Source organism: Chryseobacterium sp. CFS2, from assembly GCF_036543225.1.
In the GTDB taxonomy this organism is placed as follows: domain Bacteria; phylum Bacteroidota; class Bacteroidia; order Flavobacteriales; family Weeksellaceae; genus Chryseobacterium; species Chryseobacterium culicis_A.
In genome coordinates, this window is record NZ_JAZHQU010000001.1 from 57,672 (window position 1) to 519,044 (window position 461,373).

Annotated in this window: 406 protein-coding genes, 5 tRNA genes, 1 pseudogene and 2 riboswitches (2 of these 414 running past the window's edge); of the genes and pseudogenes, 173 read left to right on the plus strand and 239 right to left on the minus strand. The window is 36.5% G+C overall.

Annotated elements, in window-relative coordinates; genetic code table 11:
- On the minus strand, window positions 1-600 hold the beginning of the coding sequence (metE, locus tag ODR02_RS00275; RefSeq protein ID WP_309511261.1) for a 5-methyltetrahydropteroyltriglutamate--homocysteine S-methyltransferase. The gene continues 1,704 nt to the left of window position 1, outside the view; 600 of the gene's 2,304 nt are visible here — the first part of the coding sequence; its start codon is at window positions 598-600; its stop codon lies off the left edge, out of view.
- 178 nt (window positions 601-778) lie between these two features.
- A riboswitch (cobalamin riboswitch) is annotated at window positions 779-964 on the minus strand.
- Between the two features lie 195 nt (window positions 965-1,159).
- On the opposite strand from metE, the gene ODR02_RS00280 reads away from it, so the two are divergent.
- The gene (locus tag ODR02_RS00280) at window positions 1,160-1,621 is read left to right on the plus strand and encodes an Lrp/AsnC family transcriptional regulator (protein ID WP_062670399.1); all 462 of its coding nucleotides are present in this window, start codon (window positions 1,160-1,162) and stop codon (window positions 1,619-1,621) included.
- A gap of 18 nt (window positions 1,622-1,639) precedes the next feature.
- Here the strand turns inward: ODR02_RS00280 and ODR02_RS00285 are convergent, their stop codons facing one another.
- The 6 genes from ODR02_RS00285 to ODR02_RS00310 all read right to left on the minus strand — a co-directional run bounded on the left by ODR02_RS00285 (window position 1,640) and on the right by ODR02_RS00310 (window position 6,278).
- Window positions 1,640-2,407, minus strand: a complete 768-nt coding sequence (locus ODR02_RS00285; RefSeq protein WP_309511262.1) for a LytR/AlgR family response regulator transcription factor — start codon at window positions 2,405-2,407, stop codon at window positions 1,640-1,642.
- Window positions 2,408-2,410: 3 nt separating this feature from the next.
- Window positions 2,411-3,433 carry a sensor histidine kinase gene (locus tag ODR02_RS00290; protein WP_309511263.1) on the minus strand — a complete coding sequence of 341 codons (1,023 nt, stop codon included), beginning with the start codon at window positions 3,431-3,433 and terminating at the stop codon, window positions 2,411-2,413.
- Window positions 3,434-3,499: 66 nt separating this feature from the next.
- Window positions 3,500-4,240, minus strand: coding sequence for a hypothetical protein (locus tag ODR02_RS00295; protein ID WP_309511264.1), 741 nt, complete (start codon window positions 4,238-4,240; stop codon window positions 3,500-3,502).
- Window positions 4,241-4,449: 209 nt separating this feature from the next.
- Window positions 4,450-4,992, minus strand: coding sequence for a hypothetical protein (locus ODR02_RS00300; protein ID WP_209784838.1), 543 nt, complete (start codon window positions 4,990-4,992; stop codon window positions 4,450-4,452).
- Window positions 4,993-5,041: 49 nt separating this feature from the next.
- Window positions 5,042-5,413 carry a VOC family protein gene (locus ODR02_RS00305; RefSeq protein WP_245169724.1) on the minus strand — a complete coding sequence of 124 codons (372 nt, stop codon included), beginning with the start codon at window positions 5,411-5,413 and terminating at the stop codon, window positions 5,042-5,044.
- Window positions 5,414-5,417: 4 nt separating this feature from the next.
- On the minus strand, window positions 5,418-6,278 hold the full coding sequence (locus tag ODR02_RS00310) for an alpha/beta fold hydrolase (RefSeq protein ID WP_309511265.1): 861 nt from the start codon (window positions 6,276-6,278) through the stop codon (window positions 5,418-5,420).
- Window positions 6,279-6,554: 276 nt separating this feature from the next.
- On the opposite strand from ODR02_RS00310, the gene ODR02_RS00315 reads away from it, so the two are divergent.
- Together ODR02_RS00315 and ODR02_RS00320 are read left to right on the plus strand one after the other, a co-directional pair.
- The gene (locus ODR02_RS00315) at window positions 6,555-6,698 is read left to right on the plus strand and encodes a bacteriocin-like protein (protein ID WP_002980068.1); all 144 of its coding nucleotides are present in this window, start codon (window positions 6,555-6,557) and stop codon (window positions 6,696-6,698) included.
- A gap of 27 nt (window positions 6,699-6,725) precedes the next feature.
- Window positions 6,726-6,872, plus strand: coding sequence for a bacteriocin-like protein (locus tag ODR02_RS00320; RefSeq protein WP_165791654.1), 147 nt, complete (start codon window positions 6,726-6,728; stop codon window positions 6,870-6,872).
- 118 nt (window positions 6,873-6,990) lie between these two features.
- Here ODR02_RS00320 and ODR02_RS00325 read toward each other — a convergent pair.
- The 7 genes from ODR02_RS00325 to ODR02_RS00355 all read right to left on the minus strand — a co-directional run bounded on the left by ODR02_RS00325 (window position 6,991) and on the right by ODR02_RS00355 (window position 17,838).
- Window positions 6,991-7,075, minus strand: a tRNA-Ser gene (locus tag ODR02_RS00325).
- A 216-nt stretch (window positions 7,076-7,291) separates the two neighbouring features.
- Window positions 7,292-7,786: a hypothetical protein gene (locus ODR02_RS00330; RefSeq protein ID WP_309511266.1), complete on the minus strand. Its 495-nt coding sequence runs from the start codon at window positions 7,784-7,786 to the stop codon at window positions 7,292-7,294.
- A gap of 81 nt (window positions 7,787-7,867) precedes the next feature.
- Window positions 7,868-8,536 carry a hypothetical protein gene (locus ODR02_RS00335; RefSeq protein WP_309511267.1) on the minus strand — a complete coding sequence of 223 codons (669 nt, stop codon included), beginning with the start codon at window positions 8,534-8,536 and terminating at the stop codon, window positions 7,868-7,870.
- A 2-nt stretch (window positions 8,537-8,538) separates the two neighbouring features.
- Complete coding sequence (locus ODR02_RS00340) at window positions 8,539-13,341, minus strand: RHS repeat-associated core domain-containing protein (RefSeq protein WP_309511268.1); 4,803 nt, start codon at window positions 13,339-13,341, stop codon at window positions 8,539-8,541.
- A gap of 18 nt (window positions 13,342-13,359) precedes the next feature.
- Entirely contained in the window at window positions 13,360-14,616 is a 1,257-nt protein-coding gene (locus ODR02_RS00345) for a tetratricopeptide repeat protein (RefSeq protein ID WP_309511269.1), read from the minus strand.
- Window positions 14,617-14,622: 6 nt separating this feature from the next.
- On the minus strand, window positions 14,623-16,785 hold the full coding sequence (locus ODR02_RS00350) for a type VI secretion system Vgr family protein (protein ID WP_309511270.1): 2,163 nt from the start codon (window positions 16,783-16,785) through the stop codon (window positions 14,623-14,625).
- 543 nt (window positions 16,786-17,328) lie between these two features.
- Window positions 17,329-17,838, minus strand: a complete 510-nt coding sequence (locus ODR02_RS00355) for a DinB family protein (protein ID WP_309511271.1) — start codon at window positions 17,836-17,838, stop codon at window positions 17,329-17,331.
- A gap of 168 nt (window positions 17,839-18,006) precedes the next feature.
- On the opposite strand from ODR02_RS00355, the gene ODR02_RS00360 reads away from it, so the two are divergent.
- The 3 genes from ODR02_RS00360 to ODR02_RS00370 all read left to right on the plus strand — a co-directional run bounded on the left by ODR02_RS00360 (window position 18,007) and on the right by ODR02_RS00370 (window position 19,975).
- Window positions 18,007-19,146: a tetratricopeptide repeat protein gene (locus tag ODR02_RS00360; RefSeq protein ID WP_309511272.1), complete on the plus strand. Its 1,140-nt coding sequence runs from the start codon at window positions 18,007-18,009 to the stop codon at window positions 19,144-19,146.
- A gap of 84 nt (window positions 19,147-19,230) precedes the next feature.
- On the plus strand, window positions 19,231-19,566 hold the full coding sequence (locus ODR02_RS00365; RefSeq protein ID WP_209784846.1) for a nuclear transport factor 2 family protein: 336 nt from the start codon (window positions 19,231-19,233) through the stop codon (window positions 19,564-19,566).
- 64 nt (window positions 19,567-19,630) lie between these two features.
- Window positions 19,631-19,975: a YciI family protein gene (locus ODR02_RS00370; RefSeq protein ID WP_309511273.1), complete on the plus strand. Its 345-nt coding sequence runs from the start codon at window positions 19,631-19,633 to the stop codon at window positions 19,973-19,975.
- A gap of 61 nt (window positions 19,976-20,036) precedes the next feature.
- Here ODR02_RS00370 and ODR02_RS00375 read toward each other — a convergent pair whose 3' ends face one another.
- The 4 genes from ODR02_RS00375 to ODR02_RS00390 form a co-directional block, all read right to left on the minus strand.
- Window positions 20,037-20,600, minus strand: coding sequence for a DUF6624 domain-containing protein (locus ODR02_RS00375; RefSeq protein WP_309511274.1), 564 nt, complete (start codon window positions 20,598-20,600; stop codon window positions 20,037-20,039).
- A gap of 32 nt (window positions 20,601-20,632) precedes the next feature.
- On the minus strand, window positions 20,633-21,193 hold the full coding sequence (locus ODR02_RS00380; RefSeq protein WP_309511275.1) for an AAA family ATPase: 561 nt from the start codon (window positions 21,191-21,193) through the stop codon (window positions 20,633-20,635).
- Window positions 21,194-21,257: 64 nt separating this feature from the next.
- Window positions 21,258-22,253 carry an MsnO8 family LLM class oxidoreductase gene (locus ODR02_RS00385; protein WP_309511276.1) on the minus strand — a complete coding sequence of 332 codons (996 nt, stop codon included), beginning with the start codon at window positions 22,251-22,253 and terminating at the stop codon, window positions 21,258-21,260.
- A gap of 66 nt (window positions 22,254-22,319) precedes the next feature.
- The gene (locus tag ODR02_RS00390; RefSeq protein WP_309511277.1) at window positions 22,320-22,676 is read right to left on the minus strand and encodes a winged helix-turn-helix transcriptional regulator; all 357 of its coding nucleotides are present in this window, start codon (window positions 22,674-22,676) and stop codon (window positions 22,320-22,322) included.
- Between the two features lie 108 nt (window positions 22,677-22,784).
- Here ODR02_RS00390 and ODR02_RS00395 point away from each other — a divergent pair, with 108 nt between their 5' ends.
- Window positions 22,785-23,930 carry an MFS transporter gene (locus ODR02_RS00395; protein WP_309511278.1) on the plus strand — a complete coding sequence of 382 codons (1,146 nt, stop codon included), beginning with the start codon at window positions 22,785-22,787 and terminating at the stop codon, window positions 23,928-23,930.
- Here ODR02_RS00395 and ODR02_RS23550 read toward each other — a convergent pair.
- From ODR02_RS23550 to ODR02_RS00405, 3 genes are all read right to left on the minus strand, one after another.
- Window positions 23,927-24,121 carry a bacteriocin-like protein gene (locus tag ODR02_RS23550; RefSeq protein WP_408914735.1) on the minus strand — a complete coding sequence of 65 codons (195 nt, stop codon included), beginning with the start codon at window positions 24,119-24,121 and terminating at the stop codon, window positions 23,927-23,929. The genes ODR02_RS00395 and ODR02_RS23550 overlap by 4 nt on opposite strands.
- 93 nt (window positions 24,122-24,214) lie before the next feature.
- Entirely contained in the window at window positions 24,215-25,711 is a 1,497-nt protein-coding gene (putP, locus tag ODR02_RS00400) for a sodium/proline symporter PutP (protein ID WP_209784853.1), read from the minus strand.
- 194 nt (window positions 25,712-25,905) lie between these two features.
- Window positions 25,906-27,201: an Ig-like domain-containing protein gene (locus ODR02_RS00405; protein ID WP_309511279.1), complete on the minus strand. Its 1,296-nt coding sequence runs from the start codon at window positions 27,199-27,201 to the stop codon at window positions 25,906-25,908.
- A 233-nt stretch (window positions 27,202-27,434) separates the two neighbouring features.
- Between ODR02_RS00405 and ODR02_RS00410 the strand changes: the two genes are divergently transcribed.
- The 7 genes from ODR02_RS00410 to ODR02_RS00440 all read left to right on the plus strand — a co-directional run bounded on the left by ODR02_RS00410 (window position 27,435) and on the right by ODR02_RS00440 (window position 34,734).
- The gene (locus ODR02_RS00410) at window positions 27,435-28,319 is read left to right on the plus strand and encodes a cupin-like domain-containing protein (protein WP_209784855.1); all 885 of its coding nucleotides are present in this window, start codon (window positions 27,435-27,437) and stop codon (window positions 28,317-28,319) included.
- Window positions 28,320-28,444: 125 nt separating this feature from the next.
- On the plus strand, window positions 28,445-29,158 hold the full coding sequence (locus ODR02_RS00415) for a hypothetical protein (RefSeq protein ID WP_309511280.1): 714 nt from the start codon (window positions 28,445-28,447) through the stop codon (window positions 29,156-29,158).
- A 56-nt stretch (window positions 29,159-29,214) separates the two neighbouring features.
- Window positions 29,215-29,751 carry a TetR/AcrR family transcriptional regulator gene (locus ODR02_RS00420; RefSeq protein WP_309511281.1) on the plus strand — a complete coding sequence of 179 codons (537 nt, stop codon included), beginning with the start codon at window positions 29,215-29,217 and terminating at the stop codon, window positions 29,749-29,751.
- A 12-nt stretch (window positions 29,752-29,763) separates the two neighbouring features.
- Complete coding sequence (locus tag ODR02_RS00425; RefSeq protein WP_309511282.1) at window positions 29,764-30,297, plus strand: Crp/Fnr family transcriptional regulator; 534 nt, start codon at window positions 29,764-29,766, stop codon at window positions 30,295-30,297.
- A 66-nt stretch (window positions 30,298-30,363) separates the two neighbouring features.
- Complete coding sequence (locus tag ODR02_RS00430) at window positions 30,364-30,747, plus strand: hypothetical protein (protein ID WP_209784859.1); 384 nt, start codon at window positions 30,364-30,366, stop codon at window positions 30,745-30,747.
- A 134-nt stretch (window positions 30,748-30,881) separates the two neighbouring features.
- Complete coding sequence (locus tag ODR02_RS00435; RefSeq protein WP_309511283.1) at window positions 30,882-33,692, plus strand: TonB-dependent receptor; 2,811 nt, start codon at window positions 30,882-30,884, stop codon at window positions 33,690-33,692.
- A gap of 7 nt (window positions 33,693-33,699) precedes the next feature.
- Window positions 33,700-34,734, plus strand: a complete 1,035-nt coding sequence (locus ODR02_RS00440; RefSeq protein ID WP_209784861.1) for a phytase — start codon at window positions 33,700-33,702, stop codon at window positions 34,732-34,734.
- A 393-nt stretch (window positions 34,735-35,127) separates the two neighbouring features.
- Here the strand turns inward: ODR02_RS00440 and ODR02_RS00445 are convergent, their stop codons facing one another.
- Complete coding sequence (locus tag ODR02_RS00445) at window positions 35,128-37,377, minus strand: ATP-binding cassette domain-containing protein (protein WP_209784862.1); 2,250 nt, start codon at window positions 37,375-37,377, stop codon at window positions 35,128-35,130.
- Window positions 37,378-37,428: 51 nt separating this feature from the next.
- On the opposite strand from ODR02_RS00445, the gene ODR02_RS00450 reads away from it, so the two are divergent.
- Entirely contained in the window at window positions 37,429-37,851 is a 423-nt protein-coding gene (locus ODR02_RS00450) for a MarR family winged helix-turn-helix transcriptional regulator (RefSeq protein WP_209784863.1), read from the plus strand.
- 9 nt (window positions 37,852-37,860) lie between these two features.
- Here the strand turns inward: ODR02_RS00450 and ODR02_RS00455 are convergent, their stop codons facing one another.
- The 9 genes from ODR02_RS00455 to ODR02_RS00495 all read right to left on the minus strand — a co-directional run bounded on the left by ODR02_RS00455 (window position 37,861) and on the right by ODR02_RS00495 (window position 49,722).
- Entirely contained in the window at window positions 37,861-38,583 is a 723-nt protein-coding gene (locus ODR02_RS00455) for a sterol desaturase family protein (RefSeq protein ID WP_309511284.1), read from the minus strand.
- Between the two features lie 79 nt (window positions 38,584-38,662).
- Window positions 38,663-38,932 (minus strand): hypothetical protein, encoded by a 270-nt coding sequence (locus ODR02_RS00460; protein WP_105682721.1) that lies wholly within the window; start codon window positions 38,930-38,932, stop codon window positions 38,663-38,665.
- 259 nt (window positions 38,933-39,191) lie between these two features.
- On the minus strand, window positions 39,192-40,532 hold the full coding sequence (locus ODR02_RS00465; RefSeq protein WP_309511285.1) for a S41 family peptidase: 1,341 nt from the start codon (window positions 40,530-40,532) through the stop codon (window positions 39,192-39,194).
- A gap of 6 nt (window positions 40,533-40,538) precedes the next feature.
- Window positions 40,539-41,282 (minus strand): hypothetical protein, encoded by a 744-nt coding sequence (locus ODR02_RS00470; RefSeq protein ID WP_309511286.1) that lies wholly within the window; start codon window positions 41,280-41,282, stop codon window positions 40,539-40,541.
- Window positions 41,283-41,462: 180 nt separating this feature from the next.
- On the minus strand, window positions 41,463-42,386 hold the full coding sequence (locus ODR02_RS00475; RefSeq protein ID WP_309511287.1) for a T9SS-dependent choice-of-anchor J family protein: 924 nt from the start codon (window positions 42,384-42,386) through the stop codon (window positions 41,463-41,465).
- 76 nt (window positions 42,387-42,462) lie between these two features.
- Window positions 42,463-43,755 (minus strand): hypothetical protein, encoded by a 1,293-nt coding sequence (locus tag ODR02_RS00480; protein WP_309511288.1) that lies wholly within the window; start codon window positions 43,753-43,755, stop codon window positions 42,463-42,465.
- A 321-nt stretch (window positions 43,756-44,076) separates the two neighbouring features.
- Window positions 44,077-45,363: a hypothetical protein gene (locus ODR02_RS00485; RefSeq protein ID WP_309511289.1), complete on the minus strand. Its 1,287-nt coding sequence runs from the start codon at window positions 45,361-45,363 to the stop codon at window positions 44,077-44,079.
- 57 nt (window positions 45,364-45,420) lie between these two features.
- Window positions 45,421-48,723, minus strand: a complete 3,303-nt coding sequence (locus tag ODR02_RS00490) for a TonB-dependent receptor (RefSeq protein WP_209784869.1) — start codon at window positions 48,721-48,723, stop codon at window positions 45,421-45,423.
- A 51-nt stretch (window positions 48,724-48,774) separates the two neighbouring features.
- Complete coding sequence (locus tag ODR02_RS00495; RefSeq protein WP_309511290.1) at window positions 48,775-49,722, minus strand: FecR family protein; 948 nt, start codon at window positions 49,720-49,722, stop codon at window positions 48,775-48,777.
- 241 nt (window positions 49,723-49,963) lie between these two features.
- On the opposite strand from ODR02_RS00495, the gene ODR02_RS00500 reads away from it, so the two are divergent.
- Window positions 49,964-50,590 (plus strand): RNA polymerase sigma factor, encoded by a 627-nt coding sequence (locus ODR02_RS00500; protein ID WP_309511291.1) that lies wholly within the window; start codon window positions 49,964-49,966, stop codon window positions 50,588-50,590.
- A gap of 249 nt (window positions 50,591-50,839) precedes the next feature.
- Here ODR02_RS00500 and hxpB read toward each other — a convergent pair whose 3' ends face one another.
- Window positions 50,840-51,487, minus strand: a complete 648-nt coding sequence (hxpB, locus tag ODR02_RS00505) for a hexitol phosphatase HxpB (protein WP_209784871.1) — start codon at window positions 51,485-51,487, stop codon at window positions 50,840-50,842.
- Window positions 51,488-51,523: 36 nt separating this feature from the next.
- Complete coding sequence (locus ODR02_RS00510) at window positions 51,524-52,144, minus strand: helix-turn-helix transcriptional regulator (RefSeq protein ID WP_209784872.1); 621 nt, start codon at window positions 52,142-52,144, stop codon at window positions 51,524-51,526.
- A 194-nt stretch (window positions 52,145-52,338) separates the two neighbouring features.
- Between ODR02_RS00510 and ODR02_RS00515 the strand changes: the two genes are divergently transcribed.
- The 6 genes from ODR02_RS00515 (at window position 52,339) to ODR02_RS00540 (ending at window position 55,940) form a co-directional block, all read left to right on the plus strand.
- Window positions 52,339-52,965 carry a superoxide dismutase gene (locus ODR02_RS00515; RefSeq protein WP_309511292.1) on the plus strand — a complete coding sequence of 209 codons (627 nt, stop codon included), beginning with the start codon at window positions 52,339-52,341 and terminating at the stop codon, window positions 52,963-52,965.
- A gap of 21 nt (window positions 52,966-52,986) precedes the next feature.
- On the plus strand, window positions 52,987-53,487 hold the full coding sequence (locus tag ODR02_RS00520) for a DUF2480 family protein (RefSeq protein ID WP_209784874.1): 501 nt from the start codon (window positions 52,987-52,989) through the stop codon (window positions 53,485-53,487).
- A gap of 5 nt (window positions 53,488-53,492) precedes the next feature.
- Complete coding sequence (locus ODR02_RS00525; RefSeq protein ID WP_209784875.1) at window positions 53,493-54,062, plus strand: NADPH-dependent FMN reductase; 570 nt, start codon at window positions 53,493-53,495, stop codon at window positions 54,060-54,062.
- A gap of 1 nt (window position 54,063) precedes the next feature.
- On the plus strand, window positions 54,064-55,116 hold the full coding sequence (locus tag ODR02_RS00530) for an NAD(P)/FAD-dependent oxidoreductase (protein ID WP_309511293.1): 1,053 nt from the start codon (window positions 54,064-54,066) through the stop codon (window positions 55,114-55,116).
- 143 nt (window positions 55,117-55,259) lie between these two features.
- Window positions 55,260-55,445 (plus strand): 2Fe-2S iron-sulfur cluster-binding protein, encoded by a 186-nt coding sequence (locus ODR02_RS00535; protein WP_309511294.1) that lies wholly within the window; start codon window positions 55,260-55,262, stop codon window positions 55,443-55,445.
- A 144-nt stretch (window positions 55,446-55,589) separates the two neighbouring features.
- Window positions 55,590-55,940: a 4Fe-4S dicluster domain-containing protein gene (locus tag ODR02_RS00540; RefSeq protein WP_309511295.1), complete on the plus strand. Its 351-nt coding sequence runs from the start codon at window positions 55,590-55,592 to the stop codon at window positions 55,938-55,940.
- A 139-nt stretch (window positions 55,941-56,079) separates the two neighbouring features.
- Here the strand turns inward: ODR02_RS00540 and ODR02_RS00545 are convergent, their stop codons facing one another.
- The 3 genes from ODR02_RS00545 to ODR02_RS00555 form a co-directional block, all read right to left on the minus strand.
- Window positions 56,080-57,015, minus strand: a complete 936-nt coding sequence (locus ODR02_RS00545) for a ketopantoate reductase family protein (RefSeq protein WP_309511296.1) — start codon at window positions 57,013-57,015, stop codon at window positions 56,080-56,082.
- Window positions 57,016-57,078: 63 nt separating this feature from the next.
- The gene (locus ODR02_RS00550; RefSeq protein WP_309511297.1) at window positions 57,079-57,660 is read right to left on the minus strand and encodes a Crp/Fnr family transcriptional regulator; all 582 of its coding nucleotides are present in this window, start codon (window positions 57,658-57,660) and stop codon (window positions 57,079-57,081) included.
- Window positions 57,661-57,735: 75 nt separating this feature from the next.
- A complete protein-coding gene (locus ODR02_RS00555) occupies window positions 57,736-58,533 on the minus strand; it encodes a class I SAM-dependent methyltransferase (RefSeq protein ID WP_209784880.1) in 798 nt (265 codons plus the stop codon).
- A gap of 184 nt (window positions 58,534-58,717) precedes the next feature.
- Here ODR02_RS00555 and ODR02_RS00560 point away from each other — a divergent pair, with 184 nt between their 5' ends.
- Both ODR02_RS00560 and ODR02_RS00565 read left to right on the plus strand, forming a co-directional pair.
- Window positions 58,718-59,473 (plus strand): helix-turn-helix domain-containing protein, encoded by a 756-nt coding sequence (locus tag ODR02_RS00560; RefSeq protein ID WP_309511298.1) that lies wholly within the window; start codon window positions 58,718-58,720, stop codon window positions 59,471-59,473.
- Window positions 59,474-59,499: 26 nt separating this feature from the next.
- On the plus strand, window positions 59,500-60,663 hold the full coding sequence (locus ODR02_RS00565) for an FAD-dependent oxidoreductase (protein WP_309511299.1): 1,164 nt from the start codon (window positions 59,500-59,502) through the stop codon (window positions 60,661-60,663).
- Between the two features lie 94 nt (window positions 60,664-60,757).
- On the opposite strand, the gene ODR02_RS00570 is transcribed toward ODR02_RS00565, so the two are convergent.
- The 3 genes from ODR02_RS00570 to ODR02_RS00580 all read right to left on the minus strand — a co-directional run bounded on the left by ODR02_RS00570 (window position 60,758) and on the right by ODR02_RS00580 (window position 67,456).
- The gene (locus tag ODR02_RS00570) at window positions 60,758-63,793 is read right to left on the minus strand and encodes a reprolysin-like metallopeptidase (RefSeq protein ID WP_309511300.1); all 3,036 of its coding nucleotides are present in this window, start codon (window positions 63,791-63,793) and stop codon (window positions 60,758-60,760) included.
- Window positions 63,794-64,454: 661 nt separating this feature from the next.
- Window positions 64,455-65,879 (minus strand): hypothetical protein, encoded by a 1,425-nt coding sequence (locus ODR02_RS00575; RefSeq protein ID WP_209784884.1) that lies wholly within the window; start codon window positions 65,877-65,879, stop codon window positions 64,455-64,457.
- A gap of 167 nt (window positions 65,880-66,046) precedes the next feature.
- Window positions 66,047-67,456 carry a tetratricopeptide repeat protein gene (locus tag ODR02_RS00580; protein WP_309511301.1) on the minus strand — a complete coding sequence of 470 codons (1,410 nt, stop codon included), beginning with the start codon at window positions 67,454-67,456 and terminating at the stop codon, window positions 66,047-66,049.
- 510 nt (window positions 67,457-67,966) lie between these two features.
- Between ODR02_RS00580 and ODR02_RS00585 the strand changes: the two genes are divergently transcribed.
- Both ODR02_RS00585 and ODR02_RS00590 read left to right on the plus strand, forming a co-directional pair.
- On the plus strand, window positions 67,967-68,449 hold the full coding sequence (locus tag ODR02_RS00585; protein WP_309511302.1) for a GNAT family N-acetyltransferase: 483 nt from the start codon (window positions 67,967-67,969) through the stop codon (window positions 68,447-68,449).
- Window positions 68,450-68,634: 185 nt separating this feature from the next.
- Entirely contained in the window at window positions 68,635-69,510 is an 876-nt protein-coding gene (locus ODR02_RS00590) for an alpha/beta hydrolase family protein (protein WP_309511303.1), read from the plus strand.
- A gap of 103 nt (window positions 69,511-69,613) precedes the next feature.
- Here ODR02_RS00590 and ODR02_RS00595 read toward each other — a convergent pair.
- The 4 genes from ODR02_RS00595 to ODR02_RS00610 form a co-directional block, all read right to left on the minus strand.
- Window positions 69,614-69,686: transfer RNA gene (locus ODR02_RS00595), tRNA-Lys, on the minus strand.
- Between the two features lie 367 nt (window positions 69,687-70,053).
- The gene (locus ODR02_RS00600; RefSeq protein WP_309511304.1) at window positions 70,054-70,776 is read right to left on the minus strand and encodes a hypothetical protein; all 723 of its coding nucleotides are present in this window, start codon (window positions 70,774-70,776) and stop codon (window positions 70,054-70,056) included.
- A 697-nt stretch (window positions 70,777-71,473) separates the two neighbouring features.
- The gene (locus ODR02_RS00605) at window positions 71,474-72,943 is read right to left on the minus strand and encodes a transcriptional regulator (RefSeq protein ID WP_209784889.1); all 1,470 of its coding nucleotides are present in this window, start codon (window positions 72,941-72,943) and stop codon (window positions 71,474-71,476) included.
- 70 nt (window positions 72,944-73,013) lie between these two features.
- Window positions 73,014-73,478 carry a hypothetical protein gene (locus tag ODR02_RS00610; protein WP_309511305.1) on the minus strand — a complete coding sequence of 155 codons (465 nt, stop codon included), beginning with the start codon at window positions 73,476-73,478 and terminating at the stop codon, window positions 73,014-73,016.
- A gap of 1,330 nt (window positions 73,479-74,808) precedes the next feature.
- Between ODR02_RS00610 and ODR02_RS00615 the strand changes: the two genes are divergently transcribed.
- The gene (locus ODR02_RS00615; protein WP_309511306.1) at window positions 74,809-76,263 is read left to right on the plus strand and encodes a tetratricopeptide repeat protein; all 1,455 of its coding nucleotides are present in this window, start codon (window positions 74,809-74,811) and stop codon (window positions 76,261-76,263) included.
- 438 nt (window positions 76,264-76,701) lie between these two features.
- Here ODR02_RS00615 and ODR02_RS00620 read toward each other — a convergent pair.
- The 3 genes from ODR02_RS00620 to ODR02_RS00630 all read right to left on the minus strand — a co-directional run bounded on the left by ODR02_RS00620 (window position 76,702) and on the right by ODR02_RS00630 (window position 78,740).
- Window positions 76,702-76,774: transfer RNA gene (locus ODR02_RS00620), tRNA-Lys, on the minus strand.
- Window positions 76,775-77,065: 291 nt separating this feature from the next.
- The gene (locus ODR02_RS00625; protein ID WP_309511307.1) at window positions 77,066-77,767 is read right to left on the minus strand and encodes a DAPG hydrolase family protein; all 702 of its coding nucleotides are present in this window, start codon (window positions 77,765-77,767) and stop codon (window positions 77,066-77,068) included.
- A gap of 157 nt (window positions 77,768-77,924) precedes the next feature.
- The gene (locus ODR02_RS00630; RefSeq protein ID WP_309511308.1) at window positions 77,925-78,740 is read right to left on the minus strand and encodes a helix-turn-helix domain-containing protein; all 816 of its coding nucleotides are present in this window, start codon (window positions 78,738-78,740) and stop codon (window positions 77,925-77,927) included.
- A gap of 257 nt (window positions 78,741-78,997) precedes the next feature.
- On the opposite strand from ODR02_RS00630, the gene ODR02_RS00635 reads away from it, so the two are divergent.
- The 8 genes from ODR02_RS00635 (at window position 78,998) to ODR02_RS00670 (ending at window position 88,647) form a co-directional block, all read left to right on the plus strand.
- Window positions 78,998-79,672: a response regulator transcription factor gene (locus tag ODR02_RS00635; RefSeq protein ID WP_309511309.1), complete on the plus strand. Its 675-nt coding sequence runs from the start codon at window positions 78,998-79,000 to the stop codon at window positions 79,670-79,672.
- Entirely contained in the window at window positions 79,673-80,923 is a 1,251-nt protein-coding gene (gene porY / locus ODR02_RS00640) for a sensor histidine kinase (protein WP_309511310.1), read from the plus strand.
- A gap of 77 nt (window positions 80,924-81,000) precedes the next feature.
- Window positions 81,001-81,429 (plus strand): hypothetical protein, encoded by a 429-nt coding sequence (locus tag ODR02_RS00645; protein ID WP_309511311.1) that lies wholly within the window; start codon window positions 81,001-81,003, stop codon window positions 81,427-81,429.
- A gap of 153 nt (window positions 81,430-81,582) precedes the next feature.
- On the plus strand, window positions 81,583-82,848 hold the full coding sequence (locus ODR02_RS00650) for a TolC family protein (protein WP_309511312.1): 1,266 nt from the start codon (window positions 81,583-81,585) through the stop codon (window positions 82,846-82,848).
- Window positions 82,849-82,850: 2 nt separating this feature from the next.
- A complete protein-coding gene (locus tag ODR02_RS00655; protein ID WP_309511313.1) occupies window positions 82,851-83,777 on the plus strand; it encodes an efflux RND transporter periplasmic adaptor subunit in 927 nt (308 codons plus the stop codon).
- Between the two features lie 4 nt (window positions 83,778-83,781).
- Complete coding sequence (locus tag ODR02_RS00660) at window positions 83,782-86,811, plus strand: efflux RND transporter permease subunit (protein WP_309511314.1); 3,030 nt, start codon at window positions 83,782-83,784, stop codon at window positions 86,809-86,811.
- A complete protein-coding gene (locus ODR02_RS00665) occupies window positions 86,808-87,587 on the plus strand; it encodes a phosphatase PAP2 family protein (protein ID WP_209784900.1) in 780 nt (259 codons plus the stop codon). The genes ODR02_RS00660 and ODR02_RS00665 overlap by 4 nt, the downstream gene beginning before the upstream one ends.
- Before the next feature lie 31 nt (window positions 87,588-87,618).
- On the plus strand, window positions 87,619-88,647 hold the full coding sequence (locus ODR02_RS00670; protein WP_309511315.1) for a YncE family protein: 1,029 nt from the start codon (window positions 87,619-87,621) through the stop codon (window positions 88,645-88,647).
- A 36-nt stretch (window positions 88,648-88,683) separates the two neighbouring features.
- Here ODR02_RS00670 and ODR02_RS00675 read toward each other — a convergent pair.
- The 6 genes from ODR02_RS00675 to ODR02_RS00700 form a co-directional block, all read right to left on the minus strand.
- Window positions 88,684-88,756 (minus strand) — tRNA-Lys (locus ODR02_RS00675).
- A gap of 184 nt (window positions 88,757-88,940) precedes the next feature.
- Window positions 88,941-89,579: a DJ-1/PfpI family protein gene (locus ODR02_RS00680; protein WP_209784902.1), complete on the minus strand. Its 639-nt coding sequence runs from the start codon at window positions 89,577-89,579 to the stop codon at window positions 88,941-88,943.
- A 103-nt stretch (window positions 89,580-89,682) separates the two neighbouring features.
- Complete coding sequence (locus ODR02_RS00685) at window positions 89,683-90,684, minus strand: GlxA family transcriptional regulator (protein WP_309511316.1); 1,002 nt, start codon at window positions 90,682-90,684, stop codon at window positions 89,683-89,685.
- A 198-nt stretch (window positions 90,685-90,882) separates the two neighbouring features.
- The gene (locus ODR02_RS00690; RefSeq protein WP_309511317.1) at window positions 90,883-92,475 is read right to left on the minus strand and encodes a beta-carotene 15,15'-monooxygenase; all 1,593 of its coding nucleotides are present in this window, start codon (window positions 92,473-92,475) and stop codon (window positions 90,883-90,885) included.
- On the minus strand, window positions 92,468-93,532 hold the full coding sequence (locus ODR02_RS00695; protein WP_309511318.1) for an HlyD family secretion protein: 1,065 nt from the start codon (window positions 93,530-93,532) through the stop codon (window positions 92,468-92,470). Before ODR02_RS00695 ends, ODR02_RS00690 begins: the two co-directional genes overlap by 8 nt.
- A gap of 4 nt (window positions 93,533-93,536) precedes the next feature.
- On the minus strand, window positions 93,537-94,859 hold the full coding sequence (locus ODR02_RS00700) for a TolC family protein (RefSeq protein WP_309511319.1): 1,323 nt from the start codon (window positions 94,857-94,859) through the stop codon (window positions 93,537-93,539).
- Between the two features lie 132 nt (window positions 94,860-94,991).
- Here ODR02_RS00700 and ODR02_RS00705 point away from each other — a divergent pair, with 132 nt between their 5' ends.
- The 10 genes and pseudogenes from ODR02_RS00705 to ODR02_RS00750 all read left to right on the plus strand — a co-directional run bounded on the left by ODR02_RS00705 (window position 94,992) and on the right by ODR02_RS00750 (window position 103,924).
- Window positions 94,992-95,804, plus strand: coding sequence for a helix-turn-helix domain-containing protein (locus ODR02_RS00705; protein WP_309511320.1), 813 nt, complete (start codon window positions 94,992-94,994; stop codon window positions 95,802-95,804).
- Between the two features lie 99 nt (window positions 95,805-95,903).
- Window positions 95,904-96,335, plus strand: coding sequence for an RrF2 family transcriptional regulator (locus ODR02_RS00710; RefSeq protein WP_047384164.1), 432 nt, complete (start codon window positions 95,904-95,906; stop codon window positions 96,333-96,335).
- Window positions 96,336-96,400: 65 nt separating this feature from the next.
- The gene (locus ODR02_RS00715) at window positions 96,401-97,177 is read left to right on the plus strand and encodes a class I SAM-dependent methyltransferase (RefSeq protein ID WP_309511321.1); all 777 of its coding nucleotides are present in this window, start codon (window positions 96,401-96,403) and stop codon (window positions 97,175-97,177) included.
- Between the two features lie 297 nt (window positions 97,178-97,474).
- A complete protein-coding gene (locus tag ODR02_RS00720; protein WP_309511322.1) occupies window positions 97,475-97,927 on the plus strand; it encodes a hypothetical protein in 453 nt (150 codons plus the stop codon).
- Window positions 97,928-97,985: 58 nt separating this feature from the next.
- Window positions 97,986-99,020 (plus strand): annotated as a pseudogene (gene nirK, locus ODR02_RS00725) (copper-containing nitrite reductase); the annotation flags it as partial.
- Window positions 99,021-99,059: 39 nt separating this feature from the next.
- A complete protein-coding gene (locus ODR02_RS00730) occupies window positions 99,060-99,890 on the plus strand; it encodes a formylglycine-generating enzyme family protein (RefSeq protein ID WP_309511323.1) in 831 nt (276 codons plus the stop codon).
- Window positions 99,891-99,895: 5 nt separating this feature from the next.
- Entirely contained in the window at window positions 99,896-100,459 is a 564-nt protein-coding gene (locus ODR02_RS00735; RefSeq protein ID WP_309511324.1) for an SCO family protein, read from the plus strand.
- 12 nt (window positions 100,460-100,471) lie between these two features.
- Window positions 100,472-100,897: a c-type cytochrome gene (locus tag ODR02_RS00740; RefSeq protein ID WP_309511325.1), complete on the plus strand. Its 426-nt coding sequence runs from the start codon at window positions 100,472-100,474 to the stop codon at window positions 100,895-100,897.
- 44 nt (window positions 100,898-100,941) lie between these two features.
- Window positions 100,942-101,667, plus strand: a complete 726-nt coding sequence (gene ric, locus ODR02_RS00745; RefSeq protein WP_309511326.1) for an iron-sulfur cluster repair di-iron protein — start codon at window positions 100,942-100,944, stop codon at window positions 101,665-101,667.
- Window positions 101,668-101,680: 13 nt separating this feature from the next.
- Window positions 101,681-103,924, plus strand: a complete 2,244-nt coding sequence (locus ODR02_RS00750; RefSeq protein ID WP_309511327.1) for a nitric-oxide reductase large subunit — start codon at window positions 101,681-101,683, stop codon at window positions 103,922-103,924.
- Between the two features lie 318 nt (window positions 103,925-104,242).
- Here the strand turns inward: ODR02_RS00750 and ODR02_RS00755 are convergent, their stop codons facing one another.
- The 6 genes from ODR02_RS00755 to ODR02_RS00780 form a co-directional block, all read right to left on the minus strand.
- Window positions 104,243-107,728: a glycosyltransferase family 117 protein gene (locus ODR02_RS00755; protein WP_309511328.1), complete on the minus strand. Its 3,486-nt coding sequence runs from the start codon at window positions 107,726-107,728 to the stop codon at window positions 104,243-104,245.
- 87 nt (window positions 107,729-107,815) lie between these two features.
- Window positions 107,816-108,604 (minus strand): SDR family oxidoreductase, encoded by a 789-nt coding sequence (locus ODR02_RS00760; protein ID WP_309511329.1) that lies wholly within the window; start codon window positions 108,602-108,604, stop codon window positions 107,816-107,818.
- Window positions 108,605-108,700: 96 nt separating this feature from the next.
- Window positions 108,701-109,090: a RidA family protein gene (locus ODR02_RS00765; RefSeq protein ID WP_309511330.1), complete on the minus strand. Its 390-nt coding sequence runs from the start codon at window positions 109,088-109,090 to the stop codon at window positions 108,701-108,703.
- A gap of 100 nt (window positions 109,091-109,190) precedes the next feature.
- On the minus strand, window positions 109,191-109,754 hold the full coding sequence (locus tag ODR02_RS00770) for a Crp/Fnr family transcriptional regulator (protein ID WP_309511331.1): 564 nt from the start codon (window positions 109,752-109,754) through the stop codon (window positions 109,191-109,193).
- A 37-nt stretch (window positions 109,755-109,791) separates the two neighbouring features.
- Window positions 109,792-110,394: a TlpA family protein disulfide reductase gene (locus ODR02_RS00775; RefSeq protein ID WP_309511332.1), complete on the minus strand. Its 603-nt coding sequence runs from the start codon at window positions 110,392-110,394 to the stop codon at window positions 109,792-109,794.
- 156 nt (window positions 110,395-110,550) lie between these two features.
- Complete coding sequence (locus ODR02_RS00780; RefSeq protein WP_309511333.1) at window positions 110,551-111,270, minus strand: DUF6796 family protein; 720 nt, start codon at window positions 111,268-111,270, stop codon at window positions 110,551-110,553.
- A gap of 219 nt (window positions 111,271-111,489) precedes the next feature.
- On the opposite strand from ODR02_RS00780, the gene ODR02_RS00785 reads away from it, so the two are divergent.
- The 4 genes from ODR02_RS00785 (at window position 111,490) to ODR02_RS00800 (ending at window position 115,608) form a co-directional block, all read left to right on the plus strand.
- Window positions 111,490-111,879 carry a hypothetical protein gene (locus ODR02_RS00785; protein ID WP_309511334.1) on the plus strand — a complete coding sequence of 130 codons (390 nt, stop codon included), beginning with the start codon at window positions 111,490-111,492 and terminating at the stop codon, window positions 111,877-111,879.
- The gene (locus ODR02_RS00790; RefSeq protein WP_309511335.1) at window positions 111,872-112,135 is read left to right on the plus strand and encodes a helix-turn-helix transcriptional regulator; all 264 of its coding nucleotides are present in this window, start codon (window positions 111,872-111,874) and stop codon (window positions 112,133-112,135) included. The genes ODR02_RS00785 and ODR02_RS00790 overlap by 8 nt, the downstream gene beginning before the upstream one ends.
- A 323-nt stretch (window positions 112,136-112,458) precedes the next feature.
- Window positions 112,459-114,789 carry a TonB-dependent receptor gene (locus ODR02_RS00795; RefSeq protein ID WP_309511336.1) on the plus strand — a complete coding sequence of 777 codons (2,331 nt, stop codon included), beginning with the start codon at window positions 112,459-112,461 and terminating at the stop codon, window positions 114,787-114,789.
- A gap of 3 nt (window positions 114,790-114,792) precedes the next feature.
- Window positions 114,793-115,608, plus strand: coding sequence for a DUF4249 domain-containing protein (locus ODR02_RS00800; protein WP_105683449.1), 816 nt, complete (start codon window positions 114,793-114,795; stop codon window positions 115,606-115,608).
- 51 nt (window positions 115,609-115,659) lie between these two features.
- On the opposite strand, the gene ODR02_RS00805 is transcribed toward ODR02_RS00800, so the two are convergent.
- Window positions 115,660-116,385 carry a YoaK family protein gene (locus ODR02_RS00805; protein WP_309511337.1) on the minus strand — a complete coding sequence of 242 codons (726 nt, stop codon included), beginning with the start codon at window positions 116,383-116,385 and terminating at the stop codon, window positions 115,660-115,662.
- A 392-nt stretch (window positions 116,386-116,777) separates the two neighbouring features.
- Between ODR02_RS00805 and ODR02_RS00810 the strand changes: the two genes are divergently transcribed.
- Window positions 116,778-117,464 (plus strand): Crp/Fnr family transcriptional regulator, encoded by a 687-nt coding sequence (locus tag ODR02_RS00810; RefSeq protein WP_309511338.1) that lies wholly within the window; start codon window positions 116,778-116,780, stop codon window positions 117,462-117,464.
- Window positions 117,465-117,572: 108 nt separating this feature from the next.
- Entirely contained in the window at window positions 117,573-117,968 is a 396-nt protein-coding gene (locus tag ODR02_RS00815; protein ID WP_309511339.1) for a VOC family protein, read from the plus strand.
- A 73-nt stretch (window positions 117,969-118,041) separates the two neighbouring features.
- Here ODR02_RS00815 and ODR02_RS00820 read toward each other — a convergent pair whose 3' ends face one another.
- From ODR02_RS00820 to ODR02_RS00835, 4 genes are all read right to left on the minus strand, one after another.
- Window positions 118,042-118,992 carry an alpha/beta fold hydrolase gene (locus tag ODR02_RS00820; RefSeq protein ID WP_309511340.1) on the minus strand — a complete coding sequence of 317 codons (951 nt, stop codon included), beginning with the start codon at window positions 118,990-118,992 and terminating at the stop codon, window positions 118,042-118,044.
- Between the two features lie 140 nt (window positions 118,993-119,132).
- Window positions 119,133-119,540, minus strand: a complete 408-nt coding sequence (locus tag ODR02_RS00825) for an ACT domain-containing protein (RefSeq protein ID WP_309511341.1) — start codon at window positions 119,538-119,540, stop codon at window positions 119,133-119,135.
- Window positions 119,541-120,071: 531 nt separating this feature from the next.
- Window positions 120,072-120,725 carry a response regulator transcription factor gene (locus tag ODR02_RS00830; protein WP_309511342.1) on the minus strand — a complete coding sequence of 218 codons (654 nt, stop codon included), beginning with the start codon at window positions 120,723-120,725 and terminating at the stop codon, window positions 120,072-120,074.
- On the minus strand, window positions 120,703-122,409 hold the full coding sequence (locus ODR02_RS00835) for a sensor histidine kinase (RefSeq protein ID WP_309511343.1): 1,707 nt from the start codon (window positions 122,407-122,409) through the stop codon (window positions 120,703-120,705). The genes ODR02_RS00830 and ODR02_RS00835 overlap by 23 nt, the downstream gene beginning before the upstream one ends.
- Before the next feature lie 704 nt (window positions 122,410-123,113).
- Between ODR02_RS00835 and ODR02_RS00840 the strand changes: the two genes are divergently transcribed.
- The 4 genes from ODR02_RS00840 to ODR02_RS00855 all read left to right on the plus strand — a co-directional run bounded on the left by ODR02_RS00840 (window position 123,114) and on the right by ODR02_RS00855 (window position 129,031).
- Window positions 123,114-124,301: an FAD-dependent oxidoreductase gene (locus tag ODR02_RS00840; protein WP_209784931.1), complete on the plus strand. Its 1,188-nt coding sequence runs from the start codon at window positions 123,114-123,116 to the stop codon at window positions 124,299-124,301.
- 12 nt (window positions 124,302-124,313) lie between these two features.
- Window positions 124,314-126,083, plus strand: coding sequence for a flavin monoamine oxidase family protein (locus ODR02_RS00845; RefSeq protein WP_209784932.1), 1,770 nt, complete (start codon window positions 124,314-124,316; stop codon window positions 126,081-126,083).
- Window positions 126,084-126,374: 291 nt separating this feature from the next.
- A complete protein-coding gene (locus tag ODR02_RS00850) occupies window positions 126,375-127,514 on the plus strand; it encodes a vWA domain-containing protein (protein ID WP_209784933.1) in 1,140 nt (379 codons plus the stop codon).
- 62 nt (window positions 127,515-127,576) lie between these two features.
- Window positions 127,577-129,031: a sigma 54-interacting transcriptional regulator gene (locus ODR02_RS00855; RefSeq protein WP_209784934.1), complete on the plus strand. Its 1,455-nt coding sequence runs from the start codon at window positions 127,577-127,579 to the stop codon at window positions 129,029-129,031.
- A 66-nt stretch (window positions 129,032-129,097) separates the two neighbouring features.
- Here the strand turns inward: ODR02_RS00855 and ODR02_RS00860 are convergent, their stop codons facing one another.
- Window positions 129,098-129,505, minus strand: coding sequence for a YybH family protein (locus ODR02_RS00860; protein ID WP_209784935.1), 408 nt, complete (start codon window positions 129,503-129,505; stop codon window positions 129,098-129,100).
- Window positions 129,506-129,754 carry a DUF92 domain-containing protein gene (locus ODR02_RS00865; RefSeq protein WP_149387858.1) on the minus strand — a complete coding sequence of 83 codons (249 nt, stop codon included), beginning with the start codon at window positions 129,752-129,754 and terminating at the stop codon, window positions 129,506-129,508. It lies immediately after the preceding gene.
- 141 nt (window positions 129,755-129,895) lie between these two features.
- Between ODR02_RS00865 and ODR02_RS00870 the strand changes: the two genes are divergently transcribed.
- The 7 genes from ODR02_RS00870 (at window position 129,896) to arsB (ending at window position 135,707) form a co-directional block, all read left to right on the plus strand.
- Window positions 129,896-130,720, plus strand: coding sequence for an AraC family transcriptional regulator (locus tag ODR02_RS00870; RefSeq protein ID WP_209784936.1), 825 nt, complete (start codon window positions 129,896-129,898; stop codon window positions 130,718-130,720).
- Between the two features lie 69 nt (window positions 130,721-130,789).
- The gene (locus tag ODR02_RS00875) at window positions 130,790-131,911 is read left to right on the plus strand and encodes an agmatine deiminase family protein (protein WP_309511344.1); all 1,122 of its coding nucleotides are present in this window, start codon (window positions 130,790-130,792) and stop codon (window positions 131,909-131,911) included.
- 124 nt (window positions 131,912-132,035) lie between these two features.
- Entirely contained in the window at window positions 132,036-132,980 is a 945-nt protein-coding gene (locus ODR02_RS00880; protein ID WP_209784938.1) for an MBL fold metallo-hydrolase, read from the plus strand.
- 177 nt (window positions 132,981-133,157) lie between these two features.
- Window positions 133,158-133,487 (plus strand): ArsR/SmtB family transcription factor, encoded by a 330-nt coding sequence (locus ODR02_RS00885; RefSeq protein WP_209784939.1) that lies wholly within the window; start codon window positions 133,158-133,160, stop codon window positions 133,485-133,487.
- A 78-nt stretch (window positions 133,488-133,565) separates the two neighbouring features.
- Window positions 133,566-134,039 carry a DUF6428 family protein gene (locus ODR02_RS00890; RefSeq protein WP_309511345.1) on the plus strand — a complete coding sequence of 158 codons (474 nt, stop codon included), beginning with the start codon at window positions 133,566-133,568 and terminating at the stop codon, window positions 134,037-134,039.
- Window positions 134,040-134,058: 19 nt separating this feature from the next.
- On the plus strand, window positions 134,059-134,670 hold the full coding sequence (locus ODR02_RS00895; protein WP_209784941.1) for an arsenate-mycothiol transferase ArsC: 612 nt from the start codon (window positions 134,059-134,061) through the stop codon (window positions 134,668-134,670).
- A 2-nt stretch (window positions 134,671-134,672) separates the two neighbouring features.
- Window positions 134,673-135,707, plus strand: coding sequence for an ACR3 family arsenite efflux transporter (gene arsB, locus ODR02_RS00900; RefSeq protein ID WP_209784942.1), 1,035 nt, complete (start codon window positions 134,673-134,675; stop codon window positions 135,705-135,707).
- A 212-nt stretch (window positions 135,708-135,919) separates the two neighbouring features.
- Here the strand turns inward: arsB and ODR02_RS00905 are convergent, their stop codons facing one another.
- From ODR02_RS00905 to ODR02_RS00915, 3 genes are all read right to left on the minus strand, one after another.
- Window positions 135,920-136,924 carry a terpene synthase family protein gene (locus tag ODR02_RS00905; protein ID WP_209784943.1) on the minus strand — a complete coding sequence of 335 codons (1,005 nt, stop codon included), beginning with the start codon at window positions 136,922-136,924 and terminating at the stop codon, window positions 135,920-135,922.
- 60 nt (window positions 136,925-136,984) lie between these two features.
- The gene (locus ODR02_RS00910) at window positions 136,985-138,007 is read right to left on the minus strand and encodes a terpene synthase family protein (RefSeq protein ID WP_309511346.1); all 1,023 of its coding nucleotides are present in this window, start codon (window positions 138,005-138,007) and stop codon (window positions 136,985-136,987) included.
- A 500-nt stretch (window positions 138,008-138,507) separates the two neighbouring features.
- Entirely contained in the window at window positions 138,508-140,106 is a 1,599-nt protein-coding gene (locus ODR02_RS00915) for a tail fiber domain-containing protein (RefSeq protein ID WP_309511347.1), read from the minus strand.
- A gap of 441 nt (window positions 140,107-140,547) precedes the next feature.
- On the opposite strand from ODR02_RS00915, the gene ODR02_RS00920 reads away from it, so the two are divergent.
- The gene (locus tag ODR02_RS00920) at window positions 140,548-141,336 is read left to right on the plus strand and encodes a PhzF family phenazine biosynthesis protein (protein ID WP_309511348.1); all 789 of its coding nucleotides are present in this window, start codon (window positions 140,548-140,550) and stop codon (window positions 141,334-141,336) included.
- 175 nt (window positions 141,337-141,511) lie between these two features.
- On the opposite strand, the gene ODR02_RS00925 is transcribed toward ODR02_RS00920, so the two are convergent.
- Entirely contained in the window at window positions 141,512-144,262 is a 2,751-nt protein-coding gene (locus ODR02_RS00925; RefSeq protein ID WP_309511349.1) for an RCC1 domain-containing protein, read from the minus strand.
- Window positions 144,263-144,891: 629 nt separating this feature from the next.
- On the opposite strand from ODR02_RS00925, the gene ODR02_RS00930 reads away from it, so the two are divergent.
- Both ODR02_RS00930 and ODR02_RS00935 read left to right on the plus strand, forming a co-directional pair.
- On the plus strand, window positions 144,892-145,746 hold the full coding sequence (locus tag ODR02_RS00930; protein WP_309511350.1) for a GLPGLI family protein: 855 nt from the start codon (window positions 144,892-144,894) through the stop codon (window positions 145,744-145,746).
- Window positions 145,747-146,260: 514 nt separating this feature from the next.
- Complete coding sequence (locus ODR02_RS00935) at window positions 146,261-147,253, plus strand: hypothetical protein (protein ID WP_309511351.1); 993 nt, start codon at window positions 146,261-146,263, stop codon at window positions 147,251-147,253.
- Between the two features lie 402 nt (window positions 147,254-147,655).
- Here ODR02_RS00935 and ODR02_RS00940 read toward each other — a convergent pair whose 3' ends face one another.
- The 3 genes from ODR02_RS00940 to ODR02_RS00950 all read right to left on the minus strand — a co-directional run bounded on the left by ODR02_RS00940 (window position 147,656) and on the right by ODR02_RS00950 (window position 150,975).
- Window positions 147,656-149,086: a tetratricopeptide repeat protein gene (locus tag ODR02_RS00940; protein WP_309511352.1), complete on the minus strand. Its 1,431-nt coding sequence runs from the start codon at window positions 149,084-149,086 to the stop codon at window positions 147,656-147,658.
- A gap of 366 nt (window positions 149,087-149,452) precedes the next feature.
- A tRNA-Ser gene (locus ODR02_RS00945) sits at window positions 149,453-149,537 on the minus strand.
- Between the two features lie 163 nt (window positions 149,538-149,700).
- On the minus strand, window positions 149,701-150,975 hold the full coding sequence (locus ODR02_RS00950; RefSeq protein WP_309511353.1) for an AbiH family protein: 1,275 nt from the start codon (window positions 150,973-150,975) through the stop codon (window positions 149,701-149,703).
- Window positions 150,976-151,137: 162 nt separating this feature from the next.
- Between ODR02_RS00950 and ODR02_RS00955 the strand changes: the two genes are divergently transcribed.
- Window positions 151,138-151,500: a helix-turn-helix domain-containing protein gene (locus ODR02_RS00955; RefSeq protein ID WP_309511354.1), complete on the plus strand. Its 363-nt coding sequence runs from the start codon at window positions 151,138-151,140 to the stop codon at window positions 151,498-151,500.
- Window positions 151,501-151,572: 72 nt separating this feature from the next.
- Here the strand turns inward: ODR02_RS00955 and ODR02_RS00960 are convergent, their stop codons facing one another.
- The gene (locus ODR02_RS00960; RefSeq protein WP_209785091.1) at window positions 151,573-151,785 is read right to left on the minus strand and encodes a glyceraldehyde-3-phosphate dehydrogenase; all 213 of its coding nucleotides are present in this window, start codon (window positions 151,783-151,785) and stop codon (window positions 151,573-151,575) included.
- Between the two features lie 443 nt (window positions 151,786-152,228).
- Here ODR02_RS00960 and ODR02_RS00965 point away from each other — a divergent pair, with 443 nt between their 5' ends.
- On the plus strand, window positions 152,229-153,080 hold the full coding sequence (locus ODR02_RS00965) for a hypothetical protein (RefSeq protein WP_309511355.1): 852 nt from the start codon (window positions 152,229-152,231) through the stop codon (window positions 153,078-153,080).
- A 184-nt stretch (window positions 153,081-153,264) separates the two neighbouring features.
- Here the strand turns inward: ODR02_RS00965 and ODR02_RS00970 are convergent, their stop codons facing one another.
- The 3 genes from ODR02_RS00970 to holA form a co-directional block, all read right to left on the minus strand.
- On the minus strand, window positions 153,265-153,642 hold the full coding sequence (locus tag ODR02_RS00970) for a VOC family protein (RefSeq protein WP_309511356.1): 378 nt from the start codon (window positions 153,640-153,642) through the stop codon (window positions 153,265-153,267).
- A gap of 566 nt (window positions 153,643-154,208) precedes the next feature.
- Window positions 154,209-155,150: a thioredoxin-disulfide reductase gene (trxB, locus tag ODR02_RS00975; RefSeq protein ID WP_209785094.1), complete on the minus strand. Its 942-nt coding sequence runs from the start codon at window positions 155,148-155,150 to the stop codon at window positions 154,209-154,211.
- Window positions 155,151-155,414: 264 nt separating this feature from the next.
- Window positions 155,415-156,452 carry a DNA polymerase III subunit delta gene (gene holA, locus ODR02_RS00980; protein WP_209785095.1) on the minus strand — a complete coding sequence of 346 codons (1,038 nt, stop codon included), beginning with the start codon at window positions 156,450-156,452 and terminating at the stop codon, window positions 155,415-155,417.
- A 7-nt stretch (window positions 156,453-156,459) separates the two neighbouring features.
- Here holA and ODR02_RS00985 point away from each other — a divergent pair, with 7 nt between their 5' ends.
- From ODR02_RS00985 to ODR02_RS00995, 3 genes are all read left to right on the plus strand, one after another.
- The gene (locus ODR02_RS00985) at window positions 156,460-156,891 is read left to right on the plus strand and encodes a type I restriction enzyme HsdR N-terminal domain-containing protein (RefSeq protein ID WP_209785096.1); all 432 of its coding nucleotides are present in this window, start codon (window positions 156,460-156,462) and stop codon (window positions 156,889-156,891) included.
- A 135-nt stretch (window positions 156,892-157,026) separates the two neighbouring features.
- A complete protein-coding gene (locus tag ODR02_RS00990; RefSeq protein ID WP_209785097.1) occupies window positions 157,027-157,638 on the plus strand; it encodes an HAD family hydrolase in 612 nt (203 codons plus the stop codon).
- Window positions 157,639-157,704: 66 nt separating this feature from the next.
- A complete protein-coding gene (locus ODR02_RS00995; protein ID WP_309511357.1) occupies window positions 157,705-158,448 on the plus strand; it encodes a dienelactone hydrolase family protein in 744 nt (247 codons plus the stop codon).
- A 354-nt stretch (window positions 158,449-158,802) separates the two neighbouring features.
- Here the strand turns inward: ODR02_RS00995 and ODR02_RS01000 are convergent, their stop codons facing one another.
- Together ODR02_RS01000 and ODR02_RS01005 are read right to left on the minus strand one after the other, a co-directional pair.
- Complete coding sequence (locus ODR02_RS01000; protein ID WP_309511358.1) at window positions 158,803-159,183, minus strand: PEGA domain-containing protein; 381 nt, start codon at window positions 159,181-159,183, stop codon at window positions 158,803-158,805.
- A 180-nt stretch (window positions 159,184-159,363) separates the two neighbouring features.
- The gene (locus ODR02_RS01005) at window positions 159,364-160,242 is read right to left on the minus strand and encodes a T9SS type A sorting domain-containing protein (protein ID WP_309511359.1); all 879 of its coding nucleotides are present in this window, start codon (window positions 160,240-160,242) and stop codon (window positions 159,364-159,366) included.
- Window positions 160,243-160,468: 226 nt separating this feature from the next.
- Between ODR02_RS01005 and ODR02_RS01010 the strand changes: the two genes are divergently transcribed.
- Both ODR02_RS01010 and ODR02_RS01015 read left to right on the plus strand, forming a co-directional pair.
- Window positions 160,469-163,348, plus strand: a complete 2,880-nt coding sequence (locus ODR02_RS01010) for a sensor histidine kinase (protein WP_309511360.1) — start codon at window positions 160,469-160,471, stop codon at window positions 163,346-163,348.
- Window positions 163,345-164,100, plus strand: a complete 756-nt coding sequence (locus ODR02_RS01015) for a LytR/AlgR family response regulator transcription factor (protein WP_309511361.1) — start codon at window positions 163,345-163,347, stop codon at window positions 164,098-164,100. Before ODR02_RS01010 ends, ODR02_RS01015 begins: the two co-directional genes overlap by 4 nt.
- 63 nt (window positions 164,101-164,163) lie before the next feature.
- Here ODR02_RS01015 and ODR02_RS01020 read toward each other — a convergent pair whose 3' ends face one another.
- The 10 genes from ODR02_RS01020 to ODR02_RS01065 all read right to left on the minus strand — a co-directional run bounded on the left by ODR02_RS01020 (window position 164,164) and on the right by ODR02_RS01065 (window position 170,377).
- Complete coding sequence (locus tag ODR02_RS01020) at window positions 164,164-164,523, minus strand: cupin domain-containing protein (protein ID WP_309511362.1); 360 nt, start codon at window positions 164,521-164,523, stop codon at window positions 164,164-164,166.
- Window positions 164,520-165,047: a GNAT family N-acetyltransferase gene (locus ODR02_RS01025; RefSeq protein WP_209785103.1), complete on the minus strand. Its 528-nt coding sequence runs from the start codon at window positions 165,045-165,047 to the stop codon at window positions 164,520-164,522. Before ODR02_RS01025 ends, ODR02_RS01020 begins: the two co-directional genes overlap by 4 nt.
- 3 nt (window positions 165,048-165,050) lie before the next feature.
- Window positions 165,051-165,653 (minus strand): DUF2911 domain-containing protein, encoded by a 603-nt coding sequence (locus tag ODR02_RS01030; RefSeq protein WP_105683501.1) that lies wholly within the window; start codon window positions 165,651-165,653, stop codon window positions 165,051-165,053.
- Window positions 165,654-165,780: 127 nt separating this feature from the next.
- Complete coding sequence (locus ODR02_RS01035) at window positions 165,781-166,386, minus strand: CDP-alcohol phosphatidyltransferase family protein (RefSeq protein WP_209785104.1); 606 nt, start codon at window positions 166,384-166,386, stop codon at window positions 165,781-165,783.
- Window positions 166,387-166,448: 62 nt separating this feature from the next.
- Window positions 166,449-167,492, minus strand: a complete 1,044-nt coding sequence (locus ODR02_RS01040; RefSeq protein WP_209785105.1) for a bifunctional transcriptional activator/DNA repair enzyme AdaA — start codon at window positions 167,490-167,492, stop codon at window positions 166,449-166,451.
- Window positions 167,471-167,659 carry a hypothetical protein gene (locus ODR02_RS01045; RefSeq protein WP_309511363.1) on the minus strand — a complete coding sequence of 63 codons (189 nt, stop codon included), beginning with the start codon at window positions 167,657-167,659 and terminating at the stop codon, window positions 167,471-167,473. The genes ODR02_RS01040 and ODR02_RS01045 overlap by 22 nt, the downstream gene beginning before the upstream one ends.
- Before the next feature lie 97 nt (window positions 167,660-167,756).
- Complete coding sequence (locus tag ODR02_RS01050) at window positions 167,757-168,266, minus strand: methylated-DNA--[protein]-cysteine S-methyltransferase (RefSeq protein WP_309511364.1); 510 nt, start codon at window positions 168,264-168,266, stop codon at window positions 167,757-167,759.
- Between the two features lie 62 nt (window positions 168,267-168,328).
- On the minus strand, window positions 168,329-169,207 hold the full coding sequence (locus ODR02_RS01055) for a hypothetical protein (RefSeq protein WP_309511365.1): 879 nt from the start codon (window positions 169,205-169,207) through the stop codon (window positions 168,329-168,331).
- Window positions 169,208-169,259: 52 nt separating this feature from the next.
- The gene (locus ODR02_RS01060; RefSeq protein ID WP_209785109.1) at window positions 169,260-169,805 is read right to left on the minus strand and encodes a DinB family protein; all 546 of its coding nucleotides are present in this window, start codon (window positions 169,803-169,805) and stop codon (window positions 169,260-169,262) included.
- A 53-nt stretch (window positions 169,806-169,858) separates the two neighbouring features.
- A complete protein-coding gene (locus tag ODR02_RS01065; protein ID WP_309511366.1) occupies window positions 169,859-170,377 on the minus strand; it encodes a Crp/Fnr family transcriptional regulator in 519 nt (172 codons plus the stop codon).
- Window positions 170,378-170,445: 68 nt separating this feature from the next.
- Here ODR02_RS01065 and ODR02_RS01070 point away from each other — a divergent pair, with 68 nt between their 5' ends.
- Window positions 170,446-171,300, plus strand: coding sequence for a hypothetical protein (locus tag ODR02_RS01070; RefSeq protein ID WP_309511367.1), 855 nt, complete (start codon window positions 170,446-170,448; stop codon window positions 171,298-171,300).
- Window positions 171,301-171,303: 3 nt separating this feature from the next.
- Complete coding sequence (locus ODR02_RS01075; protein WP_331834673.1) at window positions 171,304-172,347, plus strand: hypothetical protein; 1,044 nt, start codon at window positions 171,304-171,306, stop codon at window positions 172,345-172,347.
- Window positions 172,348-172,729: 382 nt separating this feature from the next.
- On the opposite strand, the gene ODR02_RS01080 is transcribed toward ODR02_RS01075, so the two are convergent.
- From ODR02_RS01080 to ODR02_RS01090, 3 genes are all read right to left on the minus strand, one after another.
- Window positions 172,730-173,782, minus strand: a complete 1,053-nt coding sequence (locus ODR02_RS01080) for an alpha/beta hydrolase (RefSeq protein ID WP_309511369.1) — start codon at window positions 173,780-173,782, stop codon at window positions 172,730-172,732.
- Window positions 173,766-175,040, minus strand: a complete 1,275-nt coding sequence (locus tag ODR02_RS01085) for a PepSY-associated TM helix domain-containing protein (RefSeq protein ID WP_309511370.1) — start codon at window positions 175,038-175,040, stop codon at window positions 173,766-173,768. Before ODR02_RS01085 ends, ODR02_RS01080 begins: the two co-directional genes overlap by 17 nt.
- Window positions 175,041-175,258: 218 nt before the next feature.
- Window positions 175,259-177,409, minus strand: a complete 2,151-nt coding sequence (locus ODR02_RS01090; RefSeq protein ID WP_309511371.1) for a TonB-dependent siderophore receptor — start codon at window positions 177,407-177,409, stop codon at window positions 175,259-175,261.
- A gap of 238 nt (window positions 177,410-177,647) precedes the next feature.
- Here ODR02_RS01090 and ODR02_RS01095 point away from each other — a divergent pair, with 238 nt between their 5' ends.
- Window positions 177,648-178,049: a nuclear transport factor 2 family protein gene (locus ODR02_RS01095; protein WP_309511372.1), complete on the plus strand. Its 402-nt coding sequence runs from the start codon at window positions 177,648-177,650 to the stop codon at window positions 178,047-178,049.
- Window positions 178,050-178,330: 281 nt separating this feature from the next.
- Here the strand turns inward: ODR02_RS01095 and ODR02_RS01100 are convergent, their stop codons facing one another.
- From ODR02_RS01100 to ODR02_RS01135, 8 genes are all read right to left on the minus strand, one after another.
- Window positions 178,331-178,831 carry a hypothetical protein gene (locus ODR02_RS01100; RefSeq protein WP_309511373.1) on the minus strand — a complete coding sequence of 167 codons (501 nt, stop codon included), beginning with the start codon at window positions 178,829-178,831 and terminating at the stop codon, window positions 178,331-178,333.
- A 204-nt stretch (window positions 178,832-179,035) separates the two neighbouring features.
- Window positions 179,036-179,227, minus strand: coding sequence for a hypothetical protein (locus ODR02_RS01105; protein WP_309511374.1), 192 nt, complete (start codon window positions 179,225-179,227; stop codon window positions 179,036-179,038).
- Between the two features lie 59 nt (window positions 179,228-179,286).
- Window positions 179,287-179,664, minus strand: a complete 378-nt coding sequence (locus ODR02_RS01110) for a hypothetical protein (RefSeq protein WP_309511375.1) — start codon at window positions 179,662-179,664, stop codon at window positions 179,287-179,289.
- A 21-nt stretch (window positions 179,665-179,685) separates the two neighbouring features.
- A complete protein-coding gene (locus ODR02_RS01115; protein ID WP_309511376.1) occupies window positions 179,686-180,144 on the minus strand; it encodes a hypothetical protein in 459 nt (152 codons plus the stop codon).
- Between the two features lie 120 nt (window positions 180,145-180,264).
- Window positions 180,265-183,447, minus strand: coding sequence for a carbamoyl-phosphate synthase large subunit (gene carB, locus ODR02_RS01120; protein ID WP_309511377.1), 3,183 nt, complete (start codon window positions 183,445-183,447; stop codon window positions 180,265-180,267).
- A gap of 58 nt (window positions 183,448-183,505) precedes the next feature.
- Window positions 183,506-183,856 carry a four helix bundle protein gene (locus ODR02_RS01125; protein WP_309511378.1) on the minus strand — a complete coding sequence of 117 codons (351 nt, stop codon included), beginning with the start codon at window positions 183,854-183,856 and terminating at the stop codon, window positions 183,506-183,508.
- 54 nt (window positions 183,857-183,910) lie between these two features.
- On the minus strand, window positions 183,911-184,984 hold the full coding sequence (locus ODR02_RS01130; RefSeq protein ID WP_209785121.1) for a carbamoyl phosphate synthase small subunit: 1,074 nt from the start codon (window positions 184,982-184,984) through the stop codon (window positions 183,911-183,913).
- A gap of 104 nt (window positions 184,985-185,088) precedes the next feature.
- Entirely contained in the window at window positions 185,089-185,979 is an 891-nt protein-coding gene (locus tag ODR02_RS01135; protein ID WP_309511379.1) for an aspartate carbamoyltransferase catalytic subunit, read from the minus strand.
- Window positions 185,980-186,220: 241 nt separating this feature from the next.
- Between ODR02_RS01135 and ODR02_RS01140 the strand changes: the two genes are divergently transcribed.
- Window positions 186,221-186,682, plus strand: a complete 462-nt coding sequence (locus ODR02_RS01140) for an Lrp/AsnC family transcriptional regulator (RefSeq protein WP_002980286.1) — start codon at window positions 186,221-186,223, stop codon at window positions 186,680-186,682.
- Window positions 186,683-187,114: 432 nt separating this feature from the next.
- Here the strand turns inward: ODR02_RS01140 and argH are convergent, their stop codons facing one another.
- From argH to ODR02_RS01180, 8 genes are all read right to left on the minus strand, one after another.
- A complete protein-coding gene (argH, locus tag ODR02_RS01145) occupies window positions 187,115-188,419 on the minus strand; it encodes an argininosuccinate lyase (RefSeq protein ID WP_309511380.1) in 1,305 nt (434 codons plus the stop codon).
- 268 nt (window positions 188,420-188,687) lie between these two features.
- The gene (locus tag ODR02_RS01150) at window positions 188,688-189,770 is read right to left on the minus strand and encodes a M20 family metallo-hydrolase (protein ID WP_309511381.1); all 1,083 of its coding nucleotides are present in this window, start codon (window positions 189,768-189,770) and stop codon (window positions 188,688-188,690) included.
- The gene (gene argB, locus ODR02_RS01155; RefSeq protein WP_309511382.1) at window positions 189,745-190,539 is read right to left on the minus strand and encodes an acetylglutamate kinase; all 795 of its coding nucleotides are present in this window, start codon (window positions 190,537-190,539) and stop codon (window positions 189,745-189,747) included. The genes ODR02_RS01150 and argB overlap by 26 nt, the downstream gene beginning before the upstream one ends.
- Before the next feature lie 88 nt (window positions 190,540-190,627).
- The gene (locus ODR02_RS01160) at window positions 190,628-191,587 is read right to left on the minus strand and encodes an N-acetylornithine carbamoyltransferase (RefSeq protein ID WP_309511383.1); all 960 of its coding nucleotides are present in this window, start codon (window positions 191,585-191,587) and stop codon (window positions 190,628-190,630) included.
- Window positions 191,588-191,753: 166 nt separating this feature from the next.
- The gene (locus tag ODR02_RS01165) at window positions 191,754-192,893 is read right to left on the minus strand and encodes an aspartate aminotransferase family protein (RefSeq protein ID WP_309511384.1); all 1,140 of its coding nucleotides are present in this window, start codon (window positions 192,891-192,893) and stop codon (window positions 191,754-191,756) included.
- Window positions 192,894-192,988: 95 nt separating this feature from the next.
- Window positions 192,989-193,954: an N-acetyl-gamma-glutamyl-phosphate reductase gene (gene argC, locus ODR02_RS01170; RefSeq protein WP_309511385.1), complete on the minus strand. Its 966-nt coding sequence runs from the start codon at window positions 193,952-193,954 to the stop codon at window positions 192,989-192,991.
- A gap of 49 nt (window positions 193,955-194,003) precedes the next feature.
- Window positions 194,004-195,200 (minus strand): argininosuccinate synthase, encoded by a 1,197-nt coding sequence (locus ODR02_RS01175; RefSeq protein WP_209785128.1) that lies wholly within the window; start codon window positions 195,198-195,200, stop codon window positions 194,004-194,006.
- Window positions 195,172-195,858 carry a GNAT family N-acetyltransferase gene (locus tag ODR02_RS01180; RefSeq protein ID WP_209785129.1) on the minus strand — a complete coding sequence of 229 codons (687 nt, stop codon included), beginning with the start codon at window positions 195,856-195,858 and terminating at the stop codon, window positions 195,172-195,174. The genes ODR02_RS01175 and ODR02_RS01180 overlap by 29 nt, the downstream gene beginning before the upstream one ends.
- Before the next feature lie 160 nt (window positions 195,859-196,018).
- On the opposite strand from ODR02_RS01180, the gene ODR02_RS01185 reads away from it, so the two are divergent.
- The 12 genes from ODR02_RS01185 (at window position 196,019) to nhaA (ending at window position 211,555) form a co-directional block, all read left to right on the plus strand.
- The gene (locus ODR02_RS01185; RefSeq protein WP_047423319.1) at window positions 196,019-196,435 is read left to right on the plus strand and encodes an IS1/IS1595 family N-terminal zinc-binding domain-containing protein; all 417 of its coding nucleotides are present in this window, start codon (window positions 196,019-196,021) and stop codon (window positions 196,433-196,435) included.
- Window positions 196,436-196,682: 247 nt separating this feature from the next.
- The gene (locus ODR02_RS01190) at window positions 196,683-198,062 is read left to right on the plus strand and encodes a porin (protein WP_309511386.1); all 1,380 of its coding nucleotides are present in this window, start codon (window positions 196,683-196,685) and stop codon (window positions 198,060-198,062) included.
- A 179-nt stretch (window positions 198,063-198,241) separates the two neighbouring features.
- Window positions 198,242-199,822: an MFS transporter gene (locus ODR02_RS01195; protein ID WP_309511387.1), complete on the plus strand. Its 1,581-nt coding sequence runs from the start codon at window positions 198,242-198,244 to the stop codon at window positions 199,820-199,822.
- Window positions 199,823-199,865: 43 nt separating this feature from the next.
- The gene (locus ODR02_RS01200; protein WP_034696261.1) at window positions 199,866-200,093 is read left to right on the plus strand and encodes a DUF6814 family protein; all 228 of its coding nucleotides are present in this window, start codon (window positions 199,866-199,868) and stop codon (window positions 200,091-200,093) included.
- Between the two features lie 61 nt (window positions 200,094-200,154).
- Complete coding sequence (locus ODR02_RS01205) at window positions 200,155-200,349, plus strand: hypothetical protein (RefSeq protein ID WP_034696262.1); 195 nt, start codon at window positions 200,155-200,157, stop codon at window positions 200,347-200,349.
- Window positions 200,342-203,044 (plus strand): ATP-binding protein, encoded by a 2,703-nt coding sequence (locus ODR02_RS01210; protein ID WP_309511620.1) that lies wholly within the window; start codon window positions 200,342-200,344, stop codon window positions 203,042-203,044. The genes ODR02_RS01205 and ODR02_RS01210 overlap by 8 nt, the downstream gene beginning before the upstream one ends.
- A 9-nt stretch (window positions 203,045-203,053) precedes the next feature.
- Window positions 203,054-203,413, plus strand: a complete 360-nt coding sequence (locus tag ODR02_RS01215) for a response regulator transcription factor (protein WP_209785132.1) — start codon at window positions 203,054-203,056, stop codon at window positions 203,411-203,413.
- 112 nt (window positions 203,414-203,525) lie between these two features.
- Complete coding sequence (locus ODR02_RS01220; RefSeq protein ID WP_309511388.1) at window positions 203,526-205,412, plus strand: AMP-binding protein; 1,887 nt, start codon at window positions 203,526-203,528, stop codon at window positions 205,410-205,412.
- A gap of 14 nt (window positions 205,413-205,426) precedes the next feature.
- Complete coding sequence (acs, locus tag ODR02_RS01225) at window positions 205,427-207,382, plus strand: acetate--CoA ligase (RefSeq protein WP_309511621.1); 1,956 nt, start codon at window positions 205,427-205,429, stop codon at window positions 207,380-207,382.
- A 306-nt stretch (window positions 207,383-207,688) separates the two neighbouring features.
- Window positions 207,689-208,054, plus strand: a complete 366-nt coding sequence (locus ODR02_RS01230) for a hypothetical protein (RefSeq protein ID WP_209785135.1) — start codon at window positions 207,689-207,691, stop codon at window positions 208,052-208,054.
- Window positions 208,055-208,163: 109 nt separating this feature from the next.
- The gene (locus ODR02_RS01235) at window positions 208,164-210,374 is read left to right on the plus strand and encodes a RelA/SpoT family protein (protein WP_209785136.1); all 2,211 of its coding nucleotides are present in this window, start codon (window positions 208,164-208,166) and stop codon (window positions 210,372-210,374) included.
- Between the two features lie 2 nt (window positions 210,375-210,376).
- Entirely contained in the window at window positions 210,377-211,555 is a 1,179-nt protein-coding gene (nhaA, locus tag ODR02_RS01240; RefSeq protein WP_309511389.1) for a Na+/H+ antiporter NhaA, read from the plus strand.
- Here nhaA and ODR02_RS01245 read toward each other — a convergent pair.
- On the minus strand, window positions 211,552-212,565 hold the full coding sequence (locus ODR02_RS01245; protein WP_209785138.1) for a YihY/virulence factor BrkB family protein: 1,014 nt from the start codon (window positions 212,563-212,565) through the stop codon (window positions 211,552-211,554). The two genes, nhaA and ODR02_RS01245, sit on opposite strands and share 4 nt — an antisense overlap.
- 347 nt (window positions 212,566-212,912) lie before the next feature.
- On the opposite strand from ODR02_RS01245, the gene ODR02_RS01250 reads away from it, so the two are divergent.
- On the plus strand, window positions 212,913-213,386 hold the full coding sequence (locus ODR02_RS01250; protein ID WP_047376769.1) for a 23S rRNA (pseudouridine(1915)-N(3))-methyltransferase RlmH: 474 nt from the start codon (window positions 212,913-212,915) through the stop codon (window positions 213,384-213,386).
- A 64-nt stretch (window positions 213,387-213,450) separates the two neighbouring features.
- Here the strand turns inward: ODR02_RS01250 and ODR02_RS01255 are convergent, their stop codons facing one another.
- From ODR02_RS01255 to ODR02_RS01270, 4 genes are all read right to left on the minus strand, one after another.
- Window positions 213,451-213,903, minus strand: coding sequence for a tRNA (cytidine(34)-2'-O)-methyltransferase (locus tag ODR02_RS01255; protein WP_309511390.1), 453 nt, complete (start codon window positions 213,901-213,903; stop codon window positions 213,451-213,453).
- 69 nt (window positions 213,904-213,972) lie between these two features.
- Window positions 213,973-214,785 (minus strand): tetratricopeptide repeat protein, encoded by an 813-nt coding sequence (locus ODR02_RS01260; RefSeq protein ID WP_309511391.1) that lies wholly within the window; start codon window positions 214,783-214,785, stop codon window positions 213,973-213,975.
- Complete coding sequence (locus ODR02_RS01265) at window positions 214,782-215,348, minus strand: phosphatase PAP2 family protein (RefSeq protein WP_209785142.1); 567 nt, start codon at window positions 215,346-215,348, stop codon at window positions 214,782-214,784. Before ODR02_RS01265 ends, ODR02_RS01260 begins: the two co-directional genes overlap by 4 nt.
- A gap of 3 nt (window positions 215,349-215,351) precedes the next feature.
- Entirely contained in the window at window positions 215,352-215,693 is a 342-nt protein-coding gene (locus ODR02_RS01270; protein WP_105683551.1) for a Sec-independent protein translocase subunit TatA/TatB, read from the minus strand.
- Window positions 215,694-216,113: 420 nt separating this feature from the next.
- Here ODR02_RS01270 and ODR02_RS01275 point away from each other — a divergent pair, with 420 nt between their 5' ends.
- Window positions 216,114-217,058, plus strand: a complete 945-nt coding sequence (locus tag ODR02_RS01275; RefSeq protein WP_309511392.1) for a hypothetical protein — start codon at window positions 216,114-216,116, stop codon at window positions 217,056-217,058.
- An 85-nt stretch (window positions 217,059-217,143) separates the two neighbouring features.
- Here the strand turns inward: ODR02_RS01275 and ODR02_RS01280 are convergent, their stop codons facing one another.
- The 3 genes from ODR02_RS01280 to secD all read right to left on the minus strand — a co-directional run bounded on the left by ODR02_RS01280 (window position 217,144) and on the right by secD (window position 222,390).
- The gene (locus ODR02_RS01280) at window positions 217,144-217,944 is read right to left on the minus strand and encodes an arylamine N-acetyltransferase family protein (RefSeq protein ID WP_309511393.1); all 801 of its coding nucleotides are present in this window, start codon (window positions 217,942-217,944) and stop codon (window positions 217,144-217,146) included.
- Between the two features lie 103 nt (window positions 217,945-218,047).
- Complete coding sequence (locus tag ODR02_RS01285) at window positions 218,048-219,301, minus strand: TCR/Tet family MFS transporter (protein WP_309511394.1); 1,254 nt, start codon at window positions 219,299-219,301, stop codon at window positions 218,048-218,050.
- Window positions 219,302-219,480: 179 nt separating this feature from the next.
- On the minus strand, window positions 219,481-222,390 hold the full coding sequence (gene secD, locus ODR02_RS01290; protein WP_209785148.1) for a protein translocase subunit SecD: 2,910 nt from the start codon (window positions 222,388-222,390) through the stop codon (window positions 219,481-219,483).
- 217 nt (window positions 222,391-222,607) lie between these two features.
- Here secD and ODR02_RS01295 point away from each other — a divergent pair, with 217 nt between their 5' ends.
- On the plus strand, window positions 222,608-223,975 hold the full coding sequence (locus ODR02_RS01295) for a PQQ-dependent sugar dehydrogenase (protein ID WP_309511395.1): 1,368 nt from the start codon (window positions 222,608-222,610) through the stop codon (window positions 223,973-223,975).
- A gap of 219 nt (window positions 223,976-224,194) precedes the next feature.
- On the opposite strand, the gene hemN is transcribed toward ODR02_RS01295, so the two are convergent.
- The 3 genes from hemN to ODR02_RS01310 all read right to left on the minus strand — a co-directional run bounded on the left by hemN (window position 224,195) and on the right by ODR02_RS01310 (window position 228,330).
- Window positions 224,195-225,553, minus strand: coding sequence for an oxygen-independent coproporphyrinogen III oxidase (hemN, locus tag ODR02_RS01300; RefSeq protein ID WP_309511396.1), 1,359 nt, complete (start codon window positions 225,551-225,553; stop codon window positions 224,195-224,197).
- A gap of 178 nt (window positions 225,554-225,731) precedes the next feature.
- Window positions 225,732-226,763, minus strand: coding sequence for a glycosyl hydrolase (locus tag ODR02_RS01305; protein ID WP_309511397.1), 1,032 nt, complete (start codon window positions 226,761-226,763; stop codon window positions 225,732-225,734).
- A gap of 49 nt (window positions 226,764-226,812) precedes the next feature.
- Entirely contained in the window at window positions 226,813-228,330 is a 1,518-nt protein-coding gene (locus ODR02_RS01310; protein ID WP_209785152.1) for an amino acid permease, read from the minus strand.
- Between the two features lie 448 nt (window positions 228,331-228,778).
- Here ODR02_RS01310 and pnuC point away from each other — a divergent pair, with 448 nt between their 5' ends.
- The 5 genes from pnuC (at window position 228,779) to ODR02_RS01335 (ending at window position 234,798) form a co-directional block, all read left to right on the plus strand.
- Entirely contained in the window at window positions 228,779-229,450 is a 672-nt protein-coding gene (gene pnuC / locus ODR02_RS01315; RefSeq protein ID WP_309511398.1) for a nicotinamide riboside transporter PnuC, read from the plus strand.
- Between the two features lie 4 nt (window positions 229,451-229,454).
- Window positions 229,455-230,141 (plus strand): hypothetical protein, encoded by a 687-nt coding sequence (locus ODR02_RS01320; protein WP_309511399.1) that lies wholly within the window; start codon window positions 229,455-229,457, stop codon window positions 230,139-230,141.
- Between the two features lie 89 nt (window positions 230,142-230,230).
- Window positions 230,231-230,998 carry a diaminopimelate epimerase gene (gene dapF / locus ODR02_RS01325; RefSeq protein WP_309511400.1) on the plus strand — a complete coding sequence of 256 codons (768 nt, stop codon included), beginning with the start codon at window positions 230,231-230,233 and terminating at the stop codon, window positions 230,996-230,998.
- 32 nt (window positions 230,999-231,030) lie between these two features.
- Window positions 231,031-232,056: an endolytic transglycosylase MltG gene (mltG, locus tag ODR02_RS01330; RefSeq protein ID WP_209785156.1), complete on the plus strand. Its 1,026-nt coding sequence runs from the start codon at window positions 231,031-231,033 to the stop codon at window positions 232,054-232,056.
- A gap of 132 nt (window positions 232,057-232,188) precedes the next feature.
- A complete protein-coding gene (locus ODR02_RS01335; protein ID WP_209785157.1) occupies window positions 232,189-234,798 on the plus strand; it encodes a TonB-dependent receptor in 2,610 nt (869 codons plus the stop codon).
- A gap of 47 nt (window positions 234,799-234,845) precedes the next feature.
- On the opposite strand, the gene ODR02_RS01340 is transcribed toward ODR02_RS01335, so the two are convergent.
- The 4 genes from ODR02_RS01340 to ODR02_RS01355 form a co-directional block, all read right to left on the minus strand.
- The gene (locus ODR02_RS01340) at window positions 234,846-235,298 is read right to left on the minus strand and encodes an adenylyltransferase/cytidyltransferase family protein (protein WP_105683567.1); all 453 of its coding nucleotides are present in this window, start codon (window positions 235,296-235,298) and stop codon (window positions 234,846-234,848) included.
- A gap of 142 nt (window positions 235,299-235,440) precedes the next feature.
- On the minus strand, window positions 235,441-236,463 hold the full coding sequence (gene galE, locus ODR02_RS01345) for a UDP-glucose 4-epimerase GalE (protein ID WP_309511401.1): 1,023 nt from the start codon (window positions 236,461-236,463) through the stop codon (window positions 235,441-235,443).
- Between the two features lie 9 nt (window positions 236,464-236,472).
- Window positions 236,473-236,916, minus strand: coding sequence for a hypothetical protein (locus ODR02_RS01350; RefSeq protein WP_309511402.1), 444 nt, complete (start codon window positions 236,914-236,916; stop codon window positions 236,473-236,475).
- Between the two features lie 2 nt (window positions 236,917-236,918).
- Window positions 236,919-238,043 (minus strand): DegT/DnrJ/EryC1/StrS family aminotransferase, encoded by a 1,125-nt coding sequence (locus ODR02_RS01355; RefSeq protein WP_209785160.1) that lies wholly within the window; start codon window positions 238,041-238,043, stop codon window positions 236,919-236,921.
- Between the two features lie 88 nt (window positions 238,044-238,131).
- Between ODR02_RS01355 and ODR02_RS01360 the strand changes: the two genes are divergently transcribed.
- Window positions 238,132-239,733, plus strand: a complete 1,602-nt coding sequence (locus tag ODR02_RS01360; protein WP_309511403.1) for a S8/S53 family peptidase — start codon at window positions 238,132-238,134, stop codon at window positions 239,731-239,733.
- Window positions 239,734-239,940: 207 nt separating this feature from the next.
- Here ODR02_RS01360 and ODR02_RS01365 read toward each other — a convergent pair whose 3' ends face one another.
- The gene (locus tag ODR02_RS01365; RefSeq protein WP_309511404.1) at window positions 239,941-242,475 is read right to left on the minus strand and encodes a phosphoenolpyruvate carboxylase; all 2,535 of its coding nucleotides are present in this window, start codon (window positions 242,473-242,475) and stop codon (window positions 239,941-239,943) included.
- Window positions 242,476-242,585: 110 nt separating this feature from the next.
- Here ODR02_RS01365 and ODR02_RS01370 point away from each other — a divergent pair, with 110 nt between their 5' ends.
- From ODR02_RS01370 to ODR02_RS01395, 6 genes are all read left to right on the plus strand, one after another.
- Window positions 242,586-242,990, plus strand: a complete 405-nt coding sequence (locus ODR02_RS01370) for a hypothetical protein (RefSeq protein WP_209785163.1) — start codon at window positions 242,586-242,588, stop codon at window positions 242,988-242,990.
- A gap of 37 nt (window positions 242,991-243,027) precedes the next feature.
- A complete protein-coding gene (locus ODR02_RS01375; protein ID WP_309511405.1) occupies window positions 243,028-243,633 on the plus strand; it encodes a hypothetical protein in 606 nt (201 codons plus the stop codon).
- A 127-nt stretch (window positions 243,634-243,760) separates the two neighbouring features.
- Window positions 243,761-244,924, plus strand: a complete 1,164-nt coding sequence (locus tag ODR02_RS01380; RefSeq protein ID WP_209785165.1) for an iron-containing alcohol dehydrogenase — start codon at window positions 243,761-243,763, stop codon at window positions 244,922-244,924.
- A 305-nt stretch (window positions 244,925-245,229) separates the two neighbouring features.
- Window positions 245,230-245,691 carry a lipocalin family protein gene (locus tag ODR02_RS01385; protein WP_209785166.1) on the plus strand — a complete coding sequence of 154 codons (462 nt, stop codon included), beginning with the start codon at window positions 245,230-245,232 and terminating at the stop codon, window positions 245,689-245,691.
- A gap of 64 nt (window positions 245,692-245,755) precedes the next feature.
- On the plus strand, window positions 245,756-246,412 hold the full coding sequence (locus tag ODR02_RS01390) for a GDSL-type esterase/lipase family protein (RefSeq protein ID WP_209785167.1): 657 nt from the start codon (window positions 245,756-245,758) through the stop codon (window positions 246,410-246,412).
- A gap of 10 nt (window positions 246,413-246,422) precedes the next feature.
- Window positions 246,423-247,388, plus strand: a complete 966-nt coding sequence (locus ODR02_RS01395; RefSeq protein ID WP_309511406.1) for a tetratricopeptide repeat protein — start codon at window positions 246,423-246,425, stop codon at window positions 247,386-247,388.
- A gap of 43 nt (window positions 247,389-247,431) precedes the next feature.
- Here ODR02_RS01395 and ODR02_RS01400 read toward each other — a convergent pair whose 3' ends face one another.
- From ODR02_RS01400 to ODR02_RS01410, 3 genes are all read right to left on the minus strand, one after another.
- Window positions 247,432-248,784: a DEAD/DEAH box helicase gene (locus ODR02_RS01400; RefSeq protein ID WP_309511407.1), complete on the minus strand. Its 1,353-nt coding sequence runs from the start codon at window positions 248,782-248,784 to the stop codon at window positions 247,432-247,434.
- 152 nt (window positions 248,785-248,936) lie between these two features.
- Window positions 248,937-249,446 carry a hypothetical protein gene (locus ODR02_RS01405; RefSeq protein ID WP_309511408.1) on the minus strand — a complete coding sequence of 170 codons (510 nt, stop codon included), beginning with the start codon at window positions 249,444-249,446 and terminating at the stop codon, window positions 248,937-248,939.
- A gap of 26 nt (window positions 249,447-249,472) precedes the next feature.
- On the minus strand, window positions 249,473-251,119 hold the full coding sequence (locus ODR02_RS01410) for an ABC1 kinase family protein (protein WP_209785171.1): 1,647 nt from the start codon (window positions 251,117-251,119) through the stop codon (window positions 249,473-249,475).
- A 221-nt stretch (window positions 251,120-251,340) separates the two neighbouring features.
- Here ODR02_RS01410 and ODR02_RS01415 point away from each other — a divergent pair, with 221 nt between their 5' ends.
- Both ODR02_RS01415 and ODR02_RS01420 read left to right on the plus strand, forming a co-directional pair.
- Window positions 251,341-251,505, plus strand: coding sequence for a hypothetical protein (locus ODR02_RS01415; RefSeq protein ID WP_209785172.1), 165 nt, complete (start codon window positions 251,341-251,343; stop codon window positions 251,503-251,505).
- A 235-nt stretch (window positions 251,506-251,740) separates the two neighbouring features.
- Entirely contained in the window at window positions 251,741-252,385 is a 645-nt protein-coding gene (locus tag ODR02_RS01420) for a hypothetical protein (protein ID WP_209785173.1), read from the plus strand.
- A gap of 55 nt (window positions 252,386-252,440) precedes the next feature.
- Here the strand turns inward: ODR02_RS01420 and ODR02_RS01425 are convergent, their stop codons facing one another.
- Window positions 252,441-253,949: a carbon-nitrogen hydrolase family protein gene (locus ODR02_RS01425; RefSeq protein ID WP_309511409.1), complete on the minus strand. Its 1,509-nt coding sequence runs from the start codon at window positions 253,947-253,949 to the stop codon at window positions 252,441-252,443.
- 89 nt (window positions 253,950-254,038) lie between these two features.
- Here ODR02_RS01425 and ODR02_RS01430 point away from each other — a divergent pair, with 89 nt between their 5' ends.
- Entirely contained in the window at window positions 254,039-254,425 is a 387-nt protein-coding gene (locus ODR02_RS01430; protein ID WP_209785175.1) for a hypothetical protein, read from the plus strand.
- A gap of 611 nt (window positions 254,426-255,036) precedes the next feature.
- On the opposite strand, the gene guaA is transcribed toward ODR02_RS01430, so the two are convergent.
- From guaA to ODR02_RS01485, 11 genes are all read right to left on the minus strand, one after another.
- A complete protein-coding gene (gene guaA, locus ODR02_RS01435) occupies window positions 255,037-256,566 on the minus strand; it encodes a glutamine-hydrolyzing GMP synthase (RefSeq protein ID WP_209785176.1) in 1,530 nt (509 codons plus the stop codon).
- A gap of 341 nt (window positions 256,567-256,907) precedes the next feature.
- On the minus strand, window positions 256,908-258,146 hold the full coding sequence (gene purD / locus ODR02_RS01440) for a phosphoribosylamine--glycine ligase (RefSeq protein WP_209785177.1): 1,239 nt from the start codon (window positions 258,144-258,146) through the stop codon (window positions 256,908-256,910).
- 89 nt (window positions 258,147-258,235) lie between these two features.
- The gene (gene purH / locus ODR02_RS01445) at window positions 258,236-259,753 is read right to left on the minus strand and encodes a bifunctional phosphoribosylaminoimidazolecarboxamide formyltransferase/IMP cyclohydrolase (RefSeq protein WP_209785178.1); all 1,518 of its coding nucleotides are present in this window, start codon (window positions 259,751-259,753) and stop codon (window positions 258,236-258,238) included.
- 211 nt (window positions 259,754-259,964) lie between these two features.
- Entirely contained in the window at window positions 259,965-260,531 is a 567-nt protein-coding gene (gene purN, locus ODR02_RS01450; protein ID WP_309511410.1) for a phosphoribosylglycinamide formyltransferase, read from the minus strand.
- A gap of 75 nt (window positions 260,532-260,606) precedes the next feature.
- Window positions 260,607-261,599 carry a phosphoribosylformylglycinamidine cyclo-ligase gene (gene purM, locus ODR02_RS01455; protein WP_209785180.1) on the minus strand — a complete coding sequence of 331 codons (993 nt, stop codon included), beginning with the start codon at window positions 261,597-261,599 and terminating at the stop codon, window positions 260,607-260,609.
- Window positions 261,600-261,881: 282 nt separating this feature from the next.
- Window positions 261,882-262,433 (minus strand): NADPH-dependent FMN reductase, encoded by a 552-nt coding sequence (locus tag ODR02_RS01460; protein ID WP_309511411.1) that lies wholly within the window; start codon window positions 262,431-262,433, stop codon window positions 261,882-261,884.
- 37 nt (window positions 262,434-262,470) lie between these two features.
- On the minus strand, window positions 262,471-263,199 hold the full coding sequence (locus tag ODR02_RS01465; protein ID WP_034696330.1) for a pirin family protein: 729 nt from the start codon (window positions 263,197-263,199) through the stop codon (window positions 262,471-262,473).
- 414 nt (window positions 263,200-263,613) lie between these two features.
- On the minus strand, window positions 263,614-264,120 hold the full coding sequence (locus tag ODR02_RS01470) for a hypothetical protein (RefSeq protein WP_309511412.1): 507 nt from the start codon (window positions 264,118-264,120) through the stop codon (window positions 263,614-263,616).
- A 220-nt stretch (window positions 264,121-264,340) separates the two neighbouring features.
- Entirely contained in the window at window positions 264,341-265,759 is a 1,419-nt protein-coding gene (locus tag ODR02_RS01475; RefSeq protein WP_209785184.1) for an MFS transporter, read from the minus strand.
- Window positions 265,759-266,277 carry a nuclear transport factor 2 family protein gene (locus tag ODR02_RS01480; RefSeq protein ID WP_309511413.1) on the minus strand — a complete coding sequence of 173 codons (519 nt, stop codon included), beginning with the start codon at window positions 266,275-266,277 and terminating at the stop codon, window positions 265,759-265,761. Before ODR02_RS01480 ends, ODR02_RS01475 begins: the two co-directional genes overlap by 1 nt.
- Before the next feature lie 9 nt (window positions 266,278-266,286).
- Window positions 266,287-268,146: a glycoside hydrolase family 13 protein gene (locus ODR02_RS01485; RefSeq protein ID WP_309511414.1), complete on the minus strand. Its 1,860-nt coding sequence runs from the start codon at window positions 268,144-268,146 to the stop codon at window positions 266,287-266,289.
- Between the two features lie 202 nt (window positions 268,147-268,348).
- Here ODR02_RS01485 and ODR02_RS01490 point away from each other — a divergent pair, with 202 nt between their 5' ends.
- The gene (locus tag ODR02_RS01490; RefSeq protein ID WP_309511622.1) at window positions 268,349-269,344 is read left to right on the plus strand and encodes a sterol desaturase family protein; all 996 of its coding nucleotides are present in this window, start codon (window positions 268,349-268,351) and stop codon (window positions 269,342-269,344) included.
- Between the two features lie 58 nt (window positions 269,345-269,402).
- Here the strand turns inward: ODR02_RS01490 and ODR02_RS01495 are convergent, their stop codons facing one another.
- The 4 genes from ODR02_RS01495 to ODR02_RS01510 form a co-directional block, all read right to left on the minus strand.
- Window positions 269,403-271,559, minus strand: coding sequence for a glycoside hydrolase family 97 protein (locus tag ODR02_RS01495; RefSeq protein ID WP_105683597.1), 2,157 nt, complete (start codon window positions 271,557-271,559; stop codon window positions 269,403-269,405).
- A gap of 74 nt (window positions 271,560-271,633) precedes the next feature.
- On the minus strand, window positions 271,634-272,752 hold the full coding sequence (locus ODR02_RS01500) for a SusE domain-containing protein (RefSeq protein ID WP_209785187.1): 1,119 nt from the start codon (window positions 272,750-272,752) through the stop codon (window positions 271,634-271,636).
- An 18-nt stretch (window positions 272,753-272,770) separates the two neighbouring features.
- Window positions 272,771-274,372, minus strand: a complete 1,602-nt coding sequence (locus tag ODR02_RS01505; RefSeq protein ID WP_309511415.1) for a RagB/SusD family nutrient uptake outer membrane protein — start codon at window positions 274,370-274,372, stop codon at window positions 272,771-272,773.
- Window positions 274,373-274,383: 11 nt separating this feature from the next.
- Window positions 274,384-277,137: a SusC/RagA family TonB-linked outer membrane protein gene (locus ODR02_RS01510; protein ID WP_309511416.1), complete on the minus strand. Its 2,754-nt coding sequence runs from the start codon at window positions 277,135-277,137 to the stop codon at window positions 274,384-274,386.
- 335 nt (window positions 277,138-277,472) lie between these two features.
- Here ODR02_RS01510 and metG point away from each other — a divergent pair, with 335 nt between their 5' ends.
- Window positions 277,473-279,509: a methionine--tRNA ligase gene (gene metG / locus ODR02_RS01515; RefSeq protein WP_309511417.1), complete on the plus strand. Its 2,037-nt coding sequence runs from the start codon at window positions 277,473-277,475 to the stop codon at window positions 279,507-279,509.
- A gap of 64 nt (window positions 279,510-279,573) precedes the next feature.
- A complete protein-coding gene (locus ODR02_RS01520; RefSeq protein WP_309511418.1) occupies window positions 279,574-280,239 on the plus strand; it encodes a hypothetical protein in 666 nt (221 codons plus the stop codon).
- Window positions 280,240-280,444: 205 nt separating this feature from the next.
- On the opposite strand, the gene ODR02_RS01525 is transcribed toward ODR02_RS01520, so the two are convergent.
- From ODR02_RS01525 to ODR02_RS01550, 6 genes are all read right to left on the minus strand, one after another.
- The gene (locus ODR02_RS01525; protein WP_309511419.1) at window positions 280,445-281,149 is read right to left on the minus strand and encodes a class I SAM-dependent methyltransferase; all 705 of its coding nucleotides are present in this window, start codon (window positions 281,147-281,149) and stop codon (window positions 280,445-280,447) included.
- 422 nt (window positions 281,150-281,571) lie between these two features.
- Window positions 281,572-283,782, minus strand: a complete 2,211-nt coding sequence (locus ODR02_RS01530) for a TonB-dependent receptor (protein WP_309511420.1) — start codon at window positions 283,780-283,782, stop codon at window positions 281,572-281,574.
- Window positions 283,783-284,091: 309 nt separating this feature from the next.
- Window positions 284,092-285,684, minus strand: coding sequence for an MFS transporter (locus ODR02_RS01535; protein WP_309511421.1), 1,593 nt, complete (start codon window positions 285,682-285,684; stop codon window positions 284,092-284,094).
- Between the two features lie 102 nt (window positions 285,685-285,786).
- Entirely contained in the window at window positions 285,787-286,905 is a 1,119-nt protein-coding gene (locus ODR02_RS01540) for an HlyD family secretion protein (RefSeq protein WP_209785195.1), read from the minus strand.
- A 24-nt stretch (window positions 286,906-286,929) separates the two neighbouring features.
- Window positions 286,930-288,240, minus strand: coding sequence for a TolC family protein (locus tag ODR02_RS01545; protein WP_209785196.1), 1,311 nt, complete (start codon window positions 288,238-288,240; stop codon window positions 286,930-286,932).
- Window positions 288,241-288,329: 89 nt separating this feature from the next.
- Window positions 288,330-289,175, minus strand: a complete 846-nt coding sequence (locus ODR02_RS01550) for a helix-turn-helix domain-containing protein (protein WP_309511422.1) — start codon at window positions 289,173-289,175, stop codon at window positions 288,330-288,332.
- 73 nt (window positions 289,176-289,248) lie between these two features.
- On the opposite strand from ODR02_RS01550, the gene ODR02_RS01555 reads away from it, so the two are divergent.
- Window positions 289,249-289,722: an Mpo1 family 2-hydroxy fatty acid dioxygenase gene (locus ODR02_RS01555; protein ID WP_209785198.1), complete on the plus strand. Its 474-nt coding sequence runs from the start codon at window positions 289,249-289,251 to the stop codon at window positions 289,720-289,722.
- Here the strand turns inward: ODR02_RS01555 and ODR02_RS01560 are convergent.
- Entirely contained in the window at window positions 289,719-290,786 is a 1,068-nt protein-coding gene (locus tag ODR02_RS01560) for a DUF2891 domain-containing protein (protein WP_209785199.1), read from the minus strand. The two genes, ODR02_RS01555 and ODR02_RS01560, sit on opposite strands and share 4 nt — an antisense overlap.
- A 174-nt stretch (window positions 290,787-290,960) precedes the next feature.
- On the opposite strand from ODR02_RS01560, the gene ODR02_RS01565 reads away from it, so the two are divergent.
- Window positions 290,961-291,854, plus strand: coding sequence for a DUF4349 domain-containing protein (locus tag ODR02_RS01565; protein ID WP_309511423.1), 894 nt, complete (start codon window positions 290,961-290,963; stop codon window positions 291,852-291,854).
- Window positions 291,855-292,125: 271 nt separating this feature from the next.
- Here the strand turns inward: ODR02_RS01565 and ODR02_RS01570 are convergent, their stop codons facing one another.
- The 5 genes from ODR02_RS01570 to dnaA all read right to left on the minus strand — a co-directional run bounded on the left by ODR02_RS01570 (window position 292,126) and on the right by dnaA (window position 297,603).
- On the minus strand, window positions 292,126-293,925 hold the full coding sequence (locus ODR02_RS01570) for a lytic polysaccharide monooxygenase (protein WP_309511424.1): 1,800 nt from the start codon (window positions 293,923-293,925) through the stop codon (window positions 292,126-292,128).
- Between the two features lie 464 nt (window positions 293,926-294,389).
- Window positions 294,390-295,088 carry an SAM-dependent methyltransferase gene (locus ODR02_RS01575; RefSeq protein ID WP_209785204.1) on the minus strand — a complete coding sequence of 233 codons (699 nt, stop codon included), beginning with the start codon at window positions 295,086-295,088 and terminating at the stop codon, window positions 294,390-294,392.
- A 4-nt stretch (window positions 295,089-295,092) separates the two neighbouring features.
- Window positions 295,093-295,593 carry a nuclear transport factor 2 family protein gene (locus tag ODR02_RS01580; RefSeq protein WP_209785205.1) on the minus strand — a complete coding sequence of 167 codons (501 nt, stop codon included), beginning with the start codon at window positions 295,591-295,593 and terminating at the stop codon, window positions 295,093-295,095.
- Window positions 295,594-295,598: 5 nt separating this feature from the next.
- Complete coding sequence (locus tag ODR02_RS01585) at window positions 295,599-296,048, minus strand: low molecular weight protein-tyrosine-phosphatase (RefSeq protein ID WP_209785206.1); 450 nt, start codon at window positions 296,046-296,048, stop codon at window positions 295,599-295,601.
- Window positions 296,049-296,148: 100 nt separating this feature from the next.
- Entirely contained in the window at window positions 296,149-297,603 is a 1,455-nt protein-coding gene (gene dnaA / locus ODR02_RS01590; RefSeq protein ID WP_047376841.1) for a chromosomal replication initiator protein DnaA, read from the minus strand.
- 136 nt (window positions 297,604-297,739) lie between these two features.
- On the opposite strand from dnaA, the gene ODR02_RS01595 reads away from it, so the two are divergent.
- From ODR02_RS01595 to ODR02_RS01615, 5 genes are all read left to right on the plus strand, one after another.
- On the plus strand, window positions 297,740-298,153 hold the full coding sequence (locus tag ODR02_RS01595; protein ID WP_309511623.1) for an acyl-CoA thioesterase: 414 nt from the start codon (window positions 297,740-297,742) through the stop codon (window positions 298,151-298,153).
- A gap of 306 nt (window positions 298,154-298,459) precedes the next feature.
- Window positions 298,460-299,308 (plus strand): prephenate dehydratase, encoded by an 849-nt coding sequence (gene pheA / locus ODR02_RS01600; protein WP_309511425.1) that lies wholly within the window; start codon window positions 298,460-298,462, stop codon window positions 299,306-299,308.
- Between the two features lie 364 nt (window positions 299,309-299,672).
- Window positions 299,673-300,383: a hypothetical protein gene (locus ODR02_RS01605; protein WP_209785208.1), complete on the plus strand. Its 711-nt coding sequence runs from the start codon at window positions 299,673-299,675 to the stop codon at window positions 300,381-300,383.
- A gap of 114 nt (window positions 300,384-300,497) precedes the next feature.
- Window positions 300,498-302,732 carry a DUF2339 domain-containing protein gene (locus ODR02_RS01610; protein ID WP_309511426.1) on the plus strand — a complete coding sequence of 745 codons (2,235 nt, stop codon included), beginning with the start codon at window positions 300,498-300,500 and terminating at the stop codon, window positions 302,730-302,732.
- A 116-nt stretch (window positions 302,733-302,848) separates the two neighbouring features.
- A complete protein-coding gene (locus tag ODR02_RS01615) occupies window positions 302,849-303,289 on the plus strand; it encodes a hypothetical protein (protein ID WP_209785210.1) in 441 nt (146 codons plus the stop codon).
- Window positions 303,290-303,329: 40 nt separating this feature from the next.
- Here the strand turns inward: ODR02_RS01615 and ODR02_RS01620 are convergent, their stop codons facing one another.
- Window positions 303,330-304,607: a replication-associated recombination protein A gene (locus ODR02_RS01620; RefSeq protein WP_209785211.1), complete on the minus strand. Its 1,278-nt coding sequence runs from the start codon at window positions 304,605-304,607 to the stop codon at window positions 303,330-303,332.
- 102 nt (window positions 304,608-304,709) lie between these two features.
- On the opposite strand from ODR02_RS01620, the gene yidD reads away from it, so the two are divergent.
- Window positions 304,710-304,961, plus strand: a complete 252-nt coding sequence (gene yidD, locus ODR02_RS01625; RefSeq protein WP_309511427.1) for a membrane protein insertion efficiency factor YidD — start codon at window positions 304,710-304,712, stop codon at window positions 304,959-304,961.
- A 450-nt stretch (window positions 304,962-305,411) separates the two neighbouring features.
- Window positions 305,412-306,260, plus strand: a complete 849-nt coding sequence (gene lgt / locus ODR02_RS01630; RefSeq protein ID WP_309511624.1) for a prolipoprotein diacylglyceryl transferase — start codon at window positions 305,412-305,414, stop codon at window positions 306,258-306,260.
- Window positions 306,261-306,355: 95 nt separating this feature from the next.
- Here the strand turns inward: lgt and ODR02_RS01635 are convergent, their stop codons facing one another.
- Complete coding sequence (locus ODR02_RS01635) at window positions 306,356-307,873, minus strand: NAD(P)H-hydrate dehydratase (RefSeq protein ID WP_309511428.1); 1,518 nt, start codon at window positions 307,871-307,873, stop codon at window positions 306,356-306,358.
- Between the two features lie 245 nt (window positions 307,874-308,118).
- On the opposite strand from ODR02_RS01635, the gene mscL reads away from it, so the two are divergent.
- Complete coding sequence (gene mscL / locus ODR02_RS01640) at window positions 308,119-308,496, plus strand: large conductance mechanosensitive channel protein MscL (protein WP_034695945.1); 378 nt, start codon at window positions 308,119-308,121, stop codon at window positions 308,494-308,496.
- Window positions 308,497-308,567: 71 nt separating this feature from the next.
- On the opposite strand, the gene ODR02_RS01645 is transcribed toward mscL, so the two are convergent.
- Both ODR02_RS01645 and ODR02_RS01650 read right to left on the minus strand, forming a co-directional pair.
- Entirely contained in the window at window positions 308,568-309,527 is a 960-nt protein-coding gene (locus ODR02_RS01645; RefSeq protein WP_034695946.1) for a D-2-hydroxyacid dehydrogenase, read from the minus strand.
- Window positions 309,528-309,613: 86 nt separating this feature from the next.
- Window positions 309,614-310,024, minus strand: coding sequence for an LNS2 domain-containing protein (locus ODR02_RS01650; protein WP_002980498.1), 411 nt, complete (start codon window positions 310,022-310,024; stop codon window positions 309,614-309,616).
- A 317-nt stretch (window positions 310,025-310,341) separates the two neighbouring features.
- On the opposite strand from ODR02_RS01650, the gene idi reads away from it, so the two are divergent.
- From idi to gcvT, 3 genes are read left to right on the plus strand one after another with little or no spacing between them, the layout of a single operon-like run.
- Window positions 310,342-310,851 (plus strand): isopentenyl-diphosphate Delta-isomerase, encoded by a 510-nt coding sequence (idi, locus tag ODR02_RS01655; protein ID WP_105683621.1) that lies wholly within the window; start codon window positions 310,342-310,344, stop codon window positions 310,849-310,851.
- Between the two features lie 2 nt (window positions 310,852-310,853).
- Window positions 310,854-311,324: a hypothetical protein gene (locus tag ODR02_RS01660; protein ID WP_245169740.1), complete on the plus strand. Its 471-nt coding sequence runs from the start codon at window positions 310,854-310,856 to the stop codon at window positions 311,322-311,324.
- 9 nt (window positions 311,325-311,333) lie between these two features.
- On the plus strand, window positions 311,334-312,410 hold the full coding sequence (gene gcvT, locus ODR02_RS01665) for a glycine cleavage system aminomethyltransferase GcvT (RefSeq protein ID WP_105683623.1): 1,077 nt from the start codon (window positions 311,334-311,336) through the stop codon (window positions 312,408-312,410).
- Window positions 312,411-312,467: 57 nt separating this feature from the next.
- On the opposite strand, the gene ODR02_RS01670 is transcribed toward gcvT, so the two are convergent.
- From ODR02_RS01670 to ODR02_RS01680, 3 genes are all read right to left on the minus strand, one after another.
- Entirely contained in the window at window positions 312,468-312,656 is a 189-nt protein-coding gene (locus ODR02_RS01670; RefSeq protein ID WP_309511429.1) for a hypothetical protein, read from the minus strand.
- Between the two features lie 78 nt (window positions 312,657-312,734).
- The gene (locus ODR02_RS01675) at window positions 312,735-313,076 is read right to left on the minus strand and encodes a hypothetical protein (protein WP_309511430.1); all 342 of its coding nucleotides are present in this window, start codon (window positions 313,074-313,076) and stop codon (window positions 312,735-312,737) included.
- Entirely contained in the window at window positions 313,073-313,429 is a 357-nt protein-coding gene (locus ODR02_RS01680; protein WP_105683626.1) for an arsenate reductase family protein, read from the minus strand. The genes ODR02_RS01675 and ODR02_RS01680 overlap by 4 nt, the downstream gene beginning before the upstream one ends.
- 120 nt (window positions 313,430-313,549) lie before the next feature.
- Here ODR02_RS01680 and ODR02_RS01685 point away from each other — a divergent pair, with 120 nt between their 5' ends.
- The 6 genes from ODR02_RS01685 (at window position 313,550) to ODR02_RS01710 (ending at window position 319,510) form a co-directional block, all read left to right on the plus strand.
- Window positions 313,550-314,017, plus strand: coding sequence for an acyl-CoA thioesterase (locus ODR02_RS01685; RefSeq protein ID WP_193545521.1), 468 nt, complete (start codon window positions 313,550-313,552; stop codon window positions 314,015-314,017).
- A gap of 77 nt (window positions 314,018-314,094) precedes the next feature.
- Window positions 314,095-314,892 carry a sugar phosphate isomerase/epimerase family protein gene (locus ODR02_RS01690; RefSeq protein WP_309511431.1) on the plus strand — a complete coding sequence of 266 codons (798 nt, stop codon included), beginning with the start codon at window positions 314,095-314,097 and terminating at the stop codon, window positions 314,890-314,892.
- An 18-nt stretch (window positions 314,893-314,910) separates the two neighbouring features.
- Window positions 314,911-315,744, plus strand: a complete 834-nt coding sequence (locus tag ODR02_RS01695) for a GLPGLI family protein (RefSeq protein WP_309511432.1) — start codon at window positions 314,911-314,913, stop codon at window positions 315,742-315,744.
- 103 nt (window positions 315,745-315,847) lie between these two features.
- Window positions 315,848-315,915: riboswitch (Fluoride riboswitch) on the plus strand.
- A gap of 31 nt (window positions 315,916-315,946) precedes the next feature.
- Window positions 315,947-317,254, plus strand: coding sequence for a voltage-gated chloride channel family protein (locus ODR02_RS01700; RefSeq protein ID WP_309511433.1), 1,308 nt, complete (start codon window positions 315,947-315,949; stop codon window positions 317,252-317,254).
- A 201-nt stretch (window positions 317,255-317,455) separates the two neighbouring features.
- On the plus strand, window positions 317,456-318,331 hold the full coding sequence (locus ODR02_RS01705; protein WP_209785221.1) for a LysR substrate-binding domain-containing protein: 876 nt from the start codon (window positions 317,456-317,458) through the stop codon (window positions 318,329-318,331).
- 243 nt (window positions 318,332-318,574) lie between these two features.
- On the plus strand, window positions 318,575-319,510 hold the full coding sequence (locus ODR02_RS01710) for a YeiH family protein (protein ID WP_309511434.1): 936 nt from the start codon (window positions 318,575-318,577) through the stop codon (window positions 319,508-319,510).
- Window positions 319,511-319,591: 81 nt separating this feature from the next.
- Here the strand turns inward: ODR02_RS01710 and ODR02_RS01715 are convergent, their stop codons facing one another.
- The 8 genes from ODR02_RS01715 to ODR02_RS01750 all read right to left on the minus strand — a co-directional run bounded on the left by ODR02_RS01715 (window position 319,592) and on the right by ODR02_RS01750 (window position 325,883).
- On the minus strand, window positions 319,592-319,771 hold the full coding sequence (locus tag ODR02_RS01715; protein ID WP_034695964.1) for a hypothetical protein: 180 nt from the start codon (window positions 319,769-319,771) through the stop codon (window positions 319,592-319,594).
- A 178-nt stretch (window positions 319,772-319,949) separates the two neighbouring features.
- Window positions 319,950-321,191 carry an MFS transporter gene (locus ODR02_RS01720; RefSeq protein ID WP_309511435.1) on the minus strand — a complete coding sequence of 414 codons (1,242 nt, stop codon included), beginning with the start codon at window positions 321,189-321,191 and terminating at the stop codon, window positions 319,950-319,952.
- Between the two features lie 73 nt (window positions 321,192-321,264).
- The gene (gene rny, locus ODR02_RS01725; protein ID WP_209785225.1) at window positions 321,265-322,830 is read right to left on the minus strand and encodes a ribonuclease Y; all 1,566 of its coding nucleotides are present in this window, start codon (window positions 322,828-322,830) and stop codon (window positions 321,265-321,267) included.
- Between the two features lie 232 nt (window positions 322,831-323,062).
- On the minus strand, window positions 323,063-323,350 hold the full coding sequence (locus ODR02_RS01730) for a cell division protein ZapA (protein ID WP_034695967.1): 288 nt from the start codon (window positions 323,348-323,350) through the stop codon (window positions 323,063-323,065).
- Window positions 323,350-323,652 carry a hypothetical protein gene (locus ODR02_RS01735; protein WP_105683630.1) on the minus strand — a complete coding sequence of 101 codons (303 nt, stop codon included), beginning with the start codon at window positions 323,650-323,652 and terminating at the stop codon, window positions 323,350-323,352. The genes ODR02_RS01730 and ODR02_RS01735 overlap by 1 nt, the downstream gene beginning before the upstream one ends.
- 140 nt (window positions 323,653-323,792) lie before the next feature.
- Window positions 323,793-324,575: a type IX secretion/gliding motility protein PorT/SprT gene (gene porT, locus ODR02_RS01740; protein ID WP_105683631.1), complete on the minus strand. Its 783-nt coding sequence runs from the start codon at window positions 324,573-324,575 to the stop codon at window positions 323,793-323,795.
- A 3-nt stretch (window positions 324,576-324,578) separates the two neighbouring features.
- Entirely contained in the window at window positions 324,579-325,310 is a 732-nt protein-coding gene (ubiE, locus tag ODR02_RS01745; protein ID WP_034695974.1) for a bifunctional demethylmenaquinone methyltransferase/2-methoxy-6-polyprenyl-1,4-benzoquinol methylase UbiE, read from the minus strand.
- A gap of 3 nt (window positions 325,311-325,313) precedes the next feature.
- Window positions 325,314-325,883: a hypothetical protein gene (locus ODR02_RS01750; RefSeq protein WP_309511436.1), complete on the minus strand. Its 570-nt coding sequence runs from the start codon at window positions 325,881-325,883 to the stop codon at window positions 325,314-325,316.
- A 101-nt stretch (window positions 325,884-325,984) separates the two neighbouring features.
- Between ODR02_RS01750 and ODR02_RS01755 the strand changes: the two genes are divergently transcribed.
- Both ODR02_RS01755 and ODR02_RS01760 read left to right on the plus strand, forming a co-directional pair.
- Window positions 325,985-327,052 (plus strand): 3-oxoacyl-ACP synthase III family protein, encoded by a 1,068-nt coding sequence (locus ODR02_RS01755; RefSeq protein ID WP_105683632.1) that lies wholly within the window; start codon window positions 325,985-325,987, stop codon window positions 327,050-327,052.
- A gap of 67 nt (window positions 327,053-327,119) precedes the next feature.
- Window positions 327,120-328,325, plus strand: coding sequence for a metallophosphoesterase (locus tag ODR02_RS01760; protein WP_309511437.1), 1,206 nt, complete (start codon window positions 327,120-327,122; stop codon window positions 328,323-328,325).
- Between the two features lie 187 nt (window positions 328,326-328,512).
- Here the strand turns inward: ODR02_RS01760 and ODR02_RS01765 are convergent, their stop codons facing one another.
- Window positions 328,513-329,265 carry a polysaccharide deacetylase family protein gene (locus ODR02_RS01765; RefSeq protein ID WP_209785229.1) on the minus strand — a complete coding sequence of 251 codons (753 nt, stop codon included), beginning with the start codon at window positions 329,263-329,265 and terminating at the stop codon, window positions 328,513-328,515.
- Between the two features lie 84 nt (window positions 329,266-329,349).
- On the minus strand, window positions 329,350-330,315 hold the full coding sequence (locus tag ODR02_RS01770) for an NAD-dependent epimerase/dehydratase family protein (protein WP_209785230.1): 966 nt from the start codon (window positions 330,313-330,315) through the stop codon (window positions 329,350-329,352).
- Between the two features lie 202 nt (window positions 330,316-330,517).
- Between ODR02_RS01770 and ggt the strand changes: the two genes are divergently transcribed.
- Together ggt and ODR02_RS01780 are read left to right on the plus strand one after the other, a co-directional pair.
- On the plus strand, window positions 330,518-332,206 hold the full coding sequence (gene ggt, locus ODR02_RS01775) for a gamma-glutamyltransferase (protein WP_309511438.1): 1,689 nt from the start codon (window positions 330,518-330,520) through the stop codon (window positions 332,204-332,206).
- 192 nt (window positions 332,207-332,398) lie between these two features.
- Entirely contained in the window at window positions 332,399-333,679 is a 1,281-nt protein-coding gene (locus ODR02_RS01780; RefSeq protein ID WP_209785232.1) for a dicarboxylate/amino acid:cation symporter, read from the plus strand.
- Between the two features lie 398 nt (window positions 333,680-334,077).
- Here the strand turns inward: ODR02_RS01780 and ODR02_RS01785 are convergent, their stop codons facing one another.
- The 7 genes from ODR02_RS01785 to gyrB form a co-directional block, all read right to left on the minus strand.
- Window positions 334,078-334,929, minus strand: coding sequence for a diacylglycerol/lipid kinase family protein (locus ODR02_RS01785; RefSeq protein WP_209789140.1), 852 nt, complete (start codon window positions 334,927-334,929; stop codon window positions 334,078-334,080).
- 43 nt (window positions 334,930-334,972) lie between these two features.
- Entirely contained in the window at window positions 334,973-335,797 is an 825-nt protein-coding gene (locus ODR02_RS01790) for an RsiV family protein (protein ID WP_309511439.1), read from the minus strand.
- Between the two features lie 93 nt (window positions 335,798-335,890).
- The gene (locus ODR02_RS01795) at window positions 335,891-337,831 is read right to left on the minus strand and encodes a DUF3857 domain-containing protein (RefSeq protein WP_245169741.1); all 1,941 of its coding nucleotides are present in this window, start codon (window positions 337,829-337,831) and stop codon (window positions 335,891-335,893) included.
- Window positions 337,831-339,723, minus strand: a complete 1,893-nt coding sequence (locus ODR02_RS01800) for a DUF3857 domain-containing protein (protein ID WP_309511440.1) — start codon at window positions 339,721-339,723, stop codon at window positions 337,831-337,833. Before ODR02_RS01800 ends, ODR02_RS01795 begins: the two co-directional genes overlap by 1 nt.
- 36 nt (window positions 339,724-339,759) lie before the next feature.
- Complete coding sequence (locus ODR02_RS01805; RefSeq protein WP_309511441.1) at window positions 339,760-341,682, minus strand: DUF3857 domain-containing protein; 1,923 nt, start codon at window positions 341,680-341,682, stop codon at window positions 339,760-339,762.
- A 510-nt stretch (window positions 341,683-342,192) separates the two neighbouring features.
- Entirely contained in the window at window positions 342,193-342,615 is a 423-nt protein-coding gene (locus ODR02_RS01810; protein WP_209785236.1) for a DUF5684 domain-containing protein, read from the minus strand.
- An 82-nt stretch (window positions 342,616-342,697) separates the two neighbouring features.
- Entirely contained in the window at window positions 342,698-344,632 is a 1,935-nt protein-coding gene (gene gyrB / locus ODR02_RS01815; RefSeq protein ID WP_209785237.1) for a DNA topoisomerase (ATP-hydrolyzing) subunit B, read from the minus strand.
- A gap of 234 nt (window positions 344,633-344,866) precedes the next feature.
- Between gyrB and ODR02_RS01820 the strand changes: the two genes are divergently transcribed.
- The 3 genes from ODR02_RS01820 to ODR02_RS01830 are packed head-to-tail and all read left to right on the plus strand — an operon-like array spanning window position 344,867 to window position 347,734.
- Window positions 344,867-346,210, plus strand: a complete 1,344-nt coding sequence (locus tag ODR02_RS01820; protein ID WP_209785238.1) for a cytochrome ubiquinol oxidase subunit I — start codon at window positions 344,867-344,869, stop codon at window positions 346,208-346,210.
- On the plus strand, window positions 346,207-347,211 hold the full coding sequence (locus ODR02_RS01825) for a cytochrome d ubiquinol oxidase subunit II (protein WP_034695999.1): 1,005 nt from the start codon (window positions 346,207-346,209) through the stop codon (window positions 347,209-347,211). Before ODR02_RS01820 ends, ODR02_RS01825 begins: the two co-directional genes overlap by 4 nt.
- A 7-nt stretch (window positions 347,212-347,218) precedes the next feature.
- Window positions 347,219-347,734, plus strand: coding sequence for a ClbS/DfsB family four-helix bundle protein (locus ODR02_RS01830; protein WP_209785239.1), 516 nt, complete (start codon window positions 347,219-347,221; stop codon window positions 347,732-347,734).
- A 36-nt stretch (window positions 347,735-347,770) separates the two neighbouring features.
- On the opposite strand, the gene lysS is transcribed toward ODR02_RS01830, so the two are convergent.
- The 4 genes from lysS to ODR02_RS01850 form a co-directional block, all read right to left on the minus strand.
- Window positions 347,771-349,468, minus strand: coding sequence for a lysine--tRNA ligase (gene lysS / locus ODR02_RS01835; RefSeq protein ID WP_209785240.1), 1,698 nt, complete (start codon window positions 349,466-349,468; stop codon window positions 347,771-347,773).
- A 290-nt stretch (window positions 349,469-349,758) separates the two neighbouring features.
- Entirely contained in the window at window positions 349,759-350,688 is a 930-nt protein-coding gene (gene rlmF, locus ODR02_RS01840; protein WP_209785241.1) for a 23S rRNA (adenine(1618)-N(6))-methyltransferase RlmF, read from the minus strand.
- A 3-nt stretch (window positions 350,689-350,691) separates the two neighbouring features.
- Complete coding sequence (locus ODR02_RS01845) at window positions 350,692-351,066, minus strand: c-type cytochrome (protein ID WP_209785242.1); 375 nt, start codon at window positions 351,064-351,066, stop codon at window positions 350,692-350,694.
- Window positions 351,066-351,284: a hypothetical protein gene (locus ODR02_RS01850; RefSeq protein ID WP_209785243.1), complete on the minus strand. Its 219-nt coding sequence runs from the start codon at window positions 351,282-351,284 to the stop codon at window positions 351,066-351,068. The genes ODR02_RS01845 and ODR02_RS01850 overlap by 1 nt, the downstream gene beginning before the upstream one ends.
- 194 nt (window positions 351,285-351,478) lie before the next feature.
- Here ODR02_RS01850 and ODR02_RS01855 point away from each other — a divergent pair, with 194 nt between their 5' ends.
- The 14 genes from ODR02_RS01855 to ODR02_RS01920 all read left to right on the plus strand — a co-directional run bounded on the left by ODR02_RS01855 (window position 351,479) and on the right by ODR02_RS01920 (window position 363,614).
- Window positions 351,479-351,931, plus strand: a complete 453-nt coding sequence (locus ODR02_RS01855; protein WP_209785244.1) for a cupin domain-containing protein — start codon at window positions 351,479-351,481, stop codon at window positions 351,929-351,931.
- 472 nt (window positions 351,932-352,403) lie between these two features.
- Complete coding sequence (locus ODR02_RS01860) at window positions 352,404-353,045, plus strand: hypothetical protein (RefSeq protein ID WP_209785245.1); 642 nt, start codon at window positions 352,404-352,406, stop codon at window positions 353,043-353,045.
- 245 nt (window positions 353,046-353,290) lie between these two features.
- Window positions 353,291-354,715 (plus strand): anthranilate synthase component I family protein, encoded by a 1,425-nt coding sequence (locus ODR02_RS01865; protein ID WP_209785246.1) that lies wholly within the window; start codon window positions 353,291-353,293, stop codon window positions 354,713-354,715.
- Window positions 354,716-354,813: 98 nt separating this feature from the next.
- On the plus strand, window positions 354,814-355,413 hold the full coding sequence (locus tag ODR02_RS01870) for an anthranilate synthase component II (protein WP_209785247.1): 600 nt from the start codon (window positions 354,814-354,816) through the stop codon (window positions 355,411-355,413).
- A gap of 44 nt (window positions 355,414-355,457) precedes the next feature.
- The gene (trpD, locus tag ODR02_RS01875) at window positions 355,458-356,447 is read left to right on the plus strand and encodes an anthranilate phosphoribosyltransferase (protein ID WP_209789143.1); all 990 of its coding nucleotides are present in this window, start codon (window positions 355,458-355,460) and stop codon (window positions 356,445-356,447) included.
- A 19-nt stretch (window positions 356,448-356,466) separates the two neighbouring features.
- A complete protein-coding gene (gene trpC, locus ODR02_RS01880) occupies window positions 356,467-357,240 on the plus strand; it encodes an indole-3-glycerol phosphate synthase TrpC (RefSeq protein WP_309511442.1) in 774 nt (257 codons plus the stop codon).
- 11 nt (window positions 357,241-357,251) lie between these two features.
- The gene (locus ODR02_RS01885; protein ID WP_309511443.1) at window positions 357,252-357,926 is read left to right on the plus strand and encodes a phosphoribosylanthranilate isomerase; all 675 of its coding nucleotides are present in this window, start codon (window positions 357,252-357,254) and stop codon (window positions 357,924-357,926) included.
- A 24-nt stretch (window positions 357,927-357,950) separates the two neighbouring features.
- Window positions 357,951-358,463, plus strand: a complete 513-nt coding sequence (locus ODR02_RS01890) for a hypothetical protein (protein ID WP_309511444.1) — start codon at window positions 357,951-357,953, stop codon at window positions 358,461-358,463.
- On the plus strand, window positions 358,460-359,005 hold the full coding sequence (locus tag ODR02_RS01895) for a GNAT family N-acetyltransferase (protein WP_309511445.1): 546 nt from the start codon (window positions 358,460-358,462) through the stop codon (window positions 359,003-359,005). The genes ODR02_RS01890 and ODR02_RS01895 overlap by 4 nt, the downstream gene beginning before the upstream one ends.
- A gap of 4 nt (window positions 359,006-359,009) precedes the next feature.
- Window positions 359,010-360,188, plus strand: a complete 1,179-nt coding sequence (gene trpB / locus ODR02_RS01900; protein WP_309511446.1) for a tryptophan synthase subunit beta — start codon at window positions 359,010-359,012, stop codon at window positions 360,186-360,188.
- An 87-nt stretch (window positions 360,189-360,275) separates the two neighbouring features.
- Window positions 360,276-361,010 (plus strand): tryptophan synthase subunit alpha, encoded by a 735-nt coding sequence (gene trpA / locus ODR02_RS01905; RefSeq protein WP_209785253.1) that lies wholly within the window; start codon window positions 360,276-360,278, stop codon window positions 361,008-361,010.
- A gap of 31 nt (window positions 361,011-361,041) precedes the next feature.
- Window positions 361,042-361,770, plus strand: a complete 729-nt coding sequence (gene lipB, locus ODR02_RS01910) for a lipoyl(octanoyl) transferase LipB (protein ID WP_079241098.1) — start codon at window positions 361,042-361,044, stop codon at window positions 361,768-361,770.
- A gap of 503 nt (window positions 361,771-362,273) precedes the next feature.
- Entirely contained in the window at window positions 362,274-363,233 is a 960-nt protein-coding gene (locus ODR02_RS01915) for a protein-glutamine glutaminase (RefSeq protein WP_309511447.1), read from the plus strand.
- A 69-nt stretch (window positions 363,234-363,302) separates the two neighbouring features.
- Complete coding sequence (locus tag ODR02_RS01920) at window positions 363,303-363,614, plus strand: hypothetical protein (protein WP_209785255.1); 312 nt, start codon at window positions 363,303-363,305, stop codon at window positions 363,612-363,614.
- 6 nt (window positions 363,615-363,620) lie between these two features.
- Here the strand turns inward: ODR02_RS01920 and ODR02_RS01925 are convergent, their stop codons facing one another.
- Window positions 363,621-364,373, minus strand: a complete 753-nt coding sequence (locus ODR02_RS01925) for an SDR family oxidoreductase (RefSeq protein WP_309511448.1) — start codon at window positions 364,371-364,373, stop codon at window positions 363,621-363,623.
- Between the two features lie 246 nt (window positions 364,374-364,619).
- Between ODR02_RS01925 and ODR02_RS01930 the strand changes: the two genes are divergently transcribed.
- Genes ODR02_RS01930 through ODR02_RS01940 form a run of 3 tightly spaced genes read left to right on the plus strand, consistent with a single transcriptional unit; the run spans window position 364,620 to window position 366,144 of the window.
- On the plus strand, window positions 364,620-365,252 hold the full coding sequence (locus ODR02_RS01930; RefSeq protein WP_309511449.1) for an NAD(P)H-dependent oxidoreductase: 633 nt from the start codon (window positions 364,620-364,622) through the stop codon (window positions 365,250-365,252).
- Between the two features lie 31 nt (window positions 365,253-365,283).
- Window positions 365,284-365,718: a MarR family winged helix-turn-helix transcriptional regulator gene (locus ODR02_RS01935; RefSeq protein ID WP_209785258.1), complete on the plus strand. Its 435-nt coding sequence runs from the start codon at window positions 365,284-365,286 to the stop codon at window positions 365,716-365,718.
- Window positions 365,719-366,144, plus strand: a complete 426-nt coding sequence (locus ODR02_RS01940) for an organic hydroperoxide resistance protein (protein WP_309511450.1) — start codon at window positions 365,719-365,721, stop codon at window positions 366,142-366,144.
- Window positions 366,145-366,308: 164 nt separating this feature from the next.
- Here ODR02_RS01940 and ODR02_RS01945 read toward each other — a convergent pair whose 3' ends face one another.
- The 9 genes from ODR02_RS01945 to ODR02_RS01985 form a co-directional block, all read right to left on the minus strand.
- Window positions 366,309-366,944, minus strand: coding sequence for a peptide deformylase (locus tag ODR02_RS01945; RefSeq protein ID WP_309511451.1), 636 nt, complete (start codon window positions 366,942-366,944; stop codon window positions 366,309-366,311).
- Between the two features lie 240 nt (window positions 366,945-367,184).
- Window positions 367,185-368,057, minus strand: coding sequence for a ChaN family lipoprotein (locus tag ODR02_RS01950; protein ID WP_309511452.1), 873 nt, complete (start codon window positions 368,055-368,057; stop codon window positions 367,185-367,187).
- A 161-nt stretch (window positions 368,058-368,218) separates the two neighbouring features.
- Entirely contained in the window at window positions 368,219-369,247 is a 1,029-nt protein-coding gene (locus tag ODR02_RS01955; RefSeq protein ID WP_309511453.1) for a hemin-degrading factor, read from the minus strand.
- A 4-nt stretch (window positions 369,248-369,251) separates the two neighbouring features.
- The gene (locus tag ODR02_RS01960) at window positions 369,252-369,902 is read right to left on the minus strand and encodes a class I SAM-dependent methyltransferase (protein WP_309511454.1); all 651 of its coding nucleotides are present in this window, start codon (window positions 369,900-369,902) and stop codon (window positions 369,252-369,254) included.
- 2 nt (window positions 369,903-369,904) lie between these two features.
- Entirely contained in the window at window positions 369,905-370,678 is a 774-nt protein-coding gene (locus ODR02_RS01965) for a heme ABC transporter ATP-binding protein (protein ID WP_209785264.1), read from the minus strand.
- Window positions 370,678-371,718 carry a FecCD family ABC transporter permease gene (locus ODR02_RS01970; protein WP_209785265.1) on the minus strand — a complete coding sequence of 347 codons (1,041 nt, stop codon included), beginning with the start codon at window positions 371,716-371,718 and terminating at the stop codon, window positions 370,678-370,680. The genes ODR02_RS01965 and ODR02_RS01970 overlap by 1 nt, the downstream gene beginning before the upstream one ends.
- Window positions 371,702-372,580, minus strand: coding sequence for a heme/hemin ABC transporter substrate-binding protein (locus ODR02_RS01975; protein WP_209785266.1), 879 nt, complete (start codon window positions 372,578-372,580; stop codon window positions 371,702-371,704). The genes ODR02_RS01970 and ODR02_RS01975 overlap by 17 nt, the downstream gene beginning before the upstream one ends.
- Before the next feature lie 21 nt (window positions 372,581-372,601).
- Window positions 372,602-373,717, minus strand: coding sequence for an HmuY family protein (locus tag ODR02_RS01980; RefSeq protein ID WP_309511455.1), 1,116 nt, complete (start codon window positions 373,715-373,717; stop codon window positions 372,602-372,604).
- Between the two features lie 16 nt (window positions 373,718-373,733).
- Window positions 373,734-375,839 carry a TonB-dependent receptor plug domain-containing protein gene (locus ODR02_RS01985; RefSeq protein WP_309511456.1) on the minus strand — a complete coding sequence of 702 codons (2,106 nt, stop codon included), beginning with the start codon at window positions 375,837-375,839 and terminating at the stop codon, window positions 373,734-373,736.
- A 95-nt stretch (window positions 375,840-375,934) separates the two neighbouring features.
- Between ODR02_RS01985 and ODR02_RS01990 the strand changes: the two genes are divergently transcribed.
- Together ODR02_RS01990 and ODR02_RS01995 are read left to right on the plus strand one after the other, a co-directional pair.
- Window positions 375,935-376,741, plus strand: coding sequence for a T9SS-dependent choice-of-anchor J family protein (locus ODR02_RS01990; RefSeq protein ID WP_309511457.1), 807 nt, complete (start codon window positions 375,935-375,937; stop codon window positions 376,739-376,741).
- A 196-nt stretch (window positions 376,742-376,937) separates the two neighbouring features.
- Entirely contained in the window at window positions 376,938-378,230 is a 1,293-nt protein-coding gene (locus tag ODR02_RS01995) for a T9SS type A sorting domain-containing protein (protein ID WP_309511458.1), read from the plus strand.
- Between the two features lie 158 nt (window positions 378,231-378,388).
- Here the strand turns inward: ODR02_RS01995 and ODR02_RS02000 are convergent, their stop codons facing one another.
- From ODR02_RS02000 to ODR02_RS02015, 4 genes are all read right to left on the minus strand, one after another.
- Window positions 378,389-378,679 (minus strand): putative quinol monooxygenase, encoded by a 291-nt coding sequence (locus tag ODR02_RS02000; protein WP_047376912.1) that lies wholly within the window; start codon window positions 378,677-378,679, stop codon window positions 378,389-378,391.
- A gap of 88 nt (window positions 378,680-378,767) precedes the next feature.
- Entirely contained in the window at window positions 378,768-379,655 is an 888-nt protein-coding gene (locus tag ODR02_RS02005; protein WP_309511459.1) for a sulfite exporter TauE/SafE family protein, read from the minus strand.
- Between the two features lies 1 nt (window position 379,656).
- Entirely contained in the window at window positions 379,657-379,836 is a 180-nt protein-coding gene (locus ODR02_RS02010; RefSeq protein ID WP_309511460.1) for a hypothetical protein, read from the minus strand.
- Between the two features lie 88 nt (window positions 379,837-379,924).
- The gene (locus ODR02_RS02015) at window positions 379,925-380,332 is read right to left on the minus strand and encodes an RrF2 family transcriptional regulator (RefSeq protein WP_309511461.1); all 408 of its coding nucleotides are present in this window, start codon (window positions 380,330-380,332) and stop codon (window positions 379,925-379,927) included.
- Between the two features lie 152 nt (window positions 380,333-380,484).
- On the opposite strand from ODR02_RS02015, the gene ODR02_RS02020 reads away from it, so the two are divergent.
- From ODR02_RS02020 to ODR02_RS02035, 4 genes are all read left to right on the plus strand, one after another.
- Window positions 380,485-380,913, plus strand: coding sequence for a DUF4268 domain-containing protein (locus ODR02_RS02020; protein WP_105683680.1), 429 nt, complete (start codon window positions 380,485-380,487; stop codon window positions 380,911-380,913).
- 110 nt (window positions 380,914-381,023) lie between these two features.
- Window positions 381,024-381,662: a hypothetical protein gene (locus ODR02_RS02025; protein ID WP_209785270.1), complete on the plus strand. Its 639-nt coding sequence runs from the start codon at window positions 381,024-381,026 to the stop codon at window positions 381,660-381,662.
- Between the two features lie 288 nt (window positions 381,663-381,950).
- The gene (locus ODR02_RS02030) at window positions 381,951-383,189 is read left to right on the plus strand and encodes a serine hydrolase domain-containing protein (RefSeq protein WP_309511462.1); all 1,239 of its coding nucleotides are present in this window, start codon (window positions 381,951-381,953) and stop codon (window positions 383,187-383,189) included.
- A 59-nt stretch (window positions 383,190-383,248) separates the two neighbouring features.
- Window positions 383,249-383,617: a helix-turn-helix domain-containing protein gene (locus ODR02_RS02035; protein WP_309511463.1), complete on the plus strand. Its 369-nt coding sequence runs from the start codon at window positions 383,249-383,251 to the stop codon at window positions 383,615-383,617.
- 67 nt (window positions 383,618-383,684) lie between these two features.
- Here the strand turns inward: ODR02_RS02035 and gldG are convergent, their stop codons facing one another.
- The 5 genes from gldG to kbl all read right to left on the minus strand — a co-directional run bounded on the left by gldG (window position 383,685) and on the right by kbl (window position 388,812).
- Window positions 383,685-385,355: a gliding motility-associated ABC transporter substrate-binding protein GldG gene (gene gldG, locus ODR02_RS02040; protein WP_309511464.1), complete on the minus strand. Its 1,671-nt coding sequence runs from the start codon at window positions 385,353-385,355 to the stop codon at window positions 383,685-383,687.
- Window positions 385,356-385,359: 4 nt separating this feature from the next.
- Window positions 385,360-386,088, minus strand: a complete 729-nt coding sequence (locus ODR02_RS02045) for an ABC transporter permease (RefSeq protein ID WP_105683683.1) — start codon at window positions 386,086-386,088, stop codon at window positions 385,360-385,362.
- A 59-nt stretch (window positions 386,089-386,147) separates the two neighbouring features.
- A complete protein-coding gene (locus ODR02_RS02050; RefSeq protein WP_105683684.1) occupies window positions 386,148-386,699 on the minus strand; it encodes a CopD family protein in 552 nt (183 codons plus the stop codon).
- Window positions 386,700-386,792: 93 nt separating this feature from the next.
- Window positions 386,793-387,443, minus strand: coding sequence for a hypothetical protein (locus ODR02_RS02055; RefSeq protein ID WP_309511465.1), 651 nt, complete (start codon window positions 387,441-387,443; stop codon window positions 386,793-386,795).
- Window positions 387,444-387,615: 172 nt separating this feature from the next.
- The gene (gene kbl / locus ODR02_RS02060; RefSeq protein ID WP_105683686.1) at window positions 387,616-388,812 is read right to left on the minus strand and encodes a glycine C-acetyltransferase; all 1,197 of its coding nucleotides are present in this window, start codon (window positions 388,810-388,812) and stop codon (window positions 387,616-387,618) included.
- A 158-nt stretch (window positions 388,813-388,970) separates the two neighbouring features.
- Here kbl and ODR02_RS02065 point away from each other — a divergent pair, with 158 nt between their 5' ends.
- On the plus strand, window positions 388,971-389,849 hold the full coding sequence (locus tag ODR02_RS02065; protein WP_209785274.1) for a cupin-like domain-containing protein: 879 nt from the start codon (window positions 388,971-388,973) through the stop codon (window positions 389,847-389,849).
- A 65-nt stretch (window positions 389,850-389,914) separates the two neighbouring features.
- Here the strand turns inward: ODR02_RS02065 and ODR02_RS02070 are convergent, their stop codons facing one another.
- The 8 genes from ODR02_RS02070 to ODR02_RS02105 form a co-directional block, all read right to left on the minus strand.
- On the minus strand, window positions 389,915-391,846 hold the full coding sequence (locus ODR02_RS02070; RefSeq protein WP_209785275.1) for a M1 family metallopeptidase: 1,932 nt from the start codon (window positions 391,844-391,846) through the stop codon (window positions 389,915-389,917).
- Window positions 391,847-391,930: 84 nt separating this feature from the next.
- Complete coding sequence (gene dacB / locus ODR02_RS02075) at window positions 391,931-393,400, minus strand: D-alanyl-D-alanine carboxypeptidase/D-alanyl-D-alanine endopeptidase (protein WP_209785276.1); 1,470 nt, start codon at window positions 393,398-393,400, stop codon at window positions 391,931-391,933.
- A 161-nt stretch (window positions 393,401-393,561) separates the two neighbouring features.
- The gene (gene priA, locus ODR02_RS02080) at window positions 393,562-396,009 is read right to left on the minus strand and encodes a replication restart helicase PriA (RefSeq protein ID WP_309511466.1); all 2,448 of its coding nucleotides are present in this window, start codon (window positions 396,007-396,009) and stop codon (window positions 393,562-393,564) included.
- 325 nt (window positions 396,010-396,334) lie between these two features.
- Window positions 396,335-397,243 carry an AEC family transporter gene (locus tag ODR02_RS02085; RefSeq protein WP_209785278.1) on the minus strand — a complete coding sequence of 303 codons (909 nt, stop codon included), beginning with the start codon at window positions 397,241-397,243 and terminating at the stop codon, window positions 396,335-396,337.
- Between the two features lie 135 nt (window positions 397,244-397,378).
- On the minus strand, window positions 397,379-399,847 hold the full coding sequence (locus ODR02_RS02090; protein WP_309511467.1) for a beta-mannosidase: 2,469 nt from the start codon (window positions 399,845-399,847) through the stop codon (window positions 397,379-397,381).
- 126 nt (window positions 399,848-399,973) lie between these two features.
- Window positions 399,974-400,636, minus strand: coding sequence for a copper homeostasis protein CutC (locus ODR02_RS02095; RefSeq protein ID WP_209785280.1), 663 nt, complete (start codon window positions 400,634-400,636; stop codon window positions 399,974-399,976).
- A 20-nt stretch (window positions 400,637-400,656) separates the two neighbouring features.
- On the minus strand, window positions 400,657-401,211 hold the full coding sequence (locus tag ODR02_RS02100; protein WP_309511468.1) for a hypothetical protein: 555 nt from the start codon (window positions 401,209-401,211) through the stop codon (window positions 400,657-400,659).
- Between the two features lie 201 nt (window positions 401,212-401,412).
- The gene (locus tag ODR02_RS02105) at window positions 401,413-402,408 is read right to left on the minus strand and encodes an isoaspartyl peptidase/L-asparaginase family protein (protein WP_209785281.1); all 996 of its coding nucleotides are present in this window, start codon (window positions 402,406-402,408) and stop codon (window positions 401,413-401,415) included.
- Between the two features lie 149 nt (window positions 402,409-402,557).
- Between ODR02_RS02105 and ODR02_RS02110 the strand changes: the two genes are divergently transcribed.
- The 4 genes from ODR02_RS02110 to ODR02_RS02125 all read left to right on the plus strand — a co-directional run bounded on the left by ODR02_RS02110 (window position 402,558) and on the right by ODR02_RS02125 (window position 406,295).
- Complete coding sequence (locus ODR02_RS02110) at window positions 402,558-403,136, plus strand: Crp/Fnr family transcriptional regulator (RefSeq protein ID WP_309511469.1); 579 nt, start codon at window positions 402,558-402,560, stop codon at window positions 403,134-403,136.
- Window positions 403,137-403,364: 228 nt separating this feature from the next.
- Complete coding sequence (locus tag ODR02_RS02115; protein ID WP_209785283.1) at window positions 403,365-403,730, plus strand: DUF3302 domain-containing protein; 366 nt, start codon at window positions 403,365-403,367, stop codon at window positions 403,728-403,730.
- A gap of 5 nt (window positions 403,731-403,735) precedes the next feature.
- Window positions 403,736-404,893, plus strand: a complete 1,158-nt coding sequence (locus ODR02_RS02120) for an HlyD family secretion protein (protein ID WP_209785284.1) — start codon at window positions 403,736-403,738, stop codon at window positions 404,891-404,893.
- Window position 404,894: 1 nt separating this feature from the next.
- On the plus strand, window positions 404,895-406,295 hold the full coding sequence (locus ODR02_RS02125; protein ID WP_309511470.1) for a TolC family protein: 1,401 nt from the start codon (window positions 404,895-404,897) through the stop codon (window positions 406,293-406,295).
- 54 nt (window positions 406,296-406,349) lie between these two features.
- Here the strand turns inward: ODR02_RS02125 and ODR02_RS02130 are convergent, their stop codons facing one another.
- From ODR02_RS02130 to ODR02_RS02155, 6 genes are all read right to left on the minus strand, one after another.
- Window positions 406,350-406,832 (minus strand): DUF6691 family protein, encoded by a 483-nt coding sequence (locus ODR02_RS02130; RefSeq protein WP_309511471.1) that lies wholly within the window; start codon window positions 406,830-406,832, stop codon window positions 406,350-406,352.
- Window positions 406,833-406,860: 28 nt separating this feature from the next.
- On the minus strand, window positions 406,861-407,424 hold the full coding sequence (locus tag ODR02_RS02135; RefSeq protein WP_209785287.1) for a YeeE/YedE family protein: 564 nt from the start codon (window positions 407,422-407,424) through the stop codon (window positions 406,861-406,863).
- A gap of 10 nt (window positions 407,425-407,434) precedes the next feature.
- On the minus strand, window positions 407,435-408,856 hold the full coding sequence (locus ODR02_RS02140; RefSeq protein ID WP_309511472.1) for an MBL fold metallo-hydrolase: 1,422 nt from the start codon (window positions 408,854-408,856) through the stop codon (window positions 407,435-407,437).
- A gap of 83 nt (window positions 408,857-408,939) precedes the next feature.
- Window positions 408,940-409,734, minus strand: a complete 795-nt coding sequence (locus ODR02_RS02145) for a sulfite exporter TauE/SafE family protein (protein WP_309511473.1) — start codon at window positions 409,732-409,734, stop codon at window positions 408,940-408,942.
- Between the two features lie 257 nt (window positions 409,735-409,991).
- The gene (locus ODR02_RS02150) at window positions 409,992-410,633 is read right to left on the minus strand and encodes a Crp/Fnr family transcriptional regulator (RefSeq protein WP_309511474.1); all 642 of its coding nucleotides are present in this window, start codon (window positions 410,631-410,633) and stop codon (window positions 409,992-409,994) included.
- Window positions 410,634-410,641: 8 nt separating this feature from the next.
- The gene (locus ODR02_RS02155) at window positions 410,642-412,906 is read right to left on the minus strand and encodes a glycoside hydrolase family 20 protein (protein ID WP_309511475.1); all 2,265 of its coding nucleotides are present in this window, start codon (window positions 412,904-412,906) and stop codon (window positions 410,642-410,644) included.
- A gap of 230 nt (window positions 412,907-413,136) precedes the next feature.
- Here ODR02_RS02155 and ODR02_RS02160 point away from each other — a divergent pair, with 230 nt between their 5' ends.
- On the plus strand, window positions 413,137-413,952 hold the full coding sequence (locus ODR02_RS02160) for a DUF4197 domain-containing protein (protein WP_309511476.1): 816 nt from the start codon (window positions 413,137-413,139) through the stop codon (window positions 413,950-413,952).
- A gap of 740 nt (window positions 413,953-414,692) precedes the next feature.
- Here the strand turns inward: ODR02_RS02160 and ODR02_RS02165 are convergent.
- Window positions 414,693-415,346, minus strand: a complete 654-nt coding sequence (locus ODR02_RS02165; RefSeq protein WP_002980639.1) for a CoA transferase subunit B — start codon at window positions 415,344-415,346, stop codon at window positions 414,693-414,695.
- A gap of 124 nt (window positions 415,347-415,470) precedes the next feature.
- Here ODR02_RS02165 and ODR02_RS02170 point away from each other — a divergent pair, with 124 nt between their 5' ends.
- Window positions 415,471-417,273 (plus strand): ABC transporter ATP-binding protein, encoded by a 1,803-nt coding sequence (locus tag ODR02_RS02170; protein WP_209785294.1) that lies wholly within the window; start codon window positions 415,471-415,473, stop codon window positions 417,271-417,273.
- A gap of 51 nt (window positions 417,274-417,324) precedes the next feature.
- Here ODR02_RS02170 and ODR02_RS02175 read toward each other — a convergent pair whose 3' ends face one another.
- A complete protein-coding gene (locus ODR02_RS02175) occupies window positions 417,325-418,026 on the minus strand; it encodes a CoA transferase subunit A (RefSeq protein WP_105683707.1) in 702 nt (233 codons plus the stop codon).
- A 369-nt stretch (window positions 418,027-418,395) separates the two neighbouring features.
- Between ODR02_RS02175 and ODR02_RS02180 the strand changes: the two genes are divergently transcribed.
- Entirely contained in the window at window positions 418,396-419,937 is a 1,542-nt protein-coding gene (locus ODR02_RS02180) for a toxin-antitoxin system YwqK family antitoxin (protein ID WP_309511477.1), read from the plus strand.
- Window positions 419,938-420,113: 176 nt separating this feature from the next.
- On the opposite strand, the gene ODR02_RS02185 is transcribed toward ODR02_RS02180, so the two are convergent.
- A complete protein-coding gene (locus ODR02_RS02185; protein WP_309511478.1) occupies window positions 420,114-422,852 on the minus strand; it encodes a fibronectin type III domain-containing protein in 2,739 nt (912 codons plus the stop codon).
- Window positions 422,853-423,147: 295 nt separating this feature from the next.
- Here ODR02_RS02185 and rplS point away from each other — a divergent pair, with 295 nt between their 5' ends.
- Window positions 423,148-423,504: a 50S ribosomal protein L19 gene (gene rplS, locus ODR02_RS02190; RefSeq protein ID WP_002980648.1), complete on the plus strand. Its 357-nt coding sequence runs from the start codon at window positions 423,148-423,150 to the stop codon at window positions 423,502-423,504.
- A 71-nt stretch (window positions 423,505-423,575) separates the two neighbouring features.
- On the opposite strand, the gene ODR02_RS02195 is transcribed toward rplS, so the two are convergent.
- Both ODR02_RS02195 and ODR02_RS02200 read right to left on the minus strand, forming a co-directional pair.
- Window positions 423,576-424,043, minus strand: coding sequence for an SRPBCC family protein (locus ODR02_RS02195; RefSeq protein ID WP_309511479.1), 468 nt, complete (start codon window positions 424,041-424,043; stop codon window positions 423,576-423,578).
- A 144-nt stretch (window positions 424,044-424,187) separates the two neighbouring features.
- On the minus strand, window positions 424,188-424,970 hold the full coding sequence (locus ODR02_RS02200) for an AraC family transcriptional regulator (RefSeq protein ID WP_309511480.1): 783 nt from the start codon (window positions 424,968-424,970) through the stop codon (window positions 424,188-424,190).
- A gap of 74 nt (window positions 424,971-425,044) precedes the next feature.
- Between ODR02_RS02200 and ODR02_RS02205 the strand changes: the two genes are divergently transcribed.
- The gene (locus ODR02_RS02205) at window positions 425,045-426,187 is read left to right on the plus strand and encodes a Bcr/CflA family efflux MFS transporter (RefSeq protein WP_309511481.1); all 1,143 of its coding nucleotides are present in this window, start codon (window positions 425,045-425,047) and stop codon (window positions 426,185-426,187) included.
- 48 nt (window positions 426,188-426,235) lie between these two features.
- On the opposite strand, the gene ODR02_RS02210 is transcribed toward ODR02_RS02205, so the two are convergent.
- The 4 genes from ODR02_RS02210 to rpsA all read right to left on the minus strand — a co-directional run bounded on the left by ODR02_RS02210 (window position 426,236) and on the right by rpsA (window position 433,230).
- The gene (locus ODR02_RS02210) at window positions 426,236-427,228 is read right to left on the minus strand and encodes an alpha/beta fold hydrolase (protein ID WP_309511482.1); all 993 of its coding nucleotides are present in this window, start codon (window positions 427,226-427,228) and stop codon (window positions 426,236-426,238) included.
- An 89-nt stretch (window positions 427,229-427,317) separates the two neighbouring features.
- A complete protein-coding gene (locus ODR02_RS02215; RefSeq protein WP_309511483.1) occupies window positions 427,318-428,295 on the minus strand; it encodes an EamA family transporter in 978 nt (325 codons plus the stop codon).
- Window positions 428,296-428,422: 127 nt separating this feature from the next.
- Window positions 428,423-431,050 carry a T9SS-dependent M36 family metallopeptidase gene (locus ODR02_RS02220; RefSeq protein ID WP_309511484.1) on the minus strand — a complete coding sequence of 876 codons (2,628 nt, stop codon included), beginning with the start codon at window positions 431,048-431,050 and terminating at the stop codon, window positions 428,423-428,425.
- Window positions 431,051-431,439: 389 nt separating this feature from the next.
- Window positions 431,440-433,230: a 30S ribosomal protein S1 gene (rpsA, locus tag ODR02_RS02225; protein ID WP_149834761.1), complete on the minus strand. Its 1,791-nt coding sequence runs from the start codon at window positions 433,228-433,230 to the stop codon at window positions 431,440-431,442.
- A gap of 526 nt (window positions 433,231-433,756) precedes the next feature.
- Here rpsA and ODR02_RS02230 point away from each other — a divergent pair.
- Window positions 433,757-435,064 (plus strand): DEAD/DEAH box helicase, encoded by a 1,308-nt coding sequence (locus tag ODR02_RS02230; RefSeq protein ID WP_309511485.1) that lies wholly within the window; start codon window positions 433,757-433,759, stop codon window positions 435,062-435,064.
- Between the two features lie 227 nt (window positions 435,065-435,291).
- On the opposite strand, the gene ODR02_RS02235 is transcribed toward ODR02_RS02230, so the two are convergent.
- Window positions 435,292-436,185 carry an SMP-30/gluconolactonase/LRE family protein gene (locus ODR02_RS02235; RefSeq protein WP_309511486.1) on the minus strand — a complete coding sequence of 298 codons (894 nt, stop codon included), beginning with the start codon at window positions 436,183-436,185 and terminating at the stop codon, window positions 435,292-435,294.
- Window positions 436,186-436,439: 254 nt separating this feature from the next.
- On the opposite strand from ODR02_RS02235, the gene ccoG reads away from it, so the two are divergent.
- Window positions 436,440-437,882, plus strand: coding sequence for a cytochrome c oxidase accessory protein CcoG (ccoG, locus tag ODR02_RS02240; RefSeq protein WP_309511487.1), 1,443 nt, complete (start codon window positions 436,440-436,442; stop codon window positions 437,880-437,882).
- 232 nt (window positions 437,883-438,114) lie between these two features.
- On the opposite strand, the gene ODR02_RS02245 is transcribed toward ccoG, so the two are convergent.
- Entirely contained in the window at window positions 438,115-438,996 is an 882-nt protein-coding gene (locus ODR02_RS02245; RefSeq protein ID WP_309511488.1) for an AraC family transcriptional regulator, read from the minus strand.
- Window positions 438,997-439,207: 211 nt separating this feature from the next.
- On the opposite strand from ODR02_RS02245, the gene ODR02_RS02250 reads away from it, so the two are divergent.
- Complete coding sequence (locus ODR02_RS02250; protein WP_105683719.1) at window positions 439,208-439,552, plus strand: MerR family transcriptional regulator; 345 nt, start codon at window positions 439,208-439,210, stop codon at window positions 439,550-439,552.
- Between the two features lie 453 nt (window positions 439,553-440,005).
- On the opposite strand, the gene ODR02_RS02255 is transcribed toward ODR02_RS02250, so the two are convergent.
- From ODR02_RS02255 to ODR02_RS02270, 4 genes are all read right to left on the minus strand, one after another.
- A complete protein-coding gene (locus ODR02_RS02255) occupies window positions 440,006-440,461 on the minus strand; it encodes a hypothetical protein (RefSeq protein WP_309511489.1) in 456 nt (151 codons plus the stop codon).
- 1,008 nt (window positions 440,462-441,469) lie between these two features.
- On the minus strand, window positions 441,470-445,015 hold the full coding sequence (locus tag ODR02_RS02260) for a DUF6443 domain-containing protein (protein WP_309511490.1): 3,546 nt from the start codon (window positions 445,013-445,015) through the stop codon (window positions 441,470-441,472).
- Between the two features lie 5 nt (window positions 445,016-445,020).
- Window positions 445,021-448,455, minus strand: a complete 3,435-nt coding sequence (locus ODR02_RS02265; RefSeq protein ID WP_309511491.1) for a hypothetical protein — start codon at window positions 448,453-448,455, stop codon at window positions 445,021-445,023.
- 69 nt (window positions 448,456-448,524) lie between these two features.
- Entirely contained in the window at window positions 448,525-450,165 is a 1,641-nt protein-coding gene (locus tag ODR02_RS02270) for a T9SS type A sorting domain-containing protein (RefSeq protein WP_309511492.1), read from the minus strand.
- A 358-nt stretch (window positions 450,166-450,523) separates the two neighbouring features.
- On the opposite strand from ODR02_RS02270, the gene ODR02_RS02275 reads away from it, so the two are divergent.
- The gene (locus tag ODR02_RS02275) at window positions 450,524-451,786 is read left to right on the plus strand and encodes a helix-hairpin-helix domain-containing protein (protein WP_309511493.1); all 1,263 of its coding nucleotides are present in this window, start codon (window positions 450,524-450,526) and stop codon (window positions 451,784-451,786) included.
- Between the two features lie 86 nt (window positions 451,787-451,872).
- Here the strand turns inward: ODR02_RS02275 and ODR02_RS02280 are convergent, their stop codons facing one another.
- The 7 genes from ODR02_RS02280 to ODR02_RS02310 all read right to left on the minus strand — a co-directional run bounded on the left by ODR02_RS02280 (window position 451,873) and on the right by ODR02_RS02310 (window position 457,394).
- Window positions 451,873-453,096: a hypothetical protein gene (locus ODR02_RS02280; RefSeq protein WP_309511494.1), complete on the minus strand. Its 1,224-nt coding sequence runs from the start codon at window positions 453,094-453,096 to the stop codon at window positions 451,873-451,875.
- A gap of 149 nt (window positions 453,097-453,245) precedes the next feature.
- On the minus strand, window positions 453,246-453,968 hold the full coding sequence (gene rluF / locus ODR02_RS02285; RefSeq protein ID WP_309511495.1) for a 23S rRNA pseudouridine(2604) synthase RluF: 723 nt from the start codon (window positions 453,966-453,968) through the stop codon (window positions 453,246-453,248).
- Window positions 453,968-454,546, minus strand: coding sequence for a hypothetical protein (locus ODR02_RS02290; RefSeq protein WP_309511496.1), 579 nt, complete (start codon window positions 454,544-454,546; stop codon window positions 453,968-453,970). The genes rluF and ODR02_RS02290 overlap by 1 nt, the downstream gene beginning before the upstream one ends.
- Window positions 454,543-455,241, minus strand: a complete 699-nt coding sequence (truB, locus tag ODR02_RS02295) for a tRNA pseudouridine(55) synthase TruB (protein WP_309511497.1) — start codon at window positions 455,239-455,241, stop codon at window positions 454,543-454,545. The genes ODR02_RS02290 and truB overlap by 4 nt, the downstream gene beginning before the upstream one ends.
- Window positions 455,242-455,261: 20 nt before the next feature.
- Entirely contained in the window at window positions 455,262-456,080 is an 819-nt protein-coding gene (locus tag ODR02_RS02300; protein WP_309511498.1) for an undecaprenyl-diphosphate phosphatase, read from the minus strand.
- Between the two features lie 115 nt (window positions 456,081-456,195).
- Window positions 456,196-456,492 (minus strand): DUF3098 domain-containing protein, encoded by a 297-nt coding sequence (locus ODR02_RS02305; RefSeq protein ID WP_105684710.1) that lies wholly within the window; start codon window positions 456,490-456,492, stop codon window positions 456,196-456,198.
- 2 nt (window positions 456,493-456,494) lie between these two features.
- Window positions 456,495-457,394, minus strand: coding sequence for a cell division protein FtsX (locus tag ODR02_RS02310; RefSeq protein ID WP_034695324.1), 900 nt, complete (start codon window positions 457,392-457,394; stop codon window positions 456,495-456,497).
- A 91-nt stretch (window positions 457,395-457,485) separates the two neighbouring features.
- Here ODR02_RS02310 and rsmA point away from each other — a divergent pair, with 91 nt between their 5' ends.
- Window positions 457,486-458,256 (plus strand): 16S rRNA (adenine(1518)-N(6)/adenine(1519)-N(6))-dimethyltransferase RsmA, encoded by a 771-nt coding sequence (rsmA, locus tag ODR02_RS02315; protein WP_105684709.1) that lies wholly within the window; start codon window positions 457,486-457,488, stop codon window positions 458,254-458,256.
- 128 nt (window positions 458,257-458,384) lie between these two features.
- Here the strand turns inward: rsmA and ODR02_RS02320 are convergent, their stop codons facing one another.
- Both ODR02_RS02320 and ODR02_RS02325 read right to left on the minus strand, forming a co-directional pair.
- Window positions 458,385-460,742 carry a choice-of-anchor L domain-containing protein gene (locus ODR02_RS02320; RefSeq protein ID WP_209785321.1) on the minus strand — a complete coding sequence of 786 codons (2,358 nt, stop codon included), beginning with the start codon at window positions 460,740-460,742 and terminating at the stop codon, window positions 458,385-458,387.
- A gap of 289 nt (window positions 460,743-461,031) precedes the next feature.
- Window positions 461,032-461,373 carry the 3' portion of a choice-of-anchor L domain-containing protein gene (locus ODR02_RS02325; protein WP_309511499.1) on the minus strand. The gene runs 3,243 nt beyond the window's last position, so only the last 342 of its 3,585 coding nucleotides appear in the window; its start codon lies off the right edge, out of view; the stop codon is at window positions 461,032-461,034.

Sequence of the window (461,373 nt, forward strand, 5' to 3'; positions counted from 1 at the left end):
CTGAAGTTTGGTTAAAATTTCCGTATATACAGAAAGAAGATTTCCAGCCAGATCCAGTTTATCAAATCCTTCTTCTTTTTCTTTTCCTAATAACAGATAAGTAACAAGCCCTATAATTACAGGTTTTGCATTGATACCCGCCTGTTTCGCTCCGGAAAATTCATTGAAAATTTTATCTGAGCTTAATTTAAATTGCTGGTTTTTATAAAATTCCGGGACAATGTAGTGATAGTTGGTATCAAACCACTTGGTCATTTCCATTGCTGTAATGTCCAACCCTTCTTTCTGGTATCCTCTTGCCATCGCGAAATAAAGATCCAGCTCAGAGTTGTTCTTTTTAAGCACCACCTCATGGTAACGTGAAGGAATTGCTCCTACTACAAGGCTCATATCCAATACCTGATCATAATAGGAAAAATCGTTGCACGGGATAAGATCTATGCCGGCTTCTTTCTGAATATTCCAGTTTTGATTACAGAGAGTTCTCCCTGTATTCAGAAGTTCTTCCAAAAGAATTTTACCTGACCAATATTGTTCGCAGGCTTTTTTGAGTTCTCTTTTGCTACCAATACGCGGATAGCCCAGAATGTGAGTTTGCATTTTTTTAAACTTTTTAATTAAACTTAATAGGAAAGTGCTTTAAAATGCTTCGTTATGTTTTAGCGGAAAAAGTTTCAGGAAAGTAATGACATAGCAGACAGTGCATTTCCTTCAGAAAGAAAAATACATGAATCTGATCTATCATCTGTATGACCCAAAAGCTTCAGCCCGCGAAAGCATTGTCAATTCAGTAAAGGCAGGTCTCCTGACTTGTAACAGTTTCCGTCATCCTTCCCGCTTTTGGCAGTGGATATACAAAGACAGAAACTTTTGGTGTGTTACTTACAGTTGCGCGACAGCTCGTGATTTGCACACGATTCCCTATTAATCTACCTTAAGTAAAACCTTTCCTGTTTGATGAAGTATCTATAAAGAACTGTACTTTTACCTTTAACAATTGCTTCCAGTAAAAGTTTTTAATTTTGTGTAAAATTAGCAATACAGAATAAAAGCACAATAAATAAGTAAAAATTAAGCAAAATAAACTTTTAAAAATAAAAATAAAAGCATATAATTCTATATATTTGATTGTTTTAATCATTTAAAAGAATAATATTCTGTGGAACAACTCGATGACAAGGATTTACAGCTGCTCAGGCTGCTCCAGAAAAATGCCAAACTGACCGTTAAAGAACTTGCTAAAGAAGTGAACCTTTCTACTTCACCGGTTTTTGAAAGAGTAAAAAGGCTGGAACAGGAAGGGTTTGTTAAAAGATATGCAGCCGTTCTGGATGCTGAAAAACTCAACCGTGGATTTACCGTTTTCTGCCAAATCAAGCTTAAAATTCACGACAGATCTGTAGGCTATGACTTTGTAAAAGAAATTCTGGAGATTGAAGAAGTTGCCGAATGCTACAATATTTCCGGAGATTTTGATTTCCTTCTGAAAGTTCAGGTAAGAGATATGAAACATTACCAGGATTTCGTATTTAATAAACTGGGATCTGTAGATTCCATCGGGAGTACCCACAGTACATTTGTCATGGCTGAAGTGAAAAACAACCATGGACTTACCATTTAATTGAACAGGAAACCGGTTTTATTCTTCAATCCATTTTCTGAAAGCAGATGTATTGCTCTGGCTTGTAATAAGATGATCTTTCTGACCTTTTATCTGGGCGGAAAGTGTATTCTTATTGTAACGTTCTATTCTTTCAATATGCTTTTTCTGGACGAGTGCACTGCGGTTGATCCTGAAAAAATCTGAAGCATTGAGCTGGGTTTCAATTTCTTTCAGAGTAGATTCATTCAACAGGTGTTTTTTTCCTGTTGTATCAAAAGCAAAGACAATCCCTTCTTCCGCTTCAAAGAAAGTAATGTCTTCCGTATTGATAAAATAGATTCCCTGATGTGAGCTGACCGAAAATCGTTTCTTATAGCTTTTCTCCACAGGGCTGTTATTTAGTATTTGCTGAAGTTTTACCCAAACATCCTCCGGCTCTGATGCTGTATTTCCCAATAGAATAAATTTATCCCAAGCCTTTTGAAAACGGCTCTGCGAAAATGGTTTTAAAAGATATTCAATCCCGTTGCTTTCAAAAGCATTCATCCAGAAACTGTCATACGCGGTAGTGAAGATAACCGGACATGAAATATTCACCTGATCATAGATTTCAAAGGCATTTCCATCTAATAATTCAATATCAGAAAAAATCAGGTCAACCGTTGAGTTTTTAAGAAAAGCAATGGCTTCTTCTACAGTACTTATTTCCGAAACAATTTCCACGGGTCTTTCCAGCTCGCTGATGAAACGTTTTAATTTGTTTCTTGCCGGAATTTCGTCTTCGATGATTACAACTTTTATCATATTTTATGCTGGAATTATGGGAATGACTACTGAAAATTCTGTTTCTGTTTTTATAATTTCTACCTGCCGATCCGTTAACAGCGTATATTGCTCCTTAAGATTACTGAGTGCTCTTCCTGAAGTCTTTTTACTGTTTCGCTTGGGTATTCTGGTATTGGAAACGGTGATTTCTTTATCTATTTCTACGGTGATCAAAACAGGATTTACAGCTGTTCCCAGATTATGCTGAACGGCGTTTTCAAGCAGCAATTGCAGGGAAAGCGGAATGATCCTCCCTGATGATCTGATATGATTTATTTTTAATGAATAAGCACTTCCATATTTATACTGTATCAGATTAAAATATTTCTCTGCAAATGCCAGTTCTTCTTCTACAAACACGGTCTTTTTATCAGAAACCTCTAAAACATAACGGTATATCTCTGCAAATTCATTGAGGAAATCCGATGCTTTGTATTTGTCTTCTTCTATTAACTGATCCAGAATGTTGAGATTATTGAATAAAAAATGAGGATTAAGCTGTGTTTTCAGTTGATTAATTTTACTTTCAGACAGGGCATGATCATAAAGAGCCAATTGTTTCTGATATTCCGTATTCTTTTTGTAGTAACGGTATGCGAGGAAAAAACTTCCATAAATAAACCCTCCTATCAAATCTGAAAAGGTAGAAAGAATAACAACTTCCTGATTGAAATTTTTCTCCACTTTTCCAAAAGCAACAGCAATCAAAAAACCAATTATTTTCATCACCAAAAGGTAGGTTAATAGGGAAAAACTGAATATTTTCAGCATTTCTGCTACACTAAACGTTGATGACTTTTGCCAGTTTTTAATGAAAAAATCAATGACAAAAAACAGGATACAGGCACTAATAAGGGTAACAACTGCCGCTTCAGGAGTGAAAATATACCAGTCCAGTGTTCGTCTTATTCCTATACGGGTGTGAATAGACTGTACATAGGCAAACAACAGAATGAACAGAAGGAAGTATCTGTTTTGATGCATCTGTTTCAAAATGGTTTTCATCAGTTTTATAAGAGGTTATTTTTGCAAAAATAGCCCTATATTTTTACAGGGCTGTTTTTTGTATTATTATTTTTTCTTTTCGGGAAATGATGAGGTAACATTTCCGTTATCATCTAAAAAGTCTAGTTTTGCTTCATTATTTTTATCAACACAGAATCTGGCTCTTGGCTTCCCCTTACTGTCAAATAAGAACAGTCCGTTATGTTCATCTTTGGTTTTTCCAAGCATCATTCTTGGTGCGCCTCCAATCAGTCCCTGCTGTTCATATTCTTTGTATTTTTTCTGAGCGGCTTCCGGATCTTTTATCTGATTCAATTCTGCCATGATTTGTCCCGTTCTGAGTTGTGATTCTTTTGATGGACGATCATTAAAATAAAGTCCGCTTGACACCACTCTCTTATCTCCTTTCTTATAATCCTGGGTTAAAATCTGCATGACCTGATCACCATCATATTGATCATAGGTAAGAGACAATCCCGAACTGTGGCCGTTCTGATTTTTCTGTCCGTCATAAATAAAGCCTCCACATTCAATTCCGTCTTCATTGAAGAAGAGCATACCTGAACGTTTTTTTCTTGTTTTATTGGTAGGATTGCCATTTATTTTATCTTCCCCTGTGGGAAATTTATCCACATTGGTAATGATCATTTTTACCGTACCGTCTTTTTCTACAATATTGATTCTTTCCACATCTATTTCAGTAAATTTCTGATTTCCGTTTGTTTTAAAGGCGGAAGCTGTTAAAAATACAATTCCAATGACTGCTGTAAAGGCAAATGTTCTTAAAAAAATTAATTCCCTGTTCATAATGTTATTTGTTACTTGTTTTGTTTTTGATAGGTCAAAGCTATGGCAACCCTGTTTACCATTCAATCAGAAAACAATGAACTAAGGAAATAAAGAAATAAATGAAGGATTTTTCCCGTTGAGTATATTTTATCAACCACTCTCCTTCCGGTAAATAAAAAAATCCGTCAAAGAATAACGGATTTACTATGATTATGATTTTCTATTCATTAATTCGCTGCCGGATCAATAAGCGCAGTTGTAAGGCCTAATGATTTGAGAAGATTTTTATTGTCAAACAGCAATGTTGCATAGTGTTTTCCTTTTTTAAAAACCAATTTTGATCCTCCAGGAAATTCACTGTCTGCTCCCAGCTTTTGCGTCTTGGCATTGTATTTACCGAACTTTGTTTTACTATCCTGCAATGTACTTTTATTCAGGATAAGACCGAAAGGCAGTCCTTCAACGACTACAGGTTTGTTGTCTGAAGTGGTAAAAAACATTTCATTAACCGCATGATCTTTACCCAGACTGCAATAGAGTTCTAATCCTGTCTTCATTGGCCATTTTGCATATTTTTCTTCATTGGCATCTTCATAAAAAACAGTTTTTATGTTCAGTGCTTTTGATATTTTATCGGGAGTCTGCGGAAATATAAATTCTGAATTCTTGTCCAATAAAGAATTTAAGGTAGCCGTTTTCTGAGAAAATACACTTACACTTACTACCAGAAAAAAGAGTGTTACAATAAAAGTGAATGGTTTCGTCTGCATGGGAATATTTTAATAATTTGATGGCTAAAGATATTAAAAATACCTTAGTTTATTTCTTTTGCTGCAAATTAAATACTGTACCCGCCGGATCTGTAATCCAGTGCATATCTTCAGGAAGTTCTTCAATTTCATCACAGGTTTCCACTCCGTTTGATTGCAAATATTGGGTTGCTGCTTCTACATCGGGAACTGTAAGCTGTAACCAGGTTTCAGAATGGGTATAGTTGTCGACACAGTCTAACCAGATGATATTATTCCCGAATTTCACTTCATGGGTTCTGGAAACGGTTGGATTATTAATGGCCTTTTCCTCCACATCAAGTTTTAAAATATCCCTGTAAAAAGAAACCGTCTTTTCATATTTATTTTTTGGAATTTTTATGGCGATATTAATTCCTGCTTCAAATTGGGTCTTCATCATCAAGCTATTTTAAAAAACCGTTCAGATAATTCAGAATCAATGTCGTCTGCATCATCAGACTCACATGGGTTTGTCCCGGAGCAACAGCCAATTGAGATTTTGGCATGGGTCCCATATCTGCAAAAACATCACCTCCCAATAATTTATACGTTTTTGAAAGTTCTGTTTTATCCAATCCGTCATTATCACCGGCTATGATTAAAACAGGTACCGGAATTTTAGAAATATTACCGTCACCAAGGTCGAAAGGCTGTCCGGCAGAAGCCATCATCTGTTCCAGAAATTTGGTCCATTTTGTTTTATCAGGAGCTACGGCATTGTAAGCTGTATGCAGAGGGCTGTTCGTAAAAAGGTCAGGTTTCATTCCTTCAAGTGCTTTATTTACTTCAGGCAGCCAGCCGCTGGTTTTATAGGTTGATGAAATGATAACCAGCTTGTTCAGTCTTTCCGGGCTTTGTATCGCCAACTGATAAGCTACTTCTCCTCCAAAACTATATCCGGCCACATCGGCTTTATCTATTTTCAGATAGTCCATTACCTTTGTAACATCACTGGCCAAAGTAGCATGGGATAATTTCCTCTCTGAAAACGGAGTGTGTCCGTGGCCCTGTAATTCAAGAGCGATTACTTTTCTGTTTTTTGAGAGTTCGGGGATCAATTCTCCCCAGTTCAAATCAATTGTCATGAAGGCACCATGCAATAGCACGATAGGTTTTCCTTTACCATAGACTTCATAATAAACTTTGATACCATTTACAGGAGCATAACCACTTTCAGAGGGTTTTACTTTTTGTCCGTATAGCTGTGATATTGTAAGAGCAATAGCCAGGACTAATAATGCAGAGCATTTGAATAAACTTTTCATAATATTATCAGATTTAGTGGATTAACATTTTACTCAAAATTAGCGAGTCATTATGAAACCAGACTTGCCACAAGACAAGATTTTATATCAATGAAATCAATTCCTTATGAAATCCGGTATTGAATCCTCTCCTTACACACATTACATCTTACATTATTTCAAAAAAAAAGAGGTAAAATATCAAACAATCTATTGAATAAAATAAATATTTTCAAATAATTCTACAACAGTTGATAAAAATTTATTAATTTCGGATAGAACTAAACCTAAATTATTATGAAAAATTTAAAGAAAATCGAAAGACAGGAATTGAAAACAATTAAGGGTGGAATTGACTGCAGAGGCGGCCAACTGTGCTTAATCGGTGGTAAGTGGCAATGCATGCCTTACGACGGATGCGGTGGTGGAAACCAGCCTTAGTTTTATGTTTAATCCAATGACTTGACTATGAAAAATTTAAAAAAAATTTCAAGAGAGCAGTTGAAGACTACTAACGGAGGAGCATTAAGCTGTTCCGAAGCATGCTGCCCACCTCCGGGGATCAAAAGATGTCCTTGGGTGATTTGTGTAGCGCCATGTGAGATATTAAGTTAAAACAAACTGTATTCTCTCCAATAAAAGCCTGTAATTCGTATGAATTGCAGGTCTTTTTGTTTTTAAATTCCATACAAAATAAAAAAGCTACAAATCAAAAGATCTGTAGCTTTTTCTGCGGAGAGTGAGGGATTCGAACCCCCGGACCTGTTACAGTCAACAGTTTTCAAGACTGCCGCAATCGACCACTCTGCCAACTCTCCTTAAACTCCGGCAGTACCGTTGTTTTCAGTGGTGCAAATATAGAAAGTTTTTTATTACCGGCAAAATATTTTTTCAATAAATTTTGCATTTTTCCGGTTTTAAAGAAAATACGGTTTTCAAAAACATGGAAAATGCGGGTATCAGGGACTCAACATCAGGCATTTACCTTCATGTATAAAATATTTAGCCCTTCAACCCTATTTTTCAATATTTATTTATCCGTAGTAATATTCGGTAGTGACATCTCCGCTAAAAGCCGGATGCATATCCTTTTTCTCCATATGCAGCTCAAATACTCTTTCGCCGTTTTTATTTCCTCCCCGTATTTTCAAAGCATACCATCCATTATCTAAGGATAAAGTAATGCTGTTTTCATCATTAATAGAGGTAATATCTTTCAAATAACCGATGCCAACAATTTTCACTTCATTATTCACCGTCTGAAAAACCCAGCCTCTGGACTCTACTTCTACCTCATCATCATTCAAAATCTTTTCATCATTTACAGAAACCCGGAATGCATAATGGTCTTCTTCTACCCCTATTATTGGAATCGCAATTCCTGATTTTGTTATTTCATCCCCATGTTCATTTTCTACAAAATATTTTAAAATATTAGTACCCGGGAGATTATGTTCCTGCAGGTATTTTGCTAAAAGCTGTGGACTAAATATCACGAAACCTTTACTTTCGGAGAATATTTTTTTCATATATAGATTGGATTTGGATTATATATTTCAACAGTATTACTGTGTTTTTGAGCTTTTATTAATTGTACCTCAAAGTAATGCTCAGGTCTTTCCTGGAATTCCAGATAAGTAATGGTCTAGTTCTATGAGAAAATCATTAATGATGACCACTACTTCTTCTACATTTTCCAAAAATATTTCCTGATATTCTCTTGGAGGCTTATTTAAATTATAAACAATTTCGGAATATTCATACTTTGACAATCCCATATAGATGTAGTAGGGTTTTTCCCAATTCCGGTTGTAGGTTATATCTATAAAAAGCTTTCCTCTTGTTGCTGAAAAAATCAGTTCTCTATCATCATATCCGTTGTTGTTCCTTTTGAGGTTATTATAAATGATAGTCCAGCTGGAGATTTTTAATGGAATAAGATCTTTTTGTAACGGATTGAGATATTCTGATAATAAATCGTAAAATTCATCAATATGATGACCTGTTTTTATCGTTTTATAAATATTTTCAGCATCATCATTTCGCCATTCTCCTAAAGACCTGGATAACATACATGTATCAAAAGAATATCCCACGCTGCTATTTTCATATGAAATAGAAATTGTTTTTCCTGTAATGTGATTTACGGCACTCAATAATAAGGTATTATCAAAAGGTATATCCAGCATATTGTAATTCTTGTCTATAAAGACATTTGCATCAATACTCCACCCTCCTTCAACCTGAATTCCGTTGTTTAATATTCCTTTATCTGTCATTGTTATCGGTAATTTGCTTTTTTTATATAATTAGCGGCATCTGCTGCTGAAATCGGATGACTGTGTATGGTACCGGAAGCCACTTCCACTCTCATGAATCTCGTTTTTTCGCCCATATTATATCCTATATCGGTAGGATGTTCGTAAATATAGTAAGTAACCCCTCCATTAGGTACTACATTCCCTTTTCTCATTGCATCAAATGCAGCCTTTTTCTCAAAATTTTTGAAGTTATCTTTCACTACATCCGGGAAATATGATCCTTCAGGTTTACCTCCTACTCCTTTAATACTTCTGGCTTTGGCATCTTCCATAGAAGTCGCCTGAATATGTTTGGTAGCATGTATAGAAGGCGGTGTAGGTCTTTTTGCATTGATAATTGAGCCTCGTTCTGCTTTTCTTCGTGACCATCCACCATCGATCTCCATCAATCCCAGCGGATCAATTCCGGAATTGCTATCATGTGTATAAGCATACAGATTAGGATTATCTCCAAGCGGGCCTATTGGATCCTGAGAAAGATAAGTCCCGTTTTGCACATCATAATACCGGAATCTGTTGTAGTAAAGTTCAGTCTCTTCATCCTCATACTGCCCTTGCTGCCTGAAAGGAATAAAGGATTCTTCTCCCTTTACATTTTCAACTCTTCCAAAAATATCATATTCAGCGCTCCACACCAGATTTCCCTCTTCGTCATAAGCCTGGACAGGTCTCCCTATATAATCTGAAATAATGGATGCCTTTCTGTTTCCTTCTATCTTTGCAGATGGTACGTGGCTTCCTGTTTCATAAATCCACGTTACTAAATTCTCTACAGGTTCTTGTTTGACGATAATATTTCCTTCATCATCAATTTCAGTTGCAGGAATTTCCTGAATATCATAATTCCATTCATGTAAAAGAACGTTGCCATCCCAAATATAACGAGTTATTTTCTGCCAGCCAATTTTCGAAGTCCTTCTGCCCAGTGCATCATATTCAAATTGTACTTCCTTCCCATCCGGACGTTTTACTTTAGCCAGCATTCCGTTGGCACTCCAGGAGTAACTCCAGTCTCCAGGCTCCCATTCGGGGGTTTGTACTTCTGTGGATAAATCATCATTCACATTGGGTAAAAGAGTTCCGGATGGCATTTGTGAATGGCTAAGCCAATCTGAAGCAATGGCTTTATAATAAGGATGTTCATTGTTAGGTTCTTCCGAATGTTCCGGCCTTGCATTATTGATTACCCGTTTACTCTTTAATAATAAATTCCCTTCTTCATCGTAGTGATAAAACCAGTTTTTATCCCGCATCAGCTTTCCGCCTTTGTCATAGATGCGGTCAGTACGTTTTGTACTTTCATATAAACAGCCGGTTGCATCAGGATTTTTATGCTGAACTTTTCCGTTGGAATATTCTGCAGCGGCAAGACTTCCGAATGCATCATAATCAAATTTTGTTCTGCTTCCTTTCACTTTGTCAAGGATATTCAGTAAACGGCTTCCTTCTCCCCATATATAATCTTTATGGAAAGTAGTATTTGTTTTATTAATGGTTACTTTCTGGCTTACAGGCATTCCTGTATGATCAAATTCAAAAGTACTGTCTATACCGCCTGTCATTTCCCGAGAAAGAACTTGTCCGTTCCTTCTGATTTCCACATTCATCTGCCAGGGCAAGATAACCTCTGTGGCTGCTGCGGAAATATGCTTGAGCTGTCCCAGATCCGTATAAGAATAATCAATTTTCGCTCCTAAGCTGCTTTGCAGGCCAGTGAGATTTCCCTGGTGATCATATTCATACAGAACAGAATGTTCACCCTGTTTTTCTTGAAGAATCTGTCCTAACGGGTTTCTCTGAAAACTTACACTGCTATCTTCATTATCCGCTTTAATAAGCAATCCTGAAGTATCATACTGATAGGCTTCCCAAGTTCCATCCGGATAATCAACCTGCGTTATTCTTCCCGCCAGATCATATTCATAGAAAATGGTATTTCCATGAGGTGTTCTTCTTTGGATGATTAAACCGTCCTTATCACGGACAAAGAATTTTTTCTGTCCTTCAAAACCTGTTTCTCCTATGATTTTGTTATTATAATCTCTTTCAAAAGCATAAATCTCTCCTTTTTCATTGGTAATGCTCATTAAGTTTTCATAAGCATCGTATCCAAAAGCTAGGGTTTCTTCTTTTTTATTGGTAAGGGCATTCCGGCGAATCTGTTTCTTGAGACTTCCCATTGGGGTATAGCTCATGAGCCATTCTGCGCGGCCATCTGTGGCGTACACCGGAAGATCATAGGCATCGTAGCGAAGTTTTATCGGTAACTGCCCCTGTTCATTCATTTCAATTACCCTTCCCATTTTATCTCTGTTCCACAGGGTTCTGTTAAAAGGTTTCGGACTGAAAACCAGCAATCTTCCATATTCATCATATTTCCAAAACTGTTCAGTCCCTGCAGTATTCGTCAGCTGAATAAGCTGGCCTCTATTATTATATTCGTAAGATGTTGTAACATGTTCTCTGATACTTTTTTCGGGAAGCCTTTTCCCATCAGCATATTCATAACACACATTTTCTTCTGCCGCATCTGTATGGCTGATTAGTCTTCCATATTCATCATAATTCCATGTTTCAGAAACGCCTGAAGGGGAAAAACGGGCAACAACCTGTCCGAATTCATTATACTGGTAATGGTATTCTTCACCATCAGGGCTGTAAAAAGTCTTGATATTTCCCATTTCATCGTAGGTATATCCCTGAACACGTCCTTCGGGGCTTCCTATCATTTTCAGTTCATTGTGCGCTGTAAAGTCATACCATGTTTCCCCACCTTCTCCATCTACTTTTTTATAGACAAGAAAATTATCATCGTAGTAATACCGTTCTGTTTTATTATGTTGTTTGGGATAGATCACTTCTGTAAAGCCTTCTTCTTCATCATAATGAAAACTTCCTTCCATATATCCGTTCAGGCCTTTAGTATATACAACTCTTCCTTCTTTATCATATTTCCAGATATAGCTCATCCCATTTCGGTTGGTTCTTCTTACAATCTGATTGTTTCCATCATATTCAAAGACCATTGCTTTTTTGTGAATATCCCAGACATGAGTAAGATTTCCCCTATCATCATAATCATAACGAACCTGCATATCTCTTTGTTTTTTATAACAGTAATAAACTTCTGATATCTTTTTATGTTCAGGATGAATAACCGTTTCTATACTGGCTTCAGTACCAACATCTTTTATTCTTTTCAAAATAATATTTCGATCTTCATATTCGTATTCACGAATCGTTCCGTCACCATATTCAATCCGGGTTACTTTATATAACACTCCTTCTGTGGCATGATGAAAGCGTGAATAGGTATAGATATCCGTTCCTTTACGAACAATCCAGATACTGCTGCTTGGTCTGTACTGCCAGATTTTATGATCTCTGAAATACGTCATTTCATCTCCTATTTCGGGTACAGGAATAAGCATCGCCATATTTTCTTCAGGATGCATCCAGCCGGCAAATTTATTATGCTCTTCAGGAAGGATAAACAGATCATGATTATTAAAAACACCATTTCCTAAAGGACCAAAATCATAAGGTCTGTCGCTGTGCCATATATTTTTCCAGAGTAAAGGGGTATTTCCCTGGATTTCAAAATCATCCCATTCAAAAAACATAGCGCCCGTTGCAAAATTAACAGGCTCAAGTCCCCAATGGCATAGTTTTTTGGATAAGGCATTCGAAAATTTGAACTTATTGAATGGAGCTTTCTTAAGAACACTGTTATTCAGCTTCTTTAAACCATTGGCTCCCATTTTCCCTATTTTTTTGGTGAGGCTCCTCATTAAAAACATCCCTGCAAGACGCATCAGCATTTCTCCGGGGGTATACACATGAGGGACAAAAGCTCCGCCCACCAATACAGGTCCGCCCGTATTGATCTGAATATACATGCTTGAGAAGTTATTATAGAAAGCAAAATAAGCCAATGGATTTTTCTTTGGTTTATCCGGCATTGCGGGCAGCATCGTCATTCCGAAAGGGAATCCCATGCAGGTTAATACCTGTTGAGGCTGGTTTCCACTCATTTTACTTCCCTGTGCCAGAACGGTCTGTGAACCGTAATATACTTCTCCTTCGTGCGGAGCTTCCTGGGGAAAAGGAATGAGATATACCGGAATAAGTGAGGTGATATGTCTGAATGGGATCACCACTCCCATAACACTGGTTGTAGTGGTTGCTTTATGTCTTCCGTGAACATATATTGAACCGCCCATGGGAATACTTTCCGGAAGTGACGGCATCAGGTTTCTTGCAAATTGGGGAATGGGAATTGTGATGGTAATATAATCCATAATGTCAAAAACAATTCCTATAAACGGATGTGGCAACGGTAACGGGATCAGCATAAATGAAGGCGGCGGCGGAATAAGGGTCCAATGGATGTCAATCGCCAGTACGATGTCGAAATGCTTACTTGTATGCTGAATAGCCGTAGAAGGCATTGATGGAGTATTCACTTTGATCAGTTTCACTTTGCTTTCCGGAGCTGCTTTTTCAGCAGTCACAGCACTATCTCCACCACCTCCGCTACTGCTGTTTTCCTGTTTACTATGATCTCCTCCCGCGATAGACTGAACCATGGAAACAGGATTCAGGGAATCAAAATTATTTTTCATTCCGTTCTTCCATCCCTGTTTGGTTTTATCCCAGCTTACCGAAGTAACGTCTGCATTTACCTTCAGAGAGCGATCCGGATTCATATCCGGTTTTGCCACCTTGATGGGTTTTACTGTTTTTTTATTCAGATCTGCCATGATTCTTTTAATTTGAGATTACCCTGCTTTTGGCTTTTCCACACTTACCTTCCATTCATCACCAAAATACGTCTTCATTTCGCTGTCTAATATTGTTTTTTTATCTGTATCCCCTTCATATTTGAGAATAAGCATTGAGGCTACAAACCTCAGGCTGCTCTGCTCTCTTGCTGAAGGGTTCATCAATTTTGCTATGCCGAGACATTTTTCAAAATATCTGATCATTTTATCTTTTGTCAAAACAGTATCATTCAGTGTCCCAATGATTCTGTAACACTCAATAGCCATTGCATATTCTTCTATTTTCTGAGCAGTTTCTGCAGCTTTTTCAAATATTTTTTCTGCCCTGGACTTTTTGGAATTCCCTAATAAATGACTTCCATAATTCATATACATCTGAACTTCCAATGGTGAATCCCGCTCTACTTCTTCCAATATAATCCGGTAGGTATCTTCAGCCTTATCCTTCTTTCTATCTGCTGTATAAGCCTGAGTAAGCATAAAATAGGCAGAGATCTCTCCCTGTTTGTTCTTTTGTTCTTTGGCAAGCTTCACTGCTGTTTTTAATGCATGCTCCGCTTCTCTGAATCTTTCTTTACTTAAATGATTACTCGCTATAAGGATCTGCTGTTGAAAATCCGTATCCGGGCTATTCTTTTTACGGTTAGTATGAGCTGCCGTATTCTGCATTAACTGATGAATGTCTACTTCCACTCTGAAACGGTGTGCTGAAGAGATATTGGGTAAGGTTCTGTAAATATGATGTTCTGCCCAAACCAGTTTAATATCTTTATTTTCCGATGCTTCACAGATCCTGCACCATTCTTTCACCCACAAAGACAGCTCTTCGGTATCAGTGATCCTAAGCGGAGCAATGTAGATGTATATTTTAGAATCCTGAATAGCAGGAAAGTTTTTCTTTAGCTCCAGAAGAGGATAAAATGCCTTATAAGCATCTGTTTTAAAATTTTCTTCCGGATTTTTCAGATCCCATTGCGGAATATTTCCTTCACTTTTCTTCAGCATTTCATAAAACTCAGTCCATTCATCCAACAAGGTTTGTCCGAAAGAGTTCATGCCATTAAATTCCTGATAATGAAGTAAAAATATATCATCTTCTTCATCTTCAGCAAGTTTTGATTTGATAAATCCATCAAAAAGATCGGTTTCATGTTTTTCTCCTATACAGATCAGCATAGGTTTTTCTTCGTTCTTTGAAACAACTTTCTGCCATTGTCTTTTTAATTTTACCAACTCCAGGTCTACAGGATTCATCTGCTTTTAGTTCAGTTTTACAGTTCCACTTACAATATTTGTCTCACTTCCTCCACCCACATTTATTTTTCCTCCGCTGCTGAGATTAGCTTCCGTATCACCTCTCATAGAAAGCGTTTTGGTGCCGATATCCAATGTATCAGATTTGATTCCGATGCCTGAAGTGGGATCACCATCTTCAGGGCCTACCCCAACCCCAATACTTGATGTTCCGCCTACTCCAATATTGACTCCCTGTACAAATACTTCTTTTCCTTTAATCTGAATATTTCCGTCTTTATCCATGTAAATGGAACTGCTTCCACAATTCAGGGTGATAGAAATTTTACTGTCTATCGTTATATTTCCTGCGCCATCCAGAAAAACAGAATTTTGGTCTTTATCTTTCACTGTAATTCCACCGGCATCGTCCAGACTCATGGTATGTCCGCTTTTACTGCTTAAGCTTTTGATATTATTTCCGGAACCGCCACCACCGCCAACTCCACCATGGAACATTCCTCCCATCACAAACGGACGGTCAGGATGCTGATGGGCAAAGTTGACCACTACCTGATCACCCTCTTCGGGAATGGCCATAAATCCACGGTTTTTACTTACTTTTTCGCTGCCTCCACCATCGGGAGTCATTACCCTGATATATTCTGTAGTGGTAGAACCATTCTGCCAGTCGAACTGAACTTTCACTCTTCCCTGATTTAAAGGATCTGTATTGGAAATTACCTTGGCAAACTGAGCATCTGCTTTCGGAGTGTGAAACTCCGGACGGGGAATAAATCCTGTATCAGAAGCAATGGCTTCAAATGTTCCTGTATAATATCCTCTTGCGTCTACCTCGTGATGCATATCGGTAATCATCAGCTTGGTAAAGTAAGTGGTTTCACTGCTTTCGGCTTTTCTCATTTCAATATCAGCGATACAGCCCGGATAAAGAAAAGGAACTGTTGTAATGCCTGAAATAACAAATACTTCTGAGGCTTTACTTCCGGCTGTTCCTTTTTGAGAATTTTCCACATCCATGAAAGACACCGCTTTTATCGGAGCTACTCTTAAAGATGGAGTGGTAAACGTTTTTTCTGAAATTTCATACGCTCTTTTTGCAATATCTGAAGTATGGTTAATCTTTGAATTTCCTGCTGTCAGCTTTTCATTTTTGCTGCTGTTGTACCCATAAAATGACGGATTTACATGCTGAGCCTTCATTTTTATCTTTACATCACTCACACTGCTTCCATAGGTAAGGTTTACAGGTTTTTCCTGAGGAGGAAGTTTCCCGAAATGAAGTACCTCACCATCATAATAAAATTGTTCTCCATAGGCTTCTGCAATTCTGGCCAGATAGTTATAATGGGTTTCTTCATATTGTGAACTATACGAAACATTTCCGTGGGCTGCATCTACTCTGAAATCAAAGGAATTTTGTCCCAGGCCTTCTTTTATCACCTGATCTGCAATGCTGTTCAAACTGATTTCCTGTGCTCCGCCAAAGCTTTGAATATGAGGGGCAGCATCTAAAAGAACAGTGGGACTGAAACCTGTAAGGACAATATTTCCCAGACTTCCTTTTTCCTGGCTGAAACCTACTTCAGTGATGACGCCTACAAAGTTCCTTTCGGGGCCGTCTTCAACGTCTTTATACCTGAAAATTACGGTAATTCTTTTTCCAAGAAAGTTTTGAGCTTCTTCCAGATTATGGTTTTCTGAACTTCCTAAACTATCTTGAGCCAGCATCAAATCAAATTCATGATGCTTTACAGCACTTTGTTTTAACTGAAAATGCTTGAAATGTTTAATTACTTTTCCGTCAATTACAATTTCAAGTTTTACCACACGATTGATTCCGGCTACCTGATTTCCGGGGATGGTATTAGCATTATAAATCCCTGAGGTTGGCTGTTTCGCCCATACTTTGTCTTCTACGAGTGTAGGAGGATTGGGCTGCTTAACCTGATTCATAAACATTTGAGAACCGTTTTGAACGATTCCTGTATAAGCCTGAGCCTGAGCCATTTTTTCTGTAGCTTTCTTAATGGTTCCGCTCGATTTTTCCTGCACTTCCTGAGCAGCTTTGGTGGCTGCCTGATCTGTCAGTGTTTCTTTAATATTCTTTACAGCTGAAATTTTATCTTTAGAAACAGGCATTTTGGGTGAATGATCGTCCTGAAACATAATTGTAATATTTTGATTGATTGGGTGTCAAATTTTTTTAAGCCTAAAATGTATCTGTACACTACGTTCAGATATATTTTCATGATCCATATTCTATTTGTAAAAGAAAGTATGGATATTGAGGTCAAAACAGGGCATATAGTAATTGATGAAAAAGAACTTCACCTCCCTGTTGAATTCAAGAATTCTCTTGATATTATAATTGTAATATGCAGATTTTTAATCATGATTAATTTTTTGTAATTGGATTGATGGTATTACAAAGATAAAACGGTAATCGCTATTCAAAAAATTTTCGATACTCAATCTGAAATTTTGTCGTAGTTCTACGACTTTTAAGCAATAATTCTAAAGCAAATGATTAAAAAAAAGAAATAAACAACTCTGTATCAAATAAATATTTAACAATTTTTAATAAATGAAAAAGAATAATTTATCACTTAAAATAGAAATAAATCAAAAATGAAAGAACTTTAACAATAGAAAACCAGCTGTACGATGACAGCTGGTTTGTATTTTAAATATCCGGTTATTTTCAGTATTTTACTCCTGCAATTTCACACTGATCTCCTGCACGTTCTCCGCAGAAAGCCCATAAAGTTGTGGTGTTTTTACCTCCAGAAGATTCAGGTAGATATATAATTCTGCCCTGTGGTGGATTTCATGCTCTATCATCGCCCGAAGCCATTTCCATATGGAAATTTCACTATTCGCCGGAGTCAGGCATTTCCTCGTGAGATCTTCATCAGAAAGCCCTTTGATAATGTCCAGAGTCTGCCTGTGCATTTCGTTGAAAAACCTGACTGTATTTTCATATCCGTCAGCAAGCTCTTTTCCACATCCCGGATAAGCACTTTTTCTTCCGCTAATGGTCTCTCCATACATATACCTTTCAATGGTTGCAATATGTCTGATCTGATCACCAATGGTAAATTTTCCGGGTTTATAGGAAAAATCAATATGTTCGGGAGGAATAACTTCAATAATACGATGTGTTCTTTCCCTTATTTTTCCATAATAGTCAAGGAATGATTGTACAGTTTTTATTTCCATATCTTTTGCTTTATCTGGTCTTTTTCTATAAAGTGAATATAAGAATTCTCATGATATAAGGTTTTGGTTTTTATCATAAATGATTCATAAGATTAAAAAAATCCCACATAAGTGAGTATAAAATTTGGAAGCTTATTAAATAACCAATATTTTAGTTAAAAAATAACCATGATGAAACTAGGAATTTGTTTGTGTATTATTCTGTTAGGCTTTAAAAATGCTGCGGCACAATCCACAAAAATTGATACTGAAAAGCTTCTTGAATATTATGAAACACAACGTTATGCCGAGGCCGCCACATATCTTCAGGGCATCTATCCCGGAGATACACAGGATATAAAAGCGCTTTCACAAATTGCTTACTGCAATATGATGGCTGGAAAACTGCCGGAAGCAGAAAAAAATTATCAAAAAATCAATGCCATCCAACCGAACAGCCTGCCTACTCTATTCAGTTTGGCCAATATCAATTCCAGAAGGGGAAATGCTTCTCATGCCAAAATTTATCTTCAACAGATCATTCAACTTGACAGCCTGAATTTCAGTGCTTATAAACAGCTTGCTACCTATGCAGAAACGCCAGAAGCCAAACTCAGTTATCTGAAGAAAGCCAATACTCTTAATACCACCGACCCTGATGTAGCTTATGATCTTTCTCTAACCTACAGTGGTCTTAAACAATATCAATCTGCTTATGATGTATTGAAAACAGCGATTGCTGCCGATACAGAAAACTTCACTTTACAACAGGCTCTGCTGCCAGTGGCCAACCAGTTAGCCCAATATCCGGAAGTGATTGAAACCGGTGAAAAGCTCCTTAAAAATCATGCTGATGTAAATGTAATGAACGATATAGGGCAAGCTTATTTTTATGTAAAAGAATATCAGAAATGTATCAATATTTATAAAATGCTGGAAAATATGGGCGTACAAAATGAAGGAACACTCTATTTTATGGCTCTAAGCTATCGTGAACTGAAAGATTACAACAATGCAGCAATCTATGCACAAAAGACTATTAATGAAGCCATTTCAGATCATACTTCATTTTACTATGCAGCACTTGCCGGGATTTATGAAGCCAAAAATCAGTATAATGATGCCTTGACAGCTTATAAAAGAGGATTGACTTTTGGTACCAGCAATATGATTTATTACCGCTTAGGACTTCTTTATGATCTTCATCTGAAACAGCCTAAAAGTGCAATAACATACTACCAGATGTACCTTAAAAACAATCCGGATCAGGAAAAAGAAAAAGAGCAGATTGCGTATGCTAAAGGAAGGATTTCCGGCTTAAAACAGTAAAAATTTAAATCATTTTGTGATGATAGTCACAGGAGAAATATATTCTTCCTCCCTAATTTTGTATTCAACAATAAAAATAACATTATGAGCAACAGAAATCAAAATACAGCGGAACAGTTTATCCAATATTTAAATGAAGAAAATTTTGAAATGGCGGAAAGCTGTCTCCATCCTGATTTTACATTTATTGGGGTATTGGGGAAAAGAGAAAATGCTTCAATATACATCAAAGACATGATGCAGATGAAGTTTAAGTATGAGATTCTAAAGGCTTTTACTGCTGGTGAAGATGTGTGTTTATGGTACATGATTGATATGGGAGAAAAAACGATAGAGGCTTCCGGATGGTACCAGATCAAGGAGGGAAAGATTCAGTCATTGAAAGTTCTGTTTGATCCCAGACCTTTATTGGATAAATAAAAACACATTAAAAACGCTGTCCCTGTTCATTTATCTTAATCGTCATAAAAAAAAGAATATGATTATGAAAGAATTTGCATTGATCTTCAGACTGAAAGACATTTCTGATTTTAAACCTTCTCCTGAACAGATCCGAGAGCGCATGATCTGGCTTGGAAACATTACTGCACAAAACAAACTGGTGGATGAAGGAAATACTTTATTACCCGCTCCGGGAGCTGCCAAAACTGTAAAACCAGATAATATGGTAACGGATGGCCCTTATACCGAGATCAAAGAATTCATTAGTGGATATATTATTGTACGGGCAGAATCTATTGATGAAGCCGTTGAAATAGCGAAAGGAAACCCAATTTTTAAAATTGGAGGAAATATTGAAATTCGTGAAGTCTTGAAGACCGGCAAGTAAGGTGGAATTTGGAAGGAATTACAGTTTAAGTTGAAAATTTCTTCATGCATTCAGCATTGCTTTAAATCCATCCTGTTTTTTTCCTCCAAACTGTATATTCCCCATCTTTGCTATCAATTTCCGGAATATCTTCAGGTTCCGGAATTTTATGAATCTCTGCATCTGAGAATACTGGCAGATTTACCTTTTCACGTTCTGCATTTAAGTTTTCTTTGTTTTCTACCGGATAAATTGTTCCTTCAGCGGTCAACTGTGTTCCATATTTTTGAGGTTTACTCTGAAAAACCTGAATCCGGTCGTATAAATAGGCTGTATGTATAGGATTAATATCATTATAATGCTCTTCCATCATGACATAGCATGTCTTCATAAATTCTGGTTCACCAATCGCATGCTGAATAATAAGCCACACTGCATCATTTGCTTTCTCACCTACTTTTGAGATGGTAGGATAACCAATTTGTGCTATAATCTCCCTCAGCCGTTTTGCATTGGCTCTATGAATCTCTTCCATTTCGGGATGATAGCCTCCGGAAAGCTGCCCTGCTTCCAACAGTTTTTCTCTGACCGACAGATCTTTGCCAGCCAGCTCGATCAGTTCTTTTTCAAAAGTAGGATTGTTCATATGATAAATAATAATTGATGCTTAACTGATATTCAATCTGATATAAAAATTGTATCAAGAATAAAGCGTGCCCTGTTTTCCACTGAAACTTTCGGAACTTCTATGATATTATATTCATATTCCCGATATATTTCTTTCATACACTCAAAGGTTTCCACTGCCTTTTCAAAGGTCTGTTTTCTTTCCGGATCGTTTTCATAAATCTCTTTCCATGGGGGAAGAATAAAAATAGGGTTATGATAAACCATTTCTCTTGCTTTTGCTTCCATAGATGCCGGAATGATAATATTTTCAAGCCTCATATAACCGAGGGTATCCAATATTCCACGGTCAAAGAAAACAGGCGCTGTAGAATTCATCTGACTTATTTTCAGGTAAGTTTTTACAGATTCTTCAAACATGAGCACTGCAAAAAGTTCTTTATTAAGCCATGGAAGGCCTTTCCCATCGGAATCAATCTGTTCTTTAATGATTTTCCTTCCTTCTTCAGGTACTGTTGTTAATTCATGACGGTTTAATTCATCCAGCAACGTTGTTTTTCCTGCTCCGGGACCTCCGGTAATGATATACAATGTTGAAATATTCTGCTTCATGGGTGTACATTATTGTGTAATTATAACCCCATAGCACAACAGAATTTTCATTGAGGCTGTAGGGTTAGTTATTGTTTTTAATGATGCTTTTATAAGTGTTGATACGATCTTCTTCCCGGTACATGTTACACAATATCAGGAGATCATCTGTATTGTACCTTTCCGCAACCTGATGTAATTTCTGATCTACAGATTGGGGTGTTTCTATCATAATTCTGTTTAAAACAGTAAAGAATTCTTCTTCATCTTGTGTTCCTAAAACCCTCTGCTCTACCACTTCAGGAGAAAGAACAGCATCAGGACTGACTAACTGTCGGGATTGTAAAAACTGATAAGCCATTCCATAAGCGTTTCGTCTGGCTTCTTCAATGTTGTCTGCTACAGACAGGGCTACAGCAACCTGTAAAGAAGGTTTGGAAAAATATTGCGTTGCATCAAATTCTCTGAGATAAGCATCTGTATTTTCCTTTCCATTTTTGCTATTCATAAAAGCCGCAAATGAATATCCAACTCCATGCTTTGCCGCTTCCCGGGCAGAGGTCATTCCTGAACCCAGCCACATGATTTCCGGGATATGCTGCACATGAGTAGGCTGTGCAATAAGCCCATCATATATACCTTCTTCCTCTCGTATGAATTGAATGATCTCTTCCAGCTTTGTTTCCATATTGGATAAAACCACCGGTTTATGGCTATTCAGTGCCATGACAGCATCTTTTAATCCTCCCGGCGCTTTTCCCAGTCCGAGAATAAACCGTTCAGGATAAAGGGTTGACAGCATTTTGGACCATTCCGCAATTTTATACGCAGAATAGTTCCGCATCATAATACCGGCTGTTCCTACTTTGATACGGTTTGTTTTACTGAGAACGATAGCAGCTAATAATTCAGGGCTGGAACTTCCATAGGCTTCTACGCCATGATGTTCGGAATACATAATGCTATGAAATCCCATTTCTTCAGCCAATACAGCAAGGTTAAGACTGTTTTTCAATGCGGATGCTGCATTGCCACCCATGGTTGTAGGTGACTGATCTAATATCCCCAATTTCAGCTTCATACTATTGAATCAATTTTATGGTGAAGTTATGAAAAAAGCGTTATGTAATAGAAAAATATAATCTTATCATTCTTTAGGCGGGAAGACAATTCCTTCATCCTTAATCAGCTCATAGCCAAACTTCATAATGGTTTCAATCACCGGAATGGCTTTTTTTCCTTTTTCTGTAAGACTATATTCTACTTTTGGAGGAACTACGGGAAATACTTCCCTGTGAATCATCTCTTTAGACTCCAGTTCGCGCAGCTGACTGGTCAGCATCTTGTCGGTAATATGCGGAATGTCTTTTTTAAGTTCACTAAAACGAAGAGGTTTCTCCTGTAACCTCCACAGAATAGGCATTTTCCAGGTTCCTCCGATATGACTTAAGGCAAATTCAATGGGAGTATAGTACAATCTTTTATCATGGAAAAATTCAGGCATAACAATGTTTTTTTGAGGGTCACTTTCAAAAAGGTAAGTATAGAACTAAAAGGTAAGTATATAGTTTTCTGAAAGTCTATTCTGCAAATTTGCAAAAAAATAATGAAAATGAACAGAAATCTTTATGTGCTGGCACTCGGTGTTTTCGGAATTACCACTACGGAATTCGGAGTGATTGGAGTATTGCCAGAAATTGCTTCAGCTTTCCATATCCCTATCGAAAAAGCAGGATGGCTGCTCAGTACCTTTGCATTAATTGTTGCCGTTTTTGGGCCTTTTATGCTGATGATATTATCTTCATTCAAAAGAAAGAATCTGCTACTTTCGTCTCTATTTATTTTTGTCGCTGCCAATATTCTTTCTGCCTGTATCACCAATTTTTATCTGCTTCTTATCGTAAGAATGATTCCTGCATTTTTTCATCCGGTTTATTGGTCTATTGCACTGTCGGTCGCAGGAGAAGCTTCAAATATTAAAGAAAAATCCAGGGCTGTAAGTATTATCTTTTCCGGTCTTACGCTGGCAACGGTAATGGGAGTTCCGCTGGCTACCTTTATGTCTGATTTCTTTTCCTGGCAGTCCTCTTTCCTGCTTACTGCATTAATTAATGTAGCAGCGCTGGCAGGGGTTTGGATCTATTTGCCGGAGATTCAAAATATAAATGGAGATTCAAAGGGTTTCCCAACTAAAATATTTCACAACAAACAATTATGGATTGGGCTCTTCCTAGCGTTTTTCACTATTGCTGCTATGTATTCTACTTATGGATATATGGCCGACTATCTAAAGAATGTAACCCAAATGGATGGCAAACAAACCAGTCTTATGTTTTTCCTGTTTGGAACGGTTGGAGTTGCGGGAAACAGAATTGCAGGAAAATATATGAGCAGATTTCCCTTCCAGACAACTCTTATGTTTTTAATTCTATTATCAGGAATTCATTTGTTAATAGGACATTATGGAAATCAATTTCTACCTATGATATGGATTATCGGATGTTGGGGGCTGGTTCATTCCGGAGGTTTTCTGATCAGTAATATGAATATCACTTCTTCCATTTCCGGTTCTTCGGAGTTTATCAATAGTATTTTTACTTCCTGCGGGAATTTTGCTGTAACAGCGGGTACTTTATTTGGAGGATTCTGGATTGGCCGTTATGGGATAGAGCACATAATTTGGTCAAGCATTATAGGATTGACTCTCGCTCTTATATTGGTGCTTATCAAAAGGAAGTATACAGAAACTAAACTTTAATATGCTGATGTGAGGCAACCACATGCTATACATTCACTCTCTGCAGGTGGGCGACCTCGTGTGATTGATTTTAAATTTTGTCTCCCGATTTTCTTTAGATTTTTCATGATCAATAAGTTGTTGGGTTGAAATAACAAAATAGTAAAAAAATGTAAACCATCTTTAATACAGATTATTAAATAGCAATACATTAAAATATAATAGGCTGGGAAAAAATGAAAAAAAATATACCCTCACTGTTTAGCAAGGGTATATTATTGTTGTATCATTGCAAAGGTTCTATATTACTCCTGCATTATTTTTTTAACTTCATTAAACTCGCTTTCAATAACAGCATCTGGTTTATAGGTTGATAATGAAACAATCACATTAGTCAGCAGAGAAAGGGTAAACCCAGGAATGATTTCGTACCAGTCTTTTAGTGGATGCTGAAGATAGACCCATGCTAAAACCGTAATTCCTCCTACCATCATCCCGGCAAAACCTCCCTGCCATGTTGCCTTTTTCCATAAAAGAGACAGCAGGATCAGCGGTCCGAATGCAGAACCAAAGCCGGCCCATGCATTTCCTACAAGATTAAGAATACTATCCTTGGGATCCAGGGATAAAAGTACTGCAATGACGGCTACGAGTAAAACAGAAAGTCTGCTCGCCATTAATAATTGCCTGGAAGTTGCTTTTTTATTAAGAAAAGCTTTGTAAATATCTTCTGTTAATGAACTTGAAGTCACCAATAACTGGGAAGAAATCGTACTCATTACTGCTGCGAGAATGGCTGTAAGTAAAAATCCTGCAATAAACGGATGGAATAATATACGGGAGAAATAAATAAAAATAGTTTCTGCTTCCGTCTTTGATCCGTCAAACTTCATCATAGTATTCATATCGAACTTTTGCAGATAAGCGATTCCTACCAATCCTATGGCCAGAGCTCCTGCTACAGTAAAGATCATCCATGTAATCCCTATGCGTCTTGCTTTAATCAGATCTTTCGGTTTATCAATAGCCATAAAACGGACCAGAATATGAGGCTGACCACAATATCCTAATCCCCATGCCAATAAAGACATAATACTTACGGTGGTGGTTCCTCTGAACAGATCCAGATATTTTGGATTTTTTGCTTCAATCAGGGAAAACGTCTCTCCCACACTTCCGATTTGAGTAATCGCTACAATAGGAACAATCACCAATGCCAACACCATGATGGTGCCTTGCACAAAATCAGTAAGACTTACTGCCAGAAATCCACCTAGAAATGTATACAGCACTACTACCAGACTTGTCAGGAGCAAGCCTACAGTATAATCCATCCCGAAAGCTGATTCGAATAATTTTCCTCCGGATACCATTCCTGCAGAAGTGTACAGAGTAAAAAATACCAGAATAAAAATAGAGGATGTGATTTTCAGAAGCTGATTTTTATTTTTAAACCTGTTTTCAAAAAATACAGGTAGTGTAATGGCATTCTGTGCCACTTCTGTATAAATTCTGAGCCTTGGGGCTACAATAATATAATTGAGATAAGCTCCAATGGTTAAGCCTATCGCAATCCAGGAACTTGAAATTCCGGACAGATACATTGCTCCCGGAACGCCCATCAAAAGCCATCCGCTCATATCGGCTGCACCGGCAGACAGTGCTGTTACGGCAGCTCCCATTTTTCGGCCGCCAATTAAAAATTCTTCTGAATTACTTGTTGATTTTCTATAAGAATATATGCCTATACCTATCATTAATAACAGGTATAACCCCACAGAAATCCCTTCATATACTTGCATATCACTATTTTTACGAAGCCGAATATAACCTTTTTTTGAAAAAGGTTAAATCTTCTTCCATCCACAGAATCTTATGAAAAGGCTAAAAAAACCAGGAAATCAATACAATTTTAACACGCTACCAAAAATATAATCAAGGATAAAAGAAATTCATTTTCAGATCCTCCATATTAATTATCCCTTTATGAAAAAGGCTATTTATTGCCGGTTGTAAATTTTATAAGAAGTTTCTCGTCTCTTAGAGGATGACCTTCTTTAGAAATAAAACCTTTATTGGTAAGCACAAACTCATACTCTTTATTGGGTTTAAGATCTACTAATACCAGCAAAGTTTTGTTATTGTTTTCCATCCCTGCTATTTTTGTCATTGGATTATATTCTTTTCCCTTATCAGACAGATTGAAGGAATATTTCCCGGGAACCATTTCCTGTGAAAAAGTAATCCGGAGTTCTTTTGTATCTGCATTTACATCTTCGGAACCATTGGCTGGCTCTATTTTCACTACATAAGGTAATTTACTCTGATATTCTTTGACAAGCTTATCAATTTTTTCTTTGAAAAACTTTGATTTGTCCAGAAAGTCTTCCACAGATTTATTATCACTATAGTTCAGTTCAATAATATCTTTGATGGCCTGTTTTTTATCTTTTGCATTCTGGTAGTACATTTTACTGATCACATATCCTACATAATAACCTAAATCTGCACCTTCTCCTTTTTGTCTTCCGTTATAAAACCAGTTGGCAAGATTACTGGTAAACATTTCTTTTTTAAACTGGGCTTTAACTTCAACGTCATGAGCAGTTCCGTAAGAAATATATTTTCTTTCGGGAGATTCTTTCATCGCAAGTTCGGCAATCAGATCGCATGATCCTTCCTTGATAGCCTGGTTTAAAACCCTATTTTGATATCCCGTCTGCTGGGTATGTATATATTCGTGAATATTCAGGAAAACGATATTATCCAGAGACTGGTTTGCAAAAAGACTCTTCAACCATTCATCTTTGAATTCTGAGGTATCTGTAGACGGAAGTCCGGTGGCAAGTTCAGCCCCCACTAATACCATATCGCCACTCACTGTTCCTACTGCGTTAAGCCCACCAATTGTAAAATACATTTCAGCATCTTTAAGGGCAGGATACAGCTCCTTCAGTCTGGCAACACTAGCCTCCAGTTCTTGGGTCTTGGTTTTTATTGTTAAAGTATTCGGTCTCACTGAATTCCAGAATTTTGGATACTGGCCAATGACTTTTACATAAACGCTATCATTATAATTTCTGGCCTTCATAAAAGCTTTCAGCCCTTTTGTTGCTTTGTCGGTATAAAGTTTTTTAATAAGATCCAGCTTTCCGGAATGATCATTTGTTTTTTGGATGCTGTCATAAGCCACCCAAAAGTTATCAATATCTGAAGTAAAAATCTTGGCTGATTTTTGCGAAAAGGCAGTGCAAAATACAAGTGAAAAAATAATGGTAGTAAAACGTCTCATGGTTATTTTAAGAGAACAATTATACATACAATTATTGTATCTCACAAATATCTTTTACATCATCAAGACCGCAGATATCAAAGGAACAGAGGGTAAATTCACATCATAATAACTCTAAAAAAATGAAGCTTAAATAGTAATTTGTTATTTATTTATATTAATTCCAAATAATTTTAATTCTTTCCATTTTATTGTCGCAAATATTTAATACTTTAGCTTAATAATTTGAACGAATGGGAATAATCCTTAAACCAATTGATATTGTAGATGACATTTCACAAGAAGATTTCCGTGAAAAATATCTAAAGCCATGTAAGCCAGTGGTAATCAGAAATATGGCAAGAAAGTGGCCCGCCTATCAAAAGTGGACGATGGATTACATGAAGGAAGTAGTAGGCGACGTTGAAGTTCCCCTTTATGATAGTGCCAAAGCTGATCCAGCCGCTCCCATCAATACACCGACTACGAAAATGCCTTTTCGTGATTATGTTGACCTTATTCAGAGAGAGCCTACTGATCTGAGAATTTTCTTCTTTGATCCTATAAAATTTGCGCCAAAATTGTTGGAAGACTATGTTCCGCCAAAGAATCTTATGGGTGGATTTTTAGATAAATATCCCAGTATGTTTTTCGGAGGTAAAGGTTCTGTGACTTTTCTTCATTATGATATTGATATGCCGCATATTTTCCATACTCACTTCAACGGAAGGAAGCATGTTCTTCTTTTTGAATACAAATGGAAAACACGTCTGTATAAACTTCCTTATGCCACGTATGCACTGGAAGATTATGATATCGCCAATCCTGATTTTGAAAAATTCCCGGCATTGGACGGTATTGAAGGAATTGAATGCTTCCTGGAACACGGAGATACGTTATTCATGCCTACAGGTTGGTGGCACTGGATGAAGTATCTGGACGGATCTTTCTCTATTTCCCTGCGTGCCTGGGACAAAAGCTGGGCTGTAAAAGCACATTCTCTTTGGAATCTTGCTGTTCAGCGTAATTTTGATAATTTCATGAAAGGACGATACAAAAAAAGGTATATGGACTGGAAAGAAAGAAAAGCTGTAGAAAGAGCTCATATTGCCTTGAAAAAAGGGCTTCCCAAAAAGTAATAAAACTTTTTTAAATAATTAAAGAGTGGATGATTTACCCAGAATCATCCACTTTTTTATTATCTTTTAAGATGTAATTCAAAAATTAGGTAAATTGCAAAAACGTTCCCTTAATATCCGTCTATATGTTTGAAAAATTGATAGATAGTTTTGAAAAGCTATGCCTGCAGATTATTATTGAAATATTGCTGGTTCCGGTAACCATTTTCAAGTTGTTTCAGGATCCCCGCCGCTGTTATGATCTTTCTGTACATGAGATGGAAAAAGAAGAAACCGAGCGTTTTCAGGACTACCTTTCTCCCATCAAACTTTCTGTTTATACTTCTGTGATCATCTCTGTGCTTTTAATGGATTATGGAGGTGAGCATAATATTATTTCGAAGATCAAGGGATTAAGTATGGTGGAAAAGGCTCTGTTTATATTCCTCATGAATAATATTACTGCGGTCATCTTCAGTGTCGCTTTATTATGGTACAAAAAAGAGAAAGTCAATACTGTAACCTTCCGTACCTTATTATTTTCCTTCATTTATACAACTGTGTATACGTCTACTCCATTTTTTATACTCATCAGTTCGGCAATGTTTCTTGGACAAACATTGAATGTAGAATCTTATCTGGATCATATTGGGAAGGTGAATCAATATGGAACAAGAGATTATCTGTTTTTCCTGGTCTTTGTGGTTTTTATCATTATTGGAATAATTGGTATTTTCAAGCTATTCAAAGCATTACACTATATCCTGAAGAATAATTTCAGCTACCATCCTTACGTTGTTTGGTTTTTTACAGTGCTCTTCTTTGTCATTCAGCTTTATTATGCCAGAGGATTCATTTAGAAATCAACACATACCAATCTGTTCATATTTCCTTACCTTTGTAAAAATCTTACATCATGCCCCGACCTCGAGAAAGAATATTAAGCACCGCTATGGTTCTCTTCCATCAACAAGGCTATAACAGTACGGGGATTAATCAGATTATTGACGAGGCTGAAGTCTCAAAAGCAAGCTTTTACCAGCATTTCAAATCTAAAGATGACCTTTGCATCGAATTTCTTAATAAAAGGTATGATTACTGGGTTTCTGAACTTGAAAAATTTACATCAGAAGCAGAAACAGTACAGGAAAAAATCCTGAAGTCATTTGATTTTTTGATGGATATGAATAAAAGAGAAGATTTCAGAGGATGCAGTTTCCTGAATATTTTATCTGAAATTCCTGCTGATAAGGAAGAAATTCACAAAGTAATCCGCCATCATAAAAATAAACTCAGAGAATGCTTCAATGAAGACATTCAAAACGATATGGTTTCAGCTCATGTTTACCTTCTTTTTGAAAGTTCAATCCTGACCAGCCAGCTGTACAGGTCTGATGAACTGATTGAAAAGTCTAAAATTATTGTAAAGGAAATACTGAGCACCTCACTTTAATCCTTTTCAGATATGCATATTCCGGATATTCATTCTTTTTTTAAATCAGATCTTCATGTATTATCTGAAGTTACGTATCCTGCTAAAACCATCCTGCTTGAAGAAGGAAAAGTTTCAGATAAGATGTTCCTGGTAAAAAACGGAGCCTTAAGAGTATTTTTCTATCAGGACGGAAAAGAACTTACATTGGAATTTATTACAGAAAATCAAGCCGTTTCATCTTTTAACAGCTTCCTGAATGGTACCCAAAGTGAGTTTATCATAGAAACACTGGAATCTTCCACAGTATATGAGATGCATGTAGATGTTTTTCATAAACTCATGGAAGGTCGGGAGTTCCAGCAAACTTTTCATCCTCTTTTTTACAGGCGCTTCAGTGAAATTAATAATCGCCTGGTTTCTTTTATTAAAGATTCTCCACAGAAAAGATATGAACAGCTTTTAAAAGACAGACCAGAGCTTCTTCTCCGTTTCCCACAACATTATATAGCTTCCTATCTGGGAATTACCAGTGTTTCACTAAGCAGAATCAGAAACCGCAGATAATTTCTTTACAATTGTTATCGTTTACTGACCCATCTCTGAGATAATTTTGTTTCAAATAATAAAGTTATGAAACATTTTATCCAACAGGTTTTCAGCGAAGTTCTGGAAAACCCTGTATTTGACGAATTACTCATTGAAAAGTATTTCTCAAAAAATTACATCCAATTCGTTGACCGCCAGCAATTAAATTATGAAGAATTTGTCCTTCATATTAAAAAACTGAAAGAAAAAGTGGCAGAACAAAAGATTGAGTTTATCAGCCATGCTGAAAATAACAACATCATCTTTACCCATCATGTGGTACATTCTAAATTAAAAGACGGAAGTTTTGTTATCCATAAAGTACTGGCAGAATTTACCATTCAGAATAATAAGATCATACGATGTGATGAACTGACTGTAGTATTGGAAGGAAATCAAGCCGAGAAAAATCTGGGATCTGAAATATAGAGCATAAAACGATATTGCCTTACCGTATTAAGTTTCTATATTAACAATTCTTAAGATAATCTTAATTTTCCCTTCAACACTTTTCCCAAACAGACGTTTAATTTTGTTGCGATTTTTATCTAAAACTAAGAAAAGTGAAAAAAATTTTTACGTCTGTTTTATTTTGTGCTTCAATTTTTTTCTATGCACAAACCGGTTCTCTTTCCGGAAATATCAACGATGATTCGAAGATAGCCCTGCCAGGAGCCAAGATTTCCCTAAGTCCGGGAAATATTTATACAACTTCTGATGAACATGGAAACTTTGTATTCCTGAATGTTCCACCAGGAAGTTACACCATGAAAATTGATTATCTCGGTTATGGCGTACATGAATATAATGTAACGGTAGAATCTGAGAAAAATACCCGTCAGAATATTATTTTCGACAAGAAAGAAACGTCTATTGCAGAAGTTGTAGTCTCTGGATCCACCCTAAAAAATCAAGCCAGAGCTTTAAACAAGCAAAAAAATAACGCCAATATCACCAATGTAATTTCTTCGGATCAGATCGGTCGTTTTCCTGATGCCAATATCGGGGATGCCCTGAAACGCGTACCGGGGATCACCATACAGAATGATCAGGGTGAAGCCAGAAACCTTATCATCAGAGGGCTTGCACCGAATCTGAACTCCGTCACCCTGAATGGGGACAGAATTCCGTCTGCTGAAGGTGATAACCGTAATGTCCAGATGGACCTGATTCCTTCCGACATGATCTCTACGATAGAAGTTAATAAAACCCTGACTCCGGATATGGATGCCGATGCCATCGGAGGGTCTGTAAACCTTATTACCAGAGCTTCCCCGAACGGACAGAGGATTTCTGCGACCGTTGCAGGAGGATACAATCCCATTCGTGAAAAAGGAAATTATACAGCGGGATTTGTGTATGGAAATAGATTTTTGGATAAAAAACTAGGAGCTGTATTCAGTTTTTCTTATAATAACAACAATTTTGGTTCAGATAATATTGAACCTGTATGGAGCCAGGCTAATGATCTTGCCCAAACAGTGTATGTCAGCAAAATGGGAGTACGTTATTATAATGAGCATCGTATCAGACACAGTTTTGATCTTAATATGGATTATGAATTTAATTCTAAAAACAAGATCTACGCTTCTGCCATGTACAATTTCAGAAATGATAAAGAAACCAGACTGGCATTAGGATATAAAATAAAACCTGTCTACAGCGCCGATGAAACGGAGATTACTGATTGGAAAGGAAGTATTACAAGACAGAATAAAGGCGGTGATGCCGATAATGACAATACCCGCCTGGAAAAACAAAGAGTTCAGAACTATGCTTTAAGAGGAGAACATTTATTAGGTTCTAAAGTAGATCTTGACTGGTCTGTCAACTATGCCATTGCAAGTGAAGATAAGCCTCACCAGCGTTATATAGAGTTTGAAAACAGCAAAATGAATTTCTCTCCAGACCTTAGTAACCCTGAAAAGCCAACATTTAATCTCTTGGCAGCAGACAATCTGGGCAGCTACAAACTGAGTGATCTTTCGGATGCCAACAACTTTACACAGGAAAAAGAATTAGGAGCAAAAGTGAATGTACGTTTTCCATTTTCTGTGATTAATGGACAGAAAGGGCGTCTTCGTACCGGTTTCCGTATGCGTCTGAAGAAAAAGGAAAGAGAGAATGATTTCTATGCTTTCACTCCAGTCAGCAATATGGGAAGTCTCTTATCTGTACCAACAATCAACCTTGATGGTCATAATTTCCAGGCCGGAAATTATGTTCCGGGAACATTTGTTGATCCTTCATTCCTTGGAAGTCTGAATTTATTCAATCCAAATTTGTTTAATGGTAAGCTGAAGCCTGAAAAGTATCTTTCCAGCAACTACAGTGCAAAAGAGCAGATCTATGCAGGTTACGTCCGTTGGGATCAGGATTTCAATGATCAATTATCCATGATTGTTGGAGCACGTATTGAAACTACCCAGATAGATTACACCGGAAATTATGTGATGAATGAAAAAGATCTTGTAGGAAAAATTAATAACACCAATACGTACACAAACGTACTTCCTAATATTTCCTTCAAATATGTTCCGATGCAGGATCTTGTACTTCGTGCAGCATTCACAACAGCTCTTGCCCGCCCGAACTATTATTCACTGGTTCCTTATCTGAATGTTATTTCAGAGGATGAGATCGTTGCAGCAGGAAATCCAAACTTAAAGGCAACCTATGCTTATAATTTTGATTTCATGGCAGAAAAATATTTTAAGTCTGTGGGAATTCTTTCCGGAGGAATTTTCTATAAAAACCTGAACGACTTTATTTATACCTATTCCAAAAGAAATTATACGGCTAATGACTTTGCCAGTGATTTTGCAGGACAGTCCAACCCCATTCCGGCAGGAGAAAGCAACTGGAAGTTTACCCAGCAGCGCAATGGTGACAACGTAGACATTTATGGTTTTGAAGTGGCTTTACAAAGACAGCTTGATTTTATTCCCGGAGCTTTCTGGAAAGGACTTGGAGTGTACGTAAACTATACCTATACCAAATCCAAAGCAAAAGGAATTACCAATGAAGATGGCATTGAAAGAACAGATGTAGGACTTCCGGGAGCAGCTCCTCATATGTTTAACGGATCTCTTTCCTGGGAAAACAAACGTTTTTCAGCAAGGGTTTCCATGAACTATGCCTCACATTATATTGATGAGCTGGGTGGCAAGGCGTTTGATGACCGTTATTATGACAAACAGTTTTTCCTTGATGCCAATGCTTCCTATAAAATTACAAGCCAGCTCAGAGTTTTTGCAGAAGCCAATAATCTTACCAATCAGCCGTTAAGATACTATCAGGGGATCCAAAGCAGAACCGCTCAGGCTGAATATTACAGACCAAGGTTTACGATGGGAGTGAAATTTGATTTTTAAAATACACATGAAAAACATACATTATATAGTAGCCCTTTCAGTTCTTCCTCTTGTGATCAACTGTACCGGGCAGAAAGAAGTAATAGAAAAATTAAAACCTACAGTGATCACAGAAACAGTGGTTCATGATACGGATGATCCCGCCATATGGATTAATCCTCAGGATGCTTCAAAAAGTATCATTATCGGAACAGATAAGGATACGGACGGCGGATTATATGCCTTCGATCTTAACGGAAAAATTATTAATAAGGTTTTGGGATTGAAACGTCCCAACAACGTTGATCTGGAATATGGTTTTATGCTGAATGGTAAAAAAACAGATATTGCTGCCGTAACGGAAAGGGAAACCAACAAAGTAAAGTTATATACACTTCCTGAGTTGAAAGAAATTGGAGAAATCTCTGTATTTGACGGAGAATCAGAACGTGGACCTATGGGAGTTTCCATGTATAAAAATCCGGAAACTGGAGAAATATTTGTCATTGCCGGAAGAAAATCAGGACCAAGTGACGGCTACCTTTGGCAGTACAAGCTGACTGAAAAGAATGGTGCTATAACAGGTGAAGTTGTTCGTAAATTTGGAAAATACAGTGGTCTGAAGGAGATTGAAAGTATTGCAGTAGATGATGAAATGGGTTATATCTATTATTCCGATGAGCAGTTCGGGGTTCACAAATATTATGCAGATCCGGAGAAAGGCAATGAGGAATTAGCCGTTTTCGGGAAAGGGGATTTTAAATCTGATGTGGAAGGAATTTCCATCTACCCTACTTCTAAAGGGAAAGGATATATCCTGGTTTCGAATCAGCAGAATGACACCTTCAATGTTTATTTAAGAGAAGATCAATCAAAAGGAAGAATTGCAGAAATTCCGGTTTCTACACTGGAAAGTGATGGGTCTGAAGTGACAAATGTTAATTTGGGTTCAAAATTTCCCAAAGGAGTTTTTGTTGCGATGAGCAATGGAAGAGTATTTCACCTTTACGATTGGAGAATCGTTGAGAAAGCGATCAAATCAGCTGTAAAAGCTACTAAATAAAAAAATAACTTTTACACCATTAAGGTCGATAAGGTTGTAAGAGTATTAAGTTGAGTTAAAGTCACGAGATTGCTTCACCTGCGGCTCGCAATGACAACATAGCCCATCTTAATACTCTTCACTTTTTAATTCTTCTTAATGGTTTATTATCTTGTTTTTCAACGCAAAGATTATTTCTTATGACGTACTATTTTAAGGGAGCTAAGAAAGAGTCGATTTGCAATCGACTGATGAAGCGAGGTGTTTATCCATAAGCTTTTTAAGCAGTTTTACGGCTATACTTTCCCGTCTTAAATGAATTATTTACATTTTAAACTTTACGTTTTTAATAATAATTTAAGCTAAGCTGTTATTGCCAACTAAAGGTAAATCAATCTTGACACAATACTCTTCTTACTGAATATGTTTCTTCAGAAACTCTGCGGTATATGATATTTTGTTTTTCAGCAGCTCCATCGGAGTTCCTTCAAACAATACTTCACCACCAAATTTCCCTGCGCCGGGCCCCATATCGATAATCCAGTCTGCCTGCGAAATAATATCAAGATTGTGTTCTATAACAATCAGCGTATTATTCTGATCTACAAGACCATTAAAAAATGTCAGCAGTTTTTGGGTATCACTGGGGTGCAGTCCTGTACTGGGTTCATCAAGAATAATGATCTGATTGGTGTTTTTCAGCTCTCTTGTCAGTTTCAGACGTTGTCTTTCACCTCCGGAAAAGCTATCCAGCCTTTGTCCTAATGTCAGATAATCAAGACCTAATTGTATCAGCAGATCAAAATTTTTAAGAATAAATTCTTCTTTAAAAAAATCAACTGACTCAGAAACGGTCATATTCATCACTTCCACAATTGTTTTTCCGTTGTATCTGTATTGCAGCACATCAGGATCAAATCCCGAGCCTCCACACACTTCACAAGGCTGTTCAATATCATCCATAAAAGCAAGATCAATCTTTTCTATTCCCAATCCTTTACAATTTTTACAGGCTCCTTCACTGTTTCTGCTGAACAGTTTATCTGAAACATGATTAGACTGTGCAAAAAGCTTACGGACAATATCTGATATTCCCAGGTAAGTAAGCAGATTGGAGCGGGCACTTGCAGCAAACAAAGATTGATCAATAATGGTCACATCCGGATAAAGTTCAGGCAGAATACGGTTAATCAGGGTGCTTTTTCCAGATCCTGCAACTCCTGTTACCACTGTCATTACCCCAGTCGGAATATTTACAGTCACATTTTTAAGGTTATACCTGTTGGCATTTTTTATTTCCAGATAGCCATCAGGTTTTCTGAATTTTTGTTTGATGGAAGGTTTCTTTGTGAAATAAGAACCTGTTTTACCTGTCGAGTTTTTCAGGTTTTTAAATGTTCCGTCGTATACCACTTCTCCTCCATTTCTTCCTGAACCAGGACCTATATCAATCACCCAATCCGCCATTTTGATCAGATCCGGATCATGCTCTACGATTAAAACAGAGTTTCCTTTATCCCTGATCTGTTTTATAATAGTGATGATATTCTGCAGATCTTTGGGATGAAGACCAATACTGGGTTCATCAAATATGTATAAAAGATCTATCAGGCTGTTTCCCAGGCTCCGCACCATTTTTATACGTTGAGATTCTCCTCCGGAAAGCGTATTGGTACTTCTGTCCAGCGTCAGATACTGCAATCCTATCGTGATGATATTCTGCAGTTTTGCGGAAAGCTCTTTGATGACAACTTCATATTGCTTTGAATCCAGTGAAGTAATGAACTCAAGCAGTTCATCCACTGAAAGGGCCATACAGTCAGCAATACTTTTACCTTCGATTTTGCAGGACAATATTTTTTCATTCAACCGTTTTCCTTTGCATGACGGGCAGGTTTTGGTGATCACAATATTCTTCAGAGCATCTTTTCTTGTGATGTTTTCTTTGGAATCTTTTTTCAGAAATGCTTTTTCGATTCTTGGAACAATTCCTTCGTATTTTACCGTTTTTCCCCATTCTTTATGAGGGTGTTTCGGTTTGTGTTCCGGTGCATACAACAGAGTTTCCCATTCTTTATCGGTGAAATCCTTTAGCTTTTTATCATTATCAAAATAACCTGACAAAGTATATCTTGTTAAGCGCCATCCTCCAGGCTGAAAAGTAGGGAAACGGACAGCTCCTTCATGTAAAGACTTTTCTTGATCAATTAACGCATTCACGTTCAAAGTCTGAACAAAACCTAATCCTTCACATTCAGGACACATGCCCTGAGGATGATTAAATGAAAATACATTAGAATATCCTACAAACGGCTCTCCCATTCTTGAAAACAGCAACCGCAGGGAAGCAGACACATCTGCCGCTGTTCCCACAGTAGATCTGGCATTTCCACCCAAACGTTTTTGATTGATAATGATAGGAACATTAAGGTTTTCAATTTTATCTACATCCGGTACACCATAATGTTGCAAACGGTTTCTGATAAAACTGTTTTGAGTTTCATTAATCTGCCTCTGTGCTTCAGCCCCAATGGTTTCAAAAACCAAAGATGATTTTCCGGATCCAGATACTCCCGTAAAAACTACGATCCTGTACTTTGGAATTTTTATGGAAATATTTTTGAGATTATTCTGCCTGGCATTGGTAATTTCTATATTTTCCATGGTAAAAATGTTTAACTTTGTTAATAATTAACTAAGTTAAGTATATTTAACATGAAACCCATTGAAAAAGAATTTTTTAACACATTTACTGATTTTCAGTGCCTTATTCTGGCCCATATGAACCGGGGCGATATTAACGGAGTCACTGCAGCTCATTATAATATTATTGAATTTATCCTAAGAAAAGGAAAAATAACAGGAAAGGAAATATCAATGGCCTTCAACATCAGCCAGGCAGCCATATCAAAACAGATAAAATTTCTGATTGATCAAGATTTCATTACCCGGGAACGGGAGAAAACAGATCACAGGAAATTCAATCTTTCAGTAACGGATAAAGGAAGGTTTATTATAGATAATTCAGAAACTTTCCGTAAGGCTATCACGCACCAGACAGCTACTATACTTACCTCTGAGGAGTTAAAAAATTTTAATTATCTGCTGGATAAAGTACTGAACCATCTAAAACTGTAAAATGTATTGTTACTTATAGGTCCCAAATAATCTGTCCCAGATAGAAGTATAAAATCCGAAATTTTTGCTTTCATCCAAATGATGCTGATTGTGAAACCTCGTTGTTCCCACGAAGAAATGGTCAAAAGAAGCTGGAAAGAACTCTCTGTTCAAATGTCCTATAGTTCCCCAGATAAGGTTGATCAGAAGGTAAATTGAAACAGAAGTTACAGAAAAATCATAGCCTATGAGTAACACCAGCATCATCAATCCAAATCCTATGGTTTCAAAAGGATGCAGTACAAAAAGACTTAAAAAATTGGTACTGACATGCTCATGATGTTTTCCATGCAGCATTGTATAGATGAAAGGTAAATGAGCGGCAAAATGAAAAAAATACATCAGGAGATCCATTAAGAGAAGCAAAGCAACAACTTCCGCTATTATTCCAATTACAGATTGATTCTGTCCCAGCACAATCCATCCGGTTTTCCATAAGAAAGCTCCAAGCAGCAGTACAAAGCTATTACATACAATGGTAATCAGGCTGAGGTAAAAATCGGATCTTGCGACAGGATAATTTTTCTCCTGTAACTGGCTTTTACGGCAAGTCTTTTCAATGAAAACATATAATCCTATGGAGAACAGATACAGAAAAATATTAATGACCAGACTGAATATGATCCACTGTGGCCAGGAAAACTGCCAAAATACCTGTAAATAACCGGAAAGTTCTGTTTGATTAAAATTCATAAGCCCGTCATCCTTCAGCTTGATGTTATAAAGGTATGAATTTCATAGTAAAATCAACCGATAAAGTGCATTTCAGGGTTTATTTCTGTCTTGCCTTTCTTCTAAGCTCCCGAAGTCTTGACGTCAATTTCTTTCTTAAATCATTATGATATTCGCGGTAGTTTTTGATGCTGTTCTCCAGATTCTTTTTATTAAGCAGGTATTCCTCATACAGATTTCCTAGCTCTGAAATCTGTGTAACCACATCGGAAGGCTGGCTTTCTGGATCTTCTGCAGCTTCTATCAACAGACGGTAATATTCAATACGACTGGTCAGGTTCATGTGAAGTTTTGGTTCTATTCCCTGCATGATTTTGTGATTTTATGGTGTTCCTGAATAGGAAAAAGGTTTTATCCTTTTACTATTCGATATATTATTTTTTTATTATTAAATAAATCTTTTAATTTTTCCTGAACCATTAAGATTGTATTAAGACGTTAAGATTATTAAGATCAAGCTTCGCTTTAACTTAAGATCAGAATGATTGATCTTAACTCTACTTTATTTCTTCAAACTTCTTAATGGTTTAAAATATTGACATTCATTTCCTTTGTCTTTTCAATCCAAATTATTTTTCCATCATCACCGGAGGCACATCACTCTGATATAGAATTTTAACAATTCCGTTTTTTTCCTGACCTGCAGATTTGAAATAACCTCCATTAAGAGCAGAAGAAATAAGGGTTTCATTAGGATCGCCCAAAGGTAATATCGGCAGTCCGGCAAATTCATTGACATTGACCTGAGGGGAAATCCCATTGCTGTATTCTCCGGCTTCATTCGCGTTAAATACTTTATAAATTACCGGATGGATCTGCCAGGAAATTTTTCTCGGTTTACGTTTGTCTTCTACTACAAATCCTGCCATATCTTTTCCCAGTGTAGTATCTCCAATCTGAATAACCTGCATATAAGGTTTGAGATTATTCACAACAATTTCGGCTGCCGATGCTGTACTGTTCGATGTGAGGATAAAAACTTTCTGCAACCCCAATGCATTGGCACGCAATGCATTAAAATCAAGCGCTTTGGAATCATAAGCAATCTGTTGGGCAAATGTCCTTTTTATTTCACCTCCGTTTTTATTTCCTTTAAAAATGATGAATGGCGAACCAGATGACAACCCTGAAGGAATCAGTGAACAAAGTGCTGCCGCAGATGATACAGAGCCTCCATAATTGTATCGGAGATCGAGAATGAGTTCCTGTACTCCGGCAGCCTTAAATTCTGCAAATTTCTGGTTCAGGGTTTGTGTCATTCCGTCTGGGAAATCATAGATGTACAGATATCCTGCTTTTTTACCGTTTTTCTCAAAAACTTTAGATAAAACGGGCTGCTCAAAAGAGAAACCATAGTAAACGGTAATATTTTTTTCATCGGTTACAGCTCCGTTTTGCCATTTTCCAACGGTAAGTTCTACCACAGTCTGATCTTTAATGGAGGAAGCCATTGCTTCGGCATTCGCGGCTGTCATTATCTTTCCATTGACTTTGGTAATGATCATTCCCCGTTCAAGCCCTGAGTTAAAGGCAGGAGAGTTTTGAAGAACCAGCTTAACGATTGTAACAACCTGGTTATTGGCAAGCTTGGCAACGGTATAATCAAAACCATACATATTCCTTATGGAACGTGGATAGGTAGAGGAATCTTCAGTATTCACCATGAAAGAAAACCGATCCTGAGGAGAAAGCAGACTTTTAAAAAAATCTTTTACGGGAAGCCGGTAATCTGGCTTTACAGGCATTTGGTCTGCCCAGTAATAATATCGTTTCATGCTGTCCTGAACCCAGAGATTCACAGATTCTGTACTTCCTTCCGGAAAAACAGGTGCGCTTTCATCATTATTATTCGTACACGAAATGAGAAAGACTGCGATAGCAATGCATTGAAGTTTAAAAAAGTTTTTCATACACAATTACAGATATTCTGCGACATCAATATCTCCTTTTACCACCCATTCTCCATTTTCCATTTTTTCCTGAAGGACAATCATGTTAGCCCCAGTGTGCTGTTTTAATTTTACCTGAATCATTTTAGATCCGGAATAAGGTTCTGTAGTTCCCGGCTTGTACAATTCCAGATATACCGGAGCTGTAGAACTAAAAAAACTATAGATTTTCACTGCGGTAAAATTGTCTTTCCCAATATTGTCAAATTCTGCCAGTACCACTCCGTTTTCTCTTTTCAGAACGCCTTTTACATCTTTCAGGGTAGTACCGGAAATTTCGCCCAGATTGGGGAAAATGAATTCAAAACCTACTTTTCCAAAATTAACCTGAGGTTTTACCGCATACGTCTGCAGGTAAATTCCCGGAAGATTAAAAAAGTACAGGTCTTTATAGTCTTCTATATTGTCATATGTAATATTGTATTTTGCAATTTCGGTGCCTGTTTCATGGTTATAGACAGACAGTTTATTGGTTTCTCCCTGATCCAGTACAAACTGAAGCTGAGTTTCTATTTTATTGGTATAGGACGTTTTTCCGTCAATGGATACAGGCTGTCCGTTGAATCTCAGCTGAAGAGCATCCGGTTTGGAAAATCCCTTGATATTAACGTCTCCGGGTTTCTGTACCTTATCAGACAACTCCATTGTATTGCTGTCTGTGCATGAAAAAAGTACCGTAAAAAATAGGAGTAATGCAAAGATTTTATTCATCTTTCTCAATTATTTCATTGTAAAACTTAAAAATATTGCCCAGCCCTATAAGCGGGGCAATATATAATTATAAAAAAACTAGTTGGATATATTCTGAATAGCCTTCTTTCAAAGACTACCCATTATTTTATATAAAATTTCATGGTATTCCTAAAATCAGATTCTAAGAGACCTGAATGCTTATTTTTTAATAAATTTCAGTCTTTCCGTTGTCTTTCCGTCTGTAACTTCTGCGATATACGCTCCTGCTATAAGACCAGCTATATGAATACCTTTGGAATACTGAGTAGTCAATACTTTTTGTCCAGCTGCATTGTAAATATTAACTACCGTTGTAGTTTCTTTCAATGATGGATTAAGCTGCAGCTGTAAAAATTCTTTTACCGGATTTTCAGCTATTTGTGTTGTAATTTTGTTTCTTTTTATCTCCTTAGTTGTTAAAAATGAAGTAGCATAAATTCCCATTTCATCAATATTAATGTTCTGGATATTATTTCCACTTGCTTTTCTGTTCGCCCACATTCCGATATAGATTTTCTTCCCTGCGAAAGCAGAAAGATCTACAAGAGATTGTACAAACTCGGTAAGATCTGCCGGAAATGGATTGGCAGAATCTCCTACCTGTATTTTATAAAGACTCTGAATATCATTACCACCTGCATCTACCGTCATAGCCTGAAAATCAGCTAATGTAGGAACTTCTTTCTGTGGTGTACTTACATAGATAAAAAGATCTCTGGCAACAATAGTATGGGTAGTTCTCTGCCTTCCGATATTCGCAGCTAAAGTAACTGTACCTGCAGTATTAGTAAGATCAATCTGAGGAGAAATAATCCAGTCGTTTTCCGCGATAAATCCGTTAGCATTTCCACTTGGCACCAGACTGATAGAATGACGAAGAACACCTGAAGTTCCATAAGTAAGAGTAGTTCCGTTGTGGTAAATGTTTTGTCCCTGTACCCATCCGTTACCATTGCTGTTCAGATCATGGAATGTCCATCCCTGAAGATCAGCAGGAGTATCAAAAGAATTTCCCCATACCAGAGACTGCGCTGCAGCCAGGTGAGATAAAAACAGAACAGATGATAAAATTATTTTTTTCATAATACTGATTATTAATGTTTTTGAAGTAAAAGCAAGGAATCAGCATGTGCTGTTCCCTGCTTTTTAAAAGTTTTTATTATTCTACAATAGAGAAATTGTATTTTGTCCAAAGCCCCTGGAAGTTTCCACAGTTTCTTGGAGATACATTCCAACCCCCTTCGTTGAAGAAAGGCTGGCTCATACCCCATAGAGATGCAGGCGTACCAGTCGCCAGGTTAGCTGCAGGGATTCCTGCTGTTCCTGTACCTGTAACTGAAGTAGTAAATCCGTGGATCTGGATTGTGCTGTATGCTGAAGCTGAAGAAAGTTCAGAACCTGTACCTTCTACTTTGATACCCACAGGGTAACCTGTAACCACAGCGTTATTTAATGTTAATCTTCCGTGTCTTCTGATGTGGATACCGTTTTCATACAAAGCACCTTTAGTAGAGTTCTTAGAACCAACGATCGTAAGGTTGTTGATAACCGGGTGAGTCAACAATGTTGTAGAAGAACCCTCTGCGTTGTTATCAAGCTCGATACCATTAGAATCAGGGCTTGATCCGCTAAGACTGTGCGTAGAGTTGTAATCTGCCAAAGCTAATGCACAAGTGATTGTTCCTGTATATCCGTTATCGAAGTCGAAGTTATCATCATCTGCAGCAAAAGAAACAAGGTTTGAAGCGTTTACCGTACCTCCGAAGAATTCAAAAGAATCATCCTTTCCGAAAGATACCTGAATATGGTCCAAAGTAGTTCCGTTCCCTACTCCTCCTAACGTAAGACCATTGATTTCGTTTCCTGAGTTCGGCGCTAAAAGATCGTACCCAGCAAACTCAATACGTACATATTTCAATGTTCCACCGTTGTGAGAAGCATTGGTACCTCCGTAATAGAAATCAGGTCCAGATAATCCTTCAATCGTTTTTGTGAAAGGTGTGTTTGTAGGAGCGTCTCCTAAAATGATAACCCCACCGAAATCACCAGGAGCAGCAGTTGTATCTTCGTTTCCGTCTAACAATTTGTAGCTGGTGAAAATGATAGGTTGAGCTTCTGTACCCGCTGCGTTGATTTTTCCTGTTTTAGAAATTACCAAAACTCCTGTAGCTGTATTGTTTGTGCTTGGTTTAGCTTTAATGAATGTACCCGGCTGAATTGTTAATGTAGCACCATTTTTTACGGTTACAACTCCATTTAATTCAACTACACCACTCCATGTAGTATTTGAAGTAATATCACCGCTTACGCTGGTTACCGGAAGAGCAGAAGCTGTAAGGTACTCAGCAGAAGTAGATTTCATTTCGAATGGAGAAGATGAATCCGCCAGTTGATCGTTTTGACAAGCTGTAAGAGATAATGCTGCCACTGCAATTAGAGTTAGTCTTTTCATTGTTATAATTTTTAATAAATCCGGTCGTATTATTTTATACCAGATCAGTTTTTTATTCAGGAATATCTTCCTCTCTATTCCTTCGATTTGTTTTTTGGTGTTCATCCCATCGCTGCAGGAGGAACTGCATTGCGGGAGTTCCCATGGAAACCGTTAAAGCGTGGGAAAAGCTTTTAACGTCCGGTTTTTTCAGAACTGTACTGCTGTGCGCATCATCAGTTTTTTTCAGTTTTGATCAGGTTACCGAAACCTGTACGCTTCTATAATTAAGATATCTTTTTAATCTAAATTTCTATTTCCATGTTCATAAGGCTCATTTCCTTATTCTAGAATGGAGAAATTATATTTGGTCCAAAGTCCTTGAAAATTGCCACAATTCCTTGGTGATACATTCCATCCTCCCTCATTAAAAAATGGTTGATTCATTCCCCAACCGGAAGCAGAAATGCCAGTAGATAAGTTAGCCATAGGAATTCCTGATGTACCAGCCCCTGTGACGGCAGTTGTAAATCCGTGAACAAGGATGGTATTATAATTAGAGGCAGAAGCAAGCATTGAACCTGTACCTTCTACTTTGATTCCAACAGGATATCCTGTAATGGTAGCATCATTTAATGTTAATCTTCCATTTCTTCTGATATAAATTCCATTTCCGTACATAGCACCCATAGTGGATTTCCAAGGACCTATTATTGTAAGATTGTTCACTACAGGATGCGTTGCTAATGGTGTAGATGTTCCATCAATATTATTATCGAGTTCAATACCGTGAGAATCATTGACAGCCCCACTGAGACTATGTGTAGAATTATAATCTGCCAAAGCAAGTGCACATGTAACAGTCCCAGTATATCCATTATTAAAATCGAAATTATCATCATCTGGTGCAAAAGAAATCAGATTGGAAGCATTTACGTTTCCTCCATAAAATTCAAAGGAATCATCTTTACCATAAGACACCTGAATATGATCGATGGTGGTACCACTACCTACTCCGGCTAAAGTAAGGCCGTTAATTTCATGGATTGTATAAGGGAATATATCTGTTCCTCCGAATTCAATACGTACATATTTCACGATTCCTGCGTTATGATTTTGGTTAGTCCCACCATAATAATAATCAGGTCCAAAAAGTCCCTCAATGGTTGTTGTAGAAGGAGTATTCGTTAAAGCATCCCCCAGCAGGATTAATCCTCCAAAGTCGCCAGGCTCTCCAATAGTATCTTCATTACCGTCCAACAGCTTATAACTTGTAAAAATAATCGGCTGATTTTCTGTTCCTACTGCATTGATCTTCCCTGTTTTTGTGATGATCAGAACTCCTGACGGAGCTGTTGTTCCTTTTGGTTTTGCTTTAATATATGTTCCTGGAAGGATTGTCAGTGTAGCTCCATCTTTTACTGTTATTATTCCATCCATTTCGATGACTCCACTCCAGATTGTATTAGTGGTAATATTACCACTTACAGTAGTTACCGGAAGTGCAGAAGCTGTAATATATTCAGATGAAGTAGCCTTTATTTCAAACGAAGATTGCTTATCCTCTAATCTGTCATGCTGACAAGCTGTAAGGAATGATAATATGACAATTGGAATTAACTTTTTCATTGTACCGCTTTAATTATTGTGTTCTATTTTATTTAGATCTATATCTTGATTGTGTTTTTAAAACATATAGTTCACACTCAGGCTGAACATTCTTCCACTGTAAGCCCGAAACATAATCTTATCAATATTCTTGTCATACCTGTCTGTTGCACCTGGTAAAAGCCCCCATGCCTCCCTTTCAGTTCCGATTGCACTACCCAGTCCCAGTGGTATTACATAGGAATTGTAATTATTATAATATTCCTTCACTCTATTGAATAAGTTTCTTGCATTGAATTTTAATTCAAGGTTTTTGTTTCGAAGAAATTTATAGGAGATCTGTGCGTCTGCCACAGCATAAGGACGCTGTATTTCTTCTCCTTTGTAAGCATACCCAACGGTGATGTACTGATCTCCTTTAGCATTATATAAAAAGCTAAGTCCCAAACGATCACCATCATAGGTCAATCCAAGATTATAGGCATAAGGAGTCTGTCCATAGAGCGGGCGTTTTACTTCATAGGTTTCATCATTCTCACCTGTTTTATAAAGATCTTTAAAGGCTACTACCTTTGTATGATTATAGGTGAAGTTTCCGCTTATAAAAAGTTTTTCCAAAAAGGTTCCGTCTGCAATAAATCCTAAATTCTTTCTTACCTCAGCCTCTACTCCCAATAATTTTGCGTTTTTCGAATTACCATTATAGAGATATAGATTTCCTTCGCTGGAAATATGTCCCTCACGTTCTATGGGTCTGTCTATATTTTTATAATACAGCCCTGCAGAAAAGATTTCTCCCAATGCGGGAAACCATTCAAATTTGAAATCATAATTATTGATGACTGAAGATGTCATTTCTGTATTATAAATCAAACCATTAGCTATAGGGTCAAAATAGGGCAAACCAGTTCTTTCATTAAATTGCGGACGAATTACAGATCTGTTGTAGGCAAGTCTGAGATTCATTTTATTCGTAGGACTGTAGGTAAAGTTCATAGAGGGCATCCATTGCCACGGTTTATCCTCAATGGCCGCTCTTTCTACATTCTTGGTATCACTTGGGTCTAGCTGCTGAGAGATGAGATTATATTTAAAATATTCTGCCCGAAGTCCCCATACCAATCTAAATTTCTTCCAACGGTTATCAAACATGACAAAAACTGCGTGCTGATTAACTTCTCCTTCATATTTATCATTTTTATACAGTGCCCGGGTTTCCCATCCAATGCCTCCCGGTACATAGTGAGATCCATTGAACCATTCTGCAAGAGCTCCATACATTGTCAAATAATTTTTTTCACTATTCGGAACATTTCTGTTCTCATCTACTCGCAGAAAGAATTTTTGTTGTTGATTGGTATTATTTTTCAATGTTCCTGCATATCCTGTCTTCACCGTATTTTTTACGTTTCCAAAATCCAGATCCCATTTAACTGAAGCGCCATAATTGTAATCAGTCTCTTTATTGGCTATATATCCTCTATAAAAATTTCCTCCTGTATTATAAATTTTATGATAGGTCAGGATCTCACTCCCAATAAAATCATATAGCGTCAGATACTGAGTATAATCTTTAGTATCAGATGTTATACCGGTTCTTGCTGCAAACCAGTTGACTTCTGCGTTTCCTATTTTATGATTCCCTTCCAGTTTATTTTGTAGCAGCATCTGAAAAATGGGATAATTCGTATTATCAGTATAAGGCCTGTCTAAGTTTTTGATCTGAGCGGGATCATTATTGGGTATAATTCCGTTATAAAAATAATTGTAGGCTAATTCTGCATTGGAAGCCATGGCACTACCCGTAGTATATTCATTCCAACCGGTAACTCTTGTTAAGGTATTATCAAAAATATGAGTATAGGAATTACGGAATGAAATTCTGTTTTTCCCTAACTGAAGTCCGAAATTAAGCATCCCCGCAACTGTAGAGTTGTAATTATAGGAAGCACCTTTATTTTTGAAGTTATAAAATGGTATAGGAGCTACTCCTTTTGTTTCCCAATCTGCAACATAAGGTCCCGTGGTATCCAGCCAGTTTCCTCTTCCTGTGTGGTCAATGTCCAGTTTATTCTGTTCATTTCTGATGACAAATGCTCCTGCAAAACCCCATTTATTATTGTTTTTCAGCGCATATGTTCTTCCTAATGCCAGCTGTATATTAGATCCCATGTCACCTCTGGTTTTATAGGTGCTGAAATTATCATTGGTAAACTGTCTGGACTGCTCAAAAAATCTGGGATCTGTCCAGTTCATCGGTTCAAGTCCTTTAGGAAAATCCCTGCTTCCGTCATCATATCCGAAATAATCATACTTTCCCCTCTTACGGGTTAAAAATTCTTTGAAAGCAGACTGGTCGTTATATGAAGTTCCCAGGGTTACCGTTGTAAAATTTTCATTGGGAATATCTTTGGTTCTTACTTCCACGTAGCCACCTGCAAAGCTTGCATTCATATCTGGTGTTGCAGATTTGCTTACCACCACACTTTCTACCATGGCAGTAGGAATGATATCAAATGAGAAGTTCTGATTATAAGCTTCCGTACTGGGCAAGTTGATTCCGTCCATGGCTGCAGTATTCCAACGTTCTCCCATAGATCGTACTACCACATATTTATTATCGATGGTGGTGATACCTGTTACCCTTTTCAGTGTTCCTCCCACATCGCTGTCCGGCGTTTTGGAAATCTGCTCCGCTGAAATACCATCACTCATCTGAGCTGCTTTTTTCTGTTGGGCAAGAAGTCCCGCCTGAGTATCTGCTTTACGGGCAGCTGTGATAACAACTTCTTTGATGTCTGTAATTTTATCGGAAGCTTTGTTTAAAGCAAATGAAACAGAACTGGTTTCTTTATTGGTAACAGATAGTTTTTCAACCCTCAGCGTATTATATTTGGGAGCTTTTATCGTCAGATTATATGTTCCCGAAGGAAGATCTATGGTAAAATCTCCGTTATTATCTGTGACTACGGTTTTCTGAGCAATAGTAACTTCTGCTCCGGTAATGGGATTTCCCACCTCATCCACTATTTTACCGGAGATACGTCCGTTTCCCGGTACCGAAATGTTTGAACTTTCATATTTTATCGAAATAAGATCACCATGCAAACGGTAGATAACAGGAAGCCCGTTGGTAATATCCTTCAGGCAGTTGTTGACAGAAGTATTTTCGCATTTCACCCCTTTTACCTTCAGTTCTTTAATATCTACCTTGGAATAAGCCAGTCTCATTCCCGTTTTTCCGGCAAATTCTTCCAAAACTTCAATCAACGGTCTGTTGGCAGGTACGGAAAATGTTACTTTCTGAACCAGCTCCTGAGCTTCTGCGGCTACAGTAAAAAATAAGGCTGCTATGGTAATCCCACATTTCAAACTTTTCATACTTAATAGTGTTCTCTTGATTATGATTATTTATTTTTTTTGAATAATGATTTATTTCTTAAGGATATAAGTGTTTTCTTTTTTCTGAACTTCCAATCCAAGAATGAAGGCCAGCGATTCTATATTTTCGCTAACTGTTCCTCCGGTAAAATCAGCCGTTATCTTTTTATCTTCGGCCTCTTTAGGATACAGTACTTTAGTGTTATAATTGCTTTCCAGCACTGCTACGACTTCTTTTAAAGGAACATCGTTAAAACTCAAAGACAATATTGAAGGAATTTTGTTTGTCGGGTTTTTCACAGGTTTCAATGAAATAATCGCTGTGGTATGAGCAACCCCGAAATTGGTCCACTTCTGATTAGGTTTAAGAAAAGAAACAGGAACTCCCGGAGATGATACCGCTACCTTTCCTTCATAAAGATCAACAGCTTTTTTCTTTCCGGACTGTGTGATTTTAAACACAGTTCCCAATACTTTAGTACTGAAACCCTCAGCATGAACAATGAAAGGATGTATTTTTGACTTCGCCACAGAAAAGACAGCATCTCCTTTTAAATTCACCACTCTGGTAGAAGCAGGAAATGATTTTGCTACAGTCAGTTCAGCACCTGGCAAAAGAGTGACCACCGATCCGTCTTCAAGATAAACAACACGGTTTACCGATTTTGCGAGATATACATCAGGCTTTATGAACATGGTGTAAGTAAAAATACCTCCCAGCGACAAAAGCAAAATAATAACGGCCGCAATTTTATAGAAGGATGTTTTAAAACTTTTTACAGATTGTATATCTCTTTGAGGAAAGTAATATTCAAGCCCAGCTAATACCCTTTCTCTGGATTCTTTCAGATGAACAGTATCCAGATCTTTTTCTGTACGGATCTTCCATTGTTTTAAAAGTTCATTTTCTTTTTCCGAAATTGGGTCTTCCGAAATTTCCCGTTCCCAAAGTCTGAAAACAAAGGCTTCAATATTTTTACAAGTTAAACGTTTTTTCATAGGGTCTTTAATGGTATTCACTGATACTTCTATCTATAAGACCGTGAAAATGAAAAACTTCCCCAGCGCATTCTTAACCTTATATTCACATTACAACCAGATTGTTAATAATTTCTACCCTTTTTCACATTTACTCAACATTAATGTCATATTTGAGTGCTGTTTTTCAGAAATATTTAATCTTACTCTACCCAAAGTTCACAAAAAGTTAATTTTCCTTTAGGTAATTTTGTAACACAATATGAGCCCAACAGACTATACATTATTAAAGAAAATAAAATCAGGCGACCGCCCTGCATTTATGCTGCTGTATGACCGATACTGGGATAGTCTATATCGCTTTGTTTTTCTACGGACACGGGATAAAGAAATCTCTGAGGAAATTCTTCAGAACCTATGGATAAAGATTCTTGAGAATACAGATATGATACAAACCGATGATACGGCAAGTGCGAAAGGCTACCTTCTCCGCCACCTTCATTACAGAATCATTGATTTTTATAACAGCTACAAAAAAGCACCTCCTACTCTGAGCATTGACGAATTTGATATTCCCAATGAAATTGAAATAGCAGATACAGACTACTTTGAAATCCTTGAGGAAAATGAGATCAGTACTCTGCTATCAATGATTGATGAAGTGGTTTCTCAGCTTCCTTCAACGGAACAGCAGGTGTACGATATGAGAATCCGAAAAAATATGTCTGTGAATGAGACCGCAGAAGCACTGGGAATCAGCAACAAGACGGTAAGTAATAAATTAAGCAAAGCGTTGGGAGAAATCCGAGAACAGCTGAACCCTGAGTATCAGTCGTCAAAGAAACTGGTTTCTATCCTGCTTTTGATGGAGGCTTTGACGAGGTATTGAGAATGGGATGCGAGGTTCGGGATTCGGGATTCTGGGTCGAGTCAATGGTCAATTTGCTGCGGAGTCAATCGTCAATTTTATAACGTCTATCAAGATTCACAGCGGAGCGGATTCACTTTTTCACGTCAATGGTCAATTTGCTACGCAGTCAATCGTCAATTTTTATAATAGCTATCAAAATTCACAGCGAAGCGGATTCACTATTCACTATTCACTATTCACTATTCATTATTGACTATTCATTATTGACTATTCACTAAATACAGGGAGCAAAGCCTTATTAAAGTCTAGGATTTTAAAATCGGCAAGATTTGAGTCTATGCTTTCATCATTATTCGTGAAAATTACAGTCTGCATTCCGGCCTCTTTTGCAGCCTTTAATCCTGAGTGGCTGTCTTCAATAGCAATGCAGTGTTCCGGGGAAACCCCAAGATTTTTTGCAGAAGTGAGATAAACTGCAGGATGAGGTTTTCCCTGAGTTTCAAACTCTGATGAGTGAACAGTATCAAACAATTCACGAACCTGAAGTTTTTCAAGAACAACATGTGCTACACGTAAAGGAGCATTGGTTGCCAGCCCTATTTTATATTCTTTAGTCTTAAGATTTTTAATAAACTCCTGCACACCGGACATTGTACAGTCTTTGGTCTGTATCATCTCGATCACCCTTGTTACCACTTTATGTTCCAGATCGGATGCATCAAAATTTTCCCAGGGAAATCTTTTATACCAGAATTCGGTTACTTCATGAGTGGTCATATATTTAGTTTGTGCTGCAAGATCTTCTGTAACCTGCACTCCATAAGATGAAAATACATCAAGTTCTGCCTGTGTCCAGAATTTTTCTGAATCTACCAGAACACCGTCCATATCAAATATTACTGCTTTTAAAGCCATCTTCTGAATGATAAATTATAAGTTATGAATGATCACTTACTGGCTGATTTTATATACACAGCGCTGCCCTCCGGAAATGATATGATCTATTCTTTCCACTTTGTAATCCTTACCGATCAAGGATTGAAAATTGGATAATTCGGCACGGCAGAACCCCTGACATTCTGTTGCCGCAGCACATATGGGGCAATGGTTTTCAATCAGAAAATAATCTTTGCCTTCTTTTTTCCACTCTGCCATATAGCCTTCTTCACTACGAACTTTTGCGAGAGATTCAAGGCGCTGTTCCAGAGATTTTGCGTGAGAAAGTACTTTTTCATACCGCTCATGGGTATTCTTTTCCCTATCACTGATCAGTAAGTCCAAAGCATTGTCACCCAAAAGATTTTTTACTGATTTCAAAATCTGAACCGTCACATCTGCATGTGTATCCGGAAATTGAGACAATCCTTTCTCTGTAAGGGTATAGTAAGTAGATGGACGGCCCACGCCTTCGCTCTTCACCGAAGACCGGATCAATCCTTCCTGAGCAAGGTTCAGTAAATGCTTTCTAGCCCCTTCTTTGGTGATCGAAAGCTCTTCAGCAATAAGAAGCGATGTAGCTTCACCTCTCATCTTTAAAAACATCAGAATACGATCCGCAGCCGGCTTCTTCATTTGACAATATTTAGGTTGTTTTATTTTTCAACAACAAATATAGTCATTTTCTATAACCTCAAAAATCAAAGCTTAAAACAAACATTTACAATATATTATACTTTCGAACTATAGCATCAATAAAACAACATAAAAGTTGTTTTATTCAAATATATTTCTACCTTTGTCATACATTAATCAAAAAAATAAATACGATGAACCCGTTTACATTACCCCAATTACCTTATGCTTATGATGCCTTGGCACCTTTTATAGATACAGAAACAATGACAATTCACCATCAGAAACATCATCAGGCTTATGTAGATAATCTGAATACTGCACTGGCACAAACCAATGAAATCAATCCCGACCTTGATTCACTACTTCAAAGAATTAGCGAATACAGTCCTGCTGTAAGAAATAATGGTGGCGGTCATTATAATCATTCTTTATTCTGGGAAATCCTTTCTTCTCAACCCAAGCTAAATCCAGAAGGTATGCTTCATGATGATATCACGGCAACTTTCGGCAGTCTTGAGAACCTTAAAGCAGAAATAAAAAAAACAGGTTTGGCGCAGTTCGGTTCCGGATGGGTATGGCTTTTTGTAAAATTCAACGGATCTCTGGCCATCAGCTCTACCCCTAATCAGGATAATCCGATGATGGATATTCTTTCCATGAACAGAGGTTTTCCGATTCTTGGAATAGATGTATGGGAGCACGCCTATTATCTGAACTATCAGAATAAAAGGGCCGATTATCTGGATGCTTTCTGGTCTGTACTGGATTGGTCTTCCGTAGAGAAAAAATACGAAGAAGCTTTATCAAAAGTAAGATAATCAACACAGAATAAACAAACTATGACTGAGGAAAATTTTATCAATAAAGCAAAGGCTTCCGGCATTATTGCCCTTGACCTTTCAGACTATAAACCTACTACGGAGATTGTAGAACTGGATATCAAAGAGTACCTTTTCATGGGAATGATTGTTAAGGAAAAAGAGTTTAAAGAATCAATTGCTGCGGTAGATTTTTCTGTATACAACGAAAAAGCAGTGGGTATTACCTGCTCTACCGATGCCATCATTCCGCCATGGGCTTACATGTTCATTATGGAAAAACTTTCGCCTTATGCTTCTTATGTGGATTTAAATGATGCCGAAGCAATTCTGCTCGATCTCTGGAAACGCCGTCTCATTTACGCTGATCTGAAACAGTATAAAAATCAGAAAGTGGTTGTTCGGGCCAGTACCCATCATGATCCTTCGCTTTATTTACTCGCTGCAGGATTATTGAAACCTTTGGTTAAGACACTGATGTATGGCGAGATAGGATTACCCAAAGTAATTTTTAAACAATAAAAAAAATGAAAGCAATCATATTCAACGGATCACTGGAAAGAAGAACCTTATCTACTTCCGGACTGATTTCAGAGTATTTTTCAGAACAGCTGAAAATACTGGGAATTCAAACAGATATTTTTACACTGGCTGATTCCGGCATTCCATTATTCGATGTTACTCTTACCAAAACTCCTTTGGCGGTAGAACGCATGACTCAGATGTTCACTGATGCAGATCTGCACATCTGGCTGGCTCCTCTTTATCACGGAAGTATTCCGGGAGTGATGAAAAACTGCCTGGACTGGCTGGAAGTGACCGCCAACAGGTATGAACCTTATCTTACGGATAAAACTGTGGGGTTGGTATGCTGGGCAGATGGCCTTCAGGCGATGCAGGGAATCAATGCCATGGATTCTATTGCCAAATCATTGCGTGCGTGGCCATTGCCATTCAGTGTTCCTATTGTAAGATCATCATTATTTGCCTCTGATCAATCCACTGAAATTTCAGCTCTCTACGCTGGTAAGTTTGATAAACTGATCAGCATTGCTACCTCCAAAAAAATAGAAAAAACGACTATAAACCATTCATAACATGATAGAAACAGATATACTGATCATTGGTGCCGGCCCTGCAGGGTTATTTACGGTATTTGAAGCCGGCCTTCTCAAAATGCGCTGCCATATTATAGATGCACTGCCGCAGATGGGAGGCCAGTTATCAGAGCTGTATCCCAAAAAACCTATTTTTGATATTCCCGGATTTCCCAGTGTACTGGCCGGAGAACTCATCGATAATCTTTATGAGCAGATTAAACAGTTTGAACCGGGCTTTACATTTAATGAAACAGCAATACATCTTCTCAAACTGGAAGAAAATCTTTTTGAAGTGATTACTGATAAAGGAACAAAACACAGAGCGAAAGCCGTTATTATAGCCGGAGGTCTGGGAAGTTTTGAGCCTAAAAAACCACCTATTGAAAATATTTCTGATTTTGAGGAACGCGGCGTTAGTTATTTTATCAAAAGGCCGGAGGATTATACCGGAAAACATATAATCATTGCCGGAGGTGGGGATTCCGCACTGGACTGGACGATTCATCTTGCTGAAATAGCTTCGTCCGTTACTCTTATTCACAGAAGGAATGAATTCCGCGGAGCTCTGGATTCTGTTGAAAAGGTAAAAAAATTAAAACAGGATGGAAAAATCAACCTGATTACCCCGGCAGAAGTGGTAGCTGTGGAAGGAGAAAATCAGTTAACAAGAATATTTATTGAAAAAGAAGGAACAATTCAAGCCATTGAAACAGATTATTTTATTCCTCTGTTCGGGCTGCTTCCCAAATTAGGTCCTTTGGCTGATTGGGGACTTGAACTGGAAAAGAATGCGATAAAAGTAGACAACAGCGCTGACTTTCAGACGAATATTCCAGGGGTGTATGCTGTAGGAGATATCAATACCTATTCTTATAAAATGAAACTGATTCTGTGCGGATTCCATGAAGCAGCCATTGCCTGCCAAAGTATCTATCAGCGTTTGAATCCCAATAAAAAATTTGTACTAAAATATACAACGGTAAGTGGAATTGAAGGCTTTGACGGCACCAGAAAGCAGGCAGAAAAACAGGTAGTAGCTACTATTGACTAAGAATTATGGAGAATGAAATTACTATTACTGTTATCGACCAAAGCGGTAATGCTCATACATTATTATGTCCTTTAGAAATGGGACTTACGCTTAAAGATATCTGCAAGGCTTACGAATTACCCATGGAAGCTATGTGTTGAGGAATGGCCATGTGTGCCACCTGTCATTGTTTTATTCTCAGTGAAGCCATCCCTCTTCCTGAAAAAAATGATATCGAGGAAGCTCTGTTATCAGAACTGTTTACCTCCAATACAACCAGCAGATTAGCCTGCCAGATTCATCTGACTGCCCAAATGGATGGACTGTCAGTAAAAATTGCTGCAGATTAATGAGTTAAAATTAAAAATTAGCACACTTTATGCTGCTTATTTTCAAAGAACAGTGTTGAACTGCTGTAATTAAGTTTAGCGGGGATTTCTGAATCGTCCGACGTTGAAGAAATCCCTTTTTTAAACCCTTTAAATTCATACAATATGGCTATAAAAATAACAGATGCCTGTATCAACTGTGGAGCCTGCGAACCTGAATGCCCCAACTCAGCCATTTACGAAGGTGCTATCGACTGGCGCTGGAAAGACAAAACAAAACTTTCAGGACATATCACATTTCCTGACGGCACAGAAGGTGATGCCGATGCATACCATGAAGCTGTTTCGGACGAAGTTTATTATATCGTTTCCGGAAAATGTACAGAATGCAAAGGTTTTCATGAGGAACCTCAATGTAAGGCCGTATGCCCTGTAGATTGCTGTGTGGATGATCCTGATCACAGAGAAACTGAAGAAGTATTATTGAACCGGCAAAAGTTCATGCATAGTGCCTAAGTACCTGATTGAGTAATTTGATTACCAGTATGAACCAGGAAAACGACTAAAAATTTCTATCTTTTATATTTAATTTTCAATAGAGGCGGGTTTTAACCCGCCTTCTTATATTTCTTTTTCTTTCGGCTTTAGCCAAAACTTATTTTATAGTAATCTCAGTGTAGATTTTCTGAGTAAAAGAAGTTTCTACACCTGTTTCAGAACCATATTTCAATACGGCACCTGCAAATAGTTCCAGTTCATTATCCTTCTTTCCCGAATGGATATCAAGCTGTAAGGAAGTAGGCGTTTCAAAAGGAAAGGTAGACGCCTTTTCAAATGTTTTATCAATGATATCTTCCTGAAGATGAATTTCTTTTTTAGCAGCAATCTGTTGTATTTCTTTCATAATTTCAGTCGCTTCCTTCTTCTGTTTCTCGTCCGTACATACAGTTCCGATGGATGAATTATGCTTTGCCGTTACCAATCCGAAACTGGCAATGAAAATAAATTTTGTCCAGATATCCGTTAATGAATTATCCTTGAAATCAAAGTCAATTTTACTTTCTCTCAAAAGGTCTGTAACCCATTCCACTGGAGTGGAAAAATGCTCAGGATCTCTACCAACAATCATTTTCCCGGCTTTTCCTTTATGCTCTACAATTCCTCTCTCTTTAATATGAGAAGCTACATAAATACAGGTTGGAAGAATGGTATGCTCCGGAATAACGGTACGTATTCTGTCATAGATGTCTGCTCCGTTCATCATAGGAAGCAAGATCGTATCTTTGTTGATGACCGGCATCAACTGCTTACATACATTTTCAAGGTCATATTCTTTTACACAAATTAATACCAGATCAGGATTTTCAATCTCACTGACGTTCTGTACAATGGTATCAGGATGAGTCTGCGAATTAGCATGTTCAGGAGACAGCAAAGTCAGTCCGCTATCTTTTACTTTCTCATAAGTTTCTCCACGGGCAACAAAGGAAACGGTATATTTCCGGGAAGTTTCATTAGTCTGATTTATTTTAAATCCAAAATAACCGCCTACACCACCCAATCCTACTACTACAATATGCTTTTTGTTCATGAATTATTTTTAAACAAAGATCAGTGATCATTTCTGAACTATCACTTGACAAATGAAAAGAAATTACAGTTTGTGAATATCCCTTCGGATCCTGCTCAGTGAGCTGTCTTTAATTCCTAAATAAGAAGCAATTACCTTCAAAGGGACATGCTGAAAAATATCGGGATCCTTCTTCATCAGATTGAAATATCTTGTGGATGCTTTCTGACTGGCCATTTCAATCAGTCTGTCATGAATATTATAATAATTAAGGACAAAAAGAAGCCGGCTAAACTCCCTGAATTCGGGAATATTATGGAAATTATGCTGTACATTTTCCAATCCTGTTTCCCAGAAAATGCAGTCTGTAACAGTTTGATATATTTCTTTGGCAGGCTGCTGTCTGAAAAAGGATAAAAAGTCATTAACGAAGCAGGGAGCTTTATAAATATTGGTGGTAATCTCCTCATTATCTTCATTCAGTATATACGAGCGGACATACCCTTTTTCAAGAAAATAGGTTTTGGTACTGATGGCATCTTTATCCAGCAAAATTGTATTGGCTTTCAATTCAAAGCAATTAAATTTTTCAGTGATCTTTTCAACCACTTCTTTTTCAATACTGAATAGAGAATGAAAGTAAGTGTTAAGTGATGATTTGTCCATTAAAGTATCTTCATAAATCTATTTTGAGACTTCTAAAATAGTGATAATTCAGATATTCGTAAAAATTTCTAGCCTTTAATGGTTTGATTTCACTGCTTTCGTTGCTATAAATGTTGGCAGATATTCATCAATTAAAAAGCGCGGATTTGGCTGCATTTCTTCTATAAAATCTGCAATTAAAAAACCTGCTCTCAATTGTCCGCCAATAAGATCTGAAAGTGTATGCCCGAAAACCAGCGCTTCACTATGTTCCAATTTTCCATTAATCTGATTCTGATCCAAATCTTTTATATCAGCATAAGGAAGTGTATATTTTGGTCTGATAATTCCATCTTTTATATCCTGAGGATTTCGGTCTGCTATAAACACAACGGGATTAAAAAAGCTGGCCAGCAATACTCCTCCTTTTTTCAAGACTCTATACGTTTCTCTCCAAACGGGATTCACATTTTCCACATAATGGTTGGATATGGGATGAAATACAATATCAAATGTTTCATCTTCAAATACACTCAGGTCTCTCATGTCCCCCTGAATGGTTTTCAGTGACAAACCGTCACGCTCAGCAACTTTTTCATCCTGTTTAAGCTGTTCACCGGAAATATCAAAAACAACTACGGAAGCTCCTGCTGCTGCCAGTACCGGAGCCTGCTGTCCTCCTGCAGATGCCAGACACAAAATTTTCTTTCCTTTCACATCTCCCAACCATTCCTTATTTAATGGTTTCGGAGTCAGATGAACCTCCCATTTTCCAGCTTTCGCATCATTAATTAAGTCTGTACTTACAGCTTTTGACCATTCATTCTCTTCTAATGCCTGTTTGTTCCAGGCCGCCTCGTTGTGCTGTATAAAATTGATTTCACTTTCCTGCATATTTTTCATTTTCCGGTCATTAACTCTTAATTTACAAAAATATCATATTCATAGGCAAATCAGCTGGTACAGATTTTCTAAAATGTACTAGCCCAGTTCAATATTCAAATTGTATTGTACTTTGTAGTTTACAACAATTTTTGTAATTTTCTTCATCTAAAAGCAGTCTGCACAGACAATAATTATGGACAATGACTTCTCTTATCATTTCATAGAACCTGACCAAGAGATCGCAGATTTTGTTGAAAATCTGGGAACTTTTCAGAACCTTTCGGATGAAGCGAAAGAAGTGGTTATCATCCCTGACGGAAGAATTGATTTATTTTTTTCACAATCGGCTTCAGAGCCTTTTCATATTACTCTTCTCGGGCTGGAAACTTATCCGGAACAAAGATACATTGCTCCCCATACCATTGCCTTTGTGATCAGTTTTAAACCTCTTGCTGTTGAATATATTTTGAATACCTCTATCGCAGATCTTTTGAATATTGGAAAAGAACTTTCTCCTGATTTCTGGGATTTTAAAACAGATGATTTAAAAGATTTTTCCTGCTGCTGTACAAAAGCAATTCAAAAAATAAAAGAACGCCTTCCCACAAAGGTAGATGAAAGAAAACGCCAACTTTTTGAGCTGGTTTATGCCTCAAAAGGAGAAATGAGTGTGCAGGAACTTTCTGAGAAAACAGGCTGGAGCAGCAGGCAGATCAACCGTTATTTTACCAAACAGCTCGGCTTGTCATTAAAAGCCTACTCTACTATTTTGCGTTTCAGGGCATCTTTGGAACATATCGCACAGGGAAGGCTTTTCCCGGAACTTAATTATACCGATCAGAATCATTTCATCAAAGAAGTGAAAAAATTTTCAGGGGTTGCTCCTAAAGAATTATCCAAAAATAAAAACGACCGATTTGTACTATTATCAGTGTTGAAAGGAAAATAAATTTGCATTGTAAAATTTAAATTAAAATGCTGATAGAAAATAAATCAATAGCAATCGTTGGTGGTGGTCCTGCAGGACTTACGCTGGCAAGACTTTTACAATTAAAAGGTGCAGATGTAAAAGTATATGAAAGAGATTTCAATAAAAATGCACGGGTACAAGGCTCTCCTCTCGATATGCATGAAGACTCAGGACTGGCAGCCCTGCGCAAAGCAGAATTATTGGAGGAATTCAAAAAGACTTTCCGTCCCGGTGCAGACAGAACACTGATCATGAATGAAAAGGCTCAAATATTTTTTAACGATCATGAAACAAAACCTGAAGAAGATTTTGGACATGAGCATTTTCGTCCAGAGATAGATCGGGGTCCATTAAGAAATATGCTGTTGGAATCCCTGCATCCTGACACCGTAGTCTGGGACAGTCATTTTCTCTCGATGGAACCTCAAAATGAAGGCTGGCTTTTGCACTTCAAAAACGGGAATTCAGTGTACGCAAACCTTGTTATTGCCGGAGACGGAGCCAATTCTAAAATACGGCCTTATCTCACTGATATCAAACCAGTTTATTCCGGAGTTATTATGTTGGAAGGAAATATTTCAAAAGAAAATGCCCCTAAGATTGATGCCCTAATTAAAGGCGGAAAAATAATGGCATTCGGAAATACAAAAAATATTTTGCTGGGCCAGAAAGGGAATGGAGATCTCGGGTTTTATGCAAGCTTTAAAGCTGATGAAAACTGGCCTGCTACCAGTGGTCTTGATTTTTCTGACAATGCACAGGTGCTCAAATGGTTCAAAACAGAATACTCCGAATGGAATCCTTTATGGGAAGAATTGTTTGAAAATGCTGCCACTCCTTTTATTCCACGTCTGATTTACTCTATGCCCTTAGATCAAACATGGAAAACCCAGCCCAATCTAACATTGATTGGTGATGCTGCTCACGTAATGCCTCCATTTGCAGGAGAAGGTGCCAATATGGCTATGCTGGATGCCCTTGAATTGAGTGAATATTTAACGAATGACAGTTACAGCACATTACAGGAAGCAATTTCCAGCTATGAACATCATATGCAGAAAAGAGCAGCCACTGCCACACAGGAATCCCTTGAAAACGGCGAACGGATGCATTCTGAAAAGTCATTGGTAACCATGCTGGACTTTTTTAATGGTCATACTTCATCATAAACAAAAGGCTGTCTCAACCAGAGACAGCCTTTTTCAGTTAAATAAATCTTTTTTCTCTCCGCGTTTTAGATCCTGATGCGGAGATTCATTTGTGTTATTTCTTGATTAACTTAGTATTATAAGTATTCTTATCATCTTTTATAGTGATCACATACATTCCTTTTACCAAAGAAGCAACATTGATCCTTCCTTCAATTTTACCTTCCTGAACCAATCTTCCGTCAGCACTGTAGATTTTGTAATCTGCTTTACCTTTAAGGTTTTTCACTTCTACAAATGTATCTGCAGGGTTAGGATAAATAGATACTTCGGATGATTTCGTGTCTACGACATCTCTCACAGCAAGGTTAGCATTTTCCGAAATCTTCACAGAAAAATCTCTGAAAGATCCTACAGAAACGATTCCACCACCATTTACAGGTACAGTAGGACTTCCACAAGGTCCGCTGGCTGCATTAAAGAAAGTACTTGCAACTCTCATTCTCAACAATTTTTCACCAGAGTACGCCGTGTCAGGCACTGTAAATGTCACATTTCCGTCACGAAGGTAAGCCTGAGCAGCGGCAGCATAGAAAGGAAGAGCTCCACTGGTTACTACTTTTTCAGAGTTTTCAAAGACTCCGTTTCTGTTGTAATCTATCCAGATTTCAAGCCAGTCGTTATAGTTTCCTCCCGCAAGGTTTCTAAAGCTTGCTGTATATTGAGTTCCTTTTGTTAAATTAACAACTTTGGTTGCATCTTCACTAAAGTCAAGATATGTTTTGTAAACATCCAATCCGGTATATACATAAGCCAGGTTAGATAACGTCAATCTTACAAGACCACTATTAAAGCTTCCGCCATTTCCTCCTGTAGTCATTAAACAATAATCTGAACCCGTTCTCAGCCCTTTTGTTTTAAAGGCATAATTAGTAGAGAATGCTCCCGGAACACTATTTACAACGGCAGCTACCTGTACTTCATAATTGGTTTCATCTTCAAGATTTGACAACAATACAGAGTTGACAGCACTTGTTGTATTCGACCAGCTTGCAGCCCCTACTTTTCTGTAATTGACAGAGTAAGTGGCTCCCGGTACTTTATTCCACGATATTCTCGCCGTTGTTTTTAAAACTTCTGTCTCTATTGCAGAAACTCCTGTTGGAGCGACGGCAGTAGAAGTAGGAGCCGTTCCTACTGTTACAGCCGGAGATACAGCATAGAAAATATTGCCTACTGCTGATATTCTTAATTTAATAGTTCCCGTTACATTAGCCGGCATTTGTACAGCATAGCTTCCTGTATTAGGTGTAGAAGCTACCAGATCTGTCCATGTAGCCCCGTTATTGGTTGTATAATCTATTTTTACGGCAGCTACATTATAAGGAGCGTTATTGGTGTTTGCAGCATCCCATGTGATGGTATTGGATGCATCATTATATAAAACAGATGCTGTAGTAAGTCCGCTGAATTTGAAAGGTCCGTCATTACCTACTGTTACAACCGTTTCAGCAGTGGAAGTCATTGGTCTTAATGCATTCTGATCTCTTACAGTTACCGCATAGTTCAATGTTCTTGGGATATAGGAAACGGTTTCCCATACCTGTTTGTCTGTCAGTACACCATTCAATACAGTTTCCAGCTTAGGGAAATATCTTCTGCTGGTGGCTGTTCCCGGTAAAGATCTCGCAATAGCTCCTTCTGCATTATAGCCCCATCCACTATCTCCGGAAATCGTGTTCCTGTCTCCTACACTGTTGTATTGTTCCCATGTATAGGTAACAAGATCACTTTCTGCATCTACTGCTACCGCGTCCAGATAATAGGCAGTTCCTTTAGGAATAGAATAATTAGCCAACGGTGTAATTACCGGTGCGGTATTGTTTATGATATCAACAGCAACACCACATCCTACTTTAGCTTCGAGGTTATTCAATACCTGAGAAATAGATTTATAATGGAAATATCCATCCATATTGGCCTGAATATTATCCTGAGTAATTCCCGGATATCCCATGATCGTTGTTCCTCCCCAAGGCTCTACATTGGCACCGGAAGCTTCAGTTCTCATAGAGAAGGTATGGTTGGCTCCCAGCTGGTGTCCCATTTCGTGTGCTGCCATTAAGTCAAATACTTCTCCTACAGGGTCAGGGCTCATTGAAAAAGCGGCACCTTTTCCTAAAGAAGTATTAGTGGCAGGATTTGTACAAACAATTCCTATTCCTCCGGCATTTCCATTTCTGCTTTGTCCTACATTGCGATGAAATACGTGTCCGATATCATAATTGGCATTTCCAACATCTGCCGTCAGCTTTTGTTGCAGCTGTAAGTTTAATGACGGATCTCCTGCTGCTGCCTGAGGGGTATAAAAATCGGTAGCAGGATCTGTATAAATAATTCCCGGAAGATCCAACACATTAAAGTGAGCTCCAAAATCTCTCTCAAAAACCCCATTGATTCTGGTCATTGTATTATTGATCGCAGCGACAGCACCGGCAACTGTGCCACCGTGAAATTGAGTATATTCACCGGTAACAGCCATAGCCATTCTGAAAGTTCTGTATTTTGTATTAGTAGGTCTGTTGGTAATTCCTACATTGGAAAGCATCTTTTTTCCGTTTTCCACCAGTTTACCTATCTCCTTAAGATCATGCTCCGTATCACATTCAAACCCATGCATGTCTCCTTTTTCCTTTGTTTTATAAAAAACGCCATAAGTCTGTTTATCTGCACTTATAGGTTCTATAAACTGAAATATACCGTCTTTAATAATCATAGACTGCATATCTGTAGGGGATGTACTAAATCTTAAATACTTAGAAGCATCATCCACGCCAATTCCTACATAGGATCCCAGCTGATATCTGTCTACAAGAGATTGCTCCATCACAGGATTGCTATAGACCGCAAATTTTTCAATTTTTCCTTCTGCTGTTGGTAAAGAAATAATAACAGGACGTGCATTTTTTCCCGTCTCTTCAGCATTTTTCAACATTTCTCTCAGAGACTTCAAATCAACTCGGTAAGAATGTTGTACTGCAACTCCTTCTCTTATCTGTGAAGTTTTCTGAGAAACAGATTCCCATCTCTGAGCATTGAAAGCCGTAAAACATGATGCTAACGCAAAAACGAATAAAATTCTTTTTTTCATAGATTTATATAAAATTATTTTGGTATAGATATAAGGTTGCTTATTTTTTCATCAAAAGATCATTCAGACATTGTATTTAAAACCATAGCGGAACATTATCATAAATACAACAAAACAAAACCAATCGTATAAAATTCGCAAAAAATCCCACCGCAAAGCTTGTATATTTCAAATAAAAAACAAAAAAAAATCCTACTACACAGGTACAACAAGCATGATAATTATTTAATTATCAATAAATTATATTCAAAACTCATTTCGGTCTTACATAATATAAGTTCTTTTAGGCGAGGAATCATTAAAATCTCAGGAAGAAAACTGGAGATAAAAACGTATTGAAAATCAGGACGAAAGTCATACTTAAATAGTACTTAAAAAAGATAAATTATGAAAAATTAAGGTAAAAAATAAGTCAGTTGAGAATGATCAGCTCTTTTTTTGATTAATAATTTCACAAATCAACTGAAAATATAACGACTTATATATCAAATATTTAAAAACAAAAATACAGTATGTAGTACCCATGTAGTATAGTATTTTTTCATGTTCCCAATAAAAATTTTCATATTTGACCAAAGAGACCACAAGAAAAAAACCGAGTGGTGAAAAGAGAATATTTCGAGTACTGTCTGACCTGATAAATCAGACAGTTTTTTTTTGATTATTGTAAGGTATCAAAGAAATGATAGATATCTGTTTCTCCAGGAATGTTCAGTTTTTTTCTGATTCTGTATTTTTTCTGCTGAATACTTCTATGCTGAACCATCGTATAGCTTGCTATTTCTTTAGAAGTAAAATGCAGTTTAATCATAGCACAAAAAACCAGTTCAGAATTTTCAAGACTTGGGTTAATCATTAAAAGCTGAGCTATAAACTCTGGGTAAGCTTCTTTAAAACGATCCAGAAATTCAGAGTCATTCTTTTTACCAAGTTCTATAATCTCTTCCTGCTTATTGTCATTCATCCTTATTTTCAGATTTTCAGCTTCTATAGAAAGGATTTTTTTACGTTTTCTCAAGGTAAGAACAATTCTCCAGGCATATAGTCCCAACAGGCAGAGACCTAAGAACGACAGGGAAACAATCCAATATATTTTACTTTGACGATGATCGGTATCTTGTTGGGCTACCGTAATAAAAGACTCCATATCCTGATTGATGGTAGCCAGCAAAGATGTATTGGTTTTATAAAAAGCATCCGTGTACGCCTTCAGATAAAAATAGGCCTTCTCTTTATCCCCCGTATGTTCATATAATACCCTGAGATCATTATAGATATACTTGGCGTAATAAGCATAGATACGTTTCGTTTTTTCATTGATTTTCAATGCCCTATTAAAATACACTTCTGCTTTATCATATTCTTTATAATTAAGAAAGTACTCCCCCATAATAGTATTCGTATAGAGGGCTATTCCGTCTTCTTTACCTCCTATATTGGCTTTATTGTAGGCAATTGTTATGTACTTATAGGCAGAATCCCTGTCTCTGCGCATATAAACATAATCGCTTATAGCACAGTCTGCAAGCCCCGTATTGTCCAGTTTTTTGGCTTGATGGAAATATTCAAGCGCTTTTTCGTATTCTTTTTTTTGGGTAAGATAAATTGCCTGTCTCAAATAAATACTGAAAAGTATATCATTTTTAAGCTCTGAGTTATCACTTTTCTTTATAAAGCTCATGGCTTCATTGTTATATTGAAAAGCCTTATCAAGCCTTCGAAGTTCTACATTGAAGCGTCCGTACACGTTATAAAATCTGGCTTTGTGGATATTATCCTCTGAACCATCCAGGATCTCTTTTGCATTATCAAAAAGAATCTGCGACTTCTGAAAATTTTCCAGTGAAATATTAAGCTCAGCCAGATTGATAAAGCATAGCGCCTTCCCTTCTGCATAATTCATTTTATTAGCCTGATCATAATATTTTTTATTAAGCGTAATCAATGAATCATACGCTCCGGAAAGCCTGAATTTCTCATTCTGCTTAAGCAAAGAGACATCAAATCTCTTTTCAGCCTCTTTCTTTGAATGAGAATGGCACGAAACTAAAACAAAAAGTAAAACAGAAAGAAAAATACGCATCATAAGTTTCTCTATTTAAGCTAAATCCCTGTATTAATTATGATTAAACAATGATCTCTCAGAATAATGGTTTTCATATTTTAAAAATTTTCAATGATTTTTTCTGATAAAATCAACAATAAAATCTTTTCATAAAACAGAATCCTGCTGCTTTTATTGTGATATATTTTTTATTCTGTTAACGTTTCAAAAAAGTCATAAATATCTGTTTCTCCGGGAATATTCAGTCTTTTTCTTATCCTGTATTTTTTTTGCTGAACAGATTTGTGCTGTACAAAAGTATAATCCGCAATCTCCTTAGAAGAAAAACGTAATTTCAACATGGCGCAGAAAGCGAGCTCTGAATTTTCAAGATCCGGATTGATTTCCAAAAGGTTTTTTATAAATCCGGGATACAATTCTTTGAATTTCAACAAGAAAGAAGAGTCATTCCTTCTAGCAAGTTCAATCACTTCTTCCCGCTGCTTTGTCTGGACATGATTTTTCAATGCATCGGTTTGCTCTTTTAAAGTATTCTTCTTCTTTCGTAATCCGCCAATCATCTTCCTGACATATACTCCTGAAACGGTAAGAACGGTGATTGACAGCGCGATAAATAGCGGAAGATCATTTTTATGCCAATCTGATTCCTGTTTTACTTCTGAAATAAAATCTTCAGTCGTTTTATTCATTGCAGCGAATCGTGCAGCATCAGATCTTCCTTCCTCTTCCATATATTTCTTCAGATAAAAATAGGCCTTTCCACCATCATTTTTTTTCTTGTATAATTCTGCAAGAGCCTTATAAACCTCTTTTATATGGGAGGAGTAAGTGCGTCTTGTTTTTATATTGATTTCCAGTGCTTTTTTAAGCGCTTTTTCTGCCTGTTCACTATTATCAACATCATTATAATAATATCCCATGGTGTAATACACCCAAAGTGACTCCACATCTGTTGTTTTCTGACTAAGCATTTTTTCATCTGCCCTGGCAATATATATTCCTGCAGAATCAGGTTTATGGGTAAATAAATAATACTGTGCCATCATACAATTGGTATACGCTGAATTTTCCAGCACATTGGCTTTTGTAAAACATTTTAAAGACGTCCCAAACCATCCCTTCCATGCATAATAAATAGCCTTGTTTACATAAAGTCTTGGAAGAAGCTTATCAGTGAGTTTTGTTTTTTTTACCTGTTTAAAATAATAAAATGCTTTATTATTACACGCTATAGCCTTATCATATATTTTAAGATGAGAATAATACAGGCTGTAATCATCATAGAAAGTCGCTTTATGATATGCATTTTCAGAAGGTATCAGATCTTTTTCTGCTTTATTGAAAAAAAATCGGGCTTTATCATAATTTCCAGCTGAGACATTCACACTTGCCATATTCAGATAGCAGAGCCCTTTCCCTGCTGGATACCTCATTTTGACTGCCTTTTTCAGATATTTTTTATTAAGCTGGGCAAAGGCTTCATATCCACCAGACAACTGAAGTTCAGAACTTTGAGTCAATAAGGAAACATCAAAATCTTCTCTTTCAGTAGTATGGGATTCGCTATGACATGAAAATAGACACAGAAATAACCCCATGCAGATACTAAAGGTTATTATATTCTTTATACCCTTCGGATATGTCTTTTTATTTTTAAAAATGAACCAGTTAATTTTTCCCATCACCACCACTTTTCCTTATATATCCAGATATCTACCTATTCATTTTCTTACAAATAAGTTGATAATTATCTACCGTTATTTCAATATTATTCCCCAATATGTGTTATAAATATACATATTTTATCATGTTCATTATGAAATAAACAGGTTATTTTGCAAAAATGTAACATTCAAATAAAACAATGTGATTTCCCCCTTAAACGAATACTTTTTTAAAATTTACAGACCACTTAGGTAAGTATTTCTGATCAAAAGTATATGTTTTGTTTTTAATAAGACTATCTAAAAAGAAATTTGTTACAGATTGATCAGCAGGTTTACAAATTTTAATGAAATTAATTAAAATTCAGTGATAAATTTAAGAGGAAGCCAAAATAATCCACACCTTTGTATTGGATATAAATGAAAATGACAAATAAGATCACCATGAAAAATATTAACTTTCGAAAACTTCTTCCTGAGGAAAGCAAAATCTACAGAACCATCCGGTTGGAAAGTCTGGAAAAATTCCCCGATTCATTTGGAGCCAACTATCAGGAAGCCCTGAAAATTGAAAAATTTCCAATGGAAAGCCATATTGAAGAGCAGACCAAAGAAAGATTTGTATTTGGAGCTTTTACAGATGAAGCACTTATAGGGATCTGCAGCTTTGTGAAGGGTGAGGACAATACCGGAAATATTTATCAAATGTATGTTAAAAATGAATTTCAGGGAAAAAATATTGGACAGGGATTGCTTGAAGCAGTTATTGAGGAAGCCTCTCATACATATCATGGCATTGAAATTCTTTTAGAAGTTACTCCGGGAAATGACAAAGCTTATAAACTATATAAAAAAGCGGGATTTCTGGAAATAAAATCTCCCACAACTGAAAATATCAGCAACATCACCATGAAATATCAGGTCTGAATAAAAATTTCCAACCATTCAAAAAACTTCGTTTAGAAACCTAGTACGTACTGCATAGTTAAATATTATAAATGAATTCCTGCATTTGCTAAATTTAACCTGAAAAAGAGATGTAATTCTGCATTAAGACCAGATCCTTGTAAAAAATCTTAATGACAGCCCATGATTTTTAAGTTAAATACAACATGAAAACGGAAAGCTTTGAAACTATATGTGAAGACGGAATACCGCTTAAAGGAATTCTCCTTATTCCGGATCAGCCAAAAGCTGTAATCCAGTTTAACGGTGGTACAGGAACAAAGAAAGAATTTTACCTGTCATTTCTTACCTATCTTGCTGAAAATGATTTCCTATGCTGTCTTTGGGATTACAGGGGAAGCGGAGATTCTTTTTCCGGAAATTTAAAGACCTGTGAATTTAAATTTTCAGATTATGGAGTAAGAGATATGCCTGCTATCAAGGATTTTCTGAACGAAAGATTTCCCGAACTTCCGTTTATCATTGTTGGGCATAGTGCTGGCGGGCAGCAAATCGGATTTATGAAAAATCTGGATAATGTAAAAGGAATGATCAATTTCGCCGTATCAGCAGGCTATTATATGAATATGCCACTGCCTTACAGAATGAAAGCTTATTTTTACTTTTACCTTTTTGCCCCTATAAGTATTTTAATGACAGGATATGTAAAAGCTAAAACCTTTGGATTAATGGAAAATCTGCCTAAAAATGTAGTGTATGAATGGCGCAGCTGGTTGGAAAAGAAAAATTACTTCTTCGATGCTAAGTTTTATGGCAAAACAGTTCCAGTTGGGCATTTCAGGAATTATACATTCCCTGTTCATTTATATTGGACCATAGACGACACTATATCAAGTCAGAAAAATACAGAATCTTATTGGGAGCATATTGACAGTAAAGAAGAAATTACTTTCACAAAGTTAGTTCCTTCAGAATTAGGACTGAAGAGAATTGACCACTTTGGTTTTTTCAAAAAAAATATGAAAGACAGGCTTTGGGAAAATGTAGTAGGTCAATTAAATGCTTTTCTTTTAAATCATTAACCTCAAACATCTCCTTGAACTTGTATTTCCATGGAGAAAAAATAATAAATTATGAACAAAAAAATGGACAAACCATTATAAAAAATGATTTGTCCATATGAAGTGACCCGGCTGGGATTCGAACCCAGGACCCATACATTAAAAGTGTATTGCTCTACCAGCTGAGCTACCGAGTCGGCCACTTACTTTTTTCAGTAAATCCCTTTGTTTAAGGGACTGCAAAGATAGAAACATTTTCACTAAATCCAAATTTTTCTCCACATTTTTATTCAAAAAAAAGGTGCAAAACAAAAAAATGGCAGACGATAGTAATGAACAAAAATTCTAATCACAATTCCCCATTTATAAATACCTGTTTATTAAACAGATTCAATAATAATTGTAATTAATAACTGAAGGTTTCTAAAATGAAAAGAGATGCAATTCTTCAATTGCACCCCTACTGCTGTAGTTCACTACATCTATAAATAAAACCAATAAACTTTCATTTGATTTAAAAAATTTTATTCATCATATAAATAATTAATATACAACATTGGTAATTTATAATTTGTTAAGACTTAATGTATAGGTGGGCGAACCATAACCAAAACTAAGATCTATTGAACTCATAGAAGATCCTTGTAGAGTACCTCCTCCATCTTTAGTCCTATAAAAGATCACTCTGATCAGATTTCCTGCATTCAAAGATTTAATTACAGGAGCCATTGTGAAAGAATAAATTCTTGTGACCCCAACTCCCACTCTGGGAAACATTGGACGGCCTCCAGTTACAGATGTCCAGGATGATCCTCCATCAGTGCTGACTTCAAGATTAACAGCCATATAAGCATATCCGTCTCCATCATTGTTTATTGTAAGAGAAGGAGCTACAGATCCGGACAACATATAATTCCCTGTTTGGCCAATAGTAACCTGCCCAATAGTGGAAACTGTAGTTCCAATAGTATTCAGTACCGCATGAGAAGATTGTATCTGAACGATTTGAGTAGCTCCTGTATTATAATTTGCTGCATTATAAGACATCGTACTGGCAGTTGTATAAAAAGCTACCTGAGATTGAGGAGCAATATTAGCTGTACCTAAAACACCATTTTGATCAGCATACAGAGCAGAAATTGTAGGACTGGTTAATAAGGTTAGATCCCGGATTCTTGTGGTACCATTAACATCGAGGGTATTAGTAGGAGTTGCGGTATTAATACCCACCTGAGAACTAGCCATAGCAGAACACAGAACATAACCTACTAAAATAATTTTTTTCATAAATATTGATTTAAATTAATTAAGGTTACAAAAGTAAATCGTACCTGTATGGCCTACAACCAGGCGGATACAACATGAATACAGCATGCAACATATGCCATACATCACACATACATCATTTATAATCAACACCAAAAGCCACTGTAGAGTTTCTAAGACAAAAAAGCTTCCATAGTTTACTGAGTTTGTAATTAAATATCCGTCTCAATCCTACAAAATTGCCCCCAGAAAAGCAAGAACTAAGTTTTAATGCTTTAGCCAAAACACCAACTATAAAAACAAAACACACTGAATAGCAAACAATTAAAACAATCGTGAACAACAGAATAATTAAATTATAGATCAAGAAACAGATGAACAATACAATCGGAGGCCAAACCCTTTATTAGAATACTTAGCTTAGAGCTGGCAAAATGATCTTTGAAGAATCACTAGAAGATGTATATGAAGTATCTAAACTAAGGTTCACCCCTAATTAATAGTCATAATTTCACCGTTAAATTAAAAGGTAAAGCTCATTGTTTATACTATGAGCTCAAGTTACAAAATAGTGTGTTTCTAATCTGCTTTGAAGTATTATATAGTCTATTAAATTCATTTTGGATCCCTTAAAGCAATGTTTATCATTTGTATTTGGGTCTTTATGAACCACAATATAGATTAACATGCAGGATCGATTCCATTCATTATCATTACCTTAAAATTGGGATATTGATCTGATGAAATAATACAAATCTGTTTCAGTATCAATGTTTAGTTTTTTACGTATTCTATATTTTTTTGTCTGTACAGATCTATGTTCCATAGAAGTACATTGTGCAATTTCTTTTGAAGAAAATCCAAGCCATATCATGGCACAAAATGATAAATCAGATTTAGTAAGTTTGGCATTAACCATCTGAAGTTTCTGGCATACTTCCGGATATGCTTCTTGAAATTTTGCTAAAAAACCAATACTATTATCCCTGGCAAGTTGAATTATAGTTTCGTGGTTTTCACTAAGTTTTCTTTTTAAATCTATTGTTTCCTCTTCTTTTTGAATAATTATCTCATTACTTTGTATAAGCTTGGCCTTCTTTTTTTTGATTTGCAGATAGAAATAAGTACATAACAGGAAAATTACTATTACAGAGATGCTTCCATATAATAAAGCATTATTTTGAGTTTTTCTCTTTTCATCAAGTTCTTTCTTTTCCATGCTATCAATGGCCAGAATAACAGCTTTATTCTGGTTATTATCCAGACTATCTTTCAATGAAGTTGCCTTATTTAAATATTCATTTTCAAGATCCAGTTCATGGATCTTTTTGTAAAGGTCGGCTAATAATTGAAAGTTATTGAGAATCAATTTAGGTCTGTCAACTTCTTTTGCCAATCTTAATGACGCTTTACAAGTATCAATGGCCTCACTATTCTTATTTTGAGTTTCCAGGAATTCTCCATAATTATGTAAAACTACTGCTCTTTGGTACTTGTTATGCTTAAATTTTTTAAATTCTAAAAGAATAAAGGATTTTTTAAAATAATAGTTTGCAGAATCCATATTTTTATTATCCCAAATATAATATCTTGCTATATGCGCTACATCCAAAGGGTTTGCTTCTATCCTTACAGCTTTCTTCAGATAAATAAGAGAAGAATCAGCCTGATAAGGTTCAGCCAAATAAGAGGCCCGGGTAGAGTATACATATCTTAAAAAAAAACGACAGTCCTGATTATCTTTTTTGAGTTTCAAAGCATACTTCATCGCTTTCAAATTATAATCCAGAGCTAATTTACTAAGCTTCATCGCACTATAAACCTGGGCAAATTCCTGATTAATCTTACCTTCAAGAAAATCATCATTAATATTCTTAGATTTTTCTACCGCTTTATTTAAATAATCCAAACTTTTTTTGAAATCTCCTATGAGCCACAACCTATTGGCAATATTGGCATATCCCCAGGCTTCTCCTTTAGGATAATTATTTTCAATTGAGATTTTTACAAGATTTTCATTCCAAAGGATCAAATCCTTGTTTGATATTTTGGTACGAAGTTCTTCATTCTTCCTGATCAAAAGAGTATCAAGCTGCCTTAAAGTATACTTCTGAGAAAATAGCCTTGTAAAACAAAAGACAAAAAGAAGACAATATAACGCTTTATTAATGTTTGCTGAACAATACATGATGAGAAATATTATTAGGAAGTTGGCGTAAGGTTTTTCGGTTTGAAAACACACATAAATAATATTACGATTACGATTCAACCTTTTTAAAAAGGACTTTGTCTATATCCTTATTTACAATAATTATCAGCTTGGGTTTTCTTTCAAAACCTTTTTGCTCTCCTATTCTTACTTTGTAATAACAAACTGTTTGATCCTCCTCATTTCTTTCAAGTTTTAAAGGAATGAGTTCAACGGATCTATTCGTTGCAGGATGTAGTAAGACCATTACATTTTCTTTTGAAAAGTCACCGGGAGTTGGTTTTCCCTTTTCTCCCATAATAGAAGCCCTATCAAAAATTTGATTGAATTCGTTTTCTGTTGATATTACCTTTTCAGTAAACTCTTTACTGTCATAATTATTTTTAACAAAATAATTGTCTGCTATTTTGTAGAATATAAGGGAAGAATGTATAGTGAATGTATTAGTTTCTGTCTGTGCGCTGCAAGACCAAATAATATAACTGGAAATTAAAAGAATAAGTTTTTTTTTCATTAATGGCTTTTAGAGAGATTAAATTAAAAAAACGAATCCTTCAGACAATTTTTTTAACTGTTTATGAATACTATTTTCCACAATCATTTGAGTGTATACTTTTACGATTTAGCTTTATACAAATTTGCAAAAAAAATAACAACCCAAGCTCTAAAAACACATACATCAAATATACATCAAAAATACACCAAACATGCAAAACTATTAAATACCAGACACATACAATAGCACTTTTTGTTAGATGTATCTTTTTAAAGTTAGTCTGCTTTACTTTATAGTATAAATAACAAATAGACCTACATCAGGATAATAAATAGGAATATCATCAAAAGCAACATTGCTAACCTCATTAGAATATTCTGAACATTTGGAAAAAGCCTGAGCCTAACTTCCCCATCCACATCAAGAGTTTTAATAGGAGCTGCTATATTAACACTCAGTTGTAAACACATAAAGAAGCAAGAAAATCGATTGAGAACAATACTGTTTTTTTCATTTTTTCTATTTAAACAGTTGACAATGTTTTGACATTATTTTAATTAAAAGAGATTTTCCAGAATAAAGATTTGGGGATGGAAATGACAGTTGTTTATCAGGATAAAATACAATTAACACCCAATGAAAAACAAAACAACATACACCCAAAATACATTCTATTCAAAAATCACAACCCATCATAAATACACGGTGTTCAATCACAAACACAGACGAAACAATTGAGCTTTTTCAATATACACCAAACGTACATCAAACATACATCAAGCGTATTAGGCTATCTTAAAACCAAATTAACAAACACATTTACAAGTAATTAACAAAGAGAACAAGTTCACAATCAAAAAAATATATTACCTAATTTTTTTTCATTATGCCTATTTTTTTTTAAATCAAAACAATGAAATGATATGCCAATGATGTACTATAATTTTCTTGAAAAAAATCTTTATTGTGTATTTTTACACTAGATTTTAAAGGGATAAAAACATAATTTTTCAATATAACTTAATAGTATAATGTTGATTTATCCTCAAGTAGGAATTCGTACTCATAATTCATTTTACTTAAATAGATTTAATATTTAATTTCTAGAAATCAACATAAAGTTTTAATCATCCGAACATATGATGAGTTTGTTGGTTTACTATAACTATTAATTTCATAACTGGGAATATAAGAAAGGTGGAGTAACAAATTTTGAATACTTAAACCAAGAAGCCCAAATCCAGCTGATAAAGATTAAATAAATACTCTTTAAAAAGGCTATTATCCGAAATAACTTTTTTAAAGATAAGTGCAATTATTAAAAATTATTAAACAGAACCATTTTGATATGTTAAAAGCCAATATGTTCCCAACAAACTATAAATTATTTCCGACTAAAATAGCTTATGTTACATGTCTATCTTTTTTTAGCTGTATATACTCTCAAAATTATTTGCACTCAGATATAGACAGCATTTTAATCAATGAAAATGAAAAATTACGGTTACTAGGCAAGAATAAAGAACTCCTATTTTTAAACGAGAAATTTATCAACGTAAGCAAACAGCAAAATTATCTTAAAGGAGAGGTTTTAGGGTATATTAATATTGGGACTATTTATGGAACATTAGGGGCGTACAATACCAGTTTACAATATCTGCAACTCGCAGAAAAGAAAATTAAAAATAGTAACAGTTTTTATTTATACAGTAAATTATATCAGGAGTATGGACAGTTTAATTATGTTATTGGGCTTGACTCTAAAGCATTACAATATAATTCTATGGCTATATATTTTGGCAGAAAGATCACAGAACCTGCTGAGAAAAAAAATTTATCCAGCATCTATGCAAGCAGAGCTGAATTTCTTTATAACAAAACCCCTGATTCTTCTCTGATATACCTACATAAAGCGCTAAAAATAAAACCAAGCCCTGTTATCAAATGTCTTATTGCTAATTATTATTCAAAGCAAAAAACAGCACCTGATTCGTCTTCTTATTATTTTAATCAGGCTCTCCTCATGTTAGAAAAAATTGAATACTGGAATATACAAAGGGGAATGACCTATTATTATGGCGGCAATTATTACTCACAAAATAAAGAGTACGAAAAGGCCCTTGAATATTATAAAAAATCTGTTGAAATATTAGAAAAAACAAAACAAATTTATACCATACCACTTCTTTATAAAACAATAGCAGAAACCTATGAACATTTAAAGGATAAAAATAAGGAGCGTATATACCTTCAAAAATATACTAATCTAAAAGACAGTTTAAGCCATGAATGGAATCAAAGTATAAATTTATCGGCAGAGAAGGCTATGAACAAACAAACGTTACAGGCAAAAACAAAAAAAACAGTCCATATATATAATTTAATTATTGTATGTCTTGCTGTTTCAGTCTTTTTTTTCAGTCTGTTCAAATATAGAAAAAACTTTCTTTTCACCTCCAAACATAAAGCTGTTGAAAATATAAAAGACAAACCGGAATCTATTACAACCAATGGAGTAAATAATGATCTTATTAAACTCGCTCAGGAAAATAATACGCTCTTTATCTCTAAATTTAAGGAAGTACATCCTGAGCTGGTAAAAAAAATTCGATTGCTGAATCCCAATATATCAAAATCAGAACTTTCATTGTGTGCTATGATATGGTTAGGCCTGTCTTCAAAAGAAATAGCCTGTAATACTTTTATGCAACATCGATCCGTACAGACGAAAAAAAACCGTCTCAGAAAGAAATTAAATATCCCCTCAAATATCGATTTATATCTGTTTTTCAGAAAACTTTAATGAGTTATGGAAATCAACAACAAAGTTTAGCTAAAAGAATTGATTACCATTGAAAGCTAAAGTATTTCAGTTATCCATTCTTTTCAGAAAAGCCCTAATAACTCTCATAAATTTTATTATTATCTATGGAATGATGTATCCGTGATGTATCTATGACGTATCCATTATTTAGACAACTGTATCATTAAATAATAGTTTAGCAGAAGTAATTTCATAATTCCACTTCCACTTCAAAGAGATCAGCTTCTTACAACATATTTACTTTTCTTCAGCCAGAGCATCTCATGACCCTATTAATTAGTATTGCTTTTCTCTCTGGTTGAAGATTTTAAATAATTATATATCACCAGATCTGTTTAATAATATTCCCTCTAATTACAACATCTGTTTCAAATAAAAAAAGGACAAACCATTAAGAAATGATTTGTCCATATGAAGTGACCCGGCTGGGATTCGAACCCAGGACCCATACATTAAAAGTGTATTGCTCTACCAGCTGAGCTACCGAGTCGGCCACTTACTTTTTCCAGTAAATCCCTTTATTTAAGGGACTGCAAAGATAGAAACATTTTTACTAAATCCAAATTTTCCACTACATTTTTACTTAAAAAAATAGGTGCAAAACCAAAAAAATGGCAGGCCATATCCATTAATCCAAGCAGAAATTATTATTTCCAGTTTATAAACATCTGTTTATTAAATAATTTGCGATCAACAACACACCGACAGACCTTTTAAACGTATCTTAAATTTATTTTCTTAAAATTTAAAAAAATATTGAATCAGTCCATCATTATAGAATTTACCAAAGAAAAGGAGCTTTATCACCTCTTGTATTTTCAGCATAATAAAGAGAAGGAAGAACTTGTGCCAGATACGTAAATTCACAGTAGCAATGTTCCATCAATCCAAACCCTATCTCATCCGATAATGGATCATTACTTCCGGCACTTGACGCACCCAGAAAAAAGTGACTTCTCAGCGTACATCCCTGTGGCGTATCTCTTACAACATGAAACATATATCCATCCATAGGATCTCCATTGCGATCAGTAGGAGTATTTTCTCCAAAACCGATTCTGGCATATACAACTGCACTTACGTCTTTATTTGTATATGCCTGCTCCAAAATTTCAGGATTAAAAATTTCTGCAGGATGATGAAACTTAATCACTGCCGGCACAGGAGGTATTTCTCCCAATGATTCTGTGGCATGTATGGTAGCTCCGATATAGTTTTCATTCTTGATCCATTTGCTGTCCCAGCCGCTATGTAGCACATGATCATGTGGATGCCATAACTTCAGGTCTGCAGTTGTTTCAAAATAGGTAAACCACCAATCCAGCATCTTCCCTTTACAGTTGGGCATCACATTTCTCATCGCTACGTGCAGCATTCCGTTTTCCAATCTTTTGATACCTGCTTCCAGGGACATAGGTTTTGGAGATAAAAGGCTGTCGATATTCTTAAACATAAGTTGTTCCACTTCTTTCGTAAGTTCCATAATTCAATTATTTTTTAGATTTATAAAATAACTCTTCAGCTGTTGGGCTTTGAATCCTGAAACAAAATTAAATCGGACACCCCTAAGTTTACTTGTATTATTTTCCAATCCAATGGCACAATCTGGAAATATGAGAAAAACATAAGCCTTTTCAATGTCACACACCCGTAATTTGATTTTTAAAATCCTCTGGTGTATGGCCTGTATGTTTTTTATAAAACCGGGAGAAATAGGCAGGATCATCAAAATTCAAATGATAGGCAATTTCTTTGATGGTCAATTCACAGGAAACAAGCATTCTTTTAGCCTCTACAATTACTCTTTCATGGAGCAGCTGTGTAAGTGTACGATCCATTTTTTCTTTCAGAATCTGATTAATCCGTTTTTCACTGATTCCCATTTTGTTAGAATAAAAGTCAGCTTTACGTTCTGTTTTATAATGTTTATCCATCAACATAATGAATTGATAAACCCGTTTCTGATTGAGATCCTGATGCAAAAAATAATGTTGGTTGATGCGGATGAGATTCAGTAAGAGAACTTTCAAGAGTGCTTTTAAAGCCAAATAGGTTCCCATCGGATTATTATATTCTTTCTCTATCAATAATGTGAGGTGCTGTAAAGTTTCTGCAGTATTACGGTCTATTGTAAAACCACTAAGCTGGCCATGCATATTGAAAAGATTGAAAACATCCAGGGCATATTCCTGGTTATCTTCCTCCAAATATTCTCTATCAAAAGCTATTATACAAGCTTTCTTATCTTCCACCGCCGGTTTTGTACTACGATACGGAGGAATAAAGTATATATAACCCCCTTCTTCATTGCTATGATCCTCTCCTCTTTTGTAATCTTTCATCCAGATAATCTCAAAAAAATGGGCTCGCTGTGAACGGTGCAGATAATTAGCCGGAGCATGAGAAAGTTCAAAAAAAATAAATTTTGACGGATCAATCTGATGAATGAATTTCATATACTCTGTAATTTGACTGTAAAGATACAGCTATACCCCACTGAAAGCTATGACAGAGGAATATTGTTTTGCCAGCAGAATTCAATTTACTCAGTATTTATGATTGTAAAAACTCTATAAAGGGATAAAAAGAACCCATGGACTATTCTATCCTTATTTCCTTAAGATTACAAAATTCTAGACCTTTTTGATCTATCTTATATTAAAAATTCAGAATTCATTCAGATTTTAATTCTAATTTTGAATAAAACAATTGTATGAAAATACTGGTCATTGAAGACGAAGCTGCACTAAGTAAAAGTATCATTACCTATTTAGGGCAGGAGAACTACCTTTGTGAAGTTGCTCCTAATATCAATACTGCTGTTGAAAAAATTGATTCTTATGACTATGACTGTATTCTTCTTGACATTTCATTACCTGACGGTAATGGACTGAGCGTTCTAAAGATATTAAAAGAGGATCATAAAACAGATGGTGTCATCATTATCTCTGCCAAAGATTCCATTGATGATAAAATAGCGGGATTACAATTGGGAGCTGATGATTATATCCCAAAACCTTTTCATTTATCTGAACTAAGTGCACGAATAGCTGCTGTAATACGCCGCCGGAGATTTAATGGTGATAATATCCTAGTATTTCATGAAATCACTATTGACACGCTTGCGAAAACGGTAACTGCCAATAACCAAAAGGTTGATCTTACGAAAACGGAATACGACTTACTGCTCTATTTTACCATTAATAAAAATAGAGTTCTTTCCAAGACAGCCATTGCAGAACACCTTTCTGGCGAAAATGCAGATGTATATGATAATTATGACTTCATTTATGCTCATATAAAAAATATGAAAAAGAAACTCACAGCTGTTGGCTGCAATGATTATTTAAAATCTATTTACGGAATGGGGTATAAATTTGAATACTAAATGAAATTAATTAACTACATATCCCGTCGCTATGTAATCTATGCTATTTTTATCCTATTAATAGCCATTCCCGTATTTTATTTCTCCCTGCAATACCTGATGCTGAAAAGTCTTGATGAAAACATAAATCACCAAAAGAACTGGATAGAAAAAAAATTAAAAACAACAAACCCTGATAATTTTACTTCCTTTGAAAACAGTATTCTTGTCCGCCCATCCAATACTTCTAAAACTTTTGACTCACTATATAGCCGACCTGTTTTCATCCCTGATGATAATGAAATAGTTATGCATCGGATTTTGATTTCCAATATACTTGTTAATGGGAAACCCTATGAAATAAGGATTCAGAAATCTATGATAGAAGACGAAGATTTACTCAATAGCATTCTATTGCTTCAGCTAGGATTGGTTGTTTTGTTATTGACAGGCCTGATGGTCATTAATCTTCAGCTTTCAAAAAAATTGTGGAAACCTTTCAATGATATTGTGAGTAAACTGAAGGTATACCGGGTAGATAGTGATGATGACTATCAGTTTATGCCCACCAATATTGAAGAATTTAAAAACTTAGGAAACTCGATTAAGGAATTGACAAAACGCAATCAAAAACTTTATAAAACACAGAAAGAATTTACCGAAAATGCGTCCCATGAACTGCAAACCCCTATAGCGGTCATGCAGGGCAAAGTGGAATTACTGATGCAAACCTCTCCCATTTCTCAGGAACAGGCTGAACTGATTGAAGAAATTTCCTTAGCAGGAAACAAGATGCAGCGCCTTAACCGAACTTTACTACTGCTAACTAAAATTGAAAATAATCAGTTTCCAAACACAGAAAAACTGTTTATAAATAATAAGGTTCAGAAATTACTTAACCAATATGAAGAGCCCGCACAACAAAAGAATCTTCAATGGGAAATCTTGTTAAACAATGAGATTGAGATTACAGCCAATCCTATTCTTATTGATATTTTAATTGGAAATATACTATCTAATGCTATAAGACACTCAGAAAATGGATATCTGATTTCTGTAAAAACAGTACAGCAATCCCTTGTTATTGCGAATCACGGTAAGAAAAAGCTGAATGAAAAAGATTTGTTTCAGAGGTTTAAAAAACAATCGGAAAACACCAATAGTATTGGACTTGGGCTTGAAATGAGCCAGAAAATATGTGATCTGTATCATTTCAAAATTCAATATCATTTTGATAAAAGCCAGCATATTTTCACCATTATTTTTAATTAATTTCTACTTATTCTAAAAAATTCAGTCTCTCTTCAGAATGTCTGTTCACTTTTACATCATTAATTAAAAAATGTAATATGAGAATAACAATTTTAGCGCTTTTACTTACAACAGGATTCAGCACAATAGTATTCGCGCAGCAGAAGAAAGAAAGTAGTAAAATTCCTTTAGCTGTAGAGAAAGCTTTTCAGAAAAACCATCCCAATATTAAAGCTAAATGGGAAAAAGAAGGAGACAAATACGAAGCTGGTTATAAGCAAAACAGAAATAAAATAAGTGAACTTTACTCATCCGCAGGAGCATTAGAGGAAACTGAAATAGCTATTGCATTAAGCCAACTACCTGCACCAGTTTCCCAATACATCAGCAAGCATCAGCTGGGAGCTATAAAGGAAGCTGCCAAGATCACAAAAGCAGATGGCTCTATTCTTTATGAAGCCGAAGTAAAATCCGGTGATGCCCTATTTGATCCTAAAGGCAATTTTATCAGACTACAAAAAGATTAACTTCTTAGAGAAATGAAATATTGATAAGAGACCGGCTGAAGACAGTCGGTTTTTTTAATGCTTATTTATTCATAAAAAAACAATTCAGTTGAAAAATTCAGAATCTCAACAGAATTGAGTTTCATCTTTGATCTAAGAATTCGAAATAGTCTTATGAACATTCCTTATATATATCCGGTTCGATGTTTTTTAGTTCTGATAACCTTATTGTTTTCTCTTTCATTAGAGGCACAGACGGGGCATGCTCTTTCCTACTTCATTACTCAGGCACAAGCCAACAGTCCTTTGCTCAATGATTACAATAATCAGGTGATGTCTAATAAAATTGACAGTCTAAAATTAAGAGCAACCTATGGCTTTATCGTTGCAGGAGAAGCTAATGCGGGATATTCACCCAACATAAGAGGTTGGGGATATGACAATGCCTTAACGAACGGGCAATCTTTATTTGCAGGAGTAAGAGTTGCTAAAGAATTTATAAGCCGAAATAATCTTGATACAAGACTAAAAGCTTATGACGCTAACATTGCACAAATTCTGGCACAGAAAAACATCAGCATTCAAACGCTGAATAAACAGATAACAGATCAATACATCGCCACCTATACCAGTCAGCAACGCTATGAATTAAGCAAGGAAATTATCAATCTACTCAACCACGAAGATTTGCTCCTTAAAAAACTCACTCAATCTTCTGTTTTTAAACAAACTGACTATCTGACCTTTAAAGTCACCCTACAACAAAACGAACTTACTTTACAACAGCAGCAGGCCGAGTGGCAAAGTAACTATGCTTTGCTTAATTATTTATGTGGTATTATAGATACTCAATTCCCTTTTTTACCTGCTCCCAATATTGATAAAACACTGAATCCCATTGATTTTAAAGAAAGTATGTATTCCCAGGCTTTCAAAGCTGACAGTCTGAAAATTGCCAATGACAGTGAGATTATAAAATACAACTACAAGCCAAAAATCACTGCATTTTCCGATGGTGGATATCAAACCTCTTTTGCTCAAACACCTTATAAAAATTTCGGACTGGGGATTGGTTTGGGAGTTTCTATTCCAATATACGACGGTCATCAGAAGAAAATGCTTCTGCAACAGAATCAACTGGCTTTGCAGACCCGTCAAAAATATATAGAACAAACAGAAAGACAGTACCAGCAACAGATTTTTCAGATCCAAAATCAAATGGAGCAATACTATAAAATGATAGGAACCGCCAACGAGCAGATCAACTATGCCAGAACACTGGTAGAGGCCAATGCTAAGCAGCTGCCAACGGGAGATGTAAGAATGGTAGACTTTATTTTATCAATCAATAATTTACTGAGTCTTAGAAGCAATATTATCCAGTACCATACTACTTTATTCAATTTACAGAACCAAATGCAATATTTAATTATTCAATAGCCATGAAGAAGTTATTTTATCTACTATTAGTGAGCGTTTTCACATTCAGCTGTAAGAAAAACGTTACTGTGGCTGCAGAAGAGGCAAAACCGGAGATGAAACCTAAAACAGAAGTCAATGTTGCTTATCCTTCAGATACCATCAGGCTTAGCAATACTATTACGCTGAATGCCACTGCAACCTATCTGTTGAAATCAGATGCAAAAGCCAACAGCACAGGCTATATTACTCATATGACAATTAGACTTGGCGACCGGATCAGCAGAGGCTCTGTGCTATTCGGACTGCAAACCAAAGAAGCTCGTGCACTCGGAAACACCATCAACAAGCTGGACAAATCTTTTAGATTTAGCGGCACCACAACGGTTGTTAGCCCGGCAACAGGATACGTTGTCATGTTAAATCATCAAATTGGAGATTATGTACAGGATGGTGAAATTCTTGCCACTATTACGGATGCATCCAGCTTTGGATTTGTTGTGGATGTTCCTTATGAGTATCTGCAACTGATAAAAACCCAAAACTCTTTATCTGTAAAATTACCGGATGGAAATAGCCTGCCAGCAAAAGTAGCCAAAGTAATGCCTTCTGTAGACGCCGTATCACAAACGGTAAAGGTTCTTTTGCAGATTGCCAACAGCAGTACTATTCCTGAGAATTTAATCGGAACGGTTACTTTATCAAAATCAACGGCTTATGGCTTATCAGTGCCTAAAATGGCCGTGCTGAGCGATGAAACCCAGTCTTCTTTTTGGGTGATGAAAATGATCAACGATACGACAGCCATCAAAACACCTGTTGTAAAAGGAACAGAAACAGATCAGTATATTCAGATAAAATCAGGAAACATTACCACAAAAGATAAGGTTATTACTTCCGGAAACTTCGGGTTAAGTGATACTGCTACTGTAAAAATTAAAAAGCATTAATCAGATGAAAAAGTCATTCTTTGTAACCTACAGAAGTCCTCTTCTGATCCTGATTTTTCTAATTCTTACAGGGGGCGCCTATTCGTATACTAAAATACAATCTGCCTTATTTCCACAGGTTACTTTCCCCAAGATAAAAATAATTGCAGATGTGGGACAACAGCCTATTAGCCAAATGACCGTAGGAGTAACCAAGGTATTGGAAAATGCTGTAAAGAAAGTTCCTGACCTACAGATTCTCAAAAGTACAACCAGCCGGGGAAGCTGTGAAATTTCGGCATTTATGTCCTGGAATGTTAATGTAGATCTGGCAAAACAACAGGTAGAAAGCAGTATCAATGAGGTTAGAAATCAACTGCCTCCAGAAACAAACATTACTGTAGAAAAAATGAACCCTTCTATTCTTCCAGTAATAGGATATTCTTTAAATTCTGACACCAAAGATCCGATAGCCCTTAAACAGCTTGCCCTGTATACCATCAAACCATTTCTTTCTCAGGTTCCCGGAGTAAGTGAAATCAGGGTAATTGGCGGACAGGATAAGGAATTTCGGGTGCTGATGAACCAGCAGATGATGGCCCGTTTGGGTATCACCTCAGCCCATGTTGAACAGGCCATCAATAATACGAATTTCATTAAATCAAATGGTTATTCCTCGGATTTCAGATACCTTTATCTCACCCTCACCGATGCACAAATCCGAAATGAAAGCCAACTGAAAAGTCTTGTGGTCAGCAATAATGGAAACCGTATCGTTTTATTAGGTGATATTGCTGAAATTACCATTCATAATGCCAAACAATATATTAAGGTGAATGCTAACGGAAAAGAAAGCATCCTTATTGCCGTTATCCAGCAGCCCAATGCCAATGTAGTGGATCTTACCAAAGCGATGAACTCCAAAATAAGTGACCTGCAGAAAACATTGACCAAAGATGTGGTACTGAAACCTTATTATGTACAAGCTGATTTTGTAAATGACTCTATCAAAAGTGTAACAGATGCCCTATGGATAGGACTTCTATTAGCTATTATTGTCGCTATTATTTTTCTCCGTTCCTGGAAGGCAAGTGCAGTAATATTGATTACCATTCCCATTACCCTGGGCCTTACCATGCTGGCTTTATACACTATAGGGCAGACCTTCAATATCATGACCTTAGGAGCAATTGCTGCAGCCATCGGGCTTATTATAGATGATGCTATTGTGGTAGTGGAACAAATACACCGTACCCATGAAGAACATCCTGAAGAATCTTCCAAAACATTGGTACAGAAAGCAATCAGCTATCTATTAAAAGCAATGGTAGGCTCATCATTAAGTACCATTGTCATATTTCTACCTTTTATCCTGATGAGCGGAGTGGCAGGAGCATATTTCAAGGTAATGACAGCCACGATGATTATTACTTTAGTGTGTTCTTTCTTTGCCACCTGGATATTGCTGCCCGTGGTATACTTATTCCTTTCTTCAGGAAAAATAAAAGAAAAAAGTCTTCAGCATCACGATGTAAAAGAGAGAAAATGGGTAGGATTCTTTATCCGTAAACCTATCTTCAGCTATATATTTATCCTGTTGCTTATCCTGGTTACTGCTTTTATTTTACCCAATATCAGCACAGGTTTTTTACCGGAAATGGATGAAGGTAGTATCGTATTGGACTACAAATCTCCTCCAGGGACTTCACTGGAAGAGACAGACAGGGAACTCAAAATAGTGGAAAAAATAATAGTTTCCAATCCTGAAGTTACAGCCTATAGCAGAAGAACAGGCACACAGATGGGATTCTTTATTACGGAACCCAATACGGGAGATTATCTGATTCAGCTAAAAAAGGACCGCAATAAAACCACCGCCGAAGTCACAGATGAGATCCGTGCGAAGATAGAAGCTTCTGGTTTGCCTTTAACGGTAGATTTCGGACAGGTAATTTCGGATATGTTGGGGGATTTAATGAGTAGTGTACAACCTATCGAGATCAAAATTTTTGGGACTGATCAAAAGGTTATTGAAAATTATTCTAAAAAAGTAGCTGATATCGTGGGAAAGGTGAATGGTACTGCTGATGTATTCGATGGGATTGTAATTGCAGGTCCTTCAATAATTGTTACTCCTAAATTATCTGTTCTGGCTCAGTATCAAATTCCTTTACCTGATTTTCAAAGCCAGCTGCAGGCTAATCTCGATGGAAATGTGACAGGAAATATTTTCGATCAGGTTCAGTTCACCCCTATCAGGCTATTATATAACAGTAAGACCAACCAGTCTCTAAGTGATATCAACAACAGTATGATTTCTTTACCCAATGGAACTTTAAAGCCGTTAAGTGAATTAGCCAACGTTGGAATTACCAGTGGCTCAGCAGAAGTAAACAGGGAGGATCTTCAAACTTTAGGAATCGTAACAGCCAGGCTGGACAATGGTGATCTTGGGGGAACAATCAATGAAATTCAAAAACAAATTGAACAGAAGATCAAGCTTCCGGCTGGATATTCAGTGGTATATGGAGGGGCTTATGCTGAGCAACAGCGATCATTCAGTGAACTTTTGATTATCTTGGGAATTTCCTGCCTATTGGTATTTTCTGTCATGCTTTTCTTATTCCGAAACATTACGGTGGCTTTTCTTATTCTATGTATTTCCGTATTGGGTATTTCCGGAGGAATACTGCTTTTATATATTACCAATACTCCATTGAATGTAGGAAGCTACACCGGCTTGATTATGATGGTAGGAATCATTGGAGAAAATGCAATTTTCACCTATTTACAGTTTCACGAAAGTCTTGCATCCAAAACTAAAGAGCAAGCTATTATATATGCCATCAGCACAAGACTCCGTCCCAAACTGATGACTGCTTTGGGAGCTATTATAGCCTTAATGCCTCTTGCTTTGGGAATTGGTACTGGTGCTCAGATGCACCAACCTTTAGCCATTGCTGTGATTGGTGGCTTTTTGGTTGCCCTTCCACTCCTGCTTATTGTTTTCCCTACTTTATTAAATAAAATTCAACTAAAACAAACTGAAGAATGAAATTCTTAATTTTTCTCCTATTGTCAGGTACAATACTCGCCCAAAATGACAGCCTCAATAAAGCCAAAGACAGTGCCGTCACTATGAATAATACTATCATCCGAGACAGTATTTCTGCCCCAGCTCCTTTTAAACTAAAAGCGAAGCAGTTTATTATTCCTGGAGTATTGATTACCTATGGTGCTTTGGCTACAGCAACAGAACAGTTCAAAAAAATAAACTTTGATACCCGAAATGAGATAAGAGAAGACCATCCTACTTTCCGCACCACCATAGATAATTACACACAATTTCTACCTGGCGCTACTGTTTTTGCACTGCAGGCATTTGGGATAAAAGGTGAAAGTTCTGTAAAAAAAGAATTGATTGTATATGCCATGTCCATTGGGATCTCTACTGCCATTGTTATTCCTACAAAAAAATTAACCCATCAGGAAAGACCAGACGGAAGTAACAACCAGTCTTTTCCTTCCGGGCATACTGCTCTGGCCTTTGCTTCTGCCGAATTTCTTCGCAGAGAGTACTGGAATGTTTCCCCCTGGATAGGTGTAGCAGGTTATGCCGTTGCCGCTGGAACAGGGATTCTCAGAATGTATAACAATAAGCACTGGCTCGGTGATGTTGCAGCAGGAGCTGGAATAGGGATTCTCTCTACTACTCTATCTTATTGGCTTTATGATAAGATCTGGACTGGTGAGAATCACAAACATCAGGTCTTTCTGTTTCCAGGATACAACAATAAACAGTTTACAATTGGTCTCGTAAAACAATTTTAACCGATTCTTTTCAAATCAAAATAATAAAATTATGAAAGCAAAAAGCATCTCAGTAATAGCGTTCTCTCTTATATTTTCTATTGCCGCTTATGGGCAGAAGAGCTCATCAATGCAAGTTACCAACACATTTCAGATAGGAGGAGATGACAGCGGATGGGACTATTTATCCCTTAATCCTCAAAGCACCCAACTGTATATCAGCCATGGAAGCCGTGTCAATATTGTTGATCCAGCAACAGGCTCTCCCATTGCTGAAATTACAGATACCAATGGTGTTCATGGCATTGCTTTTCTTCCTGATACAGGCAAAGGTTATATTTCTTGCGGCAAACTAAACAAAGTAAAAGTCTTTGATACAACCACCCATAAAATCATCGGTGAAATCTCAACCGGCCAAAACCCCGATGCTCTATTCTACGAACCATTTACAAAAAAAATAATTGTTGGGAACGGAAAAAGTAATGATTTAAGCGTTATTGATCCCTCCACTGATACTGTAATACAAACCATAAACGTTGGCGGAAAACCTGAAGCAGCCGTGAGTGATGACAAAGGCAGAATATTTGTCAATATTGAAGATAAAAATGAAATAGTAGTGATAGATGCCAAAACGTTCACTATACTCTATCATTGGGGATTAGATAAAGAAGAAGAACCTTCCGGACTGGCCATAGACCTTAAAACCAGCAGACTTTTCAGTACTTGCGATAAAATGCTGGTGATTTTAGATTCCAATACAGGGAAAATTGTTAAAAAACTGCCTATTGGTGAAGGTTGTGACGGTGTGGTATTCGACACAAAAACCAATATGATTTATACGTCCAATGGTGAAGGAAATATCTCGGTCATTCGTGAAGAGAATGCTTATCAATATACCTCTTTTCCCAATATTGAAACGAAAAAGGGAGCCCGTACCATTGCGTTAAATAGAATGACTCATCGTCTATATCTTCCTACAGCCGATTTCAGTACAACAGAAAAAGACAGCAGAGGCAGAGCGAAGATATTACAGGGAACATTTAAGATACTGGAAGTAAGTATGAACAAACTCAAAAAATAAAAAAGGACAAGCCATTTTTATGGTTTGTCCTTCAAGTGACCCGGCTGGGATTCGAACCCAGGACCCATACATTAAAAGTGTATTGCTCTACCAGCTGAGCTACCGAGTCGGCCACTTACTTTTTCAGTAAATCCCTTTGTTTAAGGGACTGCAAAGATAGGAAAGCCCTCTTTAAATCCAAACTTTTTCAGACTTTTTTATTATAAAATTTACATCAAAAAAGTCAAACGCTTGTTTATAAATCAATTACAATATATATTTTTTTGGATAAAAAGTGCCGGGGTCATAAGATTTTAAACAGAAATTTGAGTCTTGGCATTCTGATATTCAAAAATTTTGATAACTGTATCTGCTGTTTCCTGACCCAGATGTTTTCCAATCAGATAGAGTGCGGCATCAATCCCAGCCGTAATTCCTGCTGTAGTTATTAGCTGTCCCTGATCAATATAGCGGACATTCCTGATGACATTAGCTTCAGGATTACATTGTTCTAAAGCGTCTAACAGCATACTATGAGTGGTAATATGATGACCATCAAGGATACCTGTTCCGGATAGCAGCATACTCCCTGTACACACTGTAAATACTACTGTTCCGGCATCGTGATGAGTTTTAATCCATTCCAGTACCGTTTCCTGAAAATCTCTATCCTGAATATATTTCATAATGTACTCGGGGTTTGCTCCGGGGACGACAATCATATCTGGCTTGGGACATGTATTTATATCATACGTAGGGACAACAGCCATTGTGTTCGCCTCCATAGGTATAGCTTCTTTTGTTTTTCCGACTGTAAAGCAATGATAACTATCCGGACATATAACATTCGCTTTAACAAAAACATCTAAAGGGCCATTTAAATCAAGTGCTTCTACTTGGTCATAAATTAAAAATGCCACATTCATTGTTTCCTTGTTTTTTACGTGCTTCATAATTCTATTATTTTAAGATTATTATTTTTAAATAAAGGCATGAGTCTTCCATCTGATCATTGACAATCATCAGTTCTACTATAAATCAGTAAGAGGAAAATATTTATTCTGTGGTTTTGAATGCTTTCCGGTATTGTGCCGGAGAAAGTGAAATATTTTTAAGGAATAGGCGGCGAAGTGAAGCTGCACTGCTAAGACCACACTTATCAGCAATCATATCGATACTCAAATCGGTGTATTCCAGCAGATTTTTGGCCTGATCCAGCCTCATTTTTTCAAGAAACTTGCCAGGAGTCATTCCGGAATCTTTAAGAAAGACCCTGGAAAAATTACGGGCACTCATATTCAAGGACTCGGCAATGTACTCTACTGTTATCATTCCGCCCAGTTTATCTTTCAACAAATCACGGACTTCTTTTGTAAAAGGAGACATTATCTCATATTCCGGCAATGCATTTCCAAACTGAGACTGCATTCCGGATCTTTTCAAATGCAGGACAAGATGGCGGGCAACCTCTGTGGCCAAAGGTTTTCCAAAATCTTCTTCCAGTAGTGCCAATGCCAGATCCATCCCTGAAGAAACTCCGCCCGAAGTATAAATAGGTATGTCCCGAATAAAAAAAGGATTAATATTCACCTCAAGTTTTGGATAGGATTTCTGTAATGTATCTGCAAATTTCCAATGAGTAGTCACCTTCTTTCCCTCCAGAAGACCTGCTTTGGCAAGAACAAATGCACCCACACAGACTGAACCCATCCTCCTCACCTTCGGACTTATATTTTGAAGATAATGATAGACATCAGGACTGATTTCATCCAGTACATTCAAAGTTGTCCCTGCTACAAGCAAAGTATCTATAGGAAAATCAATATCATAAATGGTATGACTGCAAGATAATGGCATTCCTGAACTGGAATATATGAACTTTTCTGAAGTTCCGGACACCAGATGAACATGATAACCTGATCCTTCTCTGCCATCATTTAAAAAACGGTTGGCTGATGTAAAAACATCCAACGGTCCTGCAATATCAAGCAGCTGTACCTGTGGCAGCGCCAAAAGCACTATATTTTTCATCCCGGTATGTTGTCTTTCTTTCTTCATATCTCGCTCTGTATGAATACAAATGTAAAGAGAAAGCACTTTGTCTGCAATGACAAAAAACATACAATTCCGGCCAAAGTACTTTTTATCTTTTTTGTGATTATAAAAGAGACTGCCCTACAGGACAGTCTCAGCACTCTACTATAAAATTAGCTAATAAGCTATACTTTTTGTTTTATTAAAAATTAAAATCTTCCCTTACGCAGGTGATAATCGGCGGGATTTCAAATAAAGGGCGGTACGGTTCAGATAAGGAAAAAGAAAAATCAACAACAATGAAACTGCAAGAAGCCCAGCCATCATTTCATAATAATCCATGGCAAAACGGACATGATCCTGAACATTCATTCTTCCAACCAATAGTTTATGGGCAGCTTTTACTGCTTTATCTTCTGACATTCCTCTGCTAATAAGTTTTGCGGTCTGATCATGAAGAAAGCTTTTGACTTCCGGATCAACAGCACTTAAATGATCCAGAAAAGCATTGTAATGGCGGCTTTTTTCAAACAGTTCAAAGAAATTGATCAGGGCTATACTCACGCAAAAACCCAGATACCGGATTGCCAAAGCTGTTGCAGCAGCTGAAGGACCAATAACCGCAGGAACCGATGAAATAATAAAAATAATCGTGGGAACCATAATCAGCCCGACTCCTAATCCCTGTATGAATAATGGGATATAATAATTAAATTCATCAGCCTGAATATCAAAAGAATAATACATCAATCCATGAAAAATCAATAACATTAAAAAACCTGGTCCCCAGATATATCGAATGTTTTTCTTTTGTAAAACCATGCAACAGGCGATAACTACACCGATAACCAGCCCGGTAAGATTAAATATATTGATATAGGAAATATGAAACGGATCCAAATGCAGTTCCGATGCAAAATAATTATTGGTAATTCCTGATGCAAACCTGCAGATGTACATCACAAAAAGGATCAGCAGACCCACTTTAAAATTTCTGTATCTGAAAACGCGCAGATCAATATAAGGTCTTTTAATGGCCTGCTGCCGAAATACAGAGATTATCCCTAAAACAACAATTCCTATTACACTTCCGAGAATCCGATTGTATTCCAGCCAATAATATTCCTGTCCAAAAATGGTAATGTATCCAATAAGCACCAGCATAGCGCTGAAGAGTCCAAAACTCTGCCAGTCGAGTTTATACAGATGAAACCTTGCATGTGTTCTGTAATTGCTCATTGCAAGAGTCAGGAAAATAAGTCCTGGCAGGTATGAGAATATGGCCGTTTTATAAACAATATTGAAATTATAAGAGTCAATAAGATCCGCAGTAATCAGATTATTAAACGGCAGGGCACAGATCAAAATACCGAAGAATACGGAAAAACTGATCTCACGTCCCCTCTCGCTGCTCAGCCGTGTAAAAATAAGAGTAAGCGAAAGGTTTACATTTCCTGCAAACAGCATTCCCTGAATAAAGCGAACCGGAAACAGAATATAAATCTCCCGGGTACAATAACATACCAGACACGCTAAAATCTGCAGTGTAGTGAACAGAAGAAAGTATTCCTTTGCCGCCAGAAAACTAAAAAATCTTCTTTCCAAACTGTAAAAGCCTACATATCCTGCATAAAACAATGCTACAGAGAACTGAATATCCGCCGGCTCACTTCCATAATATCCGGCAGCAGCATTCACATTGGTCAAAGGAAGAAAAAATATGATGATCCCCGGAAGAGTCATTGAAAAAAGAATGATCTTAATAAGCCATTCCGGTGCCCATTTTTTGAAAAAAGGCATTTGTCTTTTAACCATTGGAATGTTTTTTATCCGCATATACATTTACGTTCATCCCTACTTTCAAGACATCAATATCTTTTCTCATCCCATCCACTTTGATTCTCACAGGGATACGCTGTACAATTTTCACATAATTTCCGGTAGAGTTATCAGGAGGAAGCAGTGAAAAACTTGACCCTGTGGCGGGAGAAAGTGAAATAATAGTACCTTTAAATTCCCTATCGGGATAAGAATCTGCTACAATTTTTACATGATCTCCGATGTGCATATCTTTGATCTGTGTTTCTTTATAATTGGCCACCACCCATTTATCCGTTTCATTATTCACAATAAATGCCAGTGTTTCTCCGGCATCAATCATCTGCCCTACTTCAACGGTTCTTCGTCCCATTCTTCCATCATAGGCAGCGGTGACCGCTGTATAGCTTACATCCAGTTTATGGCGGTCCAACAAAGCTTCTAGTCTTGCAATTTCTGCGCGAACAACCGTTTTTTCAGCCTGAATATTATTAATCTTAGATCTAGAAGCAGCATAATTATCCTGAGAAGATTGATAATCGCTTTCGTTGATCTCTAAAGTTGCCTTTACATCTTCAAGACGTTGTTTGGTAGCAGATTCTTCGTCATAAAGTTTTTTATATCTGTTATAATCAAGCTGTTGTTTCCAGACTTTTGCTTTACTGGCATCTACCTGAGCCATTGCAGCGGCAGCTTCTTTTTCTGTAGTACCTGTAGTACTTTCCAACACTTTCAGTTCAGCACGTGCTTTCTGAATCGCTGCCTGAGTCTGTTTTTCCTGAAGAACATATTCCCGGTTATCAATAATCAGAAGGGTATCTCCTTTTTTAACTTCCTGATTTTCTTCAAATTTTACGGCTACAATAAATCCTCCGGCTCTCGAAATAATGGGATTTACATATTCCTGAACCTGCGCATCATTGGTCTGCTCATAGGCATAGTAATTCTTTAGCGTAAAACCGCCCCAGACTGCAAGAGCAGCAACAATTAAAAGGGAAATCCATCCTGTGATCTTTGTGATGAGTCTATCGGTGGGAGTATATTTTTTTTTCATTGTATTATAAAATGCCTGTAATGTTTTGTAATAAATAATAATTGTTTTGTGCCATAATTTTGGCGGCTTCCAGTTCAAATTTTGTCTGAAGAAGCTGTATATCCGCATCCAGCAGTTCAGTAATGAGAGAGGTCTGGCTGAAATAGGTGTTCTTAATGATCCGTGCATTCTCTTTGGCCTGAATGACATTCGCTTCCGCTACCTTTATCTGCTCAAGGGCTTCCTGATACCTTAAATAAGCTTCTTTCACCTGCTGCCTTACCTGATCCTCTGTATTCTTGTGTACCTCTTCCTCTTTTTCAAACTCCAGTTGAGCTGCTTTTACTTTATGGGTATTATGATAAAGGGAAGAAATGGAAAAAGAAGCTTTAATTCCTACTATTCCTAATGAATACCAGTACGGATTATAGGGATAAAGAAAAATCTGTGGATTGGCATAATAAAACTCGCCATACATTCCAATTTTAGGTCTTACATTGGCTTTTACCTGTTTCAGTTTGATCATGCTCAGTGCTGTCTGCTGTTCAGAGACATGATAATTAAAAGAATGATCCAGTGCCAGTTTCAAATATTCTTTGTAAGTCGTATTTTCATTCCATTGATTCACTGGAACTTCAGGAATGACGATCTGTTCATCAGGAATACCCAGAATAATATTCAGCTTTTGTGTGGCAATGAGAATATCATTTTCTATAGTCACTAAAGCCATCTTCCGTTTTGAAAGTTCAAGTTCTATTCTTAAGACATCACTTTTTAAAACAACTCCGTTTTTATACAGAGCCTGTATTTCTTTAAGCTGTGTTTTCTGATCGGCTATATCCTGTTTTATAAGATCCCTGAAAATTAATGTTTTCTGGAGTTCAAGATAAAGCGCAGCTGTTTTATAATGAATATCAGAAACCGATTGTTCTTTCTGGATATCCTTAATTTTCTGAAGGGTCTGATTCTCTTTAATCTTAAGATTCAGCTTGTTTCCATTGTAAATATTCAGATAAAAATCTGCTCCGGCTCTGTAGAGCGTATGGATAACTTCATGCTGTGTAGGTTTGGAAAAAATTCCGTTTTCATAAATAGGGATATTAGAAGCTTTTTCTAGAGAACCTTTAACATCAATTTCCGGAAGACGTTCTCTTTTGGCATCTTTCACTTCGGCTTCGGCAATGTCTACGTTGATGGTATTGATTCTGATATGGCGGCTGTTTTCCTCAGCTTTTTGCCACGCATCTTTTAAGGAGAGTCTTATCGTATCCTTTCTTGGACTGCCAGTTTGAGCTGATAGAGTATAGGAAATTCCTAGCATCAGCAATCCGGCGACATAAATTTTCATTTGAATTTTTGAATTATTGCACTGCAAATTTATCCTCAATTCGCAAATTATATTTATCTAAAATAGTCAACTTTTACATGATTCCGGCCAAATGATTATATTTGCATTCTCATTGGTATTTTAATTTTTTCTATGGGATTAATCGCTGCGCTTCCGGACATTGATAAAGACGACAAAAGTGTATTTGTTATGCACGAAAAATCGGAAAAGCTGATTCCCTTCCACAAGCATACGAAAGGACAGCTGAGCTATGTAGAAGGCGGCATTGCTTATATTACGATCAGCAACAGGACGTATGTGGTTCCGGCCCGGCATTTTTTCTGGATTCCGCAGGGAATGGAACATATTTTAGAAATCGGACACTCTGCCACAGTTCTTCGTTCTCTTTATTTCTATGCTCATGATGATATCTCAGATCCTTTCTACAGCAGGCTGGGAATATATCCGGCATCAGAACTGCTGATTCAGATGATCAAGTATACTGAAATATGGGATGAAAAACATGTTACCGTAAAAGATGAAAATTTTGAATTCTTGGTCGCTTTAAAAAAAATACTGCCAAAAACCCATCAACAGCCGTTACCCATCATTCTTCCTGCCACTCACAACAAACAGATGATGAAAATTGTATCTTACCTGGAATGGAATATCAGCGAAAAACTTACTTTGGCCAATGTAAGCACCAGATTTGGTCTGAGTGAACGCTCTATGTCCCGACTTTTCAAAGCAGATATGGACATTTCTTTTCTTCAATACCTGAAAACGTTAAGAATCATCAAAGCCATTGAATTGCTTTTAAATACAGATAAGCCCATCAATGAAATTGCTGATGATGTAGGCTACAGCTCCATTAGCGCCTTTAGTGATACTTTTCGCGAATTTACACAATCCAGACCTTCAGACTTAAGAAAGAGTAAAAAAACGACTCAAAATTCCATCGGATAGTCAGTTTATCTATGACCTTCGTCAGCTTAAAAAAATAAAAGAGTAATTTATCTTTTATTAAAAATATCTTTCTATCTTTGTATCATAAAACTCAGAAAAATGTTTTCAAAAACCTGTGAATATGCCTTAAGAGCTTTGATCTACATCGCCCAGCAGTCTAAAAATGGCAGCAGGGTCGGGATTAAAGACATTTCAAAAAGCATCCATTCGCCGGAACACTTTATCGCCAAAATTTTGCAGGACCTGAGCAGAAAAGGATTTGTACAATCTGCCAAAGGCCCGAATGGAGGTTTTTATATGGATCAGAAAAACCTGAATACTTCCATTGCTGATATTGTAAGGGAAATTGATGGTGATAAGCTTTTTTCCGGTTGTGGACTTGGACTGGAGCAATGCTCAGAAATACATCCCTGCCCTTTGCATGAACAGTTTAAAAGCATCAGACAAGATCTCCGTATCATGCTTGAAACTTCAAAAATTCAGGCTTTTGTTGATAACCTGGATTTAAAACTAACCCATCTGAAAGTGTAAAAAAATTTGAATAAATAAAAGACAAAAAAGTCTTTATATAATAATGAATTCAAAAAAATAATCTAATGCATACAGAAAATATTGAAAAAATGTCCGGACACTGGTTACTGGCTAAAATCGGTAAAAAAGTGTTGCGTCCGGGAGGTCTTGCGTTGACCAAAAAGATGTTATCAATGCTGGACATCAACGCTGATGATGATATGGTGGAATTTGCTCCCGGTCTTGGGTTCACCGCACACATGGCATTGGAAAAAAAACCTGGTTCTTATATAGGAATTGATGCGGAGCAAAGCGCCGTGGAATATCTTAACAGAGAATTTGAAGGGACATCAGCCCAGTTTAAACTGGGAAATGCCGCAGAGAGTTCTTTACCTGAACAATCGGCGAGTAAAGTATATGGAGAAGCAATGCTGAGCATGCATGCAGACCACCGGAAAGCAGAAATTATCCAGGAAGCCTACAGAATCCTGAAACCTAAAGGATATTATGCAATTCATGAGCTGGCTTTAAGACCGGAGAATCTCGACAGTAATGTAAAACTACATATTCAGAAGGAACTGGCTTTGGCTATCAAAGTGAATGCACGTCCATTAACCGTTTCTGAGTGGACCGCATTATTGGAAAAAGAAGGATTTAAAGTCCTGAAAGTAGAAACTGCACCCATGCATCTTCTGGAACCTCAAAGAATTATTGATGACGAAGGAGTTTCCGGAGCCATTAAAATTGCTAAAAATATATTACTCAATCCCTCCATCAGAAAGAGAGTGCTCAAAATGAAAAAGGTATTCAAAAAACATGAACAAAACATGTGTGCTGTGGTGATTATCGCAACAAAAGAATAAGTTTTGAAGGTGAAAATAAGGTGATAAAAGTCAGAAGAAATAAAAAACAATTCACTCTTTTATCCTGAAAATAGATTTTATATTTGTATAAGAAAAGAAGAAGAAAGTACCTTCAAAAACCGGTAAAAATTACAGTTCATCAGCAGTTCAGGATTACGATATCCCTACTCATGATATAAGTTCTGCTCCTATTTTTAAAATTTAAAAAACTAAATATTTATTGATTATTTTATAGAATTCACTTAGAAAACAATTTAATAAAAGATAAAAAGGTATTAATATCTCAAATAAAAATAAATGAAACTGAATGTTAAAAATCCTCTTGTGTTAATGATGCTTTGCCTGATGGCAGGTGTTTTTATCACGGTCAGTTTTCTGGAAACCCCCATGAAGTTTCAGGTTCCGGGAATGACACTTCCCGTAGCCCTTGAGCTGGGAATGATGATGTTCGGAATATCCACTAAAATACAATGTGTTTTCCTTATCCTTATTGTAGCAGGAATGCTCGTAAGCAGAAAAAAATATACGAAAACAGACTTTATAATAATAGTCGTTTTATTAACGATCCTGTTGTTAGAAAAATTCTGGATGCTCCCTGTCCTGGATGATCGGGCTCAACTGTTATCAGCCGGAAAACCGGTTTTATCGTCAGAAATGCATAACTATTTCATCTATGCTGAATCTGCCAAAGCAATATTTCTGTGTATAGCCATCAGCTTACAATTTATAAAACAAAAAAATGAATACTGAAGTAATTCTGCACAATGTTTACTCCAGCAAAAAAATTTAAACTATTAATTCCCTTATTATGAAAAAAACGATCGTACTCACCACAGCATTATGCACAGTGATGGTATTCAATGCCTGTAAACAAAGCACTTCACCAGATACAGTCAATGGTGTCAATACGGAGAATATAAAAACGAATGGAATAAGTGAAGAATTAAAAATGCCTGCTCCACCTCATGTTCCGGCCCCTGTTGGAACCCGTGCTGCTAAAAAAATCATTGTAAAACTGGAAACGATAGAGAAAACGGGAGAACTGGCAGATGGAACACAATATAATTTCTGGACTTTCAACGGAACAGTTCCCGGAAGCTTTATCCGGGCAAGAGTTGGAGATGATATTGAACTTCATCTTAAAAACCATGAAAATAATACCTTCCCCCATAATATAGACCTTCATGCTGTAAACGGACCTGGTGGTGGTGCTGAAGCTACTTTTGTAGCTCCCGGTAAAGAAGCTGTCTTTACTTTCAAAGCACTCAACCCCGGATTATATGTCTACCATTGTGCAACAGCACCTGTAGGAATGCATATTGCCAACGGAATGTACGGTCTTATTCTTATAGAGCCTGAAGGCGGCCTTCCAAAAGTAGACAAAGAATTCTATATCATGCAGGGGGATTTTTACACGAAAGGAAAATTCGGAGATAAAGGATTGCAGGAATTTGACATGGATAAAGCGATTGCCGAACACCCTGAATACGTAGTCTTCAATGGAAATACAGCCTCACTTTTAGGTGATAAAGAACTTCAAGTAAAAACAGGGGAAACAGTAAGGTTCTTTGTAGGGAACGGCGGCCCTAATCTTACCTCTTCTTTCCATATTATCGGGAAAATCTTTGACAAAGTATACATCGAAGGAGGCAGCAAAATAAATGATAATGTACAGACCACTGTAATTCCTCCCGGCGGGGCATCTATTGTAGAGTTTAAAGCGACAGTTCCCGGAGAATATGTGATTGTAGATCATGCAATTTTCAGGGCATTCAACAAAGGTGCTCTAGGCAAGATTAAAGTAACCGGACCAGAAAATCCGGCAGTGTATAAAAAGAATCAGTAATGAATTAAGGTTCATTGGGATTTTAAAAGAGAAACAATGAGAACTTATGTAATTATAGTAGGTCTGACAGTCTGTTCAGTAATGACATTTTGTTCCGAAAAGACGAAAAGTGCGAAAGTAAAAATTCCGGTCCAAAAACATTTAAGCCTGATTGTAAGTCAGAAAAAAATGATCAAAATACAAGGAGGAACGTATAAGGCATTCATTGGCAAAGATTCAGGAAGGATTGTAAGAGTACAGACTTTTTACCTGGATGACAGCCCTGTTACGAACCGTGAATATCTTGAGTTTCTTAAAGCAAATCCTCAATGGGCACGAAGCAAAGTACTAAGACTCTATGCAGACAGTAATTACCTGAAACACTGGAAAAGTGACTATGAAATCCCGGCAGGAATAAGCCCGGAAGCACCTGTCACCAATATTTCATGGTTTGCCGCTGAAGCGTATGCAAAAAGCACAGGCAAAAGACTTCCGGCAATCGACGAATGGGAATATGCGGCACTGGCAGATCAATATACTCCGGATGCCTCCAGGGATCCCGCTTTTACAGATTATATTCTGAAAGCTTATCAAAAAAAGGATAAAAACCAACAACCTATAAAACAAGAGCCACCCAATTATTACGGAATTTATAATATGTATGGAATGGTTTGGGAATGGACTTATGATTTCAATTCGGTAATGATGAGTGGAGAATCCAGAAAAGATAATACGGTGAATGACAATCTCTTTTGTGCCGGAGCAGCAGTAACTTCTTCTGATCTAAGAAATTACGCAGCCTTTATCCGATATGCATTAAGAGGAAGTATAAAAGCAGATTACTGCCTTAATAATCTAGGATTCAGATGTGCTAAAAACAAAAATTGACTCTTATGAAAAATATAACCCTCATGCTGCTGGCTTTGATGATGATATCCTGCAGCAAGAAAAATGAAGAGATAAGTCCTGATTCTATCTACAACGTACAGACAAACTGGGAGAAGCAGGATGGTGAGAACATTACATTCTCGGATCTGAAAGGAAAAGTACTGGTAACTGCAATGATTTTCACTTCCTGTAAAACGGCCTGCCCAAAACTGACCGCAGAAATGAGAACAATCGCCCAGAAAGTAGGAAAAACAAATCCAGAGGATATTCAGTATGTATTAATTTCCATTGATCCGGAAAATGATACTCCAAAAGTAATGAAGAGACACCTGTATGTAAACCGGTTCGATGAAAAAGAATGGACTTTCATCCGGGGTAATGAAGAAAATACCAGAGAACTGGCCAATATAATGGCTGTAAAATATAAGCAGATATCTCCTATAGAATTCTCCCACTCCAACATCATTACAGTGTATTCAAAAAAGGGAACTCTTGCTTTTCAGAAAGAAGGTCTCGATAGTGATTACGAAGCTATTGTGAGCGAAATAAAAAAACAAATACAACTTTAAATGGATAAGATTATGAAAAAATTACTTGTAGCAGTTTCACTGTTTTCACTTGCTGTAACGTCATGTTCAGATAAAAAAGGTACAGATCCCATTCCTCAGCCACAGGAAAGCAATACAATGCTGGAAGAACCAAAACCCCAGGAAGCAGCACCAGCCGCCACTCCACTTTCAGGAGCTGATGCAGAAATAGCTGAAGGAAAATCCCTTGTAGAAGGAACAGACTGTTTATCATGTCATAAAATCGATTCAAAACTTGTAGGCCCCGCCTATCAGGAAGTGGCAGCAAAGTATAAAGAAGCAGACCTTGATATGCTTGCACAGAAAATTATTGACGGCGGTAAAGGCAACTGGGGAGAAATTCCCATGACTCCCCACGCAGGATTGAGTAAAGATAACGCCAAGCTGATGGTGAAATATATTCTGTCACTTAAGAAATAGAGTAAAAAAATTTAAAATAATAAAAGATAAAAAAGTATTATATTATGAATACAAGAACAGACTTTATAGGGAATATGGTTGCTGAAGATTTCAGAACAGCAGCAATTTTTAAAAGACATGGTATTGATTTTTGCTGTAGAGGCGGAAGAACCATTGAAGATGCCTGCAGTAATAAAAAACTTGATGCTGAAAGTATTTATGAAGAACTGGAAGCACTTCCAAAAAACGAAGGTACTGCCATAGATTTCAACAGCTGGCCTCTGGATCTTCTGACGGATTATATTGAGAAAACACACCATCGTTATGTAGAAGAAAAAACTCCTGTTTTGCAGGCATTTCTTGATAAGCTTTGTAAAGTTCACGGAGGAAGACATCCGGAGCTGTTCGAAATTAACACCTTATTTAATGACTCTGCACACGATCTGGCTGCTCATATGAAAAAAGAAGAATTGATTCTTTTCCCTTTTGTACGGAATATGGTAAAAGCTAAAATATCAGGTACATCCCTTCCCCAGGCTCATTTTGGAACAGTAGAAAATCCTGTCCATATGATGGAACACGAACATACAGTAGAAGGTGAACGTTTCAGAAGAATTGCAGAAATCACCAATGAATATCTTCCACCTGCAGATGCCTGCAATACCTACAAAGTAGCTTTTGCCATGCTTCAGGATTTTGAAAATGATTTACATAAACATATCCATCTTGAAAATAATATCCTTTTCCCAAAAGCTATCCGACTGGAGAAAGAATTTGCCGTTGAATCTTAAAAACTAAAACAGAATGACACCTAAAAAACTTTGGATATGGCTGGCGGTAGTAATGGTTGCTTCGTTTGCTGTTCTTATCTTCTATGGAACTGAAATTTACAGAAAAATCCCTCCAATTCCTGACAAAGTAGTAAGCACAGACGGAACTGTTATTGCTACCGGACAGGATATTAAAGACGGACAAAACGTCTGGCAGTCTATCGGCGGACAAACCGTAGGAAGTATCTGGGGACATGGTGCCTATATTGCTCCGGACTGGACGGCCGATTACCTCCACAGGGAATCTGTTCTGCTGCTTGATGAACTGGCGAAAAAGGATGGAAAAGTTTACAAAGAACTTCCAGATGAAGGACAGGCCAAATATCAGGTACTGCTGAAAAAAGAACTTCGTACCAACACCTTTAATGAAAGCAATAACGAAATTATTTTCTCTCCCGAACGGGCCCAAGTACAGAAACAATTAGCTCAGTATTATTCAAAATTATTCATGGATGATGCTTCTATGGCAAAACTTCGTGATCAGTATGCTATTCCGAAAAATACGATCAAAGATACCGGAAGAATGGCCAAAATGAATGCTTTCTTTGCATGGAGTACCTGGGTTTGTATTACGGAAAGGCCGGGAGATGATGTGACCTATACCAATAACTGGCCTCATGATGAATCGGTTGGAAATGTTCCTCCGCCTTCCCTGCATGTATGGTCTGGTTTCAGTATATTACTTTTATTAGGATGCGTAGGCCTTTTGGTGTTTTATCATGCCGGAAACAAAGAAGAAGAAATCAGTGAAGCGCTTCCACACGAAGATCCGCTGCGAAATATGAAACCTACTCCGTCCATGAAGGCGACTTTAAAGTACATATGGGTTGTTGCCCTATTAATCCTTGTTCAAATGCTTGCCGGAGTAGTGACTGCTCATTACGGAGTAGAAGGAAGCGGATTTTATGGTATTCCTTTGGATCAGTTTCTACCACAATCAGTTTCCAGAAGCTGGCATGTACAGCTGGCTATATTCTGGATTGCTACCTCATGGCTGGCAACCGGACTTTATATTGCTCCTGCCGTTTCAGGATATGAACCAAAGTATCAGAAACTGGGCGTAAATATTTTATTTGGAGCTTTAATGATCGTTGTGCTGGGATCTTTAACCGGACAGTGGCTCGGGGTTATGCAAAAACTGGGTCTGGTAGATAATTTCCTTTGGGGACATCAGGGGTATGAATATGTAGAACTGGGAAGAGTCTGGCAGATCTTACTGCTCATCGGGCTTATTCTCTGGCTGGTTTTAATGGTTCGAGCTCTTCTTCCTGCCTTGAAGCGGAAAGATGGAGACCGTCATTTGCTGACCCTGTTTACTCTTTCATCAGTAGCCATCGCATTATTTTATGGAGCCGGACTAATGTATGGAAGACAAACCCATATGGCGATTGCAGAATATTGGCGATGGTGGGTAGTTCACCTTTGGGTAGAAGGTTTTTTTGAAGTATTCGCAACCGTAGTGGCTGCCTTTTTATTTACAAGATTAGGATTGCTAAGACTAAAATCTGCTACCAATGCCGTTTTATTCTCAACTATTATCTTTCTTGGTGGAGGTATATTGGGAACATTCCATCATCTGTATTTCAGTGCCACCCCTACAGCTGTTCTGGCATTAGGAGCTACTTTCAGTGCCCTGGAAATAGTACCGCTTGTTTTGATTGGTTATGAAGCCTATCAAAATTATCAGCTGAGTAAATCCACCCAATGGATTCAAGCCTACAAATGGCCTATCTACTGCTTCATTGCCATGTGTTTCTGGAATTTCCTCGGGGCAGGAATCTTTGGATTTGCTATCAATCCTCCTATTGCTCTTTACTATATTCAGGGATTGAATACCACTGCTGTGCATGGCCATGCAGCTTTATTCGGAGTCTATGGAATTCTGGGAATCGGATTAATGATGTTTGTTTTGCGAGGACTTTATCCTGACCGGCAGTGGAATGATAAATTAATAGGATGGGCTTTCTGGCTTATCAATATCGGATTGCTGGTGATGGTAACGATTAGTCTTCTTCCCATAGGTATTATGCAGTCCGTGGCTTCTATAAAAGAAGGGTACTGGTATGCAAGATCTGCAGAATTTATGCAGACTGATATCATGCATTTTCTGAGATGGCTGCGTGTACCCGGAGATATTTTACTGGCTGCTGGTGAACTGCTTTTCGTTATTTTCATCATGGGACTAAAATTTGGATGGTCATTGAAAGAAAAACGTTAGTATGAATCTCGTAGGATTTTTAATCTTTACAATTTGATGATTTTTACATTACTTGAACTTAATTTTTAGCGCAAAGGAATATTATCATTATGTTTATTTAAGGAAGCGAAGAAGAGCGACTTTGTCGCGGATGAAGCGTTATGGTAATACATTCGCTTAAAAATGATCAATGAAATTGATCAAACCTCTTTACTCCCTTACAATCATAAGAATTATAGATAAAGCTTTGCGTTGATAAAATGAGATTCTATTAATTCATTCTGATTTACATTAAAAAAGCCTTTAAATTGAGTATTTAAAGGCTTTTTATTTGGTAATTTATTGTGTTGCTTTCATCATTGCATCGGTAATTTCAATTTCCTTTTTCCTGGAATAAGTAGAGTCAAAAGGTTCCATCACATTGAATAAATACTGATAAAAAGGAGCAATCTGACGTACATTTTCAGATTCCTTCACGGCATTATTTTTATCCATTTGCTGCAATCTTTTTATAAAAACACTGAATTTCTTATCAACAGGTTCAATAGATTTTAAAAGGTATTCATGACCTTTTTCTCTCTGTCCTATGGTCTTGTAAGCATCCGTTACCGCTGCTACAACCAATGCATATTCCATCGGTTTTGACCTCATCTGTCTTCTGGCCATTGCTTTAAATGACGGAGAGAGATTCTGATAGTAATCATATTCTTCAAATATTTCTTTTTTAAGGGTTTCTGCCAGCTGAAGACCTTTCTGCTCCTGCCCTGCAATAATATATCCGGTAACCATTGCACTTAATGAGCGCGGATCATTGTACTTCTCTGCAGGAATTTCTTTGGCAGCAAGATTCAGTAATTCCAGCGCCTTGGCTTTTTGTCCGCTTATTACCAGTGCAGAAACAGCTCTGCTCACAGACATTCTGTAGCCCAGAATATTGGAAGTAGCCGTTTCATCATAATAAATACTGAGGTCTTTAAAGTTGCCCCATCTGAAGTTTTTCACCACCTGATAAAGAGAGTTGGCATCTACCCTTCCTTTATCTCCATCCGGACTTTGAGGTGTACGGATAGGAATCAGCCTATAGCTGAAGCCATCAAACTGAAGATAATCATCAAGATAAAAAATATTTTCACTGTCATACATTCCGCCTGAAGAGAAATTTACAGGTCGCTTCCAATCAAAATTGGCTAGCATATCAAGCATCATCAGGTTACTTTTATAAAGTGTATTTGCTTCGTAATTGATCATAATCTGATCCACAGCGTTGGGAAGATCAGCCTGATTAATGATTCCAGATTTTACGGCATTTTCTTTATTTACCGGAAGTATAAATTTACTGACCGGAAGAATATTGTATTTTTCATATTGTTTGTCCCCAAAGTACATCTTCAGCAATTCATCTTTTTCAGATGATTTTAATTTCAGGAATTTCATAACATCCTTCAAAGTCAAGGAATCCTGCGTCAGATATTTTTTAAAATCCTGGAAAGTGTTGTCCGGAGCTCCCTGTTCTTTAAGCATTTGGAAAATTCCTTCCCAATCCTCTTTTTTCATCAGATATACCTGATCATTTACGCCATCCCGATACTCTTCATGAGTCAATTCACCTGGAATTCCCATTGCATTGTATGTTCTTCTTTTTACCTGATCGATATTCCATGGAGTGGCCAAAAGGGTAAAATTTACCGTTTTTACATCATCCCTGAACCTTTCTGTTTCCTGAATTGCCCATACCGGAAAAGTATCATTATCCCCATAAATAAACATGATATCATTTTTAGGAAGTGACCGTAAAAATGAATAGGCATAATCGCGGGCTGCTGTTTTTTTGCTTCTGTCGTGAGAAGTATAATTCTGGAATCCCATCATCAAAGGAATTCCTAATAAAATAACTCCCGGAAGAATATTGGAAACCTTGGATTTCACCTTAGACTGAATCATCAAAAGGATGGCTCCTGCTCCCAGACCAATCCAGATGGCAAAGGCATAAAATGAGCCTACCATGGCATAATCTCTTTCTCTTACTTCAAATGGTTTTACTCCGGTATAGAAAACAATTCCCATACTTGTCAGAATAAACAGGGAAAAAATGGCATAAAACCGTCCAAAATCTCTGTTCAGCTGGAAAAAGAAACCAATCAATCCTACAATCAATGGAAGAAAGAAAAACTTTACGGTACTTTCATTTTTAAATTGGGCAGGCATATGATCCTGATCTCCAAGCAAAGCATTATCGATAAAAGAAATCCCTGATATCCAGTTTCCTTTGGTATTTTCCATATGGCCCTGAAAATCATTCTGTCTTCCTACAAAATTCCACATCAGATATCTGACAAAATAATATCCGTTCTGGAATGAAATAAAATAATCCATATTCTGGGCAAAAGAAGGACGCTGCACCTTGATAAGATCATAAGGTTTTACTTTCAGATAATCTTCTGCTGTGATGGAATCTCCTTCATATTTCGCCCTCAGTTCTTCAAAAATACGTTTGGCCTCCGGATTGTCTGCAACATCTTCGTTATCATAATTAAAAGTAAAATCTGGAGCTCCATATAAAGAAATATAGTTTGCCGTTACCTCTTTATCTTCATTGAACATCCTTGGCATAAAACTTATGTGCGATTTATTAAACACATAGTTGAATCTTTCTCCGGTCTTTCTGTACGTTCCGGATTTTTCATCTTTTTCGTAAATATCTCCGGTGATTTCCCTTTTGTAACTTCCGTCTTCATCTTTTTCCAGTCCGTTTTTATCAAGAAATGCGGTGTAATTCTGTCCGTAAATAGTAGGCCAGTCACCATATTGTACTCTGTTATAATAATCTCTCATCCCGATCGCCGTATCTGGATCATTAAGATTCATCGGAGGATTGGCATTGGCTCTGATGGGAATTACCAGCCAGCAAGAAAATCCAATGATCATATAGACAATGGATAAAACTACAGTTTGGTATATCTTTCTTTTGGTGTTTCTGGCATATTTAATCAGGAAATAACAGATTACTGTCATGAGGATAAATGCAGCAACCGTTCCTGAATGGAAAGGAAGCCCAACACCATTCACTAAAAAAATCTCAAGCTTTCCAAACAAGGTCATGATCAAAGGGAAAATAATCTTGAACACCAAGGCCAAAATTCCCAATGTGATTCCATTAGCCAGCATAAAACTCTTCCAGGAAAAAGTATAGTTTCTGGCATAATAGACAAGGCAGATAGCAGGAATTGCCAGCATACACATCATATGTACTCCCACAGAAAGTCCTATGATAAAGAAAATAAGAATAACCCATCTTTCGTTATCAATAGCTTTATATTCGTTTTCCCATTTGGTGATAAGCCATACCAGCAAAGCAATAAACATGGAAGCCATTGCATACACTTCTCCTTCTACTGCTGAAAACCAAAATGTATCTGAAAATGTAAAACATAAAGCTCCGATTACTCCGGAAAACAGAATCGCAATTTCCTGACGTTTTGTAAGTTCCTCAAAATCTTTATGTAAAAGTCGTCTTAAAAAATGGGTAATTGTCCAGAACAGGAACAAAATGGTAAAAGCACTGAATAACGCTGACATCGCATTGATCACAATAGAATAATTTTCAGCATTTCCCAATGCAAAAATACTTGCCACGGCTCCCATAATCTGGAATAAAGCGGCGCCCGGAGCATGAGTTACTTCCAGTTTTACCGCTGAAGAGATATATTCTCCACAATCCCAAAAACTCAAAGAATGTTCTATCGTTGAAAGATAAGTAATAAGTGCAATAGCGAAAAGGAACCATCCCAGCACGGTGTTCCATTTTTTAAAAGGCCAGTTTTTCATATAATATTTTCCAATATTCATATGACAACCAGAGGAAAGAGTTTATTACATGAAAATTTTATTTATTTTCTTAATAATTGATTGATATCAATACGTATTATTCAAGCCTCCATCCAAAGGAATACTTGTTCCGGTAAGATAGCCTGCATATTCTGAAGCGAGAAAAGCTACAAGATGTCCATATTCTTCAGGTTTTCCGAATCTTTTCATAGGAATTTTATTTTCCCTCGCCATTCTTATTTCTTCTGCCGGAGCGCCCGTTTGCTGAGCCTCATGCGCAACCAGTTTTTGAATTCGTTCAGTATCAAAATACCCTGTTAAAACATTATTTACTGTAATATTATGTTCGGCAATCTCATTGGAAAGAGTTTTTGCCCAGGCAATTACTGCAGAGCGGATAGAATTTGATAGGGCCAGGTTTCCGATCGGTTCTTTTACTGATAAAGAAGAAACATTGATGATACGTCCATTTCCCTGTTTGATCATATGTGGCAGAGCCAATAATGTTGTTTCACAAACTGTTTTAAAAAGAAGATCAAATGCTTTCTGATAATCCTCGGTATTCTTATCCTGTGCTAAACCAGGTTCCGGTCCATTGGTATTATTAACCAGAATATCTATGGAATGATCATTGAAATATCCTGCTATTATTTTCTTATACCTTTCAAAATCTGAAAAGTCAGCGACCAGATAGCCGTGTTTCTGATCAGAAGTGATGACCGGCAGTGAAGAAACAAAGTCTTTAAGTTTTGTTTCATTACGAGCCATAACGGTAACATTAGCGCCACATTTTGCCAGTTCTAAAGCAATTCCTGCTCCTATTCCCTGAGTTGCTCCTCCTACTAAAGCATTTTTTGAAAAAAGTTGAATATTCATATGATCTTTGGATATACTAATTGGTATAGGATAAATGTAAGAAAAAACCTCCAAATTATGTTTTGAAGGTTTAATTTTTTAAGCTCTGTTTCTCATTTATTTTACGGCTGTAGCTTCAAGTTCCACCTTTAAAGTTTCAAACAAACCTTTTACTTCAAGCATCGTTACGGTCTGCTGAAGCTTATGCCTTGCAATCCACTCCTGAAGAATGGGAAAGTGAGGCCAGAGCTCTTCAGTAGAGGTTGTATAGATATTTAATCTTACTATATTTCCACATTCATATCCTGCGGAGCTGATCACCTCTTCCAGATTGACAATAGCCTGTTCCAGCTGAGATTTCATATCTTTATCACTGGATATTCCATCAGGATCAATAGCTGCCTGTCCGGAGCAGTATAAAGTACTTTCAACATTTTTTACTTCTACAGCTTGTGAGTAGCTTCTCTCCTCCTGCCATTTCCAGGGATTAACTGTTCTTTTTTCCATTGTATTGAATTTGTTATCTGTTATTACCATACAAAATTGCACAACAGATACAGTAAATTCGTGTGATCCCGATCACGATTATCATGTGAGGATAATCACTTTACAGAGGCAGGCGGCTCAAAGTTTCTCTGGAAACGCCTAAATAAGCTGCTAAAAGAGACTTTGGAACGCGCTGGACAAGAGATGGATATTTTTTCAAAAGCTGGTCATACCGTTCTTTTATTCCTGTTGTCATCATGGAAATAGTACGCTGCTGAGCCGAAATGAAACCCATATAAGCTTTCTCAAGGAAGAAATGCTCCAGTTTTGGAAGTTGGGCACAGAGTTTTTTGTAATCAGCTAATGTAAGACATAATACTTCTGTATCTTCTATACATTCCAGAGACATGGTTGCTGTATTTTGTTGATAATAAGCGGGAAAATCTGTTTCCCACCAGTCTTCCATGGCAAATCCTACAATATGTTCTTTCCCTGTTTTGTCTGTATACACCAACTTCAGCAGGCCTTTCAATACAAAATAATTGTAAGGTACTGCTTCTCCTTCCTGTACTAAAAACTGATGCTTTTTATATTTTTTACAGGTGAAACAGGATGATATGAATTCAAATTCATCATCATTAAGAGGAGTTATTTTTTCGATGTGGTTTCGCAGCTGATCCAGCATATTCAGTTTCTTTACCCTATAAAATTACACTTTAAACCTAAGGTTTCTCTTTCAGCAGTTCGTCCATCTGTTTATAAAATGAATCTTTACTGTAATCTGCAAATCCTTTATGATACAAACGGATTTCCCCTTTTTTATCCAGTACAACAGTAGTAGGCAAAGAACCGCTATAAAGTACAGCAGGAATATTTCCGGCCGGCACCAGAAAAGGAACCGTAAAGCCTTCTTTCCTTAAATAAGATTTTCCTAAGGCAACATTATCATCAAGATTTACGGTAAGAAATACCATATCGGGATTGCTTTTATATTGATCATATAGTTTCTGGACAGACGGAAACTCTGCTCTGCACGGAGGACACCATGATGCCCAAAAGTTAATGAAAACTACTTTATTCCGGAAGGCAGAAATATCTATGATCTTTTCATCCTCATTTTTCAGAATAAATCCGGCATAGGAAACTTTGGTTGAATTATTTTTTGTTTCTTTTGGTTCTGATATGCTGGAATTGAGAATTCCTGTGGAAGCAACCTGTCTCATCAGCCAAACTTTTGCATCTTTATTCACTAAGATGACCATAAACAATATAGTGAGTATTGTAGTAGAAACATTTTTCCTTAGCCATGTTTTCAGATTTTCCATTTTCTTCCGCTTAATTCTTAGCCAATATAAGATTAATATTTGATCAAAAGTCCGGAAGGATTGTTTTTACATTAAAAAGCCTTCAAATATTTAGATTTAAAGGCCTTTCTCTGTGTTTTTACTTTAAGTTATGATCATGGTAAGATTCTTTAAAAGCTATATTTTATTCAACAGTTTCTCTCTGAAAATAAAAAGCAGCGAACTGAAAAATGTCAGATAGGCAATATTGAATATTGCACCTCCCACCCAACCAGAAAAAGGAAGCGGTAAGAGTCCTTTTATAGGGATAATACATAAAGTCAGTACAAATGGAGTCTGCAAAGCCATCCATCCCGGCAGCAGTGTTTTATTTAAAAGAATACATACAGCCAATGAAACCCAGCCTACCGCCAATACTCCAATAGCCATTCCCCAGGCGATATTCAGCATTTTCATAAAGCCTCTTCCTGTTTCCAGAAGATAAGGATGGGCAACAGAATCGGTATGATAAACCGCCTTATAAATCTCTCCAACATAGAAGAATCCGGCATGCCCTAAAGGCGACAAAACTGCCCCGGCCAATAAAATCCAATACACAAAGACTGCATACCATTTCTGGGTATCTTTGAAAAACTGATACACCAGCCATGTGACAGGAAGCAGCAAAGGACCAGTAAGCGCTCCGATCAAAGCTCCAAACATCAATCTGGAAGTGGAACCTTCCAACATTAAAGTGGCAAATTCAACATTTACCTGATCTGCATAGGTCTTTGAAAATAATGGATAATCTGAAGGATCCGGATCAAATCCGGCAACATAAACATCACCGATGATCCAACACACTGAAACGGCAATGGCAGCTGCAAAAGACCAGTTTATTTTGGCTGAAAATTTCATAATTTTTATATCATTAATGGTTAGCAAAAATGGTTAGCAAACTTTACATCATTCCTTGCATAGGTTCTTCATGAGGAATTAGAAAAGCTAATTTTACTATTAAGAATAATTCTAAATAATAATTATCTTTGTGCAAAACTATCCTAAACAGGTAACATGATGGGTACGTAAAACGGAATAAAAAGTCCGCAAAAAGGAAATTCTAAAAAGAGAAGCAAAATGACAGTAAGGCTATATGATGAAAACTTTGGAAATATGCTCATGGAGCGAGATTATCCTTCCTCTTATCTCTTACATGACGGAGGCATCCAGGAATGCATTATCCAGCTCATTCCTCCCTATGGAAATGGTTTTTATCACGAAATAAGTTTCGCCAACGTTCATATCAGTTTCGGAAATATTTTATTGCCGAAGCGGCTTCAGCTGTACCTGGAAAGTGATTTTGATTCGGTAGAAATGCATTTTACCCTTAAAGGAAAAAGTAAGGCGATTTCAGGTAACTTCCAGAAAACTGTAGCATTTGAGAGCTATCAGCACAATATTATTTATGCCCATCATATGGAAGGCAGAATGGAATTTGAAGGCCCGGAAATGCATTTATTTGGATAGTTCACTGAATGACCTTGCCCATCTGGTAGGAACTAATGAATTTACCCTAAAGAAAGGCTTTAAAGAAATTTTCGGGACAACCGTATTTGGATTCTGGAATGATCTTAAAATGGAACAGGCAAAAAAACTGCTTCTCGACAGCCATCTGAATATCAGTGAAATTTCCGACCATATCGGTTATAAAAATCCAAGACATTTTTCAGCAGCATTTAAGCGAAAATTTAACATATTACCCAGCCAACTCAGAAACAGATAACAGAGTCTGCCCGCTTTTGAGCCCTTTCTGATCGATTTCTTATACCTGACCATAATAAAATTCAACTCATCATCGTTAATAATTTATTTTTAACAAAATCCACTGAAAAACAACAATAAATCAATATACAATGCATAATATTATTTTTTGTGTAACAGTCTTATTTTATCCTTGCTATTACAATTTTCAAAAACATATTTTTCCAATGGATTTATTTCATAATTAAATTGTTACGTGTAACAAATCCTCTGTTCATCCAACTAATCGTACATCATCAAAACATTAATTCATATACAAGAGATCTACTACTTTAAAATAAACTAATGCAAACATCCTTTCTAAAAATTACCGCTGCCACCGCTGCACTCTGTTTCAGTACCCTGGCAATGGCCCAACAAAACTATTCTGTAAGTGGAACCGTGAAAGACAAAAAAAACGGTGAATTGCTCATCGGAGTATCTGTAAAAGTAAGCGAAGATCCCACCATCAATGTTGTTGCCAATGAATATGGCTTTTATTCCCTGTCACTGCCTGAAGGGAATTATACCCTTATCATTTCTTACCCTGGATATAGAGATTTTGAACAGCAGATCAAAGTAGACCAGAATATAAAGCTTGATCTGCCTCTTCTTCCTGCGGAGACAGAAGCAAAAGCGATTGATGAAGTGGTAATAACCGGAATCAAAAAGGATAAAAACTTAACCTCAGCGCAAATGGGAGCAGAAACGCTGAGCATTAAAAATATAGAAAAACTTCCTGTTCTTTTTGGAGAAAAGGATGTCATGAAAACCATTCAGCTTTTACCGGGTATTAAAAGTAACGGTGAAGGAAGCAGCGGATTCAGTGTAAGAGGTGGTGCTACCGACCAAAACCTGATATTACTGGATGAAGCTCCGGTTTATAACGCCTCTCACCTTCTAGGGTTTTTCAGTACATTCAACAGTGATGCCCTGAAAGATGCCAGCATCATTAAAGGAAACAGTCCGGCTCAATATGGAGGTCGACTTTCTTCTGTACTGGATGTCAAAATGAAAGACGGAAACAATAAAGATTATAACATCAACGGAGGAATTGGTCTGATCAGCAGCAGACTGAGTGTGGAAGGTCCTATTCAAAAGGAAAAATCTTCATTCATTGTTTCAGGAAGAAGAACCTATGCCGATTTGTTTCTTAAAACCAATAAAGATTATAAAGACAACAAGTTATATTTTTATGATCTCAATCTGAAAGCCAATTATCAGATCAATGAAAACAACCGTATTTACCTTTCCGGATATTTCGGAAGAGATGTTTTGGGACTGGGAGATACTTTCAATACAGATTGGGGAAATACAACGGCTACGTTGAGATGGAACAGTATCATCAGCAGTAAATTATTCTCCAATACGTCTTTCATCTACAGTAATTATGATTATAAAATCAGTCTGAAAAATGATGATACCGTATTTGATTTAAATTCAAAAATCCGTGACTGGAATCTTAAGCAGGACTTTACCTGGTTTGCCGGAAACAAACACTCTGTACGTTTCGGTCTGCAGTCTATTTATCATACCCTAACTCCGAGCAGTGCTTCCGGAACTACGGTGAGCAGTTTTACAAGAAATCCGAGATACTCGTGGGAAAATGCCGTGTACATCAATGATGATTATAAAGCCACGGAAAAGCTTACCATCAACTATGGAGCAAGGCTTTCCATGTTCAGTGTATTGGGAGGCGATACATTCAATACCTATGAGAATGGTGTGCTTACCGACAGCCAGTTTTTAGAGAAAGGAAAATTCGGGAAAACATATGTGAATATTGAACCGCGTATTAGTGCCAACTACCGCATCAACGAAGTCAGCAGTGTAAAAGGAGGATATTCCCGAAATACCCAGAATCTTCATCTTTTAAGCAACAGCAACAGCGGAAATCCTACCGATCAGTGGATAGGAAGCAGCTATACCGTAAAACCGGAAATTGCAGATCAGATCAGCGTGGGCTACAGCAGGAATTTCAACAACAATAATTATGAGTTGAATGCTGAAGTTTATTATAAAGACATGAAAAACCAGATCGACTTCAAAAATGGGGCTCAGATTGGTTTTGACACTGGATCCGATGTAGAAAGTGAACTGTTATTTGGGAAAGGAAGAGCCTACGGTCTGGAACTTATTGCCAAAAAGAAAAGCGGAAAACTGACAGGATGGATTTCCTATACGCTCTCTAAAACAGAAAGAAAGATTAACGGAATCAATAATAATGAGTGGTATAATGCCAGAATGGATAAGACTCATGATCTTTCTATTGTTGCTACTTACCAGCTTAATCCAAAATGGAGTTTTTCAGGATTGTTTGTATATAGCACAGGGAATGCGGTTACCTTCCCTACCGGAAAATATGAATTGAACGGGCAAACGATCTTCCAGTACAGCAACAGAAATGCTGACAGAATGCCGGCCTATCACAGAATGGATCTGAGTGCAACGTATGAACCAAGTTCCAATAAACGCTTACGTGGTTCATGGACATTCGGTATTTACAATCTTTATGGCCGTGAAAATGCTTACACTATTAATTTCGAGGACAATCCAGACCGTCCCGGAACTACGCGTGCCATGCAGACCTCTTTATTCCGCTGGGTACCCAACATCACTTATAACTTCAAATTCTAAATCATGAAAAATACATTTTATATCATAGTATCTCTTTTTGCATTAACCTCTTGTGAAAAGGAGATTGATCTGGATCTGAATGATCAAAGCGGGAATATTGTTATTGAAGGAAATATAACCAATCAATCCGGACCTTATACGGTAAAAATAACAAAATCAGTAAGTTTCTCAGAACCGAATCAATATCCGGCGGTCACGGGAGCTCAGGTCATTCTAAGTGATGATATGGGACAAACCGAAACCCTTCATTATGCAGGAAACGGTATGTACCAAACGACAACTTTCGCCGGAGAGCCCGGCAGAACCTATACCCTGAAGGTACAGGCCGAGGGAAAACAGTATACTGCTCAAAGTACAATGCCTGAAGTAGTCTATTTCGATGGATTGAAACAGAGTTCCTTTAAATTTGGGGATAAAATCACTTATACCCTATTGCCACTCTTTACAGATCCAATGCCACTGGGAAACCGTTATCTTTTTAGTTTTACGATCAATGATCTTCCCAAAAAATACATGAATACTTTTTCAGACAATGTAAACAACGGATTGCCTAACCAACAGCCTTTGATTCTACCTAATGACGATAATAAAGGCAGAGACCATGAAGTGGTAGTAGGTGATAAAATCCATGTGGAAATGCAGTCTATCGACACCAATATATTCACTTATTATAGTGCCTTACTTCAGATTTCCGGCGGCAATGGCGGAACCGCTACTCCGGCCAATCCTCCAAGTAACATCAGCAATGGAGCATTGGGATACTTTTCCGCTCATACAACAGATACGGAGACTTTTGTCATCCAGCCTGTTACTCCATAAATGTAAAAAAGGATATTCCCACTACGGAATATCCTTTTTTTATTCTCTGTTCTATCTTAATTTCCTTTTTAAAGCGTAATACCTGTACAGGAGTTTATCATACCTGACCACACAAAACAGCAATCCTGCAGTTGCAATCAGTGTTTTTAAACAGATCATGCTATAGACGAAACCACCCATCATACATCCCGAAAAAAAGCAGGCAATAATGACCAGTTTCAGGGTGATATTCTTTTTAAGCTGACGCCGTTCATTTTCCCGCTCCTTAAAAAACAGTTTTGAAACTTCTATTCCCAGATCGGTAAACAATCCCGTAAGATGAGTGGTTCTCACTACAGACTGGGATACTCTTGTTACCAATGAATTCTGAACGCCCATGGCAAAAAGCAAAAGTCCGGCAATAGTATAAGGTGATATTGAAATTCCGAGTGTCTTATCATCTGCTATTCCCACAAAACCCAATATCAGAATTTCGGTAATCAAAGGAATGAGATGCGGACGGAACATTCTGTGCCCGGACGAAAATTCAACCATAAAACTTGAACAGAAAGCTCCTCCCAGAAAACATAGAATGAAGATAAAGTAAGTAAAGGCTTCGCTGTAATGATCGAGAAGAATCTCTTCGGAAAAGAAGGCAAAATGCCCTGTTATATTAGTGGTAAGCACTTTAACGGATAAAACACCTACAATATTCACGATCCCGGCAACAAATGACAGGGCTGAAGCCAGTTTGAGATTGTGAAAATAAGTTCTGTTTTTCCCTCTGTGTCTGAACATTTTAAACTTCTGTAAGGGTGGTATCTCCTGCTATCTTTTATAACTTAAAAACAGCTGGATAAGATAAATAAGTAAAAAAATAAATAAGAAATGTCAGCATACAGCTGTGAAAAACATATCCGCTTAAATATTTATCCAGTGTTCTATATAGATTTACTACATCCTTTTTACCATAAAATTCTACTTTTTCGTAATAAACAATGAGTCTGCCAATGAAGCAAAAATAGCTTTTACAGGTCGTTTCAAAATGTTCTGTACCCTATTTCAGAATCAATTTTATTACTTTTGTAAAAGTAATCCGTTCAGGAAGAAAAGCTTGTGATATAGATCGGCTTAAAATGTGATTTAAGTTAAAAACTGAGTGTAGATTCAACATCCTGTAAAGAAAAATTATGATCTCAAAATTTATTTTTAATAATCAGTATCTTTTTGATGAACTCCCTGAATATGATAAGAATCTTCTTACAGGAGCAATGAAAACCAAAAACTACCGTAAAAATGAGCCTATATTTACTGACGGAACAAAACCTAATGGCGTTTACTATCTTAATGAAGGGAAAATAAAGAAATACAAGGTTGATAATGACGGAAGGGAACAGATTATTTACATTTACAGCTCCGGTGAATTTTTCGGGTATTCTGCTATTCTGAGCAATGAATCTTATGGAGATACCACCTCAACACTGGAAAATTCTGTTATCTCATTTATTTCTAAAGATAATTTTCTGGATATTCTAAGTCAGTCATCCGTTCTTTCAAGGCTGCTGCTGAAATCTTTAAGTCATGAATTCAGTGTGATGGCAAATCTTATTGCAGTTCTGTCTCATCGTACGGTACGGGAAAGAGCGGCTCTCAGTTTACTGATTCTTCACGATAAGTATACATCAAATGATGCTCCTGATGATGAAGTGTTTATTTCTCTTTCCCGAGTGGATCTTGCCAATATGGTGGGAACTGCCAGAGAAACCTTGGCCCGCATCATCAATGATTTTAAACAGGAAAAATTAATCCGATCTGAAGGAAGGAAAATACAGATCATCGACTCTAAGCGATTGATTCATATTGCTAATTTCTATTAATTTTATCTTCTTAAAAATGAACATTTAAAATTCTCAGTTCTCTACTGACAGCCTGTTGTCATAAGTGTCTGTTACCTTTGTTTCAAATTAATTCAAACAAAATACCTTATGAAACTTACCTCATTAAGACTCATCAGTAAAGACATCAAAGCAGCAGTAGAATTTTATGAACAGGCTATTGGATTATCTGCCCGATGGTATACTGAAGATTTTGCAGAACTTTCTGCTGACTCCATTACCATCGCCATTGGAAGTACCCAAACGATGAAAATGTTTTCGGAGGGTCTGACAGATTTCGCAGGAACAAAATCAATCATTATCGAATTTCTGGTTAAAAATGTAGACGAAGAATATGAAAGAATCAAAAATATAGCTTCTGAAATTATTCAGGAGCCAACAACCATGCCCTGGGGAAACCGATCACTTCTGTTCTGTGATCCGGATGGAAATATGATAAACTTTTTTACTCCTGTAAGTGAAGAGGCTGTAAAGAAGTTCAGCTAAACCTTTCTTCAATAAAAAATAAAACCTCGCTGTTCATCAACGAGGTTTTTGTTCTAATTTTTAAAAGTCAACCTTATTTCCCAAGGAATTCAATGGCTTTCGCTACAAATGTATCATGATACTGATAAAAAGAAGCATGGCCTGAGTCCGGAAATATGACCAGTTCTGCATCATCTAAATGCTGAGCCATATTTTTAGCATTCTGAACCGATACCGGAAGATCATTTTCACCATGAACAATTAATACCGGCTTTTTGATTTTTTCAATTTCCGTAAGAGCATCACCATTGGGTTGAGCCCAGCTCAAAACTGCCGTAAACTGTGCGTTGGAAGCAGCATCATTTAATGGAAGATCTCTGTCCGTAGTACGAAGCTGAACTCTTGCGAAAGATGCTTTACCTTCTGCTGTACTTTGAGCAGATTCTGTAAATCCAAATTTCAAATAGGAAGCTTCGGGGCTTAATCCGGCTGTTCCTGCAATAATATTAGGCAGATTCGATAATCCGATTGCTCCCTGCGGACCTGTTCCTGTTAAAATTACTTTGTTGATCAGTGACGGATTGGTCAGCACAATTCTCTGGGCAACAAATCCTCCCATAGAAAATCCCATGATATTCACCTGAGGCAAATTTAAAGCTTTAATAAAATCTACGGCATCGTCAGCCATCGCCTGAACAGTATTCGGGGTTGTTCCTTTTGAGGAAGCCACTCCTTTATTGTCAAAGATAATTACTTTATACTTTTTTGCCAGTCCGTCTGTCACTGCAGGATCCCAGTCATCCATTGAGCCTCCTAACCCGGGCAACAGTACCAATGGAATGCCTTCTTCTTTTCCCAGCACACGATATGCAATGGCATTTCCTTTAACTGTTATGAATTGGGTCCTGGCAGTTTGGTGGTTTCTGTTTTGTACCTCCTGTGTCGTCGTGGGAGGCTCATTTTCTTCCGTGCAGGATACGGTCACTACGGTAAAAAGAGTTAAACATAATAAGCTTACGGCTGAGATTTTTCTGATTGTTTTCATTGTAGTTTATTTTTGTATGATTATGGTGCAAACATAAAACACAAAAACAGGCAGAACACTCAAAAGCTTTATCAACAGGACATTTTAATGAGTTAATTAGACATTTTTGAAGGTGAAAGTTAAACTTCCTAAAATTGTTTTTAAAACTCTTTAGACTTTTTCAATGCAATAAGGGCTTCTATTGCTTTCTCAGCATCTTCTTCCGCAATAAAAATATGATCATGAAAATAAGCGGCAACCACATTGCAGCTGATATTTTCCTTTTTCAAGGCATTGGCAAAAGCTGCGGTGAGTCCTATGGCTTCCAGAGAGGAATGAATAGTGAGCGTGATCCATGAAGAAATATAACTATAGGGCATTTTCCATTCATCGGCTATCGTTCTTTCCAGCACAATGGTAATGGCTTCATGTTCCCGGAAGAAAAACAGAATCTTTTCCATATCCGGTATTCCGTTTAAAGTTTCAACAGTGCAAAACACAAATTCTCCGGCATTCAATACGGGTTCCATATTCTGAATCAAAACCGATAAGTCTTTTTCTCCTGACATCTTTTTTTTGATACAAAACTAAGGGATAGATGGCAGCATTCTGTTTATCATTTGATAAAAAACACTCAAACATTCAATTTAAAAAGTGAGAAAATGACTTCTCGTTCAAAAACAAAAAAGGAGACTGTCTGCCTCCTTTTTGTTTGTAATGTAACCTATCAACTGAACCTCACTATATGTGTTTGTGTTTTTTTTGATCATTTGGCTTTTTTAAGAAGTCCGTTTAAGGTTATTCATACACTTCTTTTAATTTCATCAGTGTGTATTAATTTTCATCATTTGTGTTCTTATAACTATCCGTTTATTATTTGTATAGCTATCATCATTTGTTGTTTTTTGTGTATGAAATTGTATTCATTGAAAAGCATTTCTCAGTTGCTTTTTTCATTACTTAAATTTCATAGTACAAAGGAACAACATTACAACATAAAATCTTCTATAAACCCCATCGATACATGTCGATCGACTTATAGATATTTATCGATGAAATATTATTTTCTGACAATAAGAAGTGAATAACCCCTTAAAACACTATAGCTTATGATGGGTTTTGACAAGGTCAACAAGCTCAACCATATTTTCAATCTTTAGTTTTTCAAAGATATTTTTTTTGATGGTGCTTACTGTATTTTGTTTGATATTCAGGCTGTTTGAAATTTCCAGGTTTCCATATCCTTCAGCATAAAGTTCTGCAATCTGAAGTTCTCTTTTGGTTAAACTGTTGAGTGGACTTATCAGATCCGGATTGTAAACAAACTGTACCAATAGATCCCTTAAAAGATCAGAGAAATATTCTCCTTTCTCGATAAAGGCTGTAATCGCTTCTCTTACCTCTTCCTCTTCACTCAGCTTACTCAGATAGCCGTTAGCACCGGCTTTGATAAATTTAAGGCCATGCAGTTCCTCTTCAAGTCCTGTAAAAATCAAAATTTTAAGATCTGGATTTACACTTTTCATCTGAGGTAAAATATGAAGACTGTTTCCATCCGGGAAATGAGCATCAATAACGGCCATTTCCACTCCTTTTGACTCTATGATCTCCAATACCTGATGTAAGGATGAAGTCTGATAAATCTTAGCGTGAGGAACAATATCACTGATTACAATTTCCATTCCCTGGCGTACAATGCTGTGATCGTCTGCAAGCAGGAAAATAATCTCTTTATTTTGAATTGGTGTTTCCATTTTTATTACTATTTAAATTGATCCTGAATGTCACTTTCGTTCCTTTATGCAGTTTACTTTCAACTGATATATCACCATCGAAAAGTTCAACAATTTCTTTGACCAGATTAAGTCCAAGTCCTGCTCCCAGATTATCCACCTCATCAGATACCATTCCCTGATAATAAGGGTCAAAAATTTTACCAAGATCCGATTCTGATATTCCTACTCCGGTATCTCCTACCGTTGTGATCAGGGAAATTTTATTTTCTCCAAGAGATTCTGTAGCCATCACCAGATCAATCTGTCCGTTTTCTGTAAACTTGTTGGCATTTCCGAGAATATTCATAAAAATCTGGTTGATTCTGATATTATCCGAAAATACATTCAGATTCTCCGGAATTCTGTCTGTTACTACAAACCTGTTATTTCTCGTTTCCAGATAAGGAGTAATCACTTTTACAATAGAACTGATCTCATCTTTAAGATTAAAAACTGAGGGTATAAGTTCTTTTTCAGCATTTTCATTTTTGGTGTATTCTAAGATCTGATTAGACTGCAGAAGCAATGTACTATTGGTAAATTTGATCGATTTAAGATAATCCTTTATCGTTTCATCTTCCGTCGTTCTGTGGATCTTATCTATGAAAATATTGATAATTTTTAACGGAGACCTCAGATCATGGCTCAGCATTCCCAGAATCCTGTTTTTAAAATTAAGGTTCTTTTTAATCTCTTTATTCGCAGCATTAAGCTTTTGTTCATAGATAAATGCTACTCTTGTAAAGTACATGATCAGAATGGATACAATAAACATCAGAATCATCAATCCCAATACCAGATAGCTTCTGATCTTGTTATTATTGGAACTCTGTTCATTGTATTCTTTTTCCAGTTGGGATTTAAAATCCCTGATGGCATTTTCGTACACTTCTATTAAGCTGTTGCTATACACCAGAAGTTTACTGAAATTGCTGTAAAACTGCAGGTTATTTTTCTGATTTTGAACGGCAAGCATCTGGACCTTCTTTACTTCAGCAGCATAATGCTTATCCATAGACTTTATGGTGTTGTCCATTTTGGATTTAACCTGAGAAAGATCCAGCGTTTTATTGTTGGTCATTGTGATTACCGTACTTTCTTTCTGAACATCCACTTTCCCTGTTACAGCGTCTTTTAAACGTCCGAAAAAGCCTTTCTTTTTAATGGTATCGGCGTAGGTACGGGTTTGAATTTTCAAATCTTCAAAATCATTTTTGTACTTGGCTGGTTCGTACTGTTTATCTTCAATATTTTGAGGCGGATTCAGAGAAGTCTGGTATACCGAATCTATTAATGTTTTCAGTTTTGCAGTCTTCACTGTATCCTGACGATGAAGAGACAATGTCTTTTTCAGCCTGGGACTCGTATTTTCATATTCCCCAATTTTATCAAAATTCGTTTTAAGTTTTCTCAACGACTGGAAATATAACTGTAATTCTCCGTTATCCTGAGTCGCCATATATTTCTGAAGATGTTCCTGGGCATCCAGAAAATCTTTCCTCGAATTATCTGTCAATCCTCCCAATGCACGGCTTTCCTCCAGCTGATCTTTAATAAATTTCAGCTTTTTCCCGTTAACAAATTCGTTATAAAAAAATATGGCGATAATGACCTGTATCAGTAAAATACAAAAGATCAATGAGTAATGAACAAGTTTTCTCAATTTAAAATTTAAGAATTTATATTTCATATTTGTTTATCAGTTAAATTAATTTCCTGACTACATAAGTCCATTAGATATTAGCCTTTAACAATATACCATTATTTTCAACAATTTCATAATAGCTGTATATCATCCAATTGGCAAAGTTAAAGTAATTTTTGTCTTCTTATAATAATGAATATTTGATAAAACTCACAGAATTTAATTTTTTTCTCTATCAAAACGCCATATAAATACTCAGTTTTATCTGCGTAAATCTATTTTTTTAGATCAATTGCAAAAGTTGGGGTGCTCTAAAATATTCTGCATCTGCCTGTTTTATTATATCTAGCGAATAATATATAATCAATAACGTGTGAAAAATCAATAGACGGCTACTCATCATTTCAGTGATTTTGAAGGGTCAGAATTTCTGTTTTTTTACCATTAAGTATTTCTACTACATACCACATTTGGTCATTTACACTCTAAAAACGTATACCCTCTTCTTTGTTACTTTGAAATGCTTATTAATAGTGACAATATTCAATGGGAAACCAGAATATGCACATGTACCGGCAGATTCGTCTCTATACCTAATCTATCGTAGCAGATAGAACTCAGAGCTTTTTGAAGGTCAGTAATAGTGGTACATTCCTTCCTATTGATGCCTTTACGTTCTCTGTTCTCTTCAATACGATTATAAAAAATAAAACAAATAACCTATGATTACAGAAAACTACGACGTAATCGTCATTGGCGGAGGAGCAATAGGGCTGGCTACGGCTTATCATCTTGGCCAGCGCCAGGCAAAAACATTAGTATTGGAACAGTACACTTTTGTGAATCAGCTCGGCAGTTCTGCAGGAGTATCACGCCAGTTCCGGATTCCTTATCCGGATGAATATATGGTACAAATGGCTTTGGATGCATTGCCTTATTGGGATGAACTGCAAAAAAAGACGGATACGCAATTGCTTGATAAAGTAGGAACACTCTGGTTTGGTGATCCGGAAGTACATTCTACAGAAGGAAATATTGCTGAAGCTGAAAAAGCTTTAAAAGCATTAGGGGTTCCGTATACCACGTTAACGTCAAAGGAAATTGAAGAACAATATCATTTCAAAAACCTTCCGGATAATTATACAGGCTTGTTTCAGCCGGATGGTGCCAGCATTAATTTTAAAGCAACCATTGAAACTCTTTTAGGTCTTTGCCAAAAGGAAGAAACCGTTGAACTTAGAGAAAATTCTCCGGTGCTGGAGATCAAACAAAACGGTGATCTTTTTGAGCTTACCACGCCCAACGGAGTTTATATCGCCAAAAAACTGGCTATCATTCCCGGACCTTATATCAACAGCGTTATCAACCTGCTTGATTTTAAAATAGAAGCCACTTACTGGAATATGTCTTCTGCTTATTTTAAAAAGACTGATCCTGCGATACAATACCCAACCTGGTTTGTATTCCAGAATGCAACAGGAGATAACGGCAACCAGTTTTATGGTTTCCCATCTGTGGAATGGGATCATCCGGAATACATCCGCGTAGCCCCGGATTTTGTCATCAAACCTTTGGAAGAACCAAGTGACAGAACGTTAATTCCAAATCCCCAGGAGCTGGCTTACACTTCTGAATGGGTACAAAGCCATATGACCGGGCTAAGTATTGAACCGGAATATACTTCAACATGTCTTATCGCTTTAAGTACAATTCCCAATAAAGAACTGCTGATTGATTTTGCACCACCTTATGTTCCCAACCATAAAAATATTGTGGTATATGCCACCGGATGGGCTGCCAAATTCACTCCATTCTTAGGTAAAATTATGTCGGATCTTGCATTAGACGGACATACTGATTTTGATATTACTCCATTCCGATTAGGATATAAATATTTCTTAGCACTTTAAAATTATAGAACCATGAATCAAAAAAACGTTAATAAAGATACCCCGCTGTATCAGGGAATGCAGCCCGATCTGAAAGTAGAAGTAGCCATTATCGGTGCCGGAACTTCCGGATTATATACTGCTTTTCGTTTGGTAACAGACAATAAGTACAAAGGTCATGAGGTACAGATCTTCGACATGAGTAACAGGTTAGGTGGAAGACTTGAATCCGTAATCATGCCGGGAATGAATTTCTGGGGTGAACTCGGAGGGATGCGTTATCTGACTTCTCAGGAGATTGTGACCACATTAATAGAAGGTTATCCACTGAAAGAGGATCCGAGCAAAAGAATACCCGTATTAAAGGATAAGATGACTCCTGTTCTCTTTCCTATGGGTAAACCGGAAGAACTCTTCATGTATATCAGAAAAGAACGTTTCAAACAAAATGCATGGACGGAAAAGCAAGATCAGGGCAACAAACTGATTACCCGTTATTTTCTGAATAAAAATGACGAAGGTTTAAGCTCTGACCAGCTATTCAATAAAATCATTTACAATGTTTTAATGTCGGATCCGTGGGTAGTAGAAAACTATAAAGAATTAATCATTGAAGATCCTAACGGTTATGATTATACTTTCAAGCTGACCAGCAGGGATTGGGATGCCATCAAACCAAGAATGGTTTACAATTTCCCAGGTTCTCCTTATGACAAGCGTCTGGTAAATGATATTGGTTTCTGGAACTTAATCAAAGATCAGGTTTCTCAGGAAGGATATGAATTCTTAGCGAATGCCGGAGGATACTATTCCAATACCATCAACTGGAATTCCGCAGAGGCATTTCCGTATATGGTAGGAGATTTTTCTGCCAATACTACTTACAAAACGATTGAAGAAGGCTACGACAGCATCGCTTATGCAATTGCCAATGCTTATATGGAATATGAAGGAACACGCATCTGGTCTGAAAATAAACTGATTACTTTCACCAAAGACCATCATTTAATATCCACTCATAAATATGAACTTACTTTCCTGAATATTCAAAGCAATACAACGTGGAAAGTGTATGCCAATTCAATAGTATTGGGTATGCCAAGAAAATCTCTTGAACTGTTGGATCAGAATAACTTCTTTTTCGATGCTAACAGACATCAGAAACTGAATGAAAATATCCGTTCTATCATTATGGAACCTGCCTTTAAAATCCTGATGGGTTTCGAGCGCCCATGGTGGAAAGAGCTGGGAATTGATTCCGGGCACTCCATTACAGATTTACCGATGAGACAATGTTATTATTTCGGTACTGATCCTGAAAACAACAATTCAATGTTGCTGGGAAGCTACGGTGATATGGAAACAGAAACATTCTGGAAAGCGCTTTCTGATGACAAAGTTCTGTTCAAAGTTAGAGCTAACAAGTCTACATCCATGGAAGAATTACACAAATTTGATGACGTTCAGGCCACAGAATTTATGGTCAACGAATTGATCAACCAGCTGAAAGAAGTCCATGGTATAGATATCCCACAGCCTTATATAACCTATTTCAGAGACTGGACCGATGATCCTTACGGCGCTGGATATCATGCATGGAAAGCAGGTTTCTCTGTGAAAGATGTCATGCCCTATATGAGAAAACCGCTGATAGATGAGCAGATTCATATTATCGGAGAAGCTTATTCTGACCAACAAGGATGGGTGGAAGGTGCTTTCTGTGAAGCGGAAAAAATGCTTCAGACCCATTATAAATTAGACTGGCCGTACTGGCTGGATCCTGATTATTATTTAGGATGGTAATCTTGAATACATAATAGTAAGATGATGTGTATAGATAAAGCTCCGGAGTATTTCGGAGCTTTATCGCATTCTAGACAGTAGAATTTTTCTGATTTTTAATCTATATAATCTGATGAACATTATATTCTTATTCCATATCACTACCATTAGTTTTTTCTATTTATCAAAGGGAATCTTGAAGTGATATTTTCCTAACTTTTCAGTTTGAAACGAAATAAAGAATACTCCTGATAATTTTTGGATTATCAGAACTATTCAAAACCCAATAACAGCAAAACAGCTCATCATCTTATGACAGATAAAAATTTTAATCCTCATAAAGGCTTTATATTCAGCAAGCATGTACCGGAGGAATTATCACATTTTGACCGGGTCTTTGATGTTTTCAAAGATTTGCTCACCCATACCTCCGGAGATATAGAGGAAGCTTTCGAGTGGCTTGATATGCTTGATAAAGAATATGATATCTTCAATGAAGAATATACCCTTCAGGATTTTGAAGAAGATTTGAAAAAAAGAGGTTATATCAGAGAAGAAGATCCTGAAGAAGGCAATACAGGAAGTGGAAAAGGTAAAAATATATTAACGCCTAAACTGGAAGCAGCCCTTCGTGAGTATGCCTTAGACCAGATTTTTGGAAAGCTGAAGAAAAACGGAGCAGGAAATCACCGCACCAGCAAAACAGGAATCGGAGATGAAAGAGATGGCGAAAACCGCTCCTTCCAATACGGAGATGATCTTGCAGCAGTGAATATGACTGAAAGCTTAAAGAATGCACAGATCAATAACGGAATTTCAGACCTGCGCCTGACAGAGGAAGACCTTATCGTAGAAGAAACGAAACACAAGGCACAGATGAGTACCGTTCTGATGATAGACATCAGCCACTCCATGATTCTATACGGTGAAGACCGTATTACTCCGGCGAAAAAAGTAGCCATGGCACTTGTGGAACTGATTAAACGAAAATATCCCAAAGATTCTATCGACATCATTGTTTTTGGAAATGAAGCATGGCCTATCAAAATCAAAGACCTTCCCTATTTAAAAGTAGGTCCTTATCATACCAATACGGTAGCAGGTCTGGAGCTGGCAATGGATATTCTCCGCAGAAAAAGAAATACCAATAAACAGATTTTTATGATCACCGATGGAAAGCCAAGTTGCATTCAGCTTCCCAGTGGAGAGTTTTATATGAATAGTTTTGGTTTGGATGAAAAAATTGTTAACCAATGCTTCAACAGAGCAGCACAAGCCAGAAAACTGAAAATACCCATCACTACTTTTATGATTGCTCAGGATCCTTATCTGCGACAGTTTGTAGAAGAGTTTACCGCTCAGAACAAAGGAAAAGCTTTCCTGACAGGGCTTTCAGGTTTAGGACAAATGATTTTTGAAGATTACGAAAAAAACAGAATAAGAAGAATTTAAAGGTCAGATTTCAGACTTTAAAGCATTAAAATAAAATCTTACCCGATAAAGTATTACAAGAAATGAAAAACGATATCACATTTAAAGAATTAAAAGACTCCGGTTATACCCATAAAACAATTAATGAGGAAATTCAGGCCAACTTAATTGCCAGGATTAAAGCTAAAGAACCAGTATTCGAAGGACTTTGGGGCTATGAAGACACCGTGGTTCCCCAATTGAAAAAAGCAATTCTTGCCGGGCACCACATCAATTTACTTGGACTGCGCGGCCAGGCAAAAACCAGAATTGCAAGAAGTATGGTTAATCTGCTTGATGAATATATGCCTGTTGTAAAAGGTTCCGAAATCAACGACAGCCCGTTTCATCCCATTTCAAAATTTGCCAAAGACCTCATTGATGAATTGGGTGATGAAACTCCTATTTCCTGGGTACACCGCTCTCAACGTTTCTATGAAAAACTGGCCACTCCGGATGTGAATGTGGCTGATTTAATCGGTGATATAGACCCTATCAAAGCGGCCACTTTAAAACTTCCTTATTCTGATGAACGTGTTCTCCATTACGGAATGATTCCCCGTGCTAACCGTTCCATATTTGTTTTAAATGAATTGCCTGATTTACAGGCCCGAATCCAGGTTTCCCTGTTTAATATTTTACAGGAAGGAGATATTCAGATCCGGGGATTCCAGCTGAGAATGCCTCTTGATATTCAATTTGTTTTTACAGCCAATCCGGAAGATTATACCAACAGAGGAAGTATTGTAACTCCATTGAAAGACAGAATCGGATCGCAGATTTTCACCCATTATCCAAAAACAATTGCTCTTGCCCGACAGATTACCGAGCAGGAAGCCCTGATCTCTGCTGAAGATAAAGCACAGATACAGATTCCTGATCTGGCGAAAGATCTTTTGGAAGAAGTAGCTTTTGCAGCCCGAATCAGTGAATATGTAGATGCAAAAAGCGGTGTAAGTGCCCGTTTGACGATCAGTGCAATGGAAAACTTAGTTGCAGCCGCCAAATTACGTCTGATTGAATCCGGAGCAGAGAAAACCACCATCCGGCTGCTCGACTTCATGTCTATCATTCCGTCTATTACAGGAAAAATTGAACTGGTATATGAAGGAGAACAGGAAGGAGCTGATTACGTAGCCAAAATTCTGATTGACAAAGCAGTCATGACTCAATTTGAAAGTATATTCCCCCGTATTTCCAAACTGGAAAAAGAAGGCATCAAAACACCTTATACCGATCTGATCAGATGGTTCAATAAAAACCATTTAGAACTTAATTACAACGATACAGATGAAGAATTTTATGCTAAGCTTGATAAGATAGCTCCTCTGACAGCGGTAGTGGAAGAAAATACCTCTGAACTCAACGCTGAAGATCAGAATTTCTGTAAAGAATTGGTGCTATGGGCATTAACCATCAGCAACAAAATTGATAAATCTGAAAATCAAAATGTCTTTACTTTTGATTCGCCGGGAATTGGCCAGTTTTTGCGTAATTAAAATCAATATTCGATAGATTAAATATAAAAACCTTCAGAACTGATCTGAAGGTTTTTTATTTTTTCTTTACACCATATTATCATTTTTAAGTATAGCAGCACCAAAAGGATTATCAACCAGCCACAGCCATTCTCCGTCTTCATTTCTTTTCATGATACAGGAAGTATGGCCTTTCATTTCAATCAGATGCCCGTCCGGAGCTTTTCCGGTCATTTCCCAATGGTCTAGCCACATGGCAAGATCATTCACAACGGTTACATGGGGAGTTTCACCCTGAATATCCAGTTGTAAACGGCAAATCTCATTCATTGCCAATGCGATCTGATCAAGCCCTCTCAGCTCTCTCCCATCCCTATCTATATAGACCGCTTCGGGATGAAAACAGCTTAATGCACCTACAGCATCTCCGTTTTTTATACAGTAACGGAAATAAGCTACTGCTCCCGCTTCTGTTTGTCTGTTAAACCCGTGCATTTATTTCAGGTTTCTGGAGTTTAATTCTTCTTCTAATTGTTTCTTATTTTTATTCCAGCGGCTCACAATAGAACCTACAAAAAATAATGGCAAAACAGTCAGAAATCCGAAACCGCCCGTTATGGTACTATAAATAGAAATACCAACCATTACTCCCAGAAGTACAGCATTGAGAATGTTATTGGATTTGATTTCTTTTTTCTTTTCTAATAATTCATGGTCGGTTAATTGTGATAATTCTTTTTCCATGGTTTATTTCAAGTTTTTGGGTTGTTTTTGGGTTTTTAAAATGGCAAAAATTATGGTTTTACCGAAAGCTAAAATACAACATTGCTGAGACATTTTTTTATTTCTTTTATTTGTAATTTATTTCTGAAAATTTCAAAGCTTATGGAAGACAACCTGAATTGTATTTACAGAATTATCAATTTCATGGAAAAGAACTACGATCAGCCCGTCTCTGTAAAAGAACTGGAAGATATTTCCCATTACTCCTACCGAAATATCCAGCGCATTTTTAAGTACAGTTGTGGGGAAACCATTGGAGCTTTCCAGCAAAGATTAAAAGTAGAAAATGCCTATAAACGGATTCTTTATACTCAGGAAAACCTTACCTCCATTGCTATTGAAGTAGGTTTCGCCAATATCGCTTCTTTTTCCAAAGCTTTTAAACAACATTTTGGGATTTCACCCAAAGCAGCAAGACAAAGTAAAGAACAGCTCCTTTGTGGAGACGCCATCATTCCGGTCACATCAGATATTTTGCTGGAGCCCGAAATTGTATTTTTGAAACCCATGCAGGTATATTATCAGAGTATTAACACCTATTACAACAATGAAGAAATTGAAGTTCTGTGGGAAAAATTTATGGAAAATGAGTTTCCTGATTCCGGGACAGCTTATTTTGGAGTCATCGCAGATGAACCATTGATTACCACTGAAATCAACTGTCGGTATGATGCATGTTCTTCCGTACAGTCTGCCCAAAAAAAGCTTCCTTCAAAAACAATATTGGGAGGAAAATATGCCCGCTTCACCCACGCAGGCAGCTATGACACAATTGATGAAACCTATACCAAAATCTATTCCCGCTGGATTTTTAATTCAGGTCTTGAATTCACCCACACTCCTATTATCGAAAAATATGAAAGGCATGCTGAAAATGAAGAGGACCAGGAAAAACAGCTGACTTATATTTTATTGCCCCTGAAGTAAGTTGTCAATTTGGGACAACTTTTACAGCTTTTATCGATCTAATTTTGCCCTGTTAAAAATAGATCAATTATGCAAAAAAAGAAAATCTTGTCCCTGCTCTTGCCTGCCCTTTTACTTTCCTGTTCACAGACAGATACAGTAGAGAATCCAGATACGGTGAACCCCGTGGCAGCTCTTTACAAAATGCCGGAAGAATCGGCAACACACGAAGGAACCTGGCTTCAATGGCCCCATCAGTATCAATATGGAACTACTTACCGTAACAGACTGGATGCAACATGGGTAGCGATGGCCAAAGAACTGGTACAAAGTGAAAAAGTTCACATCATTGCTTATGACGGTGTAGAAAAGGATCGTATTACAGCCCTGTTAAACAATGCCGGAGTTCCGCTTACCCATATTAATTTCAAGCTTTATCAGACAGATGATTTCTGGGTAAGAGATAACGGTCCTATCTATGTGAAGGATCAAAACGGACAGTTATTTATTCAGGATTGGGGATTTAACGGCTGGGGTAATAAAGCCGATTACAGCAAATGCAACACCATTCCTTCCAAAATAGCTACCGATACCAATATTCCAAAAATCAATCTTAACTCAGTGATGATTAATGAAGGCGGAAGTGTGGAAATTGACGGAAACGGAGTCTTGATGGCTTGTAAAAGTTCTATCCTGAATAATAACAGAAATCCGGGAATGACTCAACAGGAAGCAGAAGCCATATTTACTAAAAATCTGGGGGTAACCAAATTTATCTGGCTGAATGGAAAAGCCGGTCTTGATATCACAGATATGCACATTGATGGTTTCGCAAGATTTGCCAATTCATCCACGATTATCACTATGAATCCTGATGATCTTAACTACTGGCAGGTTCCGGATGGTGATATTAATAAGCTATATGATGCTACCACAAAAAGCGGATCTGCTTATCATTTTGTAAAAGTACCCCTCACAAGAAATGATGTAATAACAACCTATGGAAAAAATGTAGGCCGTGCTTCTTATATTAATTATTATATCGCAAATAACCGCATATTGGTACCTAATTACAACGACCCCAATGATGCTGTGGCCAATAACATTATTCAGCAGCTGTATCCTGGCAAACAGGTAGTGGGAATAGACTGCCGTAATTTATTTGCCAATGGCGGAATGGTACACTGCGTAACCCAGCAACAGCCCCAATAAATACGATTAAAAATAAAGCCTACTGAAAATCAGCAGGCTTTCCTGATAAAGAATGCCAGTCCCCAAAAATAGCGTAAATTTGTCTGACCATCTTGTTATAAGGTGGTTTTCTATTGTAAGTATTATGAAAAAAACAGCAGTTTCTTTATTAGCCCTACTTCTGAATATTGTTTGTCAGGCACAAAATTTTGATGTTATTCCTTTAGGGATATATGGCGGTGAGCAGGAAGATAATTTATCAGCCTATCTGGTAGGAGCACCGAAAGACAATGCATTTCTATGTCTTGATGCCGGTACCGTAAATGCCGGAATACGGAAAGCAATTCAATTAAAAAGTCTTGAAGGATCAGCGGAAACAGTGTTAAAAGATCAGATAAAAGGATATTTTGTGTCGCATGGTCATCTGGATCATTTATCAGGACTGATCATCAATTCCCCGGCCGACTCCAAAAAGGATATTTTTGCTATAGCACCTGTGATTCAGATTTTACAGAATCATTACTTCATCACAGATACCTGGATCAATTTTGCGGATCAGGGACAAAAACCTATCCTTGGAAAATACCACTATAATGAACTTCAGGAAGGCGCTGAAATCCCTGCACCTAAAACACCTTTCTTTATCACAGGTTATGAACTGAGCCATGTAAACCCTTATAAAAGCAGTGCGGCATTGGTAAGAAGAGATGAACACTATTTATTGTATCTGGGAGATACAGGTGCAGACCGCATTGAAAAATCTGACCGTCTGGATCATCTTTGGAATACCATTGCTCCTCTGGTTAAAAAAAGAAAACTGAATACCATATTAATTGAAGTTTCTTTCCCTAACAGCCAGCCTGAGCATCTTCTGTTTGGCCACCTTACTCCTAATCTTCTGGTTGAAGAATTAAGTAAGCTGAAAGAAAAAACAGGTCAGAACAATCTTGAAGGGCTCAATATTGTCGTTACCCATAGAAAACCGACAGGTGATAATCCCGAACTTATCAAAAAGGAATTATTGAAAAACAATCCTCTAAACGTAAATTATATTTTCCCTGAACAAGGTAAAAAGATTAGTTTACCCTAATTATCAATCAAAAGATGAGGCTCATTTCGGCTTCATCTTTTTTTTCTGCAATCATTAAACATATATAATTTAAATATTTGATATTCAATGTTTTAATTCAAATTCTTTAAAATTAGAAAGTTTTTTCATTGTTATATTAATTTAACATCGTAATATTGCAATATAAAAATAAAGGTAATGGGAGTAACTAAAACAGACATTTATACTGAAGAGCAAAACAAGCTGGCTTCTTTACTTAAAGTGTTGGGTCACCCTGCAAGGATAGCTATTTTACAGCATATCATTAATCAGAAGGCATGTATAGGTAACGACCTTGTTGAAGAACTTGGTCTTGCGCAAGCTACCATTTCCCAACATTTAAAAGAATTGAAAAATATCGGTATTATCAAAGGTTCAATTGAAGGAAAGTCGGTATGCTACTGCATCAATGAAAATACCTGGAAACAGTTTCAAAATGAATTCAATCTGTTTTTTAATCAGGATGTTACTATAAAACAATGCTGCTAAAGCATTTTTTTCATCTAATATATCGTAATATTGCAATATAACAATTTAAAATAATTACTCACTAAATTTTAATCTATTATGAGACTATCAGAAATCAAAGAAATTCTGCCGTCATTGGAAAATGTTGAATTTCAATTGGAAAACGGAACGTTTGTCCCTGAGCATTTCCATGTAACGGAAGTAGGTCAGATTATCAAAAAATTCATTGATTGCGGCGGTGTAATCAGAAGTGAAAAAGTGGTCAACTTCCAGCTATGGAATGCGGATGATTATGAACATCGTCTGAAACCGGGGAAACTGCTTCATATCATTCAGCTTTCTGAAGAAAAACTGGGAATAGAAGATTCAGAAATTGAAGTAGAATATCAAGGGGAAACCATTGGTAAGTATGATTTGGAATTTAACGGGAAAAACTTTGTCCTTAAGAACAAGACTACAGCCTGCCTTGCACAGGAAGCCTGTGGCATTCCTTCGGAAAAACCAAAGAAAAACCTGTCTGAATTATCTGTAACCTCAACATCAGCATGCAATCCGGCATCAGGCTGTTGCTAATTGATCATTATATAATACTATGTACCAAGAATTATCAAATACAGTTCAGTCTTTACAATGGGAAAATATAGAGACTGATAGAAAAGAAACTCTGGAACCACTCATCAGTTTTATCCAGCAAAAGGTAGATGATGGCAAAGAAATCAATCTGAATTTTATCTGCACCCATAATTCCCGCCGCAGCCATTTGGCACAGGTCTGGGCACAGGCCGCAGCCACTTTCTTTACGATTCCGAAAGTTAACTGTTATTCCGGGGGAACGGAGACAACAGCCGTATTTCCCAAGATTGCAGAAGTCTTAGCGAAGCAGGGTTTTACAGTCTTTAGTATTGCCGATACGGCTAATCCCGTGTATGCTATAAAATACGATGACAACCATCTTCCTATCATTGGTTTTTCCAAGAAATATGACAGCCATTTCAACCCTGTATCAGGATTTGCAGCCATTATGACTTGTTCACAGGCTGATGGAGGATGTCCGTTTATTGCCGGGGCAGAAAAAAGAATCCCCATTACCTTTGAAGATCCAAAGGTTTCAGACAATACCCCGGAGCAGGAAGCAATATATACTGAAAGAAGCCTACAAATAGCAGAAGAAATGTTCTATGTTTTTTCAAAAATCAAAAAATAATTATGCAGCCAAGATTAAAGTTTCTGGATCGTTATCTTACGTTATGGATATTTCTTGCCATGGGTATTGGAATTGCTTTGGGACATTTGTTTCCGGTTATTCCTAATATCATCAATTCACAGTCTGTAGGAACTACCAATATTCCTCTGGCAATAGGCCTTATTCTTATGATGTATCCCCCATTGGCAAAGGTTGATTACTCACTTCTGCCATTGGTATTTAAGGATAAAAAAGCAATTGGAGTCTCCTTATTCCTCAACTGGATCATTGGTCCGGTTTTGATGTTCGGACTGGCGATTCTTTTTCTAAGACACGAACCTGATTATATGTCAGGGCTGATACTGATCGGGCTCGCAAGATGTATTGCCATGGTAATTGTCTGGAATGATCTTGCTAAAGGGAACAGAGAATATGCGGCTTTACTGGTTGCCTTAAACAGCATCTTTCAGGTATTTACGTACAGTTTTATGGTTTGGCTGTTTATTAATGTGCTTCCCAATCAGTTAGGTCTGGCCAGTTTTAATGTAAATGTTTCTGTGAAAGATATTACAGAAAGTGTACTGATTTACCTTGGAATTCCTTTTCTGGCAGGCTTTCTCAGTCGTTATTTCCTGATAAAATCTAAAGGAACGGAATGGTACAACAGAAAATTCATTCCTAAAATATCACCCGTTACACTGTACGCTTTATTATTTACCATTGTATTGATGTTCAGCCTGAAAGGTTCAAAAATACTGGAGCTTCCAATGGATGTAATTAAAGTATCAATCCCTTTGGTGATCTATTTTATTCTTATGTTTTTCGTGAGCTTTATCATCAACAAATCATTAAAAATTCCTTATGATAAAAATGCATCTATTGCCTTTACAGCTACAGGAAACAATTTTGAACTGGCCATTGCTGTTGCGATCTCCGTCTTCGGTATTCATTCAGCACAGGCATTTGTAGGAGTGATTGGTCCTTTGGTAGAAGTTCCGGTGTTAATATTTCTTGTAAAAGCAAGTGTATTCCTGAAAAAGAAATGGTATCATAAGTAATCTGACCGGAAGAACCATAAAAGCACCTCTATTTTCTCCTCAAGACTTATAGCAATCTGTATTGCATGATGCTCATGAACTACAGTATCAACAGCACGTCCAAGATAGATAAAGTACCAAGTTGAGAAGAAGAATAATGGCTTTGCCATATAAGCTCAACAGTATAAATTTATATTTAAATAAAGATACATGAATAAAAGCCACCCAATAAACTATAGGTTCTTATTTGTGGCATGATTATCCTCAGGCCACGCAAAACCTACTCCTCCATGTTTATATCTATTTGTTTCCAGATAAAAAGTATTAACTCCCTGAAGCCCAACTCCAGCATAAAAAACAAACTTATCAACGTATTCCTGATATTCACCAAACTCCCGATACTCTGCATGTAAAGCCATCAAATTTGCCAATTCTTCATTATGAATACGTAAAGCCTCTGCACAAGCATCCTCCAACGAAAGATTATATTCCTGCTGCAATACAAAAACCAGATTAAAAACTTCTGTTCCTTTCGCCATTTCTTTGGGCAGAGAATGAAGGTCATTTTGCCAGGCAACAACCAAAGTCATATGGGAAATCATCTTTTGTACAACTATATGTTCAAAAATATGCTCTGGCAAGACAAGCCCTGATTCAATCTCACCAAAAATCAAATAAGGACGCATTAGAACAGAATATTCCCTAATGGTCTTATAAAGATTCAGTGATGGCGGGCGGTTTGCTATTTTATAAGGGTATTCCAGTTCTATTCCATATCTGAAGGATTGATAGAAATAGTAGATAAAACGTTCCATCCACATATCAGGCATCAGCGCACGAAATTCATCACGAATCAATGCTATATGATGATAAAGAGCATTTTCCTCCGGGCTGGGTGAAGCACCTCTCAAAATATCAGTACAACGAATCCGTAACTGCTGAATCTCCTCGAGGGACGAGTGTTCTATCTGATCATCAAGAGCAACATACTGAAGCATGAACCTATTGCATGGAATAGCTTGTTCATAGGTTAAATGTGGCCACATACGTGCAGTACACATATGCAATTCCATTTTTTTATAAATTTTCCGTTGTTTTTCTGTCAAAAAAGTATAATCATTATCAATCCAAGCATCCATATCTTTCCCCATTTGTTCAGCATGTGGGTTAATAAGATCTGGCCATGGGTAAAATCCTTGTGGTAAATAATCTGCACTATTAAATTGTTCTGCTGTCATTTGATTTATATTTTAAAATTCTTTGTCCTTAAATAAATACGATCCTGAGCATTCAAATTTTTATTGAATTTGATTCTGTTCCAGGGTTTCTTTTAATTCTGAAGCACTCGGAAATTCAGTTCTGTTGTAACGGTCAAGTTGGGTGGATATATTTTTCCAGCCACTCAGTACCATGCTCATATAATGAACCCAGTTAACCACAGCTTCATGCCATATCCCAAAATCCGGAAGTGATGCCTGCAGTGTTATAAACTCTTTCAGGTCTTCATTATGAAGTCTCAAATCTTCCAGACATGCCTCTTCTAATGAGACATGATATTCATTCTGGATTACTTTTACAATGTTATAGTAAATACTTCCTGTAGCCTCATCTTTCACAACAGACTGCACTTCATTGAAAAAAGTTACCAAATGACAAGCTAACGCTTGCAGGCGGCGGAGCACGGGATGATCATGAATCTCAGGAGGCAGAATAACTCCAGTTTCAACTTCAGTAAGCTGCAGGAAAGGATACAAACAGATGGAATCCTCCCTTAGTACGATACATTCTGCTATTGTTGGGAACATTTTATTTTTTTTGTATTCCTGCTCCTTTTTAAGTCCGTTAAAGTATTTGCTGATCATCTGGGTAAAACGATGCATTGACTCTTGTGGAATAAACTGCTGCAGTTCCTGTTTTAGTGAAGCCAACATAGGACCAAGAGGTATTCCGGATTGCTCAGCAGTAATACCTCCGTTCAATATCGCGATCGACTGGGCATGTATGAAATCTATCTCTTCCGGAGCACATTCCTCATACAAATCATCATTGTACAAAGTCCATAGCATTAACCTGCAGATTGGCCTGAATCGTTCAGCAGAAGCTGTTGGAAACCATTGTGCAGCAATATGTGCCGTCTTAGTCTTTTTGTATTTTTTACGTACATCAGGATTGTTTTCATAGAGCCATAGATATTCTCCATCAATCCATTGATTTTCAGTAATCTCCTGAAGCTGTTCAGCATGTGGATTTTTTAGAGTTGGGAAAGGATATCTGAACTTCTGTTTGAGAAGCTCTAGGGGGTTAAATTTTTCATTACTCATGATTGTATGTTTTAATGATTATCGTTTTTTTAATCATATATTATTTTTATTAAACAAATCAATCAATAAAAAAGACTGAAAATATATCTAAAAACAATATAATTAAATAATAAACAATAAGATACAGTCATAATAACATATGAAAGATACAAATTAATTTCATACAAAAAACATAATATAAATAAAAAATAACTATAATTTTCTTTTCAATTAATTAAAATAAAATTTTAACAACAAAACACATACAATAAAGAATACCAACTACTTACAATTTTCACAAATCAACAAAAAAGTATCACAATACCAAGATTACATCTACCTCCAAATATGGAAAGAATACCACATTATTAAATACAAAAAAGTCTGTATAAGACAGACTTTAGCAACGTATTGAAAAATCAAAAAAATGAAAACCGAGGGATGGTTCATTAAAATGTTTCTCCTCATAAAAATAAGATAATCATTCTTATCGTGTGTTTTTAGAACCGTGGACATTTCAATCAATTCAATCCTAATTTCTTTTTGATTGTTTCCATTTCTGTTTCCAGTTTTTTAATTGTGACTTTTTGCTCTTCTATTTCATTCTGCTGATCCTGAATGGCTTTTGTAAGGGCGGGAACAAGGGAAGCATAGTCGACGGCCCAGGCTTCTTTTGTGTCATCTTTCGGTTTATAGACCGCCTCAGGAATTACTTTATAAAGATCCTGCGCCAGGAATCCGATTTTATGTTGTGTTTTCTGTACAGGATTTACAGCAGGTTTTCCCTCTTTAATCTGAGTATTAGCAGATAACTCGTATTGTTTCGGCTGCAATGCCATAATGGTACTGAGACCATACCCTATTTCTTTAATCTGAGTTTTTAAACGCATGTCCGAAGTATTGACAAAACCTCCTGCCGCACTCACCAGCCCGTTACCGTCAATAGTTACTTTCGTGCTTCCGTTATAACTGTATTTGAATCCTTCTGCGCCAAGATAGATCTGAGTAACAGAACCATTCAGCGTGTTGTATCCGCTTAAATCAAGATGCCCTTTCGTGGCTGCAACTTTATTTCCGCCAATACCACCAACTTCTGGTCTGTTCATATTGATATCACCATTCCCATCAATATCGAGCATGCTATTGGCATTATTGCCATAATAATATCGAAAACCTGTAGTACCTACTGTTACCTGAGCAAATGCCGGACTGCTGCTGTTTCCTTTTAACGTTAGAAGCCCATTATAGGCATTAAGAGCATTCCCTGCTGCACCAAAGGCGGTAATATCACCATCTCCGTTGAAATTAAGCTTTCGGTCTGCATTATAAAAATAATCACCACCACTGGCCTGACTTAGCTTAAATTGGGCAACATTATTATTCCCTGCTATAGTAAGAGCACCGCCTATATTATTGATTGTTCCTGCATTGACTCCTCCTTCAGTGGTTTTGGTTGAAGAATTAAGGAACATATCCATAGAACTTCCCGTATCATTAGTAAGCCTTAAAAGAGCTGAAGCATTGGTTCCGGAGTTTGTATTACTGATGGATGTAAGTCCTGATCCATTCACATTACTTCTGAAGTATAAAGCTTTATCTAAATAATCAATCGCTGTATTTTGCAAAAGTGTACCACCAAGTCTCACATCCTCTCCTACAGCAGTAAGTCCATTACTTGCTGTAATATTGGTATTTCCTGAGACTTCCCATGTAGAAACAGCGCCTGTAAGTCCGGTACTGATCAGCTGCAGGCTTTGGTTAGGTCCTATTGCGGCACTTGCACTTCCATTAATTGTTTCTGAAGCCGCAGGAGTTACCGTAACCGTAAAAGCGGTGTTATTCTTAACGGTATACATACGCCCTCTGAAATTGCCTGTTCCTGAAACTGCTGCCGGAAGGGTGAAAACAGCATTGGCCGTTCCGTTATACGAGATGTGAAAATCTCCCGAAGTCATGGCATAAGCTGCAGAGGTAACAGAAGTGTATTTTGCAGCCAAGGATCCGTTAACATCCAGTGTTGATCCGGGTTGGGCCATGTTGATCCCCACACTTTGAGCAGATCCCATATTGTAAGAAAGCAAAGCGGCCGCGATTGATAATGCAGTAAAATTTTTAAACATTATGATATGATTATGAGTTATTGATAAAGTGAATAAATCTTAGGAAATTAAACTGTATAAGGATTTTATGATACAGCAGCTATGGTAAGTTTTAGATTCTCTGTAAACAAACCGTAGATAGTGCTAGCTGGTACCCTGAAAAATCTGAATGAAGAAAATTATAAAAATATTTTTTCATTGTTTCCTGTTTTTAATAGTACAAAACTATAGGTTACAGAATCGTTTTTGAAGAAATAGGTGTAAAGAAATCTCCATCTGTATGTGGAAAAATTATGACAAGCTGTATAAGGAAGAAACAACTATTAATTTGTATAAGAAGATTAAATCCACAACTGTTTTTTAGCTCCAGAATTCTATAAATAACTATTTTACAGAAGTATGAATAATTAGGATCGGCTTTCTGAAAAGATTATCTTTATACAAATGAAATTTTTACCAATCATGAAGTTAGAATTATATCAAATAGATGCCTTTACAGATGAGATTTTCCGTGGAAATCCTGCGTGTGTTGTTCCATTAAAAAATTGGTTACCAGATGAAACCCTCTTAAAAATAGCCCGTGAAAATGCTGTAGCAGAAACAGCTTTTTTCATTGATAACGGCAATACGATTCACCTTAGATGGTTTACTCCTGAAATAGAGATGGATCTGTGCGGACATGCTACCCTTGCAACGGCTCATTGTTTGGCCACCATCTTAAATTATAAGAGCAATAGAATAATCTTTGACACCAAAAGCGGTGCATTGACTGTAGAAGTAAAAGATGGGATGTATTATATGGATTTTCCATCAAGAATGCCTGAAACAGCTACTCTTCCGGATATTATCACCCGATCTCTTACCATACAGCCTAAAGAAGTCTTCAAATCCAGAGATTATGTGCTGGTCTATGATGCTGAGGAGGATATCAAAAACATAAAAATTGAAAGATCTATTTTTGATCTTATCAATCTGGATCCGGGAGGTGTTATCGTGACAGCAGCAGGTACGGACAGTGAATTTGTCTCAAGATATTTTACTTCACAGTCCTCCATTCTTGAAGATCCTGTTACCGGCTCTGCCCACTGCTCGCTTATTCCTTTCTGGTCTGAAAGATTAGGAAAAGATAAGCTTTTTGCCCGTCAGATCTCTGAAAGAGGCGGCCAGCTTTATTGTGAAAACAAGAATGAAAGAGTGATTGTGGCAGGGAAAGCCAAAACGTATTCTGCAGGACATTTTTGGATTGCATAAAAAAGATTTCAGGAGATCTTGCAGCGCAATGATCATCATGGGATATTCAGCAATAAAAAGGCCTTGAATCAAATGATTCAAGGCCTTTCTGCATAAATAATCTTATTTTTCCGATGAACGTTCTCAAGAGAGAACTATTCAGTTTATTTCTCAATGAATTTTATAATGGTCATGTTTAGCGTTTGATTACTTTTACAGTTTTTACAGTGCCATTCACTGAATGCACTATCACCTGATAAATACCCGGTAACAGAGCTGAAAAATCAACTGTTCCTTTAGTATCATTGATTACTTTAGCAAGTACCTCTTTTCCCGCTGTATTGTAAACTGCTGCTGAAAGAATTTTCTGATCCAATGAGAGGTTCAGAATATTATATACCGGATTAGGATAGACTTTAAGCTGATCTGCATTGAATGAGGATTTATCCATGTTCAAACCTTTGTTTGCTGAAGTTCCATTTACCACTACATTATTTGCAGGACATCCAACAGGTGTAAAAATTGTTCTTTGAGTATCTCCTCCATCTCCCAGCTCTCCGTGGCTATTAGTACCAGAGATCACTAAAAGTCCGTTCGTGTTGATAGCCAATGTATTTTGAGCTCCTGCTGAGATGCTTTGCCAGTCGGTGGTAGTTCCGATAAGCATTGGAATAGATCTGTGTACTGTTAATCCATCTCCCAATTGTCCTGAGGCATTATATCCCCACGTCCAAAGCGTTCCATCTGTTTTTACAGCTATAGTGGAACCATTAGTGCCGCTGCTAAAATTTCGCCAGTCTGTTGCAGTTCCAACCTGTATAGGTAAGGTTTTATTCACTGTTGTACCATCTCCCAATTGTCCCCATCTATTATCTCCCCAGGCCCAGATTGTACCATCTGTTTTGAGTCCCATCGAATGAGTCCTTCCTCCTTCAATAGCTTTCCAGTTTGTAGCTGTTCCTATTTGCATAGGTAAGGTTTTATTCACTGTTGTACCATCTCCTAATTGTCCAAACTTGTTATCTCCCCAAACCCAAAGTGTTCCATCTGTTTTGATAGCAAGCGTATGATTGCCTTTGGAGGATACACTTAGCCAGTCAGTAGCTGTTCCTATTTTTATAGGTAAGGTTTTGTTCACTGTTGTGCCATCCCCTAATTGTCCACTCTTATTATTTCCCCAGCCCCAAAGCGTTCCATCAGATTTTATGGCAGCCATATTACCATCTCCGGTTGCAATATTCACCCAGTCTGTTGCTATTCCCACTTGTATAGGTAAGGTTTTATTCACTGTAGTTCCATCCCCTAGTTGCCCGTCATAATTCCATCCCCAAGTCCAAAGTGTTCCATCTGCTTTTATTCCTGCCGAATAAGAAAGTCCGGCTACTATTTTCACCCAGTTATCAGAAGTTCCTATTTGTGCGGGTATATTTCTGTTAATGGTAGTTCCATCTCCCAGCGCACCATCAGAGTTATCTCCCCAGCCCCATAATGTTCCGTCTTTTTTTAATCCTATGGAATGATTAAGACCGGCACTCACATTTTTCCAACAGCCTGGTTCAGTTGCAGGAAGTGTAGTAAAGGATCCGCCTTCCAGCCAAACCGCCTGGCTGAATCCGCAATCAGAGGCCACCCACCAGTAATAAGTAGTTGCAGGCAGCAAGTTTGTTAAATTGACGGTTGTAGAAGCAGTCGTTCCATTATTTCCACTCATCGCAGTATTTGTGCTATACATGTACAAATAGCCTTTGCTGGGAGCTTGGGTTGCTGCCGTCCAGCTAATAGTAGCTGCTGCCGAAGTAATATTATTTGTTGAAAACTGTGTCGGAGAGATGCAAACTTCAGGGCAGGCAATCTCTACAAACGAATCTCTTTCAATAGTGGTATCATCGCCTAACTGACCTGAGCTATTTAAACCACAAGATCTAAAAGTACCATCGGTTTTTTTTACAAGAACATGATTTTTTCCTACATAGATTTGGAGATTGTCTGTAGAAGAGCCAACTTGTGTAGGGGGAAATGTGGCACTTGAAGTGTCGTTTCCATGCCCCAATTGTCCAAAAGCATTATATCCCCATGACCAAAGGGTTCCATCTGTCTTTGTTGCAAATGCAGCTCCATTTTTAGCCCCTATATAAAGCCAGTCGGTTGCTGTTCCAACTTGCTGCGGGATTTTTTTTGAAACGTTAGTGCCATTCCCTAATTGCCCGTAAACATTCTGACCCCATGCCCAGAGTGTTCCATCTGTTCTCAGACCTAATGAATAACTATCTGCAGCGTCAACATTTTTCCAATTCGTATCTGTTCCTATTTGTGTAGGGATCTTTTTTAAAATGTTAGTTCCATCTCCATGTTGCCCGGAAGTATTAGTACCCCATGCCCATAATGTCCCGTCTGTTTTGATTCCTAAGACAAACTTATATCCTGTATCAATACTTTGCCAGTTGGTATCTATTCCAATTTGCGTTGGGGTCTTTTTTGAAATGGTAGTTCCATCTCCCAATTGTCCGGAATCATTACGTCCCCACGTCCATAGCGTTCCATCTATTTTGATTCCTACCGAAAAGTCCTCCCCAATACTAACACTTTGCCAATTCGTATCTGTTCCTATCTGTATTGGAATATTCTTTATACCGATAGTTCCATCTCCCAATTGCCCGTAATCGTTACGTCCCCAGCCCCATAATGTTCCATTATTTTTAATAGCGAAAGTCATGTTACCTCCGGAACTGATCGTTTTCCAGTCTGTAACTTTTCCTATCCGGCGTGGCACTTTTCTGGTCATCGAGGTTCCGTCACCTAATTCTCCTGAAAAATTAGTTCCCCATCCCCACAGTGATCCGTCTGTTTTGATTCCTGCTGAATGCTCATTTCCTGCATTAAGACTTTGCCAACATTGCGCAAAGGAGTGTATACTGATGAATACACCTAATAAAAGTATTTTTCTCATATTTTAATTTTCATGATATTTTCCTACTCGTATAGCTTTTCAGTTCCGCTTCGTTTACATGGTTTCTGAACTCCATACCACAAGTAATCCGAACATCCAAAAACACCTCAGAATCAGATGAATCCATAGAGAAACAGGGATATTAATCAATGAATAAGCGTTGATTTTAAAAGAATTTTGCAGATGTCAGCTCTAGCCCTTAAGAAATTTTAAGGACTTACTATTGTTTTAAATTACTGGGAAAAAAGAGCGTGTATTCGTAAAAACAAATACGGTGTAGTTTTGTTCATTTTCATGGTTTAATTAGTTTTAAGGTTTAGTTTTTTAAGGAAACAACATGATCAGTTATAATGCCTTTTATGCTGTTCAATGCAAAAATAGATTTTTATGATGACCCACAAAATACCATAGATCAAGATTTTCCGCAAGGCCGGAATATCATTGTTCTTTTTACAGGAACGATTTATACATCAAAAAGTACAAGAAAGTAAGTGTTTAAGATTCCTGAAACTTTCGCTTTTGCTGGTTCATAGATAGGCAGACCGTCTATTTTTAGAAACATTGCTTATATTTGAATGATGTCATGAGTCATCTGTTAATTTAAAAACGACCATTATTCAAAATAGAAAATGAAAATCATCATTACTCTTTTACTTTTTATCTCCGGAATTTTGTTTTCTCAAAATCAAAGATTTGTCTATGAATATTCGTTCAAGATGGATACATTAAACAAGGATAAGGTGGAAAAGGAGATTATGAATCTCGATATTACCAAAAAGGGATCTTATTTTTACAGCGCTTTGCTGATTACGCGGGATTCTCTTTTCAATGCGGAACTTGAAAAAGGAAAGGTTTCAAATACCATCCATATTGACTTTAGAAAGATCCAACATCCGAAAGCCAATTTCAGGGTTTCCAAAATGTATCCAGGCTTGGAAACAGTGTACCACACTTCTCTTAATGCCAGTAATGTTGCCGTAAAAGAACTCAATAAAATCAATTGGGAGGTTCTTCCTGAAACAAAAACTTTCGAGGGTTTTAAAGCGCAGAAGGCTACCACCCATTTCGGCGGAAGAAACTGGATTGCATGGTTTACCAATGACATTCAAATTCAGGACGGACCTTATAAATTTTGTGGCCTGCCCGGCTTGATCTTACATATTGAAGATGAAGAGGGAACTCATATTTTCAATATGGTTGGAAGCCAGAAGCTCAACGACAGCTTTTCACTTATCGATTCAAAAACGGCAGAAATCTTCCTGACAAAGGAAAAATTCAATAAACTTTGGCTTGAATACATAAAAGATCCTGCTAAAAACATCAAACTAATGCACAGCTCCTCCGGAATGTCAGAAACTATAATGTTTGATTCAAATACCAAAAATCCCCTGAGCAAACAAGAATTAATCAGAAACAAAGAAACACGCGCAAAGGAATTCTTAAAACGATTCAATAATTTTATAGAAAAGGAGTTGTACAAATAATCTCAGTATTAGATCATCTTCGTGAACTACATATTCCCTACTTTTTATCTTCATTAAATTTTGGGATTATTCTTCAGGATTAATACCTCTTTTTTCTTACTCCATCTTAGATATTATAAGCATGTTTACGCCTTCTGAAATAAATAATAGTTTCTGCTGTTTAATCTTTGCTGCCTCAATAGCTGACATCCCAACAGATCCTGTAAATATCAGATCGTATGTTTAAAATAATTGGATGGCATTACGCTACTACTTTATGAAAAGGTAAATTAAAATTTATCTTTTTGCCTGTATATTGCATTATGTTGTAGAACTGTTGTAGCACTGTTGTAGAATGTTGTATAATGCTGTATTACGTTGTAGCATTGTTGTACCAGCTTGTTGGTTTAAAATGTTTTTGTAGTACACGAATATACGTATGTAATACGTATGTTGATTTTATAGGATTGCCTGTTTTCTTTATCACTTTTGTAAAAATTTAAAACAAGTAATTTATTTACTAAAAAATTCTACGATGAAAAAATTTGTATTACTTACAGCATTTTTAATGGCCTTATACAGTAAAGGGCAGGTTGGTATTAATACCAGTAATCCTCAAGGTGTATTCCATATTGACGGAAATAAGGATAATGCTGCAACAGGAGTTCCAACAGCATTGCAGCAGACTAATGATGTTGTAGTCACCCCCACAGGAAGTGTAGGACTAGGAACCGTTTCTCCCAATAGCTCTGCAATATTAGACATCAGTTCCGGAAGTAAGGGGATTTTATTGCCCAGACTAAGCTTACAAAATCTTACTGATGGAACTACCGTTTCTTCTCCTGCCAACGGTCTGGTGGTTTACAATACCAACGCTGCCATTACCGGAGGTTCAGGACTCTATTATAATAACGGAACACCAGCGTCTCCCAGCTGGTTTAAGATGGCCAGTATCAATGATATCCCAACATTTAACACATATGCGCTGTCTGCTATGCAGGGGTTTAATGCAGCAAATACCTCTAACGGATCTTATACTTATGACCAGATGGTAGGCTCTTGTACGGCTACTAATAGCCTTTGTCCAGTCCCTTCCTCCACTGTTTTTAACCCTGTTTATACTATTACCTTTGATAAAAAAAGTGTGAATACAGATAAATATTTTTTACTGTCATTGGATTATAAACTTGCTTTTGCAACTATAAATAATATTGTTCCCGTTAAAACCCATTGGGTACAATATGATATAGAGCTCATCCTGAATGGAGCTGTTATCAGAACTTTTTCTTCTATAATTAGTATTGCGGCAGGAGGATTCGCAGCAGTAAATTCAACCAAGCTATTTACAACAAGCCTAACGGGAACTACTCTTTTAAATACTAATAATATACTGCAGGTCAGAATTAAACCCACTCAATCTCTTATAAAGTATAATTCAGGAACAGCAGATGGTAATTATGCAACAGGAAATGCTCATTTGCTGGACATAACAGTAACAGATGTATCCTTCCAGTTATTTGAGAAATAATATATCAATCATAAGGATTGTCTTTTAAAGAAAAATTCCCTATTGTTAAACTTCTGTTTTGTTTACAAAACAGAAGTTTTTTCATTCCATATGGTAGCTCTTTTATTGTTCTGAGAGTACAAAAACTGATGCTTTAAACATCTTATTTACCCCTTAGCAAGAATTTTAATGATAAAAAAGGAATTCACTTTAACGATTCTCCTTGTTCCAATAGAATATACCAAAAGAAACCGCAGGGAAACGAGTTTTCATTTATCAGCGGATTTATGGAGGATCACTCTTTCGTTAGAGCTGCTTTTTAACGGTTCTGTAAAGGATCAAAAAAAGAGATTGCCATACGAATGAAGTAAGTAAAATTAACTTAACAACAAATTACAGGGGGAAACAGAGTATATTTCTATTTTAATTTCTGGCAATATTCTGAATCCATATATACAGATCTTCATTAGAAGGAATATTAAATTTTTTGCGAATATTATATTTGCGGGTTTGCACGGTGCGAGGAGATGTAAAAGTAAATTCTGCAATATCTTTAGTAGAAAAATTAAGAAATAAATAAGCGCAAAAAGTAATCTCACTGGCTTTTGAGCGAGGGGAAATTCCCAATAATTCCCTTCTGAACTCAGGATACATCTCATTAAAACGGGTAAAAAATTCAGGTGAATTTTCTTTAGCGAGCTGTACCAATTCATCAATAGATGAAGATAATTGCTTCTTAAGAATTTCCGTTTCCTTTTCTTTCTCCATAATCAGTAGATCCTTTTGTTTCTGTCTACTTTTGTTCGTTTTATATAAAACAGCAAATAATATAATGCTTAATAAAATGACCCCTATCATGATATAATAAAAAACATTTTTTTTCTGTTTTTCATTTTCAATATTTTCATCGGTAATTCTCCTGATCGGAATATCTAAGATATTTCTTTCCACACTATTGAGACTATCATTTAATGCAGTATATTTTTCCAAATATTCATTGGCTCTTTCAATATCATTCTGTTTCTTATAGTTTTCATAAATACGTTGATAAATTACTCTCTCAGACTTTTTCAGTCCAATTTTTTTGACTACTTGTAAAGACTGGAAATAGTATTTCAATGCTTTTTCATATTCTTTCTTATAAAAATAAAGCTCTCCATAAGACAGTAAAACTCTGGATCTACTTTCGGCCGGGGCTTGACTGAAAAATAAACTGGCCTTATTCAGGTAATACTCTGCTGAATCCAGCTTTTTGCTTTTGAGATTCCTTTCAGCACGAGAAACGTATAATTCAGAATTCACAGGTAATTTACGTTCCATTGAATACACGGAATCCATTAAACCTTTTTCCGCGAAAGCAATCATTTTCTGATTGTATATATAATTTAGCCCTCGGTTTCTTTCTTCTTTATCGGATATATTGTAGGCAAGCCGAATAGCCTTATTAAAGCTCAAAAGAGATTCCTTATATAAGCCCAAACCATGATAGTTCTTACCATAAATTATATTCAACCTTGTAATCAAAACGGCCTCATTAAATTCTCTCAGCTTTTTCTCTGAAATCGAGAGAAAGTAAAAACTCTCTTTATTCCTGTTTAGCCCACATAAATAATCAGCTAAATTCATATATCCTCTGATCTCCCCTTTGGTATAATTTAGCTCCTTAGACCGCTTCAGCAATTTCTTTTCCATAGCAATTACTCCATTATAATCACCATTTTCCATTAGCCTTTTAGTCTCTTTTATTTGCAGGCTGTCTATATCTAATTCGGAATATACCTGTCCGTTCAATTTTATCGTAAAAATCAGTAATAAAAAGAAAATTATCCACCCATTTCTATTTTTTAAAATCATAATTTTAATCTTAAATATATTTTTTATAAATACATTACTGAACATCCCCTTCTAAGAGAGTAATTTACCTGCCAAAATAGATGCAGATAAGCTATAAATGGTCACTTTTCTTTTAATTTGCAAAGATATTATATAGGAGGTAATTTTGCTCAATCCTTTTATTCAAAACATAATAAAAAGTCCGAACAGAGGAGGTAAAAGCAGAATTAAATGATTTTCACAGCATTTTGAATCTGTTTTCTGTAATAATTTTTAAGCGATTTAAAAATTGCCGCACAATTGCCACAAACTTTTGGAGTATTTTTGAAAATTACAGTAATTGCTACAAATAAAAAAACCTTGAATCATTTGATTCAAGGTTTTTTGCGGAGAGTGAGGGATTCGAACCCCCGGACCTGTTACAGTCAACAGTTTTCAAGACTGCCGCAATCGACCACTCTGCCAACTCTCCCTAAACTCCGGCTATACCGTTGTTTTCAGTGGTGCAAATATAGAACGATTTTTAATTTCTGCAAAACTTTTCCCACACAAATTTTAACAAAACCTAATAATAGACTAGGAATCAGGGGAATTATTTTTTATAGAAAATAATATATAAATAAAAATTATCCTGTCTAAATAGTCTTTTGATCATACCTTACATTTTGTGGCAAAGGTAATGACAGTGTTTTATCGACAACCTTTTGTCTCATCAATGATTTTTTATTGAAATGTCTTGATATATTTTGAGATAATTCTTTAAAATTGTCTGATCCATCTTTTCCCTTATAATAAAAAATCTTTATGGATTTACAATTATTATGTTCAAATAAAGTATTCAATAATGTCCTATCTGAAAGTCCGCAAGAATGCCCCATAATATATATTTGATAATCATCAGCTTCAATCCAGTTTAATAATTTTCTATAATTAGAATTATTCAAATACATAAAAGATTTAATATTTTCAAGAAAATCATTATCATTTGTTTTTTCCAAAAACTTATAATGATCATCCATCTCATCTCCAAAACCAAAATTAATTGGGTTAATAACATCATTTAATTGACCATGAATTTGTATATGTGAAGATTCACCAAAAAATCTTGAATTTTTAAAATTTAAATTAGTAACATAATTTTCTACATTGGAAGTATAGTTGAAATCCAAAAAGAAATTTTCATAAGCGTTATTTGATTTATCGATGTATCCTTCTGAAAATAAATAATCAAAATCTTCGAGTTTTTTTCTATAGTCGGGTGGGAATTCTAAATAAAATAGATTATCCTCATTATCTTGTGATTTTAAATTTTTACACTTATACTCAAATAAACTTAAAATAGATTCACAATGAGAATAAGAAGTACTAAGCTGATATTTTTTTTCAATTTTTTCAGTTAAATAATATTCTAAAAGATTTTTTATTGAAGTGAATTCTTCGTTTAGTTGTTTAACAGTGCCTATATGCATATATTTTCCTTCGCCTGTAATTAATGATATCAAAACTTGGTAATAAGAGTTTTCAATGTCCACCCAATTAATTGCCTGTCTAACTGTTATTAATTCAAAAAATTTATTCTTAAAGGAAAATACTTTTTGATAATCTTCATCAACAGATAAAGTGTTTCTATAAAAAAGATTAAAACTTGTAGAACCATAATAAGAATCTTTAAACATATAGTTACTACTCCTATAATTAAATTTCATTTTACTACAAAAATCTTTATAGTCTTGATAACTCAGCCCGTTTGTAGACAAGTGCATTTCGTCAATTTCAAATAATTCCATAAATAATGGATTAGTTGTTGTTTGATGAAATTCCTGCCAAATAAAATTTAAAAATGAAGAATATGATGTGGGCAATCCATGTGCAAGATCAAACCCATTTCCTACAATGATTAATCTATTCATTTAATTTTAATTTTCTGTCTTAGTTTCTCTCAAATATAATTCTTTTCTTTATAAAATATAAATTACAAGAAAATTTAATAATTCTATCCCATATAGATATTGTCTTTATTTTATAGTATTATTTTTTCACTACATTTGTAAAAACACAGGTATCCTATGACAATGGAAAAACTAAGAACTTTAAGAAAGCAGAAAGGCTATACTCAGCAGCAGATTGCTGATCTTCTTGCCACCGATGTCTCCAACTATAGCAGAAAAGAAAATGGAGATGTCAGAATATTTGATGACGAATGGGAAAAACTGGCTAAAGCTTTGGAAGTTCCTGTAGAAGATATCAAAGAAGAGAAAACATCTCAAATACAACACAATGACAAGCCTACTCTAAATGATAATTCAAGTATTAATTACAATCAATACTGTAATATTCCAGAGTATTTATTAGAAAACCAGCAGGAATACATTAATCTTCTGAAAGAGCAGATTAAAACTTTAAAAGAAGAAAATGAAAAATTAAAAAAGGGATAATCTCCTCTACATAAAGAACAAAACGGCTTCCATTATTGGAAGCCGTTTTTATTTTATCCCTGTAAAAAGCTTCTATTCACGGTCTACAATTGCAATGTAGCTATTTTTTAAAAGACCGGAAGGATATACAAACTGATCTCCATCTTCACCCTTTACTACAATAGCTCCCTGCTCATCGTTCAGGCATTTGTCCAGCTGGGTCTTCAGATCATTAAGTTTTCCATGAGCAGCCTCAATGATATAAGTTCCTGTAACATGGGTGATTTTGATAACTTTGGTTTCCATATACTGTTTTGATTAGGAATTAAATGTAGGAATTTTACTTTAAGTATGAAGATATTTTCAGCAAGATAGACAAACTGACAGATACAAACTCGTTATTATAATGCCTTTCAGTGGAAGCCATTTTTCTTTTATTATTATCAAAATATCCATTTACCCCCTTCTAAAGCCCCTAAAGCCACTTCAATAAGGGTCGGGAGACCGTTCACCAACCCCCTTTACCCCCTTGGGTAAGGGGGTATAGCCCCTTCACTAAGGGGGCAGCACCCCTTCCGAAGTGGCTGGAGACCGTACATGGACACCCTGCAGAGGGTTATACAAGTCCCTTGAGCCCCTTGAGCAAGTCCCTCCAGACCCTTTCAAAGGGTATATACCCCGTCAGTCATCAGATTGTATTATATTTGTAAGGTTTCAATACTAATAAAAACTAATAATACTATATTCAGATGCTTATTCAATCCTTTATTAAAAAATCGGTTATTACCGCTTCATTAGCCATCACCTCTATGGCTTTTTCCCAAAAAATGCCTATTTCTGTTCTTCCTTCCGGCCATCTGGTGGTAGGTGCTGAAATAGATGGTAAAAAGGGAAATTTTATTTTTGACACAGGTGGAGGAATCAATCTTTTCCTGGGAAACTTTTCCAAAGGTCTGGAACCCAAAGAAACGTATAACTATTTAACCGCTTTTCGGGCAACCGGTGAGAAAATGACCATTCCTCTTTTCAAATCAAAAGAGATTATTTTTAATGGTAAAAAATTCAAAGATACCTGGTACTCCACGCATGATATGGAGATGAAAGGAATTGACGGTTTAATTTCCCTTCCAATGCTTTATGATACAGAGTTTATCATAGACTATACCACCAACGAGCTTATCTTTCCCAAAGAAAAACTGAATGGCAAGAAAGTGATGGATATCCAGCTTTCTACCAATGCAGACCAGTCGATGGATATTACAACCTATGTGCTTCTGAACAATAAATATAAGATTAACGTTCTTCTGGATTCCGGTTCCGGCAAAGATTCTTTCTGGCTGAGTGAACGCCTGATGAATACTATGAATATCAAAAAAGAAGGCCTGAATGTGGTGGAAAAGAAAAGTGAATTCAACCCTGATCTGACGACCAAGTTTTATAAAAGTGATATCGGCTCTATTTCTACCCCTTTTGCTACGGTTGAAAAGCCTAAGGTCTTTTTTGTAGACGGTCTTATTTATGAAGGTAAAACAAGCATCAACTGGCTGGGGGAAAAACTGGGATTCAATCTTAAGGAGAAGAAAATCTATATTCTGGATTAGACAGAATAATATCATAAAAAACGGTTTTCTTTAGAAAACCGTTTTTTATGATTTGCTGAGAAAACCACCCCGTCAAAAATTCTCTGAATTTTCGCCACCCCTCCGAGGGAGGGGAATGATTACGTCTTCAGTTGTTATATAGTTGGTAATACGGGTTTTCAAAAGTTTTCTGGAAAAATAACAGCTACTCTCCTGCCGGCTCGAATAATTCAATCTTATTCCCTTCAGGATCCAGGATGTGCACAAACTTTCCATATTCATAGACAGCAACCTCATCCAATACCGTTACCCCTTCTTTTTTCAGTTCTTCTACCAATGCTTCAATATTTTCTACATGATAATTGATCATAAATTCTTTGGCAGAAGGTTCAAAATACTGAGTCGACTCTTTAAAAGGGCTCCACAGCGTATATCCTTCTTTCCCGGACTCTGCGTCCTTCCAGTCGAATTTCGCTCCGTAAGGGCTGGTTGGTAATCCAAGGTGGGTTTTGTACCATTCATTTACTTGTTCCGGATCTTTACACTTAAAGAAGATTCCTCCGATAGCAGTTACTCTTTTCATTTTTTATTCGTTTTTGTTCAGTCTATAGTTTTCTGATGCAAATTTAATTTGTTTTGCAGTTTCACAAATATATTAATGTTTTGATTATCTATTTCACGAATTTATCATTGGATATTTGATATGAAGAAATATTTTTGTTGAAAAACGCAAAGACGCAAGTAATCTTAAAAAAGCTGTTATAAGGCGCAAAGATTTTATCTCCGATAAAATTGATAACGTATACTCTTTGCTGAAAATTTTCGATTTTTTTGCGCCTTAAAAAATTTACATAAAGTAGAAAAACCTTTGCGCCTTTGCGATTATCCAACAAAAAATACTGTTGGAGAAACGCAAAGGCGCAAGTAGTATTAAAAAAGACTGTTATAAGGCGCAAAGATTTTATCTCCGATAAAATTGATAACGTATACTCTTTGCTGGAAATCTTCGATTTTCTTGCGTCTTAAAAAATTTACATAAAGCAGAAAAACCTTTGCGCCTTTGCAATTACCCAACAAATTAATGATGCATTTGAAAAACAAAAAAGCGCACCCATAAGGCACGCTTTGTATTGTATATACTGAATACGATTAGTGTAATTCAGCTAAATATTTTTCTGCATCCATTGCAGCCATACATCCGCTTCCTGCAGCGGTAATAGCCTGTCTGTAGATATGATCCTGAACGTCACCAGCAGCAAATACTCCCGGAAGATTTGTTCTTGTAGAACCTTTTTCAGTAAGAATATATCCGTTCTCATCAAGATCTACCTGACCTACGAAGATATCTGTATTCGGTTTGTGACCAATCGCAATAAAGATCCCTTCAACATCCACTGTAGATTTCTCCTGAGTCTGGTTATTGATGATCACAGCTCTTTCTACCAAACTGTTTTCTCCTTCAATCCCGATGAGCTCGTGGTGGAATTTCACTTCAATATTCGGAGTGCTTTCTACTCTGTGAACCATTGCTTTTGAAGCTCTGAAAACGTCTTTTCTTACCAACAGGGTTACTTTCTTACATAATTTCGCAAGATAAGTAGCCTCTTCAGCCGCAGTATCTCCCGCTCCTACTACCACTACATCTTTTCCTCTGTAGAAGAATCCGTCACAGGTAGCACAAGCCGAAACACCACCTCCTGCATATTTTTTCTCATCATCAAGACCTAAATATTTTGCTGTAGCTCCTGTAGAGATAATAACTGTTTTAGCAAGGATTTCTTTGTTTCCTGCATATAATTTGTGAACACCGCCTACTTCCTTAGAGAATTCAGCTTTAGTGATCATTTCGTAGTGAACTTTGGTTTCAAATCTTTCTGCCTGTTTTTGCAGATCCATCATCATTTCAGGACCTGTAATCCCGGCTGGATACCCTGGGAAGTTATCAACTTCTGTAGTGGTTGTTAATTGTCCGCCCGGCTCCAGACCTGTATACAATTCAGGTTTCAAGTCTGCTCTTGCTGCATAGATAGCAGCGGTGAAGCCAGAAGGCCCGGATCCAACGATCACACAATCTAAAATGTTTTGCTCCATAATTTACTTTATTCGAAAAGATTTAATTTGAATTAAGACTGCTAATTTCGGAATTTTTAATTTCTCCTTAAAGTTATTTTAATGATACTTGTCAATATCTGATATGTTGAATTTCGATAGGAGTTGTTTTTGGGTTCGGGATTCGGGATTTAAGTTCGGGGGTTTGATGCGAAGATTAAAATTTTTGTTTTCATAACCTGCATCCAGCATCAAAGAATCATTTCATCACCACGTATCACGTAACTCATTACCCACGCATACCGTTTACACTTTCATCTTAATCTTATCTACATTGATAATTTTATATACCAATTCTCTGATCAGTTCCGCATCACCCATATTCACTGCTCCAAGTCCTTTTCCTTTCATATCAAATTCGCGAAGAATAGAAATAACCCTGGTAGCATGTTTTAAAGGATAAAGTCTTGCACTTTCTGCATAGTCTTTAATAAAATAAGGGTTCACTCCCATTTGTGAAGCAATCGTTTGTGGAGATTGCCCTGCCATAGTCTGATAGATGATAACGTTTGAAAAATAATTATACAGGCTTGCCAGCATCATGACAAAAGGATTATTCTTCGGATTTTTTCCCATAAAATGGGCAATTTTAAAGGCTGCATTGGCATTTTTAGTTCCCAAAGCCTTCTGAAGTTCAAAAATATTGTATTCTTTACTGATCCCGATATGGTTTTCAACGATCGATCCGTCAAGAATCTCTCCTTCTTTAAGAATGATCTTTAACTTGTTTAGTTCATTAGCAATTCTTGAAAGGTCGTTCCCTAAGTATTCTGCCAGAAGATGAGAAATATTGGGAGCCGTTTTGATAGACAGCTTTATACATTCATCTGAGATCCATTTAGGAAGATTATTTTCCTTTACAGATTCACTCAGGAAAAGAGCTTTGGCTTTGTCCAGGGCTTTCGCTGCTTTTTTTCTGCTGTCAAGTTTCTTATGTTTATGCGCAAAAACCAGTACTGTAGAAGGCACCGGATTTTCTACATAAGATTCCAGAATTCTGTTTTCCTCTTCATTGAATCTTAAATCCTGTGCTTCTTTTACAATAATCACCTGCTTATCACCCATCATCGGAAACTGTCTCGCCAGGGAAAGAACTTCCTGATAGGACGTATCTTTTCCGTAGGTAACCGTTTGGTTGAAAGCTTTTTCATCTTCTTCCAAAAAGTTGTGCTCAAGGGCTTTTACCGCAACATCAATAAAGTAAGCTTCTTCTCCGTGGAAAAAATAAATAGGTAAAACTTCTTTATTTTTAATATTTTTGAGGATTAAATCTAATTCTTTCATCTTACTAATGGAACTTCCAAAACTGAATTTTCAGGAAACTTTTGATTTTAAATTCAAGAAAGACAAAGATAAGTTTTTTATTTATGATTTGGTTCGTAAAACTTATCTTCTGCTCACTCCTGAGGAATGGGTCAGACAGCACTGGATACACTATTACCTTACCGTAAAATCCTACTCCACTTCTGCCCTGATTACCGAAAAAAAGATTGTGCTGAACGGTCTTACCAAGCGAATTGATCTCCTGATTACAGAAAAAACAGAACCTGTAATTCTGATTGAATGTAAAGCTCCTCAGATTAAATTAACAGAAAAGACTTTTGAACAGACAGCCAGATACAATTCTATTATCGGAGCCCGGGAAATCATCCTGACCAACGGACTTCAGCATATCAATGCTTACTATAAAGACGGACAGTATCAGTTTTACAGACCTGAATAGCACAAAATCATTTCCGTTTATCAATATTGATTGGAATGGTAAACAATTCCCATCCTTTGGAGGGGTGGCGAAAATTCAAAGAATTTTTGACGGGGTGGTTCACAAAAATACTACTTCACAACTATATTAATTATTATGAAAATAAAAAACATCATATTCGATTTCGGAGGGGTACTCATGGACTGGAATCCCAGATATTATTTCAAAGCGTATTTTAATGATAATGAAAAAATGGAATACTTCCTTGAAAACATCGCTCAGGATGAATGGAATGTAGAACAGGACAGAGGAAGAAGCCTTGCCGAAGGAACAGAAATTCAGGTGAAAAAATTCCCGGAATGGGAAAAAGAGATCCGCGCTTTCTATGACAACTGGACTGTGATGCTGAAAAGCGATATTCCACAGAATGTAGAGGTGCTCCGAAAGCTTAAAAATACGGATTATCATTTATTCGGACTGACCAACTGGTCTGAAGAAACCTTCCCTTATGCATTGGAAAACTATGATTTCTTCCAGATCTTCGAAGGTAAAATTGTAGTATCCGGAACAGAAAAACTGATCAAACCTGACCCTAAAATCTGGCATGTATTGCTGGAAAGATACAACATCAAAGCAGAGGAATCTGTTTTCATAGATGATAATACAAAGAACATTGAAATGGCAAAATCACTGGGATTTATTACGATTCAGGTGTTCCCGGAGACAGACTTAGCAAAGGAATTGAAGAAATTTGGAGTTGAGGTTTAGTCGTTTTAAATATTTTCTTAATTTTAATACTGCTTTTATCAATTTCTAACTCACAAACAATTAATTATGATACGTTCCATCTTATTAACCACCATGATGATCACCTCAGGAACCTTTTTCAGTCAGAAACTTAAAACTGTTTCTTATCAGGATGGTTCACAGAAACTGAATGGTCTCATTACGTCCAATGTAGGAAAAAAACTTCCGGGTGTATTGATTCTTCCCGCCTGGAAAGGTATTGATGAAGAAGCTAAAACAGCAGCTGTGGAGCTTGAAAAACAAGGCTACATTGTCTTTATCGCTGACATTTACGGAGAAGGAAAAATTCCTGCCGACAATGAATCTGCGGCAAAGAGCTCAGGGTATTATAAACAGAATTACCAGGAGTACCAGAAAAGAATTTCACTGGCATTAGAACAACTCAAGAAAAACGGAGCCATTTCTGATAAAATAGCGGTTATCGGTTATTGCTTTGGAGGTACAGGTGCGTTGGAATCTGCAAGAGGACATCTGCCTGTAGCGGGTGTGGTTTCCATTCATGGAAGCCTCACGAGAGATCAAAGCAGAAAAAATGAACCCTTAACTGCAAAAATTCTGGTTGAAAATCCGGCTGATGATAAAAGTGTGACTCTGGATGATTACAATAACCTCATCAAAGAAATGAACGATGGAAATGCCGACTGGCAGATTATTACGTATGCCCATTCCAAACATACGTTTACAGATCCGAAATCTCCGGATTATAATGCAACAATGGCTAAAAGAGCATGGAGCCATACTTTGATGTTCCTGAAAGAAATACTGAAATAGAATTACTACCCAAAATAAAAAAGGCAAATCCACTGAACTGCGGATTTGCCTTTTATTTTATAATTTCCTTACAGGTAAAACACCACCAATATTCTTTGTCCTGATCTCTCAGTTTGGTCTTTGTCTGATGACCACAACGATCACAAATGCATTCATCTTTTTCATTTTCTTCAGCTTTATAATGACACTGATAACAACCCCAAACTGTTATCCCTGAATTTTCATCATCAATGTACCATGTAAAAGCTTTTTTTTTTACAGTGAGGACAAACTTGTGTAGCCATTCATTTATTGTAATAAAAAAGCAAATTTACGAATTCGTAAATTTGCTTTTCAATTTTTTATCAGAATTAATTATGGTTTAGCTTGCAGCTCAACATCATATTTCTTTGGGGAATATTTGGTCAGAGAGCCTGTAGCAGCATCAATTCCCACTCCTATTGCTCCTCCGAGAATAATATTCAGTAAAGTGACAGCATTAAAGTTTTTGGTAAGCTTAACTTCTTTCTTCTCAAATCCTTCTTTTTCAAAGGTAATCATCTGCTTACCCAAAGCTCTTGGAATTTTAGTTGTACAAGGTGTTGTACATTTTTCTATTCCTTTGTGAAACACTTTTGCCCCTTCAGGATTTGAAGAAAAAGCTATTGAATCCTGGGTTCCTGTAAAAATGGTTGCACATGAAGTGGTAGAAAGGGCAATCCCCAGCATTAATACAATTGATAATTTGTTTTTCATAGATTTTAATTAGTTCATTTTTTTAAGTCCGCGAACTTACAAAATAATTCAAAAACAAACGCTATCAATGGATGCAAATATCTCACAAAACATAGTAACCATAAGGATTACAGGATAATAAATCACAAAAGCGCACCTCAGTGCGCTCTTTCATCAATATTAGTTTTTACCGGTACCTATTTATTTTTTTATAATGGGTAATGACCCTGTATTTCCATTACTGGAGCGCCAGTTGACATAATAAGTTCCTGATAATCCTTTTTGAAGATCTATCGGCAGTTTATTAACCCCTGATTCTATATCTATCTTATATCCATATAATGTTTTACCTGCAATATCAGTTACCATTACCGTAATGGTCTCTCTTCCTGAAGCGGTATACTCAAGTTCTGAAAATCCGCTGCTTGGGTTGGGATAAAGTTTCGCTTTGTTCTGCGCAGCTGAAGTTTTACTAAAAGTTGAAGTTATAGGAGTACATGGGTTGGTATCACATATGTAGCAGAGAAATTTAGTACATTGAAGAAGATATGTTGTAGAAGTAGTACGGGTAAGAGTTACTCCATATCCATAACTGCTATTTGAGCCAATATCATGAAATAATCCACGATCCATCTCAGGTGTCCAGCATCCCGGAATAATGGTTGTAGCTCCTCCAATTGCCATTGGGATTGGATAATAACGGCTTGCCAGACCCGGATTAGGAAAAGATACTTTGAAAGTACGTATTACAGGTGGGCTTCCTATAGTTGTAAAGACATCCGGCAGTAAAAAATTTTGAGTAGTAATCTGACCTTCTGGAAAACCTTTTGTTTCTACTATTGAACCTGTCTTAAACTGCAATGATACCGAAGAGGGAACATATCCGGGAGCATTAGGTAATGGGACCGGGGATTGGTCCTCTCTCTTTACACTTACTGTTGTACCTGAGGGGTCAACGGGAACAAACTGAGCACTTAAAACTGTACTGCAAAATACAGCAGCTACAAGAAGAAAACCTGCTTTTCTTCCTCTTAAAAATGATTCTGATGATCTAAAGATCGTTGTTAAAGTTTTTTTCATAAAGTAATATTTTGGTAATAGCGTTCTTTGTTATTTCGGGACGCTGCTTCCGATAAACAGGTACAAGTTGTCTCTTTTTTAAGTAAAAAAAAAGAACCAATGAGTAAGTGAGCAGGATAAAAACACAGGCGAGTATTTTGTCATTTTGAATGCGTAAAAAAGCTGTAAATATGATATTTGGAAGCATTTCTCATTCTGGGGAATTTTCTATATTAGCCTGAAAACTATGCATCATTACCTTCTCATATTATTCCTGCTGTTTCATAGCCTGCTGATGTACAGTCAGAAGCCACAGCTCCGGCACTATAGCTTAAGTGACGGATTACCCAGCAATACAGTATATTCAGTGTATCAGGACAGTAAAGGGTTTATCTGGTTCTGTACCAGCTGGGGAATTTCAAGGTTTGACGGGCATCATTTTGAGACTATCACCAGCAATCACGGACTTCCGGATAATGAAACTTTTCAGGCATGGGAAGATGAATGGCAGCGATTATGGGTAAGCACCTATAACGGAAGCCCTACCTATATATATAATGGAAAAGTGTATTCTGCACAGAATGACAAGCTATGCCGCCTCATGGAAAAAAGGAAAATCGGCTTTTATGATATTGCTCCAAGATGGAGCCCCTACGCTGATCAGCAGAAAAAATATAGTATAGGTAAAAACAACATTTCCAATCCCCAAGACAGTACAGCACAATCTCCATACATGCATTTTTTTGACCAAGGGAATGAATATTATATTTCTACCAAAAGTATCATAAGGAAAAATCATCCGGGATCAACTCTCATTTATACCTTTAAGGAAAAAGCAGTAAGACCCTATTTTTACTTCAAGGATCATATGTATGTAAAAAACGTTAATGTTCTGTATGATATTGTAATCAAAGAAAATAAAGCTGTTGTCAAAAGAATCGAAATGCCCAGTAATATCCTTGATGTTACAATAGGCAAAAATGATAAGATATGGATCTGTACCACAAGCGGAATTCTGGAATATGATCCTTATAGGAGTACGAATCAAAATCCACGGTATATTGCCATGAAAGGCATTGTAAGCTATAGCAGTTTTATAGATAAACAGGGCAATAGCTGGTATCCTACCAATGAGGGTGTTTATATGCAGCCCACCAATAAGACTCTAGTGTATACTACAGCAGACGGACTTATTGATAATAATGTTTTAATAGTAAAATACCTGCCTGGAGGAAAACTTCTGGCAGGATATAACAACAGTGCTGTTATGATAAGAGAAAAAAACAGCTTCAAACCATTATATACGCTGGGTGACGGACAATGGAACAGACTCCGGTATATCTTACCTATTGATGATCATATTTTCTTAGCCGGAACAGACAGAGGTTTATATCAATGCAGCCTAAACGGAAATCAATACACAAAACTTCTTGAATATTCTCAGAAATCGGCCGCCATCAGAAATAATACCATCCTTCTAAGCCAGACTGAAACCAAACCGAGAAATCATCTTCTTTATGATCTAAAAGAAGGAAAATTCAGTCAGTTGCCTGAACTGAAGATTTCCATTGCAGCTCCGGCAACGGCTATCGATGCAAAAGGTATGTATTGGCTGGGTACAATACAGGGGTTATTTTATTATAATCAATCTTTAAAAAAATTTATTCAGGATCATTCTTTAGGCAAAAACCGCATCACCTCACTGAATTTTCTGAAAGGCAGACTTGTCATCAGTACTCATTCTGATGGTATTTTTATTAGGGATGGCCAAAAAGTAATAAAGCTGAATACTACAAATGGACTCATCAGTAATATTTGTGAAAAAGCTTATATAGACGAAAGGGAAAGATTATGGATCAATACGGACAAAGGGTTATCCAGAGTTACTTTCGATGACCGTATGCACTACTCTATTTATCATTTTTCGGCAGCTGACGGAGTTCCCAGTCACATGATCAATAATATTACCTTTGGAGAAGGAAAAGCTTTTCTCGCTACATCCAATGGTATTATTGTGATCAATCAGGATCATGTCAGCAAAAGCCAGCCTTACAAAGTGTATTTCCTTAAAGCATCGTTTAAAGACAGCATTGTGTACTACCCCAAAAAGATCAGCCTGAAATATAACCAGAATAATGCTCAGATCTCCTACACCGCCATTTCTTATCTGGATGAGAAAGACATTAAGTATAAATATCTTCTGTCCGGAGCAGAAAATGACACCGTAATTACAGAAGAAAGTACACTAAATCTGGGAGCTTTAAAACCTGGAAACTATCAGCTCAACGTCTGGGCTTCCGGAAAAAATAATAGCTGGAATAAAACACCTGCCGTACTGGCTATTACTGTAAAACCACCATTTTGGGAAGAACTTTGGTTTATGGGCGGAATATTCCTGCTGCTTCTGATTTTAATTATTGTGATATACAGGCACCGCATCAATATTATCCGTAAAAAGGAAGCTGAAAAAACCGAAAGAAAAAAGATGATTGCTGAACTGGAAATGCAGGCTCTCCGGGCTCAGATCAATCCCCATTTTATCTTCAATGTGTTGAATGCTATTCAGAATTATTATGGTAAAGAGGATGAATTGAATGCCAATTATTATATGGCAGCCTTTTCAGATCTGATCCGCAAAACCCTTACCCACTCCAAAGAACACTGGAACACCATTGAGAAAGAAATGGCTATGCTGAAAACGTATATCGAACTGGAACAGATGCGTTTTAAGAATCATTTCACGTATGAAATATCTGTGGAACCAGGATTGGAGCAGTTAAAAATTCCGACGATGCTTCTTCAAACCTATACTGAAAATTCCATCAGCCATGGGTTGAGACATTTAAAAACAGGAGGAATTCTGCAAATTTCCTGCAGCAGAAGTGAAGATTCCATCATATGCATTGTGGAAGACAACGGTGTGGGATTTGAAAAAGCCCGTGAATTTGACAGCAGACCGGACGATTATAAATCCATGGGACTGAAGATTACTGCCGGCAGAATTTCCGCAATTAACGAACTGTATGGAACATCCATTTCTACAGAGATCACGGATAAAAAGAGTATAAACCCGGATGTTCAGGGAACTATTGTAAAAATAACCATTAAAAACACTCCTTTTCTATGAGCAGAATAAAGTCTATCGTTGTAGATGATGAACAGGAATCACGCGAAACTCTTCTTCGTTTTCTATCCAAATATTGTCCGGACGTTGAACTCATCGGGGAAGCCGGTTCGGTGAACGGAGCAGTGGAAGTTATCAGGGAAATGTCTCCGGAACTGGTATTTCTGGATGTCAACATGCCTGTTGAAAACGGATTTAAGTTATTTGAAAAGATATCAGACCGTAATTTTTACACTGTATTTGTGACCGCTTATGATCAGTATGCTGTGCAGGCCTTTAAACATCATGCAGTAGATTATCTGTTGAAACCTATTGTGATCCACGAACTGATCATTACCGTAAACAGGGTTGCCAGGCTTTTGGAAGATAAAAACAAAATCCAGCAGTTATCTGCTTTGCTTCATCACATTAAAAGTCCTGTAGAACAGAGCAAAATTGCGCTGCCAACCCTGGAAGGCCTCGTATATGTTCACACCATTGATATCGTACGTCTTCAGGCTGATGACAATTATACTTCTATTTTTTTCAAAGGAGGAAAGAAAATGATGATCTCCCATACATTAGCTTATTTTGAAGAAGCATTGAAAGAGCAAGGCTTTGTCCGTATTCATCATCAGCACCTCATCAATCTTCAGCATGTTGAAAAATACATCAGAGGACGCGGCGGCTATATTATTATGAGCGATGAAACTTCATTACAGGTATCGCAGAGGAAAAAAGATGAGTTTCTCCGGATTATTAAGAGAATAAAATAATAGAAAAAGGCAAATCCACTGAACTGCGGATTTGCCTTTTTATGTTTTGATTTTATTTATTCCTTATTCTTCCCTGTTGACCAACTCCATAGAGAAAGCAGGCAGGCAGATCGCAAGGTATTCACAAGGTTCTGAAAATGGGTTGCTGTAACGGATTCTCGCTCCCTTTTCAATAAGAATACTCTGTCCTTTTTCCAAAACAACAATTTCGCCATCAATTTCAAATTGCTTTTTCCCTGAAATGATATAAGTGAATTCATCAAATTCAGGCGTCTGATGAGGCTCGCTCCAATCCGGAGGTGCTACCATATGAGCGATGGAAACATTAGAATTTCCGGTAGAATTCCCCCAATGCTCTTCGATCAGCTTTCCATCTGTAGTGGGAACTACAAATGGAGATTGTTGGATTTTATATTTCTTCATGCCCAGTCATCTTTTTTAATTTCATAAACAAAATTGGTTCTTGAAGGTTCTGCGAAATACGCTACTTCTTCTTCAGCAATCTTTTGTCCTCCAAGTCTTTCCAGAGCTGTCTGTGAACGGAAATTCTCTTTTCCAATATGGAAATGAACTTTGTCTACGAACTGAAAAATATAATCCAGCATCAGCTTCTTAACCTGAGGATTGATTCCTTTTCCCCAGGAGTTTGTTCCATAGAAAGTATATCCGATGAAAATATGATTATCCTCTTCATCAAAGTCATAATAACGGCTGCTTCCTAATACATTTCCGGTAGCTTTCTCCATAATTTTGAAAGCTCCTCTACTCTCCATAGCTCCTGTAAAAAAGTTTTCAAAAACTTCTCTCTTATAACGATCTTTGTTCGGATGTTGTTCCCAAACTTTAGGATCGGAAGCTACTTCATATAAAGATTCAAAATCCCCTTGCTGTAAGGGGATTAATTGAAATTCTTCATTCTCTAAAACAGGCTGAACAGAAAAATTCATTGTTTAACTCTTTTTAGAAGAATCTGATTCTATTTTCTTGATTTCTTTCAGTTTGTCAGAAATCTTGATCACTGTATCTAATTTTGATGGCTTCAACGGAACCTCTGCCTGAGCCATATCCCATTTGATGACTAAGTTTCCTGTATTTTCGTCTGTAGGATTCAGGGTAATTTCAAACCACTCCTGTTTGTCTGTCAATTTATTAACGGGTACAGTAACATCTACTACATCCTGTTTAGGATCATAAGTATAAGCACCCCATTGCTGGAAGTCTTTATTCAGGATTACTTTCCATTCTTTTTCTGTAGGAACGATGAATAATCCGTAGGTTCCTGCAGGTACTGTTTTTCCACCGAAGTTAACGGCTTGTCCGAAAGTAATTTTTGTTGATGAGTTAGCTCCTGCTCTCCAAACCTGGCCATAAGGAACCAATTCTCCGAAAATCTTACGCCCTTTCACTCCCGGTCTTCCATAGTCGATAGAGATCTTAGACATTGAAAACTGCTGCTCAACCTTCTGACGCGGACTTGCTGCCGGCACAGAATAATCCTGAGCAAAACTGAATGCTGAAACTGAAATGCAAACTGCTATTATTAAATTTTTCACGTGTAAATTTTTGCTTAAAATTACAAAAATCAAAACAAAATAGCTTTCACAAACTTCGTTAATTTTTGTTTTACCGATATTTTTCTATGAAGATGTTTTTAATCAAATTCTTGTAAAAAGTAAATGATTAACTGTTGAACAATTTATTTTTCTTAATCGTTTTCCCCTTTCTAAGCAGTATGGCATGATAAACGGAAGGAACATCATTGGTCCATGTTTTCAGCAGTAAAAGAATCGCTATAATTTCTGCTCTCGTAAGGAGCCCAACCCAGAAACAAAGGTTAAATAAAACAATGGACTGGCATTGTAAAATAACCTGAATCAGTGTTCCAAAAAGTAATAAGGTCCAGATCTTGGCTCCAATAGAGTGTGTGGCTACTTCTTTTCGGAATCTTAAAAAGCTTACCAGATAAATCAGGATTTCAGCACCTGCAAGAATTATGATTTTATAAGCATTGGTTTTGAAAAAATCAGGGCATTGTATATAAGCGGCAACGCCTACTGAGATGAAAAAAATCTGATCAACAGTAGAATCCAGACGTCTGAGTTTTTGTGTTGAAATATTAAGATGTCTGGCGATAATTCCATCAAAAATATCGGTTAATAATCCTAAAGATAAAAGAACAACAGCGATTGTCTGATAAAACTCTACTTTAATAAGGCTTAAAGAAATAATAACAAACCCAATGATAAGTCTTGAGAAAATTAAAATAATCGGAATTTTTGATGTCATAAAATGGTAAAATAGGATTCTAATAAATAAAATCTATGCCACAAATTCTTTTGAGAAGATTTCTAAAACAAAATAGCCTTTTCAAGCTCCAATAGCTTTTGTTTTCTCCAGATTCCTCCCCCATATCCGGTTAACTGCCCATTACTTCCAATCACACGGTGACAGGGAATTAAAATTGAAATTTTATTTAACCCGTTTGCATTAGCCATCGCTCTTACAGACTTAGGGTTTCCCAGGATATCAGCCTGTTCCTGATAACTTCTTGTTGCTCCGTAAGGAATTTCTCTGAGAATATTCCAGACTTCTTTCTGGAAAGCCGTTCCTACCAAAGAAAGAGGAACTGTAAATTGAGTTCTTTTTCCTTCAAAATATTCTTTGAGTTCTTCTTCCAGCGTAGTAAAATGAGGATTTTCCCCCTGGATAATATTCGCTTTACAATATTCTGAGATACTTTTAAGTTCTGTAGGAAGCGCTTTTCTATCGGAAAATTCCAGAAGGCAGATTCCCGATTCATCAGCACAGGCTATCATCGTTCCCAGCATGGTCTCAATTCTCTTCAGGTCAATCACTTTTTCCATGCTATTCTTTTTAGGAGAAACCCCAAAAATATTTTTAAAACTCTCATTAAAACCACTCAGACTTTCATATCCTGTATCAAATGCAACTTCTGTAACTGATTCTCCCTGCTGAAGCTTTTTAAAAGCAGTATTGAGTTTCGACATCCTCTGAAAGGCATGAAAAGTTATTCCATGGTGTTTCAGAAACCATCTACGGATTGTTGCCGGTTCCAACCCTCTTTTTACGAGATCATAATCTTTAAACTTCAAGGTGGGATCATCAGCAATTTCTTTCAGTAATTCCTTGATATAGGAAGGAGTTGCGTTGAGGTTTTCCAAAGGTCTGCATACTTTACACGGACGATAGCCTTTCAACATCGCCTCTTTAGTATTGGAAAAAAACTCTACGTTTTCAAATTTAGGTTTCCTTGCCGTACAGGTGGGTCTGCAGAATATCCCTGTAGTCTTTACGCCCATCCAGAATATTCCCTCGAATGAAACATCTTTCATATAAGATGCCTCGTACATTATTTTTTCTGTGAGTTCCATGGTTCAATAAAAAGGGGTGAAAATCTTACTGCTGTTGTCATCTTCTTACTTGTTTTTTCAAGCTCTCTGTACATAAAACAGGCTAACTTTTCATGTACTTTTGCACTTTCTCCATTCCCAAAGAGTAATGGTTCTTTACCATGAGGTAATTGCTTAAAACCAATCATAATTTTTTTATTCAAAAGTAGAAAGATCATTGCGCTCTATACAACCGAAAAATGAACAACTATTTTTTAAGTTATCATGTAAAACTGAAGTTTGGGGTTAAAACAAAATTGCTTTTTCAAGTTCCAGCAGCTTTTGCTTTCTCCAAATACCACCGGCATAGCCTACCAATTCACCATTAGAACCTATTACACGATGACAGGGAATTAAAATGGCAATTTTATTGATTCCGTTGGCTGTTCCTACGGCACGTATCGCCTTCGGATTTCCTAATATTTCTGATTGCTGCTTATACGTTCTTATTTCTCCCATGGGAATTTCACGGAGCAATTGCCATACTTTTTCCTGAAACTCAGTTCCTGTGGTCAACAAAGGCGTTTCAAAATGGCTTCTTTTTCCTTCAAAATATTCTTCCAGTTCTTTTTCCAGCTGTGTGAAATGCAGATGTTCTTTCTCTACAATCTCAGCTTTCAGAACCTTTGCCAAAGCCTTCAGTTGTTTATCAATATTCTTCCGGTCTGTGAATTCAAGCAGACATATTCCCTGATCTACAGCACAGGCAATCATTTCTCCCAGTGGAGTTGGTATGTTTTTTTGGTGTATTTCCATTTCATGACAATAAAAAACCTCATAAGCTTTCTTACGAGGTTTAAATTTATATAAAAAATAATTTAATATCCATAAACAGCAGATACTCTTACATAATCATTTGAAATATTACCGGTCTTCTCCTGATAATACATTGTGAAAGGGAGATCATTATTTTGATATTGAGAAACTATTTCAAATTCTTTTTTCGGACTATCAGGTAATGAACCGAAATAATACTTTATCTTTTTACTTACATTATTCCTTGAAATTTGTGAATAATCCTGAAGTATAAAAACATTATAAGCATATTCAGGCAGTGCTAATATCCTGTTCCTGTCAATCAAAAAATCAGGATTTGTATTCTGATCGTATTCATAGGTCATCACATCTCTCAGCTTAGACAAATTTCCCTCTTCATACCTTTCAATCTTTGTTATATTCTTATTATTTATAAAGATTTTCAACATGTCTGTATTGAATGGTACTCCGGAATAACTATCAATATAGTTTTTCACAATAATGATATCTGCAGAGGGATACTCAAAGGTTCTGTAATTATTTACGTAGCCTGGATCTAAATTCTCTACCTTTATAAGTCTTTGATTATTATCATAAATAAGCTTTCTTTTTTCGCTGAATGGAGAGGCATCAGCAAGTCCGGGATAAGTGTTTCCTTCAATAGAAATTAAGGTGAGTAATCCATTGGTATAGCTAAGATTTTCAGTATAATTTCCGTTAATATCCCAAACCTTAACCAATTTATCATTGTCGTACTCAAATTTAAAATCTAGTTTCTCAATCATGGAAAGTACACCATTTACCTGCTCTTCATCTTTAATAGTAAGCGTTTTAATTTTACCTAATGGTGGATCATTATTGGGGGTTTGATTGTCTAAATCATCTGAACTTCCGCATGATAGAATTGAGAAGAATAAAATTCCTAATAAATATTTTTTCATAAAAGGTTTTTAGCTCCGCAAAACTATGAAAAGTTCATAAATAACTCCAACATTATGAACTGACTATTTTCTGAATCTGCCTCATATGCCTCACGTTGTGATAGATAACAAAACGGAAAGTATCCCCCAGTTTCAGTTTGATCAGCTTTGAAATACTGATGCTGGTTTTGGTTTTTTGCAGATCAACATTATGGGCTTTATCTAATAATTCAAGGAACTGCTGTTGCTGGAGAATAAATTCATTCACAACATTCTTATTCAAATGGCTGTGTATAGGATTCATTTCCTTAAGGGTTTTCATCTTATTCAGTTTCTCTTTGGGAAGCATACTTTTCGCAAAATAATTTCCTAGAATTCCTGGTTTGAAAATAGTTTTCGGAGAAGTTTTGGATGCAGCTATTCTGTTGGTAATTTCAGGAATATAAAAGTCTCCGTATCGATTGAGATGTTCCAGACATTCCAGCGTACTCCAGGTATTTTCTGTGACTCTGAAGTTCAGCTCTTCTTCCGTTTTTTGCATAAGCATTTGCGCATATTGAATATGCTGGCTGGTTCTTCCTTTTAATTCATCCAATAATGCTGAGGTTGAAATTTTCATTATATTTTTTATACAAATATCCTGATCTGATTATTCTTAAATCTTGACTGAACTCAAGATTTTTTAAGTCGGGATAAAGTTTCCGGGGACATCCTCAGATAATTGGCAATATATTTATTGGGAACTTCCTGAAACAGCTTTGGACTTCGTTTCAAAACTCTCTCAAATCGTTCTCCCGGAGCGTTGATCAGTAAATCTTTTTCTCTTTCCAGCTGCTGCAATACCAGATCTTCGAGGATACTGATCCAGAATTTCATGTATTCATCATCTGATTGTACAAACTCATAAAAATCCTTTCTTGAAGCCGTTTTTACGATTGTTTTTTTTATCGCCTGAATATAAAGATCCGAAGGTTTTTCCGATAAAAATGAATCAAGGCAGACCATAATATTTCCGGTATATCCGAAACGAATGATTCTTTCTTCATTTTCATCCATCATAAAAATCCGGACACTTCCTTTTTCAATATAATAAATAGAGGTATCTGTACTCCCCGAAATCTTAAGAAATTCATTTCTCCTGAATTCGTTCTTTTCCCAATGGATTCCGCTTTGAAGTAATTTTTCAACCATTTCATTTTATTATTTGCTTTTCCAAAGATAATAGGTAATTTTAAAGTTTTAAAACACTAATCACTATAATGCTCAAAAAAACAGCCTTTTTCATGCTGCTTTCCATCGGATTTTCCGGAATGAAAGCACAGCAGACCATTCCTTTCCGGATCACCAAACATCATAATATCATTGTTAAAACTCTGGTCAACAAAAAAGATTCACTGAATCTGATGTTCCAGATTGCCATGAAAGATTATTCAATCTCTCCCGAACACAAGCTGAAAGCAGGTCATATTATTTTCAATAAAGATGAAATAAGTGATCATAATACCGTAGAAATTGGAAAAATTATCCAGAAAAATGTACGTTTTTTTGATAACCAATTAACAGGTTATGAGGCCGACGGAAAAATTGGGACCGGAATTTTTGATGGCAAAGCTTTTAAAATTGATTATGACAACAATCAATTTGTGATGTATGATAAAATGCCCGATCTGAAAGGTTTCCAGCCTATTAATATCATCTTAGATCATGATGGATTCTACCTTGCCGGAGATAATATCATTGATGGAGATCACCAGCAGGAAGCCTATTTTGTCTTACAATCCGGATTTTCAGGAACAATTTTGTACAGCAACACCTTCGCAGAAGAAAAGGAACTGGACAAAAAACTAAAAGTAACCGGAGAAAAAACTTTGAAGAATTCTGAAGGGAAAAGCTTAATTACCAAACAGGCAGTTCTTCCTTATTTTAAATTGGGAAATCAGGTTTTTAAAGATGTTTCTGTAGGATTTTTCTCAGGAGAGCTGAAAACACAAAATGTAAGCTACCTCGGTGCCGATATGCTCCGCAGATTCATCTGGATATTTGATGCAGAGAGAAAAATGGCTTATATCAAACCCAGCAAATATTTTTCGGAACCTTATTACAAAATGAATTAGAATATGATAAACACCTTAATGCCAAGAAAGATAATGAACATCAAAACTGCCGCAGCACTTTTGTTTTTTCAACTGGTTATAGTGAGCTGTCAGAAAGAAGAAAAAAAAACCGCTGTCACAGAAACAAAAACTACGATTGATTCTGTAAAAACAACAAAAACTGAAGAGAAAATAGATTATACCAACTTTAATATTTTCAGTCTTTCTATTATTTCATCAACCGAAAAAGATTCTGATATGGATATTTTTATTTCTGTCTCGGATATCTATAAAGGAGAGCAGCCTATTCCTGTAGCAATTCTTAAAAATCAGAAGCAGATGACGTATGAAGAACTCCAGCATTTTGAACTGGATGCTCCCAGCAGAAAAAAACTGCTTGATGGGATTCATCTTACAGAAAATGACTCACTGTATATTTATGAGTATGGATCTAACAAGCTGCAAAAAATGGCTGTCAGTAAGTTAAAAGCAGTAGCTTACCTAAGTCCTTATAGTGATAGTGAAGATTTGGATCCAGACTCTTATATGATGGGATTCCAGGTTGCCACTCACCAAAAGACAACAGACTACGACCGATACAATAATGCCATCGCTTATTTCGGGAATAAAAATCCTTTTGTAGAAAATAAAATGAAAGCTGTAAAATGGCAAAAAGCAAATGCAGATATTTCTAAAAAATATTTTAGTCCATCAAAGCTAGCTCCAGGAAAGTCCTATCAGGCACAGTATGAAAATATGACTTACTATCTTCAGGATTATCTTGAAGAGGGAAATACCGTAGAACGTAAGCTGGCTGTTATCAATGATCATAAAGAAAAGATTGCTGAGAAAACATTCAGCCTTGCAGGAAGTGATGGCGGAGAATTTCTTCCTCTTTATGGAATAGATGCTGATGAAGCCAATATTTTCCAATTTACAGGTCATCTTTTCAAAGGAAAACCTGCGGTTATTTTTGGATTTATTGCGCAGTCATTTGGCTGTCCTTCCATTAGTTTTTTAGATAAAAAAGAGAAGGATTTCCCGATTAATTGTGATAACAGGCATTAGGAAAGGCTTTTGGAGAAAATCTGCATAGATTCTTACGGAATGACAAACTGTGTGGATAGGCTTTCAGCAAAATCTGCGAGAAAAATTAAATAGGAACGGGCTTTAGCCCGTTTTATTTTTTATGAATATTCCATTGGCTTTAGCCAAAATTTTTAAAGTTATCATCAATTAAAAAACTAATTATTTGATTTTGTCATTCTGACGAAGGAAGAATCTTATTGATAACAAACACATAAGATTCTTCACTACATTTCATTTCGTTCAGAATGACACTTGGAGATAATCTCTATTTTAACCGACAATCCATTGGCTTTAAAAAGTTATCATCTACCTAAAAATCCAGTCTGTTGGTTAACAGATTGGCTTTATTATGTTCAGTTCATTATTTCTTAGGATAATATCTGTCTTTCAGATGGATAAAATAGGTTTCAGATTCTTTGAAGCCATTGCTCTTCATAAACCTGATCACTACATTCAAATAGTTTTCTGAAGGAGTAAAATCTGTTCCCATTTTTTCGGAAAACTTTTTATAATCATCTTCAAGCAACTTTGGATTTTTGGCAAGCTGTTTTATATCGGATCTGAATCCTTTAAATATGAATTTTAAAGCCTCATAATTTCCGGGATAGGAAACCGTTCCGTGGGTCTCACCTTCGAAGAAACTATGTTTATAGTTTAAAGATCCGTTCTTTTGTATGATTCCTTTAAATTCTTCGATGGCCTGGGTCATATCGGAATTCCAGTTTTTCTGCTGTTCTTCATTATCAGCCTGAGAAACATACAAAGATTTTTTGACCGGAAATTTGTTATTCTTTTGCAGATATTCTTTTGTTTTTGCAATCATTACTTTATTATCCCACCATAAGCTAGGATCATTGGCAACATAAGCATTGAAATAATCGGGATTGGTAAGAAATGTATTAATGGCAAATAATCCTCCGAAAGAATGTCCAACCAACACCGAATAATCCTGAGTTCTGTAATTTTTACGGATGAATGGTTTCAGTTCTTCCTGTATAAACTTTACAAATTTTTCACTTCCTCCACTGTCTGCAAAAAGAATAACGTTGGGGTTTACAGGACTTTTCTTTTGTGCTTTAGTGGGCGTAAGATCTCTTGTTCGTTCTGTATTTTTAATGCCTACCACAATACATTCCGGAATATCAGCATAAGGAGTTCGGGCAATAAAATCTGTTAATCCTGTGTAATATTCGAAATTGATTTCTCCGTCTAAAAGATAGATCACCGGATATTTTGCAGGACTGATGGTGTTGTCATTATACGTTTTAGGCAGGTGAACCCAGATTTCTCTGTTTTCATTTAAAACTTTTGAAAATAAGTTTTGCTTCTCTCCAATGGTGAGTTTTTCCTGGGCTTTACCCAATGTAAACAGTAAAAATAATGGGAGGTATACAATTTTAAACCAGTTGTTCATGGTGTGAATCTTTTCTGTGTTGATGAATATTTTTAATTTCTTTATTCTTTTTAGGGGATTTATTCCTTCTTCCCCACCAGATCAGGAATCCGGTAATCGGGAGGCTGGTACAAATAATCCCGATAACGAAGGTGAATATTTTACCAAACATTCCGCCCCAATAGCCTACATGCAGGTCAAAATTCATATGCTCAATCACTTCATGCATCTGAACTTCTTTGGGATAATCTATCTCATTCCCGGTATATTTATTCGTTTCTATACTTTTGCCATTGACAAGGCTTTTTAAACCAATAAACTGAGCTATGCCTACGTGATAAACTGTAGTTGAATCATTTCTGGGAATACTCATTCTGAATTGCTTTGCTTCAGGAAACTCTTTAAATTTCTTCTCTACAAAATCAGTATAGGATAATGCTTTTTTATCAGGATCAAATTTAGGTTCATACTTTTCTGCAATGGTATCGGCATCAACAGCACCTCCGAAAGCCTGCTGGGTAAGATTCGTTAAAACCTCATACGCCATAATCAGTCCTGTAATGGTAATAAACACTGCCGGCAGCAATGAATAAAACCCAAAGACATTATGAAAATCGTAGTTTTTCCTGCGCCATTTTGTTCCTGATTTGATTTTAAAAGCTGTCGTTCTTGTGGTTTTATTCCATTTTTTAGGCCACCAGAGAATCAGTCCACCAATTAACTGGATAAAAAATATGACAGAAGCAATTCCCACCACAGTTTTTCCAAACTTTCCTGCCAGCAGCTGGGCATGGATATGCGCTACAATATAGAAAAATTCATAGCTTTTTGTGGAACCCATTACTTTTCCGGTGTAAGGGTTAAGATAATGATAAGCAAATATACCTCTTGGACCACGGCCTTTCTTTTTGGGCTTTTCTGCCTTGTCAGCATTTTTATCTTTAGGCGGTTTAGTGGCTGATGCTACTCTGAAGCTCCTGTCCGCTTCTTTATAGGTATCAAAATAGAATGCTTTTCTATCCGGAACCTGCTGGTGGAATTGGGTCAGTAATTCTTCGGGAGCCATTTTTCTGGTATTCGCCGGAGCCTGAACATATTTGGCGCTTCCTCCGCACAGATCAATAATTTCGTCACAAAAGACAAATACGGTTCCTGAAAGAGTAACCGTCAGCACAATGATTCCGGAAACCAGCCCGAGCCAGAGATGCAGCCAGCCGGTGATCCTTTTGGTAAGGGATTTTCCCTGTTTTTTTTTAGGATTAGTTTTTTTATTTTCCATATCTGTTTTCATTCTCAAAAAAATGTAAGTGTAGAAAATGCAAGGGCGCAATTGTATTTATAATGCGTGTTTGTAAAGTGAAAAGAGTTATTCCTGCTGCCATTTACTTTAGCATACTTGAAAGCATCAGAAATAGGTATGTATTATAAATCAAAGTTTTGCGCCCTTGCGGTTTTCATCCTTATATTGTATTTGTTGAGATTATTTTTTGTTTTTTATTAAAATTTGAAGGCAAAATTGGCAAGAATTTCTCTTGGCTTTTGGGGTTGTCCGTAGAAGTTCCAATAGGTTTCATTCAGGGCATTATTCATTTTCAGACCAATTCTGTACTTTTTCTTGTCATAGAAAATTGTAGCACCAACAGTGGTATAAGAAGGCGCAAGAAAATGATTAATAATATTGATATAGGTTTTATCCACGAAATTAAACCCTGCCCCAAAGCCAAGTCCTTCATAAGCACCCTCCATAATTTTGTAGCTCGTCCATAGATTGGCTACATGTTTTGGCGTCCATGCGATTCTTTTTCCGCTGTCTTTGCTACGGTCATCATATTTATTGTCGTTATAACCATATCCGGCAACGATATTCCATCCTTTGAAAGGGTTGGCAATAATTCCTATTTCCAGTCCCTGACTTTTAATATTACCATCCTGAATACTTCCTATTCCGCCTGGATCTGCAACCAGTCTGTTTTTAACATTAATATTATAATAACTTACGGTTGTCAGTAATTTTTTATGGAAAAGATCTACTTTAAAACCTGTTTCAATCTGATTTCCCTGCTCCGGATCCCATTTTGTTAAAACACCTACTTCATTTAATGATGGAGCATAATTTTTAAATCCGTTTACGTAATTGGCAAAAAATGAAATCTCATCTTTTACAATTTCATAGACCAATCCGAATTTTGGTGAAAACTGCGTCTGGCTGTACCCTGTAACTTTATTTTCGGGATATCCGTTTTTCGTAGAGATTTCTACACCGTTTACAACCGTATCATCATTTTTATAGCTGTCTACTCTCAAACTTGCCATTACCAGCAAATTATCCGTGATATTCAAAACATCAGAGATATAACCGCTGATTGTTCTGAATGTTGTAATATCAGATTCTGTAGATTTTCTCTCCTTATTCATGAATTTATTTCTTGAGATAGGGTCCCATGCTGAAGAGCTGTCGAGATTCACTTTGTCATAAGGCATGAACACATTGCTGTATCCGTTGGCTTCATAATAAGGAAACTGATATTTTGTTCTTTGCTGGAAATAATCAATTCCCACCACCAATCGGTTTCTTAAGTTTCCAATTTTAAAATCTCCTGTAAAGTTCTGCTGGATATTATCTGTTGTTACTTTAAAGCTGTCAAAAGGGCGGATCATTCTTTCTACCTGATTGTTATTCAAATATCGAAGGACTAAAAAGATAGACTCATTCTCATTGGCTTCCCCTCTTTGGTAAGATGTTCTGGAAGTCCATTGATCATTGAATTGATGCGTAACCTCAGCCATCGTTACAAAATTGGTTCTTTTGGAACCGATATCATTGCTTGTAAACGCCCTTTTATAGGCAACTTCCAGGTCTTTCATTGAGTGCAGCGTCAGTTTTTCTGAGTTTCTTACATACGCATTCAATGTTTTATCCGGTGCATGAAACTCAGTATCCAATGTTACTGTTGTTTTGTCACTTACTTTATATAAAACACTTCCGGAAAAGAATAATCCTTTGTTGTAACCCGCATCCTGAAATGAATCCTGTGAATAGGCTGCTACATTGAATCTTGCTAATGCCGTTTTTTCCTTATTCAAAGGGGTATTCACATCTGCTGTGATTCTGTTCATTCCCCAGCTTCCGGTGGTATAATTGATAATTCCCCCGAAGTTTTCCTGGGGTTTTTTAGTGACGATATTTACCACTCCACCGTAGTTGGCTAAGGTTCCTCCGAATAAGGTTCCGGATGGTCCTTTAATTACTTCTACTCTTTCAATATTAGCAATTTCAGACTGTACTCTTGGGTTTTGGGTCAGTCCGTTTCTGAAACTAGCATTGGAGCTGAATCCTCTCATGAAAATATCATTCCCGCTGTCGTTCACACTGTTGCTTACTACTACTCCCGGGGCAGAGGCCATGGCTGTATTGAAGTCCATTGCTCCCATTTCACTGATGATTTCTTTAGGAACAAGGTTGTAAACAGTAGGATTTTCCAGATTTTCCAGAGGAAGTCGTGCGATTGATTCAGATTTTTTGGTTCTGTAATTATGAGTTCCCTGTAGTGATACGGACTGGATTTCAGCCACTTTAATGGTATCCGTTTCCTGGGCACTCATCATCGTTACGGCTAATAGAGCTGCAGAAATAATTGTTTTTTTCATGTTTATAATTAAGTTAGTTCCACAAAATTATCTTATTTTTATTAATTCTAAATAAAAACATGACACAAATCATAAAATTACACCTGTGAAATAGCCCACCAATAAAGGGTTTAGCGAAAAGGAAAAAAGCATTAAATAATTTGTGATATAGGATCAATACTATAATTCTCTATTTTTAAATTTTTCTTATCTTAATGTGATTTTATATAAATCTCATTATTCATTATAATTTTCAGAAATGAACAACAATATCCAAGAGACCATTCAGCACTTTCTTCAATTTCTTTCGGAAAGAAAACTGACAGAATTAACAAACTTATTTTCTGATACCGTAGACTGGTATATCCCTGGGGATGAACAAAAAGCGGCCTGGCTGGGAGTAAGAAACAATAAACAGGAGGTATCCGATTTTTTTGAATTATTATGGAAAAATACAGAACCGGTTTCTGCAAAAATCGACCATATTTTCAACGATGATGAAAATGTTGTTATGACAGGAGAATTTGTTACAAAGATGCTGGAAACAGATCATATCGTGGAATCTTTATTTTGCATTCAGATGCGTATTCAGAACGATAAAATTATACGCTATAGATTGCTGGAAGACAGTTTGGCAGTTTCAAAGGCTTTGGATAAGTAGCTAAAGATTATCTATCTTATTGATAACAACACCCATTGGAATTGTTTAAACTTATCAAAAAATATTGGATATTTCTTAAACCATTAAGAAGGATTTAAGTAGTAAAGCATAATTAAGTTAAGATAAATCATATTGATTTTTAAGCTTAAAGCGAAGCTTATCTTAATACTCTAAACACCTTAATGCGATCTTAATGTTTCAAAAAAGTTTAAACAAGTTTATTATTAATGATATTCTTCTTTCATGAAAATGACATTGCTTTTAATTTCTACAATTATCTATCAAATCACAGCAGAAGCCATCATAGACATATAGTAATTGGCGCAATGCAGCGCATTAATTAAAACGATTTCTTTCTCCGGAAAGGTTTCAAAGGCATCAGAAGTTGTGATCTGATATTCGTAATTCAGGGAAGTCCACTTCAGATGTGGCTTTATGATCATCAGCTCTACCCCTTCCTGATCTGTAAGGACAAATGATTCTTTAAAAATCCCTCTGTGTTTAAAAAGGTAACCATTCTTTATGCCGTCAAAATAAGTCTGTACCACAATTTCACCATTCCAGTTCATCCTGAATTTCAGAAGTACTCTTTCGTGGTCTTTCAGTTCAATGGTGGTTCCCCAAAAACCTTTCGGCTCTACCTGATAGCTATGACCCTCTGCAATTTCAATGACAGCATTAAATTTAAACCAGCTTGTATAAGTAAGTTTTCCAATTAATGTCTCTTCTTTTGTGACTTCAAAAGATAAAGAATTGCTTGATTTCGCGTAATATTCTGCCATGGTTATATCTGGATTTGGTGAAGTTTTTATTAGTTTTTAGATCGCATTAACAGCTTGAATTTTAACGCTCTAATTTATAAATAATTCTTCAAACATAATCTACTTTTAAGATGATAGAATAAAAACTATTGTGAATTAATTCTGAAAATGTTTTTTATATTGAAAGTTTGCTTTCAAATATGTATCTGTACAACCTACAGCTTATTATTTGCTTCCAAACCAGTACTCCCACTTTTCATTATCAATCCCAAATTTTCCCTGCCACCATCTCGCGGGATAAGCAACATCATCATTTCTTACAGGTTTGTGTTCTCTTTCGGGATAGGTAATGTAGTGATCTGCGTATCCAAAATGCTCATCATCATGTAAAATTCCGATAATGCCTAGTATTTCCAATACTCCTGAGAATTTTTCATGGTATTAAATAAAATTTTTATTGCTTTTTTATCCATTCTTCATTGATTGTTAAGTTTTTCATAATAATGATTTAGATCTGCATTCAACATGATTTTTGGATTTTCAAATACTTCATTTGAAAAATAGGTTTTATAGACTGCTGATTGATCAAAATCTTTATAATAAAGTTCTATTTCAGGATTTATTCCATTGTATAATTTATATGTTCCAACTCCGTAAAAATTACTTTCAAACGTTTTATTCTCATACAAAGTTAAAGTGTCTGCTATATGTGGAGCTTCTACACAACAAACTGGATTATCAAAATTCTTGTTAATATACTTTCCATAAATATCCTGCTTCTTTAATGGAAAATTAATATTGAGAATAAGCATAACAACTAATATTATTATAAATACTAAAAATGTTTTTTTCATAAAATTGCTCATAATACCATCCTATTCTTCTGAACTACCATAAATTTTATAAACATAATCATTACGGATAAATTTGCTTTTATCTTTTAATGCTGCAGGATAAAATATCTTTCCATCAATCTCAACACTTTTAATCATGTATCTCCAGCTTCCATTATGGCTTTTGTAAATTTTTGTTGTTGAATTCGGATAAAGCTCAATAACAATGGAAGAATCTCTCCCTTGTATTTTTTCAAGAGTCTTTGGATCTTTAATTTTATAGAAAGAGCGCGGTGACAATATTCCATTTTCGTAATTAAATGCAAAGCTGCCAGATTCATCATCAATTGCTTTCGATACAGGATAATTATAATTGATCTTGATTATTTTTTTGGTCCCGGTGAGATTTTGAATATAAAAATCAGTCAGCCAGGAACATCCTGAAAGAACCGTTATGAAAATAAAACTTAAGAATCCTATCATCATTGATTTTATACTCATTGTATTTAAGTTTAGAGGGCTTTTGTAAAAATAATCAGATTACTTTAATTTATTAGTTTTTCTGATGAAAAAATCCCACAAGAAAATTTGTGGGATTTTGAATATTTATTGGATTCGAAATTACATCGTCTCCATTTTGAAGCTCATGCTTTCGATTACTTTTAAGATCGCTTCTACCGTATCCATTGAAGTTAAACAAGGAACACCGTTTTCCACACTCATTCTTCTGATCTGGAATCCGTCTCTTTCTGCTTGTTTACCTTTTGTAGTGGTGTTTACAACATACTGAACTTTTCCTTTCTGGATCAGGTCGATAAGATTTACACTTTCTTCTCCGATTTTGTATCCTATTTTGCAAGGAATTCCTTTTTCTTCAAAGAACTTCGCAGTACCTTCCGTAGCCCAGATTCTGAATCCTACTTCATGGAATCTTGCTGCAAGAGCTGCTGCTTCGTCTTTATGTTTATCTGCTACTGTGAACAGGATAGATCCGTGCATAGGAACTTTTCTTCCTGCTGCCACCAATCCTTTGTACAATGCTTTTTCAAGGGTTGTATCTTTCCCCATTACCTCTCCTGTAGACTTCATTTCAGGGCCTAAAGAGATGTCAACTTTCGTTAGTTTGGAGAAAGAGAATACCGGAACTTTTACAAATACTCCTTCTTTGTTTGGAACCAATCCGTTTTTATATCCTAAATCTTTCAGTTTTTGTCCCAGGATCGCCTTTGTAGCAAGGTTAGCCATAGGAACCTCTGTAATTTTAGATAAGAAAGGAACTGTTCTTGAAGAACGAGGGTTTACTTCGATTACATAGACGTTTCCTTCGAAAAGAACGTATTGGATGTTCATTAATCCGATCACCTTTAATCCTTTTGCCAATCTTTGTGTATAATCTACCAAAGTATCAATCTCACTTTGAGATATATTTTGTGGTGGATATACTGCGATTGAGTCTCCGGAGTGAACTCCCGCTCTTTCAATGTGCTCCATAATCCCTGGAATCACTACAGTTTCACCGTCACAGATGGCATCTACTTCGATTTCCTTTCCTACCATGTACTTGTCAACCAGTACAGGGTGTTCAGGGCTGGCTTCTACAGCATTTTCCATGTAGTGAGCCAATTCTGCTTCTGCGTATACAATTTCCATCGCTCTCCCTCCAAGAACGTAGCTTGGACGTACCAATACCGGATATCCGATTTCGTTAGCAATTTTTATCGCTTCTTCTTTCGAAGTTGAAGTTCTTCCTTTTGGCTGAGGAATTCCCAGTTCCTGAAGTGCTTTTTCAAATTTATCTCTGTTTTCAGCTCTGTCAAGATCTTCTAATGAAGTTCCTAAGATCTGCACTCCGTGAGAGGCTAATTTATCTGCAAGGTTAATCGCAGTCTGCCCTCCGAACTGTACCACTACTCCTTTAGGCTTTTCAAGATCGATGATGTTCATTACATCTTCTTCTGTAAGCGGTTCGAAGTATAGTTTATCAGAGATGGAGAAGTCTGTAGAAACTGTTTCCGGGTTGTTGTTGATGATAATTGCTTCGTAACCCATTTCTTTGATTGCCCATACCGAGTGAACTGTTGCGTAATCAAACTCAACTCCCTGTCCGATTCTGATAGGTCCTGAACCTAGTACGATGATTTTTTCTTTATCAGAAACAACACTTTCGTTTTCTTCTTCGTAAGTTCCGTAGAAATAAGGAGTTTCAGATTCAAACTCAGCAGCACAAGTGTCTACCATTTTGTACACCGGCATTACTCCGTTTTCTTTTCTGAAGTTGAAAACCTCACGTTCTTTTACATCCCAAAGAACAGCAATATTGATATCTGCGAAACCTAATCTCTTAGCTTCAATTAAAGTTTCTTTATCGAATTTGTTTTCAGCGATTACTTTTTCGAAGTCAACCAGTTTTTTCAGTTTCCAGATGAAGAACTTGTCGATTTTACTCCATTCTACAATCTGTTCCCAGTCGTATCCTCTTCTTAAAGCATCTCCGATAATGAACAATCTTTCATCATCACATACTCTGATTCTTCTTTCGATTTCCTCAGCAGTAAGCGCTTCCGCCTGCTTAGTTTTTAATCCTAAATGTTTGATTCCTGTTTCTAATGAACGGATCGCTTTCTGTAAAGATTCTTCCAGATTTCTTCCGATCGCCATTACTTCACCAGTTGCTTTCATCTGAGTAGAAAGTCTTCTGTCTGCCGTTTCGAATTTATCGAATGGGAATCTTGGGAACTTCGTTACCACATAGTCAAGAGCAGGTTCAAAACATGCGTATGTTTTTCCTGTTACCGGATTCATGATTTCATCCAGCGTTAATCCTACAGCAATCTTTGCAGCAATTTTTGCAATCGGATATCCTGTTGCTTTACTTGCTAGCGCTGATGAACGGGAAACTCTTGGGTTTACTTCGATAATATAATACTCGAAAGAGTGTGGATCTAAGGCCAGCTGTACGTTACATCCTCCTTCGATTCCTAAGGCTCTGATGATTTTTAATGAAGCATTTCTCAGTAACTGATACTCTCTGTCTGAAAGTGTCTGAGAAGGTGCTACTACGATAGAATCTCCTGTGTGAACTCCTACCGGATCTATATTTTCCATGTTACAAACCACAATGGCGTTGTCGTTTGCATCACGCATTACTTCGTACTCAATTTCTTTGAAACCTGCGATTGATTTTTCAATAAGACACTGAGTAACCGGGCTGTGCTTCAGTCCCAATTCAGCAATCTCTTTCAATTCAGCTTCTGTAGAAGCGATACCTCCTCCGGTACCTCCCATTGTAAAGGCAGGACGAACAATTACAGGGTAACCGATTTCATTGGCGAAAGCAAGTGCTCCTTCTACCGTATTTACGATATCAGATTCCGGAACCGGCTCGTTCAATTCTCTCATCAACTCACGGAAAAGATCTCTGTCTTCAGCTCTGTTGATTGCAGAAAGCTTTGTTCCCAATACTTCCACTTTGCACTCTTCAAGAATTCCTGATTTTTCCAATTCTACCGCCATGTTCAGTCCTGTCTGACCTCCCAATGTTGGTAATAATGCATCCGGACGTTCTTTTCTGATGATGTGGCTTACAAACTGTAATGAAATCGGCTCGATATATACTTTATCAGCGATTTCCACATCCGTCATGATTGTTGCAGGGTTTGAGTTGATCAAAATTACCTTGTAGCCTTCTTCTTTCAGAGACAGACAAGCCTGCGTTCCTGCGTAATCAAATTCAGCTGCCTGACCAATAATGATAGGTCCTGAACCGATTACTAAAATTGTTTTTATATCTGTACGTTTTGCCATTTTTCTTTTTGTTAATTAGAGTCAAGAACCTAGAGCCAATAGCCAAGATTTCCAGACTTTATTTTAAATTATTTTTAAATGAGTAAATCATTCTTTGAATTTCAGAAACTTCATTAAGTAAAACATTTACTTTTTCTTCAGCTAAAAGATTCAACTCTTTTACCAGAATCAATTGAGTTTGCAATTCAAATGCAGAACCTAAAGCGATAGCAAGAAAATGATTAAACTCTTTATTGCTATTTCTTCCAGAACCTTCAGCAATGTTAGAGGGAATAGAAATAGTACACCTTTTAATCTGTGAAATTAATCCATACTTTTCATCATTACTGATCTCTAGACAAATAATGTATACATGTTTTGCCAATGCAATTGATTTCTGCCAGAAAAGTAATTTTTCAAAGTTGTGCATATATTTTCTCTCTTAAGTCTTGACTCTTGGTTCTTGGCTCTTGAATCTTGAATCTTACTTCTTAAAGTCCTCCATCATTTGAATGAACTCATCAAACAGGTAGTTTGCATCTTCAGGGCCAGGGCTCGCTTCAGGGTGATACTGAACAGAGAAACAAGGGTGGATTTTGTGTTTCAATCCTTCGTTTGTTCTGTCATTCAATGCGATGTGTGTTTCGATAAGGTCTGTTCCTTTTAAACTTTCCTGATCTACAGCATATCCATGGTTTTGAGAGGTGATTGCTACGGTGTTCTTCTCCAGATCCAATACCGGGTGGTTTCCTCCTCTGTGTCCGAATTTAAGCTTGAAAGTTTTCGCTCCACAAGCAAGACCAATTAACTGGTGTCCTAAACAGATTCCGAAGATGGGAACTTTCCCTAATAATCCTCTGATCATCTCTAAAGCGTGTGGTACATCTTCCGGGTCACCAGGGCCGTTTGATAACATAATTCCGTCCGGATTCATCAATAGGATCTCTTCTGCCGTAGTATCCTGAGAAACCACGATGATATCACAGTTTCTTTGAGATAATTCTCTGATAATTCCCAGTTTTGCACCGAAGTCTACCAATACTACTTTGAAACCTCTGTTAGGGTTTGCGTAAGGTGTTTTTGTAGAAACTTCTTCTACCTGATTGGTAGGGAAATTTGTTGATTTTAACTCAGAAGCTACTGCAGCGTCATCTGCATCAACGTTTACAATTTTTCCTTTTACAACCCCATGGTTACGAAGAACTCTTGTCAGTCTTCTGGTGTCGATTCCTGAAATTCCTGAAAGATTTTTCTTTTTAAATAATTCATCTAAAGTAATCTGAGTACGGAAATTGGAAGGAAGATCGCAAAGTTCTTTTACGATAAGCCCTTTGATTGCCGGCTCAATACTTTCATAATCATCACGGTTAATACCATAATTTCCGATAAGCGGATAGGTCATACAAACTATCTGACCGCAATACGATGGGTCAGAAATCAATTCCTGATACCCTGTCATTCCGGTATTGAAAACTACTTCCCCTGCAGTTTCCAATTCTGCTCCGAAACCTTCTCCATGAAACACTTCACCGGACTCCAGTATTAATTTTTTCTTCATTTTTAAAAATTAGATTTTCTATTATTTTCTTTTTGTACAATGTCAGATGTAAAAGGTATACTATATCCTTAACATTTTACTTTGTACATTTTACTTTTTACAATTTACTTAAAGGTATATCCTTTGCTTTCCAATGCTTCTTTCAAAATGGCCATTCTGGCGAAGACACCGTTTTCCATTTGTCTAAAGATTCTTGATCTCTTGCATTCTACAAGGTCTGAATCTATTTCCACTCCTCTGTTGATAGGAGCCGGGTGCATGATGATTGCTTCTTTTTTCATCGCCTGCTCTCTTTCTTGGGTCAGACCGTATCTTTTATGATATTCCGAAGCGGTAAAACTCATCGCGGCATCATGTCTTTCGTGCTGGATTCTTAATAACATTAATACATCCACTTCAGTGATCAGTTCATCTACAGACATATAAGTCCCGTTGATCAGTGCTCCTTCATCAAACCATTGTTCCGGTCCTGAGAAGTATACTTTTGCTCCCAGTCTTCTTAATGCCTCAGCATTTGAATTGGCAACACGGCTATGTTTTACATCACCTACAATTCCTACTTTTAAACCTTCAAACTTTCCGAACTCCTGATAAATGGTCATCAGATCCAGCATACACTGTGAAGGGTGGTTTCCTGTTCCGTCTCCTCCGTTGATTACCGGAATCTTAATATTTTTCAGTTCTTCGAAGTATCTGTCTTTCTTATCTCGTATTACCACAAGGTTTACTCCTATACTTTCAATCGTCTTTACAGTGTCATAAAGGCTTTCCCCTTTGTTTACCGAACTGTGTGATGCATCAAAAGGAACTACCTGCAATCCCAGTTTTCTTTCTGCAAGGTCAAAACTTGTTTTCGTTCTTGTACTGTCTTCGAAGAAAAGGTTTGAGCAAAAAACTTCTCCTTCAATTTTAGCAGTTTTACCGTTCGCAAAAGCCAGTGCTTCTGTCAGTATACTGTTGATTCTCTCGGTGCTTAGTTCTGTAATCGTAAACATAATTCTAATTTTTGGGCATAAAAAAAGCGAAGACAACTATCTTCGCTTAATAACAATAAATATCGTAAAGGGCGCTTTCGCCCGGTAAATCTAATGATATAAATGCTTTTTTATTCATTAGGTGCAAAGATACAACAATTTTATGAACCTACAAAAATTATGTTTAAAATAAATTAAAAACTTCAGTCCTTCCTTATTCTCATTTAAAATTAATATTTTTGTTAAAACTCAAATTTATTCTATGGATTTAAAAGACAAAATGATTCTCAGTATTATTCAGGAAGACTCTACATTATCGGTTAAAGAAATTTCCGAAAAGATAGGTCTTACCTTTACTCCTACGTATGAGCGAATCAAGCAATTGGAGAAGCAAGGAATCATTCAGAAGTATGTAGGACTTTTAAACCGTGAAAAACTGGGTTTAAATATTGTAGTTTACTGTAATGTCCGCCTTAAGGAACAATCCAAGAAAGTATTGGAAACCTTTGAGAATCACATTGGAAAATATGATGAAGTACAGGAAATCATCAGTCTTTCCGGAGAGTATGACTATATGTTGAAGATTATTGCCAAAGACATCAATTCTTATAACGAATTTGCTGTTAATGTTATTTCAAACATTCCTAATATCGGGCAATACCACAGTTCAATTGTGCTTCATGAGGTAAAAAAATCTACCAAATTTAAAATTGATCTGGAATAATCCTTCTATTTTAAACAAAAGCTGATTTAAACTTCTTGCTGAAAATCAAGGATTTTTCTTGTGCCTTAAAATCCAAATACATTTTTGTATAATTTTTGCGCCTTTGCGCTTACCAATAAATTTTATTTAGAAAAACGCAAAGACGCAAAAAAATTGAAAACTTTATGCTGTAAGGCGCAAAGATTTTATCCCCGATAAAATTTTATGAAGTATATTTTCTTAACTTACCTTAAATCTTCATCTTCCTTTATGGTTCAAGATAATCAATCATCAAATTCAAAGAGCGGAATTACAATCCAGCCATTAAGATCACTTAAGCAGATAAGATTTAAGATTAAGGCTTTCACAACGAAAAGACAGCAGGCTATAAAATAATTTTAGAGATTCCACTGATTTTTGCTTAAGTTTTTGCTGACCTTAATGGCTTAGATTCTAACCCAATAATTTATTTTTCAGTTTATTGAACTGATATTCTATTTTATCCAGACAAAGATTACCGATACTTCCCTGATGGGTATGTTCAAGGTTTCCAGGTTCAAACTCAAACGCATTTTTTTCAATCTCCTGTCCTACTTTTACATAAGCATCACGGAAAGAACTGCCATTCTTTACCTCTTCATTGATCTTTTCTACGCTGAAAAGATACTTGTACTTTTCATCTTCCAGAATCCCGTCTTTCACCTTAATATTAGGCAAAGTATAGCTTAAAATTTCCAGACACTCCTTTAAAGAGTCTATGGCAGGGAAAAGTATTTCCTTTGTAAGCTGTACATCTCTGTGGTATCCGGAAGGAAGATTCGTCGTTAAAAGGATCAGTTCGTTTGGAAGTGACTGAATTCTGTTGCATCGTGCACGAACCAGTTCAAAGATATCCGGATTCTTTTTATGCGGCATAATGCTGCTTCCTGTGGTAAACTCTTTTGGAAAGCTGATAAAGTCAAAATTCTGACTCAGATACAGACATACATCATAAGCAAACTTCCCAAGAGTTCCCGCTAAGGTTGCCATGGCCATTGCCAGCATTTTTTCCGACTTTCCACGAGTCATCTGCGCATATACAGAGTTATAATTCATCGACTGGAAGCCTAAATTATACGTGGTACTTTCACGGTTGATCGGAAACGAAGAACCATAACCTGCTGCAGATCCCAGCGGGTTTTTATTAATGATATTCTTTACTGAAAATAACATTTCCACATCATCCAAAAGTGCTTCCGCATAAGCCCCGAACCACAATCCGAATGATGAAGGCATCGCAATCTGCAAATGGGTATATCCAGGAAGTAAAACATCTTTATGCTGATTCGCCAGTTGAATTAAAATCTGGAAAAACTCATCGGTAAGAACTGTTATCTCGCGGATTTCATCCAATAAGTACAATTTTATATCCAATAAAACCTGATCATTTCTGGATCGTGCCGTATGAATTTTCTTTCCAGTGTCTCCTAATTCTTCAATGAGAATAGCTTCTATCTGAGAATGGATATCCTCAGCATCTTTATCAATTTCAAAACTACCGTCTTCAATTTTATCTAAAATACTATTTAAAACAGATAACATCTGCTCTGATTCTTCCTGAGAAATAATCCCGGTTTCTGCTAACATTTTGCAGTGCGCCATAGAACCTTTAGCATCATATTTTGCTAAACGCTCGTCAAAGTCAAGATCTTTTCCAACGGTAAAATTATTGACTAATATATTGGTGGCAAGATCATCCTTCTGCCATATCTTTTTCATATGATTTATTTAAAATATTGATTGGTTTTGACATGCCCAGCAAGGCAATCCTTATTACTATTAACTATAAAAAAACATTTCCTTATGTAAAGCCTTCATTTCTAATTTTCTTTTTGCATAAATCTTATTAAAAACTAAACTTCTAGTGCCTGCCGGGCGGAGTCAAAACATATATTTCAGAGATTAGAAATTAGATGTTAGAAGTGAGTTATAACCTTTACGTGGTCTTTTTCTACTAATTTCTAGTCTCTAGCTTCTAGTTTCTCTTTTATAACACTTTTTCTAAAATTCTGATGTAGATTTCTATTCCTTCTTCTATTTCATGGATATAGATAAATTCATCTGCTGTGTGAGAGCGCCTACTGTCACCCGGGCCTATTTTCACTGATGTACATGGAATAATCGCCTGATCCGAAGAGGTTGGAGAGCCATATGTAGTCCTTCCGATTTCAAGACCTGCTTTTACAAAAGGATGGTTCATTTCAATCTTTGAAGAATTCAGCCTGAACGATCTTGCCGTCAATGTAGATTTCATCTGAGACTGGATAATTTCAAACGCTTCCTCGTTGGAATATTCATCCGTAACCCTCACATCCAGTGTGAAATTACATGACTCGGGAACAACATTATGCTGTACTCCAGCATGAATTCCAGATAAGGTAACCTTAACTTCGCCCAGATATTCTGAAACTTTTGGAAATTTAAAGGCTAAAATATTCTGGAGATCCTCCATACATTTTACAATCGAGTTATCATCATTAGGATGAGCGGCATGAGAAGGAGTCCCTTTCATTTCTCCATCAATTACAAGAAGTCCTTTTTCTGCAATCGCCAGATTCATCTGCGTGGGTTCTCCTACAATAGCGAGTTCTACATTGGGTAGCTGCGGAAATAAGGCTTCAATTCCATCAAATCCTGAAATCTCCTCCTCTGCCGTCAAAGCAATAACTAAATTATATTTTAAATCTTCTTTATCATAAAAATGTAAAAAAACCTGGGCCATAGAAACCAAAGAAGCTCCGGCATCATTACTTCCCAAACCAAACAGCTTACCTTCTTTCTCAATAGGAATAAACGGATCCAGCGTATAGGCTTTGTTGGGTTTTACCGTATCATGGTGGGTATTCAGTAAAACGGAAGGCTTAAATACATCAAAATGTTTATTCACCGCCCAGATGTTATTTTTAAAACGTTTAGTAGGAATCTGATGTTTTTTGAAAAAATTCTCAATTTCTACTGAGGTATTGAACTCATCTTTACTGAATGAAGGAATCTCAATCAAATTTTTAAGCAATCCGACTGCATTATTCAATAGCTCTTCTTTATTATAAACAGATTTCAGTTCCTGCATGATGATTTTCTATATGATTTTTCAATTGCGTCTCTTTAATCAGAAACACTTTATCTACATTATTTTTTATCGCTCCAAGAGCATTTTCAAGTTTAGGTAAAATCCCTTTGTGAAGTTTTCCTTCTTCTTTTAGTACCGTAAACTCTTCCTCATTTACACTTTTAATCACTGATTCCGGATCGTTTACATCTTCTAAAACGCCTTCTTTATCAAAACAATACAACAATTCAACTTCATATTTTTCTGACAAAGCCTGTGCAATCACAGAAGCAATGGTATCTGCGTTGGTATTGAAAAGATTCCCTTTTCTGTCATGGGTAATCGCAGAAAATACAGGAACAAGATCCAGCTTGATGAGTTTTGAAACCAGCTTTCTGTTCACGCTTTTCTTAGTGATATCCCCCACAAATCCAAAGTCGATTTCAGGATGTACTCTTTTTTTAGCTTTAATCAGATTTCCGTCTGCACCGGAAAATCCTATGGCATTACATTTTTTCTGCTGCAGCTTTTCAACAATATTTTTATTGATTCCTCCTGCATATACCATGGTTACAATATCCAATGTTTCTTTATCCGTAATCCTCCTTCCATTGATCATTTTCTGTTCAATACCGAGTTTGTCAGCCAACGTTGTAGCCAACTTTCCTCCACCATGAACAAGGATCTTTTTTTCCTGAATTTCAGAAAATTGGGCTAAGAATTGGGCTAACAATTCTTCATCATCAATTAAAGCTCCGCCAATTTTTATGATGTATAACTTTTCTTTCATTGTAAACGTTTTGTGATCCTTACTTCAATCCTTGTCAAGGTTTTGAACCTTGACAAGGATCAGTAATCAAGATTCCAGATTGAAAAAATTATCCGGCATTCAGTTCATCTAAAATCTCACTGAAAACAGCCTGTGCAGAGAAAATACGGTTTTTCGCCTGCTGATAGATGATAGAATTACCTCCATCCATCACCTCATCACTCAGCTCAACATTACGACGAACCGGAAGACAGTGCATTACCTTCGCTTCATTGGTATGGGCTAATTTTTCATTGGTAAGCATCCAATCCCCTTTTACTTCAGGCATTGCTGCATAATCATCAAAAGAAGACCAGTTTTTTACATAAATAAAATCAGCATCCTTTAAAGCTTCATCCTGATCATGAATTACTTTCACATCTTTTGTGAATTTTTTATCCAAATCATAGCCTTCAGGATTAGCAATCACCAATTCCACATCCATTTCCTGCATCCATTCTGCAAAAGAATTTCCAACGGCATGGGCAATAGGCTTGATATGTGGCGCCCAGGTTAATACCACCTTAGGTTTGTGGTCTTTTTTCCAGTTTTCTGTAATGGTAATACAATCTGCCAGACTTTGCAGCGGATGGCGCGTTGCAGATTCCAATGAAACAACAGGAACTTTTGCATGTTTTTCAAACTGGCTTAAGATACTTTCATTTACATCATCTTCTTTGCTCTTCATCCCTGCGAAACAACGCACTGCAATGATATCGCAATATTGATTTAAAACTTCAATAGCATCTTTGATATGTTCTACGGTGTCACCGTTCATTACAGCTCCATCAGCAAACTCTAGATTCCAGGCTTCCTGTGCTGCATTTAATGTCAAAACATTCAACCCTAGATCTTGCGCTGCAATCTGACTGCTCAGACGGGTTCTCAAACTTGAATTCAAAAATACAAGTCCAATTGTTTTTCCCTTTCCTTTTTCTGTTTCAGTAAGGGGATCTGCTTTTATTTGTAAAGCTTTTTTTATGATTTCCTGTAAGTTTTCTACATCACTTACAGAGGTAAATTTTTTCATTTTGAATTAATTTTAAAGATTTTGTTTACATATTAATTGTTGATCTAACCACAAAAGGCACAAAAGTTTTTATTAAAACACTTTAGAACACTTAAGTGCACTTCTTAAGCCTTTAGTATTTTCTTAAAATCACTTAGTGTCTAAATTCTTTTGTGACTTTTGTGGTTTAAATTTTCCCAAGCACTTCTTTCAAAGCATTGATGAAAAGATCCGTTTCCTCTTGTTTGATATTCAGTGCCGGAAGAATCCTTAAGACACTTTTATCATTAGAGTTTCCTGTGAAAATATGATGATCGAACAATAAGCTTTTCCTTATTTCTGAACAATCTCTGTCGAGTTCTATTCCGATCATCAATCCTTTCCTTCGGATGGATTTAATATGTGGTAAATCTTTAATTTCATTTTCAATATACTCACCCATTTTCTGAGCATTTTCAATAAGATTTTCATCTTTCATGACATCCAGAACAGCAATTGAAGCGGCACAAGCCAGATGATTTCCTCCGAATGTAGTTCCCAGCAAACCATTGCTTGCCTGAAATTTAGGATGAATTAAAACTCCACCCACGGGGAAACCATTTCCCATTCCTTTTGCAGTTGTAATAATATCCGCTTCTACCCCAAACTCCTGATGAGCAAAGAAATATCCGCTTCTTCCATATCCTGACTGTACTTCATCCAAAATAAGAACAACATCATATTTTTCGCACAGTTCTTTAATTTTAGATAAAAATTCCGGGGTAGGAATCATAATGCCGCCTACTCCTTGAATTCCTTCGATGATCACAGAAGAAATTTCACTTCCAAATTTTTCAAAGGTTTCTTCAAGTTGCTGCACATCGTTCCAGTCTGATTTGATGAATCTTTCTGAAAAATTAACCGGAGCCACAATTTTCGGATTATCTGTTACAGAAACCGCCGCAGAAGTTCTTCCATGGAATGAACCGGAAAAATAAAGCACTTTACTTTTTCCATTATGAAACGATGCAAGCTTTAAAGCATTTTCATTGGCTTCAGCTCCTGAATTACATAAGAACAGATTATAGTCTTCATATCCTGAAAGTTTTCCCAGCTTTTCTGCCAGTTCAGTCTGCAATTCATTCTGAACCGAATTGGAATAAAAGGAGATCTTTTCCAATTGATCTTTTAACTTATTCTGATAATGCGGATGGTTATGACCAATGGAAATTACAGCATGACCTCCGTAAAAATCAAGATATTGTTCTCCTTTGTCATCCCAAAGAAAAGATCCCTGAGCTTTAACCGGATTTATATTGAATAATGGATATACGTTGAATAAATTCATGTCTTTTAATAAATGATAATTGATAAATAATAAATGATACAGGATTCGGGTTCCGAGTTCCCATACATTTTACTTTGTACATTCTACATTATACATCAGAATGCTATTGGTTTCAGGTTCAATCCTGCATTTTCTTCCCAGTTCATTGCCAGATTCATATTCTGTATGGCCTGTCCTGAAGCACCTTTTAACAAATTGTCAATCGCTGAGTGAATAACGACAACATTTCCACTCTTTTCGATTTGAATCACACAGCGATTGGTATTGACAACCTGCTTTAAATCAATTGCCCTGTTACTTACCGTAACAAAAGGCTCCTCCGCATAAAAATCCTGATACAATTGTTCTATTTCCTCCAACTCCAAGTCCGTCTTCATGGTGGAACTTGTAAAAATCCCTCTTGCAAAATCTCCTCTCCATGGAACAAAATTCAGGGTTACTTCTTTATTATTAAATGCAACCAGCTGCTGTAAAATCTCATCTACATGCTGATGCGTTAAAGTTTTATATGCTGAAACATTATCATTTCTCCATGTAAAATGAGTGGTTGCCTGCAAAGACTGCCCAGCTCCGGTAGAACCTGTAATCCCTGTAGTAAAAACTTCATTTAACACTTCTTTTTCTGCTAATGGCAGTAAAGCCAATTGAATCGCTGTAGCAAAACATCCCGGGTTCGCAATACTTTTTGCCCCCGACAGTTGTTTTTTATTGATTTCCGGTAATCCGTAGATGAAATTTCTGCTCTCAAAGTTTCCTTCTAAACGGAAATCGTTTCCGAGATCAATCACCAGCGTTTCATCTTTTACAGGATTTTGAGTTAACCAGTTTTGACTTTCTTTATGAGGAAGACACAGAAAAAGAATATCTACATCTTCAGGTGTATCTGTCAAAACCATTTCACAAACGGTCGTTAAATCCGGGTACAGATCTGAAATTCTTGTTCCCGAATTCGAACGACTATATAAAAAACTCAATGTCACATGGGGATGAAAAGCCAGTAAGCGTATCAGCTCACTTCCTGTATAACCGTTAGCACCAATTATTCCTACTGTTTTCTTCATTTTGATTCTTACAGAATGTTATTCTGCCTTACATTACGTTCTTTCGGAACTAATTGATATTCTGGTTAATCTGGTGGTATATATTTAAAGAATTGCTTACAATCTTTGTATATCCTTTCACATCGTCGCCTGTCCACGCTCTGTTAGCTTCTCCATAACTTCCGAATTTATCAGACATCAGATCGTGATTAGACTCAATTCCATTTAAAATAAATCTATAAGGATGAAGAGTTACAAATACTTTTCCGCTTACTGTTTTCTGAGAATCTACTAAGAAAGACTCAATATTTCTCATGACAGGATCCAGGAAAAGCGCCTCGTGAAGCCAGTTTCCATACCAGTCGGATAACTGAGACTTCATCATTTGCTGATATTTTGAAAGTGTATGTTTTTCCAATAAATGATGCGCTTTGATAATCACTGATGCTGCTGCCGCTTCAAATCCCACACGTCCTTTAATCCCAACAATGGTATCACCTACGTGAATATCACGACCAATTCCATACGCTGAAGCTAATTCTTCTATTTTTTGAATGGCATATACAGAATGTTCAAAGCTTTCTCCGTTCACTCCAATCACTTCTCCGTTTTTAAACTCGATCTCCAGTTCTGAAGGCTGAGTTTCTTTAATCTGAGAGGGAAAAGCTTCTTCCGGCAGATAATTTCTTGAAGTCAAAGTTTCTTTTCCTCCTACCGAAGTTCCCCAAAGACCTTTATTCACTGAATATTGTGCCTTATGGAATTCCATTTCATATCCGTGCTCCTTCAAAAATTCAATCTCTTCCTCACGGGACAGCGCCATATCACGGATGGGAGTAATGATTTCAATATTCGGGCACATTACCTGAAAGATTAAATCAAAACGAACCTGATCATTTCCTGCTCCTGTACTTCCATGAGCAATCGCATCAGCTTTTACTTCTATGGCATATTTTGCAATTTCCTGCGCCTGAATCGTACGCTCAGCACTTACTGAAAGAGGATACGTATTATTTTTCAATACATTCCCAAAAATCAGATATTTCACACATGAATTATAGTAATCTTCCTGAGCGTCTACACACCTGTATTCCTTTACTCCCAGCTTTAAAGCTTTCCTTTCCAGTTCTTTTTCCTCTTCTTTTGAAAAACCTCCGGTATTTACAGTAACGGCATACACGTCATACCCTAGTGTTTCACTAAGATATTTTGCACAGTAGGAAGTATCTAAACCTCCACTAAACGCTAAGATGACTTTCTTTTTCATCTGGACTCTTTTTATTTTTTTTAGTTGTCAAATGGAACTCACCAAGAGATTTTTGTACAGAATACTCAAAATCCATCTGGCTTACTTCATTATATTTATTTTCAGGCTGGTTATTCACCACCTCTTTTTTTTTATCATTTTCAGGAACAAATAACATGGCTGTACACAGGCAGTTTTTGCGTTCCTTCATCATTAAAATTTCATAGTTCACACAGTTTTTGCAGCCACTCCAGAATTCTTCATCCTGAGTCAGTTCAGAGTAGATTACCGGTTTATAACCCAAATCACTATTGATTTTCATGACTGCCAGCCCTGTCGTTAATCCAAATACTTTTGCATCCGGATATTTATCTCTAGATAATTGGAAAACCTTCTGCTTGATCTGAGTAGCTACTCCTCCGTTCCTGAATTTCGGCGACACAATCAGTCCCGAATTGGCAACAAACTTCCCATGTGACCAGGTCTCTATATAACAGAAACCTACCCACTCACCGTTTTCAGTGGCTACCACAGCATTGCCTTCTGAAATCTTCTTACTCAAATATTCTATAGAACGTTTTGCGATTCCCGTTCCTCTACGCTGTGCAGAATCATACATTTCCTGCTGTATTTCACTCACATACATTAGATGTTCGCATGAGGAAATTTCTATTTCCATTTATTTATCTAAATTTTTTGGCAAATTTAAAATATAATTTCTTTTAAATCCAAATAAAAAAGATATTTTTTTTGTTTTAAAATTTTAAACAGGTAAAATTATCTTTATTGAAAAATATACATTTGCTAATTTATTATATATTTGCTAAAATAATATAGTTATGGAAAATACCTGTCCTAAATGCAACAGCACTAAAGTGGTAAAAAGCGGCATCATCAATGAGAAACAACGCTTCCACTGCAAAGACTGTAATTATTATTTTACCGTTAAAAAACTGGGGAAACAAATTGATGATTACTACGTAACCAAAGCCCTGCAGCTCTATTTAGAAGGTTTGAGCTATCGCGAAATTGAAAGAATTATCGGAGTTTCACATGTTACCATCAGCTCATGGATTAAAAAGTATAATATTACAAGACCTCCTCATTCTGAATTCCATCCCGTTTATAAGATTCTAAAACAGAACGAGTTGATCGACTATATCGCTCAGGAAGAAAACATTAAAAACTCAGGAATTATTATCACTCAGTTTGCAGATAAATATATGCTCATCAAGTGGGAACGATTTAAGAAGTAGTCGGGAGGCGAGGTTTCGGGTTACGAGGTACAGAATGCGAGATACGAGTTAAGAGATCTAATTACACTTTCAATATCAAACACTTACAAATCGATTAGATTAAAAACACGGATCACGAAACCCGAAATGTATAACATTAAACAATTCACAGCTATACTATTACCACTAATATATATTAAATTTTCATAAACAAATTATTAATTACAATTTGGCATTCACAAAAAACAACGCCAAAAATTGATAATTTATGAAGAAATTACTTACATTCATTGGATTAGCTTTAATCAGCAGTTCCGTATACTCACAAGGTTCTCCCGATTATGGCAATGGCTTAAAAATTAACCTCAACCAGAACGGTGATAAATTCATCCGATTTATTTTATGGGATCAGTTTTGGGTAAGAAATACTTCCATGAACCCGGGAAGTATGGTAGGAGGCGAACTTACTGACAACTCCTGGAGCTTAGGAAACAGACGTTTACGTGCTCTGACCTATGCACAAATCTCTAAAAGATATATGATTCTCCTTCACTTCGGAATCAACAACCAGACCTTTATCAATGGCGGAGCTTCAGGAACTTCAGGGACAGGAGGTTATGGAAATGGAAAGAAAACCCAGTTATTTTTTCATGACGCATGGAATGAATATGCAGTTATTTTACCTGGAGAAGCAGGAAAATTCAGTTTATCTTTAGGAGCAGGTCTTCATTACTACATGGGGCTTTCCCGTATGACCATGGCTTCTACCCTTAATTTCCTCACATTAGATTCACCCGTTTTTTCATGGCCACTGATTGATAATTCAGACCAGTTCGCAAGACAGCTGGGAATGTTTGCCAAAGGTAAATACGGAAAACTGGAATATCGTTTCAGTTTAAATAAACCTTTCGCTACTGATCTTACACCTGTGAATGTAACAGATCCTTCAAGGGCTATCGCAGTAGACAACAACGGAAATCCCAGTTTTTCAAAAGCAGGATATGTTGAATATCAATTTCTTGACGAAGAATCCAACGCATTACCTTTCAAAGTAGGCTCTTACCTTGGGACAAAAAAGGTTTTCAATGTAGGCGCAGGTTTTTATCATCAGGCGGACGGAACAAGAACTTCCGTGAATTCAAATATTGAGAAACACGACATTACTCTTTTTGCAGTAGATGCTTTCGCAGATATTCCCTTGGGAGAAGCAAAAAACAAAATGGCCGTTTCCGCATATGCCGGATATTACAACTACAATTTCGGACCTAATTATGTAAGAAATCTGGGAACAATGAATATCGCAGCTTCCGATCCTAATTTTATCGGAAATAAAGCCATCGCAGGACCAGGAAATCTACAGCCCACTATCGGAACAGGTAATATTATCTACGCACAGGCTGGTTTACTTTTACCAAGCCAGGCAGAAAAGCCCAAAATCAGAATACAGCCTTTTGCTGCCTATACCCACAAAAGCTTTGAAGCCTTCGATAAATCTTCGTCTCAGTTTGATGTGGGAGCCAACTGGTTCATAGACGGACATCATGCCAAGATAACAACACAATATTCAACAAGACCGGTTTATACCAGCCCTACGGAAAGCCCTTCTTCAAAAGGGGAATTTATTGTCCAGTTTCAGATCTACTTATAAAATTTGAATCATTAAGAATAGTAAAGAAATTAAGATAAGTTAAGCACCATCAAAGATGATATAAAAAGATTATCGCTTAATAAAAATCTTAAATATTCTTATCAACTTAAAATCTCTTAATGGTTTAAAAGCAATTTCAAATTAACATCCTATTCCAATAACATCAAAAACTAATCAATATGAGCGAAAATCATCACGAAAGCTACGAAAATATGACCGACAGGCAGAAAAACCGCACGATATGGAGCGTGATCACTGCCTCTTCTCTAGGCACATTGATAGAATGGTATGACTTCTACATCTTTGGAAGTTTAGCCGTTGTTTTAGCTACGAAATTTTTCCCTGCTGATAATCCTACCGCAGCATTTTTATCCACGCTGGCTACTTTTGCAGCAGGATTTGTTGTACGACCTTTCGGAGCATTATTTTTCGGGAGACTGGGAGATATTATCGGGAGAAAATATACCTTCCTTGTCACTTTACTGATCATGGGATTTTCCACGTTCCTGATCGGATGTATTCCAAGTTATGAAACTATTGGATTTATGGCTCCTGTTTTGGTTTTGATTTTAAGATTACTACAGGGACTTGCTCTGGGAGGAGAATATGGAGGTGCCGCCACCTATGTTGCAGAATACGCCCAACCTCACCGAAGAGGTTACTGGACATCATGGATCCAAACTACTGCAACTGCCGGACTTTTCATTTCATTAATCGTTATTTTAATCACGAAGACAACTCTTTCTGCAGAAGAATTTGATACCTGGGGATGGAGAGTTCCTTTCTGGATCTCGATTTTAATGGTTGCTGTTTCTTATGTCATCAGAAAAAACATGAAGGAATCTCCGCTTTTTGCCAAGGCTAAAAGTGAGGGTAAAACTTCCAAAAATCCTTTAAAAGAAAGTTTTGGAAATAAATACAATTTCAAATTTGTATTGCTGGCTTTATTCGGAGCAGCCATGGGACAAGGTGTTATCTGGTACACAGGACAGTTTTATGCAATGAGTTTCCTCCAAAAAGTAATGAACGTAGAATCCGCACAGGTTGATTCATTAATGGCTACCGCTTTATTTTTAGGAACTCCGTTTTTTGTATTCTTCGGATGGCTGTCCGATAAAATCGGGAGAAAAGCAGTAATGATGACCGGAATGCTGGTTGCTATTTTAGCCTACAGACCGATATACGACAGCATGTTCAAGAGCGTGAATCTGGAAAGTAAAACTGTTGTCACTAATGGAATTACAGAAAAAAGAACCGCCAAAATTCATAAAGACATCGCAACAGACAGCCTGGTTACTTTTCACAAAGAAACTCTTTATACAGATGGTACATTGATCAAAAAAGACAGTGTTGTTCACTGGTCACCTTCGGGAGTTGTCATGAAAGATGGAAAAGCGGAAGAACCTAAAGTTTCTCAAAGTTTAAAACTCAGTGATGACACGAAATGGTATCTGATCTTCCTGGTATTTATCCAGGTTCTATTTGTAACAATGGTGTATGGTCCTATTGCAGCTTTCCTTGTTGAAATGTTCCCTGTGAGAATCCGCTACACTTCAATGTCATTGCCTTATCATATTGGAAACGGAGTATTCGGAGGGCTTCTTCCGGCAGTGGCAACTTATCTGGTCACCACAGGAAAAGAAGCAGGACATGCAACATGGTACTTAGAAGGGCTTTGGTATCCGATTGGGGTTGCCACAGTATGTTTGGTTATCGGATTGTTTTATCTTAAAAATAAGAACAATAATCTTCACGATTAGGTACTGAATCACTCAAATTTTTATTAATTTTAAAACTACTAAAATGAACGGACTAAAAAAAATATTAGGCATTCTCTGGATCGCTATTGCGGTGATTGTAGGATATTTCGGAATTACAGTATTGGGAATCCCAAAAATTGCTTCCGGAAAACAGGAAGATCTGGTTTTTGGCATTATCATCCTTTTTGTACTAATGCCGATTATCTCAGGCGGAATGGCCATTTTCGGGTATTATGCCTTAAAAGGAGAATATTCTGACGATAAAATTTAAAAGCAATACAGATAATTGATGAATGACAGCATTCATCAATTATCTTTTATCAAAATCATTTATGAAAAAAAGGCACGAACAAAAACTTATCATACTGAGCGTAGGGCTTATGATTGCTTTCAGCATTCCTATTTCATTGCTTTTCAACAGTGACAGGGAAGTTTTAGGCTATCCTATGATTCTGATCTACCTGTTCGTGATCTGGATGATCTCCATTGTGATTTCTTTTGTAATTGTAAAAAGACATGATGAATAGTTTCGCATTATTTTTTGTAGTTCTGTTTTACCTCGCTCTTCTTTTCTTAGTTGCCCATTTAGCAGAGAAGAGAAGAAGTAAACGCTGGATCAACAATCCTTACATCTACGCCTTATCTCTTGCTGTATATTGTACTGCCTGGACGTATTATGGGAGTATTGGAGTGGCAGCTACAAGCGGATTAAATTATCTTCCGATTTACATTGGCCCTATCATGATTATTCCGGCATGGATCTATATCAACACCCGGATTGTAAGAATTTCAAGAGTCAACAAAATAAGCAGCCTTGCCGATTTCATTTCATTAAGATATGGGAACAGCAGAAGCCTGAGCGCCATTATTACCATAGTCTGCCTTCTGGCAATAGTTCCTTATATTGGTCTGCAGATCAAAGCCATTTCGGAAACCTTTCATCTGGTAACGGAAACTCCGATGTCTAAAGATATCCTAACCGATAACGCCACTTTTGTAGTGGTTTTAATTGCCTTGTTTTCCTCTTATTATGGAACACGATATGTAGATGCTTCAGAAAAACGTCTGGGAATCATCTCAGCTATTGCACTGGAGAGCTTTTTAAAACTGTTTTTTATTATCATTCTTGGGTTTTTCGTGATTTATTTTGCTTTTGATGGCTTCTCAGACATTTATGAGAAAGCCAGCAAATTTGAAGATTTTAAAGAAAAAAACACCTTCAACGGAATTGAAGGTGCAATGAACTGGATGGTTCTGTGTATGATTTCAGCAACAGCCATCTGTATTCTTCCCAGACAGTTTCACACAGCTATTGTTGAAAACAGACAGGAAAAACATATCAGAACCGCCATCTGGTTTTTCCCGCTTTATCTTTTAATATTCACTGTATTTATCTTCCCGATTGCGTGGGGAGGAAGGTTGATTTTTGACGGACAAAAAGTAAATCCGGAGTTCTACTCTATTCTGATTCCTCAGCATTTTGACAATACCTTGATCACGGTACTGGTTTTTCTTGGCGGATTAAGCTCATGCATTTCAATGATTATCATCTCTGCTATTACTTTATCGATCATGCTTTCCAACAACCTCATCATTCCCTATGGATTATTAGGAAAATTAAAATCTGAAAGTGAGGAGCAAAATACGAGAAGCATTACCAATATCAGAAAATTCAGCATTTTCGCCCTGATTATCATGGCTTTTGCCTTTTATAAGTATTTCATCCTGAAGACTTCGCTGGATTCCGTAGGGCTAATATCATTTGTTGTTATTGCCCAACTTGCACCGGCCTTTTTCGGAGCCTTATTCTGGAGAAGAGGAAGTTATAAAGGTGCTGTAACAGGGCTTATAGCCGGATTAGTGATTTGTTATTTCGGATTGATTATTCCACAGTATTATTTTTCCTATAACCAGGAGTTTAAAGGCGTAATCAGGGATATGTATGACGCTTTCGGCTTTTTCACCATTCCTTATCTGGGAAGAATTCCGCAGATCTTTTTCTGGTCAATGCTGGTGAATACAAGCCTGTTTACGATTGTTTCCGTAAGTTCAAAAGGAAATTACCGTGAAAGAAACTTTGCTGAACTCTATGTTGACATTGACAAATACATTCAAAATCATGAAAATGCTTTCATCTGGCGGGGAACAGCCTACATTTCAGATATTCAGAATATCCTGGAACGTTTTTTAGGTAAAAGCAAAACAGAACAGGCATTAAGAATTTTTAATTTAAAATATAATATAGATTCCAACACTGAAACTGCCGATTCAAGGTTTATTAAATTTTCAGAAAACCTTTTGGCTGGAAGAATCGGTACCGCTTCGGCCAAAATATTAATAGAAGGAGTGACGAAGGAAGATAAAATATCGTTAAAAGAAGTTTTAAATATCCTGGAAGAATCTCAGGAAAATATCAGTTTAAATAAAAAACTTACCGAACAGTCTGAAGAACTGCAGAAACTTTCCGATGACCTCAGAACAGCTAACGAAAGCCTAATCATCAAAGACCGTCAAAAAGACGACTTTCTGGATTCTGTTGCCCATGAATTAAGAACTCCGATTACTGCAATCCGTTCTGCAGGAGAAATCCTGGCTGATGATGACGAGATTCCCTTTGACATTAAGCAGGAATTTCTGAACAATATCGTCACAGAATCCGATAGATTAAGTGAAATCATCAACGATATTCTGTATCTGGACAAATTACAGCATGGCGAAATCTCTTTACATATTCAGGAAAATAACATTATTGAAACCTATAAAAAAGCATTAAATCCGCTCCTTCATCTGATACAGCAGAAAAACATTCATTTAAGTGAGGTTAATCTTCTGAATCAATTTATATTTGAATATGATGAAGCAAGAATGATTCAGCTGTTTCAGAACATTTGGGGCAATGCCTTAAAATTCACTGAAGAACAGGGAACAATTCAAACCAAATTATTTGAAAAAGACCAAAAGCTGATCATTACCATTTTCAATACCGGGAAACATATTCCGGAAGAGGATCTGGAAATGATTTTTGACAAGTTTTATCAGTCGAAAAACCAAAATATTTTAAAACCTACGGGAAGCGGACTGGGACTGGCCATTTCCAAAAAAATTGTACAGGCACACGGAGGAAGTATTAAAGCCGAAAACAGCGGATTAGGAGTAACTTTCACCATAAGCATTCCCGGAAAAATAAAAAAAGAGAATACCCATGAAGTTGAACATCATTAAACCACTTTTATGAAAAAGATAATCATTGCAGATGACGAACACAAAATATTAATGTCGCTCGAATACAGTTTTAAGAAAAACGGATATGATGTCTATATTGCCCGTGACGGAATGGAAGTCCTGGACTTTTTGAAAACAATGGTTCCGGACGTGATCCTTCTCGATATTATGATGCCTAATCTTGATGGTTACAGCACCCTGGATCTCATTAAGCAGGATGAGAAACTAAAAGACACCAAAGTCATCTTTCTGAGTGCTAAAAACAATCCCAGAGATATTGAAAAAGGATTGGAAATGGGAGCAGATGCTTATGTCACAAAGCCCTACTCGATTAAAAAACTGATGCAGCAGATTGAGGAAATGTTTTAAAAAAGAATCTAGAGCCAAGAATCAAGATATAAGACTTCAGACAACGACTTAGTAAAAATCTTATGTCTTCGCCTTCGGCTCGCAAGCAAAAAACAAACACACGATTATTGATATGGATACTGATATATTATTTAAACAAAGCATAGAAAATAAAGAAGACTTCTGGAGAGAACAGGCCGGACAAATACAATGGTTTGATTTTCCCCACCAGATTCTTTCCAAAGACGAAAATGATTACCCACAATGGTTTTCCGACGGGAAGCTCAACATGTGCTATTTATGTATTGATAAACATATTGAAGACGGTTTTGGAGATCAGACTGCGATCGTTTATGATTCTCCTGTAACCCATCAGAAGAAAACTTATACATTCAATCAGGCGAAAGAGGAAATTGCAAAATTAGCGGGAGGATTGGTTTCTTTGGGATTAAAAAAAGGAGATACTTCTGTCATTTATATGCCTATGATTCCGCAAACACTTTTTGCAATGCTGGCATGTGCAAGAATCGGGGTTATTCACAATGTCGTTTTCGGAGGTTTCGCTCCTCATGAGCTTGTTGTGAGAATTGATGACTGCAAACCTAAAGTTTTAATCACCGCTACTGCCGGAGTAGAAATTGCCAAAAGAATCCCCTACCTTCCGTTAGTGGAAAAGGCCATTGAACTGGCACAAGATAAAGTAGACAATATCGTTGTATACAATAGAAAACTGGTAGATAATCAGGACGAAATGTTTGATGGATTGATTGATTATGAAGAATTAGTAGAAAAATCAGAACCGGCAGACTGCATTTCTGTAGAATCCACTCATCCGCTTTACCTCCTCTACACCTCAGGAACTACAGGAAAACCCAAAGGCATCGTTCGCGATACCGGAGGATATGCTACTGCATTACAATTCTCAATGACCTATGTTTATGGAGTAGAACCCGGTGAAACCTATTGGGCGGCTTCAGACTTCGGATGGGCTGTAGGACATAGTTTTTCAGTATACGGGCCATTAATCAACAGAAACACAACTATTATTTTTGAAGGAAAACCCATTATGACTCCCGATGCCGGTACTTTCTGGAGAATTATTTCAGAATATAAAGTTTCGGTAATGTTTACCGCACCTACTGCTATCAGAGCCATCAAGAAAGAAGATCCCAACGGAGAACTGGTCAAAAAATATGATCTGTCCCATTTCAAAAAACAGTTTCTGGCTGGTGAAAGATGTGATGTAGCCACTCTGGACTGGTTTGCAGAGCATATTAGTGTTCCGGCAATAGATCATTGGTGGCAGACAGAATCTGGCTGGCCTATGCTTGGATTACTCACTCACGATGAAAACTATCAGATCAAAAGAGCGTCTGCAGGAAAACCAGTTCCGGGATATGACATTAAAATCTTTGATGAAAACGGATTGGAGCTTGATCCTCACCACGAAGGTTATCTGGTAATCAAACTTCCTCTCCCGCCCGGTGCCATGCTAGGAATCTGGAAAGATTATGCACGTTTTGACAGCAGTTACCTGTCTCAGTATAAAGGTTACTATTTTTCAGGAGACGGCGCTATTCAGGATGAAGACGGCTATATTTTCATTACGGGAAGAGTGGATGACGTGATCAACGTGGCAGGCCACAGACTTTCTACTTCTGAAATGGAAGAAATTGTTTCTTCACATCCCGATGTTGCCGAATGCGCTGTGGTAGGTATTGATGATGATTTAAAAGGACAGGTTCCTTTTGCCACGGTGGTTTTGAAGAATGGTTCAGCGATTTCTGAAGCAGACATTGAAAAAGATATCATTCAAATGGTTCGCGACAAAATCGGAGCCGTAGCTTTTCTGAAAAACGTAATGGTTGTCAAACGCTTACCCAAAACAAGATCCGGGAAAATTTTGAGAAAATTAATCAGAACGTTACTTGACGGTAAAGATTTCCAGATTCCATCTACGATTGATGACGAGAAAATCATTGATGAAATCAAGGAAAAAATCAAGGAATATAGGGCTTAAACGGGAAATTAAACATAAATTTAAAATATAATAAATTCAAATTTCAAAAAAACGAAAGGGATATGAGAAATTACTTAATAGAAGATTTACCACAATATTTTGAAGACTATAAAAAGTCTATCAAAAACCCTAAAAAATTCTGGGATAAGGTAGCGGATCAAAACTTCGTGTGGTATCAAAGATGGAGCAAGGTTGTTAAGTACGATATGAATGAAGCTAAGATCACCTGGTTCAAAAATGCAAAACTCAATATTACCAAAAACTGTATCGACAGACATCTTACCATAAGAGGAGAAAAAACAGCAATTATTTGGGAACCCAACGATCCTAAGGAAGAAGCTCAACACATTTCTTACAACGAATTATACACGCGCGTTAATAAAACAGCCAATGTTTTACGTGATATGGGTATTGAAAAAGGAGACAGAGTCTGCATTTATCTTCCCATGATTCCTGAGCTGGCCGTTACGATGCTTGCCTGTGCAAAACTGGGAGCTGTTCATTCCGTGATCTTTGCCGGATTTTCAGCTTCAGCAGTGGCTTCAAGGGTAAATGACTGCGAGGCAAAAATGGTCATCACCTCAGATGGCAGCTACAGAGGAAATAAGGTTCTTGACCTGAAAAGTATTGTTGACGATGCTTTAGAGAAAACACCAACGGTTGAAAACGTTCTTGTAGTCAAGAGGACTCACAACGAAATTAAAATGAAAGAAGGAAGAGATTACTGGATGTCTGACCTGTATGAAAAGGCTTCTCCTGATTTTGTCACCGTCATTATGGATTCTGAAGATCCACTTTTCATTTTATACACTTCCGGATCTACCGGAAAACCTAAAGGAATGCTTCACACCTGCGCCGGTTATATGGTTTACACAGCCTATACCTTTAAAAATGTCTTTAATTATAAAGAAAATGATATTTATTGGTGTACTGCAGATATCGGCTGGATCACAGGACACTCTTATATCCTTTACGGACCATTATTGAACGGGGCTACCACTGTAATTTTTGAAGGAGTTCCTACTTATCCTGAACCGGATCGCTTCTGGGAAGTGATTGAAAAACATAAAATCACTCAGTTTTACACGGCTCCTACTGCCATCCGTTCTTTAGCCAAAGAAAGTGCCGAATGGGTAGACAAACATGATCTTAGCTCCCTTAAAGTGATTGGTTCTGTAGGTGAACCTATCAACGATGAAGCATGGCACTGGTTCAACGATCATGTTGGAAAGAAAAAATGTCCTATCGTAGATACATGGTGGCAAACAGAAACAGGAGGAATCATGATTTCACCACTTCCTTTTGTGACCCCTACAAAACCTACTTATGCTACGCTCCCATTGCCAGGTGTACAGCCCGTTTTAATGGACGATAAACGAAATGAAATTACAGGAAACCAGGTGACCGGAAATCTTTGTATCCGCTTTCCATGGCCGGGAATTGCAAGAACCATCTGGGGTGATCATCAAAGATATAAAGAAACTTATTTCACAGCCTTCCCCGGAAAATATTTTACCGGAGATGGAGCTTTAAGGGATGAAGTAGGCTATTATAGAATCACAGGTCGTGTAGATGATGTAATTATTGTTTCAGGACATAATCTAGGCACCGCACCTATCGAAGACAGCATCAACCAGCATCCGGCTGTAGCAGAATCTGCCATCGTGGGTTATCCTCATGACATCAAAGGAAATGCACTCTATGGTTATGTTATGCTTAAAGAAACCGGAGAAGGGCGTGATAAAGAAAATCTGAAAAAAGAGATCAACCAGCTTATTTCAGATCAGATAGGACCGATTGCCAAGCTGGATAAAATTCAGTTTGTCTCAGGGCTTCCAAAAACGCGTTCAGGAAAGATTATGCGTAGGATCTTAAGAAAAATTGCAGAAGGTGATTTCAGTAATTTCGGAGATATCAGTACGCTTTTAAATCCTGAAATTGTAGAGGAGATCAAAAACGAAAGAATTTAATTAATCATTATTTAACCGATGATGAGCCCCCGAGATGTATTTTCGGGGCATTTTTATTTATAGATAAAAAACACTATAAATTGGAATTAAGTTAAAGTATTCTTTTCAGAAGCCTAAAAGCTTATATTCTATAAACCATAGACATTATTCAATTGTTAAAATTAAACACCCGTTCAATAATTATTCTTAAACATTGCCTCACTCTATTGAAAACAGAATATTAATTAACAAATTTTATTGCCTTAAACGCAATGATAATCAGAAAATTATTACTAACTTTAATGAGAACTTTAAAACCAATTAACTATGTCACATATATTAGCTGGAGTATTTGGTCATCACAGCGACTACAAAAAACTGGAAAGTGATCTGGAAAATTCAGGATTCGGAACTTCAGATTACATCGTATACCTTAATGACGGTTCCGGTAATTCCCAATATTTGGCAAGTGTTACCGTTAATGATCTTAATCAGATTGACCTTGCACGGAATGCATTTGTTCAGAATGCAGCATTGAAATCCTATTTATTTGAAAACATGAACATCAATGAAACCAATTATGATACTATCAAAAGGTATATTGATGCAAGAAACAGAGCTGAAATACACGCCAGCCCTGAAATTAAGATCAAAACATCAAGCGATGGTATGAATTCTGAAGTGAAATTCTAATCGATATAAAATCTAATAGCCGAAGATCCGCAGTGTATGCTGCGGATCTTTTATCTTTGAAAAAACTAAAAAATTTCGTATTTTCGTCTTATTATAGGCATGTGCACAAATGAGCTACGATTTAGAACAAGAGAATAAAGAGATCCTTGCAAGATATAAGGACCTGATTTCTAATACATACAGAACATTGGATGAGGAAAATAATAAACTCATCCGAAAGGCATTCGATATCGCGCTGGATGCCCACAAGGATCAAAGGAGAAAATCCGGAGAACCTTACATCTACCACCCTATTGCTGTTGCTAAAATTGTAGCAACAGAGATTGGTCTGGGAGCAACTTCTATTGCCTGTGCCCTGTTGCATGATGTGATTGAAGATTCTGATTATACCTACGAAGACCTGAAAAAAATCTTCGGAGAAAAGATTGCCAATATCGTGAATGGACTGACCAAAATCTCCATCATGAACCATCAGAATATTTCTGTACAGTCTGAAAATTACAGGAAACTGTTATTGACATTATCTGAGGATTTCAGAGTAATTCTGATTAAAATTGCTGACCGTCTTCATAATATGAGGACTCTGGAAAGCATGGCTCCGGATAAGCAGAAAAAAATTGCTTCAGAAACAGTTTATATCTATGCTCCGATGGCTCACCGTCTTGGATTGTATAACATCAAATCTGAGCTGGAAGATCTTTCCTTAAAATACAACAGCCCCGAAGTATACAACGAGATCACGGAAAAATTGGAATTGGCCAAGGAAAGTCGTGAAAGATATATCGAAGAATTTAAAAAAGAAGTTTCAGAAAGGCTTCATGAAGAAGGCTTGAACTTTAAAATCAAAGGCCGTGCAAAAGCCATCTCTTCCATTTACAGAAAAATGCTGAAGCAGGGAGTTTCCTTTGAAGAGGTTTTTGACAACTATGCCATCAGGATTATTTATAAATCAGATGCAAAAAATGAAAAATTTCTCGCCTGGAAAATCTACTCTATCGTTACGGATGTTTACCACAGTAACCCTTCAAGAATGCGTGACTGGATTACGCAGCCCCGCTCTACAGGGTATGAAAGTTTACATTTAACGGTTTTAGGCCCGGACAGAAAATGGATTGAAGTACAGATCCGTTCCGAAAGAATGGACGAAATTGCCGAAAAAGGAGTTGCCGCTCACTACAAATACAAAGAAGGTTACAAACAGAGTTCTGATGACAGAAATTTTGAAAAGTGGGTAACCGAGATCCGTGAAGTACTGGAACAACAGCAGAACCTTTCTACTTCGGAGCTTTTGGATAATATTAAACTAAACTTATATTCCAAAGAAGTATTTGTCTTTACCCCGAAAGGAGAAATTAAAATTCTGCCAACCAATGCTACGGCTCTGGATTTCGCATTCTCTGTTCACTCCGATTTGGGAATGAAATGTTTAGGAGCAAAAATCAACGGAAAGCTGGTTCCTATTTCCTATATTCTTCAAAATGGAGATCAGGTAGATATTCTTTCTTCACAGAATCAGAAACCCAAATCTGACTGGCTGGAATTCGTAGTGACTTCAAAAGCCAAATCAAAGATTAAAAGTTATCTGAACTCTCAGAAAAACCAGTTGGTAGAAGAAGGAAAAGAAATCCTGCAAAGAAAACTTCGTCATGCAAAAATTAATTTCAATGATGACGAAATTAATAAACTTCAGAAATTCTTTAATTTAAAATCATCTCAGGAGCTCTTCCTTAAATTCCAAAGTAATGAACTAGATGTAAGCAGCCTGAGAAAATATATAGAAAGTAAAAACGTATTCAACAACTTACTTTCAAGATTCAGAAAATCACCTTCAAAAAACCAGCACTTCGAGGAGCCGAAAGAGGAAAACCTTGACATGATTGTCTTTGGGAAGGACGAAGAGAAGCTTAACTACACCTATGCAAAATGCTGTACAGTAATTCCGGGGGATAAAATCTTTGGATTCATTACCATTTCAGATGGAATCAAGGTGCATAGTGACAGCTGTCCGAATGCCATCAATCTGAGAGCACAGTATGATTACCGTGTCATCCCTGCCAAATGGGTGAATGCGGAAAGCTTCAAAAACAGAGTGAAAATTGAAATTGAGGGACTTGACAGAATGGGAATGATCAATGATATTACAACGGTCATCAGTGGAAGTATGGGAATGGATATGAAAAGTATGTCTATTGAATCCAACAATGGTGTTTTCACAGGAAATATCAACCTCGAAGTCAAAAATAAAGGTCAGTTAGAAGAAACCTTTAAAAAACTTAAAAATATTAATGGTGTTTCCAGAGTGAGACGAGTACAATCATAGACATGAATTTATCTCTTTATTTTAAAAAATTTTTCAACAACAGCCAGTCCTCAGGAATTATTCTTATTTTCTGTGTACTTATTTCATTGCTTATTGCCAATTCATCCGCTGCAGAAAACTTTCAGCATTTTTTAGACAAGGAAGTAGGCACTCATCTTTTTGGATTGGAATATCCTGTCAGTATCTGGATCAATGACGGACTGATGGCCGTATTCTTTCTTTTGGTGGGACTTGAAATAAAACGTGAACTTGTAGAAGGTGAACTTTCATCCTTTAAAAATGCCTCTCTCCCAATTTTTGCAGCCGTAGGCGGAATGCTTATTCCCGCTGTAATCTACAGCATTTTCAATACCGGAACGGAATACAGCAATGGCTGGGGAATTCCTATGGCTACAGATATAGCCTTTTCTCTGGCAATCATTTCCATGCTGGGTAAAAAGATTCCTAATTCTATCAAGATATTTTTAGCCGCATTAGCTATTGTAGATGATCTGGGGGCTATTCTGGTGATTGCCGTGTTCTATACAGACCAGATTCACTGGATCTACCTTCTCTTATCTTTTGGAGTAACAGCCCTGCTTTTTATTTTAAACTTCTTAAAAGTAACCAAAATTATATTTTATATTATTCCGGGACTGTTTTTATGGTATTTCCTTCATCATTCCGGAATTCATGCTACGATAGCAGGTGTTTTGCTTGCATTTTCCATTCCTACCAATGCTTCCAATGTAGAAATTTCACCATTGGAAAAACTGGAACATCAACTTCATATTCCGGTAAGTTTTCTGATTATGCCGATATTTGCTTTAACGAATACCAATATCACTTTTTCCAGCGAAATGGTGGCCGGAGTTACGAGTACATTAGGATTGGGAATTATCTGCGGATTGGTATTGGGTAAGCTGATTGGAATCAATTTATTCTCATGGATTGCCATCAAATTAAAGCTGAGTTCCCTTCCGCAAAACAGTAACTGGCTTCAGATGATCGGAGTAGGTTTATTGGCAGGAATCGGGTTTACCATGTCCATATTTATTGCACTCCTTTCCTTTAAAGGGGAAATTCCTATTCAGGATGAAGCGAAGTTTGCCATTTTAATTGCCTCTTTTATTGCTGCAATTGCAGGATTTACCATTCTAAGTGTAAGCTCAAAAGAAAACCCTGAACTGGAAGAGAATTAATCTTTCTTCTGGTTCTCCAGCTTTCTTTTATGTTCCTCATCACCCTCAAAATCAGGTTCAGCAATCTGGGCATGATATCCTGAGGTTTCTTTCTGGATCTCATCAGACAGCAGCTTTTCTATTCTGAGTTTTCTGATCGCCATATTCAGTTCGTTTCCGAATAAGAGGAGATATACGTTTACATTCACCCAAACCATCAGCAGGATCATACTTCCTATGGATCCGTACAGAACGTTATATCGTGCAATATCCTTTACATAAATGGCAAAAATATAAGTGGTAACCACAAACAGAACAGTTGTTAAAATAGCGCCGGGAACCGCTTGTCGGAATCTGGTAATTTTCACAGTACCCAGCCAGTAAAATAACGTTAAAAGTATAAAGTAAAAAAGCGGGAAAGAAACGAATCCAATAATGCTGGAAAGGTTATCTACAAGCCACGAAACATCATAAGCCGGTGTAAAAAGCTTCATTACAACCTCTACATAATATACTCCAAAAAGCGCTAAAAAAACAATGGTGATAAAGCCTATCGTAATAAAGAATGAGAGAATAAATTCCTTTACATCACTCAGCTTCTCATCAGAATTCTCATTGAAACCATTAATGAGAGAAAAGGTACCATTGGTTGCAAAGACAAGCGCAAGAACGATTGTCAGATTACTGATCCCTTTCATATTCGGGATAATATTATTCTCTATATAGCCTCTTACATCACCTTCCATATTCGAAGGAAAAACATTATGCATCAGCACATCAAAAATATAGAACTGCAGTTTATCATAATGCGGCATATAAGGTAAAACGGAAAGTAAAAACAGAATAAACGGAAACAAACTTATGGTAAAGCTCCAGGAAATTGCCGCCGCTTTTCTTCCTATTTTTCCTTTGAAAATCCCGGAGATATAAATCTGAAACATCTGCCAAAGCGATATTCCCAAAACAGGAATATGGATGCTGTCAAAAAACTCTTGAATCTTCAAAATAAATTTAGGAACCTTTACACTCATCGATCTGTTTGTCTTTATACAAATGTAGGGGAATTAAATTAAATAGGGAAAAGATAGGGGTAGATGTTAGGTAGCAGGTGGCAGGTTTTAGGGATTAGGAGTTTGAGTTTGAGTTTGAGTTTGAGAGTTTGAGAGTCGGAGGGCTTTAAAGTTTAAGGTTTAAAGTTCAAGGTTCAAGGTAACCCGCAACTAATATAACTTGCAGCTTGAATCCCGAAACTCACAACCAAACAACCAGCAACAAAATATACTCGCAACTCGCAACAAATAATCTTGCAACCCGCAACCAAAAAACCAGCAACAAATTAACCACGAAACCCTATCTTTGCGGTCTGAAACTTCTTACAATGCGAATCAGTTTACTTTGTATCGGCAAAACAGACGATAAGGAAATTACCTCTTTAATCAATTATTATCTTAACCGTTTACCCAAGCACTGGAATTTTGAAATTACTGAAATTCCGGATGTTAAAAATGCCAAAAACCTGTCCCCTGATCTTCTTAAAAAGGAAGAAGCTAAATTGTTTTTAAATCATATCGATAAAAATGATCTGGTTGTGATTCTTGATGAAAAAGGAAAACAGTTTACCAGCCGTGAATTTTCACAGAAAATTGATACCTGGATGAATTCTTCTGTAAAAAAAGTACACATTCTTATTGGAGGCGCTTATGGTTTTTCTGAAGAGATTTACAGCAGAGCAAATGAGAAAATGTCTTTATCCAAAATGACCTTTACCCATCAGATGATCCGACTGTTTATAGTTGAACAGCTCTACCGTGCTGATCAGATTTTACAGGGTAAACCTTATCATAACGATTAATAAAAAACCCTTCCGATTCAATTCAGAAGGGTTCATATTTCTTTTTTTTGTCTATTGAAATCTGTTATTTCAGACCAATCTGTCTCTTTGCTTCTCCCACCACAAAAGCAACGGAATTAGCAATATTAAAACTCCTGATTAATTTAGACATAGGAATTGTTAAATGGTTTTCAAAACGATCCAGAACCTCTTTGCTCAACCCTACACTTTCCTTTCCGAAAACCAGCCAGTCTCCATCCTGAAAATCAGTTTCCAGGTATGACTTTTCAGCATGTGAGCTCATTAAAAAAACGCGCGACTGATCAGGAATCGTTTTAACCCATTCATCAATATCCGCATATTCAGAAACATCGAGATGTACCCAATAATCCAATCCCGAACGCTTCAGATTTTTATCATTAATTACAAATCCAAACGGATGGATCAGGTGTAATCTGCTTTCGGTTCCTACACACAATCTTCCGATATTTCCTGTATTATTAGGTATTTCAGGTTCTACAAGAACAATATTCAACATCTCTCTATCTCTTTATTCGTTTTTTAAACTGTTAGGTAAGGATTTATTTAAATGATTGGGTGCTTTTATTTATTTCTTGATACATTTAGCGTAAACATCCGTCAATACTGCTTTTTCATACCCAAGAGTTACTGCTTTATCGAAATTTTCGCAGGCTTCTTTAAGTTTGGAGGTATCCATCAGAATCATAGCTTTGCTCACATAAGACTGAGCAAATTTCGGATCTATAGAAATCGCTTTGTTGGCATCTGCAAGAGCTTCCTTATATTTTTTCATTTTAAAATAAACATCTGCCCTCCCGTTATAAAGCAATGATTCCGGTTTTTCGGCAAGAAGCTTATTATAATCTTTTAAAGCGCCGTCCAGATCGCCATTATTTTTTTTCAGATTGGCAAGTCCTGTTTTTGCAAAAAGATTATCAGGAGCAAAGGTCAGAATCTGATTAAGGTCTTTGATGGCCAGATCTTTTTTTCCCTGACTGTCATAAATTTTGGAACGCGTAAGATATAAATCCGGAGTTTCAGCATTCACCTGAAGTCCCTTTTCTATATATTCCAATGCTCTTATCTTATTTCCTTTCTGACTGTAAAGTGATGAGAGGTTTGCATATACAGAAACCGACATAGGATTTGCTTTCAATGCAGATTCGTAGGATTTAAAAGCCTGAGTCGTTTTTCCAAGCCTTCTCTGAGCTGTACCAAGGTAGTCGTAATATTCCGATTGAAATTTTTGAATCTGTTCTTTCTCTGCCAGTTTTAAATACTGCTCTTCAGCACATTTATAGTCAGCTTTGTTAAAACATTCTTCAGCCAGTTTTTTATCCTGGGCATAAGAACTAATGAAGAAACAGAGGGAAGTTACTGCTAATAAAGTTTTTTTCATGAAGTTATAGTTTGTTTGTTGATGACTTTTTTGGCGAGTGCACCAAATATCACTCCCAATAAAGATCCAACAAACGCCCCCACCAAAATATCTATCGGGAAATGCACTCCTAAATATATACGGCTGTAGGAAACTACTATAGCCCACACAAATATAGCATATGGAAACCATTTAAGTTTATTTTTTAATAAAATACTTAAAAAGGAAGCCAAAAAGAATGTATTGGAAGCATGAGCAGAATAAAAGCCAAACTGTCCGCCACACTTCACAATTCTCATGTGATGTTCCAACGTAGGATCATGACAGGGTCTCAGCCTTGCCACACCATACTTGAAAACACTGGCCAACTGGTCAGAAACCGTTGCCCCGATAGCCAAAAATATAAGGATAAAAACTAAAGATCTTAGTTTATAATTTTTGTATAAAAAATAAAGAAATATAATGTAAAGAGGCACCCAGATCCAGGTACTTGAAATCAGCATCCAAAACTGATCGAAAGATGAATCCCCTAGATTATTAAGGTAAAGAAATACCTTCTTATCTTCCTGAATAATTTCCTCCATAGATTATCTGCTTACAGGTCCTTCATAAGTCTCATCATCTGCCGGCTTCGGTTTTGGAGGCTCATTAGAAGCTACAGAAGTAGGTTCTGTCAGAATATCTTTCTTGATATCATTCATCGGGTTGAAATCCTTTGCAGCATCTTTTACCTTTTCAATCTCACGTTTGATTTCAGAAACAGGATTATCTGTTTCCTTCATGATTTCTGTTTTAATATCTTCCACTGCTCCACGCATTTTTCTAACGCCTGCACCTAGGTCACGCGCAATCTGAGGCAGTTTATCCGGACCGAATAATACAACGATTGCAATGGCAATGAGTGCCATTTCTCCAATGCTTAATTCCATGGCGTAAAATTACAAAAGATTATTGCATTTATGGACTGTAAACTAAAAATTTAAACAAATTTTAAGATTTTATAAAGTTCTGGGCGTTCGGGTTAAGAGGTTTATTTTGTTGCTGGTTGCTGGTTCCGAGTTTTTGATGTTGGTACGGGTTTCAAATTTATTTTGTTACGAGGTAAGAGTTGCGTGATTGAGCGTTATTTTGTTGCTGGTTGTTTTTGTTGCTCGTTAACTCAAAACCTTAAACCCTGAACTTTAAACTCTCTAATCCCTAATCCCTATAACATAATCCCTATAACCTATAACCTGCTACCTAACATCTGCCACCTCCTACCTACGAATTAACAAATATTTAATTCAAAACAATGAGAATTACACAACAATTATGTATATTTATAACACACAACCAAATACATATTAATTATGAAAAAACTAGTGACTACCTTTAAAGTTTTCGCCGTGTTATCGGTATTGGCACTCAACAGCTGCCAGAATGAAAACAACGAAATGAGCCAGCAGGAAATAGTTCAGGCTAAGGTAACGGTAGATGAACTGAAAAAAGAGATCACTTCTCTTCCTTCACAGGCTGTTCCTGAAGCGGTACAAATTCAATTGGATGAATCCGGCAAAAATCTTGAAACCTATTTAAAAAATGATTTACAGATTGTTGGTGTAACTGTCCTTGGAAAAATTTCAGACCAGAAAGGTATTGAGCTTTCCAAAAGCCTGATTACAGATAAAGATCAGTTCATTGCATCCGGAAACATACTGGATCCATCCTCTGTAAAAATCGGAAAAATTGGAGATTTATATAGCAGAGATGATCTGACAACCGCCCAGCAGGGATTAAAAGAGGTTATCTCTGAAGAAGTAAAACCAGGCATCAATGTGATGGAAGTAACATGGAACAGCAAAAGCGGGAAATTTACCACATTATGTTTCTATGGTGATTCGGGAATTATCTGGGATAATATCTTTGGAGGTCTTGTGATGATGGATACCCGTGGGCATTCTGAAGCATCCGACGAAGCTTCTAAAGTAGCATCTAAATGGTATAAACAATGGTGGACAGCCAACTGGCTATGGGGCTCTAAGAGAGGTGAAGCCGGGTATCAGATTACCATTTATTACTCCGGTTCTACAGTTTCCAATGCAGATGTAAGTGATTGGGGATATATCAGTTTAGGAAAAGCAAAAAGCGAAAGTAAGATTACCAAAAAAACAGGCGCTTACGGGCAATGTCGTTATGCGTTAGGACTTTGTACGCCTACAGGTTCTTTGAGCTTTAATTCTACTAATTTTTCTGTATCATTCTCTGGATTAGGCAGTAATATTGTAAGTAACGGGACAAAATCCCTTTATCCATAATTTTTCATAAAAATCAGATTTCAAAAAAACGGGAAGCTCGCTGAGTTTCCCGTTTTATTTTATACAAAGGCTGTATCACAGCCTGCTAAACTCCGGCTTTTGATTTTAAAGCCTCTATTGCATTTTCTTTTAGTCCAAAAGTATTAGTCAGTATTTCATACAACTGCATATCATTTTCTATCGATATGGATTCTTTTTCACCATGATCAGACCGGATGTTCAACACATGGTCTGTATACGTATAACGGACATTCTCGTCTACTTTTGAAAGGATCAGTTTGTTCTTAAAATGAGAATCCGGATGAGTAGATAAATACCAGTTGGAGATCTCAAGATCAATAGGCTCTACATGCTCAGGAATGAAGCGGTATACCGGAAACCATTGTTCTTTTAACATCCAGAGGGTATAGGTTTCTTCTCGATGGGAAACTTTAAATATTCCGTTGGGAGTTTGCTGCTGTTTTTCTTCATTTAAAAGAATCGGTGCCGTAAGGGTAGCCGTTCCAAATCCGCAGTCTATGATATACTTTTCTCCTTCAAAATCAACAATAAGTAACAAATGGGTTTGTGCAGCAACACTGTCTTCCTGTCTGCCCCATACTACCCTTCCCAGCTGAAGCTTTACGTTGAATCCTAAATATTTTAAAACTTCGCTTAAAAGCAGATTTTGTTCATAGCAATATCCACCGCGAGATTCTATAACCAGTTTTTTGAAAATATCATCTAAATTCAGAGAAGGAACTTTTCCTGTATAAGAATCAATATTCTCAAAAGGAATATACTTAGGATGAAGCTGATGTATTTTTTTCAATACCTCCATACTCAACTCCGGAATTCCGGTGAAATGAATCCGTTCAAAATATTTTTCCAGGTCTACTATATTCATAATTTGTTTCTTTGTTTTAAAAGTGAGCAAAACTATTTCTGTAAAATTATTGAATAGATTAACCCAAAGCAGTAGACATGTTCAGAATAGAACAAATCTATTGTTAATGAAAATCTTTTTTCGATGCTAAATCAACTCCATCTTTCCTTTTTTTCTGAAAAGCAGAATACGTAATCACTACGCTGGCAGCCATTAAAATAAATGCTAAAAAGAAAGGTGCTCCGGAAAACTTGAATGGTGCTTCATCGTGGGTAAAATAGTAAAACAGATTCGTCATCATCGGAGGTCCGATAATAGAGGTAGCACTCATCAAACTCGTCAATGCTCCCTGAAGCTCTCCCTGTTCATTGGAAGGAACACTTTTTGTGATGACAGACTGTAAAGCCGGTCCACAAATTCCTCCTAAACAATAAGGCACCAAAAATACAAACATCATCCAGCCTTCTGATGCAAAAGCAAACAACAACATTCCTACCGCATAGAAAGCCAATCCGTAATAAATACTTTTCTGCTCTCCCAGCCTTGGTGTTGTCCACCGGATAAGACCACCTTGTACAAGGCCTACCAATAGTCCTACAACTCCTAATGAGATTCCCACCATTCTTTCCGTCCAGCCGAACTTATACATGGTAAAGAAACTCCAGTTACTTTGTACAGCGTGACCTGCAATATAAATTAATATCAATGAAACGATCATTCCGGAAATTTCAGGGTGTTTCCCTAAAAACTTAAATGAACCTATAGGATTGGCTCGCTTCCAGTCAAATTCTCTTCTTTTATCTTTATCCAAACTTTCAGGAAGGATGAAATACCCATAAAGGAAATTAAGTAAACATAAACCTGCTGCAGCATAGAAAGGAACTCTGGCACCATAATGTCCAAGAACTCCGCCCAGAACAGGTCCTATAATAAATCCAAGACCAAAAGCTGCCCCTATCAGTCCAAAATTTTTGGCTCTGTCTTCATCAGTGGAAATATCTGCGATATAGGCACTGGCCGTTGTGACACTGGCACCCGTAATTCCGGCAATAACCCTTCCTAAAAACAGCCACCAGATGGTAGGAGCTAAGGCAAGGAAGATATAATCTACCGCAAATCCAAAAAGAGAAATCAGAATAATAGGTCTTCGTCCGTATTTATCACTCAGGTTTCCGACAAGCGGAGAGAAAATAAATTGGGTAAATGCATAGGCAAATCCCAGCCAGCCACCATATTTTGCAGCTTCGCTGATATCTGCATGAATGAGCTCCTCAATCAATTTAGGAACAACGGGAATGATGATTCCCCATCCTGTAATATCTATCAGTAAAGTAATAAATATAAAGCCTATAGCTGCTTTTTTCTTTGAATTTTCCATGATGGTGCAAAATTAATCAAATCTGGAAAATAATGATTCTAAATTATGAATAGTTAATATGAATACTAAAAAAATGTAAAGCCAGTAGGATCATAAATAGCTGATCGTAATTTTGACTTTGACCTTAAAAAAAGACCGTTTCTTTTGAAACGGTCTTTACTAATTTATTGTAGTTTGTATTACTTTGAAGCTAGCTCTTCTTTTGCAGAAGTAGACTTTCCATGTACCTCTTCTTCTTTTCCTGTTTTCAGGAAGTCGTAAGCAATTGCAGACGCAACAAAGATAGATGAGTAAGTACCGAATCCAATACCAATTAACATTGCAAACATGAATCCTCTCAGGTTATCACCACCGAAAATGAAGATGGCAAGGATAACCAAAATCGTAGTAAATGAGGTGTTGAATGTTCTACCTAATGTACTTGAAATAGAGTCATCAAAAAGACCTGCTAATGTTAAAGATTTTTTCTCTCTCAGGTATTCTCTAATTCTGTCGAAGATAATTACCGTATCGTTGATTGAGTATCCCAATACCGTAAGAATCGCAGCGATGAAATCCTGATTGATCTCCATGTTGAATGGCATATATTTGTGAAGCAATGAATATGCTCCTAAAATAATTACCGCATCATGGAATAGAGCAGCAACCGCTCCAAGGGAGAACTGCCATTTTCTAAATCTTACCAAGATATAGACAAAGATCATTGCTAATGCAGCTAATACCGCATAGATACCGTGAGTCTGAATATCATCAGCTACAGAAGGTCCTACTTTCTCAGAAGAAACAATTCCTGCGTGGTCTTTATCAGCAGATTTGAAATCTTTCAATGTAGTTCCTGCCGGTAAGTTTGATTTTAAACCTTCAAATAATTTCTGTTCAATAATCTGGTCAGCTTTTAAAGATTCATCTTCGATAAGGTAATCTGTAGAAATCTTTAATTGCTTATTGTTTCCGAAAGTTTTAGCTTCTACAGAAGAGTTTTTACCATCTTCCGTTTTGAATAATGCTACTAATTTGTCTTCAACATCTTCAGCTTTTACATCTTTATCAAATCTTACCACATAGTTTCTACCACCGGTAAAGTCGATACCGTATTTGAAACCGTGAGTTGCAATTGAAATGATACAAATAACTGTAAGAACAGCAGAAACAATGTATGCATATTTTCTCTTTCCAATGAAATCGATCCATGTATTTCTGAATAGATTCTTCGTAGCCGGAGTCCAAACAGAAAGTCCTTTCCCTTTATTTAATCTTGAGAAGATCATTACTCTTGAAAGCAATACGGACGTAAACAAGGTCATTAAAATACCGATCATTAACGTCAATGCAAAACCTTTGATAGGTCCTGTTCCGAAGAAGAACAATACAACCGCCGTTAAGAATGTTGTCGTGTGACCGTCAATAATCGCATTCAATGCATGTTTGAAACCATCTTTATAGGCTTCAAGAATACTTTTTCCTGCAAATAATTCTTCTTTGGTTCTTTCATAAATGATAACGTTCGTATCGACCGCAACTGCCATCGTAAGAACGATACCCGCGATACCTGGAAGCGTAAGGGTAAAGTCACCCGAATCCATAATACCGAAAATATAGAATAAGTTGATTACCATTGCAATTACCGCATAAACACCAGCTCCACCGTAGTAGAAAATGATATAAACAATAATAATTGCGAATGCAATAATAAACGACATTAAACCAGAGTCAATAGCCTCCTGCCCTAAAGATGGACCTACAACGGTAGCCTGAACTACTTTTGCTCCTGCAGGCAATTTACCAGCCCCTAAAACATCTACTAATTCTTTAGCTTCTTCCTGAGAGAAGTTACCAGAGATCTGAGTTCTACCGTTAGGGATAGCATTTACAACGTTTGGAGCGGTGTATACTCTGTTATCAAGAGTTACTGCAACAGGTTTCCCTACGTTTTTCTCCGTTAATGTTTTCCATTCTTTTGCTCCTTTGGAGTCCATCTGCATGTCTACCACTACTCTGCTTAGTTCGTCGTAGCTGATATTTGCAGTTTCTACAGCACCGTCTACCGGAGCTTTTTGGTTAATGTTACCTCTGATTGCATACAATACTAAGCTTTCAGCATCTGTAGCTTCAGGTTTGTAACCCCACATGAACTGTGTATATTTAATGTTAGCCGGACGTAAAGACTGACCTACTTTGCTGTTTAAAATTTTATTTACAACTGCAGTATCAGATAATTTTACGTTAGCAACACCATTCGTTCTTAATTTGTCAAGCTGTAAAAGGCTCATGAAGTTCACATTTTTTGCTACTCCCATAGAATCTCCTTTTGCAGCAACCATAGTGGTCAACGTTTGGAAATAAGGTGCAATTTCAGGAACCTGCTGTACTTCCCAGAACTGAAGTTTTGCGGAAGTCTGAAGCATTTTCTTCACTTTGTCGATATCCTTCATACCAGGCATCTCCACAGAAATCCTTGCCGTACCAGGTACTCTTTGAACGTTTGGCTGGATGGCTCCAAGCTTATCAATTCTCGTTCTGATAACCTCAAAAGCTGTTCCTACAGACGCATCAATTTTTCTTTTAACAATGCTTTTCACCTGCTCATCAGGAGTGTTGTACTTCACCTCAGTAAGGGTTGTGTTTCCGAAAATTTCCGGATCTGCCAACTTAAGGTTTGTTCCTTTAGCTTTGTTAATTACATCGAACTGTTCGAAGAAATTGTCGATGTAAGGTCTTGTAGAATTCTTCTGTGCTTCATCAGTTTTGTTTAAAGCCTCAATCAGAACAGGATTTGTAGAATAATTGGTTAAATCATTCACAAGATCTCTTTGGTTAATCTCCAAAAGAACGTTGATCCCTCCTTTCAAGTCAAGACCAAGTTTCATTTCCTTGTCTTTGGCTTTAGTGTAATAAAGTTTTGTGAATCCTAAATTCAAAGTATCCTTAGAAAGTCTTGCGATTTCTTTTTGATACTTCTCCGGATTGTCTCCTGCAATAGCAGTTGCCTGCTTTTCAATTTTGCTGGCGTACCATGTTGGTAATAGCTCGTTTAAGCAAATCAACCCTAGTACAATAGCGACAATTGTAATAAGTCCTTTTCCTTGCATTTTGTTATAACTACGTTAAATTAAGTCGGCAAATATAATGATTTTCTTGTATTTTATGAATTTTTAACAACAGAAATGGTTTATTTCCAGATATATTGGTATTGTGATTTCTATTTAAGATTTAACAATTTTTTCATGCTATCATAATGAAGTTTTCAAAATATGATTGGTATAAAATTTTCATTCACTTCACCAACACACTAACTATCACAATATTATGAGAAAACTACTTTTTTGCATCAGTACTTTTTCTTCCTTAATTGTTAATTCTCAAAGCCTTAATTTGGAAGAATTTGCCACGGGACTTACCAGTCCTGTAGAGATTACGAACGCCAATGACAGCCGGCTTTTTGTTGTACAACAGAACGGTATCATTAAAATTATTCAACCCAATGGGACAATTAATCCCATTAATTTCCTGAATATCGGAACGAAAATTGTTTTTGGTGGCGAAAGAGGCCTTCTTGGCCTTGCATTTCATCCTCAATATCCTGCTAACGGATATTTTTTTGTGTATTATAACAATCCTTCAGGAAATATTATCGTCGCAAGGTACAGTGTAAGTTCAACAGATCCCAATGTTGCCGATCCCGATTCAGAAAAAATCCTTCTGAATATTCCCAAACCATTCGACAATCACAACGGAGGAAGCATTCATTTTGCTCCTGACGGAAAACTATGGATCATCACCGGAGACGGAGGAAGTGGTGGCGACCCCAACAATAATGCTCAAAACAAAAATATTCTGCTTGGAAAAATGTTGAGAATAGATGTAGATGCTACTGGTCCTTACAATATTCCGCCAGACAATCCTTTTGCAGGAGCCGGAGTAGCTGGTGCCGATGAAATATGGGCATATGGCCTCAGAAATGCATGGAAATTCTCTTTTGATCTGACTACCGGAAATGCAATGATTGCCGATGTAGGACAAGGAGCTATTGAGGAAATCAACAAAATGCCGATTACTCAGGCTGGCCTGAACTATGGATGGCGCTGTTATGAAGGAAATGATTCTTACAATCCAGCAGGATGCGCTGCACAGTCTACCATGACCTTTCCTATTGCAGTTTATGATCATTCCGGAGGAAAATGTTCTATAACGGGCGGTTATGTCTACAGAGGAACTCAATATCCTTCACTTCAGGGAAAATATTTCTTCGCAGATTACTGTTCTACCCAAATTGGAATGTTGGATAGCAATAATGCCATCACCTGGACGACTCCTTATTCCGGAAATAACTTTTCTACTTTCGGAGAAGACTATCAAAAAGGATTATATGTAGCCGCCGTGAACAGTGGAAAAATCTTTAAAATATCAACGGGAACTCTGGCTACTCAGGAAAATACGTTAGCCAGCATTAAAATCTATCCTAATCCTGCTTCAAAAGAGATTTTTGTTGAGGGTATGAAAGATAAAAAAGCAACCCTGGAAATCATCAGTGCGGAAGGAAGAAAAGTACTGGAAACCAATCAGATTACGAATGGTAAAAGTATTAATATCTCCCATATCCCTGCCGGAGTATATTATATCAATCTAAAATCCGGAGAAATGAAATCTTACAGTCAGAAATTGATTATTAAATAGTAATACCTGGATGTAAACGCAAATGGAACGCAAAGGTTTTTAAAATTCTATGAAAAAGGATCGCCAAGGTGTTTCACTAAGCAAAAAAATTTCACTAAACACAATGGGCTTGCGAACAAAAAGATAAATCAAATTATAAAATCTTTTCGAACTTTGTGTTTAAATAAAATAAACCCATAAATCAATAAAAAAGCGGTTCAGATCTGAACCGCTTTTGTTTTATATTGTCATTGAGAAAATTCTTGTTTCCGGCTTATTCCTCATCATTCTTAGGTCAAAAACCATTGCCACATTTCTTGTGAATGCTCTCCCGGCTTCTGTAATTTTAACTTCAGTTCCGTTGATCTCAACCAACCCGTCATTTTCCATTTCTTTCAACATTTCCAGTGCATTTTCAAGCTCAGGGAAAGAGTTGTTGATATCAAAAGTGGTTTCAAGCTGACACATCAGATTCAGAATATGTCTTCTTACGATCAGGTCTTCTTTACTCAGAACGTGTCCTTTTACAACAGGAATTTCACCTTCTTCAACCATCTTCTGATATTCTTCCACAGTTTTTACATTCTGTGCAAAGGCATACCATGAATCTGATATTGCAGACATACCAAGCCCTACCATCAGCTGGGTTTTACTTGAAGTATAGCCCATGAAATTTCTGTGAAGTTTTTTATGAATCAAAGACTGGTACAGATCATCATGTTCAAGAGAAAAATGATCCATCCCTACTTCAATATATCCTAAATCCTGAAGAAGTTTTTTACCATCTTCATACAAACGGCGTTTTTCTTCACCGCTTGGCAGGTCATTTTCATCAAAACCTCTCTGTCCCACTCCTTTTACCCATGGAACGTGTGCATAAGAATAAAAAGCTAATCTATCAGGTTTCAATTCCATTGTCTTTCTGATCGTGTGTTCCATAGCCTCCCAATTCTGGTGTGGCAATCCGAAAACCAGATCATGGCTGATTCCTCTATACCCGATTTCCTTGGCCCATTCAGTAACGTTTTTTACGTTTTCGAACGGCTGGATTCTGTTGATTGCTTTCTGAACTTTAGGATCATAATCCTGAACCCCAAAACTTACTCTTCTGAAACCAAGATCATACAATGTCTGAAGATGTTCTTTTGTGGTATTGTTAGGATGTCCTTCAAAAGAAAATTCCGGGTGTTCTGCAATGTCTACTGTTGAGAAGATTCCTTCTAACAATGTTCTTAAGTTTTCAGGAGAGAAAAACGTAGGAGTACCGCCTCCCAAGTGTAATTCTTTCAGTTTAGGTCTTTCGTTGAAAAGATCAAGATATAATTTCCATTCTTTTAAAACACTTTCCAGATAAGGAACTTCAACACTATGTTGTTTTGTAATACGCTTATGGCATGCACAGAACGTACACAAAGCCTCACAGAAAGGTAAATGGATATAAATAGAAATTCCCTCCTCTGCATTGCTCTCATGAAAAGACCTGATTACGGTTTCCTTCCATTTTTCCGGTGAAAATGTTGATTCATCCCAATATGGAACGGTAGGATAAGAAGTGTAACGTGGTCCGGGAATATTATACTTATCTATTAAAGAGTTCATTTTGAAAATTAAAATTTTATAAGGGTATGAAATTTTACCTCATTAAAATTTCATCTTACAAAATTAACCATAAGTTATGAATTTTAACCTATGAATTATATTAGGTTCTATTTTATAATGAGTCTAAATACGTATGATCAGGCTTTTGACCAATAGTGATAAATTCTATCTCTGCTATTTAAAATTTTAATTTCATAACAGCAATTTTATTATTTCCGGCAAGAACAACCTTGTTACCATCAATCCATTGGCAGACAAAGAAGCCTTTCTCATCAGAAATTTTCTTCCATATCTTCCCAAAATCAGAGGAATAGCTGATATGTTTGTCTCCCACTGCAACAATCTCTTTCCCTTTGGAACCCGGTTTTATTTTCACACAGGTTGTATAGCCTGCATTCTGCCCTGAAGCCTGAATCTGCCAGGTTTCACCACCATCATTTGTGGTGGCAATATTATTGATATTGGCATCTTGCTTTGTATAATCACCTCCTACAGCAATCCCGAAATGGTCTTCAAAAAAATCGATGGAATATATTCCCTGTGAAGACTCTCCCTGAATGAAAGGGGTTTCAATAATCTTCCAGTCCAATACTTTCTGCTTAAAGATCCTGGAAGCCTTCCCACCTGTTGCAATCCAGAGGATGTCCTTGTAGGAAGCAATATTGGTATTGCTGGCGGCAAATGCGGCTTCACCTTCCTTTAGTTTTACTTTCTCGTGATTACCCATTGGAGGATTCCATGTCTCGTACATTTTCTTATGAGGGAATAACAATGCCAGCTTCATCAAAAGATTTTTATCAGGATCACTGAACGTTATCCCGTATCCATCCTTTACAAAATGTAAAGCATCATAAAAAGCCGTTTTAGCAGTATCTTTAAAGACAATCTGTGATTTCAGATCTTTTTTATCAATTTTAAAGAAGTAAGCAGGACTTTCAATGTTGATGGCATAGAAAGAGGTTTTATCCTGTGCCAACGTCCTGAACTGAAGTTTATCTTCGGAAAGTTTTATCTGCTTCTGATTTTTATAATCTTTCAGATCTACAAACCCGAATTTGGAATCTGTACCGCTATACCAGACCTTATTGTCATATAACTCAAGCGCTCTGATACTGATTTTATCAGTAAGAATTGTTTCAAGGCTTTCCACCTGTTGGGAAAATGCAGTAAGTCCTAAGGACAGAAATAAAAGGGTGAAAATATTTTTCATATTATAATCTTTGGGACAAAAAAAACCGCCGAAGCGGTTTATATTATTATTAATCTTGGTTCTGATATTTTTCAGGATTGTTCAATTTACTGTTTGATTTTCCGTAAAGGAAGTATACTAAACCTCCTAAGAACAACCATACTGCGGAAAGTTCCAATGCATGAGCACTTAGGTTAAAGATCAAGTAAATATTGATGAATACACCCAATGCGACTACTATTTTATAAGCAGGAACTTTGAAAGGTCTGATCAAATTAGGTTCTTTTTTTCTCATTACCCAAACAGCAATACAAACCAGTGTAAACGCAAACAGGGTTCCGAAACTTGTCATATCTGCCAATGTCGAAATTGGTGTAAATGCAGCGATCAATGCGACTACAACTCCTAGCAAAATAATTCCTTTATAAGGGGTTTTTGTTTTTGGATGAAGATCACCAAAGAATCTAGGAATCAATCCGTCTTTTGCCATTCCGATGAATATTCTTGATTGTCCCATCATCATTACCATTACTACAGAAATTAATCCTACAGTAGCTGCAATTGTGACAACGTTACTCGCCCAGTGTTTTCCGGCAATTTCGAAAGCATACGCTACAGGAGCTTTAATAGCATCAGGATATTTCCCTTCAGGATTAAAGTCTGTATAATGCATCATCCCTGTCAATACAAGAGATACACAGATATACAAAGCCGTACACACTAATAATGAAGCAATAATTGCAAAAGGAACATCTTTTTTAGGATTAATAGCCTCTCCAGCCTGTGTAGAAACAGCATCAAAACCAATATAAGCAAAGAAAATAGCGGCTGCTCCGGAAATAATACCTTTAATACCATAAGCGGAGACCAGATCACCTTCAGAGTTTTTAATCTGTATTGGATCTGGAATAAAAGGCTTCCAGTTTTTAACACCATCTACAGCGTTATAAAGATCAGTATTAGAGAAAATAATATACACCCCAGCGATAATTACAAAGATAACGGCAGAAGTTTTCATTAATACGATCAGGTTATTAGCTCCTGCTGCTTCTTTAGTCCCTTTTACCAATAATGCTGTAATTAAAAGAACAAGAATGAATGCAGGCAGGTTCATTGAAAAACCATCTCCGGTATAACTTGAAGGATCCGATGTCAGATAGGCAGGTAAATGAATATTAAAAATTTTCAAAAACTTGTTAAAATATCCGGACCAACTCACGGAAACGGCCATACTCGCCATGGCATACTCGAGGATGAGGCACCACCCCATGGCCCATGCAAAAATTTCTCCTACAGTTCCATACGCATAAGCATAAGCTGAACCTTCTACAGGAATAATGGATGCAAACTCTGCATAACATAATGCAGCAAAAACACAGGCAATACCTGCAATGATAAAGGAAATGGCAAGTGCTGGTCCTGCATGATAATAGGCTCCCGTTCCCGTAAGAACAAAGATTCCACCACCGATGATAGCACCCACTCCAATTGCTGTTAAACTCCATTTTCCAAGGACTTTTTTCAGCTCACTTTTCTTCATATCTGCCTCATAGGCACTTAGTGGCTTTTTAACCCAAATTTTCGACATGTTTTTTTATTTATTAAGGATTTACGAAAATATAAAAAATTTAGAAACTCTCACGTTAATCGTTAAAATTTCATCATTTATTTTACATTAAAGACTTTAAAAACCTGACCAGCACCTTATTCATAGTATTTCACCAACATGAAGTTTTCCCGTTCTGATTCTCAACCACAGAACCAGGAAGTCAGTAATAATACAAATATGCCGTAATCTATATTCTTACAAAAAAAAAGAATGTAGAGATATATCATGATGGTTGTAGTTTGAAAACGTCGGTAATGTCATTATAATCTTACAACTTCTTTACCGTCCTAAATAAACAGAATTTCTCAATAATCATCACTTCCTCATTGAATTTTCACAAATCGGGAAACTTTGCAGGAACATTATTATATTTGATAACCTGTAAGGAACTTCTAAAAAAAAGTAAAATTTCTTTATTTTTGAGGGTATGAATTTATATGATCTTTTCATAAAGCCTTATGAAGGCTATGATACTTTACAGATTATGTTGGAAACTTCGGCAGCCATCTTAGGAACTCTGAGTGTGTATTTTTCGATAAAAAAGAACATCTGGGTATATCCTACCGGCATTATTTCTACGCTGATCTATGTTTATATTCTTTTCAATTTCGGTCTGCTAGGAGACTGCCTGATCAACGTTTATTATACTGTAATGAGTATCTACGGATGGATTTTATGGGCCAGGAATTCAGAAGATCATATTCATGTTGATGTCACCTGGGCTCTCAAAAAAGAATGGATCTATGCCGGCTTGCTTTTTATACTGAGTCTGGCACTTGTTACCCTTATTTACTATTACAAACCTTATATTGATAATCAATTTTCGATGGAAGGAACCAGTCTCGGATTGTATCATCTGGACTGGGCAAACTGGATGGATGTTTTCACAACCTCAATATTTTTGGTAGGAATGTGGTTGATGGCCAAACAGCGCATTGAGAGCTGGATTTTCTGGATTATCGGGGATCTAATTTGCATTCCTATGATGATTTTTAAGGGACTTGGAATCACTTCGGTGCAATATTTGGTATTTACTATAATGGCTATCTTAGGATACGTCAATTGGAAAAAAAGTTTTAAAGAAAAAAAAGTACAATAAAGTCATGAAAAATTTATTTAAAATAGCAGTCAGTATTTTTGCTATTACCAGTTTAACATCTTGTTTAGCATATACCGACGGATACGGAAGCAATAATGGAGGTTACGGTTATGGTGATCCTTACTATAACAATGGGTATTATTATGCTCCTTCCGGATATTACGGAAATGGAGGATATTATGGTAATGACGGCTATTATTACAGAAACAACGTTAATTACTACTATGATAATGGAATTCCTTATTACTATGACAATTATAATAACTCCAGAAGAAAAGTCTATGTAGAAAGAAGATCTTCTTCTTCTTCAAGACCTCAAAACGGATTCCAGAATACACGTACAACGAACAGTAACGGTTCATATAATAATAGCGGAGGATTCAATAATAATAGAAACTCCAACAGCAACAGTGGATTCAGAAACCAAAATAGTGGTTCTCAAAACAATCAGGGTAATCAAAACAACAGCGGATTCAGAAACTCCAACAGTAACAGCGGATTCAGAAATCAAAGCAGCGGCAATCAGAGCAACCAGGGAAGCCAGAATAACAGTGGTTTCAGAAATTCCGGAAGCAGCAGCAGCAGCAGATCAGAATCTTCCGGTGGTGGATTCAGAAACAGCTCAGGCAGCCAAAGCAGCAGTTCCAACAGTTCCAGCAGACAGCAAAGCAGTGGCGGAGGCTTTAGATAAAACGATTATAAATAACAAAACGAACAGTTAACACTGTTCGTTTTTCATTTAAAATATAGTAATTTTGCTGCTTCATTTAACAAAAAAATATGGAATTTTATAAATATCAGGGAACAGGAAATGATTTTGTAATGGTAGACAACCGTGATCTGCAGTTTACTAAAGATAAAGACATTATTGAAAAATTATGTGACAGACGCTTCGGAATTGGTGCTGACGGTCTTATTCTATTGGAAAACGATCCTGACTATGATTTCAAAATGGTGTACTACAATTCCGACGGAGGAGAAAGCACCATGTGCGGAAACGGAGGAAGATGCCTTGTTGCTTTTGCTTTTTTCCTGGACATTTTTGAAGATAAATGCAAATTCATTGCAACAGACGGCGAACATGAAGCTGAAATCCATAACGGAATCATTAAATTAAAAATGATCAATGTAGATACCGTTTCACATGACGGAAATGACTTCGTTCTGAATACCGGATCTCCACATTATGTAAAATATGTAGAAAATCTGAAGGATTATCCCGTGTATGGCGAAGGATATGGCATCAGAAATTCTGAAAAATATAAAGAAAAAGGAATCAATGTGAACTTTATAGAAAAAATTTCCGATAATGAGATTTTTGTAAGAACCTATGAACGAGGCGTTGAGGACGAAACTTACAGTTGTGGAACAGGAGTTACAGCTTCTGCTTTAACTTTTCTGCAAAAACATAATCTAACCTCTGTAAAAGTTAAAACTTTAGGCGGAAATCTTAAAGTATATGCTGAAAAAAGCGGTGATGCTTTCCAGAACATTTGGCTGGAAGGTCCTGCAAAGCAAGTTTTTAGAGGTAAGACAGATCTTCTTTAAAAACAAAAAACTTTTAATCAACATTTATAAGAATGAAAAAAGCAATTCTCATTGTCATTCTGCTGATTTTTGTAGTCGCAGGATTTTTTGGTTTGAGATTTTATAATAAATATTTAGGGAATAATGTAGAAAAGGACGGTTATGTCCTGATTCCTCACAGAGCAGGCTTTAAACAGATCCTAGACTCTATTGCTCCTTATATTAAAGACAGGGAGTCATTTGAAGCGGTAGCTAAAGAGAAAGGTCTTGATACCAATTTTAAAGCAGGGCGTTATCATATCGAAAGGGGAACAGGCAACAAGAACCTTGTCAATATGATCAAAGCAGGTAACCAAGCCGCAAATTCTTACAGAATCGGTGATTTTGGGGATATGTATCAAATGATCGGTAAGGTGACTAAAAAAACAGAAATTGATTCACTGCATTTTGTGAATGATCTGGATGCCGTTGCGCAGGAGAAAGGCTATAAAAATGTTGAAGATTTAAAAAAGTATTTTTTCATTGATACTTATAATTTTTTCTGGACGGTAAGCCCAAGAGAATTTTTTTCCAAGTTCGAGAATCAGTATAATGATTTCTGGACGAGCGAAAGAAAAAACAAAGAACAGCAGTCTGGCCTTACAAGAGATCAGATTTATGCTTTGGCTTCTATTGTTTATAAGGAATCCGGAGGAAAAAAGGATGAAATGAAAACGATTGCCGGATTATATTTAAACCGTTACAGAAAAGGAATGAAGCTTCAGTCTGATCCTACGGTAATCTATGCAATCAATAAGCAGACTAATTTTAAAGAACCTATAAAAAGGGTATTATATAAGCATTTATCTACACCATCACCTTATAACACGTATGCCAATGCTGGGATTCCTCCGGGGCCTATCTGCGTAGTGGATAAAAATTCAGTAGATGCTGTTTTAAATGCTGAAAACAACAATTATATATTTATGTGTGCTGACCCAGCAAGATTTGGATATCATAAGTTTACAGCAAGTGCAGAAGAGCACGCGGTGAATGCAAAAGCTTATCAGGACTGGCTCAACTCAAAAAATATAAAATAAGTTTAGAAAGCACCTCAAAATTTATACAGTTAGTAAAAAACATAAAACCATAATGTTTTGAAGATCAAATTGATATGGATATTCAAAATATTATGGGTTATTCTTTCACGATCTTATACAAAAAAATAACCTATGAAGAATAAGACAGAAATTGTCAATATTTTCACCAGAAAAACGTTAGGACTTACATTAGTACTTTCAGCAGCAGCGATGGCTTTTGCACAGGAGAAGGCTGGAGTTTCAGGAATCATTGTCAACAAAAAAAATCAGCCGGTTCCTTACGCTTCTGTAACTTTCAGTAATAAAGCGAACAAAACGTTAAGTGATGCTGTACTGACTGATGAAAAGGGACAGTATCAGCTTCAGCTTATGCCGGGAGATTATGATATTACCGTAGAAGCGATTGATTACAAAAAAAGTGTAGTCAGCAAAAATATTGCTGCAGCAGGGAATATCGGGGCGCTATCTATTGAAGCAGAGCCTACCTCTACTGTGGATGGTAAAACAAAAGAAATACAAGGTGTTGTTATTACCGCTTCAGCAGCCAAACCTTATAAAGTAGAACTTGACAAAAAAACATATGATCCTTCACAGGACATCGTGAGCAAAGGAGGAAACCTTCAGGATGTTTTAACGAATGTTCCTTCAGTTTCTGTAGATACAGACGGAACCGTTTCTATGAGAGGAAGTACCAATGTAAAATTTCTGATCAATGGTAAACCTTCTGCCCTATTGGGAATTGACGATGGAGCCAATGCATTACAAAGTATTCCTGCTGACCAGATTGAAAGAATTGAGGTAATTACCAACCCTTCTTCTAAATTTGAAGCGAGTGGAACATCCGGTATTCTGAATATCATCCTTAAAAAAAGCAAAAAAGTTGGATTTAACGGAAGCGTGGTAGGATCGTTAGGATATTTTCCAAGAACTTCTCTTAATACCAACCTAAGCTGGAGAAAAAACAACTGGACCTGGTTTCTGAACGGTGGCGGTGGCTACACAGAAAATAAAACCAAGAATAATTCGGAAACGACTTATCATAACCTTACATTCCCTAAAATCCTTCCTTTTCAGCAGCCCAACGATGTTCTTGCACATCAGTTGCAGAACTCAACCAATAAAACTTATAATAAAAATTATAATGTAAGTGCCGGTTTTGTACATGACTTATCTGATAAGACATCAATCAATTTCACAGGATTGGTGAGAACATTTGAAGGAGACGGAAATGAACTTCTGGATACTTATGACAGCTTTTACAGGTTCTTCAGAGATTCCCCGGACCCAAGCACTATTGCAGGGCAATGGAATTTATTAAACCCTACCGGAAGAAGAGATTCTAAAAGTGTATTCAATAATCTTGCTTTCCAGGGAGATTTAGGATTGGATCACAAATTTGATGATAAAGGACAGAATTTAGCCGTATCATTGAGCTTGCAAAAGAACAGAAGTAATAATAATGCAGACATTCTTGAAACCTATGACCTTCGTCCTGATGTGCAAGATGTTACACGAAGACATTCGTCAAGCAAAACAATCATTGGTAAGGCTGATTATGAACTACCAATAGGAGAAAAATCAAAGCTTGAAGCAGGATACAGATTGGATGTCAATGATAATACGTATGATAACTTTGTAAGCAGTACTTCCAACAATCCTTATATTCCTAGTTATAACAACAATACTGACTATAAGGAAGTTTTCAATGCTTTCTATTTGCAGTTTAAAAGTAAAATCGGAGAGAAATTTGCTTATCAGCTGGGATTAAGAGATGAGCTTTCAAATGTAAGCATCAATTATATCAATCAAAATCCTAATGACAAAAGGATCGATAAAACTAAAAACTACAATAATTTATTTCCGAGTGTATTCTTAAGCTATGATGTTTCTAAAAACAATCAGATTTTGCTTAATTATTCCCGCAGAATAGACAGACCAAGATCATTCTTCATGGTTCCTTTCCCAAATTACAGCAACAGCCAGAATATTTTTGAAGGAAACATAGATTTGAACCCATCGTATGTAGATTCATTTGAAGTAGGATATAATATTACGAGAAAAAAGTTTACCATTAATCCTACCCTATACTACAGACATGCCACTGATGATACTAAAATGCTAGTCTACAGACCTGATGAAAGCCTGGGAGTATTCTATACAAAACCTATCAACTTAGGAAGTGATGATCGTTACGGTTTGGACCTGAACTTCACCTACGATCCTTTCGCCTGGTTGAAAATAATGGGAAGCCTTGACATGTTCGGATATAAAACCAGCGGAATTGCTTATTATGATGCTATTGATAAAAATAAGCAGCAGCAAACCCGTAATATGGATTTTACAGGAAACGGATTTTCTACCAGAGCACGTCTGAATACAACATTCAGGCTTGACAAAACGTTAAGCGTACAACTGCAAGGATTCTATAGAGGGGCACAGAAATCGGCCAACCAAAATACTCAGGATATGTATGCGCTGAACCTTGGTGCTTCTAAAACAATCTGGAAAGGAGACGGAACAATTTCCTTCAATATTCAGGATATATTCAACACAAGAAGCAGAGAAGTATTCAGTTTCAATGAGGATTATACACGAAGAAACTATATGCAATGGCAGCCAAGACAGTTTGCTATATCATTAACTTACAGATTCAAGCAGGGAGAAAAAATTGAACAGCCTAAAAAGAAAAAGGATATCAATTCCAATGCAGCAGGAGACGACCAGCAAGGCGGTCCAATGTAATACAACAAAAAATCCCGAAAGTAACTTTCGGGATTTTTTTATTCCTGTTATTTTACAGGTTCTGCTTTCGAGTATTTTTCTTTTTCAGCTTCGTAGATTCTTCTTCTCAGATCACTGGTGGAAAACCTATGGTCTCTTTTGTTGTAAAAAAGCTCAATTCCTTTTTCTTCACAGTATTTTTTACCTGTAAAATCTCTGTCCATATAATCATCTCCGATAATTCTTACATCAATTACAAATGATTTAAGAATATCCAAAAGATCTTCTTCTGTATAATAAGGAATGATCTCATCTACAGCATTCACTGCTTTCAGTTGAATATATCTTTCAACAATAGTCTGGCTTGGCTTATTTTTGTTGGGACGATCGTGTGACGGGTCGATTTGAAGCCCCACGATTAAATAATCACATACCGTTTTAGCTTCTTCAAGCATTTTGATGTGACCTGCGTGTAATAAGTCAAATGATGAAAATGTAATACCTATTCTCTGTGTCTTCATATTAATTGTAAATTAAAGCTCCGCTGAAATACATGTTCTTAAAAAATAAAGCACTGAATTTCAGGGAAGGTGTTTTGTAATTTGTTTTATTATCTTTTAAATTATTGTTTCATACAACATTACGATTTCTCAATACGTATGTTTATGAATTTCTACTGTTTAAATATTTCTGCCATTCCCAAACGGTTCTTAAAGATTCTTCCAGAGACGTTTCAGACTTCCAGTTAAGTTCTTTCTCCGCTTTTTCAGGATTGGCATATGCAATAGTAATATCCCCTTCTCTTCTTGCGCAGATCTGATAAGGCACTTCTACATTATTGGCCTTTTCAAATGCCTTTACCACCTCCAGCACAGATGATCCATTTCCTGTTCCCAGGTTGTAAATATCAATCACAGCATCCGTTGATGGATCTTCCATCAGTTTTTTTAATGCTGCAACATGTGCCTTCGCCAGGTCTACAACATAGATATAATCACGAACGGCCGTTCCGTCCTCTGTAGTATAATCGTCACCCCAGATGTTCAGTTTTTCACGTACTCCTGAAGCCGTCTGCATCACATAAGGTACTAAATTATTAGGAATCCCTATCGGCAACTCTCCCAGTTTTCCGGAAGGATGCGCTCCGATTGGATTAAAATATCTTAATAATGATACTTTACTTTGATAGGCTTTGGCAAAATCAATCAGGATCTGCTCTCCCATTTGCTTTGTCTTCCCATATACACTTTCAGGTACTTTCAACGGAGTGTTTTCATGTATCGGCATTTCATCTGCCTGTCCGTATACTGTACAAGATGAACTGAAAATAAAATTAGAAATCTCTCTTTCCTTAAATTCCTTAAGGATATTAATCAAAGAGAACAAATTATTCTCATAATAGTCCACAGGTTTTACCTGGCTCTCACCTACCGCTTTGGAAGCAGCAAAATTGATACATCCATCAATCTGATGAGCATCAAAAACCTGAGTGAGAAGTTCTTTTCTTCTCAAATCAAAAGGATAAAAAACCGGCTTCTTACCTGTAATTTCCTCAATATTTTTTAAAATAAACCTCTCCGAATTGGATAAATCATCTACAATAACTACTTCAAAGCCGTTATTAAGAAGTTCTACTACAGTGTGAGAACCAATATATCCAAGTCCGCCGGTAACAAGTATTGCCATTTTTATTTTTTAATCTTTGTGTTTCCCTATATCTTCTATTTCGCTTTTTGCCGGATTATGTTTTAAATAATTAATTAAAATTGCGGGTCCGATAACCAATACTGCTATTGTTATTAAAAGTGAATAAATAGACTTTACTGAAGTCTCTCCCAACTTGGCATAAAAAGTAACCAACCCTGCAATCATTATTAAAAACATAGAGATATTAAGATACAAGAACATTTTATTTGATTCTTTAAAAATACTTATAAAGGTCATAATTAATAATGTAAATATTATAAATGTTAATGAATAATAGGGTATTTCAAATCCAGTATATTCATCTTTTACTCTGTATCCTTTAAGCAGAATATTAATAACTACTGCTCCATAATAAATAATCCAAGCAAAAACGAAAATAATTGTAAAAAAATAAGCGAACTTATGCTTCAATATTCTTTCTTCGTGAAGCATATCTATTTCATAAACTCAAGCACTGCATCTGTAATATATTTCAGCTGCTCTTCATCTAATTCTGTATGCATAGGTAAAGAAATTACCTGATCCAAAAGTTTGTCTGTATTCACAAAATCTGCATCATTACTTTCCTGATAGTAGGCTTTTTGTTTTCTTAATGCTACCGGATAGTAGATCATTGCAGGAATTTCTTTTTCCGTCAAAAACTTCTGAAGCTCATTACGTTTTCCATTCAGAATTCTTAAAGTATACTGGTGGAATACATGTGTAGAATTTTCTGCCCTTTTGGGAGTAAGAATATTTGGATTTCCTCCAAATGCTTCATCATAAAAGTCTGCAGCTCTTCTTCTTGCTTCGTTGTAAGAATCCAGGTGAGGAAGTTTTTTTCTTAAAACCGCAGCCTGAATACTATCCAAACGGGAGTTTACTCCTACCTCATCATGGTAATATCTTTCATACATACCATGGTTAACGATCCCTCTCAAACGGTGAGCAAGCTCATCATTATTGGTAAAAATAGCACCTCCGTCTCCGTAGCATCCAAGATTCTTTGAAGGGAAGAAAGATGTTGTTCCTACTGTAGACATTGTTCCTGCCTGCTTTACGGTTCCATCAGAGAATGTATATTCTGAACCGATTGCCTGAGCATTGTCTTCGATAACATATAGGTTGTGCTCTTCAGCAATTTTCAATATCTCTTCCATATTGGCACACTGTCCGAAAATATGTACCGGAATAATTGCTTTTGTTCTTGGGGTAATTGCTTTTTTAATCTGTTCTGTAGAAATCGTGAATGTATCATAATCCACATCCACCAATACAGATTTTAATTTAAGCAGGTGAATTACTTCTACTGTTGCAGCAAAAGTAAAATCAGCTGTAATAATTTCGTCTCCTTCTTTCAGATCTAAAGCCATCAGGGCAATCTGTAATGCATCTGTACCATTGGCACACGGGATCACATGTTTTACTTCTAAATAAGACTCCAATTCATTCTGGAAAGACTTTACTTCAGGACCGTTAATAAATGCCGCAGAATCCATTACATTCAACACTGCATTGTCTACATCATTCTTTATTTTGTAATACTGACTTTGCAAGTCAACCATCTGAATTTTTTTCATATAATAAATATTTCTGTAAAAATAAGGAATTTAAAATCCTATCAAAAATTTTATTGATTTTGTTTTTATCTTTATACAAATAAATTTCATGAAAAAACTTTTACTCTTTTGTTTCCTAACAGGTTACCTAACCGTTTCAGCACAAACGGAGCTCGTTTTTGTTTACTTCACGGATAAGCCTAATAAAGCAGCTTTTTATGCAAATCCGCTGTCAGAACTCAGCCAGAAATCACTCAACAGGCGTACCGCACTGGGAATACCGCTCAATGATCAGGATGCCCCTATTGAACAGTCTTATCTCCAGAATCTTCAAAATTTAGGATTTACGGTTACAGATTATTCAAAATGGCTTAACGGAGCTGCAGTAAATGCCACTCCAGCTCAAAAAACGTTGTTGCAGTCTCAAACCTTTGTTTTGTCTGTAGAAAGTTTTGCAAGAAACAGTTCAACAACCGTAAAAACAGCACCTGGAAAATGGAAAGATGATGCCAGTGTCAATAAAACACTCACGAACTTTAATTATGGTTCCGGTTCTGCACAAATTGACCAGGTTAATATTCGGCCGCTTCATCTCGCAGGTTACACCGGAACAGGAATTTCTATAGCGGTGATTGATGCCGGATTTCCCACAGTGAATACGGGAACTGCTTTTGCAAGATTGTGGACAAATAATCATATCAAAGCATCTTATGATTTTGTTACCAAAACCGGAGATATTTACAATACAGCGCTAAGTCCTCATGGTTCTGTTGTTTTAGGAGTTATCGGCGGATATCTGCAAGATGTTTTTGTAGGAGCAGCCCCTGATGCTGATTTTTATCTTTACCGCAGTGAAAATGCTGCTGTAGAAATTCCTGAAGAAGAACTCTATTGGATTGAGGCTGCTGAAGAAGCGGACAGAAAAGGAGTGGAAATTATTACATCATCATTAGGTTACAATGTTTTTGATGAAAGCCGTTACAATTATACGTATGCCGATATGAACGGAAGTACTTCTTTCATTGCACGCGGAGCAGGCATTGCTGCTGAGAAAGGGATTTTTGTACTTGCTGCTGCAGGTAATTCCGGACAACAGCCATGGCATTACCTTTTGACACCTTCTGACAATGCAAAAGTATTCTCTATTGGAAATGTAGATGCTGCCGGAAATGCCTCTCCTTCTTCTTCTTATGGGCCAAATGCTCTCGGGATCGTAAAACCTGATGGAAGCACTCTAGGAACTGGAACTACAACCGTTTATGATAATGCTACCTTAATCGTGAACGGAACTTCTATTGCAACGCCTATTGCTGCCGGAGGAGTAGCCTGTCTTATTCAGGCATTTCCAACGATGAACAGGGAACAGATCAGAACAAGACTGAGACAGACCGCTTCACTGTATCCTGCCCATTCAGATCAGATAGGATATGGTATTCTTAATTTCGGAAACTTATACAACCTCGTTCTGAATACCTCTGAACTTGTAAAGAAAGAAAAATGCTCTATATTTCCGAATCCTGCTAAAAATATTCTAAACATTGCTTCAGAACAGGAAATACTGTCTTTAGAAATTTATGATAATCTGGGAAGACTCGTCAGAAAAAATTATAATCAGAAATCTATAAAAGTGGAGGATTTTCCCAAAGGAACCTATTATCTTAAAATTCAGACGAAGGATAAGGTTTTGTATGAAAAATTCTTAAAGGAATAACTATTTTATCTCTCGCAAATTAAACAGATTAAGCAGATTCTGATACTGCATGTAATGTTGAATAGGCGAGAGATATTCTTCTACAACCACATACAATATATTTTGGCTAAAGCCGATGGATTGATTAATAAAAAAAAGAATGGGCTAAAGCCCATTCCTATTAATATATTATTGTACAATATGTACAAAACATTTGTATAAAATAACTTAAGCTGAGTTTCTGCTTGCATTGATATTCCCGAATAAAGAACGGGTTACCAGCTTTTCATAAACTTCTTTATTTCCTTCTCCTTTTTGAATTTTCATTAAAGCATACTGCTGAATACTCAATAACGGCAGAACAATCTTTTCACGGATTTTCACAGACTTTCTGGACAAAGGATCTTCTTCCTGAAGCATTTTAAATCCTGTCAACTCGAGCATGATATCTCTGGAAAGTTCATATTCATTGAAAAGAACATTCCAGAATGCTCCGAATTTCGGATTGTTTTTAATATAATACGTCAAAGGGAAATAAGACTTATTCATACTCATCATCGAGTTCAAAACCAAGGTTTTAAAGAAATCCGAACCTTTGTACAGCTCTCTTACTTCTTCAAATCTACCCTGCTCTTTCATCTTTTGCATAGCATATCCAAACCCAAAGAATCCAGGCACATTCTGTTTTAGCTGTGACCATGAACCTACAAATGGTATGGCTCTCAGGTCTTCAAATTTCAATTCGCTGCCATTTCCTCTTTTTGAAGGACGGCTTCCTATATTGGTTTTTCCATAGTATTCAAGCGTACTCATTTCCTGAAGGTAAGGAACAAACATTGGATGTGCTTTTAAGTCTGAATATTTTTGATAACTGATATCTGCCAGTTCTATGATCAAAGCCCTTTCCTTTTCTGTAAGGTCTTTTTTTGCGTTTTTGAACACGTCATTTTCCACTCCGGCTGTCAGAAGTTGTTCAAAATTGTATTTTGCCTGTTCTTTATTTCCAAAAATACTGGTAATAGTTTGCCCCTGGATCGTAAGTTCAATTTTATTATTGGCAATCGTTTTTCCTTGAGAAGCATAGAAATCGTGGGTTTTCCCTCCTCCTCTTGCAGGCGGACCTCCTCTACCATCAAAAAACACAACTTTGATATTATTCTCCTCGGAGAGTTTAGTCAATACTTCTTTCGCTTTATAAATTTCCCAGTTGGCTTTTAGATATCCACCGTCTTTCGTTCCATCTGAGAATCCAAGCATAATCGTCTGCTGGTTCCCTCTTTTTTCAAGGTGTTTTTTATAGACAGGATTATGATACAGTTCGTTCATTACGTGCTCTGCGTTGGCAAGACCTTCCATAGTTTCAAAAAGCGGAACAATATCCATATTGATTGCTTTATCTTTATAACCACAGATTTTAAAGAATGCATAAACATTCATCACATCCTTTACGGCATCAGAATTGGAAATAATATAGCGGTTCATTCCCCGAAGCCCGTTTAACTTCTGAATTTCTGAGACCTGTGAAACAGTTAACAGGGTGTCTTTTACAATATCTTCAAAATCTTCAGCATTTACCGTTTCTGAAACCTGAATCAGTTTATTGAATTTCTCTTCATATTCAGCCTTTTCATTTCCGTACACTTTTGCGTATACCTCATCAATAACTTTCTGATGAATTCTACTGTCCTGGCGTATATCCAATGTTGCAAAGTGAGTTCCGAAGATCATCACACGGTCTCTGAAATTTACCAAAAGATCTAAAAACAAAGAGTTATGTTCGTTGATTAATATTTTTTCCGCTTCATTAGCTTTCGTTAAAATATCTTCTGCTTGAATGCTTTTTCCATCAAAAATTGCAGCATATAACTCTTCACTTAACTGTGTTAAAACTTCAGCTACCCCACGGAAACTTAATCTTCTTCTGATAAATTTCAAATGGCTGTAATAAGATTTGAGGATTGCTGAACGAAGTTCTTCCGCTACTCTTTTCGTTACATCCGCAGTGACAAAAGGGTTACCATCCCTATCTCCTCCAGGCCAGAAGCCCAGTTGGATAATATCTTCATGAAGGTGAAAATGCCCGTTCCCGAAAGTCTTTTTGATTTTCGTAAACAGTTCACCAATGGTATCATAATACACATATCTCAGGTAGGAAATAATACTCAGCGCTTCATCTATCGGAGTAGGTTTTTCTTTGTTGACAAAAGGAGTCTTCCCCAACTGCTGCAAAAGCATATCAATCTGTGTCACCGAATCACCGATAATGGCTCCTCTTAAATCCTGGATAATCCTTTGTACTGAACTCGGATAAAACTGAGTAGGGTGAGCTGTAAATACAACCTTTACACTAAAATCCTTTAATTTTTCACGTACCTTTTCAATTTTATGATCCTGAAAAGAACGTTCAAAGAGGTTCGTCACCGTCCCATTATCACTTTCAGAATGCAGGTTTGGAAATGCTGCATCTTCAATACTGTCAAACAAAACAACCTGTCTTTCTATATATTGGATGATCTTAAAAAGCAGTTCCAATTTCTGCTCTTCATTCTGAAGATCGGTATGATTTTTAAAGAATTCTTCGACGATATCTTCAGGAGTCTTTCCTGCTTCATATCCGGTTCTGCTTTCTTCATAGAGAAACGGAAGCAGCATCCCGATGTTCGTCATTTTATCATAAGGCAGGCTCATAAATAATGAATTGTAGATCTGGAACTTATTTTCCACAATCTGCCTGAATTTTTCTGCGCGTTGGTCGTGTATCATAGTAACAAATGTAAGTGATTTTGAAATTAATTTAATTGACAAATGACAAAAATTGAGACCAAAATGCAAAAAAATAATAGTAATTTTACTCTTCACACCATCCATCATCCATGAAAAAAATATTTACCTTTCTACTCATAGCCCTTCTTTTCATCTCATGTGAAAAAGATTGTTATAATGCACCTCTTCCAGTCCTTTTTAAGTTTGTGGATTCTAATGATGAAAATCTTATTGCCAATGGAACATTGACCACTTATTCAGTTCAGGACGAAGATAACAATAGCATCCAACTGTCCAAAACATCCGACAATATGATCATTGTAGAAAATGTAGGTGCTTATAATGGAACAAAAAAATATAAATTCTTTTCTAATATTAAAGACTTAGACTTTTCAATACAATCATCGGAATTTAATGGAGGGTGTGATGGCTATCAAATTAATAAATTAACGTTTACAGGTATAGATATTGATGTAACTGCTGAAAAAGGATATTATAAAATTGTATTGGAATAATTCTCTTTCTTACATTTGCACCGGAAACACATTCTCTATGAAACTCATCATCGCATTTTCCCTGATTCTCTCTAATCTGCTTTACAGTCAGGCCAAGGTTCCCGATGATTATAAAAAAATTCCCGATATTCTTGACACCGTAGAATATCTCTATCCCTTCATTGTGCCGGATAAAGACTATGCTTACTGGCGCGTTCTCAGCAATGACTTGGATTATGAAAAAGCCATAATTTATGAAAGTCAGGCTCCTGATTTCATGACCATCAATGAACCTGTTCCGGAAAGAGGTTTTTTCCAGAAATGTATAGGGAACAACTGTTTTTCATACGTTCTTGCATGCAAAAACGAAAGATCGGTTTATTTTTCCAATGAGCAGCAGCTGAGAGATTTTATCGGAACGGTAGACAATCTTCCTGAAGCTATTTTATTGGCAAAAACGTACGGCTACTCCGTTGATACCACCAACAGATTTACCGGAACTTATAAGATAGAAGACCGCCATATTTCCATGTATCTTATGCAGTCTAAGGGTTGTCCGGCCGTAAAAGAATCTTTTTTGGTAAAAATCAACAGAAGGACCGGAAAAATTGAAGCGAAGAGCAACGGTATTTATGCAAAAGATGAAAACTGTTCTTCTTTGTAATGATTTTTGGGAAAAATAATAAAGCATAAATAGTTTTCATAAAATTGAATAATAGCAATTTTAAAATTTCATTAACTCACATTTCCTTTTTCATTCCGTAAATTTGACTTAAAATAAATTTAGAACAATGCTTAATTTCGAGTTTAAAAACCCAACAAAAATACTTTTCGGGAAAGGCGAAATCGCTAAAATTTCCAACGAAATTCCTAAAGACGCAAGAATATTAATGATTTATGGTGGTGGAAGCATCAAAAACAATGGTGTTTATGACCAGGTAAAAGAGGCTTTGAAAGATCATGAAGTGTATGAGTTTGGCGGAGTTCCTGCCAATCCTGAATACGAAGTTTTAATCAATGCTCTGAGCTTTATCAAAGAAAAAAACATTACTTACCTTCTTGCTGTAGGCGGTGGATCTGTGATTGACGGAACGAAGTTTATCTCTGCAGCTGCGAATTATGATGGTGAGCCATGGGATATTCTGAGAAAGTCGGTAAGAACATTTGAAGGTCAGGGAATGCCTTTCGGAAGTATTTTAACACTGCCGGCAACGGGGTCAGAAATGAATTCCGGTTACGTAATATCCAGAAGGGAAACCAATGAAAAATTATCTTCAGGAGGACCCGGACTTTTCCCTCAGTTTTCTGTATTGGATCCGGAAGTTATCCGATCTATCCCAAAAAATCAGATCGTGAACGGAATTACTGATGCTTATACCCATGTTTTGGAACAATATATGACCGCTCCTTCTTCTGCTGATCTTCAGGAAAGAATTGCAGAAAGCATTCTGATCAGTCTGCAGGATACCGCTCCAAAAGTATTGGCCGATGATTTCAATTATGATGCTGCAGGAAACTTTATGTGGTGCTGTACCATGGCTTTGAACGGATTGATCCAGAAAGGAGTCATTACGGACTGGGCAGTACACGCTATGGGACATGAACTGACTGCTTATTTCGGTATTGATCATGCAAGAACACTGGCTATTATTGCGCCTTCTCATTACCGTTACAACTTTGAAGATAAAAAGGGCAAACTGGCTCAGTACGCTGAAAGAGTTTGGGGAATCAAAGACGGAACTGTAGAAGAGAAAGCTGAACTGGGAATCAAAAAAATGGAAGAATTTTTCCACAGCCTTCATATCAAAACCAAACTTTCTGAATATACAGAAGACTTCAAAGGAACTGCTGAAAAGGTTGAAAAAGCCTTTACAGACAGAAACTGGTTAGGGCTTGGAGAATACAAAAAACTGACTCCAAAAGATGCTTATAAAATTGTAGAAATGAGCTACTAAAGATTTTAAATTCAAGGTTTAAAGTTTGAAGTTAATATAGCAATTTATGATTCGGCCAAAGCCGGATCAGCCATTAATTTATATAGAAAGCGGGTTTCCACCCGCTTCTTTTGATTTTAGCAGTTACTATACTCTCTTTACCTTTTTAAAATCAATTTTTCATTTCCTGAGTGATTTATATCAGTTAAAATACCGATAACCTTCTCAAAATTATTTAATTTACAAACATTTGTTTAAAAAATCATTATTTCATTATAGATATTTCAAATTTATTTATATTTTAGCATATTCTTAAATTTGTGAAAATGAAAAAACAGCTACTTTTATTTGCCTTTTCTGCCCTGGCACTTACTTCTTGTAAAGATGACAATCTCGAAGCTTACGACATGGATATCATGAAGGGAGATTGGAAGGAAGTTAAAAGGGAAGTAATTTCCGGAAAAGATAATAAAACAGTGCTTTATACTGAAACTTTAACAGGATGTGCAGCTAAAAATACTCTTTTCTTAAGAACAGACTATTATGTAAGCTACACAGCATATACGGGAACAGGTGCAGATTGTACCCCATCGGAAAAAACTGAAGGAAGATATACCTACGATGCTGATTCAAAAGTGATTGGAATTAAACTTGGTGACGAAGGTTCTGTAAACTACAGAATTGATGTTTTGACAGGCAAAGAACTTAAACTTGCCCAGCAATCAGGGATCTTTGATATGGATGGAGATAAAATTCCTGACATTCCTTACGTTACTTACAAAAGATAAATCATATACTCCCGCTAATCGGGAGTTTTTTATTACTTTTATATCTAATTTAAAACTGAATATAATGAAGAAGATTCTATCAGCATTTCTATTGCTGTACTTTGCTATTGCCTTTTCTCAGGAAAAAAAACCGATGTTCTGGCAGGATATCCAGGAGTTTAAAAAACTGGATCAGCAAAACCCGCCTCAAAAGGATGCCATCCTGTTTCTGGGAAGTTCATCATTTACAAAATGGACTGATATAGCAGATTATTTTCCCGGCAAAACAATTATCAACAGAGGATTCGGAGGTTCAAGACTTACTGATCTTAATGATTTTGCAAATGATCTTTTAGCTCCTTATCAGCCCAAACAGATCATCATTTACTGTGGGGAAAATGATTTTGCAGACAATCATCAGCTGAAAGCAAAAGTAGTGGTGAACCGCTATAAAGCTTTTTATAAAAAAATACGTGAAAGATTTCCTAATATTCAGGTGGATTATATTTCCATTAAATATTCTCCGAGCAGAGAAGTGATCTGGCCACAGATGAAAATTGCCAACAAAAAAATTGCTGCTTTTATGAAGAAAGAGCCCAATGCTGAATTCATTGACGTAACGAAAGCAATGGAAGATGCTGACGGAAATGTAAGAAAAGATATTTTTGTAGAAGATATGCTTCATTTTAAGCCTGAAGGATACAGAATCTGGACGAAGATCATTACTCCTTATCTGAAATAAACTACAACCCATGATAAAAAAACCAATAACCACTTTATTTTTTATTTTACTGTATTCTCTTTCATTTTCTCAGAAAAAACCTAATGAAAAAACGATTCTTCAGGAACTCTCAGAAAAAGCCTGTAAATGTGCTGATTCTATTGCTCTGTCAAACCGAAAGAAGGAAGATATCATAAAAGATGTTCATGAATGTATTGACAAATATACAGGAGCACTTCAGATATCAACCCTTTTGAAAGGAGCAGAAAAACAGGCAGAAAAGACAACGGAAGTGAATGGAAAAAAAGAGATTAACCTGACTTTTAATACGAATAAGAATTCACAACAGTATAAGGACAGCTATAATGAGCTTGAGCGTTATCTGATGCAAAACTGCGAAAGCGTACAAAAAGCTACCCAAACTACTGAAACCAGCTATGACAAGTTCTCAAAGAATGATACAGCAATTAATTTCTACCAGAAAGCCGTTGACGCATCCAAGCAAGAAAACTGGAAGGAGGCCATTCAGAATTATGAGCAGGCCGTAAAGATTGATCCAAAATTCATTTATGCATGGGATAACCTGGGAATCTGCTATAGAAGAGTTGGAGAATATGATAAAGCTCTTAATGCTTATAAACAGTCATTGGCTGCCGATCCAAAAGGTAAAATGCCTTTACAGAACATAGCAATAACGTATGTTTATAAGAAGGAATATCAGAAAGCTATCGATGCCTATAACGATTTTGATAAAGTATATCCCGGTGATCCGGAAGTTTACTATGGGATGGGACAAGTCTATTTTACTCATCTGAAGAATAATGAGAAAGGTCTTGACAATATTTGTAAAGCCTACAGGCTCTATTCCGAACAGAAATCTCCTTACCGATCAGATGCTGAAAAAATGATCGGATATATTTACAAGAGTATGAAAGAAGAAGGCAAAACAGATAAGTTTAAGGAAATTTTAAAGAACAATAACATTCAATTTGATTAAAAAATAAAAACTCCCACTCTAGATTAGGTTGGGAGTTTTTATTTTATTTCTTTCTTTTCGATTTCGATATTGCTTTTTGCTGAGCTCTATTGGCTCCAAACTTCTTAGGTGTTTTTCTTTTGGAAGGACCACCCCAGTTTTCTTTTGTATTTTTAGCCTTCTTCTCATGGAATGCACCTCCTCCATCATTCAGTTTTACCTGAGCAGGATTCTTCATGACAATCTGATCTTCTTCAGCTGCAATCTTTTTAGGATTGATCTTAACGTCTTCCGGGAATTCATTATACTTCAGCTCCTTATCCATCAATAGTTCAATGTCAAGAATCAAAGGTTCTTCTTTTTTAGTAACAAAAGTAATTGCCTTTCCGTCTTTGTCTGCTCTACCCGTTCTACCAATTCTGTGGATATATTGCTCCGGAATATCTGGCGTTTCAAAGTTGATCACATGGGTAATGCTTGAAATATCAAGACCTCTTGCCATTACGTCCGTAGTAATCAAACCTCTTACTTCTTCGTTCTCAAAGCTTTTCATAGCCTTAAGTCTGTAGTTTTGAGATTTGTTGGAATGAATTACATCAAACTGACCAGGGAAAAGCTCATCAATCTTAGTAAAGAGCAGGTCGGCATGCCTTTTATTATTATTAAAAATCAATACTTTAGACATATCTGCATTATTTTTCAGCAAATGTTCAAGTAAATTGATTTTGGTATTAAAGTTTTCAACCTTATAGGCAGTCTGTTCAATTTTTTCAAGCGGAGTTCCTGATTTTGCCAATGAAATTTCTATTGGATTTGCAAAATATACATCCAACATTTCATCTACAGCTTCCGTCATCGTTGCAGAGAAAAGAATATTCTGTCTCTTCTCTTTCATCATTTCAAAAATATGTGTAAGCTGTGGTCTGAAACCTAAGTTAAGCATCTCATCAAATTCGTCGATGATCAGTTTCTGTACTTCTTTCAGAGAGATGGCGTTGTCTATGGAAAGGTCCATCACTCTTCCCGGTGTTCCTACCAAAATATCACAACCATTGTTGAACAATAGCTTTTGCGTGTTGATATTTTTCCCACCATATATTCCGATTACTCTTGCCGTAATGTTTTCTGTCAGTTTTTCAAGGATTTCAGTTACCTGAACCACCAATTCTCTTGTAGGAACAAGCACCAAAACAGTTGGATTTCCTGTCTTGCTGTATTTCCATGTTTTCAGAACGGGTAAAAGATAAGCTAATGTTTTCCCGGTTCCTGTTTGGGCAATTCCCATAACATCTCTTCCTGAAAGAATAGGTTTTATGCTCTTCTCCTGAATCGGGGTAGGTTCAAATAATTCCAAATCCGCTAAAACATCAAGAATTTTAACCGGAAGGTCAAAATCCGCAAAAGTGAGTTTTTCCATTTTGCAAAGATAGGCATTTAATTAGAAGTTGAAAATCAGAGGTGGCAGATATTAGTCAGCAGGTTATAGGGAGCAGCTCTCTGATTATAGGAAATCACTACCAAATATTGATATTTCCAGCAACAAAGAACAACCAGCAACAAGTTAACATTCTAATTTACCTTAACACTTTTACTGATAACTTTAATGTCATCATCGATCCATTTACTGGAGGTAACAATAACATAACCTTTCTTTTTCGGATCTTTTTTGATGGGAAACTTATCCTCTTCCCACTGATTACAATGTGTTGAAATAGGTGATAATAATGGTTTCCAGCTTGCTTTACTTAAAGTATACACGTAGAATGGATGCCAGCAACTGGTACACCAATTGGGATAAAAACCAATCTCATCTTTCCCGTCACCATTAAGGTCTCCCAAATTGTACAAACTTCCCTGATTGGCTGGCGAAACAATTATAGAGGCTATACTTTTATCGCTGAAGTAAATAGTGGTCTCACATTTTCCTTCACATTCATCACCGCAGTCACTTACTTTTGTATAGGCATATTCTTTTGTTCCGTTTCCGTCAAAATCTCCCTGGACTTTTTCTTCATTTCCTTGCTGAGCAAAACAATACGAACTGAAGAAGGTTATTGCAGTTATAATAAGTGTTTTCATTGTAGGTTTTGGTTTTTATATGCGGCTTACTTTCTTGTAACTCTTAGCAAAAGTATCAGAACTAATATCATTGAGAAAATAAAGCCCAGAACAGCCACCAAAGACAACTCCCCGATTCTTGGTCCGGATTCTGAAGAAAAAACAATAGCTGTTGCAATGATATTGGCTCCTAAAACCATAGCCAGAATCAGATTGACAACACTTGATTTGATCAGCTGGTTGGTTTTGTCTATATTTTTGATCTCACTGGATACTGTAAATTTGTTTTCATCTAGTTTTTGAAGCACAGAACGAAGCTCTTTCGGGATTTCATCTACATTATCCGTAAAATTCATCATCCGGTCCATCCCTGTTTTTAAAAGATTCTTAGGGTTTATTTTCTTGGTGAAAATCTTTTTCGTGTAAGGATGAAGACTTTTCACGATATCCAGATCAGGATTAATACTCCTTCCAACTCCTTCTATCAGGCTTATCCCTTTGAATAAGAGATAGAAATAATCCGGCATATAAAGTCTGTTGTCCTTCAAAATATCTTTCATCTTGTTAATGATCACCTGCACATTAATATCCTGTAATGATGAGCTGTGTACAAAATTCAGGATTTCTTCCACATCATTTTCAAACCGTCTTTCATCGGGGATCTCATAACTGATGGCCATTTTTTTGAGGGAACGAACTATTTTATGTGAATTTTTGGCTACAAAACTTACGATAAGACTTTCAAGAATTTCTTTATCATTGGGCTGAATTTTCCCAACCGCCCCGAAATCAATAAAAACGATTTTACCATCTTTCTTCACCAGAATATTCCCGGCATGAGGATCGGCATGGAAAAATCCGTAATCTAAGATCTGAGAAACAAACAACCTTAATCCTGCTTCAGAAACTTTTACAGGATCAATACCATTGGCTAATAGAAGGGATTTATCTGTAACCTTGATCCCATCAATGAATTCCATACAAAGAATATTATTGTTGGAAAACTCTTCGTAGACTTTTGGAACATAGGTTTCTTTATTATTTTTAAAATTCAGTCGGAACTGCAGGATATTGTTCCTTTCATTAGTCAAGGAAACTTCTTCCAGTAAAGATCTTTCAAAGGTAGAAATAGCCTGCTTCAGATTCAGTTTTTCTCCTATTTCCGAATAGGCAGATATCAGCTTTTCAATGTCTTTGATCAAAAGTAGGTCGTCTTCAATAACAGATTGTACGTCGGGTTTTCTCAATTTTAAAATTACCGGGCTGCCATCATTCAAAACAGCTTTATACACCTGGGCAATGGAAGCTGTAGCGATAGGTTCTTTCTGGATTTCACGAAAATAATCTTTCACGGAAATATTGAATTCACTTTCGAGCGCTTCTTCTACGTCCATATCTACTGTTTCCACTTTATCCTGAAGCTTCTGAAGCTCCTGGATCAGTTCCGGCGGTAAAAGATCTTCCCTGTTACTGAATGTCTGGCCAAGCTTTACAAAGGTAGGGCCCAGTTCCTCAAGAGCCAGTCTTATTCTTTCATAAACAGTTCCTTTAGAAATAATTTCATCCGAATTGGCAGTTTCGTCCTGCTTGTTTCCTCCATTCATCCTTGCCAGCATATCTTTGAATCCATATTTACTCAGTACGGAAATCAGTCTTGCGGATCTTTTCAGTTTTCTTTGCGGCTTGTCAAACATAGTCTATCAATAGTAAGTGCAATTTACTCCAAAAATTGTTCCTTTATGAAAAGAATCGTGATAACAACATTACGTCACAAAATTAAAAATCAAAACACATAATCAACATTTTACAGATAAAACAACAATCATAATATCAAAATTCAATAATTAGTGATAAAATTTAATATAATTATCTATATTTACAACGTACAAATAAAACAAACCAAAAGTATTAGAACATGAAAAATTTACGTAACAACAAACTTTCAAGAGAACAATTAAAAGGGATTGCAGGAAGCGGAATCATTATTGGAAACTGCTCATACCAATGCTGCCCTACAGACGGAAGACCAAAATGTCCAGGATTGATTTGCCCTGCTGTAGTATGCCCTCAGTATATGTAAAATCAGATTTTATACAGAATTATACACTACCCGAAGAAATATTCTTTGGGTATTTTTTTTGCTCCAAAAAATACCTATGTGCCAGAATGTATGGCACGTTATTTCTATCTAAAACAATAAAAACACACACACAAATATTTAACTATCAAACAATTACATAGAAATCCTTTAAAACGAGAATTAAATTCATAATCATATTCAATTAACAACAAACCATTAATTTAATTACAACACTATGTTAAAAAAAATTATTTCAGCTGGTCTTATACTATCAGCAGTCGTGTTTACAACACAAGTAAAAGCTCAGGTAGCATCAGCTCATTCTATTGCCGAAGTCGCTACAAAAGAAATGAGTTATTTAGGCCTTACAGAATCGCAGATGGGTAAAATTGAAGAAATCAATAAAACTACCGCAGATGCGCTTATTGCTCTTGACAGCAAAGCCGGCGATAATAGCAGTTCCCAAAACAACAAAGTAATTGCTGATGAGTTTGTAGGTATCATTGCCCAGCGTCATCAGGCATTGGGACAAATCCTTACCCCGGAACAGATGGCAGTGGTAAAACAGGACAGGGCAGAAAAGATTGCGCTTTTCAGAACATTGCTGATGGTCCCGATTCTGGATCTTACTGAAAGACAAGTTGAGCAGGCCTATGAAATCAACTTCAAAGGAGTTCAGGAAGTTCAGAAAGATTTTGGAAAGCGTCTTAATAAGAAAAATGCAGGTCCTGCAGATGCAGACAGCAATAAGGCAAAAAAGGTTATTATCAGTGATTTTAAAGCACTGGATAAAGATTTTAAAAAGATCTTAAGTCCTGAACAATTTGAGGTTTATAAAAACAATCAGGATTTAATTAGAGAATCAGCTAAGAAAGGATAGTTTAATCTGTTTGAATAATTAAAATTCCGGGGCAGCTAGCTGCCCCGGAATTGTTTTATTTAAGGTAAGTTTCATAAAGATCTTTTCTGCGGTCTTTCATTACCTGAACAGAACCGTTGTGATGAAGATCTTTCAGTAAATTCAGATCAACATCAACAATCAGAGTCATTTCTGTATTCGGAGTCGCTTCTCCTTTCACTGCATTGGACGGAAACGCGAAATCAGAAGGGGTAAATACCGCAGCCTGCCCGAACTGAATATCCATATTATTTACCTTGGGAAGGTTTCCTACACAACCTGCAATGGCTACATAACATTCATTTTCTATGGCTCTCGCAGCAGCACAGTGACGCACTCTCATGTAGGCATTCTGGGTATCCGTAAGATAAGGAACGAATAAGATTTTCATGCCCTGGTCAGCTAAAATCCTTGGTAATTCCGGGAATTCTACGTCATAGCAGATCACAAGACCTATTTTTCCGCAGTCGGTATCAAAAACTTTGATTTCATTTCCTCCTTTCATTCCATAATATCTCTTTTCGTTCGGGGTGATATGAATTTTCCGGTATTCGTCCACGCGGCCGTCACGGTGAAGAAGATAACTTACATTATATAAATCATTATTCTCATTATCAAAAACAGGCATGCTTCCTGAAATAATATTCACATTATAGCTGATCGCTAATTCTGAAATTTTATTCTTGATCTGTTCGGTAAGCTTAGCCAGTTCTATCATACTGTCTCTTTCGGAAAGATTATTGAAAGGAGCCAGTAAAGGGGTATTGAACAGTTCCGGGAAAAGAACAAAATCTGATTTGTAATCTCCCATCACATTCACAAAGAATTCTACCTGTTCATAAAAAGCATCAATATCTTTGAAGGTTCTCATTTGCCACTGTACCAACCCAAGACGGATAATACTGTCCTGCATGGTATTCGGTTTTCGGCTGTAATAGATATTGTTCCACTGCAAAAGAACTGCATTTTCTCTCGATGCTTCATCTTCAGGAAGGTATTTTTTCAGGATTCTTATCGGAAGAAAATTATTGGAAAGCTGGAAAGACAATACCGGATCATAGATCTCTTTATCTCTTACTTTTCGGATATATTCTCGTGGAGAAAACTCGTGGCTGTATTTGTGATAATTCGGGATTCTTCCGCCCAGAACAATAGACTTGAGGTTTAGTAATTCACAAAGTTCTTTTCTTGCATCATACAACCTTCTTCCCAGACGGAGTTCACGAAATTCCGGATCTACAAAAACTTCTATTCCGTAAAGGACATTTCCCGTTGAAGTATGGGTATTGAATGTATAATTTCCGGTGATATCGCTATAGGTATGATCATCCCCGAATTCTTCGTAATTAACGATAATAGAAAGTGCTACAGCAGCTAGTTTACCGTCTACCGTAATACAAATCTGTCCGTTGGGGAACATTTTTGTCAGTTTATCAATACTTTTTTTGGACCAAATGGACTCCGACATTTGCGGGTAAGCCCTTTTCATCGTTTCCGCCAGTTCATCATAATCCTGAAGGGTCAGGTTTCTTGTTTCTATTTGCATTTGATGTAATTTTACTTAAATTTAGGAAAAATATTTTATTTAAATCCTTATATAAAAGTACTTTCCAACCATTTATATAAAAATTAACAGTGGATATTACCGAAACTTTACAAACAGCAGTTCACTCAAATAATTACTGGAAACATTCTGATTTCAGCTCTGTAGTGGAGGTACTTTCATTTCATTATGACATTCATATAGAAATGGATACAGAAAAAATTACGGCTCTGCACTTAGGAAATAAGCCCATAGGATATATCTGTTTGAATTATCCTCTGATTTTCATAGAGAGTCAATATGCTTTACAAGTAAAAAATCTTCTTCATACATTTCATGATATAGAATACATTGTGGTCAATACTCTATCTCATCCATATCTGTCTGTAAATCCTGATATTTATAATGCTTATTTTGATTTTATGGAAAACTTGAATACTTTTTCTGCTGAAGATTTTTATTTTTACAATGTAAATTAAAAATCATTCTTGTCCGATTAAATTAAAGCATAATTAGCAGGCCGCTCCTCTGGAGCTTTATTTTTATGGGAACTTCTTTTTTTCTACTAACAGCAGATCCCAACGGGATCAAATCCAGCTCCACTAGGAGCTAAGCTGTTAATAGGACATATTTGTTTTAAAATTATAGCTCCGGAGGAGCGGCCTGTTAATTCATGCTGTAAATATTGATATTCTCAATATATTTATACCTTTTATCGGAGAGTAATGATTATATTAAATTTTTATTAGTTGATGAAACCATACGCAGTAACTTTACTCATAAGCATCACCATTATTTTTATTCTAAGAATTTTTTATTCAAATTCAATAGTCAATCTCTCCCATAACGTAAACTTATTTTCTGTATCTGAAATAAAAGCTCAGGAAGTTAAAACCTTTGTTTATTTCTATTTAGCCGGATTAGTATTTTTAAATTATCTTATCTTCCACAAGCATATACTCTTCAAATTGGTATATTGCTTGCTAATTGCTTTAAATATTTTACTGATCATTTCTTCATTAAAACAGTTTTAACAAAAAAAATCCCACCCAAAGCGGGCAGGATTTGTATTTAAAATTCAAGTCAAAAATTATTCCCACTCAATAGTTGCAGGTGGTTTGCTTGAAATATCGTAAGCTACTCTGTTGATTCCTCTTACTTCATTGATGATTCTGCTGGAAACAGTATCTAAGAACTCGTAAGGAAGTCTGCTCCACGTTGCTGTCATAAAGTCGATGGTATTGGCAGAACGAACTACAGCTGTGTATTCGTAAGTTCTTTCGTCTCCCATTACTCCTACAGATTTTACCGGAAGAAGAACTACAAATGCCTGAGATACTTTTTCGTAAAGGTCATTTTTATATAATTCTTCGATGAAGATATCATCAGCTTCCTGAAGGATTCTTACTTTTTCAGCATCTACAGCGCCCAATACTCTGATTCCTAATCCAGGACCTGGGAAAGGGTGTCTGTATACCATGTGATGAGGAATACCCAATTCTTCTCCTACTCTTCTTACTTCGTCCTTGAAAAGCTCTCTCAGAGGCTCTAATAATTCGAACTCCATATCTTCAGGAAGTCCTCCAACATTGTGGTGAGACTTGATTACTGCAGAGGGTCCGTTGACAGACTGGCTTTCGATAACATCCGGGTAAATAGTCCCTTGTGCAAGGAATTTAGCGCCTTCAATTTTGTGAGATTCTTCATCAAAAACGTGGATAAATTCGTTTCCGATGATTTTTCTTTTTGCTTCAGGATCGTCAACACCAGCTAATTTTGTAAGGAATCTTTCCTGAGCATCTACCATTTTAATGTTCATATGGAAATGTTCTCCATACTGATCCATTACTTTCTTCCCTTCATCTTTTCTCAATAATCCCGTATCTACGAAGATACAAGTTAACTGATCACCGATAGCCTTGTGGATCAAAACAGCAGCTACAGAAGAGTCTACTCCTCCTGAAAGACCAAGGATTACTTTGTTGTCTCCTACTTTCTCACGGATTTCCTCTACTGTTTTTTCGATATAGTTCGTCAGTTTCCAGTTTTTCTCTGAGTTACAGATTCCGAAAACGAAATTTTCAAGCATTTTCCCTCCTTCTTCAGTATGAGAAACTTCAGGGTGGAACTGAACGCAGTAGATTTTACTTTCTTCATTAGAAATGGAAGCAATTACTCCTGATTTTGCGTTTAATTCAAAACCTGCAGGCAATTCTCCTACTTCATCAAAGTGGCTCATCCAAACAACAGAGTTCTGAGTCACTCCTTTTAATAAAGAGCTTTCTTTAACGATCTCAAGGTTGGCTTTACCATATTCTCCTTTTTCTCCTTTATTTACTTTTCCTCCTAAAAGGTGAGCAGTCATCTGCATTCCATAGCAGATTCCCAAAACAGGAACTCCCTGTTCGTATAATTCTTTTTCAACCAGGTGAGCATTTTCTGCATTCACAGAACTTGGTCCACCGGAAAGGATAATTCCTTTTGGCTGTTTTGCTAAAATATCTTGTAATGGTGTATTGTAAGGTAAGATTTCAGAGTACACGCCCATCTCACGGATTCTTCTTCCGATAAGTTGGTTGTACTGGGATCCGAAATCTAAAATAATAATACCGTTGTTCATTTTGAATTATGATTTATAAATTATAATAATGAGGATTCTTTTGATTGTTTAATTGTATTAGAGATTCACAGTACTCTTGTCATTCCGTAGGAATCTCAACAATAAGAGATATGGAAGGTTAGATTCCTACGGAATGACAAAGCCTGTATCATATCTATTCATCAAAATATTCGCTCAAAAACTTTTTAAGCAATTTATTCAGGTTCGGGCTAAAGCCCAATTCTATTGATGGAATATAAAACCTAAAAAAATCTGCGGCTTATTACTAAAGCCTGTTGTTTATTCAAACGTTTTACAAAAAAAGACTTGGAATGTATCCAAATCTTTTTTCGTGATTTTTATTAAAACTTTCCGATGTCGTCTCTGTAGAAGCCGTAATCGAAATGTACATGACCTGCATCTTCGTAAACTTTTTTGCGGGCATCTTCGTAGGTAGCTCCTGTAGCCACAATGTTCAGTACTCTACCGCCATTGGAAACCACTTTATCTCCTTTACTAACTGCTCCGGCGTATAATAGTTTACTATGTTTCAGCTTCTCTTCTCCTGTAATTTCGAAACCAATTTCGATGTTTCTCGGATAACCTCCTGAACACATTACAAGACAAACAGCTTTTTCATCTTTAAATTTAAGTTCAATGTCTTTTCCTTCCATACAGTCCTGGATCACATCAAGAAGATTGTTTTCCATCAATGCCATCAATACCTGAGTTTCAGGATCTCCGAATCTCATGTTGTATTCAAGAAGGTAAGTTCCGTTTTTCGTTACCATCAATCCAAAGAAGATGATTCCTTTAAATCCGAAACCTTCAGCTTTAAGACCTGTAATGGTAGGTTCTAAGATATTTTTCTCAAAATCTGCATAATGTTCCTGAGTAAATTCCGGGCTTGGTGCTACGGAACCCATACCTCCTGTATTAGGTCCTGTATCTCCGTTTCCGGCTTTTTTATAATCTTTTGCTGCTACACACGGGAATAGTTTATCACCGTTAGAGAAAGCAATGATAGAAGCTTCAAAACCTTGTAAATATTCTTCAATAACTAAACGAATACCAGCATCTCCATAGATTCTTCTGATCATGAAATCATGGATGGTAGCTTCAGCTTCTTCAAGGGTGTCACAAATAACCACCCCTTTGCCACCAGCTAAACCACTAGCCTTGATTACCAAAGGATACTGCTGTGTCTGCACATATTCTTTAGCTTCGTTATATGAATCAAATACTACAGCCTTCGCTGTTTTGATATCATAGGTCTGCATAAATTTCTTAGAGAAAGCTTTACTTCCTTCCAGGCTCGCTACTTTTTGAGTAGGCCCGAAAACCTTAAGATCATGCTTTTTAAATTCGTCCTTGATACCCGCTACAAGAGGAGCCTCCGGACCTACGATCGTAAGATCAATCTTTTCTTTAATAGCGAAATCTCTAAGTTCTTTGATTTCTGATAAATGAACATTTTTCCCTATTACATCGGTAGTAGCATTCCCGTTGGCAAAAAACATTTTAGAAATTCTTGAGTCATTCTGAAGCTTTGCCGCTAAAGCAGATTCTCTACCGCCTTCACCTATGATTAATATTCTCATACTTTATTTATTATCTAGTCTTATTTTACAAATATATAATTTTGAATGCTAAAAATACAATCCCTAATTATTTTTTAATTCTATTTTAATTAGTGGAAAAAGTGTCTAACCCCTGTAAACATCATTGGAATACCGTGCTCATTTGCAGCTTCTACGCTATCCTGATCTTTTACACTTCCACCTGGCTGAATAATCGCCTTGATACCTTCCTGAGCGCAGAAATCTACCACATCACGGAAAGGGAAAAATGCATCTGAAGCCAATACTAAATCTCCGGAGAATTTCTCTTTTGCTCTTTCGATAGCCTGCTGAGTCGCCCAGATTCTGTTTACCTGTCCGCCACCGATACCGAATGCCTGAATTCCGTTGGAAACTACAATTGCGTTTGACTTCACATATTTTACTACTCTCTGAGAGAAAAGTAATGCTTTTTTCTGCTCTTCTGTAGGCTGTACTTCTGTAACAACTTTAATATCGTCAGAGAAGTGAGTATCATTATCCTGAACCAGGATACCACCGTCTACTTTCACCCAAGTCTGTTTGTCAGAAACAGGGTTTACGATTTTGATGATTCTCAGGTTTTTCTTTTTTCTTAAAATTTCAAGAGCTTCTTCATCGAATTCAGGAGCCATTACAATTTCAAGGAAAGTTTTGTTTAATTCTTCCGCTGTTGCTGCATCAATTTTATAGTTCATTGCAACAATTCCGCCAAAGATAGAAACCGGATCACATTCGAATGTTTTCTGGTACGTCTCCAATGCTGAAGTTCCGATAGCCACTCCACAAGGGGTAGAGTGTTTTACGGCACAACAAGCCATTTCTTCTTTGAACTCAGTCACTACTTTCCAGCAAAGGTCCATATCACGAAGATTGTTGAAAGAAAGTTCTTTACCACCCAGCTGTTCAAAGTCTTTCATCGCTCCATTCTCGAAAGTAGAAACGTAGTAAGCAGCTGTCTGATGAGGGTTTTCTCCGTATCTTAAGTCAGCAACTTTTTTATAAGACGCATTCAGGTAAGTAGGATATTCTTCATCTAAAAGCATTCTTGAAATTGCGGCATCATATGCAGAGGTAAGGTTGAATACTTTTCCTGCCAGTTTTTTACGGGTTTCAATGTAAGTATCCCCGTTTTGCTCCATTTCGATTTTCACTGCTGCATAATCTTCAACATCAGTGATTACCGTTACAGAATCAAAGTTTTTAGCTGCAGAACGAAGCATTGAAGGGCCTCCGATATCGATAAACTCTACTTTTTCATGTAAAGAAATGTCTTTGTTTACATTTTCAAAGAAAGGGTAAAGGTTTACGATTACCATGTCAATCAGACCAATTCCGTGTTCCTGAACGGTTTTCATGTGCTCTTCGTTGCTACGAACAGCCAACAATCCTCCGTGAACTTTTGGGTGTAAAGTTTTCACTCTTCCATCCAACATTTCAGGGAAATTGGTTACCTCATCAATCTGAATAGGATTTAAACCAGCGTCTTTCAAATGTTTGAACGTTCCTCCTGTAGAGATCAACTCATAATTCTGAGCTTCCAAAAACTGCGCGAATTCAATTAATCCACCTTTGTCAGAAACACTGATTAAAACTCTCTTTTTACTCATTTTACTTTCAATTTTTTACTTTTTACAGCTATTTCAAACTGTGTCCGGGTCTTTCACCTCCGAACTTACTTTTATTTTTACTTAGATTTCTTTTTATTAATGTAACAATGTATCAATCTAGCAATCTAGCAATCTAGCAATCTAGCAATCTAGCAATCTAGCAATGTAACAATTAATGATTGGTAAATCGGTACATTGTTATATTGTTACATTATTTATTTCCCAGGACCTTATTGATCGCTATAGGAAATATCTCATATTCAATCTGGTGGACTTTCTGAGCCAGTGTTTCAGGAGTATCATCAGCAGTCACTTCAAAAGACTTCTGAAGAATAGGTTCTCCCTCATCAATGCCCGGCGTTACAAAATGTACAGTCGCCCCACTCTCTACTTCTTTAGCTTCAATCACAGCGTTATGAACATGATGTCCCCACATTCCTTTTCCTCCGAATTTCGGAAGTAATGCCGGATGAATGTTGATGATTTTTCCATTCCAGTTTTCACAAAACTCAGGTTTCAGAATGGATAAAAACCCTGCCAATACGATTAAATCTGTATTTTCCGGGATGATTTTACTCAATTCGCTACTGAAGTTTTTCCCTCTCGGAATCAGAACGTTTTCTATGTTATGGTTTTTTGCTCTTTCCAATCCGAAACATTCTCTGTCGGCAATCACTAAAGATACTTTTGCATTCTGGATTTCTCCATTATCAATGGTATCAATGATTCTCTGCAGATTGGTTCCTGAACCGGATACGAGTACAACGATGTTCTTCATTATTCAGATGTTAGATGTCAGATTTAAGATTACAGACTTACAGCCTGATGTCTAGAGTCTGAAATCTGATGTCATTTAAAATTTCAAATCTATCTTTTCTGCTCCTTCTGTGATTTCTCCGATTTCGTAAGCATCATCTAAAAGGTGTAATACTTTTTCAGCATGTTCAGCATCTACAACGATTACCATCCCTACACCCATATTGAATGTTCCGTACATTTCCTCACGGGCTACTCCACCTCTTTTTTCCAACTCAAGCATTACGCTAGGAATTCTGATTTTTGATTCGTCAATAGAAGCACAAAGTCCTTCAGGAATAATTCTTGGAACGTTTTCATAAAGACCACCTCCTGTAATGTGAGCAATTCCGCTTACTTTTACTTCTTCCAATACTTTATGAATATCTTTATAGTATAATCTTGTAGGAACAAGAAGTGTTTCATATAAAGGTTTTCCTTCAAACTCTTCTTCAAAGTTCGGGAATACTTTTCTTACTAAAGAGAATCCGTTTGAGTGGAATCCTGAGCTTGGCAATGCAATAATTTTGTTACCTGCTTTGATGGTAGAACCGTCAATGATCTGGTCTTTTTCTACGATTCCTACACAGAATCCGGCAACATCATAATCTCCAGGCTGGTACATTCCCGGCATTTCAGCAGTTTCTCCACCAATCAGTGCACAGTTGTTATCCTTACAAGCTTCCACCATTCCTAAAACGATTTCTGCAGCGATTTCTGAATCAAGTTTTCCACAAGCCAGATAATCTAAGAAGAATAAAGGTTTTGCTCCGTGGCAAAGAATATCATTGGCACACATTGCAAAGCAATCTACCCCGATAGAATCATATTTTTTAGTATCTAAAGCTACCTTCAGCTTTGTTCCTACTCCATCTGTTCCTGATACAAGAACCGGATTTTTATATCCACCGATTTCATAGAAAGCACCAAAACTTCCCAAATGATTCAATACATTGGAATTGTGGGTTTCACCGACCGCTTTTTTGATCTTGTCAACCGTTTTGTATCCTTCTTCTTTGTCTACTCCTGCTGATTTGTAAGTGTTGCTCATGTCTGCTTAGATTTTTAGATTTCAGATTTCAGATTTCATACTATTTATGATCTAGTAACGGCTTCTGGAGTCTTCTTATCTTTTAATATTTCAATTACTTTTATACTCGATTTTAGAAAACAAAAAAGCCGACAATCTTTTCAGATTATCGGCCGTTATTTTATCTCAGAATTTCAGAGCCCACAACTTTCCCTTTATGAGAAAAACATTGTTTATAGGAGGTCTGAATTTTCATCTCTTTTCTTTTTGCAAAAATAGTAATTTTAAATGAATATTCAAATTCTATTTTTCAAGGATGGTTTCAATGGCCGCAATCTTCTTTATTTTTTCTTTTAACTCATTGATTTTCTCTTCATTAGAAATCTGCTGAGTGGTTTTATCAAAGTTATCATTAAAGAAAGGAAGTGAAAAAGTTTCCACCACATTTCCTCCGTGGAAAGGAAAACGCTTTGATGCAGCATCTAAAACTCCTGCTCCACCTCTACCTCCCGGAGATGTAGACATCAATAACATGGGCACTTCATTCCAAACTGTTCTGTCTTTGATTCTTGATACCCAGTCGAACACATTTTTGAATGCTGTAGAATAGGTTCCATTGTGTTCTGCCAAAGCGACCAACAATACATTCGCACCATCAATTTTAGCTGCAAATTCATGAGCTTCCTGAGGAACTCCACCTGCTAATTCTCTTTCATGTTTATAGATTGGCATTTCGAAAGGGTTCAGATCCACTACTTCTACTTCTGCATTTTCAAATAATGTAGATGCATAGGCAACCAACTGTTTGTTCATTGAAACGTCTGAGTTACTTCCTGCTATTGCTAAAATTTTCATATGTGAGGTTTATTTTTAAGATTACAAATTTAGTTTTTTATTTAAGATAAGACGGCAGTTCCATTGGAACTTCCATTAATAATACTTCAGTATCTTCCACGGCTTCGATATTAAAACTCTGAGTATCCCAGATTCCTAATCCGTCTCTTTCATTCAGAACGCGGTCTCCTATTTTTGCACTTCCTTTCAACACAAATGCATAGACTCCGTTTCCTTTTTTGTTCAGCATATAATTTTTACCGTTTCCTTTTTTAAAGTTGGCCAGATTAAACCATGCATCCTGATGAATCCAAACTCCGTCATCATTTTTATTTGGAGATAAAATCTGTTGAAATCCATTGATTTTTTCACCTTCTTTGATGCTTTTCTGATCGTATCGTGGCTCAACATTCTGTTCTTTTGGAAAAACCCAGATCTGAAGGAATTTCACCTCCTCATCTTTATTTTTATTGTATTCGCTGTGCATAACACCGGTTCCTGCACTCATCACCTGAATTTCTCCTTTTCTGATCACCGCTGTAGTTCCCATTGAATCTTTATGTTCCAGGTCTCCTTCCAAGGGAATTGAAATAATTTCCATATCCCTGTGTGGGTGTGTTCCGAAGCCCATTCCCTGAGAAACGGTGTCATCATTCAATACTCTTAAAACTCCAAAGTTCGTTCTGTCTCTGTTTTGATAGTTGGCAAAACTGAATGTATGGTAAGAATTTAACCATCCGTGGTTGGCATGGCCTCTTGAATCTGCTTTATGATATACTGTTTTCATTTTCTGTGATTATTTATGGTACAAATGTACGGGATGTATGTGTTTAAAAAGTTGATGTAGGTTAAGAAAGGAAATTAGAGCAGTAAAAGGTTGAGAAAGCCTGGGAAAATAGAGGTCATTTATAGGTTAGATTACGCAAAGACGCGATTTTCATATTCTATATTGTTTTTAAGGCACAAAGATTTTATCTGCGATAAAATTTTATACTGGATATTTTTTCTTCCAATGATTGAACTGATTATATATAAGTGCAAAGATCTGTGTTATCTGTGAAAATCTGTGGGAGATTATTATATTCTGAAGATCAAAAAACCGAATAAATATGAATGATAGATTTTAAGTTATGGCTAAAGCCAATGGAAAGACATCTATAGAAAAGCAGGCTAAAGCCCACTCTTATTGAATTTGTTGTTCTTATTTTTTAAAAAGAATTGTGGTATAATCTGTATTATAAGTTCTTGTTTCAATATTGAGTTTATTTAGAAGCATTTCGGCTTCAAGTCTTATATTTTTCCAAGTTTCATGATGGTCTAAAAAGTCCCAGTCCCAAATTTCCACAGGGATATCATCCACTTTCTTTTTAAAATTCAGGAGGTCTTCCTTAAAAGAATCGTCAATGAGTTTATTTCTGAAAATGGTATTAAATAAAACAGGGAGGAATGCATAATCAAGCTCTTCATACAGTTCTGCCAGAGGATCTATTAAAATGGGAGCCATTTCATCCAATTGGTCTACATTATAGGTATAAAGAATCAGTGAATTGATCATATAAGTATAATAGAGATGTACGTGCTTATCGTATTCAAGTAACTCTTCCTGAGTGAAGCCGTTATCTTCTAAATTTTCAGTGACATCTTCATTTTCAGCCTTATCCTTTTGTTTTATAGACGAAAAAAACTTAGTCAAAAAATTAAGCTTCATGATAAACAATTTTAGTTTTAAAAAAATTACAAAAAAAAGATAGGTTTTAGCTAAAGCCAATCAATAAATATTGAAAGAGAAAACGGGCTAAAGCCCGTTTCTATTGAATTTTGCTATATTTTTTTATATTTAAATTAAAGTTTTCAGCGCAACTAACTTCTAACTTCTAACTTCTAACTTCTAACTTCTAACTTCTAACTTCTAGTTTCTAGTTTCTAACTTAAAAATGCACCTGCTTGATTTCTTCTTCAATTTCCTTAGGGGTTTCATCTTCAGATTTAACAAAAATCATGGTTACTACAGCTCCTATCAGCATACAAACGCCTCCCACGACCACATAATCCATCGCCTGTTTTCCGAAAATACCACTTACCACAGGACCTCCAAATAAACCATTGATAATCTGCGGAATAACAATAAAGAAATTGAATATTCCCATATAAACTCCCATTTTTCTTTGTGGAATTACTTCAATAAGCATTGCATAAGGCATCGCCAGAATACTTGCCCAGGCAAAACCTAATCCGATCATGGAGATCCATAGATTGCTGACATCCTTAATGAAATACATTGAAACAAGTCCCAATCCTCCACACAACAAGGCTAAAGCATGGGTTTGTTTTTTACCAATCAGTTTAGCAATAGGGGTCAACAGAAAAGCAAACGGAATTGCCCAAAGGTTATACATTCCGAAAAGTTTTCCGGTAAGATCTCCCGCGTCATTAAATGCCTTGGAATGGGTATCTTCCGGGGAAAGTCCAAAATGATGGGTTGCCAGGGCACTGGTCGTAAATACCCACATGGTAAATAGTGCAAACCATGAGAAAAACTGAACAATTCCCAACTTTTTCATTTGTGCAGGAATCGCAGCAAAATCTTTGAAAATATCTGAAAACTTAGATTCCTGCTTTTCAACTTCTTTTCCATCTTCAAAATCAGCAAATTCCTGTGGGGAATATTCCCTGGTTGTCATGATGGTGTACAAAATTGAGATGATAAGTAATCCTGCACCTATATAAAAGGAGTAAATTACGTTATCCGCTACAAATCCTGCCGGTGCTTCATTGGAAATCCCCATTTTTGTAAGCCAATCCGGCAGATAAGAACCCAATACCGCCCCAATTCCAATCAGAATGGTCTGTACTGAGAATCCTATTGTTCCCTGATGTTTCGGGAGCATATCTCCTACCAACGCTCTGAAAGGTTCCATGGCAATATTCACCGATGCATCCATCATGGCGAGGAATATTACAGCTAACAAAAGCGCATTGGCGGCAAACATCTGGGTAACGGAAGCGGCATTAGGAAGTAAAACCAGCCCTATTGCACACAAAACAGCTCCAATCAGGAAATAAGGTTTCCTTCTTCCTAACGGACTCCAGGTATTATCTCCCATATGTCCGATAATAGGCTGAACAATCAGTCCTGTAACGGGAGCAACCAACCAAAACCAGGATAATTCGTGTACATCAGCTCCTAAATTTCCAAGAATACGGCTTGCATTTCCATTCTGTAATCCGAATGCCATTTGAATTCCAAGGAATCCCATACTCATGTTAATAATCTGGAGCATGGATAAGTTTGGCTTTTTTCTTTTTCCAAATGGCCCCGAATCATATCGCCCTACCATTTCTGCCATTACGACTTCAGTTTTTGAATTAGTGCATCTTCGATAGGGGCTTTTTCAGTCACCACTTTATCTACCACCTCATTAGGAACCGTCACAGAAAGAACATATTGTTTAACCTTCCAGTTTCCGTTAATTTTCTCTACCACTCCGGAACCTCTACAAATTTTCATTTGAGTATCCAATAATTCATCAAACCATGCCAGTTTCCCATCTTTACTGAAGTAAATATTTCTTTTAAGCGCTTTAAAATTCCAGGTTTTCTTTTTGTCGAAATAAGGTTTTGCCCAGACCATAAATGCTTTTTTATCCCAGATTTCTGTAGCATCTGTTCCAATGAAGGTAGATTCATCTGCAAATAGATTAAAATAAGCGTTGTAATCTGCTTTTGCAGCAGCTGTGTTGAATGTATCAAGCATGGTACTTATTTCCGATTTTTCTTTTTCAAATCCGGTCTTCGACTGTGCGGTAAATGAAGAAAATCCCAGTAAAAAAAGGATCAATGTATAAGCAGTCGTTAGTTTTTTCATAGGTAATTATTATTTTTCTAGTTCAATAATAAATGGTGTTTTCGCAGGAATATTCATGCTGTTTTGTAATAAAATGTCTTTTCCTGAAATAATGTCTTTTCCTTTTGTAAATCCATTAAGTGATTCTGCAAAACGTTTCAGATCTAACGGCTGATCTTTTTCATTATTGTTGATCACTACCATTACACTTTCTTTTTCATTATATCTGAAATACACAAAAACCCCGTCCTGAGGAACGAAATTTTTAGTTTTCCCGGTATGAATCACCTCTTTACCCTTTCTCCAGTTCAGAAGTTTCTGAGTAAAATGGAAAAATTCTTTTTGCTCCGGGGTTTGAGAGGATGAATTGAAAGCATTTTGTTTATCAGACTTCCAGCCTCCCGGAAAATCTCTTCGGATATCTGCATCACCTCCCTTCTTCTTATCTCCTCTCATTCCTATTTCTGATCCGTAATAGATCTGTGGAATTCCTCTTACTGTGGAGATCATAGCAAGTCCTATTTTATAAGCATCGGGACTTGCATTGAAGATTTCATTCCATCTTTCGGTATCATGATTTTCAAAGAAAACCAAAATATTATTGATATCCGGATAAAGGAAATCGCTGGTAAAAGAATCGTAAATGCGGATCATTCCTTTATCCCAGCCTTCTTTTTCTTTAAGAGCTTTGGGCATATTTTCAAAGAGCATAAAATCCATTACCGAGGGTAAATTTGAATTGTATCCTTCTATCTCTCCTATTTTAGAATTTTTCTGCCAAGCTGCAATTTGTGCAGCTGTATATAACCAGGTTTCTCCTACAATATTGAATTTAGGATATTCATCAGTGATCGCCTTAGCCCATTTTGCCATGGCCTCTTTATCATTGTAAGGATATGTATCTACACGAAATCCTCCCAGTTCAGCATATTCAATCCACCAGATTGCATTTTGGATTAAATACTTCAGGACTAATGGATTTTTTTGATTGATATCAGGCATGGTCGTATCAAACCATCCGTCCAGTGCATATTTTTTATCAATGTCTGAAGCATTGGTATCAAATTGCGTTGTTGTTTTATAATTAGAACGTTTAAATCCTTTTTCTCCTTCATCAAACCAGTGTATCCAGTCTTTGGAAGGAAGATCTTTAATCATCCAGTGTGAGCCTCCCCAGTGATTGGTCACATAATCCATCACCAGTTTCATATTTCGTTTATTCAGCTCCTGAGATAGAGTTTTATAGTCTTCATTCGTTCCGTAACGGCCATCTATTTTATACAGATCGGTCTGGGCATAGCCGTGATAGGAATACACTTTTTCGTTGTCTTCATTCACAGGAGTAAGCCAGACAGCGGTAGCTCCCAGATTCTGAATATAATCAAGGTTGTTAAGGATTCCACGGAGATCTCCACCATGTCTGCCATTGGGCAGGCTTCGATCTGCTTTTTCAGTCAGTTCCGGTTTTGAATCATTCTTCTCATCCCCATTGGCAAAACGATCCGGCATGATCAGATACATGAAGTCTTTTGAAGTAAAAGACCCGCGGTTTGCAGATCCCGGATTTCTTTGTTTCAGTTCATAGAAATATGAGCCAACATTCTTTTTACCTTTTTTAATATTGATGGTAAACTTCGGAACGTTTATTTCGTTGGTATTGACTGTAATAAAAACATAATTGGGATTATCCACTTTCCGGATATCTTTGATCTGAATTCCATCTGAAAGCGTAATCTCATTATTCCCCACTTCTTTTCCGTAAACAAGAATCTGAAGCTCAGGGTTTTTCATCCCTTTCCACCAGAAAGCCGGTTCTACTCTTTCCAGATTTTTCTGGGAAAAAGCAACGGAAGCTATCGAAAGGGCGAATGCTGCATATATTGTCTTCATATTAGTGTTCAATTTAGCATTAAATTTTCATATATACATTCAAAAATACAAGAGAAAGTCTCTTTTTTGATCTTCATTCATGTTAAATTTCAAGATTAAATATCCTTATTTTAATTTTTATAAAGAATAATTAACTTTTTCACAAAAAATTCATGTGAAAAATTAACTTTTCATGCTTTTTATCTTTAGTTTTATAGAAAAAATGTTGGAATTCAGCAATATATTTAAAACGGAAGGACCGGATGTTGTTTACACATGGACAATTCCTGTGTTTGCTACAATTATTTTCTTAGAAATGGCCTACAGCCACTTTAATAAAGAGAAAATTTATGAGACTAAAGATGTAGCAACAAACGTTCTTTTTGCTTTGCTTAATTATGGATTAGACATCATCATGAAAGGTTTTTCTTTATTTGTTATGATGTTTTTTTACCAGCATCGTCTTTTCGACTGGCAGGAGGGAATATGGTATTGGATTGCGGTATTCCTTGCCCAGGATTTCGCCTATTATGTTCATCATTATGTGGATCATCATTCCCGTGTTTTCTGGGCAGTACATATTACCCATCATAATTCTGATTATTTCAATATCAGTACGGGATTCAGAAGTCCTGTATTTCAGCCGTTATACAGGTATTTATTTTTCTCTCCATTAGCTTTCATGGGTTTTCATCCATGGCATATTCTGGTAGCCTACTCTTCTATACAGATCTACGGCACATTTGTACATACCCAATCTATTAAAAGTATGGGATTTTTAGAATATATTCTGGTTACTCCTTCCCATCACAGGGTGCATCATGCCTGCAACATCAAATATCTGGATCGAAATATGGGAATGGGACTGATTATCTGGGATAAAATTTTCGGAACTTTTGAAAAAGAAGATCCTGAAGTTCCTGTGAAATATGGGGTTTATCCTAAAATAAAATCCAAAGATCCTGCTACCATGCTTTTCTATGAATGGAGAAGAATAGGAAAAGATATCAGACAGCCGGGAATTTCCTTCAAAGACCGCATACAATATCTTTTTAATTCCCCGGGATGGAGGCATGACGGTACTGGAAAAACCGTGAAACAGTATCAGAAAGAATATAAAGAGAAAATAAAAAGCGGAACACCTCTGAAAGTAAAAGAACAGATTTCAGAATCTGAAAATCAATATTCCCAACTCATTCAACAGACAGAGGATAAATAAAAAATACCCCGGAACATTAGAAATTAATGAACCGGGGCACCTTAGTGTATCTTTACAATTATTTTACTGGTTTAATTGAAACTGCGAAACCACCGCTTCTTACCATTTTAAAATTAATTTTTGACTTGCTTGTAATCTCTTTTTTATAGATGTTATAGCTTTGAGGATTATCAATATAATCAGCATCTTTTCCATCTTCATAGATGGTTGCCTCATATTTTTTTCCTTTGTCTAAGAAAGAGAAATCTACTGTGTATTCACGTTTGTTTTCATCGGTAATACCTCCTACAAACCAGTTTTCAGTACCTTTTGCTTTTCTCGCTGTAACTACATAATCACCAGGTTCTGCTGATAAAATTTTGGTATCATCCCAATCTGCCGCCACATCCTTGATAAACTGGAATGCGTCCATATGCTTTTTGTAGTTTTCAGGAAGATCTGCAGCCATCTGAAGCGGCATGTACATTGTTACATACAGAGCCAGCTGTTTTACCAGCGTAGTTTTTACAAAACGGTTATCTCCAGGGAAATAATAGTCTAGCTTCGTCTGGAAAATTCCCGGTGTATAATCCATAGAACCTCCCATCCATCTTGTAAACGGAAGAACCGTCTGGTGATCAGGCTTATTTCCTCCGAATGCTTCATACTCTGTTCCACGGGCTGCTTCTGCAGAGATATAATTCGGGTAAGTACGGCTTTCTCCTGTAGGACGTACAGATTCATGAGAATTAACCATAATTTTATAGTCATTTGCTTTTTCTGCAATTCTATAGTAATGGTTGATAGTCCATTGAGAATAGTGATGTTCTCCTCTAGGAATAATATCTCCTACATATCCGGTTTTCACTGCATCATATCCATATTTGTTCATCGTTTGGAATGCTTTGTCTGCCCATCTTTCGTAGTTCGTTGCAGAACCTGAAGTTTCATGGTGCATGATCAGTTTAATTCCTTTTGAATGTGCATATTCATTCAACATTTTGATATCAAAATCCGGGTAAGGAGTAATAAAATCGAAAACAAATTCTTTTGAGTGTCCAAACCAGTCTTCCCAACCTACATTCCAACCTTCAATCAATAAGCCCTGGAACCCGTTTTCTGCAGCAAAGTCAATATATTCTTTAACTTTTGTATTGTTGGCTGCATGTTTTCCGTTGGGAGTCAACTTCGCAAAATCAGTCTTCCCTAAATGAACGTTTTCAGCCGTAGAATAAGCCCATTGTGATTTTCCGATAATCATTTCCCACCAAACTCCCATGTATTTTGTAGGATGAATGTAAGAGGTATCCGTATATTTTGTAGGCTCGTTAAGGTTAAAGATCATTTTAGAATCCATCACCTGTTCTGCTTTCGGAGCTACAATAATGGTTCTCCATGGGGTTACTGACGGAGTCTGAATATATCCTTTCGCTCCTTGTCTGTCGGCAGTTAAATGCGTTTTGAATTTAAAATTCTGTGCATCTACTTCCAGGTGTGAAGCCGGATAATCCAGCACTGCAGCTTCTGCAACATTGATATACAAAGGTTCTTTTCCTTCTTTTTTAAGCATTAAAGGAGACTGAACTGCATTTTTCACCAAAGACTGGGAAGCATTGGCATCAAAAGCTTTATCCCATTTTGCCGGAATTTCAGAAACTTTAGTTTCCTGATACTGATATTCCTGAGAGTCATAATCTGCTACCATCCACCAAGCCTTCATATCGGTAGGGAAATCAATTTCAGAATCTTCTTCTCTGATCACAAAATAATTAAGGTTCTTTTGCTGCGGGAATTCATATCGGAACCCTAAACCATCATTAAACAATCTGAATTTCACTACAATACTTCTGTCTGTAGAAGCCTGATTCAGGGTAACTGCCAGTTCATTGTAATGGTTGATATAATTTTTCTTTTCTCCTAAAACCGGTTGCCAGGTTTCATTTTTGGAGTCTCTTTTTTCATCTGTCTTCGCAAAACCGTTGTTCAGATCGTATTTTGCATCTTCTGGTTTGGCAATCTCAGAAGCGAATTTTATGGCTGTGTCTTTAAATAATCTCAATCCCAATTTAGAATCTTCTACTACTACTGCACCGTTGTACTTCAGGTTATAGTAAGGAACTCCTTCCTTCAGCTGAAAATTCATTTCGAACTTCCCGTCCGGAGATTTTAAAGATTGGGCTTTCACACCTGTAAACATCATTGAGAGCAAAAGGGCTCCAACTGTAATTTTCTTCATAATGACTATTTATTAACTTAAAAAATAGATAAAGTGCCGCGGTAAAGCAGCACTTTGCTTTATTCTAGTTTGATTTACAATTTTGTAATGGTTAACTTATAATATGCTGAATTGTGCAAATCAAGTTCAATTTTATAATTTCCTGCCTGTGAAACTTTATAGGCAGGATCTCCTGTTACCGTGTTCTCTGCACTTAAATAAGACTGAACAGCAGTTCCGGAAACCAGAGTCTGATCTGCATCTTTTGGCTGAAATTTCATTGCCCAATCATCATTGGCTCTGAATTTAAATACTCCGGTACTTGATAATGCAATAGAATTGATCACAAAAGTTTTGGTTGCAGGATTATATACAAAATCTGTATCTGATCCCCATCCCGTAGGCGTTGCATCACCAATAACTCCGAAGTTTGCCAACACGGAAGAATAAGTATTTGCTGCCCAATTTACCTTAATGTAATAAGCTCCTACTGCAGGTGCTTTTACGTTCGCTCCATCTAGCTTCAATTTTCCGGTATTGGTTCCATCGTCTCCTTTATTTCCAGGCCAATCCTCGTTGATAGAGAATTTATATTTACCATCATCATCACCAGAAACAGTATTGATCCAGATAAACCCTCTGTATTCATCATTTTTTCCTGGAGAAAACAAGTTCGGTGAATTAGCAGGAGTCCAGTTTGCATACCCTGCTGCTCCGGCATAACTACCCGGAACATTAATTTTAGGATATACCAAATCCGGATTTGGAGTATAAGGAGTTACTTTAAGTGCAATGACATTGGAATAAAAAACTGCTGATCCTACAGAAGTCTTTAATCTTACCTCGATATCATTTACAACATCCGGTGTAGCTCCAATAGCAAACATAGCGGCATTCATTGCTGCATGAGTAACAGAGCCTGAAGTCATATCATTGGAAAAGTCCACAGCAGCACTTTTCTTGAAACTGTTCCCCTTGATTCCGAATTCTACTTTCTGATTGGGAACTACGGCAATATTAAAGGTTGGCTTTGTCCATGTAAAACTGATTACTGCAGTATTGGCATTAAGCTCATTCAGGACAATTGCACTTTTATCGGCAGCTATTTTACCTGCAGATGTTTCATTAATAATGGCCTGATCCTCGTCTTTTTCACAGGAAAAAACTAAAAGTCCGGTAAAAACCAGGGCTAATATTTTGAATAGATTTTTCATTTTTAACAGGATTTTAAATTAATATCCAGGATTCTGAATCAGATTAGGATTTGCTACGATGTCTTTAGCAGGGATCGGGAAAAGGTTTCTATAACTTTCCACTGCTTTACCATCTTTTACATTTCCTTTCCATGGCCATAGATAATCTCCCGTTGTATACTTGTTGAAACGGATAAGATCACTTCTTCTGGTCATTTCCCAAGATAACTCTCTTCCTCTCTCATCTAAAATAAAGTTGAGATTGATAGAAGATACATCTCCACTTGTATTTCCATAGGCACGTTCTCTCAACTGGTTAATATAACCGATTGCTGTAGCCTGGTTTCCGCCAGCTCCTCCTCTCAATACAGCTTCAGCATACATCAGATAGATATCTGCTAAACGGTATAATGGGATATCGGCTTCAACCCAGTTGGTGTGAGCTCCGACAGATCCGTTACTTTTAACATTTTTAAATTTGATAAAAGCATAACCATCTGTAAATGAACCTAAATCATTAATTTCCAAATTCTGTCCTGAAGTAAAGAATCTTCCTCTTTTATCACTTCCATTCGTTGGAAACAGGCCTACAAATGCTTTTGTGGTTCTTAAACCACTCCATCCCCCATTCACTCCAAAATCAGCAGCTTTCATATCTCCGCCTATTGCAGCATGTACCAGATAAGTAGTTCCTCCATTAGTCTGTGTATTGATTCCGTCAAAATTGACACTTAAAATCTGTTCAGGATTGTTGATATTATTATCCGCAAGGAATAAATCGTCATATTTTGGTTTTAAAGAATATCCTGCTGCAATTACTTTATTACAGTAGGTGATACAGTCTGTATTTCTTTGAGTTCCTGTATAGACTTCAGCATTTAAGTATAGTTTTGCCAATAATGACCATACGGCTGCTTTGTCAGCTCTTCCATATTCATTGGTTTTAGGATCTTTTAATTCTCCTGCTACAGCAAGTAATTCAGATTCAATATAATTAAATAATGCTTTTCTCTCTATTCTTTGTGGCGGATTGATAGAACCTGGTAAATAGGATTCATCTACAAAAGGAACATTCCCGAACATATCTATAGCATGGAAATACGATTGCGCTCTCAGGAAACGGGCTTCCGCTCTCATTAATTTTGCCTGGGCAAGATTATCTCCTGTAATATTATTGGAAGCCAATTTTTCATCTGTTACGTTTCTTAGAAATTCATTACAAAATGCAATTTCTGTATATACTCTATAGTACATCGCCGCAATAAATTCGTTGGAAGCATCCCAGGTCATTTTATGAAGGGTATGAAGGTTTCCGTCATTCCATCCAATCACAGCTTCATCGGTTGTGACAACGTTCAGGGTGTACATTAATCTGGTATATTGGGAAAAACCACCATTAATTCCGTTAATATCACTATCCGGCTGATCACCATCTCCACTTACCTGACCTCCCATAGCAAGTCCTCCGTAAAGTTTTGCCAGAACATTTTTATAATTGGCAAAATCTTTATAAATACTGGCTGAAGTAACATCTGTGATAGGTTCTCTTTCAAGATCTTTCACACAAGAAGCTGCTGTCAATAAAAATACTGCCGAAAGAGGCAATACTATATTTTTAAGTTTAATTCTATTTAGTTTCATTGAATTCTTATTTAAAATTGGAAGTTAAGACCTAAAGAGTAAATTTTAGGCATTTGATAGTAACCGTTATCTATTCCGCCAAAAACTTCAGGATCTACGCCTGAGTATTTAGTGATCACAAAAACATTCTGAGCCATCGCATATATTTTCAGATTGCTTCCTTTCGAGAAAATTTCCCCGAAATTGTATCCTACATTGATATTATCCAGCCTCAGGAATGAAGCATTCTCAACATAAATATCAGACTTGTACTGAGGAACAGCAAACTGATACTGAGGTGCTGTAGAGAATACGTTTTGAAGATATTCGTTGGTAGATGCTGATTGCAGTGAACTATTTGAAGCAGCATTATTATAGACATAATTTCCTAATACAGCTCTTGCGCTTAATGCAAAATCCCAGTTCTTATGAGATACTTTGGTAGAGAAACCTAAAATGGCATCAGGTGTAGTAGATTTGTAATAATACATATCTTTCGTATTGATTGCTCCATCTCCGTTTCTGTCTACAAAGGCTCCATCAACAGGTTTTCCATTGTTATCATATACCTGCTGGTATACCCAGAATGAATTAGGTGCATATCCTACTGCATGAGCCTGAATTCTGTTCCCTGAACCTCCTTCAATACCTCCTACTTCCATATTAAATGATTCATCAGCTCTGTCTTTAAGCTTAGTGACCACCGGTTTATAGTGAGTAGCATTAAAGCTTACTTCCCAGGTTGTATTTTGGTTTTTAACCGGGATTACGGTAATACTTCCTTCAATCCCTTCATTTTTCATATCACCAACATTCTGCCAGCTTGCATTGCTTAAGCCTCCCGCAGGTTCGTCAGCATATACCAAAAGATCTTTGGTATCTTTTCTGAAGACATCTATTGATCCTGTAATTCTGTTTTTATTAAAACCAAAATCTAATCCTAAGTTCTTGGTAGTAGTTGTTTCCCAGGTAAGATTCGGGTTATAGTTAGCAGGTCTGAACATGAAATAGAATTCATTTCCAAACTGATATCCTGCTCCCTGATAACTTGGATTGTACGCTGCAAAGGCCGGGTAATTGTTCGGCTTGTTACCATTAAGTGCAGGTAATTCCTGCTGACCTGTTTTACCCCATCCTGCTCTCAGCTTTAATGTACTGATAGATGATATATTTTTGATGAAGTTTTCTTCATTAAGCTTCCATGCCAGGGAAACTCCCGGGAAAACACCCCATACATTATCTCTGGTTCCGTTAAAGAATCTTGAAGAACCATCTTTACGAACTGATCCTGAAATAACATATTTATTATCTATGGTAAAAATGGCTCTTCCATAGAATGAAATCAATGTATTTTGAGTTTCAAAGTTCAAGTCTTGTGAATTGATCCCTGTTCCTCTATACGTTATAGCTCCGGGAAGTAAAATATTGAAATCCTGATAAGCATAACCCGCGGTAATATCCACCCCTGTTTTGATGGCACTGATGTTTTTCACATAATTAAAATAGGTTTCCAAAAGCTTATTTTTCTTTTCCATAGAATAGAAATTTGAGCTTCCTTTATCTTCGAAACCTGGTCTCAGGCGGGCATCTTTAAATTTATGACCGTCACTTTTGGTATAATCATATCCGGCGTTCACATTGAAATGCAGGTCCGGAAGAAAGTGAAACTTATAATCTAACTGAATATTACCCAATCCTCTGAGTACAGAAGACACATCTCTAATCCCATTGATCAGTCCAAGCGGGTTGGAGTTGGCGTTTACATTATATCCTGTTGCAGATCCGGAATCCAGCCATTCATAATAACCGCCATAATTAGAGTTTCCTGAATATACCGGTTGAGTAGGATCAAAATAAGTAGCGGACTTAATTACTCCTCCGTCTACAAATCTGTTATCGGTAAATGTTCCTTTTGCGTTTACATTTACTGATAGATGGTTATCAAAGAATTTAGGATTTAAGTTCAAACCTACGGAAGTTCTGCGGAAAGAATTTGATTTTACGATACCGTTCTGCTCATTATACCCTAATGATAAACGGTATGGCAAACCTTTAATACCTCCTGAAAGGGCTACGTTATTATCTGTACCCCATGCTGCCTGATAAATTTGATCCTGCCAGTCGGTATTGGCATTTCCAAGTTTCGTTTTATACCCTGCAGGTGCATAAGTATTAACAAAATCTCTGAACTCCTGAGCATTTAATACATCTACTTTACCCATTTTAGTAGAAACGGAAGTCACTGTTGAGAAATTTACTTTGAACTTCCCTGCTGTTCCTTTCTTAGTGGTAATGAGAATAACCCCGTTCGAAGCCCTGTTACCATAGATGGCAGTTGCAGAAGCATCTTTCAGGATATCAAATGTTTCAATATCATTAGGGTTAATTAAAGATAGAGGATCCGAAACACCATTCATTCCTACGAAATCCTGAGGAACACCATCAATGACGATCAACGGAGAGTTTTCTCCACTTAAAGAAGAAGTCCCTCTGATTCTGATTTTTGTTCCGGAACCTGGCGCTCCACTGTTATTGGTAATCTGTACCCCTGGAGTTTTCCCCTGGATCAGCTGCCCGGCGGAAGTAGCTCCCCCGTTGAAGTCTTTAGCAGTGACGGAAGTTATAGAACCGGTAAGGTCAGATTTTTTCTGTTTTCCATATCCGATCAAAACCACTTCTTCAATTTTCTTCTCCTGAGGAAGAGAATCCGTTTTCTGCGCATGCATTACTGTACTTGCCAGTAAAAAAGCAGGTGCGATTTTTAATACTGTTGCAAAATTCTTCACAATCTTATTTTTTTTATAGTTTCGTTTTCAGTCTTATTTTAGCCTAAAGCCAGACTCGCAATTTAAAAAAAAATTAGAATTATTATAAATTTAATATAATTTTAGTTAAAATTATGTATATTACGAAACCGATTTTAGTTAGTTTTTTAAAATCCAATAATTTAGAACGTCCTATGCATTACATAATATTTGTTTTAAATTAAGAAAAGGTTAAACAACCGTTTAACTTAATTTCATATTCAGCCTTTGAAAATTGCTTTCTTCGGCATAATAATACCTTCAATAGCGGTATTCAACAGATATTCCTTATCTTTGCAGTCAAAACTTTACTATAAATGTCAAACAGAAAGATGATTACGGCAGCTTTGCCTTATGCAAACGGTCCGGTTCATATAGGACATTTGGCAGGTGTTTATATTCCTGCGGATGTTTACGCAAGATTTCAGAGAAGATTAGGAAAAGATGTAGCGTTTATCTGTGGTTCAGATGAGCACGGAATTCCTATTACCATAAGAGCCAAAAAAGAAGGAGTTACTCCTCAGGATATCGTTGACAAATATCACGAGATCATTAAAAAATCTTTTTCTGACCTTGGAATTTCATTTGATGAATATTCAAGAACAACGTCTAAAAACCATTATGAAACCAGTCAGGATTTCTTCAAGGTTTTATACGAGAAAGGAAAATTCACGGAAGAAATTTCTGAGCAGTATTTTGATGAGCAGGCAGGAGAATTCCTTGCTGACCGTTATATTGTAGGAACTTGTCCTAATTGTGGCAACGAAAATGCTTACGGGGATCAGTGTGAGAAATGTGGTTCTACCCTTTCTCCTTCTGAGCTGATCAATCCGAAATCAATGCTTAGCGGAAATGTTCCTATCCTTAAAGAAACAAAAAACTGGTATCTTCCATTAAACGAATACGAAGATTTCCTCAATGAATGGATCATTGAAGGTCATAAAGACGATTGGAAACCCAACGTATACGGACAGGTTAAATCTTGGTTGAATGATGGCCTTAAGCCTCGAGCCATGACCAGAGACCTTAACTGGGGAGTTCCGGTTCCACTTCCGAATGCTGAAGGAAAAGTATTGTACGTATGGTTTGATGCTCCCATCGGTTATATTTCTTTCACTAAAGAATGGGCAGAGAAAAACGGAAAAGACTGGAAAGATTACTGGCAGAGTGAAAACAGTGACCTGGTACATTTTATCGGAAAAGATAATATTGTATTCCACTGTATTATTTTCCCTTCAATGATGAAAGCTCACGGAGATTATATCATGCCTAAAAATGTTCCTGCTTTTGAATTCCTGAACCTTGAGAACGATAAAATCTCAACGTCAAGAAACTGGGCGGTATGGGCTCATGAGTATGTGGAAGACTTCCCTGGACAACAGGATGTTTTAAGATATGCTCTTCTTTCATCAGCTCCGGAAACAAAAGACAACAACTTTACATGGAAGGATTTCCAGACTAAGAATAATTCTGAATTGGTAGGAATCTTCGGAAACTTCATCAACAGAGTTGCCGTTCTTATTCATAAATATTATGATGGTGTTATTCCGCAAGGTGATATCAACAGTCCTGAATTGCAGGAAATAAGTAAGTCTGCAAAAGAGATTTCAGGATTCCTTGAAAATTATGAGTTCAGAAATTCATTAACGGCATTAATGAATCTTGCTCGTTTTGGAAACCAGTATCTTCAAACAGAAGAACCTTGGAAAACCATTAAAGATAACCCAGAAAAAGCGGCTCAATCTTTATTCGTGGGGGCACAAATAGCAGTTGCATTAGCTCAGCTATCTGAACCTTTCATGCCTTTCAGTTCGGAAAAGCTATTGAACATGTTCAATGTTGAAAAGAAAGACTGGAATACGATTGAAAATCAATCCGTATTAATTGAAACTGGTCATAAAATCAACGAATCCTCTCTCCTTTTCTCAAAAATTGAAGATGATGTTATTGAAGCTCAGATCCAGAAACTGGAAGACACCAAACAAAACAATAAAAAAACAAACCCTAACGCAAACCCTATGAAAGAAGAAATCACATTTGATGACTTTACTAAAATAGATCTTAGAACAGCAACCATTACAGAAGCTGAGAAAGTAGAAAAAGCAGATAAATTATTAAAACTTACTGTAGATACAGGAGTAGATGTAAGAACTGTTGTTTCTGGTATTGCAGAAAGTTTCACTCCGGAAGAAGTAATCGGTAAGCAGGTAATGATCCTGCTGAACCTTGCTCCAAGAAAGATCAGAGGAATTGAATCTCAGGGAATGTTATTATTAACAACAAAACCAGACGGAAAATTATCTTTCGTAACACCGGACGACAGCAATGTTGAAAACGGTATTGAGATCGGATAATTAAAATCCTTATAAAGATCAAAGGCTGTTTCACTAGAAGCAGCCTTTCTTTTATATACAGTTTATGGTCAGTAAAAATGTTTTAAGAAAGCTTTCCAGTCAGGAATTAGAAGGATATTTAAAAGAAGGCAACCGCTTTGTTCCGGAAGCCGTTCAGATGGCTTTTGAAATTCTGGAAGAAAGAGGACATGTTTTCAATGAGCAGGAAAAAATAGCTGTTCTGCAATTGATTCAGCGTAAAAAAGACGCAGAAGAAGCGAAACGTACAGAAGAGGCAGAAGTCTGGAGAGATCATATTACAGAAGATCCTGATGCCATTAAGCTTTATTCAAGATCAACTATTCTCGTGAGCAGTATTTTGTTTAGTCCGATTCCTGGAGCGATTTTATTATCTCTGAATTTAATCAAACTCAAAAAATACCTTGCCGCCTTTTTTACGCTGGTATTTGGTTTTCTTTTTTTTGTATTTCAAAAATACGTTCTGATTTCCCATTTTGATTTCGGTATAACATCCAGATACAGTCCGGAAATAGGAGTTCTTTCAGTGGGAGCTCTAGGCTTACTTGTCATAAGCGTTTTAGCCACTCCCAAAAAACTTCCTTATCGTGCAGAATCTTATGTCTTTCCCGTAATTTTATGTGCTGCAACTGCTGTTCTGATGTATTTCAATTTTCAGGAATGGTTTTCTTATTTTCCGTTATCAACGGTTATTCGCTTATTCAGATCATAATCAGAAGCTGATTCCCGCTATCCACTTTTACTCCTCGCGCCCACGCTGCCACCCTGAGCTTAGTCGAAACTTTCCAATCCTTGCTGTGGGGTAACCGTTTCTATCGGGGCTAGGAAAGAAGCACAAAAAAAGTCATCCCGGTTTACAGAATGACTCTATTATTTTGAGATTGCTTCGCTTTCAGCTCGCAATGACTTCTTGTAAATTATTTCTTAGTCAGTTTTGCCAGATAAGAATCTTCATCTTTCAAAACTCTTTCTATTTTGAAGCCGTTATTTTGAGCCGCATTTTTCAATGTATTGAAGTCAAGATACAGCCAGGTAATCGGTTCTTCAGACTCTCCTTTATAATGAACCACATACTCCAGTTCTCCGTAGTAGCCTCCTGCTGGAATATACACTCCGCCATCCTTATCACGGTCGAACATATAAAGGATATCCGTACTGTCGATCAGGATTTGCCCTTTATCATCTAACAACGTGTACAGTTTCTGAAGATAAGTATCAATTTTCGCCAGGCTTTCAAAAACTCCGGTACCGTTCATCAACAATAAAATGGTATCAAAATTTTCTCCGGAAAAATCAAGCATATTTTCACAAACGGCCTTTTTAATTCCTCTCAGTTTACAAACCTCAACAGATTTTGGTGAAATATCCAATGCAGTCACATCAAGGTTTCTTTCGTTTTGAAGGAATAAAGAATGAGAACCGGCTCCTGCTCCGATATCCAGAACTTTTCCTTCGGATAACTCCAGTGCTTTCTGTTCAATATCATTCATTTCGTCAAACTCTCTGAATAAATAATCCACCGGAAGTTCATCCAGCTCAGAAATTGACGTTTCAGTCTGCAGATCCTCCGGATTTTCATTGTGATAATAATCCCAGATCGCTCTGCCCATTAAATCTTTCATAGTGCAAAGATACAGCTTCAGAAACTAAAGTTCAAAGTTTGTGATTCAGGTTTTCGAGTTACCGGTTCTTGTTGTTTTTCATAATAGCGGTTGGGTGCTATTATTATAACGCAATAGATCGCAATTTTTTAAGGATGCGCGTATTCTTTAAGATCGCTAAGGCGTTTCACTCAGCAATGAAACAGTAATATCTTAGCTAAATGAAATGCCTTTGCGAACGAAATTATTTTCAGGTCGGATTAAAAAACTTTGCAGTCTCAGCGTTAAAAGAAATTTACGTTATGCCATTGATTCCTACCCTGTTGAAATTTTAGCCATAACTGATTTTTTTAATTAAAATCCGGTTTCCGATCAATATCAGAAACCGGATTTGAAATACAATATGTTTTCAGATCAAGGCATTTTTACCTTCATCTTATTTTCTAGAATTCAAAAGTGTAAGAAAGGTTGAATGTTCTTCCTCTTCCTTTGTAATTAAACAGTTCCGGAAGTCCGTACGTAGAATACAATACCTGGGAACGCTTGCTCCAGATGGTTTGATAATCGGTATTAAACAGGTTCTGGATTCCCAGATTGAATTTTCCCCAGTTGAATCGGTATCCCATCATCAGGTCTGAAGTATTATAACCTTCCACAACATTATTAAGCTCGTCTTTCTGTTTGAAATTCTGCAAAGACTGGAATCTGAATGACCAGTTTTTAATGTTATATCCGATATACGTTACCAATTTTGAAGGAGAGGCATTGTAAATTTCCTGTTTCTGCCATTCTCCTTTATTATCTACTTCAGATTTGATCAAAAGTCCGCTTGCTCCAAAATAAACTCCATTGTTTAGAGCGTAAGAAACCTCAGCTTCTATTCCCATGTTTCTTAATTTCAAATCATTCACAAGAATCTGGAAGGTCTTTTTATCAACGGCAACCGTTTTATCAGAATTACTCAGGAATCCCGCAATCTGAGCCTTTAATCCACCTCTGTTGATACGATACCCAACTTCAAACTGATTGGTTTTGATCGCCTGCAGAGGCTGCTCTTTTACATTGATGCTGGATACCACATCCCAATTTGTTCCCACCAGTTTATATTGCCCGATTCCATAAAACTTGGCTGGATCAGCTAAGCTTGCTCCCTGAGAAAATGTTCCCCAAATCTGATGCTGTTCATTGAATTTATACAACAATCCGGCATTGGCTAAGGTTACATTATAAGAACTTTCACCTCCCGGAATTGCAGATGCTGAGCTTCCATACCCCATCGCCATCTGTGTCTGCTGTTCTGAACCGACAAACTCATCCATTTTTACATTGATATGCTGATAACGGATTCCTGCATTCAGTTGTAATTTCGGCAGGATATTATATTTTGCCTGAACATATCCGGCATAACTCTGTGAGTGATTGGTTGGGTATCTTCCCAAACTATATTTGGTCTCGTTGACTAAGCCTCCGCTAGACATTGTTTTTCCAATATCATAAACAGATTGTGTTCCTTCAAACTTTTCAAAATCGAAATCGGCTCCATAGGTAACATTCAGTCCTCGCCATGATTTGGATAGTAAAGCTTTAATCCCAGAATAATAGGTATCCTGCTGCGAAGAGGACATATAAGGTATTTTTCCTGTCTGAAGGGTAACATTTCCAGGAAATGGGTAGAATCCTAACTTTTCACCACGGGTAGCCAATTGTACATACAAATCCTGTCCGCCTAAGATTCCGTTTGCATTATACGCTACAGTTGCCATATAACGTTCTGTTCCTACATTTTTATCGGAAGAAAAGCCATCTCTCATTTCCAGCAATGAAGCATTTTTTGTAGTAAATGCACTCAGGTTTTCCCCTAAAAATAAACTTCGGTCACCATTAAATTTAGAATTGTAATACTGAAGGGAAGCTGTTATTTTATGTTTATTATTAAACTGATATCCTCCTGTAGCCAAAATGTCAATCGACTGGTTATACTGAAGGTCAGTCTGGGTAATATCTGTGAAGAGCTGTTTCTGATCGGCGCCATAGACACCACCATTCTGCTGATAAGCTACTCCCAATCTTCCGAAGAACTTATCCCCTTTGGCCGCAATAGACTGAGCTGCACGGAAATCATGGTCGTCTTTGCCCATAAATCCGGTACGCACTCCCAGTTCTGTCTCTCCACTGATTCCTTTTTTGGAAGGGATTTTTGTAATAATATTGATGATCCCACCAGTCGCATTACCTCCATAAATTGAGCTTGCTCCTGAAAGCACCTCTATTCTTTCAATATTAAAGGGATCAATAGCATCCAGCTGGCGGCTGATGGCACGGATGCTGTTCAGAGAAACACCATCGATCATCACAAGCGCAGAACGTCCTCTCATATTCTGCCCGTAATTGGTTCTTCCCTGTGGACCAATATCCATAGAAGGAATAAGAATCGACAAAATTTCTTTGATGGGAACTCCGCTTTTAGCCTGTTCCTGAATCTTTTCTTTCTGTACTACCCACACTGTTCCCGGAACTTCAGAGATTTTTGTAGGTTTTCTGGAGGCTACAATCACCACATCTTCAATACCTTTAGCGACAATAGAATCTTTAGCGGTCTGGGAAATCATCACTCCCGAAACCAAAAGACCTATGAATGCATACTGCTTTTTCATTCTTTCTACTTCAAAGTTTTATAATCTCACAAAGATAATCCTTATTTAGAAAGAATAAAAATAACAAAATATATAATTTTAATTTTTTTAAAGATCGAAGCTGGAAGAAGGGAGCTGGAAGTTATTCACGAACTGTAGATCAATAAAAGCTATAAGAATCTCTTTTGGAATAAAGATGTTAAATAAAAACAAATAGTAATAAACCGTATTTCACCACTCCCATCTTCCAGCATCCAGCTTCCCTACTAAAATGTAAAACCCCAGCCCAATGAAGGACCAGGATTTTACTAGTGAAAAACAAGGTATCTTTTATACTGCAGGCCCTGCAGCATCTTTTATGTCTTCTAATAATTTTTTTCTTTCTCGAAGTCTTCTTCTTGCAATGACAGATTTACCTCCAAGAACTCTTACAAATCTGAAATACTGAAAACGTTTGGCTCCAAAGTGATGGGTAGTAATATAAATCATCACTCCAAATCCAACTAAAATGATATATCCGAATATTTTTTTGGTCGCAATGATGATGGCATTCAACTGAATTGTTTTCATATTGGCAGCTACATTCTGAGGAGTAACGGTCATTCCGTCCATATAAACGGCAAGATCTCCAATTGCTGTCACCTGAAATCGGTACTGAAACCAAGAATAGAGTGTTGAAAAAATTCCGACCGCAAGGAAAGTTCTCCAAACCAATACAAGTCCGATGGCAGCCAGCATTTCATCCATTTCAAGCTTATCCAGTGTATAAAACCATACGGAGATGAACAGAGAACACATTCCGTAACCTTTCAAAAACATAGGCAGATACCAGTTGTCATAACTGAACTCCAGTACCATAGAAAAGTACATAATAATGGCATATCCGATCATTGCGGCAAAACCGGAAAGAATATACATTTTCAAAGGTTTTTCTTTTTTAAACCAGAAAATTGCAAGAATTCCGGCCAGAATAATTCCGGGAATCATAAGTAAACTCAGTCTGGTGTTGGTCAATTGATCATATCCCAAAACTCCCACTGCAAAAGTATTCTGTATAGAGGCTGTTCCAAGAAACATTCCCAACCAGAAAAGCATGAACAAACCGTGCTGTACGTTATTCTTTTTAAAAATTTTGAAAGAAATATACGGTCGTTTTAAGGTTAGCTGGCGGATAGAAAGCAATGCAAAGCTTACAAAAGCGGCGATACTGGCATTCATGATATTCTTCGAATTGAACCAGTCCTGCTGTCTTCCAAAAGAATAAACGTATGCTGAAAACATGAACGTTGAAATGAAAAGCAAAATACTCAACCAGTCAATATAATGAAGAGGAACTTTTAACGCAAAATATTTATTGTGCATAAAAATCCAGTGTATCAATGCTAAAATAAAGCATAAAACTGCTGTAAACAGATAAAACTGCTGCCAGTTATAAACCAGGGCAAACTCTGCGGCATAATAAGTAGCCACCTGATTCATCACAAGAACGAATGTATAGAAAGCGCCATAAAACATACCACGGTTTCCAATCATAACCATGAGTGGCAGGAACAGCTCTATGGTGACCATCATCTTCATAAAACCAATGAGTAAAGAAGTAAATATGAAGATCACTGGCTGTAAAGTAGTTCCGTTCACATAGCTAAGCAGCCCTAAAAGTACCAGAAGCAAAACCATCTTATCCCTTACTTTGAATCTCATTTTGATTCTGAGGACAACAGGCATACAAGCACCCATACCAATGGTGGTAGCATAATTGGCCCATATAAAATATTCTGTCATGGCGCCGGTACCACTTACCAGAGAACTGATATTCCCCGTATACACTCCACCGATTGGCATTACCACAGCAAGCAGTAATACAATCAGCAGCAGCTGTATGGGTTTCGGTACCCAATTGTTATATAATCCTTTGTTGTACATGTTTTTTTAGGTAATAGATTTCAGATATCAGATAGCAGACTTTCAACATTCAACCTAGGTTTTCCATACGAACATGGTCTGAAATCTGATATCTTCCGTCTTTTAGTCTTTATTAGTATTCACGTTCATATTCATTCCGGCGCTCAGTTTATCCAGATCTTCTTTTTTATTGGAAGCTGTAAACTCTATTCTCACTGGTATTCTCTGCTGTACTTTAATGAAGTTTCCGGTAGAGTTATCCGTTGGTACACTTGAATATCTTGATCCGGTAGCCGCAGAAACCGCTGTTACCACTCCTTCGAATTGTTTACCTCCTAAAGCATCTGCTGTCATGGAAATTTTTTCTCCAATTTTGATATTGGGCATCTGACTTTCCAGGAAGTTGGCCGTTACCCATTTCTGACCATTCAGAACGATGGTTGCCACCTGTTGCCCCGGCTGGATCAACTGACCTTCGGAGATGGTTCTTCTTCCCATTACTCCATCATAAGGTGCAGTGATCACCGTGTACGAAAGGTTGATTTTTGCCATATCCAGAGCAGATTTTGTTCTTTTAATTTCAGCATCATTGATTCCCAGCTTACTTTTCACTTCAGTCGTAGAAAGGTTTGCAGATTGTTTTTGGTTTACCAGAGTTTCATAAGCTGCTTTTTGAGCATCATATTCTGTTTTTACCTGATCATATTGCTGTCTTGTAACTGCCTCGGCCGTCAAAAGATTTTTATATCGGTTTAAATTCTGTTCAGCATTCCATAATCTGGCTTTTGCTCCCGCAATATTAGACTGCATCACATTGATATTGTTGGAAACAGTATTCACGGAAGAACTTGTTGCTGTTTTTTGAGCCATCGCATTCTGATATGCTGCTTCTGCCTGTCCCAGCTGGGTAAGAATTTCACGTTCGTCAAGGATAACCAGTGTATCTCCTTTTTTTACATGCTGATGTTCAATAAACTTAATTTCTTTGATATAAGCAGAAACCCTTGTATTAACAGGATTGATAAATTCTTCTACCTGTGCAGCTTCTGTATAGGTTTTGCTGCCAATATGGAAATATTCACGTATTAACCAGAATAATCCGAAACCGATCACCAAAAAAACGATGATATTGGAAATAATAGCTCTGATTTTATTGGTTTTATTTTTCTTTTTCTTGTTTTCTACAGCAGATGCTGCTTGAGTTGATGTAGTATCTTGAGTAGTTTGTCCCTTGTTTTCCATTGTGTTGATTTTCAGTGTTAAAAATTAAAGTGTTCCTGTAGATTTCAAAAGGTTGTAATACTGATACAAAACATTGATCTCAGCATTGGCATAATCGAGTTCTGACTGCAGTTTCTGGTTCTGTGCATCAATCATTTCTGCCTGTACAGCCAGTTGATTCAGATACTTGGCTTCTGTAATCTTGTAGTTTTCTTCTGCCAGCCTTTTGGAATCATTAAGAATATCTGCCTGCTGAATGGCTTCCTGATATTTTGTATAGGCTGCATTCACTCCCATATCTACATTCTGCTGTACCAGAGTCATTGCATCATTCGCCTGGTTCTTTTGCAGCTCTCCTAATTTTACTTTTTCTTTCGTTTTATACAGCGTATCTATGTTATAACTCAAAGAAACCCCTGTCTGCCATCCTCCTGAATACATATCCAACACAGGATTTCTGGTTGTAATCGGTCTTTGCAGCGTATATCCTCCAAATCCAGCCAGTGTAGGTGCATTATCCGTTTTGATGATCTCAATATTTTTATCTGCAACCGCAATATTTTTTTGGGCAGACTTCAACAATGGATTGCTTTCATGGGCAAGATCTGTATAGTATTCCATGCCTATTCCGGATTCTTTGTTTTCTAAACTTTCTGTAGGAATAATTTCCGTGTCAGAAGATAGACCTAAAGCAATATTCAGGTTATAATTAAGGATTTTTTTATTGTTTGAAAGAGTAAGAATCCCCTGATCCAGGTTTTTGATGGCCAATTCTCCACGAATCACTTCGTTTCTGGTTACCATTCCCTGCTGATAGAATTTCTGGATATTTTTAAGACGTTCCTGAGCCAGCTTCTTATTATTCTGAAATACCTCTTCCTGATTGATGATTTTATAGACATCCAGATAATTGGAAATTACTAAAAATTTCACATCCTGCTTATTTTTCTCAAGATCCAGTTCAGAAAGCTGCTCACGAAGTCCTGCCATTTCGATAGACTTATTCACCAATCCTCCCTTAAAGATCAGCTGTGTAGCCTGTACCGCATAGGAACTTCCATAATGTGGCATAGGAACATTTGTAGAATTTGAAAAATCTTTATCGATGGCAACTGCATCTCCTAGATAGAACTGGCTTGTAGAAGCGGTAATCGTAGGAAGTTTCTGAAGTTTAACAACATTCGTGTTTTGCTTTGCAATACCGATGTTCTGTGCAGACACTTTGAGCTGCTGATGGTTCTGAACAGCGAGTTCCGCTACCTCACCTGCGGTCATCTGCTTAATCTGTTGTGAAAAAAACAGCGCAGGAAAAGCTGCTATCAATACAGATAGTGCTGTTTTTATTTTCTTTGTCATTTTACCTTGTTTTACAGATGCAAAGTTAGGTCAACAACAAAATCAATCAAATGTTTGATTTTTGGAAAAAGATGTTCAAATGTAAGATTTTAGTTTTCAAACTGATGTCTGTACTGTGTAGGGCTAACCTCCAGATGCTTCTTAAAAAAGTGAGAAAACGAGTATTGATCGCTAAATCCGAGAATAGAAGAAACCTCTGAAACCGGTTTACTGGAAGAGTTTAAGAGTACCTTTGCCTCATTGATCACAATTAAAGCAATGATTTGGCTTGCAGACTTTCCTGTAATTGTCTTCACTACTGCAGAAAGATGTCTGGTTGTAATTGATTGTCGTTCGGCATAAAACTCAACAGTTCTTTCTGTAAGATGATGTTCCGAAAGATCGGTGAGAAATACAAATACAATTTCTTCCTGTCTGGACATCTGGTTCATAGAACTGTTATCTTCCTTGGAAATGATTCCTGCCATCTGATAGCAAAAAACAGAGAAAAGATGCTCTACCATTTCTTTCTTGTAAAGCATTTCCGTATCAGAATCCAGGATATATTTCAGGAAATTAACACTTTTCCAGACCACTTGCATTTCATCTTCAGGGAAAGGAACTCCTTTATTCATCTGCTGCCTGAAATACCGGTAAGTAATCAAACGGTTAAACTTCAATGATAAGGCCGAAATAAATCCTCTTTTATAAGAAACCATCCTGGACTGAAAATCGTCTGTCACAGAAACTACTTCATAAATAGTTTGCGGATCGGTTACCATAAACATATTGGCGGAAACTTCAAGATCACTGAAATGCTGACGCAGTTTTATCGTTCCTGATTTAATAAATATAAATGCAGGATTATCAGGACGGAAAGGCTTGTCGACAGCAATTCTCTCGAAAATATTTTTTTCCGTAAAAATATCAACTCCGAATTTTTCTAGGGCAGACATAAGACAAATGTAAGCAATCTTACCAGTGATTACAAAATTTTATTATTTTAGCATTCATCCAATTCCCTTCAGCATGAGAAAGGTCGATTTATTATTTGCCGAATACAGTAAAAGTCACAGAAATGCGACCAACAAGCTTATTCACTGGATTTGTGTACCCTTAATTTTCTGGACAATTCTAGGTTTTGCATCCCTGATTCCCTCCCCTCATTTCTGCGCTTCCTACTTCGGATGTGCCAGTATCATAAGCATTATTGCGATTATTCTGATCACGCTGTTCTATATAAGACTGTCTTTTCGGATCGCCATTGTGATGATTGTAGTAATGCTTATTATGGAGCATTTTATCTATCTCACCAATATCAATGTCGGAAGACAATCATGGATGGTTTACCTTAGTGTATTTATTATCACCTGGATTTTTCAGTTTATAGGTCATAAAATTGAAGGAAAAAAACCTTCTTTCCTTAAAGATCTGCAGTTTCTTCTGATAGGACCAATATGGCTTCTAGGTTTTATTCTGAAAAAAACAGGAATCAAATATTAATCCTCCAGAGCATATACAGCAAAACTTGCCAGCCAGTGGTCTCCTCCATAATTTCCCTGGAAAAGCAAAGGCAGTCCATTGGCAAGAAATACGTCAGCCGTTTTCCTGAAATCCTTTTTCAAGGGATGATTGGCAGGAAGAGCATTTGAAATTCCTTTCATACACCATGCTTTGGAAAAAGAAAGTCCTACCAGGTGAACCGTCTGATAATCGCTAAGATCACTTACTACAGGAATTTTTTCAACATTCTCCAGGCTTCTTTTTTCATAAAAAGCATTCAGCCACTGTACAAATTCTTTTTGAGGGAGAACTCTTCGCATCAAATCTGCAATTTCAAGACTTGGCGAAAAGAAATCTGACCCGTCCGGTTCAAGATAAGCAGGTGTTTTCTGATCTTTTAAGAAAAAGTATTTCGCCTTTTCCATCAGCTGTTTTTCAAACTCTTTATCTTTATTGGCTCTTGCCCAATCTATGGCAAATGCCATTGCAAATGCCGTATTAGGATGAACTCCGGTTCTGTTCGGATAGGTTTGTTTTGGAAGATATGTTTTCCATGACTTCAGAATCTGATCAGTGAGCGGTTTCAGGTTTTCATGCCATATTTTAGCTTTTGGATGATCCCAGTTGGTCAGTTCTTCGTCCAGTTTTAAGATCCATGCCCAGCCGTAAGTTCTCTCAAAAGTTCCTGTAAGCTGATATTTTGTAAAATAATCTGCTTCTGTCTGCAGTTTTTCCTTCTGAAAAGATTCATCTAAAATTTTTTCAATCTCTCTAGCACGAGAAAGATTAGGTTTTGTTTTCAAAAGTCTTGTCAGCATCCAATGTCCATGAACAGAGCTATGCCAATCAAAACACCCATAAAAACTAGGGTGAAGATCTTTGGGAGTCAGAGGAACTTCGCCAGCATTATTGATAATATGGGCTGTTTTATTTGGATATTCCTGATTGATACAGTGAAGAGGCTTGTCGGACAATTTCATGGCCATTTCGTCTGTAAGTTTTGGAGCTTCCTGGGCATACATCAGAAATGGTGAAAATACAAATGCTAAAAGACTTTTTTTCATGAATTAAAAATAGAGATAATTTATCAGTCTCAGCAATTTTTCAGCCCGGTTTTAAAGCCATCTTATTATTTTTTGATCTGCTCTTACGTTTTATTTCATTTTAATTTTTTAACAATTTTAAAATATGAACATTTTTAAGCACACTTTTTGATCATATCCACAAAAAACTAACCCATGAAAAATATTATTCTCATTTTATCAGGACTTATTCTTATTAATTGTAATAAATCAGGAGTGGCAAAACAGGAAGTTAAAGCTGATCTGATGGAAGTTATCACTGAAGATAATGCATCTGCTGCTGTGGCTGTACCTCCACCTCCACCCCTTGCTGTTTCAGAGAAACTGCTTCCCGATGAAAATATATCTAACAAAGATCTGTACAACACAAAGAAAACAGATACCATCTCCAAAAAAATCATCAAAAACGGAGATATGAAAATTCAGGTTGGTGATATTAAAAAAGCACAGAGTCAGGTCAATGAAATCATAAAGAAAAATAATGCCTATATCCAGAAAGAAGAGTTTCAAAATACGGACATGGATGATAACCTTACCCTGATCATCAGAGTTCCTCATAAAAATTTCGATGCTCTTGTCAGTTCATTTTCAGACGGAGTAGGCTCGGTTTTATCCAAAAATATTTCATCCAATGATGTCACGGAAGAGTACACTGATATATCGATAAAACTGGCCAATAAAAAAATCTATCTTGAAAAGTATCGTAATATGCTCAAAAGTGCTGCTACCACAAAGGATATGCTGGAAATTCAGGAAAATATCCGAGAGCTGGAAGATGAGATTGATGTTGCTGAAGGCAGACTTCGTTTTATTGATGACCGTGTAAATTACAGCACTTTAACGCTCAACTTATACAAAGAGAAAGTAAGAAGCTCAGCCACCTCAAAAATCGGTTTTGGAAGTCGGTTTATGGATTCTCTGACAGAAGGCTGGAACAGTTTTGTAAGCTTCCTCCTGGGATTGGTTTCGCTATGGCCGTTCTTTTTGCTTATTCCCGTTATGGTTTTCCTTTGGAGAAAATGGAAATCAGGAAAAAAAAATAAAAATTAATCTGTTAAAAATCCGGGCATCTCTGATGCCCGGATTTTCACTGCATTATCAACAATTTATACTGTTTCCAGTATAGGCTTTAATAACAAGAATAGTGCAATAATCTTGTTAAGAGCTGTTAAATATTTTTGAAAAAAGAAATTGTCTCAAAAGTCAAACAATTTGTATTTTGTCATTCTGACGAAGGAAGAACTTTATTTGTAATTTGTAATATGAGATTCTTCACTCCATTTCATTCAGAATGATACTTTTGAGACCACCTTTTTGTTTATTATTTTCTGATTGTTTTAATGATACTGCGTCCATCTTTGTAAAGAATTTTTACAAAATATATTCCAGACTGAAGGCGGCTGATATTCATATTGTTCTGCCCAGGATTCATGAAAGTCATGATCTGAAGTCCCTGAGGAGTAATGACATCTACTCTGCTTATTTTACTGTAAGCGCTTTCAGGTATGAAACTGATCAGATGGTCAGATACAACTATTGAAAAACCAGCTTCTTTATTGGTAAGCCCGGCAGTACAGCCTGTTCCTTCATTACAGTCACTTACCACCTTCCAGACCGCATTACTTCCCGGTGCTTCTCCCGGATTTGCATACCATTTGTTTTCCCAGATTTTACAGGCATGAAAAACCTTTGTTCCTGCTGCTGGATAAGTTTTTACCGGATTATATTCCTGTGCTCCACAATAGGTCACCGGCCCGCCCGATTCACAGCCAGGACCTTCGGCACAAGCACTTACTTCCTCCCATACCATATTTGTTCCTGGCAGTTCTCCCGGATTCGCATACCAATTATTTTTCCAGATTTTACAGGAGTAAAAAACTTTCACTCCAGCTGTAGGATATGCATTAGCAGCATTGTACTGCTCTGCTCCACAATACAACTGACCATTACCAGGTGTTACTTTCTTTGTTCTGACTTTTAATTCATTACTCATATCAGAAAGCTGATCATTCACAGCAACAGATCTTACCGTATAACGATATTCTGTATCTTGTGCCAGTCCTGTCCTTGAAAAGCTTGTTTGAACAGTTTCTCCTACTTTAATCCCATTTTCAAATACATGATAATTTTTAACGCCTTGGGTATGGGTTGAGGCCACCCACATCAGGGAAACAGAATTTTCAGTAACTCCCATTGAGTGAAGATTTGATGGCGCTGTGGGTTTTTCAGGAATACCCTCACTATTCGTTTTTACACTGAGCGGAGCACTTTTCCCTGATGTAAGTCCTGAAGAACCTTTGGCCTGTATTTCATAAGTATAAACTGTATTAGCCGTTAACCCCGTATCTTCAAACTGAGCTCCATTCACTTGCTGCAGACTTTGTCCGTTGCGGAACACAATATAAGATACGGCATCTGACTGTGGCGTCCAGCTAATTTTAGCAGAGGAACCGGTAACTCCCAGCTGTGTTAACCCTGTAGGAGTGGCTGGTGCCGAAACTCCTGTTCCTGAGGTTACGTTCACATCAATAACATTATAAAATGCATTGGTAGTATCTGCTACATCCCAGACTGCTAAAATAATATGGTAGCCTGTACGATTAGCAGGAACTGTAATCTGATGAGAAACATTATCCTGTGGTGGGGTTCCATTATGCATCACTGTACCAATGAGTTCAAGATTCTGACGGGTAAGCGGCTGATTGGGATCCCAACCCTGCTTGGTCATATAATAATGCCATTTTGCCGTCGCATGATAAGCTGTATATTTCCAGATAAACGCATTTATACCGGTAGTGATATTGGTTTTCTTCCACCGGTTAGCATTTTGGATATCCAGGGTAGTATCTCCTCCTATACTTCCATTAGCGGACGCAATCTTTCCATCCGCAGGCCCAAACGCAGGAAAGCCTTTTGGAGCTTCCAGAGAAGCGGGTTCATTAATTACAGATCCATAGATTCCAAATGCGGCAGAATAACCCAATGCAGCCTTATCCAGGCTTCCCTGATATCCTCGTGAGGCAGGACTCATTACATATCCATGTGCGGATACATGAATTAAAGAAGGTACCAGTATGGCCAGCATCAGCAATACCGGAAAAAAAATTTTACGTGTCATCATATTTTAATATTTTGGTGTTGATTGGGCTGAATTGATTGTAAGCAAAACGGAACTTACATCATCAATAATTCAAAAAATACAAGCGATATTTACCTGCAGCGTTTAAAACAATTCAATTATAATATGTATAATAAAAAGCCAAACTATATAAAACGACATCATGAATATTATTAATTACATTAAAATTGTAAAATTCATAATGCGTTATATTTAAATATAAAATTAGGGTATTTTATATTACAAAAATATATAAATCCCATGATAATTATCACTAATAGTTGAAATATTTTTAGTTAAAATTATTCATGAATAAATGAAAGGACAAAAAAAAGAGGAGTTTACAAATCCTATTTATAATATTCCAGACGATTTTAAATAAAAAAGAAAAGGCCATGAAATATTCACAGCCTTTTTCTATTTTCTCAACAGCTCTCATACTTATTATCAAGCTACAGGAGTATAGTTTATTTCCCCAGTACAAATACCGCAGGAATTTTATGCAGTTCCGGCTTTTGTTTTTGCCAGTCTTTTATTGATTTTGTTTTGATGAACTCATGTTCCGGATCGTTGATATTGGCAGCGATACAAAGCTTTGTATTCGGCGATAAAAATTTACACAGATCTTCAAAAAGCTGATTATTCCTGTACGGTGTTTCCATGAAAATCTGTGAATATCCGGTTTTCTGAACAAGCCCTTCAAGGTTCATGATCTGTTTCTTTTTCTCTCCTTTATCAATTGGAAGATAACCATGAAAAGTAAATTCCTGCCCGTTGAATCCACTGGAAATTAAAGCCAGAATAATGGATGAAGGCCCTGAAATTGGGATCACTCTGATGTTTTTCTCATGACACCATTTTACAATCAGGTTTCCGGGATCTGCAATACAAGGCAATCCGGCTTCCGACAGCAATCCGAAGTCCTGCCCTTTCATCATCAGTTCCTGAGCTTCCTTGATATCTGCATTTTCAGTGTATTTATCCAATAAGAACAACTTCAGATCGGCCTGTTTTTTTTCAGGAGCAAAAAATTTCACAACCTTTCGCGCTGTTTTCTCATTTTCCACAAAGAAATAATCTGTTTGCATGATATAATCCTTCAAAACAGGCGAAAAATGATTGATAGAGGTATTTTCTGATAAGTAAGCAGGGAGTAAAAAAAGCATTGTATTATTTTTTAGTTCTTTCGTTAAGTGTAGGTTGAGGGAAGTATTTTGTAAGGTCCATGGAAAAAGTAACAGAAGTAATTTTCCAGGTTCCGTTGATCTTCATAAGTGTCCAGATTTCTTTTCCCCAGTTTTCCATTTTGCCATCGTACCAAAAGCTGTAATCGAAATTGGCAGAAGCAACAGCTCCATCTTCCACTATCTTAATATTGTCAAATTTTTCTTCAGATTTATCATCTTTAAAACTTTTGATAAAAGCTTTATAATCATCTGCAAAATAGTAATCAGCCTTAGGATTTTTCTCCAGACGCTTAGCCTGTGTTCGGTCTTTGTATATGCCGGTCCAAAGCACAGGTTCCTGGAATAAAGAAAGATATTTGACCTCGTCTCTGGATTTAATACATCCCATAAAGTCATCCATAACTTTACGGATTTCTGTTTCATCTTTGGTTTGAGCGAAAGACAAACTATAGCTAAAAACAAACAGTAACAGCAGTTTCTTCATGGTTATTATTTTGATATTTGGTTTCTGATTGCGTTGCATCCTTTATCCAAAAGCTGGTAAACCATTTCAAAATCTTTTATATCTCCCCAATAAGGATCCGGAACCTCAGCATTTTTGTGGTCTCCCAATACTTCTAAAAACAATGATACTTTCTGCCGTTCTTCTTCATTTTTAGTTTTAGAAACTACATCCCCGAGTACATCAATATCCATGCAGTAGATTTTATCAAAGGTTTCAAAATCTTTTCTGGTGATAGGTCTTGATCTCTGTTTTGATATATCAATATCGTGATTAGCAGCAGTTTTAATGGCTCTTTTGTCAGGATGTTCTCCTTCATGCATGGAAATGGTTCCGGCTGAATCTACCGTATAATGATCCGGCAGTTTTGCTTTCATAATTCCTTCTGCCAGTGGGCTTCTGCATATATTCCCCAGACAAACCATTAATATTTTCATATTCTATGTATTTAAAAAGAGTCTTTTATCACGACAAAACTAAATAAAAAATGAAGAATAAAACTATCCTTCATTTTAATTTATTTAAGCTCAATGCTATTTATTGTTTGATTCTTTCCGTAAGATCTTTTACGTACTTCTTGATTTCTTTATCAATTTTAGAAACATCTTTGATGGTATCACAAGCATACATTACTGTAGAGTGATCTTTTCCTCCCATTTCTTCACCAATTTTGGTAAATGTAGAATTAGTGAATTCTTTCGAGAAGTACATCGCAAGCTGTCTTGGCAAAGCAATTTCTCTTTTTCTTGTTTTAGAAAGCAACTGCTCTTTTTTGATTCCGAAATAATCACATACCACTTCCTGAATGTAAGGAATATTGATGATCTTTTTCTGGTTGGCTGCAATTCTGTTGATAGTCTCCTTAAGCAATTCAAGACTAAGGTCTCTCTTATATACTGTAGAGTAAGCGATTACCGAGTTAATTACTCCGATAAGTTCTCTTACATTGGTTTTCGTTTCCACAGCAAGGAAGTCAAGCATATCTCCCGGAAGAACAATTCCGTCTCTGCTTAATTTATCTTCGATAATCTGTCTTCTTGTGGACAGATCCGGTGATTTGATTTCTGCAGAAAGTCCCCATTTGAAACGGGAAACAATCCTGTCCTGAATATCCATAATATCTGCCGGTGCTTTATCGGAAGTAAGGATAATCTGTTTTCCATTCTGATGCAGGTGATCAAAAATATGGAAGAAACTGTCCTGAGTAGCTGATTTTCCAGACAGGAACTGAATATCATCAATAATCAGTACATCTACCATTTGATAGAAATTCGCAAACTCAGTTTGTTTATGTGCTTTGGCAGCAGAGATAAACTGCTGGATAAATTTTTCAGAAGACAGATAAAGAACTACTTTATCCGGAAACTGGTTTTTTACTTCAAGACCAACCGCTTGTCCTAAGTGTGTTTTTCCAACTCCATAACCTCCATATAAAAATAATGGGTTGAAAGCTGTTGCACCAGGTCTTTTTGCAATAGATCTTGCCACAGTTGCTGCAAATTTATTGCTTTCACCTTCTACATAACTATCAAAAGAATAGTCAGGCTTCAGGTTAGAATCTATATTTACTTTTCTAATTCCAGGAACTACAAACGGGTTTACAATATTAGCAGAAAAACCTTGTGGCATTGTTTCCTGTGTTTTCGGAGTAGGAACGCTTTGTCCCTTGATGTTCATGGTAACAGGTTTTTCTTCACCTTTTGGTCTGTTTTCCATTACAGAATACCATAATTTCACTCCTTTTCCAATATTTTTCTTCAGGGCAGCGGAAAGCAAGGACAGATAATTGTCCTCTATATATTCCTTGTAAAAATCGCTCGGTACGATCAACGTAAGGTTGTTGGCCACCAATGAAAGCGGCTGAACCTTATCGAATAGCATATCGAAAGATTTTTCAAGTTTTTTAAGGTCAGAATTGTCTTCAGCAGCGTTGAGGTTATCGCGCATAAACTGAAGGCATTTCTGCCATATCATCATTAAATTGTCATCCATTTTTTAAGCCCCGATTATTCTTTGTTTGTACTGTGTTTAGAAGGAAGACAAAGGTCCAATTTTTTCTTTTCAAAAAAAAATATTGCAGGTATTGATTATTTAAAAATATATTTGTATGTATAATTTAACACGTAAAATGATACACACAACACGCTCAATACGAGTACGTTACGCAGAAACAGACCCAATGAAATATGTATACTACGGAAACTATGCAACGTACTTCGAAGTAGCGAGAGTTGAACTCTTCAGAAGCATAGGAATTTCATACGATGAAATTGAAAACCAAGGAATTTGGCTGCCCGTTTCCGACTATAAAATTAAATATATCCGCCCAGCTTTATATGATCAAAAATTAGAAATTCATACGTATGTAAAAAAAATTCCGGGTGTAAGAATTGAATTTGAATATGAAATTTACAATGAAGAGCATATTAAAATAACAGAAGCTTCCACTACTCTATTCTTTTTGGATGCAAAAACCAACAAAGTCATCAAGTGTCCGGAATTCCTGATGGAAATGATTGAGAAGAGTTGGAAGGAGGGGTGATAGGTAGTAGATATCAGGTAGCAGGAATTAGGGATTAGGGAGATATCCTGTAAAATATTGATGAAAGGCCATTGATGCCAATGGTGAATTTTGCTTCGCAGGTGAAAGGTGAATTTTTTAACGCAATTAAGATATTTATCTCTACTTACCCAATAACAAAAGAAACCAGCAACAAAAAGAAACTAGCAACAAAAGAAACCAGCAACTCTCAACCCGTTAACAAAACAAACCCGCAACACGCACTCTATTTATGAATTAATTCGCACCTTTGTACCTTTATTTTAATCATCCCTTATATTATATATTATGAAGATTGCATTTTTGGGACCTCATGCCAGTTTTACACAGCTTGCCGCTGCCCAACTATTTCCCAATGAAGAGTTATTACCACAAGCCAGTATTCTGGATTGTTTTAATGCTGTTGAAAACGGAGAAGCAGTAAAAGCGGTTGTACCTTTGGAAAACTCTATTGAAGGAACCGTATCTATGACGCTGGACTATTTATATAAGACTCCGTCCATTAAAATAGAAGCAGAAGCAGTAATGCCTATTGCCCATCACCTGATGATTCATCCGGAAAACGCCATAGAGAATATTGAAAGAATATACTCTCACCCGCAGGCGCTTGCACAGAGCTTTCATTTTCTGGATACTCACTATAAAGAGATTCCGAAACAGGATTTCTCCTCAACTGCCGCTGCCGCTAAATTTGTTTCTGAGAACCCTGACGCTCCTATTGCAGCAGTAGCCAATCAGTTTGCCGCCAATTTGTATGGTTTAAAAATCATCAACCGTAATATTCAGGATTTTGAACAGAACCACACCCGATTTATCATCATTTCCAAGGAACAGAATACATATCAGAATGATCAACTGGAAACACTGGGCGAAAAATCAGGAATGCTGATCACCCTTCCGGAAGATCATCCTGGTGGACTGCATCAGGTTTTATCTGTTTTTGCGTGGAGAAAAATGAATCTCAGTAAAATTGAATCCAGAACTTTAAAGACCGGATTGGGAAATTATTTCTTCTTCATCAATGTTGAAGGTCCATGGAAAGAGGTCTTGCATGAAAACGCACTAAAAGAACTGGAATCCCTCAATGCCAACGTTGATTTTCTTGGAAATTATAAAGAATTTCTTCTGGAGAGCTAGAAAAAATCAATAAACCTATACAAAAAACATCGCCGTTTAGGCGGTGTTTTTTCGTTTCTGCTCTTAAAAACACAAAATTCAAAAAAAAAAATCTACCTAAATAACACACAACAATTCCCTTTGTTTAAACAAAAAATAACCCACACTACAGAGAGAATTATCTTTTTATAAAGCACTAATAAACAATACGTTAAATAAAAAGTAAATATAATAAGTCGTAATTAAATTATGCATAAATATCAATCAAAATATAAACATATGTTTAAATATATTACATCATATTAACATTAAAATTGCAAATATCACAATGTGGAGTATAATTTTTATTGTATATTTGCTTAGCAACTAATTAAAAATCTTGATCATGAAAACTAAACTTTACAGCTTAATGTTAGCCTGTGCAACGTTACCATTATTCTCACAAGTCGGTATCAATACAGCTACTCCATCTGCAACTTTAGATGTTAACGGAACAATGAAAGTTCGTGATACCCCTGCAGCTACAGCGCTACCCGGATATCAAGTTTTAGCAATTAACCAGGGAACCACTCAGGTTTATAGTGTTGATCCAGCGCTATTAATAGCAGCATCAGGAACGAATACTTCTGTATATGCCGCGAAAAAAACAACGGGCATCAGTCTTCTGAGCGTAGGAGCTTTCCCAGCATCTTTCCAGCCTGTCAACTTTTTAGCAGCCGACCGAAACATTGGTAGCTCCGCTTTATTTTCAGATAGCGATGGTGCTTATAATATCCCATCAACCGGTGTATATGCTGTGGGATTTGCATTCAGATATGGAACAGGATTGCAGGCATCCCTATTATCAGGAACTCCGGGAATCGGTATCGCAAGAACCAGAACAGGAGTATCAACAATAATAGACAGCCGCCCTTTCAGTGGGGTTAACCTTGCATTGGCAGTTAACTTAACACTTTCTGATTCCAGCATCCACTCTTTGTATTCATTCCAGGCAGGTGACAAAGTATCATTCGGACTTACCGATGCCGGTGTTTTCACTGTAGGATTATTGGGATCCAGTATTGCATCATTCTACATTTACAAAGTATCAAACTAGTAAAAACATATTGTTAGTTATCTATACCATTTAACCCATCGCTTATACCGTGATGGGTTAATTTTTTAAATGAGCATATCAAACATTTCTTTATATTTGATAAAAACTAATGAAATGAATGAATTTGTTGCTGTCATACTCCTTATAATCATCTTCATTATTTTCAACAACCTGAACACCAAAATCAGAAAGCTTGAAAAGGAGATCTCTGATCTTAATAATAAAATCAACAATACTTCTCCGGCTCCAACTGAAGCCACTCATAAGAAAATATCAACAGAAGAAACTTTTATACCACAACAGGTAGAACCTCAGCAGGTTCATTATGAAGAGGCAAAGCATCATGAAGATAATGAAAAGACCTCAACACCAGTTCAAAAAGACTGGCATACTCCTGTTCTTGATTTTTTAAAACAAAATGCACTTACCATCATTGGTATTTTCACCCTCGTTCTTGGAATTGCTTATTTTGTGAAATATGCTATCGATAAAAACTGGATTGGAGAAACCGCAAGAGCAGGAATCGGTTTCTGTACCGGAGCAGGAATTATCATAACCGGACATTTTCTGAGAAAAAATTACCAAGCCTTCTCTTCCATCATTACAGGAGGTGGAATTGCCGTCTTATATTTTACAGCCACAATCGCCTTTCGTGAATATCATCTGTTTACCCAAAACACAGCCTTTGTCATAACTGCGCTGATTACCGCAGCCTCTATCATCTTATCCTATTATTATAAGAGTGAAGTATTGATTATTTTTTCCCTGATAGGCGGTTTTGCAGCTCCTCTGATGATCAGTACAGGACAAAGCAATTATGTTTTCCTTTTTATTTATATTACTCTTTTAAACACCGGAATGCTGGCAGCCTCTTTTCTGAAGCACTGGAAAAGTGTGGGATGGACCGCTTATATTTTTACAACAGGCTATCTTTTCTTCTGGACCGATGAAAGTCCCGAACTTTTAAGCATTACTTTTTATCTGATCAGCTATGTGATTTTCTACATTTTTGCCCTGCACGACTATTTCAGAAAAAGCATACTTTCAACCTCTGATATTTTAATACTCGCCCTCTCAAATTTATCGAGTATTTTAGGACTGCTTTATATTTTTGATACCCTAAAATATGAACCTCCGATTATTTTTCCTCTTATTTTTGCTGCTTTAAATTCCATCCTTCTGTTTAGGGAATATACCCGCAAAAACTTTGGGGTTGCTTATTCTGTATTCGCAGGGCTTGTTACCAGTCTTATAACCATTGCGATTGCTATTCAGTTTAAAACCCATCTCATCACCAGTATTTGGGCAATAGAAGCTACTCTCCTTCTTTTTATATGGAAAAAAACAGGTCATAGGATTTTTAAAATTTTCTTTTACATTCTGTTTCCATTAGTTATGATCGCACAACTTGTAACCTGGACAGAGTATTTTGGGACAAAAGATTTCAATATTATATTCAATCCTCCGTTTATTACCAGTTCGTTTACCATAGTTTCCATCATGATTAATTTATATTTATTAAGGAATACGGCAAAAGAACTACAAGGGAAAGCCAATAACATTGTTGAAGATCTTATTACGGTCATCAGCTACGGAGTTATTTATATTACTTTCCTTCTTGAAATCACGTATCACATTTCGGAAATGCCATGGTCCGCGATTACCAGCGTGGGACTTTTATTCAGTATTTATTATATTTTCATCTTATTACTTTTCAGAAAACCGCTGAATATCAGAAATGACATTCAGACTCTCCTGATTTATTTGTTTTTTTTCCTGCTGATTATTAATACATCCGTTTCTACACCTCCCGTCATCACAGCTATTTTAACAAAAAAATTACATATAAGCTTTTATTTTTTACATCTGATACAATGGATACCTTTTATCTATATAGGTTATAAAATCATTCCTTCTTCTGTGTTTCACAAACAACAGATTTCATACTGGATACTGTCTTTGACACTTATCATCTCTGTAAGTTATGAACTGCACCATTCTTATATTGTAATGGTTTCCCATAGCCTTGCCCAGTCTTATGAAGCAAGTGAACATTTTAATATTCTTTATCTTCCTATTATATGGACAATTCTTGCCAGTATTTTTATTTATAATGGTTTGAAAAAAGATATTCAGGAATATAACAAAATTGGTTTTGCACTGATAGGGCTCATGGTATTAAAACTTTATGGTTATGATGTATGGCAAATGGACAATATTTCAAGAATCAGCGCATTCATTGTACTCGGAATTATTTTATTATTGAGTTCTTTCACTTTCCAGCGCCTGAAAAATATGATCAAAAATATGATGGATAAAAAAGACAAAACTGAAGAAAGCGCAGACTGATAATCAGGGTAAAAGTTTTTATTTCTAAATAAAATTTAAAACAATTCAAGATTTTATTCAAATTTTATAAAAAATAACTATATTTATCACGTTTTTAACAGTTACATATTCTGATTATGAAAAAATTACTCTATTCTTTTTTAATACTATCCTCCGCTACTTTATTTGCACAGCAAAAAAATCCTGCTGTGAAGTTTGCAGTGGCTGACAACGCTATTGGAACAGTAGAATTGTTCAATACAAGAAAGAACGTATTGCAGGTTTCAAAAGTATACAATACTCCGGCAAGCCTTCCGCAAAGTTTTAAAAAATACAGTTCTGTTTTTACAAAAGGGTTAACTGAATATAAATTCAAAAACGGAGAAAATATATTTGACAGAATGCCATTATCTGACATCAATGTACAATATAATATCCCGGCAAATAATCCTGTATTTATTGATGGGTATGAATTTACAGACACAAGTACCGTAATTTATCCTGAAATCAAGAAAAGAACGGAAACAAAAGATTACAATGGTAAGAAAACATTATTTATTTACACTACCGAAAATTAATACCATAAAAAAGGATGCTTACAACAGCATCCTTTTAATTTTAATATTTATTGTTCCACTTTTTCTTAAGCTCTTCATAAATTTTCTTTTCTGTAGAATTATTACCAGGTTCATACAGTTTCACATTCCTGATTTCTTCCGGAAGGAAATCCTGTTCTACAAAGTTCCCTTCATAAGAATGGGCATATTTATATTCTTTTCCGTAATCCAGATCTTTCATGAGTTTTGTTGGGGCATTCCTCAAATGAAGTGGCACAGGCAGATTTCCTGTTTGTTTCACTAAAGCCAGCGCTTCATTGATAGCCATATATGCTGAATTACTTTTGGGAGAAACCGCCAGATATACGGCCGTTTCACTTAATATAATCCTTGCTTCAGGGTTCCCGATTACATTAATCGCCTGAAAACAATTATTGGCAACCACCAAAGCGTTTGGATTAGCCAGCCCCACATCCTCAGCTGCCAGAATAAGCATTCTTCTTGCAATAAACTTGATATCTTCACCTCCTGCTATCATTCTCGCCAGCCAGTACACCGCTCCGTTCGGATCACCACCACGCATCGATTTGATAAAGGCTGAAATAATATCATAATGCTGCTCTCCGTTTTTATCATACAGTGCCATAGTCTCCTGAAGGACTTCAAGAACATCTGAATTAAGAATTTCCTTTGTATCAGAGTTTTTAAATTGATTCAAAACCAATTCTACAGAATTAATAAGTTTTCTGGCGTCCCCACCGGAATATTGAATGAAAGCTTCTTTTTCAAGGATGGTAAAATCTGTTCCTTCATCTTTATTGTATCTTTCAGAAGCAATATCGATCAATTCTTCAAGCTTTTCGTAACTCAAAGCCTTTAAAATATACACCTGACTTCTTGAAAGCAAAGCCGAAACCACTTCAAAGCTTGGATTCTCTGTAGTGGCTCCAATCAAAACAATCCAGCCTTTTTCTACTGCATGCAGTAATGAATCCTGCTGAGACTTATTAAACCTGTGAATTTCATCAATAAATAGAATCGGTGATTTTCCTGAAAACAGATTCTGCTTTTTGGCATCCTCGATCACATCACGCACCTCTTTCACCCCTGAAGAAACCGCAGACAGTTTATAGAATTTTCTCCCCGACTGCTCCGAGACAATTTCAGCCAGCGTAGTTTTCCCGGTTCCCGGAGGTCCCCAGAATATCAGTGAATTCAAGGTGTTGTTTTCAATCATTTTTCGGATTGTTCCCTTGTCTCCGGTAAGGTGCTCCTGCCCCAATACATCATTCAGGGTTTTGGGTCTTAATTTTTCAGCTAATGGAATATTTTGGTTCAAAGTAATTCTATTTTTTAAGATCAAAGTTCCGGATTTCTGATCTCCGAAACTTATAACAAATTTAAACTAATTTTCATTTTTTTACCCTATTTTTGCATTGTTTTGAAACTTACATTCCATAAAATCATTACATTTCCACTGGTAATTCTGATCAAATTTTACCAATGGTTCATCTCGCCCTTACTTCCCAAAAACTGCCGCTACGAACCTACCTGCTCTCACTATATGATTGAGTCGCTCCAGGTACATGGTGTCTTTAAAGGTTTCTGGCTGGGATTTAAAAGGATTTTAAGATGCCACCCATGGGGAGGAAGCGGTTATGACCCTGTTCCACCCAAACATAAATGTCAATAATCAAACTATTAAATCAATAGAAAAATGAATACTATCTTTTTCAGAATCTATCTTGTGCTGTTTGCGTTTACAACGCAGCTTTTTTTTGCACAGGAATACCCTGGAGGTTTATCTGACGGAACTTTAGATATCAATGGAAGCAATGTTCCTGTAAAAATCTATTCTACTACAGAAATGGGAGACCTTACGGCTTTTCCGGACAGAGAATCAGACAAGAACCAATCTTTTGTTGTGATCCTTAATGAATCCAGTTTTGAACCTGCTTATTATAACTATGGTGCTTCCACTTTAGCGAAGTACAAAGATTCAAAGTACCAGTTTTTTGATAAAAACTTCAAACTTATTGATACTGCAGTTACCCAAGAAAACATTACCACTTTCAAATACGCTGTAAAATCAGTAAAACCCATCACTGATGCTGATAAAGTAGAACTTAAAACTTCATTTAAAATATGGGATCCTTCGAAAGGTATTCATATCGGATCATTTACCCTTCATTTTTATAGTTTAATGTTTGTATTTGCCTTTGGTTTCGGATATATTTTAATGACAAGAATCTTTAAGATTGATCATGTTAACCAAAAATACCTGGAACCTTTGTTCACATGGACATTAATCGGAACTATACTTGGAGCAAGATTAGGACATGTTATCTTTTATCAGCCGGAATTATTTAAAGAGGATTTCTGGAGTGTATTTTTACCAATAAGCACAAAAAATGGTTTAAAATTCACAGGGTTTTCAGGTCTGGCGAGCCATGGTGCAACGATCGCTTTGATTTTCACCACGCTTTATTATTCATTCAAAATCATTAAAAAAAATCCATTCTGGGTATATGACAGATTGGGTATTGTAGTTGCTTTGGGAGGAGCATTTGTAAGAATGGGGAACTTTTTCAATTCTGAAATTGTAGGTAAACCAGCTGATCCAAATTCTCCGTTTGCTTTGCTTTTCCCACAACAGAGCAGTGAGTATGGGCTTACTGTACCCCGTTATCCAAGCCAGTTATTTGAGGCGGTAGGATATGTTCTACTATTCATTTTATTATGGATACTTTACAGAAAAACAGATAAAAAATATCAACAGGGATGGTTATTCGGGCTGTTCTTTATCATTCTTTGGGCCATCAGATTCTTCGTTGAGTTCCTTAAAGAGCCACAAGGCGATGAATTCATCCAGATAGGCGGTCTTAATACAGGCCAGGTTCTTTCTATTCCATTTATGATTGCAGGAGTTGTCATTATGATTGTTTCCAAGAAATTTAAGATCACTCAGGCTGAAAACGAGAAGCCGGAATAATCGTAATCAAAAAGACCAACATATAAAAAGGCAAATTTGTAGAAATACAGATTTGCCTTTTTTAATATCTTAAAAATTATTTCGCTGTTGTCTCATTACAGGTTCTTCTCCACCCTTCTGTTCAGCTCTTCAAAAACAGTCCCTAATTCATCAATGACATCTGTAGGCAGCATAGATTCTTTTGAATGTTTTTCAGAAGCAATATCGGCTGCTCTACCATGTAACCAAAGACCCAGAATACAGGCTTGCTCCGGAGAATATCTCTGCGCTAAAAGCGAGGTCAGAATTCCGGTAAGAATGTCTCCACTTCCTCCTTTTGCAAGACCGGCATTTCCCGTTATGTTATAAAACACATTTCTTTGTGGAGTAATGACTTGTGTGTGATGATCCTTTAATACAATATAAATATCCAGTTCCTTTGCTTTTTCCCTTGCTAGTTCAAGCCTTTTAAAAGAATGATCTGTACTTCCAAAAAGCCTTTCAAACTCTTTCGGGTGAGGAGTAATAATGGATTTCTTAGGAATTAATTCTAAATATTTTGGATCTTTTGAAAGGATATTCAAGGCATCGGCATCCAATATCAAAGGTTGGGAGTAGTTTTTCAGAAAATTCAGAAAGCTTTTCTCAGTATCGGGATGAGTTCCCAGGCCAGGCCCTATGCCACAGGTAAAATCCTTGTCAAATTCAAAATTTGTCATGACCTTCTCTCCTCCTTTTATAAACATGGCTTCAGGACATGAAATCTGTAAAATTTCGTAGCCGCACTCTGGAGCCAGCGTAAAAGTAAGTCCTGCTCCGGTTCTTAAAGCTGATTGTGTTGCCAACACTGCCGCACCTATTTTTCCATAGCTGCCTCCTATGATAACCGCCTTACCATAGCTGCCTTTATGGGAAAATTCCTGTCTAGGAATAAATATGGATCCTACCTGCTGATCATCAATAACTGAATATTCAGAATCAGTTGTATCAGCGTATATCTGACTTAAATCAATATCCAATACTTCTACTTTTCCGGTATACTTTCCTGTTTCCGGATGTAGAAAAGTGCGTTTCCAGCATTGAAGAGTGAGCGTATAATCGGCTTTCAGAATAACAGAATCATTGGTAAACATTTCATCAGCAGATAACCCGGAAGGAATATCAATGGATATTTTAATATTCTTTTTGGTATTCAACTGTTCAACAAGCGTTTTGTATTCTCCTTCCAACGGTCTGGACAATCCTGTTCCGAAAAGTGCATCTACAATAATTGTTTTATCATCAAAATTATAATATTCATTTTGATCAAACTTCCTGACTGAAATTCCTGACAAATCCCGGAGTCTTTTCAGATTAACAGAAGCATCTTCCGAAAATTTTATTTTAGAATCGCTTATAAACACATCCACATCAAAACCTTTCAGATAAAGTATTCTTGCAACAGCCAATCCATCACCTCCATTATTTCCTTTGCCACAAAATACGGCCAGTTTTTTATGGTTTTTACAATGTTCTGAGATCCAATGAGCCAAAACCATTGAAGCCCTTTCCATTAATTGAATGGAAGAAACCGGCTCCTGAGAAATCGTAAACTGATCCCAGCTGCGTATCTGTGCTGCAGTGAAAACTTTCATAGGCAAATCAACTTTTAAGCAAATTACAAAAGATTTTTCATTATGATATCACGTCATTAATAAAAATAAAAAGTCATCATTAATGAAATAAGATATTGATACAAAGCCAAAATATTCATTAAAACAGATCATAGAAATTCGGCATAAAATTCAATATTTTGGGAATAAAAAACTATAAAACGTAGTGTTCTTTACGTTTTTTAATTATATTTTTGTGTATATACTAATTAAAAAAAATATAAATTATGGGATTTGTAAAGGAATTTAAAGAGTTTGCCTTTAAGGGTAATGTTCTCGATCTTGCTGTCGGTGTGATCATTGGGGCAGCATTTGGAAAAATTGTTTCGTCTTTGGTAGAAGATGTAATCACGCCTCTGATATTAAATCCGGCATTGAAAGCAGCCGGTGCAGAAAACATCGCAAAACTTACATGGAATGGTGTTGCTTACGGGAATTTCCTTTCAGCAGTAATCAGTTTCCTTTGTATCGCAATGGTTCTTTTCTGGATCATTAAACTGGCTAATAAAGTAAACAAAAAAGAAGCTCCGGCTCCTGCAGGACCTACGGAAGATCAAAAATTACTGACTGAGATCAGAGACTTATTGAAAAGTAAAAATATATAAGCTGTATAAGCAGTTTTACAACACAAAAGCACCTCGATTGAGGTGCTTTTATTAGATTATATCATTTCAAATTATTGAATCTGTAAGATACTTGAAATCTGCTCTGCAAGAGAAAGCCCGATCCTATCCTGTGCTTCAAGGGTAGAAGCTCCAGTGTGAGGGGTAAGAGAGATTTTAGAATGAGTAAGAATTTCCTTAGAAGGAGTTGGCTCATTAATGAAAACATCTAATCCGGCAAATCTTACTTTACCTGAATCTAAAGCCTGAATTAAAGCTGTCTCATCAATAACTCCACCTCTTGAACAGTTGACAATAGCCACACCGTCTTTCATTATTTCAAATTCATTCTGACCAATCATATAACCGTCTTTCTGTGCCGGGACATGCAGCGTAATAAAGTCTGAATGTTTTAAAACTTCCTGTAACGGTTCTGTTTCTATGTCAACATTGATGAATTGGTTGTTGTAAAATTTCACCTTAATACTTGCTTTCCCAACATTATTATCGGCTGCTACAACTCTCATTCCAAGTCCTAAAGCAATTCTTGCCACTTCCTGTCCGATTCTTCCCATTCCAACAATACCAATTGTTTTTCCTCTTAATTCAATACCGGCTGCATAAGCTTTTTTAAGGCCTCCAAATTCAGTATCTCCTACCAAAGGCATTTTTCTGTTGGAATCCTGAAGAAATCTTGCTCCTGAAAACAAATGAGCAAAAACAAGTTCAGCCACCGATTCTGAAGAAGCTGAAGGCGTATTGATAACATGGATCCCTTTTTCTCTTGCATAATCTACATCAATATTATCCATACCAACACCTCCTCTACCAATAATGTCTATGGATGGGCATCCGTCAATAATATCTTTTCTTACCTGTGTAGCACTTCTCACCAGCAGGGTGCGGATTTTGTGCTCGTTAATATAATCTACTAAAAACTCCTGTGGAACTTTTGTAGTGATAACCTCAAAGCCTTTTTCTGTCAATGCATCTATTCCAGATTGATCAAGGCCGTCATTTGCTAAAACTTTCATAAAATATCAAGTATATTAAAAAATGAAAGATTTAAAAATTAAAGGAACTGATTTCCATTTAATTTTTAAATCTTTGAATTATATTTTTATTCACCGTCTTCTTTGAATACTTCAATGGTTACTTGCTTTTCAACCAAATCCGTAAATCTTCCTTTATATCTTGTAGCTCTTACCAAGTGGTTGTCTATCCAGTGATAATTTCCGCCTCTTGGTTTTCCGCAAAGCACGCTATGGTATTTGAAGCCATGCTTATCCAGCCAGTCGATAGTGATTTGTTTTAGATTCTCGGTTCTTGAAGTAAAAAAGCAGATCTGATGTCCTTCGTCATACCATCTGTTGATTGTTTCCAGAGCATCAGGATAAGGTTCGCAGGTCACCATTCTTTCGGGCTCTTCGTTGGGAACATCATCAGTAATGGTTCCGTCGATATCTATTAAGTAATTTTTTATTCCATCCTTTAGAATAGGACTAATGTGTTCAATGTATTCTAATTCCATTACTAAATATTAAGTAACAAAGTTAGCGTTTTTACAACTATCAGGCACGTTAATCTTAGTTTATGTTAATATTATACTACAAAAACTATTATTTAAAGAATAATATCAATATTTTATTAATTATTTCCTTCGAAATAGTTAAAATTTTTCGTTTTGCGTTTTCTTTTTAAGCTGAGAAAGCTGAGATTGTAAAAAACAGATCAGCCAATTGATCAATTTATCGGCAAGCTTTCTTTACTTTATTACCATTATTATAAAAAGCATGATGTTTATCTAAAAATTTCCAAAATACATTTATTACTCTTACATTTGTAGGAATGGAAGAATATGTTGTTTTAGTAAATCCTGAAGATGAAGTTTTAGGACTGATGGAAAAACAGCAGGCTCACATCAATGGCCTGTTACACCGTGCTTTTTCTGTATTTCTTTTTAACAGTAAAGGAGAAATGCTTCTTCAGAAAAGAGCCTCAGGAAAATATCATTCTCCTAGCCAATGGACTAATGCTGTGTGCTCGCACCCACGAGAAGGGGAAACTTATCAGGAAGGAGCTGTGCGCAGATTAAGAGAAGAACTGGGAATTGAGGCGGAACTTTCAGAAAAATTCAATTTTATTTACAAAGCAGATGTGGGTGGCGGCCTTTGGGAGCACGAGCTGGATCATGTATTTGTAGGAAATCATGAAGCAGATTTCAATTTAAATAAAGAGGAAGTGGAAGAAGTACGATTCATTACTCCTGAAAATCTGGATAAAGAAATTGCTGAACATCCTGAAAACTTTACTGAGTGGTTCAAAATTATTCTGGAAGAATATAAACACCATTTTTAATAATGAAAAAAATATTGTTTTTTTCTGCGCTTTTAACGGGAAGTCTGTTTTTTGCCCAAAAAGCAAAAGTATATGAAAATTCCAATTACTCCATTACGATTCCGGAGGGCTGGAAATCTACGAATGACAGTGAGATTATTAATATTTTCCCTACCAGCCAGATAGGTGCTGTTACCATTTCGGAATATCATGATCTTCCCCTTCCAAAAGATGAAGTGAAAAAATTCATCCTTGCCCTTTATCAGTCGAAAGATGAAGAGAAAAAAGTAAAAGAAAAAAAGAGCCAGAAAGGATATACAGAATATCTGTATGAACACTTTGATGAAAAGGAAAAGCTTTTCTGGATCACCAAGGCTTTTCAAAAAGACAAAAACTTATATTTAGTTTCCATCAACTGTGGCCAGAAATTCTGGAACGGAAACTATATGACCCTATTCAATGAGACTTTTAACAGTTTTAAAATAAAGAAATAAAAATTAAATATGAAGAAAACAGCCTTGTACGACAAACATGTTTCTTTGGGAGCTAAGATCGTACCTTTCGCAGGTTTTGAAATGCCTGTTCAATATTCAGGGGTTACAGAAGAGCACTTTGCAGTAAGAGAAAAAGCAGGATTATTTGATGTTTCCCACATGGGACAGTTTTTCATCGAAGGGCCAGGATCAAAAGATCTTTTACAGTTTGTAACTACCAATAATGTAGATGCACTAGAAAACGGAAAAGCTCAGTATTCTTGTCTTCCTAACGAAAACGGCGGAATTGTAGATGACCTTATCGTTTACAAAATGGAAGATGACAAATATTTTGTAGTAGTTAATGCATCTAACATCGACAAAGACTGGAATCATATTTCAAAATACAATACTTTCGGGGCTAAAATGACCAATGCTTCTGATGAAATGTCATTATTAGCAGTTCAGGGACCTAAAGCTACTGAAATTCTTCAGAAACTTACGGAAGTAAACCTTTCGGAAATTCCTTACTATCATTTCACAGTAGGAAGTGTTGCCGGAGAAAACAATGTGATCATTTCAAACACAGGATACACAGGAAGCGGTGGTTTTGAGATTTATTTCAATAACGAAAGTGCTGAAAAACTTTGGGATGCTGTAATGGAAGCAGGTAAAGAAGAAGGAATTATCCCATGTGGATTAGCTTCCAGAGATACTTTAAGACTGGAAAAAGGATTCTGTCTTTACGGAAATGATATCGATGATACTACCTCTCCTATTGAAGCTGGTTTAGGATGGATCACTAAGTTTGATAAAGACTTCGTTTCTAAAGATGTTTTCGCAAAACAGAAAGAAGAAGGTGTTACAAGAAAATTAGTGGGTTTTGAACTTACAGATAAAGGAGTTCCAAGACATGATTATCCTGTAGTGGATGCTGAAGGGAATGTAATCGGGAAAGTAACTTCCGGAACACAGTCTCCAATGAAGAAAGTTGGTTTAGGTCTTGCTTATGTAGACAAACCTCATTTCAAATTAGGTTCTGAGATCTTCATTCAGGTAAGAAACAAAAACATTCCTGCAAAAGTGGTGAAAGCTCCTTTTGTATAAGTGTTTTAAATATAAGAACAAAAAAAGAGTCCGTGATAATCATGGACTCTTTGTAATTTAATAGCAGATACAGCAGATCTTTCTATCCGGTGAACAGGCGTCACCTACTCCGGGGGTGTTCGAAATTACTCCACCAGCAGGCCCACATAACGTAAAGCAGTTTACCAGAGGAGGTCTTAGTCCTCCGTTGATTTCCTTTAAGGCTGATCTGTTAAGATTCTTTGTTTTTGAAAAGTTTGTTTTCATGATGTAATTTTTGGTGATTATAAAGTTAAGTATTTAATAATTAACCAATTGAAATAAATCACAAATTACAGATAAAATTTATTTTGGAACATGTTGAAAGCAATAGTCATTACCAATGCTGGTATAGTGCTTACATCTGGTTCCTTTTTTGGTTGTTCCCAAGCATTGATTTCCTTTATTGATACCATTCACTTTTTTAGGGCTGGAAACCATTCCATATCCTGATGTTTGACCAGGATTGCAGATCTTACAAGGTTGAAGTCCAAGTTCCAGAGCTTTATTTACAGACAGGCTGAAAGAAACATTTTTCACCATTCTGCACGATGATGTATGAAACTTTGTACCCGAAGGAGTTCTGTAAACCGTCTGTCCTTTTACACTGACGGCAAGACAAAGCAATATGGAAATCAGATATTTCATTCATGTACACCAAAGAATTTCTGAAGTTCTTCTACATTTTTCTTATCATTTCCTACGAAAATCTCCTTATCTGTAATAAAAACAGGTCTTTTCAAAAAGGTATAATGATCCAGAAGCAATTCTTTAAAGTCTTTTTCTGTCAAAGATTTTACATCCAAACCTCTCAATTTGATCTGAGTAGATTTTTTGCTGAATAAAGCTTCGTATGATTTTGTTTTTTTATGCATTTCCGCCAATTCTTCTTTCGTGATCGGCTCTTTTTTAATTTCGCGAAGCTCCCACTCTGTAAGATCAAATTGCGCTAAAATTTTTCTGCAGGTATCACATGTGTTGAGATAAAATACTTTCTTCATTACGGTTTCTAAATCTGTTATTGTTAAAATTCTCTTTCATTGAAAGTTTCGTCTTTCAAAAGTAGGATTTAATCTAAAACTTTGGAAATTATTAAATAACTTTATTCAAATTTTATAAAGATGCAGAACAAGCCTATTACTTTTCAGTTTATTTCGGAGCCTTCAGATGTTAATTACGGAGGAAATGTACATGGAGGAAGTGTTATGAAATGGATTGACCAGGCCGGTTATGCATGTGCGACGACCTGGAGTGGGAATTATTCTGTCACCGTGTATGTAGGCGGAATCCGTTTTTATGATCCTATTAAAATCGGTGAAGTGGTAAAAGTTGATGCCCAGGTAATTTATACAGGAACTTCGAGCATGCATATTGCCATTAATGTCTTTTCAAGAAACCTGAAGCAGCCGAACTTTGAGAAAAAAACACATTGTATCATTGTTTTTGTTGCCGTAGACGAAAATGGAAAAAAACTACCTGTACCGAAATGGATACCGGAAACTGAAGAAGAAAAGCAGCAGGAATTATACGCTAAACGCCTGATGGAGCTGAGAACACAGATTGAGGATGAGATGAAACCGTTTTTATAATGGAAAGAAAAGATTTCATTAGACTTTCTTCATTGGGATTTTTGGGTTTGTATTCCTGTGGGGTTTCAAATTTAAATATGAATAAAAAACCAATAGCCATTCAACTGTACACTGTTCGTGATTCCATTTCTAAAAATCTAAATAAGACTTTTGAGAAACTGGCAGAACTTGGCTTTACAGCATTTGAAATCTATGGTTATGACGGAAAATTTTTCGGAAAAACAGCAAAAGAATTTAAACATATTTTGTCTGCTCATGGTTTAAAGGTGATCAGTTCACATCACCAAACCGGAATTACAGACCTGAAAGATGGAACTCTTTTGAAAAACTGGAATACAACGTTAGATGATCTCAGCATTATTGGTTCAACATATGCAGTTTGCTCCTACCTTCCCGAAGCGGAAAGAACACTTGAAAATTATAAAAAACTTCCAGATATTCTTGAAAATGCAGGAAATCTCTCCAAACAAAACGGAATTCAGCTGGCTTATCATAATCACGATTTTGAATTTCTAAAGATGGATGAAAAGAATAATTTTTATGATTTCATTTTAGAAAATACTTCATCAGATGCTGTTAAGATGGAACTGGATTTATATTGGATTTCAAAAGCAGGTTTAGATCCGTTACTTTATTTTGAAAAATATCCGAAAAGATTTCCATTGTGGCATGTGAAAGATATGAAGGCAGAAACAAAAGACTTTGCAGAAATCGGAAACGGAACCCTTGATTTTAAAAAAATTTTCGAAGCCAGAGAAAAAGCAGGGTTGAAACATTGGTTTTTGGAACAGGATTCCAGTGATAAAGATATTTTTGACAGCATAAAGATGAGTAAAAAGTATATTCTTGAACATTCCTATTTTAATGAAACCTGAATCTAAAGATATTTAATCATGAAAAAAATTTTACACCTCTTTTGCTTACTGATTATTATTTCTTTGAACTCACAAACGCATCGGTTTATTTATGAGCTTCAATTAAAAATGGATTCTACAGAATCTGAATATCAGAAATTCAACATGATTTTAGATATTAATCCGAAAGAGGTAAAATTTTACGGAAGAAATCTTCTTATCGCAGATTCTTTGAATAAAAAATTCGGAAACATGGACAATAAACACGTTGACATGACCGGACAGGTAGTAAAAAGAAAGATAAACACTACTGAAAATGAAAACTTTATCAATATAAAATTTGGATATTATTCTTTTAAAACCAATGATAAAATAAAGTGGAATATTTCCAGCGAATCCAAACAGGTTCAGCAATATACATTACAGAAAGCAACGGCTAAGTTTGGTGGAAGAAGCTGGATTGCCTGGTTCAATAAAGAGATCCCATTTAATGAAGGTCCTTTTAAATTTTCAGGGCTTCCAGGTTTGGTATTTGAAATCTACGATACAAAGAAAAATTTCATTTATCATCTTATCAAAAGTCAGGAACTGGCAGAGACATATGCTACCGATAGTTTTCTTGAATCCAATTTCGGAAATAAAGCTATTTCCATCAATGAAAAGCAGAAACATAAGCTTTCCATGGAATTTTACAATGATCCTTTTGCTTTTGAAAGAAACAATTTCAGCAAATCCAACAACGACCTGAAAATAAATATTAACGGAAAAGAGATCCACAACGTAGATGAGCTGAACACTCAGACCAAAAGCATGCAGGAGGTGATAAGAAAATACAACAATCCGCTTGAGATTGATAAGGCCATACATTATTAAAAACATAGAAGTTGTTTAGCGACAATATCTTTTATCTTTTATCTTTTATCTTTTATCTTTTATCTTTTATCTTTTATCTTTTATCTTTATTCATATATTTGCATGAACAAAAGGAAATGGTGTTCTTCCTTACCCAACCGCTTTACAAAAGCTGATGACGCCTGATTAAAAGATTATTAACAAATAACTAATCAGGATTATCATGTCAAAAAAACAAAGAACATTAGGTAAAAAAGCAATTTTTCACACTCATTTTTTCTTCAGAAAGTTTCCGGCTCTGCCCTATATTTTAAAATGGCTGTGCATCAGTACAATTATTGGAGCTTTAGTGGGAACAGCTTCTGCAGGGTTTCTTCAATCCTTAGAATGGGCAACGAACTTCAGGGAAAATCACCTGTGGCTGATTGCTTTGCTGCCAGCAGCGGGATTCCTGATTGGGCTTCTCTATTATTATTTCGGGAAAGATGTTGAGGCTGGAAACAATCTGCTCATTGATACCATCCATGAACCAAAGGGAATTATTCCGTTTAAGATGGCGCCTTTTGTTTATCTCGGAACCATTGTCACCCATTTCTTCGGAGGCTCTGCAGGCCGTGAAGGTACGGCACTTCAAATGGCAGGGGCTATCGCGGATCAGCTTACCAGACCTTTTAAGTTGGACAGAAATGAAAGAAAAATATTAATTATTGCAGCTATTGCGGCCGGATTTGGCTCTGTATTTGGAACTCCACTGGCAGGTGCCGTTTTTGGACTTGAGGTTTTTCTGATCGGAAGAATTCGTTACAATGCCATCTTTCCTGCCTTCGTTTCTGCAATTCTGGCCGACTGGGCTACCAATCTCTGGAATGTAAAGCATACCCATTATCATATTGATTTTATTCCAAAGCTTGAGTTTTTGCCAGTTCTCTACAGTATTCTGGCCGGAATAGCTTTCGGAATATGTGCCGCAGCTTTCAGCAAAATGATCCACTGGATGAGCTCCGTTTTCAAATCAAAAATCAAATATCCTCCGTTTCGCCCTGTTGTGGGAGGAATTATTATTGCGCTTGCTGTTTTTGCGATGGGCACAACCCGTTATATAGGGCTGGGAGTTCCTGTGATTGTAGAGTCTTTTGAAAAACAGCTTCCTTTGTATGATTTCGCTTTAAAAATGATTCTTACCATTGTGACATTATCCGCCGGATTTAAAGGTGGAGAAGTGACTCCCTTGTTCTTTATTGGCGCTACTTTAGGGAGTGCTTTATCTCTTTTTATTCCGCTTCCGTTCGGATTATTGGCAGGAATGGGTTTTGTAGCGGTATTTGCCGGAGCTACCAATACTCCTTTAGCGTGTATGCTGATGGGAATTGAATTATTCGGAGCTGAATGTGGTGTCTATGTAGCTATTGCCTGTGTTGTTTCTTATCTCCTTTCCGGTCACAACAGTATTTATACGAAACAGAAAATCGGAGAAGCAAAAAACAGACGATTTGAAAGTCAGCAGGATAAGTCTGTTTCGGATTTTTTATAAGTTGGTTTTGGTTTGCTGGTTGTTTTGGTTGCTTGTTTCTAGTTTCTAGTTGTTTTTGTTGATAGTTACTTGGTTACCTACAAATTTAAACCCCGAATCCCGTATCTCAAAACACAACCCCAGCTATACTCAAGCCCTCCCACTCTCAAACTCACTAACATCTCCTTCGCCGTTTCCAACTATAATTCGTAATTTTACCCCATGTTCGATTACAGATTAAAAGTTTTCCATACGGTAGCTTCCCGATTAAGTTTCACGAAAGCTTCAGAAGAGCTTCATATTTCCCAGCCCGCTGTTACCAAACATATTAAAGAGATTGAAACTCAGATAGGTGCTAAGTTATTTGACCGAAAAGGAACTTCTATTCAGCTGACTCAAAGCGGGAAAATCCTGTTTGAACATGCAGAGAAGATCAGAAATATCTACCGTGATATGGAGTTTGAGATCAGCCAAATCAATCAGCAGCATAAAGGAAAACTGATTATTGGAGCCAGTACAACCGTTGCACAGTACATTTTACCTGAAATTTTAGCCAAATTCAATTCTTATTATAAAGATATCAAGATTGAGCTTCTTACGGGAAATACAGAAACAATCTCAACACTTTTAAAAGAAGAAAAAATTGATCTGGGTATTATTGAAGGCGAATCTCAGTCTTCTTACTTTGAATACAGGACTTTTAAGCCTGATGAAATTGTTTTGGCAGCAAAATCCGACCACGCTCTAGCCCATAAAACCCTAAATTTAAAAGATCTCTATCAGCTTGATCTGATTTTCAGGGAACAAGGTTCAGGTACTCTTGAGTTTATACACAACAGACTCAAAGAAAAGGAAATCAATATCCATGAACTGAATACCGTTATGCAACTTGGAAGCAGTGAAAGCATTAAAAATTATCTTCTCCATTCTGAATGCATGGCATTTCTTTCTATCAGCACCATACTGAATGAGCTGAAAAATAATATTCTGACGGTTATTGATATTAAAAATTTCAGTATTGAAAGGGATTTTCATTTTATCCTTCCTAAAGGCGAGCAATCTGAACTGATCAGCCTTTTCCTGAGATTTGCAGAGTAAATCATTTGTATAATGTACAAAGTATTCATGTAAAAAGTATTAATAATTTGCCAGCTACTATAGGTGCTTATCCGAAATACTTTTTACTTTTTACTTTTTACTTTTTACTTTTTACTTTTTACTTTTTACTTTATACTTTTTACTTTATACTTTATAACTTTTGGTTATTCGTTATAACAAAATACGATTTACTTTGTAATACTAAATTCCGGAATTTTGATGCAGATTTTAAAAGTTCGCATTATGAAAGATTTCATTCAAAATGAAATGACACGGAAAGTATTTTTTATTGTTTTAGCAGTAGTATGTCTTACTCCGCTTATCTCTTCTCCTATAGCTCTTGTATTGGGATTTGGGCTGGCTGTTTTTATCGGAAATCCTTTTGAAAAACATCTTCATCATTATATTCATTTGCTATTACAGATATCAATTGTAGGTTTAGGATTCGGGCTGAAGCTGAACGAAGCTCTTCACGCCGGAAAAACAGGTTTACTCTTAACGGTTGTAAGTATTGTTACAGTAATGGTTTTGGGATATTTTCTGGGAAAAGTATTTAAACTGGAAAGGCCTTTAGCTTATTTGCTCTCTGCAGGAACAGCTATTTGTGGAGGGAGTGCCATTGCAGCCGTATCCCCTATTATTAAACCCAGTACGAAACAGATTTCCCTTGCGTTAGCTATTGTTTTCACGTTAAACTCTATTGCATTGTTTGTCTATCCCGCCATAGGACATTTTCTGAATCTGTCACAAGAACAGTTTGGACTTTGGTGTGCCGTAGGAATTCACGATACAAGCTCCGTAGTAGGTTCTGCCAGTAAATATGGGGATGAAGCATTGAAAATAGCAACTACTGTAAAACTGGCGCGTGCTTTATGGATCATTCCTGTTTCATTGATCACCATGTTTATTTTTAAAAGCAAAGATTCAAAAATAAAGATTCCCTGGTTTATCGGGTATTTTATTGTGGCGATTCTGTTGAATACCTATTTTCCTTTTCTGGATCGTTTCAGTGCTTCCATCACTGTTTTGGCAAAATCCGGGCTGAATCTGACTTTATTTTTCATTGGTTCCACCCTTTCTATTCAAACACTGAAATCAATCGGATTAAAACCTTTAGCTATGGCAGTTATCCTGTGGATAACCATAAGTGTTGGCAGCCTTCTTTACATTATTCATTAAAAAGAGCAGCACCCTTTTGATATCAAAAGGGTGCTGCATATTAAATGTGGAAATGTTTATTTCTAATTGAAATAATTTTCTTTAGATTGCGGCTTCACCACAAGTATATACCTGCGGGCAACCGATATACTGTACACAATACCAAGGTCCTGTTACAGATCCTGAGCAGCTGCATCCACAAAGAGATAAATCCGGATTACCGCTTATTCCTCCTGTAATATTTTTCAAGTCTTGTTTTCTCAGTTTTTTAGCGTTTTTCATAATGTTCGTGAGATTTAGTTTTAATTAAATAATTTAGTTTTAGTTACCTTCCAAAGTTAAACAAATATTAAATACTCGCAACAAAAAACAATACAAAAGTTAATAATTTATTGATTATAACTTCATTATTATATTCAAAATAAGGAATCCTCTATGTATTTTTTTTAAACAGTTTAAATTATTCTGTAAATTCAAGGTCTCTGTCATGGGTTTCAGATATTGTAAGTGAAGAATAAAAAGCAAGCCCAAATACTACGAGTCCTACTATCGCAGCACTTTCCACAACCGGGAAATGACCTTTAAGAGTATCAAAAGCAAATATCATTACAGGCACCAGTCCTCTTACCATATTCGGAACTGTTGTGGTTGCAGTATTTCTGATGTTGGTTCCGAACTGTTCGGCTGCCAGTGTCACAAACATCGCCCAATAACCTGTTCCAAAGCCAAGCCATACACAGAACAAATAGTATTTTGTTTCTGTATTTGTGTTTCCAAATAACATAATAGCTACTCCAATCAAAGTGAAGATCAGCATATAAAAGATGGCCATTTTACGTGATTTTAAAGCATGGGAAATAAAACCACTCAGTAAATCACCTACAGAAATACCTACATAGGCCCACATAATTGCTTTTCCGGGGTTGATCTCTGTAATACCTAATTCAGGAGCAAATTGATTGGCTAAAACGGCCAGAATCCCAATGCAATACCATGTGGGTAATCCTACTGCGATGCATTTTAGATATCTGATCAATCGGTCTTTATTGGTAAAAAAAGATAAAAAATCTCCTTTTGAAACATCTTTATGCTCTATATTCTTATAAATTCCGGATTCTGATACGCTTATTCTTAGTATCAATAACATAATTCCCATGATCCCACCGATGATGTACGAAATGTTCCAGCCTCCGGCCAGTTCTACGGTAAGCTGAGCCACTACAGCCCCCATTAATCCGAAACCAGCTACCACCGAGGTTCCGATTGCCCTTAAATTCTTCGGCAGACTCTCAGAAACCAGTGTAATTCCCGCTCCGAGCTCTCCGGCAAGCCCAATACCCGCTATGAACCTTAAACCGGCATATTGATACACTAAATGCTCTTTCGGAAAATATGGAAGAAAACCACAAGCAATATTAGCTAATGAATAAACCAAAATAGATCCAAACAGCACAGAAAGTCTCCCTTTTTTATCTCCGAAAATCCCCCAGAACACGCCTCCGATGAGAAGGCCTACCATCTGACAGTTCAGAATAAAGGTTCCGTCTGCATCAGGATTAAGTCCCAATGCCTTTAAACTGGGAATTCTTACAATCCCAAATAGAAGGAGGTCATAAATATCTACAAAATAGCCTAAGGCAGAAATAATAACGGGAATAGAGAAAATGTACTTCAGTTTTGAAGACAGAGACAGTTCTTGCATTTTTAAGTTTTGATAAAAATAAAAAACCTTTCAATTTCTTGAAAGGTTTTTATTAAATATCTTTTTACGATTATTATCTGGCAATATTCACAGCTCTCGTTTCTCTGATTACTGTTACTTTTACCTGTCCCGGATAAGTAAGCTCGTTCTGGATTTTCTCAGAGATGTCGTAAGAAAGCTGAGAAGCTACTTCATCATTTACTTTTCCACTCTCTACCATTACTCTTAGCTCTCTACCCGCCTGAATTGCATAAGCACTGGATACACCATCAAAGCTTAACGCTGCAGATTCAAGATCTTTCAATCGCTGGATGTAAGATTCCAATACCTGTCTTCTTGCTCCCGGTCTTGCGCCTGAGATTGCATCGGCTACCTGAATGATCGGAGATAATAATGACTTCATTTCAATTTCGTCGTGGTGAGCTCCAATTGCATTTACTACTTCTGGGTTTTCACCGTATTTCTCTGCCCACTGCATACCTAAAAGGGCGTGTGGCAATTCTGATTCCTGCTCAGGAACTTTACCGATATCATGTAAAAGACCTGCTCTTTTTGCTAATTTTACGTTTAATCCTAACTCAGCAGCCATTGTCGCAGCAATATTTGCTACTTCTCTTGAGTGCTGTAGTAAGTTTTGCCCATAAGAAGAACGGTACTTCATTCTTCCTACAATTTTGATCAATTCTGGGTGTAATCCGTGGATTCCTAAATCAATGATGGTTCTCTTACCTACTTCAATGATTTCCTCTTCGATCTGTTTTCTTGTTTTTTCTACTACTTCTTCAATTCTTGCCGGGTGAATTCTACCATCGGTTACCAATCTGTGAAGGGATAGTCTTGCAATCTCTCTTCTTACAGGGTCAAAGCATGAAAGAAGAATGGCTTCCGGAGTATCATCAACAATAATTTCTACTCCTGTTACCGCTTCTAAAGCACGGATATTTCTACCTTCTCTACCGATAATTCTACCTTTTACCTCATCAGATTCGATATTGAAAACGGATACTGAATTTTCGATAGCCTGCTCAGTTCCGATTCTCTGAATTGTTTGGATAACAATTTTTCTCGCTTCATTTTTAGCATTCATCTGAGCTTCTTCCATGATGCTCTGAACGTGCGCCTGAGCTCTTGTTTTAGCTTCAGCTCTCATGGTTTCTACCAATTCTGCTTTCGCTTCATCTGCTGTATAATTCGATATTTTTTCAAGTATTTCTACTTTCTTAGCAGTAGCTGTATCTAGCTCCTGCTGTTTTCTTTCCAGAATTTCATTCTTCTTAGCGTAATCTGCAATCTGCTTGTCTAGATCTTTTTCAAGCTTTCCAGTCTTGCTAAGTTCATCATTCAGCTTATGCTCTTTGTCTTTCGTTCTCTTTTCAACTTCCTGCATTTTCTTTTCACGGGACTGAATATCTGCATCATGCTGTGATTTCAGTTCCAGGAACTTTTCTTTAGCCTGAAGGTTCTTTTCTTTCTTTATGGATTCAGCCTGTACGTTAGCTTTTTCTATAAGGTTTTCGGCATTTTTCTTGGCATCATCTATGATGAATTTTGCTTTAGTATTCAGAGAACTTCTGGAAAAAAACATTCCCACCACGGCTCCGATTACCAAACAAACAACACCGACTATAACTTCTATCATAATATATATTGAGTTTTAATTGTATTCATATTCTTTACATAAAAAAAGCCTACAATAATCCAGAGATTGAGAGTAAACTCCTAATCAACACGATTTGAACTGATTTCCACTGTCTGTAATCCGGAAGTCCGGCACGCCATTCGATGGACATTTGTTCGGTAATTGTTTAGCGTTGAGTTTACCTTTAATGTGTTAGAATTATTGTAGGCAGTAATTTTTCAGGAAAAAAAATCTATTTCCCGATTTCATTCAACGACTGATTAATCTGCGTTAACCTCTCGTTGGTTGAATTAATATTTTTCTCGTAGTTAAGAGAAACTACTTCTGCATTGGTTCCCAGTTTAAGGGCACACATAGCCAAAGCATCCTGTTTATCTCTTACATCGAAGTTTTGTTCAAAATCTTTAATCATATTCTCGATCTGCTTCCCTACTTTACGCAAAGTTTCTTCCTCTGCTGCCGGTACGTTCAGCGGATACACTCTTCCTGCAATGTTGACGGTTATTCTCCTTACCTCCATTATAATCCACTGTTTTGAAGCTGAGCAATACAGAAATCAATTTCTTTCACCAATCTGTTGATATGGTTCTTCATTAATCTATTGTGTTCAGGATTTCCTGATATTGCTGAATAAAGTTTTATATTTTTTTGTTCTTCTGCTAATACCTGATTCTTTCTTCTTTCCTCATCATACTTCTTCTTCAAGTCTTCATGCTCAATATTTAATTCTCTTAAATTTTCCGTAAGATTTTTATAGTTCTTTTGCAGAGTCGAAATCTTTCTCTCTAATTCTGAAAAATTGTTTTCTAAATCTTGAAGCATTTCAGGTTTGTATATTCTAACTAAAAGCAAAAATAAAAAAATAATAGCACTAACAAAAATAAAACGCTCTATATTTTGAAATACAAACAAAAAAGGAGGCGCCAGCGCACCTCCTGTGTATTTTTCAATGAAATATTTTTTTATTCAAATTTCAGAACGAACATTACCGCTCTTGTCTGCAATGTAGAAATAGCAGATGACCAGTAAGGAGGTGTAGTAGCGTTATCTGCCACCTTCTCATTGTTCATGAAGAATGTTCCTCTTACGGCAGGAGTCAGTTTAAATTTGTTGAAATAAAACTGAATTCCCATTTCTGCAGACCATGCGAAGTTGTGAGTGGTAGATCTGTAAATCCCCTGCATGTTATCATCTGTAGAAGTTGCGTTAGACTGAAGGTTCACCACATAATTCACCCCTGCTGCCACATAAGGTCTTGAATTGTACCATCTTTGTCCGTGAAGTTCCAAAAGTACCGGAATATCGATCAATGTAGATTTAATTTCTCTTACTTTATCCTTTTCCTGTAAAGGGAATGGCATAAAAGGAGGATTCGTTAAAGATCCACCTGCATAAATGTCATTGGATTGAGTATTAAAAGTCAACTGTCTTTGTGCAAACTGTAAACCTGGTTCTATTCTTACATCAAGATAGTCATTCAGTCTCCATTTTGCAATAAGCCCGGCACCGAAACTATAACTTTCCTTGGAGGTAACAAGGTTTTCATTATCATTCATCCCATATTTCGGATGCAAAACAATGCGGTAATCCAGTCTGTTCCCGTTCAAATAAAACCCCCAACTGAATTTCTGCTCGTCGAAATCTTCCAACTTATCCATTCTGTTTCGGGTTCTGAATTGCGCGTTTGCAAAAACGGCAACATTTACTGAGGTTAAAACCAGTGCTTTTAATAGAAATTTATTCATAGGTTACTTTGTTGCTTTATAAATTGTGGCTATACCTAAACTTAATTTTTTATATTCAACTTTCTTAAATCCCGTATCTAAAAGAATTTGCTTCATCTTCTCCCCGAAAGGAAAAGCATTTACAGAATCCGGAAGGTATGTATACGCCCTATTATCCTTAGAAACCAGTCTGCCAATGGCAGGTAATATATTTTTAAAGTAAAACATATAAAATGGCCCCATGAAACCCTCAACCTTTGAAAACTCCAGTATATAAACACTTTTGTTATCTTTAACTACTCTTCTTAACTCTGCCAAACCTTTGGTAAGGTTTTCAAAATTCCTTACTCCAAATGCAACGGAAACAGCATCAAATCTATTATCCTCGAAAGGTAAATTTTCAGCATCTCCTTTTTGCATGGAAATTTTGCCGTCTAATTTAAGTTTTTTTATTTTAATAACGCCAACATTCAGCATTTGTTGTGATAAATCTAATCCAACTACTTTAGAACCGGTTCCTTTTTCAATCGTAATTGCCAGATCTCCCGTTCCTGTAGCCACATCCAGCACTTCCTGCGGATTATCATTTTTCATCCATTTTACCAGTTTATTTCTCCACAAAATATCAATTTTCATGGATAAAACACGGTTCAGAAGGTCATACTTCGGCGCAATATTGTCGAACATATCCTCTACCTGGCTTTTTTTTGTAGCCTCTGAATTGTAGGGAGTAACTTTGGTGATATCTTTTGTCAAAACTTAAAACTTGTAATATTCTTTATAATAATTTAGGTAATCCTGCTTTCTGAAGATTTTAGATCGTGATTCCACTTTCTGGATATTTTTGATCACTTTGTCATAGTCTTCATCTACATTGTAATAAAAATCTTCTGTGTAAAGCTTATTGAAGCGTTTCGCTCCTCCGTAATAATCCTTTCCGTCAATAACTGTTTTATCAAGGTTTGCCAGTAACGAATCTTTTTTAAGATTATATCCGTAATACTGATCATTTACGTAGTAATCCTGATGAGTGATATTAATCAGACCCCGAAGTTTATTCACTTCAAATGCAGAATCATAAAGCATTTTTTTGTTCTGATCAAAAACCTGAATAGAGTTTTTACCCTTATTCAAATCCACATGCACAAACTGTCCCGCAGAAATAATGCCTTCAGACCCGTTATTGATCTTAAAGTAATACGTATTCGGGGTAGGATTATCTACAACATAATAATTCTTCTTAGCTAAAAAAAGGAAGTAGATCCCAAAGGCAACGATAAACGCCACAGCTGCAATAAGTAAGCCTTTTAAGGATGAATTGTTTTTCATAGATTGTAAAGTACAATTTTTGCAAATTTAATAATATTTTTAATTCTCCGTTATTAATATTAATTATTAACTTTGCATCTTTAAAAAAATCATATAAACGAATGCCTAATACGATCATTATTGGCTCTGGATCTTATATTCCGAACAGAGTTATTGGTAGAGATTACTTTATGAATTCCGAGTTCTATACTGAAGACGGAGTAAAGATTGAAAAGCCTGTGGAAGAGACCATTGCGAAATTTGTAGAAATTACAGAAATCGAAAACAGGAGATTCATTGAGGATGATCTTTCCAACTCTCAAATCGGTTATGAAGCTGCAAAAATTGCCCTTGAGGATGCCAAAGTAGACGGCGAAGAATTAGATTATATCATCTATGCAAGCAATTTCGGGGAAGTTACCGAAAACGGATATGCTGATTTTATGCCAACAATGGCAGCCAGAGTAAAGAATAAACTGGGGATCAAAAACAGAAAATGCGTAACCTATGACATGGTTTTCGGATGTCCGGGATGGGTAGAAGCAATGATTTTATCTGATAATTTAATTAAAGCTAAAGTAGCAAAAACAATTCTTGTCATCGGAGCTGAAACATTAAGCAGAGTGACTGATCCATATGACAGAAACAGAATGATTTTTGCCGATGGTGCCGGAGCGGTAGTGGTAAAAGCAACTGACGAAGAGAATGTAGGAATTATTGCCCACAACACGATCTGTGATAATGGACCTGAATTAAACTACCTTGAAAATCAACCTTCTATCAATAAAGAAGCAGATCAAAAGCGTCTTTATGTAAGAATGTTAGGAAGAAAGATTTACGAATACGCTCTTAAAAACGTACCGGATGCTATCAAGGACACCATTACTGATGCAGGTCTTTCTATTGAAGATATAGATAAAATCTTAATTCACCAGGCCAATGCTAAAATGGATTACGCCATGATTGAAAGACTTCACAGGCTTTATGACGTAAAAGAATACGATCATGCCATCTCTCCTATGACGATCCAGGATCTTGGAAATACTTCAGTAGCAACAATTCCTACCATGTATGATATAATAATTAAAGGAAAAATGGAGGGTCAATCGTTTAAAGAAAAAGGTAACATTGTGATGACTTCGGTAGGAGCCGGAATGAACATCAATGCTATCGTTTACAGATTTCCTTAAAAATATTTAATAAACAAAAAATATAAAGCACAGGGAAGTTATTCTTTGTGCTTTTTTTGATCAGAACATGCAAAAGAACCTTTTAATCATCGCCGGAATCTTCCTTTTTTTGGAAGTGTATATTTATCAGGCTGTCAGAACACTTACCGATAATTTCTGGATCAGAACCGGATATTGGGTAATATCGTTAGCCGTATATGGAATTTTCGCCTATGAAGTCAATCATTACCAACGATCAGACCGAAGTATGGTAAGGACTCAGATCATGATTTCATTATTTTTAATTTTCATCCTTCCTAAAATTTTCGTGGTCCTGTTTTTATTAATTGATGATATCATCAGAACCGGAGGCTATCTGATTGGCTTTGCCAAACCCACTGAAAATTTCTTCCCGGAAAGAAGGAAGTTCCTGAGTCTGGTAGGACTGGGAATGAGCGGGGTACTTTCAGCTCTTTTCATTGACGGAATTACGTTTGGGAAATACAGGCATACAGTAAGAAGGGTAAGAATAAATTTTGCCAATCTCCCCAAAAGTTTCAAAGGCTACAAAATCATCCAAATTTCTGACGTTCACAGCGGAAGCTTCTCAGATCCAAACAAATTACAACATGCTATCGACCTGATCAATGAACAGAAACCCGACCTTGTATTATTTACCGGAGACATGGTAAATAATGTTGCTGATGAATTCAAGCCATTCATTCCTTTGTTTTCAAAAATTCAGGCTAAAGATGGCAAATTTGCCGTTTTAGGAAACCACGATTACGGAGATTATGTAACCTGGGAATCCCGTGCTGCTAAAAAAGAAAACCTTGAGACATTGATTGGCTATGAAAAGCAGGCTGGTTTTGACATGCTGAGAAATGAGCATAGAGTCATTGAGAAAAATGGAGATAAACTCTATATTCTGGGGGTTGAGAACTGGGGACTGAAACCATTCCCTCAATTCGGAAGAATAGATGATGCGTTAAAAGGCGTACCGGAATCTGCCACTAAAATATTAATGAGCCACGACCCTACCCATTTTGATTACGTGGTAAAAAAACACCCTGGAAACATCCATTTAACCCTTTCAGGACATACCCATGGAATGCAGTTTGGACTGGATCTTAAAAACGTAAAATGGTCTCCGGTACAATACAAATACCCAAAATGGGCCGACTTATATGAAAGCGAAGGAAAATTACTGTACGTAAACAGAGGATTTGGCGTATTAGGATATCCGGGAAGAGTGGGTGTATTGCCAGAAATCACTCTTTTTGAGCTAAGCTAGAGTACGGGTTTCGGGATGCGAGTTATTAGTTGCTCGTTGTTTGGTTACGAGTTGCGGGTTTCTTTTGTTTCAAGTTTACTAGTTGCTGGCTACACAACTTTAAACTTTAAACTTTAAACTTTAAACTTTAAACTTTAAACTTTGAACCTTGAATTCTCCCTAATCCCTGCCACCTAACACCTACTCCCTAAAAAATATAATCTTTCATACGGGAAGTAGCCATTTCCCTGTCATTGAGAAAAGTAAGGAGGGCATCTAATTTGTCCTCCATTTTTTTGCCCGAAAATAAGCTTCGGTAAAAAGGAATAGCAAAACGGTATTTCTTGAAATCTGTAAACTGCCATGTATTGAGATAAATCAAAACAAACTCTTCGTTCTGCAAAGTTTCCAGCACCATATTCTGATAATACTTCATTGGCAGAATCTGAAATACAAAATCATTATAAGGCAGCTGGCTGTAAGGAGAGATACTTTCCGGAACAATACTCAATCCGTCCTCTTCTGTAATTACCGTATCTCTTTTGAGTCTTTTGAAAGGAAAAAGAATATTGGCATTATCGATATTGGAAACATAATTAAATTCCATCAGCTTCAAAATTTCCTGTGAAACTTTTACATCTTTCTGACGAATTCCTCTAATCTGTTTTTCCAGAAGATCCTGAATATTCTTCTTGGCATTTTCAATTTCTTCCGGATTTGATCCTTTATTATAAAAAGCAATTTCATGCCCTTTGGATGAAATTGCTTTTATTAAATTCTGAAGTTTTTCGATGAGAGAAACCTCTACAAAAAAACTTGATTTGATATCATGAATATCTAAAATTCTAAGAATTGCTCTGGTATTATTTTCTATGATTTTCAATCTCTCATCATCGGTAATAGAAGAGCCTTTTTTTACTTCAGCCTCAATACAAGTGATGTTAAAAGTCAATAATACCATTTAAATTAAAGTTTATATAAATTCTATAAAATATTAAAAATCAGATGTTAAAAATAAAACTAATTAAAGTATTACTTTATATAATTAATTCTTTCCTAATTTTACTTTCAAATTCTTAATCATGTCCTTTGTCATTTCAGAAATTCCGAAATCATACGTCAGACCCCAGTCTTTTTTAGCGACTGAATCATCAATAGAAGCAGGCCAAGAATCTGCAATTGCCTGTCTGAAATCCGGGTTATAATCAATTGCAAAATCCGGAATTTCTTTCTTGATTTCTTCTGCCAGTTCTTTTGGAGTAAATGACATTCCGCCCAAATTATAAGAAGAACGAACTGTTAAACTTTCTTTTGGAGCATCCATTAATTTCAGAGTAGCATTGATCGCATCATCCATATACAACATTGGCATTCCGGTATTCTCAGAAATGAAACTTGTATATTTTCCTTCTTCAATAGCTTTGTAAAAAATCTCAACGGCATAATCGGTAGTTCCACCTCCCGCTGGAGTTTTCCAGGAGATCAATCCAGGATATCTGATACTTCTTACATCTACCCCATATTTATCGAAATAGTATTCGCACCACTTCTCCCCTGCCATTTTAGAGATTCCGTAAACAGTTGTAGGGTTCAACACTACATCCTGTCCTACCTCATGCTTTGGAATTCCTTTTCCAAATACAGCGATAGAACTTGGCCAGAAGATCTTTTTAAGAAGCCCTTCTTTCGCCATTTCACAAAAATGAAGCAATGGTTCAAGATTCAGTTTCCACGCAAAAATAGGCTGCTTTTCAGAAGTTCCGGATAAAAGTGAAGCCAGGTGATACACTGTAGTGATTTCATAATCATGAATTACCTGTCTTACCAATTGTGTATTGGTAACATCCATTCTTTCATAGTGTCCGGCAGAAGTAATTCCTTCCTGCCATCTGTCCAATCCTGAAGCAACAACGTTTTCCGCTCCGTGGATTTCAACAAGTCTGTTCGTAAGTTCGGTACCAATTTGTCCCAAGGCACCTGTAATCAGTATTCTTTCCGTATAGGATTCCATTTTCAGATTTTTTTAGAATTGTACAAAAGTAAAAAAAACATGCCAACCATAATAAAAAAGGTGGATTTAAAAACATTTCTCAGGGAGAAGGTACTGATAGCCTGTCAAAATTCTCCTCAACAATAGAAATAATCAAATACAATCATCAAAAGCTGACATTAACTTAAAATTCAATAATTTTGTTGTAAGAAAAAACAATCATATGAAGAAGATTTTAATTGCTTCGATGCTTTTGGCGGCACAGCTCAGCTGGGCTCAATTTACAGATATCAATATTATTAAAGAAGTACAGGTAAAAAATAAAGGTGTTGTAGTGTCTGCACACCCATTAGCCAGTGAAGCGGGAGCTAAAATCTTAAAGATGGGCGGAAATGCCTACGATGCTGTAACAGCTACACAATACGCTCTTGCTGTCGTGTATCCTCAGGCAGGAAACATTGGTGGTGGTGGTTTCCTGGTGGGTGTAAAAAGTAATGGGGAAAAATTCACATTGGATTACAGAGAAACAGCTCCGAAAAAGGCTTCCAGAGACATGTACATCGACAAAAAAGGAAAAGCAGATACTGACCTTTCCCAAAACGGAAGACTGGCGGTAGGTATCCCCGGAAGTGTGGCAGGATTCTTTGCTACCCTGAAATACTGTAAGCTTCCTATGGAAAAAATTATCCAACCCGCAATTGATCTGGCGGAAAAAGGATTTGCCATTACGGATAAGGAAGCAGAAATGCTGAATAACCAAAGAGAAAAATTCCAGAAACACAATAAATCTTCCATCATTTTTGTAAAGGATGCTCCATGGAAAGCTGGAGATCTTTTGGTTCAAAAAGACTTAGCTGAAACATTGAAACTGATCCAGAAATTGGGAGCTAAAGGCTTTTATGAAGGAAAAACTGCTGATCTTTTGATTGCCGAAATGAAAAGAGGAAATGGAATTATCACACTGGAAGATCTTAAAAATTACAAGGTTGCTGAAAGAAAAGCCCTGGAATTTGATTATAAAGGAAACAATGTCGTTACGATGCCTTTACCTTCGAGTGGCGGGGTTCTTCTTGCCCAGATGCTAAGAATGGCAAGTTTTGAAAATCTTGAAAAATACCAGCAAAATTCTACAAAAGCGGTCCAGATTATGACTGAAGCAGAACGCCGGGCTTATGCAGACAGAGCAGAATATATGGGAGACCCTGATTTTATTCAGGATAAAACGTCTTATCTGATCTCTGACGAATACCTGAAAGGCAGATGGAAAAGCTTTAGTTTTGATAAAGCAACTCCAAGTTCAGAAGTGGGTAAAATTATAGAACAACCTAAAGAATCTATGCAGACTACTCATATTTCCGTATTGGACAAGGATGGAAATGCTGCTTCTGTAACCACAACTCTTAACGGTTATTATGGAAGTAAAGTACTGGTTTCAGGGGCGGGATTCTTTTTAAATAACGAAATGGATGATTTCTCCATCAAACCGGGTGTTCCGAATATGTTCGGAGCTGTAGGCGGTGAAGCCAATTCAATACAGCCCAACAAGAGAATGCTTTCTTCTATGACCCCAACAATTATTCTTAAAAACGGAAAACCTTATATGGTTGTGGGAACACCGGGAGGAACTACAATTCCAACTTCAGTGTATCAATCTATTGTGAATGTGGTGGATTTTAAACTGAATGCCAATATTTCAGTGAATGCTCCAAAGTTCCACCATCAGTGGCTGCCGGAAACCATCACCGTGGAAAATAATTTCCCCGAAAGTACCATTTCTGAGCTGAAAAGTAAGAATTACATCATTGAAAAGACAAAATACATTGGTAAAACAGAAATGATTGTTCTTGATGACAACGGAAATATTCACGCAGTGGCAGACGGTCGTGGCGATGATTCTGTAGCAATAGAATAATTATCATTTTACAATCCGTTAAAACTAAATAGGGCTCCGGCTTCATTTCTAAAGGGATAATTGTCTTTTAGAAATGAAGCCGGAGTTTTTTGCCTATAAAGCCTGCTCAGAAGATTCTTTTCAATGACTTTTGTCATGTTTTCAGATAAATTTTCTTAATTTTCGCCCTTAAAAAAACAAAACGACTGTTCTTTGAAAGCAAAAAAAATACACAATCAGCTTTATTTCCAAGTAATTATAGCCATTGTTGCGGGTATTCTTCTGGGAAAATTTTATCCTGAATTGGGAGAAAAGATGAAACCTTTAGGAGACGGATTCATCAAATTGGTAAAAATGATTATCGCTCCGGTAATTTTCATTACCCTTACTTTGGGAATTGCCCACATGACCGATTTGAAAAAAGTGGGAAGAATTGCTATCAAAGCAATGATTTATTTTTTCACATTTTCAACCCTTGCTCTTATCATCGGATTATTGGTAGGAAATATTTTACAACCTGGTCATGGTTTGAATATTGATCCATCTACACTCTCAGGTGATGTTTCGCAATACCAAACACAAGCTCATGAGTCAACGCTCACAGGGTTTATTATGAATATTATTCCGGAGACTTTATTCAGTCCATTGGTAGGTGAAAATATTCTCCAGGTTCTTTTGGTTGCTATTTTAATGGGGGTCGCTTTGGTTCTGACAAAAGAAAAAAGCCAGAAAGTAACCGATTTTCTACAAGATTTATCGACTCCAGTATTTAAAATTGTCCACATGCTTATGAAACTTGCCCCAATAGGCGCTTTCGGAGCAATGGCTTTCACGATTGGAAAATACGGACTTCATTCTGTACTCAACCTTATATTTCTGGTGGGTACATTCTATATCACGTCTATTCTTTTTGTTGTTCTGGTATTAGGAGCAGTAGCATGGTATAACGGATTTAATATTTTCAAACTCCTTTTCTACCTTAAAGAGGAACTTCTTCTCGTTTTAGGGACAAGTTCATCAGAATCTGCCTTGCCGGGTATTATGGAAAAACTTGAAAAAGCAGGCTGCTCGCGGGCAATTGTAGGTCTTGTGGTTCCTACCGGTTATTCTTTCAATCTTGATGGAACCAATATCTACATGACGCTTGCCTCTCTCTTTATTGCCCAGGCATTAAATATTCATCTTCCTATTGAAAAACAGCTGATGCTTCTTTTGGTCGCTATGTTAAGTTCAAAAGGTGCAGCAGGAGTTACAGGTGCAGGATTTGTTACTCTGGCAGCAACTCTGGCAGTTGTTCCTGAAATTCCGATTGCAGGAATGACTTTAATTCTTGGAATCGACAAATTCATGAGTGAATGCAGGGCTTTAACAAATGTTATCGGAAATTCTGTAGCCACCGTAGTGGTTGCCAACTGGGAAAAACAGCTCGACAAAGAACAGCTTCAGTACTGCCTGGATCATCCGGCTGAAGTTGAGAAAAAACTGGAGATGTAAGAAGGTAGCAGATGTTAGGTAATAGGGATTAGGTGGCAGGGATTAGAAATGATGTCAATAGTGAATTTTGCTTTGCAAGTGAATGGTGAATTTTGATACAGAACCAAGATTCAAGAGCCAAGAGCCAAGATAATGACAACCTAATAGAACCAGCAACAAAAATAACCAGCAACCTGTACCCTACAACAAAATATTCAAACTCGCAGGCTGTAATTAGGCAGATGTTAGGTAATAGGGATTAGGTGGTAAGGATTAGAAATGATGTCAATAGTGAATTTTGCTTCGCAAGTGAATGGTGAATTTTGATACAGAACCAAGATTCAAGAGCCAAGATAATGACAACCTAATAGAACCAGCAACAAAAATAACTAGCAACAAAAATAACCAGCACCTGTACCTTACACCAAAATATTCAAACTCGCTGGCTGTACTTTAACATGAACCGGTGATTTGATTTTATTAAATTCACCATCCAGATGCCAGTTCTTGGTATTCACTTTAAATGTTATTTCAGAGACTGGAAGGTAGGTCACATATTCATCATCTTTCAGTCTTTTGGTAAACATTCTGAAAGCAAACAGTGCAGAATAGGTCAGTGGAAATTTTTTCACCAAAACCATATCCACCAAACCGTCACTTTTACTGGCTTTTGGTGCAATGTAAGCATTGTTCCCAAACTGACGCGTATTGGCAATGTTCATCATCAGATAACGGCCGTTGTACTGTTGATATTTTTCATCATCAAACTTTACTTTGATGGGCTTATAATTGAAGAATGTTTTCAGGGAAACCTTAATATAGTTTTTGAATCCACGGCTTGTTTTTTCAAACTCTTTCACCACTTTACCGTCAAATCCAGTTCCTGAAACATTGATGGAAAGCCTGTCGTTTACAGTAAAAGTATCAATCTTTCTGGAGTTTTTAACTTTTATTTTCTCTAACAGTTCATCAAGATTTTTACTGAATCGAGTTTCATTGGAAAATCCGTTTCCAGAACCTGCCGGAAAAATAGCCAGAATTTTGTTTGTATTAATAAGGTTTTTGGCTACTGTAGAAATGGTACCATCTCCTCCTATCGCCACAAAAATATCTACCTGTTCGAAATGAGCCTGAATAAATTCATCGGTTCCGACAATAGATTCTGAAACATAATACAAAGGATCATTAACCTTTGCTTTAAGTTCGTTCAAAAACGGCTGATAATTTTTTTTGGCCGAAAAAGGATTGATAATAAAAGCTACTTTGTCCATTGCCACAAAATTAAAAAATGCTTCCAGAACTGGAAGCATTAATTTACTTAATTTTCATTCTTTCTTTAAATTCTGCATTTAAAGTGCCTTTCAGGTCTTCCCATGAAACAGGAATTGTAATGTCTCCGGCGGCAAAAGCAGCAATTTCATAGGGACTATAGTGAAAGTACAGGTTTTTATCATCAAAATAAAAATTATCAGAGGCCGGAATTTTATCCACTAAAAGCATCTCGGAGTTTTTCACTTCTCCATCTCCATCCATTGTTCCGCTGTTAATTTTGTCAATATTTTTCATCAGAATGGCTTCAATCTTATTTTTAGGCAATGAAGTAATATCTTTTAATTCTAATTTTTTGCTGTTTTTAAGATCAAAAACCCTTTCGGAAAATCCGTAGTTATCATGCGCTCCTCCTTCATATCCGCTACCTACATATTGGATATGCATATAGCCGTTTATATTAGAAATAAGATTCATATGGGAGCTTGAATACCAGTTTTGAGCATAAGTAACGTCTGAAGCCCAGTCTTTATTATCTTTTTTGACAGAGTTGAAATAACTATTCTTTTCACTATCCAGATAAGCCTGAAGACCGGTTTTGGAGAAATCTTTAATTTTGTCATTCTGGAAATAGATGCTGTCCAGTAACTTTTTATCTTTTAAAGTAGGAAAAACCAACAGCTTTGAAGTGTAGCTCACTTTTAAAGAGTCTGTAATTTTTGTAGAGTCACTAACTTTTACAGAGTCTACTACAAATTCTTCACTTGCTTTGTTTTCTATATTCTCTGCTTTTGCCGCCGTTTCATTTTTTTTACAGGCGGTAACTGCTAAGAAAGACGATAATGCTATAACAGCAATCGTATTTTTCATAATTTTATTTTTGGGGTATCAAATACAAAAACCATTCAAAAGATGAATGGTTTTTGAAAAAATTTTATTTTTTTGCTCAGCTCATGTCAATCATTACTTTTTAACAAGGCTGATTACCTGATTTTCAAATTTTGAAGCGACTCCCCAAATTTGTTTAAATGCAGGATAATATTCTTTCGGATAGTCTGAACTGCTAATTTTTGAGGTAGTGGTAACCTCCAGTTTATTTCCTATTTGTTTTACAGAATAGTTGTATTCTATTTCTTTATCTTCTGTAACAATTTTTTTCTCTTTAGGCATTTCCTCAATCACATATCCTTCAGGGATTTCAAGAATCACCTTTTTTATTTTGGTACTAGGTGCCCCAAAATCGATAGGAAATTGTCTGGCTTCTGTCTGATCAAATTCATTGGAATTCTTATTTAAAAACAACATTGGATTAATGATCATTTTCTTTCCTACCTTGTCAATAAGATTCGTTGAAGAAAACTTCATGCTGCTTTCAAACTCGCCGTTCTCCAATACTTTTGAATCGATATCCGTGAAATCCATTGAGAAATTCTCTTTATACTGTTTTTTATATTTTTCAGGGTTTTCATCATAATCATCCTTCACATACATTGCAAACACACCGGTATCTCTGTCAGAATAAGCACCGGAAACGCTGCCATCTTCATTAATTTTCGCATTTACGGTAAGGTAAGTATTTCCAGGTTTAGTATTTACCATCTGAAGTTGAACAGCTTTCTCCTTACCCAGCAAAATACCAAATTGGTTCCAGTCTCTCAGAGGAAGTTCATTCATGGAAGATTGTTTTGAAGTAGCATCAAAGATTTGAATACCTCCTGCAGTTTCTACAGCTGCTAAAACAAAATTTGTGTTGGTAACGTTGGGAGATACAATATTAATCAGACCGTTCTCTACCGTTGAAATAAGTAATGGATCTGCTTTAATATTTGCTTCACGAAGAAGCATTATTAAGAACAGGTTAATTTCTGCAGCATTACCTGTTTTGCTTTCAATCAGTTTTTTGATACCGTCTTCCGTATAGATTCCTTTATCTTTATTCCATGTAAATGTTTTCTGAACATATCTGAATATGGCATTTGCTTTTTCAAGGTCAGTTTTCATATCAGCTATTCCCGCCGGCATATTTTCTTTCGCCAGTTTTGTTTTTTTAAGCTCACCTCCGAAATCATTATTATCATAGAGTCTTTTCTTAATCTGTTCCCAGGAAGATGAGTATAATTTAAGTTCTCCAAAATTGGTGGAATTAAGCTCAGCACTGATTTTTGTACGAAAGTTTCTGCTATTTCTCACGAACTTCTCCGCTTTAAAACCTTTCAAATTTTCAAAACCAAATCTGTATGTTCTATATTGGGCACCATATAATGTTCTGTCAGAAACTTCATTATATTTAGGAGTAAGACTTCCGGTATAGTTAATATTATAAGAAATACTCACGGGAGTATCCATAACATATTCTGTGTAAAGTGAGGGAGTATCCAGCTCAATAACGATTTCAGGAATCGTATAAAGAAACGCAAACGGTGTGATCACTTCATACTGATATTCTAATACCGATCCGTCTTTCACATTAGGAAAAGCAAATTTGTTAACCGTAGTATTTTTATTTTCTTTGCTTTTATATTTGGAGCTTTTTTCAACCTTTACCGGTACAGCCTTTCCACCTTCCAGATTATAGGTAAATGCCTTGAATTTAGTTAATGATTCATGTTCATTAACTCCTGTATAAAGAGGAACTTCTACATTTAATAAGTCTTCTGCATTATCTTTTTTGTAAATTTTTACTCTGTAAATATATTCTCTGTGTAGATCGCCTGTAGAGGCATCTACTCTGAAATGTATAGATCTGTACAAAACTTCAGCGGGTGCATTTTCATCCAGTAAAGATTTAACTTTGGATAAATCTGCTTCTGAAAATTTTGGAGCCTCTAAAAACTCATGTTTTTGTGCTTTAATACATATAAGGTTTGTAGAACAAACCAATAACAATACTATTTTTTTCATCATTATGCCTTTGTAATTAAAATTTTTGAATTGTCCATGTTTATTGTTTTCTTTATGAAGTTTACATATTCGTTATATTTTTCTTTGGGATAAGCTCCTTTATTGATTTGTATTTTTCTTTTCACGAGGATTCCCTCTCCATTCTTTACAAAATTTAATGTATAGAAACCATATTCAGATTTAAGGTTGATATTTTCAGGAGTCTCTTCTACTTTATATCCATTGGGAAGGCTGAAACTGATTTCATATTCATCCTCATAAGATTGTCCGATTTCAAAAGGAAGGTCACGGCTTTCGTCCGTTTTATGGATGGCATCATTGTATATAGGAACCGCTCTGAATAGTAAACTGTTTCCTACTTTTTTAGCATAATGGCTGGCTTTAAAATCAATATCATAGGTTATGAAAGCATTGTCTCTGTTATTGACAAAATTTTTCATTTCTACTTTTTCAAAGTTCAAAATATCCAAAGATCTTTTTAAAGCATCATTCCTTTCTTTGGGACTTAAACCGGTAAATGCTAAATTATAATCATACTGGTATCCTGTGTAATGAAAACTTCCTTCACCCTGAATACTGTTATCCTCTCCTACTTTGATTTTCAGGGTCTGTTTTTCTTTATTCTGTTCGGCAGAATATACAGGAGTATTGATGAGTTCTATCCCCGTTTTCTTTACTGAAAGTACATTTCGGTCTGTTGTGCTGTACCCCAGATGGTTGAATGCAATTTGTTGGGATGTATTCTCAAGCCAGATATTCCCTTTTTCTGTAGGTACCATTAAAATAGCATGGTTTCCTCCCATTCTTGGGAAGTCCGGATCAAAAGATATCTGGGAAGCTCCGGAATTAATAACACAATAATAAGAAGGTACTCCTGCTTCATCAAGAAGAGTTTTCATATAATTGGTAAGTCCTTTACAGTCTCCGTAGCCTTTTTTGTCCACTTCATCAGGAAGCATCGGAAGCCATCCGCCAATTCCCAGCCCTACGTAGATGTATCTGGTCTTATTCTGCATATACTGATAAATCGTCTTTACTTTATCTTCTACAGATCCTTGTAAGTTCAGTGATGCTATCTCAGATTTGATAGCCGGAGTAGAAACGGCAACAGGCTCTACAAGGTTATTGTAGTACCATGTTCCAAAATCTGTCCAGTTCGTTAAAGTACCCTGTTTTCCTGCAAGATTAAATTTCGCCAGAGAGAAACTTACTTTCGGTAAAATTTTGGCAGGTTGTGGAATTAAAGAAATATCATCAATAGCAGGAACGTTTTTATAGGTAAATACTTTTTCATTGGCACTCCCACTTTCTGCAACTGATGCATAATTGAACTTTGAAGGATACGTTTTCGTTCTAAGCTCTATCCCGGAGGTGTTGATAATTTTAAATTCCGCTTCTTCCAAAGAGGTATTGGTAGAAAAGAAAGGCACAAAATCAGGAATAAAAACCGTATTTTTATCTGATATCTGATAAGAGAAATCTACTGTATAAGGATATTCCGTTGGAGTATAATTAAAAACCAGAATTCTGCTGTCAGAATAAAAAATTCCGTGACGGTTATTGGCAAAATCACCAAAATCTGATTTTGAAAAACTTTTTATTTTCTTTCCTGCTTCATTATAGATGGTAACTTTCACATCAGAGATACTGTTTCCTTTATCATAGGGAATATAGGCAACTGCTTTATCATCACCATCTTTATTTAAAACAGTTTTTACCGTATTAATCTGATATTTTATATCATCAATCTTATGAATGTTCACAGTGGTCAGATCTTTTCTGACTACCAGATTAGCATTTTTCTTTAAATTTTCAGGAATTGCAGAGGCAGGATAGCTCTGTGCAAAATAGAATGAGGCGGCAGATAAAGCCCCCAAGACTAGTATTTTCATCATTACTGCTAATTTTAAATGAATTATTAAAATTTTGTATTATTTTTTCACCAAACTAATGACCTGATTTTCCGTCTCAGAAATCGTTTTCCAGATTTGTTTAAAAAACGGATAGTATTCTTTAGGGTAATTTTGACTGGCAATACCTATTTTTGAGGTAATTATTATTTTATTACCAAGTGTTTCAACCTTGTATAAAAAAGATATTTCCTGATCATCCGTAGCCATCTTTTTATCTTTCGGAAGGCTTAACACTTTATAATTTTCAGGAATTTCAAGTTCTATTCTTTTTTCTTTATTAAAAGCCGAAATAAAATCAATCTGATATTTCCTTTCATGGGACTGATCAAACAATTCTTTTTCAGCATTTAAAAACATGATTGGATTGATAATGATTTTGTCTCCTATTACATCCATCATGTTAGAATCGGAAAATGCCATCTGAGTTTCAAAATCACCATTGTCCAGGAGTTTTGGTTCCACATTTTTCCCATCTATATTATATCGCGACGGAAACACCTGTTTATATTTATCTTTGTTTCTATCAAATTCATCATAAGAGTTAATTGCATACATGCCGCTATCCTTTTGTGTGAAAATTCCTTTTACTAAAGAATTCCCTAGGTCTAAGCTGGCTTTGATATTCATCTCTTTTTTACTGATATTGGTATTAGAGAATGACAGAGATGTTCCTTTTTTTCCTTCCAATAAAATTCCGAAATCATTCCAATCCCTCTCTGGTAGCATATTTACCTTAGAATTAAAGGAAGTTGCATCATAAAAATAAATTTGATTATTAATTTTAACGGATGTCAAAACAAAATTTAAATTATTGATATTAGGTGAAATAACATTCAGAATACCATTATCAACAGTAGAAATCAGAAGAGGATTAGCTTCAATTCCGGCATCTCTCAAAAGCATAGTCAAAAGAAGATTTATATCTGCACTATTTCCAGATTTTGTTTTGATAAGCTGTCTTAAATTCTGGGAAGCCATTATTCCTGTCTTCTCGTTCCATCTATAATTTTCCTTGACAAAATTGAAAATTTTATCTGCTCTTCCTAAAGGGTCATAATAGGTTTTAATATTCTCAGGAAGAATATCTTTCACATTACCTTTTAAAAAACTTCCAAAGTCATCAAAGCTATAAAGCTTGTCTGCAAGGTTGTTCCAGTCTTTGAACTCACTATACGTAAAATATTTGGTTGAAAATCTTTTAAGTTCAGGTTTAATTTTCCCTCTGAATCTATTCAGGTCCTTTACATATTTTTCCTTCTGAATAGATTTCATATCCTCATATCCAAATCTGAAAACATTATATAAAGCTCCTAAACGATCCTCAGTAGTGGAAATATGGTATTTTGGTTTAAAAATACTTCCTGTGCTGTTAAAAGAATACGTAATAGGCTCATCAGGATATTCCAAATTATACTCCTGATAAACAACCGGAATATTGTATTCCAGAAAATATACCGGATTGGAGATATTATTACTCGTCACTTTATAACTGTATTCTATTACAGATCCGTCTGAAATATTAGGTAAAGCAAGTTTATAAATATTTACCCCTTCAGTAAAATTCTCTTTTAACTGTTCTTTTTTATCAATTATTATTTTTTCGACTTTATTATTGGAGAGGTTATATATTCTCACTTCAAACTTACTCAGCGATTCATCGGTAAGAAGAGGGATGTTTATATTAAGCCAATCTTCTGAGCGCTTTTTGTCGTAGATTTTAATTTTTGAATACCACTCTTTTTCCAAAGAATTATCATTCATGATATTATATCGAACACTATTGTAGAGAATCTCAGCAGGGGCGTCCTTTTCTATAAGTGAATTCGTTTTTTTTAGATCAGCTTCATCAAATAAAGGTGGAGAGAGGAATTTATGCTGTGCAAAAAATGTATTAAATACAAGGCAGCTCACCGCTACTGTAAGTTTAGCATTAATTTTCATCGGTTTTTATTGATTTTGAGAATTCGTAGAAATTGCAGAAGCAGGGTCGCTCTGCCCGAAATAGAATGAGGCGGTAGATAAAGCCTCCAAGACTAATATTTTCATCATAGTTATTAAAGTTATACAAAAATAATAAAATCTTAATAACTGTTAAAAAAAATATAAAAGGCTTCAACATATGAAGCCTTCAACCTAATACTTAAAAAGTACAATTTCATATGTACTTATAAGGATATGAACACATTATCAACTTTTCATTTTCTATTTCTGAAAAGTTAGAACAGAATATTTATAATCATTCTATTTTGGAGAAGGAATATTTATTCTGTTTTTATGAAGGGTAAAACTTCATATTGTCTGCATTTCAAAAATAGAATAAAATATGATTCATGTATTTCAAATATTGTAGAATTAATAACAAGAAGAAGTACAATTAATTCTACAATCCTGAAATTTGCTCATAAAAAAAAGACTCCAATACTGAAGTCTTTTAGTTTTTTTTCTTTCTTTTTAATCATTCGGAACCAGTTTACTATCAAATTGATCGCTTCCAAGCCCCAGTACAGGAATAAAGATAAATCCAAAAAGAAGAATCAAAATAGTGTAGAGAGGTGTTTCTTTGGAAAATCCTTTGGCAAGCCTGTCATATACTACCCAGCATGCAAAAATGTTTACCAGTGGAATAAAGAAAAGAATGATCCACCAAATGGGTTTTTTAACGATTTCTAATAGTACAATTGTATTATAAATGGGAATAAAGGCGGCCCAGGCATCTTGTCTTCCTGCTTTCTGGAAGATTTTGTACATGCAATATCCATAGAATATATAACATAGCAGGCCGAAGAACATTGTTCCGAGTCCTAATCCTGCAGCGGCTGCACCAGACACTGCATCTGTCCCATTATAAGGATCTGTTTGTAAAAGAGTTAACATATTATTGTTTTTTTGGTTTATCCAAATATAAAAAAAGCTTCTAAATAATTAGAAGCTTTTTTTATTATATTTTTAAAAACGTTTATGCATCAATTTTTGCATATTTCGCATTTTTCTCGATAAACTCTCTTCTTGGTGGTACCTCATCCCCCATCAACATAGAGAATACACTGTCTGCTTCTACTGCGTTATCAATAGTTACCTGCTTCAGAATTCTGTGTTCAGGGTTAAGTGTTGTTTCCCAAAGCTGTTCAGGATTCATTTCTCCAAGACCTTTGTAACGCTGTACTTCTACACCTTTACCATCCGGAGCCATTTCTAAAGTAAACTCTTCACGTTCTTTTTCGTTATAAGCATATACTTTTTTGTTCCCTTTCTTTAATAAGTATAAAGGAGGTTGAGCAATATAGATATATCCATTCTCAATAAGTTCCTTCATATATCTAAAGAAGAAAGTAAGGATCAATGTAGAAATGTGAGATCCATCAATATCGGCATCGGTCATGATAACAATTTTATGGTATCTTAATTTTGCCATATTTAAAGCTTTACTATCTTCTTCTGTTCCTACAGAAACTCCAAGTGCAGTATAAATATTTCTGATTTCCTCGTTATCATACACTTTATGAAGCATAGATTTCTCTACATTCAAAATCTTACCTCTTAATGGTAGAATAGCCTGGAAGTGTCTGTCTCTACCCTGCTTCGCTGTTCCACCTGCGGAATCTCCCTCTACAAGGAAAAGTTCAGATTCAGCTGGGTCTTTGGATGAACAGTCAGATAGTTTTCCTGGAAGACCTGAACCTCCCATTGGAGATTTTCTCTGAACCATTTCTCTAGCCTTTTTAGCTGCTTGTCTTGCTTTAGCTGCTAAAACAACTTTCTGAACAATGATTTTAGCTTCGTTAGGGTTTTCTTCCAAGAAGTTGGTAAGCATTTCTCCTACAATCTTATCAACAGCACCGGAAACTTCAGAGTTTCCTAATTTTGTTTTGGTCTGTCCTTCAAACTGAGGTTCCATTACTTTTACAGAAACTACAGCTGTAAGTCCTTCACGGAAGTCATCACCGGTAATTTCTACTTTTTCTTTTGCCGGAAGTCCTAATTCATCAGCATATTTCTTTAAAGTTCTTGTTAAAGCTCTTCTGAAACCTGCAAGGTGAGTACCTCCTTCGTGCGTATTGATATTATTAACGTAAGAGTGAAGATTTTCGTTAAATGATGTATTATAACGCATTGCCACCTCAACAGGAATATCATCTCTTTCGCCTTCCATGAAGATCACGTGCTCCATAATAGATTCACGGCTACCATCGATGTAGGCAACAAATTCTTTCAAACCACCTTCAGAATGAAAAACTTCTGAACGGAAAGAACCGTCTTCCAATTTTTCTCTTTCATCGGTAAGCGTAATCGTAATTCCCTTATTTAGGTAAGAAAGCTCTCTTAAACGGCTTGCTAATGTATCGTAATTATAGATTAATTCTGTAAATATAGTATCATCCGGCTGGAAAAACTGTTTAGTTCCTCTTGTATCACTGTGACCGATTTCTTCAACCTGAGTCTGTGCTTTTCCTTTAGAATATATCTGTTGATAAATATTCCCGTCTCTGTAAACTGTAGTTACCATTTCGTTAGAAAGTGCATTCACACACGAAACCCCTACCCCGTGAAGACCTCCTGAAACCTTATAAGAGTCTTTATCAAACTTACCTCCGGCTCCAATTTTTGTCATAACCACTTCAAGGGCAGATTTCTGCTCTTTTTCGTGGAAATCAACCGGGATACCTCTACCGTTATCACTTACTTCAATTCCGTTTCCTTCCTTGATGCTAACGAAGATCGTGTCACAGTACCCTGCCAATGCCTCGTCAATAGAGTTATCTACTACTTCATAAACCAAATGGTGAAGACCTCTTGTTCCTACATCACCAATGTACATTGAAGGACGCATACGAACGTGCTCCATTCCTTCCAATGCCTGAATACTACTAGCTGTATATTGTTTTTGACTCATATTAAATATTAAAAATCTTGCTCTATGCAAAGACTTACAAATATCGTGATTTTTTTCGAGGTATGAAAGTTAAAAAGTGTCAAAAAAATGTAGAGTTTTCTTAGTGAAAACATAAGGAAAAGTATTCCAATAAAAGATTCAAAATTAAAATGTATGGGTGAAATATCAACTGTTGTAAATCATATTCAACATCAATAATTTATGCGTAAATTTATTTACTGAAAAGTTGATATTATGGATGATTTTATAGCAGCACGCGCCCAGATGGCACTATCTCTGGGTTTTCACATTATATTCTCCTGTGTGGGTATGGTGATGCCTTTTCTCATGGCTTTTGCCCATTGGAAATACTTAAAAACAAATAATGAAGTATATAAAGGACTGACAAAAGCATGGAGCAAAGGAGTCGCTATTCTTTTTGCTACCGGAGCTGTTTCCGGAACAATGCTATCCTTTGAACTTGGGCTTTTGTGGCCCGGTTTTATGAAACATGCAGGCCCTATTTTCGGAATGCCTTTTTCATTGGAAGGAACAGCCTTTTTCATCGAGGCTATTGCCATCGGATTCTTCTTATATGGCTGGGAAAGATTCAATAAATGGTTTCATTGGTTCTGCGGATTTCTTGTAGGAGTAAGCGGCCTGGCTTCCGGTATTTTGGTGGTTGCGGCCAACTCATGGATGAATTCTCCTACCGGTTTTGATTATATTAATGGTCAGTATCTTAATATAGATCCTATTAAAGCGATGTTTAATGACGCATGGTTTCCACAGGCTCTTCATATGACGGTTGCTGCATTTTGTGCCACAGGATTTGCTGTAGCCGGAGTGCATGCCTTTATGATTATGCGCAAAAGAAACATTGAATTTCATACCAAAGCTTTTAGAATTGCTGTAGGATTTGCTTTGATTGGAGCATTTGGTGCCCCTTTAAGTGGTGATATTGCAGCAAAATCAGTAGCAGAAAGACAACCTATTAAACTGGCTGCAATGGAAGCTCATTTTGAAACTGAGAAAGGCGCTTCTTTTGTGATTGGGGGAATTCCTGATGAGGAAAAGGAAGAAATAAAATATGCTATAAAAATCCCAAAAGTTTTAAGTTTTCTGGTAAGCAATGATTTCAATTCTGAAGTAAAAGGTCTTAAAGATTTCCCGAGAGATGAATGGCCTCCGATTGCGGTTGTTCATTACGCTTTTCAGATTATGATTTTCTTCGGAATGGTGATGATTGGTATTGGAGCTATTTATTTATATGCTTTCTTCTTCAAAAAAGAATGGCTGAGTAAAAATTGGTTATTAAAGACCTTTTTAATAGCCACCCCTTTCGGATATATTGCTCTGGAAGCAGGATGGACAGTGACGGAAGTCGGAAGACAGCCCTGGATTATTTACGGAATTATGAGAACGGTAGATGCGGTAACACCAATGCCTGGAATACAGTATTCATTCTACTTCTTTACTGCTATTTTCGTCTCATTATCATTGATTCTTATCTTCCTTTTAAAAAGACAGATCCAAATGGTACCGAAGCTTTACGACCCTACCGACTCTCAGTTTAACGATAAAAACAACAAATCATGATCTACATTGTAATAGGTTTTCTCTGGCTATCTATCTGTCTTTATATTATTCTGGGAGGTGCTGATTTCGGAGCGGGAATTGTAGAGCTTTTCACTCATAAAAAAGCCAGAAATAAGACTCAGGAAATCATGTATGAGTCTATTGCACCTGTATGGGAAGCCAATCATATGTGGCTGATCATCGCCATTGTAATTCTCTTTGTAGGGTTTCCCGAAATCTATACGACGATGTCTACCTATCTTCACATTCCTTTGGTTTTGATGCTCCTGGGGATTATCGCGAGAGGAACAGCATTTACGTTCAGACATTATGATGCAGTAAAGGATAACTGGCAGGTTCTGTACACCCAGATCTTCTACTATGCAAGTCTTTTAACGCCTTTCTTTTTGGGATTAATTGCTGCAGCAACTGTTTCACATTCTATCAATCCTGACGCTGTAGGCTTTCTGGATTTGTATGTTTTCAGCTGGCTGAACTGGTTTGGAGTTTCTGTAGGTTTGTTTACTGTAGCGCTTTGTGCCTATCTTGCTTCCATCTTTTCATTAAGAGAAACCCGTGATAAAGCTGATCTTTTATTAATGATCAGAAAATCCAAACAGACGATGATCTTCGTTGTGATTACAGGAATTCTGGTATTTGTAACTGCTTATATTTCAGATATTCCTCTTTTGATGTGGGTATTTTCCAAACCTTTGGGGATTATGGCAATTGCCTTTGCAACGATTGCATTATTGCTTATTTTAAGAGCCATGAACCGTCAGAAATTACTTCCTGTACGTGCTTTGGCAGGATTTCAAATGGTGATGATTTTAGTAGCTGCTACTTATCAGCACAATCCGGATATTATTTTATTAGGAAACGGACAGCATCTTTCATTATTGGAGCATATGGCTCCGCCAAAAACTATTGCAGCATTGGGATGGGCTTTGATGCTAGGTTCATTATTTATCCTGCCGTTTTTATTTTATCTGATGGCTTCTTTCAGTAAGTTGAGAAAATAGATTTACGATGCAGAGCTATCAGGATAGAACAGAGCTTATTGAGGAAATCAAGAAAAGATATGATCTTTACGATCAGGAATTTAATACCATCAAGGAAGATGAAAAAGATCTTCTTCAGCAGGGAGTTGACAAAACTCCATCACAAAATATTTCCTATCAGCTAGGATGGACCCATCTGCTTTTACAATGGGAAAATGATGAAAGAAAAGGCCTGGAAGTAAAAACTCCTACACCTGAATACAAATGGAATAACCTGAAAGGATTATATCAATCTTTTTATGATCAATATGGCTCTCATAGCTTACAACAGCAAAGAGAACTGCTGCGAACTCAGGTTAATGAAATTATCATCTGGATAGAAAGCCTTGATCACGACACTTTATTCACTCCCGGACAGAGAAAATGGGCAACAACACCCGCTCAGTGGCCGGCCTGGAAATGGATTCATATCAATACCGTAGCTCCTTTTAAAAATTTCAGGACACAGCTTCGGAAATGGAAAAAAGAAAAAGGTACAGAATAGTTCTGTACCTTTTATATTTGTATTTTCTGAGGAATCTTAAGCTAATTTCATCAAAAGATTTTCGTCAATCTTCTCTACTTTCACAATATTATTCTTTGTCAGAGTTTTGGAAGCTTTATCCCATTTTTTACCGGATAACTGGCTTCTTTCCTTTACTTCAGCTAAAGACATTGCTTCTTCCTGAGAATTAAGGATTTCAAGGATTACTTTTTCATCTTCACCTAATTCAATCTGCGGAACTGCTTTTTCAGGTCTCATCTGCGGGAAGAATAATACTTCCTGGATGGAGGCATTGTTCGTTAAGAACATGATTAATCTGTCCATACCGATTCCTAATCCTGAAGTTGGCGGCATACCGTATTCCAATGCTCTTAAGAAGTCCTGATCGATGAACATTGCTTCATCATCTCCTCTTTCAGATAAAGCCATCTGTGCTTCAAAACGCTCTCTCTGATCAATAGGATCATTAAGCTCTGAATAGGCGTTTGCGATTTCTTTACCGCATACCATTAATTCAAAACGTTCTGTTAAGCCTTCTTTGCTTCTGTGTTTCTTTGTCAGTGGAGACATTTCGATGGGATAATCTGTAATGAAAGTCGGCTGAATGAAGTTTCCTTCACATTTCTCACCGAAAATCTCATCAATTAATTTTCCTTTCCCCATTGTCTCGTTTACTTCAATACCGATAGACTTGGCAAAATCGTATAGTTCCTTCTCAGTTTTTCCTGTAATATCAAATCCTGTATATTTCAGGATCGCTTCTGTCATGGAAACTCTTGGATAAGGAGCTTTCCAATTGATGGTATGTTCACCAAAAGTAGATTCTGAATTTCCGTTCACCTGAGTGGCACAGAATTCCAATAATTTCTCAGTAAAATCCATCATCCAGTTGTAATCTTTGTAAGCTACATAGATTTCCATAGCCGTAAACTCTGGATTGTGAGTTCTGTCCATTCCTTCATTTCTGAAGTTTTTAGAGAACTCATATACTCCGTCAAAACCACCTACGATCAATCTTTTAAGATATAATTCGTTGGCAATTCTTAAATATAATGGAATATCCAATGCATTGTGGTGCGTGATAAACGGTTTTGCTGCAGCTCCACCAGGGATCGACTGTAGAATAGGCGTTTCCACCTCAAAATATCCTGCATCATTAAAGAAGGTTCTCATGGCATTGAACATTTTTGTTCTCTTCACGAAAATTTCTTTAACCTGCGGATTTACCGTCAAATCTACATAACGCTGTCTGTATCTTAATTCAGGATCTGTAAATCCGTCGTGTACAACACCATTTTCATCAGTTTTAGCCTGAGGCAGAGGACGTAATGCCTTCGTAAGAAGAACGAAATTTTTCACTAAAACCGTCTTCTCTCCTACCTGAGTCGTAAACAATTCTCCTTCAATACCGATAATATCTCCGATATCCAAAAGGTGTTTGTATACTTCATTATATAGTTCCTTATCTTCACCCGGACAGATTTCGTCTCTGTTGAAGTAAACTTGGATTTTTCCTTTAGAATCCTGCAATTCAGCAAAAGAAGCCTTACCTTGAATTCTGCGGGACATCAATCTACCAGCGATCTTCACCTGTTTACTTTCAGAAAATTCCTGTTTTATAGATTCTGTAGTATCTGTAATGGTATACTCATCCGCAGGGAACGCATTAATCCCCATTTCAGTAAGCTTATTCAGCTTTTCTCTTCTAATGATTTCTTGTTCTGATAATTGCATTTCTTATTTTTCTAAAAGCGTACAAATTTAGGCATTTTTGACCTGACCATCAATGCCTTTTTTCAGAAATTTTAAAATGTGAAGAGGAATGGTGCTGAGATACGAGATTCGGGATATTGGGATATAAGATTCGGGATGCTGTCAATAGTGAATTTTGCTTCGCAAGTGAATGGTGAATTTTTTAATAGAGCTAGAACGTCTATCCTTAATTTTAAGCATCAACGAAATAAACTTGCAACAAAAAAAAACCAGCAACCAGTAACTTAACTAAAAACTTTGAACTTTAAACTTTACACAAGCCACCCTCTTCTATCCTTCTGAGGAATAAATGTCCAGGCCAGCATTCTGCTTATCTTTTGTCCCTGAGCCATATCAATCGTTTTCACTTCTACGGCTTTTACTTTCTTTAAAAGACGAGTCAGTTTATCGAGATTGTCCTTTTTAGACACCAGGCACGTGAACCAAAGAACCTGAGATGAAAACAATGTACTTTCATTAATCATCTTCGTGATAAAAGCCAATTCACCTCCTTCACACCATAGCTCAGATTGCTGACCGCCAAAGTTTAGCAAAGGCTTTACTTTCTTTGATTTATTAAGATTTTTTGTTTTCCTGATGTTCCCTTTCATTGCTGACTCTTCAGAATCATGAAAAGGAGGATTGCACATCGTAAAGGTAAACCTATCTTCAGAACCAATGATATTTTTAAAGATATGATTAGCATTTGGCTGACGTTTTAATTGAATAACAGAGGAAAGATCCGGATTTTGATCCAAAATATCCTGAGCATTTTTCAAAGAATCCTGATTAATATCTGTTCCCAGCATCGTCCAGCCATAAGACCTGCAACTGATTAAAGGATACACAAGATTGGCTCCGGTTCCTATATCCAACCCTTTTACAGAGTTTCCTGCAGGAATTTTATCTGATTGTTCCGCAAGAAGATCAGCAACATAATGTACATAATCTGCACGTCCGGGAATGGGAGGACAAAGATTGGTATCGGGAATATCCCAGCCTTTGATGTTATAGAAATGTAAGAGTAACGCTTTATTGAGCAGTTTTACAGCTTTTGGAATGCTGAAATTAATGGTTACCGTCTGATAAGCATTTTCGAAAACATAGTGTTTCAGTTCCGGCACACAAGAAATAAGCTGATCAAAATCATAGGGATTACGATGCAGATTTCTTGTGTGCAGACTGGATTTTTCAGCGGACATATTTTACTTCTTCTGACTTAAAATATATTCCACCATTTTTTTGGCATCTTCCTTAGATACCTGTGGATGGGCAGCCATAGGCACACTTCCCCAAACTCCACTTCCGCCTTCAATAATTTTGGAAGCCAGCAATTCAGTATCCTTTTCAGAATACTTTCCTGCAATTTCCTTATAAGAAGGTCCTATCATTCTCTCATTCACAGAGTGGCATCCCGAGCAATCCAATGTTTCCATGATCTGATCACCTGAAAGATTGGTTTTTGCCGGCTCTGAAACAGCAGCTGTCTCAGAAGAAGCCGCCACTTCTGCTGTATTTTCTTTTTTAGAACAGGAAATGATCATAAGACCAAGAGCTCCTGCTAAAAGTATTTTTTTCATTATTTCTTAGCTGTAGAATCTGTTTTAGCAGCTTCTGGTGCAGGAGCAGCCGGAGTTGCAGCAGCTGGAGCAGCAGTTTTAGCCGTAGAATCTACAACAGTAGTTACTTCTGGCTCTTCAAGCATCGTGTTGCTATCCTGTAAAGAATGATCTGGCTTTTTCTTGCAGCTTGCTAATAATAAACCTCCGATAAATGCGATTGCTAATACTTTTTTCATTTTATTCTAATTTGGAAGCAAAAGTATAAAAAATAAACTTTTAAACTTATGACAAATGTTTTCTTTAAGAAATATTTTTACGGACTGGATTTTAATCTGATGATTAAAAAATAATTCAAACAGTAGGGAAATTTAAATTAGGTTGCTATTTTTGTATAACAAATTACCAAAATCAATCTAAAAATATGAAACTTATGACCAAAAAAAATGTATTAAGTACAGCGTTTGTTGCTCTACTTTCTTCCCTCCTTCTTTCCTGTGATAACTCATCAAACGATCCTCATTCAGAATATTCTGATAAAATTGAATCAGTAACGCTTTTAAAAACAACAAAGTCATGGGACGGAACAGTGTATCCAGCCTACCCTACAACGCAGCCGGAAATTTCGGTTCTTAAAATTGCTGTCCCTCCCAATTCGGCTCTGAACTGGCATAAACACTCAGTCATCAATGCAGCTTATGTAGAAAAAGGAGAAATCCAGATAGAAAGAAAAGAAGATGGCAAAACACAATGGGTGAGAAAAGGTCAGGTACTTCCTGAAATGGTTAATGTTGGCCACAGAGGCAAAACCGGAGATCAGGGAGCCACCTTAATTGTTTTCTATAGCGGAACTCCTGATATTCCTTTGTCTGAACCAGTAAAATAGTTGTTTTAAACGCTATGTTTGCAAAGCAATAATGATAAAACTCTATCTTTTGTTCGCAAGGGCACTTCGTTTAGCTAATGACTTTATGATTATTTTTACCAGTCGCATTAATACCTGCGAATCAATACTCCTTAATCATAATGTACCTTACTGAGTGAAACACCTTTGCGACCTTTTTACATTCATATTAATAACATCTTTGCGAACATAGCGTTTAAATAATAGTTGTTTTAAACGCTATGTTTGTAAAGCAATTATGATAAAACTCTATTTTTTGTTCGCAAGGGCACTTCGTTTAGCTAATGACTTTATGATTATTTTTCCCAGTCGCATTAATACCTGCGAATCAATACTCCTTAATCATAATGTACCTTGCTGAGTGAAACACCTTTGCGACCTTTTTACATTCATATTAATAACATCTTTGCGAACATAGCGTTTACATAAAAGATTATAATAGTATATTTAACGTATGGTTTTAATTTCAAAAATTCTGTTTTTTACCAGCCATCATGGTTTTTATACTGTGGTGCTGTTATTTGTGTTCTTTGGACTTCTCTCCTATCTGACTAAAAAAGCATTGTTTTTGATTCCGATCATTCCATTGGCTATCTTAAACGGATTTGGAGGACAATTTTTGAACGCCTGGTTCTTAAACAAATACGGAGTTGAAAGTACCGCTATCATTACTTCAGATGTAGAAACCAATTCTACACTGAATGATATGTATATCCATGATTACGAAGCCATTGTAAAAAAGCAGGATGGAAAATACACCACTACTTTCTTCTCCACTACCAGTGCAGCCATCTATCCTATCAGCAATTCAATCAGAATACCTGATGACAAGGATATTCCGGTAAAATACATTCCCGGATACGAAAAAAACATAGTTATCCTGTATGATCAGTCCAGGGAAGGACAAATTTTATTGCAATATGAAAAGCAAGCTCCTGTCAACTCTGCAAAAACCAAATATGAGGCAGACAAAACGAATAAGGAATTCATTGAAGAATACATTTCTGCCATGGAAAATTATTTAGAATATTATAATGATGAAACTTATAAAGAAAAAATCAAGGAATTGAAACAAGAGCTCAAACAGCTTAAATAAAGGATTTTTATATTAAGTTTTTGTATTTCTTTAGTTTTTTTAGTCTTTGTATTAAAAAAATTTCTACATTTGTCCTATGTTAAAAATGAACAACAATATTTGGTGGTGGCTTTCAAACTCTTCGTCGGGTCTGAAGGTATTGTCATGTTGTTAATTGCAGCAGAAATAATCAAAAAACAATATATAGGCTTTGACGGATACCGTTAAAGCCTTTTTTTATTCCTCAACTTTAAAAAAACAACAAGATGTTTACTGATACAATTACAATAAAAACTGTTTCGAAAAAAACACTGGGAGACCTTCATACTCCCATGAACATTTATCTTAAAATCAGAGATAAATTCAGGGATACCATTCTTCTGGAAAGCTCAGATTCAAAAAGTATTGACAATAATTTTTCCTTTATTGCAGTGAATGCCATTGCCGGAATTGAAGTGAAGAACCTCAACGAATTTGAAATTAAGCTTCCTGCTTCTGCTCCCGTAAAGCAATTGATTAATGAGCGAAATATCACGGATATATTTGAAGACTTCCGTAATATTTTTAAATGTGAAGAAACCCATGACCCTATAGAACAGACTGCACAGAGCCTTTTTGGATACACAAGCTTCGAAGCAGTACAGTTTTTTGAAAACATTCATCTTAAAGAGCAAAGCAAGGAAGTTGAAATTCCTGTTTTGAGATACAGATTATACCAATATGTAATTGCGATCAACCATTTCAATGATGAAATGTATATCATTGAAAATTTTATTAAGGATGTAAAATCTGAACTTCATCTTTTGGAAAACCTTATTAAAAATCAGAATACTCCGGTTTATCCTTTTGAAAAAACGAGTGAGGAAACCTCTAATATTACAGACGAAGATTATCTTGAACTGGTAAAAACAGCCCAGAAACACTGTATGCGCGGTGATGTCTTCCAGCTGGTTCTGAGCAGAAGATTTGAGCAGAAATTCAAAGGAGATGAATTCAATGTATACCGTGCCTTGAGAAACATCAATCCTTCTCCTTACCTCTTCTATTTTGATTACGGAAATTATAAACTATTCGGATCAAGCCCTGAAAGCCAATTAATTATCAAAAACAACAAAGCTATTATCCACCCTATTGCCGGAACCTCTAAAAGAACAGGAAATCTGGAAACGGATCTTGAAGCTATCGAGGTTTTAAAAGCTGATCCTAAAGAAAATGCAGAACACACCATGCTGGTTGACCTGGCAAGAAATGATCTTGGTAAACTTGGAAAAAATGTTACAGTGACTAAGCTTAAAGAGATCCAGCTATTCTCTCACGTTATTCATATGGTAAGTGAAGTGACCGCAGATGTGACGGATGGTATCAATCCTCTTGAAATGGTTTCTGCCACCTTCCCACAGGGAACACTTAGCGGAGCACCAAAACATAAAGCGCTCCAGCTGATCAATGAATATGAGAAAGATTCCCGTGGATATTACGGAGGCTGTATTGGAATCATCGGATTGAATGGTACCTGCAACCAGGCTATTATGATCAGAACATTTTTAAGCAAAAACAACACTTTATTTTATCAGGCTGGTGCCGGTCTTGTCGCAAAATCAGTTCCTGAAAATGAACTGCAGGAGGTTAATAATAAACTGAATGCACTCAAAAAAGCAGTGGAAAAAGCAGAAAAAATAGTTGAAAAATAAAATAAGCCTCACCAACCAGCAACTAGCAACTAGCAACTAGCAACTAGCAACTAGCAACTAGCAACTAGCAACTAGCAAAACAACCTAACAAAAAAACAATGAACAACAATATAAACACTCAGCAGCCATCGCTTAAAGTTCTCGTTTTCGACAACTATGACAGCTTTACCTATAACCTTGTCCAGATTATTGAAAGAATTCTGGATCAAAAAGTAGACGTGGTGAGAAATGATGAAATAACCCTTGCAGAGATTGATCAATATGACAAAATCATTCTTTCTCCAGGACCCGGAATTCCTGAAGAAGCAGGCATTTTATTAGAGCTGATTAAAGAATATGCTCCTACAAAAAGTATTCTTGGCGTATGTCTCGGACAACAGGCTATTGCGGAAGCTTTCGGAGGAAGTTTAATCAACCTGTCTGAAATCTTCCATGGAGTGGCTACAACTACTGAGCTGACAAAAGAAGACACCAAACTTTTCAAAGGTTTAAGTTCCGGATTGGAAGTAGGTAGATATCACAGCTGGGCCGTCAATCCGTCAGATTTCCCGGAAGAACTGGAAGTTACTGCTGTAGATAAAGACGGAATGATCATGGCTTTGCAGCACAAAACATATGATGTACATGGAGTACAGTTTCACCCTGAAAGCATTTTAACGCCCGAAGGAGAAGTAATTATTAAAAATTTCCTTGTATAATGGAAACATTAGAAACCCCTGCAACAACAATAAAAACACCGCAAATGAAAGAAATACTGCAATACCTGTTCAACCATAATACCCTGTCAAAATCAGAAGCCAAAGCGATGATGATTGAGATTGCACAGAATAAATTCAATGCTGCAGAAGTAACTGCATTCATAAGTGTTTTCTTAATGCGAAATATCACATTGAAAGAACTGGAAGGTTTTAGAGAAGCTTTGTTACAAATGGCTGTTCCAGTAAATATTGATGCACCTGATGCCATTGATATTGTAGGAACCGGAGGTGACGGAAAAGACACCATCAATATATCAACATTAGCAAGTTTTGTAGTGGCCGGAGCCGAACAGAAAGTAACCAAACATGGAAATTACGGAGCTTCTACCATTACAGGTTCATCCAATGTACTGGAGGAACTTGGATACCAGTTCAAAAACACTTCAGAACAATTGAATGAGGATCTTGAAAGAGCTAACATCTGTTTTTTACATGCTCCTTATTTTCACCCTGCATTACAATCAGTAGGACTGTTGAGAAAATCTCTGGGACTAAGAACATTCTTTAATCTTTTAGGCCCGTTAGTGAATCCTGCAAAACCAAAGTATTCCATGATTGGGGTTTATAATCTGGAAATTGCAAGGATTTATCAATATCTCCTTCAAAAAGAAGAACGTGAGTTTATCCTGGTACATGGTCTTGACGGATATGATGAAATAAGCCTTACAGACGACAGTAAAATCATTACAAAAAACGGGGAAGAAATTTATTCTGCAGAAGATTTAGGCTTTCATCCTGTAACGCTGGAAGATATTAAAGCTGGAAGTTCTACTCAGGAAACGGCAAAAATATTTATGAATATTCTGGAAGGAAAAGGTACAGAACAGCAGAACTCTGTGATTCTTGCCAATGCGTCAGTAGCCCTATACAACACGCATAAATTTGGAACTTATGAAGACTGTCTTCTTTTAGCGAAGGAAAGTCTTCAAAGTGGAAAAGCCTTGAATAGTTTTAATCTTTTAGTTAAAAAATAAAATATTTTAAGCACAAAAAATGACGATACTGGATAAAATTATTGAACGAAAAAAGGAGGAAATTGCAGCCGCAAAATCACACATTTCTCTTGACCAATTAAAAGACACTCAATCCTTTGGAAGAGCAACCTATTCTCTGAAAGACTCTATCAAAAATAAAAGTGGAATTATTGCTGAATTTAAAAGACAATCTCCATCAAAAGGGATCATTAACAATAGTGTAGAGCCTTTGGAAGTGGTTTCAGCTTACGAAAATTTTGGAGCCAGCGGAATTTCCATCCTGACTGACCATGATTTTTTTGGAGGAAACTTCAATGATATTGTTAGCGTAAGGAATGATATTAAAATTCCAATCCTGCGAAAAGATTTTATGATTGATGAATACCAGTTCTATGAAGCCAAAAGTATAGGTGCAGATGTTATTTTACTGATTGCATCCTGCCTTTCACCTGCTCAGGTAGAAGAATTCACAGCACTTGCCCATGAGCTGAAAATGGAAGTTTTACTGGAAATTCATACCGAAGATGAGCTAAAACATTTCCACTCAAAAATTGATCTGGTAGGCATAAACAATCGAAACCTTAAGGATTTCAAAGTTGATCTTCAACATTCCGTTCAGCTAAAAAATCAGCTTCCAAAAGAAGCATTATCGGTGGCAGAAAGCGGTATTTACAACCTTGAAGATTTTAAATTTTTAAAAGAAAAAGGATTTGACGGCTTCCTGATGGGAGAATATTTCATGAAAAATACAGATCCAGTCAAAGCTTTTGAAGAATTTGCTTCTCAAATTTAAAATAAATAACAATGAACCTGCAACCTATAAACTCAAACCTGTTGCCAAAACTCAAAGTCTGTGGTCTCACAAAACCGGAACAGATTCAGGAATTGATTTCTATGAGGGTAGATTTCCTTGGTTTTATCTTCTATGAAAAATCTCTAAGATATGTTTTGAACCACCTGAGCCTGGAAGAGATCTCAACCATTAATCATCAGGGAAAAGTGGGCGTTTTTGTCAATGAAGAATTAGATATCATTGTAAAGATCGTTCAGCACGCAGATTTAAATTTTGTACAGCTTCATGGTGATGAAAGCAATGATTTCATCCTGGGATTAAGACAAAAACTGAATCCTAAGGTTGGAATCATTAAAGTAATTAGAATAGGAAATATTGATTCTGACAACAAAGATAAAATAGCACAAACTCTTTCCTCCAACCTGCAACCTGTTACCTACTACCTGTTCGATACAGACAGCAAAGCTTTTGGCGGAACGGGAAAACAATTCGACTGGAATATTCTGAATGACTTTACCATTCCTCTACCCTACTTTTTAAGCGGCGGGATTTCAGAAGAAAATATCCGGAATACAGAAACATTGAAAAAGAGGCCTTTTGCTTTAGATATCAATTCAAAATTTGAAACAGAACCTGGAAATAAAGATATTGACAGAATAAAAAAATTCAAAAATCTGTATCAATAGAATAGATAATTAAAAACACATACAATGATGAACATACATTTGCTAAAGAAGACATTTTACAAAACGTTATTTCCCCCTAAATTCGGAAATGAAAAGATCCAGAACCTGTATCATTTTGTTGCTCAGAACGACAGTAATGTGGAACACTGGGAAGTTGGCGGATTGTTGTCTGAATTCATTAGCATTATTAAAGATTTTGAGGAAGGAGATATCCAGTATTTCTTTGAGAGAATCAGCTTATGGAACAGCTATTACCTGGTGATTATTTCGGATAAATTTTTAGATAACCATGTCAGAACAGTGATAAAATATGACTTGGGATTGATTTATGCTAAAATATTTCTGTTGTATGAAGATTCTGACCCTTATTATCTGATTGATAACCTGGAAATTGCCATCACCATGTATCAATCCAAAATAGATAAGGCAACCTTAATTGATTTAATGCATAAAATAGAATTATTACATTATAAAAAACTGATTACCAAACAACAACATGACTACCATCTTACTTTTATTAATAGTTTAAACCCATGAAGCATCAGATAAAAGAAACAAAAGATTTAACAGAAAATGAGATAGAACATATCTTGAAACTTTGGGATGTTTCTGCCTGGAACTCCATGAAATCAGCCTATTTCCGGATGTTTTTCAAAGATTCGGAATTTCATTTTCTGATGGATAAAGATGAAAATATATTGGCAGTTTTGAGGGTAAATTTTGATTTTACCTTACAAATAGCAGACACAGAATATGTTTTTGCAGAAGCTGTAGGACTTGTAGCCACTCATAAAAAGAAAGGATATGGTGCAGCGTTGGTGAGCCGTTTCAAGGAAAATGTTATTCATAGAAATAAAGAAACTATTGGTTTCTGCCACTCAGATCTTCGTCCTTTTTATGAAAAATGTGACATAGAAATACTCTATGACAAAGCCAAAATGATCAAAGAAAGTATAGGCTCCGATTGGGTAAATTCTGAAGATAATGATATTTTAATTTTTCATACATCACAGAAAAGAAAAGAACTGCTGAATCAGTTAAGCTCACAAAACAATGCTTATTTAATTATTAAAGAATAAAAAAATGAATTATAAAAACCCCGATGAAAACGGATATTATGGAGAATTTGGAGGAGCTTTCATCCCCGAAATGCTGTATCCTAATGTAGAAGAACTGCAAAAAAACTATCTTGAAATCATAGAATCTGAAGGTTTTCAGACGGAGTATCAGGATTTGCTTAAAAACTATGTAGGACGGGCTACACCACTCTATTTTGCTAAAAACTTAAGCGATAAATACCAGACTCAGATTTATTTAAAACGTGAGGATCTTAACCATACGGGAGCTCATAAGATCAATAATGCGCTGGGACAGGTTCTATTGGCAAAACGTCTTGGAAAAACAAGGATTATTGCTGAAACCGGAGCCGGGCAACATGGCGTTGCTACCGCTACAGCATGTGCTTTGCTGGGTCTGGAGTGTATTGTTTATATGGGAGAAATTGATATTCAGAGACAAGCCCCGAATGTAGCAAGAATGAAAATGCTGGGTGCAGAAGTTGTGGCAGCTACTTCAGGTTCAAAAACCCTTAAAGATGCGGTGAATGAAGCATTACGAGACTGGATCAACAATCCTGTGACTACTCATTATGTGATTGGAAGTGTTGTGGGACCTCATCCTTTTCCGGATCTGGTGGCAAGATTTCAAAGTATTATTTCAAAAGAAATTAAAGAACAGCTTAAAGAAAAAATAGGAAGGGAAAATCCTGATTACGTAATTGCCTGTGTAGGCGGAGGAAGTAATGCAGCAGGAACTTTTTATCATTTTGTAGAAGAAAAAGAGGTGAAAATTATCACTGCTGAAGCCGGAGGATTGGGAGTCAATTCAGGAAAATCTGCAGCGACTACCCTTTTAGGAACGCTTGGAGTACTTCACGGAAGCAAAAGCCTTGTGATGCAGACAGAAGATGGACAGGTTATAGAACCCCATTCAATTTCCGCAGGACTGGATTATCCTGGAATCGGGCCATTTCACGCAAATTTATTTAAAGAGAAAAGAGCAGAATTCTTTAGTATTAATGATGATGAAGCCCTAAAATGTGCTTTTGAGCTGACCCGACTGGAAGGAATTATTCCGGCACTGGAAAGTTCTCATGCGCTTGCAGTTCTGGACAAGAAAAAATTTAACGAAAATGATGTTGTCGTTATTTGTCTGAGCGGCCGTGGAGATAAGGATATGGAAACGTATCTTAAAAATCTGTAAAATGTCGGATGTAAAATGTACAATGTATTTCCCCGGCTAGTATTCATTACTTTATACTTTGTACATTATACTTTAATACAATAAAAAATGAAAAAACTAAATATATACTTCACAGCAGGAATTCCTCATTTGGAAGATACCGCTGATATTATAAAACTGATTCAGGATTCCGGAGCAGACATGATCGAAATCGGAATGCCATATTCTGATCCTGTGGCAGATGGACCTGTAATTCAGAAAGCGCACGAACTCGCTTTACAAAACGGAATGACGATTGAAAAACTGCTGTCTCAGTTGAAAGCCATCAAAGATGAAATCAAAATTCCGATTATCCTGATGGGATACATCAATCCCGTTCTAAGCTTCGGATTTGAAAAATTCTGTGCGGCATGCTCTGAAAGTGGTGTTTCAGGACTGATTCTTCCTGACCTTCCTCCTATTGAATTTGAGAAAAACTACCAGCAGATTTTACAACAATATAACCTTAATTTCACCTTTCTGGTAACTCCGGAAACTTCGGATGAGAGAATGATTTATCTGGATTCTTTAAGTTCAGGTTTTCTGTATGCAGTAAGCTCTTCTTCTACAACAGGTAATGAAAATGCAGTGGTAAAAAATGAAAACTACCTTTCCAGGGTAGCTTCTCTTCCACTCAAAAATCCGGTAATGATCGGATTTGGGATCAAATCGAAAGAAGATTTTGAAAATGTTACAGAAAAAGCGGACGGTGGTATTATCGGAACAGCCTTTGTAAATATCCTGCTTCAGGATAAAGACTGGAAGAAAACGGCTATAGATTTTATCCATTCCATAAAAGGGTAAAAATCACTAAATTTGTATATCAAAAATTGAAATGAATACAAATCTAAATAAAGCAGTAGAATTTGAAGATTTAGGAGTCAAAGAATATCAGCCAGCCTGGGATTATCAGGAACAGCTGATGAAAAATATCATTGACACCAAAATAAAAAACAGGGATCTTCCTGCAGAGGAGCATAGTACTACGCCCAATCACCTTCTTTTTGTAGAGCACCCTCACGTGTATACTTTGGGAAAAAGCGGGCACGAGGAAAATATGTTGGCTGGTATTGATAAGCTGAAAGAAATTGATGCTACTTTCGTAAAAGTAAACCGTGGCGGAGATATTACGTATCATGGGTACGGACAGGTTGTAGGCTACCCTATTCTGGATCTTGAAAACTTTTTTACAGATATTCATTTATATATGAGAAATCTGGAAGAAGTAATCATCAGAACCATTGCCGAATATGGGATTAAAGGAGAACGCTCTCCAGGAGAAACAGGAGTATGGCTGGATGTAGGAAAACCTTATGCAAGAAAGATGTGTGCTATGGGAGTGAAAGCTTCCCGTTGGGTTACCCTACACGGTTTTGCACTGAATGTAAATACGGATATGCGTTATTTTGAATACATCATTCCGTGTGGAATCAAAGACAAACAGGTTACATCTTTAAAAAGAGAACTTGAAAGAGAATTAACTCCTGAAGAAATGGAAGAACTCAAGGCTAAGATCAGAAAACATTTTGCAGAGGTATTTCAGGCAGAACTGATTTACAAATAGTCAAGTCTACTTACAATATAATAAGCCCGGTTTCAATAGTTGAAACCGGGCTTGTTTTATGATACTGTTATTTTTATTCGCTTAGACTATCCACAACGTTTATCATTCCGCAGGAATCCAGACACAGAAAGCTTGTGATAATGAATGAAGATAAAATAGGAGTTTAGATTCCTACGGAATGACAAAGCGAGTAAAGAAAAGATACGTACTAAAAACATCCGTATTCTAGTGATAAATTATCCATCCAACTTGTCTATTCTGTAGGAATCCAGACTGCAAGAATCAAAAAAATATTATTTTGATAATTTTCTATTTCTCCTGAATATCTCTATAAAAATCAGCATTTTTTAATATCATAAAACCAATAAAACAACAAAATAATTTATTTTTTTCTAAAAAAAATATTGCTCATATTTTAAATTTTATTACTTTTAATGTCACAAAATAGTGAACTATCACCATTATAAAGTTCACTGAAAATTAACCACCAAAATATAAAAACTATGAAAAAATTTCTGTTATCCATGATGGTATTCGTGACGATGCTGTCATTCAATGCCTGTTCAGATTCAGGTGCCAATCAGGATCCCAATCTTGTTGCTAAAGAGTCTAATGAAATCGCGATGAAAGATTTCGGTAAAACTGTTCCGGTAGGGATTGAAAAAGAAGAGGGAAAATTTAAAGTCTCTTTTATGGTGAGTGCTCAGCCATACCACATTAAAGACAGTAAGGAAAATGCAGGCTATATTTCTATGATCAGACAAGCCGTTGAAAACGAAACTCCTGTTCATATTTTCCTGAAAACCAACACCAATGAAATTGCAAAAGTAGATAAACCTACTGATGATGATATTCGTTATTTCAAATCTGTTTTCAATAAAGAAGAGAGAGGAGACAGCAAAAAAGCAGTGAGTGTTATTCCTAACCTGGCAACACTGAACAGCTTATTTACGCAGATTAAAAACCAGGCTTGCGGTACTTCTACAGCATCTTCTCCATGTATCACTTTCAGATATCCGGTGGATGGATGTTATGCAAGAGCTCACAAAATGAGACAGATCCTCCTTAATGCAGGCTACGACTGTGAAAAGCAGTTCGTTTACGGAAACCTGAGAGCTTCTACAGGAACTTGCTGCGTATCATGGGTATACCACGTAGCCATATTGGTAAGCTTCAAAAATGCTTCCGGAATTGTTGAGAAAAGAATCATCGATCCTTCATTATTCTCCAGCGGACCTGTAACTGACGCAGCATGGAGAGCCGCTTGTACCAACACAAGTTGTGGATCTGCTTCTGTATCTTCTTATGCCAATACAGCAGGAAATGTATATTACAGAAGTCCATCAGGATCTTTACTGTATGATAACAATTATGTAAATACCAATTGTGTATTGAATATATTCTCATCCCTTTCAGGATGTTCTCCTTCTCCTGCACCAAGTGTAGCGAGCTGCGGATTTTAACTAATTTATATAGAGCTCCTGCATTTATTTTGATACATTGCAGGAGCTTTTTACTTAATACTTTTTGCTATGAAAGCCTGGTCCTATTTATTATTACTTTTTATTATGATTACATCTTGTTCCGGTAATTCCAGTTCACAAAACTTAACATGGTATAACAATTCCACCATCACAGATATTACGGAAGACCCGGACAAACCTAATGAAGTTGTTCGTGTGGCCATCGGAATAAGTGCTCAGGTTTTTTATATTTCAAAGAAATCACCGGATTACAAGAGTCTTATAGAAAAAGCTACACTGAGCTTTAAAAAAAGTAAAACCTATGATATAGGGATTGAAAATAAAACCAATATCATCAAACAAATTAAAGAGGTCAAATAATCCTGACTATCTGATCACAGAAATTCCGGCATCCACTTTTACTTCAGCTCCATGGATGTATGAAGCTTCCTCTGAAGCAAGAAACAGAACTACATTCGCTATTTCTGACGGTTCTCCCTGTCTTTTAAAAGGGATGGTAGGAATAATATCATCAATGGCACTTTCAATCTGCTCTCCGGTTAAACCCGTATTATTAAAAATATTGGTTTTAATATGCCCTGGACTCACTCCGTTGACGCGGATGCCACGTTCTGTAAGTTCCACTGCAAAAGTTTTAATGAACGACTGTACTGCTGATTTGGCTGCAGAATAGACCGAAAAATTAGGCATGGCAATTTCCGTAGCTACTGATGTATTGAAAATAACGGAACTTCCGCTTTTCATCAATGGTAATACCTGCTGTACTGTAAAAAAAGGGCCTTTTACCAGCATATTAAAAAGTTCATCAAACTGGTTTTCATCTACATATTCCACCGGAGCAAATCTCCCGTATCCTGCATTGGCAAAGACCAGATCAATATGTTCTGTATATTTTCTGACTTCCTGCTGAAGGTTCATCAGATCTTTTATATTTCCTGCGTTGGATACAATTCCAAAAGTCTTTTCCCCCAGTTTTTCTAAAGCGATATTGACGGTCTCTTCACTTCTTCCTGTGATAATGACTGTTCCTCCTTCCTCAATAAATTTCTGAGCAGCAGCCAATCCCATACCATTAGTTCCACCCGTAATTAAAGCTGTTTTGTTTTTAAATCTCTGCATTGTTTTTTAGTTTAAATTTCTATTGCAAAGATTGGAATACAGAGCCTTTGAAAAAATCCGAATCATGCGGAATTGGATAACTAGTTTTTATCTTTTTTAGTTTCATCAATAATTGACATCAATAAAATCTTTCAAAATTAAATTGCACACAATTAAATTGACTGTATATTTGCAATGTTAATTTACTTCAATTAAAAAAATGAAGTTTAATAATCACCAAGTAGTTTAATTTAAAACAATAAAAAAATGTCATTAATAGAAAATCTAAACTGGAGACATGCCGTAAAAGCTTATGATCCAACCAAAAAAATTTCACAGGAAGATCTTACTACTATTTTAGAATCAGCAAGACTGGCTCCTACTTCATCCGGATTGCAGCCTTTCCGAATCATTGTAGTGGAAAATCAGGAATTGAAAGAAAAAATGGTGGCAGGAGCTTTAAACCCTGAAGTAATGAGAGATTCTTCTCATGTTTTGGTTTTTGCAGCATGGGACAGCTATTCTAATGAAAAGATTGACAAAGTTTACGATTATCATACCGATGTAAGAGATCTTCCAAGAGGTCGTTTCGGAAGCTATACCGATAAAATTAAAGAAATGTATGGAGCACAGACTCCTGAAGAACATTTTGCACATACTGCACGCCAGACTTATATTGCCTTAGGAATTGCTCTTGCACAGGCTGCAGAACTTAAAATCGACAGTACTCCGGCGGAAGGATTCAACAATGCTGTAGTAGATGAAGTATTAGGATTAAAAGAATTAGGATTAAAAAGTGTAAGTCTTTTATACCTTGGATACCGTGATGAAGCCAATGACTGGCTGTCTTCTATGAAAAAAGTCAGAATTCCAATGGATGAATTTATCATAAAAAAGTAATACCTTCATCGAATCTTTCGTACTCAATATTATGGAAAATCCGAATACCCCCAAACTAGAAAACCAGATTTGCTTTCCGCTGTATGTCATTGCTAAAGAGATTACAGGGCTTTACCGTCCTTTTCTTGATGAACTGGGCATTACGTATCCGCAGTATCTTGTGATGATGATATTATGGGATGGTGACGGACTTACGGTAACCCATATCGGGGAAAAACTGTATCTGGACAGTGGAACGTTAACGCCTCTTCTTAAAAGGCTGGAGTCTAAAGGATTTATTAGCAGAAAAAGAAAAAAAGAGGACGAAAGAGTGGTTGAAGTATTTTTAGACGAAGCTGGAAAACAGCTTCAGAAAAAGGCATGTGAAATTCCGGGAAAAATTCAGGAAAAACTGGGAATACAGCCGGAAGAACTGCTGCATCTTAAAGATACAGTCCTAAAAATATTAAACAAAATAGAAAAATAAATGAAAACGTTATATACAACTCAGGTTACCGCTAAAGGTGGCAGAAACGGACATGTAAAAAGTGAAAACGGAGTGTTGGATCTTGAGGTAAGAATGCCAAAAGGTCTGGGAGGAGCCAATGATGATTTTGCCAATCCTGAAATGCTTTTTGCAGCCGGATATTCTGCATGTTTCGACAGCGCTTTGAACAGAGTCATCAGTCTTTCTAAAGTGAAAACCGGAGAAACCACTGTAACTGCACAAGTGAGCATAGGACAGATTGAAAACGGAGGTTTTGGACTGGCAGCAGAACTTGATGTGAATATCCCCGGAGTTTCTATTGAAGAAGCACAGGCATTGACTGAAAAGGCTCACCAAATTTGTCCTTATTCTAATGCAACCCGAAACAATATGGAGATGAAATTATCAGTAACCAACAACGATTAATCCAATTTTTTTAAGCATAGTTATAACGAAAGGAGCTGTTTCCATGGAAACAGCTCCTTTTTATTTTATTTTCCCACAGATTTCTCAGATGAGCACAGATGATTGCGTATATTGTAAATGATGGAAAAATTTCTCATTCATCATTTATCATTTATAATTCATCATTACCTCCTGTCTTTATTTACATCACTTTTCTGATAGGCATCTACCTTTTTATAAGAATCGTTTTTCTCTTTTTCTTTTTTATCGGAAATCAGAATTCCGAAGAGATGGTCGATTTCATGCTGGAAAATAACGGCTGTGAAGCCTTCTACTATTTCTGAATATTTTTGTCCTTTCAAATCCACGTATTCCAGCTGAATGACTTTGCTTCTGTAGAACTGATCTCTGAAATCAGGAATAGACAAATCACCTTCAGGCCCAAGATTCTGCAAATCGGAATGCCAAACAATGACAGGATTAATAAAATATTCCAAAGGAGTTCCTTCTTTGTCAAAGCGCTGTACCCAAACAATTTTTCTGTTGATTCCCACCTGAGGCGCTGCAATTCCTACTCCACCATCTGTAGAAAGAAGAGACTCTTTCATTCTTTTTACCAGAACAGCTGTATTCGGATCAAGAGGATCTGCTTCTGAAGAAATACTCAGCAATGTTTTGTGCTGATTGGCATCCGTGGTCTGATAGATCGGTAATGCTGTATTTACATCACCCTGATTAATAATGGAAATCTCATTGGAAGTAAGTTTCTGGGCGTTCAACAGTCCGATAAAAAAGATCAGCAGGATGGGTAATTTCTTCATATTTTTTGAATGTAGAACAAAGGTAAATATTGTGGAGTAAAAATGGGCATTAAAGATTAATCAACATTATGTTTTGGCTAAAGCCGATGGCATTTTGATATAAAAATGAACGGGCTAAAGCCCGTTCCTATTGAATTTAATGTAAGTCATTGATTTTTGTCATTCTGCAAGGGATGCAATGCAGTCTCATAATTAATAGTAAGATTCTTCCTTCGTCAGAATGACACTTTTGTAAAAAAATTAAAAAGTCTTCGTCATATCTCCCGGGATAATCAGATTGAAATCTGTCGGGATATAGTCTTTGGCTGGAACTTTCAGTTCAGGATCGTCTGATTCAAAAACAGAAATTACCGCCATTTTCAGGTTAGGATTTTTCTGTTTGATGTACCAATAGATTCCCCCAAATTCTTTGCTGTGATAGTTTCCGTTGTAATGGATGAATGTTTTTCCGGCCTGGAAGCTTTTCAGAATAGACTCAGCCATGGTTGCATCTTTTGTAGCCTGGGCTGAGATAAAATTCATCGCTCTTGTTCCTTCAGCATGGTCTCCCATCATCTTTTTCATCTCCGGATAACCAGGAGTGTCTAATGTAACTTTGATAGGCAGCTGAGCAATGTATGTTTTCTCTTTTCCGCTTAATTTATTTAAAGATTCAAGACCTTCTTTAGCCGTCTGAGAGGCATATCTTCTTGGAATATTGGTGGCCACAAAATTCAGTTTTTTATCTTTGGCAAAATCTACCAAAGGCTTGTAATCTGTTGCATAATTGTTCCATAAACGGGCTGAGTCTTTCAATGTTTTCGCATCAAATTTTCCATTTAAATATTGATCCAGCTGCGCCTGATTATCTCTTTCAAACATTTCTGCTCCTAAAATAAGCTGACCGTTCTTTTTTGCAAACAGAGCTTCTGTAATTTTAAGCTGAAGCCAGTGATTGATAGAACTATTATGATTTTCTCCAAAAAAGACCACATCATAATCTGCCAGTTCTTTCACCAGTTTTTCGGTCTTTATTTCCTTTCCTTTTTTATCATAAAATTGATACACCTTAAATTCCTGCGCTTTCAATGAACAGAAACCGGCAAGCAGTATTGCTATGAAAATGTTTTTCATTTTATATTGTATTTAATCACAAATTAAACAAATATTTTGTCATTTACTGCACAGTACTTGTCAATCTGCTTATATGAAAATTTGCTTTTTTACTTCTTTGCAATAAAAAAGACCGCTTTGAATTTTACAAACAAAACGGTCCCATTCAAATCATCTAATTATTATTTCTCTAATGTTGCTACAAGATCCTTCCACTCCTGAAGTTCAGGAATTCCAGGTTTTCTTTTCCCGAAGAACTGAACAATAAAGTCTCCTTCATTGTTGAATACTTCGATAGCGGTCACTTCTCCGTCTTCAGTTGGTTTTTTAACAATCCAGGCTTCTGCAATTTTCGTTACATCAAGATGTAAATTGAAATCCGGATCCATTACATTAAACCATTGCTGGTGCCAAAGTGTTTTCTTAACGTTTCCTGTGTGGATCTGAATGATTCCTCTGTTTCCAACGAAAACCATAATGGGTGTGTTCTTTTCAGAAGCATCTTCAAGGATGTTGACCACTTTAGCATTATCAATTTTCTTAGCAAATCCTTCCGGAGCCAATCGTAATGCCTGTGTTCTGCTTACTCCATATTTTCTTGTCATCATGAAAAAATCATGGGTGTCTTTCAACTCTGTCCATGCTTTTTTGAAACCTTCCACATCAATTTCAGAATCTGCTTTTTCAGCCTGTTTTGGAGCTACTGCTTCAAAAGTCAATGCCTGATTCTGATCTTCAGCTTTGAATTTTTCAACAATTGCATCGAAAGCAGCTTCATTACTGTTTTTAGTCAGATAAATTTTGTGAAGTGCCAAACCGTCTTTTCCGAAAAACTGCAGACTTTTTTTATCTCCTTCCAATACGGCAAAAGCAAATTTCCAGTGGTTAAGGAAAATTCTAAGATCGATATCTTCACCCACAAAAAGCTGTGCATGAGGACTGCTGAAATCTCCGTTCAGGTAAGTTCCTTTTCTTTCATGAACACATTCATCATTACGGGTAAGAGCCATTACTTTTCCTAATTGCTCAGCTTCTGTAAGAATTCCCTGGAAATCCGGGTTCAGGACAGTTACTCCTTCTCCAATGCTTGTTGCCAGCAATTCTGCTTCACTTACCGCTAACTGTGCTGCTGCATTTCTTATTCTGATATGTGGATTTTCTGCTTTCAGAGCTTCCCATTTTTCCTTTAAATCATTAACTAATGTGCTCATTACTTTACTTTTTTATGGTTAAAATTGTATAAATTCTTTGTATTGTTTCGTTTCCTGTTTTACTTTTTATTTCTTCTTCTTTTTCAGAAGTTTTCATTCTTTTAAAATGGCTTTTGGAGATCAGTTCTTCCATTTCACTGTTGCTGTACAGCCTGAAGTCATATTCCGTAAACGGCAGTTTTTCCATGAATTCTCTTTGTCCGAATGTAAGGACGAATGTTCCGTCATCTTTTAAGACTCTGTAGATCTCGTTTAAGAATTCCACCGGATTTTCCCAGAAATAAACGGTGTTTACAGTGAATATTTTATCGAAGGTTTCATTCTGAAAGGGAAGATTTTTGCCTTCATACAAAACAAAATCTGCCTGGTTTTCAAATTCTTTATTGAGTCTTTTGGCTTCATTGTGCATGGTTTCAGAAATATCAATCCCGGTATATCTGAGGTTTTTGGCAAGACTCATTATACTTTTCAGGTGTGCGGCATTTCCGTGTCCTATTTCAAGGATTTGCTGACCGTCATCTATCACAAGTGTTTTGATGCTTTCCAACGTCATACTGATGTTGGTAGCATTCATCATTTCACCAATCTCGATTCCTTTTTCCCCCTGAGGGTTGGCAAGATTCTGTGCGAGGATTTTTAATTCGTCTTTTTCCATGGTTATCCAAAAATGATCATTGGGTTATTGGTAATAGGATGTCCGCAGATGGTACAGGGAAAGTTATAAGCATTGCTGATATTTTCTTCAGTAAAAACTTCCTGTGGCGTTCCATAGGCGGAAACCTGTCCTGATTTCATTAATAAAATCTTATCTGCAAATTGTGCAGCAAGGTTCAGATCATGTAAAACAACAATGGCACTGTTGGCTTTTTTTGTGAAATTTTTGATAATTTCCAATGCTTTATATTGATGTTTTATATCTAAATTGTTCAAAGGTTCATCCAGAAAAACCAGTTTATGGGTGATGTTATTTTCAAGCTGTGCCATTACTCTTGAAAGATGTACACGTTGCTTTTCTCCTCCTGAAAGTGTATTGTATTCTCTTTCTTTGAGATGAAAAATATCAGTTTCGTACATCATATTATTCATGGCTTCCAGATCTTCTTTTCCGGGCTGGGCATCAAAATACGGGTATCTTCCCATCATGATTACATCCTTCACCTCCAGCGGAATATCATTGCTGTTATGTTGTGAGAACTTTGCCTTGTGTTTGGAAAGCTCTCTGATATTCCATTCTCTGATCGGTTTATCTTTAAATAAAACTTTGTTATTGCCGGATTTCACTTCATCTGCCAGAACACTCAGAAGACTTGATTTTCCTGCTCCGTTGGGCCCTACAATGGCGAGAAATTCACCGTATTCCAGAGAGACATCTACCCCATCCAAGATACGGAATTCTTTATGTTTATAATTAATCTGGTGTGCCTTGATCATTACAGTGATTTTTTAAATTTAACCAAAATAGCGACAAAAATAGGTCCTCCCATTAAGGCTGTTAAAATTCCGATCGGCAATTCTGATGGTGCTACAATGCTTCTGCTGAATGTATCTGCCGTCAATAACAAGATACTTCCACACATGGCCGACAATGGCAGAATAAAAGCATAATTGGATTTGAATAAAAGTCTTAAAATATAAGGTACAATAAGACCTACAAAACCAATGGTTCCTGAAAATGCCACACAGCTACCCACCATTAAAGCCACAATGATAATAATCTGCTTTTTCAGCCTTTCCACATTGATTCCCAAATGCTGTGCATCTTTTTCTCCGAGCATCATTGCGTTCAATGCTTTTCCTTTAGGCAATAAAATAATGTAAGCAATAATCGTAACAATGGCCAGAATGATATTCTTCGTCCATGTTGCTGCTGCCAAACTTCCTAAATTCCAAAAAGTAAGATCTCTAAGCTGCTCATCTTTTGATATATAGATTAAAAATCCTGTTATCGAAAAGCCGATCGCTGTTATTGCAACTCCGGTAAGCAGCATCATCACCACATTGGTTTTTCCTCCGCTTGTTGAAATTCTGTACACCAACATCATAGATAAAAAAGAACCTATAAAAGCTGCGATGCCTACCAGTGAAAATTGTACAGCTTCAGGAAGATATTCTTTGAAATGTCCTCCTAAAACAATCGCAATTGCTGCCAGCAGGGTTGCTCCTGATGTAAGTCCGATTAAATCTCCCGTTGCCAAAGGATTCTTGAAAAGCCCCTGAAGGCTTGTTCCTGAAACCGACAACATACTTCCTACTAAAATAGCCATGATAATTCTGGCTGCTCTTACGTCCCAAATCACATATTTATCACTCAATGATAAATGGGGATCTCCTTTTATAAATTGCCACAGTGCCCTGAACGGAGAGTTTTCTCCGAAATCATAAACTCCTGTATTAAGTGACAGTACTGCTATAATGACAAGCAGTACTGCACTTATAATAAGATAAAAGTATAGTTTACTTTGTGCTTTCAATTAAAAGTTTGTTTAATCCTACTGCTGCTTCTCCTACTCTTGGTCCGAAACCAGATACTAAACCTCCGTCCATTGCGATGATCTTCTTGTTCTTACCTGCATTGGTTTGGGATACTCCCGGCATTTTAAGTGCTCCTTCATTACCTCCTGCACCCTGTAAACCAGTTTCAAAGAAGAACAATACATCAGGATTAGCTTTTACAACAGCCTCCGGTGTTAATGGTTTGAAATCTTCAAAATCCGTTACTGCATTTTCTCCGCCTGCAAGGGTGATTAATGAAGCCATGGGTGTATTTTTACCGCTCACCATCAGCATATTTCCTCTGGCATAGATGAATAATACTTTTGGTTTTTTAGCGATTGGCTGTACCTGTTTCAGATCTGCATCAATCTTGTCATTCAGTTTCTGATAGTCTGTATTTCCGATCGCTTTTGCTACTTGTTCGATCAGTTTTTTAGTTCCTTCCACAGTGTATTCCTGTTTGAATACTTCAGTTTTAATTCCGGAAGATTTGATTTTCCCCATTAATTCAGGGTTGATATCTTTATCAGAAGCTAAAATTAAGGTAGGAGATACCGCCATAATCGGCTCAATGGTCATAGATCTCATGTGCCCTAAATCTTTAGCGGCAGCTTTTAAACTTGCTGGATAAGTACTGGTAACATCTGTTGCAACGATTTCTTTTTCGTGGCCTAAAGCAGCTACGATTTCAGTAATTCCTCCGTTTAGCGTTACTATTTTATTGTTAGTTTTTGGTGCTTCAGAAGTAGCTTCTGTAGTATTTTCTTTTGCTCCTGCTTCTGCTTTTTTGCAAGAGTATACTGCTACAAGAACAGAAGCTGCAAGGATGAATTTTTTCATGATATACTATTATTTGATTATTTATAAAGGTTCGAATTCAAAATTGGTGTATCCTCTTTCTCCTTTCGTGTTTTTCATGGTATTGAATCTCAGTTTGAAATAAAAACCTTCGGCATCTTTCAATACAAAGAAACGGTCTGCATACACAAAAGGAACCGGATTGGATGCAGTACCGGTAGTGGTTCTCCATTTATCTCCAATCGCTCTCTGGTCATTGAATACAAATTTTGCAGGCTCCACATCTTTTAATTTAAATGAATTGTAAGCCGCATCAAGACTTCCTGTAACACTTACCTGGTAAGCTCCCACACCATTAAGGCTATTGGTTGCTACAAAATCTGCATAAAAATAACTTCCGGCACTGGTTGTAGGTCCCATGAATACTTCATTGGTAAATGTTGTGAAGACCAGATCCCATTTCTTTTTCTTAGGCTGGATTTTTACCGGAGTTCCTGTTTTCAGGTTAAAAAATGAGAAGTTGTATTCTGTATCTTTGGTAATAAGATATTCTTTGATATCTGTTCCTGTTGCATTCACATCGGCATAACGGATTTTGTATCCATTCTGAGCTCTCAGGATCTGAATCTTTTTCCATCCTCTCGGATCACCGGACAATGAAACTGAACCTGCCCCGATATTGGCCGCAGAAGGTATTTCTCTCCCCAGATTGATCAGATAAACAGGATTTTCAGCATCATTTTCTTTGATGGCATCTATTCCGGAAGTCTGATTAAGAAAATCTCCGTTCGGGTTGTCAATATATTGCATGTTCGCTGCATCAAATGTTCCCACCTGAGCAATGTCTTTCAAGCTGGATATATCAGATTCTTTTACTTTACTGATGTCTGAAGCGTTCGGTATTTTAATCACCGTCATGGCAAGAGATCCGTTCATAATCACTCTATAGGCATCGCCACTATAAAAACCAAGATCCCAGTCTGTTCTGCTGTTAACCGCCGGATTGGTATTGTCACTCAAATCAATCCAAACCTGATTAGGTTCTGTAGGACCGCCAATTTGCACACTTACTTCAGACCCTGTCATAGGAGGAACCAGAACCGGATCTTCGTCTGCAGAAAGACAAGACTGTGTGGCAGCCATGATAGAAAGAACAGATAATATTTTTAAATACTTCATAATCGTAACTTATTATTTAAAATTGAAACATTAATCGGGCAAAATAGCTTCTGCCATAGTATAAATTAACAAACCCATTCGCCGCGGTATGAGCAGAACCTGCTACTGCGGTAGAGTTTAATCTCGTTACATCAAATATATTTTTTACCCCGGCAGAAATTTCAAAATGTTTATTCCAGAAGAGCTGGCTCACGATGAAATCCATCATATGAAAGCTATCTATTTTTCCAAGGCGGAACCCCTCTGTTGGGTCTGATACATAAAGTCTGTCCGGACCTGTGAATTTGTAATAAAGGGCAAAATTGGTATCTGTATTTTTCAGTTTATAGGTTGCTGTAGCTCCTGCCTGTACTAAATACTGGAAGTCTGTAGGGGACGAAGATTTTAAATCAACCAACGATACTGATGTTCCGCTTACAGATCCTCTTAATGTTAAGGCAAACTGATCTTTTCTGAAATCAACATTCGCTGAAATCAATAAGTTTTTATACGTATTAAGATTCATGTATTTGTAGGTAGAAGGTTCTTTTACCATTATCATTTCAATTCTGTCTCGAACATCCAGATACAATGCATCTGCTCCGTAAGCAATTCTCCAGTCATTATGAGTTACAAAATTCTGATCCCAGAAAAGTCCTGCTGAGAACCCTTTTTCAGGATTTAAATCAGGATTTCCCTGTACATCGTGATTGATGTTTACAAAATAGGTATATAACTCATCATATTTAGGAAAACGGTTGGCAGATCCTACAACTGCTCTAAGATTTGAATTCTCAGAAGTCTTATACCTAGCTGACAGAGAGTAATTATATTGATTGTTAAAGTTCTCACTCAAAGAAAGTCTTACGCCTGGTCTTAAAGAGAATTTATCTGAAACATTCCATTCTGCTGAAAGGAAATTGGAATAGGTAAATATCTTTCTTTTTACTGCTTGCCCCAAGAAGTCTCCTGCAATCAGTGCAGCATATCCATTGGTATAATCTAATTCATATCCTAACTGGAAATCAAAGACTTTACTATCCAGAAAGTTACTAAACATCCCTCTTGAATAGATGACATCTGTTTTATAATAAGACTGTTTTTCCTGTTTGCTTTTCACAGCTCTGTTCGGAATATCGTAATTGTAGTCGAAATATTGTCTATCCTGATTCTGGTAGGAGAAATCTCCCATGTAACGGATATGTCCCAGATTGGTTTGGATATTGAATTGGTGAACCCAACGGTTGGTATTATATTCTCTGTCTCTACTTTCGTAGGCTACTCCGCCCAACCCGTCATTAAGAGGATTTCTGTTTACCTCAGGGTTGTAAAAATTGAACTTTTCATTCAGGAAAGACAGTTTATAAAAAAATGTTGTTTTGTTTTTGCTGTATCTCAACAATGCGGAAGCATCATACTGATCTTTAGGATTCCACTCATATCCTCTTTGGTTATCCTGTCCGAAATATTTATAGCCCTTGCTTTCTCCTGCAAATCCCATAAACTGGTTATGGTTGAAATTGATACTTGCAAACCATTCATTACTGATATTATAATCTACATTCAGATTCTGAATATGTCTTCCGTTTCCTCTTTTCTTAAGATCATACTGGTCTCTTACTGTTTCTTCCTGTAAAGAACCTCTTACACTGATCTTTTTTGTACTGGTTTTTTTTGTAATAATATTGATTACACCGGCAACGGCACCATTTCCGTACTCAACCCCCATACTCCCTTTTACAATTTCGATTCTCTCTATATTGCTTAAAGTAATTTTAGTAAGGTCGATATTACTGCCTAATCCTGTATCCCCTACTACCGGAATATTGTCTATAAGAATTTTTACATAATCCCCATTAAGTCCCATAATTCTTGCTGTGGAGTTTCCTGAGCGTGTATCTGGGGTAATCTGTATGTTAAGACTTTGATTCAAAACTTCCGCAACATTCGTGGCTGCCATATTTTTAATCTGCTCTGCATCAATAACATCAACCTTATAGATGGACTTGTTAATGGACTGCTGCATATACTGTCCTGTAATAACAACTTCTTCAATTTTCTTTTGATTAAGAGAATCCTTTTCTTGTGCATTTACCCATAAGGTCACGGATAACGATAGAACGGAAAGCACTTTCTTCTTCATAAGGGTACAAATTTTCGACAAATATAAAACTTTATTTAGACTCATTAAAAATAATTGTATATTTTTGTGGAATAATTCTAAATAAAAATAATCTCATGAAATTAAAATTACTTTTAGGAGCTCTGATGTTTACCGCCTTAACGGCGAATGCTCAGGTGTCTAACATCAATGAAAATTTCAACAATTTTACAGCTGGGAATACCACTTTCCCACAATTTGGATGGTCTGCCATCGTTGCTCCCATCACAGGTGAGTTTCCTCCTGTACCTCCAAGAATGATTGTAGCGGGAGATTCTAACAGATTCGTTCAGTCATATGCAGGAAACAATGCTACAGGTTCTTCTTATCTGATTACTCCACAGATTGAAACTCCAACAGGAAATAAAACTTTGACTTTTGATACTACATTGGTGTCCCCATCTCCCGGACCTGGAAGCATCCAGATAGGAGTAGCATCCAACCCTGCAGATATGTCAACTTTCGTTCCTGTAGGAAGCCCTATTAACGTATCGGTTATTGGTACTGTACAGAATATCAGTGTGAATATTCCGGCATCAACAGGTTCATATATTGTATTTAAATTCATTCCTACAGCGACTCACGTAGCGATTCAGGTAGATAATGTGGTATACAATACTACTGCTTCTTTAGGAGTGTCAGACCATATCAAATCAACAGAAAATTTCAGGTTTGCCCTAAATTCTGATCAGTCAGCATTAGAATTTATCGTAAAAAAAGATCCTAAAAACATCCAAATCTATTCAGCAGCAGGACAAAAAGCAGCGGAAGGAAAACTGAACGGACAAAGATTTGACATCAGCACTCTTCAGTCAGGAGTATATTTTATGAATATTGAAACTGCAGAAGGAAAAACGATCCAATCAAAATTCATCAAAAAATAAGGTTTATTAGACTATTATTTGCCTTTTTAAAGCCGGCGGGATCACTCCTTCCGGCTTTATTCGTGTCTGCTTTTTTCTTAGGTATGAGAATGTTTAAAGTAAAAACACGATAAAAATCATGTTTTTATTTAGACTTATTAAAAATAATTATATATTTTTGTGGAATCATTCTAAATAAGGATTTAAAAAATAAATTATGAAAACAAAACTATTATTGGCTTCAGTACTGGCAATGTCTGTTCAGCAGACTGTTTTAGCACAGACTGATGCGTTGGGATACTCACAGGTAAATATGACAATGGGAAGCGGATACCAAAATCGTGTGTTTGTAAACCTTGCAGACGGTAATATGGTTTCTCAGCCAGCCAATACGTGGGATATTGCTTTTTATAGAAACTCAAACTATGCATTCGGTTCAAGAGTAAATGATGCTAAAGATATTGAAGTATTCACTGCTTCAACCAATTTAGCTGACTGGGATAATATCAGCATCAGTAATGAAGCTTCATGGGGAGCACCGCTTTACAATCCGGATCAGACAACAGACTGGAGCCAGGGAGCCTTTGAACAGGGACCTGTGACCTCTCCAAACCCTAATATCCCTTCCACAGGTTGGGGAGTTTACAACCCGGTAAATCACCATATTCAGGGGAAAGCTATTTTTGTGTTAAAATACGCTTCAGGAACTTATATTAAGTTTGCTATTGAGGATGCCTTCGCAGGATATACCTTCAAATACTCAAAATGGAACGGTACATCATGGGGAGCTACAGAAACAAGAACTCTGGCGAATGGTACGGATGATTCTTATTTCAATTATTTCTCTTTTGATACCGGAGCAAAAGTACCAAGTCTGGAGCCGTCCAGAACTGCATGGGATTTCGTATTTACCAAATACTATACATTCTATATGGGAATGCAGATGTACCCGCTTTCCGGAGCCATCCAAAGCCCGAATATTAAAGTAGCAATGATACAACCGGAAACTCAGCAAACAACGGCTTATGCTATTCCTGCCAATGCAAGTTTCTCATCAGCGATTACTACTGTAGGACACTCATGGAAAGGTATCGGAACGGTAAAAAATGATGTTGTATACTACGTTAAAAAAGGAAATGATTACTACAGAATGTATTTCACAACCAATGGTGGAGCCAGTACAGGAAATATGTATTTCAAATACAAAAAGATCACTGAAACTTTGGGAATTACTGAAGTAGGGAAAAAAGCTTCTTTCGGTATTTATCCTAACCCGGCAACAGCAGATAAAAAGGTAACTGTTCTTTTTGATGTTAAAGAAAAAGCAGGGAACAAAGGGAATGTAGAAGTTTATGATCTTACCGGGAAAAAGGTATATTCTGCGGAACTTACCAATCAGGCAGGATTCTATAAGCAGGATCTGAACCTTTCTACCCTTACATCAGGAAATTATCTTGTAAAAATTACTTACGGTGGCCATTCGGAAACGAAAAAGCTTATCGTGAAATAAAATATTTTATTTTAATACTTTCTATTTTTTCTAATAAAAAGGGCGGTTTCATAGTATTGGAACCGCCTTTTATTCTTTAAGGAAACTAAAAACATTTAAATCTTTAAATTCTCAAATCTTCAAATTCTTAAATTCTTAAATCTTTAAATCTTTAAATATTAATATATCTTAAATCCTTTATAAACCTCTGCTGAGCTTTCCATAATTTTAGAAGCATCTTTACGGAAATCTAAAAGGTGATCCTGACCGTTATGTCTGTTGTGGTGCTCAACGCTTTCCCAAAGCTCGATCAGGAAAAAAGTTCCTTTATTATCTTTATCCTCAATAAGGTCATACTGCAGACAGCCTTCTTCCTTTCTTGTTTCTTTCACAAGGTTCTGAAACAGCTCTACAGCATCCATCAGATAATTTTCATTAAACTTAAAAAGTGCAATGATATGTAAATTCATGTTCTAATATTTAGTGATGTAAAAGTAAAATATTTTCAAAACCGAATATCCTTTTAAGCCCTTTATTTTTCAATACAATGCAAAGTTTTTAATTAAAAACTGATTTATAAATAGTTATAGAACTCATCACAATCACCAGTGTTCCGATAATCACAAACATTTTCTTTACAGGAAGTTTAGCAGTGAGCATCGCTGAAAAAGGAGCAGTAATAATTCCTCCGATTAAAAGTCCGAGAATGATATTCCAGTGCTGAATTCCCAAAGTAAAGAAAAAGGTAACGGCTGCTGTGATGGTAAGGATGAATTTGGCCACTGTAGAACTTCCCACTGCAAATCTTGGAGTAAATGCATTTTTGATCAATGTTCCCGTTACCAAAGGGCCCCATCCTCCTCCGGCAAAAGAATCTATAAAACCACCTATAACTCCCAGCCTGGTCAGATTGGTTTTTCTTTTCAGAGCTTTACTTTGTTTTTCTTTAAATGCATTCGATAGAATCTGAATTCCAAGATATAAAGTATAAAAAGCAATCAGTGTTTTGGTGATCTTCGCATAATATTCTCCAAGATAAGTAAGACTGACTGCACCAATAACAGCCCCGATCACTGCCGGCACTGCAAGTTTCTTCACTAAACTCTTACTGACATTTTTCAATCTGATATGGCTGATACTTCCCGCTGCCGTTGTAAAACTTTCCGCCGAGTGAATACTTGCGCTTACAATATGCGGTGGAATATTCAAAAGCATAAGTGTGGTGGTACAAATGACTCCATATCCCATTCCCATGGATCCTGCAACAATTTCTGCAAAAACACCTACCAAAAGCATCCAGTAAAAAATATAATGATCTTTGGCCAGAATGGTTTGCAGCTCTTCAAGATATCCCAGTTCATACATTGAAAAAACAGCAATGGATATCAAAACAGCGGTCACAAAAAGGATATTAAGCCTTACCTGAATTTTTCTTGAGATCACCATATTACAAAACCGTTTTAATCCATACTCCTTCATCATCAGCAGCACTGACCATAAAGATATTTAACGATGGTCTGTTTTCTCCAGACCTGTTTTCAGATATAACACGTGCAGCAGCCGAATGTACTGCAGGAATAGAAGGTGTAAGTTTTTGTAACTGGTTTGCCTCTTCTTTTGAAATCATAATTTATTCATTTGAAGTAGTGCAAATATCTGATAAAATATTTATCCTACAAAACAAGTAGACTATTAATTCAAAAAAAAGGATCAGGTTAATCTACCAGATCCATTAAAGTTTTTTTCTCCAGAATGTTCAGGGAAGCATCCCGAACCTCTATCAGTACATCGTGAAGCCCGCAGTGATCTTCATTGCAGTCAGCACATTTTTCGTAAAAATTCAGACTTACGCAGGGAAGCATCGCAATAGGACCGTTTACAAGACGAATAATCTTCGCCAGCGTCACATTTTCAGGATTTTCTTTGAAAAAGTAACCTCCACCCTTTCCTTTTTTACTGTCAAGGATGTCTGATTTTTTCAATTCAAGAAGGATATTTTCCAAAAACTTTAAGGGAATTTTTTTATGTTCCGCAATTTCAGAAATAAGAATCGGACCTTCATTTCTTTTTTCTACAAGATATGAAAGCGCCTTAAACGCATATTGAGATTTTTTTGAAAGCATTACAGCAAAAATAAGAAAATTGTTTAATATTTGAAGAAGGGGAGAAAAACGAAATGGTAAAAGAGTAAAAAGATAAATTTTTCTCTCCGTAATTTTACGGTTTTAGGTACCACACTTTTGCCTTTCTCCCATTAAATCATTATGTTTGCCATATGTTCAGTAAACAAGAGGCACAGCAATTAAAAAAGGAATTTTGGACAGCTTTTGGAAGATCATTTCCCAGAAAATGGATTCTTTATGACACCAAAATCAAGGACATGGCATTTAAATTTTCTGCCGACAATAAAAAAGTAGAAGTTTCTTTGGATATTGAAATGAAAGATGAGATCTTTCGGAATGCTTACTACGAGAAGATCTGGTCATTGGAAGATATTTTAAAAGATTTCATCGGAGATTTTCAGAAAGAAGAACATTTCACCCTTGATAACGGCAAGATAATCAGTAGAATATGGATTGAAAAACATAATGTTTCCATTTTTAACAAAAATACATGGCAGGAAATTTTTGAATTTTTTGTAGACAAAATGGACGGTTTTGAACGCTTTTACTACGAATATGAGGATTTTATAAAGGACATATAGAATACTTACGAAATAAATACTATTTTACACTTCAGGTTAAGATAAAAAAGAAAACTTATCTTTGCCACACCACTTAAACTAATAGATGAAACAAACTAACATGATTAAAAATGAGAAAAGTGTACAAAAACATTTTTGGAGAGATTATTTCCAAAAGTAATGCTGTGAAGCTGAGCGAATATCATCTGTATTATTATAAAGAAGGTTCCGATTTCCTGAAAGAAATTGAATTTATCAACGAAGATAATATTTACAACATCAATTATTTTTTAAGTGACGAAGAAGACGAGGCGCAGGTAGTGGATTATCTTAAAGAAAAATCTGACTTTTTTGATATAGAAAAAAGGGAAGCTGCAGACGGCTTTATTATTTCCACCAATAAATTATATTCCTTATCTGTAGACGATCTGCCCTTAATTTCTAAAACTGTTTTCAAAACGGATGACCCGGAAAACTTTATCTGTTCACAGGTTATCGACAATGAAACTCATCAGCCACAACTTGAAAGGACCATTAAATGCTGGTATACCCATGATGAAAAAGGGGAAAAATATGCCGCCATTGAATGCAGCTATCAGGAAGACGGAAAACTTGAGCTGGCCGTAGATAAAACCCCTGATCCTGATCATGAAGAAAACTGGATACATTATGATTATGACACTTTCCAGGATCTTCAGGCACAGATCACCACAGACATCAGTTATTACAGAACAGCAGCTCTACTTCCAAAAGAAACGTATCAGCAATAACTTAGATTCTTCTTTTACCTCAAAATTATGAAATGAAACAGACTTCATTTTTTTTAACCTAAAAGTACAAATACCAATCTGGTCGATATCTCTCATATCCTTAGATATCCAGATATATGATTGATTATACAGAAATTTCTTTACATAATTTCGGTCATCAGTCTGATAAATGATTACATCTTATAGCTATAAAATAAAAAAGAGAAACCCGAAGGTTTCTTTTTTTGCCCTATGTGGAGTATATTTGTAATAATAACCTTCGGACAATTGTCTTATTATTAAAAGCATATGAGAATAATTTTACTATTTGTGATGGCTTATTCGATATTCACGTCGTGCCATTCGGTGAAGGTTTCTCATCATGTCCATGATAGTGCCAGGGATTCTTTGGATTCAGCAATAAGCAAAATGCAGCAGCAGGGATTATTCAATGGATTTGCAGTTTCTATTGTAGATGAAGAATCGACTTTATATCAAAAAGGATTTGGCTTTTCTGATGTGAAAGAAAAGAAACGATATACTGAAAACACAATACAGAATATTGCATCCGTTTCCAAAACGTTTGTTGGAATTGCTCTTTTGAAAGCTCAGGAGCTCGGAAAATTAAATCTGGATGATCCGGTGCAAAAATATCTGCCCTTTAAGATAGTTAATCCTCATTTCTCACAAACACCGATTACCATCCGCCAGCTGGCAACCCATACGTCTTCTATTCTTGACAATGAATTTTATTTGTCTAAAAATTATTATTTGAAACCTGATCAGGATCTGAACGGGCAAAAGCTTAATTTTGATGATGAGCAGATATTCAATCCTTCAGATTCTATAATTTCTATGCCTGTATTTCTAGAAAATGTGCTGACAGAAAACGGAAAATGGAATAAAGACAGCTTCTCTACTTATAAACCCGGAACAATCTATGAATATTCAAATGTAGGAACTGCGCTGGCAGCCTTTATTATTGAAAAAGCTACCGGACAAACCTTTAATAATTTCACAAAAGAATACATCCTGAAACCTTTACATATGAAAGACTCAGGCTGGTCATTTGAAGAAATACAATTTTCAAAGTTCTCCAGACTGTATGAAAACGTTGATACTCCTCTTCCCTATTATCAATCTGCAACATATCCCGATGGTGGGTTTATTACAAGCATCAACGACCTGAGTAAGTATCTAACCGAACTTATTAAAGGTTATCTTGGAAAAGGAACAATTCTGACTCAAAAAAGCTATAAAGAATATTTTACGCCCCAACTTACAGCATCCAATTTTACGGAACGAAATGACAAAAACCCTTACAGCGAATCTTATAACGTAGGAATATTCATAGGTTTTGGCTATACAGGATATATTGGCCATACCGGAGGGGATCCGGGAGTAATGTCTATGCTGTTTTTTGATCCTAAAAATAATCTGGGAAGGATTATGATCTTTAATACGAATTTCTCAGACAAAAAAGGGAATGATGCTTTTTATGGGATCTGGAATATATTGGAGAAGTATCAGAATCATTTCCAAAAATAGGTTTAAAATTTTGTTTCGTTTTATTATATTTGTACAAAGGCACAAATATAAAATTCATTATGGAAAAGCTAAGAAATCTAAGAAAGCAAAGAGGCTACACACAAGAATATATGTCTAATATTATATCAACAGACGTATCCAATTATTCCCGAAAAGAGAATGATGAAGTAAGAATATTTGATGATGAATGGGAAAAACTTGCTAAAGCGCTTGATGTTCCTGTAGAAGAGATCAAAGAGGAAAGAAAAACAGCTATTGTCCATAATAATCATGACAATACTACTTTTAACGATAATGCAGGCAGCTATTTTAACAATTTCCACAGTATTCCGGATTCTATTGTAGAAAATTTGCAGAGCTATATTAAAGTTTTGGAAGAGCAAGTGGAAGCTTTGAAGGAAGAGAATAAAAAATTGAAGTCCAGATAGATTTTTTTATTATTACATCAATATAAACAAAACTCCCGGAAGAGAAATCTTCCGGGAGTTTTATATTTTATCCAAATTTCTTTTTCCTTAACCAGAAGAACAGTCCTCCAATAAGGCCGATAATGACCAATGGAAGCAGTAAATTCAGCCACTGCCAGTTGGTTTTCTCTTCAGTAATTCTTTGTCTGTCAAGAAGTCTTTCTTCGATATTTCTGTTTCTCAGCTCCATCAGATTGCTGTCATCCAGCAAATAATCTAAAGCATTTCTCAGGAACTGTTCGTTTCCAAACTGTTCGTTCGTTAACAAATCAACTCCCAATGGAAGTGGTTTTCCTTTAATCACCTTGTTCCTGCCGACATCTCCGTCTGCAATAACGATCATTTTATTTTCCGGGCTTGATGTTTTGAAGCCAGGATAAGATTTTCTTTCAATTCTTGAGGCATAGGCAGAATTAAATTTCCCTTCCAATGCTACAGCGAAGATCTTCGGTGTACTTGGTTTTTCCATTTGTCCAAGACTGTCTACGCTTGCAACCTCTTTTAAATCTACATAGTTCGGAACCTGTTTCAGTAATGTTCTTTCACTGGATTCGAAAAGAACTTTTGTTTTGATATTCTTTCTTCCCCCTAAAGTATCAATGGAAGTTGGAAATTCAAACTTTACAGGATTAATATTTTTGGTGATCGGATTATTATTTTCTGCAATTCCCAGGGGAAAATACGGCCAGGGCAAGCTTGTGTACTGAGGATTTCCACTTACTTCTCCTGTCACCAGTCTTAACAGGGCAAACTTCTTAACATCTTTTACCAAAGCAGGATTGATTCTCAACCCATAATTGAAAAAGAAGTCTGTCATGTTGATATCTACAGGGAAAGGCATTACTTTTTTGGATCTTGTTAAGGTATCCATTTCAGCATTTACGGCATCAATCATCCAAAGGGTTTTCCCACCGTTCATGATATACTGGTCAAGAATTACTTTTTCATTATCTGTAAATGCTTTTCTTGGTTTTGCGATCACCAAAGCACTCATCTGCTTCAACAGCGGAATATCTTCTACGGAAAGCTCAGTCTGATTTTTAGGAATAATAGGTCCTGCATCGTAGTTTTCCATGGCCAGCTGTACGAATCCCTGAAATTCGTCCGGACTTAATTCATCCTGATTAACCAGAATCCCGATTTTCTTTCTCTTAGCCGCTGCAATATTTTTGATATTGGAAACAAGGTTGTATTCCAGCCCTTCAATAGATCTTGTCAACTGCTGATCTGCATCAATTCCTGCCTGCTGCACTACCAATGGTATAGAAACCCCATCATTTCCATGTTTGATCACGGCATAAGGGAAAAGCGTGATCTGTGAGATTTTCCCATCTTTTACATCCGGAAGAATAGATGGCTGCATACCCATTGCCATCAGGGTATCCTGAGACATTTTTGTTTTAATAGGGTCTATAAATTTAAAATCAATCTTTGGATTAATTTTTCTGAACTCTTCCAGCATAAATTTCGTTTCGCTCTGAAGCTGTTTGAAACTTGCCGGAAAATCACCTTCAAGATACACTTCCACAGTCAGCGGTTTTTTAACAGACTCCAGGACTTTGATGGTGTTATCGGAAAGGGTATATCTTTTTTCTTTTGTTAAGTCTAATCTTATCCCTGAATAGGTAAGGATAATTACCAATGGAACAATGGCAATTAGGAAAATTCCCAGTGGAGATTTAGCATTGAACTTCTTCATGATTCTACTTCTTTTTGTTAATAAAATGATTAGACAATACTAATGAAGCACCGATAACAAGTACAAAATAGGCTACATCTTTAAAATCAATAAGACCTCTTGTAAAGCCTAAGAAATGCTGATAAAAGCCAATATTCTGAAGGATAAAATCTGCACCTCCCAATAGTTTATAACTTGCCAGCTGTTCGATTCCAAAATACATAATGAAGCACATGAAAACACCCAGCAGATAAGCCATAATCTGATTCTGTGATAATGAAGATGCTAAAATTCCCACGGCTGAAAATGCGGCGATTAAAATAATCAAACCAATGTAACTTCCGAAGGTCATTCCAAGATCAATATTTCCTGCTGGCACTCCCAACACGTATACCGTATAAAGGTAAATCAATGAAGGAATAAGGCATAAAATTCCAACGATCCATACAGAAAGGAATTTTCCGGTTACCAGTTCTGAAACTCTTAACGGCTGCGAGAAAAGCCAGTTTAAGGTACCGGTTTGCTGTTCTTCTGCAAAAGTTTTCATGGAAAGTGCCGGAATGATAAACATCAACAGCCATGGAACCAATACAAAATAGCTCTGCAGCGAGGCCATCCCGATTTCAAAAATATTAGAATCGTTGTCGAAAAAGAACAGGAAAAGGGTTGCTATCAAACTGAAAGCGGCAATGATCACCCATGCACTCCAGTTTCCAAAGTAACTCCAAAGTTCTTTCTTTAAAATTGCAATCATAGTTTTTTTGTAAGATGTAAAAAGGATGAATGTATGAAGGCATACGTCCTACTCCACAATTATTTGTTTTTTTTATTTTTATTAACCAGTTTCACGGTCATCATGATCAGAAATACAAGAACGAAAAATCCTGCAATTAATTGCCACCAGTATTCAATCACCATCGATTTTAAAATGACGGTAAATACCACCAGAAACAGAATGAATGTTGCAATTTCATTCGCCTGTCTCAGTTTGATATTGGCAATGGGCAGTGTATCTCCATGTAATTCTTTTAAATGAAGAACTTTTTTCCAGCACCAGTAATGATAAATGGCAAGCCCGATAAGGAAAGTCAGTTTCAAATGAAACCACGGCATTTTCATCAGCCCGGTATTTAAAAAGATCATGACCAATCCGCATACTGCCATGATTACTCCGGCAGGAACTGTGATAATATTCCACAGCCTTCTGGCCATAAAAGTGTACTGCTCTCTCAGAATTTTCTTTTTTTCTTCAGTAAATTCATCGGTGTCTTTATAATAAACGAAAATCCTCACGAGATAAAAAATTCCCGCAAAGTAGCTTACCATGAAGATAATATGTAAAGCTTTGATGATGGTATACAGCATCCTAAAAATTTGTTTGCAAAGATAGTTTATTTCGGAAAAAAAGAGAATTTAATCTAAAATCTTTAGCTTAAAATAACAAAGATTCAATATTTTTTAGAATTTGAAAATGAACTTCATATCAACATTAAAATTAAAACGCAGATTGGTACCCTGCCGATTTGAATGATAATCAAAAGGAAGACCATCTACCGGAGCATAATCTTCTTCTTTTCCTGTCATATTAGTATAAGAAACATGTTTTTGTCTGATACCAAAGCCAATTTTAGGCATAAAACCAAACCATGAAGACTCTTTATGAAGCAAAATGCTGTAATTAATATTTAATCCATATTTGGTTCTTTTATAATCTGCTGAACTAAAAGAATAATACACATCATTTTCATCATAATATTTTCCTGAAATATTTTTTCCTGTTTGATTTAAATAGAAAGCTTCTGCTGATACAAAATGTTTTAATCTTGATTGAGGCGCCAAGCTGTAAAAAACTTCCGGTCTTATCTCAAAAATCCTGTTTTTCCCTTCAAAATTGCCCATATTTACGGGCACTATTTTGTCTGTTCCATAGGCCAATTCGCTTCCAACCCACCATCTTTCATTTATTTTCCGCATATAACCTACATTATAGCGCTGGTCACGAAAAGGAGCAAAAGCACTTACGGTAAATATTGATTTGTAATCATTAGATTGAGCATAAATTGTATTGAAAAAGCTAGAAAAAGCAAAAAGAAGTAAATATTTTTTCACAAAATGGCTATTAGAATTAGTGTTCCAAATATATTATATTATCATTTATTCAGCAATAGCATTCATTTAATTACAAAAAAAATAGAGTACTGAATATTTTTTCATAAAAAAACAGGATTTCTCTAAATAAGAAATCCTGTTTTTTATTCTACAAACGTAGAACTTTTTTATCTTAAGAGATCACTCCTAATTCTTTTCCAACCTTTTCAAAAGCAGCAATGGCTTTATCCAAATGTTCTCTTGTGTGAGCCGCAGATAACTGTACTCTGATTCTCGCTTTTCCTTTCGGTACTACAGGATAGAAGAATCCGATTACGTAAATTCCTTCATCCATAAGCTTTTCAGCCATTTTCTGAGAAAGAGGTGCATCGTAAAGCATTACCGGAACAATCGCAGCATCTCCTTCAGGAATATCAAAGCCTTTCGCTTTCATTTCCGTTCTGAAATATTCTGCATTTTCCATTACTTTATCACGAAGAGAAGTATCATCAGAGATCATATCCAATACTTTCAAAGCAGCTCCTACAATTCCCGGGGCTAAAGAGTTAGAGAACAGATAAGGTCTTGAACGCTGTCTCAACATATCAATGATCTCCTTCTTACCGGAAGTAAAACCTCCTAAAGCACCTCCTAAAGCTTTTCCTAAAGTAGAAGTGATGATATCTACTCTACCCATTACTTCATTTGCTTCGTGAGTTCCACGACCTGTTTTTCCAATGAAACCTGTAGCGTGAGAATCATCTACCATTACCAAAGCATCATATTTGTCTGCAAGGTCACAAACACCTTTTAAATCTGCAACAATACCGTCCATTGAGAATACTCCGTCTGTTACGATAATTTTGAAACGGTGATTTTTTTCAGAAGCAGCAATCAGTTGCGCTTCCAGATCAGCCATATTATTGTTTTTATATCTGTATCTCGCAGCTTTACAAAGACGAACACCATCAATGATTGATGCATGGTTCAGTTCATCTGAAATAATAGCATCTTCTTCTGTAAATAATGGTTCGAAAACTCCTCCGTTTGCATCAAATGCAGCAGCATAAAGGATGGTATCTTCAAGACCTAAGAAATCAGCGATTTTTTTCTCCAGATCTTTGTGAATATCCTGTGTTCCACAGATGAAACGTACAGAAGACATTCCATACCCGTGAGACTGAATCATCTCCTGAGAAGCTTTCATCACTTCCGGATTGTTGGATAATCCCAGATAATTGTTCGCACAGAAGTTCAAAAGCTTTTTCCCGTTCGCTTCTATTTCTGCACTCTGCTGAGACGTGATGATTCTTTCTCTTTTGTAAAGTCCGTCATTCTCAATATTCTGAAGTTCGTTCTGTAAATGTTGAAGGTATTTTTCAGAGATCATTTTTAGTAATTTTTTAGATGTGCTAATTTACTAAAAAGGCATTAAAATAAAACCTTTTATAAGCTTAATTCTAAAAAATCAATTCAGGAATCAGTTTTAACACTATTAGTCTATAAATTTAGTAGGATAATATTTATATTTGTTTAAATTTTTAATGCATGAGATTAAAGCCGGTACAAAAAATAAAGACAATCAGTTCAGAAACCTTTATCAACAGCCATATGAAGCCGAGAGTTCCCATTATTCTTGAAAACTTTATCCATCCGGAAAGTCCAGCTTTCAAAAAGTGGAACTATGAATACTTCAAGGAAATTGCAGGAGATCACAGGGTGAATATATATGGCAGTGAGCTTGATTCCCTGGACAGAGTAGCCAGTGATCCTATAGCTCAGTCTACTTTTTCAGAATACCTTGATCTGATACAGTCTACCCCAACTGAACACAGACTTTTCTTATTTAATCTCTTAAAAATAAAACCCGAACTTAAGAATGATCTTATTTACAATGATGTGACCCATGGTAAAATACTAAAATGGCTGCCTTTTATGTTTTTTGGAGGCGAAGGTTCTGTCACCAGAAACCATATTGATATCGACATGTCGCACGTTTTCATTACACAGTTTCAGGGAATCAAAAGGATTTGGCTCTTCCCGTGGGAACAGTCTGATTTTATGTATAAACTGCCTTATAACTTCCACAGCCTGGCTCAGATCAAAAACCCTGACTACCGAAAATATCCGGCTCTTCTTTATTTAAATGGCTACGAAGCCATCATTCATCCCGGAGAAACCCTTTATATTCCTTCCGGATGGTGGCATTATATTCAATATGATACAGAAGGATATTCTATATCGGTAAGAGCACTTCCATCAAGTTCTCTCGAAAAATGGAGGGGTTTTAAAAACCTGGTCATCACCAGGCATTTTGATAATCTTATGCGTAAAATATTCAAAGAAAAATGGTTCTCTTACAAGGTCAGGCTAGCCAGAAAAAGAGGAGCCAGAGCAGCCAGAAAACAAAGAAGCTTTCAAATTTGAAAGCTTCTTTGTTTTGTTATATTGATTTCGAAAAAGTAAGGATTCCTACTTTAGTCTCTTCCTTGTTACTGTTTGATAAATTTAATACTCTTTTCGTCAATAGTAATAACATAAGCTCCGGGAATCAATTCTGAAATTCCAATTGCTTTGCCGGGCTGATAGGTTCCTTTTCCTACCAGTTTTCCATCGATAGCATGAATCGTAAAATCCACAGCTCTGTTAATTCCTTTCAGATTAATTTCATTTTTTGCGGGGTTCGGATATAAGCCAAAACCTTCCTTCTCAACGGAAGAAACACTTAAAGTATTATCCTGAGTAACCGTAGAGTTTTTCTCAATAATCTGATATTCATAATTAAACTGAACACTTGCAATAGGGAATGTTACCGACTGCAAAAAGCTTTGGTTATTGGATGTATTATTAAGAACAAAGTAAGCCGTCTGCCCCGAAGTTCCTGTCACTTTAATAGGTAAAGGCATTTCAAAAAAACTAACTGTAGGACTGCTTTGCGTCTGGGAAACTTTAAACAAAGCCTGATTACCGCCCTGCATCCATTTGATAGTATAAGTAGGATATCCTTCTCCATATACCCAGTCATTAAAAAATTCTGTAAAATCTGTTCCGGTAGACTGAAGCAAAGAAGCATTAAAATCAGCTGTACGCACATAGTTGTATGCCAGATTTGGTCTTGCATGATAGTCTTTAAGTGCCTGATAAAATGCAGCATCTCCTAAAATCCACTTCAGCATTCTCAGCACATATCCTCCTTTGGAATAGGATAATCTGCTGTCAAATATTCTGTTGATGCTTGAAAGTCCGTTATCCGGTACATATACACTTCCTGTTGTACTTGCAGTAATGTAATTGGATTGCCCCTGTAGATAATTCAGAAATTCGCTATTGGTCATAAGCAGTTTTTCATTGGCAAGGTGTTCACCAAAAGTTGCAAAACCTTCATTCAGCCAGATATCATTCCAGGCACCACAAGTTACTTTGTCTCCAAACCACTGGTGAGTAAGCTCATGGGCAATCAGCTGCTTGCTCCATCCACCCATGGAAGACATCGTCTGATGCTCCATTCCTCCACCATACATGAATTCCATGTGTCCGTATTTTTCATTACGGAAAGGATAAGCCCCAAAATAGGTTTCAAAAGTACCCATGACCTGCTTCGTCCATTGAATATTATTCAGACTGGTCTGGTTTGAATTCGTGGACGGATAAATATAGTTGACAAAAGGAAACGGAGGATTTCCGATGGTATCTGTAAGCTTCACAAAATTAGTAATGGACAATGCAATCAGATACGCTGGTGTAGGATACATTGTTCTCCAGAAAGTAAGCTTTGTAGATCCTGTAGGAAATGTTTCAGACATCAGTTTTCCATTGGCTGCCACACTGTAATTGGATGGCGTAGTAATTTTAAAATCAAATCTTTCGATCTTATCATTTAAGCTTTGTTTGGTAGGAAACCAATCCTGTGCACCGTAAGGTTCATTCAACGTAGAAAGAACCGGAGTTCCGCTCTGAAGAGCAGTTTTGAAAGCATCATTAGCTGTAGAGGGTGCTCCTGCATAATAGATGGTAAGAGAATCCAGTGTATTGGCCGGAATAGAAGCCGGAAAATCAATCTTAAGTTCTTTGGAAGGAAGCTGCTGGAAACTTGTAATATTGGTTCCGTGATATTTCACCTGAGAAACCGTTAAGGAGTTGGAAAGATCGAAATAAATACTTCCCATACTTTGTGTTGGTTTAAAATGAGAAGTCACTGATCCGGAGATATTATATACCGCAGGATCCAGGCTAACATCCATTCTTTGATACTGTAAATCGTAATTGAGTGTATTGGGATTGATATTCCCGATATTCATTTTTTGAGTAAAGGATTTTTTCTCTTTTTCGATCAATCCTTTCATATCCGTATTTTGCCGTTGCTTCTGGCTATAGAATTGCTGGGATAATAAAAATCCCAACACCAAAAGGTACAATTTTGTCATGTTTAGAAAAATTTAATCAAATATAAAAAAAAACCTTTTAATCAATGATTAAAAGGCTGTTATAATATATAAAATAAAAAATTTTTAAAGATCCAATGCAGGTTCAAGAATTTTCTCCATCCTTTTCTTCACCATATCTACAGATCCTGAATAGTTATTTACCATTAAAGAAAACACTAATGTTTTCCCGGAATTTGTTTTCAGATATCCTGCTAATGTTTTTACTTTATTTAAAGTTCCTGTTTTAGCAAAAACCTGTCCGTTCCCTCCTACATTAAACATTCTTTTTAGTGTTCCGGATTGTCCTCCGATTGGCAGAGAAGTCAGATAAGATCTGTAATATTTCTGATCCATTAAAGAAGTAAGAAACTTCACCTGAGAAATTGGGGTTACATTATTACTTCTTGAAAGCCCACTTCCATCGATATAATTAAGACCAATCATATCAAATCCTGCCTCTTTCAAGTGATTAGTTACTACAATTTTCCCTGATTCTGAAGTCTGGTCACCCATTCTCTGATATCCTACCGTTCTAAGCAAAGCTTCTGCCAATGAGTTATCACTGTGCTGATTGGTATAATAAATAATATCATTCAAAGTAGGTGATTTATACGCTGAAAGCATTTTTCTTCCTTCCGGAGCTGCATCTGTCATTTTCGGGGTTACTTTTCCGGTAACAGAAATTCCGCTTTTTACCAATGTTGTTCTGAAAGAATTGGCAAGGTAAGCCGGAGCATCAGGAAGTTTGGTTGTTAAAGTCCCGTTTCCTTCATATTTATCAGCATATACCATCTGATGATTATAAGGAGAAACATAGAAAAACTTCTTTTCTGTAGAGAAACCTCCTTTTTTAACAATCAGTTTTTCGTTGGCCGGATTGATATCGCGGGTACTTCCTACCGGCAAATAGTAATTATTGTTTTCCAACCATACAACATTTTCCGGAAGCACTGAAATATTGCCTTTGAAAAGCGCTGTCTGAATGATAATATCACCATTTACCTTTTTAATTCCCTCTCTTGAAACTCCGCCTACGAAATCTGAAATAATATCTCTATAAGAGGCAGCTCCTGCTTTGTTTGTTCCCAAAGACGGGTCACCACTTCCTATCACATAAAGATTTCCATTCAAAACTCCATTTTCATCTATAGTTCCTGAGTACTCCAGTTGCGTCATCCAACGGTAGTTTTCCCCCAGCATATTTAATGCGGTTTCCGTTGTAAGGAGCTTTGTTGTAGAAGCAGGTACTAAAGGAGTATTTTCATTGTACGAAGAGATTACCTTCTTCGTTTTCGGATCGTACACTACGAATCCCCAGGTTGCATTTTTCAGCACAGGGTCCGCCATCATTGTGTTTACATTAATGTCTACCAGTTCTTTTGCTGACAAAACAGTTTTCTCCACCATCGTACTTACGGGTGATGGCAGGTTTAAACTGCTTTTCTGATTGTCATAATTCTGAGAATAAAGAACGGTAGAAACGGTAGATTGAGCCAGGAAAAGACCAGAAGCCAACACCGCCGCACTTGAAATATATTTTCTGAAATTTACCATCTATCTTCTTTTTGTTCTATAGTTTTGACTCTATAAAAAATGACAGGTTAAATCATCCAATAAAAGAGCCAAACACTTAATCAACGTCCAAAAGTAGAAATTATTGTCATATAACGGACCACCGACCTGTTATAAAAGAGTGTAAAGTTTGTTAAAAATTGTTAAAAATCTACAAAAACATCTTTTTTAATGCTTTGATAAGCAGTGATTTCATCAAATTCTTTCAAACTAATCAAAACCATGTTTTTAAATTTCTCATAGTTTTTTCCACGGGGAAGCTTAAGCATAATCTGGAACTGATACAGATTATTGAGCTTTGCAATCTGAGCTCTTTCCGGACCTAACACACAATCTTCCGGAAGGTATTTTCTGAGGATTGAACCCAGAAACTGAGACGCCCGATCTACTTTATCTTCCCTTCTGTGCTTCATTTCAATCATAATCAGCTTGGTAAATGGCGGATAATGAAATTTCTGACGTTCTGTAAGGATATATTTATAGATCTTCGCAGGATTGTTCATCTTGATCAGCTGAAATACAGAATGATCAGGATTAAAGGTCTGAATAAGGATTCTCCCTTTTCCGGAAACTCTTCCCGCTCTTCCTGAAACCTGGGTGATCAGTTGGTAAGCTCTTTCTTCTGCTCTGAAATCCTGTACATATAATAAGGAATCCGCTTTAGGAATAGTAACCAGTTCAATATGATCAAAATCTAGCCCTTTGGAAATCATCTGTGTTCCTACAATGATATCTGTTTCTCCTTCCTCAATTTTCTCATAGAGCTTTTCGTAGGCAAATTTTTTGCGCATAGAATCTACATCCATTCTGTCTACTTCATTTTCAGGAAACAGTTGGGTAACTTCCTCATGGATTTGTTCTACTCCAACTCCTCTTTCATTCAGCTTTTCAGAATTACATTTCGGACAGGTTCTCGGTTTTGAAGCTCTTTGTCCGCAATAATGACACTTCATTTCATTAGCCGCTTTGTGATAAGTCATTACCACATCACAATTGGAACAATAATTTACGTAACCACAGCTCTCGCATTCTATGACATTTGAATAGCCACGACGATTGTGCAGGACGATCGCCTGATTCTTTTCATCTACAGTTTTCTTGATCTCTTCAATAAGCTTCAGGGAGAAATTTCCTGAAACCTTTTTTGATTCCAGAGCTTCTTTAAAGTTGATCAGTTCATATTCCGGCAGATTGACATTCCCGAATCTTTCATTCAGGAAAACATATTTCATTTTATCTTTCCGGGCTCTGTAATAACTTTCAACAGAAGGTGTTGCAGAGCCTAAAATCACTCCTGCATTGTAAAATCCGCCTAAAACCAATGATGCATCCTTAGCATTAAAATAAGGAGAAACTTCTCTTGGTCTGTACGCAGAATCATGCTCTTCATCCACAACAATGAGCCCAAGGTTCTGATAAGGTAAAAACAGAGCATTACGGGTTCCTATCAGAATACGGATATCATTCTGCCTGATTCTTCGCCACACTTCTACTCTTTCAAAATCAGTCAGTTTCTGGTGATAAAAACCAAGTTGTCGGCCATATTTTTTTTCTAATCTCTGGGTAATCTGTTTGGTGAGAGAAATTTCAGGAAGCAAGAACAGAACATTTTTTCCGTCACGTATGCATTCATCAATTTTCTCTAAATAAATATGAGTTTTCCCTGAGGAAGTCACTCCGTGAAGCAAAACATTCTTCCCTTCTTCAAACGCTTCATCAATCTCAGATTTTGCTGTTTTCTGCTGTTCTGAAAGTTCTTCGAGTTCTTCAATTTCTCCTTCATAGCTTTCAATTCTGTCTTTCTGCATGTAATATTCCTCCACAAGACCTTTATCTGCCAAAGGTTTGAAGTGAGAGCTTCCGAAATAACCATCTTCAAACAGTTCCGATTTTTTAATAGGAACATTCGGATTTTCTGTCTGCTTTTCCAAAATAAGAAGGAAAAGATCTTTCTGTTTTTGAGCCCTGTTCAGCTTTAAAAGAATGTCTGTAAGATTCTGATTGGCCAAAACCTCATCATTGATTCTTACATAAGCAACTTCCTTCGCTTTATACTTTTCAGCAACTTTCTCATCAATCTCAATGTACTGAAGGTCAATCAATGAATTGATTGTTTTAATAATATCCTTTTTAGGAATAAAAGCTTCAATATCCGTGAGATTAATCAGCTGTCGTACTTCCAGTGACTGAATCAGGTACATTTCGTTGACATCCAGATTTTCAAAATCTACAACGACTCCTGGTTTTAATTTTAAATAGGTTTCACTCTCCAGTTTTAATGAAGAAGGAAATGAAAACCTGTAGATTTCTCCCAGACTGCACATGTAATATTCCGATAGCCAATTCCAGAAATCAATCTGCTCTTGAGGCATAATGGGTTTATCATCCAACATGCTGATGACTTCCTTTGCTACAAAGTTTTCCGGTGCGTTATCATGAAGCTCAAATACAATTCCCGTATAAATCTTCTTTCCGCCAAAAGGTACCAGAACACGCATTCCAGGTTGGATTTCAGACATCATTTCTTCAGGAACTTTATAGGTAAAAGATCCTTTCAGGTTCAGGGGTAAAACAATTTGAGCGTATTGCAAGGGAAATATTTAAAGTGTAAAATTAGATTTTTCCTGAGAGAACTGCAACTTTACAGTAGTTCTTTCGCACTATTTAACAGTGCCAGCAACCCTTGTCAGAAAAAATTCAATAGGAACGGACTTTAGTCCGTTTAATTAATCATCAAAATCTCAATCGGCTTTAGCCAAAACATGGTCTAAACGCAATGTTTGCAAAGATATGATGAATCGTTTTAATTCGTTCGCAAGGGCGTTCCACTCAGCAAAGGTATTCTTACAAAATAACAAAGAATTCACATAAAGCGTTGTTAAAAAACCGGCCTTATTAATAAATGATGACTAATCATTAAAAAAGCAGTTCAGTCATCTCATACCAAAATGCAGAAGTAAAAAATCCGACAATAATACTGACTCCAATGATCAGGTTGGTGAGTTTTGTATTCAGCCTGAACTGTTCTGCAATGATGCTTGAAGTAACAAGTGTAGGCATAGCCGCTTCAAAAACAGTAATTTTTGCCACATCTCCTTTTATTCCCAATAACAAAGCCATTCCCAACACAATTGCAGGGGCAAGAATCAATTTATAAAGCATCGACATTGACATCTGAGGAATCAGTTTTTTCCATCCATTGAATTTCAGCTGTAATCCCACTGAAAACAAAGCTAATGGGCTTACCGTAGCGGCTAATTTATCAAAAAACGGTTCTGCAACAGTAAAATCTATAAACTGCGACAATACCAAGGCGGAAATACAACCTATTAACGGAGGAAATGTCACCAGTCTTTTTAAAATAAATAAGGCACTTACTTTTCCTGATTTGCTTCCTCCTTTTACGGCAGCAATAATTCCGAGTGTGGAAAGGGCAAAAAACATGGTCTGATCGCAGATAATCGCAATACTCAATAACCCTTCCCCATAAAAAGCACTGATTAACGGGAATCCTATAAATGAAGTATTGCTGTAACCGCTTGCCAGTTCTAAAGTACTTCTGGACCGCCTGGAATACCCTCTGCTTTTGCTGTACAACATCATAAAGAAGAAACAGAACACAGAAATTAAAAATGTGGCTGCAATGGGAAACAGCATTTCTGTTGTCCATTTTACTTTAGGCAGATATTTAAACGAAACTGCCGGAAGAGCAAGATAAAGAATCCAGGTGTTGATACCTTTATGGGCATCGGGGTGGATAGATTTTGTTGCTTTGAATATCATTCCTGCAATGATACACACTGCAATCAGAACAAAATTTACCATAACTATAAGAAATATAGTGCAAATTTACGGCTGATTTTTGAGTTGGAAGGGTAAAATTTATATTTTTTTAGGTATAAAGCATGTCAAGGTTTAAAACCTTGACATGCTTTGGCTACTTCAGCACTTTAAAAAAGTTTAATCTTTCATCACATCCCAAAGACTCATCACTTCAATATTTTTCAAAGGTTTTGAAAGGGTAATTTTTTTTGAAACTCCCGGTAACAGATCAAAGAAATTATCACTGAAGTGAGTATCTCCGATAAGGTAAACATCTTTTGCCAAGATGTCCGTTGATATTTCAATTTCGGTGGGTGAAATTTTTCTGATTGTAATCTCCGGTTTTGAAAGTTTTAAATCTTTTGGCTTATTAAAGAAGAAGTGTTTTTCAAATTTCGAATCCTTATCAGAACTTATTTTTAAAACAACTCCGGATAAATCAAACTGAGCGAGTTCTGATTTACTGATGCTTCTAATTTTCTTACTTACATCAGCATTAATATCATCTGACTGAGTGGATTTCCAAAGTGTTTTTCCTTTAAAATCAATCAATTCAAATTTTGTATTAAGCTTTAGTGTATTCATCAAATCACTGATCAGATAAACATCATAGCTTTTATCGGTCTCAGCTATTGATACCAACACAGGTTCAAAACTTCTTTTTGCCTGATAATGGAAGGCTTTCCAGTTTCCAAGATAATCAATGGAAGACCATGAAACCACTGGCCAGCAATCGTTGAGCTGCCAATACAACGTTCCCATATTGTAAGGTTTTGCGCGGCGGTGAGCTTCAATGGCAATCTGCATTCCTCTTGCCTGCAAAAGCTGTGAAACATAATTATATTGTACAAAATCCGTGGGAATCTTATAATCACGCTTCAGATATTCATTAATAATATCCCAGCCTCTTGCATGTTTTTCATGAGCTTTAATTGTTGGATTTTGAAGGTTCAACTCAGGAGTTCCTGAAAACATAGATTTTGTGGTTTCAAGGCTGGGTGTGCCCTGAAAACCATATTCCGACATGAAACGTCCTACTTTCTCGTTGTAAATCTCAAAGGGCTGTTCACCCCACCAAACACCCCAATAATGGGAATCTCCTTCTGTAAGGCTTTCTTTATGTCCCCAACCGATGGATGGAGAGCTTGGCCAATATATATTTTTATCTGATTCCAGGTTTTCTGACAATGCATTGGGAATGACATCATGGAACAACTTTTTATAGTCTTTCCAAACCTGCAATGAGTCGTCTTTTGAATATTTAAACTGTTTTTGATATCCCCAGTTGACTATAGCCTCATCAATTTCATTATTTCCGCACCACAAAGCAATTGAAGGATGGTTCTGAAGTCTGTTGACCTGATCTTTTACTTCCTCTTTTACATTATTTAAAAAAGCTTCATCTCCCGGATAAAAACTTCCTGCAAACATAAAATCCTGCCATACTAAAATTCCGTTTTCATCACAGGCTTTGTAAAACTCATCGTCTTCATAGATTCCTCCTCCCCAGATACGGATCATATTCATATTGGCATCTTTGGTATCTTTGATCAGCTTCTGATATTTTTCTTTGGTCATTCTTGGTGAAAAACTGTCTCCGGGAATCCAGTTGGTTCCTTTGATATACAATGGCTGCCCATTCACTTTAAAGTAGAATGACTTTCCTTTTTCATCTTTTTCCTGTACCAATTCTACCGTTCTTAAGCCTATCCTGATATTTTTACCATCAATATTTTTCTGATCTTTTGAAAGTTTTACTTCGAAATCATAGAGGTTGGCTTCCCCACGGCCGTTAGGCTGCCAAAGCTTCATTCCTTTCGTTTCATAAGGAACCGAAATTGTATTGATTCCTTTTTTTAAAACTATTTTTTGGTGGATTTTATTAAGATCTAATATATAATCACCCGCATTTTCAGCATAAATTTCTACATCAAATCGTAAATCATTAATAGCTTTAGAAGTTGTGTTCTGAATGTCTTTAACGGTAATAATTTTGGCATTATTCCAGAATTCCAATTGAACATCTTTCCATATTCCTGCAGTAACGAGCCTTGGTCCCCAATCCCATCCAAACTGATATTGTGCTTTTCTCACAAAGCTTCTTGGTGATTCCGGCATGGTAAATGGAACTTTCTTCGCTAATTCCTTTCCGGTATTTACGGCAGATTGAAACTTTACCTGTACGATATTATTACCTGCTTTCAGATATTTTTTCACAGGAATATTCCACTTCCTGAACATATTATCTGTTTTCTTTAAGAGCTTACCGTTAAGATAAATTTCAGAAAATGTATCCAGTCCATTAAACACCAAATCAATATTATCATTTTTCAGTTCCTGAGATGAAATCATAAATTGAGTCTGATAATCCCAATCTTCATTTTCCACCCATTGTACTTTCTTTTCGTTTTCATCTTTAAAAGGATCCGGAATAATCTTGTTACTGATTAAATCCAGATGCACTGTTCCCGGAACTTTTGCGGGAAGCCAGTTTTGATCTTTTGAATTTCTGAACTGCCAGTTTTCAGAAGACAAATTTCTTTGGGAAAACTGTGCAGAAAGGATATTCTGCGTGAAAAGGAAAGCAAAAAGGATCGTTCTATTCATCAATAAATTTGTTTTGTATCATTACAATACCAGTGATTTTGTCATTCCGAGGAACGAAGGAATCTCTATCTTATTAATTTAGATTCCCGCTACGCCTGGAATGACAAGCTGAGCGTATATCATTTATTATTTACTCTTTAAAGCAACTACTTCATCCGGATTCGCAAAAGCTCCTCCATCAGTAATGGCTGAAGAATGGAAGTAACCGGCTTTTGTAGATGCTCTAATTCCTTCAATATTGGATGAACGAAGTCCGCCTCCAACAAGTATTTCTATTCTTCCATCGGAGAGCTCAACCAGTTTCTTAAGATTTTCTTTTCCTTCAGATACATTAGGTTTCTGACCGGAAGTAAGAATGGTAGAAAAACCACATTCAATTACTTTTTCTAAAGAGTCTTCAAGACTTGCAGCACGGTCAAAAGCACGGTGAAAAGTACATGGAAGCGGGGATGCCAATGCTACCAAAGCTTTATTCTGCTCCACATTCACCTCATCATTTTCATTCAGAATACCAAATACAAAACCATCTGCATGTAAAGATTTTAAATGAACCAGATCATTTTTCATCTGTTCAAATTCTGAATCCGAATAGGTAAAATCTCCTCCTCTGGGGCGGATCATCACAAAAATCGGGATCGTAATTTTTTCACGAAGCTGTTTCATGGTCTCAAAATCCGGAGTTGTTCCGCCTTCACTGAGACCATCACATAACTCTATTCTGTCTGCTCCGTTTTCAAAAGCGATTATTGCTGACTCAGGATTAAAACACGCTATTTCTATTTTTGACATTATATGGTATCTATTTAATTTTACTTTGGCTCATCCTGCAAAACATCTGCAATCAGAAAGGAACCGTTTTCTTTAACTACTTTTATTATTGATGGATATTTCGCCTTAAAACCATCATCTTTCAATACTATATGGAAAATATATTCATCTTTTGAAGAAGATTTTAACTCACAACTTTCGACTTCAATAGTATTCCAATCCTGTGCTGAGATTAAAAAACCAACACCAATTCCTGCTTTATTGGTATCAAACTTAGACTTCCATTTATCCTGAAATTCTTTTTCGGTAAGGCTTCCGTCTACATCCATCTCTACATTTGTGGCATCCGTTTTATAATCGAAATAGTCTTTGGTTGTGATCTTCTGCATATTCTTTTCTTCACTTCCGATATCAGCTTTGAAATAATCTACAATACTCTTCTTCAGCCAAGCCTGCGCTTCTTCAGATTTATTGGATTCATAATTCAAAACTACTTTTTCCTTTATCGGTTTCGGTTCGGCAGTTGTTTTCATCTCCTTCTTCTCTTCCTTGCATGCGATCATCAAAAATAAGGAAGCGATAATTGTTCTTTTCATATTTTGTTGTATGTTTTGGCTAAAGCCAATAGGTATCGTTGATTTGTTTAAATTAGCTAAATTCCTATTAATTTGCTGTTTTTTGTTGGAATAACGCAAAGGCACAAAGATTTTTCCTGTAGCATTCTTTTTGGGCGCAAGGATTTTATCTCCGATAAAATTTATTTATAACTCTGGTTATTTATTGCCTTTATTATACAATTATTTCAAAGCAAATTCCGGTGTTTCAAGGCGGTTACCTTTCTGGTCATATACCGCAAAGTTGAATCCGTCCTGAATACAGTAAGATCCATATTCTCCTTTTTTATTGATAGCGATAAAACCCACCTGGATATCTTTTAGATTTTTGTTTCTTCGCTGATTGATTTTTACAATCCTTTCCACGGCTTCTTTACAGGCTTCCTGCGGATTTCTGCCCTGTCTCATCAACTCCACTACAAGATGCGTTCCCACCGTTCTTATCACTTCTTCTCCATGCCCGGTTGCTGTAGCTGCTCCTACTTCGTTATCTACAAATAAACCCGCTCCGATAATTGGAGAATCTCCTACTCTGCCATGCATTTTGAAAGCCATTCCACTCGTTGTACAGGCTCCGGAAAGGTTTCCTTGCGCATCCAAAGCAATCATTCCTATAGTATCATGGTTTTCAATATTGGCGATAGGCTTATACTGACTGGTTTTTAACCATTCTTTCCATTCTTTTTCAGATTCCGGAGTCAGAAGATTTTCTTTTTTAAAACCCTGGGAAAGGGCAAACTGCAGTGCTCCATCTCCTACGAGCATAACATGTGGTGTTTTTTCCATTACCGCTCTGGCAACAGAAATTGGATTCTTAACATGTTCCAGACAGGCAACAGAGCCGATATTGTAATTTTCATCCATGATACAGGCATCCAGCGTGACTCTTCCATCTCTGTCCGGACGGCCTCCATAGCCTACACTTCTTTCCTTAGGATCTAATTCTACGAGACGAACTCCTTTCTCTACGGCATCCAATGCTTTTCCTCCTTTTCCAAGGATTGTCCATGCTTCTTCATTCGCCTTTAATCCAAAATTCCAGGTAGAGAGTACAATAGGTTTGTTGATGATTTTTTTATTTTCAGGCAGCTCCCCGGCCATAAGATCTAAGGGATTAATGGTAAGTGCTGCGGTGGCAATTCCCAGTTTTTTAATAAAACTTCTTCGGTTATTGTTCATTGTATGTAAGAATTATTTAATACAAAGCAAATATCTAAAAAAAATTCATTGAAAGTCTTATGCCTTTTTCACTATTTTTTCTTTGTTATTTTTTATTATTTTTATAATGGTTATTTTAATTAATATGTATGTTTAAAACCTTTAGAAAAATGGATTGCTTTAAGGAATTATCGGATGAAGAGATCCAGGTCCTTACAAGCATAAGTACTCCAAAACTTCTTAGAAAAAAAGAAAAACTTTTAGAACCCGGTCAGCCATTTAACCATTTATTTATAATGACCAATGGTCTTCTGAGATTTTTCTTTGACGATGAAAACGGAGTTGAAATCAATACTTTCCTGCCCTCAGAAAAAGAGGTTGCCTTTATGGAGAGCCCGGAATCATATTCCCATGAAGGCACAAAAAAGTATACCATACAAGCTGTGATTGATTCTCAAATTATTCTTTTTAATAAAAGTGAATTTGAACAGATTGCATTTCAGCACAAAGGAATTTACAAGCTGTATTTAAAATCTTTAAAACAGATTATCAGCATTTTATCTGCACGAACAGAGCAATTTTGTAAGAGTTCGCCGCTTTCCCGCTATGAAGATTTTCTAAACAGCCACCCGTTCGTCTGTCAAAATGCAAACAGAAAGTATATTGCTAATTTTTTAGGGATCACTCCCAATTCTCTTTCCCGTATTACTGCCCGAGACAATAAAAAAAAGAATCAAGGAAAAAAATAACTTAAGAATATTTTTAAGTGTTTTGTTCAGTATAATTTTGTCCGGTCAAAAAACTTGTTCTTCATCAATAAAAAAACCAAATGAAAAAAAACACAATCATCTTCAAAGCATTTCATCTTATAGAATAGTCTTTACCTCTTAACAGGATTAATATATGATCTTCCGGATATTCATCACGGATTGAATCTGTATTTTCTTAAGTCAACATTTTATTACCATTTTATATTTATGCAAAGAATAATCACCATTCTCTGCCTGTTACTGACATGCAATTTTGTTCAGGCATCTACAGGCAATATTGAAGACAAAATAGCAGACGGGGCATCCTGGTTAATCTTACTGGTATTACCTATTGCCGGAATTTACCTTTTCTGGAAAGTTCACATTTATCCGGAAAAAGTAGCGGAGGAAAAAAATCATCCTCAGCTGAAAGCCATAAAAAGTATGTGCCTCCTTTCCCTTGTTTTTGGAGGCCTTTTATGGCCGGTAGCCTTAATCTGGGCCAACTATGAATACGGAAATCAGGATCCTCCTAAAAAAGAAACGGAAAACACAGATTTTACCGAAGAAGAAGTTAAACCCATTGAAAATTAAAAAACATGCTGGAATTACTAGTTGCAATATATGCCGGAATATGCTGGCTCCTTATTAAAAAATTAAAACTGATCCCGTGGACATTTACTACACAGGTAATCGTGTATTCATTGCCTATCTTCGGATCTATAGCTTTAATATTAAGTCTGAACTACTTCTGTCCTATTACTTCAGATGTAAAGGTTGTAAACCGAAGTGTGGATATTACCACTCAGGTTTTAGGAAAGGTAAAGAAAGTATATGTGAAGACCAACCAGGAAGTAAAAAAGGGAGATACTTTATTTGTAATTGACAGAGAGCCTTATCTACAGGAAATTAAATCACTGGAAGCTAAACTGAGCAGTATGAAAGCTACGGTACATTCTTATGATGCAGACATTTCGGCTTCCAGAAAAAATATTTCTGCCTTACAGTCACAGCTTGATCTTGCCAACAAAAGAGTAGCCCAATATCAGGAGCTTGTACAGGCAGGAGCCGCCAACAAATTTGATTTTGAACAGGCTGTAACCAATGCACGTGATCTGCAATCCAGAATCAGTGCAGCACAGTCGCAGCAGCAGTCTTTGGAAACAAAATCCAATGCCTCTTATGATGGTGAAAACTCATCTGTTTCTGAGATTCATGCCAAGCTGGACCAGGCAAAATGGAATCTTTCCCAAACCGTTGTTCTGGCTCCTACCGATGGCATAATTCCCAATGTTCAGCTGAATGAAGGAGCAATTATGGCGCCTTTCAAATCTGCATTTGTTCTGATTCAAAAGCAGCAGTCAGTCATTGGATTTTTTGCCCAGAACGAGCTGGAATCGGTAAAAAACGGAAATGAAGTAGAACTGGCACTTAAAACAGAACCGGGAAAAGTGGTGAAAGCCAGACTTGAATATGTAATTGATGCTACGAGTCAGGGGATCATGAATAACGCTGGAGGAATGCTGGGCGGAAACGGTTCTACAGCCGGACTTCCTGATACGGCAAGGCAACTACCCGAGACTGATGGAAAACTTATTGCCAAGTTTGTGCTGGAAGACAACCAGAAACACCTTACAGTGGGAGCAAGAGGAGCAGCAGTGATCTATTCTGATCATGTTAAACCTCTTCATCTTATCCGAAAAGTAATGGTACGTATCAACAGTAAAATCAACTTCCTGATCCCTAAACTTCATTAACATGTATAAAAAGTTAATTTTATTAAGCACACTTGCTGTAAGTTTAAGTTCGTGTATCGGTTATAAAGAAGCTAAAAAGGAAAACATAGATGAGTTGAAAGAAAAGAGTGAAATTGCTTCTCATATACAAATTCCGGATGACTGGATCTTTGACAGAAAAGCGAATTCAAAATCAATTTCCTATGACTGGATCAATGATCTTAAAACTTCTCAACTGGAAGCCTTGATTAATGAAGGAATGTTGTATAATGCTGACCTGATTATTGCCCGGGAAAAGCTGAATCAGGTTGAATTGGCGATGGAAATTGCAGGAAGTGATTTGTATCCTAGCGTAAGTGCTGTTGCCAATACTTCCAATAATCTTGTTAGTGGCAGCCAGGTTCAGCGTCTTGCCTTAAAAGCCAATTGGGAAATTGATCTTTGGGGCAAAAATAAATCTTCACAGATGGCAAGTACCAGCAGTTACTTTTCTGCAAAACATCAGAACACCCTACTGCATCAGTCTATTGCAGGGATGATCGCCAAGGCTTATTTTCTGAATATTGCAGGAAACATCCAGGAAGATAAGATTGAAAGCTACATTAAGAAGACCAAAGACCTGGAAAAGCTTTATATTATTCAAAAGAAAGTAGGAACGGCAAATGCGCTGGATATTTCCAATATCTCTGCAGAAATTATTTCTCTGCAGGGCTATCTTGAAAAGATTAAAAATGCCAATATGCAGTCCAGAAGATCCCTGGAACTTCTCACCGGGAAATATCCGGAGGGAAAACTGGCTACCCAAAACTCTTTTAACCCTGTAAAAAGTAGTATTCCTGAATCTTTTCCTCTCGAACTTCTGGAGAACAGATCAGACATACAGGCCAGTCATTTTCAGATCGAAAAAGTTTTCTACGAAGTACAGGAGGCTAAAGCAGCAAGGCTTCCTTCCATAAGTATAAGTTCCTCACTTGGGAGTGCGGGAAGTAATGTGGAGGCTATTAATTCTTTATTTTCCAATCCTTTGTTAAAAGTGGGTGGAGGATTAGTTTCTCCGTTATTCAATGGTGGAAAGCTTAAAAAGAATGTGGAAATAAAAAACTCTCAGCAGAAACAGGTTGTTGAAGAATACTCAAAAGCAGTTCTGAATGCATTGAACGAAGTGGAATCTTCTTTAGCCAACCTCCGCTCTATTGAAAAACAGATGAATTATACTACTAATGCTGTCAATGAACTGAAAAACAACATTAATCTCACTGAGAAACAGATAAAGGTAGGTACCAACAACAGTTTTGTACTGATCCGTAAACAAAGAGACCTTTTGAAAAATGAAATGAACCTCATCAATCTGGAACTTCAGTACAGAATAGAGCGTATAAATCTTTATATGGCTTTAGGTGCGGAGAACTTCATTTATTCATAGTTTTATACTCGAAAGGACTGCAGATTATTTTCTGCAGTCTTTTTTTGTAAAGAATTAATGAGGCAACTGATCCCTGAAATATCCATACACCCATGTTCCGGCAACGGCACTCAACAAAGTAACGGATACGGCTAAAGCTCCTGTTCCGATCTGAGCAAAAAGAGGTCCGGGACAGGCTCCTGTAATTGCCCAGCCAAAACCAAATATCAATCCGCCGTAGATCTGGCCTTTATTAAACTTTTTTGGAGTAAGCGTAATGGGTTCACCATAGATTGTTTTTATCTTGAATTTTTTAATCAGCATTACTGAAATCATTCCTACCAAAACAGCACTTCCGATAATTCCGTACATATGGAAAGACTGCAGACGGAACATTTCCTGTATCCTGAACCAGCTGATGACTTCTGCTTTCACAAAAATAATCCCAAAAATAATCCCAGCAGCAAGGTACTTCAGGTTATGATACCATTGATGAGTAAGGGTGCTTTCGTTCACACATACCACATCCCGATTGTGTCTATCTTTTTCTTTTATCATGATATAAACTTCTCTTTTAAAATTACAGTTATAGGGAAAGTATGACTGGCAGAATAATATTAGCCATTAAAAAACCACCGATCATAAAACAGATTGTAGCTACCAAAGAAGGCCATTGTAAGTTGGAAAGTCCCATGATGGCATGTCCGCTGGTACATCCTCCCGCATACCTTGTTCCAAAGCCTACCAAAAATCCACCTGCAACCATTATGAGAAATCCTTTCAGGGTCAGTAGGTTTTCAAAACTCATGAGCTGTACCGGAACCAGATGGCTGTAATCTGTAATTCCATAGCCTGCCAATTCTGTTTTCAGGTCTGGATTAACGGTTATTTCTGCGGGATTGAGTAAAAAATTGGCAGCAATCATCCCTCCGAAGAAGATTCCCAGTACAAAAAATAAATTCCAGGCTTCTTTTTTCCAGTCGTATTTGAAAAAATTCACATTGGCAGGTATACAGGCTGCACAGATATGCCTCAGTGAGGAACTGATTCCAAAGGATTTATTTCCCATAATCAATAAGGCAGGAACGGTAAGTCCAATCAAAGGGCCGGCAATATACCACGGCCAGGGTTCTTTTATAATCTCTAGCATTGTTTATTTTTTAATCTAATGTATTTAAAATTTTAGTCTGACACACAAAATCGCTTTTAGGTATAGCGGTAGATACAATCGCTTTAAAGCCACCTTCAATTTCTGAAAAATTTCTGTATCCTCTTGCCTGAAGAATGCTCGCGGCCATCGTACTTCTGTAGCCGCTTCCACAGTGCATGTAGAAATGTTCCGACGGCTCTATCTTATGAATCCACTCGTTGATCAATGCCAAAGGTTTGCTGTAAGCTTCATGAATATGTTCTGCATTGTACTCACTTTCTTTTCTTATATCAATTATTTTTGCTTTTTGACCTTTTATTTCGGCTTCAAACTGCTCTGCAGAAATACGGTTTACAACATCTGTTTCTTTTCCACTCTTTTCCCATGCTTCAAAACCTCCTTCCAAAAATCCTAAAATATGATCAAATCCTACTCTGCTCAAGCGGGTTACAGCTTCTTCCTCTGTTCCTTTTTCAGCAACCAGAAGGATGGGTTGATTTACATTGGCAATCAAAGCGCCCACCCATGGGGCAAAATCTCCGTTCAATCCTATATTGACAGACTGTGGAATAAAACTTTTAGCAAATTCACCGTTGGGTCTTACATCTAAAATCAAAGCTCCGGAAGCCTCTGCAGTTTCTTCAAATTGTTCCGGAGTAAGAGCATGCAAACCTTTTGAAAGAACTTCATCAAAACTGCTGTATCCTTTTTTATTCATCATCACATTCATCCCGAAATACGCTGGTGGAGGTAAAAGTCCGTCAGTCACTTCTTTTATAAAACTCTGTCTGTCCTTTTGGTTCAAAGCATAATTCGTTCTTTTTTGATTTCCCAATGTATCTACGGTTTCCTTCTGCATATTTTTACCGCATGCTGAACCTGCTCCATGCGCTGGATAGACAGTAATCTCATCCTGTAAAGGCAAAATTTTAGTGTATAAACTATTATATAAAAGCCCTGCCAGTTCTTCCTGAGTCATATGAGCACTTTTCTGTGCGAGATCTGGGCGTCCCACATCTCCAAGGAATAAGGTATCGCCACTAAAAAGGGCTTTTTCAATTCCATTTTCATCAATCAACAGGTAACATGAGCTTTCCAACGTGTGTCCCGGGGTATGAAGAACTTTGATTGTAATATTCCCTATTTCAAAGATTTGTTGATGTGCTGCTATTACAGCATCAAATTCAGGATTCGCTGTCGGTCCATATACAATTGGAGCGCCTGTTTTATGGCTTAAATCCAGATGTCCACTGACAAAATCAGCATGGAAATGAGTTTCAAAGATGTATTTCAGTTGTACTCCATCCTCTTTCAATCTGTTGATATAAGGCTGTGTTTCTCTTAACGGATCAATAATGGCGGCTTCTCCGGCTGAAGTGATATAGTAAGCACCTTGTGCAAGGCATCCTGTATAAATCTGTTCTATTTTCATTGTATTTATTTTTGATTGTGTTAACTGATACAAATCTCCAGCTTTCTTTTTTCCTCTACAGCTACTTTTGTTACATAAGAAAATTAAAGGAAGATTTCTTTCGTAATAATATAAATACCCATCACCAGGATAAACCATCCAAATGCTGGTTTCAGTTTTTTACCCTCTATTTTTTTTGATAATTGTGAGCCGATTACAATTCCGATAATGGCAATAGCAGTGATAGAAACCAATAGTTTCCATTCTATTTTCACATGGTTTACTGAAGAAAAAAAACCGATCAGAGAATTGACGGAGATGATAACTAAAGAAGTTCCTATAGCCGTTTTTATTGGAATTTTCAGAAGATTTACCAATGCAGGAATAATCATAAAGCCGCCTCCGGCTCCCACCAATCCGGTTAAAATACCAACTATCGAACCTTGCCCTGCTGCAAGCAAAGCATTATTCTTGTGCGTCGTATGATCTAAAGATTCTTTGGAAATACTTTTTATTATCATTTTATAAGAAGCAAGAATCATTAACCCTGCAAAAATCAAGAGTAAAAAGATATTTTTGGTAATGGTGAAATTCTGTATTTGGAATACCTCATCAGGAATCACGGGAAGTAAATATATTCTGGTCAGAAAAATAGAAATAACAGAAGGAATTCCGAATATCAACGCCATCTTAACATTGACTAATCCTTTTTTTAAATATGAAAAAGATCCTGCCAGACTGCTTATTCCCACAATAAAAAGTGAATATTCAGTTGCCAGAAAAGCTTCGACACCAAAGAGATAAACGAGAACGGGGACGGTGAGAATACTTCCTCCTCCTCCGATTAAGCCTAGAGAAACCCCTATTAAAACGGCTGCTGCATATCCTATAATTTCCATTTTGCTATTCAAATAATTCTAAGGCAAAAATGGGAATGTGAAAGAAAATCTACAGCTACTTTTGTTACATAAGCGGATTTTTTAACACAAATAGGTTCACAAAGGACACAAAGAAGTTAGAGTAATTCCTCTTCTTTGAGATTGCTTCACCTTCGGTTCGCAATGATCGTTGACCACCCCGTCAAAAATTCTTTGAATTTTCGCCACCCCTCCGAGGGAGAGGAATATGAGTACCTTTGATTGAAGTGAAGTGAATGTTATGAGTTCAGGGTTTTCAGGAGAATAATTTTGTTTCTTCCCAGCTTGAGTTTTCCTTCTTCCTCCAGCTGTTTTAAAAGTCTTGAAACTACTACCCTTGCTGTTCCCAACTCATTGGCAAGTTGCTCATGAGTGGTATGAATGGTTTCAGAGCCTGTAAGCTCAGATTTTTTCTGCAGCAGATTAAGAAGTCTTTCGTCTACTTTTTTGAAAGCGATGGCATTGATGATATCCAGGAGTTCTTCAAATCTTTTATGATATAATCTGAAAATATAATCCAGCCATTCCGGATGTTCTTTGATGAATAAAGAGACTTTATCTACGGGGAGAAAAAGGATTTCTGCGTCTTCTTCAATTTCAGCTTTTACGATGCTTTTTTCATTGTGCATCCCGCCCAGAAAAGACATGATACAACTTTCTCCGGCTTTGATATAATACAGTAAAATTTCACGTCCGTCTTCTTCTGTTCTGATCACTTTCAGCATTCCTTTCATCACGATAGGAATAGAACGGATGGAAGCATTTTCATCTAAAATAATATCTCCTTCATGATAATTTTTCGTTGTACCATATTGATACAGTTTTTCTACCAGTTCCGGTGATGAGGAGAATTCTGAAGAAAGTATGGTCTCGTCCTGCATTTTTTATTCTAATTTACACCAATTTCATCAACAAACAACCATGCTTTGGAATCTGCTCCGGGATTTCCGGCCGGAATAATACCTGCATTTTCAATATTTACTTTCAGGTATTTTGCATTCTGTGCTCCTACATTCACTTTGATTTTTCCGCTGGCATTCTGAATTTCTGCTGCCCCTATTTCTTTGATCAGTTTAAAATTCCTGTTATCATCAGAAACAAAAATCTTTGCCGATTTAGCAAGATGAATCCAGCTTCCTTTATTTTCAAGGGTATTGAAATAAACTTCTGAAAAAGGTGTTTTCTGGCCAAAATCAATTGTTGCCACTACATCTTTTCCCTGAAACCCCAGCCATGTTTTACCCAGTTGTTTTACATTTCCGATAATACCATCTACTAAGGTGAAAGCTCCTCCAAAAGAATAATTTTCGCTTGGCTGTTGTTCAAGAGTTATTTTTTTTCCTGTTGTCTTTGAAATGGTAAATGGTTGTACAGACACGGCGCTTTTCAGCTGACCCTCTTCAAAATAAGCCGATTTAATAGTTAAAGAATTAGGAATCTGAACAGCATTCTGATAGGTTTTAGAATTGATGGAAGGATTTGTTCCGTCCAGTGTATATCTTATTCCGTTTGTGTTTTGCGAGGTTGACAATTCGTAGGCAATTCCAGTATTGGAAGGAATTACTTTTCCGGTGATATTATAAATACTTCTGGCATAATTTACCTTCATATCATCCAGAACTTTAAACTGGTTGATCACTCTGTTTTCAAACTCTTTATAATTTTTAGGATCTGATGTTCCCCATCCCACTTCAGAAAGTGCCATTAATCTTGGAAAAATCATGTACTGTACCTGTTTGAAATCTAAAATATATTCTGTCCACAGGTTAGCCTGAACTCCCATGATGTATTTAGCCTGTTCAGCATTCAGTTCGGAAGGAATAGGATTATAAGAATATACTTTTTCTAAAGGAGTAAAACCACCAAAAGCATTAGGTTCAGATTGTGGATCTCCCTGATAGTGATCAAAATAGCAATAGGCTCCGGGTGTCATTACGGCAAAATGTTTTGATTTTGCAGCTTCAATACCTCCGTTCACCCCTGTCCAGCTCATTACCGCAGCATTAGGAGCTAATCCACCTTCTAAAATTTCATCCCAGCCAATAATTTTTCGTCCTTTGCTGTTGACATATTTTTCAATTCGATGAATAAAGTAGCTTTGTAAACCATGTTCATCTTTTAAATTATTTTTCTTAATCAATTCCTGGCAGTGTGTGCATTCTTTCCATCGTGTTTTCGGGCATTCGTCACCACCAATGTGAATGTATTGGGATGGGAATAATTTGATTACCTCATCCAAAACGTTTTCCAGAAAAGTAAAGGTCTCATCTTTCGGACAGAAAACATCATCAAAAACACCCCATTTTGTAGCAGATTCAAAAGGACCTTTGGTACATGCCAGTTCAGGATATGCTGATAAAGCTGCCAATGCATGTCCTGGCATTTCAATTTCCGGGACCACTGTAATATGTCTGTCCTGAGCGTATTTTACCACTTCTTTTATTTGTTCCTGAGTATAAAAATAAGGTCCGTAAGATTTTCCGTCAAACGTATTGTCAACATAAGCCCCAATCATTGATTCTTTACGTTTTGAGCCAATCTGAGTAAGCTTTGGATATTTTTTGATTTCAATTCTCCATCCCTGATCATCTGTCAAATGCCAGTGGAATGTGTTTAATTTATACATCGCCAGATAATCAATGTACTGTTTCACTTCATTTACGGTGAAAAAGTGGCGGCAAACATCCAGGTGCATTCCACGCCAGGCAAATTTTGGCTGGTCTTCAATCTTCATTGCCGGAATTTTCTTACTCTCTTTATATTGTTCGAAAATCTGAACCAGTGTCTGTAGCGCCAGGAAATATCCCTGTTTCGTATAAGATTTTACATGAATTTGGTTGGGAGAAATTTCTATAGAATAATATTCTTTTTTCTGTTCAGCATCAGCTGGAGAAGACGCAGGAATTATAGAACTTGTTAAATGAATACCACCACTCTTTTGAGCATATTGAAATTTTAACTGAGGTTCTATCCGTTTTTTGAAATATTCTGTTTCCTCTTTTGGCAGATCACCACTTAATACCAATGTTTCTGGAAGTATAAATTCTCCCTGTAAAAGTTGAACTTTTTGAGGATAAGGGATTAGATTTAATTTATTCTGGGCTAAAATCACGTTAGAAATCAATACAAAAAACACTAAAAAAGTCCGTATCATTGAATGTGGTTAAGGTTTGAGCTAAGATAATTATTTTTCAAAACTCTTTGAGTCTTTTTAAAAACAAAATTTACCCCTCATTGTTTAGAGGATTACGAAACGGATAATTTACCGTTATTAAAACACAATTATAGAAATTATTCTATTATATCTAGTGCATCATGGTTTGTTTTTTGATAAACCTACACCACTTAAAAAAATTAAAAGGGTTAAATTTGTAAAAAAATACGATGAAAAAAAACATTTTTCTGGCAGCAGCATTATTATTCTCAATGTCAACACAGGCACAAATTTTTGATATCATAAAATCTGCCGTTAAAGATAAAACAGGAGTAGATCTTAATGTTCCGGTAAAAAATACGGGTACTGCAACTTCTCCTAAGACATCCACTACGGTATCCGGTTCCAACAATTCATCTGCAGGCCTTGGAAACCTTACTTCTACCCAGATTTCCTCAGGATTAAAAGAGGCTTTAAGTATGGGAGTAACAGATGGAGTAAAAAAACTGGCCGTAACGGATGGTTTTTTCAAAAATGAAGCTGTAAAGATTTTAATGCCTGAAAAATTAAGAAAGATCGACACCACTTTACGTTCTATAGGAATGGGAAGTCTTGCTGACGAAGGAGTAAAATTACTTAACAGAGCTGCTGAAGATGCCGTAACTGAAGCTGCACCTATTTTTACAAATGCTATTACTTCCATGACGATTACGGATGCCAAAAATATTTTATTAGGCAGTAATAATGCTGCAACAAGCTACCTTCAGGGAAAGACTCAAACTCAGCTTTTCAATGCTTTTCAGCCTAAGGTAAAAGCTTCTTTAGGAAAAGTAGGAGCTGATACGCTTTGGAAAAATCTGATTTCAAAATACAATACTTTTACAGGGCAGGCTGTAACAACGGATCTTAACGAATATGTTACCACAGAAACCATCAACGGAGTATTTAAAATGGTAGCAGATAAAGAGAGCGGAATCAGAAATACCCCTGCAATGAGAACAACAAGTATTCTGCAGAAGGTATTTGGAGCTCAGGATGGGAAATAAATAAGAAGTTAGAGGTTAGAAGTTAGTTTGACATGCTAACCGTTAAGATATAAAAGCTGTTTCATGATGAAACAGCTTTTTTTTGATTGTAATTTCTTTTGTCTTGAAATCGAAGATTCGACGTAGTCAAACAAAAGAAACAAAAATTCAAGACTGAGAGCTCTCCGCTAAAAATAAATCCTGTTCTCTAAAAATTCTAAACTTGCGCGAAATCATTATTTCTTAATCAGTTCTGAATTGGTCTCGCGCTTCGCACAGGAGAATTTTCTTAACGTTCACAGAATTTATTTTTTTAACGCTGCGATCTCCTATGTCGCTTTTAGAGGCAGTTATAGAAAGATTTGTCAAATTTTAAAGAATTCATAGACTGTTTTTATAATGAAGCAGCTTTTTTTTTGATTGTAATTTCTTTTGTCTTGAAATCGAAGATTCGACGTAGTCAAACAAAAGAAACAAAAATTCAAGATCTGGAGCTCTCCGCTAAAAATAAATCCTGTTCTCTAAAAATTCTAAACTTGCGCGAAATCATTATTTCTTAATCGGTTCTAAATTACTCTCGCGCTTCGGACAGGAGAATTTTCTTAACGTTCACAGAATTTATTTTTTTAACGCTGCGATCTCCTATGTCGCTTTTAGGGCAGCTATAGAAAGATTTGTCAGATTTTAAATGATAGTTTCCTATATTGTAAAAAGTTTCGGCCTCACAAAGTGAGGCCGAAACTTTTTTATTTATTATCAGATTAGAATTGCATTTCAGGAATTTCTCCTTCAATAATCAGATCTGCCTCTGTAGCTTTGATAATATCTTCTACTGAAACTCCCGGTGCTCTTTCCACCAGTTTAAATCCTGCCGGAGTTACATCCAGAACAGCTAATTCAGTAACCACTTTTTTCACACAGTTTACGCCTGTTAAAGGAAGTGTACATTTTTTAAGGATTTTACTTTCTCCTGCTTTGTTTACGTGCATCATTGCAACGATAATATTTTCTGCAGAAGCTACAAGATCCATTGCTCCTCCCATTCCTTTCACCATTTTTCCAGGAATTTTCCAGTTGGCAATATCTCCGTTTTCTGAAACTTCCATAGCTCCAAGGATGGTAAGATCTACTTTCTGACCACGAATCATCCCGAAACTAAAGGCTGAATCAAAGAATGAACCTCCTTCCAGAATAGTAATGGTCTGTTTTCCGGCATTGATGATATCCGCATCTTCTTCTCCTTCGAAAGGGAAAGGTCCCATCCCCAAAACTCCATTTTCACTCTGGAATTCTACGGAAATACCTTCCGGAACATAGTTGGCAACCAAAGTAGGAATCCCAATTCCCAGGTTTACATAATAACGATCTTTCAGTTCTTTTGAAATTCTTTTGGCAATTTGTTCTTTTGTAAGCATAATAAAAACTTAGACTGCAATTTAATTATTTTCACTTGAATACAAAAGAGCTTTGTTGTGTTCAATAATTAACACTGTTAGTTAAAATAATATCTGTAATTTTGTTCCATTATTTTTTAATAGAATGAAAATACTTTTTAGATATCTTAAACCTTATCAGTGGCTGATCATTATCTCTTTATTCTTAGCTACTGTTAACCAGGTTTTCTCTTTGTTTGCCCCGGCTATCACAGGAAATATCCTTGACCAGCTGGTTACCCATCCTAACTTTTTTGATAAAGAAAAGCTATTGCCCAGAAACCTGAATGAGTATTTGTACGGAAGTTCTGTATATCATGGAGCTTTTTACTTTTTAGGATTACTTATCGGAACGGCAATGGTGAGTAGAATTGCCAAAGCTTTCCAGGATTATGTGGTAAGTGTGATTACCCAAAAGTTTGGCGCAAAAATATTTACCGATGGTTTGAAGCATTCTATGGCGCTTCCTTATCAGGAATTTGAGGATCAGAGAAGTGGTGAAACCCTGTCAATTTTAACAAAAGTAAGAGAAGATACGGTAAAATTCATCACTAATTTCATCAATATTTTCTTCGGAATTCTGGTAAGTATTATTTTCGTTTCCGTGTATGCCATCCGTTTGCACTGGTCAATTATGCCGGTTTATATCTGTGGAATTTTCTTTATTGCCATTGTTACCAATTTACTGAGTAAAAGGATAAAGGTTATTCAGAAAAATATTGTTACAGAAACCACAGCTCTTGCCGGAAGTACTACGGAAAGTTTAAGAAATATTGAAATTGTTAAAAGTTTAGGATTGACTAATCAGGAAGTAATCCGTTTAAACAACAATACTTACAAGATTCTGGGTCTTGAACTGAGAAAAGTGAAAAGCATCCGTTCTTTAAGTTTTATTCAGGGAACGATGGTCAATTTTCTTCAGCAGATGATTACTCTGACGTTATTGTATCTGATTTTTAAAAATATTGTTACACCAGGTCAGTATCTGTCACTGATGTTTTATGGTTTCTTTATTTTCGGCCCCATGCAGGAGATCGGAAATATTATAATTTCTTATCGTGAGGCAGAAGCGTCTCTTCAGAATTTTGACCGTTTGATGAAAAAAGAGGTGGAAGAAAAGCCTCTTCATCCAAAGCAAATTGGTGCTATTGAGGAACTTGAATTTAAGCATGTTTCTTTCAAACATCAGTCTGCCCAATATAAAGCTTTAAATAATATTTCTTTTGATCTCAAAAATGGGGAGACCATTGCTTTTGTAGGACCAAGCGGCTCCGGAAAAAGTACATTGGTGAAATTACTGGTGGGATTGTACAGACCTCAGGAAGGGAATATTTTGTATAACGGAATCAATGGAAAGGAATTTGATTTTGATGAACTAAGAAATCAGATTGGTTTTGTAACACAGGATACTCAATTATTTGCAGGAACAATCAAGGAAAACCTTCTTTTCGTTAATCCTTCAGCTACTGAAGAGGAACTGGCGATGGCTTTACAGAAATCAAGCTGTACGGCATTGCTGGAAAGAGCAGAAAAAGGAATTGAAACGGTGATTGGTGAAGGCGGTCTGAAGCTGAGTGGCGGTGAAAAACAAAGGATTGCTATTGCCAGAGCTCTTTTAAGAAAACCTCATTTGCTGATTTTTGATGAAGCTACTTCTGCACTGGACAGCATTACTGAAGAAGAAATTACCACTACGATCAAGGACATTTCAAAAGAAAGAGAACAGATTACTGTACTGATCGCCCACCGTTTAAGTACGATCATGCATGCGGATAAAATTTATGTTCTTGAACGCGGACAAGTTGTAGAAACAGGCTCCCACGCCAATCTCATTGCTGAAAAAGGACTTTACTACGCCATGTGGAGACAACAGATCGGAGAAAGAAAAACACTGACTCCTCAAGCATAAAAAAAAGCGCTGAAAATATTTTCAGCGCTTTTTTGTTTTTATGATTCGAGCTTATTCTTTAGTTCTCACTGTTCGTTGCTCAATTCTTTTTTCAAATTTTTCTCCCTGGAAAATTCTCTGAATCATGATTCCCGGAATATGAATCTCATTTGGATCTAATTGTCCTGGTTCTACCAGTTCTTCTACTTCAGCAATGGTAATTTTTGCAGCTCCTGCCATCGGATGGTTGAAGTTTCTTGCCGAACCTTTGAAAATAAGGTTTCCGGCATGGTCTCCTTTCCATGCTTTTACGATAGAAAAGTCTGCCTCGTAAGCGTGCTCCAGGATATGAGGTTTTCCTTTGAATTCCTTCACTTCTTTTCCTTCTGCTACTTCAGTTCCATACCCTGCAGGGGTATAAAAAGCTGGAATTCCTGCCTGAGCAGCTCTGCATTTTTCAGCCAAAGTTCCTTGTGGAGTAAGCTCTACATCCAATTCACCTGAAAGCATCTGTCTTTCAAATTCAGCATTTTCACCTACGTAAGAAGAGATCATTTTCTTAATCTGTCTTTTGTGAAGCAGTAATCCTAATCCGAAATCATCTACTCCCGCATTGTTTGAAATACAAGTCAGATCTTTCACATCACTTTCTACCAAAGCATTGATTGAGTTTTCAGGGATCCCGCAAAGTCCGAATCCGCCAAGCATCAGTGTCATTCCATCCTGAATTCCTTCGATGGCCTCCTTTGCATTTTTTACTCTTTTATCTATCATGAAATATTAGATTTTTCTGTTGGCTAAATTTAATAAATTTTCTTGTATATCCGATGAACGGAAACCCTCCTGAATTTCGTGCTTTTAGAAATATCTTTTTTTCAACATTTAAAACACTTATAACCAAAATATTACCCTCAAAACCGAACAAGTCTGTTCGGTTTTTGCCTTATTTTTCATCAAATTGATTTATATTTGAAGTCTCAAAGCCGGAAATACAGTATATTTTATTGCTTTTGGATTTAAATTAAACACAATTTCAATGTAAAAATTATTCTATAGTAAATACTTACTACTTCTTTCCGGTATTTCATTTTCTACAGATACCATCACATTAATCATATATAAAATCAAACCTTAAACAAAAACATGAAAAAATTATTTACCTCAGCATTACTGGCATTGGTACTCAGTGTCAATGTATATGCACAGGAAAAAACTTACTTCGATGAAAACTGGGAAAAAACCACCCAGGAGAACATGGAATATTACCGTGAAACAACTCCTAAAGGAAAATTAACCCTTATCAAAGACTTCTACAAGGACGGAAAACTTCAAATGGAAGGATTGGCTTCTGATACCACTCCCAACAGTGAAATTTTTGATGGAAAAGTAACCTGGTATACCCCTGAAGGAAAAGTATTGAATTTTGCCACGTATTCTAATGGCCTGCAGGTGGGTCCAGCTCAGACTTATGATATAAAAGGCAGACTGACAGAAGATGTTGTTTACAAAGCAGACGGAAATTTCTCAGGAAAGATGTTCAGCTATAAAGATGCCGAAGATGGAATGGATTTTAATATTCTGGTTGATTACGAAAACTCAACGCCTGTAAAAACAACCGTTTATGATGATGATATTAAAGGGATCAGAAATGAAACCATCATTGATAAGGACAGCAACACTGAAACAAAATATTACGGTGAAAAAGGAAAATATCTTGGCAGCAGTACTACTTCCGGTTCGGGTGAAAATATGATGGTCGATTATTATTCCAGTCCAATGAGGATTTCTAAGATAGAAAAATACAGAAAGGACGGCAGTGTAAAGGAAAGTGTTATCTATAGCAAAACAGGAAAGATCTTACAGGAGCAGAAAATGAATAAAAAAGATGGCTATAAAACCACTTACGATGAGTCGGGTAAAAAAATAGGCCATCTGGTATACCAATATGATAAGGAAAATGATATTTATACTCCAATGGATGGGGATGACTATCAGCTGGCTTATGAATATTCACAGATTTCCTCTGTTGATACATATGAAAAGGGTTCAATAGTAACAAGTAAATCCTTTGATGAAAACGGAAAATTATCTTCTGAAAAGTTTTTAAAAGATGACATCGCACAGGAAATTAAATATTATTCACCGGATGGAAAGCTGAAATCTACATTAACATACAAAGATGGTATCCCTTATAATGGTACTACTTATGAAGGTTTTAGTGAAACAGTTTATAAGGAAGGTATCATCGTAAATATCAAAAACTTTTTTGAAGGTGATACTACGAAGCTGAGTTTTGAAAAAAAGCTGAACGCTAAACAAACAGGCTATGATGCAACTGTTTATGATACCAAAGGTACTCTTTTATATACATTCGCACAACCGATCAGTGAAGATGGGGAAGATTATTCCTTCACAGCACAAATCACACAGTATGTAAAAGGGAAGCCTGCGAATAAGTCTTCTGTAAAAGCAGGTGTTATTCAAAGTGGAAAAATCAGAATAAAAACATGGGATGGAGCTAAAGAACTTGAACGCAGCGGGAAATGGATCTTGTTAAAACTTTATAATATGGATGGGAAACTCATTCAGGAAACTAAAACACTGGCCGATGCTCAGGATGAAAATGCTTCTGCTGAAAACCAGACACTGATTAGTGAAGATGATCTGCACTATCTGTTTGACTAATTACCACATCTCTATATCAAAATATCAAAGGCGGTTTCAATCTTTTGGAACCGCTTTTTTATTTCTGACCCTCTACTTGAATAAGCAGATTTATTTTTAACTGCCGGATTTACAAATAAAAAAAAGAGACCACTATTTCTAGCAGTCTCTACAATTATAATTGTGTTTCGTTTGCCTTACTGAATAATCAGTTTTAAAGTAAACAGTTTTCTTCCGTGTACTTTTACAAAATAAACGCCAGCTGGAAGATTTTCATTCACCAAAGAAAAGCGTTGGTTATTGATATTTTTCGATACATACAGCAGCTCTCCTGAAGCTGAGACCAATTCAATTTTTTCAATCGGATAATCACTCTTTATGAAAGTAGGCTGTCCTGGTTTGGTTGGGTTTGGATACAGCACTACATTTTTCTCTGTACTTCTGGTTTCTTCTGTTCCTAAAGTGGGTGAAGCCACCTGGAATTGTACTCTGTTGGAAACCTCTGTATAGGAATCATTGGTAAACATTACCATATAATAGTTTCCTGGTGTTGCAGGCACAGCTGTTCCCTGGATTGTTTTTGTTCCCTGTGTTACTCCATCAAAATAAGTATAAGAAACAAAGTTGTCATCCGGTGTCTGAACACTTTGCGGATAAATTCCTAACCAGTCTTTGATGATTCCCGGAGAATCTGTCCATGAAGCAGTGATATTTTCTCCTAAAGTATACACTGGTTTATTGATCCATAGATCAGTAACAATATCTCCTACTTTAAAAAACACCTTCTCCCCGATTCCGTTATATCCGTCTTCCAGTAAATATTGTGCATAATAATATCCTTTCGGAAGTCCTGTAAAATTCAAAGTTCCTGCTGCAGTGGTTACATAGCTCCATTTAATGGCAGCTGTAGTTCCCGGAGTCTGCCCCATTTTATAAATTCCGATCCAGTCTTTCTGTAAATTAGGTCCATTTGTAAAATTGATCACAACTGTTCCTCCTACAGGATAAGTATCAGCAGTAGCCTGAAGCTGTACTTTCGGTCCTACATAGAAATTTTTTCTTGCAGTGATTTCTGTATACCCTCCATTGGCGAAGAATCCTGCAAAATACTGTCCTTTATTAGCTAAACCATTGTTGAAAGTAACGGTTCCTGCAGTCTGCCCATTCGTATAAATATATCCTTGTGAAGTTGTAGAAGCCGGAGTTTGCCCTTTCTTATAAATTCCTACCCAATCCTGCTGGTTACCAGGGCCACCTGTATAAGTAGCAGTGATAGCTTCATTTTGAGCATATTCTGTTTTGTTTAACGTAAAAGTAGGATTTGAAACTACACTTCCTGTAATTTCGAACTGCTTCACATCACTCCAGTCGCTCCACTCAAGGTTTCTGTCTCTGTAACGGGTTTTCACATAATAGATACCGTTTGGAATAGAGTTCGCAGCTAATGTTGCTTTTGTGATATCTACTCCGTCATTCAGGTTTTTGGTTTTATCCGGAGTTCCGTTTCCGTCTTTTCCGAACCAGTTTTCAAAATCACGGTAGAACTCTTTTTCAATCACAGAAAAATTCGAGGTTTTACTGATCAGGAACTGTGTGGTGTTTAACAGTTCTCCGTTTGAAGATGAGAATGCACTTCCATTCAATGTCAATGGTAAAGTAGTAGTACCCGTGAAATTGTTTGTGATGGATGGTTTTGCCGGTTTAGGCTGGTTTTTATATCTATGGAAAGAATCTACCAGTACATTGTTCTTCTTATTGTATACTCCACCGATAGAATAACATTCTATATCTACCTTTCCTGTCGGAATATCTACTTCCACGATCTGGTAGGTCCAGTCTGTTAATGTTTTCTGAACATCATCAAAATCCTGCTCATTAGACATTCCCCAATATTGATCCCAGGCTGTTCCCCCTGAAATAATCTGATAATTTGGTGTATTTTTAAGCTGACCTCTGTGATATAAATGATGGTGAGCTCCTACATGCATTAAATATTTATCAGAAGTTACCAGAAGCGGTACTGCATTATCTCTTACCCATGTAGAAATATCTCCCACATATTGCTCAGCCTGGTAAGGTCTATGGCTCAAAGAAATAATCCAGTCTACTGTAGAATCATTGTTTGCTGCCGTTAAGATTTGCTGAAGCCATGTCTGCTGTGCAGATCCTGTATGCTCAGAACTTAAACTCACAAACAAAACGTTACCAGCCTGCTGGGCATAATAATTTTCATTTCCTGAGCTTATCCCTTTATAACTAATTTCATCGATATAAAAGTGAGCATAATAAGAATTCATTCCTAAAGAACCGTACGTCTCATGGTTTCCTACCGTGGTCTGAATAGGAAGGTAAGGTGATAATTTGATATTCTTTTTAAAGTGAACATTTTCATAGTGATCCAATGTCCCTACGTCTACCTGATCACCCACCATAAAAGTAAGCGCAATATTATCAGAAGGATCTGAAGTCGCTCCAAACTTTTCTTTTAATTTCTTATAAGCATTCAAAGTAAGCGTGTCATACCTGGGTTCTGCTTTAATCTGGTTATCTCCCATGATAAGGAAGCGTATCTTTCCATTGGTCGTTACCGCCTGCCCTGGCAAAGGAAGTGTTCTGAAATTGTAAACAGCAGACTCGCTGGTTCCCGTTTTTATCTTATAATAATATTTAGTATTCGGCTGCAAATTGGTAACCTTTGCCGTATGATAATAATAGTTATTGTTGTATCCGGTATCTGAGAAGATATTGGTTGTCCCTGTTACCGTCACATTCAAATTCGTTGGAGAATTTCCGTAAATTACAGTTGTTTCATTATTGGAAGCTGTTTTCCAATTGACGATCATAGAATTCGGAGTCGGGTTTTGTAAATAAGGAAACAAAACCTGCCCGAAAGCCATCTGGACCGCGAAACAAAAAAAGAAGAAATAATGTTTCATAATAGCTTTAGTTTTAAAATTGACATATAGTTTTAAGTTGTGAATCAGGAATTTAAAAAATCACTGTTCGGATTTTTTACTTCGGGCAAAAGTAGAATTCCCATATAAACTCTGTCTGATGGTACTTTAAAGAAACCGTTAACTTTTTAGCAAAACCGGAACGAAAAAATTATAGTTTTTAGCACATTAAATATTTGGCGTATTCAAAAACTATTTTGTACATTTGCAACCTGTTATTCAACCTCTGACGAAGAACGTGTAAGTTGCTTAGCTTTAACATTTTATTTTATTAATAATGGATTTATTAAAGTACGTACAAGACAAGTACATTGCGAAAAAAGAATTCCCTGAATTCAAAGCAGGTGATACAATTACTGTGTATTACGAAATTAAAGAAGGACAAAAGACAAGAACTCAGTTCTTCAAAGGAACAGTTATCCAATTAAGAGGTACTGGTTCTACAAAAACTTTCACTATCAGAAAAATGAGTGGTGATGTAGGTGTAGAAAGAGTATTCCCTATTAACATGCCTGCACTTCAAAAAATCGAAGTTGATAGAAGAGGTAGAGTTAGAAGAGCTAGAATTTACTACTTCAGAGACCTTAGAGGTAAAAAAGCAAGAATTAAAGACGCTGCTTACAAGAAGAAATAATTCAGACAACAATACATACAAAAAGAGGCTGTTTACTTATAAACAGTCTCTTTTTTTGTTTAAATATTTTTTTACTTTCTGTATGGAGTTCCTTCTCCGGTTTCCAGAAACTTTGTCAAACTGCCGAGAAACTGCCGCCAGCCATTTGAGCAGATCTCATAACATTCAATATCCGGATTCAGTCCGATATGGGTAAGCATCAGTACACTACTCTTTTCCTTTTGTTCCATTTCCCAGACTATCGTTGTACCAATCCATTCTGTCTGATTTTTTAATTCAGGAAGAGCAATCAGTGAATCTTCAACCCACCACACAATTTTTGTATTGTGAATCAATTCCTTTACCCGCATTGTTTTGTGAATTTGGTCTCCAAATCTTATGGTGAAAAGATTTCCAGCCTCCGAAGATGAACCTTCAAACAATTCAGTCCACCACAAAGGAATTTCCTGGGTCAGCGCATGATAAATTCTATCTGCAGTACTGTTGACCTCAATTTCATATATATAATCCTCAACATTATTGGTATTAATTGTTTTCATAAAATATTGTATTAGGTAGTACAATTTTATGACATTTACTGTAAACCAGGCTTTTCATAGGACAAGAAATAGAGTATCACATCAAGACAAGGTTTAAAATCTTGACAGGGTTCACAATGGTACTTTTTATCAGCTGCAAAAAAGCTACTCATTCTTCATAAGATACTGCAAAGGGGTTGAGCCTGTATGTTTTTTGAAAAATTCAATAAAAGCGCTGTCAGATGAAAAGTCTAAAATATGCGACACCTCTCCTATTGAATTGCCTTCCACCAAAAGCTCAATCGATCGCTGCAGCCGCCACTGCTGCCTCCATTCCTGATAAGACAGTCCGGTTTCCTTTTTAAAGATACGGCTGATTGTTTTCTCTACTGCTCCTGTTTTTTCTGCAAGATCTTTCAACATGGGTGGTATAGACTTGCGCAGTGTCCATTCTTCAACTGTTTTTTTAAAGCGTCTGTCCTGAGGCATTTTAAGTTCCAGTTTTTCTTCCGGAGCCATACTCATTTCGTCCCAGAATACTTTTAAAAGATTCATTTGATTATTACCCAAATCCGACCACTCCCAAAAACAAATTCTTTCTATAATCTCTTTTAGCAAAGCGTTTACATGAAGAACCTTCAGATCAGAGGTCATATATTTTTTTGAATAATTTTCATCAAAATAAATTGATCTATAGGCTACTACATTCCGAAAATTGACCCGATGAACCTCATTGGCAGGAATCCATAGCATACGGAACGGAGGAAGAACCAACTGTTTATCAGAAGTGGTAACAGTCATACAGCCAGAGGGAGCATACAACAGCTGAGCCTTCGTTTTATGATAATGAAAGCCAGAATCATGCATCACCATATCAGAGGCTATTCCTATTACTTTCTCCTGAATAGAATCAGCATTAAATTCTTCATTTTGCTTCAGTATAGCCATGTCCTATTTTTGATATTTTTTGTTTTTATATCATTATAAATATACCTTGTTTTTTGGAAACTTTGCAGAAAAAAATGAAAAAGACAAATCCTATCTGGCTATTGACATTGCTTGTAATGCTTCCACAATTTGTAGAAACCATTTACAGCCCTGTTTTACCGATGGTACAGCAACAGTTCGGAGTAAAAGAAGAAGCTGCTACTCTGACGATCAGCCTGTATTTTATAGCATTTGCCCTGGGCGTGGCATTTTGGGGTGTACAGTGTGACAGAATTGGAAGAAAAAAGTCATTGGAATATGGTCTCATCACCTATGGAATCGGAACCTTGGCTGCAGTTTTTGCTCCTAACTTTATGATTCTTCTTGGTGCCAGAATTATTTCAGCATTTGGAATTTCTGTAGGGTCTATTGTGACACAAACTATTTTAAGAGACAGCTATGACAAAGATAATATCAGCAAAGTATTTTCCTGGATTGGAATTGTTTTATCCATAAGCCCTGTAGTGGGAATGATTACCGGTTCTGTATTGGCTTCTTCTGTGGGACATCAGGGAGTATTTATAACATTATGTTTGCTGGGAATATTATTCTTCGCTCTTTCAAAACAAAAAATTTCCGAAACCCATCATTCGGTAAAAGAAATTAATGCAGGTACTTTAATCAATTTATTAAGAAGAATGCTTCATGATAAAGCCATTATCAGATGTTGCTTATTAATCATGAGTTTTAATGTCCTGTTGTTTTCATACTATTCACTGGCTCCTTTTATCTTTAAGAAATATCATTATTCCTCTTATGTTTTTGGATATAGCAGTGTTATACTGGCATGTGGAACATTCGCCGGGGCAAAACTCAACAGATCCCTGATATTGAAGAATATACAACCTAAATATTTAGTTAAAGCAAGTACATTTTCAGCATTTGTCGCTTCTATTTTCGTATGGATTCTATCAAGCACAGGAATTTACTTTTTAATCCCTTATTTTTTCATTGTAATGGCATTTAGCATTGCGATTCCTAATATCCTAAGTACAGCGTTAATGAATTACAAAAATGAAACAGGAAGTGCAGGTGCTTTATTAGGATTGATTTATTATGTTCTGATAGGCTCCGGGCTTGTAAGTATTGGTTTTATACAGAATCTGGGAATTTCATGTATATTGTTTTCAGGTATAGGAGTTTGTACCTTATTGTTCTTTGAAAATAAGAAACATTAAGTTTAACTATTTTTTATTAAACTTAATGTTTCAAATATTTTTATTCTTCTACTTTATAAAATTGTACAATGCTTCAAAAAATTTCGGATATACTTCTATATGGGGAAGATGACCTACATGATCAATCTCTACCAGCTTTGAACCTGCAATTTCCCGCTGGGTTTTCTTTCCCAATTCCTGATATTGCCCCATTTTCGGCTGAAGTTCCTTTGGTGCTCTGTCTTTTCCTATAGCTGTTCTGTCTCTTGTTCCAATGATAAGCAATGTAGGAACCCTGATATTTTTAAATTCATAACATACCGGCTGGTTGTAAATCATATCTGAGGTAAGTGCTGCATCCCAGGCTACCTGAGGATACTCTTTATGAAGGGTCCATCCGGCAATTAAATCAAGCCAGGGTTGATATTCTTCTTTCCATTTGTTGTCATAATAGAATTTCAGCTGATAGTTTTTATAAGTTTCAGCTGTATTTTTCAGTTCAGCCTGATACGCCTGATCAATGGTCTGATAAGCTGCAAAAGTCTTATAATCTTCCAGTCCAATCGGATTCTCAAGAATCAGTTTTTGTACTTTCTCAGGATACAGTAATGTAAATCGGGTCGCCACCATTCCTCCCATGGAATGCCCCAAAACGATAGCTTTATCTATTTTCAATTCATCGAGAATTCCTTTTGTATTTTCCGCCAGCTGTGAAAAGGAAAACTGGTAATCATGAGGTTTCGAAGACTTTCCAAATCCTATCTGATCAGGAATCACCACTCTGAATCCTTTAGCAGAAAGATCTTTAGCTGTTCTTTCCCAATAAGCCCCGTTAAAATTTTTCCCATGAAGAAGCATGATTACTTTTCCATTGGATTTCTGTGGCTGTACATCCATATATGCCATTTTCAAATCTTGCCCCTGAGATTTGAGCGTAAGAAAATGAACTTCATAAGGATATTGATAATCGGAAAGCATTGCATCCAGAGGTTTTACCTGCGAAAACATAAAACCGGAGACCGTAAAAGTAAAAACAGTCATTATATTTCTGAAATATTTCATGAAACTTTTATTTAAAGATTAAAATTAAAAAAACCGCTCCAAAAGGAACGGTTTCAACTGTTATTTTTAGTTAAATATTTTTTAGATAATTATGCCATTGAGATATTTTTTCCTTTTTTTGAAGGCAAATTCATCAAAACAATCGCAAAAAGAATCAGGACAATTCCTACCCATTGGATGAAAAATACTTTCTCTCCCAATAACACAAAAGCCATGGTAACGGAAACCGGAAGCTCCAGTGATGAAACGATACTTCCCAACCCTAATCCTGCATTTGGAAATCCAACATTGAACAGAATTGGCGGGATAATTGTTCCAAAAAGAGCCAGTACCAATCCATACGTGGGAAATATTGAATAATTAAATGAGTGGATATGTTCTGTATTATCTGTAAAATTCAGGTATAATGATTTTAAACCATCAAAATACATGGGTCCTATCTGGGCAAAGAATAAAAATGCAAATACCACTACTGAACCTCCTGCCAGCATAATAATACTCTTCCTGAAAACCGGAAGATGGGTTGCCAGCGTATTGGACGTAAACATTGTCAGGGTATATGAAGCTGCTGCCATCAGTCCCCAGAAAACTCCATGCCAGTCCAGTTCTATTTCCATATTGATAAGATTCGTTGCCAGAACGGTTCCCAACAATACGATAACTACAGAAACAACTTTCCTCGCGTTGGGCAGTTTTCTTGTGATCATACTTTCCACCACTACACTGAACCATACCGACTGCATCAATAATACAATGGCAATCGATACATTGATATATTGTACCGCAATATAATAGAACAAACTTGTTCCTCCCAAAGAAGTTCCTGCAAGCAAGAGCATTCTTACTTCTTTAGAATTGGGCATCGATAATTTCTGTTTTGAGGTTAGGGTTTGAATAAGATTAAGGATCAAAAGCCCTGTCAAACCTAATACGAATTGGGAAGTAGTTACTTCTGAGGTTGTAAAACCATCATGGTAAGCCATTTTCACAAAAGTGGCCAACATACCATATATACTAGCTCCAATCCCTACAAATAAAACACCTTTTAGTATATTTTTCTTCTTCATAATTTTTTTAACAGCCTGCAAAGGTACGACATATAAATTAAACCATTCTGAAGTGTACTACTGATAGATAAATAAAATCGCCACAAGCAAGCTTGTGGCGATTTTTTAAATTGATTATAAAAGTAAATTATTTTTTAACCATTACTTTCGAAGCAGCTTCGAAACCTAGTCCTTTGATTTTAACCATATAAGTTCCGTTAACAAGATTGCTTGTTGAAATTGCTTTTTTAGCATCTGGTGAGATTTTATCTTCTGTAGAAACCAGTTTACCAGACATATCATAAAGTTCTACACTTACTTTTCCAAGGGTATTGCTTGGGAATTTAATATAAAACTCGTCCTTAGCAGGGTTTGGATAGATAGAAATATCCTTGTTCTTATTTGCATTTACATCATTGGTAGCCAATAAACATGCTTCCGGTACATTAAAGTCCTGAACCTGATCATTAATATTATTCTTCACTCCTGCTGAAGCATTCACTCCTAGACCTCTTCTTGCGAAAACGCCCCAGATCATACATTTATCAACCCCCGCAGTTGTTGCCAACTCTGCAGCCAATATTGCATTTCTTCCTTCAATAAAGCTAGGATTACAACCCTGAAGTTTCAGAGCGTCTGTTACCAACTGTAATACTTTTGTACTTCCGTTTGAAGTTGTAGATAATACATCTGAAGAATAACCATATTTTTCAACATATTTCCAGTGAAGATCCCATAGCATCGTTGCCCAGACAAAACCGATAGAGTGTACATCCGGAACCACTGCCGATCCGTTATTGTATTCCATTCCGTTAGTATCTCCGTAGGTAAATCCGTTAACAGCAAGGCTTGTAGAATATTTTGCAGGTCTGATACCAGCTCCTGTTATTGCCTGACCTAATGCATAAGTACCTGTACCTCTTGCTACCGTAGCATTATCGCCTGCTTTATTAGTTAACATTAACGCGAAGAAATCAGACCATCCTTCTCCCATTTGTTCTTTGCTCACTCCTGAATTCAGACAGTTGTATCCTGTACCAGTCATTCTGTTGGATATTCCGTGACCATATTCGTGAGTTACGATTCCGTTATCAAAGCTTCCGTCAGGAGTCATATTTCCTTTTAAGGTAACATTTACTGTAGTACTTGCTGCAAGCTGAGTTTTGATATATTCTCCTTCTGCATTGTTAATAAGTACTGAAGAAATCGTAATTGTAGGATCATTACCCGCCATATTTCCTATCGTAGCACCATTTGCAACGTTATTATATACAATAGCCGCTTTAGCACCTGCATCCTGAAGGTTTTTCACTTTAACAGCAAAGGAACATGTTCCTCTTTCAACCAGTCCTATTTTATTAGTCAATGAACTTGCAGGCAAAGCTGTACAACCATCCAAAACTGATGAAAGTGCAACATCTCCTGTTATTCCGTTCATGGGTAATGGAGCACCAAACTGTGCAGTTCCGGCTCCCGGTGTACGGGAAACAGCCGCTGTAGGTGCATTATAATAAAATACTCTTCCCACCGGAGACCAAAGATACATCTGCATTTTACCATTATAGCCATCCTGTCCTGACGAGAAATTCGCGTTATTTAATCCGCTTCCATCCTGCGCTTCAGCATATACAGAGTCATCATCTCCTCCTACAGGCCCATTACCAAAGTTGTTCTGCTGGAAATTTCTTGCAGATTCTGTAAATCCGAATTTATAGAAAACATCATGAATTCTATTATTCAGATAAAATAAATTCGTAATAGCAGCATTTCTGTTGTTTAATGGAGTTTCATTGATATTAAAAGGGAAATCAAAATTTCTTGTTGCTCCACCATCTGCCGGAGCTCCTGTAAGATAATCAGGTGCTGTTAAAGCTGTTCCTGCAGCATCTTCATAGGCAAAAACATTGTTTCCTCTGGTAACAGTATAATGATTAGTTCCGTCAGAATGCCATCCTTCAGGGGAAGCACTCAGAATCCAAGGATTCGTAATGACTGATCTTGAACCAAAAGTAGGTGCTTCAATAGGCAATGGAAATACATTATATGATGCATTATCCGGTAAAAGCAATGGAATATTATTCTGTGCTATGTTATTTTGAGGACCAACTAATGTATTTTCAAAATGATCAGCATGGCTGTATTCAGTATCGGAACCATAAGCATCATGATGGAAATTACAATACAATGTCAGGTTACTTTTCAAAAGGATATTTCCATTGTTGGCATCTACCAAAATATTCCAGAAATTCGGAGATTTAGGCTCATTTAAAGTATATTCATATGCCAGACGAAGGTTTCCGCTCTCATCATTCATATACACCAGTCTTTGATTGGCTGATGTAGCTTTCTTTTGCGTCTTTTCAAGATATTCAAGAATGGTGAAGTTTGCAATATCAGGGTTTTTAAGATCTTCAGCAATTTTTTGAAGCGCTGTATTTTTATTAATTGCAGCTGTACCAGATGTAGAGGTAGTATAATCTTTTACAAAATTATCTGTGTAGTAAACAATTTTATTGTCCTGAATCAATGCTGTTCCTACAGAACTGTATACAGGTAAACCTTTATACGTCTGTAAAAATTTAACAACATTACCATTCAATGATTTTGAAGGATCTACATTATCAACAATGATATTATTCAGATCAGACTTTTTATATTCCCTTATTTTATTTTGAGAAATATAATCCTTAATCAGTTTTTCATTATCCTGTCCGAACAATATTGTCGGAAACGCAGAAAATACTGCAAATAAAAGTGGTAAAGCTTTGTTTTTCATATCCATTATTAAAGGCGCTAATCTACAAATAATTCACATAACTTCATTAATTTTTTTGACAAAAATAAAAATATAAACAAATACCAATAGAAAGGATAAATTCAAAACTGTTTTACATATTTCTCAATTAAGAGAACCCTATATTACATTTGTGTTTGTCTGATTATGTTTACCTCGTTTTTTGCTTTTTTAAGTTTAAATATTTCGTTAAACCTATCCGGTAATTTATATAAACTCCCGATCTACAACTCATCCAATTTTAATGTTTTTTTAATATTTCATAAAAAACTTCTTACTTTCAATGCATTAGAAGATATCTGATATCATACATAGACCCATAAAAAAAGCCGCTCAAATGAGCGGCTCCTTATCTATAAATGGTTCAAAGATTATTTACCTTCTTCCATTTTTCTTTTCAACTCTGCTAATGCATCGATGTCTCCAAGAGTAGATCTTTCTTCGTTGTTAGAAGAAGAAGATACGTTTCTAGAAGAAGATTCTTTAACGTTTTTCTTTTCTTCGTCTCTGAAGATACCTGTGTGAGATACTACTACTCTCTTGAATTCTTTGTTGAATTCGATTACTTTGAATTGAGCATCTTCACCTTTTTTGATTTTAGATCCATCTTCTTTCTCTAATAATCTTGAAGGACAGAAAGCTTCAACCTCAGCATCTTCGAATTGAACAGAAGCTCCTTTATCGTGAACTTCTACAGCTTTACCAGCGTGGATAGTTCCTTCAGCATATTTAGTTTCGAATTTATCCCATGGGTTTTCAGTCAATTGCTTGTGACCTAGAGATAATCTTCTAGCTTGGATATCTAATTCAAGAACTACAACGTCTAATTTATCACCTACTGCGCAGAACTCAGATGGGTGCTTGATTTTCTTAGTCCAAGAAAGATCAGAGATGTAGATTAATCCGTCGATACCTTCTTCTAACTCTACGAATACACCAAAGTTAGTGAAGTTTCTTACCGTTCCTACATGCTGAGATCCTACAGGATACTTAGCTTCGATGTTTTCCCATGGATCTTTAGACAATTGCTTGATACCAAGAGAAATTTTTCTTTCTTCTCTATCTAAAGTTAATACTTCAGCTTCTACTTCATCACCTACTTTTACGAAATCTCCAGCAGATCTTAAGTGAGTAGACCAAGACATTTCAGAAACGTGGATTAATCCTTCTACACCTGGAGCGATTTCTACGAATGCACCATAGTCAGCAAGAACTACTACTTTTCCTTTTACTTTGTCACCTACTTTCAAGTCAGCAGAAAGAGCATCCCAAGGATGAGCTTCTAATTGCTTCATACCTAATTGGATTCTTGTTTTCTCATCATCGAAATCAAGGATTACAACTTTCACAGTCTGTCCGTCTTCCAGGATTTCAGATGGGTGGTTCACTCTAGACCAAGAAAGGTCTGTAATGTGGATCAATCCATCAACACCTCCTAAGTCAATGAATACACCGTAAGAAGTGATATTCTTAACAGTACCTTCAAGAACCTGACCTTTTTCAAGCTGAGCGATGATTTCTTTTTTCTGACCTTCGATATCTGCTTCGATCAATGCTTTGTGAGATACAACTACGTTTTTGAACTCAGGGTTGATTTTCACAACTTTGAACTCCATAGTTTTTCCTACGAACTGATCGTAATCTTTAATTGGCTTAACGTCAATTTGAGAACCAGGTAAGAATGCTTCGATTCCGTGAACGTCAACGATCATACCACCTTTAGTTCTAGATTTAACAAAACCGTTAACGATTTCTCCAGTTTCGTGAAGTTCGTTTACTTTATCCCAAGCTTTAAGCGTTCTAGCTTTTCTGTGAGATAACTGTAATTGTCCAGTTTTGTCTTCTCTCTTGTCAACCATTACTTCTACCTCGTCACCTACTTTAAGGCCTTGGTTGTAACGGAATTCGTTTAGAGAGATAACACCTTCAGATTTGAAGTTGATGTCTACGATAGCTTCTTTATCAGTTAATCTTACAACTTTACCAACTAAAACGTCGTTATCGTCTAGGTTGTTTAAAGATCCGTTGTAGATTTCTTCTAAATCGCTTTTTTCTTTTCTCGCATCTGCATCAAGACCTGATTCGAATGAATCCCAATCAAATTGTTCTGGTGCTACGTTTTGGTTTAATAAAACCTCTGCTGAATTTGTCTCTTTTGACATTTTCTAATAAAATTTGTATTCCTTCTTTTTTAATGGTTTGAATAAATGCGGATTAAAAAATACGGAAGTAATTAATTGTAAGTAATTTACCTATCAAACCTTTTCGCCACAAAAGTGGGTGCAAAGATATGAATTTTATTTAAAATAAGCAATAGATTTCGGCACGCTAATATTTAACTTATATATTTAAAAATCAACACCTTCATTAAAAGAATGCTTCAACTGCGCTCAGCATGACATTCTAATACCAACGGTCTTAAATTTAGAATGAAGCAATATCTGCTGTTTTGTGAGTATACACTGAAAGTTTACGAACGCAGTTCACGAATCATCTACAATAGGTAGAAGACAAAATGAGATTCTTCATTTCGCTAGGCTTCATTCAGAATGACAGCAAGCCAGAATTAAAGAGCAACGTTTTTCTATTCCTCTCAAACTCTTCTACTATAAAATATAACCACTCCAGAACTCTCAAATCCTCAAACTCTCCCACATATCCCCCGCTTAAATTCATTACCTTTGCAGCATGGAATTACAGCCGATCTATCAAAAACTGCAGATTCAGGATATGAATCAGATGCAGAAATCTACTTATAAAGCGTCCGAAAACAATACAGACATTGTTTTACTCTCTCCTACAGGATCCGGGAAAACGCTTGCCTTTTTATTTCCTGTTTTGAGGAATCTGAAAAAAAATGTTCAGGGAGTTCAGGCATTGATATTGGTTCCTGCCAGAGAACTTGCTTTGCAGATTGAACAGGTTTTTAAATCGATGGGAACAGATTTTAAAGTTTCTGTCTGCTATGGAGGGCATGATAAAAAAATCGAGGTTAATAATTTAATTGAAGCTCCTGCTGTATTGATTGGAACTCCCGGAAGAGTTGTTTACCACTTAAGGAATAATAACTTTGATCCGAAAACAATTAAAACCTTAGTTCTTGATGAATTCGACAAAGCTCTGGAACTGGGTTTCCATGATGATATGGAATTTATTTCCCATTCTTTACAAGGACTTTCTCAAAGAATTTTAACTTCCGCCACCTCCATGGATGAAATTCCGGCCTTTACGGGATTAAAAGATGAAAAAGTAATCAGTTTCCTTAAAGAAAATGATATAAAACCAGATCTTCAGCTGAGAAAGGTAATGACTATTTCTGAGGAAAAACTGGATACCCTTTTTAATCTGGTTTGTAAAATCGGAAATAAGAGAACTTTAATTTTCTGTAATCACCGTGATGCTGTAGACCGTATCTCTGAGCTTCTTCACCAGATGGGAATTGACAGGGAGACCTTTCATGGTGGTATGGAACAGGATGAAAGAGAACGTGCTTTGCTAAAATTCAGAAATGATTCTGCAAGGATTCTTATTACCACAGATCTGGCTGCCCGCGGACTTGATATTCCTGAAGTAGAATCTATCGTTCATTATCAACTTCCGCCAAAAGAAGATGCCTTCATCCACAGAAATGGACGTACAGCAAGAATGAACGCCAAAGGTTTTGTATATCTGATTATGACTGAGGAGGAAAATTTCCCATTCATTAAAAGTAATACTCCCGAAGAAAGTGTTGCCGGATTTACTAAAGTTCCGCAAAAAACACCTTTCCAGACCGTTTACATCAGTGCAGGGAAAAAGGATAAGGTGAATAAAGTGGATATTGTAGGGTATTTACTCAAGAAAGGAGAACTGCAGAAAGAAGATGTGGGAATTATTGAAGTAAAAGATACGACTTCTTATGTTGCTGTTTCCAGAAATAAAGTAAATGCTCTTTTAAGAAAACTTCAGAATGAAAAACTGAAAGGAAAGAAAGTGAAAATGGAAGTTGCTTATTAAACCACAAAAGTCACAAAAGCTTTTTTAAGTTGATACTTTGTGCATATAAAGTTCACATAAGCTTGTGAAAATTTTCAATTTTCAAAGATAAAGTAATTACCCGTGTGAGAATTCCCCTCCTCCGGAGGGGTGGCAAAAATTCAGAGAATTTTTGACGGGGTGGTTTAAACAAACATAAAAAGAGCTCTGAAATTTCAGAGCTCTTTTATTATAAAGATATCACAACCTTATTTTATTCCTCTCACCCTTGTCGGAAAAGTATATACAGATTTTGAGGCAGTAATGAAGAGTATGTTATTATTTTTACCACCGAAAGTGACATTGGATGTCCATTTTTCAGGGATAGAAATATGATAAATCTTCTTTCCTAAACGGCTGAAAACATGAACGCCATCTCCTGTCAGATAAAGATTCCCGTGTTTATCCAGCTCCATCCCGTCTGATCCCATTTCACAGAACAGTTTTTTCTCAGACAATTTCCCTTCACCAAGTATATCATACACATACGTTTTACCGGCGTCAATATCAGAAATATACAATTTCTTTAATTTTTCACTTCCTACAATTCCGTTGGGTTGTGTGAAAGTATCCAGCTTAGTAACTTTTCCTGTTTTATCTCTGTAATAAAGGCTTTTATGCTGAATTTCCTGTTTAAACCCAATCCAATAGTCTCTTTCGTACAAAGGATCTGTAAAGTACATTCCTCCCAATTCATCATTCCAGACATCATTGGGGCCGTTCAGTCTTTTTCCTTCAAACCCTTTAAGCAGCACCTCTACTTTTTTATCTTTTGAAATTTTCCAGATTTCCCCCTGATCATCAGAACAGGTAATCAAATACCCGTCTTTGTCAAAGTGGGTTCCGTTTGCTCTTCCTGTTTTATCTAAGAATTCTATCACCTGATTGCTTTTCCAGTCCCAATAATAGATCTTATCATTAGGCTGATCGGTAAAGTAAACATTTCCCTCTTTATCTGCTGATGGTCCTTCGGTGAAACTGAACTTATCGGAAACCATTTCCGGCTGTACTCCTTCATAAAACATTTTACTATAATTTACTGATTGGCAGTTTACCAATGCGAAAACCAAACCAATCATACTTATTTTAAAGATATTCTTCATACTTCATTTTTAAGACTGCAATTTACGATATGAGCAAAAGGTTTCAAAATATTTTCTCACTTTGATACAATAAAAATCACAAATACAAAATGTCTCAATTGTCCTATTTTGGAAGTAGATCATATTAGTAACAAAAAGATATATTCCAGAGCTTTGCAGTAAGAGAATCGATCACTTTTTTCAGGGAAATAATCAATGGAAAATAAGGTCGATCAGGATGAAAATTGTACCAAAATACTTTATAGCATACAACAATGAGCGCAGAGTCCAACAATATCAAGTCTTTGGAAATTGAAAATGAAGATTTCAGAAATTCAGTGGGAACTATGGATGAATCCGGAAAAAGAAAGTGGATTTTTCCCAGAAAGCCCAAAGGAAAATATACCAATTACAGGAATTACACCAGCTATCTTCTTCTTGCTTTATTTTTCGGGTTGCCATTTGTAAAGATTAACAATAATCCTTTTCTTCTCATTAACGTCATCGACAGAAAGTTTTTTATCCTTGGACAGCCTTTCTACCTGCAGGACTTTTTTATTCTTGCTTTGGGAGCGGTAACTTCAGTGATTTTTGTGATGTTGTTTACTGTTGTTTTCGGAAGAATATTTTGTGGGTGGCTGTGTCCCCAGACTCTTTTTATGGAAATGGTTTTCCGTAAAATCGAATACTGGATTGAAGGTGACCGAAATAAACAGATGAAGCTTGACAGACAGGAATGGGATGCTGAAAAAATCCGAAAAAGAGTGACGAAATGGTCCGTATTTCTTTTTATTTCCCTACTCTGCTCTACTTTCATGTTCATGTATATTGTAGGCTATGAACAGGTTTTCCAGATTATGCTGGATGGACCTTCAGAACATCCATTAAAGTTTATTACAATGATCTTTTTTACGATGACATTCTATTTTGTTTTTGCATGGCTTCGTGAACAGGTTTGTACCCTGGTTTGTCCTTACGGAAGACTGCAAGGCGTATTGATTGACAAACAGACCATCAATGTATATTATGACTTTAAAAGAGGTGAAGGCCGCGCAAAATGGAGAAATAACGAAGACAGGAAAGCAGCAGGAAAAGGAGACTGTATAGACTGTAACCAATGTGTTGTGGTATGTCCTACAGGGATTGATATCAGAAACGGACAGCAGTTGGAATGTGTGAACTGTACAGCATGTATTGATGCCTGTGATGAAGTGATGGAAAAGGTAGGTCTGCCTAAAGGATTGGTACGCTATGCCACGGAAGCTGAGATTGAAAATCAGGATAAATTCCGATTCACTCCAAGAATGAAAGCCACCACCGTTATTTTAGCGCTGCTTATCGGATTCCTTGGATTTTTAATGTACGACCGTGGTTCTATGGAAGCCAAATTCATTAAGCCGGCAGGTTCTACGTTTTTCATTAAAAATGGTAAAATCACCAATACTTTTATTTATACTCTTCTGAATAAATCAAATGAGAAAAAGACGCTTACCATCAAAGTTATCACTCCCAACCATGCAGAAATCACTTACTTCGGTTCTGAAAAAATCATTTTGAAAGGAGATCAGATCCTGAAAGGAAACATCAACATTTCCTTCCCTGAAGAAGAAATTAAGTTCTCAAAACAAAATATGGTCATCGGAGTTTTTGATGAAAAAGGGAAACTGATAGATTCGTTTGAAACAACGTTTGAAGGACCATTTAAATTAGCTTTATAGGTGGCAGGTGATAGGTGTTAGGTTGCAGGGATTAGGGATTAGAGATACTACTCAACAGATATCAATGGTGAGTTTTGCTTCACAAGTGAATCGTGAATTTGGATGGGAAGTCATAAACAAGATAATAATAGTCTAAACAAAACGAGTACCCCCCAACTCGCAACAAAAACAACCAGCAACATTAAACTTTAAACCTTGAACCTTGAACTTTAAACCTTGAACTTTAAACTCATTAAGCCTTATATTTCCTCATGAACTGAGTAGGAGTCATTCCGGAGCTTTTCCGGAATACTCTTACAAAGTAGGAATATTCTTCGTATCCTAATCGAAAAGCTATCTCCACCAGACTTTCGTCCAGGTACATCAACATTCTTTTAGCCTCCAGTACTACCCTTTCTGTAATCACATCCGTGGCTGTTTTTTGAACAACAGCCTGTACAATCCTGTTTAAATGTTTAGATGAAATACCCATTAAGGAAGAATAATAAGTAATTGATTTATGCTCTGCAAAATGCTGTTCAATCAAATTTTCAAAATCCTGATAGTGTTTAAAATAGGAAAGCCCGGCAGCGGAATCCATGGTATCAAAGTCTCTTGAAAATAATCGGGTGGCATTAATAAAAATCTGGGACATCAATGACAAAATAAGACCTTCTTTCATTATATTTTTAGCCTGATGTTCTTTTCCCAGTTCCTGAAATAAGCTGCTGTTTTTCTTCAATTCCAAAGCATCCAATTGAAGTTTTCTTGGAAAAGATACAGATCCGAAAAAGGGAAAATTTCTGAGCTTCTGATTTACATAATGCATTTCGTAAAACTCCTGAGAACAAAAGAAAATATAGCCATCAATATCCTCCGAAAGTTCCCAGCTGTGAATCTGCCCCGGTGAAAGAAAGAAAAAGCTGCCCTCAGAAACTTCATATTTCTGAAAATCAATTTCATGTACTCCTGATCCTTTGGTAAAAAGAACCGCAGCATAAAAATCATGTCTGTGTGGTTTTTCAATATGGCGATGTCCCACCACCAAATGATTCTTCATCGTGTTAAAATAAAAATCTGAAGTATTTTTACCCGCCTGGAAAAGATCGATATGAAGAACGGAGATCGGATTCATTATTATATAGGTATCATAAGAAATCACAAATTTAGATAAAAAAGAACTGGTATATGATGACTCTTCCTATCTGTTAACACAAATACCTGCTATTTTATAGCAATTTCACTCTTATAAATTTTCTTTGAAACAAAGTCTGACTGTACTTTTTACAATATATTTTGGATGAAACTTTAAAAAATTTTTATCTTTGAGGTTTAGGAGTCGTAAAATGAAAATAAATTTACCTGATAAACTGTATTATTCTATAGGAGAAGTTGCGAAAGCATTTGATGTAAACACTTCATTAATACGTTACTGGGAACAGGAATTCCCTATTATCAAGCCTAAAAAAAACAGAAAGGGAAACCGATATTTCACTCCTGAAGATATTAAAAACCTTCAGATGATCTACCATCTGGTAAAAGAAAAAGGATATACCCTGGACGGAGCCCGTATCGCCTTAACCACAAACAGTAAAATTTCCGAAACCATCACCCTGATTGACCGCCTGGAATTCGTAAAAGCCGAATTGATTAAGCTGAAAGAATCTTTGGGAGAAAGGGATGGTGAATAAATTTCTTTGAACATACAATAACCTCCGCTGCAATGAATTGCAGCGGAGGTTTTATTTACAATCTATCAGGAAATACGGTCACCAGCTATTTTCACAACGTACTATACCCCCCTTACCTAACCCCCTCTACCCCCTTGGGTAAGGGGGTATACCCAGTTGCATAAGGGGCTGAAGGGAGTTGCATAACGGTCTCTAACCCCTTTGATAAAGGGTATAGGGGCTTATGGAACGGGCTATAGACAGTTGACTAAGAGGCTGGAGCGACTTCTGAACTGGCTAGAGCCCCTTGATGAAGTGGGTGGAGAGGCTTGTTAAAGTGGTGAAAGGGACTTATCTAAGGAGCTGGAGGGTGTTTATAAGTGGTTCACAGCAGTACAAGGGCTTTTCTACAACAAAACCACTGCTTGTGGACATGAGCGAGATGCTCGCTCTCGCGCCAGCGAGGGGCTTTTTTCAAAAGTAATTCTCCCAAAAGAAACCTGCACCAGGAATCGAATCCAGTTTTTGTTTAATCAGGGGATTTCTTTCAATCCAGTTTTTTAATTCAGCATTAGTTTTTAAAGTACTATCTACAAGAGGAATATTAGCGTATAATCTATTATTGTGAACATCACTATTCAAGTATAGTACTAAATACTTTTTATTGACTTTCTTTTCAGCAACTGAATATGATAATTTTCCTACATCACAATTTGATTTATAGCTTTTACCATTCAAATTAAAGGTATAAATAAATTTAAATCCTGTTCCTCTGCCATACCCTTTAACTTCTTGTATCGTACCAGTAGTATACAAACCTTCTTTTTTATATGAATTTTTAAACTTTTGTAAGAATAAATAGTCATAGAAAAAAATGGCTCCTATTATAATTACAATAATATAAATATAATATTTTTTAAAAATGATCATATCAGTTACTTTTGTTTTTTCTGAATTTCTGTTGCATTTGCCCCGTCGTTCGTATGAGGTCTCACTGAAAAATCATTAAGTTTATATAAAACTATTTGGAGAATTCAATTACAGATTAGGATTCTACGTATTGGAGCAAAGCTGGTTATTACCCAAAGTTTAAAAGTAGTAAAAACTTATAGTATAAACAAACCCGTGCATTCTGCAAGGGTTGTTATTTATTTTACTTTGGACACGAGCAAGACACTCGCGCCAGCGGGGTGAAATCTTTACTACAGATGTGTGCATTGACAGCTATTAAATATGACAGTCAAATAAAAGAATACTATTACAAAAAGAAACAAGAGGGTAAAAACCCTATGCTTATTTTAAACAATATTAGATGCAAACTTATAAGCAGGGTATTCGCCGTGATAGAAAGACAAACTCCTTATATTAATACTTATAAATTTGCAGCTTAAATTTTAACATTTTTTATTTGCTTCGTGTCATAGAATGCGCAGCGAGGGTAAAACCATCTATTGAGATGACCACGTAGCTGGCAGAAGGCCTGGAAGTGTCTCTAGATTATCTCGTAGGATCTACGGATATTCTACTGGATAAAAATATTGTCTCTAAAATTTTAGATATACAAAAACTAAAAGAGAATGATAGACAACATGTCTTCACTCTCCTTGCTGCTTTTCTCAAACAAACTAAATTGCAAAGTATTTTATAAAACAACAAAGCCACTCGTTTGAGTGGCTTTGTTGTTTTATAAAGCTTATGTCTACCAGTCCTGCCTTAATGCTACCCCAAAGGAGAAGCAAAATATTAGAAAGACAAACAATAAACCATTTAAAATAAAGTTCAGCAACTTATTATTGTATTTATAAATCATATAAAAGTTAATTGCTAATAGAACTATCACCAAAGGGGTAAATTCTAAAAAATAATCATATTGAAAATATAATAAAAGTACGGTATAAATTATTGAAATAATTAAAATTATTTTTGTAACTGTTTTCATTATTGATTAGGTATTAATTCTCTTTTTACAACATCTCTAACTTTTGTGCTTAAATCATTATCTATGCTTTTATGATCTGATGTAGGGGCAAGAACATTTACTATTTTAGTAGTCTTATTATCGCTTGTAGGTTCTATTTTCTCTCCTCCGTATATATTTTTTGTCTGGTAGTAATTAACCGCTTTCGATACGTTAGACGGTATCTTTGTATCTGAATAACTATCCATTATATCTAAAGTCAACATTAAATCAACTTTTAAATTTTTATTTTCATTTACTGATTCTACCAGATTATCACCTCCTAAACTATGCCCAACAGCAGCAACCACACCGTCTGAATGCACATTATTAAAATTTGAGATAGTTGATTTGAGGTCATTTTTTGTATTTTCATTCTGTGATGAATCAAAAACAACAACTCGAGTATTAGAATTAGCTAAACCAACTAATCCTCCAATACCAGTAAGATCAAGGTTTCCTTTTCCTTTAAAATCAGGATTATTGCTACCTCCTACATTCTGAGATTGGGTATATCCTTTCTTCGTATCTCCCGACCATCCCTGTACAACAACAACTAAATTTTTATAACCATCATTCTTCCTAAAATCTACAGCTTCTAGTCCCTCCAGCTCTCTCGCATCAACAACACGATTTTCAGAAAAATTATAATGAGATTGATAAGCATATTTTTCACTCAAAGGATCTATATTAAAAAACCTTCCCAAGTCTGGCATATAATTTCTCCACTTAAATGAGTAAAAACCTGTCTCTTGTAACTCTTGTCCTTGGTACTTGTAATTCTTATAACTTCCCGATCCAAAGAATGCATTTCCGGTTTTCAGATGATTCATCCCAAAAGGGTAATAATCATTAGCATCTGTGATTTCAAGAGCGCCTGCACTGTTTCTTGCAAAACTTATCCTTGTATTTCCCAGATGATCTTTATATTGGTAAATATACTGATCTTTCCCGTAATCATAAAATCCTTCTGCTGTAGGAAAGAACATGAGTTGGGGAGTCTTAACAGTAGTTATTCCCAATGGAGCGGCCTGTGCCATCGCAATTCCACTTTCACTGCTATAAGCCTGCTGTTCATAGGCATATTTTAATTTTTCGGAGATCATGCTGAGTTCTTCAAGGCCACCACTGCCACCTCCATTATTATCGGATTCATTATGATAATATTGAAAACCATCCAGATAGTCTGTAATATCAGTTACCGTATAACAGTTGATGATACCACATTCACTTTTGGGAAGTTTTTTCTGAATCTTAACTCCATCTGCTCTGTACAGGTAATTATGTAGTCCAGAAAGCCCCAAAGTCCCATACTCTATTTTATTGGGAAGATTCAGATGGTTGTATGTAATTTTAGTGATATTTTTATCAGGCATCTGCCACATATTTCCATTACTGTCATACTGAATTGTTCCTCCTCCACCTTCATATCCTGAAGGGTTATTCTTGTGGTCTTTAATCACAGATACCTGATTGGTTTTGTTATTGGATCCATAAATATATTCCAGCTCATCGATAACGGTAGCAGCTGTATTATTTCCTTCTACCGCAGAGGTTCTGTAAAGGTTTGTAATATTTCCATTCAGATCATAGGCCAAGGATTCTGTATGCTCTTTACTATAACGATTCACAGGGTTTTGATAATATCCTGCTGTCAATCTGTTCAAGGCATCATAGGCATAACCATATCTTTTCGGTTCTATAGGAGGATTGGCTCCTATAGATTCTACAGCTCTCCAGTCAACTTCTGCAATATTACCGTTGTACTTTGGCTTTACGTTTTTACCAGAAAATAAAGCCGAATCGGGATTTTCTATCCCCGTCATTTCATTGTATTTGATTTTATAGGAAAATAATTTTCCACCTAAATCAGGAACTGACATTTGTGCTTTATTAATATCCGTCATCCAACCTCTTATATTATAGGTATAATCAATACTTTGCAGATTATTCCCTACTTTTTTGTTGGTAAGCTGAGCCAGTTCATTATAACTATTTTCTGTAAGAATCTGTTCTGGTTTATCATCTACCTGATGCTTATGAACCAGTAATCTGTTCTGATTATCGTATTCAAAGCGTTCCGTTATAGTAACTCCCGGCTCATTGGCTAATCTCTTATGAAGCGTAATTGTTTTCTTGGGTGTTCCTGTAAAATCCAGCTCAGATTCTGTTCTGGTATATCCTCCTAAATGATTGATAGAATGGTTTCCAATAACTCTTCCCTTTTGATCATAATAAGTGTAGTTTTTTGTCCAGTTATCATCTTCAATATTCTTTACAAAACTCATCACAGGAAATCCTTTGGTGCTCCTTCCATCAGTCGTAGCACTTGCAGTCAGTACGGGTGCTCCCTGAATAGTTGAAGGAAATGCAGGATTGAAACTATAGGCAGGATAGCTGTCATAATAATTAACACTTAATACCTGGCTAACATTGGAAGGGGTGGAAAGCTTCGTATAGTATACCGCCATGCCGTTTAAGGTAAATCCCACCGCAGCCGTTCTGGTTTCATATAAAACAGTATTGACATTGGCACTGTTTTGTATTGAAGCCCTACTGGCACTATTATTTGTAATTCCGGTGTAAATGGTTCTTCCCAACTGATCATATTTGGTAAAGAGCCATTGTCCTTTTCCTTTAAGAACTGTATCCTGGGTCAGAATAAGCTGATCTGCTTTATTGTACACCATATATTCCCAGCCTTTTCCAGGCAGCTTCTTTTCTACCAGACGATTTCTGCTGTCATATTTATACTGGTAGCATAAATCGTTAAGCACCGTATTGGGATCTGATTCTAAAGCCGCTTTGGGAGGGATGACAAAAGCCAACTGGTTATAATCATTATAAATATAGTAGGTATCAGCACTTTCTGTAGTATTGATGACTTTTCTTACCAATATAATCTGTCCCTGTCCATTTTTAAATTCAATAGTTTGATTTCCGTCTTCATCGGTAACTGTATTTTTATATAACTCTCCTGTTCCATAGGAGCCTGATACAAGTAATTTGGATTCAAAATTGGCATAGTTAAAAGTAGCCGTATATTTTTTAACTTCTCCAGTGACATTAGCCTGATATCCAAATTGTACAGGTTTGTTATCCCATGCATTCCCCACCTGCTTTTGTCCTAAAACACGATCTAATGGTGATTTTTCCAGAATTTTCTCTGAATAGATTTTCTCCGTACTATATGGTGTACTGCTTACATTAGCTAATGGATTGGCAACAATTCCGCCACTGAGCGTTCCTCCCTGAGGCACGGGCAGATAGTCCAGAACCTGTCTCCCGAAACCATCATATACAATAGGGGTTACAACATCTTTTCCTAATGGAGAGGCTTTGACATTGACAATTTGTTTGGGTCTTCCCAGCCCGTCAAAATACTGAACAGTTTCTGAGCTTTTAACATTCGCAAGCGTAGGATCTGACAAATAGGTCTTTGAGTACACATAATTTTCGGTACTGGTAAGCTGCGCCTGGGCAGTTCCTATGATGAGTATTCCTATGGGAATTAATATCTTTTTCATCGGTTTTAGTTTTTATAGTTGTATTTGAATTCTTTTACCGTTTTATAGATCGTATTTCCACTGATGTCTTTTTCCTGCTGACGGATTTCTTTCAATCGATTAGCACTATCATAAGTATAAAACTCACTGATTCCGGATGGCGGCGTAATACTTCTTACTCCTACTAAAGGGTCATAAGTATAGGTGGTCACCTGATAACCGGATAATGAAGCGTTCATTCTGAAGGTGTTCAATGCAGATAAAAATGTGGTTTCATCATTATTAGCTCCCGCCGCAGCATCTGTGTTGGAAGCCGCAACAATAGCATCAATTAAGGACTGCTGGATATCTGTTAATTTCGCGCCGTCTATTTTAGCAATAGGCTGAGTTTGATTGTAACCCCAGACAATTACTGTTGAGATCCCATTTTTTGCAGTATACTGCTGAAGGCTGCCTTTGGAATCATATTTGTCAAAGTTCACTTCGCTGGTTGCTGTAGACAGATTTTGAATTTCGTAAGATAGCACAGAAATAGGTAAAACCAATCCTGATGTTTTTGTATTGGCCTCAGATTGATTTATAGGATAAATTGTTTCTGATTTTACCAGTATCTTGCTTGTAGTACCCATTGTTTTACTACTTATAGTCTCTAAAGGAATTTCAACCATATTTTTTGAAATCATCAATTGATTTCCTTTTTCAGATGCATAAGTGTAACTTATATCGCTCGAAGAATTATCCGGAAAGGTTGTTTTTTTATTTGATAACTGATAATGGGGGTTGGAATAGGTGTTATCTATTGAGGTAATCAGTGCCTGATCATTAAATAGCTCTGTGATCTGTTTCTTTCTCTCAAAACTAAAATCTGAGAATAGCGGATAATATTCATATTTATAATCGGTCTTGTAAATGTAATCATCTGGACTCTGTCCCCCAAATGTTGACAATAAGATCCTGTTTCTAGGTTCAATTCTTACTCCAAAATTTTCATTTAAAACCAAATTCTTTCGGTCATAAATAATAGTATCCTTCTGAATTAATGCATAACTTCCATTGTCATTTTGTTTATAATACAGTGTTTTTTTAAGATTCCCAAATTTCCATCCCATATAAGGTGTTCTTGTTCTGTGTTCTATAGTAGCCATATCGGTGGCTTCCAAAGGAGCATTATTCTCAAAAAAGTACTCTTTCTTTATTTTTTTATTATTCACATTATCAACAGATGTTTCAGTAACCTGTCCATAAACTATATTACTCCCGGAGGAGTTTCTAAACGGATAATCAATAACGCCGTAAAACTTATTGATTCCTTCATAAAAATTTTCTGTTACTAATAATGGATAACCATGTAATATTCCTGTGGAATATACTTTTCCACCAACCGTTTCATTATAGGAATATTCAGTTCGCAAAAGCTCTACATTATTTTCTTTCTGGATAATGGATTTTATTCTTAATCCTCCTGCGTTCTGTATAGCTTCCGGGTTAGTGTTAGGCTGTTGATTGTTTTTTACAGGACCTAGAAAAGACATCATTAATGTAAAACCTCCTGCACTATCAAACATACCTCCTTCATTTACCGTTAGAACATCTCGATGGGCAGTCAAAAGATATTCTCCTTTGGGAAACATTGCTGTTTTATCAATGGTATGGCTCATTAAAGTAAATATTTGCCAATTTCCATTTACTTTTCTGTATATGATAATATTGTATGAATTATTAGCTCCATTATTTTCATCAAAAACCTGCTCAATTTGAGTATTTAAATCAACAGAAGTGTCTTCTTCAAATTCCCAGTTCATCTCATAATTCATTTCAGGAGGAAGCTGCTCACCTGTATCAGGGTCTGCTGCCTGTTCGCTGGCAAAAAATACATATTTTGTCTCCATTGAAAATAGATTTCCGATGACCACTTCATTAATATCATTGATCGCCTGATAGGTGTGATTTTCGTAATCAAATTCGGTAGATCCGCCTGTAGGATAGATAATTTTTTTAAGCATTCCTATTTTTGAATAATCCTCTCTTACAGCTCTGTTTGCTGTACCTGCTGATTTTACACCATTGGCATACTTAAAATTAATGTTAGGGATCAGCTCAATATTTTCAATATGTCCATTATAATAGCCAAAGAAATCCTGTGCAAAACTAAGGCGACTTGGTAATTGACCTGGGAAATACTCGAAATTATGCTTACTGATGATCTGGTTGTTTTTATCATATTCATATACCCCGTTTAATTTTAACCTTGGAATAGCTCTGTCAAAGTTGGGTGTAAAAATATAATTATTACTTCTTGAAAAATCATTCATTGGAGTTGGGAACTCTGAATTGAAATATCCCTGATTAAGTTGATAGGTTTTAATTACATTGTTATTGTTTTTAATTTTTATTTTATCCAAGGAATAAGCATTGAAGTCTTTTCGTGCTGTTGTAGATTTAATAAATTCAATCTCAGTATTTTCATAAACAATTCGGCTTATAAGCTTATCTGCAATTCCGGGTGAACTGTAAACATTATATACATTCCCATCTTTAGTTTTAGCAATTTCAGATGATATAGGATATTTATTACCAATCACTACAGGATTACCACTTGCCCAGGAAACCACATCATATTTTCCGTTAAAAAAATCAAAATTATTGGCAAAATATTTATATTGAGAGGTAAGGTATACATCTTGTTTCGCTAAATCAGTAACTGAAATAGTATTATTATCATAATAAAATCTTATCGTCTTGTTATCATTTGTAGTAATTTTTACCAGTAACCATGTACCAAATTGCGGATCTGTACCACTTGAAAATGCATTATCATTGCTAATGCTTACGCTTGAGACCTCCTCTATAACTTCAAATCTATTGTCATTGTCATCTGATTTTCCAAAAAAATAGGTGTTACCTACCCCATCAATAATTTTAAAGTCAACGATATTTCCATAATTATTTAAAGTTGGAATGATCTTGATATTATTTAAAGGGGTTGACACAAATTTATTGGATGAGAAGTCATAAAAGAATTTAAAATTCATATTAAATAATGAGACATTAAATTCATCTGGTTCCAAATCAACATTTTCAGCATTTTGATCCAGCCAGACATCAGTGTATACACCTGTTGAATTATTCATCAGACTGTTTTTAGCACTTGCAATAGATTGCAGGTAAAATGGAGAATCATTATAGTTATCTCTTTTGCCTCTAGTGTTTCTGGAAATAGTTCCTATTGAAGATAAGTTCCATCCCTGTCCTATAGAACTTGCTACTTCACTTACTTTTATGCCCTGGGTATTATATTGTAAGCTAACAGGAATGGATAAATTGCTATTAATAGGTAGTGTATAGATAGGAACTGAAACATTCACTGACCCATTAGATAAAGATATTGGTTTGTCAATATACTTTCCTAGTGAACTTATATCTGGGGTTTTTGGAGTAAATCCTAAATAAGAATCTTTCATTTGATTCTGTGAATACAACCAATTGCAAAATAGCAAAAGACAAATAATTTGATATCTTTTCATTTGTATTTATTTCTTAATTAATTTGGCATTCGCCGTTTTGTTGGTATCAGTTTTTATACTAATCAGATACGCTCCCTGAACCAAAGCCTGGGTATTGATCTTCGTTACTCTGTTCTTGGTTTTCAGGCTCTGAAGTTGTCTTCCACTCATATCATACAATAAAATATCAGCTTCCTTGAAATCAAAGCCGATTTCCACATAAGCGTAGTCTGAAACAGGATTCGGATAGATTTTGATATCATATTTTTCAATCAGCTGATCGACTTGTTTATCACCCAGTTTTACAATCTTCCAGTTTTCTTTCCCCAATTCTTCCGCACTGGTTCCGGCCAAAATAATAGAGCCATCTCGGTTCAGTTTTAAATCTGAAAGCCTTTCTTCTTTTTGTCTGGATTCTCCTTTGACATGTTTTCTCCACTGTTCATTTCCATTCTGATCAAGGTATAGCATCCAGAAAGTTTCGTCATCAGTCTGTATTCTTCCTTCAGCCTGGGTATAACCTCCCAACAATATTCCTTTTGTAAAGTCTTGATTCTTGGTTCTTGTATCTTGGCTCTGAATCACACTCATTCCCATTAAGATATCCCGGTTCTTGAAATTGTAGGATTTCTGCCATTGTTCATCACCTCTTTCATTTAAAGAAATCAGCCAAAGGTCTGTTCCTTCTTCAAGGCCTACCGTTTTATTACCTGATCTTTCTGATCTGGATTCTCCACCAATGATAAAGCCAGTTGAAGTCAGCGCCAGGGTTCTGATGTGGTCATCACCTTTGCCTCCAAAGTTCTTTTCCCATTCTACTTTTCCGTTTTTATCTAGCTTGACAATCCAGTAATCGCCTTCACCGAAGTTGTCGCTTTGCTTTGAGGTTGCAGATAGTAGTTTATGGGTTGCAGTTCTGTCAGACGGAATATTAGGGTTAGTCGTTGATTGCTGATTATTTGTTTTAACAGATGTGCTTCTGGAATAAATTCCAAGCAATGCGCCGCCGTCTTTCGTGGGAATCATCTTTTCAACTTCATCTAAGCCTTTTCCGCCTAAGATTAATTGAGAAAGTTCTTTTCCGTTTTTATCCAATTTTGTGATCCATACATCTTTGGAACCATAGCCTTTTGATGAACTCTGTACATTTCCGGCGACAAAGAATCCTAAGTCTGTGGTTTGAATGACCGCCCTAGCTTCTTCATCGGAAGTGCTTCCTAAAGTTTTCTGCCATAATTCATCGCCAAATTCATTGATTCTGATTAACCAGATATCGGATCCCCCTTTGGAATCCTCTTTTTTATCCAGTCCCTTTCCTGAGTATGATGTTCCGGCCAGTAAAAATCCGCCATCCTGAGTGGTAACGGTTGCGGATAAATAATCATGGTTGGATCCCGAAAAATATTTCTCCCAGACTTCCTGTCCCTGCTGGTTGAGTTTTACCAGATGGAAATCGTAACCGTTGTTTTGCTTACTTCCAGCCTCCAGCTTCCCGCTTCCTGACTGTATAGAACTTCCGGTGATTAGATACTGCTGATCGATCGTGGTGGTGACCTGGCTTAGAAAATCCTGGGTAGAGGATTTGATGTCTTTCTGCCATACCACTTCCTGAGCGGATATGCCCAGGATTGTGCATAGGGTGAATGCACTGATGTAGAATTTTTTCATTCTATGTTTTTTGAGTTAGTAATTAGTTTGTTAAAACGTGGCGAATTTAATACTTTTTAAGACACAAAATCACTTTAATGTGGTATCCTGTAAATCATACTATTAATTATTTAATTTTCTTTATTTATAGTAAATCCAGTCTTATTCTGATGTAAAATTATCTACGTGGAGCGACAAAACCTGTCGTATTAAAAAACAATAATATAATATGAACATGCAGTATCGATTACGAAATTATATCGCATAAAAGATAATATCCCTATTAGCTTTTACATCATAAAACAATTTCTTTATATCATATTTAACCATTTCAGGATCAGCTATTGCCATGTTTTATTTTTATGTATAAGTTTACTACATGATGAGAAAAAACTATTACCAGAAATTAGCATTTATGGTCACATTGCTGACTGTTTTATTTGCGTATCAAAAATATACCAGCCGGGAAAAAGAGCCTTTTCCTGAGGTTACATTCATTGCAGATGCTTCAATAGCAACACATTTATCCGATTTTGATCCCAATACGCTTGATAAAGATCAATGGCAGAAACTTGGGTTTTCAGAGAAACAGACTATTACCATTCTTAAGTATAAAGACATTGTAGGCGGAAAATTTACTTCAAAAGAACAATTGAAAAAATGTTATGCTATTTCCGAAGAGAAATTCAGTGAGCTGGCATCTTTCATTTTACTTCCTGAAATGACAAAAAAGGAAAATTCAAAAGGATTCAAAACTTTTGGAAAGAAAGAAATTATGATATCAGGGAAATTCAACCCTGATCAGTTTTCTGCCAATGACTGGCTTAAGATGGGCTTCAGTGAAAGACAGGCAGAGGCTATTATTAAATATCGAAATTATCTCGGAGGAAGTTTTATCAGCAAAGAAAAGTTTAAAGAATGCTTTATCATCTCTACAGAAAATTACAGCAAACTTGAGCCTTATCTGTTACTGCCGGCAAAAACCCCGGAAAACTTCAGGAATATGGCAAAGAATAATCCTATAAAATCTAAGGTTCAATATCATATGTTTAATCCCAATCAGCTGGACTTAGAAGGTTGGATAGCTCTTGGATTCTCAGAAAAACAAGCAAACACCATTATCAATTATCGGGACAGAAATTTACATGGAAGTTTTATAAGCCTGGATGATCTGCAGAAATGTTTTGTGATTTCTGCAGAGAAATTTCAGGAAATGAAACCTTATATCAAACTTCAGGAAAAGCAGCAGGAAAAAACAGATTTTTCAAAAACAGATCTCAATACCATTACTTTTAGACAACTTATAGAATTCGGACTGGATGAAAAAAGTGCAGGTTCAATAATTGGTTTCAGAAAAAAACTGGGAGGTTTTATGAATAAGCAACAGATTTTAAGTACGTACAATATTGATCAGGATCTTGTTCAAAAACTGATTTCAACAGCACCATTGAGCACCACCAAAGTACCTCGGTATTCATTAGTAGATGCACCGGAGGAATGGCTTAAAAATCATCCTTATTTCAAGTATTCAGCAGACAAAATACTATTCTACCGAATCAGTAACCCTGATGATAAAACAATATGGAAACTTTTAAAACTGAAACCTGAATATGAGGAAAGAATGAAATTATATATAAAATAATAGGGGGAACAAATAAAAAACGGACATAAACTCTTCCAAAAATACGATCCCGCAAGAGTTTGCGCTCTTAAATACTCTTTTAAATTTTAGTGATGCATATAATTGCTGGGACCATTGGTTCCTTCAATGGATTCGGGTAGTATTCCATATTGGTTACGTAAATCTACTGTCCCTAATTTTTTTCCGGAATTAATATCAATGATACTGATCGTTCCTGAATTCAAGTTAGGGAGATCCAATAAATTATTTTGTACTGCTACAACTTCTTTTCCTGATTTGGTTTTAAAGAAAGCCATATGATGTGCTCCTTTATCTGCATCAAAAGTCTTCAAAAGCTTTAATTGAGGAAGGTTATTGATATCAAATACGAGTACTTTTCCAGGTTCTGCAAAACTTACATAGAGTTTGTTTGAATCATCAATATACATTTCGAGCGCCCAGCCTAATCCTTTTGTACTACCATCAAAAACCTTAGCAAAAGCATCATATTTTTTGGTCGTAGGATTGTATGGAGCCATCCAGATATCACCACCAAGCATTGTGGTAGCAAGGGCGTATTGTGGAAATTTCCCACGAAGCAGTAAAACTTCAACAGGAGCGGACATATCTGTTGGCGAGTCTGCTACCTGATAGGTCTCCTTTATTTCATAGGTATTCAGATCTAATAAAGTACAGGTATTGCCCATTCCGGTAGTAAGATCAGGGTGAATGGTGGACGATACCATCATTAATCCCTTTTCTTCATTAATGGAAATACCATGCGGATACATTATAAATTGGTTGGGATTAGTTTGAATTGGAGCTTTAATCGTTTTGATAAGCTGATTATTACTGGCATTAAAGACCCCAATACTACCATCTTTTGGGCCTCCTGCTCCCCCCATAAAGGTCATAAAATATCTGCCATCATTCGTGAAAAATAAATTTTCGCCTACTGTATTCTCACCGGTATCAATAGGAGTTGCACTGATTAATTGGGGTTGTCCATTTTGATCTTCTCCCGTTTTTATCTCATAAAGATAGCTGCCACCTAAAGCAGTTGTGTACATTTTTTTTGCATTTTGATTGTAATAGATATGGTGTGGCAATACACCTATACCTAATTCAAGTCTGTTGCTGATATTTCCAAAATTAGGAGCTTCAGGATCGAGTTCAATGACGGCAATTCCATCTGGCAATCCTTTTAGACTTCTATAATCAATGTAAAACGAAGAATCATGCGGGTAATTCTGGTTATGATTATCATTTTGACAATTCACAAATATTACTAAAGTAACAAATAATAGAACCAAATTTAATATTAGTTTCATGATTTTCTGATTATGGTTATTAGTATTATAAATATAATATATTTTCAATGAAATATAAAATATATTACACTAATATGTGAGAAATAATTAATTACTCCTCAAATTGTTTATATCAGAAAAAATGAAATTGCTAAAGTATATTAGATATTTTAATCAAATGTTTTGCTGGAATCTGTCAGCAAAGAGTTTAGAGTTTTAAGTTCTTCATCCGTCATATCTCTCCATTTTCCAATGGGTAAATCGAGTTTGATATTCATGATACGGATTCTTTTCAGTTTTTTCACTTCATATCCAAGGTATTCGCACATTCTTCGGATCTGTCTGTTCAGTCCCTGAGTAAGGACAATTCTGAAGTTCATATCATCAATCTTCTCTATCTCACATTTTTTGGTCACCGTATCAAGGATGGGAACACCATTTCGCATTTTTTCCAGAAACTTTGGAGTGAGCGGTTTATCTACTCGAACAATATATTCTTTCTCGTGGTTATTTCTCGCTCTCAGAATTTTATTGACAATATCACCGTCACTTGTCAAGAGAATAAGTCCTTCACTTGGTTTATCCAATCTTCCGATAGGAAAAATTCTTTTTGGATGGTTGATATAGTCTACGATATTATTTTTTTCGCGTTTTGTATCTGTGGTACAAACAATCCCTACCGGTTTATTAAAAACGATATATATAGGTTTTTCCTGAGGTTCTCTGATAGGTTTTCCGTCTACCTCTACCAGATCTTCGTCAGAAACTTTTGTTCCCAACTCAGGAATTTTCCCGTTTATTGTAATCCTTCCCTCTTCCAAAAGCTTATCTGCTGCTCTTCTCGAACAGTATCCAACTTCTGATAAATATTTATTGATACGCGTTTTTTCCATTAGTCTTTTCCGTAGCCGGTATAATTTTTATTGCTAAAAATGGTAATTCCATAGCCTAGGCCTATAAAAAAACCATCAGCTCCATCTTTAAGTTTGTGTGATTCAAAAACGATTCCTCCTTCCTGACTCAATCTTTTTGAATAGGAAACCTGCATTCCCAGTCTTCCACCCCAGAATTCGGTATCTGAAATAGCAGAGTGATTAAGCTGTTTTCCGTAATTAATATCTATATAAAAAGGTCTTTCTCCAGGAGAAAAAATAATCTTTGGCTGGATAACCCAATAAATCAGGTGATCATTATCCTGTATAAAGCTATATTTAAACCCTGTTCCCAATGCAAAGTTAGGAAGAAAATTATAACCTCCTACAGCAGTAATACCATACGTTAGATTTCCTAATGAAGACCTGTTTTCGATATACTGCGAATTGTTGGGTTGATTTTTCTTATTAATATTAAACCCAATATTCAGAGAAGGATTGAAATAGAAATCCATTTTGGATTTTCCGGTTTCCGTATCCTGAGAAAATGCTTTAACAAGAGCAAATATGAATAATAAAAGGGATAATTTTATTTTCATAGGCCCTCAAACCTGTACTCGTTGTTCAGAAACTGATCTGTAGCATCTTCAATGGCGTATTCTCCGATTTTAGTACGTCTTAATTGTGTCAGATAAGCTCCAACCCCCAATTCCTGCCCGATATCATGAGCAAGACTTCTGATATATGTTCCTTTTGAACAACCTACCATAAAGCTCACCAAAGGGAAATCTATTTTAATATCCTGAATGTAATGAATGGTTGTCTTCCTCGCCTTCATTTCCACTTCTTCACCGGCTCTTGCAAGGTTATAGGCTCTTTCCCCATCAATTTTAATGGCCGAATAAATAGGTGGTTTCTGTTCGATTTCTCCAACAAATTTTTCCAGGATGTTTTTTACCTGTTCTTCAGTTATATGTGAGATGTCATGATGAAGGATTTCAGGTTTTTCAGTATCATAAGATTCTGTCTGTACTCCAATTTTAATCTCTGTCCAATATTCTTTGGGAGCATCCTGAATTTCAGGAATTTTCTTTGTAAATTTTCCACAGCAGACAATAAGAAGCCCAGTTGCTCTGGGATCTAAAGTTCCGGCATGTCCGATTTTAAATTTTTTAGGAAGATCAAATTCCCTTTTAAGTTTGTATTTCATTTTATTGACAGCCTGGAAGGAAGTCCAGTCCAAAGGCTTATCCAATAAAAAAATGTATCCTGATTTCAGTTCTTCAGCAGTCATGAATGGGTATAATGTAATTCCTATTTAAAGAAATAAAAATAGATCAAAAGAGCAATTCCAACGAAAATACGGTACCAGCCCCATGGTTTGAATCCATATTTATTAAGCACGCCAATAAAGGCTTTGATCGCAATAAGTGCCACAATAAAGGCTACAATATTTCCGATTACAAAGATCATAATGTGATCCTGTGAAGCCATGATCATTTCATATCCTTTCTGTGGATGGGCTGTTTCTTTTCCCCAGGTTTTCACAAAAACTGAGTACACAGTTACAGCGAGCATGGTAGGTACAGCAAGGAAGAAAGAGAATTCTGCGGCGGCTTTTCTGGTAAGTCCCTGTGCCATCCCTCCAATGATGGAAGCTGCACTACGGCTTGTTCCCGGCATCATCGCAAGACATTGCCAAAAACCGATGGTAACGGCATTTCTTATCGTAATCCCTTTTTCATCATCAATCTTAGGATTCTTAAACCATTTATCTGCAAACAGCAAAATAACACCTCCTAAAACCAATACGGAAGAAATAGCAATCTGATTTCCAAGAATGGCTTCAATCTTATCATCGAATAAGTATCCCAGCACCAAAGCCGGAACTACCGCAAAAGCCAGTTTGAAATAGAACTGAATATTGTTTAAATCAAAAAACTTTTTCCAATATGCTACTACTACAGATAAAATGGCTCCAAACTGAATGGACACCTGAAACATTTTTAAAAATTCTGTTTCCTCCAGCCCCATAAGATTTGCAGTAAACCCCATATGTGCTGTAGAAGAAATCGGAAGATATTCTGTCAACCCTTCTACAATGGCAATAATAATTGCTTTGATTAAATCCATATTCTTTTAAAAAATTAAAAAGATTAAAAGATTTAAGAATTTAAAAAGATGGGCTTATTAGCTTCATATCTTTAAATTCTTAAATTTTTTAATCCTTAAATAAAGTGTATTTTATTTATTTTCTTTTTAAGATCGCGTACACTTCTATGACAAATCCTATAACAACAAACAGAGGTGCTATTCTGATTCTTCTGATAGAAAAGATACCGTCATTCCATGAGTTCGGATCAAACTTTCCATCTACCGTATTGGCATCGGGACCCATCATCAGTAGAAACCCAACTACAATAAATGCTAATCCTATCAACATCCATTTGAAATTCTGCTGTCCGAAATAGAAAGCACTTTCCTGTGGTACTTCTGCTTCATGTCCAAAGTCTGAAGCGGAAAATTTATTTGTTTTTTTGCTCATTGTTAAGAGTAATATAAATCGTCAACGTTTGATTTTAAGAATCTCCATGTCGCGAAAATTGTACTTAAGACAGAAATAAAAATTCCAACTCCAAGTACTAAGATAACTAACCAGAAATATTGGTTGTTGTCCTGTACGAAAGCAGAGCCAATCTGACTTGTGAAATAATACCATACCCCTCCTAAAGCAATAAGACCTATTACAGAACCGATGGCTCCTAAAATAATAGCTTCTACAATAAAAGGTTTAAGGATAAATCTTCTTTTCGCCCCTACCAGCTGCATCGTTTTAATAATAAATCTCTTCGAGAATATTTTCAGACGGATAGAGTTGTTGATCAATACAACCGCCAATATCAGGAACAGCACTGAAAATCCTAAGATCCACTTCAGAATTCTGCTCAGGTTATTGTAAACATCTACCATCAAAGTACTGTCATTTTTAACATCAATAATCCCCGGAACGGATTTGATCTCTTTAATGGCTTCATCAATTTTTGCAGGATCTACAAATTCCGGTTTTAAAGCAACTTCAATAGAAGAAGGGAAAATATTTTCTTCAAACAATGCATCACTGTCGATTCCCATAGTTTTCTTGGCTTCTTTTGCCGCCATATCTCTTGAAATATAAGTCGCTTTTTTTACAGGAGCTAATAACTGTACCTTTTTAAAAGTTTCTTCCTCAAGTTTTGCAATTTTTACAGAATCTTTAGCGTCATAGTTTTCATCAAAGTAGGCGTTCACCACCAACTGTTCTTTGATATAGTCAGAATATTTCTGGGCATTAATCAGAATAAGCCCCATTAATCCTAACAAAAATAACACTAAGGCAATACTTATCACTACTGTAATATTGCTGGACCGAAGCCTTTTCTTATTAAATTCATCTACAGATTTAGCCATTAATATTAAAATTTTTGGCTAAAATAGAAAAAATCTTCCGAAATTTGGGACGAAATAAAGAAAATCATTGTTAATAAAATCATAAAAAACTTTGAGTGTAAAAGCAAAAAAACATCTGGGTCAGCACTTTCTGACAGATGAAAATATCGCAAGAAAAATCGTAGAAGGTCTTAGTTTTGAGAACTATAATAATATTATGGAAGTGGGTCCCGGAATGGGAGTTCTTACCAAATATCTTCTTGAAAAGGAGCAGAAGATTTACCTTGCAGAAATCGATACAGAATCTATCGAATACCTGAAAAAGAATTATGCGAAAGTAACTGAAGAAACTTTTGTAGGAGATTTCCTGAAGCAGGATTTCAGTTTTATCAAAGACGATGAGATTGCGATCATTGGTAATTTTCCGTACAATATCTCATCTCAGATCTTGTTTCAGATTGTAGATCATTACCAATTGATTCCGGAAATGGTAGGAATGTTCCAGAAGGAGGTAGCTGAAAGAACGGCTGCTGTTCCGAGAACTAAAGATTACGGTATTCTTTCTGTCCTGATACAGGCTTATTATGATGTATCTTATATGTTTACGGTACATGAAAACGTCTTCAATCCTCCGCCGAAAGTAAAATCGGGAGTAATCAGGCTTACAAGAAACCCTAAGGAAGGGCTTTCGGGAAATGAAGTTTTGTTTAAACAAATTGTAAAAACAGGATTCAATCAAAGAAGGAAAAAACTTTCTAATGCATTGAAATCATTAAATATTCCTGAAGCTTTAAAAGGACACGAATTTTTAGATAAGAGAGCAGAAGAACTTAGTGTTGCAGATTTTATACACTTTGCTAACCTCTGGAAAGAAAATCAATAAAGAAATCATTAAAAAAAAGCTTCTTTGCCGGGAGCTTTTTGTTGAACAAAATACAGTAACATTCTTTGTTAAAAAAAGCCTTTCAAAAATACATTTGAAAGGCTTTCTTTTATATTACATTATCAATTTTAGTTTCTGTTCTTCAGCATAATCCATCCTGACCAGTTCATCTGAGCTTTTGATTTTGGATACTCAAAATTAAACTTATACCAGTAGGTAGCTGTAGGCAGTCTCTTACCTCCCACTGTTCCGTCCCAGATAGGATTTTCTTTTGAGAATCTGAACATTTCTACTCCATATCTGTCATATATAGAACCTTTAAAGTTTTTAAAGTCTCCAAGAGCTTTAAGATCCAGTACATCGTTGATTCCGTCTTCGTTCGGAGTAATAATATTGTTGATCTGCAGGGTAAAGAATTCAAGAGATCCCACACAATGTGTTCCTACTCTTCTTACTAAAACAGTATAGTTTGTATTGTCTAAAAGATTAGTAAATACATTAGATTCCTGCCAGCTGATTCCGTTGTCTATAGAATACTCTAATGTACTTGGTGTATTGTTCATCGGAGGGTTTTCTGCAGTAATTGTAACTGTTTTCTTGATGCTTTCATAATTTAAAGCAGTAACAAAAGGAGTAGCAGCTCCCATTACTTTAGCTTCGAAAACCTTCTTACAGATACCATTATCAATTTCCACTGAATAAATCCCCCATTGGTCTACATTAATTTTCTGTGTTGTAGCCCCTGTACTCCAAAGATACTTGAAGCCTTGTCCTGCTCCTGCATCAAGGGTTACTATGTCACCAATACACATTTCAACATCTTTTAATGGTGATGTGATTTCCGGTGTAACTTCAATTCTTATGGTTGCAGGATTCAGAGATTTACATCCTTTTTGTCCGATGGCATATACTGTAAATGTTGTCGTCTGATATAAAGTAACCGTCTGCATATTACCTGTTCCCATGAAATTACTCCATAGATAAGTATCTCCTCCTTCAGCAGTAAGGGTTACAGACTCTCCAGGACATATTTTTATTCTGGAAGCTTTTACTTTAGCCGTTGGCGTTACTTCCTTCAGTAATTTCAGTTCAACCATTTTACTACAGAATGCTCCGTTGGAAACAACAACATAAAGAATCTGACCATCATTACCATTATAGTTTAATGGAGTCTGAATATAATTATCATTCTGAGCAATTGCATCAGCCTGATTAACGTAGAATTTAAAAATCGCTCCCGGTGTAGGGCTGATAGTAGATGTAATAGTACTTAAATCAAAAGTAGTAATATCCGGTGTAGTACAAAGCAGCAATGTTGCATCCTGAGCCAGCGGTGTTGTTCCTCCGTGAATCTGTATGGAGGCTTTACCCGGACATGGATTACCAGGAACGCTTACTTCGATAGTATAGGTACCAGGCTGGATAGCGGTAATTGTATTGGTAGTGGCATTAGGTACCGGAGCACCATTATAATACCATTGGTATACAAGATTAGGGTCATTTACAGAAGCTGTAATTACCTGAGGTACATTATCACACACATTGATATCTGAAGGTAATTTCGTTCCTGCAGGATCTAAAAGGTCTACCCCGATGTTGAAAGATCCTCCTTCAAGAAATACAGCAGAGTCATAACTATGGTCACTGTAATCGGCAATTACCATTTTAAAGTGGTATTCCTGCCCTGCTACTACTGTTGCTGTAGCAGTTAATGGAATTGTTCTTCCATTAAAGTTGGTTTCAACGTTACCCGTGTTATATCCTCCGAAATATTGTTCGTTTACAGCACCACAACTCCCTGGTATTTCAGGGTGGATATTCGTAATACTTACTGGTCCGGCTCCTCCAGGAAGCACAGCCATATTTACATAAGGTCCACCTGAAGTAGGTCTCAATAAGATTGCAAAGGCATCTGCAAAGGTACAAGGGAATGAGCCTGTATATTCTTCTGATGCAATCAGATAATTAAATTTAATCTGAGAGGTTGTTGGAACGAAGTCAAACTCCAAAAGAACAGCATCATTCAATCTACTTTCCACTACCCCAATCACCTGTGCAAGATCAGCATCTGATCCTCCACCGTTGACATCACTAAGGCCGCCTTCAAAAGTGTTACCTGCTCTTCTCGCATAACCTGTAGAAAGAATAAGACCGTCTTTAAAAGGGAAATTGGTTGTAGCTTTATGAAAATATCCCCATGCTCTGTCTGCATTACTTGCAGCATGGTTAGGAGTAATCTTCACATTGGTTACATTGGGAGTAAGACAGGTATTGGTTCCGGATGAAATCAATACATCTTTAACCATTTTCTCAATAGTGTAAGCAGTTTCAGGATACTGCGGAGCGTTCACATCAATAAAAGCCCCAGCTCTTCTGGATAGATTGGAAGGAATTTCTTTTGCCTGTTTTCGCGGTGGCAGGTTTTGTGAAAATAAAAAAGTCGAGATGACTAAAAAAAATAAACAAAGCGGTAGATATCTTCTCATAATATTTTTGTTTCAACAAATTTAATTTTTTTTTAAATATCTCATATACATATTTATATTTTTTACTACAAAAAAACAAAATAAGAACCTTTTACAGTAAATTTTCGTTAATCAATCCCTACCCGAAGAAACCATAAATGATGTGGTAGCATTGAATTACAAATTATTTTAACATATTTCCTTCTCATTTCAAATAATTCACAAATCATGATAACACTTACCCCTAAAAACAAGAAAATCTTTCATTGCTGAAAGATTTTCTTGTTACTATTTTATTTTTAATAAATGTCTAGTTTCTGTTCTTCAGAAGTATCCATCCGGAACGTTGTTCCAGTTTCTTGCTGGCCGGGTTTTCCCATTGTACCCTGTACCAGTAAGTAGCAGTAGGAAGATTGATTCCTTTTAAAGATCCTGTCCATATCACATCACCTTTAGCTGCTTTGAATACCTCTGCTCCATACCTGTCGAAGATAGAAGCTGCGAAATCTTTGTATCCGCTGATTCCGGAGAAATCTATAGTGTCATTAACACCATCCATATTAGGGGTAATAGCATTGCTGATAATGAATGTAAAATAATCCAGTGAAGTACCGCATTTAGCACCTTTCACTCTTACCATTACAGAATACAT

Excerpts from the sequence above, each read along its gene's own strand:
- ODR02_RS00285 (WP_309511262.1), bottom strand. The coding sequence starts at position 2,407 with ATGATAAAAGTTGTAATCATCGAAGACGAAATTCCGGCAAGAAACAAA.
- ODR02_RS00290 (WP_309511263.1), bottom strand. The coding sequence starts at position 3,433 with ATGAAAACCATTTTGAAACAGATGCATCAAAACAGATACTTCCTTCTG.
- ODR02_RS00295 (WP_309511264.1), bottom strand. The coding sequence starts at position 4,240 with ATGAACAGGGAATTAATTTTTTTAAGAACATTTGCCTTTACAGCAGTC.
- ODR02_RS00300 (WP_209784838.1), bottom strand. The coding sequence starts at position 4,992 with ATGCAGACGAAACCATTCACTTTTATTGTAACACTCTTTTTTCTGGTA.
- ODR02_RS00305 (WP_245169724.1), bottom strand. The coding sequence starts at position 5,413 with ATGATGAAGACCCAATTTGAAGCAGGAATTAATATCGCCATAAAAATT.
- ODR02_RS00310 (WP_309511265.1), bottom strand. The coding sequence starts at position 6,278 with ATGAAAAGTTTATTCAAATGCTCTGCATTATTAGTCCTGGCTATTGCT.
- ODR02_RS00315 (WP_002980068.1), top strand. The coding sequence starts at position 6,555 with ATGAAAAATTTAAAGAAAATCGAAAGACAGGAATTGAAAACAATTAAG.
- ODR02_RS00320 (WP_165791654.1), top strand. The coding sequence starts at position 6,726 with ATGAAAAATTTAAAAAAAATTTCAAGAGAGCAGTTGAAGACTACTAAC.
- ODR02_RS00330 (WP_309511266.1), bottom strand. The coding sequence starts at position 7,786 with ATGAAAAAAATATTCTCCGAAAGTAAAGGTTTCGTGATATTTAGTCCA.
- ODR02_RS00335 (WP_309511267.1), bottom strand. The coding sequence starts at position 8,536 with ATGACAGATAAAGGAATATTAAACAACGGAATTCAGGTTGAAGGAGGG.
- ODR02_RS00340 (WP_309511268.1), bottom strand. The coding sequence starts at position 13,341 with ATGGCAGATCTGAATAAAAAAACAGTAAAACCCATCAAGGTGGCAAAA.
- ODR02_RS00345 (WP_309511269.1), bottom strand. The coding sequence starts at position 14,616 with ATGAATCCTGTAGACCTGGAGTTGGTAAAATTAAAAAGACAATGGCAG.
- ODR02_RS00350 (WP_309511270.1), bottom strand. The coding sequence starts at position 16,785 with ATGTTTCAGGACGATCATTCACCCAAAATGCCTGTTTCTAAAGATAAA.
- ODR02_RS00355 (WP_309511271.1), bottom strand. The coding sequence starts at position 17,838 with ATGGAAATAAAAACTGTACAATCATTCCTTGACTATTATGGAAAAATA.
- ODR02_RS00360 (WP_309511272.1), top strand. The coding sequence starts at position 18,007 with ATGATGAAACTAGGAATTTGTTTGTGTATTATTCTGTTAGGCTTTAAA.
- ODR02_RS00365 (WP_209784846.1), top strand. The coding sequence starts at position 19,231 with ATGAGCAACAGAAATCAAAATACAGCGGAACAGTTTATCCAATATTTA.
- ODR02_RS00370 (WP_309511273.1), top strand. The coding sequence starts at position 19,631 with ATGAAAGAATTTGCATTGATCTTCAGACTGAAAGACATTTCTGATTTT.
- ODR02_RS00375 (WP_309511274.1), bottom strand. The coding sequence starts at position 20,600 with ATGAACAATCCTACTTTTGAAAAAGAACTGATCGAGCTGGCTGGCAAA.
- ODR02_RS00380 (WP_309511275.1), bottom strand. The coding sequence starts at position 21,193 with ATGAAGCAGAATATTTCAACATTGTATATCATTACCGGAGGTCCCGGA.
- ODR02_RS00385 (WP_309511276.1), bottom strand. The coding sequence starts at position 22,253 with ATGAAGCTGAAATTGGGGATATTAGATCAGTCACCTACAACCATGGGT.
- ODR02_RS00390 (WP_309511277.1), bottom strand. The coding sequence starts at position 22,676 with ATGCCTGAATTTTTCCATGATAAAAGATTGTACTATACTCCCATTGAA.
- ODR02_RS00395 (WP_309511278.1), top strand. The coding sequence starts at position 22,785 with ATGAACAGAAATCTTTATGTGCTGGCACTCGGTGTTTTCGGAATTACC.
- ODR02_RS23550 (WP_408914735.1), bottom strand. The coding sequence starts at position 24,121 with ATGTATTGCTATTTAATAATCTGTATTAAAGATGGTTTACATTTTTTT.
- putP (WP_209784853.1), bottom strand. The coding sequence starts at position 25,711 with ATGCAAGTATATGAAGGGATTTCTGTGGGGTTATACCTGTTATTAATG.
- ODR02_RS00405 (WP_309511279.1), bottom strand. The coding sequence starts at position 27,201 with ATGAGACGTTTTACTACCATTATTTTTTCACTTGTATTTTGCACTGCC.
- ODR02_RS00410 (WP_209784855.1), top strand. The coding sequence starts at position 27,435 with ATGGGAATAATCCTTAAACCAATTGATATTGTAGATGACATTTCACAA.
- ODR02_RS00415 (WP_309511280.1), top strand. The coding sequence starts at position 28,445 with ATGTTTGAAAAATTGATAGATAGTTTTGAAAAGCTATGCCTGCAGATT.
- ODR02_RS00420 (WP_309511281.1), top strand. The coding sequence starts at position 29,215 with ATGCCCCGACCTCGAGAAAGAATATTAAGCACCGCTATGGTTCTCTTC.
- ODR02_RS00425 (WP_309511282.1), top strand. The coding sequence starts at position 29,764 with ATGCATATTCCGGATATTCATTCTTTTTTTAAATCAGATCTTCATGTA.
- ODR02_RS00430 (WP_209784859.1), top strand. The coding sequence starts at position 30,364 with ATGAAACATTTTATCCAACAGGTTTTCAGCGAAGTTCTGGAAAACCCT.
- ODR02_RS00440 (WP_209784861.1), top strand. The coding sequence starts at position 33,700 with ATGAAAAACATACATTATATAGTAGCCCTTTCAGTTCTTCCTCTTGTG.
- ODR02_RS00445 (WP_209784862.1), bottom strand. The coding sequence starts at position 37,377 with ATGGAAAATATAGAAATTACCAATGCCAGGCAGAATAATCTCAAAAAT.
- ODR02_RS00450 (WP_209784863.1), top strand. The coding sequence starts at position 37,429 with ATGAAACCCATTGAAAAAGAATTTTTTAACACATTTACTGATTTTCAG.
- ODR02_RS00455 (WP_309511284.1), bottom strand. The coding sequence starts at position 38,583 with ATGAATTTTAATCAAACAGAACTTTCCGGTTATTTACAGGTATTTTGG.
- ODR02_RS00460 (WP_105682721.1), bottom strand. The coding sequence starts at position 38,932 with ATGCAGGGAATAGAACCAAAACTTCACATGAACCTGACCAGTCGTATT.
- ODR02_RS00465 (WP_309511285.1), bottom strand. The coding sequence starts at position 40,532 with ATGAAAAACTTTTTTAAACTTCAATGCATTGCTATCGCAGTCTTTCTC.
- ODR02_RS00470 (WP_309511286.1), bottom strand. The coding sequence starts at position 41,282 with ATGAATAAAATCTTTGCATTACTCCTATTTTTTACGGTACTTTTTTCA.
- ODR02_RS00475 (WP_309511287.1), bottom strand. The coding sequence starts at position 42,386 with ATGAAAAAAATAATTTTATCATCTGTTCTGTTTTTATCTCACCTGGCT.
- ODR02_RS00480 (WP_309511288.1), bottom strand. The coding sequence starts at position 43,755 with ATGAAAAGACTAACTCTAATTGCAGTGGCAGCATTATCTCTTACAGCT.
- ODR02_RS00485 (WP_309511289.1), bottom strand. The coding sequence starts at position 45,363 with ATGAAAAAGTTAATTCCAATTGTCATATTATCATTCCTTACAGCTTGT.
- ODR02_RS00490 (WP_209784869.1), bottom strand. The coding sequence starts at position 48,723 with ATGAAAAGTTTGAAATGTGGGATTACCATAGCAGCCTTATTTTTTACT.
- ODR02_RS00495 (WP_309511290.1), bottom strand. The coding sequence starts at position 49,722 with ATGAAAAAACGTTTAACTTGTAAAAATATTGAAGCCTTTGTTTTCAGA.
- ODR02_RS00500 (WP_309511291.1), top strand. The coding sequence starts at position 49,964 with ATGAGCCCAACAGACTATACATTATTAAAGAAAATAAAATCAGGCGAC.
- hxpB (WP_209784871.1), bottom strand. The coding sequence starts at position 51,487 with ATGGCTTTAAAAGCAGTAATATTTGATATGGACGGTGTTCTGGTAGAT.
- ODR02_RS00510 (WP_209784872.1), bottom strand. The coding sequence starts at position 52,144 with ATGAAGAAGCCGGCTGCGGATCGTATTCTGATGTTTTTAAAGATGAGA.
- ODR02_RS00515 (WP_309511292.1), top strand. The coding sequence starts at position 52,339 with ATGAACCCGTTTACATTACCCCAATTACCTTATGCTTATGATGCCTTG.
- ODR02_RS00520 (WP_209784874.1), top strand. The coding sequence starts at position 52,987 with ATGACTGAGGAAAATTTTATCAATAAAGCAAAGGCTTCCGGCATTATT.
- ODR02_RS00525 (WP_209784875.1), top strand. The coding sequence starts at position 53,493 with ATGAAAGCAATCATATTCAACGGATCACTGGAAAGAAGAACCTTATCT.
- ODR02_RS00530 (WP_309511293.1), top strand. The coding sequence starts at position 54,064 with ATGATAGAAACAGATATACTGATCATTGGTGCCGGCCCTGCAGGGTTA.
- ODR02_RS00535 (WP_309511294.1), top strand. The coding sequence starts at position 55,260 with ATGGCCATGTGTGCCACCTGTCATTGTTTTATTCTCAGTGAAGCCATC.
- ODR02_RS00540 (WP_309511295.1), top strand. The coding sequence starts at position 55,590 with ATGGCTATAAAAATAACAGATGCCTGTATCAACTGTGGAGCCTGCGAA.
- ODR02_RS00545 (WP_309511296.1), bottom strand. The coding sequence starts at position 57,015 with ATGAACAAAAAGCATATTGTAGTAGTAGGATTGGGTGGTGTAGGCGGT.
- ODR02_RS00550 (WP_309511297.1), bottom strand. The coding sequence starts at position 57,660 with ATGGACAAATCATCACTTAACACTTACTTTCATTCTCTATTCAGTATT.
- ODR02_RS00555 (WP_209784880.1), bottom strand. The coding sequence starts at position 58,533 with ATGCAGGAAAGTGAAATCAATTTTATACAGCACAACGAGGCGGCCTGG.
- ODR02_RS00560 (WP_309511298.1), top strand. The coding sequence starts at position 58,718 with ATGGACAATGACTTCTCTTATCATTTCATAGAACCTGACCAAGAGATC.
- ODR02_RS00565 (WP_309511299.1), top strand. The coding sequence starts at position 59,500 with ATGCTGATAGAAAATAAATCAATAGCAATCGTTGGTGGTGGTCCTGCA.
- ODR02_RS00570 (WP_309511300.1), bottom strand. The coding sequence starts at position 63,793 with ATGAAAAAAAGAATTTTATTCGTTTTTGCGTTAGCATCATGTTTTACG.
- ODR02_RS00575 (WP_209784884.1), bottom strand. The coding sequence starts at position 65,879 with ATGATGCGTATTTTTCTTTCTGTTTTACTTTTTGTTTTAGTTTCGTGC.
- ODR02_RS00580 (WP_309511301.1), bottom strand. The coding sequence starts at position 67,456 with ATGGGGTTATTTCTGTGTCTATTTTCATGTCATAGCGAATCCCATACT.
- ODR02_RS00585 (WP_309511302.1), top strand. The coding sequence starts at position 67,967 with ATGAAAAATATTAACTTTCGAAAACTTCTTCCTGAGGAAAGCAAAATC.
- ODR02_RS00590 (WP_309511303.1), top strand. The coding sequence starts at position 68,635 with ATGAAAACGGAAAGCTTTGAAACTATATGTGAAGACGGAATACCGCTT.
- ODR02_RS00600 (WP_309511304.1), bottom strand. The coding sequence starts at position 70,776 with ATGAAAAAAATTATTTTAGTAGGTTATGTTCTGTGTTCTGCTATGGCT.
- ODR02_RS00605 (WP_209784889.1), bottom strand. The coding sequence starts at position 72,943 with ATGTATTGTTCAGCAAACATTAATAAAGCGTTATATTGTCTTCTTTTT.
- ODR02_RS00610 (WP_309511305.1), bottom strand. The coding sequence starts at position 73,478 with ATGAAAAAAAAACTTATTCTTTTAATTTCCAGTTATATTATTTGGTCT.
- ODR02_RS00615 (WP_309511306.1), top strand. The coding sequence starts at position 74,809 with ATGTTAAAAGCCAATATGTTCCCAACAAACTATAAATTATTTCCGACT.
- ODR02_RS00625 (WP_309511307.1), bottom strand. The coding sequence starts at position 77,767 with ATGGAACTTACGAAAGAAGTGGAACAACTTATGTTTAAGAATATCGAC.
- ODR02_RS00630 (WP_309511308.1), bottom strand. The coding sequence starts at position 78,740 with ATGAAATTCATTCATCAGATTGATCCGTCAAAATTTATTTTTTTTGAA.
- ODR02_RS00635 (WP_309511309.1), top strand. The coding sequence starts at position 78,998 with ATGAAAATACTGGTCATTGAAGACGAAGCTGCACTAAGTAAAAGTATC.
- porY (WP_309511310.1), top strand. The coding sequence starts at position 79,673 with ATGAAATTAATTAACTACATATCCCGTCGCTATGTAATCTATGCTATT.
- ODR02_RS00645 (WP_309511311.1), top strand. The coding sequence starts at position 81,001 with ATGAGAATAACAATTTTAGCGCTTTTACTTACAACAGGATTCAGCACA.
- ODR02_RS00650 (WP_309511312.1), top strand. The coding sequence starts at position 81,583 with ATGAACATTCCTTATATATATCCGGTTCGATGTTTTTTAGTTCTGATA.
- ODR02_RS00655 (WP_309511313.1), top strand. The coding sequence starts at position 82,851 with ATGAAGAAGTTATTTTATCTACTATTAGTGAGCGTTTTCACATTCAGC.
- ODR02_RS00660 (WP_309511314.1), top strand. The coding sequence starts at position 83,782 with ATGAAAAAGTCATTCTTTGTAACCTACAGAAGTCCTCTTCTGATCCTG.
- ODR02_RS00665 (WP_209784900.1), top strand. The coding sequence starts at position 86,808 with ATGAAATTCTTAATTTTTCTCCTATTGTCAGGTACAATACTCGCCCAA.
- ODR02_RS00670 (WP_309511315.1), top strand. The coding sequence starts at position 87,619 with ATGAAAGCAAAAAGCATCTCAGTAATAGCGTTCTCTCTTATATTTTCT.
- ODR02_RS00680 (WP_209784902.1), bottom strand. The coding sequence starts at position 89,579 with ATGAAGCACGTAAAAAACAAGGAAACAATGAATGTGGCATTTTTAATT.
- ODR02_RS00685 (WP_309511316.1), bottom strand. The coding sequence starts at position 90,684 with ATGAAGAAAGAAAGACAACATACCGGGATGAAAAATATAGTGCTTTTG.
- ODR02_RS00690 (WP_309511317.1), bottom strand. The coding sequence starts at position 92,475 with ATGGTTAAAAGACAAATGCCTTTTTTCAAAAAATGGGCACCGGAATGG.
- ODR02_RS00695 (WP_309511318.1), bottom strand. The coding sequence starts at position 93,532 with ATGAAAAAAAAATATACTCCCACCGATAGACTCATCACAAAGATCACA.
- ODR02_RS00700 (WP_309511319.1), bottom strand. The coding sequence starts at position 94,859 with ATGAAAATTTATGTCGCCGGATTGCTGATGCTAGGAATTTCCTATACT.
- ODR02_RS00705 (WP_309511320.1), top strand. The coding sequence starts at position 94,992 with ATGGGATTAATCGCTGCGCTTCCGGACATTGATAAAGACGACAAAAGT.
- ODR02_RS00710 (WP_047384164.1), top strand. The coding sequence starts at position 95,904 with ATGTTTTCAAAAACCTGTGAATATGCCTTAAGAGCTTTGATCTACATC.
- ODR02_RS00715 (WP_309511321.1), top strand. The coding sequence starts at position 96,401 with ATGCATACAGAAAATATTGAAAAAATGTCCGGACACTGGTTACTGGCT.
- ODR02_RS00720 (WP_309511322.1), top strand. The coding sequence starts at position 97,475 with ATGAAACTGAATGTTAAAAATCCTCTTGTGTTAATGATGCTTTGCCTG.
- ODR02_RS00730 (WP_309511323.1), top strand. The coding sequence starts at position 99,060 with ATGAGAACTTATGTAATTATAGTAGGTCTGACAGTCTGTTCAGTAATG.
- ODR02_RS00735 (WP_309511324.1), top strand. The coding sequence starts at position 99,896 with ATGAAAAATATAACCCTCATGCTGCTGGCTTTGATGATGATATCCTGC.
- ODR02_RS00740 (WP_309511325.1), top strand. The coding sequence starts at position 100,472 with ATGAAAAAATTACTTGTAGCAGTTTCACTGTTTTCACTTGCTGTAACG.
- ric (WP_309511326.1), top strand. The coding sequence starts at position 100,942 with ATGAATACAAGAACAGACTTTATAGGGAATATGGTTGCTGAAGATTTC.
- ODR02_RS00750 (WP_309511327.1), top strand. The coding sequence starts at position 101,681 with ATGACACCTAAAAAACTTTGGATATGGCTGGCGGTAGTAATGGTTGCT.
- ODR02_RS00755 (WP_309511328.1), bottom strand. The coding sequence starts at position 107,728 with ATGAAAAACTGGCCTTTTAAAAAATGGAACACCGTGCTGGGATGGTTC.
- ODR02_RS00760 (WP_309511329.1), bottom strand. The coding sequence starts at position 108,604 with ATGAATATTCAACTTTTTTCAAAAAATGCTTTAGTAGGAGGAGCAACT.
- ODR02_RS00765 (WP_309511330.1), bottom strand. The coding sequence starts at position 109,090 with ATGGAAAAAAGAACAGTTAATCCCTGGAAATGGCAGGAGGAGAGAAGC.
- ODR02_RS00770 (WP_309511331.1), bottom strand. The coding sequence starts at position 109,754 with ATGCTGGATCAGCTGCGAAACCACATCGAAAAAATAACTCCTCTTAAT.
- ODR02_RS00775 (WP_309511332.1), bottom strand. The coding sequence starts at position 110,394 with ATGGAAAATCTGAAAACATGGCTAAGGAAAAATGTTTCTACTACAATA.
- ODR02_RS00780 (WP_309511333.1), bottom strand. The coding sequence starts at position 111,270 with ATGAAATTTTCAGCCAAAATAAACTGGTCTTTTGCAGCTGCCATTGCC.
- ODR02_RS00785 (WP_309511334.1), top strand. The coding sequence starts at position 111,490 with ATGACAGTAAGGCTATATGATGAAAACTTTGGAAATATGCTCATGGAG.
- ODR02_RS00795 (WP_309511336.1), top strand. The coding sequence starts at position 112,459 with ATGCAAACATCCTTTCTAAAAATTACCGCTGCCACCGCTGCACTCTGT.
- ODR02_RS00800 (WP_105683449.1), top strand. The coding sequence starts at position 114,793 with ATGAAAAATACATTTTATATCATAGTATCTCTTTTTGCATTAACCTCT.
- ODR02_RS00805 (WP_309511337.1), bottom strand. The coding sequence starts at position 116,385 with ATGTTCAGACACAGAGGGAAAAACAGAACTTATTTTCACAATCTCAAA.
- ODR02_RS00810 (WP_309511338.1), top strand. The coding sequence starts at position 116,778 with ATGATCTCAAAATTTATTTTTAATAATCAGTATCTTTTTGATGAACTC.
- ODR02_RS00815 (WP_309511339.1), top strand. The coding sequence starts at position 117,573 with ATGAAACTTACCTCATTAAGACTCATCAGTAAAGACATCAAAGCAGCA.
- ODR02_RS00820 (WP_309511340.1), bottom strand. The coding sequence starts at position 118,992 with ATGAAAACAATCAGAAAAATCTCAGCCGTAAGCTTATTATGTTTAACT.
- ODR02_RS00825 (WP_309511341.1), bottom strand. The coding sequence starts at position 119,540 with ATGTCAGGAGAAAAAGACTTATCGGTTTTGATTCAGAATATGGAACCC.
- ODR02_RS00830 (WP_309511342.1), bottom strand. The coding sequence starts at position 120,725 with ATGGAAACACCAATTCAAAATAAAGAGATTATTTTCCTGCTTGCAGAC.
- ODR02_RS00840 (WP_209784931.1), top strand. The coding sequence starts at position 123,114 with ATGATTACAGAAAACTACGACGTAATCGTCATTGGCGGAGGAGCAATA.
- ODR02_RS00845 (WP_209784932.1), top strand. The coding sequence starts at position 124,314 with ATGAATCAAAAAAACGTTAATAAAGATACCCCGCTGTATCAGGGAATG.
- ODR02_RS00850 (WP_209784933.1), top strand. The coding sequence starts at position 126,375 with ATGACAGATAAAAATTTTAATCCTCATAAAGGCTTTATATTCAGCAAG.
- ODR02_RS00855 (WP_209784934.1), top strand. The coding sequence starts at position 127,577 with ATGAAAAACGATATCACATTTAAAGAATTAAAAGACTCCGGTTATACC.
- ODR02_RS00860 (WP_209784935.1), bottom strand. The coding sequence starts at position 129,505 with ATGCACGGGTTTAACAGACAAACAGAAGCGGGAGCAGTAGCTTATTTC.
- ODR02_RS00865 (WP_149387858.1), bottom strand. The coding sequence starts at position 129,754 with ATGGAAAAAGAATTATCACAATTAACCGACCATGAATTATTAGAAAAG.
- ODR02_RS00870 (WP_209784936.1), top strand. The coding sequence starts at position 129,896 with ATGGAAGACAACCTGAATTGTATTTACAGAATTATCAATTTCATGGAA.
- ODR02_RS00875 (WP_309511344.1), top strand. The coding sequence starts at position 130,790 with ATGCAAAAAAAGAAAATCTTGTCCCTGCTCTTGCCTGCCCTTTTACTT.
- ODR02_RS00880 (WP_209784938.1), top strand. The coding sequence starts at position 132,036 with ATGAAAAAAACAGCAGTTTCTTTATTAGCCCTACTTCTGAATATTGTT.
- ODR02_RS00885 (WP_209784939.1), top strand. The coding sequence starts at position 133,158 with ATGGGAGTAACTAAAACAGACATTTATACTGAAGAGCAAAACAAGCTG.
- ODR02_RS00890 (WP_309511345.1), top strand. The coding sequence starts at position 133,566 with ATGAGACTATCAGAAATCAAAGAAATTCTGCCGTCATTGGAAAATGTT.
- ODR02_RS00895 (WP_209784941.1), top strand. The coding sequence starts at position 134,059 with ATGTACCAAGAATTATCAAATACAGTTCAGTCTTTACAATGGGAAAAT.
- arsB (WP_209784942.1), top strand. The coding sequence starts at position 134,673 with ATGCAGCCAAGATTAAAGTTTCTGGATCGTTATCTTACGTTATGGATA.
- ODR02_RS00905 (WP_209784943.1), bottom strand. The coding sequence starts at position 136,924 with ATGACAGCAGAACAATTTAATAGTGCAGATTATTTACCACAAGGATTT.
- ODR02_RS00910 (WP_309511346.1), bottom strand. The coding sequence starts at position 138,007 with ATGAGTAATGAAAAATTTAACCCCCTAGAGCTTCTCAAACAGAAGTTC.
- ODR02_RS00915 (WP_309511347.1), bottom strand. The coding sequence starts at position 140,106 with ATGTTTAAAAATTTTACTGCATTATCAATCGCGGCCGCTTTGCTTTCT.
- ODR02_RS00920 (WP_309511348.1), top strand. The coding sequence starts at position 140,548 with ATGAAGTTAGAATTATATCAAATAGATGCCTTTACAGATGAGATTTTC.
- ODR02_RS00925 (WP_309511349.1), bottom strand. The coding sequence starts at position 144,262 with ATGAGAAAAATACTTTTATTAGGTGTATTCATCAGTATACACTCCTTT.
- ODR02_RS00930 (WP_309511350.1), top strand. The coding sequence starts at position 144,892 with ATGAAAATCATCATTACTCTTTTACTTTTTATCTCCGGAATTTTGTTT.
- ODR02_RS00935 (WP_309511351.1), top strand. The coding sequence starts at position 146,261 with ATGAAAAAATTTGTATTACTTACAGCATTTTTAATGGCCTTATACAGT.
- ODR02_RS00940 (WP_309511352.1), bottom strand. The coding sequence starts at position 149,086 with ATGATTTTAAAAAATAGAAATGGGTGGATAATTTTCTTTTTATTACTG.
- ODR02_RS00950 (WP_309511353.1), bottom strand. The coding sequence starts at position 150,975 with ATGAATAGATTAATCATTGTAGGAAATGGGTTTGATCTTGCACATGGA.
- ODR02_RS00955 (WP_309511354.1), top strand. The coding sequence starts at position 151,138 with ATGGAAAAACTAAGAACTTTAAGAAAGCAGAAAGGCTATACTCAGCAG.
- ODR02_RS00960 (WP_209785091.1), bottom strand. The coding sequence starts at position 151,785 with ATGGAAACCAAAGTTATCAAAATCACCCATGTTACAGGAACTTATATC.
- ODR02_RS00965 (WP_309511355.1), top strand. The coding sequence starts at position 152,229 with ATGCTTATTCAATCCTTTATTAAAAAATCGGTTATTACCGCTTCATTA.
- ODR02_RS00970 (WP_309511356.1), bottom strand. The coding sequence starts at position 153,642 with ATGAAAAGAGTAACTGCTATCGGAGGAATCTTCTTTAAGTGTAAAGAT.
- trxB (WP_209785094.1), bottom strand. The coding sequence starts at position 155,150 with ATGGAGCAAAACATTTTAGATTGTGTGATCGTTGGATCCGGGCCTTCT.
- holA (WP_209785095.1), bottom strand. The coding sequence starts at position 156,452 with ATGAAAGAATTAGATTTAATCCTCAAAAATATTAAAAATAAAGAAGTT.
- ODR02_RS00985 (WP_209785096.1), top strand. The coding sequence starts at position 156,460 with ATGGAACTTCCAAAACTGAATTTTCAGGAAACTTTTGATTTTAAATTC.
- ODR02_RS00990 (WP_209785097.1), top strand. The coding sequence starts at position 157,027 with ATGAAAATAAAAAACATCATATTCGATTTCGGAGGGGTACTCATGGAC.
- ODR02_RS00995 (WP_309511357.1), top strand. The coding sequence starts at position 157,705 with ATGATACGTTCCATCTTATTAACCACCATGATGATCACCTCAGGAACC.
- ODR02_RS01000 (WP_309511358.1), bottom strand. The coding sequence starts at position 159,183 with ATGAAAAACAAATTATCAATTGTATTAATGCTGGGGATTGCCCTTTCT.
- ODR02_RS01005 (WP_309511359.1), bottom strand. The coding sequence starts at position 160,242 with ATGAAAAAAACTTTAACAACGATCTTTAGATCATCAGAATCATTTTTA.
- ODR02_RS01010 (WP_309511360.1), top strand. The coding sequence starts at position 160,469 with ATGCATCATTACCTTCTCATATTATTCCTGCTGTTTCATAGCCTGCTG.
- ODR02_RS01015 (WP_309511361.1), top strand. The coding sequence starts at position 163,345 with ATGAGCAGAATAAAGTCTATCGTTGTAGATGATGAACAGGAATCACGC.
- ODR02_RS01020 (WP_309511362.1), bottom strand. The coding sequence starts at position 164,523 with ATGAAGAAATATAAAATCCAACAATCTCCATTTGTAGTTCCCACTACA.
- ODR02_RS01025 (WP_209785103.1), bottom strand. The coding sequence starts at position 165,047 with ATGAATTTTTCTGTTCAGCCTGTTTTAGAGAATGAAGAATTTCAATTA.
- ODR02_RS01035 (WP_209785104.1), bottom strand. The coding sequence starts at position 166,386 with ATGACATCAAAAATTCCGATTATTTTAATTTTCTCAAGACTTATCATT.
- ODR02_RS01040 (WP_209785105.1), bottom strand. The coding sequence starts at position 167,492 with ATGGAACTCACAGAAAAAATAATGTACGAGGCATCTTATATGAAAGAT.
- ODR02_RS01045 (WP_309511363.1), bottom strand. The coding sequence starts at position 167,659 with ATGATTGGTTTTAAGCAATTACCTCATGGTAAAGAACCATTACTCTTT.
- ODR02_RS01050 (WP_309511364.1), bottom strand. The coding sequence starts at position 168,266 with ATGGAAATACACCAAAAAAACATACCAACTCCACTGGGAGAAATGATT.
- ODR02_RS01055 (WP_309511365.1), bottom strand. The coding sequence starts at position 169,207 with ATGAAAAAATATTTATTAGGAATTTTATTCTTCTCAATTCTATCATGC.
- ODR02_RS01060 (WP_209785109.1), bottom strand. The coding sequence starts at position 169,805 with ATGAAAATTTCAACCTCAGCATTATTGGATGAATTAAAAGGAAGAACC.
- ODR02_RS01065 (WP_309511366.1), bottom strand. The coding sequence starts at position 170,377 with ATGGTTGAAAAATTACTTCAAAGCGGAATCCATTGGGAAAAGAACGAA.
- ODR02_RS01070 (WP_309511367.1), top strand. The coding sequence starts at position 170,446 with ATGCTCAAAAAAACAGCCTTTTTCATGCTGCTTTCCATCGGATTTTCC.
- ODR02_RS01075 (WP_331834673.1), top strand. The coding sequence starts at position 171,304 with ATGATAAACACCTTAATGCCAAGAAAGATAATGAACATCAAAACTGCC.
- ODR02_RS01080 (WP_309511369.1), bottom strand. The coding sequence starts at position 173,782 with ATGAACAACTGGTTTAAAATTGTATACCTCCCATTATTTTTACTGTTT.
- ODR02_RS01085 (WP_309511370.1), bottom strand. The coding sequence starts at position 175,040 with ATGGAAAATAAAAAAACTAATCCTAAAAAAAAACAGGGAAAATCCCTT.
- ODR02_RS01090 (WP_309511371.1), bottom strand. The coding sequence starts at position 177,409 with ATGAAAAAAACAATTATTTCTGCAGCTCTATTAGCCGTAACGATGATG.
- ODR02_RS01095 (WP_309511372.1), top strand. The coding sequence starts at position 177,648 with ATGAACAACAATATCCAAGAGACCATTCAGCACTTTCTTCAATTTCTT.
- ODR02_RS01100 (WP_309511373.1), bottom strand. The coding sequence starts at position 178,831 with ATGGCAGAATATTACGCGAAATCAAGCAATTCTTTATCTTTTGAAGTC.
- ODR02_RS01110 (WP_309511375.1), bottom strand. The coding sequence starts at position 179,664 with ATGAAAAAAACATTTTTAGTATTTATAATAATATTAGTTGTTATGCTT.
- ODR02_RS01115 (WP_309511376.1), bottom strand. The coding sequence starts at position 180,144 with ATGAGTATAAAATCAATGATGATAGGATTCTTAAGTTTTATTTTCATA.
- carB (WP_309511377.1), bottom strand. The coding sequence starts at position 183,447 with ATGGCAAAACGTACAGATATAAAAACAATTTTAGTAATCGGTTCAGGA.
- ODR02_RS01125 (WP_309511378.1), bottom strand. The coding sequence starts at position 183,856 with ATGCACAACTTTGAAAAATTACTTTTCTGGCAGAAATCAATTGCATTG.
- ODR02_RS01130 (WP_209785121.1), bottom strand. The coding sequence starts at position 184,984 with ATGAAGAAAAAATTAATACTGGAGTCCGGTGAAGTGTTTCATGGAGAA.
- ODR02_RS01135 (WP_309511379.1), bottom strand. The coding sequence starts at position 185,979 with ATGTTTACGATTACAGAACTAAGCACCGAGAGAATCAACAGTATACTG.
- ODR02_RS01140 (WP_002980286.1), top strand. The coding sequence starts at position 186,221 with ATGGATTTAAAAGACAAAATGATTCTCAGTATTATTCAGGAAGACTCT.
- argH (WP_309511380.1), bottom strand. The coding sequence starts at position 188,419 with ATGAAAAAGATATGGCAGAAGGATGATCTTGCCACCAATATATTAGTC.
- ODR02_RS01150 (WP_309511381.1), bottom strand. The coding sequence starts at position 189,770 with ATGCAGGAACTGAAATCTGTTTATAATAAAGAAGAGCTATTGAATAAT.
- argB (WP_309511382.1), bottom strand. The coding sequence starts at position 190,539 with ATGAAAGAAAAGTTATACATCATAAAAATTGGCGGAGCTTTAATTGAT.
- ODR02_RS01160 (WP_309511383.1), bottom strand. The coding sequence starts at position 191,587 with ATGAAAAAATTTACCTCTGTAAGTGATGTAGAAAACTTACAGGAAATC.
- ODR02_RS01165 (WP_309511384.1), bottom strand. The coding sequence starts at position 192,893 with ATGAATTTATTCAACGTATATCCATTATTCAATATAAATCCGGTTAAA.
- argC (WP_309511385.1), bottom strand. The coding sequence starts at position 193,954 with ATGAAGAAAACAGTAGGAATAATTGGTGCTAACGGTTATACAGGAAGT.
- ODR02_RS01175 (WP_209785128.1), bottom strand. The coding sequence starts at position 195,200 with ATGAAAAAGAAAGTCATCTTAGCGTTTAGTGGAGGTTTAGATACTTCC.
- ODR02_RS01180 (WP_209785129.1), bottom strand. The coding sequence starts at position 195,858 with ATGGAAATAGAAATTTCCTCATGCGAACATCTAATGTATGTGAGTGAA.
- ODR02_RS01185 (WP_047423319.1), top strand. The coding sequence starts at position 196,019 with ATGGAAAATACCTGTCCTAAATGCAACAGCACTAAAGTGGTAAAAAGC.
- ODR02_RS01190 (WP_309511386.1), top strand. The coding sequence starts at position 196,683 with ATGAAGAAATTACTTACATTCATTGGATTAGCTTTAATCAGCAGTTCC.
- ODR02_RS01195 (WP_309511387.1), top strand. The coding sequence starts at position 198,242 with ATGAGCGAAAATCATCACGAAAGCTACGAAAATATGACCGACAGGCAG.
- ODR02_RS01200 (WP_034696261.1), top strand. The coding sequence starts at position 199,866 with ATGAACGGACTAAAAAAAATATTAGGCATTCTCTGGATCGCTATTGCG.
- ODR02_RS01205 (WP_034696262.1), top strand. The coding sequence starts at position 200,155 with ATGAAAAAAAGGCACGAACAAAAACTTATCATACTGAGCGTAGGGCTT.
- ODR02_RS01210 (WP_309511620.1), top strand. The coding sequence starts at position 200,342 with ATGAATAGTTTCGCATTATTTTTTGTAGTTCTGTTTTACCTCGCTCTT.
- ODR02_RS01215 (WP_209785132.1), top strand. The coding sequence starts at position 203,054 with ATGAAAAAGATAATCATTGCAGATGACGAACACAAAATATTAATGTCG.
- ODR02_RS01220 (WP_309511388.1), top strand. The coding sequence starts at position 203,526 with ATGGATACTGATATATTATTTAAACAAAGCATAGAAAATAAAGAAGAC.
- ODR02_RS01230 (WP_209785135.1), top strand. The coding sequence starts at position 207,689 with ATGTCACATATATTAGCTGGAGTATTTGGTCATCACAGCGACTACAAA.
- ODR02_RS01235 (WP_209785136.1), top strand. The coding sequence starts at position 208,164 with ATGAGCTACGATTTAGAACAAGAGAATAAAGAGATCCTTGCAAGATAT.
- nhaA (WP_309511389.1), top strand. The coding sequence starts at position 210,377 with ATGAATTTATCTCTTTATTTTAAAAAATTTTTCAACAACAGCCAGTCC.
- ODR02_RS01245 (WP_209785138.1), bottom strand. The coding sequence starts at position 212,565 with ATGAGTGTAAAGGTTCCTAAATTTATTTTGAAGATTCAAGAGTTTTTT.
- ODR02_RS01250 (WP_047376769.1), top strand. The coding sequence starts at position 212,913 with ATGCGAATCAGTTTACTTTGTATCGGCAAAACAGACGATAAGGAAATT.
- ODR02_RS01255 (WP_309511390.1), bottom strand. The coding sequence starts at position 213,903 with ATGTTGAATATTGTTCTTGTAGAACCTGAAATACCTAATAATACAGGA.
- ODR02_RS01260 (WP_309511391.1), bottom strand. The coding sequence starts at position 214,785 with ATGAAAAAAACTTTATTAGCAGTAACTTCCCTCTGTTTCTTCATTAGT.
- ODR02_RS01265 (WP_209785142.1), bottom strand. The coding sequence starts at position 215,348 with ATGGAGGAAATTATTCAGGAAGATAAGAAGGTATTTCTTTACCTTAAT.
- ODR02_RS01270 (WP_105683551.1), bottom strand. The coding sequence starts at position 215,693 with ATGGAATTAAGCATTGGAGAAATGGCACTCATTGCCATTGCAATCGTT.
- ODR02_RS01275 (WP_309511392.1), top strand. The coding sequence starts at position 216,114 with ATGAAAAAACTAGTGACTACCTTTAAAGTTTTCGCCGTGTTATCGGTA.
- ODR02_RS01280 (WP_309511393.1), bottom strand. The coding sequence starts at position 217,944 with ATGAATATAGTAGACCTGGAAAAATATTTTGAACGGATTCATTTCACC.
- ODR02_RS01285 (WP_309511394.1), bottom strand. The coding sequence starts at position 219,301 with ATGGAAAATTCAAAGAAAAAAGCAGCTATAGGCTTTATATTTATTACT.
- secD (WP_209785148.1), bottom strand. The coding sequence starts at position 222,390 with ATGCAAGGAAAAGGACTTATTACAATTGTCGCTATTGTACTAGGGTTG.
- ODR02_RS01295 (WP_309511395.1), top strand. The coding sequence starts at position 222,608 with ATGAGAAAACTACTTTTTTGCATCAGTACTTTTTCTTCCTTAATTGTT.
- hemN (WP_309511396.1), bottom strand. The coding sequence starts at position 225,553 with ATGAACTCTTTAATAGATAAGTATAATATTCCCGGACCACGTTACACT.
- ODR02_RS01305 (WP_309511397.1), bottom strand. The coding sequence starts at position 226,763 with ATGAAAAATATTTTCACCCTTTTATTTCTGTCCTTAGGACTTACTGCA.
- ODR02_RS01310 (WP_209785152.1), bottom strand. The coding sequence starts at position 228,330 with ATGTCGAAAATTTGGGTTAAAAAGCCACTAAGTGCCTATGAGGCAGAT.
- pnuC (WP_309511398.1), top strand. The coding sequence starts at position 228,779 with ATGAATTTATATGATCTTTTCATAAAGCCTTATGAAGGCTATGATACT.
- ODR02_RS01320 (WP_309511399.1), top strand. The coding sequence starts at position 229,455 with ATGAAAAATTTATTTAAAATAGCAGTCAGTATTTTTGCTATTACCAGT.
- dapF (WP_309511400.1), top strand. The coding sequence starts at position 230,231 with ATGGAATTTTATAAATATCAGGGAACAGGAAATGATTTTGTAATGGTA.
- mltG (WP_209785156.1), top strand. The coding sequence starts at position 231,031 with ATGAAAAAAGCAATTCTCATTGTCATTCTGCTGATTTTTGTAGTCGCA.
- ODR02_RS01335 (WP_209785157.1), top strand. The coding sequence starts at position 232,189 with ATGAAGAATAAGACAGAAATTGTCAATATTTTCACCAGAAAAACGTTA.
- ODR02_RS01340 (WP_105683567.1), bottom strand. The coding sequence starts at position 235,298 with ATGAAGACACAGAGAATAGGTATTACATTTTCATCATTTGACTTATTA.
- galE (WP_309511401.1), bottom strand. The coding sequence starts at position 236,463 with ATGGCAATACTTGTTACCGGCGGACTTGGATATATTGGTTCTCACACT.
- ODR02_RS01350 (WP_309511402.1), bottom strand. The coding sequence starts at position 236,916 with ATGCTTCACGAAGAAAGAATATTGAAGCATAAGTTCGCTTATTTTTTT.
- ODR02_RS01355 (WP_209785160.1), bottom strand. The coding sequence starts at position 238,043 with ATGAAAAAAATTCAGATGGTTGACTTGCAAAGTCAGTATTACAAAATA.
- ODR02_RS01360 (WP_309511403.1), top strand. The coding sequence starts at position 238,132 with ATGAAAAAACTTTTACTCTTTTGTTTCCTAACAGGTTACCTAACCGTT.
- ODR02_RS01365 (WP_309511404.1), bottom strand. The coding sequence starts at position 242,475 with ATGATACACGACCAACGCGCAGAAAAATTCAGGCAGATTGTGGAAAAT.
- ODR02_RS01370 (WP_209785163.1), top strand. The coding sequence starts at position 242,586 with ATGAAAAAAATATTTACCTTTCTACTCATAGCCCTTCTTTTCATCTCA.
- ODR02_RS01375 (WP_309511405.1), top strand. The coding sequence starts at position 243,028 with ATGAAACTCATCATCGCATTTTCCCTGATTCTCTCTAATCTGCTTTAC.
- ODR02_RS01380 (WP_209785165.1), top strand. The coding sequence starts at position 243,761 with ATGCTTAATTTCGAGTTTAAAAACCCAACAAAAATACTTTTCGGGAAA.
- ODR02_RS01385 (WP_209785166.1), top strand. The coding sequence starts at position 245,230 with ATGAAAAAACAGCTACTTTTATTTGCCTTTTCTGCCCTGGCACTTACT.
- ODR02_RS01390 (WP_209785167.1), top strand. The coding sequence starts at position 245,756 with ATGAAGAAGATTCTATCAGCATTTCTATTGCTGTACTTTGCTATTGCC.
- ODR02_RS01395 (WP_309511406.1), top strand. The coding sequence starts at position 246,423 with ATGATAAAAAAACCAATAACCACTTTATTTTTTATTTTACTGTATTCT.
- ODR02_RS01400 (WP_309511407.1), bottom strand. The coding sequence starts at position 248,784 with ATGGAAAAACTCACTTTTGCGGATTTTGACCTTCCGGTTAAAATTCTT.
- ODR02_RS01405 (WP_309511408.1), bottom strand. The coding sequence starts at position 249,446 with ATGAAAACACTTATTATAACTGCAATAACCTTCTTCAGTTCGTATTGT.
- ODR02_RS01410 (WP_209785171.1), bottom strand. The coding sequence starts at position 251,119 with ATGTTTGACAAGCCGCAAAGAAAACTGAAAAGATCCGCAAGACTGATT.
- ODR02_RS01415 (WP_209785172.1), top strand. The coding sequence starts at position 251,341 with ATGAAAAATTTACGTAACAACAAACTTTCAAGAGAACAATTAAAAGGG.
- ODR02_RS01420 (WP_209785173.1), top strand. The coding sequence starts at position 251,741 with ATGTTAAAAAAAATTATTTCAGCTGGTCTTATACTATCAGCAGTCGTG.
- ODR02_RS01425 (WP_309511409.1), bottom strand. The coding sequence starts at position 253,949 with ATGCAAATAGAAACAAGAAACCTGACCCTTCAGGATTATGATGAACTG.
- guaA (WP_209785176.1), bottom strand. The coding sequence starts at position 256,566 with ATGAACAACGGTATTATTATTTTAGATTTCGGATCCCAGTACAACCAA.
- purD (WP_209785177.1), bottom strand. The coding sequence starts at position 258,146 with ATGAGAATATTAATCATAGGTGAAGGCGGTAGAGAATCTGCTTTAGCG.
- purH (WP_209785178.1), bottom strand. The coding sequence starts at position 259,753 with ATGAGTAAAAAGAGAGTTTTAATCAGTGTTTCTGACAAAGGTGGATTA.
- purN (WP_309511410.1), bottom strand. The coding sequence starts at position 260,531 with ATGAAGAACATCGTTGTACTCGTATCCGGTTCAGGAACCAATCTGCAG.
- purM (WP_209785180.1), bottom strand. The coding sequence starts at position 261,599 with ATGAGCAACACTTACAAATCAGCAGGAGTAGACAAAGAAGAAGGATAC.
- ODR02_RS01460 (WP_309511411.1), bottom strand. The coding sequence starts at position 262,433 with ATGAAAATTTTAGCAATAGCAGGAAGTAACTCAGACGTTTCAATGAAC.
- ODR02_RS01465 (WP_034696330.1), bottom strand. The coding sequence starts at position 263,199 with ATGAAAACAGTATATCATAAAGCAGATTCAAGAGGCCATGCCAACCAC.
- ODR02_RS01470 (WP_309511412.1), bottom strand. The coding sequence starts at position 264,120 with ATGAAGCTTAATTTTTTGACTAAGTTTTTTTCGTCTATAAAACAAAAG.
- ODR02_RS01475 (WP_209785184.1), bottom strand. The coding sequence starts at position 265,759 with ATGGCAGAAATGGTAGGGCGATATGATTCGGGGCCATTTGGAAAAAGA.
- ODR02_RS01480 (WP_309511413.1), bottom strand. The coding sequence starts at position 266,277 with ATGAAAAAACTAACGACTGCTTATACATTGATCCTTTTTTTACTGGGA.
- ODR02_RS01485 (WP_309511414.1), bottom strand. The coding sequence starts at position 268,146 with ATGAAGACAATATATGCAGCATTCGCCCTTTCGATAGCTTCCGTTGCT.
- ODR02_RS01490 (WP_309511622.1), top strand. The coding sequence starts at position 268,349 with ATGTTGGAATTCAGCAATATATTTAAAACGGAAGGACCGGATGTTGTT.
- ODR02_RS01495 (WP_105683597.1), bottom strand. The coding sequence starts at position 271,559 with ATGAAGAAAATTACAGTTGGAGCCCTTTTGCTCTCAATGATGTTTACA.
- ODR02_RS01500 (WP_209785187.1), bottom strand. The coding sequence starts at position 272,752 with ATGAAAAATCTATTCAAAATATTAGCCCTGGTTTTTACCGGACTTTTA.
- ODR02_RS01505 (WP_309511415.1), bottom strand. The coding sequence starts at position 274,372 with ATGAAACTAAATAGAATTAAACTTAAAAATATAGTATTGCCTCTTTCG.
- metG (WP_309511417.1), top strand. The coding sequence starts at position 277,473 with ATGTCAAACAGAAAGATGATTACGGCAGCTTTGCCTTATGCAAACGGT.
- ODR02_RS01520 (WP_309511418.1), top strand. The coding sequence starts at position 279,574 with ATGGTCAGTAAAAATGTTTTAAGAAAGCTTTCCAGTCAGGAATTAGAA.
- ODR02_RS01525 (WP_309511419.1), bottom strand. The coding sequence starts at position 281,149 with ATGAAAGATTTAATGGGCAGAGCGATCTGGGATTATTATCACAATGAA.
- ODR02_RS01530 (WP_309511420.1), bottom strand. The coding sequence starts at position 283,782 with ATGAAAAAGCAGTATGCATTCATAGGTCTTTTGGTTTCGGGAGTGATG.
- ODR02_RS01535 (WP_309511421.1), bottom strand. The coding sequence starts at position 285,684 with ATGTACAACAAAGGATTATATAACAATTGGGTACCGAAACCCATACAG.
- ODR02_RS01540 (WP_209785195.1), bottom strand. The coding sequence starts at position 286,905 with ATGGAAAACAAGGGACAAACTACTCAAGATACTACATCAACTCAAGCA.
- ODR02_RS01545 (WP_209785196.1), bottom strand. The coding sequence starts at position 288,240 with ATGACAAAGAAAATAAAAACAGCACTATCTGTATTGATAGCAGCTTTT.
- ODR02_RS01550 (WP_309511422.1), bottom strand. The coding sequence starts at position 289,175 with ATGTCTGCCCTAGAAAAATTCGGAGTTGATATTTTTACGGAAAAAAAT.
- ODR02_RS01555 (WP_209785198.1), top strand. The coding sequence starts at position 289,249 with ATGAGAAAGGTCGATTTATTATTTGCCGAATACAGTAAAAGTCACAGA.
- ODR02_RS01560 (WP_209785199.1), bottom strand. The coding sequence starts at position 290,786 with ATGAAAAAAAGTCTTTTAGCATTTGTATTTTCACCATTTCTGATGTAT.
- ODR02_RS01565 (WP_309511423.1), top strand. The coding sequence starts at position 290,961 with ATGAAAAATATTATTCTCATTTTATCAGGACTTATTCTTATTAATTGT.
- ODR02_RS01570 (WP_309511424.1), bottom strand. The coding sequence starts at position 293,925 with ATGATGACACGTAAAATTTTTTTTCCGGTATTGCTGATGCTGGCCATA.
- ODR02_RS01575 (WP_209785204.1), bottom strand. The coding sequence starts at position 295,088 with ATGCTTTTTTTACTCCCTGCTTACTTATCAGAAAATACCTCTATCAAT.
- ODR02_RS01580 (WP_209785205.1), bottom strand. The coding sequence starts at position 295,593 with ATGAAGAAACTGCTGTTACTGTTTGTTTTTAGCTATAGTTTGTCTTTC.
- ODR02_RS01585 (WP_209785206.1), bottom strand. The coding sequence starts at position 296,048 with ATGAAAATATTAATGGTTTGTCTGGGGAATATATGCAGAAGCCCACTG.
- dnaA (WP_047376841.1), bottom strand. The coding sequence starts at position 297,603 with ATGGATGACAATTTAATGATGATATGGCAGAAATGCCTTCAGTTTATG.
- ODR02_RS01595 (WP_309511623.1), top strand. The coding sequence starts at position 297,740 with ATGATACACACAACACGCTCAATACGAGTACGTTACGCAGAAACAGAC.
- pheA (WP_309511425.1), top strand. The coding sequence starts at position 298,460 with ATGAAGATTGCATTTTTGGGACCTCATGCCAGTTTTACACAGCTTGCC.
- ODR02_RS01605 (WP_209785208.1), top strand. The coding sequence starts at position 299,673 with ATGAAAACTAAACTTTACAGCTTAATGTTAGCCTGTGCAACGTTACCA.
- ODR02_RS01610 (WP_309511426.1), top strand. The coding sequence starts at position 300,498 with ATGAATGAATTTGTTGCTGTCATACTCCTTATAATCATCTTCATTATT.
- ODR02_RS01615 (WP_209785210.1), top strand. The coding sequence starts at position 302,849 with ATGAAAAAATTACTCTATTCTTTTTTAATACTATCCTCCGCTACTTTA.
- ODR02_RS01635 (WP_309511428.1), bottom strand. The coding sequence starts at position 307,873 with ATGAAAGTTTTCACTGCAGCACAGATACGCAGCTGGGATCAGTTTACG.
- mscL (WP_034695945.1), top strand. The coding sequence starts at position 308,119 with ATGGGATTTGTAAAGGAATTTAAAGAGTTTGCCTTTAAGGGTAATGTT.
- ODR02_RS01645 (WP_034695946.1), bottom strand. The coding sequence starts at position 309,527 with ATGAAAGTTTTAGCAAATGACGGCCTTGATCAATCTGGAATAGATGCA.
- ODR02_RS01650 (WP_002980498.1), bottom strand. The coding sequence starts at position 310,024 with ATGGAATTAGAATACATTGAACACATTAGTCCTATTCTAAAGGATGGA.
- idi (WP_105683621.1), top strand. The coding sequence starts at position 310,342 with ATGGAAGAATATGTTGTTTTAGTAAATCCTGAAGATGAAGTTTTAGGA.
- ODR02_RS01660 (WP_245169740.1), top strand. The coding sequence starts at position 310,854 with ATGAAAAAAATATTGTTTTTTTCTGCGCTTTTAACGGGAAGTCTGTTT.
- gcvT (WP_105683623.1), top strand. The coding sequence starts at position 311,334 with ATGAAGAAAACAGCCTTGTACGACAAACATGTTTCTTTGGGAGCTAAG.
- ODR02_RS01670 (WP_309511429.1), bottom strand. The coding sequence starts at position 312,656 with ATGAAAACAAACTTTTCAAAAACAAAGAATCTTAACAGATCAGCCTTA.
- ODR02_RS01675 (WP_309511430.1), bottom strand. The coding sequence starts at position 313,076 with ATGAAATATCTGATTTCCATATTGCTTTGTCTTGCCGTCAGTGTAAAA.
- ODR02_RS01680 (WP_105683626.1), bottom strand. The coding sequence starts at position 313,429 with ATGAAGAAAGTATTTTATCTCAACACATGTGATACCTGCAGAAAAATT.
- ODR02_RS01685 (WP_193545521.1), top strand. The coding sequence starts at position 313,550 with ATGCAGAACAAGCCTATTACTTTTCAGTTTATTTCGGAGCCTTCAGAT.
- ODR02_RS01690 (WP_309511431.1), top strand. The coding sequence starts at position 314,095 with ATGAATAAAAAACCAATAGCCATTCAACTGTACACTGTTCGTGATTCC.
- ODR02_RS01695 (WP_309511432.1), top strand. The coding sequence starts at position 314,911 with ATGAAAAAAATTTTACACCTCTTTTGCTTACTGATTATTATTTCTTTG.
- ODR02_RS01700 (WP_309511433.1), top strand. The coding sequence starts at position 315,947 with ATGTCAAAAAAACAAAGAACATTAGGTAAAAAAGCAATTTTTCACACT.
- ODR02_RS01705 (WP_209785221.1), top strand. The coding sequence starts at position 317,456 with ATGTTCGATTACAGATTAAAAGTTTTCCATACGGTAGCTTCCCGATTA.
- ODR02_RS01710 (WP_309511434.1), top strand. The coding sequence starts at position 318,575 with ATGAAAGATTTCATTCAAAATGAAATGACACGGAAAGTATTTTTTATT.
- ODR02_RS01715 (WP_034695964.1), bottom strand. The coding sequence starts at position 319,771 with ATGAAAAACGCTAAAAAACTGAGAAAACAAGACTTGAAAAATATTACA.
- ODR02_RS01720 (WP_309511435.1), bottom strand. The coding sequence starts at position 321,191 with ATGCAAGAACTGTCTCTGTCTTCAAAACTGAAGTACATTTTCTCTATT.
- rny (WP_209785225.1), bottom strand. The coding sequence starts at position 322,830 with ATGATAGAAGTTATAGTCGGTGTTGTTTGTTTGGTAATCGGAGCCGTG.
- ODR02_RS01730 (WP_034695967.1), bottom strand. The coding sequence starts at position 323,350 with ATGGAGGTAAGGAGAATAACCGTCAACATTGCAGGAAGAGTGTATCCG.
- ODR02_RS01735 (WP_105683630.1), bottom strand. The coding sequence starts at position 323,652 with ATGCTTCAAGATTTAGAAAACAATTTTTCAGAATTAGAGAGAAAGATT.
- porT (WP_105683631.1), bottom strand. The coding sequence starts at position 324,575 with ATGAATAAATTTCTATTAAAAGCACTGGTTTTAACCTCAGTAAATGTT.
- ODR02_RS01750 (WP_309511436.1), bottom strand. The coding sequence starts at position 325,883 with ATGAAAAACAATTCATCCTTAAAAGGCTTACTTATTGCAGCTGTGGCG.
- ODR02_RS01755 (WP_105683632.1), top strand. The coding sequence starts at position 325,985 with ATGCCTAATACGATCATTATTGGCTCTGGATCTTATATTCCGAACAGA.
- ODR02_RS01760 (WP_309511437.1), top strand. The coding sequence starts at position 327,120 with ATGCAAAAGAACCTTTTAATCATCGCCGGAATCTTCCTTTTTTTGGAA.
- ODR02_RS01765 (WP_209785229.1), bottom strand. The coding sequence starts at position 329,265 with ATGGTATTATTGACTTTTAACATCACTTGTATTGAGGCTGAAGTAAAA.
- ODR02_RS01770 (WP_209785230.1), bottom strand. The coding sequence starts at position 330,315 with ATGGAATCCTATACGGAAAGAATACTGATTACAGGTGCCTTGGGACAA.
- ggt (WP_309511438.1), top strand. The coding sequence starts at position 330,518 with ATGAAGAAGATTTTAATTGCTTCGATGCTTTTGGCGGCACAGCTCAGC.
- ODR02_RS01785 (WP_209789140.1), bottom strand. The coding sequence starts at position 334,929 with ATGGACAAAGTAGCTTTTATTATCAATCCTTTTTCGGCCAAAAAAAAT.
- ODR02_RS01790 (WP_309511439.1), bottom strand. The coding sequence starts at position 335,797 with ATGAAAAATACGATTGCTGTTATAGCATTATCGTCTTTCTTAGCAGTT.
- ODR02_RS01795 (WP_245169741.1), bottom strand. The coding sequence starts at position 337,831 with ATGATGAAAAAAATAGTATTGTTATTGGTTTGTTCTACAAACCTTATA.
- ODR02_RS01800 (WP_309511440.1), bottom strand. The coding sequence starts at position 339,723 with ATGATGAAAATACTAGTCTTGGGGGCTTTATCTGCCGCCTCATTCTAT.
- ODR02_RS01805 (WP_309511441.1), bottom strand. The coding sequence starts at position 341,682 with ATGAAAATTAATGCTAAACTTACAGTAGCGGTGAGCTGCCTTGTATTT.
- ODR02_RS01810 (WP_209785236.1), bottom strand. The coding sequence starts at position 342,615 with ATGTTAACTCTTTTACAAACAGATCCTTATAATGGGACAGATGCAGTG.
- gyrB (WP_209785237.1), bottom strand. The coding sequence starts at position 344,632 with ATGAGTCAAAAACAATATACAGCTAGTAGTATTCAGGCATTGGAAGGA.
- ODR02_RS01820 (WP_209785238.1), top strand. The coding sequence starts at position 344,867 with ATGGATGATTTTATAGCAGCACGCGCCCAGATGGCACTATCTCTGGGT.
- ODR02_RS01825 (WP_034695999.1), top strand. The coding sequence starts at position 346,207 with ATGATCTACATTGTAATAGGTTTTCTCTGGCTATCTATCTGTCTTTAT.
- ODR02_RS01830 (WP_209785239.1), top strand. The coding sequence starts at position 347,219 with ATGCAGAGCTATCAGGATAGAACAGAGCTTATTGAGGAAATCAAGAAA.
- lysS (WP_209785240.1), bottom strand. The coding sequence starts at position 349,468 with ATGCAATTATCAGAACAAGAAATCATTAGAAGAGAAAAGCTGAATAAG.
- rlmF (WP_209785241.1), bottom strand. The coding sequence starts at position 350,688 with ATGTCCGCTGAAAAATCCAGTCTGCACACAAGAAATCTGCATCGTAAT.
- ODR02_RS01845 (WP_209785242.1), bottom strand. The coding sequence starts at position 351,066 with ATGAAAAAAATACTTTTAGCAGGAGCTCTTGGTCTTATGATCATTTCC.
- ODR02_RS01850 (WP_209785243.1), bottom strand. The coding sequence starts at position 351,284 with ATGAAAAAAGTATTAGCAATCGCATTTATCGGAGGTTTATTATTAGCA.
- ODR02_RS01855 (WP_209785244.1), top strand. The coding sequence starts at position 351,479 with ATGACCAAAAAAAATGTATTAAGTACAGCGTTTGTTGCTCTACTTTCT.
- ODR02_RS01860 (WP_209785245.1), top strand. The coding sequence starts at position 352,404 with ATGGTTTTAATTTCAAAAATTCTGTTTTTTACCAGCCATCATGGTTTT.
- ODR02_RS01865 (WP_209785246.1), top strand. The coding sequence starts at position 353,291 with ATGTTTACTGATACAATTACAATAAAAACTGTTTCGAAAAAAACACTG.
- ODR02_RS01870 (WP_209785247.1), top strand. The coding sequence starts at position 354,814 with ATGAACAACAATATAAACACTCAGCAGCCATCGCTTAAAGTTCTCGTT.
- trpD (WP_209789143.1), top strand. The coding sequence starts at position 355,458 with ATGAAAGAAATACTGCAATACCTGTTCAACCATAATACCCTGTCAAAA.
- trpC (WP_309511442.1), top strand. The coding sequence starts at position 356,467 with ATGACGATACTGGATAAAATTATTGAACGAAAAAAGGAGGAAATTGCA.
- ODR02_RS01885 (WP_309511443.1), top strand. The coding sequence starts at position 357,252 with ATGAACCTGCAACCTATAAACTCAAACCTGTTGCCAAAACTCAAAGTC.
- ODR02_RS01890 (WP_309511444.1), top strand. The coding sequence starts at position 357,951 with ATGATGAACATACATTTGCTAAAGAAGACATTTTACAAAACGTTATTT.
- ODR02_RS01895 (WP_309511445.1), top strand. The coding sequence starts at position 358,460 with ATGAAGCATCAGATAAAAGAAACAAAAGATTTAACAGAAAATGAGATA.
- trpB (WP_309511446.1), top strand. The coding sequence starts at position 359,010 with ATGAATTATAAAAACCCCGATGAAAACGGATATTATGGAGAATTTGGA.
- trpA (WP_209785253.1), top strand. The coding sequence starts at position 360,276 with ATGAAAAAACTAAATATATACTTCACAGCAGGAATTCCTCATTTGGAA.
- lipB (WP_079241098.1), top strand. The coding sequence starts at position 361,042 with ATGAATACAAATCTAAATAAAGCAGTAGAATTTGAAGATTTAGGAGTC.
- ODR02_RS01915 (WP_309511447.1), top strand. The coding sequence starts at position 362,274 with ATGAAAAAATTTCTGTTATCCATGATGGTATTCGTGACGATGCTGTCA.
- ODR02_RS01920 (WP_209785255.1), top strand. The coding sequence starts at position 363,303 with ATGAAAGCCTGGTCCTATTTATTATTACTTTTTATTATGATTACATCT.
- ODR02_RS01925 (WP_309511448.1), bottom strand. The coding sequence starts at position 364,373 with ATGCAGAGATTTAAAAACAAAACAGCTTTAATTACGGGTGGAACTAAT.
- ODR02_RS01930 (WP_309511449.1), top strand. The coding sequence starts at position 364,620 with ATGTCATTAATAGAAAATCTAAACTGGAGACATGCCGTAAAAGCTTAT.
- ODR02_RS01935 (WP_209785258.1), top strand. The coding sequence starts at position 365,284 with ATGGAAAATCCGAATACCCCCAAACTAGAAAACCAGATTTGCTTTCCG.
- ODR02_RS01940 (WP_309511450.1), top strand. The coding sequence starts at position 365,719 with ATGAAAACGTTATATACAACTCAGGTTACCGCTAAAGGTGGCAGAAAC.
- ODR02_RS01945 (WP_309511451.1), bottom strand. The coding sequence starts at position 366,944 with ATGAAGAAATTACCCATCCTGCTGATCTTTTTTATCGGACTGTTGAAC.
- ODR02_RS01950 (WP_309511452.1), bottom strand. The coding sequence starts at position 368,057 with ATGAAAAACATTTTCATAGCAATACTGCTTGCCGGTTTCTGTTCATTG.
- ODR02_RS01955 (WP_309511453.1), bottom strand. The coding sequence starts at position 369,247 with ATGAGCACATTAGTTAATGATTTAAAGGAAAAATGGGAAGCTCTGAAA.
- ODR02_RS01960 (WP_309511454.1), bottom strand. The coding sequence starts at position 369,902 with ATGGAAAAAGACGAATTAAAAATCCTCGCACAGAATCTTGCCAACCCT.
- ODR02_RS01965 (WP_209785264.1), bottom strand. The coding sequence starts at position 370,678 with ATGATCAAGGCACACCAGATTAATTATAAACATAAAGAATTCCGTATC.
- ODR02_RS01975 (WP_209785266.1), bottom strand. The coding sequence starts at position 372,580 with ATGAAAAAATTCATCCTTGCAGCTTCTGTTCTTGTAGCAGTATACTCT.
- ODR02_RS01980 (WP_309511455.1), bottom strand. The coding sequence starts at position 373,717 with ATGAAGTATTTAAAAATATTATCTGTTCTTTCTATCATGGCTGCCACA.
- ODR02_RS01985 (WP_309511456.1), bottom strand. The coding sequence starts at position 375,839 with ATGAAGAAGAAAGTGCTTTCCGTTCTATCGTTATCCGTGACCTTATGG.
- ODR02_RS01990 (WP_309511457.1), top strand. The coding sequence starts at position 375,935 with ATGAAATTAAAATTACTTTTAGGAGCTCTGATGTTTACCGCCTTAACG.
- ODR02_RS01995 (WP_309511458.1), top strand. The coding sequence starts at position 376,938 with ATGAAAACAAAACTATTATTGGCTTCAGTACTGGCAATGTCTGTTCAG.
- ODR02_RS02000 (WP_047376912.1), bottom strand. The coding sequence starts at position 378,679 with ATGAATTTACATATCATTGCACTTTTTAAGTTTAATGAAAATTATCTG.
- ODR02_RS02005 (WP_309511459.1), bottom strand. The coding sequence starts at position 379,655 with ATGGTGATCTCAAGAAAAATTCAGGTAAGGCTTAATATCCTTTTTGTG.
- ODR02_RS02010 (WP_309511460.1), bottom strand. The coding sequence starts at position 379,836 with ATGATTTCAAAAGAAGAGGCAAACCAGTTACAAAAACTTACACCTTCT.
- ODR02_RS02015 (WP_309511461.1), bottom strand. The coding sequence starts at position 380,332 with ATGCTTTCAAAAAAATCTCAATATGCGTTTAAGGCGCTTTCATATCTT.
- ODR02_RS02020 (WP_105683680.1), top strand. The coding sequence starts at position 380,485 with ATGTTCAGTAAACAAGAGGCACAGCAATTAAAAAAGGAATTTTGGACA.
- ODR02_RS02025 (WP_209785270.1), top strand. The coding sequence starts at position 381,024 with ATGAGAAAAGTGTACAAAAACATTTTTGGAGAGATTATTTCCAAAAGT.
- ODR02_RS02030 (WP_309511462.1), top strand. The coding sequence starts at position 381,951 with ATGAGAATAATTTTACTATTTGTGATGGCTTATTCGATATTCACGTCG.
- ODR02_RS02035 (WP_309511463.1), top strand. The coding sequence starts at position 383,249 with ATGGAAAAGCTAAGAAATCTAAGAAAGCAAAGAGGCTACACACAAGAA.
- gldG (WP_309511464.1), bottom strand. The coding sequence starts at position 385,355 with ATGAAGAAGTTCAATGCTAAATCTCCACTGGGAATTTTCCTAATTGCC.
- ODR02_RS02045 (WP_105683683.1), bottom strand. The coding sequence starts at position 386,088 with ATGATTGCAATTTTAAAGAAAGAACTTTGGAGTTACTTTGGAAACTGG.
- ODR02_RS02050 (WP_105683684.1), bottom strand. The coding sequence starts at position 386,699 with ATGCTGTATACCATCATCAAAGCTTTACATATTATCTTCATGGTAAGC.
- kbl (WP_105683686.1), bottom strand. The coding sequence starts at position 388,812 with ATGATCTCTGAAAAATACCTTCAACATTTACAGAACGAACTTCAGAAT.
- ODR02_RS02065 (WP_209785274.1), top strand. The coding sequence starts at position 388,971 with ATGAGATTAAAGCCGGTACAAAAAATAAAGACAATCAGTTCAGAAACC.
- ODR02_RS02070 (WP_209785275.1), bottom strand. The coding sequence starts at position 391,846 with ATGACAAAATTGTACCTTTTGGTGTTGGGATTTTTATTATCCCAGCAA.
- dacB (WP_209785276.1), bottom strand. The coding sequence starts at position 393,400 with ATGGTAAATTTCAGAAAATATATTTCAAGTGCGGCGGTGTTGGCTTCT.
- ODR02_RS02085 (WP_209785278.1), bottom strand. The coding sequence starts at position 397,243 with ATGGTAAATTTTGTTCTGATTGCAGTGTGTATCATTGCAGGAATGATA.
- ODR02_RS02090 (WP_309511467.1), bottom strand. The coding sequence starts at position 399,847 with ATGAATAGAACGATCCTTTTTGCTTTCCTTTTCACGCAGAATATCCTT.
- ODR02_RS02095 (WP_209785280.1), bottom strand. The coding sequence starts at position 400,636 with ATGTCAAAAATAGAAATAGCGTGTTTTAATCCTGAGTCAGCAATAATC.
- ODR02_RS02100 (WP_309511468.1), bottom strand. The coding sequence starts at position 401,211 with ATGAAAAGAACAATTATCGCTTCCTTATTTTTGATGATCGCATGCAAG.
- ODR02_RS02105 (WP_209785281.1), bottom strand. The coding sequence starts at position 402,408 with ATGAACAATAACCGAAGAAGTTTTATTAAAAAACTGGGAATTGCCACC.
- ODR02_RS02110 (WP_309511469.1), top strand. The coding sequence starts at position 402,558 with ATGGATTGCTTTAAGGAATTATCGGATGAAGAGATCCAGGTCCTTACA.
- ODR02_RS02115 (WP_209785283.1), top strand. The coding sequence starts at position 403,365 with ATGCAAAGAATAATCACCATTCTCTGCCTGTTACTGACATGCAATTTT.
- ODR02_RS02120 (WP_209785284.1), top strand. The coding sequence starts at position 403,736 with ATGCTGGAATTACTAGTTGCAATATATGCCGGAATATGCTGGCTCCTT.
- ODR02_RS02125 (WP_309511470.1), top strand. The coding sequence starts at position 404,895 with ATGTATAAAAAGTTAATTTTATTAAGCACACTTGCTGTAAGTTTAAGT.
- ODR02_RS02130 (WP_309511471.1), bottom strand. The coding sequence starts at position 406,832 with ATGATAAAAGAAAAAGATAGACACAATCGGGATGTGGTATGTGTGAAC.
- ODR02_RS02135 (WP_209785287.1), bottom strand. The coding sequence starts at position 407,424 with ATGCTAGAGATTATAAAAGAACCCTGGCCGTGGTATATTGCCGGCCCT.
- ODR02_RS02140 (WP_309511472.1), bottom strand. The coding sequence starts at position 408,856 with ATGAAAATAGAACAGATTTATACAGGATGCCTTGCACAAGGTGCTTAC.
- ODR02_RS02145 (WP_309511473.1), bottom strand. The coding sequence starts at position 409,734 with ATGGAAATTATAGGATATGCAGCAGCCGTTTTAATAGGGGTTTCTCTA.
- ODR02_RS02150 (WP_309511474.1), bottom strand. The coding sequence starts at position 410,633 with ATGCAGGACGAGACCATACTTTCTTCAGAATTCTCCTCATCACCGGAA.
- ODR02_RS02155 (WP_309511475.1), bottom strand. The coding sequence starts at position 412,906 with ATGATACGGACTTTTTTAGTGTTTTTTGTATTGATTTCTAACGTGATT.
- ODR02_RS02160 (WP_309511476.1), top strand. The coding sequence starts at position 413,137 with ATGAAAAAAAACATTTTTCTGGCAGCAGCATTATTATTCTCAATGTCA.
- ODR02_RS02165 (WP_002980639.1), bottom strand. The coding sequence starts at position 415,346 with ATGCTTACAAAAGAACAAATTGCCAAAAGAATTTCAAAAGAACTGAAA.
- ODR02_RS02170 (WP_209785294.1), top strand. The coding sequence starts at position 415,471 with ATGAAAATACTTTTTAGATATCTTAAACCTTATCAGTGGCTGATCATT.
- ODR02_RS02175 (WP_105683707.1), bottom strand. The coding sequence starts at position 418,026 with ATGATAGATAAAAGAGTAAAAAATGCAAAGGAGGCCATCGAAGGAATT.
- ODR02_RS02180 (WP_309511477.1), top strand. The coding sequence starts at position 418,396 with ATGAAAAAATTATTTACCTCAGCATTACTGGCATTGGTACTCAGTGTC.
- ODR02_RS02185 (WP_309511478.1), bottom strand. The coding sequence starts at position 422,852 with ATGAAACATTATTTCTTCTTTTTTTGTTTCGCGGTCCAGATGGCTTTC.
- rplS (WP_002980648.1), top strand. The coding sequence starts at position 423,148 with ATGGATTTATTAAAGTACGTACAAGACAAGTACATTGCGAAAAAAGAA.
- ODR02_RS02195 (WP_309511479.1), bottom strand. The coding sequence starts at position 424,043 with ATGAAAACAATTAATACCAATAATGTTGAGGATTATATATATGAAATT.
- ODR02_RS02200 (WP_309511480.1), bottom strand. The coding sequence starts at position 424,970 with ATGGCTATACTGAAGCAAAATGAAGAATTTAATGCTGATTCTATTCAG.
- ODR02_RS02205 (WP_309511481.1), top strand. The coding sequence starts at position 425,045 with ATGAAAAAGACAAATCCTATCTGGCTATTGACATTGCTTGTAATGCTT.
- ODR02_RS02210 (WP_309511482.1), bottom strand. The coding sequence starts at position 427,228 with ATGAAATATTTCAGAAATATAATGACTGTTTTTACTTTTACGGTCTCC.
- ODR02_RS02215 (WP_309511483.1), bottom strand. The coding sequence starts at position 428,295 with ATGAAGAAGAAAAATATACTAAAAGGTGTTTTATTTGTAGGGATTGGA.
- ODR02_RS02220 (WP_309511484.1), bottom strand. The coding sequence starts at position 431,050 with ATGAAAAACAAAGCTTTACCACTTTTATTTGCAGTATTTTCTGCGTTT.
- rpsA (WP_149834761.1), bottom strand. The coding sequence starts at position 433,230 with ATGTCAAAAGAGACAAATTCAGCAGAGGTTTTATTAAACCAAAACGTA.
- ODR02_RS02230 (WP_309511485.1), top strand. The coding sequence starts at position 433,757 with ATGGAATTACAGCCGATCTATCAAAAACTGCAGATTCAGGATATGAAT.
- ODR02_RS02235 (WP_309511486.1), bottom strand. The coding sequence starts at position 436,185 with ATGAAGAATATCTTTAAAATAAGTATGATTGGTTTGGTTTTCGCATTG.
- ccoG (WP_309511487.1), top strand. The coding sequence starts at position 436,440 with ATGAGCGCAGAGTCCAACAATATCAAGTCTTTGGAAATTGAAAATGAA.
- ODR02_RS02245 (WP_309511488.1), bottom strand. The coding sequence starts at position 438,996 with ATGAATCCGATCTCCGTTCTTCATATCGATCTTTTCCAGGCGGGTAAA.
- ODR02_RS02250 (WP_105683719.1), top strand. The coding sequence starts at position 439,208 with ATGAAAATAAATTTACCTGATAAACTGTATTATTCTATAGGAGAAGTT.
- ODR02_RS02255 (WP_309511489.1), bottom strand. The coding sequence starts at position 440,461 with ATGATCATTTTTAAAAAATATTATATTTATATTATTGTAATTATAATA.
- ODR02_RS02260 (WP_309511490.1), bottom strand. The coding sequence starts at position 445,015 with ATGAAAAAGATATTAATTCCCATAGGAATACTCATCATAGGAACTGCC.
- ODR02_RS02265 (WP_309511491.1), bottom strand. The coding sequence starts at position 448,455 with ATGAAAGATTCTTATTTAGGATTTACTCCAAAAACCCCAGATATAAGT.
- ODR02_RS02270 (WP_309511492.1), bottom strand. The coding sequence starts at position 450,165 with ATGAAAAAATTCTACATCAGTGCATTCACCCTATGCACAATCCTGGGC.
- ODR02_RS02275 (WP_309511493.1), top strand. The coding sequence starts at position 450,524 with ATGATGAGAAAAAACTATTACCAGAAATTAGCATTTATGGTCACATTG.
- ODR02_RS02280 (WP_309511494.1), bottom strand. The coding sequence starts at position 453,096 with ATGAAACTAATATTAAATTTGGTTCTATTATTTGTTACTTTAGTAATA.
- rluF (WP_309511495.1), bottom strand. The coding sequence starts at position 453,968 with ATGGAAAAAACGCGTATCAATAAATATTTATCAGAAGTTGGATACTGT.
- ODR02_RS02290 (WP_309511496.1), bottom strand. The coding sequence starts at position 454,546 with ATGAAAATAAAATTATCCCTTTTATTATTCATATTTGCTCTTGTTAAA.
- truB (WP_309511497.1), bottom strand. The coding sequence starts at position 455,241 with ATGACTGCTGAAGAACTGAAATCAGGATACATTTTTTTATTGGATAAG.
- ODR02_RS02300 (WP_309511498.1), bottom strand. The coding sequence starts at position 456,080 with ATGGATTTAATCAAAGCAATTATTATTGCCATTGTAGAAGGGTTGACA.
- ODR02_RS02305 (WP_105684710.1), bottom strand. The coding sequence starts at position 456,492 with ATGAGCAAAAAAACAAATAAATTTTCCGCTTCAGACTTTGGACATGAA.
- ODR02_RS02310 (WP_034695324.1), bottom strand. The coding sequence starts at position 457,394 with ATGGCTAAATCTGTAGATGAATTTAATAAGAAAAGGCTTCGGTCCAGC.
- ODR02_RS02320 (WP_209785321.1), bottom strand. The coding sequence starts at position 460,742 with ATGAGAAGATATCTACCGCTTTGTTTATTTTTTTTAGTCATCTCGACT.